The organism is Romboutsia faecis (assembly GCF_014323405.1).
Classification (GTDB): domain Bacteria; phylum Bacillota; class Clostridia; order Peptostreptococcales; family Peptostreptococcaceae; genus Romboutsia_E; species Romboutsia_E faecis.
In genome coordinates, this window is record NZ_JACRWE010000004.1 from 173,015 (window position 1) to 518,056 (window position 345,042).

Genomic DNA, 345,042 nt, shown 5'->3' on the forward strand with positions numbered 1-345,042 from the left:
CTGTGACCACTCCGATAGTATGGGAGCAAGAGATGCAGGATGGATACAAATTTATTCTGAAAATAACCAAGAAGCTTATGATAACTTTATACAAGCTGTAAGAATAGGGGAACATAAAGATGTACAATTACCAGTAATGGTTTGCCAAGATGGATTTATAACAAGCCATGCTGTTGAAAATATAAAATTAATAGAAGATTCTTTAGTAAAAGATTTTGTAGGAGAATACACTCCAGAAAATTACCTACTAAATGCTAAAAGACCAATGTCTACTGGTGCTTATGATGTAACATCTTATTACATGGAGCACAAGAGACAGCAAGCTCAGGCTATGAAAAATGCTAAGAGAGTAGCTTTAGAAGTTGCAAAAGACTTTGAAAAAATATCAGGAAGAAGCTACGGACTATTTGAAGAATACAAATTAGATGATGCAGATTATGCAATAGTTATAATAAACTCTGCAGCAGGAACTGCAAAAGATGCAATAGATAAAATGAGAGCTGAAGGAAAGAAAGTTGGATTGTTAAAAATTAGACTATTTAGACCTTTCCCAGCCGAAGAAATAAGAGAAGCATTAAAAAATGTAAAAGTTTTAGCTGTAATGGATAGATGTGAAGGCTTTAATGCTTATGGGGGACCGCTAGGAGCGGAAGTTAAAGGAGCACTTTACAGTTTAGACAATGGACCTAAAGTTGTAAATTATATTTATGGATTAGGCGGTAGAGATGTTAGGGTTGAGAACGTGGAAGAAGTATTTAACGAACTTGAAAAAATAGATAACAGTGGTGAGCTAGGAGAAGAGTATCGTTATTTATCAGTAAGAGATTAGGGGGGTGTGAAGATGAGTTATAATTTTAAGGATGTAATGAATAAGCCAGAAAGATTAGCTGGTGGGCATAGAATGTGCGCCGGATGTGGAGGAACTATTGCTGTAAGAAACGTACTACGTGGACTAAAAGAAGAAGATCACGCAGTAATAGGAAGTGCAACAGGATGTTTAGAAGTTTCTACTTTTATGTATCCTTATACAGCATGGAAGGACTCTTTTATACACAATGCTTTTGAGAATGCTGCAGCTACAATAAGTGGAGTAGAAGCTGCTTATAAAGCAATGAAGAGAAAAGGCAAGATAGATGATAGTTATAAATTTATAGCATTTGGTGGCGATGGTGGAACTTATGATATAGGATTCCAATCATTATCAGGTGCTATGGAAAGAAACCACGATATGGTATATGTATGCTATGATAATGGTGCTTACATGAACACAGGTATCCAACGCTCATCTGCAACACCGATGTATGCAGATACTACAACAACTCCAGTAGGAAGTGAATCACCTGGAAAACCTCAAAATAGAAAAGATTTAGCAGCTATAATAGCATCACATGATGTTCCATATGTCGCTCAAACAACATTTATAAAGAACTTTAAAGATTTACACACTAAATCTGAAAAAGCTATATATACAGAAGGTGCAGCATTCTTAAATGTAATGGCACCATGTCCAAGAGGATGGAGATATCCAGCAGAAGATATGATGAAAATATGTGAATTAGCAGTAGAAACTTGCTACTGGCCACTATTTGAAGTTATAGATGGAAAATGGATATTAAATTATAGACCAAAGAAAAAACTTCCAATTGAAGAGTTTCTAAAGCCGCAAGGTAGATTTAAGCATTTATTCAAAAAGGGTAATGAGCATTTAATAGAAGAATTCCAAGCTGAAGTAGATAGAAGATGGAATGAACTATTAGCTAGATGTGGAGAAGAAATATAATCTAACCTATTAACAACATTATTATGAATGCTAGGCGAGAATATTTTATCAGAACTAAAAGATTATAATATTGACAATAGTTTCATCAGAATAGAAGTTTAGGTAATACTTTAAGTATTATCTAGACCTATTTTGATGGAGAAATTCAATCAATAATATATAAATATTATAAAAATTAATTAAGGGGAGAAAAAAGTATGAACAAAAATGTTTCCAAAGGAAATCCATTGGCATTATTACCTATTGTTGTATTTTTAGTTTTATTTGTTGGTAGCGGTATTATAACAGGAGATTTTTATCAAATGCCAGTTTTGGTTGCTTTTATGATAGCATCTGGAGTTGCATTATTATTTAACAGAAATGAAAAGTTTGACACTAAAATGGATATATTCTGTAAGAGTGCAGGAGACCCTAATATAGTTCTAATGTTAGTAATATTCTTATTAGCTGGAGCATTCGGTAGTGTTGCAAAGGCTATGGGTGGAGTTGATTCAACTGTTAATTTAAGTTTATCTGTATTACCTCCAAACCTTTTAGTTGCAGGATTATTTGTAATAGGAAGTTTTATATCTATATCAATGGGAACATCAGTAGGAACAATAGCAGCTCTTGCTCCAATAGGACTTGGTATAGCTGAAAAGACTGGAATACCAGTAGCTTTAGTAACAGGAGCTATAGTTGGTGGTGCTATGTTTGGTGATAACTTATCAATGATATCTGATACTACAATAGCAGCATCTAGAACTCAAGGGTGTGATCTAAAAGATAAGTTCAAGGTTAACTTTTTAATAGTTTTACCAGCGGCAATACTTACAGTAATATTACTTGCTGTAATGACTAGTGGATATAAAGGGTCCGCAGGGCAAACGTATTCCTATGAATTTATTAAAGTTGTTCCGTATATAGCGGTCTTAGTAGGAGCTTTATGTGGAGTTAATGTTTTTGTTTTACTTGGAGGAGGAATATTATTTGCTGGAGTTGTAGGAATGACTACAGGTTCTCTTGATTTATCTGGACTAATTCAAGCTGTATCTGGTGGTATGGCAGGTATGCAGGAATTATGTATATTAGTCTTAATAGTTGGTGGAGTTGTTGGCTTAATGAAGCACAATGGAGGAATAGATTTCTTACTTAACTTTATAACTAGTAGAATAAATAGTAAAAAAGGTGCAGAGTTTGGAATAGCTGCATTAGTAAGTGTTGTAGATTTATGTACTGCAAACAATACTATAGCAATAGTAACTGCGGGACCTTTAGCTAAAGATATAGCGGAGCAATACGATATAGATCCAAGAAAAACTGCAAGTATACTTGATATATTCTCAGCTTGTTGGCAAGGAATGATACCTTATGGGGCACAACTTGTTACAGCAGCTGGAATAGTTGGAGTGTCTGCTGTTGAGATAATAAAATACTTGCATTATCCAATGTTAATGTTAGTATGTGGTATTGGTTCAATAATATTTGGAATACCAAGATTAAAAAAGACAAAAGAAAATACAAGTAAAGTATCATAATAAAATCACTAGCTTGGTAGTAATTTACTAAGCTAGTGATTTTTTATTAGCAGACTTGCGTTTGAAGTAATTGTTTATTTTTAACCAGATAAGTTATATCGGATTTTTTAGCAATTTCATTATTGTGAGTTACTAGTATTACAGTTTTATTATGCTCCTTTACTAATTTCTCAAAGATTGATATTATCTCATTTGAAGTATTTTCATCTAAGTTTCCAGTAGCTTCATCAGCTAATATTAAGTTTGATTCAGTAGCCAAGGCTCTTGCAATGGCAACTCTTTGTTGTTGACCACCACTTAACGTTAAAACTTTTTGCTTTCCTTGTTCTTCAGTTAAACCAACTTGTTTAAGTATTTCTATAGCTTTTTCTTTTTTATTAGGGCATTTTGTATCTTTTATTTCCATAGCACAAATAATATTATCTAAGGCACTCATATATGTTAAAAGATTATAACTTTGGAATATTATAGAGATATACTTATTTCTATAGTTAGATAAACCTATACTATTTATATTTCTATTATCAAATAAAATTGATCCAGAATTAGCTTTATCAAGCCCAGCAGCTAATGATAAGAATGTTGTCTTACCAGAACCAGAGGGACCTATTATTGTATAAAATTTACCTTGTTTAAATGTTGCATTGACTTTATCTAAGATAACAGAATTGTTATTGTAAGAATAAGTTATATTTTTAAATTCTAGTATTGTATTCATATAATCCTCCTAACTATGTTTACTTAAGATATTTTTTGGGTTAAGTCTCATTACTGTAACTGCTGGTACGCAAGTTGCTATTAATGAGATAGTAGTTCCTAATACAGCCATTTTAAAGAAATCATTACTTGAAACAGAAACATCAAGCTCATCTATTACATCCACATCAGAATTAGGTTTTGAGAACATTCCTCCGAATCCCTTATTTGAACCTCTATCTCCACCAGGCATTTCTGCAGCGTTTACTTCATTACTATTTTCAGAAGATGAAATTTCAGAAGATAAAAGTTGGTTTGCAACTATATTACTAGTTGAGTTTCCTAATAATGAAGATGCTCCTAAGGATAAAACTAGTATTAATAGGATTTCTACTGCAAATTGAGCAATTATTTTAGGCTTCTTTTCGCCAAGAGAAAGAAGTATACCTATTTCTTGGTTTCTATCTCTAATTGATAACATTATTATTAAAGTTAAAATTAAACCACCAGCTATTGATATAACATATACTGCTATTTTAGAGAATGAGCTTATATTTTCGATAGGACCTAACATTTGCTCATAAGCTGCATCGTTTGCATCCAATGTAAAAGTATCAAAGTCTATAGAAGAGTTTTCTTTGGCATCAGCTATAAATGAATCAACATTAGTTGGGTCATTTAGGTAAAATATAGCACTATCAACAGCATTTTCATAATCAGAACCTTTTATATTAGAAATTGTTTCTAAATTAGTATAGATATTGTTGTATGGGCTAACAGCTGTATTCATCATAGCTTGTTCAGTAAAATCTTCATTAGAAGTATAGATACCAATTATTTTTAAATCATATGTAGTATCTTCATCAGATGTAGAACCTACAGTTATTGTATCTCCTACGCTTAAATCATTCTCAGAAGCTAGAGCTTCTTCTATAATAGCAACATTAGAAGTCGTTTTATCAGTTATAGCTTCACCTTCAACCATAGAAATGTTATTTTTTTTAAAAGATGATGTTTGTTCTAAATTAGAAACACCAGTTAATGTAACATCTCCAATATTACCTATTTTACCGCCTTGCCCAAATTGAGGTACTTTAGAATTAGATTCTTCAGTTGTAGAGTCTTCATTATCAGAACTTCCAACAGCAGTGAAGTTGCTAGCTAATAAGCTTGTACTTGATTGAGCCAAGTATCCTTCTATATATTCTGATTTTAATAATTCATCTATGTATTCAGTTGAAATAGGTGTCATAGTAGGTTTCATTCTTTCAACGCTTGGAGGCTCACCATTTGGAGTACCAGAAGGTGAAGATTCTTTTGATTTAATCATACTTTCTCTCATTTTCTGAGTGTCAACTTTTAATGTTACCTCAGCTCCAAGTTGTTGTCTTGCTAGAACTCCAGCAGCTTTGCTAGCAGTTTGAATTGATATACCAGACAATACTAGTAGACATATTGTGGTTATAACTGTAAATAGTAGTAGTGTTTTTGACAGCCTACTTTTTATGCTTAATATTGCTCTTTTAAAAAAGTTCATAAGTTATTACTCCTTTTCCATGAAATATAAATTACTATCTGTATTTTAATTACAAGACATGAAGTTTGTATGAAATAAAAGAGAACATTTAGTGAAAGAGCTATGAAGTTTATATGAATTAATGGGAACAATGTTAATATGAAAAGATTTATAGTGGTATGGTTAAAGAACTTATGAAACATAGTTATTGGATGTGAATGCTTGTATTAAGAAGTCTATTATGATAGACTAAAAATGAATGAATTTTTTATCAGAAATGATAGGAGGATAACATATGTTAGGCAACGTTTTAATGGGATTACAAGTTGTATTAGGGATTATATTAATACTTGCTATAATGCCTCAAGATAGTAAAAGTGCTGTTCCTACACAATATGGTGGAGAAGGAAGCCAAAGTTATTTCAAGCCAAAAGGTAAGGAAGCTTTCCTTGGTAGAGTTACAAAGATAGCAGCAGTATTATTCTTCTTAAATGCATTAGCATTAGCTGTTATAAATAAATAGTAGTGGGTAAATGGCCATTACCTAATACTATTTATAAATAACATTTTAAAAATTAAATTTAATTTTTAAAAAGGAGTTATTTTATGTGGAGTTAAATACGGGCGAGCGGGTTTATATATAATTTGCCTTCCATGCAGCAAAGTATGCTGCAAATGTCAGTGCAAATTATATATAAATCTTAGGCTCTAGGGTATTCAACAAACCATTTAAAGTAGCTCCTTTTGTATTGTGGGAATAGAAAAGAGATCTAAATTAATGATAGTTGCTTTAGAGCTAGTATCCATAGAAATACTGTTGGGATGCAGAATAAGCAAGTGAAGACTATTGATTGTTCTGCTAAGATGCTGTCTCCATCCATTTGTTTTGACATTTGGAAAGTTGATACTGCTACTGGTGCTGCAAATATTAGTAGTATTGTTAGCAGTTCTATACCTCTGAATCCTAGTTTTATTGAGATTGGAATAAATATAAGAGGTACGAAAATTAGTTTGTTTAATACTATTATTACTGTGTGTTTTAAGTATTCTTTTATGTGACTAAATGAGAATGACCCACCTAGTAGTATTAGTGATAGTGGGGTAGCTATTTTTGCTATGTCACTTATTGATTTTTCTACAAATGTTGGTAGAGTTATGTTAAGGGTTACAAATAAAATTCCTACAGCTGATGCTATGATTAGTGGGTTTGTGATTATTCCCTTTAGGATTTTTTTAAAATTTATTTCCCCATCTCTAAACAATTCTAAAGAAATTACTGATAAAAGATTAAATAACGGAACTATGACAGCAATTAGCAATGCTGTTGTACCAATATTTCCTTCGCCATATATTGAAGTTGCTATAGGCATTCCAAATATAACAAAATTACTTCTAAATATACCTTGAATCATTACTCCTCGTTTTTTATTATCCTTTTCTATTTTAGGAATAAGAAAACATAGAATTATGAATAAGATAACTATTGAACTAACTGAAAAAATAATTAGATTGATATTAAAAGAACTTTTTACATCACTTTGATAAATATTAAAAAATAATAGTATTGGTAAAAAAATTTTGAAACAAACGCTATTCATTACATTTAATGTTTGTTTATCTAAAAGTTTTATATATTTCAAATAATATCCTAAAGACATAATAAGAAATAATGGTGTAACTACGTTAAAAGATAAAATAAAATTCTCCATATTTTAAGCCTCCCAATTTTGATTGTTCATACATTTCAGTTTAGAGAAAAAAACTTTAAAAATCAATATAGGTTGTGGCAAAATATGTAATAAAATAAGAGAGTATAGTCATTAGATTTTATTTTATTTAAAACTGTGCTAGAATAACAGTGGATTCCAAATATTAGAAATAATATGTATATATAATAAAATTAAAAACTTAATATACTAAATACATTAAAATTTGATAATAATAAAAGTATATATACAAATTGGGAAATTACAATTTCCTAAAAATAAAAAAGAAATTTATAGTGAATAATTATAATGTTTTAAAAAATACATCGTATATATTTACTAATAAGAATTTTATAAATTTAATAATATAAAAAGAAATATAGGAGGCAATCATGGTACCAGGACTTAAAGAACGTTTATTAGGATTAATAAATGACCCGTCATACAGCCCTCTGAAAAAAGAGGAACTAGCTGTTATATTTGATATACATCCAGCAGAAATGCCAATGTTTTATAATTTTTTAGATGAGTTAGAAGAAGACGGTTATATAGGTAGAACTAAAAAAGGAAAGATAATGTCATTAAATCAAATGGGATTATTTGTAGGTAAATTCGTATCTCATAGAAAAGGATTTGGATTTGTTGAGTCAGATGAAGAATATACTCAAGATTTATTCATACCAGCTGATAATGTAAATACAGCTATGCATAATGACAGAGTTATAGCAGAAATAGTAACTCCTGCAACTGATGATAAAAGAGCAGAAGGTAAGATAATAAAGGTAGTAAAAAGAGAAGTTACAGAAGTAGTTGGATTATTCCAACCAAGTAAGAACTTTGGATTCGTAGTTCCAGATAATAAAAAGTTCAATCAAGACATATATATACCTAAGAAATTCTTCTCAGGTGCAAAGGAAAATGACAAGGTTGTAGTTGAAATAACAGTATGGCCAGCAGAAGATAGAAAACCAGAAGGTAAAATAATAGAAGTATTAGGACAAAAAGGTGAAAGAGGAGTAGAAATAGATTCTATAGTTAAAGCTCATGGATTACCTGAAGAATTCCCTAAGAAAGTATTAGATGAAGCTGAGTTTGTTGCAGTACCTATTCCTGAAGAAGAAATTCAAAGAAGATTTGATATAAGAGATCTTAAGACTTTCACTATAGATGGAGAAGATGCAAAAGACTTAGATGATGCTGTTTCTATAGAAAAATTACCTAATGGAAACTTCAAGCTAGGAGTTCATATAGCTGACGTTACTCATTATGTAAGAGAAAAAAGTAAATTAGATAAAGAAGCCTTAAAAAGAGCAACTTCTGTTTACTTAGTAGATAAGGTAATACCAATGTTACCTAAGACACTTTCTAATGGAATGTGCTCATTAAATCCATTTGAAGATAAGCTTACGTTATCAATATTTATGGAGATAAATGATAAAGGTGAAGTTGTAAAACATGATATATATGAAAGTGTAATAAATTCAAAAGCTAGAATGACTTATACAGAAGTATCAGATATATTAGAAAAAGATGATCCATTATTAAAGAAAACTTTCTCTCATATGGTAGATGAATTTAAGATGTCAGAAGAACTAGCTAGAATTCTTATGAAGAGAAGAGATAGAAGAGGATCAATAGACTTTGACTTCCCAGAAGCAAAAATAATATTAAATAAAGATGGAGAAGTTGCAGATATAAAGCACTATGAAAGAAGAATATCTAACAGAATAATAGAAGAGTTCATGCTTGTAAGTAATGAAACTATAGCAGAACACTACTTCTGGTTAGGATTACCTTTTGTTTATAGAGTCCATGAAACTCCATCAGCTGAGAAGATGGAACAATTAAGTAAATTCGTAGCTACATTTGGATATACAATAAAAGGTGACTTAGAAGATGTTCATCCAAAGGCTTTACAAGCAATAGTTGAAAATATAAAAGGTAAGAGAGAAGAAGAAGCAATAAGTACAATATTACTTCGTTCATTAAAGCAAGCAAGATACGAACCAACTTGTTTAGGTCACTTTGGTCTTGCAGCTAAGTACTATTGCCACTTTACTTCTCCAATAAGAAGATATCCAGACTTACAAATACACAGAATTATAAAAGAACAATTAAATAATAAGATAAATCAAAAAAGACAAGATCAGTTAAGTAATATAGTAGAATATGCATCTACTCAATCTTCTGAAAGAGAGAGAGCAGCAGAACTTGCTGAAAGAGATGTTCATGATTATTATAAAGCTTGTTATATGGCTGATAAAGTAGGTCAAGAATTTGAAGGGACTATATCAAGTGTAACTAACTTTGGTATGTTCGTTGAGTTAGAGAATACTATAGAAGGTCTTGTAAGACTTGCTAATATGGCTGATGATTATTATATTTATGATGATATGACTTACACTATAATTGGTGAGAGAACTAAGAAGACATTTAGAATAGGTGACCCTGTTAGAATTAGGGTTGATAGAGTAAATGTTGACTTTAGAGAAATAGATTTCGAGTTACTTGAGAAAATAGATGATGAGGAGTAGTCGATAGCTTCGGGGTGGAGTGTTATGGAGTTTTCTACCATGCAAAGCAAAATACGCTTTGCAAACGGGAGGAAAATATCCATAATCACTTACACCCCTTTGATTTAGCCACTTATTTTAAGTAGGAGAAGTAAGATTAAAAGATTTTTAAGTATAATTTTAGTCCTCCGCTTTTGAATATTTTTAGTTTTGGTGGATTGTATGTGTATTTAAATATTGAATTTAGTGTGAATATTAGTATTATAAATGATAGTATGCTTAGTTTTATGGATACTTGGTCTGATAATAGTAGGTTTTGGATTATTTTTAAATCTACTATTACTGATATTATAAATATTGATATGTCTACTGGTAGTATTGCTTTTTTTGTGAAGTGTGTGTATGTATAAAATAATATTGGGATTATTATAAATGGTAGTAATGATGCAATTGCAAGGGCTGGTATTAAATTATTTAGATTATTTGGATATATTAGATATATTACTAATGTTGTTAGTATGACTGGAAATACTGATAGTTTCATGTGTTCCCATACGCTTTCATTTACTGGTGTAAAATAGCCTATAATTTTGTTTTTACCTGATATATCATATGCAAAGTGTAAAAATGAACCAAGTATTATGCTTATTATTATTCCTATGTTTATGTATGTGTTCAATTTGTTCTCACCTCCTTTAAGTATGTATTTTATTACATATAAATATTATTAAAAAAGGGTAATAAATTATAACTTATTTTGATATAATTTATTATTTAAAATTTGAAATCTTTTTTATTATTAGGACGTATATTTATAGTGAGTTATTTTAATAATAAACTTAGAATGTGGTTAGTTATATTGACTATAACCAATAAATATGGTATATTTTTACTTATAATATATAATATATATTATGAAATTTTTTTGTGAAGAAGGTGAACTTGTTGTCAGGTAAAAAAGTATTAGCTACAAATAGAAAAGCAAGACATGAGTACTTTATAGAAGAAACTTATGAATGCGGTATAGAGCTTAAAGGAACAGAAGTAAAGTCAATAAGACAAGGGAAGGTTAACTTAACTGATGGATTTGCATCTGTTGACAATAGTGAAGTATTTATAAAACAAGTTCATATAAGTCCTTACGAGCAAGGAAATAGATTTAATGTTGATCCTCTTAGAGTGAGAAAGTTATTACTTCACAAAAGTGAAATAAGAAAGCTTATAGGGGCAACTACTATAAAAGGTTATTCTTTAATACCACTTAGCATGTATTTAGTTCGTGGTAAAGTTAAGATAGAATTAGCTTTAGCAAAAGGTAAGAAGCTATATGATAAACGTCAAGATTTAGCTAAAAAAGATGCTCAAAGACGTATTGAAAGAGAAATGACTGGTAAATACTAAGTCTATTTTGAAGCAATATCAAAGCATATTGGAAAACTAAGTTAATTAAATTCTTTGTTACCTAAAAATCCATTAACTAACATTGATTTTGAGGTAAAAAAGTATTATATTATAAATATATCAGCAATAACAATTGAATATAGAAATGGTGAAGTTTGCGAATAAAGACAGTCTCTAAGACTTTAAACTACCACGGGGGCGTAAAGGTTTCGACGTGGGTTTGGAACTTGGGGCTGCGTGCCGTGTTACTCTGGGTCACGTAAAAACTGGGGAACTTAAAACAAACGCAAACGATAATTACGCTTTAGCAGCTTAATTGACTGCTCGTCCCGCCTAAGCCCTCCTGCCGGCTAGGCCTGGACGTCATCTATGCAGGGAACTACTTTTGGGATGTCTCGACCAAAAGCGGACTAATTGGGACTGGCTAATCGCATAGCCTGCCGCTGGGCGATGCGTGAGGCGAGATACGAATACAGTTGGCTACGCACGTAGATGCAACGAGGAAAAGACTTGCGGACAGGGGTTCGACTCCCCTCGTCTCCACCATTGAAATCCACGAAAAGTATTATCATATAATTTATGGTAATACTTTTTTATTTTATATAATAATTGTATAACTAATATTTTAAAATGAAATTTATTTTACTTTTATACTATATAACAAAATAAAAATATAGGAATAATATCAAGTTATAAGCAAACTATATTAATGATATATAATATAAAAGGAGATTAATACATAAATATGAGTGAAATAATTAAAGAAAAATTAGAAGGTCGTGTAAGTTACCATGATTCTGTGGAAGAAATGTTAAAGAGGATACAAACAGATGGTCTTTCAAGCGTATTTTCTAGATGGGATCCACAAGAGAAGATAAGATGCAAGTTTTGTCTTGAAGGGTTAAGTTGTCAATTATGTACACATGGACCTTGTAGAATTAATGAAAAAACAGGAGCTGACAAAGGGGTTTGTGGTATCGGACCAGATGCTATGGCTATGAGAAATTTTCTTATGAGAAATATAATGGGAGCTGCTACATATGCACATCATGCCTATGAGGCTTTTAGAACACTAAGAGCTACTGGTGAAGGTAAATCATCATTTAAAATAAAAGATGAAAATAAACTGAAATGGATGTGTGAAAAAGTAGGAATAGATACTAATCAAGATATTAATCAACTTGCTATTCAATTAGCCGATTTACTTGATAAAGATATGAAAGCAGGTCCTGATCAAGAGAGCATAATGACAAAATCTTTTGCTCCTAAAAAAAGAATACCAGTATGGAAAGAACTTCATATTTATCCTTCTGGTGTTGATCATGAAGTTCAAAACTCAATTGCGAGCTGTTTAACAAATGTGGATGGAGATTATGTATCACTTGCTACAAAAGCTCTTAGATTAGGATTATCTACTATATATACAGCTTTAATAGGTCTTGAAATGGTACAAGATATATTATTTGGGACTCCTATGCCTCATGAAGTTAATGTGGATTTAGGTATAATGGACCCAGACTACGTAAATATAGTATTTAATGGGCATCAACCTTGGATAGGAGCTCTTACTATAGAAAAACTTAGAAAAGGTGAATATAAAGATGAAGCTATAGCAGCAGGGGCTAAAGGCATTAGAGTAGTTGGTTCTATTGAAACAGGACAAGAATTATTACAAAGATATGAAGTTGATGATATATTTGTTGGCCTTATGGGTAACTGGTTAGCTATAGAGCCACTTCTTGCTACAGGTACAGTGGATGCAATTGCTATGGAAGAAAACTGTTCACCTCCAGCTATAGATCAATATGCAGAAAAGTATCGAGTAGCTTTAGTTAGCATAAGTACGATAATAGGTGTACCAGGTACAGAGCATAAGATGCCATATTATCCAGAAAAGGCTAATGAAATGTCAGATAATTTAATTAAAATAGCAATAGAGAACTTTAAAAAGAGACATGGAAAAGTCGAACCTATGGTACCTAAATACGTTACAAAAGCTATAGCAGGATTTTCAACAGAAGCTGTTTTAGGTGCTCTAGGAAATACACTTGATCCATTAGTTGATGTAATTTCAGCAGGTAAGATAAAAGGTATTGTTGCACTTGCAAACTGTTCAACACTTAGAAATGGTCCTCAAGACTGGAATACAGTTAATATAACAAAAGAATTAATAAAAAGAGATATATTAGTAGTAGCTGGAGGTTGTGGTAATCATGCTCTTGAGGTAGCAGGACTATGTAACTTAGATGCTATAGAAAAATATGCAGGAGAAGGTTTAAAGGAAGTATGTAATATGCTTAAAATACCTCCTGTACTAAGCTTTGGTACTTGTACTGATACAGGTAGAATATCAATGCTAGTAACTGCCTTAGCAGATCATCTTGATGTTGATATTCCAGATCTTCCTATAGCAGTTACTGCTCCAGAGTGGATGGAACAAAAGGCTACTATAGATGGTGTTTTTGCAGTAGCATACGGAGCATATACACATTTATCTCCTACTCCATTTGTTACTGGAGCTCCTAAATTAGTAAAACTCCTTACAGAAGATGTTGAGGGATTAACAGGTGGTAAGGTAGCTTTAGGAGATGATCCATTTGAAGCTGCAAAAGCTATAGAAGCTCATATAATAAGTAAAAGACAAAAACTTGGACTTAAATAGTTGATTTGATTGTAATGATTTTTCTTCACCATTTAAATCCACGAAAAGATATTGGCTAAATAGTCAATATCTTTTTTATATGATTAGAATGAATAAGTGTAATAAAGTGGAGAATACATTTTATAGATGAACCACAATAAGTGATGATTTTAGAGGGAAGTTGTATACACTAGATTTAAAACGCAACAAAGAATAGAGGCTAGAATGCCATTATCACTAGTACAAACAACTCCAGATTTAAACTATAATACCGAAAATAATACTATGGAATATAATAATTTATACACATATTATGGGTGTAGTAGATTTTAATCGATTATGTATTAGTAAAAGCAGATAGGAGCAAAAATAATTAATAGATAATAATAAACTAAGTGTCTTGAAGTGATGAATAAAATTACGTAAGGCACTTTTTTTATACTAGAATAATACAGAATTTGATTAGATACAATCTATATACATTTGATGATATAATAAAACATAACATTATATTTAAGATATAGGTGATAAAGTGACAAAGATTTTAATTGTGGAAGATGAAATTGCAATTGCTGAATTGCTCCAAATAGGTTTAACAAGAAGAGGTTACGCTTCAGAATATGTTTTGAATGGAAGAGAGGCAGCAGATTTAATTGAAAATATAAATTATGACTTGATTCTATTAGATATTATGCTACCAGAAATCAATGGTTATGAATTGATGGGATATATTGAAACTATAAATATACCAACAATTTTTATTACGGCAAAAGGGGCTTTAAAAGATAAAGTAAAAGGTCTTAGAATAGGAGCGGATGACTATATAGTAAAACCATTTGAACTAGATGAAGTAGAGGCTAGAGTAGAATCAGTGCTAAGAAGGTATGGCAAAGTAAATGGATGTGTAGTATTTAATGATATAGAAATAAATATAAAAACTAGAACGGTTACAAAAATGGGAGAAGAGATAACTCTAACGCCAAAAGAATATGAATTATTATCTACTTTAATTAAAAATAAAAATACATTATTATATAGAGAAGACTTATTTGAAAAAGTATGGGAAAAAGAGTTTACAGGAGATTCTCGTACATTAGATTTACATATACAAAGATTACGAAAAAAGTTAGATGATAAAGACATAATAAAAACAGTTTATGGCGTAGGCTATATTATGAAAGGATAAGTATGAAATTTTCAACAAAATTAATTTTAGGAACTACCATCATAATTTCTATATTATTTTCAATCGGTGGTTCTATTATGATTAGAGAAAATTTTAAAGTTTCTTATGATAACTTAGTAGATCAAAATATTAAACAATATATTTTATATAGATATTCTGTAGAATCTAGTATTAGAAATCATTTAGAAAACAATAATAGATTCACAAAAGATATTATTATTAGGTCGATGGAAAAGTTGGGATCGTATGGAGAGAAATTTACTCATGGTGGAGTAATATGGAATAACGAATTTGCTTATTCTGATATTAATAAGAATTTAATAGATAAAGAAGTAGAGCAATACTATTTGACAGATAATTCTTCATTTCTCATAAAAAAGATTGATAATAAAGTCTATATGTATTTGGGAAGTGATATCCAAGTATCTAATGAAACCATTAAATTATTAAATGTATATGATATTACGTCAATATTTTCAGAAAGAGAGCGTCAAAATGAATATTACATAAAGTGGTTTATAGTGATTATGCTAGTATATATTGTGACAGTAATTATATTTACTAAGATATTAATAGATCCAATAAAAAAGTTAAATGAAACAAGTAAAAGAATCTCAAATGGAAACTATAAAGAGCGTACAAATATAAAAAGTTCTGATGAAATTGGAGAGTTAAGTAAAAGTTTTGACATTATGACAGATGAAATAGAAAATCATATTTTAAGACTTGAAAATGATATAAAAAATAGAGAAGAGTTTATTTCAGATTTTTCACATGAATTAAAAACACCAATGACATCCATTATGGGATACTCTAGATTATTGATGACTGATGATTGTGATAAAGAACTTCAAAAAAAATCAGCTAATTATATTTATTCAGAATGCAAAAGATTGGAACTTTTATCGAGAAAACTTTTAAAACTAATGGAGATAGATGAGATACCAATTGAACTTGTAAGTATACATACAGAGTGGTTAAAAGAGAAAATAAATATAATTATGAAACCTTTAATAGATAACAATAATTTAATTTGGATAAATGAGTGGGAGACATGCTTTATAAAAGGTGATGGGCAGTTATTACTAGATTTATTAAAAAATCTAGTTGAAAATGGAATTAAAGCAAGTGAAAAAAATATATATATTTCAATAAATGGAGTTAAGAAGAATGATAAATACATAATTTCTGTTACAGATCGAGGTTGTGGTATAGAAGATTCACAGATAGAAAAAATAGTAAATCCATTTTATATAATTGACAAGTCAAGATCGAAAAATCAAGGAAATACAGGACTAGGATTATCAATATGTGATAAAATTGCGAAGTTACATAATTCAAACTTAGAAATTAAAAGTGAACTCAAAAAAGGAACTACAATTTCAATAATATTGGAGGTAGAGAATGAGGAATAAATTATATATTTATCTTGGAAGTATTATTTTTATTACTTTGATATTTTCCATTTCACTGCCGTCATTTCTTGCAAAATTTGATGAGTTATATTTATTAGGAACTCATGAATTAAAAAAAATGGATTTAAACTTAGATAGTGAAGCTAAGGATATACCTTTAGTTCAACGAATTTATGATATTTATGATGGAATATATAGTACAGATGAATCAGAAATCGCAAGTGTAGTACAAGTAATAGCAACGTCAGATGAACAGAAAATAATTTTAGAACAACTAAAAGAATTAATGGAAAAGAAAGTATTAGTTAATAATGATGATTATATTACAGATAAAGTTGAATCCGTTTATGTAAAAATGATTTATTCGGCGATAGTTCAAAATTTAAAAGAGTATGTAATTAACTTTAGAGACCAGCAGATAAGTTTATGGTGGGATATTGAAAGTAACAAGATTATATCTATCAAAATTATAGGTAATGGTCAAATTAGAGTGAATGATAATAAAGAAGATATTCTAAGAGGTTACTCATCGTACTTAAATTTAGACTTGCTAGGAGATTGGGTTATAGAGAGTGATGTGATTCAATCTAATAAATCATCTTTAATAATTAAGACTGATATTTTAAATAACAAAATTGAACAATACTTATCTATAATACCTAAATTAGCACAAATACAATAGAAACAATATTGATACAATCCTATGTTATGATTAACTCGGTTAACCTAACATAGGATTTTTTTAATATAGAAAAAGAAAGGATAAGAAAATGAATAAAAGGAAAGTTTTAATTGTATTAGTATTTACAATATTATGTTCTATTAATTTGTGGGGATGTTCTAAGGGACAAAATAATAAATTAGAAAATAAAAGTGAAGCAAAGGATGCAAAAATTAAAAGTTTAAAAATGTTATCAAATGATGCTATGCAAAATGGATGCAGTATTGAAAGTGGATACTACACAATTTCAAGTAGCGAAGATGAAGAAGGAAATACTGTACAGAATTTAATGTATGTTGATTACAAAACAAAAAAACAAATTTATTTATGCGACAAATCAGAATGTAATCATAATACTGATAGGTGTATTTCATATATAGAAACGAAGTACTTTGGTAGACAAAATTCATTAATATGTGATGGGAAGTATTTGTACCTTATAAGTTCAGAATATAATAATGACGGATCAATAAGTACAAGCATATTTTATGGAGAAGAGGGTTTAACACCTATAAGTGAACCTACCTCTGTATATAGAATGAATTTAGATGGATCTAATAGAATTTTATTATCTGAATTTGAATCTGGAGAATTATTAGGAGAAAAAATATTAACAGATGGAGAGTATATATACTGTATTAGTATGAAGAATACACAGGCTAAGATTGATGACAATACAAGTTATACAAAAGGTGATGAATACAAATTAATCAAAATATCAAATGAAAGTGGAGAAAAGCAAGATGTTACAGAGTGGGATAGTAGCTGGAATATACTTGGGTGTTATAAGGATAAGATAATTATAAATAAGCTAGAATTTGATCATGAACTTACAGTAGAAGAAAAAATGGACCAGGCAAAGTATACCCAAGCATGTAAAAATGCTAAAGAGTCTATAGTAAGCTATGATATAAATACTCAGAAATTTGAAAAGTTATTTGAAAATGAAATGAGTGATAGTCATCAATATATAATGCATAAAAAAATGTATTTTATTATAAATATAATGGAAATAAAATTATGTCCTTTGATTTAGATACAAAGCAAAAATCAGACTTCTTAGAAACTAATAATAGCAACATTGAACAAATTTATGATGGATATATGATTACATCTGATTGGAAAGAGAATAACAAAGAATATTATAGAATCAGAATAGAAGATAAAGAGATTTCAAAATTAAGTTTATATAAGGATAATGGAAGATTAGTTAACATTATAGCCGAATCAGAGAATGATTTCTTTGTAGAGAGCAATTGTAAGATTAAAGATGAGTATGTTGAGTGGGCTGGTATAAACCAAACAATTGAAACAGATAGAGAATATGCAATGATTCCAAAAGAAGACTATTTTAATAATAAAAATAACTTTAAAAAAGTAAATATGATTATAGATGAGATATATTAAGGTGGAAATATGTATGTTAGAAATTAAAAATATATACAAAACTTATGGAGAAAAAGTAGCCCTTAACCATATATCAATTGAATTAGAAGATGGTGTATATGGATTACTAGGACCTAATGGAGCTGGTAAATCTACACTAATGAATATTATTACTGATAATTTATCAATGGATGAAGGGGAGATTTTATATAATGGAAACAATGTAGCGAAACTAGGAAAAGAATTTTTAAAAAAGATTGGATTTGCGCCACAACAGCAAGGTTTATATGATGAATTTACAGGTAGACGTTTCTTATCATATATGGGTACATTAAAAGGAATATCTAAAGATAGTCTAAAGTCTGAAATAGAAAGAGTATCAAAAGCAGTAAATTTATTTAATGAATTAGATAAAAAAATGGGAGCTTATTCAGGAGGTATGAAGCAGCGTATTTTAATAGCACAAGCCATTATGGGTTCGCCTAAAATACTTATTATGGATGAGCCAACAGCAGGACTAGACCCAAAAGAAAGAGTAAGAATAAGAGAACTATTAGCTGAAATATCAAGTGATAAAATAATTTTAGTTGCTACTCACGTAGTATCAGATATCCAGTCTATATCTAAAGAAATTATTATGATTAAAAAAGGTAATATCATTGAAAAAGGAACACCTAAAGATTTAATCAAACGTTATGCAGAAAATGGTGATTTAGAAGATGTATATATGAAGATGTTTGATGGAGGTCAATAAAATGAGAAATTTAATAGGTATTTTAGGACATGAATTAATGAAGGTCTGGAATAATAAAAAATTTCTTATTTTTATTACTAGTATATTCGTATTAAATTTAGGAACACTATGGTACTCTACATCTAGCAATGACTATAACCCAGATTTATATTCATATAGAAAATTAGAAAGTAAATTAAAGAATTTTAATGATGATGAAAAAATAGATTACATAGAAAAATATTTAGATAACCTAAATGAAGAAAGTAAATTCTTATATACAGATAACTATATGAAAGAAACATCATTGTTAAAGGAGGTTCTTAATGAAATTAGGACGGTAAAAAAATATAATACGTTTTTAGACAATATACAAGAACAATCTTCAATATTGTCTAATGTTTCAATATTTCAATCAAGTTCAGGGAATGAGTATTCAGATAGAAATATAATCAAAACAGCAAATGATTATAAGCAAATGAATGAAATAATGCCTTCATATGAAAATTCAAAAGGTATTTTATTAGCAACAAATTCTTATATTACAGATATATTCATTATCCTAATACTTTGCATTGTTATATATATACTTGTATTTTATGAAAAGGAAAAGAATTTATTTTCTGTAATTCGTGTAAACATAAACGGTAGATTGTGTACTGGAATTTGTAAACTGTTATCACTTCAAATTTCTTGTATACTTATCACCTCACTGTTTTATGGGTCTAATTTTGTGTATTATTTTTCACAGTTGCCAATACCGGATTTATCCCAATTAATTCAATGTCTTGCTCCATTTTCAACATCAACACTAGAAGTATCAATTGGGATGTATTTAATAATATACATATTAGGCAAAGCAGTTATAGTTTCTATAATAGCAAGTACTTTATTATTAATATCAATATGGTCGAATTATATACTTACACCATATTTAGCTTTAGGCTTTATGTCCGCAGTAAGTTATGGAATGTGGAAATTAATATACCCAACTACTAAATGGGCGTTTTTTAAGTACTTTAACTTAGTAGGATTGTTAGATATGAATAAGGTTTTTGGAGCCTATTTAAATCTAAATATATTTAATGTACCAATAAACTATTCTCGTGTATGGATAGTATTTGTTATAACTTCACTAATTGTGCTAAATATATTAATAGTAATATCATATTTAAAAATGAGAAAGCTATCAGTTAAATCAATTAAATTAAAAGGTAAAGAATTCAATGTTCATACAAGTTTATTTAGATATGAAGCTTATAAAATTTTAATAATGAAAAAAGGGATAGTGATTCTATTATTATTTCTTATAGGAACAGATTATATTTACACAAATCATAGATATTACATATCAAGCGGGGAATTAACTTATAAACAATATATGGATAAGTTAGAAGGACCTCTAACGAAGGATAAAGAAGAGTATTTAAAAAATGAAAAGAAAAAATATGAACAAGCAATAACTATGTGTAACGAGATAGATGAAAAATATAATAACATGGAAATAACCAAGCTGCAAGCTATGAACTTAAAACAAGAATATGAGAGAGTATTAAGTAATTACTCCATATTTGAGACCATTTGGGATAAATATGAGTTTATAAAAGAATATCCAGAAAGTGAATTTATATATGATTCAGGATATAAAATATTATTTCAAGCCAAAGATAACACTGCTAGGATTGTGATGATATTATATTTTGTTGCAATTGTTTTTACACTATCATCAGTGTTACCTATGGAATATAGTAATTCACAGAATAAAATTTTAAAGCCTACATTGTTAGGGATGAAGAAGATTACTTATACAAAAATAGCCATTAGCAGTATATTGGCAATATTATTTATGATAGTAACTGTAGTAGGACGATTTATTCATATATCAAAATTCTATGAAATGAGTAGTTTAGGAGTCAAGGCAATTAGTTTATTTGGGATAGGATTTTGGGGTTCTAAACTTTCGATAGCAACAGTAATGATTATGTTTTTTATAGGATTACTAATTTTTAGTCTTCTGGTTATGGGGATTATACTTTTGATATCAAGTAAAGTTAAGAACAGTGTGTATACTATCGTTATATCCTTTGTATTGATATCTCTATCTTTAATATTATAGTAAAAATAGAATTAAATATACTCATATATATGGGTATAGCATAAGAATTAAATTACTGTATAGATAATACCGTCAAAGTAGGCTGATTCTTTTTTGATATGCCTCGAGGTATGTAGATTTTGATGATATAAAGATTTAATAGTGGATATTATTTCTGTGATTCGTCTCCACCATTGAAATCCACGAAAAGGTATTGATTTTGTAATCAATACCTTTTATTTATTCAAGAGGGAGTATAATTACATTTAAATTTCTGCTTTTAGATTTTTTAAATTATATGTTGATATTATCACTAATTAGTGATAATATAGATTTATGGAAAATATAAAAACATTAATTAACGATAGCAAACTTAATTTATCCACGTTAATAGCTTTTACTAGGGCAGAACATAAAATTCATAGCTTAGAGTATAAAACTATAAAAGAAAGTGGATTAACGATTTCGCAGTTTGGAGTTCTTGAAGTTCTGTACAATAAAGGGGACTTAAGAATAGGCGAAATAATGGAAAAAATATTAACTACATCAGGAAATATAACAGTAGTAGTAAAAAATTTAGAAAAGGATGGATTTATAAGAAAGATTTCAGACCCACTAGATAAAAGATCTACTATAATATCTATAACAGAGAAAGGAATAAAGGTTATAGAAGAAATATTACCAGAGCATATAAAAAATATAAATAATATCTTTAATATATTAACTGATGAAGAAAAAGTAGTATTAAAAGATATATTAAAGAAATTCAAATAAAAATAAAATTTTTTTGATAAAATATCACTAATTAGTGATATATAGATATGAAGTTATAAAAAATATGAATAGATAAGATTAAAAGGAGGTACACCATGAATAAGTTAAGAAGTATAGAGTCAGTATTTAGAGGATCGGAGCCACATTTTGTAGGAGATGGATTTAAAGTTAGTCAGTATTTTCCATCAGGCAAAAACTTATTAGAGCGTTTTTCACCATTTATTTTATTAGATTATAATAAACCACATTATTTTGAGCCTTCGAAGATAAGACGAGGTGTAGGAGCGCATCCACACAGAGGATTTGAAACAGTGACAGTTGCTTATGATGGAAAGGTTGAGCATCATGATAACAATGGAAATCATGGCGTTATAGGATCTGGTGATGTACAGTGGATGACAGCAGGAAGTGGGGTTCTTCATAAAGAATATCATGAAGAAGAATTTTCAAAAAATGGTGGAACGCTTCATATGATACAACTTTGGGTCAATCTACCAAGTAAGTATAAGATGACAAATCCAAAGTATCAAACCATTACTAAAGAAGACATAGCTACTTACCAATTGAATAACAATGGAGGCGAAATAAGAGTTATCGCAGGAGAGGTAAAAGGAGTAAAAGGGCCTGCTGATACTTTTTCTAAAATAAATATATACAATGTAGACATGAAAAACAATGCAAGATTATCACTAAATGAACCAAGTGATTTCAATACAGGAATGTTGATAATTAGCGGAGAGATTAAAATAAATGATGGTTCTGTATATAAAGAAAATGATTTTATATTATTTGATAATGTAGAAGGAGATATTATATTAGAATCAATTAGCGAAAACTCTTTAGCAATTGTTTTAAGTGGAGAGCCATTAAATGAACCAGTTATAGCTCATGGACCATTTGTGATGAATACTGAGCAAGAAATAATCAAAGCTTATGAAGACTATAATTTAGGGAAATTTGGAGCATTTAATTTTTAATACAATATAAAATTATATAACAACTGTTATAGGACTAGCATTAGCTCCATTTTACAATGAAATAACTTGGTGTAATTTCTGTCCAATGGGAATAGATGTACATGAATATAAAGAAAGATGCTTTAACTCATTATGACGGCATACAATGTGGTAGATGTGTAAATAAATATCCTAAAAAATCTATAGGATATACAAAATAAAAAATATACATTTTTAGACATGCTCCCTTTCTAGTAGACAGTAAAAAATAAGTACTGTTGCTATTAAGGGAGCATATTTTATAAAATCTAAATATATACAAAACAAAGTTTTAGTATCAAAATTAAATTTATATCTACTGTTATTAAAGATAATTTGGCAGAATTATGATGATAGCAATTTTAATTTTTTGATATCAATTATTTTGATACTTCCTCTTGAAAGTTCTACTATTTTATCCTTTTCAAACCTCTTAAGAATTCTACTTATAACTTCTCTAGCAGAGCCTAAGTTATTAGCTATAGTATCATGAGTTATATTAATGTTTATAGAATTATATAGATAGTATTGGTCTATTAAAAAACTAGCTACTCTACTATCTAAGCTAAAAAATACAACTTGCTCAAGAACCCACATAATTTCAGACAACTTATCTTGAGTTAAAGTAAGAAAGAAGTTTTGTATGCTAAGGTTGTTACTAGAAATTTCTTTAAAAAATTTACTATCAATTATAATAACAGAAGAATCTTTTTCGGCTTCTAGATTGATGTCATAAGTAAGGTCTTGATATACACAAGAGGATGATAACATACAAATATCACGTTCAAACAATCTAAAAAGTGTAATTTCTTTACCTGAATTTGAAGACATAAAGCTTCTAAGTTGACCATTTAAAACTAATACAATTCCAGTACAGGCTGAATTTTTAGAATGAACTAGTTCACCTGTATTATATTTTTGAACAGAACTTGCTGAAACTAGACCTTTTAACTCACTTTTGGATAGATCATTGAAAAATGGTAGATTATCCTTGAGAAATAATTTTATATCTATATAACTCATGTAATCACATCCTAATTAATTATTTTTTTATTATAGAGCTTGGAAGTAGTAAAGAACCACCCATAAATAAGACTCCAGTTATAAGTAACCCTGTAAATCCTAAATTGAATAATGATGGGAACTCTGGTGATAAATTAAATAGTGTTAATTTACCCATATCTAAACTTGAAATTAAGCCAATTGATTTTAGAGTAGCATATGACATTGAAAATACAAATGCTCCAATGAGTCCACCTAAAATAGTGACAATTGCTTTTTTTATGTTATCTGATGATACTGCACCAACACAAGTACCAGGACAAGTACCAACGCTTCCAAATCCTAGCCCAAATATAATTCCTCCAAGTATAACACCGGTATTCATAGTTTTAATACTTAAATGATCTAAGTTAAATATTCCTATTAAGTTTGCTAAATAGAGAAGTACACTTGAAAAGCCTATAGCAAATAATATAACTTTAGCTAAATGTAAATCTTCTAATCTTAACATAGATAATAATTTTTTAGGGCTTGTAGCCCCAACTTTATATAAAGCATATCCGAAGAATGCTCCGAGCACTATTGCAAGTAATATTTTCATATTATTTTCTCCTAATTTTTTATTAATATTTGAATTTTTTAACTAAAATAGCAGTTGGTATAGCAACTGCAAATACAACACCTGCAAATACATATCCACTAACACTTGATTGCATCATACCACTCATCATATGACCGCTAGTACATCCATCGGCTAATCTAGCTCCATATAATAGTAAAAATCCACCTATAAAACTAGGTAAGTATTTTTGTATAAAACCTTTATTATTATCGATTTTACAAACATCCTCTGAATATAATTCATCTTCTTTTTTATTCCTAGTTGCATGACCTATAAAACTTCCTAATGGTATTGCTAGTACAAATATAAAATCATAATTAATGGGATTTTTTATAGATTTAGCTAATTTACCATCTGATTTATCATAATACGCATTCGTACTTTTATATCCAGTCTCCCTTTCACTATCTTCCTTTATTACGCTTTGGTCCATAGTGCTATGAACTATACCTGATAGAACTGAAAATTGAGTAGATACTCCTATTGGTTTAATTAATAATACTGATATAAAAAATGATAAACCTAATACAATTGCTCCTTTTAACCATTTTTGATTACTCATGATGAACTCCTTAAATATTATTTTATTTTTTCTTTGAGATATAGCTAGATACTCCGCCTTTTAAGTTATAAACATTATTAAATCCATTTCTAGATAATGTTTTTGCAGCAGAATTACTTCTAGCCCCTGATGCACAATAAACAACTATATTAGAATCCTTATATAAATTTAAAGTGTCTAATTTAGATTTTAATTCATGTACAGGTATATTTTTAGATTTTGGAATATGGAAATTACTGTATTCACCTGATGTCCTAACGTCTAATATTAATGTTTTTTTATTATTCTTTAAAAGTGTGTTTAGCTCTACACCATCGATATCTTTATGTTTACTACCTTTGAAAAGTTCTGAAAAAAAGCTCATATTAATTTCTCCTTTTTAGTTATAAGTTTTGGTTGAGGTTGATGTTTCTTATTATAGTAAAAAAAAATAAAAAGTTATGTGATTAAGTTACTGAATGAAGTTGATAATATAGTACGTAAAAATTTAATGGTAATCAAATTCTTTACCAATAAACATAAAAAATATCTGCATTGTATAATAGATTAAACTAATAAACGAAAGGCAGATGAATTCATATGAAATACCAACATACAATTAAAGTTAATAAAGATACTTGCATTGGATGTGGACTTTGTAAAAAGGACTGTCCAGTAAATAATATAGTTATAGAAAATAAAAAATCAGTAATAAAAAAACAAGACTGCTTAATGTGCGGTCACTGTGCAGCAATTTGCCCAGTAAATGCTATTACACTTACAGGATTTGATGAAGCACCAATAGAACTTACAGAAAAACCTAATTTAGATTCAGATACATTATTAATGGCAATTAAATCAAGAAGAACTATACGTAATTTTAAAGAGAAAGAAGTTTCACCAGAAATTGTAAAACAAATTATTGAAGCAGGTAGATATACACCTAGTGCTAAAAATTCACAAGATGTTTCATATATTGTTTTAGATAATAAAAAAAGAGTGTATGAGGAAGCAGCAGTGAAATTTTTTAGAAAAATAAAACCTATTGCAAATATTGCTGTTAAATATTCAAAGGAAGTAATAATTGATGATAACTTCTTTTTCAAGAATGCACCTATTGCAATAATGGTGCTTACAAAAGATAAGATTAGTGGTTCACTTGCAGCATCAAATATGGCTCTTATGGCAGAATCTTATGGTCTAGGAGTTTTATTTAGTGGATATTATACAGATGTAGCAAATAATTCGCCAAATCTACGAAAGCTTTTAAATTTAAAACATGGTGAGAATGTTGTTACAACTTTAGTAATTGGATATCCAAATGTTAAATATAGACGTACTGTACAAAAAGAGACAGCAAATGTTAGATATTTATAAGTGATGGAGGATTTTATGGAAAAAGAATGTCAGGAAAGAATACAAGAAATAACATCTAAATTTAAAGGATGTCGTAAAGCTATTTCTGCTATGGGTGATGAAACTAGACAGTTGATTTTAATTACCCTTTTAGAGAGTGATTTTAATGGCATACGAGTGGGAGAGATTACAGAAAAAACACATCTTTCTCGTCCTGCTGTATCTCATCATCTTAAAATATTAAAAGAAGCAGAAATTGTTAATGTACGTAGAGAGGGAACTAAAAACTATTATTATCTTGATTCAAAAAAATCACAATGGAAATCACTAACAGAACTAATAAACCTTATATTTGTTGGAATACAACATATCGGTGAAAATGATGTAAGAAAAGGTGAGTAAATTAAAGTGATTTAGCAAAAAACCAGTAAATTTAATTTTACTGGTTTTTATAATGGTTTAAATGATAAAAAGATATTATTTTAAATAGTACCTTTCTTTATTTTGAGTATTATTTTTATACTCAATAGCCTTAGTAGGGCAACCGCAAATACATGCCATACAATGAGTACATTTATTTCCCCAAACTGGATTTTGATTTTTTAAATTAATATTATTTAGAGGACATAGCTCTATACATTTTCCACAGCCAATGCATTTATCGGTATAATGAAATCCTTTGGCATGAACAAATATTTTATAAAAAGCTGTATTTGTTATACCACTTTTAATTGTACCACCTAATCCACTAGGGGAAATAGTTTCAAATTCATTTTCAGCATTTATATCAGAAATAATTTTATATATTTGTTTATCTGCTTCTTTAATAATTTGTCTTGAGGTTTCTTTATCTGGTGCAGAAAATAAAGCTATATAATTTTCTGGCATTTTAATTTCTGCCATACCTTTTAGTTGCCACTTCTTATATTTACATAGCTTTTTAATATAATTTATGGCTTTTGCTGTATCTCCTCCACAAGTCATTACAAAGTAAACTTCCTTACTTCCTAAAAATTTTGTGTTTTTAATAAAATCCGTAACAACTATTGGTAATCTCCATGCATAAGTAGGACATACGAATATGAATGGTTTATTTGTTGATATTAATTCATCTGTTTTTTCTTTTTTTATAAGTTGATTTAGTGATATTAGTTCATCATCTAATCCTTGTGCAATTTTACGAGCTACATATCGGCTATTGCCAGTACCGCTAAAATATAAAATCATAATTATTTCTCCCTAACTATTTTTATTTTAAACCTAAATCCTTCTGCTTTAATAAAGTGATTTATGGATATGTTGTATTATAATGAATACAAAATTTACTAATTAAACAAATTATATCACAGTAATATTTTTTATATTTATTGATAAAGAATTTGATTACCATTAAATTTTAAGGGGGAATTGGCATAGATCAATGGAAGATATATTAAACATAATCGTAATTATGTTTGGATGCTGATATGTGTCTTTTTTTATTGTCAAAAATTCAAAATAAAATTTTATGAAAAGAAAGGATGACTTTTTATGCCAACAACAAAATCACAAAAACTATTATTTGCACTTTTAACTGTAATGATTACAGTACCTTTATTTGTATTTTATAACCTTGCAATAGAAATGGGAGGTATGTCTAATCAAATATTCTTAATGTCTCTAAAGATAATACCAATAGAATTTATATTTGCAATTATTCTAGAGATACTAATAGCAGGACCACTTTCAGAAAAAATAGCTTTCAGTATAATAGATCCAAGAGAAGAAAAGCCGTATGTAATTACTACAGTAATGATATGTTCAACAGTGGTTTTAATGTGCCCAATGATGTCATTTATAGTGGCAATATTATTTAATGGAATAACAGTGGAGCTTGTTGATAAGTGGTGAGGTTTATTTTTAGATGTATATTTAGAGATAATCAACTTAATGAAGAAGAATACGAAACAATAAATGTATTATAAATTAATAATAGGAAAAATTTGACATATAGCGTATAATATGATAAAATTTAGGCAAAATTTAATAGGCAAACCTATGGAAACGTAGGGACGCAAAGCTATAGGGACTAAGGTTTTAAAACTATGTCAGCCAGTTGCCAAAGAGTACATTATACTTTTTGTCTAAAGCTTTATAGTTAATATTATTGTATATACTTATATGAAAAATATTAAATTATTAAAGTATATTTTAAGTTGCTCTTTTTGAGCAACTTTTTTTATTACAGTTTAAAATATGCAAAATTAATGTACTTCTGAGGGGAATTAATCAGGAGGGAGAAATGAAAAAGAAAATATCAGCGATAGTGGCTATGTCTATAATAGCTACGAATACTATGCCTGCAATGAATGTGTTTGCAGATGAGGTTGTAAGAAATAAAGCAACAAGCATAGAAAAAGAAGTAAGCAAAAATATGACGGTGGAGACTTTCAAAATAAAGAATTATGAAAACTTCGCTAGATATAATGAAGATTATAGGGTAAATGTAAAATCTATAACTAACAATGGTGGTAAGTATAATCAAAGTATTATCACTAACGCTATAGATGGCAGACTAGAAACTCACTGGGAAACAGGAAGAGAAAATAAAGAAGGCTTTAAAAATGAAGTAGAATTTGAATTTGAAAATGTTGAAAAAATAAACAGATTAGCTTATGCTACTAGACAAGATAGTGCAAGACCTAAAGGTTATCCTAAGGTAGCACAAATACTAGTAGCAGATTCTAATGAGGCAGAATATACGTTAGTAGGTGAAGTTGCAAGCACTAAAGTGACTGGAGATATGGTTGAATTTAAATTCGATACAGTAGAAGCTAAGAAAGTTAAGTTCATATTCTCTGATGCTCATAATGGTTGGGCAAGTGCCTCTGAGTTTTGGTTCTATAAAGAAGATAAAACTTTAGATAAAATGGAAACACTTTTTACAGACGATAACATGAATGAAGTTAACCCTGAGTTTGATAATTTAGAAGCTCTTAAAGCTTTAGAAAAAGAAGCTAAAGATCATCCGTTCTATACAAATTTCAAAGAAGATATAGATAATGCTATAACTATATTAGAAGGTGAAAAATTAGAAAGTACTTTAGCGAAAGTATCTAAATTAACTGCATATGGTACAGAATATCAAGATGCCTACAACGAAAAATTTATGATACCAACAAATAAGATAACAAAAGTAGAAGCTAATGGTGGAATATATCCAGGAACTAAATATGAATATATGTTTGATGGTGACCCTAATACACATTGGGAAACTAGCAAAAGCAACAGTGTAGATTTCACAAATGAAATAACCTTAACTTTAGATGAAGCACAAACTATAGATAGATTAGCTTATAAAGCTAGAAGTTCAAACAATAAAGGATTCCCTACTATGTTTGAAATACATGTTTCAGAAACATCTAAAGGAGAAACATTCCAAACAATAGCAACTGGAGAAGCTGAGGTAACAAGTGATATGGTTGAATTTAAGTTCACTCCTACCAAAGCTAAGAGAGTTAAATTAGTATTTAATGAGTGTAACACTGGCAGAGCTTTTGCTTCAGAAATGAGATTATACAAGCAAGATGAATTAAGTGAAAAATACGCTACATTATTTACAAATGATAAGAAAAATGAAGTAAGTAGTGAGTTTAATTCTATAGATAAATTAGAGAAGTTTTCTAAAGAATTAGAACAACATCCTTTATATAATTTATATAAAGAAGGTATAAATGACGCTAGATTAATACTTGAAAATAAGAAAGCTACATATGTGGATGCAAGAGTATCTAAATTTAAAGCATTTGGTTCACCAGAGTTAGTAGAGTATGATAAAGCTTATAAAATAGATAATAAGCATATAGTAAACATAACTACTAATGGAAGTCACTATTCTAATGAAGTAATAGCAAGAGCAATAGATGGTGACGTTACAACTGCTTGGCATTCAAATAAAACAAACAGCGAAAACCACACTAACGAAGTTATAATGACGTTAGATAAATTAGAAACTATAGATAAGGTAGTATATACTTCGCCTAGAGCCAGAGGGTTCGCAGAAGAATTTGACATATATGTATCAAAAACTCTAGAAGGTGATACTTTCGAAAAGGTTACAAGTGGTAGAGCAAGCAGAACAAATGATTCAGTTTCTATAAAGTTTAATCCAACAGAAGCTAGAAGAGTTAAATTTGTATATACTAAAGCTTATGAAAATTTTGCACTAGCTTATGAGTTTGGTTTATATAAACAAGATTCAACTATAGATAAAATGGATAACTTATTCACTGATGAAAATATGAATACTGTAAGTGAAGAATTTGCTAATATGGAAGCTTTAAATAAATTAGAAGATGAAGTTAAAGAACATCCATTTTATTCTGACTTTAAAGAAGATATAGAAAATGCTAAGGCTTTGGTTGAACAAGGGCAAGTTGAAGCAACTGTAAGTAAAACTAAAAAGTTTAACCATTATAACAACCAAGAATACATGGAGCAATATGCTATAAATAGAGATAATATAAAGAAAATATCTAACAACGCTGGACAATGGTCTACTATGAAAATAGATAATGCAATAGATGGCAAGTTAGATACATATTGGGAGACTAATACATCTAATACAGAAAGTTTCAAAAATGAAGTTACTGTAGAGTTCATAAATCCGGTAACTATAGATAGATTAGCTTATGGAGCTAGAGAATCTGATAGAAAAGGTTTCTTACAAGAATTTGAAATTTATGTGTCTGCTACAACTAAAGGAGATAACTTTAAATTAGTATCTACTGCAAAAGCAGATAAAACTACTGGTTTAGTTGAGGCGAAGTTTCAGCCAACTAAGTTCCAAAGATTAAAAATAAAAGTAACTAAAGGCGATCAAAACTGGGCCACTTTAAATGAGTTAGTATTCTTAAAACAAGACTCTATAGCAAATCAAGTGGAAAGTATGTTTACTAATGATTTAATGAATGAATTAACAGATGATTACAACACAATACAAGAAATAGAAGCTTTAGAGCAAGAAGTTAAGAAACACCCTCTTGAAAGAGAATTAATGGAATATATAGAAAGAGCCAAGTATATAATTAGCAATCCTGAACAAGCGAATAATTATATATACGAATTAGAATCTAGAGGAGACTCTATAAAAGAATCTCAAAAGAGACAAATGTGGAATTTCCAGGATTGGCAACCGACAGGGTTAGCAGTTAAGTCAGGACAACAAATAACTGTTTACGTAGATGCAGAACCAGGAACACCATTACCTCGATTAGTGTACAAGCAAATGGACTCTCAACATAACGGAAACCACAACATAGCTTTAACTAATGGGAAGAACGTAATAACAATACCTGAAACTAATCCTGACCAATTAAGACCTGGAACTTCTCAATCAGGTGTATTATATACAACAAATCCTTATACTCCTGAGGAGCAAATAAGAGAACCTAAGGTAAAAATAGAAGGTGCATTTGAGTATCCATGTTTCGTGTTAGGTGAAGACACAGACGAAGAGATATTTAAAGACTTAGAAGAATATACAGAAAAACTAAAGAAGGATAAGCAACTTCCTGATGTATTTGAGATATTTAGTGAAAAGAACTTAATAAATGTTAGGGCTACTTATGCGCTAGATTGGTACAGTAAGAATGACATAACACCAAGTGAAAATGCAAAGAAAATTGATGCTATTTTAAAAGAATCTATGGATTTCTGGGGATTTGATAACTCTAGTGAAGTAAACTCAGATTATAACTATAGATATGTAACTATGTTAAAATGGTTAGATAATGGTGGATTCATGAATGCTGGAAATGGTATAACAGGTTATAACCAAGCTGAACAAGGTTTAGTATTAAATTACCAAACAGGTTGGGGATTAATGCACGAGCTTGGACATAACATGGATACAAATAGTATGAGTATAGTTGAAGTTACAAACAACATGTTACCGTTACACTTTGAAATGATAGAAGGTAAGGAAAGTAGGTTTATACAACAAAATCAATATCAAAAGAATATATTCCCTAAAGTAACTAAGGAAGATTATTCTCAAAATAAGTGGTATCCTGATAATGATTATAGTAACTTACAACATATAGCACCATTATGGCAATTACAGCTATATGATCAAACATTTTGGCCTAGATTACAACAAGAGTTTAGAGAGAATAAGTTAGGTGGAGGAGATTGGGATAACAAGCATGAAGCATGGGCCATCGCAGCATCTAATGTACTTAAAATGGATTTAACAGAACACTTTGCTAGACATGGATTTAGGGTGGCAGAAGAGACTGAAAAACATATGAAACAATACCCTGAGCCAACTCAAAAGTTATGGTATTTAAATGATAACAAATACTTAAAAGATGGTGAAGCTTTCAATGATAATTTAAACGTAACAGTAACTCCTAAGATAAATAAAGATAATGTAACTTTAACTATGGATATAGATAAAGAAAATGATAACAGTCTTTTAGGATATGAAATATACAGAGATGGAAAATTAATAGGTTTTACAGATAGGGGAACTTACATAGACAAAGAGGTTGATTTAGAAGATAACCATATTTATGAAGTAGTGCCTTTCAGTAACGATTTAAATACTGCTAAGAAGATAAGTGTAAACTCTTGGCAACCTATTATAGAAACTACTGGAGGAGTAACAGTAAAATTAAATGAAGAGTTTAATCCTTTAGATTACGTTAAAGCTACTGATTATGAAGGTAATGTTATAGAAAACATAGAAGTAGAACATAACGTTGATAATACTAAACAAGGTAAATATATGGTAACTTATAAAGTTAAAGACAACAATGATTTATTTGCAGACAAAACTTTAAAAGTTGAAGTAGTAAGTGATTACACATTCTTATCAGACCTTGAGTGGACAGATGCTACTAGTGGATATCAAAATGCTAGACGTAACGAAAGCATAAAAGGTAGACATTTAGGTGAGCCTAAGACATTTAATAAAGGTTTAGCTACACACGCAAATGGAGTTATAACGTATAACTTAGGAGATCACGATTATGATTATCTAGAAATGAGAGTCGGTGTAGACATGAGTATACCTGAACAAAATAATTCAAGTATAGCTTTCAAAGTAACTGGAGATGGTCAAACTTTAGCAACTACATCTGTAATGAAACATGCAGATAATTTAAAATATATTAAAGTTCCTGTAAGAGGTGTAGATGAAATTAAAATAGAAGTTAATAACGGTGGTAACGGAATTACATCTGACCATGGTATAATAGTTGAACCTAAGTTAGCTACTAACAACGGTAAACCAACATTAAAAATAGATAAATCTATATCAGTAAAAGTTGGTGAAGAATTGGAATCAGTAATCGGTAAGGTTGAAGCTTACGACGCAGAAGATGGAGATTTAACTAAAGATATTAATATAAGCGGACAAGATAAAGTTAATACTAACAGAGTTGGAACATATCCAATAACTTATACAGTTACGGATAAGAGTGGAAACACGACTACTGCTACAAGAAATATAAAAGTAGTTAACATGGAAGATTTCACTTACTTAAGTGATTATAACTGGAAGTCTCAATCTAATAACTATACACAAGCTAAAAAGGATGTAGCTATAAATGGTGGAAAGTTAACACTTACAGGTGAAAATAATGAACCTATTAAGTATGAAAAAGGTTTTGGAATGCATTCAACAAGTACAGTTATATATGACTTAACTGATAAAAATGCAGATATATTCAGTACTTATATTGGTGTAGATAGAGCAATGTACAATAGTGTAGGTCAAGTACAGTTTGAAATATATGTTGATGGTGAGTTAGCTTACGATAGTGGAATAATGAGAGCTAAAGATAAGCAAAAATATATAGAAATAAATTTAGCAGATGCTAAAGAATTAAAATTAGTCGTTAAAGATGGTGGTAACGGAAATGGTTCTGATCATGCAACTTTTGGTGATACTAAATTGCACTTTGTAAATGAATCAAGAATAGACAAAACTGAATTAAATAATTTAGTGAATGATGCCAAAAAATTAAATGAAAATGACTATACAGAAGAATCTTTTAATGCAATGCAAATAGTTTTAGCTAAAGCAGAGCAAGTTTTAGAAGATAACAATGCTAGTCAAGATACTATAGATAATGTAACTGTAGAATTACAAGAATCATTTAAATCATTAATGGAAATAAACTTAGATAAAGTTGTAAAAATACCAGACAAGTATTTAGCTAAATCTTTATCTAATGTTTTAGGGAAGTCTGAAGGATTTACTGTTGGTGATATGAGAAGTTTAACTGAATTAAATTTAAGTGGAGTTACTAACTTAGAAGGATTACAATATGCTAAGAATTTAGTAAGTATAGAATCAGAATACAATGAGGTTAATGATCTTAGACCATTAGCTAAGTTAAAGAATTTAGAGAAAGTTAATTTTAAAAATCAATTTGTACAAGTTGGAGAACTAAGTGTAGTTGATGGAACTGTTAAAGTTAACACAGAAGCTTACAACAGAGCAGGAAAGAATGTAGCTACAAAAGTTGTATTAGTAGATAAAGCTGGTAATGTGTTAAATGAAGAAGTTGTGAATGGTAATAAAGAAGTTAGTTTAGATGTTTCTAGTTTAGAAGCAGGAATTTATGGAGTTCATGTCGCGTTTGAAGACGATGAGTTAAGTGGTATATTAATTAACTTAGTTAGAATTAAATAAATTTTTATATAAGGGGGCTGTAAAAATACTGAGCCCCCTCTTTTTTATAGTGAATCTTTTTAGTATAAGAGGTTTTATTGAGTTTTATTTGCATTTTTAGGTAATGTTATTGTAAAGGTTGATCCTTCCCCTAATTCACTTGTAACAGTAATATCTCCGCCATGAAGCTCAATTAATCCTTTTGTAATAGCAAGTCCTAGACCACTGCCTTTTGAAAACTCTCTTTTTGAATTTACAACTTGACTAAAACGATCAAATATACTAGTTATTTTTTCTGGTGGTATTCCACTACCATTATCAATTATTTCTATAGTTAATATATTATGAGAATCAATTATATTAACAAGTATTTGACCGCAAGAATCTGTAAACTTTATAGCATTACCAACAATATTTATAATACACCTTTCAATAGCATCTTGATCAAACTTCATAATGCAATCTTCCGTATTTGTGTCGACAATAAGGTCTATTTCTTTTTCTTCGGCTAAGCTTTTTAATGATAAAGCAGCCTCTTCAATCACATAAATAATATCTTTTTCTTCTATAAGTAGACTATAAATACCTTCATTCATTTTAGTAGAATCGATTAAGTCATTAATAATATTTAGAAGTCTTTTTAGATTATTATCATTTATCTTCATATATCTTGATAGCTCTTTTGAAGAAATATTACCTGATTTATTAAGATTAACTATTAGTTGTTGAGTTGCTCCTATAACATTTAATGGAGTTCTAAGTTCATGTGACATATTGATTAAGTAATTATTTTTACGCTTTTCTAATTCAATATTTTTCTGAAGAAGTTCATTTTTTTCTTCCATTTCTTTTGCTAATTGTTTATTTTTTAGTGTAATAGCATTTTTTAAATGTGCTATTTTTAAAGAAATATATATCAGTATTATAAAAAATAGTGAAAAATATATAAACTTGGAAAATTTACCTCTCCAAAATGGAGGATTTACATAAAAAGAAATACTTTCAATTTCACTTTTATTTCCATTAAAGTTTTTAGCTACAAAATCTATAGTGTATTTTTTATCAGCTAAATTTGAGAGTGTAACTTCATTATTACTCATTAATTTCCATTTATTATTATTTATACGATAATAAAAGTATACGTTTTCCATATTGTTATAAATATTAGTAAATAAATTTATGGTGATAAAATTTTCTTTATAGTTCATGGAAATATTATTTAAGTCATTTACATCTTCTCCATTTACAGAGACTGAATTGAAGTGTATCTTAGGTGAAGATATATTATTCTCTATAAGAACAGGATTTAAAATGTATAGACCATCAATAGATCCAAAAATATATTCTCCGTTTTTAGTTTCAAAAAATGAGTTTGACGAAAACTCTACATTACTTAAATATTTTCTTACATTTATTAATTGATCATTTTTAAACTCTAAGCAGTTTATTCCCAAATTTGTACTTATCCATATTTTATCATTCAGAGGAATAATACTATAGATAGTATTATTAGAAAGTTCATCTTCAATAGAATATGATTTGAACTCTCCAGTTAACCTATTATACTTATTTAGAGCACTCTCAGTACCAAACCATAAATTCCCTCTAGAATCTTCAGCTATTGATAAAATAGTATTATCAGAAATACTATTTTCAAACTCATTATATTTGAAGATATTTAAAGAATTATTCTCAGGATTAAATTGTATCAATCCTTCTTTACTTGCCCCTCCAAGCCAATAAATACCTTGTGAATCTTTAAAAATAGCTCCACCTAGGCTAATAGTTATATTATTTTCAGTAAGCAATTCATTAATACTTTTTATGCTAAAGTCATTCAAATTAATAATATCAAAACCACCTATACTCCCTACCCATAGGTAATCTCCATCCAGGTATAATGTATGACAAAATTTGTTATCCAATAAATTTTGTATTTCTAAAGTTTCTCTATTAATAATATTTAATCCAACTGAGGATGTAGCAAAAATATATTTTTCATTACCTTTTATATCCCAGATAATATCTGAATTTAATTTGTTATCAGTTTTAGTATTTAGTTGTGTAATAGTATTGTTTTTTCTATCCCATATGCTAATTCCACTTTCATAAACTCCAAGCCATAGTCTTTCATCAGAATCTTCATATGTACCAAATACAATATTATTTTTTATATTTTTGTCTTTAATAAAACTATTATAATAACTTATTCCTAAATCATAATCAACTGTACTTATTCCAGAAAATGTCCCTATCCATAAAAGTCCGCTAGAATCTTTCATAATAAAAGAAGTTCTATTATCAATTAATGAGTAATCATCATATAAATTATTTGTAAAATGTTTTTGTGATCCGTTTTTTTCATATACGTATAATCCGTTAGTTGAAGCAACATAAATTCCTGTCTCATCACTATAAATAGATTGAACAGTATAAGAATGATCACTATTATCATTAGTATGTAATTTATACTCCTGATCTATTTCTCCAGTTTTAATATTATATATATACACACCATCAGATATAGTTCCTAAGCATATAGTATCTTCATATAGTGATAAGGTTGTAAAAGTAGTATTTTCTATTAAGGAATTAATAATTTTATTATTAATAATGCTATATTCGCCATTTTCAATATTATATTTAAAAAAATAACTTTGTGATACCATATAAATTTCATTATCACTATAAAATTCTATAGATAATATTTTTGAAGATGAAGGTTTAAAATCTTGTTGAATTAAAGATATAAAATTATTATTAGTATAATCATAGAGATTTAATCCATTTGATGTAGCAATTATAATATTACCTTTATTATTAACTTTGATATCCATAATCTTATTTGATGATAATGAACTATTAGTTACAGTATAGTTAGTTATTTCATCAGTTTTCAAATTAATCTTACTTAAACCATCATGTGTTCCTACCCATAAATTATTATTTAAATCTTCAGTTAAGCATGTAATTTGGTTATCAATAATATTTCGTTTTTTACTAAAACCTTTATTATAAATCTCAAATTCAAATCCGTTATATCTATTTAGTCCATTTTTAGTACCAATCCAAATATAATCTGAACTATCTTGATATATAGAAGTTATTGAAGCTTGTGATAATCCATTTGATGTTGTCAGATTATAAAATATAAGTTCAGATGCATTAGCTAGTGTTGGTATACTGATAGATATTAAAAGTAGTGTTATAAATGTTATTATTTTATATTTATTCATAAATATACAAATACCCCTTTAAATTTTCTAAATCAAATATGATTTTACATTTTTTGTTTTAGCATGTCAATTAATTCCAATTAGTACTAAAATAAGGAGTTTATAATATTTATAAACATGTATAAACTCTTCAAATTAGGATATTTTAATAAAATATTTATAACAAAAATTAAACTACAATTTAGTTTTGTAGAGAAGTGGTTTCAGTATGATAGGAATTCAAGATTAATAAAAAAATCTTATAACAATATACGTAAAAATAGGTCTAGAACTAGACCATAGTGATAAAGGTAAGGTTTATCAAAGTATGAAATACTGGGTAGCTGAATTTATTTGTATTATTATCTTGATTAAGAAAATCACAATGGAAATCACTAGCTGATTTAATAAATCTTATACTTATTGGGATACAACATATTGATGAAAATGATGAAAGAAAAGGTGAGTAAATCCTAAAAAGGTATTATTTTTATACTCAATAGCCTTAGTAGGGCAACCACAAATACAAGCCATACCTTTTAGTTGAAATTCTTTATATTCACATAACTTTTGAATATAGTTTATGGATTTTGCTGTATCTCCTCCACAAGTCATTATAAAGTAAACTTTGTCTTTTTTATAAAATCCATAACCACTATTTTATTAGTAAAGAATTTGATTACCATTAAATCTTAAGAGTTATTGTATGACTAAGATGTAAAAGCATCCATATAGTGTATATACGTTTACAAAATAATTAATTGAATATGATATAATAGCTTTGTATTATACTAAAATGATAATATTAATAAATTTATAAAAAATACTTATCTTGTATAGGGGAGAGTACATGAAGAATCAAATTTTAATTATAGAGGATGATAATGAAATATCTAATATGATTGCAGATTATCTTATTAAAAATGGATATGAAACTCACATAGCTAAAGATGGAATAACAGGCATTAAGTATGTAATAGAAAAGAAGCCTGACTTAATTATATTAGATGTCATGTTACCATATAAAAGTGGTGATGAGGTTTTAAGAGAAGTGAGGGAATTTTCAGATATTCCAATAATAGTAGTGTCGGCAAAAGAAAGTATACAGTTTAAAGTTGATTTATTTAGAATAGGAGTTGATGATTATATAGTCAAACCATTTGATTTATCAGAACTTCTAGCCAGAATCGAAACAAATTTAAGACGTTATTCAAAACTTATAAGCAAGCAAACACTTTATAAACATAAAAATATAACACTAAACTATGACTTAAAAGAAATTTTTGTTGATGATAAGCTTGTAAAGATTACATCTAAGGAGTTTGAAATTTTATATTTATTTATAAAGCATCCAAACAAAGTATTTTCTAAGAAAAATATATACGAAACAGTGTGGAAAGACTCATATGCATATGATGATGACACGATAAATACTCATATAAGTAATATAAGAAGGAAGATTGATAGTGAGCTAATCGAAACTGTTTGGGGAATGGGATATAAGTTAAAGTGATTATTTTAGAACTTCTTTAGAATTTAGTTTAGAAATTCTTATATTTTAAAATATATCATATAAGGCAGAGGAGATGATAAATATGTCAGAGATAATTTGTCAAACAGTACACTTATCAAAAAAATATAAAGATAATATAGTACTTAATAACGTAAATATCAATATCAAAAGAGGTGATATTTATGGCCTTATAGGGGAGAATGGAGCAGGTAAGACTACATTAATAAAAATAATTGCTCAATTAACAAATCAAACAGAAGGAAATGTAAAGCTATTTGGAACAGCTGATAAAAATAAATTATGTAAATTACAAAAAAAAATTGGATATACAATTGAAAATCCAGCACTTTACATGGACATGACAGCAAGACAAAATCTAGAAGTGATACGTATGCAAAAAGGAGTACCAGGGACATACGATATTAATAGGGTATTAAAGTTTGTAAACCTAGATATTAATGATAAAAAGAAGGTAAAAAACTTTTCTCTAGGGATGAAACAAAGATTAGCATTAGCTATGGCATTGTTAGATGAACCAGAATTATTAATTTTAGATGAACCTTTAAATGGACTAGATCCTACAGGGATCTTAGAATTAAGGCAATTGTTGATAAGATTAAACTTAGAAAAAGGTATTACTATAGTTTTATCCAGTCATATCCTTAGTGAACTATATAAGTTATCAACATGTTATGGAATTATGCACAAAGGAAAGTTAATAGAGGAGATATCGTCCAAGGAATTAGATGAAAGATGTAAAAAACATATATATCTAAATGTTTCAGATAGCAAAATTGCATCTACTATTTTAGAGACAAAACTAGGGATAAATGATTTTATTGTTTGTAACAACAATATTATAAAAATATATAGCAACCTTGATAAATGTTCAAAAATTACTTCAACTTTAATATTAAATAAAGTATCAGTAGAAGAGATTAGTATTAAAGGAGATAGCTTAGAGTCATATTTTACAAAAACAATTGGAGGTGTGGCTAATGTATAATATTTTAAAAGCAGAAATGTATAAATTAAAATATAGTAAAGAACTTATGATATGTTTGATAGGACTATTGATATTAGCTATTATAAATACTTACTACGGTTCAGGAGAAGGTGGTGCTAGAGCTGCATTAATACATCCAAGTAGGGAGACATTTGGTATAATAGCGTGTAGTTTGTTTGCAGTTACATATGTAGGAAAAGATTTAGTATCAAAAACTATTAATCACACATTAACATCAGGGCATACGAGAAATAAAGTTTTTTTAAGTAAGTATTTGTGTTATTTGATTGGTTGTGTGATTATTTTACTTGCAAACTATGTATTTACAGGAAGTACGTATGGTTTACTTTACGGATGGGGGCAAGTATTCAATAGTAGTGAGTTATATTTTCTAATTGTATATATGGTAGTTGGTATATTCTTCAATATATGTATTTCTTCAATTTCATTTTTTATTTGTATACTTGTAAAAAATTCAAGTGTATCAATTGCCCTGTGTGGAGGAATTATAGGACTGATATTATCGCTAACTCAGTTACCTTGGGACACTATTACTTATTATGTCGCAAATAAAGACTATTCTTTAGGGATTATTCCACTTATATTTGCAATAAGCTTTGTATTAGGTACGGGTATTTTATATTTAATTTGCAATTATTATTTTAATAAACAAGATATTTAATATGAAAGGATGGATTATGATAACAATTTTATTAATTATAGGATTTACATATATCGTAATCCGTTTAATATCTATAAAAAAACAACTAAGAAAAATTAAGATTCAACTTAATCAGAAGGAACGGATAAATATAGTATTAAATGATAAAGATGTAGAAGAAATAGCTGAATCTATTAATATTATTTTTCAAGAACAAAAACAACTAGAGACAAATATAAAAAACCGAGAAGAAAAGTTAAAACAATCTATTTCAAATATTTCGCATGATTTAAGAACACCACTTACAGCTGTTAGAGGATATATTACACTTCTTGAAAATTGCACTGAAGAAGAAAGAGATCTATATATTGGTATTATTTCTAAAAAATCAGAAGAACTAAATAATTTACTAAATAATTTTTATGAACTTTCTATTGTTGATAATGATAGTTATCAGATAGATATAAGAGCTGTTGATATAACAGAAATAATTATGGAGACTATTATTTCTAATTATGCCTTGATTAAACATAAAGAAATAGAAATTGATAATAGGCTTTCTTCTAAATCGATAGAAGTAAAAGGTGAAGAGGTAGTTTGTTCAAGGATTATTCAAAACTTATTATCTAATGCAATAAAGTACTCAACAGGCTATATATCTATTGAACTTAAAGAACATAATGATCATGTTATTTTTAATATTAGAAATAGTGTTTCTGATTTAACTCAAGGTGAGTTAAAGTATCTATTTGATAGATTTTATACTGTAGATAAATCTAGAAACCGAAGTGGAAGTGGCTTAGGTCTATTTATTGTGAAGGTATTACTTGATAAGATTGATGGAGAAGTTTATGAAGTTAGTTTAAATGATAACGTATTAAGTATAAGTATTTTATTTAGATATTTATCAAAATAATTATAGTGTAAGTAAATAATAAATAATACACAAAAACAAACTATAAAAACATAAAAAATTGTATTCAGATTTAATTTGGATACGATTTTTTATGTTTTTATGTCGTTTACCTATAAAATTATGTTGTTTACGAATAATGTATATTTTTATCGAAAATATACATTATTATTAAAATAAGTGGAATGCAATCAAAAATATTTACAAAAGTAAATATTTTATGAAGGAGAGATAGTAATGATTAAAATAAAAGATAGCGATTTAATTATTATGAAGAGGATATTAGGGGAGTTATATCTGGAAAATGGAAATACTGAAGAAGTAATTTTATTAAGTCAAGCTATTGATAAAATAATACTATCTAAGCAAAAAACAATATTTAATGAAATTGAATCTTGTTAGTATTTATCCAATTGTATAAATCAAGGGTTAATTATAAAGGAGTATATAAATGGATATCGACATAATGATTAAAATTTTAGATAATCAAGAAAATGGTATAATTATACTTAACAAATATAAAAAAGTATTGCATGCAAATAAGGCGGCTAAAGATTTTTTAGGAAACGATTTAAATCAATTATTAGGAGATTATTTAAATTGTGAACGTACTGTTATAGAAAAGGTTAATTGTCAGAATATAACTAGATGCAAAAGCTGTATTATTAATAGGACTATTGATCGTGTGATTAAAACGAAAGATACAGAGGTAATAAATAATGTTGAGGTAAAAAAGAATCAAATTGACATAAATTTATCTATGAAAATATCTTTATGTGAAGAACAGTATATAGTAATTGAGTTGTTTAATTTAAATATAAAAAATCTTCAAATGAACTTTCTATCAAGACTAGCTGATAAGTCAAAGGATATTATGTTTTTTAAAGATGAAAAATTAAGATATTTATACATAAATAAAACATTTGAAGATTTTCTTAATAAAGAAAAAGAATATATAATAGGCAAAAAAGATATTGATTTAGTAAATGAAAACTTACTAGATCCAAATTTATATGAACAATGTTTTATTGGAGATAAGGAAGCTTTAGAAAAAGGATATTATTATGGAATAGAGGTTATGGCAGAAAGAAAGTTTAGAGTATCAAAAGAGAATATTGATGGTGGCATTTTATGCATAGCTAGAGATATTACTGATGAAATAGAGGCTATAAAAAAATCAGAAATAGATAATTTAACTGGTATATATAATAGAAACAAGTTTAAAGATATTATAAATGAAATATACTTAAACAAAGAAAGTGAATATTATATGGCGCTGATAGACTTAGATGATTTGAGAAACTTAAATAATAAATACGGTCATGTTATGGGTGATAAGTATTTAAATATACTAGGGAGGATACTTAAATCTCAAAATAATAGTGTATTCTTTAGAATCGGTGGAGATGAATTTGCAGGTCTTATAAATTATAATCAAGTTTGCCCGGAGGAAGTATTTAAAAAGATATTTAAAGAAATAAATAAGTTAAGTCTAGACCCTAAATTATCTGTAAGTGTAGGTATTAATAAATTTGATATAACAAAAGATTATGAAAAAAATTATGAAATAACAGATAAAGTACTTTATGAAGCTAAAAAAAATGGGAAAAATAAATTTATCATTAGTTATGGTAAATAGATGAAATTTTTAATAAATATTCATATGGAGGAATTCTATCTAAGCTAGAAGAGCTAAGTAATTCTAAAACAGGAGATTATGGTGTATCGATATATTTAGGGTTAGCACTTATATCAGCAATAGATTTATATATAAATCCAAATAAATAGCACATAATTGTAAAATTAAATACATCGAAATAAAGTCTATAAAGTGTAAACAATACTACTTTTATAGACTTTATTTTATTTCTTTGATAATTAAATAAATATTATAATATTATTTAAAATAAAATTAATTTACGTGCTTAAACTGATTAAAAATATAATAAATTTATAGTTATTTGAAAAAAAATGTATAATGATTTATAATAATTTAACTACTAAGATTATTTGAATAAATGTATAAAGAAAAAATTTAATATTAGGAGATATAAATGGTCAATACAAGCAAATCATATAAAATTATATATGTTGTTTTATTTATTTTATTAGGAATTTTTGTTTATCAGTCTTCTTCATTTAAAGAAGATATATATGATTTTAGTGAAACTTATAATTTTTCTAACGCATGGAAAATGTCAATAGAAGGAAGTAATATACAAGAAATTATTAACTTGCCATATTCCACATTTAAAAATAAAAAAGAGAATATTATATCGATAGAGAATACTTTACCTAAAAAAGATATACGTTCTCCACATATAAGAGTTGGATCTTCTCAGCAGTCATTTAAAATATATATAGATGATAAACTTATATACAGTTTTGATTCTATGAGATCTGTAAACCATGGTAAAACTGGAGGAGCTATATGGAAAATAGTTGAGATACCTAAAGATAGTTTAGGTAAAACTATAAGGATTGATTTTAAATCATCATATCTGAGGACCTCAGGTTATTTATCAAAAATTAAACTTGGAACAAAAGATCAATTAGTAGCAGAACTTTTTTCAGAGACTATCGTGGATCAAATAGTATCAATATCACTATTAATATTAGCTATATTTGTAATGTATATAGATATTAAAGTAAAAAGTGGAGGGATAAAGTCTAACCATGTATACCTAATGTTAATAATACTATGTATATCAATTTGGATATCAGCGGAATCACAATTTTATGTATTTATATATAATAATTATATATTAAATTATTATATACAGTTTATAGTATTATTCTCATTTCCAATATTTTTGTATAAATATTTATTGCTGGAGTATGATTTAAAACCTAGGAATTTAATTCTTACATTATACAAATTACATATATATTTAATAACATTATTAATGATAGGCCAGTTACTAGGGGGAATTACATTCTATGAGGGACAATGGTTATTTTTAGTTATATTCTTTACAACATTTCTTATATCTATAATATCTATAGCATACCAATCCAAGTATAATTTAAGGTTAAGAAAGTTATTAGAGATACTGATTATAATTTTTATATGCTTAACACTTGATTATTTTTTTTATAATATAAAAGGAAATCTTGTAAAAGTTAGCTTTATAAATATAGGTACTATAATAATTGAAATATTAATAACTATAGAGATGTATAAAGTATTTTCAAAGCTTAATGAAGAGAAAAATAGAGGTCGTTATTTAGAATGGCAATTAAATTATCAATTGAGACATTATTCTTTTATAGAGGAAAAAAATATGATGTTGAAGAGATATAGACATGATATGACTAATCACTGGATGTTGGTTAATAGACTGATAAAAAGTGATAAATTCGATTTAGCGGAAGAGTATTCTGGTAAGATGGCAGAGAAGCTTATAGGAGAAGAAAATTTAATATTAGATACAGGTAATCCAATACTAGATGCAATACTGACTGAAAAAATACAAAAATCAAAGAGTTTAAATATAGACTTCTTAAATGAAATAATTATTTCAAAGGGCATAAAAATAGACCCTATTGATTGCTGTATAATATTCGTAAATATACTAGATAATGCAATAGAAGCCTGTGCTAAATTAGATAATAAACGATATATTAAAATCAACTTGAGCTCAAAAGAGAATATGCTTATATGTAAAATAAAGAATTCTATAAACCCCAAAAATTTAATAAATAAAGATTATAAAACTACAAAACAAGATAAAGATAAACATGGATTTGGGATAGCAAATGTAAAAAAATCTATAGAAAAATATAATGGATATATAGATATTAATCATAATTTAGATTATTTCGAAATTATGTTTGTTTTATATGATGTATAGATTTAAATCTAATTATTTATATAATCAAATATTAAAGAGGAGACATAATGTTAAAAGTTATTATATGCGATGATAATGAAGTATTTTTAAAATATATTAGCAAAAAAATTCATGAAATAGCAATGAACAATAATTTAAATGTAAATATAAAAACATACTTAAGTGGTAAAAGTATGTTATTTGATTTAGAAGATCATATACATAGTGTTGATATTTTATTTATAGATGTGTTAATGGACGATATGACAGGTATAGATGTATCAAAGAAAATGAGAGAATATGGATCAAATGCTCAAATTATATTTATAACATCTGTTAAATCTCATGTTTTTGAAGCTTTAGATGTTATGCCTCCACATTATTTAATAAAAAGTGAAATTGATGATAGGGTAATAGAAAGTATTTTAATGAAGGCTGTAACTTTATCTAATAAGTATAAAAAAAGTATGTTTTTATATAAAGTAGGTCATAGTAAAAAAACTATAAAGTGTGAAGATATTGTATTTTTTGAAATAAATAATAGAGTAGTTACAATGCATTGTTCAGATAAAACTGAAGAGGTATTTTATTCTACTATGGATAATTTAGAGAATGGTTTAGATAAAAGTGAATTTATTCGTATACATAGGTCATATATAGTTAATATAACAAAAGTAGCATCCATTAATAGTAAGAATGTAATATGTAGAGATGGAACAATTTTACCTGTTGGTAGAAAATATACAGGTAAATTAAAAAATCAGTATTCTAAGTTTATATTAGAAAATATCTAATAAAAATTTATATCTTACATATAGTCAGTGGGGATGGACTATTGACACATTGTGATTAAGAATAACACTTAATCATATATATGATAGATATGAAAAGCTATTATTTAAAGATATAGTTGATGAAAATGAATATGTAGAAGATTTAGATTAAAGTGTTGAGATGCCTATCATGCTAGGTTAGTATGATAGGCATTCTTTTGTCATATAGGTGCCATATAGAAACTATGGTGCCATATTTTTTAGATTGGATAATAAAAAATTATGGCATAATGGCACTAAAATGTAAAATATGGCATCAAAAAAATAGCTAGCGTCATATAGTAGGAATAAGTAATTGCAATGGATACATAGAATTATGGCATTAAAATTATAATACTATAAAAAATAGTAAAATTTAATTATATATAATATATAGCAAAATAGATGTAATGTGTCATAAAGGTCAATTATTAATAACTTTATTAATATAAAATAAAAAGTAATATTTACCATGAATATTGAGACTACTAAATATAAGTAAAAATAAAGAAAAAATTAAGAAATATGTTAAAATAAATACAGAACATGTCAACAAAATGAGGGAGGAACAAAATGAGTGTATCACTAGTACTAGTACCACTAGCTATAGCAATAGGTGGAGCACTATCAGATTTACCAGAGAACGAAATAATAAAATATGAAGATGTAAATAATATTGTACAAAATAATAGATGCTATCAAGTAGAAACACCTATAAAAAGAATGGATTTATTAGTAAGATGTATATCAGAATTAGGATATGATCTACAGAAAATAAATGATAAATATATAATGAAATATACTGATGGTGATATAGAATTTATCAGAAATAGTAATAGTCAAATAGATATATTATTCAGCTCAGGTTATTCGCAAGATCAAGTTCAAAATATATCATCAGATATATACAACCAATATACATCAGTACTTCAAGCTGAGATATATAATACATTAAAACAAAAAGCAGAGGAAAGAGGTTACACACTAGAAAATGAGGTTATTGAAGATGATAACTCTATAGTGCTTAACTTCATAGTATAGGAGGGTCGTATGAGTAAAAATTTAATAGTAAAAATATGTCCAGATGGCAAGATAAAAGCAAAAGTTGAAGGATTTAAAGGAAATGAGTGTTGCCAATATATAAGCATACTTGAAGAATTGCTTGAAGCTGAGACTATTGACTCTGAGTATACAGATGAATTTTATAATAATACTACTATTCATGAAATTGCTGTGCAAGAGGTGAAGAATAATGACTACTAATAATATGAAGGTAAATAAGCTAGCTTTAACTTGGTGGATTTATATTACCCTTATTCCAGGCTATGCTTTTGCAGCTTTTACATATGCAGGATTTTCATCAAAGGATAGAAAGCTTGTATACTGTGCCTTGATGTATTATGCATCAAATGTATTTTCATTCTTGAACCAAAACATAGTGATAATAGCATGGTTGGTAGGAATTATTCATGCATTTTCAATAAAAAATAAGTACATTGCTAGAAGATTAGAGTTAAAATCTAAAAAAATGAATATGTCGAGTAGTTTAGAGACTAATAAGAAAACTAATGAAGATAAGAAAGAAATAGTAAAAATAAAAATAGAAGAAGAATCAAAAGAAGAAACTACAACAAAAATAATGCAACAAGATAATGTAGTTGAAGAAAATAAAATAGTAAAGTTGGACTTAGGTAAAGAAAGCAATGGTTTAGTAGATATAAATTATTGTACGGAAGAGGAATTAGAAAAAATACCATTTATAAATTCAATCGTGGCCAAAAAAGCAATAAAGCAACGTGAAGCGATAGGAAGTTTTAGTTCAGTGGAGGAATTTGGGATAAGTATTGGATTAAAGCCACATATAATAGAAAAAATTCGTCCTTTAGTGGTAGTAAGAGAAATAAGTATGAAAGAAAATAAGACAGAAAAAGGTAGAGTAATAGATTTATAGAAAGGGAAATAATTTATGAATTTTAAAAAAGATTTAGGCAATATGCTTAGAGCTAGATTTCCATATATATATATTTCATCATGGGAAGAAGATAGAGTATTAGATACTATAAGTCTAGTAGCACAAGATGAAAATTTAATAAAAACTAAAAGAAATGTATTATCATGGACACTTACAAATGGAATAATCAAAGATGGAAGCCAGGTATTAAAAGATACTAAAAACCCTATGAAGGCATTAGAATTTATAGAGAAATATGAAGAAGCATCAATATTTGTACTAAAGGATTTTCATGTATTTTTAGGAGATGGTAATAGGCCATGTGATTTAGAAATAGTAAGAAAGCTTAGAGATTTAGTATACTCATTAAAGCAATCAATAAAGCCAAAAAACATTATATTCATATCACCTAGATTAGTTTTACCAAATGATTTACAAAAAGATGTAACAGTAATGGAATTTGAACTTCCAAGTGCAAAAGAACTAGAAAAACTATTAATAGACATGATAGAGGTAAATAAGACAAGCGGAAGATTAACAGTAGACCTTTTACCAGAGGAAAGAGAAATGTTAGCAAGAGCATCTTTGGGACTTACATATCAAGAAGCTGAGAATGCTTTTGCAAGGGCTATGGTTACTAATAGTAGTATAGATAAAAGAGATATTGAATTAGTATTAGAAGAAAAAAGACAGATAATACGAAAATCAGAAATACTAGAGTTTATAAAGCATGATTTAGATATGGATGATGTAGGAGGGTTAGAGAACTTAAAAAGATGGATAATAAAAAGAAATAATTCTTGGATGCAATCTGCATCTACATATTGTTTACCAAATCCTAAAGGAGTACTTATTACAGGGGTACCAGGTTGTGGAAAAAGTTTAATAGCAAAAGCAATAAGTGCTATATGGAAGCTACCATTATTAAGATTAGATATGGGAAAAATCTATAGTGGACTAGTTGGAAGTAGTGAAGAAAATATGCGTAAAGCTATAAAAACAGCTGAAGCAGTATCACCATCTATATTATGGATAGATGAAATAGAAAAGGGATTTGGAGATAATAATAATGGAGATAGCGGTACCTCAACACGTATCCTAGGTACTTTTTTAACATGGATGCAAGAAAAAAACAAACCTGTATTTGTAGTAGCAACTGCAAATAATATACATAAGCTACCATCAGAGTTGCTTAGAAAAGGGCGTTTTGATGAAATATTCTTTGTAGATTTACCTACAAAAAGAGAAAGAATAGAGATATTTAAACTACATCTAAATAAAAGATTAAAAGATGAAAAAGTAAAATCATCAATACATGTAGATGATGAATTATTAAATAACTTAGCTCAGTTAACAGAAGGATTTGTAGGTGCAGAAATAGAGCATATTGTAGTTAGTGGATTATTTGAAGCTTTTTATGAAAGTAGAGGATTAACTTGTGATGATTTAGAAAAAGCAATACATAGTACAGTACCACTATCGGTTACACAAGCAGAACAAATAATAGGCATACGTACTTGGGCATCTACAAGAGCTGTAGCAGCAACACCAAGAAGTGATAGAAAAGAATACAATAATTTCACAGAAGAAAGTTCGGATATAATTGCATCTAGAGGTGGAAGGGCTATTGATTTCTAATGAAAATAAGGATATTTAGATTTTTACAAGAAACATATGCAGAAGGACCGGGAAAACGAGCATGTATATGGGTGCAAGGATGCTTAATGAAATGTAGTGGATGTGCATCTAGTCATTCATGGGATTTAAATGGGGGATATGAAGTAGATGTAGATGAATTGATTAACAAAATACTAAATACAGAAGGATTAGAAGGTGTTACATTTTTAGGTGGAGAGCCATTTTTACAATCAAATGAACTATCATCCATAGCTAAAAAAGTACAAGAATCAGGTCTATCTGTTATTACATTTACAGGATATCGATACGAAGATTTAGTATTAAAAAACAATGAACATATTAATAAACTTTTAAAATATACAGATTTATTAATAGATGGACCCTATAAAAAAGAATTACATGATATAAGTAGACCATGGGTAGGTTCTTCAAATCAAAGGTATATGTATTTGAGTGATAAATACAAACACCTAGAAAATAATCTAGATAAATATAAGAACAGACTTGAAATAAAAATAAAATCTGATGGTCAAATAATTATAAATGGAATGGCTAACTTTGAAGATTTAATAGATATTATTCATAATATGTAAGGAGCTAGTTAATGAGTAGTAATATAGTAAAAAGTGAAAAATGGTACAAACCTTATGATCCTATTATATGGATATTATTAATAGTAGTTTTTGTTTCTATTTCTACATATGAAGCAAATAGTAATGGATATGATGGAAAAGAAATTCTTTTTAACAAGGATATAACAACAATAAAAGAAGCTATTGATGAAACTAATAAAATAATAAAAGAAAAATATGGTGATAAGTATAAACTTTATAGAATATCAGGATATTCTAATAATATATATAGCGGCATAAATATACAACCAAATTTAGATATATCATATTTGAAGGTAAAAGGTTTATCGAAAAGACAAATAGAGTATAACGTAAGTTTAGAAGATAATAGAATACAAAGTACTTATAGTACAATGAATCCTTATCTAGATAAAGAGATTAATTTTAACTATAATCCAGAAAAACTAGATATAGATAATATATTAGATATAGTAGAAAGTAAAGTTAATATGGAAGAAGTCAGAAATGGATATGAGCCATATTTGAATTTTAGTATATATGATAATGAAATGGATATAAATGTTGGGTATTATAAAAGTATGAAGAACTCTGGAGTTGATTATAACTCAAGTGTTGACTATAGGTTAACTGTGGATTTGAAAACACAAAATATAAAATCAGAAATTATGAGTACGAAGTAGTATTTATAAGTATAAATAATATTAGCATAATATCAAAGTACCTCTGTCAATTTTTACGACGGGGGTACTTTACTAGGTATTTTATTTCATAAAAGTTTTAAAATAAATATATATTATAAATTTTAACAATTAATTTTGAAGTAAATGTTAAATATGAAATATTGCATCTTAAATAGATTGATATAAAAATTATTAAAAAATTTTCTAAAAAAAATTTAATATAGACTATATATGTCTTTTTTTGTCGTTATTATATAAAAGTATTAACGATATTTAGGAGGATTTTTTAATGAAAGAAATTTTAATGGGGACAGGCTTACTACTATTAGTATTAGTTTTATTTACTTTATTTAGTTACAAAGCACCACAAGGTAGTAAAGCAATGAGCGGTCTTGCAAATGCTGCCGTTGCAAGTTTTTTGGTTGAAGCCTTAAACTTATCATTCTTTGGAGAAATATTAAACTTAGATTTATTTGCTAGAGTAGGTACGGCAAGCGGTTCTTTAGGTGGAGTAGCTGCAGGAATTTTAGTGCCTATGTCATTGGGCGTTTCACCAGTGTATTCTGTATTAATCGGTTTAACATGTCTAGAATTTAAAATACTTCCAGGATTTATAGCTGGTTATTTAATATCATTTATAGTTAAGTATTTAGAAAAGAAAATACCTGCTGGTTTAGATTTAATAGTTATAATAGTTGTAGCAGCACCATTAGCATATTTAATAGGAGATGTAACAAGTCCAATAGTTAATGGAACATTAGGAACTATAGGTTCAGTTTTAACATCTGCTTCTAGTGCATCACCAATAATCATGGGGATTGTACTAGGTGGATTAATAACAGTTGTAGCTACAGCACCTCTTTCCTCAATGGCTTTAACAGCTATGATAGGATTAAGTGGTGTTCCAATGGCAATAGGTGCTTTATCAGTATTTGGATCTACTTTTATGAACTATGTATTCTTTGTAAAAATGAAGTTTGGTTCAAGAGAAGATAACATAGCGGTTGCAATAGAGCCTTTAACACAAGCAGACATTATATCTGCAAATCCAGTGCCAATATATGTTACTAACTTTATAGGTGGAGCTATGTCTGGAGTTATAGTAGCATTAATGGGATTAGTAAATAATTCACCTGGAACTGCGACTGCTATAGCAGGTCTTGCTGTATCATTTGCGTATAATCCACCAATAAAAGTTATAATAGCTGCTATAGCATGTGCTATAGTATCAGCAATTGCAGGGCTTATAGGATATGCAATGTTTAAAAACTATAAAATAGTTACAGCTGACGAGATTAGAGGAAATAGAAATATAAAAGAAAAAATAGCTTAGTAAACATTTTATATAATAATAACCTATTATCATATGAGAACTATCTAGGTAAAAAATGGTCCTTAAGAACATTAGATAATATGCGATAGTACATAAAAAAAGGTCTTGTAATGATATATATATCATTACAAGACCTCTTATTTATTTTTATAATAAAATATAGCCAACTGAGTCCTATCTCTAAGATCTAACTTCTGTAGAATGTTAGTAATAGAATTTCTAACAGTACCCTCACTTAAAAATAAGTTACTAGAAATCTCCTTATTACTAAGGCCTTCAGCTACAAGAGTAATAATCTCTAACTCTTTTTGCGTAATACCAAAATCAGAAAAGTCTTTCTTATTAGAACTATTGATAAGTAATGGTAGTTTAGAAATTATATCATCACCAAATACATTTTGATCAGTATATACAGCCCTTAAAGAAGGTACTATACATTCAAAATTTTGTTTTATAATATATCCCTTAGTTCCTATTTTTAAGGCTTTTACTATATATTCATTATCAGAAAAAGTAGTCAAAAACAATATTTTCGCATTGGGATCTTTTTTCAAGATAGATTCACCTGAATCTAGTCCTGAGGATACAGATTTTAAAGAAACAAAAATCAATATTGCATTTTTCTTATAGTACAAAAGTAGAGGTAAGTACTTACCCTAATGGAAATATAATCAATACCAATTGCAAGAATTATTTTAATTATCTAGCATACTCAATGTTCGCAATATTAATTCTAGGAGTATCAGCAGTAACGATAACATTTAACAAAAAAGATTTAAAAATGAGAAATTTATCTTCAACATTAACTTTAAGATGTATGAGTTTTCAAATGATATTAGCAAATATAACATTTGCTATAGTTGTATGGCTTGTTATGATATCTGCTAGTTTTATAATGTATAAAAATTATATGTTTAGTGTAAATGGGTTGTTATTTCTTTTAAATTCATTTGTATTTTCAATGGCAGTATTAAGTATAAGTCTATTAATCGGAAATTTAGTTAATAGTAAAAATGCAATGTCGGCGGCTGCAAATGTTGTATCACTTGGGTGTTGTTTTATAAGTGGAGTGTTTGTGCCTCAAGCTTATTTAGGGGATACTGTTATTACTATAGCAAGGTTTAATCCTACGTATTGGTATGTAAAGGCTAATAATGAAATATCAATTCTAGTTAATTATAGTAAAGAGAATCTAACTCCAATAATTATGAGTATATTAATAGTATTTGGATTTACTTTGGCAATATTAGCAGTAACTTTAGTTGTTATGAAGCAGAAAAGGATTAGAAATTATTAAAATAAATTCATAGATATCATTTTATAAAGATAACTCATTTTAACAGAACATAGTATTAGAAGCTATAATAAATATAAAATTAAGTGCCTTAGTGTGATTAATACAATTGCTTAGGGCATTTTTTAGTGTAAGGATAATATAGAATTATATATGTACCTAGTATCAATTAATCTTAAATGATAATATTAAATACATAAGATATTGAGGAGGAATTAGTTTATATGATAAGAGATCTAGAGAACAAAGATATAGATAAGATAATGAATATATGGTTAAAAAGCACTATAAAAGCACATAATTTTATAACTAAAGAGTATTGGGAAAACAGCTATAATGATGTAAGGGATGTATACATACCTATGTCGGAGACTTTTGTATATGAAGATAAGGATGATATAAAAGGTTTTATAAGTATTATAAATAATGAATTTATAGGAGCATTATTTGTGGATATAGATTATCAAGGTAATGGAATTGGGAAATATTTAATAAATTATGCTATAGATGAATATAAAAAGTTAAATTTAGCAGTATATAAAGAAAATAAAAAATCAGTAGAATTTTATATTAATAGAGGGTTTGAAATTATAAAAGAGCAAATAAATGAAGACTCTGGACATAGTGAATATATAATGGAAAAGACTATATAAGAGAACTTTCTTTTACCATGGTAATAATTATAATAGTAATATTGTAAATTTTTTAGCTGAATTTAAGAATATAAATTATGATGAAGTTAAAAGGAATCAGAAAGGTTGGAATACATATGATAAAGACAATTGTAAAGGATATATCATTTTTAAAGCAAAAATCAGAGTTAGCGACAAAAGAAGACGTAGAAGTTATTAATAATTTAATAGATACATTAAAGGAAAATTTAGATTATTGTGTAGGTATGGCAGCTAATATGATAGGAGTAAAAAAACGTATACTTGTATTTGTTGCAGGTAATATGATAGTTCCTATGGTAAATCCAATTATACTAAAAAAAGAGAATCCATATGAGGCAGAAGAAAGTTGTTTATCTTTAATTGGTTTTAGAAAAACAATAAGATATGAAACCATAGAGGTAGAATACTTAGATAAAAATTTTAACAAGCATAAACAAATATTTACAGGATTTACTGCACAGATCATCCAGCATGAAATAGACCATTTTGAAGGAATAATAATATAATAAGAACAACTAAAAAGGAAAAAATGTATTTGAATGGGCTATTAATAATAGCAAGTTAATGAAGAAGATGACGGATATTAATGGAGATAGTATAATTAGAGATAATACTCACTTAGTAATGGATACAATTTATTGGCAAAAGAATTGATTTGTTACTTTGATAGCGCACTATTTATTTGATTAATATATTTAGAAAAAGATGCTAGCTTAATATTAGTTAGCATCTTTTTTAGATTTATGCATATCAGCCCGATACTTAGTAGGTGACATATTAGTAAAACTTTTAAATAACTTTGAAAACCAACTTAAATCATCAATACCAACCAAATGGGAAATTTCTTGTATAGTCATATCAGTATAAGTTAGCATACGGATTGATTCCTCAATTCGCTTTTCTTGGATATATCTTGTTATAGTATTACCCGTTTCCTTTTTAAACTGGCTAGATAAAAATGAAGCATTTTTTTCAATAGCATTTGATATAGTTGATAAAGATAAGCTACTTTGCAAATTAAAGTTAATATATTCTATAGCAGCACGCACTGTATATGAGTATTCCTTTAGGTTATAATTTGAAACTAAGATGCTATACCTTTTTAATACTTTATAAGGCATTTTTATTAATCGAACTCTATTTGATTCAGTTTCTATTTCTAATTGATTTTTTAGAGATAGTTGCCTTACTTGAGCTGGAGATATAGGCTCCTTTAGCAGCTCAGATTCAAACTGTGTATTTAAAATATATAAATTACTTTTTATTTTTTCTATGGATTTATCTTTTAATATGCCAGTTAATTCAAGGTAATCGCTTAATATTTGAGTAGCATCTTTTCCAAATCGGATATATTTAAATATATCATCTAGGCAAGATTTATATTTTTTATGATATTGTATATAAAATTTTGAATCATCATCATAATCATAACTGGTTACTTTAGGTTTATTCTTAGAAAAATCTACATAGTACAAATTTGAAGGATCATAATTCGATATAAATGCTCCTAAAAGTGAATGCAAAGTTAAAATTACTTTTATAGAATCTGCAATAGGAAGCGAATTATAATATACTGAAAAAGTTTTCCTTAATGTTTCAGGTAAATGATTTTTATTTAATAAGTTAACTATGTATTCATCATTAGGTTCAATTTCTAAGAATGGACCAATAACTAATATATCATTTGATATTTCTTTTGGAAAAGAAAATATTATTGTTGTAAATTCCATAGCACTTTGTACTATACATAAAGCTCCTTTCTTCATTTGAGAAAGATCATCTAAATTATAATTATTTTCATAGTTATAATCTGGCCAAATTATTCTCCTAAATTCAATATCAAGATAATTAGTAAAATCAAAAACATCACGTATTTTGGTAGCACTAATATTAAATGAACTATCTAAAACAGAATTAATTAAGTTGTAAATATCATCGTAAGTAAACTTTGTTATAAGCATTTTTCACCGTCCGTATAAAAAATAATTTTTTAACAAGATACACAAAAATTACACAAATATATGTGAAATTTATTATAACATAACTTTAGAATACTAGTATATAATCAATTGGAAATAAGAAATAAGAAAATAATAAATTATTAAAATATGAAATGATAACGTTTTTAGATGGAGTAATAAGGATTTCATATTTAGGGGAGGCAAGAAATGAATTTAAGTGAAGCAAAAAATTTAAATTATGCACAAAAGCAAGAAAAGCCATTTGGAATAAAAGATAAATTAGGATATCTTTTTGGTGATTTTGGTAATGACTTTATGTTTATTTTTGCAAATATGTACTTCATGATATTTTATACAAAAGTATTAGGTGTAAGCGCTGCATTGGTTGGTACATGTTTCTTAGTAGCAAGATGCGTTGATGCTTTTACAGATATAGCTATAGGTCGTGTCATAGATAAAAGTAAATCAACAAAACATGGTAAGTTCCGTTCATGGATAAGAAGAGTAGCTGGTCCGGTTACACTTATGAACTTCTTAATGTATCAACACAGCCTAGCAAACGCTTCCATGATGGTTAAAATTGGAGTGATGTTTGCTACATACATATTATGGGGGTCAATATTCTATACAGCAATAAATATTCCATATGGTTCTATGTCATCTGTTATGACAGGAGATACAAAAGAAAGAGCATCTCTTTCTACATGGAGAACTCTTGGAGCATCATTTGCAGGGATAATAATAGGAGCCTTAACACCTCAGTTAATATATAGTGCAGATGCTGCTGGAAATCAAATAATAGATCCACAAAGATTTACATTAGTAGTAGGTGTATTCTCTATAGCTGCATTTATATGTTATATGTTATGTTTTGCATTAACGACTGAGCGTATTAAGCCAGACGTTAAAGAAAATCAGCAATCTCTTTCTTTAATAGATACATTTAAGTCATTAGCAACAAATAAAGCTATGCTTTCTATGGTAGCAATATCAACAGTATTAATATTTAGTACACTTATGGGACAAACAATAAATACTTATTTATGTATAGATTACTTTAACAATGTAAATGCATTATCTACGATAAGTATGGTATCACTACCAATATATCTATTAGTAGGAACACTAGCCGCTAAATTAGCAGATAAATTTGGTAAAAAAGAAGTGTCTACAATAGGTTTAATGATAGCAGGAGTAATATTCTTAACTGCGTATTTTATGAAGATAAAAAATGCTTATACATTCATAGCTATATATGCTGCAGCAACATTAGGAACATGTATATTTAGTATGCTATCATGGGCATTTATAACAGATATAATAGACTACAATGAATTAAAAACTGGAGAAAGAAATGATGCAACTATATATGGAGTATATTCTTTCACTAGAAAATTAGGACAAGCGGTAGCAGGTGCTGTTACAGGGTATGCACTAACACTAATAGGATACAATTCACTAGCAGCTACTCAAGTTGAAAGTGTAAAGATAGGAATTTATTCATTAAGTACATTATTCCCTGCAGTTTGTTACATACTTGCAGCGTTATTACTTATGTTCACTTATCCTCTAACTAAAAAGGTAGTTCAAGAAAACGTAGCTAAGTTAGCTAAATCACGTGGATAAAAATATTTTAAATAATAGAATAAAAGAAAGTTGAGGTAGAATAAGATGGTAAATTTAAAAGCAAAACCGTACTATTTAGATGAAGAAGGTATATCGTGGGTTGAAGAAACTATAAAATCTATGACATTGGAAGAAAAAATAGGTCAACTTTTTGTAAATATGGGATCTTCAATAGAAGAAGACTATTTAAAAAACGTATTAGAGCAATATAAATTTGGAGCAGTAAGATATAATCCAGGAACTGCAGAACAAGTTTTAAATCAAAATAGAATATTACAAGAAAACTCAAAAATACCTCTATTAATAGCTGCTAATGCTGAAACTGGCGGTAACGGAGCTTTTATGGGTGGTACAGAAATTGGAGCACCTATAAAAATAGGCGCAACAAGAGATGCTAAATATGCTTATGAAATGGGGCGTGTATCTGGTATAGAATGTGCTGCCATAGGCTGTAATTGGACTTTTGCACCTGTTGTAGATATTATGATGAACTGGAGAAATCCTGTTATACAAACTCGTACATTTGGTCAAGATGCTGACTTAGTTTTAGAAATGAGTAAGGCATATATGAAAGGTTTCATGGAAAGTAATGCGATATGTGCTATGAAACACTTCCCAGGTGATGGTGTAGATGAAAGAGATCAACATTTATCAAACAGTAGTAACTCATTATCTTGTGAAGAGTGGGATAATACATTTGGAAAAGTATACAGTGGGATGATAGATGCTGGTATACATTCTATAATGGTAGGGCATATAATGTTACCTTCTTACGAAAGAAAATATAATAAAGACTTAAAGAATGGTGAAATACCGCCAGCTACTTTAAGTAAAGCTGTATTAACAGATTTATTAAAAGGACAACTAGGATTTAATGGATTAGTTATAACTGATGCTTCTCATATGGCTGGGTTAACATCTAGAATGAAAAGAAGTGATATGGTTCCAGCATCAATAGCTGCTGGTTGTGACTTATTCTTGTTCTTCAATGATCCAGATGAAGATTTCAAATATATGATGGATGGATATAAAAATGGAATAATAACAGATGAAAGATTAAATGATGCTATAAGAAGAATACTTGGAACAAAGGCATATTTAGGACTTCATAAAAAAGATAAAAAAGATATAGTTCCTTTTAAAGAAGGTTTAAGTGTTATAGGTAGTGAAGAATTCAAAAACATAGCTAAAGAAATATCTGATGAAAGTATTACATTAGTTAAAAACGTTGATAAATCAATGCTTCCAATTTCAGTTGAAAAAAATAAAAGAATATTACTTATAGAACAAGAAATATCTAACCCAATAATGGCAATGTTTGTAGGGTCTGGAAATAAAAAGACATTTACAGAGTATGTTAAAGAAAAATTAGAAGCTGAAGGATTTGAAGTAACTATATATGAATCACCAATAGATAAAGTTAAAAAGGTTAGTAAAGAAGAAGCTGGAAGAATAATGATGAATGCATATTCAGCTAAATCTCCTATAACTGATTTAACTGATAATTATGATTTAGTAATACAGTTAGCAAGTATAAATAATGCAGGTGGAACTACTCAAAGATTAGAATGGAAAATGAGCAAAGGAACGCCAGATATACCTTGGTATGTATATGAATTACCTACTATATTTGTTTCTTTATGTTCACCATTCCATTTAGCAGATGTACCACAAGTTAAAACCTATATAAACTGCTATGATAAAAATGAGCATACATTAGATGCATTAATAGAAAAATTACTAGGTCGTTCTGAATTTAAAGGAGTAGATCCTGTTGATTCATTCTGTGGATTAGAAGATACACGTTGGTAATATAATAATAAAAACACATTGATAATTTTATCGATGTGTTTTTTTATTATATTATAAATTTTTATGTAGATTATTATAAGGATTTATATAAACATATCGATATATATTGTATATAAGATTTAATAAAAGTAATAAGCAAAGATAAATAATTATTTATACTTACTTATAAATAGGTATTAAGATACAAAATTTTACAATTAGCGACTAATTTATATTTTTTGGGGGTATATATATTAAAATATAATGGGAAATTTTACCTAGGAATATAAATAGAATTTAAATAAATTACAAATTAATAAAGGAGGATTGAGTATATGAAGAAAAAAATATCAAGTGTGTTAGCTGCAAGTTTGATTGTAGGTCAAATGCAGGGGATTACATTTGCAGAAAATGCAACAAATATTAATGATGTTGATATTAATAATGAAAGTATATCACAAGATGTAGATATAATTGATATTGATAAAGATCGAACTGAAGAAATAGAAACATATGTAGATGGAGAATTAAAAGAGGATAACTCTATAGAAGAAGAGACTACAGATAAAGTAAATACTGACAAAGATAATTACAATCCAAAAGGAAAATTAGAATTAGATTTAAATTTCAGTATGCCTATAAAATATACAATAACTGATACTACAAATATATCTGTAACAATAAGACATAACAATGGAAAAACTGAAACTATTAAACTTGGATCTGATCAAAAGAAAAATGCTACAGAATCAGGGATATCATATACTTTAGAAGCACTAAATAGTAAAAGAGAAAATTTAAAACCTGGTGATGATAATTTATCATTCTATCACTTAACATTTGAAGATTTAGAGTTAGGTTCATATTCAATTGAAGTATCTGGAGATGGATATGAAACAGCAGTTATAGAAGATATAGATATAACTAATTATTCTAAGAGAATCTTAATTGGAACAAGTGATAATAAAATAATTTTAGATGATAAAGGAACAGAAGACACATCAGATGATATAAAAGAATATTATCCAGGTGTGTTTTTAGCTGGAAATGTAACTGAAGATAATTTAGTAACATACTCAGATTACGATGAATTAAAAAGTAAAATAAAAGGAATGGCAAATTTAGTAGCTAAAGGAAGCGATAAAAGGTTTGATTTAAATAGAGATGGAAAGATTGACATAACAGATTTAACATACATTCATCAAAATATTGATAAAGAAGTCAAAGATGTTGAGATTTTAGATACAGACCCTATTATAAACCCTGAAAATGTTGAGGTAGAATTATCTGAAACAACAAAGCTAGATGAGGGTACAGATATAAAGGATGTACTAAAGGACAATGGATCTAGTATTACTTTAAAGACTGCATCAGAGGCACCTGTAAGTAAAGAAAATCCTCTATCAATAAAATTAAATTTAAGCGGTACAACTAGACAAGCTAAGACTACAGAACAGATAGTTATAAGTGCTCCAAGTCAAAGTGCTCCAAGTCAAAGTGCTCCAAGTAATGGTAATGTAGTTATTCCAAATGCAGGAGAAAATGGCACTGATTTAGTAGTTGATTTTAATGAGAAAAACTTGAAGCAATCAAATGTAAGAACTACAAACGATGATTCTCAAGACGAAATAGTTATCGACTTAGGTAAGCAGGTTGCAGTAAGTGAGATAACTATAAATGTTACTGGAAGTAGAGGTAATAAGAATTTAGCAGAAATATCTAAGGTTGAGTTCTTGAATAATGTTTACAAAGAGATACCAAAACCTAAAATGAATATACCAGTTATAAATAACTTCACAAGCTCAACGGCCGTTGGAAATGAAGCAATGACATTAGGATGGAATCATGAAACTAATGTAACTGGATATGAACTAAAGGTTCAAGAGCTAGATGAAAAAGGGATTGTTAAATCTACAAAAACATATAAAACAAGTGAAAATACATTAAAAATAGAAGGCGTAAATGGATACTCAACGTATAGAGTTAGTATACAATCACTTTCAGGAGATTGGAAGAGCGGATATAAGGATGAACAAGAAGATTATAATGAAAATACAGTTGGAATTACTAACTTAGAAACTACCTCAAATGATAAAGATGGAATACCTGATAACGTAGATACTAACTATCAGCCACAAGCATGGAACTCTAATACTGGTATATTAGAGAAAAGTGCTAATGGAGAAGGTGGAAATAAGTTTGGATCTGACTCTATAGTAGAACTTCAAGTTATACCAGAAACTGCGCCAGAAGGACCTGAAGGTATAAAGATTGAAGGACAATATAAAGGACTTAACGTTAGCTGGAAGAGCCATAAAAAAGCTAAAGATTACGATTTATACTACAGAAAAGTTGGAACAGGTGCTTGGATAAAGGCAAATGACCCTAATGAGCCTAAGTACGAAGATTCTAACACAGAAAATAATATACCTGATGGTGTTGCAAATTTAAAGCCAGAAGAAAAGCAGGATAAAGATGAATTAATAAGAGCAACAACTTATAATATAACAGGATTAGAAGATCAAGCTACTTATGAAATAAAAATGACTGCTACTAACCATCATGGTACAGGAGGTTTATCTCAAACTTATGTAGGATCTACATCTAAGTTGATTCCACCAGAGGTGCCTAATTATAAGCTTATAAATACTCCTAATGAAAATGGAGAACTTACTAATCATATAGAGAAAGTTGAACTTAAGTCAAATGATTCAATTTACGTTGGAACAGGCGTAGAAATGTTTGATAATGACTATAGTACAGCATTTATTAGAAAAGACTGGTGTGGTGGAGTAAGTTATGACAGAGAAATGCCAAGAGTAACTTTTGATAAAGAATATAAATTTGACACTATAAGATTCGCTGTAAAATTAGAGAATCCAAATATGCATACTTTACCTCATCAAGCTAGATTAGACGTTTACAATGATAAAGGAGAAAGAATAAAAATAGTAAACTCTAAAAATGTGAATCATATAAGATCTGAAAATGGAGTTAGCTATGTACAAGTTAAATTAAGTGAACCAGTTACAGCAAAAACTGTTGCTTTAAAGGCAGATGTATATGGTGGAAAATATGTAAGTATGTCTGAAATGAAATTCTATCATTATGACAGCTTAGAGGAAGAGGTAGATGCGTTATTTAAAGATGACTTAATGTTAGAGCTAAATGAAGATGTAACTCAAGAAAAGATAGATGAGCTTGTAAAAAGAGCTAAAACTATGGATTCAGTAAGTATGGAGTATCACCCGAATCAAACTCAAATATTAGATGATTTACAAAGAGCACAAGACTTATTAGATGATGCTAAATTAAATGATAAGATAATAAATCTTGATTCTGAGATAAGAAATACAAAGAATACAATAGGTCAATCAAATAATTATCAGGCTCTAGGTGTAGCTGTAAAGCCAGGGGATAAAGTTAATATATACATAGGATCTTCAAATAAAAATACTAAGTTTAATCTTAATATAACTCAACACTATGCTGAAAGTGGAACAGCTGTACAAGGGTATAGTCAGCAGTTAAGTGTAGGTAAGAATGAGATAACTATACCAGAATCAGCATTTAAGATGGATTATGAAAAAGGCGGTAACTTATACCTAAGTTTTGCTAGCAATTACAGTGATAATCAAAAAGTACAAGTTCGTGTAAGTGGTGGAACTGAAATACCTCACTTAAATTTAAATAATATTATAGATGATGCATCTAAAGAATCGGAAGCAAAAGATGCTATAAGGACTTATATAAGAGAATTAAAGTCATATGTGAGTACTTTACCAGACAGGTATCCAAAGACTGGAGATAAAGTAAATAATATATATACATATGATCCTGAAACTTCTATATTGAATAGTACAGAAATAGAAGGAGATAGAATAACACTTTCTCTTGCAGCAGATAAAGTACTTAAAGGGATAACAGATGGATTATCTACTGAAGAGGAACAAGTAAATAGAGTATATGATACATTACTTGCTTGGGAGCAATTAATGAAGGTGTCTTATGTACAACAAGGTTTACTTGAATCACCAGTTGACTTTGATGGAGATGGTAAAATAACTAATACTGCTTTAACAGAACTTAATGGAAAGAGTGAGCAACAATTCTTCAATGATAATAGAGCGCCTAGAAACCGTATAAATATCAAATATCAAAGAATGTTTACAGGAGCATTTATGTATGCAGGAAGTCATCATGTTGGTATAGGATATGGTTCAGTAGCAGATATGATGAAAGGAGTACCATTTAAGTTTGATGCTAACGGAAACTTAGTTAACAAAGATGAAGCATCTCTATTTGGATGGGGTATAAACCACGAAATAGGACATGTTCATGATGCAAAAGGCTTAACTTATGTAGAAGTTACAAATAACATATTAGCACTTATAACTCAAACATTTGATGATGAAGATGCATCAAGATTAGAAGGAGCATATGACCAAGTATATGATAAGGTAACATCAGGAAGTGTAGGACTTGCAAGTTCAGGACTTGTTAAGCTTGGTATGTTCTGGCAGTTACACTTAGCTTATGATCAAGATAATACTTATAAGATGTTAGATATAAATACTGATGGTGACTTAACTAATGATACATTCTATGCTAAGTTATACAGAGTTACTAGAGAAAAGGGAATAGCTGAAAATGAAGCGGGTCATGATAACGTAGCTCAAACATTTGTAATGAGATCATCAGATGCAGTGGGTAAAGATTTAAGAGAGTTCTTTGAAAAGTGGGGGATAGTAGCTAGTCCTAAGACAAATGAATACTTAGACAAGCAAAACTATCCAAAAGAAGATAAGGCAATTTACTATTTAAATGATAATGCTAGAAGAAAGAGGCTTGAAGCTACGAATAGTAATAATCTGAGTTCTTTAGTAATGGCAAAGAATACTAAAGTAAATGCTTCATTTGGAACTGATAAAAATGGAAATGAAATAACTGAAAAGACTTATCTAAACCAAAAGGAAGTACCATTAGAATTAAGTGTAAATAAGGATTCTAATAAGATTCTTGGATATGAAATTATAAGAAAAGAATCTACTTCAAGTGGAACTAAGGAAGTTGTATCTGGGTTTGTTGAAAGAAATGCTGATGGTGACGTAACTACTTATACAGATGTTATAGATGCAGTAAATAATAGAACATTCGGATACAAAGTTAGAGCTTATGATTATGATTTAAATGTAACGGAAGTAACAGAAATCGGTACTGTAAAAGTAAGTCATGATGGAAGTATAGCTAAATCTGATTGGAAGTTTGATACTAACACAAGAAGTGTGGAAGATGTTGCTGATGAAAATACAGGACATGGTCAAGTTGAAAATGGATCAATTAATAAGATAAAAGATAATGATAAATCTACTGTATATAATGCATCGAAGACTACTAATAATAGCGGACAAACAATGGGCGGAGATCCATATGTAACAATTGAAATGGATAGAAGTAAGCCTGTAGTTGGACTTAAGTATACTCCAGGAACTACAGCTAAGAAGAAGTTCTCATTAAAGAGTTTATTCAGTAAAAATAAAGAAATTACTTATTCTCCAATAAGTAATTATGAAGTTTATGTAAGTGAGAACGGAAGTACATGGACAAAAGCTCACTCAGGTAAATTTGATACTAATAAAGAAAATACAATTTACTTCAATGAAAATGGAAATAGTGATAATAGTCAATTATGGTCATATGATGCGAAGTACGTTAAGTTAGTAGCTAAAGGTGCCTCAACTATATCTATAGCAGAACTTGATATATTAGGTCCTCAAGGTGACAATATAGAAATAGGAATAGATAACAATGACCAAGTTTATAAAAATGGAGTAGGTAGATTAAAGTCAGATTATAAATATGCTGAAGGTAAAATTATACCAGAAGGTTCTATAATAGTAACTGGAGAGTATAAAGGAGATCCAGCATTTAACATACCTTTAGTATTAAATGAAGAAGATGAAAACTTTGCACGTAACGCTGGGGTACTTTTATTAGCCAACTTACCAGAAAATTCAGAGTTAGGTGAAGTTGCAGAGGGTAACTGGCTATATTGGATAACTCCGGATCAACAAGCTGAAGAGGGTAACGTAGAAGGAAAGCAAATTAAAGGTGAGCTATATAGATATAACAAATTAGATTCAAATAATGCTCCAGTTGGACAAAGATTAGTAAGTGATACTTTCTTAGTAGATTTACCAAATGATTTAAATGATTTACCACAAATAGATTTAAATAATAGTAAATCAAGAGCATTAAAATCTTCTTATGATAAAGTTATAGAAATAAATAATGAAACAATAAAAAAGGCTTCGGAAAATAGATAATAAATAAAAAGGGGCTATCTCTTTTGAGGTAGTCCTTAACAAATAGAAAGGGATGAGCTAATGACAAAATTAAAACCATCAGTAAAAGCTGCAATAGCATCAACATTGGTATTAACATCGACAGCGGCTATTGCTTGCGCAGTTCCTAAACTGACGAATGAAAAAGCTACTAGCGCAGAACATCAATTAAAGTTAGATGTTGAAAGAGTTGATAGTGATACAGTAAAAGTTGCAATAGACAATATACAAGATATACCTAAAGCTATTCAATTTAGTATAAAACTAGATGGAGCAACGTTAAAGGACGGAGAAAATAGTATAAAGGATCTAGTTAAAAAAGAAGTTGAAAAAAGGTTAAAAAATGATGAATATTTAACTACAAGTAATAGTATACTAACAGATTACACTTATAATGAAGTAAAAAATACTATAGATGTTTTGATAACTTCTGAGAATTCATTACCTAAGACTGAAAATAAGTTAGAGGTATTTGAACTAGATATTAAGGGATTATCAGATAGCACTCAATCATATAAAGTAGTTCCAAATAATGAAAAAGAATATAAATATGTAAGTAATACAAATAAAGAATACAATGATTTAGTTGTAACGCATGAAAATAAAGATATAACTATAAATACAGCACCAATAATAACTTCAGAAGAAAGATATATAAATATAGTTGAAGGTGAAAAACTGGAGTTGACACCTAAAATACTAAAAGAAAAAATAGGTTTAGAGATGCAACATGAAGATGGTGTTGAAAATTTAACTCTAGAAGTTAAAAAGGATAATAAAGTAATAACAGAGTTTACTGAAAATACACCAGGTATATATGAATTAGAAATTACAGCAGTTAAGGAGAATACTATAAAGTCAGAACCTTTAAAAATTCAAGTAAATGTAGCTTTAGACAACGTAACTAAGCCTCCAACTATTACTATGAATGAAGAACAGTTAACTGATATTACTATATCTGGAGGAAGTATATTCAAACCACTTGAAGGTGTCAAAGCAGTAGATAAAAAAGGAAGAAATGTTGATGTTGACGTTAAAGTAGACAAGGATCTTGACTTAGACCCAGAACAAAATACTGACTATGTGTTAACATATACGGCTACTGACATTTATGGTAATAAGGCTACAAAGCAAATAACATTAACAGTAGTAGCAAACCAAGCTCCGGTTATATTAGGTGTTAAAGATCATACTATATCTGTTGGAGATAAATTTGATCCAATGAATGGAGTAACTGTAACTGATGAAGATAAGAATATAGAATTAAAGGTTGATAGTAACGTAAATACAAATATTGCTGGAGAATATAAGGTTTCATATAGTGCAACTGATAGCAAAGGAAAGGTTGCTAGAGCACAAAGTAAGGTGACTGTAAATCCAAAATCAGGTATAATAAATAGAATACCAACAATCATAGCAAGTGATAAAACTATAAAAGTAGGAGATAAGTTTAATCCATTAGAAGGTGTAACCGCAAATGATGAAGAAGAAGGAGATTTAACACATCGTATAAAAGTCGTGGCGAATGACGTAGATACATATACGGCAGGAACGTATACAGTTAAGTATCAAGTAGCTGACAGTAAAGGAGCAACAACAACTAAGGAAATAACTGTAACAGTTAAATCTGATATTGTTTTAGCGAAGAATATAGCAATAAATAACAAGAGTGATAATAAGGTTTATATAGGTGGTTCAAAAACTATAACTGCATCTGTTGATGAAAATGCAGATTTAAAGGAGATAGACTGGAAAATAAGTGATTCATCAATAGCTGAGTTAAGAATTGTTAGAAATGAAGCAAGAATAACTGCGAAATCTAAGGGTCAAGTAACTTTAACTGCATTAACTACTGATGGAAGTGATTTATCTGATACAATAACTATTAATGTATCAATCTTTGAAGAAGATAGTGAAGTGCCATCATATGTAAAAGATGTAGTAGATACTGATGTATTAACCCCAGTTTCGGGATTAGGTATTGAGGAGTCTCCGATAGAGTTTGAAGTTAAGGATGTAACTGTAGATAAGTTAGATAAATTCTTAGATAATTTAGAATCATTAGATTATGAACTTATTTCTATTAATCAAGATGATGACTTTACTATTTACAAGATAAAGGTATCAAATAAAGGTAGGATATTTAGATTATTTAAATCTACAGAAGATACCTACATAAGTATAAAGGTAAGTAAATCTTTAGATAATGCTAATGAAATAAATGATAGATTAGAAAAGTTAGCTGATAAAGGAACTGAAAAGCCAGTAAATAGTAAACCAATTATATTTATAGAAGGACTAAATACTAATATAACTGTAGGTGATACATTTAATCCATTAGATGGAGTAACTGCATTTGATGAAGAAGATGGAGACTTAACAGATTCTATAAAGGTATCAGGAAAGGTAGACACAACAAAATCAGGTAAATATACATTAAAGTATACTGTAAAAGATTCTCAAGGTGAGGAAAACTCAATCACAATAGATATAACAGTATCTGAAAAAACAGGAAAACCAGAAGTTATTAAGGGTGAAAAACCAGTAATAAAGGTTACAAGCTCAATAGATACTATAACAGTTGGAGATAAGTTTGATCCATTGTCTGGGATATCAGCATATGATAAAGAAGATGGAGACTTAACAGCATCTATAAAAGTATCAGGAAGTGTAAATACATCAAAAGTTGGAGAGTATAAATTAACTTATACAGTAGAAGATAAAGATGGAAATGTTTCTACTTTTACAAGAATAATATTTGTAAAAGAAAAAGTTATATCTACAAATGAAAGTAATAATCCTAAAACTGGAGATAGTTCTATACTAGGATATGTTAGTATATTTACTATAGCAGCCGGTGGATTATTTATAAAAAGGAAAAACTTAAAATAAGTTGAGAAAGTAAAAATAAAATAGAATTAAATATATATCATAATTTTTTAAAGAGATATTGGATTAAATGCCAATATCTCTTTTATTATTACTTAGAAAATTACTTTTAGTGATATTCTATTGATAATTTTGAAACTGCAGAATCATTTTTATTTCAATGGTCACATTACGATAAGTATGATGGCATATTTTTAGATATAATGATGACTAAAATATCAGGAGTAGAATTATCTAATATAATTAGAGAAAAGAATAAAGACGTTGAAATTGTGTTTGTAACAGTTTTTTTTAATATGCACTACATGGATATAGAGTTGGCGAATTACAATATCTAATAAAGCCTATAAAAATCAGACTTATATTTATGTTTATATAAGTACTAGATAAAATTAGTGATAAGTGTGAAGTATCTACACTAATTATAGATACACCCAAAAAAATTATTAAATTAAAATATAAAGAAATACATTATTGCATAATGTTTTTTACTTATATAGATATTTATACAAGTTCAGGAAAAATAACACTAATAAAAAATAAGTGAAATAGAAGATACACGTTGGTAATAAAATAATAAAGGTATCTATTTGTTAAAGTATGTGTTATAATAAATATTGTAGCGATACAAAATGAATGAAAAGTCTTTATATAGGCTTTGATAGGAGAAGTTATATGAATAACGGAATAGTAAAATGGTTTAACAGTGAAAAAGGTTTTGGATTTATATCAGTAGAAGGTGGAGATGATGTTTTCGCACATTATTCAGCAATACAAACTACTGGATACAAGACATTAGAAGAAGGTCAAAAAGTAAGCTTTAATATAGTTAAAGGTGCTAGAGGTCCTCAAGCAGAAAACATAACTATATTATAATAATATATATTGTTTCGGAAAGATCCTAAAAAGGATCTTTTTTTATATATAAAGCTTTTTGATATAGATATATTTAATATGAAAAATAGTTCAATACTGAAGGATACCTTGCTAATACACAGATTATTCCTAGCATAGTGAGGAGTACAACTTGAGGAATTTAAGTCCATCAATCTTAGTAAATTTCTATTTTTTGAATAATAAAATAAAGATGGGAGATGTGAAGTATGTACAAAATTGGAGAGTTTGTTGTTTATGGTAGTGAAGGTGTATGCGAAGTAGAGAATATAACGCAACTTAATATTTCTGAAATTAATAAAAATAAGACTTACTATATATTAAAGCCAATGCATGAAAATGGAAAGGTGTTTGTACCTATAGATAATAATATCTTTATAAGATCAGTTTTAAAATATGAGGAAATTCAAAAATTAATTGAAGATATTCCGACAATAGAAAAAAATAAATGCGATACAAATAATATAAAAGTATTACAAGACCGCTATAAGAAATTATTAAAAAACTACGAGTGTATAGACTTATTAACTGAACTAGTAAGCCTTAATGAGAAAAAGAATAATTTAATAAAAAATAAAAAAAAGCTTAATCAAGTAGATGAGAAATTCATGAAAATAGCTAAAGGATTGCTAGAAGATGAATTTTCAATTGTTTTAGGAATACCTAAAGAAGATTTAGAGACATATGTTATAGATAAAATAAATAAATAAAAATACTAGAAGTATAATTTTGATAGGAATACATTAATTTAAAGTTTAAGTATTTTAAAGTTTTAAATTTACTTCTAAGAATAAAAAAGCACATTGGTAAAATTATCAATGTGCTTTTTTATCTAAATTAATAAACTTAAAATATTTCTCAAAGCGTTACTAAAGAAAAATAAATATTTTATTATCTTATTGTATGTTTATTTAGATTATTATAAATATTTATATAAAAATATCGATATACATTATATAATATTTAATGAAAATGTATAACTAAAATAAATAGCTATTAATGTTTATAACTTATGAGTAGAAACTTAGACACAAAATATTACAATTTAGGACCATTCTATGTATTTTTCGAATATATATGTTAAAGTTAAAATGTAAATTTATGATTAAAATATAGATAAGAGTTAAATAAATTATAATTAAATTCTATTATATCTATAGACATACAACACTTATTATGCAATACATATAACAATAAGACATAAAATGAGGAAAACTGAAACTATTAAGATTAGATATGATCAAAATAAAATTAATACAGAACCAGAGATATTATATATTATCTAAGATATAGGAGGTAATTATATCAATGAATATAGCAGCATGTGAGGATCAAACTTTACAGCTTGATTTGCTTAATACTCAAATTAAAAACTGGGCTAAAGAAAAAAAAGTTAATATATCGATTGATAATTTTATAAATGCAGAGTCATTCCTATTTCAGTGGTCAGATTATGATCAGTATGACATAATCTTTTTAGATGTAGAGTTGGATAAAATGTCAGGAATTGAATTATCTAATATAATTAGAGAAAGAAATAAAGTTGTTGATATTGTTTTTGTTACAGGATTTTTTAAATATGCGCTACATGGATATAGAGTGGGGGCATTGCAGTATCTAATAAAGCCTATAGATAAATTGGATTTATATTTTTGCTTAGATAAAACTATGGATAGAATAAACAATAAAGATGAATCATCAAAAATTATTATAGAGACACCAAAAAAATTATTAAATTAGATTATAATGAAATACATTATTGTATAATGTTTTCTCCATATATAGATATTCATACAAATTCAGAAAAAATAACATTAAGAAAAAAAATAAGTGAAATAGAAAAAATTTTACCTAGTAAATATTTTGTGAGATGCCATAGGTCTTATATAGTAAATGTAAAGTATGTGAAATCAATACTAAAGAATAGTGTATTATTAGAGAATGGAATTGAAATACCTATAAGTAAAGGTAAGTATGAAGAAATAAATGATAGTTTTATAAATTATATTTGTGAATAAGGTTTAAGTAATATTTATGATAAATTTGTGTTCAGTTGAAAGGATAAATGACTTTATAAGTTCATTTATATTAATCTACATTTTTAATAAACTTATGCCACCTAAAAATGATAAATATAGTAAAGTATGTAGTATAGTTACCATTATATTTTATACTTCAATATCATCAACTAGAATGATAAAAATGATTTATGAGGTAGACGTTAATAAAATACTTATTTTTATTTTAAGTTATAATATTTTAGTATTGATGTACCCTCTTCTATTTAGAAGAGGAAGAACATGTGAGAAGGTTTTTTTTTCGGTATTTTACATTGTTATTATGTCAACAGGATATTTTACAGTCAATACATTATTATCAGCATTATTCAATTTAACATTAGGTGAAATGATGACTTCTGTTGGTTATAAAATATATATAGCTACAATATTAAATAAATTGGTTCAATATTTACTTGTATTAACTTTTTTTAATAATATAGATTTTCTAAGATATATAGAAGATAAAACATTATATGTACGAGTAATTATTTTAATTTGCAATCATATATTATTATTTTTAATAGAGAGATATCTAGTTTTAAATGAAATTAGTATAGGTATGTATACTATAATTATTGTATTTATATTTTGTATTATAGAAATATTCTCAGTATATACTTTAAATATGCTATATAAAGAATCAGAAGCTAAATTTATACTAGAAATGAACTTAAAGCGTAAAATACATGATGAAGAAATTATTGATATGTATAAAGAAATTATAGGTTGGAAACACGATCTTAGAAATCATATAAATATGGTTGTAGGTTTATTAGAAGTAGGAGCGAGTGAAGATGCTATTTCGTATATAAAGGAGATAAATTCTAATATTAATAAGCTAGATGGAAATATATATACAGATAATATAGCTGTAAACTCTATACTGTCAAGTAAGATGAAAATTGTAAAAGAAAAAGGTATAAGAATAAACCTAGATATAGATTTAAGTTCAGAAATAAAAATTTCTAATTTGGATATATGTATTATATTAGGAAACCTATTAGATAATTCAATAGAAGCATGTGATCTTATTGATAAATATAAATATATAGATTTAAAGATGATTTCAGAAAATAATAGATTAATAATTAAGATAAGTAATAGCACCAATGGATATGTAAATGAAGTAAATGGAAGATTTTTAACTACAAAGCATAGTCCTATGAATGGAATTGGATTGACTCAAATAGATAGTGTAATAAAAAAACACAATGGATATATTAATAGGAAACATGAAAATAGTATATTTACTACTTATATAATGATACAATATAAAATTTAAATATAATATAAAGTTCAGTTATAAAATATAAGAAGATACTGTTTAAAGGCGGTATCTTTTTTATATGCAAATAAATCTATTACACTAAGATAAAGGATTTTAAATTAAGAATGCCACAGTTTATGTAATTAGTGATAAATGGATTACAAGAATGATATAATAAAAACAATTATACAATCATTTTATAATATGAATTAAACAAAAGGGAGGAATTCGTATGGGAGATGTAGTGTTTATAATTTATATCAGTATATCATTGATTTTTTTTGTATATAGTATAATATCGTGTAAAAAGAAAAGTATCATCTATACTATACGTAGTGAAAAGATAAATGTTTTAAAAGATGATTATTATAATTTACAATTATTATTTTGTATATTCAATTGTATTTTATTAATATTAGAAAGTGTAATTATTTATAATAAAACGAACACAAGTCTTTTTGTATGTTATTATATTTCTACATTTTGGATAATAAACTATTTATTAAAGTTTATAGCCATTAAAATGAAATACTTAAATACAAGTTATGAATAATATTAATATAATGAGAACGAAGACTATATGATGACCGTAGTAAAGGGCATACTCATAGTTATTGATATGATTTATAAATTTCAGAAACTGAATTTAAATCTGTAAAATATATAAAAGAACATTATTTTGAGTATATAGATTTAAAAACATCTATTTATGTGCTAAGAAAGTTTTAATATAGAGTAGTATAATTATTTATATATTAGAGAAATACTTTATATAAATAAGATAGAAATTAATGAAAGCAGTACTGATTAATCAGCACTGCTTTCAAATTAAAATAATAATAAATTTATAAATTATTAGCACTTGTATTAAAGTATTCTTTTTTATCTAAATAGATTAAAACACCAATAGAAAAAAGTAATACAACAGTAGCCGCAACGCCAGCTTCAGGACCAAAAATACCACCAGAAATCAAGTTATTTCCAGTTAAATTTAAATCTATTAAAGTTGAAACTTGAACATCAATACCGCTAACTTCAAATCCAAATAAGTTACCTTGAGCAAAGTTCCAAGCACTGTGCATACCACAAACGGCCCATAAATCATTAGTTTTTATAACATAAAGTCCATAAAAAAGACCAACTAATATGATGTTTATTATAGCAATAAAACTTACATTAGGATTAGTTAAATGTAACAACCCAAACAAAGTAGATGATATAAATAACCCAATACCAATATTATATCTAGCACCTAGAATATTCATTAACCATCCTCTAGTTACAATTTCTTCAGTACCGCCTTGAATAATCCATCCTATTAAAATTATTAAAACTCCACCTAATGCAGATATGCCGATTGGTTGATTAGGGCTACTTTCAACACTTACAAATCCGAAGATAAATAAAATTAAAACTACCACACACATCATAACTAGACCTATAAAAAAACCAAAACTATACTTCTTACACCAATTAGTTTTACTAAATCCAATAGAAGAAAAATTTCTTTTTTCTATGAATTTTACTCTGATAAATACTAGTAAAGAAATAAAAGCAAAGGATATTAAAGTTATTAGTAAAAATAGTAAATTTACATTGGTTTGAAAAATACTAAAATTACTTAATATTTGATATAAAGGAATTACACCAATAGCACCAATGATTGAACCTCCATTCATAAATATTATTGCAAGTACTATAGCCCAAATAAAATTCGGTAACTTCTTACTTTTCTTTGCTTCGTTTACAAGATTTTCTTTTTCAATAAGCATATAAATTCCCCCATTATTATAAAATATTGACAAGTTAATTGTAGTTACCTTTATGTATAAAATCTAGTTAAATCTAAAGAACTAAAATTAGGTACTAGAAGATTATCTATATAATTAGAGTACTTATTACAATTTAGATAGAAGTAGTTTATAGAAAATTAAAATGGAACTACCGGATATATACCAATATAATTACCATAAATATATAAATATTGAATATATGTACAAAAGAGCTGTAGAGGAGTGTAGATAAATTTATATAAAACAAATTTATCTACACTCCTTATTAAAATAGATTCTATTAACTTTATTTTTAAAAATTTACAAAGCTTTTTTTAAAGCATTGATAATTTTATTTTTAAAATTATTGATATCAACATCTTCAACATCTATAGGAACTTGAATTTTTTCAAATAAATTGAAAATCATATCATCAGTAATATTACAAACTTTTGTGTCTCCAATTATAATGTTTTCATATTGACCATATTGCTGCCTAATATCATACATATCAACAGCATTTATAAAATTATTCAATTCATCAAACTTAAGAACCCATCCAGGTGTTATGTATAGATTCTTATCATCTATAATACTTTTTTTATTTTTACTATCCTTAATTATTAATTCCATGCAATTAGCATCATCAAATGTAATAACATTATCATAATTTTTTAAAAAATCATAGAATTTATAATGGCACTTGTTTCCATATAATAATATGATTTTACTTTCTTTAACTTTATCTAAGTTGGTAACTATTTCAGATTTTAATTTATCTAAGTTTGAGTGTAATCCAAATGGAAGATACTTAACATCTATATCTTCATCAAATATTTTTTCTTCTTTAATCTCTATTAATATTTTATTTAATTCTGGTTCAAATACTCCACATGATAATATGAATATGCTCATATAAACAATCCCCCTTTTTAACAATAAATATAATTGTCTAATTATATTATATATCACTAATAATATAAAAACAGTTATGATTATTGCTTAAAGAAGTATTGTATTAGAGTTAATTTCAAGGGTTAAAATAAATATTAAAGTAGGGATAAGTCGTGAAAATTAAAGAAGTTAGTAAAAAATATGATATAACATCAGATAAATTAAGATATTATGAGTAAATTGGATTAATCCATACAGTAGGAAGATATGTAAAAATAGAGTGCTATGATTTTTATTATTTAAATAATAAAAAGTAAAATATAAAAAAATTTAAAAAAGTATTGCCTTAGACTTAACTCCAAGGTATACACTATCAAATAAGGAAATAAGATTATAACAAAATTAAGTTTAGACACTAAGGAGGAATAAATATGAAATTAGATATTTTAAATAAAATTGATTCACCTAGAGATTTAAAGAAACTTAATAAAAGTGAATTATATGAACTTGCTGGTGAATTAAGAGAAGTAATAATAAATAAAGTTAGTCATACTGGAGGACATTTTGGTCCTAATTTAGGAATGATTGAGGCTACGATAGCTCTACATTATGTATTTAATTCACCAGTAGATAAAATAGTATATGATGTTTCTCACCAGTCATACCCACATAAAATATTAACAGGAAGAAAACATGGATTTATAGATCCAAAACAATATAATAGTATAACAGGATATACTTCACAATTAGAAAGTGAACATGATTTCTTTAGAGTTGGTCATACCTCAACTTCAATAAGTTTAGCCTGTGGTCTAGCGAAAGCAAGAGATATAAAAGGATCTAAGGAAAATATAATAGCTGTAATAGGAGATGGATCACTAAGTGGTGGAGAAGCTTTTGAAGGTCTTAACAATGCTTCAGCATCTGGAAATAATTTTATAGTACTTGTAAATGATAATGAAATGTCTATTGCAGAAAATTATGGTGGATTATATCAAAATCTTGCTAAACTTCGTGAAACTGAAGGGAAATCAGAAGATAACTTCTTTAAATCATTTGGGTTTGAATATCACTATATCAAAGATGGTCATGATTTAGATTCTTTAATAGATGTATTTACAAAAGTTAAGGACACAGATAAGCCGGTAGTTATTCATATGCATACTATAAAGGGTAGAGGATATGAAGATGCTGAGGTTAATAAAGAAGCATTTCATTGGATTATGCCATTTGATTTAGAAACTAAAGAACCTCTATTTAGTTATGAAGGAGAAGATTATACACAAATAACAGATGATTTCTTATGTGAAAAAGCGAGTAAAGATAATAGAATAGTTGGAATAACAGCGGGTACTCCGGTTCCAGTAGGATTTAAAAACTTTAGAAATAAATTTAAAAATCAGTTTATGGATGTGGGTATAGCTGAAGAACATGCAATAGCTTTAGCATCAGGTATAGCATCTCAAGGAGGTAAGCCTGTAGCATCATTCTTTAGTTCATTTATTCAAAGAACATATGATCAATTATCTCAAGATTTAGCAATAAATAATAATTCTGCTTTAATACTTGTTCATGGAAATGGAATAAGTGGAGGGGATATAACTCACCTTGGAATATTTGATATACCTTTAATAGCTAATATTCCTAATATAGTATACCTTGCTCCAACTAATAAAGAAGAATATATTGCAATGATGGATTGGGGATTAGAACAAAATCAACATCCAGTTGTAGTAAGAGTACCAAGTAATGAAGTTACATCAACTGGTGAGAATGTTGAAGCTGACTTCTCAGACTTAAATAAATATAAAAAGGTAAGCAAAGGTAGTGAAGTTGCAATAATAGGACTTGGAGCATTCTTCCAACTTGGAGAAAAAGTACAAGCTAAATTAAAAGAAGAATTAAACATAGATGCGACATTAATAAATCCAATATTTATAACTGGAATAGATGAAGATATGCTAAACGAATTAGTAGGAAATCATAGAATTGTAATAACTTTAGAGGATGGATTACTTGATGGAGGATTTGGTGAAAAAATATCAAGATTCTATAGTGATAAGAACATGATAGTTTTAAACTATGGAGCAACTAAGGAGTTTACAGATAAGATAGATATAAATGAGTTATATAAACGTTATCATTTAAGAGAAGATTTAATAGTTGATGATATAAAAAATATGCTAAAATAGATAATTACTAACATAGATAAGGATATTACAAATAGTATATGACTATAAGTAATATCCTTATCATCTTTAAATAAATAAATTTCCCAAAATATAATTTAAAATAGCTTAATTTGAAATCTAAATGTAAGATTAATAATGAATTTAAAATTAAGCAGATTTTTTATGACTAGTAAGAATAGAATAAAATTTATAAGAGTTCCATTTTTTTATTGTGAATATAGCTAAAGCCGTAACATTTAGTCCACAAAGAACGAATAATAATAAATCAACAGCTTCAAATACAACGTTAGCACCAAAAACTGCTAAAGTCCCTGATATTGTTATTAATGTTAAATAGATAGCTATATTTTTATTTATACTATTATTTTTAAATAATTTATTCATATAATAGTAAGCTCCTAATATTGTTGTTAGAGCAGATAATACTGTAAACATACTTAATACAAATGCACCAAATCCTCCTGTCACATATCTAGCAGTATCAAATAATTGACTTAATCTTTGAACTTCATTACTATTAGCGAAGCTTATAGTATGAGCTTCGTTTAAACCATAAGATGCCATATAAGAAGTAATTATAATAGCTACAAATACTGTTACTAATGTAGGTATTAGTGATATTAAAGCGGCTTCTCTTGGTTTTGTATCCGCTTCTTGGGCAGCCATAGCTAAAGCTCCTAGACCAGTTTCAGCAGCTAATATGATTTTTTGCATTCCTAAAACAAAGCCTAAAATCATACCAGATACTCCATTGACTGGATTTAGCATACCTTCGAATATATTACCAACATAAGTTGGAATGTAATGAGATGTCTTTATAACAAATATTATAAAGAATGTAAAATATGCTAACACAGCAGTTCCAATCATATAAGTCATAGCATTCATAAATACTTCATGTTTTTTAGCTAAAACTAAAGTAGCTATAATACCTATTAAAGGCAGTACTATAAATAGATATCTTTGTATTTGACTAAGTTCAAAACCTAAATTGCTTGAAGTTATTGCAGCTACTGAGTTTATACCACTAAATTGGAATCCACTATACCCAAATGCAGATAAGGCAACAAAGCAAATTGCATATATAAATCCTAATTTAGGTGATATTAATTCTCCTATATATTCTTTAGGTGTTTTATTCATTATTTTTGAATTTAAAGTTTCAGCATATGATACAGGAACCATGACACAAGAACCTATTAAAGCCCATATTGCTATAGACTCTACATTTACTTCTCCAGATGCTGAATACTTAGATAAAGCACCAAGAACACCTATTATAGAACCCATTCCAATCATAGCGCCTAAAGATATTGATGCTGGTCCTACTATATTTTTTATGTCTAGCTTACTTTTTTCAGTAGTTTGATTTTTTATTATGAATAAAGTTCTCATAGATGTAAAAGCCCCTACCAATAAAATAAAAGGTAAAAATACTGGCCATACAAAATCTGAGATTGACGCGACTATATGTTCTAATTGTAGTAAGATTGAATTCATTTTCTTCTCCTGATTATTTGAGTTTAATTTTTATAACATATAGGAATAAGAAAAATATAGACCTTTGGTTATGTGTTAAGTTTTTTTTATTATGGAAATTTTAAAATATAAAATTTTGAAGTGAAATATGTTGATTGTAGGATTACGCTCTAAATTATATTATCAAATAAATATAAAAGTCAATAATTTTTAATAAAAAATTTAATCAAAGAAAAAATAAAAAATTAAGAAATGTGGACTATATATGTCCATATTGTTTATTATTATCTAAAATATAGCTTATAGGAACATGGATGAGAAATATAAAAATTATGAAATATAGTGATTATTTTAAGTAGGATTATTATAAGACTGTAAGTTAAAAAATTTAAAATAATATTATTAAATGAATTAATATATTAAATTAAATGAATTAATATATTAAATATGCAAAAAATAAACTAAATCTAGAAAAAATGAGGTAGAGTTATGAACAATTTTATGGAACAAGCTAAGTCAATAAAAGATGATATTATATCTTATAGAAGACATATTCATAGTAATCCAGAGGTTGGAGCTGAATTACCTAAAACAAAAGCTTATGTAATGGACAAGTTAAGAGAGTTTGGATATGATCCTAAGGAAATATGTGAAAGTGGTATAGTTGCAACAATTGAAGGCAATAAACCAGGAAAAACCTTTTTACTAAGAGCAGATATGGATGCATTACCAATGGCTGAAGCCACTGCATGTGAATTTAAATCAACTAATGGGGCTATGCATTCATGTGGTCATGATATGCATACAGCAATGCTTTTAGGAGCAGCAAAATTATTAAAACAAAACCAAGATCAAATAGAAGGTACTGTTAAGTTAGTATTCCAACCAGATGAAGAAGGATTTACAGGTGCTAAGAAAATGATAAAAGCAGGAGTACTTGAAAATCCAAAAGTTGATGCAGCTATGGCAATGCATGTACACTCTGGAACACCTTCAAATGTAATACTATGTGGACTTGGAACTAGTATAGCAGGATGTAATAGATTTAGAATTGTTGTAAAAGGAGTTAGTTGTCATGGAGCTATGCCTGAACTTGGAGTTGATCCAATAAATATAGCAGCTCATATATATTTATCTTTACAAGAAATAATAAGTAGAGAAATATCAGCTACTCAATCTGCCGTTGTGACAATAGGTAAATTCTCAGGAGGAGATGCACCAAACATAATACCAGGAGAAGTTGTTATGGAAGGTACTATAAGAAGTCTAAACAAAGAAGTAGGAGAATTAATATTCAATAGAATGAATGATATAGTTACATCTACTGCTAAAATGTTTAGAGGAGAAGCTGAGTTAATAGAGTTATCTTCAGTGCCACCATTAACAAATGATAATAATTTAGCTCATGAAGTTACTGATTACATGAAAGATTTAGTAGGAGAACAATCAGTTGTATTATTTGAATCTGGAGGAATGGGTTCAGAAGATTTCGCATCTTATTCATATGAAGTACCAAGTGTATACGTTATGTTAGGAGCAGGAACAAAAGAAGAAAATTCTTTATTTGGGAAACCAATGCATAATGAAATGGTAGTATTTAATGAAGACATATTACCAACGGGGTCAGCTATGCATGCATACAGTGCTATAATGTGGTTAAAAAATAACAAGTAAAACTATAAATTTATTATAGTCAGTATCTTATAAGGATGTATTAATGAGATTATTAGATATTATATTTTATCTATTAAGAAGTAATTCTAAAGTTACAATCAAAGAATTATCTAAGATTTTCAATGTATCAACGAAAACTATACAAAGAGATTTGGATAAATTATCAATATTAGGAATACCTATAATCACATATAGAGGTGTAAATGGAGGTGTAGAGATTGATAAAAATTATGTATTAGCAAAGCACGTACTTAGATATAGTGATTATGAATCTCTCATACTTACATTATATATAGGTGAAAGTATAAGTAAGAATATAAGTAAATCTTTTTTAATTGATAAATTTAAATCTGTAGATAATGAAAGATGTTCCAAAATTTTAAATAATCTTAAAGAACGATTTATAGTAGATTTATATGAAAATAAGTTTGATATAAGAAATGAAATATGCAAAGAGATTGATAAATCTCTAGATAATAAATCCTTTATAGAATTAGAAATAAATGGTGAAAAATTTGAAGTATATCCTATCTCTTATGTTTTAAGAAGTGAAGGATTATGTTTATATTGTCGTAAAGAGGAATATATAATGATTTTAGTTGATAAAATATCTAAAGCAGTTGTTAGTAATAAAAGTTATGATGGAACTATAATCAGTTATGATGAAAACAAAAAGAATATAAAGTTTATTTAATAATATCAGTTATTAAAATCTATAAAAAGCACATTGATTATTTGTTGATGTGCTTTTTATATATATCCAAATAAAGTAGCTTATAATATGAATAAATTTATTTGATTTTTTTATAAAACCTATGGATATAATCATAAATCAATAGATAATAGCAGATATTATAATAAAATAGGGAGAATAGTTACAAAAAAGTGCCTAGTTGAGAGAGAAAATTATCTTTGTTATATTAAATACATAAAATAAATATTAAGAACAGAGGTAAAATTATGAATAATAAATTAACATATAAAATAAGGCACATAATAAACAAAAATGGATATACAGATATCATAATAAAACATAAAACAGACACAAAAGATATCAAAATAATCAATGCAAATGTAAAATTTAGATATGAACCTAAAATAGACAAGGCATATCTAAGCTTTGGAAATTCGGAAAAATATACAGTATGCGAGGTTGAAGATGCAAGTATAAATGAAATCATTATAAACGATGAATCATTATCTATAGAAACTGATGAAAAAATATACCTATGCTATATAAATAAAGAAAAATTATATTATTAATTTTTCATGCCTAAGTTTCCTTATAAAATAGGAGATAGTTATAATTATGGCAAAAATTAATATAAATAATTTAAGTTTTCAATATGATACACACAGTTAAGATATTTTTAAAACTTCTTATGGGAGAATATGAATACAGTGGGAAGATTGTAAGTATAGTAAAGTTTGAATATTTTTAGATAAAGGTTGCAGATAAAACTCAGATAACACTTGAAGTAATATATAAGTCTAACGCACCATATACACTTTGAGAAAAGTATATGGAAGAGTATCTTAACTAACTAGATAAAATGGATTTATAAATAAAGAAGTCCGTAATATAGGACTAGATTCTAAAATTCTTAATAAGAATTTTGAAATATTAAGTAATGAGAAACAACAATATAAGAAATTTTTGTTTTAAAGTGATCTATCTATGGTCACTTTTTTTATAAAATACAAAATATTAATGTAAAACACAGGTTATTACAATATTCGACAAATAAAATGATGTATTATAGTAAAGTATGGAAACATAAGCAAAATGCTTATACCAAAGCTACTTTTAGGCTTTAAATTTGGGGGAGGACTAATATAAAAATGAAAAAAGGAATTATGCTTTCAATAATGATGACATTTATGTTAATGCTAGTAGGATGTATTGATGCAGACATAACGTTAGACTTAGATAAAGATGGAACAGGAAGAATGATAATTGAAATGGTTGCACTAGATGAAATGATGAACAAACTAACTCAGGAAGAAATAGCAGCCTTAGAAAAAGAGTATGAAAAAGTTGAGATAATAGAAGAAGAAGGTAGATACGGATATAAATTAACAACAAAAAAAGAAAATTTATCAGAACTTAATGAAGATGCTACTGATAGCTTAGATAGTAACTTTGATTATGACGAATATGTAAATTTAACTGAAGAAAAAGGGTTATTTACAAATACATATAAAGTGAATTTAAACTTAAAAGAGGCCATGTTAGGTGAATTATCTGTTGAAGAAAAAAGTATGTTAGCACTTATAGGTGGTTCAGCTAATATAGGTATACATATAAAGACTCCTATAGAGCTAGAAGAGAGCAACGCAACAAGTGTAACTGAAGAAAATGACAAGTACGTTTATAATTGGGACTATAATTTATCAAATATGGGTAGTATAAGTGCCACTATGAAAGCTCCAAATATAATAAATATAGGAATAGCAATAGTACTAGTTATAGCAGTTGTTGTAGGTATATTAGCTGTGATAAGAAAGAAGAATAAAAAAGAAAATTTAGATTCAGATATAAATAAAGATGATAATACAGAAGAATAATATTAATATAAAGTAATTATGTAATAAACAAGCAATAAAAACAGCTAGAACTATTGGAATAATCTAAGGTATAGCTGTTTTTTATATACTTTAATTACTAATATATTAATATTTTTATCTATATATCTAAATATTTCTTAGTCTTATTTATAATAATCGATGTAAAGCATGAAAAACACAGAAGAAAATAATCGACATAATTCAGAATATAGCATTTGGATAATCAAGTTAATTATACACTACTAAATTTATCGCGAACAATCTCTAAAAATATATTATCAGCTTTAGATAGAAAAGAATTTTTTAAAGTAGCTATACACATAATCCAACTAGCCTCATACTTTTTATCTAGCATAAAATAAGTAGGTGGAAATTCCTGAGAAGCAAGCTTTGAATATTGTAGGGGAATAAAAGTAATCCCTAATCCTTGAGAAGCAAGACGTTTAGCAGCTTCAAAGTTCTTAACTGTTAATACTATATTAGGATGTATATTAGCCAAACTAAGAATATTATCAGAAATATGTCTAATTCTTTGTTCTTTATTAAGCATTACAAAATCTGAATTTCTGAATAACTCTAGATCAATATATGGATACTCTTGATTTGAAACTTTTTTACCATGTTTAGCTAGAGGATGATCCTTGCTCATAGCTAATAAAAAAGGATCATTTACTAATGACTCATAATCAATAGCAACATTTTTCTTTGATTTAGGTTCATGCATAATAGCAAAATCTATTTCTCCTGAAAGTAATGATTTTTCAAGTTCAGTTGAGTTTTTTTCAATTACATAAATATCAATAAAAGGACAAATCTCTTTAAACTTAGGAATTACTAAAGGTAATACGTATACAGATAAGTGAGTAGTTATTCCAAGATTTATCTTACCTGTTCTCATATCATTAATATCACTAACTTCTAGTTTAAAGTCTTCATACATTTTTAAAACTTGACCTGCCATTTTACAATACTTTTCTCCTGCAAATGTTAGCAATAAACCAGAGCTAGTACGCTTAAATAGTACCGTTCCTAAAGATGATTCTATACGTTGGATAGCCTGGCTTAAAGACGGTTGAGAGATATAAAGTTTCTTAGCAGCTTTAGAAATACTTTTTTCTTCGGCAATTGTCTTTACATATAACAATTCTTTATGTGTCATAACATCTCCTTAAGTTTGGTGAATTTTATAGAAATATGATAGCACACTATATGATATGAGAACAGTATTAAAGGTATAGGTATTTCCTATAGGTGCTATTAGGGATTAAGTATTTGTTTATAATTTAAGGGTATTATAAAATACAATTATAGACAAAGAATTAACAAATGAACTAGTTTACAGAATATGGAGGAGTACAGAATATGGTAAAGACATATGATAGTGTAAAACTATATAACAGTGGTGTATACCTAGTAGATGGAAAAGAAATAGTACCTGATACTGAGACAGAAAAACTTTCTTCTATGGTAGAATTTGCACCAACTAAAGAAGATGCCAAAAAAGGAACAATAGCTTACTCAATATTAGAGGCTCATAATACTTCAGATAATATGGATAAGCTTAAAATAAAATTTGATGCAATGGCATCGCATGATATTACATATGTAGGAATAATACAAACTGCAAAAGCGAGTGGACTGGAAAAGTTTCCGATACCTTATGTATTAACTAACTGCCATAATACTTTATGTGCAGTGGGTGGAACAATAAACGAAGATGACCATATGTTTGGATTATCTGCAGCTAAAAAATATGGCGGAATATATGTGCCACCACATATAGGTGTAATTCATCAATACATGAGAGAAATGATGGCCGGATGTGGAAAAATGATATTAGGTTCAGACAGCCACACTCGTTATGGAGCTCTTGGAACGATGGCAATTGGAGAAGGTGGAGGAGAGTTAGTTAAACAGTTACTATGTGATACTTACGATGTAGATTATCCAGACGTAGTTGGTATTTATTTGATAGGAAAACCTAATCCTGGAGTTGGACCACAAGATATAGCACTTGCTATAATCGGGAAAGTATTTAAATGTGGATACGTTAAGAATAAAGTAATGGAATTTGTAGGACCTGGTGTATCAAATCTTTCAACAGATTATAGAAATGGTATAGATGTAATGACAACTGAAACAACGTGTTTAACATCTATATGGAGAACTGATGAAGATACTAAGTCATACTTAACTGCTCATAGAAGAGAAGATGATTACAAAGAGTTAAATCCTGCAAAAGTAGCATATTATGACGGTATGGTTTATGTAGATTTAAGTGAAGTAAAGCCAATGATAGCTCTACCATTCCATCCAAGTAATGTTTATGAAATAGAAACACTAAATGAAAACTTAGAAGAAATTTTACGCGAAATAGAAGTAGAGGGAGCTAAAATAATAGATAACCCCAATATAGAATTTAAATTAACAGATAAAATTGTTGATGGAAAATTAAAAGTTGAACAAGGTATAATAGCTGGATGTGCTGGAGGTACTTATAGTAGCATAATGGATGCAGCATCTATTATAAAAGGCAAAAGCTGTGGAAATGATGAATTCTCATTATCAGTATATCCATCATCTCAACCAGTAATGATGGAATTAGTTAAAAATGGAGCTATATCTGAATTTATGGCAGCTGGTGCAACTATAAGAACTGCTTTCTGTGGACCGTGTTTTGGTGCAGGTGATACACCAGCAAATGGGGCTTTAAGTATAAGGCATACAACAAGAAACTTCCCAAATAGAGAGGGATCAAAGCCTGGAAATGGACAAATATCTTCAGTTGCACTTATGGATGCTAGAAGTATAGCAGCTACAGCAGCTAATGGAGGATTCATAACACCTGCAACATCACTAGATGTTGAATACAACTGTCCAGAAATAAAATTCGATAGTACTTCATATGACAATAGAGTATATAACGGATATAAAGTATTTAAAGAAAATGAATTAAAATATGGACCAAATATAAAAGATTGGCCTAAAATGAGTGAATTAACAGACAACATATTAATGCAAGTTGCATCACTAATAACAGATGAAGTAACTACAACAGATGAACTAATACCTTCAGGAGAAACTTCTTCTTATCGTTCAAATCCATTAGGTCTTGCAGAGTTTACATTATCAAGAAGAGATCCTGAATATGTATCAAGAGCGAAAGTAGTTAATAAATTAGAAAAAGCTAGGGTTGAAGGTATAGACCCTACAACTATCGATGTTAATTTATTTGAAGTTTTCAATAAAATAAGAACAATAGAAGGCTCTAATGAAGTAAACCCACTTGAAACTGGTTTAGGAAGTGTTGTATATGCAGTAAAACCTGGTGATGGCTCAGCAAGAGAGCAAGCTGCAAGTTGTCAAAGGGTATTAGGGGGTATAGCGAATATCGCTAGAGAATATGCAACTAAGCGTTATCGTTCAAACTTAATGAACTGGGGTATGATACCATTCTTGCTAGATGAAATGCCTGAGTTTGAAGTTGGAGATTATATATATGTTCCAAATATAAAAAATATGCTAGATGGAAATATGGATAAAATACCAGCGTACATAATAGGTAAAGAAGTAAAAGCATTTAATCTACATATAGCAAACATGACTTCAGATGAAAAGTCTATAGTTAAAGCTGGTTGCTTAATAAATCATAATAGAAACAAAAGAAAATAGCCAACAATATGTATACTTAATTTCTAATATATACCCTATGTCATAGTGTATAGGGTATATATTAAAATCTTTCAAATTAAAAAAGAATTTAAGATGAGATTTTAAAAGGCTAATTAAGATTTATACATTTTTATATAATTAATTTTCTAATTAGGAAAACGATATCTTAAAATTAAAAATATTTATAGTAAATATGAAAATACATAGTTTGGGGAGGAAAATATGTTATCAATCATAGGATATGTAATGCTATTGTCAATGATTTACTTATTATTAAAAGGAAAGTCAAGTCCAATTGTATTATTTATAAGTTTACCAATATTAGCAGGACTTTTAGGTGGATTTTCACCTGTAGAAATAGGGGAATTCGCAGCAGCAGGATTAGAAAAAACAACTTCAAATGCAGTTTTATTTATTTTCTCAATAACTTATTTTGGAATAATGAATGATGCAGGAATGTTTGATATATTAATAGATAAATTGGTTAAAAAAGCAGGAAATAGTGTAGTTGCAATTACGGTTGTAACTGCAATAATAGGAATAATAGGTCATTTAGATGGTGCAACTGCTACAACAGTTTTAGTTACTATACCAGCTATGTTACCTTTATATAAGAAGCTTAATATAAGACCTCAAGTATTACTACTAATAGTGGCAGCTGCTATGGGTGTAATGAACTTATTACCTTGGGGAGGTCCGACAGCAAGAACAGCTGTAGTTTTAGGAATTGAAGCCAATGAATTATGGAAAGTATTAATACCAATACAAATCGTAGGAGTATTTACAACTGTAGGACTAGCTGTAATACTTGGTAGCATCGAAAAGAAACGTGGTGCAGGATTTGATTCTAGTAAATTATCTAATGAAAATAATTTAGCAACAGCTGAGTTAGCAGCTACTATGACAGCAGATGAATTAAGTCTTAAAAGACCTAAGCTTTCTTGGTTTAATATCTTATTAACTGGATGTGTAATAGGCGTACTTGTTGCAGATATAATGCCTGCATACATCGTATTTATGGCTGCATTATCTATAGCGATAATAGTTAACTACCCAAATAAAAAAGATCAAGAATCTCGTATAAAAGCTCATGCTCCAGCGGCATTATTAATTTCAGCAACAATGTTAGCATCAGGTGTATTTGTAGGTGTACTTGGAGAAAGTGGAATGTTAGATGCAATGGCTAAAACATTATTAAGCTTAATACCAAGTTTCTTAGCACCATTTATACATTTAATAATGGGAGTAGTTGCTCTTCCAATAGGTATGTTCTTAGGAACTGATGCATATTTCTATGGATTACTGCCATTAGTTATAGAAGTTGCTCAAACATATGGAATAACAGCAATGAATGTTGCTTTAACTATGATACTTGGAAAAAATGTTGCCCTATTAATAAGTCCATTAGTACCAGCTACATTCTTAGCTACAGGGCTTGCTGATGTAGAGTTAAAAGATCATATAAAATTCTGTTTTGGATGGTTATTTGCAATAAGTTTAATAATGTTAGCTTTCGGAATAGTATTTAGAATAGTATCTATATAATAGAGATACTTCAAAAAATATATAACTCAAGAAATTATGGGACTGAAGAAATTCTTCAGTCCTTTTTAATTAAAAAGAAATTATATAATAAGCAAGCTAATTTAGATTGTGCTATAGTTATAAATGATAGGGGGGGAGAAATTTGAAGTTATATAAACCTGGAATGAGAACAATAAAAACAGGAATAGGGGTAATGCTATGTGTTTTGTTGGGATATCTGAATTTTAATTTAGTTGATAAAACATTTTATGCAGCAATAGCTTGTGTTGTATGTATGCAGACTACGGTTAAAGGTTCTTTTACAGTAGGTATAAATAGGCTGAAAGGTACATTTATAGGTGGATTAGTAGGATTCTTGTTTGCCCTTATAGATCCAGGAAATCCAATATTATCTTGTTTAGGTATAATTACAACCATATATATTTGTAATTTAATAAAAATAAATAAATCCATAACAATAGCTTGTGTAGTATATTGTGCAATACATTTAGGCATAGGTACAGCTGATCCTGTTTATTACTCTGTACATAGAATAATAGATACTTCTATAGGGGTTTTAATAGGAATAGGTGTAAATTACCTTATTTATAGACCTGACTACCTAGGTAGAATACACAATGAAATTAAAATAATAGAAAACACATCTATAAAATTATTAAAAAAAGAAATAGAAATGGGTGTAGATATAGATATCTCATCTTTACAAAATGAAATTACAAAACTAGAAGGGTTATACAAAAACTTTTTAGATGAGTTAGAATATAGAAATGATGAAGTTGATGATAAAGAAATAAATAGGATAATAAAGACATGTAAACAAATATATATGCATCTTCAAGTTTTAGGACATATGAAAGATAAGTGTTACTTAAATCAAGAAAATTTTATTAAATCAAAAGACTTATATTATGAGTTAGCTAGTGATGTAGAAGTAAAAGAAGATATAAGCCCAGTGTATAACTATCATATAAGCATGATAATAGAAAAAATTAATGATATTCGTGACATTGATGATAAATTATAGCAATATTTAAATGATAAATAGTTCTATAACTTAATTTAATAAAAAGGTATCTTAAAAATTATTTTAAGATACCTTTTTTATTTGAAAAACTCTATATGGAAAATAGGCAAAAGTTAATCTTATATCAATTGAATATTATTTTAGCACTAGTAATAAATAAAAATAAAATCTGAGATACTAATTAAAGTAATAGAACATATTTCTAATTTATATAGAAAGGATAATGAAATTATATGTCAACTAAGAAGCAGGTTCCACATGATAAAAGTTTGGATAATACTATAGATCTGTTGAAGGAGGGATATCTTTTTATTAGAAATAGAGTTGATAAATATCAGTCTGATATATTTGAGACTCACTTACTTGGCCAAAAAGTAATTTGTATGACTGGAGAAGAGTCTGCCAAAATTTTTTATAATCCAGAATTATTTTATCGAAAGGATGCTACTCCAAAACGAGTACAAAAAACATTATTTGGTGTTGGTGCTATTCAATCAATGGATGGTGAGGCTCATATACATAGGAAGAATTTATTTATGTCATTGATGACTCCATCATATCAAAATCAACTTGCTAAACTTATGATGGATAAATTACTTGATTCTATCAAGGTATGGGAAAATAAAGAACAAATTATTCTTTTTGATGAAGTAAATGAAATCTTATGCAGAGTAGTATGTCAGTGGGCTGGAGTTCCTCTAAAAGAATCTGAAGTAAAAGAGAGAGCCGAAGATTTTAGTTTAATGGTGGATTCTTTCGGAGCAGTGGGGCCTAAACACTGGAAGGGAAGAAGAGCTAGAATTAGAACAGAGGAGTGGATTAAAGGAATTATAGAAGATGTACGATCTGGAAATATTAAGGTTGAAGAAGATTCAGCACTTTATGCTATGACTTTTTATAGAGATATTGATAAAAATCAGTTAGATAGCCATATGGCTGGGATTGAACTTATTAACGTACTACGTCCTGTTGTCGCTATTTCAACATTTATTGTCTTTGAAGCATTAGCACTACATGAGTATCCACAGTCTAAAGATAAGCTCCTATCAGGAGATAAAGATAAGCTAAAAATGTTCGTACAAGAAGTTAGACGCTACTATCCATTTACACCTCTTTTAGGTGCAAGGGTTAAAAAGGATTTTATATGGAATGAATGTGAATTTAAAGAAGGAATGCTTGTACTACTTGATGTTTATGGAATTAACCATGATCCGAGAATATGGAATAATCCAGATAAATTTTGTCCTGAGCGCTTTAGAGAACGTAATGATAATTTATTTGATTTTATACCTCAAGGTGGAAGTAATCCTGCAAAAGGACACAGGTGCCCAGGTGAAGGAATAACTATTGAAATCATGAAAGCTAGCCTAGATTTTCTTGTTAATAAAATTGAGTATGATGTTCCAAATCAGAATTTAAGCTATAGTATGGCAAAAATTCCTACTTTGCCTGAAAGTAAATTTATAATTAGTAATATTAGGCGAAAGAGTTAAAAATAATTAATTATATAATAAAAGTAAGCCCTTATATTTTATAAAGACTTACTTTTTATTATATCTCTAAGGTTTTTACAAGAGGATTATCATTAAATAGTTTTATTAGGTTTGATTTATTATAACCTTTAGGTAGTTTGGCATATATAATTACTTCGAGAAAAAATCCATCAAGATTATTTACTTTCATATTTATAATATCAATTTTATCATTTTTAAGTGTATCTTCAATAGAAGTTACAGAATCAGAGGTATTGCGAATTTTAATACGAAGCTGTTCAGCTATAGGAAGCTTTATCCACCATCTACTTCTATGAAGTAAAAATTGGGCAATAAGTATAATAATACTCGAAACAATACCAAGTAAGTATAATCCACAACCTATTGCAAGGCCAATACCAGATGTAGCCCACATACCCGCAGCTGTAGTAAGGCCACTTATTGATTGATTTCTAACAAATATTAAACCTGCTCCTAAAAAACCAACACCACTAACAACTTGTGCAGCAACACGAGCAGGATCAAGCCCTATACCTGGAGTACCTAAAATATCATAAAAACCATACTTAGAAATAATTATTATAAGTGCTGATGTAAGAGCAACTATAAAATGTGTTCTAATTCCAGCTTCTTTTAATTTATTTTTTCTTTCATATCCAATCATAGCTCCACAAAAACCAGCAACAAGGACTCTAACTATATATTCAAGTTGAGCTAATATATAATCATTCATTTATTTATCCCCCTTTAGTATATTTTATATATTGAATAAGGTTATATTTTTAATTATTGATAGTTTTATCTTTAAATTTTTATACTTATTTAAGAATTATATTATTTTAAGATATTCTCAAGAATATCTACTTAATTTATATAAAATTAATTTTTATAAATTAAGCAGATTATATATATGTATATTAAAATATAAATAAAATATTACTATTTTATTAAAAAAATAATAAAAAATGAAAAAAGTTTTTTAAAAAATAAAATAATGAATATGTTGCAAACACTAGATATATTAATCAAAACAATAATTAAAATATAAAAAAATAGAAAAATAAAACGTTTTCCATTGCAAATTTTGTCGTATAATGGTAATATGTGTATAGTTAATAATATAACAAAACAATAATGAGGAGAATAAGATGAACACATTAGTAAACAAATGGAATAATATAAGTTTAGTAAAAAGAATCATAATCGGTCTTACAGTAGGTATAATTTTAGCATTAACAATTCCTGATGTTGTATCACCAATTGCATTATTAGGATCATTATTCGTAGGAGCATTAAAAGCAGTGGCTCCAATCTTAGTATTCTTCTTAGTTATGTCGGCTATATGTCAGCATAAAGAGGGGCAAAAAACAAACATGAAGTCAATAATCATGTTATATCTTTTAGGTACATTAATAGCAGGTATAGTTGCTGTTGTTGGAAGTTTCCTATTCCCAATTAAATTAACATTAGTTGCAGGAGCAGAAGGTGTAACACCACCAGGTGGAGTTGGAGAGGTTCTGAAAACGTTATTAATGAATGTAGTGGATAATCCAGTAAATGCTCTTTCTAGTGCAAACTACATAGGAATATTAACTTGGGCTTTAATATTAGGTATGGCACTTAAGAATGCTAGCGATACTACAAAGCAAGTTATCGTAAATATTTCAGACGCTGTATCTCAAGTAGTTAGATGGATAATCAACTTAGCTCCATTCGGTATAATGGGATTAGTATTTGATACTATAGCTACAGCAGGTATAGAATCATTATTCAGTTATGGTAAATTAATAGTATTATTAGTTGGATGTATGGCATTCGTTGCTTTAGTAGTGAATCCAATAATAACTTTCATAGCAATACGTAAAAATCCATATCCATTAGTATTTAGATGTTTAAGAGAAAGTGGTCTTACTGCATTCTTCACTCGTAGTTCTGCTGCGAATATACCAGTAAATATGGGATTATGTAAAGATTTAGGATTAAATAAAGATACGTATTCAGTTTCAATACCACTTGGAGCAACAATAAACATGGGTGGAGCAGCTATAACAATATCTGTTTTAGCACTTGCTGCAGCTCATACATTAGGGGTAAAAGTTGATATAGGAACTGCAATAATACTAAGTGTACTTTCAGCTGTTAGTGCATGTGGGGCTTCAGGAGTTGCAGGAGGATCATTATTATTAGTACCACTTGCTTGTAGTTTATTTGGTATACCAAATGACATAGCAATGCAAGTAGTTGGAGTAGGATTTATAGTGGGGGTTATACAAGATTCTTGTGAAACTGCTCTTAACTCATCAACTGACGTTCTTTACACAGCAGTAGCTGAGTTTGGAAAAAGACGTAAAGAAGAAGTTAAAAAAATAGCTAGTTAATTATATAAAAAAGCTGTGATTGCTGAAATCACAGCTTTTTTATTTTACCTAACTTATTACAGATAATAATATTATGTGTAACTATTAACCTAGATAAATCTATTATTCGAAAATAAATTACTAGAAATTAAACTCAACTCAATTGTATTATTATTATGCTATAATTAATTTTACAGTGGCATATGGGGAAAATAGATATAAAAGGGGGGATTGGTATGCCTATAAAAATACCAAAAGAATTACCTGCATTTGATGTACTATCAAGTGAGAATATATTTGTTATGAACACGGAAAGAGCGGATACACAAGACATCAGAGCATTAAAAATAGCAATTTTAAATCTTATGCCTATTAAGATCCAAGCTGAAAATCAACTTTTAAGATATTTATCAAATACACCGCTTCAAGTAGAAATAACATTACTTCAGACAAAAAGCTATATAGGTACTCACACTCCAATAGAGCATTTAGAAAAGTTTTATAGATGTATAGATGACGTTAAAAATCAAAAATTTGATGGCCTAATTATAACAGGTGCACCAGTTGAACATTTAGATTTCGAAGAAGTTGAGTACTGGGAAGAACTAAAAGATATAATGGATTGGACTAAATCTAATGTATTCTCTACAATTCATATTTGTTGGGGGGCACAGGCAGCTCTTTATCACCACTATGATATTGAAAAGTATATCTTAGATAAAAAACTATTTGGAGTATATAAACACTGGAATAACTATGCAAATGATAATTTAACTAGAGGATTAAATGATGAATTTTATGCACCACATTCAAGACATACAGAAATAAAAAGAGAGGATGTAGAAAAAGTAAAGGATTTAGAAATATTATCAGAGTCCAAAGAAGCTGGAGTATTTATTGTAGCAAATAAAAATAGAAGACAGATATTTATTACAGGACACTTAGAGTATGATAGGGATACTTTAAAGGATGAATATTTCAGGGATTTAAATAAAGGGTTAGAAATTGAAATTCCTAAACATTATTTTAATAATGATGATATTAACTCAAATCCGTTAGTAACTTGGAGAGAAAGTGCAAATGTGGTTTTTGGAAATTGGCTGAATTACTGTGTTTATCAAAATACGCCATATAATATTGATGATATAAGTTATTTGGATGATATATCACAATCACAAAAACCAAAAATAAGAATATAGCCAGTACATTATTATGAAAAGATAATAGTATAGAAAGTATATTATTATGATATGTACATATAATATATTTTTTATAAATAAAATAAATAAGCTTCTTGTGTATTAACATAAACTAAAATACAATGTAATTAATAAAAATAAATAAAAGTTTTGAAATCTTATTAAGAGCGGTGGAGGGATAGGCCCTTTGAAGCCCAGCAACCAGTATTCTATACATGGTGCTAAATCCTACTTATGGAATGGCCATAAGAAAGATAAGAGAGTATGCTTTATATAAACTAAGCCCTCTTTTATTAAAGAGGGCTTTATTTATAATATTTAAAGGGGGATGAAAATATGGAAAATACAAAACTAGGTTTTGATACAATACAAGTTCATGGAGGTCAAAGTCCAGATCCAACAACGGGGTCGAGAGCTGTACCAATATATCAAACAACTTCGTATGTATTTGACAGTGTAGAACATGGTGCTAATTTATTTTCATTAAAAGAAGAAGGAAATATTTATACAAGAATAATGAATCCAACTTCAGATGTATTTGAACAAAGAATGGCACTTCTTGAAGGTGGAGTAGGTGCAGTGGCAGTAGCCTCTGGTTCTGCTGCAATAACATATGCTATTCTTAATATTTTACAAACAGGAGATGAAATAGTAGCAGCGAGTACTTTATATGGGGGAACATTTAATTTATTTGCAACGACTCTTCCAAGATTAGGGATTAAAACTACATTTGTAGACTGTGATAATCCAGAGAACTTTAGAAGTGCTATAAATGAAAATACAAAAGCTTTATATATTGAAACTATTGGAAATCCAGTAATAAACATTGCAGATATAGAAGCGATAGCAAATATTGCCCATGAACACAATATCCCATTAATAGTTGATAATACTTTTGGAACTCCATACTTAGTTAGACCATTTGAGTTTGGTGCTGATATAGTTGTACATTCAGCTACAAAATTTATAGGAGGTCATGGTACGTCTATAGGAGGAGTTGTAGTAGACTCAGGCAACTTTGACTGGGAAGGTAGTGGAAAATTTAATGTATTAGTAGAGCTAGATGAAAGTTATCATGGAATGAGATATACAAAGGATGCTGGTAGAGCAGCATATATAACTAAATTAAGAGCACAACTTTTAAGAGATACAGGGGCGTGCATAAGTCCATTTAACTCATTTTTACTACTACAAGGACTTGAAACTTTATCATTAAGAGTTGAAAGACATGTATATAATACTAAAAAAATAACAGAGTACTTAAGTAAACACCCTCAAGTAGCATGGGTAAATTATCCTGGTCTTGAAAATAATAAATATCATGATTTAGCTAAGAAATATTGCCCTAAAGGAGCAGGATCTATATTTACATTTGGAATTAAAGGGGGAGTAGAAGCTGGTAAGATATTTATAGAATCTTTAAAGATTTTCTCACATTTAGCTAATGTAGCTGATGCAAAATCGTTAGTAATACATCCAGCAAGTACAACTCATGCTCAGTTAAATGAAGAAGAACAAAAATTAGCAGGAGTATTACCAGATATGATAAGAGTATCTGTAGGAATAGAAGATGTAGATGATTTAATAGCAGATTTAGAATACGGATTAGAAAAGGCAAATGAAGTTTGTAAAAGCGAGGTATTGGGGTAATAAAAAAGATGATGGAATAAATACTTCCATCATCTTTTTTTATACTAAGTTCCACAGTAAGTTTTATAAGGGCAGCTTGAAGGCTTAGGTAATTCTGAGTATTTCTCTTGATCATCAGAATGATCATAAGGTCTTGAAATAGCATCAAGAAGATTCATCATAGTATTGTAATCACCCTCATTAGCTGCTTTAAGGGCTTCTTCAACTCTATGATTTCTTGGAATTACTGCTGGATTAGAATTTTTCATCAATTGTTCTATAGATTCTTTTGACTGTGATTGTCTACTTAGTCTTTCTTGCCAAACTTTATACCAATTATCAAACTCTGTACTTTTGAACATATCATTATCTAAATTCTTATTAAAAGTTAGCGCAAGGAATGTATTAGTAAAATCTTCATTATACTTTTCCATCATATTAAGCAAATCCTCAATAATAGCTTTATCTTGAGATTCTTTATCAAATATTCCAAGTTTTGATCTCATTATTGCTATCCAATTAGAATAATAAATATCATAAAAATTAGAAATAGCATTTTGACCTATTTTTATAGCTTCATCTCTATTTTCATGTAATAATGGTAATAAAGCTTCAGCGAATCTACATAGATTCCATTCAGCCATAATTGGTTGATTTTTATAAGCATAACGTCCATTAACATCAATAGAACTAAATGCAGTATTAGAATTATAATTATCCATAAAAGCACAAGGTCCATAATCAATAGTCTCGCCGCTAATAGTCATATTGTCAGTATTCATAACACCATGTATAAATCCAACTGATTGCCATTTAGCAACAAGACTAGCATGGGCTTTTATTACTTCATTAAGGAAATTAATATATTTATTCTCATCATCTTTTACATGTGGGTAATGTCTTTTTATGCAATAATCAGCCAATTCTTTAAGTTCATCAAGATTACCATATTGAGATACATATTGGAAAGTTCCGAATCTAACGTGGCTAGATGCAACACGAGTTAATATCGCACCTTGCTCTAAAGTTCTTCTAATTACAGGCTCACCAGTTTTAACAACAGCTAAACTGCGTGTAGTTGGAATACCAAGAGCATACATAGATTCACTTATTATATATTCACGAAGCATAGGGCCAAGAGCAGCTCTTCCATCACCGCCACGAGAATATGGTGTTCTTCCTGAACCTTTAAGTTGAATATCAAATCTTTCACCCAAAGGAGTTATTTGTTCACCTATTAATAATGCTCTACCATCACCTAATATAGTAAAATTACCAAATTGATGACCGGCATAAGCTTGAGCAATAAAAGCACCATCTTCTATAGTTTTATTGCCAGAAAGAATTGATATACCATCATTACTTTTAAGAGCATCAGCATTTAATCCTAGAGACTTTGCTAAAGGATAATTAAGAATAACTAATTGAGGTGATGATACAGGGTTTAAGTCTATCTTTCTAAAAAATAATCTTGGTAAACGACTAAAGCTGTTATCAAAGTTCCATCCAATTTTCATACTTTCTTTTTTATCAGTCATTTTGTCTCCTTATTTATATTTTATAGATTTTACATGAAAATTAATTTATTGCTTATTTATTAAATTATTATACCCTAGGTTATATTTTATTATCATATTTGAATCTAATAACTTGTATAAAAAATTATATTTATGATATATTTATAGGATTATATAATAGATTAAAGTACTTAAATAACGGAGGAATTATGGATTTTGTTGCTATAGATTTTGAAACAGCCAATTCGCATAGAGATTCTGTGTGTGCTCTTGGTATCACAGTAGTTGAAGATAATAAAATAATAGAAAAAAGGTATTGGTTAATAAAACCATATCCATTTAGATTTGACCCTATAAATATTTCTATACATGGAATAAGAGAAGCAGACGTTATAAACGAAAAAGAATTTGATGAAGTGTGGCCAGAAATAAAGCCTTACCTAGAAAACAAATTAGTAATAGCTCATAATGCAGCCTTTGATTTTTCTGTGCTAAGAAAGACTTTAGATTTATACGGTATAGATTACCCAAAGCTTGATTATTGCTGCACATTGGTAGCGTCTAAACTTTTTTATAGATACTTGAATAATTATAAATTAAATACTGTTAATAAGCATTTAGGATATAAGTTTAAGCACCATCATGCAGGTGAAGATGCTACTGCTTGTGCTAATATCTTAATTAATATAGTAGAAGAATTAAAAATAAATAATATAAATGAGATAGCCAATTTAGTTGGGTTTAAACTTGGATATTTAAATAATAGAGAATACTCTCCATGTAGCAAAGTATATTCAGGTGTAGTTTCAAATAGAAATGATACTTATTATGGAGAAGATGAAAGTTCTTTATCCTTATCAACAACAGAATTTTTTAAGGATAAAGTTGTAGTATTTACAGGGCCACTTAACTCTATGAGTAGAATAGAGGCAACTAGATTAATAAACAACTTAGGGGGAATAACTAGAAGTTCTGTAACTAAAAAAACAAATATAGTTATAACAAATACTCCTAATATAGAAAACTTAAGCCCAGAGCAAATGAGTAATAAGTTAAGAACTGCAATGTGTTACAAAGGCAGAGGCCAAGAGATTCTTATAATAAATGAAGAGGATTTAGAGAATATCATATATGGAAATATAGTAATTTAACAATATGATATAATAGTCTAAAAATAACAAATTGTAAAAAAATTATGGAAAATTTCAAAATAATGCTTCTAAATATTGTCAAATTATGTATAATATAATTGTATTAAAAATAAATATGGCAAATCTAGAGAAATCTAGAGACGCAAAGCTAAAGGGGCTAAGGTTAACTATAACTATGCCAGCCAGTTGCCGAAGAACAGTTATTCTTTGTTTTCATAAATTAAATTTAGGATTATAAGCTATGCTTATTTTCTATGAGTTTATTATGATGTTTAATTTAAATGGCAGCTACCCTTTACAGGGTAGTTTTTTATTTTAAACGATACTATTTACAGTAAAGCAAATCTTATACTCTTAGGCTTGGTAGTAAACCCTTAGTTATGCAAGTATAGAAATAATAGGAAATTTATACTTACAAAATTATAAAAAAATGAGGGAGAAAAATAATGAGGAAAAAAATGGCATCTATGCTAGTAGCATCATTGATAGCTACAAATATTTCACCAGCGATAAATGTATTTGCTGATGAAATAATAAAAGAAAAAGTAAAAGCTATAGAAGAAAATGTAGTAAATCAAGCAGAGATTTCATCATTTAATTTAAGCAGTTTTAGCAACTTTGAAGGATATAATTCAATATATAGAGTTGCCAAAGATGAAATAAAATCAATATCTAATAATGGCGGTCAATATTCATCTAGCTATATAGCAAAAGCTATAGATGGAAATTTATCAACACATTGGGAAACTGGAAAACAAAATACTGCATCATTTAAGAATGAAGTAGTAGTAGAATTTAATAAGTTAGAATCTATTGATAGAATTGCGTATGCTACAAGACAAGATGGAGCTAGGGGCAAAGGTTTTCCGAATGAGTTTGAAATTTATGCATCTGAGACAGGAGAAGATGAAGATTTTAAACTTATGACAGTCGGAAGTCACACTGCAACAGGTAATATGCTTGAATTTAAATTTGAAACTATCACGGCAAAGAAAATAAAGTTTGTATTTAAGGAAGCTAATCAAAACTGGGCAAGCGCATCAGAGTTTTGGTTCTATAGAGAAGATAATATAATTGATAAAATGAATAAAATATTTACAAATGAATCTAAAAATGAATTAAGTAGCGACTTTAATTCATTAGAGCAATTAGATAAATTTGAAAGAGAAGCAAGTAACCATCCACTATATAGTGAGATAGAAGAAGATATAAACAATGCTAGAATAATTTTAGAGAATGATCCTATGGAATACACTGAATCAAAAGTATCTAAATTCAAATCATTTAATGATGAGAGATTGCCTAAATATGATGAATTATTCAAAGTATCACTAGATAAAGTAAGTAGTATAACTACTAATGGTGGGCACTATGGATCTAATGTAGTAGCTAGGGCTATGGATGGTGATGTAAATACTAACTGGCATTCAGGAAAAACAAATAGTTCTACTCATACAAATGAAGTAATTATAGCTTTAGATGAATTAACAACAATAGATAGAGTTATGTATACAAGCTTAAATTCTAGAGGATTTGCACAAGAATTTGATATATATGCATCAAAAACATCTAAAGGAGATAATTTTGAGAAAATAACATCTGGAAAATCAAGTATAACAAAAGATACTTTACAGATAAAGTTTAAACCAACAGAGTTAAGAAGAGTCAAGTTTGTATTTAAAAAAGGATATGAAAATTGGGCATTAGCATCAGAATTTGGTTTATATAGGCCAGATGAGTTAAACGAGAAGATAGATAGATTATATATAGATGAAAATCTTAACGAAGTTAATCCAGAGTTTTCCACTTCAAGTGCAATAGAAGCTTTAATTGAAGAAGCGAAAAATCATCCGTTTAAAGATGAGTATATGGAAAAATTAGAAATAGCGAAAGAATTAATAGATTTTGGAAAAGTTCAATTAGGTACATCGAATGTATCTAAGTTTTCACCTTTCTATACAGAATATATAAATCAGTATGATGATACATATAGGGTGAAAAATATTTCAATAAGTAATAATGGAGGACAATATGCTTCTTCTTCAATAAAATATGCAATTGACGAAGATGTAAATACGCATTGGGAAACAGGAAAACCAAATAATAATTCATTTAAAAATGAGGTTATATTGACTTTAGATGAAGCAGAAATAATAAATCGTTTAACATATAAATCTAGAAATGGTGGTAAGGGATTTGCAAAGAACTTTAGTATATATGTATCTCCAGTTATTTCAGGGGATAACTTCCAAAAAATTTCTGAAGGTTCATATACAGTAACTAATGACATGTTAGAAATACAGTTTGATGCGACTAAAGCTAAGAGGGTTAAATTTGTATTTGATAATGCACACAATGATTGGGCATCAATTTCAGATATGAGATTATATAAAGAAGATTCTATATCAGAAAAAATGAAAAGATTATTTACAAGTGGGTTAATGGATACTGTATCTGAAGAATTTAATACTATAGACAAATTAAATGAATTAGCAAATGAAGTTAAAAATCATCCATTAAGCATTATGTATGAAAATGAAATACAAATGGCTAAGGATATTTTAAATAATGATTTAAAAAGTATAAAAACTGTAGTTGCAGAACAACATGGAGATAGAAATGCTCATGCAAACAACAATTTAAAGTTTGGTTTTGGAAATAATAATCAGCCAACGGGAATAGTAGCAAGAGCTGGAGAAGAATTAGTAGTATATGTGGATGCAGATCCTAACCAACCACTTCCTCAATTATTCTTCTCACAACAAGAAGGTAGTTTTGCTAGCTGGGGAAGAACTGTAAGTTTACATCCAGGAAAGAATGTAATAACTGTTCCAGCAATAGGTCAAGGAGGTGGATGGTATAGACACGATGTAACACCTGGAGGGCCAGTTTATATAGTAAATCCATATACAGAAGAGCAACAAGGAAAAGCACCGGTAATAAGATTTGCAAGCGGATGTGAACAGTTTCCATTCTTAGATGAAAATACTAATGATGAAGAGTTAGTAGAGTTTATCAAAGATTATAAGCGCAGAATAGATGAAGACATTAAAGAAAATCCAAATGTATTAGATAGAAAAGTTATAGATACTTTCGAGTTTGCATCTAATCATATAGTATTTACAGGAACTGTAACTGGAGCTTATGATGCATATGTAACAAAAGGAAATAAGCCATCAGATACAATAAAAATGTATAATGATCATATGGACATGCTATTTAAATATCAAGGTATGGACGGAAGAAATGAGAAAAATGATATAAAATATACTAGAGAAAATATAAGATTAGCTCAACCGTTTGGATATATGTATGCAGCAGGTGGACACATAGGGGTTCAAAGAGATGTAATGAGTGTAATGTTAACAAGTGTTGGTGGTTGGGGAGTTGACCACGAAATAGGACATAAAATGGATATAGGTGTAAGAACAATAGGAGAAGTAACAAATAACATGTTACCTCAACAGTCATCTTATTACTATAATAGATTAAATAAAAGAATCCCATTTGAAAGTCATACTTATGTAAATGTAATAGCAACGAATAATAATCAATATTTTGAAGGTGGATACTTTGAAAAGTTAGCAGTTTTCTGGCAATTAGAAATGTTATACCCAGGATACTGGGGGAAACTAAATAGTTTATATAGAGAAAATAATGTTGTTTTAGATTCGGATAATGCTGCTTATGATAAGTTGAATCAATTAGCTAAATATTCAAGTATAGCTTTAGAATTAGATTTAACTGAGCACTTTGAAAGACATGGATTCTTTGTCTCTGACGAAACAAAAGAATTAGTAAGTGAGTATCCAAAACCAGATAAGAAGATTTGGTACTCTAATTATAGCTATATAGAGTATGAAGGTGAAGGATTTAATGAAGATGTTGATTTAGTAGTTAATAAATCTAATCAAGGTGAAAATATTAAATTAACATTTGAAGTAAATGAAGAATCTAAAAATGATGTATTAGGTTATGAAATATTTAAAAATAATGAACTAATTGGATTCACATCAAATGATAGCTTTATTGATAAAAGTTCAACTATAGGTGAAAATATAGAGTATGTAGTTGTACCTTATGATAAAAAGCTAAACGAAGGAAATAAGGTAAGTATAAACTCATTAAAGCCTAGTATAACTATACAACAAGAAGAAATAAGTATAAAACTTGGAGAAGAGTTCGACCTAATGTCTTTAGCAAAAGCATTAAATTACAATGGAGAAGACATAAGCTCTAAGATAAAAATAAATGGAAATGTAAATATAAACGAAAAAGGTAGCTATAAGATAGAATATATAGTAGAGGATAACAATATAACTACTAAGAAATCTATAAATGTAAATGTAGTAAGTGATTATGATTATTTATCAGATAGTCAATGGAAATCTGTTCAGACTCAGTACGGGACTCCAAGAAGAAATACCAATATAAAAGGTAGATTAAATGACGAAATAAAAGTATTTGAAAAGGGATTTGGAATACATGCAAATGGAAAAATAGTATATGATCTATCAGATAAGGATTATGATAATTTTGAAGCCTTATTTGGAGTTGATGGAGGCATTACTGCTCAAGATAAATCTAGTATAACATTTAATGTTATAGGTGATGGTAAAAATTTAGCGACTACACAGGTATTAAAACATGCAGATAATATGATGTATATAAGTGTACCGGTAAAAGGTGTAGATGAATTAGTTATTGAAATAACTGATGGAGGAAATGGAAATACTTCAGATCATGGAGTTATAGCTAATCCAAAGTTAACTACAAATAATGCTAAACCAAATTTAACAGTTTCAGATAAAACTTATAAGGTAGGGGAGTCATTAGACTTTAATGAAGGAGTTAAAGCAACAGATGTAGAAGATGGTGACCTAACTTCTAAAGTAGAAATAATATCAAATAACTTTGAAGAAGGAAAAGTAGGAAGGTTTGAGGTTGTTTATAAGATAATTGATAGTGATGACAACTCTGTTGAAAAGAAAGCCTACATAACAATATATGAAGAATATGAAGTAGAAAAATCTAAATATGGTTCATTTAATAATTTAGATAAATATAATGAAGAATTTAAAATACCTGTAGTTTCAGTAAGTAACAATGCTGGTAACTATGGATCAAGTGTTATAGGAAGAGCTATTGATGGAACACTAAATACACACTGGGAAACAAATAAGCCAAATAGTGAGTCATTTAAAAATGAAGTTATATTTGATTTAGGTGAAATTAAAGAAATAAATAAGATAGCTTATGCATCAAGAAGAGATGCAGGAGGTAAAGGATTTGCAAATAAATTTGAAATATATATTTCAAATGAAGCAGAGGGAGATGACTTTATACTCGCAGGTGTTGGTGAGTATAATGTTAGAACAAATGATGTTGTAGAATTTGAAATAGCTAAAACTAGTGCAAGAAGAGTGAAGTTTAAATTTGTAGAAGCTAACCAAGGATGGGCAAGTTTAAGTGAAGTATCATTCTATAAAGAAGATGCTTTATCAAATAAAATAAAAAATGATTTATTTACGGATAATACTAAGGCTAATGTAACTGAAAAATATGATACTTTAGAAAAAGTAGAAGAATTAAGAAGTGAAGTTAAAAATCATCCTGCATATGATTTATTTGAAGCCGATTTATCAAGAGCTGAAGAATTAATTAAAGCAAAGGTACCAACATTAAGTGTTGAAGATAATATTTATGTGAAATTAAATAGTGAGTATGACTTAATGAGCGGTGTAAGTGCCAATGATCAAGAAGATGGTGATATAACTTCTAATGTTGTAGTTAATAAAGATGGATTTAATATAAATAAAACAGGAGAATATACTGTAACTTATACAGTAAAAGATAGTGATAATAACACTGTTTCTAAAACTAGAACAATTGTTGTTTATAGTAAAGAAGATAATATAAGTGATTTAACTTGGAAGTCAGCAGTGTCAGGATGGAAATCTGTAAACAAAGATTCTGCAGTAAATACAACTAATAAGATAAAACTTAATGTTGATGGAACTGTAAAAGAGTTTGATAAAGGAATAGGAGCTGCGACTAATGCTGAGATAGTTTATAACTTACATGGAGATTATAGCCATTTTATAACTTATGTAGGTACAGATAAAAATTATAATGACAATAGAACAAGTATAATATTTAAAGTATTTGCAGATGGAAAAGAAGTGTATACATCAGATGTTATGAGAAAAGATAGTAAAGCAGAGTTTATAAACTTAGATGTTAAAGGAGTAAAAGAACTTAAATTAGTTGCAAATGATGCAGATGATGGAGGGCTTGGAGACTTTGCTTCTTGGGCAAATCCTAAGCTTTACAAAACAAACTCTAAACCAGAGCTTAAAATAGAAAAAGATATAGCACTTAAAGTAGGGGAATCAATAAATGATTTAATAGGTAAATACTCTGCTACTGATGCGGAAGATGGCGATATAACATCGAATGTTTTAGTAACAGGCCAAGATAAAGTTAACTTTAATAGAGCAGGAAAGTATCAAATAACTTACTCGATAACTGACTCAGATAAAAATAAAGTTGAGAAAGTTAGAAGTATTGCAGTTGTTGATATGGATGACTTTAAGTATCTAAGTGATTATGATTGGAAATCTGCTACTCAAAGTCATGGAAGTACAAAAAAAGATATATCTGCAAGTGGAAATCAATTAAGATTAACTAAAGAAGATGGTAGTATAGCTACTTATGAAAAAGGTATAGGAGCTCATGCAAACTCTACAATAGTTTATGATTTAACTGATAAGGACTATGAGTTCTTTAGTGCATATGTAGGTGTAGATAGAGCTATGTATGGAACTGTAGGAAGTGTTCAATTTGAAGTTTATGTTGATGGAGAAGAGAAATTTGATAGTGGAATTATGAACTCTAGAGATGAACAAAGATATGTTGAAGTAAATATAGACAGTGCAAAAGAGTTAAAATTAGTAGTAAAAGATGGTGGAAATGGAATAGGTTCGGATCATGCTACTTGGGGGAATACAAAATTACATTTTGCAAGAGCCTCTAAGTTAAACTTTGAAGAATTAAATATACTAGTTGGAAAAGCTGAAAAAATAAACAAAGAAGACTATACAAGTAAGTCTATAGAAGTTCTAGAAATTGCTTTGGATAAAGCTAAAGAAATAGTTAACTCTACTGAAGCAACGCAAGAATTAATAGATGAGATTACTAAAGAATTAAATGATGCATTAGATAATATAGTAGCATTAAATGAATATAAAGAATTAGAAAACCTACTAGAAAAAGCTAATGAATTAAAGGTATATATTTATACTAAAGATTCAATAGAAGTATTAGAATCTTCTAAAATTAAAGTTGAAGAAGCTTTGGAGAGCAAATCATTAACTATAGAAGAAATAAAGATCTATATAGAGGAATTTAAACAAGTTTTAAACTCATTAGAGTTAGATACTGATAAAGTATCAATACAAGAAAAGTTAGACGAAGTAAAAGATATAACTAAAGAAGACATTGTGGGTGAAAAGCATGCAGAAATTAGATGGGATAATTTCCAATATGCTAAATCAGATCTAGAAAAAGTATTAATAAATATTGATGCTACAAAAGAAGAAATATCTACTGCAATATTTATGTTAGATTATTATTTAGATGACTTAATTGGAGCTTGGTATAAGTAGACATAATAAAATGTGCCGGTGTATAACACTTGGCACATTTTTTTTTTATCTCGTTGTATATAATAATATAGTGAATAAATATAAATAATAAAATTTAATAAAAAATAAAACTTTTAATACCGTATAGAACGTCTTATATATGAGAGGTGGATAAAGGATGAAATTACTAAGCTTAGTAGAAAGAAAAAAAGAAAAAAAGATAAAACAATATATAGTTGATAATAAAGAAGCGTTGTATAGATTTGCTTATACATATGTTCACAATGAAGATGACGCATTAGATATAGTACATGATGCTATATGCAAATCATTAACTAATATAAACACTCTCAAAGATACAGATAGTATAAAACCTTGGATATATAGAATAGTTGCAAATTGTGCAATTGACAATATAAGAAAAAATAAAAAATATGTAATATCTAGTGATGATTTAGAAGTAGATGATTTAATGGGATACGATAAATATGAAGACATAGATTTGCAAAGAGCATTAGATCAACTACCAGAAAAATATAGAACTATAATTGTACTTAGATATTTTGAAGACATGAAAATAGGAGATATAGCTCAAATATTGGGTGAAAATGAAAATACGATAAAAACCAGATTGTACAATGCATTGGCTAAATTAAAAATAAGCATTTCTGAATAAAGGGAGTGAAAATATTGAATAAAAATGAAAACTTAGATAATTTAAAAGATAATTATAAAAATATAGAAATACCGAGCAGATTGGATAGCGTTGTAAATGATGCTATTAATAGCAATGTAAGAAAAAATAAAAAAAGTACAGCAGCAAAATGGTCTGTAGTTGCAGCTTCTATAGGTATAGTGGTGGGAGCAGTTAATTTAAATCCTACTTTTGCAGATACATTAGAAAGTATACCTGTTTTAGGGAGTATGATAAAGATCATAAACTTTAGAAATTACAGAATAGATGAAAATGGATTTGATATTTCTATAGATGTACCAAAAATAGAAGGTTTAAAGGACAAAAACTTGGAATTTAAATTGAATAAAGAATTTGAAGAAGAAGGCAAAAAACAATATGATGAATATATAAAAGAGATTAACAAATTAAAATCAGAAGGGCTTGAAGGGAAAGAATACGCAAAATCATGGTATGAGGTAATAACAGATACTGATGATATTTTATCAATAGTAGTATATAATTACTCAGCTCAAGCATCATCAAATACAACTAGAAAATTTTATAATATAGATAAGAAGAATCAAACAGTTTTAACATTAGAAGGAATGTTTGAAGGTACAGATTATGTAAATGTTATAAGTAAAAATATAAAAGAACAAATGACGGATAGAATGAAAAAGAATCCAGAAGAGTCATATTGGTTAAACGATGAAATGGTTGATAATAATTTTGAAAAAATAGAAAAAAATCAAGATTTTTATATAAATGATAAAAATCAATTAGTTATATGCTTTGATAAATACGATGTAGCACCAGGATCTGAAGGGTTAGTTGAATTTGCAATACCTCAGAAAATAGTAGAAAATTTAATGAAATAAAACTGCTAAATATAGCGGGGGATTAATGATAATTCATTAAGATCGAAAATGACAAAAATATATATATCAATTAAGAGGAGAGAAAAATGAGTTACAAAAATAGAAAAGTTAATAAGAGTAAAGTTATATTAGTAGCAGTTATAGGTTTAATTATTGTGGGAGTAGCTAATAAAACATGGGCTTATGTAGATGAGCAAAGACATATTAAAGCAGAACAACAAAGAATAGAAGAAGAAAAAAGGAAAGCTGAAGAAGAAAAGAAAAAATACATGGTAGGAGTTAGCCATGAAGGTAAAAAGTATTCATATGATGCAAAACTTGTATATGATAAGCTTAGTAAATATGATTACTCAAATGATGGTAAAAAGATAGTATTTTTAACATTTGATGATGGAACTTCAACAACTGTAACACCACAAATATTAAAAACACTAAAAGATGAGGATGTAAAGGCAACATTTTTCTTAACTGGAGAAAATATAGAAAGAGGCGGAGAAAAAGCTAAAGAACTTATAAAACAAGAGTTTAATGAGGGACACGCTATAGCTAATCATTCATATAGTCATGACTATAAGTTATTGTATCCAAATAGAAATTTAGACTTAGAAGCATTTAAGGCAGATTTTGCAAAAACTGATAAGATTATAAAAGATGTTTTAGGAAAGTACTTTTCAACAAGAGTATTAAGATGTCCAGGTGGTCATATGTCATGGAGAGGTATGGATGAATTAGACACTTATTTAGAAGAAAATAATAAAGTATCAATTGACTGGAATGCATTAAATGCAGATGCTGAAGGTAAGAGAAAGAATGCACAAGAATTAGCTGACTATGCAATAAAAACAGCACAAGGTAAAGAAATGGTAGTTCTTTTAATGCACGACACTTACGGAAAAGAAGAAACTGCAAAAGCTTTACCAACTATAATAAAATACTTTAAAGATAACGGATATGAATTCAAAACTCTTGTATAGAGGATAATAAAATAATATATTATAAAAAAGATAGGTATCAACCTATCTTTTTTTATAATTATAACAATTATGCTTTATTGAAAATAAAGAGAATACCATATACTATTTAAAATATGAAGGTGGTTTATAGGGGGATAAGTATATGATTGATATGACTGAAGGGAATCCAAATAAATTAATATTAAAATTTGCATTTCCAATGATATTAGGCAATATATTTCAACAAGTATATAACTTGGTAGATAGTATAGTAGTTGGGAAGTTTGTAGGAGCAGATGCTCTGGCATCAGTTGGATCATCCTTTTCTATTGTTGTATTTATAACGTCCATAATAATTGGATTGACTATGGGAGTTGGAATTATTTTTGCACAATATTATGGATCAAGAGATATGCAAAACCTTAAGGAAACTATAGTTATTTCATTTATATTTATAGGTGGAGTTACAATATTTATAATGATTGTATCTTTATTAGGTATAGATTTGATACTAGATTTATTTAATATGCCAGATAGGCTTATCAAAGATTCAAAAGGATATTTAATAATTATTATATTAGGATTACTATTCACATTTATTTATAATTTAGCTACTGCTTTGCTAAGGTCAATAGGAGATTCAAAAAGACCTCTATATTTTTTAATAGTAGCATCAATTATAAATATAGTATTAGATATAGTATTTGTCTTGAAATTTAATTGGGGAGTCATAGGTGTGGCAATTGCTACTATAATTGCTCAAGCTATATCAGCAGTTTTAAGTATTATATATGTATATAAAAGTATAAATTTTATAAAAATATCAAAACAAGATATAAGGATAAATAAAGATGTATTTAAAAATGTAGTGAAGTATTCTGTACTAACATCGATTCAACAGTCTATTATGAACTTTGGAATATTAATTGTTCAAGGCTTAGTAAATACATTTGGTACCACTGTAATGGCAGCTTTTGCTGCAGGAGTGAAGGTTGACTCTATTGCATATATGCCAGTACAAGACTTTGGTAATGCATTTTCGACATTTGTAGCTCAAAATAAAGGAGCAGGAAAAATTAATAGAGTAAAAGAAGGAGTTAAAAGTTCAACAAAAATTATAATGATTTTTTGTGTAATTGTATCAACACTAATATTTGTTTTTTCAAAAGATATAATGTATATATTTATAAAAAAGAGTGAGATAGAAGTAATATCTCTAGGAGTTGAATATCTATCAGTAGTATCAATTTTTTATGTTTTAATTGGATTTTTATTTATGTTCTATGGTCTATTTAGAGGTGTAGGTTTAATAAATATATCTATAGTTTTAACCTTAGTATCATTAGGAACTAGGATAGTATTAGCGTATATACTTGCATCAACATGGCTATCTGAAAGTGGAATATGGTGGTCTATTCCAATCGGATGGGCTTTAGCAGATATTTTAGGTATTGTATATTATCGAAAGAAGATAAATTTTTAAAACTCTACGATTAGTTTATTGAATGATTTATCATATTAAGTTAAATTAATATTAAGAGGTGAAGCTAATGGATTGCAAGAAAGTTGGCAAATTAATATATGAATTAAGAAAAGAAAAAAATATGACGCAAAAGCAGGTAGCTGAATTAATGAATATAAGTGATAAAACAATAAGCAAATGGGAGAGAGGATTAGGTTGCCCTGATGTTTCTTTACTATTAGGCTTATCAGATATATTTGGTGTAAGTATTGAAGGAATTTTATCTGGCGAAATAAACTTAAATGAAATATCAGGAGGTAATATGAAAAATATAAAGTTTTATATATGTGACAAGTGTGGAAACTTAATAACTTCAACTTCAGAGGCATCGATATCATGCTGTGGCAAAAAAATGGAAGCAGCAGTAGCAAAAAAAGCAGAAGATGCTCATAGACTTAATGTAGAACCTATAGAAAATGAACTTTTTATAACAACAGAGCATGAAATGAAAAAAGAACACTACATTACTTTTGTAGCTCATGTGAAGGGTGATAGAGTTCAAATTGTAAAGCAATATCCAGAGTGGGATATGCAATTTAGACTTAATCAAGTTGGACGCGGTAAGCTATATTTCTATTGTATAAACCATGGATTATTCTATCAAATTGTATAGTTATTGTTTAAAATATATTCAAATTCATAATAGTATATTGAATTAAGTTAGTAATAATTATAAAAAAGAGCTGTATAAAATAACCTATAGATTATTTTATACAGCTCTTTTTTAATTGTATTCTTAGAGAACAACCTCTTGATCATCTTTTTTATTACTAAAAAAATTTTTAAAATAATTTATATCATCAACTATATACCTATGTTGAACTGAAGCACTATCAAACTTACATATATTAAATGCAAGCTCAATAAAATATCCTAGTCCAAAAGCGCTTATAACTGTACCAATACCTACAGTACCACCTAAGAAATAACCAACTATAAGAGCAGAAACTTCCATAACACCTCTTATAAGAGTAAGTGATTTTCCAGTTTTTCTTTGAATTGCCACCATCATACCATCTCTAGGTCCACTTCCAAACCCTGAACCTAAATAAAGTACGCAACCAATTCCAAGTATAAACATTCCTAATAGCATCATTATAATTCCAGTTATAAAATTATCGGCAATAGGTATTAAATGATTTAGCATTAGTACATCCATAAGTATTCCAACAAGAACCATATTAATTATAGTACCCCAACCTAAATTTTCTTTTAGCAAGATATTTACTACAACTACTATAGTTCCAACTATTATACTTGCATTTCCCATAGTAATGCCTGTGATTTTATATATACCCTCGTGTAAAACATCCCAAGGTGATAGACCTAAATTAGCGTTTATAGTCATTACTATGCCTATTGCACAAAAACAAAAGCCTATTATCATTTTTACAAATTTAAATATTGCTGATTTCAAATTATTCATCTCCCCTAAAAAATCTGTATCATATATAAGGATAACATAGTAAAACATATTCTTTCTACTTATTTCAAAATATTAATAAACCATAATGATAAGTATGATCATATATATATTGTTTAATTTTTGAAAAGATTAAAAAATAAATAATTTTCAGAAAATAAGTTGACATTATATTAAATACTATATATTATATAAATATAGAAAAGACAATAATAAACGCGAAGAAAAGGAAAGTACCTTTGAGAATACTTTTACAGAGAGTTCCTATTTGGTGAGAAGGAGCAAAGGATATTAAAGAGAAAATGGCCTTGGAGTGGTGTACCGAAATCGATAAGATTTAGGCTACAACGGATTCACCCGTTACAGTGATAGAGTATAACCAAAACTTATTTGGCGTACTTGATGAGGTTTGTATTGTGAAATACAAATAAAATAGGATGGTAACACGAAGCTTATGCTCTCGTTCCTAAGAATTATTTCTTAGGTTCGAGAGCTTTTTTAATGTAGAAATTACTAAATTAGGAGGGAAAATATGATAAGTATAAAAGAAGTAAATAAAAATTTTGGGAACACTCGAGTACTAAAAGATATAAGTATAGATATAGATAAAGGAGAAATCTTTGGATTAGTTGGTCATAGTGGTGCAGGTAAATCAACTTTACTAAGATGTATCAATGGACTTGAGAGTTACAATGAGGGAAGCATATTAATTAATGGCAAAGAAGTAAAAAACTTAAATCCAAAAGAGATAAGAGAATTTAGAAAGAACTTAGGAATGATATTTCAACATTTCTCATTATTAGAAAGATTAACTGTTTATGAAAATATAGCATTGCCATTAAAATGTTGGGGATATTCAAAATCAAAAATAGATAAAAAAGTAAATGAATTATTAAACTTAGTTGATTTAGAAGATAAAGCAAAAAATAGACCAAAACAATTAAGTGGAGGTCAAAAGCAAAGGGTAGCAATAGCAAGAGCCCTAACATTAGAACCAGAAATACTACTTTGTGATGAAGCAACTTCAGCACTAGATCCTAAGACAACAAAATCAATACTTGAATTACTTAAAGATATAAATCAAAAGCTTGGTATAACTATAGTTGTTGTTACACATCAAATGGAAGTTGTAAAAGAGATTTGTAGTAAGGTTGCGATATTAAAAGGTGGAGAAGTACAAGAATGTGGAGATACAGAAGAATTATTCTTAAATCATCCGAGAGCTTTAAAAGAGTTACTAGGAGAAGAAGATGTAGTACCAAATAGTGGAGTTAATATAAAATTATATTTCCCGAAAGATTCTTCAAATGAATCTGTAATAACTTCAATGGCTAGAAGTTTAGATATTGATTTTTCAATAGTATGGGGGAAACTTGAGAAATTTAGAGAAGATGTATTAGGATCTCTTGTTATAAATATTGACGAAGATAATAAAGAATTAGTAACAAATTACTTAAATTCAACAGATATAAAATGGGAAGTTTTATAAGAAATATAATAGGAGGAAGAGAAGATGAAAACTAAATTTTTAGAATTTGTAGAAGCTATTTTATTAGAAGCATTGGGGCAAACTTTATATATGACAGTCATAGCAACACTATTAGCAACAATAATTGGATTTATAATTGCAGTTATATTAATAGTAACAGATGAGAAGGGACTTAGACCTAATAAGAAAATAAATGTAGTATTAGGGACTATAATAAATACAGTTCGTAGTTTTCCATTTATCATTCTAATTGTAGCAATAATACCTTTTACTAGGATGATAGTAGGAACATCAATAGGAGTAGATGCAGCACTTGTGCCACTTACTATAGGAGCATCACCATTCATAGCAAGGGTAATAGAAAGTGCATTAAAAGAAGTTGATAAAGGACTTATAGAAGCAGCAAAATCATTTGGAGCATCAGGTTTTCAAATAATATTTAAAGTAATGATAAAGGAAGCATTGCCATCTATAGTATCAGGAATAACCTTATCAACAATATCTATATTAGGATATACAGCAATGGCAGGTTCAGTAGGAGCAGGTGGTCTTGGAGCAGTAGCACTTACTTATGGTCATCAAAGATTTGATACACAAGCAATGATTTACACAGTAGTAACATTAATAATAATAGTTCAAGTAATTCAGTACTTAGGAAATTTAGCTTACAAAAAACTATCATAAATTATAATATTTAAGGGGGAATTTAAAATGAAATTAAAGAAAATAATAGGATTAGCATTAGCAGGAGTTTTATCAATATCAACAGTTGGATGTTCTTCAACTAAAAATAAAGAAGATGATAAAAAAATAGTAGTAGGATGTAATTTAGTACCAGGAGAAGCACTTTTAAATGAAATTAAGCCATTAATTGAAAAAGAAGGATACGAATTAGAAATAAAAGTATTTAATGATTATGTATTACCAAATACAGCTTTAAATGATGGTGAACTTGATGCAAATTTATTCCAACACAAACCTTTCTTAGATAAAACGAACGAAGAAAAAGGATATGATTTAGTTGCAGTAGAAGCGCTTTACGGATGTCCAATAACTTTATACTCTGAAAAAAGAGATTCATTAGAAGCATTACAAGATGGGGATACAATAGCACTAACTAATGACCCAAGTAATGAATCAAGGTCATTAAGATTATTAGAAAAAGCAGGATTAATAAAACTAAAAGAAGGTGAACTAGTAACACCAAAGGATATAACAGAAAATCCTAAAAATCTAAAATTTGTAGAAGCTGAGGCATCATTATTACCTAGTATATTAAAAGATGTTGAAGCAGCATTTATAAATACAAATTATGCTGTAGCAGCAGGACTTAATGCTAATGAAAAAGGTATATTAATAGCACCGCTTGATGATAATTATGCAAATATTATAGCCTCAAGAAGTGGTGATGAGGAAAGTGAAAAGATAAAAGTTCTAAAGAATGCATTAACATCTGATGAAGCTAGAGATTTTATTAATAAGGAATATCAAGGAACTATAGTACCTGTATTTTAGATGTATTTTACAAAAAATTCATATATATGAAATAATATAATATTAATTAATTATAAAAATTAATAAAAAATGCTATCTTAATATTAGGATAGTATTTTTTATTGTTGTTTTTATTTAGAGAGCTATTTTATTAAATCGTGTTGACAATTATAGAAAATGGTTATATACTCATAATTATAACATACCCCTAGGGGGTATGAAAAAGGTTAAATAATCAAAAATACAATACTATAAAGTGTTATATATAAGATTTTAATTATTAAAAATATGGAGGGAGATATGAAATGAGTAATATAACAAAATCAAGTTATAAAGTAACAGGAATGACATGTTCATCATGTGGAAAAGCAGCAGAAAGAGCTGTCAAAAAAATAGATGGAGTATTGAGCCAAAGTGTAAATATGGCTACAGAAAAAATTCAAATAGAATACGATAGTAGCAAAGTTAAGTTTGAAGACTTAGAAGTAGCAGTAAAAAAAGCAGGATATATTCTATTAGAAGATATTAGTTATAGCAAAATAGATTTTAAAATAAGTGGTATGACTTGTGTATCTTGTGCAAAAGCAATAGAAAGGTCAGTTAATAAACTAGATGGAATAGAAAGTGTAAGTGTCAATGTAGCTACAGAAAAAGCAACTATAAGCTATGATTCATCTAAATTAAAATTAACTCAAATAAGAAATACTATTGAAAAAGCAGGATATAAAGTATTAGAAAAGGTCGAAAGTAAAGCAAGCAATATAGATGAAGATAAAGTAAGAAAAGAAAAGGAAATGAAAACATTATTCATAAAGTTTTTAGTGGCAGTAGGATTTTCATTACCATTATTTTATATAGCCATGGGTCCTATGATATCTAAACCATTTGGTCCATGGCCAGTACCAAATATTATAGACCCAATGGCAAATCCACTAAATTATGCATTAATTCAATTAGTATTAGTAATACCAGTAATGATAGCTGGAAATAAATTTTATACAAATGGATTCAAAGCACTTATAAATAAAAGTCCGAATATGGACTCATTAGTAGCAATAGGAACATTAGCTGCATTTTTATATAGTGTATACACAACATTTAAAATGGCTACTACAGATATGGTAGCAGGACATGGTCATCACCAATTATACTATGAAAGCGCGGGAATAATAATAGCACTAATACTACTTGGTAAATATCTAGAATCAAAATCAAAGGGAAAAACAAGTGAAGCTATAAAAAAACTTATGGGACTTCAACCTAAAACAGCGATAGTTATAAAGTATGGAAAAGAAATAGAAATTCCAATAGAAGAAGTAGAAGTTGGAGATATAATAATAGTTAAACCAGGCACTAAGATACCTGTAGATGGTATAGTTATAGAAGGTAATACTTCAGTTGATGAGTCAATGCTTACAGGAGAAAGTATACCTGTAGAAAAGAATGTAGGAGATAAAGTTACAGGGGCAAGTATAAATAAAAATGGTAGTATCAAGTTTAGAGCAGATAAAGTAGGTGCAGATACAGCTTTAGCACAAATTATAAAACTTGTTGAAGATGCGCAAGGTAAAAAAGCCCCGATAGCAAAATTAGCAGATACTGTATCCGGGTATTTTGTACCAGTAGTTATAGTTATATCTTTATTATCAGCACTACTTTGGTTTGTAGTTGGAAGTAAAGATTTAGAATTTGTTCTTACAATATTTATATCAGTACTTGTAATAGCATGCCCGTGTGCATTAGGGCTTGCAACGCCCACAGCAATTATGGTAGGTACAGGTAAAGGTGCAGAAAATGGAATATTAATAAAGGGTGGAGAAGCACTAGAGTTGGCTCACAAAATAGATACTATAATTTTTGATAAAACAGGTACAATAACAGAAGGAAAACCTAAGGTTACAGATATAGTAGTGACTAATAATATAAGTAAAAATTATTTACTAGAGATAGCAGCAAGTGCTGAAAAAGGTTCAGAACATCCACTTGGAGAAGCTATAGTAAGATTTGGTGAATATAAAAAAATCGAATTCAAGAAAGTTGATAAATTTAAAGCCATACCAGGTCATGGTATAGAAGTAACTATAGATAATAAAAATGCGTTACTTGGAAATAAGAAACTTATGGATGATAGAAATATAGGTTTAGGAGACTTAAAAGATAAATCAGATGAATTGGCAATGCAAGGTAAAACACCTATGTATATATCTATAGAAAATGAATTAGCAGGAATAATAGCAGTAGCTGATGTAGTAAAAGGAAGTAGTAAAACAGCTATAGAAAAGCTTCACAATATGGGAATAAAAGTAGCTATGGTAACAGGAGATAATAAAAAGACCGCTGATGCAATAGCAAGAGAAGTTGGAATAGATATAGTTCTTGCAGAAGTTTTACCACAAGATAAATCGAATGAAGTTAAGAAGCTTCAAGAACAAGGTAAATTTGTTGCAATGGTAGGAGATGGAATCAACGATGCTCCAGCATTAGCACAGGCCAATATAGGTATAGCAATAGGAAGCGGAACAGATGTAGCGATGGAATCAGCAAATATAGTCTTAATGAAAAGTGACTTAATGGATGTTCCAACAGCTATAAAGTTAAGTAAAGAAACTATAAAAAACATTAAGCAAAATTTATTCTGGGCATTTGCCTATAATACAATAGGAATTCCAATTGCAGCAGGGGCGTTATATATATTTGGGGGACCATTACTAAACCCAATGTTTGCAGCAGCAGCTATGAGTTTAAGTTCGGTATCAGTAATAAGTAATGCACTTAGATTAAAGAAATTTAAAGCTTATAAATAATATACTTTTAATGTGAAAATACTCATATCTACTGGATATGGGTATTTTTTTAATTTTATAAATTTAAGACTATTTATCATTATTTCGTAGTAGTATAATAGAAAAGTGTTTGTAAAAATATGTAAATTTATAAAAATAAAAGGGGGAAGGGGTATAATGAAGATATATGGTAGAAAAATACTTATGACGACAATTGCTATTTTCTTGTATATTTATGTAGGTTATATATATGCAGAAGATAGTATTAATTTTAAAAATATTAAAATTGATGATGGATTATCTCAATCAACGGTGGAAGCCATATTTCAAGATAGTAAAGGATATATATGGATAGGAACTAATGATGGTTTAAATAGATATAACGGATACGATATAGAAATATATAAATCAGATAAAGATGATGAGCAAAGTATAGCAAGTAATTATATTTTATCAATAAATGAAGATGAAGAAGGAAATATATGGATTGGAACTTATAATGGAATAAGTAAGATAAATTCCAAAGATGATTCAATAGTAAATTATAGATATTCTAAATATAAAGAAAAACAATTTTATAACGTTCACGATATTTTAATTACTGAAAATGGACAGGTTATGATAGCATCTTGCTCAGGTGTATACGTTTATAATAAAGAGAAGGATGAATTTGAAAGAAAATTTGAAGAAAAAAATATGTTAACAAACTTCGATGCTACTGTTATTGAAGAAGACGAAGAAGGGAATATTTGGATAGGAACTTCAAATGGATTAAATAAGATAGATATAAAAACTAATAAAATATATAAATATTACTCTGGAGAAAATTCTATAAGTGGAAATTCTATAGAAGGACTTTTAAATGACTCTGAAGGGAATATGTGGGTATCCACTAAGGAAGATGGACTAAATAAAATAAATATAAAAACTAATGAAATAGTAATTTATAAAGAAAATGAAGATGATGGATACTCTTTGCCATCTAATACGACAAGAGAAATGCTACAAGATAAAAATGGGGTTATATGGATAGGAACTGAACGAGGTCTAAGTAAATATATAAAAGAAGAAGATAAATTTATTACATACACAAATAAGAGTTATGATGAAGATAGTTTATCTAATGATCTTGTATATTCTATGATAGAAGACAGTAATGGGTTTATTTGGGTAGGAACATTTATTGGTGTCAGTGTATTTGATTCAAATAATGAAATTAAAAAATATAAAAATGATCCACTTAATGAAAATTCATTAAGCGATAATGTGATTCATGGAATTTATGAAGATAGTGAAGGATTAATATGGGTTGGTACAAAGGATAAAGGTATTAACATAATAGATAGAAATAATGATAAGTATATGCATTTAACAAAAGGTAGTACGAAATATGATTTAAGTAACAATTTTATAAAATGTGTGATAGGTAAAGATGATACTGTTTGGATAGGAACAAGAAATGGGCTTAATAAAGTTAATAAATCTAATATGCAAATAAAGAAATACACTACTGATGATGGTTTAGCTAATAACAATATAGAAAGTGTGTTTATAGATAGTAGGGATTACTTGTGGATTGGAACAAGAGAGGGTATTAATATTTTAAATACAGAAACTGGACAGATGATAGATATTACTACTGAACTAAAAAAGCATGGAGCACAGGATGTATATATAAAGGAAATTTATGAAGATAAAAATGGGTCATACTGGTTAGGTAGTTTTGTTATAGGTGAATTGATAAATATAGACCCTATAAATAAAACTATAAAGCATTATGAATATTATGATGTTAATAATGAAGATAATATTTCAGATATGTACAGTATACGATGTATAGTAGGTGGTGAAGGTAATGATTTATGGATAGGTACTAACCATGGGCTAATTAAATTTAATATGCATACTAAGAATCATAGAATATACACAGAAAAAGATGGATTATCAAATAATACAATATATGGCATTTTACTTGATGATAAAAATAATCCATGGGCAAGCACAAATGATGGTATCTCAAAGTTAAATATAAAAACAAATACATTTAGAAATTTAAGTAGTATTGATGGATTACAAAGTAATGAGTTTAATTTAGAAGCATATTATAAATGTAAAAGTGGTGAATTTTTATTTGGAGGAGTTGACGGGTTAAATTCTTTTTATCCAGAAAAAATTTCAGAAGCATCATATTCTCCAGTTGTAACCTTTGATAGTTTTGAAATAAATGGAGAGATTTACAAAAACATAGATGGGTTAAGTTTTAGGCATGATGAAAATACAATTAAAGTAAAGTATTTTATACCAGAGTATAAAAGTAATAATATACAGTATGAATATAAATTAGAAGGTTCAAATGATGAATGGATAAGGATAGGAACTAATGAAGTTGTTTTAAATGACTTAAATCCAGGTAAATACACATTTAAGATAAAAGCTAAAAGTCATAATGGAACAGTAGGAGAAGAAAGTACTGTAAGTTTTATAGTAAAAAGTCCGATTTGGTTTACTAAAAGAGCTATACTACTATACATAATAATTATAATAATTTTAGTTTATCTAAATATAACGAAAGTAAAAAGATTGGATACTCTAGTTGAGAAAAGAACATTAGAACTAAGTGAAGAGATGAAAAGAAGTAATATACTTTTTAAGAAAGCAATAGAAAATGAAAGAAACAAAAATAATTATTTTATAAATTTGTCTCATGAACTTAGGACTCCATTAAATGTAATAAATTCAGTAGAGCAGTTAATAACAAATCTTAATAAATCAGAAAATGGGATATCAAAAGAAAAATTAGATTACTACATGGAAGTAAGTAGAAAAAATATATCTAGATTATTGAATTTAATAAATAATATAATTGACACTACGAAAATAGAGAATGGAAAATATAAGATTACAATAGACGAATATGATATTGTTTATATAGTAGAAGAAGCGGCTTTAATTTTGAAACAAAGTGCAGAATCTAAAGGAATAAATCTTATAATAGATACAGATATAGAAGAGAAGATAGTAAGATGTGATAAGCAAGAAATAGAAAGATGCATAATAAATTTAATCAGTAATGCAGTAAAATTTACATCTAAAGGAGGAACAATTGAAGTTTTTATTAAGGATTTAGATGACAAGGTGATTGTAACTGTAGAAGACACTGGGATAGGTATAGAAGATAAGTATTATGAATCAATATTTGATAGATTTAATCAGATTGTTGATGAACATACAGAGGTAAAAGGTGGTAGTGGATTAGGATTAACTATAACAAAGCATATTATTGATCTACATAAGGGAGAGATATATGTAGAGAGTGAAATAGATAAGGGTACTAAATTTACGATTATTTTGCCTGTTTAAATAAATTAGAAAAAATGGTGGAACAATTTTTATTTCACCATTTTTTAGTTTAAATTACTAAGAATAAAGTTCTTACACTAAAGATCTATAATATAAGATTATAAGTATAGATATACATAGATTTATTACTATTAAATTGACTTTTATATTGGAATTATACAATTATAGGTATGTGAATTTAATGAAAGTACTTTCAGAAAAATCTAAAAAAATATACTATAAATAAAGGATTAGGATAAAAAATTGAAAAATATATAAAATTTCTTTCAAAAACTTTCAAAATTGTTGCGAAAATAATATTAGATAGCTACACTTACAGTATAAATATATACAAAAAATTTTAAGAAAGTATGAAAGTGTAACAGCTTGATTGGCTAATGAAAAGGAGAAGGATATTATGGAATATTCTGACAATACTGTTTTAAAAAATCTAAAGTCAAGATATGAGCAATTTACTAATGTAGAAAAAACTATAGCCAATTTTTTTATAAACAATAAAGAAACACAAAAATTATCATCAAAATCAGTAGCAGAAAAATTATTTGTATCTGAGGCTTCTTTATCAAGATTTGCAAAGAAGTGTGGGTATAAAGGTTTTAGAGAATTTATATTTGAATATGAAAAGAACATTAGTAAATATAATAAAGAAGAAATATCAAACTTAGTTATAAATACATATCAAGATTTATTAGATAGTTGTCATAAAATGATAAACCAAGAACAAATGAAAAAAATTGCTCACTTTCTAACAAGATCTAAAAAAGTATGCGTTTTTGGAATGGGTAGCTCTGGAATAGCAGCTGAAGAAGTACATTTAAGATTTATGAGATTGGGATTAAATATAGAAGCTGTATATGATTCACATAGGATAAAAATGTTATCATCTCTTGCAAATCATGAAAGTGTTGTCATTGCAATATCTTTAAGTGGAACTACAAAGGAAATACTTCAGGGCATAAGTATTGCAAAATCAAATGGAGCAAAAGTCATAATGTTGACATCAAATAGATCATTCCATTTATCAAGTTTTTGTGATGAAATAATATTAATACCTACAATTAAGGCATTGGATGCCGGTGATTGTATATCGCCTCAATTTCCTATTCTGGTAATGGTAGATATATTATATACATATTTCATAAATAATGAATGCTATTATCAGACAAAACTAAATACTTTAAATGCTTTATCTAAATTTGATGAAGATAATATAATAATATAATTTGGTTTTACTAGGTATAATATACCTTTATAAAATAAAAGAGAAAGGATGAGGTTATGAAGAACAAGAAATTAATAAGCTTATTTGTTACTTCGTTACTAACACTGAATTTAGTTGGGTGTTCTAGCACAGGTAATGAAGGACAAAGTGAGCAAGGGGGAACTACAAAAGCAGCAGAAAACACTCTTTATACTAATGGAGGACCAGAAGAATTCTTCGAAGCTCCATGGTTGAATCCTGGTACATTCGTGTACAACAAAGTTTTATATGACAGATTAATTTTTGCAGATGAAAATCTAGATCCAATACCTGGAGAAGGTCAATTAGCTAAATCATATGAGATGTCTGAAGATGGATTAAACTTAAAGTTTACATTAAGGGAAAACGTTTTTTGGCATGATGGTGAGCCTATAACACCACAAGATATAAAATGGAGTATAGAATACAGTTTAAAAACAACAGTTATTAATAATGTATTTGCAAATACATTTAAAGCAATAGAAGGTGCAACTGAGTACTTAGATGGTAAAGCAGATGATATTTCAGGTATTACAATTGATGGAAATAATATAGATATAAAGTTTGAAAAATTAGCTCCAGATGCATTGCTTACATTTACACAATTTGCACCATTGCCTGAAAAACACTTAAAGGATGTTGACCCTGTTCAATTCCAACAATCTGAATTCTTTAGAAATCCTATAGGTTCAGGACCATTTAAAGTTGAAGAAGTAAAAATGGGTAACTATACTACATTAGCAGGTTTTGATAAATACTGGGATGGAGCACCAACATATAAGATGCACTTAAATCCAAGTGCTGGAGATAGTGACCCAAATTTAGTTACAAATGCAAAAGGTGGATTACTTGACTATTCATATACAAAGAATATAGCTGATGTTAAGTCTCTTGACGGTGTTGAAGGAATAAATGTTGATAAAGTTGATGTAAGATATACAAGATTATTCTTTGCAAACAAATTCAAGAAAAAAGATGGTTCAGAAGCTCCTTTAGCAGATAAGAAAGTTCGTCAAGCTATAATGTATGCATTAGATATGGATGAAATACTTGATGGTATATTCGATGGTGCTGCAGAAAAGGCTAACAGTTTAACTCCAGATGGTGTTGATAAAGTTGATGGATTAAATAATTATGATTATGATCCAGAAAAAGCTAAAAAGTTATTGGAAGAAGCTAACTGGGATCCAAACACAGAATTAGATGTAGTTTATTATTATGATGATCAACAAACAGTTGATTTAATGTCAATAATTCAAAATTACTTATCTCAAGTTGGAATAAAAATGAAATTTAGACTTGTTGAAGGTGATTTAGCTACATTATTATGGTCTTTACCTGAAGATCCTGTAAATGGACCATCAGCAGTTGACTTTGACTTATGTTATGGAGCAACAGCTGCATTATCAATGCATGAATATTATGATAGATATCAAACTGGTGCAGCATTAAACTCACATACACCAGGAACAGAAGAATTAGATAAATTAATAGAAGCAACAAATAAAACTATAGATGCACAAGAACAAAGAGAAGCATTCTTTAATTTACAAAAATATGAGAATGAAGAGTTATTTGTACTTCCTTTATACTATCAACCAATATATGTGATAACAAGTGATAAGATACAAGGTATGCCTGAAAAATTAGGTAATCCACAATTTAACTATAAGTGGGATATACATAAGTGGACATTAGCTGAGTAATAAATTAAGGGTTGTATAACTAATGTTATACAACCCTTTTATTATAAGTAACTGATGAATATTAAGGGATAGCGAAAAGGTTAGTTGGAGAATTTTATTTAAGGAGGTTAAGGATGTTTAAATATACGTTGAAAAAGATACTTGGAATGATTCCAATGTTATTTATAATTACATTTATTATTTATTTTTTATTAGATTTAACTCCAGGGGATTCAGTATCACATTTAATGGACCCTGAAGCACTAGCAAGACTTTCAACAGAACAATTAAATGCACTTAGAGAAGCATATGGATTAAATGATGGATTTGTAGTTAGATACTTCAAGTGGTTAGGGCAACTACTACAAGGAAACTTTGGATATAGTTCAACTAGTGGTGTACCAGTAATTCAGATTATAAAAGAAACATTACCAGCAACATTAGAATTATCAGGAGCAGCTTTATTAATATCAACTGTTTTAGGTAGTATTCTAGGTGTTATAGGAGCTATCAAACGAGGATCTATAGGAGACAATGTATTAACAGTAGCAGGGATGATAGGGGTATCAATACCACAATTCTTCTTTGGTATGGTAGCTATATTGATATTTGCTTTAAATCTAGGATGGTTACCTGTAGGCGGAAGAACAGCGCCTGGGGTAGTAAATTTCATGGATAGAATAGAATATTTAATTTTACCAGCGTTAGTATTAGGATTATCACTTACTGCAGGGGTTATGAGGTATGCAAGAACAAGTATGCTAAATACAATGAACAAAGAATATATAAAAACAGCAAGAAGTAAAGGAATTCCCGAGTGGAAGGTAAATTTAGTTCATGGATTTAGAGTATCTCTAACACCAGTTATAGTACTTGTTGGATTTAGATTACCAACACTTATAGCAGGTTCAGTTGTTATAGAATCTATCTTCCAATGGCCGGGAGTTGGAAATGTATTTAATACAGCAATAAGATCTGCAAATTACAATCTTGTAATGGTTGTAGCACTTATGTTCGTAGCTATGGTCTTAATAGCAAGTACGTTAGTTGATATACTAACAGCTATTCTAGATCCTAGAGTTAAGCTTGAAGGATAGGGGGAAGCATATGGATTTTTTATCGCCTAAAAAAAGATTATATAAAAAGTTCGATAAAATTAAGGAAAGAGAAGAAAACAAAACATTTAAGGAATCTAAAAATAGATCAATAAAGAAATTATTTTCTAATAAGCTTACAACAGTAGGTCTTGTAATATTTACAGTCATATTACTTGCTTGTATATGTGCACCACTGCTAACTAAATATGATCCATTAGCTGTTGATATGAAAAACATATTAAAACCACCATCAAGTGATCATATATTAGGAACAGACAAAATAGGAAGAGATATATTCTCTAGAATATTATATGGTGGAAGATTATCAATATTAATAGGTTTTGGTAGTGCTTTAGGATGTTCTTTTATAGGAGTTATCTTAGGATGCTATAGTGGGTATAAGGGTGGTATTTTAGATGCAATTTTAGTTAGAATATCTGAAATATTCATGTCATTCCCTCAATTAATATTAGTATTAATGTTAGTTTCAATCATAGGTCAGAGTGCATCAAATATAGTGATTATATTTATAATTTGTGGTTGGGGAAGTGTATTTAGAATGGCAAGATCACAAATTTTATCTATAAGAGAAGAAGAGTACGTACAGTCGCTAAAAGTATTTGGTTTAAATGACTTTATAATTTGTTACAAACATATGCTTCCAAATATAATTGGTCCAATAGCAGTAAATATTACTTTAAGTACGGCAATGTTTATTCTAGAGGAAGCAGCTCTTAGTTTCTTAGGATTAGGTGTTCCTCTTGAAATAGCAACATGGGGTAATATTTTAAATGCTTCACAAGATTTATTTACACTACAAAATAACTGGTGGATGTGGTTACCTGTTGGTATAGTTATTTCACTGTTTGTTATGAGTATTAACTTTGTAGGGGACGGACTAAGAGATTCTACCGATCCTACAAGTGTTGAATAGGGGGACAATATGGATAAAATTATTTCAGTTAAAAATTTAAAGACATATTTTTATGCTAACAATAGATGTAATAAAGCATTAAATGGTGTGTCAATGGATATTAAAAGAGGTAAAACTTTATGTATAGTTGGTGAATCAGGTTGTGGAAAAAGTGTTACAGCTTCATCTATAATGCAGCTTTTACCAAAGTTCTCAAGAATAGAAGAAGGTGAAATTATATATCACGATGAAAATGGACGTGATATTAAAATACATGAACTTGAAAGAAACTCAAAAGAAATGAGACAACTTCGTGGTAAAGACATAGCAATGATATTCCAAGATCCAATGACTGCATTAAATCCAGTTTATACAATAGGTTGGCAGATAGTTGAAATGATTAGAACTCATGAAAAAATTTCTAAAAAAGAAGCTAAAGAAAGAGCTTTAAAATTACTAAAAGATATGGGAATACCTCTTGCTGAAAAAAGGATAGATCAGTATCCACATGAATTCTCAGGTGGTATGAGACAAAGAGCAATGATAGCGATGGCTATGAGTTGTAACCCAAAAGTGCTAATAGCAGACGAACCAACAACTGCTCTAGATGTTACAATACAAGCTCAAATATTTGAATTAATGGATAAATTAAAAAGAGAGTACAATACAGCAATAATGTTAATTACACATGATATGGGAGTTGTATGTGAGTTAGCTGATGATGTTGCAGTTATGTATATGGGTAACATCATTGAAAGTGGTAGTGCAAAAGAAGTGCTAGAAAATCCATCACATCCATATACAAAAGCATTATTAAAATCTATACCAGTTCTAGGAAAAGGTGCAGACCAAGAAATAAATCCTATTCGTGGTGCTACACCGGATCCGTTTGATAGACCAACAGGATGTCAATTTGCACCTAGATGTGATTATTACTGTAAAGAGTGTGATGAACAAATGCCTGAGGAACAATTAATTAATGAAAGTACTCACATGGTACGTTGTATAAAGTATAAGGAGGTGGTTTTAAATGGATAAAGAGGTTTTACTAACATTAAATGGAGTTAAGAACTACTTTCCAGTAAAAGATGGAGCATTGTCGAAAGCAAAAAATTATGTAAAAGCAGTTAATGATGTAAATTTAAAAATATATAAAGGTGAAACTTTAGGTCTAGTTGGTGAGTCAGGTTGTGGAAAAACTACATTAGGGAAGACAATATTACAATTATATAAAGCTACTGATGGAGAAATAATATACAACTTTGAAGATGGAGAAAGAGATCTTACTAAACTAAAAAAAGACGAGATGGATTTAGCTCGTAAGAAGATTCAGATAGTATTCCAAGATCCACATTCTTCTTTAAATCCATCATTTACAATATACCAATCACTTTCAGACCCTCTTAAAAAGTTTGGAGTAAAGTCTAAAGAAGAAAGAAGAAAAATAATTGGTGATTTACTTGAAGCTGTGAACATGAGAAGAGAATATATGGATAGATATCCACATGAGTTTTCAGGCGGTCAGCGTCAAAGAATTGGTATAGCAAGAGCATTATCAATAAATCCAGAGCTAGTAATCTGTGATGAGGCAGTATCAGCTCTTGATGTATCAATACAAGCACAGGTACTAAACTTACTTAAGGATCTTAAGGAAAAACATAATTTAACATATATATTCATAACTCATGATTTAAGTGTAGTTGAATATATAAGTGATAGAATTGCTGTAATGTATCTTGGGAAGATTGTAGAACTTGCAGATGCAAAATCATTATATAAAAACACATTACATCCATATACTAAAGCATTATTATCTGCTATACCAGTTGCAGATATTAATCATAAAAAAGAAAGAATTGTTTTAGAAGGTGATGTACCAAGTCCGATGAATCCTCCTAGTGGATGCTTCTTCCATCCAAGATGTAAGCATTGTATGGATATTTGCAAATCAGAAGCTCCACAAATGAAATCTTATACAGTTGAGGGAAAAGAACACTTTGTTTCTTGTCACTTAGCATCAAAACAAATTGAAGAGGGGGGATTATATGAAGAAGCAGGAACTATTTGATGTGATAAAAGGAAATGTAATAGTTTCATGCCAAGCATTACCAGATGAACCATTATATGTAGAAGAAAAATCTATAATGTATTTAATGGCAAGAGCTGCAAAACAAGCAGGAACTCCTGCTATAAGAACTAATAGTGTAAGAGATGTAGTAGCGATTAAGGAAGAAACAGGTTTACCTATAATTGGATTAATTAAAGCTAATTATGATAATTCAGATGTATATATAACTCCGACAATGAAAGAAGTTGACCAACTTGTTGAAGTTAATACAGATATAATTGCCCTAGATTGTACTTTCTCCAAAAGATTAAATGATACATCTATTAATACATTTATAAGAGAAATAAAAGAAAAGTATCCTGACATAGTATTAATGGCAGATATTTCAACTTATGAAGAAGGAGTTAATGCATATAAGTGTGGAGTAGATCTTGTTGGAACGACTATGAATGGATATACAGAGCAAAGTATTGATGCTAATATTACTAATTTAGAATTGGTTAGTAAACTATCAAAAGAAATTTCTATACCAGTTATTGCTGAAGGAAGAATTCATTATCCAAATCAAGTAAGAGAGATGCTTGATGCAGGTGCTTTTGCAGTTGTCGTAGGTGGTGCAATAACCAGACCTTTAGAGATTGCAAAAAGATTTATAGATGCAGCTAAAGGAGAGTTAAAATAATGAACTATTTATCTATTGATATTGGAGGTACAGCTGTAAAAATTGCACTTGTAAACCAAAGTGGATATGTATTAATTTTAGATAAATACTCAGTAAGTTTTGATAACTACGAAACACCAATACTTGAAACTGTTTTGAAATCAATAGATGTATTTATAGATGAAAATAATATACATGATATTAGTGGAATATGTGTATCAGCTACAGGTCAAATAGATGTTAATAAAGGTGCAGTAATAGGAACAGGCGGAAATATAAAAAATTATGATGGTTCAAAAATAAAAGAAGAATTAGAGAAAAAATATAAATTAAAAACTACAGTTATAAATGATGCTAATGCAGCTGTATTAGGAGAACTATTTTTAGGTAGGGCAAAAGGATACAAAAATATAGTAATGATTACCATTGGCACAGGTGTGGGTGGTGGAATAGTAGTAAATGGAGAAGTTTTAAATGGGCGATTAGGGATAGGTGGCGAGATAGGTCACTTATCAATAAATAATGAAGGTGAGCCATGTTCATGTGGGAATAGAGGTTGTTATGAAAGATATGCATCTATGACAGCATTAATTAAAAGAGTAGAAGAAGAATTATGCATAAAAGGAATAAATGGCAAGGATATATTCGATAGAATACCAACTGATGAAAATATCAGTGATATAGTTGATAGTTGGATAGATGATATAGCAAATGGATTAGTTTCTTTAGTACATATTTTTAATCCAGAGATTATACTAGTAGGTGGAGCTGTTAGTGAACAAAAAGAACTATTCATAGATAAACTAAGAGAAAAAGTTATGAGAAAAGTTATGCCAAACTTTTCTTTGGATTTAAAAGTTGAATCTGCTAAACTTGGTAACGATGCAGGTTTAGTTGGGGCACTATACTATTACTTAAAGGATGGGGAATAAAGATGGATTATACAATAGATAGATTTAAAAATGTTACAGTTGCACTAAATACGCCATTTAAAGAAAATGGAGATGTTGATTTAGATACTACAAGAAAATTAGTAAATTACTTATATAACAAAGGTATAAAGAGTTTATATGTTTGTGGAAGTACAGGGGAAGGTTTTTTACTTGATAACGAAGAAAGAAAAGCAGTTGTAGAAGCTGTTTGTGAAGAAGTAAAAGACAAGATGACAATAATTGTTCATGTAGGGTGTGCTAGTACAAAACATGCATGCGAATTAGCTAGCCATGCAGAAAAGTGTGGAGCACATGCAACATCAGCTGTTCCAAGTGTATATTATAGATTAGGAGAAGAAAGTGTATATACTCACTGGACTGAGATAACAAAGGCAGCCGATTTACCATTCCTTATATATAATATACCACAACTTACTGGATTCAACTTATCAGATAATTTATTAAGAAAAATGTGCGAAAACCCAAAAGTTATAGGAGTTAAATGCTCATCAGATCCAGCTCACGATATAGCAAGATTTAAAGCTATAGGAGGAGAAGATTTTATAGTATTTAATGGTCCAGATGAACAATACTTAGCTGGAAGAATAATGGGTGCAGATGCAGGTATAGGTGGTACATATGCAGGTATGCCAGAATTGTATCTTAAGCTTGAAGAATTAATACAAAGAAATGAATTTGACAAGGCAAAGAAGCTTCAGAACATAATGCTTCAATATGTATATAGAATGTGTAGTTTTGGATCTTTATATGGATGTGTAAAATCATTAATTAAATTAGATGGATTAGATATAGGAGTACCTCGTTTACCATTCTTACCAGTTAAAAGTGAAGATGAAAGACTTATTGAACTTTATAAAGATATACAAAATACAATAATCGAAACTAGAAGTTGGTAGGTGATACCATGAATATATTATGCTTTGGAGATTCAAATACACATGGATATAACCCAAAAGATACAACTAGATTTGAAAAAAATATACGTTGGACAGGAATTTTACAAAATCTTTTAGGAGAAAAAGACTATGTTATAGAAGAAGGCTTAAGTGGAAGAACTACAGTTTTTGAAGATCCTATAAATGAGGGATTATGTGGGCTTAATTATATAGTTCCTTGTTTAATGACCCATGAACCAGTTGATTTACTTATTATAATGCTTGGAACTAATGATACAAAAGAGCGCTTTGGAGCTAATGCAGATGTTATATCATTAGGTCTTACTAGATTAATAAAAAAAGTAAAGAATACTGAAGTTGCATTTAGAAATAATAAGCCTAATATATTAATTGTAGCACCACTTCCAATTAGACCAGAGATTGAAAGTGTTGAATGTGGAGCTACTATGGGTAAAGGGTGCTCAGAAAAATCATATAAACTTATACCACTTTACAAAAAGGTTGCTGAAGAACTAGGATGTCACTTTTTTGATCCATCTCCTTATGCAATTTGTAGTGAATATGATTACATGCACTTATCTGAAGAAGCTCATAAAATTTTAGCATATAAATTATATGAAGTCATAAATAAGATAAGAGAATATTAATAGATACTTTATATAATAGTAATTAAATGCCTCAAGAGGATTTTTAATCCTCTTGGGGCATTTTTATTATATTGAAATAATTAAACAAAATGTAACAAAAAAAGTTTATCATTATGATATACTGAAATATGCGCTAGATAGGGGGGGATTTTATTATGATAAAAATTTCGAAGGATAAAGAATTTAAAGACAAAGAAAAAAGGTTATTTGGATACATAGTAATTATTCTATCATTAATATCAGTAGCATTAGTTAGTAACCGTCTCTTTTTGGGAGATATTAATACACCGCACTTGGAATTTACTCTAGGATTTGTAAGATCGTTTAATTCTATACTTGCGATAATAGCATTTGGGAGTTGTTTAATATCATATTTAGGATAAAAAATGATATTGTATTTATTATTTCGCTAATGTATCTATGTCTTGCTATGGGAATAATTTTAGGTCAAGTTGATTATCTTAGTTTTTACTATGTTGAATTTACTCTTTCAAACTATATTATTGTATCAACATCAATGCTAAGGATTTTTATACTTATAATTGCAATTTCATCAAATAATAAGTTAAGAAATTTACTCACTCATAATAAAATAGCTTCAATATTATTTATAATAGTGTATTCAATACTATTTGGTTTTTTAGAGAATAGATTAAATACTGTTAGTATATACGAAAGTAGTAAATTTTTCATAATGTATAATTTATTTTTAATGGTAGTTTATATTATATGCTCGTTTAAATTAGTATTAAAGGGGATAAAAGAAAAAGAATATTTATTTGTAGTTTTAAGTGCAAGTATATTAATGCTTGCAATAAAAGCAGCTTATGCAATATATGGAGCAAATAGAATATCATTCAATGTTAAATTGACCTCTGTATCTTTAACATATATATTTTCTTTAATAGTCATTGCTGGTGGATTTATTGAATTATATATGTATATACAGAGAACAAAAGTTTTAAATGATAAATTAAGTATTTTTTACAATTTAAGTGATAGAAATATGCATAGCTTTATGTTTATATGTGATGAAAATGAAGATATATTATATGCAAATAAAAAATTAAAAGAAAATTACTGTGGAACAGATAATGTTGATATGCATAAATTAAATTCAATATTAAAAGATAAAATAAATTCATTAGATAATAAAGATGAAATAATTAAATTTGTAAATGAAAATGGAGGATGGAGGGGAATAGTAAAAAATGAAAAATATAATAAAACTATAGACTGCTCTGTTCAATTAATAAATACAGCCGAAGGATATAAAGCTATTGCAGCTACATATATGGATATTTCTGATGAAATAAGTTTAGAACTAGAATTAGAAAAATTTAAAGTTTATGATAAAGAGAAAAATGAATTTATATCTAATATTTCTCATGAATTGAGAACACCTTTAAATATATTTTATTCTACAGTTCAGTTACTGGATAGAATGAGCGAAAATGAGGATTTAGATTTTAAGTTAATGTATGAGAAGTATAAAAAGCCATTACATGTAAATTGTAAAAGAATGTTAAGATTAATAAATAATGTTATGGATATATCTAATATAGATACAGGTATTTTGAAACCTAACTTTGGTAACTATGATATAGTATCTATTTCAGAAGATATAACATTATCGGTTGTAAATTATGCATTATTAAAATCTATAAATATACAATTTGATACTAATGTTGAAGAACATACAATTAAATGTGATCCTACTATGATTGAAAGAGTATTACTTAACTTATTATCAAATGCTATAAAGTTTTCAAAGCAAAATAAGAATATATATGTTGATTTAACAGTTAAAGAAAAGTGGGTTCAAATAGAAGTTAAGGATGAAGGGATAGGAATAAATGATAATGTAAAACACATTATATTTGATAAATTTGTCCAAGTAGATAAATCCTTCACGCGTATGAATGAAGGAAGTGGGATAGGACTAAGTATTGTTAAATCAATGATAGATTTACACAATGGAAATATAACTGTAGATAGTGAAGTTAACGTAGGTAGTATATTTAAGATACAATTGCCTAATGAATGTTTAAACGACTCTTATTATGAAACTTATAATATTAATAACTCAAATATTGAGTTAGAGTTATCTGATATTTATGAAGTAGTAACTTAGATAATTCTATATAAATTATTAAAATGTATGAAACGTACTGATTAAAAATCGGTACGTTTTTTATATTAAGTATAAAATAATATCTAATTATAGTATAATTAATTTAATGTCACGATATGACGAATTTTAATGATAAAAGGTGATATAAAAATGAAAATGTACAAAAATATTATAATGATTATAATAACTTTGATATTTGTAAATAGATTTGTAGATAATGCATATGCTGAGGAGCATATAAACTTTGAAAATATAACAATTGACGATGGATTATCACAATCTACAGTAGAAGCAATGTATCAAGATAGTCGAGGATATATATGGATAGGAACCAATGATGGATTGAATAGATATAATGGGTTTGAAATAAAAGTATATAAAGCCGATAAAGGGATTGAGAATACTATAGCTAGTAACCACATTTTAAGCATAAGTGAGGATAAAAAAAGAAACTTATGGGTTGGAACTGATAATGGTATAAGTAAAATAAACCTAGATAATTACTCTATAGTTAACTATAGCTATTATAATGATGATAAGAGGACTCCTTATTATAATATAAATAGTATTTTAATTACTGAAGATGAAACTATTGTAATGGGCACTAGCAATGGTTTGTATTATTATAATGAAGAAAATGATAGTTTTAAAAGGATACTTGAGAATAAAAATATATTAACAAGTCAAGATATAATAGATATTAAAGAGGATTCAGAGAATAATATATGGATAGCAACTGATACTGGGATAAATAAAGTAGATAAGAAGAATAAAAGAATTTATAAATATGAATCTAATAAAGAGAATTCTTCAAGTGGGTATAAAATTAACTCTCTTATGTGTGATAATGGAGGGAATTTATGGATATCAACATATGAAAATGGAATAAAAAAATTAAATATAAAAACTAATAAAATTATAACATATACATTTGACGAAAATAATAAATTTTCTATACCGTCAAATGGTGTTAGAGATATGATACAGGATAAATATGGAACCATATGGATAGCAACGGAAAAAGGTCTAAGTAAATATATTAAAGATGATAAATTTATTACGTATACTAATAAAAGTTATGATAATAATAGTTTAATTAATGATACTGTATATACTATTATAGAAGATAGTACTGGTTTGATATGGGTTGGAACATATACGGGTATAAGTATATTTGACCCAACAGAGCATATAAAGCAATATAAGAATGACCCTCTTGATAAAAACTCATTAAGCAATAATGTTATTCATGGAATTTATGAGGATGAAGAGGGTTTATTATGGGTAGGAACTAGAGATAAAGGTGTAAATATTATTAATATGAAAGAAAATGAATTTAATTATATTAATGAAGGTAATAGTAATTATGATTTAAGTAGCGATTCTATAAAAGTAATTACAGGAAAAGGAAATAGAGTATGGATAGGAACTAGGAATGGTGTAAATGAAGTAGATAAAGATACTATGATTGTAAAAAAGTATACCATTGAAAATGGATTAGTAAGTAATAATATAAAAAGTTTACTTTTAGATAGTAAGGGTTACTTATGGATAGGAACTCCTGATGGACTTAATATCTTAAATACAAAAACAAATGAAATTATAGATATTACAAATACTCTTAATGAACATGGAATATTAGATACCTATATTGAAGATATTTATGAAGATAGTAGTGGAACGTATTGGATTGGAAATTTTATATTAGGAGGATTAATAAAAATTAATCCAAAGGATGAAAGTATAAAAGTTTATATGACTTTTGATACAAATAATAAAGATAACGAAGACGATATTAATAGTATAAGGTCTATAATAGAAGATGAGACTGGAAATTTATGGATTGGGACGAGTGAAGGCTTAGTTAAATTCAATAAAACTACAGAAAATTTTAAACGATATACTGATAAAGATGGTTTACCTAACAATACTATTTATGGCGTTCTAATTGATAATGACGGAAATCCATGGATGAGTACAAATAATGGAATTTCTAAGTTTGATATTAAGGAAAATAAATTTAGAAACTTAAGCAGTACAGATGGATTACAGAGTAATGAATTCAATGGAAAGGCCTATTATAAAACAAAAGATGGTCAATTTTTATTTGGAGGAGTAAAGGGGTTAAATGCTTTTTATCCAGAAGATGTTCAAGACTCACAATATATCCCAAAAATAACTTTTGATAATTTTGAAGTAGGAGGTAAGAATTACAGCAATATAGACGGTTTAAATTTTAATTATAATGATAATTTATTCAGAATAAAATATTTTATACCAGAATATAAGAAAAATAATAATGTACAGTTTTATTACAAGTTAGAAGGATACATAGAAGATTGGATATTAGTGAATAGTAATGAAGTAATATTTAATAAACTAGATCCAGGAAAGTATACATTCAAGATAAAAGCAAGAAGTCAGAATGGTACTATTGGAAAAGAAAGCAGTATAAGTTTTACAGTAAATCAACCTTTATGGAAAACTAAGGGGGCAATAGTATTATATGTAGGAGTATTCTTAACTGTGATCTATATGCAAATAACTAAGGTAAGAAGATTAGATGCATTGATAAACAAAAGAACTCAAGAATTAAATAAAGAGATGCAAAAAAATAGCGAACTACTGAATAAAGTTATAGAAGCAGAAAGAAGTAAAAATAATTACTTTATAAACCTTTCGCATGAACTAAGAACGCCTTTAAATGTAATTAGTTCAGTAGAACAGTTAATTACAAATCTTAGTAAGTCAGAAAAAGGCATAACTAAAGAAAAATTAGAATACTATATGGACGTAATGAAGAAAAACATTACTAGACTATTAAACTTAATAAATAATATAATAGATACAACTAAGGTTGAAAATGGAAAATATAAAATTACTTTACAAGAACAAGATATTGTTTATATAGTAGAAGAAACTGCACTAGGTCTAAAGGATGCTATAGAATCTTTAGGTATCAATTTTATAATTGATACAGATGTAGAAGAAAAAATAATAAGATGTGATAAATATGAGATTGAAAGGTGTATTGTGAATTTATTAAGTAATGCATCTAAATTTACACCAAAAGATGGAACTATTAAAGTTGATATAAAAGACTTGGGCAAAAGAGTAATGATAAGTATAGAAGATACGGGAATTGGTATAGCTAAAAAATATCATGAAACAATTTTTAATAGATTTAATCAGATACTTGATGAAAATACTGAAGTTAAAGGTGGAAGTGGATTAGGATTAACTATTACTAAGCATATTATAGACTTACACAATGGAGAAATATATGTTGAAAGTGAAAAGGATAAAGGAACGAAATTTATAATTATTTTACCTGAAAAATAAATTAATATATCACATTAAATTTTGAAAAGATATTGACCAAATAGTCAATATCTTTTTATTTTAGAAATCCTAGGATAACTAATTAAGTTATATATTAATATTTAAAGTTAACATTATATATAAATAAATCATAAAATACCTTGTGAAATAAAATTATTATAGCTTAGGGAGGTAGATATGGATAATTCTTCTTGTCACAAATATGATATACAACAAATATTTGGTTTATATAATGCGTCTAAACCAAATGCATATGCACGTATAAAAGGAGGACCATTAGCACCATGTATTGTAGGTGATATATTTTTATACCAGTTAGATGAAGGGGTTTATATTAAAGCTTATATAACTGGTATTCCTAATATAAATAATCAAACTAGTTCCTTTCATGGATTTCATATCCATGAAGTTGGGGATTGTACAGTAGGTAATGCGAATGATCCTTTTACAGCTGCTAAATCACATTATAATCCAACTGGTGCAGAGCATCCTATGCATGCTGGAGACTTACCACCAATTTTATCTGCAAATGGGGTAGGTATACTTTCTTTTTATACTAATAGATTCACTGTTGATCAAGTTATAGGAAAGTCATTTATATTGCATCAAGGTTATGATGATTTTACATCACAACCTGCAGGAAATGCTGGATCTAGATTAGCTTGTGGAGTTATAGTTTATTATTAAAGTTTAATGTAAAAACAAAATATAAAAACTATAAAAGCTCATAGACGATGCAAATTGTCTGTGGGCTTTATTTAATTTTATAATTTAAAACATTATATTCTTTGTACTCAAATAAATATTTATTTTTTGAACATAATAAATTAAAGAGAATATAAGAGTGAATTAGTATGATTATATTGTTTATGGATTAGTGCAAATATAAAAATTAAAATAGAATATTAGAGGTGAAATATGATACATATTGAGAAACTTAAAAAAGTTTATGATAACGGCTATGAAGCTTTAAAAAGCATTGACCTAGAAATAAATGAAGGAGAACTTATTTGTTTATTAGGTCCTAGTGGTTGTGGAAAAACAACAATTCTTAATTTACTAGCAGGCTTATTAGACCCTACTAGTGGTGATATTAGATTTGATAATGAATCGATAATTGGAAAGCATCCAAAAGATAGAAATATTGGTTTAGTATTTCAAAACTATGCACTATATCCACATATGAGTGTTCTAGAGAATGTTATGTTTCCTCTTACTGTTGGAAAAAATAAAAAAACAAAGAGTGAAGCCTTCGAAGCTGCAAAAAAATATATGAAAGTTACAAGTATTGAAGAGTTAGCAGATAAAAAGCCAGGAGAAATGTCAGGGGGTCAGCAACAAAGAGTTGCTATAACAAGGGCATTAGTTCAAAATCCTAAGATATTATTGCTAGATGAGCCATTAAGTAATTTAGATGCAAGACTTAGATTAAAAATAAGAGAAGAAATTAGAAGATTAGTTAAGGAGATTGGTATTACGACCATATTTGTAACTCATGACCAAGAAGAAGCTTTATCTATAAGTGACAGAATAGTCTTGATGAACCAAGGAATTGTGCAACAATTTGATATGCCTCAAAATTTATACTTAGAACCAGCTAATTTATTTGTAGCTAAGTTTATGGGAAATCCAATAATTAATACTTATGAAATGAAAAAAGAAGGAAATGTATTAAAAGGTGATGATTTTTCAATTGATATAAATTTATTAAATAAGAATAGATTTAAAGATGAATTGAATGAAGAAAATTATGTTGTTGGAATTAGGGCAGAGTATTTTGAATTAAGTAAAAATCCTTTATTTAGAGTTAAAATTGAATCTACTGAATTAATAGGAAAAGATTGCATTTTAAACTTTTATGTTAATGGTAAGATTTCAAAATCAGTTACAGATACGCATAATAAGATAACTGAAGGTGAAGGAGTAGGATTTGATATTGATTACAATAGCATTTATATATTTAAAGAGAATGGAGTTAGAGTGTACTAATGAGAAAATTAAAATACAGTGCTGAAAACTCACCACAAGCATGGCTGTTCTTATTACCTGCTTTGATAATAATAGGGATATTTAATGTATTCCCATTATTTAGAACCTTCATTATATCTTTCCAAAAAGGAACTTTAAATAATTTAGTTTACAATGGTACAAGAAATTACCAAATTGTTTTAAATGACCCTAAATTTCATACAGCAATTGGAAATACATCACTTTACGCTTTTATAGTTGTTCCTGTAGGACTTATAATATCTATGTTTATTGCAGTTACAATTTATGAAAAAATAAGATACAAAGATGTTTTTGAAACTATATTCTTCATACCATATTTAACAAGTATAATCGCAGTTGGTATTGTATTTAGATTTTTATTAAATGGGGATTATGGTTTTGTTAATTATCTATTAGGATTAATAAGAATTGGACCAATAAATTTCTTAGATGACCCTAAAATGAGTATGTTTACTCTTATTATATTTGGTATTTGGTCATCACTTGCATTTAATATAATTATATTACTTTCAGGATTAAGAAATGTAGATGATAGTTATTATAAAGTTGCAGATATGTTTGGTGCAACAAAGAAAGAACAATTTTTTAGGATAACATTACCACAAATGATACCAATCATTACATTTTTACTAATGGTAAACTTTATAAATGCATTTAAGGTATATTCACAAGTGTTTGCTATATTTAATGGAAAAGCTGGTATCGCAGATAGTGCTACTACTGCTGTTTTTTATATTTTCAATAAGTTCTATGTTGAAAATCGATATGGTCAAGGTATGGCAGCTGCAGTTATACTATTTATTTTAATTTTAATTTTCACAGTAATTCAAAACTTTGTACTAAAGAGAATATCTAAGTAGGTGAAAACATGAAAAAATTTAATTCAGTTTTATCGTATATATTTATTATTATTATGTCGGTAATTACATTGTTTCCTTTTGTATATATGATTTTATCAAGTTTTATGACTTTTCAAGAGGCAACTAGTTTACCACCAACATTAATACCTAAACATTTTCAATGGGAAAACTTCCGTTTAGCAATGGAGCAAGCTCCATTTGTTAGATATTTTTTCAACACTATTATAGTTGCAGGACTATCAACAATAGGAACTTTAATAACTTCTATTCTTGCGGCATTTGCATTAGTTAAATTAGAGTTTAAATATAAAAATGTCGTTATATTATGTATGGCAGCACTACTTATGGTGCCATATGAAGTTACAGTATTTACAAATTATCAAACTATAGCACAACTTGGACTACTAGACACATACACCGCTTTAATAGTACCATCTCTTGCAAGTGTATTTTATATATTTTATTTAAATGGATATCTTGCAAGTATACCTTTATCTTATTATAAAGCAGCAAAAATTGATGGATGCAGTGATTTAGAATTTATTCGTAGAATATTAATTCCATTAGCAAAACCGTCGTTATTCACTATGGGAATATTAAGTTTTATTAATGGATGGAATTCATTCTTATGGCCAATCCTTGTTACTAATAGCAAAGAAATGAGGTTGTTGAGTAATGGATTAAGCTCATTCGCTACTGAAAGTGGTACAAATGTTCAACTACAGATGGCTGCATCTACAATAGCTATAGTACCAATTTTAATTTTATATTTAATTTTTAGAAAACAAATAATCAGAGGAGTTGTTAAGAGTGGTATTAAAGGATAAAAAAACGAAAATTACATTTCATAATGGAATTTTAACTATAGGAGGAACTATTATAGAAGTTTCCTATGAAGATAGCCATATATTCTTTGACTTTGGAAGTGAATATGACCCAGCATCAGAAGTACAACCTACAGACTTACAAGGTTTATTAGATGAAGGATTAGTTCCATATTTAAACAATATATATGATCCAAGTATACATATAAGAGGATATAAGTCATATGAAGATGATTTTAAATACACTGCGGTATTTTTATCGCATGTTCATTTAGATCACTCTAAGATTGTTAATTATTTGAATCCAAATATACCGATGTATACCTTAGAAGGTACAAAATCGTTGCTTAATACTTTAAATATTAATGACGATTTTCTTTTTCCTTTTCATGAAAAGAAAAACTCAAATACTAGAGATATCGTTGGAGTAAAAGAAAATGAAATTATTGAAGTTGGAAAGATTCAGGTTAAGGTAATTCCGGTTGATCATGATGCATATGGAGCATGTGGATTATTAATTAATACACCAGATTTAGTAATTTCATATACTGGTGATATTAGACTTCATGGTTATAGAAAAGAAGATACATTAAATTTTTGTGAGGAAAGTAAAAATTGTGATGTATTACTAATAGAAGGCGTTAGTGTATCTTTTCAAGATTTTGATGAGGATATCAGTGATAAAGAAATATCTAATGAACAACAGTTAATAGATAAAATTAATGAAATAATTAAAAATAACCCTAATAAGCAAATAACATTTAATTATTATATTTCAAATATAGAAAGAATTTTAAATATAATAAAGACTAATTCAAGAATAGTTGTTTTAGATGCATATTACTCATATGTACTAAAGGAAGCTACTGGATATGAGTCTTATTATTATCAATTAGATGATAAAGAGTACGGATTAAATGAAAAGTACAAAATAGATTTTGAAGAATTACTAAATGATGAAGAGCGCTTTTTCTGGCAATTAGATGTACTTGCTGTTTTACATATGGATAAATTAAAAAAAGGTGGAATTTATATTCATTCTAATGCAACTCCATTAGGTGAATTTGATCCAGCATATAAAACATTCGTAGAATTATTTAATAACCACGATATAGAATTTGTTAGATTATCATGTAGTGGTCATGCTCATCCATATGACTTAATTAAAATAATAAACTTAATTAAACCTAAGCTTTTAGTTCCGATTCATTCTTATCATCCAGAAAGACTTTACAATGAATCAGGAGATGTATTATTACCAGAAAGAGGACAAACAATATAAAAGGAGGCAAAAAAATGAAGTATAAAAAGCTAGTAGCAATAGCTTTATCAGTAGGTCTAATGACTGCTTGTGGTAAAGCTCCTACAACAACTAATGAAGAAATAGTTACTGAAATTAAGGATCCAGTAGAAATAACATTTTGGCATGCAATGAACGGTGAACAAGAAAAAGCCCTACAAAAACTAACTAAAGAGTTTACTGATAAAAATACTAATATAAAAGTAACTTTACAAAATCAATCTAGCTATCCCGATTTACAGCAAAAAATAACTGCTACCCTTGCAAGCCCAAAGGATTTACCAACAATAACTCAGGCATATCCTGACTGGATGTTAAATGCAGTACAAGATAATTTACTTGTTGATTTAGGGGCATATATAAACAATGATAAACTTAAATTTGATAATTATGATGATATCTTATCAAGTTTTAGAGAATCATCAAAAATAGATGGGAAAATATATGGTATACCATTTAATAAATCAACAGAAGTTATTTGGTATAACAAAACATTATTTGATGAATTAAATATAAAACCTCCAACAAGTTACGAAGAATTAACTAAGGTTGCGAAAGAAATAAAAGATAAAAAAGGCATTGTAGGTGCTGGATTTGACTCATTAAATACTTACTATACTACTTTTTTAAAGAAAGAAGGGGTAGTATTTGATTCAAAATTTGATCCAACTAGTGATGCATCAGTTAAAGCTGTAAACTATTATTTAGATGGTATTAAAGAAGGCTATTTTAGAATAGCAGGTACAGACAAATTTTTATCAGGGCCATTTGGTAATGGAACTTTAGCTATGTATATAGGATCTAATGCCGGAGAATCTTTTGTTAAACAAAGTGTTGGTGATAAATTTGAAGTTGGTGTTGCTCCTTATCCATCAAAACCATCTTTACAACAAGGTACTGATGTATATATGTTCTCTAGTGCAACTACAGAACAAAGAACTGCAGCATATGAATATTTAAAATTCATGACTACAACAGAAAATCAGATTACATGGGCTAAAGAAACTGGATACATACCAGTTAGAAAAAGCGCTATTGATTCAGATCAATATAAAAACTCTGGAAGTTTAATAGCCCCAATTTTAGCAGATGCAACTAGTGATTTATATACAAATCCTATTTTAAGTGGTGCAGATAGTGCATTCCGTGAATCAGGAACAGTATTAGAATCAATATTAGCTGCTCCTAATACTGATATAAATAAAAAATTAGAAGAATTTAAAAACTCTTTAAATTCAATTTGGGAATAAGTAATTAGAATATAATAAAATGCAGGGGTTATCTTAATATTGTGTTTTAAGATAGCCCTTTTAATCTTTATTAAAATATTATTTTAAACAATAAAATAAAGTACGTAATGATTAAGTCTTATAGATAAAAGAATTAATTCTAAAAGGAGAAACTTTATGAAACTTGCTATATATCAAACAAGTGATTTACATGGATATGTATATCCAACTAATTATGTAATTGATCAATCACTTGGTATATTAAAAATTGGAAGTTATATATTAAAGGATGAGAAAAACTATGATGCATCTTTAAAGATAGATTGTGGAGACCTAATTCAAGGATCAGCACTTTCACATTATTTATCTAAAAAAGATATAATAGATAATCCAATTATTCAAGGATTAGAATTAATAGGATACAATGTATATGTTCTAGGAAATCATGAATTTAACTATGGATTAGGCTATCTAAATAATTCATATAAACCAGTTTCAAATAAAGTATTAAATGCAAATATTGAAGGACTACCATTTGAGACTAAGCCATATAAAATTTTTGATTTTAATGGATTTAAAATTGCATGTATTGGACTTACGACATCATTTATACCTAACTGGGAACATGAAAGCAATATTTCAAATATAAATTTCTTAGATCCTGTAGAAATGTATAGAAAATACGAGCATGAGTTAAAGAAAAATTCTGATTTTATTATAGTGTGTTATCATGGAGGATTTGAAAAGAGCTTAGATGAAAATATGACTCCTACTGAAAACTTGACTAAAGAAAATCAAGGAAGTGAACTTTTAGAAAACTTTGACTCAATTGATATTATTTTAAGCGGTCATCAACATAGATCTTTGATTGCTAAAATAAAAGGTGTTGTTTGCTCTCAACCTCTTAATAATGGTCAAAACTTTGCTAAAATTATTTTAGATACAGATACGAAAGAGATTAATTATAAACTAGTTGATGTTAGTGTATTAAATGATGAAATTGATGAAAAATTAGAAGAAATATTTAAGGATGTTCAGCTTGAGTTAAAGGATTACTTGGATGAAGAAATAGGCCATTTTGATAAAGATATTATAATTGATGATATTTTTACGGCTAGATTAAAAGGTCATCCATTTATTAATTTCTTACATGAAGTTCAGCTTGATATTTCACATGCTGATTTTTCTGCCTTATCATTATTTGATAGTGCAATTGGATTTAAAAAAAATGTATCAATTAGAGATGTACTAATTAATTATCCATATCCAAATACATTAAAAGTTTTAAAAATTAAAGGTAGTCAGTTAAAAGAAGCTATTGAAAAAAGCGCTACTTATTTTGTTATAGAAGATAGACATATTCAAATAAATAAGGATTTTCTTGTTCCTAAGGTACAGAATTATAATTATGATACATTTGGTGGATTAAAATATGAGATAGATTTATCTAAAGAATTTAACAATCGTGTGATATACATGGAAAAAGATAATCAACAAGTTAAGCTAGATGAATACTATACTATTGTTTTAAATAACTATCGTGCATCTAATACATCTATATATCCATGTTATGAAAATGTTGAAATTATAAAAGAAATTAATATAGATATGAGCGAGATTATAATAGATTATTTTCAAAAACATAATGAAGTCAAAGCAATTGATAAAGTTAATTATGTAATCAAATATTAAAATAAAAGGAGAAAAAATTATAGTTTAATAGTGATTTTTTCTCCTTTTATGCTTCTGTATTTCAAATTATTAATATAAAATATTTGCTAATGTTTTATTAAATTAATGGACTTGATTATGGAATAAAGTTGTTGACTATATAGAAATTAAGATTAATTGTAAAAAAATGTAAAAAATGTTAATATTATAATAAATATAAGGAATTATTGAGTTGGGATTTTTATTGAGGGGGATATTAGCTATATATGAAATCTATATTTAATAAATTTGATAAATATGTATTAGTAATAAGCTATGATGGAAATATAGTTTTTGCAAATGATAAATTATTGACAAGGCTAAAGTATGAAAAGGATGAATTATACAAACTGAATATAGATGATATATTAGTAACAAAAGATAATTTTAAAGCTAATTTATTAGATTTTTCAAAAGATATAAAGATCGATTTAAGTTTATATTCGAAGTATAAAGAAGTAATAAAGGTATATAGCGATATTAGTGTAGATTATTTTGAAAAAAATAAATCTATTTTTATTATATCTAAAGATAGAAAGTATAAATATTATACCATTGAGGATTTAGAAAATTTAATTGATAATTCGGGCAAGATGGCATATATAAAAGATGCAGATTCAAAATATTTATATTTAAATAAAGCATTTGCTGATGCTTCATTTAGAAAACAAGAAGATATGATAGGAACATACATGCAAGACTATATTGAAGAAGATTTAGTCAATCAATTTAAATATGATGATAAATTGGTTATAGAATCAAAACAATATAAATCATTTAATCAAAGTGCAATAATAGATGATGAAGAAGCTTGGTACGAGATTTATAAATCTCCAATATATAATGAAAATGGAGATTTTAAATACATGGTATGCACATTAAGAGACATAACACTAGAAAAAGGAATAAATGAAAAACTTTATAATAATTACAAACAAATAACTAATCTAAAAAATTTAGATATAGGAACTTCTCATATAGATATGTATGAATTATTAAAAAGTATAGGAAATAAAATAATAAATGGAACAAATGCCAGTGGATTTTCGGTACTGTTATATGATGAGAAAAAATGTAGTCTTATACCATACATTAAGTTAAAAGATTCAATTAGGGCTTTTGAAGATATAGATATAATACCGCTAATAAATGATGAAGAATATAACTATATGATAAATGGAGAATATGAGGGATTAAAACCAGTAAATGAATCACAGTTAAGATATGATATAAATGAAAACTACTTACCTCTTATAGAATATATAGGATCATACAAAATTAAGCTCTACGATGAATTTATAGGGATTCTAAATATATCTTATGAGGGTAAGTACACACCAGTTCATAACCAAGATGATTTTATGAAATCTATATGCAATACTATAGCTATGATTATTAAAAATTGTAGGCTTTCAGAAGAAATAAAAATGGAAAATGAAAAAAGAAAACTTACAGAACAAGAATTAGAACTTTATTTAAGTACAGCTGTGGATTTAGTTGCTAGTTTTGATGAAGATGGTTGCTTTATAAGTGTAAATTCAAATTGGACTAAGTTATTAGGGTGGAGTGAAGAAGATTTGCTTAATCATTCGTATACTGAATTTATACATATAGATGATATGGAAAAATATATATCTATTACAGATATGATAGATACTACAAATAAATTAGCGAATAGATACAGATGCAAAGATGGCAAATTTATATGGCTAGATTGGAACTTTAAGTATGATTCAGAAAAGAATATAGTAATAGGAACGGCAAAAGATATTACAGAACAAAAAAACATAGAAGAACAAAAAAGAAAGTTAGAAGAGAAAGTTCATTTAGAAAGTATTAAAAATGAATTCTTTGCAAATATATCTCATGAATTTAAAACACCTATTAACATAATATTAGGTATAACACAGTTAACTAAAAAAAATATAGATAATAATGATTTAAGTATGAAAAATTTGATTAAGTACCTAGACACTATAAAGCAAAATTCATATAGGCTTTTAAGATTAGTAAATAATCTTATAGATATAAGTAGAATAGATATTGGATATTATAATCTAATACCTTCAAATAATAATATAATAAGTGTAATAGAGGATATAACCCTTTCGGTAGTTGATTATGTAGAGGATAAAAATATAAATCTAATATTTGATACAGATATAGAAGAGGTGGTAACCTCTTGTGATCCTGACAAGATAGAAAGGGTTATACTTAACCTTTTATCTAATGCCATTAAGTATACATCAGAGCATGGGACAATTGAAGTTAATATATCCCATGATGTAGAGAATGTGAATGTATCTGTAAAAGATAATGGTGTAGGTATTCCATCAGATAAATTAGATATAATATTTGATAGATTTGGTCAAGCAAATAACCTATTAACTCGAAAGTGTGAGGGAAGTGGTATAGGTTTATCTTTAGTCAAGGCAATAATTGAGATGCATGGTGGAAAAATAAAAGTATATAGCAAACTAGGGAAGGGAACTGAGTTTGTCTTCAATATACCGATTATTAAGTTATTAGATAAAGATAAAGAGTATGTATTTAATTATGATAGTAAGGATTTTCATATAGAAAAATGTCATATAGAGTTTTCAGATATATACAGTTTATAATAACAGTTTATTTAATAAAGAAATAATTATAATTTTATTGTATAAAAAAGAGTGACTTATTCTATAGTCCTATGTAGTAATAGAATAAGTCACTCTTTTGTTTATTATCGAATCACTGTATACGTCATATATGCCAAATAGATAGCAATTAGTATAAAGCCTTGATTTTTTACAAGTGAATAATCTTTTTTCATAAATAAATATAAAAGGATTGTTATAGCAACCATAAATGCTATATCAATAAGAGCTAACATACTTATAGTAATAGGATTGATAAAAACAGCTAAACCTAAAACTAATAATATGTTAAATAAGTTTGAACCAATTACATTTCCTATAGCTATCTCAGTTTCACCTTTTTTTATTGCAACTATAGATGTAACAAATTCAGGTAAAGATGTACCCACAGCAACTATAGTTAAACCAACTAAGTTTGCGCTCATACCAAATGATTTTGCAATAGATGTAGCAGAATTTACGACCATATCTCCACCTATTACTATTCCTGCTATACCTACTATACATATTAATATAGTTTTAGGCATAGAAATTTCTTCTGATATTTCAGTATCTGTTGTTATAGCGACCTCATTACTACAATCATAGTTTTCTGTAACAGAATTCTTAGATCTTTTTACAGTACTTATTAAGAAGTAAACAAACACAAATAATAATATAAGGCCTTCCATTCTATTCATTTTTAAGTCTAGGCCGAATACTAACAACATTGAACTTACTATTATCAAAAATGGAGTCTCTTTCTTTATAGTTTCTTTTTGAACTGGTAATTTAGCAATTACCGCTGAAACCCCAAGAACCATAAGGATATTAAAGAAATTAGACCCTATAACGTTAGCAACACTCATATCATTTTGACCTGCTAATGATGATGTTATACTTACAGCGGCTTCTGGTGCTGATGTACCCATAGCAACTATTGTAAGACCTATAACCATAGCTGGAACATTGAATTTTCTTGCTATTGAAGCAGCACCTTCAACGAATATATCAGCTCCTTTTATTAAGAAAAAGAACCCTATTATTAAGATTAAAAATGACATATAAATTCCTCCATAAAATGTATAAAAATAAAGATCTATAAAAGAATAAGATACCATAATAATTGATTATATACAATTTATTTAACGTATTTTATATTAATATTTGAGAAAATCAATGTAAAAATACTTAAAGTGTAAAATTAGGTTTGACTACTTTTAAATACTATGTATACTATAGATTTATACAAATAAAATTCTTAAGGGGGATAAGAAAATGATTACTATATTAACATTTAATCCATCAATAGATAGGATGTATAGAGTAAATAGTATAGGAATAGGAGAAGTACAAAGAGTTACAAGTACAAAAGCTACTGCAGGGGGAAAAGGTTTAAATGTGACTAAGGTTTGTAAAATCTTGGGTGAAGAACCTTTAGCTATAGGATTTTTAGGTGGATTTAATGGAGAGTATATAAAAAATGAACTTAATAAGTTAGAAATAAAAAATAAATTTACAGCCATAAATCAAGAAACTAGAAATTGCTTGAATATAATCGAAGATAACTTAACTAGTACAGAGTTTTTAGAAAAAGGACCAGTTATAGATGATCAAGATTTAATAAAATTTGAAGCTGATTTAGAAAGTGTATTAGAGGAAACTAAGATATTAGTAGCTTCAGGTAGTTATTGTCAAAATATGCCTATAGATTATTATAAAATAATAGGTAATATATGCAAAAATAATAATATAAAATTTATATTAGATACATCTGGAGAAGCTTTAAAAGTAGCGTTAGAATCTAATCCATATTTAATAAAGCCGAATGCTGATGAAATTAAACAATTATTAAATATAAATATAGAATCAAAGGAAGAAATAATATATGCAGGTCTAAAACTACTTGAAATGGGAGCTCAAAATGTTTGCATATCATTAGGAAAAGATGGAATGATTTATTTAAATAATGATGAAGTATATGAAGTTAAGGTACCAAAAGTTGAAGCAGTTAATACCGTTGGTAGTGGAGACAGTACAATAGCAGGGTTCAGTGTTGGTATCTTGAGAAGTTATGATACTATAAATTTACTTAAATTAGCTAATTCTTGTGGTATTAGTAATGCTATGAACATAGAAACTGGATTTGTAAAATTAGATGAAGTAGAGAAGTACTATGAACAAGTACAGGTTAAGAAATTAGAATGTATTAACAATTAAGTTTATATTGACATATATGGAAAAATATTCTATATTGAAGATGTGGTAGTAACCACTCGGAGGAGACAAAAGCATTATGATAAATAGAAATGATAAAAGACCTATATATTACCAACTTGTTGAAATATTAAGGTCAAAAATTGAAAATGAGATGACTCCTAACGATAAAATGCTATCTGAAAGGGGAATATGTGAACAGTATGGAGTTAGCCGTACAACGGTCAGGCTTGCTATGGCAGAACTAGAGCATATGGGATACATCTACAAAAGGCATGGCAAAGGAACATTTGTTGCAGCTCTAAATAAAAATTCACAAAATTTAATGGATAGTTATAGTTTTACTGATCACATGAAAGAACAAGGTAAAAACCCAAGTACAAAAGTGTTATCTTTTGAAACTTTAGAAAGTACAAATTATTTTGCTGAGAACCTGGGAATATCACCTGGAGAAAAAATGATAAAGATTACACGACTAAGGTTAGCAGATGAATTACCTATGATGTTAGAAAGAACATACCTTCCAATGAAGTCGTTCTCAGGATTAACTGAAGATATGGTAACTAAAAAACCACTATATGAAATATTTAGAGAAAATTATAGTGAGATAATAAAAGTAGCAGATGAAGAATTCTCTGCAGGTTTACTATCAGATAGAGAAGCTCAATTACTAGAGGTTCCTGTAGACTCAGCTTGTTTGAAATTACTTAGAACAACTTATAACAATGATAATAGAGTAATTGAATTTACTTTAAGTGTTGCCAGAAGTGATAAGTTTGTGTATAAAGTAAGGCATCTGAGATAAAAGTTAAATACATCAAAAGTAAGAGTCTTAAGAAGATTCTTTTCTTTTAATAAAACTGGTTATAACCTCATTACCAATTATATTGATAATGATAAATTTAATAGATAAGGGGAGAATAAGATGTTTAATTTTGAAGATAAGAAATTAGAAGGATTAGGGGCAATAATAACTACAAAAGAAATAAAGCAACAACCAAAATTGTGGGCAGAAGCTTATGAAATATACAAAGCTAATAAAACTCAAATAAATGAATTTATAGAAAATATAGGGGAAAAGCATGGTCAGTTTAGAGTTATATTTACAGGTGCTGGTACTTCAGCTTATGTAGGTCAAACAATACTTCCATACATTAAGAAAAAATCAGATATAAGAAAATATATAGTAGAATCAATACCTACAACTGATATTGTTTCTAATCCATATGATTTTTATATGGAAGATGTTCCAACATTACTAGTGTCATTTGCTAGAAGTGGTAACAGTCCAGAAAGCTTAGCTGCTGTAAATTTAGGAAAGCAAATAGTTAAGGATTTTTATAGTTTAGCAATTACTTGTGCTCCAGAAGGGAAGCTTGCTCAAATAACTAAAAACGATGAGCATAATTATTTATTATTAATGCCAAGTAAATCAAATGATCAAGGATTTGCTATGACTGGAAGTTTCTCATGTATGATGTTATCAGCTATGTTAATATTTGATAACTTAGGAGAAGATAAAGAAAAATCATATATAGATGCAATAATAGATATGGGGAATAATGTAATAAGTAGAGAAGATGAAATAAGAAATTTAATAGATAAAGAATTTGATAGAGTTGTTTATTTAGGTTCAGGATGCTTGTGTGGATTAACTCAAGAAGCCCAACTTAAATTACTAGAGCTTACAGCTGGAAAGATAGCTACTGGATACGATTCAACTATGGGATTTAGACATGGGCCAAAATCATTTATAAATGAAAATACTTTAATATTTGTATTTACTTCTAATGATGAATATACAAGAAAATATGATTTAGATGTTTTAGAAGAAATAAATGGTGATAATATTGCTAAATTAACTTGTTCTATATCTGTTAATAAAGATCAAAACTTCTCTGGAGAGAAATTTGACTTTGATGCAAAATACAATGAATTACCAGATTTATATCTTGCATTCCCATATGTATTATTTGCTCAAACAGTTTCGTTATTAACTTCAGTCAAAGTTGGAAATACTCCTGATACTCCATCTCCATCAGGGACTGTTAATAGAGTTGTAAAAGGTGTAATAATACATGAGTATCAAGAGCAAGTAAAAAATATATAATTCATTTCATTAAGAATATAGATTAAATTATATGGGGGGATAAAAGCATGTCATTAGTAACAACAACTGAATTACTTAAAAATGCTCAAGAAGGTAATTATGCAATAGGAGCATTCAATGTAGAAAATATGGAAATGGTTATGGCTGTGATACAAGCTGCTGAGGAACTGAACTCTCCAGTTATATTACAAACAACTCCATCGACTGTTAAATATGCAGGACTTGATTATTATTTAGCAAATGCTAAAGTAGCTGCAGAAAGAGCATCAGTTCCAGTAGCTATGCATCTGGATCATGGTTCAAGTTTTGAACTTGCAATGCAAGCTTTAAGAACAGGATACACATCAATAATGATAGATGGGTCTCATGAAAGTTTTGAGGATAATATAGCATTATCAAAAGCAGTAGTTGATGCTAGTAGACCATCAGGTATTCCAGTAGAAGCTGAACTTGGAAAAGTTGGTGGAAAAGAAGATGACTTAGATGGTGGAGAAGGTAGTGCATATACAGATCCAATTGAAGCGAAGATCTTTGTAGATAGAACTGGAGTTTCTTCATTAGCCATAGCTATAGGGACTGCGCATGGTTTATATAAAGGAGAACCAAAGCTTGATTTAGATCGATTATCAGAAATACGTGAGGTTGTCTCAGTTCCATTAGTGTTACATGGAGGTTCTGGAATACCAGATGAAACTATAATAGAATCAATTAGAAGAGGAATATGCAAAGTTAACTACGCCACTGAGCTTCGTATAGCTTATAGTGAAGGAGTTAAAAAAGTTTTAAATGAAAATCCAGAAACTATAGACCCTAAAAAATACGGAGCAGAAGGATTAAAATGCGTTAAAGAATTTGTAAAACAAAAAATAGAGGTGTGTGGGTCTAACGGAAAAGCATGCTAAAATAATAAAAAAAGCGGTAAACTTTATATGAGTTTACCGTTTTTTTTATTATGATTAAATTGTAATTATTCTATTTTTATATTATTGATTAAGATAGTTTTTTCAAAAAAAGTATGAAAAAGCTAAACTTTTCATAATGATATATTCTATATATAATTTAAAGTGTAAAGGATAGTTATTAAACATCAATGTTAATGGGATACTTTTTTCACAAAATTTATGAAAAATCTCAGCTTTTATATAAATTTCTTTTATAATATAATGGGATTTGTAATAAACAGTATAATTTTGGAAAAAGGGAGGAGCATATATGCGAGAAAGTCTCATTCTTAAAGAGTTAAAAGACAGTGGTGATTATCTAAGTTTAGATTATTTCTCAAAGAAATTTGAAGTATCAACTAGAACAATAAGAAATGATATGAAGATAATCGCAATTGATGAAAAATGTAATGGGTTTAAAATAGAATATAAGAGTAAGCTGGGATATATTTTACAGATAGAAGATGAAATGAGATTTGAACGATATCTTAAAAGCTTATCCCCTGTTCCTTTAGATAGCCCAGAACAGCGATTAAATTCAATAACTGCATTACTTTTATTAAAAGATGATTATACAACTATAGAACAACTCAGCCAAGAGTTTTTAGTTAGCACATCTTTAATTAAAAATGATTTAAAAAGATTAAGTCAAAAACTTAAAGATACAAATTTAGAATTAGAACGTAAAGCACATTATGGGATTAAGATAATAGGACCAATTAAATATAAACAGAAGATTCTATCAGAAATTGCATCAAAAGATAATAGAAAGCTTGAAGAGTTTTATAGTAAATTTATCAGTGATAAGAAAATGGAAAATATAAAGACTACAGAGGAAAATATACTAGTTAAATATAAGCTAGAAGCAAACTTTGTAGAGCTTGAGGAATTAAAACTTCAATTAGTACTTTTATATATTAAAGCTAGTTTGAGGAGAAATAACGAAGAAAAAGAAATTACACAATTAAAGGTATCTTATAATGATATTATAATAGAACATATTATCAGAGAAGTTTTTTCTGAACTTCAATTTTTTATTACAGATGAGGAAAAGGATTACCTTAGTGATTTTATAAAAAGAAAAACTAAAAATAAGGAATCTGAAATAAATAGTGCTCAAAAAGATAAGTTACAAGAACTTATATATAATTTCTTTGAAGAGGTGGATAAAGGATATAACACTTATTTCTTAGAAGATAAAGAATTTTTTAATTTATTATATCTTCATATAGCATCTTTAATAGAACGTGTTAGGAGAGAACAAAATCTAAAAAATCCTTTCTCTCGTCAAATAAGTCATCAATATCCAACTGTATTTAATTTAGCAATTCAATTATCTAAGAGGCTAGAAAAAGAATATGGAATTAAGATTAATCAACATGAAATTGGATTTATAGCTACTCATATTGCAGTGCCTTTTGAAAAAAGACAAGGAGAAAATTTTAAACAAAAATACAAGATAGGAATAGTTTGTTCTTCGGGTGGAGGAAGTGCTTATTTAATTAAATTAAGATTACAAGAAATATTTCCAAATGCTGAGGTACAGAATTTTTCATTATTGGATAAAGATAAAATAGTAAACTTTTCACCAGATTTGATTTTTTCAATTACGGATTTAAGTTTTGAAGTGCATGCTCCTGTAATTTTAATAAAAGAGATACTAGATGATTTAGATTATTTAAAAATAAAGGAAAGTGTAAGATATGTAGATGATTTTGGAAAAGTAACTAATCCTAAACAGTATTTCTTAAGTTTATTTAGCAAGAAACATTTTACTTGTATTACACAAAAATCAGAATATAAAGGCATTCTTGACACGATGGCACAAAAAGTAGTTGAAGATGGGGCCTGTGCACCGAGTTATCCAAAAGATGTTTGGGAGCGAGAGAGTTTTCTAAATACAATATATACAAATGGGGTTACAATTCCACATCCAATTGAAATGACAGGGAATAAAAACTTAATATCAGTAGGTCTTGTACAAACTGATATTGAATACGAAGAACGTAAACCTAAAATTATATTTATGGTTTCTTTAATAAAAGGAAATCTTGAATTACATAAACTAGTTACAAAGCATCTTAGTATTATTATGGAAGATGAAAGTGTTGTTAATAGATTAAGGGAATCACAGTCATATGAAGAATTCATGCATAAGTTAAAAAATAGCCTGGGGGGATAGCAGATGAATTTAGAGTTTCTAAAAAAACTATCAGAAGCAGATGGAATAGCATCTAATGAAGGGGAAGTTAGAAAAGTACTGTTAGATGAGTTAAAATCACACAGCGATAATATAGTTTGTGATGGATTGGGAAGTATTATTTTTTCAAAAGAAATAAATGAGAATGCACCTAAAATTATGATTTGTGCTCATATGGATGAAGTAGGTTTCATAGTAAGAAGCATAAGTAAAGATGGAATGATCCATTTAATGGTAGTTGGTGGAGTTAAACCTTTAGCACAACACTTACAGAAAGTAAGGATAACAACTGAAAGTGGAGTTAAAATACCTGCGATTATAAATGGTACTTATAAAAATGAAGCAACAGAAGATTTATATGCAGATATAGGCGCTTATACAGATGAAGAAGTATATAATTTAGGAATTCAAGTTGGAGATATGGTAACATATGCAACTGAGTTCGAAAAGTTTTCACTTCCTAATAGATTAGTAGGTAAAGCCTTTGATGATCGTCTAGGATGTTTCGTAATGGGAGAAGTACTAAAAAATTTAGATGATAAAAAATTAAATAGTAATATTTACTTCGCAGCTACTAGTAGCGAAGAAGTAGGTATAAGAGGAGCAAAAACAGCAGCGCAATTAATAAACCCAGATGTTGTATTTGTAATAGATGTAGCCTGCCATAGAAATGAGTTTGTACGCGATCATACAAATAAAAAGCAAATTGATAAAGGTGTAATGCTTATGCATTTTGATAGAACATTAGCACCAAATAAAAAAATGATAAATTATGTGAAGGAAACTGCAAGTAATATAAATGTTCCACTTCAACACGATATGTTCAAATCGGGTGGAACTGATGGAGGAGAAGCACACAAGGTAAATGAAGGAAAGCCAACTGTAGTTACTTGTCTTCCAGTTAGATATGGTCATTGTGCTTTTTCAATAGTAAGTCCAATAGATCTTGAATTAATGATTAAGTTATATACAGAATTAATATTAAATTTTGATTCTGAAAAATACAAAGAAATAAAAAAATTTATCTAAGAGGAGAAAAAGACATGGTATCAACAGAATTTGAAGTAATGGAACTTATAACTACTGCTGGAGAAAGTAAAGCTAAAGCTTTTGAAGCATTAAAAATGGTAAAGGATAAGAAGTTTGATGAGGCTAGAGAATTAATAGCGGAAGCTAGAAAAATAGATGTTCAAGCACATAGGATTCAAACTGAACTAATAACTAGAGATATAGATGAAGAGCAAGAAAGTCCTGCCATGGGATTATTAATGGTTCATGCTCAAGATCACTATATGACTTCTCAGTTAGCAAAGGATTTAATAGAGACTTTAATAGAAGTACTTGATGACGCAAAGTAAGTAATTAAAAAAATATAAACTAAAAATAATTTTAGGGGGAATAATTATGAAGATATTATTATGTTGTGCAGGTGGATTTTCTACTAATATGTTAATGCAAAATATGAAGAAGGTAGTTAAAGAAAGTACTAAGTTAAATGAAAATGATTTTAAATTTACAGCTATACCAGCCGACTCATTAGAAAGTGAAATAGATAATTGGGATATAGTTATGATTGGTCCACAAGTTTCTCATAAAACTGATTTTATAGAATCAATATGTAAGCCAAGAAATAAGCCTTTTGTTGTAATAGATAAAGATGTATATGGAAAAATGGATGGGGCAACAGTAATGAAATTAGCTTTAGTAACATATAAAAAGCATGAATTAGCTAATGCAGCAAGATAGTGGGGTTAAAATAATTAATAAATAATAGGGGGATGACAATGTTCGCAAAGTTTGAAGCATTTATGAATCGTGTATTTACACCTATAGCTCACAAAGTGGATAATCAACGTCACTTAAGTGCTATAAAGGCAGGAATGGTAGCAATGACACCATTTACTATACTAGGTAGTTTCTTTGCTATAATTCCAGCACTTCCAAATATGATAGGGGAAAATAACCCAGTAAGTCAATTTATATTAAATAATGCAGAAATACTAGATTTGCCAGTAACTCTTTCTATAGGATTAATCGGACTATATGCTTGTATGTGTATATCTTTTAACTTAGGTAATCATTACAAATTATATATTCCAGGTTGTGTTACTCTTTCTACTTTTGCCTTTTTATTCTTAGTATCATCCTTTACACCGGATGGAACTTTAGAACTTGGAAACTTAGGTGCTAAAGGCTTATTTACAGGTATGCTAACAGCTATAGGAGCAGTAGAACTTTATAATTTATGTAAGAAGAAAAATCTTACGATTAGAATGCCAGAAGGTGTACCAGACTTTGTATCTAAATCATTTGAATTAATACCTACAACTATAATCGTAGGTGGTACATTCATCGTATTACGTTTTGTATCTTTAAATGTATTTGGAGAATTACCTCCACAAATACTTACTAGATTCTTAGAACCATTAGTAGGTAGTATGGATAATCCATGGGCAGTTCTAGCTCTAAACTTCTGTATATGTACGGTATTCTTCTTTGGTATACATTCATCTGTTTTCAGTCCAATAACTCGTCCAATAATGGTTACATTTATAGCAGAAAATATAGCTGCTATGCAAGCTGGTCAGCCAATACCTCACTTCTATACTGCAGGTGCATCAAGTGCATTTTTCGGGTTTACAGGAGCAGGTATAACAATAGGTTGTGTAATAGCGTGTATGTTATCTAAAAACAAGAGTTTTAAAAAAATAGGTCAAGTATCATTATTCCCATCTCTATTTGGAATAAATGAACCAATATTATTTGGTGCTCCAATAATATTAAATCCAATAATGTTTATACCATTTGTATTTGGTGGAGCAATAATAGGTACACTACCAATGTTCTTAATGCATTTTGGATGGTTAGCTAAACCAGTATTTGACCCTCCATATGTAGGTGTGTTCCTTGAAGGATTTTTAACAAATGGTGATTGGCGTTCAATAGTAGCTAATGCAATACAATTAGTATTAACTGTATTATTATACATGCCATTCTTTAAAATAATGGAACGTCAAGCTGAAGCTAAATTAGAAGAAGAAAATAAAACAAGTAAAAATATATTTACAGAGGATGAAGAAGATCTATTAGATGACTTAGGATTAGACTTCTAGGTGATGAATATGAATAGTAGATTAGATAAAATAAGAAAATTAATAGAAGAAAAGAATATAGATGCACTTCTAATAAAAGGTAAAAATAATAAGCGATATATTGGTGCTTTAACAGGTAGTGGAGTATATGTTTTGGTTACAAAAGATAAGGCTTATCAAATTTTAGATGGAAGATACATTGATGAAGCAAATAAAAAAACAACTATATTTGAAAATAAAGTTGTTCCACAAGGATCATATATACTAGCTATAATTGATTTACTTAAAGAATTATCTTTACAAAAGGTTGGAATAGAGAGTCAATTTATGAGTATAAGAGAGTATATTGATTTAAGTGAATGTAGTTTTGATATTACATTAATAACTAATGAGCTAGGTAAAGTAAGATCAGTAAAATCTAAAGAAGAAATCGAAACTATTAGAAAAGCTTGTGAGTTAACAGATGAAATATTCAAAGAAGTTATCTCTGAAATAAAAGAAGGAATGACAGAATTAGAGGTTTCTGCATTACTTCACTACTGGACACTAAAAAAAGGTGCAAGTGGTATGGCTTTTGAACCAATTGTTGCATCTGGTGAAAGGGGCGCCATGCCACATGGTCGCCCTACAACAAAAAAATTAAAAAGAAATGAAGCTATTACAATTGATTTTGGTATTGTGTATGAAGGATATCAATCTGATATGACAAGGACAATATCTATAGGAGAACCACCAAAGTTGATAAAAGAAATATATAAAGCAGTTTTAAAGGCTCAGAATTTGGCAATAGAAGGAATTAGGGAAGGTGTATCTGCTAGAGACGTAGATAAAATTGCTAGAGATAGTATAGCAGAATCAGGTTTTGGGGACTATTTTACTCATGGTTTAGGTCATGGAATGGGACTTGGTGATGGTGAACTGCCTACACTGAATTCCAGAAGTGAAGATATTCTAGAAGAAGGTATGGTAATGTCATGTGAACCAGGAATATATATTCCAGATGTAGGTGGAGTACGAATAGAAGACGATATCGTAATAATAAATGGAAAAGGTGTTTCACTTAATAAGACTTCAAAAGAATGGATTATACTAGGAGAGTAAAAATGAAATATAATTTTGATAAAGTAATAAATCGAAAAGAAAGCCATTGTAGAAAATGGAGCAATAAGGTTTTAAAAGATAAGTTTGATTTAGATGAAACTGCAATTCCAATGGACTTAGCTGACATTGACTTTGAATGCTCACCAGCAATAAAGGATGCAATACTAAAAAGGGCATCAGTAGGGGATTACAGCTATACTTTTGTAGAAGATGAGTTCTATGAAGCTGTAATTAACTGGAATAAAAGAAGATTTAATATTGATATAGATAAAGAATGGATAAAGTTAACTTTTGGTACAGTATCAACTCTACATTATATAGTTCAGGCATATACAAAAGAAGGAGAAGGGGTATTAATAAATACACCAGCTTATGACCCTTTTGCTGAAGCAGTAGAAAATAATAATAGACAATTATATTGTAGCCCATTAAAATTAATGAATAATAGGTATTATCTAGACTTTGACGACATTGAAGCTCAAATGAAAGATAGTAATATTAAAGTATATATATTCTGCAGTCCACAAAATCCTTCGGGGCGTATATGGACAAAGGATGAATTATATAAGTTATCGGAACTATGTTTAAAATATAATGTGTTACTAGTAAGTGATGAAATACATCGAGATGTAGTATTTAAGGGGCATGAGTTTATATCTTTGTGGAATGCACATCCAGATATTCATAGTAATAGTTTGGTATGCGTGTCTCCAAATAAAGGGTTTAACTTAGGAGGGCTTAAAACTTCATATGTTTTAGCTAAAAATAAAAAAGTAAGAGAAACTTTATTAGAACAGTTAAAAAGAAATTCAATAACATCTCCAAATGTATTTGCTATACCAGCAATTACAGCTGCTTACAATGATAGTGAAGAATGGTTGGATGAAATGACTAAGTATGTTGAAGGGAATTTTGAAATTGTGTATGATTTCTTTGAAAGAAATATACCTAATGCAAAAGTAATGAAATCGGATTCCTCTTTCTTAGCATGGATAGATGTAAGAGAATTATTTGAAGATGAAGAAGAAGCGAATGAATTTTTTAAAACTGCAAAGGTAACTATGGTAGTAGGAAGTTATTTTGTCAAAGATGGAGAAGGATTTATTCGCCTTAATATAGGATGTCCTAGAGCTACATTAAATGAAGCTCTTAAAAGAATTAAAGATACATATAAAAAACTTTACCATAATAAATTTAGTGTAAGTATGAATATAAATTAGATAAAAAAGAGTTGTTCAAGTGAGATATTTCATTTGAGTAGCTCTTTTTTTATTGATAAAAATATAATAATCGACAAAATTTTCATAAAAACTAAATATTTTAATAAAAAAGCTAAATATATTTAAAAAAGTTATTGACTAGAAAGAAAAAGATGATATAATGAATTTATAAATCAGATGATAACAATTATCAATATTAAAAATTATATAAATAATATATATTGGAGGACATAAAAGTGAAAAGATTAAAATCATTAATGCTATTAGGTGTAACAATAGCTACACTAGGATTAGTTACTGGTTGTTCGGGAAACAGTAACAATGAAAGTTCAAAGGATGAATCACAAACAAGAATAGTACAATCTGTAAAAGGAGAAGTTGAAATACCGGCAAATCCTAAAAGAATAGTTGATATATCTGGAAGTAGTGAAGAATTAGCTTTATTAGGACATACTCCAGTGGGGACAGCTAATGTAGACTCGTATGAAACAGATAAAGTTCCATCATATGTACAAGATAAATTAGGTGATGCAAAAGTAGTTGGTCACTCAATGATGGATACAATGGATATAGAAGCAATACTTGCTGCAGAGCCAGATTTAATAATAATGGCACCAAGACAAGAAAAGATATATGATCAATTAAAAGAAATAGCTCCAGTTGTTATGTTAGAAGATAGATCAAACGATTGGGAAGCAAAACTTAAAGACGTAGCGGCATTATTCGGGCAAGAAGAAGAAGCTCAAAAGTGGTTAGATAATTACTATGCAAAAGCAGAAGAAATAGGTAAGGAAATAAAAGAAGCTAACGGAGATCAAACTTATTTAACAGTACTAGCATCATCAGGGCAATTTATGGTATTTACTGAAGGTGGTATAGGAACTGTATTAAAAGAAGATATGAAATTACCTCAACCAGCTAATATGCCTGAGCAAGATAGTATAACATTACCAACTGTTACTATGGAAGGTTTAACAGAAATAGATGCAGATCACATAATAGTTATAGCTACAGAATCAGATAAAGCTGATTTAAAAGCAAGTACAGTATGGCCACAAATAAGAGCTGTTAAAGAAGGTAACGTAACAATACTTGATGCAAGTCCATACTTCAGTCAAGCATACAATCCAATAGGAAGAGAATTATTATTACAATCAATCAAAGATGAAGTTGTAAAATAGTAAATATATAGAAGTAGGTGGTGAAAAACTATAAATTTTCATCACCTACTATTTCAGTTTATAGAAAAATTATATTTTAAAAATAATTGTATTGAAGTTTTGTGGGTATATATTAATATAGTACTTCAATTAACTTTGATGTAAGGAGGATGAAGAATGGCTAAACAAAAAAGAAAAACCTTAGCTTATTCATTAATGATAATAGGGATAATATTGCTTATATTTGGTATAGGAATGTCTATATCACTTGGAGCAAAACAAATAGATTTCTCAACGATATTACAAAGTTTATTTACAAATGATAATGATGTAAATATTAAGATAATTAGAGATGTTAGAATACCTAGAGCAGTTGCAGCAGCACTTGTAGGTGGTTTTTTAGCAGTAGCTGGAGCAATAATGCAAGGGATAACAAGAAATCCAATAGCAGAGCCATCTGTAATGGGAATTACTCAAGGTGCTACATTTATGATAGCTGTAGCATTTGTATTACAAAGAATTTACCCAAATTTAGTTATAGGAAGTTTTGGGCTTATGATATTTGCTTTTCTTGGAGCTAGTATAAGTGGACTTTTGGTATATTTTGTAAGTTCTAGGTCGGCTAGAAAGGTTGACCCAGTAAAACTTGCTCTTGCAGGAACAGCATTAGGTACTTTATTAATATCTTTAGCAATGGGAATTTCAATGTACTTTAATTTATCACAACAATTAAGTTTTTGGATTTCAGGGGGATTAGTAAGTGCTAAGTGGCAAGGTGTAAATTTATTATTTATAGTTGGTGGAATTGCATTCATAGGATCTATAATAATGGCACCGAAAATAACGATCCTTAGCTTAGGAGAAGAAGTAGCAATAGGATTAGGCCAAAGAACAAATTTAGTAAGATTTATATGCTTAATGATAGTAATAGCTTTAACTGGAGCATCAGTTTCAGTAGCTGGTAATATAGTATTTGTAGGTCTTATAATTCCACAAATAGCTAAAGCTATAGTAGGATCAGACTATAAATATATAATACCAATCTCAATGATATTAGGTTCAGTGTTATTAGTATACAGTGATATTATGGCTAGAATGATAAATCCGCCATATGAGACTCCAATAGGATCATTAACAGCATTATTAGGAGTACCTATGTTTATATACCTTGTAAGAAAGGATACGAAATAGATTATGAATATGAGTAAAAATAAAAAATTTGCCCTAGTTATAGGGATTTTAATATCATTGATATTTATTACATTTTTAGTTAGCTTGAATTTAGGATCATTATCTATAGAACCAGTGGATGTTATAAAAACATTAATAGGGCAAGGATCTAAAAGTCAAGAAATAGCTATATTTAAGTTAAGATTACCGAGAATAGTAATAGGAATATTAGTAGGAACAGCATTGGCTACAGCAGGTACTATTTTACAAGGAGTCACTAAAAACGACCTAGCTGATTCAGGTATACTAGGTATAAATTCAGGTGCAGCACTATTTGTTGTAGTATATATATATATTATGAATGGGAATGTATATGATGGAATAAGCAATACAACAATATTTACAATGCCGATAGTAGCTTTAACAGGGGCAATATTTGGAGCATTTTTAATTTATATACTTGCATGGAAAAATGGTATAAGTTCATCTAGATTATTATTAATAGGAATAGGTATAAATGTTGCATTTACATCAATACTTACAATTTTCCAACTAAAATTCACAACTCAGGAATTTAATAGAGTAATGGCTTGGACATCTGGAAGTATATGGGGATCAAATTGGAAGTATGTAATGGCAGTATTACCTTTTATAATAATATTTATGGCATTAACAATATACAAATCTAGATATTTAGATGCATTAAATTTAGGTGATGAAGTAGCAACTGGATTAGGGATAGAAGTTGAAAAAGAGAGAAGAAAATTAATAGTATATGCGGTTATTTTAGCGGGTGTTGCTACATCAGTAGCTGGTAGTATAGGATTTTTAGGTTTGGTTGCGCCACATATTGCTCGTAAATTAGTAGGTCCTAAACATAAAAAATTAATTCCAGCAGCGGCTCTTGTTGGAACATTAATATTATTAGTTGCAGATACTATATCTAGGAATTTAATAGCTCCTATGGAGATTCCAGTAGGAATAGTTGTAGCAATAATAGGTGTTCCATACTTTATTTATTTAATGTTAGCAGAATAAGATATTTATTTAGTGATAATTAGGTGGCTTTAAATAGCTAGGAGGAGACAAATATGAATTGTATAAGTACTAAAAATTTAAATATTTCATATGGAAATTTAGATATAGTAAAAGATTTAAATTTAAATATACCAAAAGGAAAAATAACTACGATAATAGGTGCTAATGGTTGTGGAAAATCAACAGTACTAAAAACTATAGCTAGAATCATACAACCTAAAAGTGGTGATATTTATATAAATGATAAAAATATAAAAGAGCAAAGCTCAAAAGATTTAGCTAAAACAATGGCTGTACTTCCTCAAAGCCCTCAAGCGCCAAGTGGACTTACTGTGGAAGAACTAATAGCATATGGAAGATTTCCACACCAAAAAGGATTTGGAAAGTTAAAAAAAGAAGATACAGACATAGTTACATGGGCATTAGAAGTAACTGGGATAAAAGAATTTAGAGATAGACCGATAGAAGCTCTATCAGGGGGACAAAGACAAAGAGCTTGGATAGCTATGGCTTTGGCCCAACAAACAGATATACTTGTACTTGATGAACCAACAACTTATTTAGATTTAGCACATCAACTTGAAGTACTAAATTTATTAGAAGAATTAAATAGAACTCAAGGAACAACTATAGTTATGGTAATACATGAACTTAACAATGCAGCTAGATTTGCAGATCACATGATCGGTGTAAAAAAAGGAAAGATAGTATGTCAAGGTGACGCATATGAAGTAATGACAAAGGAAAATCTTAAAGAATTATTTAATATAGATGCAGAAATTGTACAAGATCCTAGAACTCATAAACCAGTATGCATAACTTATGACATGGTAGGATAGGTAGAATTTATGGATAATCAACGAGCATTAAAAGAAGAAAGAATAGTAAGTTTATTAATTAAATACTCAGTACCAGCTATATTAGCGATGATGGTAACATCTTTATATAATACTGTAGATAGAGCTTTTATAGGATCTATAAAGGATGTAGGAGCACTTGCTATATCAGGTCTTGGAGTAACAATGCCTTTGTTTACAATTTTAGGAGCATTTTGTGTTGCAATAGCAATTGGAGGTAGCACAAATATTTCGATAAAGTTAGGAGAAGGCAATAAAGAAGAAGCTGAAGAAATTTTAGGAAGTACAGTTGCTTTAGAATTAGCGGTATCAATAGCAATATTACTTGTAGGAATTTTCTTTTTAGATGATATACTTTATATATTTGGAGCAAGTAATCATACTATTAAATATGCTAGAGAATATATGAGTGTAATATTTGCAGGTGCGTGGTTTAACTTACCTGGATTTGCTTTAAATAGTGCAATAAGAGCTGAAGGGAATCCTAAGTTAGCTGCAAAGATGATGATAATAAGTTGTATTCTAAATTTAATATTAGATCCTATATTTATATTTGGATTTGGAATGGGAATAAGAGGAGCAGCTGTAGGGACAGTAATCTGTCAATTAGTAGTGTGTCTTTGGTCTACACATTATTTTACATTAGGAAAATCAAATTTAAAATTAAAATTAAAGAATATAAAATTAGATAAAAATTATTTAAAGCTTATAGTAGTAATAGCTTTGACTCCATTTTGTATGGAGCTTGCAGCAGGATCAATACACCTAGTTACAAATAGAGTGCTAAAAATATATGGTGGAGATTTAGCAATAGGTGCTATGACAGCAGTAACATCAATATCTTTAATGTTCTTAATGCCAGTGTTTGGACTAAGTCAAGGAATGCAAACTATAATTGCATATAACCATGGAGCAAAACAGCCAGAACGTACAAAAAGAACATTATTACTAGCTATACTAGCTGCAACAATTATATTAACAATTGGATGCATACTAATTAAGTTATTCCCTAAGGTATTTGTAGGAATATTTACAAAGGACTCTGAACTTATGAACTTAGCTATTAATGGTATAAATATAAACTTAATAACACTTCCGACAATAGGAATTTCAATTTTAGGAGCGGTGTATTTCCAATCAATAGGAAGTGCTAAAAAATCTATGCTTTTAAGTCTATTAAGACAAGTAATAATATTAATACCAGTAATACTTTTAGTACCAAAGTTCTATGGATTAAATGGAGTATGGGCATCTCAACCTATTGCAGATATAGGAGCAATGGTGATAGTAATGATATTTTTAGCAAAAGAGTTTAAGAAAAAGGAAAGTATGGTAGAGAATATATAAATAAAAACACTGTCTATATAGACAGTGTTTTTATTTATATTATTTAATTGATTTTTAGATTTTGTAATGGCTGAAAAATTATATTTATAAGTTAATTATATATAGTATCATTATTGTACATAAGAAGTTATTATTTTCATATGTATATAATCAATAAAATTGTAAAATAATATATGTAGAAGTAAATAGAGCAACGCTTTTTTAGCAGTGTTTCCGACGTTCGAATCTCTGTATGTTATGATCCATTAGCTCAGTCGGTAGAGCACCTGACTTTTAATCAGGGTGTCCCGCGTTCGAGTCGCGGATGGATCACCATTAATCCACATCAAATTTGATGTGGATTTTTTATGTTAAAAAATGTATTATAAAATATATAAAGGGACATATGTCCTTTTGTTATTTTTTAATAATGATAAAATAATAGTAGAACAATAAAATGTTCGTTAGGAGAAATTAAAATATGCAAAATAGCTTATTTTATAATCGCATTATAAATGAAGAGGCCAAAAGGTTTATTGAAAAGATACCAATTGAAATAAAGTCAAAATGCAAAATAAGAGTTGTTGATAAAGGAAAGATAGTAGTATTAAAAGGAAATGACATAGAAAGTATTTATATAAGTTGTCAAGGTAAGATGCAGGTCAGAAATGAGTTTGAAAATGGATTTATTTATAGTTTTGCTAGTATAAACCCTATATCATACATAGGTGTGATGGAGGTCATGGCTAACAAACAAAACTATTCATCTACATTACAAGCTAGTACAGAGTGTATAATACTTGAAATACCAAAGAAAGACTTTATTGAGTGGATTACTAATGACCAAGAATTGACTTTAGAGGTATTGCATTTTGTATCGAAAAGTATGTATGAACAATCTTTAAAAACAGGTGAAGGACTAGCATATCCATCAATATGTATATTAATAACTTATTTGATGAATGTTTTTGAAAATGAAGATAAGGATATTGCTATTTTAGAAAAAACTAGAGAAGAAATTGGGTCAATATTAGGATTTTCAATAAGAACAATTAATAGAAATTTAAAAATACTAAAAGAAGAGAACCTAATTTCAGTAAACCGAAAAAGTATATCAATAACAAGAGAACAGTTTAATAGACTATCTTATAAGCTAGAATCAATTAAATAATATATAAATAAAAATACATAAAATTATGGAGGAAAAATAATGGAACAAGTATTAAATATCATAAAAAATGAAACATTAACTTACAATCAACAAGTATTACAGTTAGCAGGTCAAGCTGAAAGCACTCTAAATGTATTAAATATAGATGAAGAAACTAAAAAACTTCTTGATGCAGAAATAATATGTACTATGTTCGAGGGCAACGCTCCTTATAGACCAAGATATGTTATACCAAATTATGAAGTATTAATGGAAAAAGGGTGTAAGTTCTTAGACTTAGATGTACCAACTGACATATGGGAAGCAACTAATAATTTATTAATATTATATAAGCATGTACCATCTATAACATCATACCCAGTATACTTAGGTAACATAGATACACTTTTAGAACCATTTGTAAAAGATGAGGAAGAAGCGTATAAAGCTATAAAATTATATTTAAAACATATAGATAGATCGCTTACTGATTCATTTGTTCATGCAAATATAGGTCCAGTAGATACAAAAGCAGGTAGATTAATACTTAAAGCTATGAAAGAATTAGAATGTGCTATGCCAAATTTAACAGTTAAATATGATAAAGACATAACTTCTAAGGAATTTATAGAATTATGTGCAAGTACAGCTTTAGTAACTGCTAAACCGAGTTTTGCAAATCATAAAATGGATGTAGAAGATTTTGGAACAGAAAATTATGCACTAGCAAGTTGTTACAATGGATTTATTATAGGTGGGGGTGGATATACCCTAGTAAGACTTGTATTAAGTAGATTAGCCGAGTCATCAGGATCAGTTGAAGATTTCTTAGATAACAAATTACCATTTGCAGCTAAAAAGATGCTTGAATATATAGATGAAAGAATAAAGTTCTTAGTAGAAGAAGCAGCATTTTTCAAATCTAACTTCCTTGTAAAAGAAGGATTTATAAATAGAGATCTTTTCACAGGTATGTTTGGCTTAGTAGGTCTTGCTGAAGCTGTAAATCATTTATTAAATGCTACTGAGCAAAAAGATAGATTTGGTCATTCGAAAGAGGCTAATGATTTAGGTTTAAAAATAATTGAAAAGCTTAATTCTATAGTAAGCTCATATAAATCAATATATGTAAATTGTTTTGGTGGGAATCATGTGCTACATGCTCAAGTTGGTATAGATTCAGATACTGGAATATCTCCAGGATGTAGAATACCTGTTGGTGAAGAACCTAAATTATTTGAGCATATTTTACAGTCTGCACCATATCATAAATACTTCTTCAATGGAATAGGAGATATATTTGTATTTGAAGATACTTATAAAAATAATCCTGAAGCTATAGTAAATGTAATTGATGGAGCATTTAATTCAGGAATAAGATATACATCTGTTTATTCAGATAGCTGTGATGTTGTGCGTGTAACAGGATATCTTGTAAAAAAATCTGAAGTAGCAGAGCTTGAAAGCGGAAAAGCAGTTAAAAATAATGCAACTGTGTTCGGTATGAATGCAAAAAATGGTGCTAAAGCTTTTGATAGAAGGCTTAGAGATTAATTATGGCTTTAGTAAATAAAATAATTCCGTTTTCTTGTATCGATGGTCCTGGAAATAGAACAGCTATATTTTTCCAAGGGTGCAATTTAAAATGTACTTATTGTCATAATCCAGAAACTATCAATAAGTGTATAAACTGTGGCAAGTGTGTTTTAACTTGCCCAGTTAATGCTTTAGAAATGAATGATGGTAAGGTTATATGGGATGAATATAAATGCGTAGAATGTGATAACTGTATTAAAACGTGTAAAAGTTTATCAACTCCAAGAACTAAAGATTATTCAGTAGATAAATTATTTGAAGAAATAAAAAAAGTTAAACCATTCATTCAAGGTATAACTGTAAGTGGAGGTGAGTGTACTCTTAATGCAGATTTTTTAGTGGAGTTATTTACTAAAGTAAAAAAGGAGCTTAATCTTACTTGCTTTGTAGATACAAATGGAACCTTAGATCTTAGCGAAAAAGAAGACTTAGTAAATGTAACAGATAAATTTATGTTAGATATTAAGTGTATGGATGAAGAAGAGAGTGTAAGAATTACTGGATTAAGCAATGATATAGTTTTAAAAAATTTAAAATATCTATTAGATAAAGATAAACTTCATGAAGTAAGAACTGTAATAGCTCCAAATCTAAATAATGAATATACTGTTAAAGAGGTATCTAAGATTATTAATGGCAAATGTAAATATAAGCTTAATGCTTATAGAAAGTACGGTGTAAGACAAGAAGGACTAGAACTACATGGGAAAATAGGTCCAACTGATGAAGAAATGAAGGTTTATCTAGAATATATTCGATAATATATTATAATATTTAATATAGCAAAAAGAGGACTCAAAAAATTTTAGGGGTTCTCTTTTTTTATAAAAAACTATTCACCTTGGTATAATACCAAGGTCTATAATAATATTATGGATAATAATCTAGGAGGATTTTATGTGGATAAAAAAATATATAAAAAATTTAGCATTAATAGTTTTAGGAAGTTGTATATTAGCCTTTGGAAGTTTTAACTTTAACTATCAAAATGGTGTTACTGAAGGCGGGGTATTAGGCTTATTACTTCTTATAAAAAATATATTTGATATATCTCCATCAGTTACAGCATTAATAATAGATTTATCTTTATTTGCTCTTGGAGCTAAATTTTTTGGAAAGCAGTTTTTAGTTCTTTCTATTTTTGCTAGTTTATCTTTTTCAAGCTGGTATAAGATGTGGGAGAGTATTGGATTTATAGTTCCAAATTTAAGTAATAATATGCTTCTTGCAAGTATTCTTGCAGGTATGGGTGTAGGTATTGGTATAGGTATAATAGTTAGGGCTGGAGGAGCAGCTGGAGGAGATGATGTCATAGCTTTAGTAGGAGCAAAGCTTACTTTTTTTAAGGTAAATCATATATATATGATTACAGATTTTATAGTATTAATATTATCTTTATCTTACCTAAGTTTTAAACAAATATTATTTTCATTAATAGCAGTTACAATAAGTGGTAAAATAATAAGCATAATGTATGGCGAAGGTGAAGATAATGATGCTGATAAAAGTCTTCAAGAAGAATTTGCAAGTACAAAAGAAATTTAAGAAATATGAATAAAGAACTCCGAAAAAATGAATCTTATAAATGTAAGATTATAAATAAAAAGTAGGAGGTTATATATGGCAAATAAACCAGTAGACCCAAATGCAAAGGCAGCGCTAAATCAAATGAAGCTAGAAATAGCTAATGAATTAGGAATGGAAAATACTAATTTAAATGGAGCTAATAGTACCTCATATCAAAATGGAGAAATAGGTGGACGTGTTGGTGGTCAAATGAGTAAGAAGTTAGTTGCAATGGGAGAAGAAGCATTACTTAGACAATATAATAGTAAAAAATAATATCAAATAAAGCCATATTGTTAAGTGAAACAATATGGCTTTTAATTTAATTATCAAGATTTATATTAACCTATACCACCGTAAACTGAACCTAATATAATAACTATAACAGTTACTGGAACGAATATAAATCTAGCAAATTGTAAGAACCAATTTCCAAGAGGTCGCTTAGCTCCTTTATTTATCTCAGATAAAACATTTCCTTTAAATAAGAAGAATATTGATATAGCAGAAATAGTAGCTCCAATAGGAGATAGTATTATAGTTATAAAGTCTGTGAAAGAATTAAACTTATCAATACTAGTAGCTAAAGGTAAAGCTAATACAAAACATAAGGTAGAAATAAGTATAGATGCTTTTTTTCTACTAATCTTAGTAACAGATAATAATGCTTCAACAGGACCTTCTAGCATACTAACTGAAGAAGATATTGCTGCGAATATAATACTTAAGAAAAAGAATATGCTAATAATATTTCCATAAGGCATTACTTTAAATATAGAAGGTACAGTTATAAATAAAAGTGAAGGTCCAGCTGATGGGTCAAAACCAAAAGAGAAAACAGCAGGCATTATCATAAATGCAGCAAGTAATGCAGCTATAGTATCGAATATAGCAGTATTGATAGCAGAACTAATTATATCAAACTTATTATTTGTGTAACTTCCGTAAACAACCATACCACAACCCGTAAGAGATACAGTGAAGAATGCTTGCCCTAATGCCATAATCCAAGTTTCTAAACTAAGTAAAGCTTCCCATCTGGGTTTAAGTAAGTATTCAACACCAGCCATAGCTCCAGGTAAAGAAATAGATCTTATAGTAAGGAATATAAATAGTAAAAGTAATAATGGCATTATTATTTTATTTAATTTTTCTATACCCTTAGATACTCCAAAGCAAACTACTAGTAAAGTTATACATACTGATAATAAAAACCAGGGAACAGATGCAGTAGTTCCAGCAAATGAATCAAAGTATGTTGGTATATCTATATTATTTATATCACCAGTTAAACTAAGTGCAAAGTATTTTAAAATCCAACCTATAACTATAGAGTAAAACATGAATATACCAAATAATCCTATTACAGGTATAGCAGAGAATATAGAAGAAAACTTCATATTTCTACTTTCAAATATTTTACTTATACCAACCATAGAACCGGATTTAAAAGTTCTACCAAGTGTAAATTCACCAATAAGTCCAGTTGTTCCAAGTAAGAATACAAATAAGAAGTACGGTATTAAGAATGCAGCACCACCATATGTACCTAATTTATAAGAGAACATCCATATGTTACCTAAGCCTAAGGCAGCTCCAACACATGATACTATAAATCCAAATTTTGAAGAGAAGTTTTCTCTATTGTCTTCGAGAGACATTTTTTTATCAGATATTTTTTCCATTGTAATAATCTCCTCCTAAGATTTTATCTTAAAAATATATTTTAATAAAATAAAAAGGTCACATAGCTTAAACTATATGACCTTTTATACCTAGGATAAAACAAAAGGTCACATAGTTATTATCTATGTGACCACATTTATTGTATAACAACGTTAGCCATCATAGATACAAACTTTTTGAGTTTGTATCTATGATGTAAGACTATATATCATAAATACAAACCTATCTAAAATAGCTAAAGTAATAAAACTTATTAACTTTTAATAAATCTAGGTTTATATTAGTATTCATCATTAAATCTCCTTTTAATTTCTTTTATAAAAGTAAGTATATTCAGATAATTTAGGTTTGTCAATAAAAAGTAATAAAAAACTAAAAATGATTTTATTTTTCTTCATAAGTTCTCCATATTTGTAACATATAATGAAGATAAATAAAGGGAAAGGGTGTGATTTATATGGACAGTGATCCTCTACTGAAAACAAAAGAGAATAAATCTAAACAAATAGAGTTCATATACTTCACAATATTTTTGAATGAATGATATGAACTCTGTATTAAGGAGTAATTATCATGGTAAAAGTAGTAAGTAATTTAATAGAAGAAAGAAGAATATTAGAATTAAGTGAATATTTTCAAAAGCTAAATTCGGTAGATATAGCTAGGGATATGATTTATTTGAGAGATGAAGAAGCAGTACTAGCATTTAGAATATTACCAAAGGATATGGCAGTTGAGGTATTTTCATATCTTGATAAAGAAATGAAACAAAATATAATTCAATTAATTACAGATAATGAGATAAAAGATATAACAGATAAATTATTTTTAGATGATACGGTAGACTTTATAGAAGAGCTGCCATCACATATTGTAAAAAAGGTTCTAAAAAATACTACGAAAGAAAAACGAGAACTTATAAATCAATTTTTGAAATACGATGAAAATTCTGCAGGGTCTATTATGACAATAGAATTTTTAGATTTGAAAGAAAGTATGACAGTTAAAGAAGCTATAAATTATATAAGATATGAATGCTCTAAAAAAGAAGATGTTGATACTTGTTTTATAATTGATAAAAATAGAAAATTAAAGGGAACACTACCTTTAAAGCAATTAATTTTAAAGAATGAAGATGATGTTCTGGAAAATATAATGGATAAAAATATAATTTCAACTAAGACAATAGAAGATAGAGAGATGGTAGCATCTGATTTTAAAAAATATGATATAACATGTATGCCAGTAGTAGATTTTGAAAATCGATTAGTAGGCATAATAACAGTAGATGATATTATAGATATAATTGATCAAGAAAATACAGAAGATATTCAAAGAATGGCAGCTATGCATCCAAATGAAAAGCAATATTTAAAAACTCCAGTAACAGAGCTAGCAAAACATAGAGTTATTTGGCTTTTGGTACTAATGATATCTGCTACTATAACGGGATCTATTATTAAGCAATTTGATGATGTATTGCAATCTGTAGTAATATTAGCTGCATTTATACCTATGCTTATGGACACAGGTGGAAATGCGGGTTCACAATCATCTACACTAATAATAAGAGGATTGGCTTTAGGTGATATAAAAATAAAAGACTATTTAAAAGTTATGTGGAAGGAATTTAGAGTAAGTTTGATAGTAGCAATAATTCTTTCAACTGTAAATTTTTTTAGAATATATTTATTAGAAAAAACGGATTTAATGATTACGCTTACTGTATGCGGAAGTTTATTCTTTACAGTGATTATAGCAAAAGTTGTTGGAAGTTTACTTCCAATAATAGCTAAAAAGTTAAAGTTTGATCCAGCTATAATGGCAAGTCCATTAATAACAACTATAGTGGATGCATTTGCACTAATGATATACTTTAGTTTTGCAAAACTTTTTTTAGGAATATAAAGTAAATATTTAAAAATAAGGGGGTATTATCTTAATTAATTTTAAGATATACCTCTTTATTGTATTTTAAAAGTAATATATAGATTGGTTAATATTGTACGTTATACTATAGGAATAGAGATAAAAACAAATTTGTAGGAGAATGTTAGATGGTAAATATATTAATTGTTGATGACGAGAAAAAAATTTGCGAATTTATTAAAGCTTATTTAGATAAGGAAGGATATAATACTTATGTTGTTTATAATGGAAAGAATGCTATAGAGCAATTTGATAAAGTAAGATATGACATAGTAATTTTAGATAGAATGTTACCAGATATAAGTGGTGAAGAGTTATGTAAGTATATTAGGTCAAAATCAGATATTCCTGTAATTATGCTTACTGCAAAGATAGAAGAGCATGATAGAATAGAAGGATTTAATTTAGGTTGTGATGATTATATATGTAAACCATTTAACGTAAAAGAGTTAGTTCTTAGAGTTAAGGTTATTTTAAAAAGAATTAAAAATATTAGTAATGATTATATAATAAAGTTTGATAATGAAGTAGAAATTAATACATTATCTTATGAGGTTAAAATAAGAGGAGAGCTAGTTTCATTAACTAGTACAGAATATAAAATACTATTAATGATGGCATCTAATCCGAAAAAAGTATATACAAGGGTAGAAATTCTAAATAATTTAGAAGAAGGTTATTATGAAAAGGATGATAGAGTTATTGATAGTCATATAAAAAACTTAAGACAAAAAATAGAAAGAGACCATAAAGATTGTAAGATTATACAAACTGTTTATGGAATAGGATATAAGTTTGGCCTTAAGCAATAAATCAATATCTCTAAGAAATAAAATAACAATATCCTTTGCAATAATAATGACCTTAACTATTTTAATAATTACAGTATTTGTTAGAAAAACTTTTGAAAGCGAGTTTGGCAAATATGTAGATGATAATAACAAAGCAGAAGTAAAGCATTTAGTGACTTTTGACTTGAAGAAAATATATATAGATGATCAGTGGGATATTAACATAATTGAAAAATTATGTGAAGACTCCATTGAAAAAGGAATTGCATTAGAAATATATGATACAAATAGTAATATAATATATGGAGTACTTAAAGATAATAAAAACTTATCAAATGAGATTTTGAATAATATAAGAGAAAATATGCAAAGTATAGAGGAAAATTGGAGTCCTAAACTAAAGGAATATAAAGTTGATATATATGATGAAAATAATAATATAGTTGGCTATGCTAATATACTTTACTATGAATCTATATACTACATGGAGAATGACATTATGTTTTTAAATATAGTAAATACATTTATGCAAATAATAAGTGTTATTTCTATAGGAAGTATAATAATTATATCTATAATAATCTCTAAATCTATATCAAACCCTATAGAAAAAGTATCTATTATGGCAAAAGCCATAGGGGATGGGAAGTATAAAAACAAAGTGGATTATAAAAATAATATAAAAGAAGTTAAAGAGTTAGTAGAATCAATCAATAAATTATCTTGTAAGCTAAGTGAGCAAGAACAATTAAGGAAAAGGATTACGACTGATGTAGCTCATGAACTTAGAACTCCATTAACTAGTATTCAAGGTCATTTAGATGCAATAATAGATGGTATATGGGAAGCAACACCAGAGAGGCTTATAAGTATAAGAGAAGAAGTAACTAGACTTAGTGACTTAGTGGGACATCTTAGATTACTATCAAAATTTGATAGTGAGAAGAATATATTGAATAAAACCAATACTAATTTAAAAGAACTTATACAAAATATTATTTATAACTATGAAAGCAATGCATTAGAAAAGAATATAAAAATTAAATGCAATATAGATGATATATATATAAGATTAGATAAAAATCAGTTCTCTCAAGTTATAATTAATTTATTATCTAATGCTATTAAGTATACTTTTGAAAATGGAAAGATAGATATAAAGGGATACCAAGAAAATAACAATATAATTATATCATTCAAAGATAATGGAATAGGTATTCCTAATGAAGATAGAGAGTTTATATTTGAAAGATTTTATAGAACAGACAAGTCTAGGGATAAAGAAACTGGAGGCATAGGTATAGGACTTACTATATCAAAGAGCATAGTAAATGCTCATAATGGTGAAATATTTGTAAATAGTAAACTTAATGAAGGAACAGAATTTATTATAAAACTACCCAAATTATAAATAGTAAATATAAATCTACAAATAATAATCATAATGATTGTAAGAATAGATAATTATTATTTGTATAAAGGAGAAATTTAGAATGGGTAAATTAGATGGAAAAGTTGCATTGGTAACTTCTGGTACAAGGGGAATTGGGCTTCAATCGGTTAAAACATTAGCCGAAAATGGAGCAATTGTATATATAGGTGCAAGGAGATTAGATGCAGCTAAAGAAATTTGTAATGAGTTAGCAAAATCAAATTATAAAGCTAAGGCAGTATATTTTGATGCAACTAAAGAAGAAACTTATAAAACTATGGTTGAAGAAGTTGTTAATGATGCAGGTAAAATTGATATATTAGTAAATAATTATGGAGGAACAGATGCTAGAAAAGATAGCAACTTAGTGGATGGAGACCAAGAAACTTTTTTTGAAACATTAAATAATAATGTAAAAAGTGTGTATATACCTTGTAAAATAGCAGTACCGTACATGGAAAAGAACGGAGGGGGAAGTATAGTTAATATTTCATCAATAGGATCTATATTACCTGACTTATCAAGAATAGGGTACTGTGTATCAAAAGCTGCGGTAAATTCACTTACTGAAAATATTGCAGTTCAATATGCAAGATCTAATATAAGATGTAATGCAATTTTACCTGGGCTTATAGCTACAGATGCTGCACTGCAAAATATGTCTCAAGAATTTATAGATGTATTTTTAAAACATGTTCCTCTTAAAAGATTTGGACAACCTAAAGATATAGCAGAGGCTGTACTTTTTTTAGCTAGTGATGATTCATCATTTATTACAGGAGAGATTTTATCTGTTGCAGGTGGATATGGAGAGCCATCACCTATGTATGGAGATGATGTTAGTAAATAACAATAAAGTGAGGCATAATATGGAAAAGGTAGTAACGGTATCTTCTAATACTTTAAAGCAATCCATAAAGGTTAAAGATATCTTAACACAAAAATTAAATGAGGCTGGATATTATGTAAGTAATAAAATAGAAAAGAATACAGAGTTGTTAATATCCATAGGTGGGGATGGATCTTTTTTAAAAACTGTTCATAGATTTAACTTTATAGAGGTACCTGTTTTAGCTATAAATACAGGTCATTTAGGTTTCTTGGCAGAATTATCACCTAATCAAATTGATGATTTTATTAAAGCTTATACTAATGATAAATACTTTATTCAGAAGGTAAGACCGCTAGAAGCTACTATATGTACAAAAAATCAGAGTATAGATATAACTGCTATAAATGAAATTGTTATAAAAAATATAAAATCAAGAACGGTTCATTTAGATTTAAAGGTAAATGGCATAAAAATAGAAAGTTTTAGTGGAGATGGAATCCTAATATCTACTCCAATAGGATCTACTGCATATAACTATTCTGCAGGAGGAAGTATTGTTGATCCAGAACTTAATTTACTTCAATTAACACCGATTGCTCCAATGAATACTAATGCATACAGATCATTTACATCAAGCATAATTTTGCCTACAACATCAGTTATAACAATATCTCCAGAGTATGATTTTGAAAATTCAATATTGATAGTAATTGATGGCACCCAATACAAGTTTACTCATATTGATGAGGTAAGAGTCTTTAAATCTGATAAAAAGATACATCTATTAAGGTTAGAGGGGTATGAATTTTGGAATAGAGTTTCAGAAAAATTTTTATAATAAACAAGTATAAAACGGAAAAGCACCTATCAAAGATAGGTGCTTTTATTTGGGCTAGCGTAATACTTATACTAAATATAAGTTCCCACTGATATTTAGTATAATATAAATTAAATTTTATGTAAAGATAAATTTATAGATTAAATATAATAAAATCAAATAGTTAAAGAATTAATAATATTATAATTTATATTTTTTTCATAATAAATTTACATTAAATTCATATACCAGTAGTATTATATAACTAAAGAAAAGGAAGTTAAATAAATTAGCAAATACCCTTATTAACATAGATTTAATAGTAGTTCTCCCTCAAAATTTACTACTATTATAGAATCATAAGTTGTACAGAATATTTATATGTATTTTGTACAACTTTTTTGCTATACTTACTAATATGCATAGAGATTAGAACTTGATATTAAAAAATATGTGACAATATCACAGAACTTGTCTCCTATTTAATATAGAATATAGATATAAATGAATTATAAAAAATCATTGAAAGGGTGTATGAAATGACAAAACCAGCAATATATCATAGTCAAGGTTATACTTGTGCAGAATCATTGATAAAATCTTACAATGAAGAACATAACACAGACATTCCAGTATCAATAGGTAGTGGAATGGGTGTAGGAATGACTGTTGGAAGTTTATGTGGAGCTGTAAATGCAGCTATAGTTATAATAGGATATCTAAAAGGTAGAGATAGCCAGCTAAGTCAAAATGAAGCTAGAAAGTATTCTAAAGAGTTAATGACGAGAGTTAGAACAAAATATAATTCTGAGTTATGTCTAGATTTAAAAAGAAGTAAAGTTGGATGTGATGAGATAATAAATTTCACATATGATGCTTTAAATGAAGTATTAGGAAATTAGGATTAATAAGAAAGTATTTCAATATCGTATTAATATATTGAGGTACTTTTTTTATATACAAATTTAGTAAATTTAATAGTAAGTTGAAGTAAAATCTATAAACATGGCAATAATCATATTATGAAAAAAATAAGAATAATACAATATTTGATAATAGCTTTAATGGTAGTTTTTGTTGGATGTAATAAGTCTAGACATGAGGCTATAAAAGAAATTTTAAATGAAATGACGTTGGAAGAAAAAATAGGGCAAATGTTATTAGTTGGATTTAATGGAATTTCTGTAAATAATGAATTAAGTACACTAATTAAAGATGAAAAGGTAGGAGGTCTAATATTATTTAAGGAGAATATAGAAACATCTTCACAATTAAAATCATTACTAGAAGATATTAGTAAGCTAAATACAAGCATTCCATTGTTTATATCTATTGATGAAGAAGGTGGTAGAGTTAGTAGACTTCCAGACGATATAAATAAATTTCCAAGCGCTTCTGAAGTTGGTTCTAAAGATGATAAAGAATATGCTTATGAGAATGGAAGAAAAATGGGTGAAGTACTAAGTAAATATGGTATTAATATGGACTTTGCACCTGTACTAGATATTTATAGCAATACTAAAAATACAGTGATAGGAAATAGAGCTTTTGGAAATAATGAAGAAATTGTATCAACTATGGGAATAGAAATGATGAAAGGATTACAGGATGAAAATATAATAGCTTGCGTAAAACACTTCCCAGGACATGGAGATACTGAGGTAGATTCACATGTAGGCTTACCTATAGTATATAAAACTTTAGAAGAACTTGAAAAATTTGAATTTATACCTTTTAAAAAGGCAATAGAAAATAATTGTGATGTGGTAATGGTATCACATATTGTTTTAAATGAAATTGATAGCAAAAATCCTTCTTCATTGTCTAAAGCTGTAATAAGCGGTTTGCTTAGAGAAAATTTAGGATTTGACAATGTTGTAATAACTGATGATATGAATATGTCAGCTATAACGAACACTATAAGTGTAGAGAAAGCAAGTATAGAAAGTATAAAAGCGGGAAGTGATATTATTTTAATAGGAGGAGGGCTAGATACAATAACATCCGTTATTAGAGAAATTGAGTTATCTATAAAAAATGGAGATTTAAGTGAAGATAGAATAGATGAAAGTGTTTATAGAATTTTAGAATTAAAGAGTAAATATTTACGATAAAGTAAGTATTTTAAGATTGATTTAAGATAGAAGTGCTACTATATTTTAAAGCTAAGATGTTAAGTAAAAACAACTTTAAACTTATTAGCAAATAAGAAATAATTCATAAGCTTAATATATTAAAATAAGCCAAGTTGATAATTATAGTAGGAGGAATAGACATGAATAAAAGACTTATATCAATCATATCGATATTTTCTTTATGTGTATCAATTACAGGATGCTCAAATAAAAGTAATGATTCATCTAGTAATTCTACAAAGAATTCACAAATAACAACAACTTCACCAAAAAGTGAATCAATAGGAGATATAGATACATATATAAAGCTATCAGATGATAATACAGCAGTAGAAGGTGAAGGAGTAACTATTGAAAATAATATTATTACTATTACAAATGCAGGAACTTATAGTATAAGCGGTAGTTTAAGTAATGGACAAATAATCATTAATACAAATAAAGAAGAAAAGACCTATATTCTTTTAGATGATGCTAATATTACATGCTCTAATAGTGCAGCTATTAATGTTATAAGCTCTAAAAAAACAGTTATTGCTTTAGCAGATGGTACAGAAAATTATATAAAAGATGGTACAGAGTATGTTTTTGAAGATGAAACTACAGACGAACCCAATGCAGCTATATTTAGTAAAGAAGATTTAACTTTTATAGGAACAGGATCTTTAGAGGTAAGTGGAAATTATGATAGAGCTATCGTAAGTAAAGATGATTTAGTAATACAAAATGGAAATATAAATGTTACTTCAGTTGGAGATGCATTAAGAGGTAAGGATTCTGTAGTTGTAACTGGCGGAAATATAACTATAAATGCAGGTGGAGATGGAATTAAATCTAACAATACTGAAGATACATCAAAAGGATATGTATCCATAGAAGGTGGAAAGCTAGATATTACAGCAGGTCAAGATGGAATACAAGGAGAAACTAATACTTTAATTAAGGATGGAGATATAAAAATTTCTTCTGGAGGAGGAAGTGCCAATAGTAGTAGTGATAAGAATAATCAAGAATGGGGTAACTGGGGAGGAAGATCAGATCAGATACCTAAAAGGCCAAACGAGCAAACTACTCCGACAGAAAATACAGATACATCTGAAGAATCTACTAGTGCAAAGGGTATTAAAGCAGGTGTAAACATAACTATAGATGGAGGTACTATGGATATAGATTCATCAGATGACTCAATCCACTCAAATGACAGTTTAGTGATAAATAGCGGTACTATAAATATGTCTTCAGGAGATGATGGAATACATTCAGATTCTACTTTAGAAATTAATGGTGGGAATATAAATGTAACTAAGTCATATGAAGGAATAGAAAGTGAAGTTATAACTATTAATTATGGGAAAATACATGTAGTAGCAAGTGATGATGGCATGAATGCAGCTGGAGGAAATGATGGTTCTTCAACGAATGGTAGACCAGGTCAAAATAATTTTGATTCTGAGGATAATGGAGCAATAAATATTAATGGAGGATATATTGTAGTAGATGCAGATGGAGATGGAATAGATTCAAATGGTAATATAGAAATGAATGATGGAGTTGTTATCGTAAATGGACCAACTAATGGTGGAAATGGAGCATTGGATTATGATGGAAGATTTAATATATCAGGAGGAACTTTAGTAGCATCAGGAAGTTTAGGCATGGTTCAAACCCCTAGTGATTCATCAAGTCAAAACTCTTTAAATATTAGTGTATCGCAGCAAGGTGCTAATTCTATAATACATGTTGAAGATGAAAGTGGAAACGATGTATTAACATTTGCACCATCAAAAAATTATCAATCTATTGTAGTATCTTCTCCAGAAATAAAATCTAACTCGACATATAAAGTTTATGTAGGAGGAAGCTCAACAGGAACTCAAAGTGATGGATTATACTCAGGAGGAACGTATAGCAAGGGAAATGAAGTTGGAAGTTCTACAGTATCAAGTAGTATAACAAGTATTGCTCAAGATGGAGTTTCATCAGGTGAAAGTATGGGAATGCCTGGAGGAGGCAGAGGTGGAAACAAAGGTAATATTCAAAGTGCACCTCAAAGTAATGTACGAAACGAAAATATACAATAAGTAAATTAAACTATAAGATATAAAATTTATGCTCAGTATAATAATATAAATTTACTCACATTAGCAAAATAAACGGTATATGTTGGTAAATTTAAATATTATGCTGAGTATTTTTATTGTTTTATAAAGTATAAAATAAAAAAAGTATTGTATTATAAGTGTATTATAATTATAATACACTTATAAGGTGTACTACTGATATAGTACAGTAATACGGAGGTGAAATAATGAATTTTATACCTAATGACAGAGAACCTGTATATATTCAAATAGTTAGATATATGAAACAACAGGTGGTTAATGGAAGTTTAAGTCCTGGGGATGCAATCCCATCAAGACGAGAAATGGCAGTAAGTATAAAAGTAAATCCAAATACTGTTCAAAAAGCATATAAGGAGATGGAGGATATGGGGATTATAAATACAGCAAGAAATTATCAAAGTACAATAACAACTGATGTAAATATAATAAACGATATAAAACAAAATTTAATCGATGAATCGATGGAGCTATTTATAGAAAGTATGAAAGCTATAAATGTAGATAAAGAAGAAATTATAAAAATTATAAATGATAGATACTAGGGGGACTTTATGATAGAGGTAAAAAATGTTGTAAAGATATATAAAAGAACAAAAGCTCTTGATAATATATCATTTAATATACATGAAGGAAAAATAACATGTATATTAGGAACAAACGGAGTAGGAAAATCCACAATACTAAAGGCTATATCAGGTCTAGTAAAGTTAGATAAGGGAGAAATATTAATAGATGGAGAAGCTATAAGTAACAAAATATATGATAAATTAGCTTTTGTTCCAGATATAGATATACATTTTCCACAGCTAAATATAAAAGAAACATTTGAATTTATGAGCGTATTTTATAAACATTGGAATAATGAAAAAGCTTATGAAATGCTTAAGAACTTTAATATAACGGATGATAAAAAAATATCTAATTTATCAAAAGGAAATAAAGCAAGAATAAAAATAATCTTAGGTTTTGCTCAAGAATCAAAATATATTTTACTAGATGAGCCATTCTCTGGTATTGATATATTTAAAAGAGAAGAAATCATAAAAATGATGGTAAGATATATGACTGATGAACAAAGTATAGTAATTACAACTCATGAAATACCAGAAATAGAAATGATTGTAGATGATGTAATATTTATAAACAATGGAAAATTAGTATGTGAATTTAATGCCGAAGAAGCTAGGGAAAAAGAAGGAATGTCTATTGTAGATAAAATGAGGGAGGTATATAGGGATGAATAAAATATTTACTTTATACGATATAGAGTTTAAGAGAATATATAAATTATATTTCAGTATGCTCTTTGCATTTATTGCTTTTAATGTAGGTGTAGTAGTAGCAGGGTTAATCAATGTAGTGTTTAAAGTATCTGCAAGACTTGAAACTAACAAGAGTATTCAAATTTTACAAAAAGCATCATCAGCTAGAATTATAAGGGAAGATGTGATGGGTGACATATTTACTATTATGTGTATGGCCTTTATAGTTGCAATTGTGATATGTTTACTTTATGCATTTGTAATTTGGTACAGAGATTTTTTAGGAAAAAGCAAAACTGCATATACACTTTTTATGTTACCAAATAATAAATTTGATATGTATATAGCAAAATTAATTACCATTGTATTTCTTATATATGGGGTAATAATTGCACAATTTTTATCTTGGATAATATCTGCATTTATAGTAACTTCATTAACATCAGTAACATTAAGTCAAATTATATATATTTTGCAAGGTAGACTATCGCTTAGTTTACTAGGATTTATGCAATTTGATGGTATTTCATTCATTATGATAAATATAATAGGTACAATAATTTCGGTGATTATTATATTTACAGGAATAATAATTCAAAAGTCATTTAAAAAAATAGGTATATTACTTGGAATAGGATATATAGTTATTTTTTGTATGATTAACTTATATGTGATAGCTTATAAATCATTCAGCGGTCAATTATTAATGTATCAAACTGCATATTACTTAATGACAGCGTTAGTATCAATGGGAATATCATATAAGCTTTTAAATAAAAAGATATATCTTTAGGGGGGGAATATATATGAAATTAAAATCGTCAAGAATGATTCTTGCAGGCTCAATAATAACAATGATAGGTTTAAGCATTTTTATGTGCATGAATGATAAAGAAAAAATTAAAATTGAAGAATTAAAAGGCAGTAAATCTGCATTAGAGAATGTAAATATAATTTTCCAAAATATTCAAAATTCATATAAAACAACAAAAACCACAATAAGTAAAGATGGAATTAATGAGGATAAATTTGCGACAACTACACCAAATAGATTTAGTGATATACAAGATTTAATAACTAATAAGGATATGTTGAATTATTCACAAGGAATGAATGGAACGTATCAGTACGATAATTATGTAGGGATAGTGAGTGTAGGTATAGATTATTCAGAGGAAAATTCTAATGATGAAAAAAAAGAATTAGTAGCAACAGTAATGGAAGAGAATATAGATACTAAAGATATTAAAAATTATACAATAAAACTAGGTACATATTTTAAAAATGATACAGATAATGGTGTATCAACAAATACTGTTCCTATTAAATATAAAGATGATTTATACATAGTAGTTGGAGTAGATATAGAAAACTATGCTAATGTTAATAAATATGAAAATCAAACTGAAGAATCAAGAATATATGTATACAAATTAGATCTAGATAATGAAAGTTCAGAACATATATTAACTAAGACACTTAGCAAAGATGGAGAGTCAAATATTTCATACAATATTTCGTTTGCTAAGGATAATACAGCTTATTTTGTAAATAGATTATATAGTAAAAGTGATAAAAATGAAACTGAAACAACATTTCAATTATTATCATTTGATTTAGAAACAAGAAGGTTTGATACTTTAGAATTAGGAAAAAATACAGATGAAGATGGGCTATGGGAAATACATAAATATTATTTAATAGAGGACAAGGTGTATCTTATATATGACTATGAGGCAGGAGAAAAATTTAATATATATGAAATGGAAATTGACTTAAATACTAATGAAATAGTTAATGAAAAAGTAGCATATACATTAGATTTTGATTATAATAAAAATACTAATGATATGGGATATAGTATAGATCATATTAGATATGTAGATAATAAATTATTTATATCTATTGCAACTCAAAAGTATATAGAATCATCATGGAGCAGTACAGGAGAAATATCAAAATACTTATACGTGATAGATAGAAATAGTAAGAAAACTTTATATGCAGTAAAAGGAAATACTGAAAATAATGAAAATCATGTATATGATGGAAATATAAGTTTAAGTATTGTGAAATAATAGAAAAACTACCTATATAAAATATTATATAGGTAGTTTTATATTATTTATAAATTATAAAAGTAATTATCTCTAAGAGTTTGAGCATTTTTACGATTAACTAAAAACTTTTTTAATTCAGTTAAACATAAAAATAAAATAGCCCTATCTTCAAATTCAATTCTATCAATTGGTAGTGGTTCATTTTTCATATTATTCATAAGCCTATTTAATTCATCTAAAAGGGCATTTACAGTTTCAGCCTCAAAAGCAGTATGACCAATTTTATGTATAAAAGCAGAAATAATATGACCTTGAGGTGGAGTTGAACTTAATTGAGATACATAGTCATATAAGTTTTCTAATATATCTCTTTGACTTTTAATAATTTCCATATGATCTAAGAAAAACTTAGTATCACTTAGTAAATTATTATTCATATTTTCATAAGCTGCAGAAATACTATTACTGATAAGTTTATTTAATGTATATAAATCTTTATTATAATTGCTATCTTTATTAGGATTTACAATTAAATCAGCAATATCTATAAGAACAGAACTTACTTCTTCTTGCATTCTTCTTTGGCCTTCATAAATTTTATTAATATTCGATGGAATGTATAAATTAATTATAACTCCAATTCCAGCACCAATTATAAATAAACCAGATTCATTTAAAATCCAATGGATAGATACTTCACCTTGAAGAAAATAATGTGAAGCAATAACAACACACATAGCAATTACATCTTGTATTTTAAATATAAAACAAAGGCTTATAATTATTAAAATATACAATGCGAATGCATATAAATGATATCCTAAAATATTAAAGCATAAGTATGAAAATATAGTACATAAAACAAATCCATAGATTTTTCCCAGAGTACCTTTAAGAGTCTCTTTTTTTGTATTCTTTACTGTTAGCAATGTAATAACTCCTGCAACAGTAGAGTATTCTAGATTTAACATCCAAGCAATAAAAATAGCTAGGGAACTTCCAAATGACAATTTTATTACCTTAAGTGCATTAGTTTTATTCAATTATAAAACCCCCTATGTATTATTTTACTAAAAAGTATTTTAACATAATTCTTAGAGATTTTAAAAGCTAATAGGAAATTCTACAAAAAATGTTGTATCACTATCAATTGTACTTTTAGCGTATATATTGCCTTTGTGCTGTTCAACTATGGATTTTGCAATAGAAAGACCTAATCCATAACCACCGGTTTCTCTTACCCTAGAGCTATCAACTCTGTAGAATCTTTCAAAGATTTTTTCAATATGTTCTGAAGATATACCATTACCTGTATTTTTTACAGATAACTTAACCGTATTCTTATCCAAGACTAAATTTACATGAATACTACCTTTATTATTAGTATGTTTGATAGCGTTATCCATAATTATACTAAATAATTTTTTTATACTTTCTTTATCTCCAGTGATAAAAATATCATTATCTATTTTAGTATATAATTTTATTCCATTTTCATAAATTATAGCATCGAATTGTAAAATCATACTTTCAATTATTTTACTTATATTAATAGAAGAGAATATAAGTGTATTTTTCTCTGTATCTAACTTTGCTAGAGATAGCATTTCATTAACTAGTTCAGACATTCTATCAGTCTGTAAGTTTATATAATTAATCCATTTACGTTGATTTTTTACAGTATCCTCAGGATTACTAAGTACTAAAGATGTATTAGTTTTTATTATAGTTAATGGAGTTTTTAATTCATGAGACGCATCAGCTATAAATTGCTTTTGCTTTTCAAAAACCTCTTTTATAGGTTTAATACTTTTATTAGTAAGATACATGCTGATAATAAGCAATGCTATTAAACTTATTGACCCAACAGAAATAAATATTTTTAAAAGAGATAGTTTAAAGTTCTCTTGATAAGATATATTTAAAAATACGATTTTTGTAGTTGTATAACTTGTTTTTTTTAAGTATACATATGGTTCTTGGTTAATATTAATTTTAGAGGAATCCTTTTTATTATTTAAAATTTTATTAATTGCATTTTGTAAATCGTTAGTATTAACATTAAGATTGAAAGAAATAAATTTTTTTATTATATTTCCGTTATCATCAACATCGACCATTATATTACTAGTGTTTGGTCTAGGTTTATGACTATCAATCATTAAAGCATTAAGAGAACCGTTAGTTTCCCTATTCATACTTTCATTAGTCATAAAATATAAAGTTCCAAAAATACTTATAAATACAACTGTTAATAAACTCATATTTATTAGTACAAATTTTAGCTTAAGTTTATCAAACATATTTATTCCTCCAACTTATATCCAACTCGTCTTATAGTTGAAATCTTAACAGATGAGTCAATATGAGTTAATTTTTTTCTTAAAAATGAAATATAAACCTCAATGTTATTGTAATCAGCCTCAGAATCAAATCCCCAAAGTTTTGTTATTAAATCATCCTTGCTTACAATGCTTTTTGGTCTTTGCATAAAATAATGAAGTATATCAAATTCTTTTAATGTAAGAGTTATAGAATTATTTTTACACTCCAAATCATAGGTTGATAAATTTAATCGAATATCACCAAAGTCTAAGATATTATCATTAATAATGTCACCTTTTCTTCTTGTTAAAGCCCTTAGCCTAGCAAGTAGTTCTTCAGATGAAAAAGGCTTTGCTAAATAATCATCGGCACCTAAATCTAATCCAGTAACTTTGTCTTCAACACTATCTTTAGCGGTAAGTAAAATAATGGGGGTAGATATTCCCTTCTTTCTTAGAATTTTGAGAACTTGAAGTCCATTTAACTTAGGTAGCATTATATCTAGAATAATTACATCATAAATATCAGTTAAACCATAATTTAAACCATCATCACCATCATAGACGGCATCAACAGAATAATTATTTTTTATAAGAATTTGGCATAAAGCCTCAGATAATTGAATTTCATCTTCAACCAATAATAATTTCATAAAATCACCTCTTTACATAATTTACAATTTGTATAAAATATAGTCCTATTCTACATTAAAATACTAAATCTATATTAAGATTATTTAAAATATATTTTAATATATACTTAGTATGAGAATTATATAAACTAGCAAGGGCTGATATATAAATCAACTAGTAATTGCAGTATTATATACCACATTAAAGCAAATCTATACATCAGCCCAAATTTTCGTTTGAAAATATCAAATCTAATTATAAACTTTTTCTTCGAAACCAGATAGGGTAAGTGTTATATTTAAATTACCATTCCTACACCTTAATTCATCTATAAATTTCTTTTGATCTACGTTGGGTTTCATATGAATAACGTAAGTAAGTTCAAATAAAGCACCAAAGTCTCTAGTTTTAACTTTTTCAATATTCCAAGCGTTAGTATATTCTACTAATATATCTTCAAATATACCTTCAAAATTTAGATCCTCAGGTACAGTAATTTTTAGTTGCATAGTTTTAGTCTTAGGCATAGCAAACTTTGTAGCATCTAATATAAGCATTACAGCACATAAAATAGTAGTGAATATTATTCCATATCCTATGTAGCCCATACCACAAGTAAGTCCGACAGCTAATGTAAAGAATACATAAGAAATATCCTTTGGATCCCCAGGTGCACTTCTAAAGCGAATTATCGAAAATGCTCCAGCTAAGCTAAATGCTCTAGCTACATTATTGCCAACTAAAAGAATTATAATTGAAATTATAACTGGTAGCATTATTAGTGTTATACTAAATCCTGAGCTATATCCAGATTTTTTATTTGTTTTCATATATACAAGACTAATAGCTAGTCCAAGCACAATTGAGGATATTATTACAAGTAGTGCATTAGTGAGAGTAAAAGACTCTCCTGTTGTTGATGCAATTATTGTTTCTAACATACTTTTTCTCCTTTTATATGATTATTTTGTTTATTTAAGCAATAAGACATATATTCATTGCCATATTTTGAAAAATGAGTATTATATATTGAAAGCTCTGAAAGGATTCTTGTAAACCATACAGGAATAGCTCCCAAAATTTTAACTTCCATAAGATATTTATCTTCACCTAAGATATCCTCACCAGAATTACCTAATTCTAAAGATAAATTATTTCTTCTTGAAATAATATTAGAATCGAAAGTTAACCTAAAGTCAGGATCATCCTTGGCAAAGAAAGCGTTTCTAGTATAACCAATATAAACTGTGGGTTTGACAGTATTATTATTTAAGTAATATTCTATTTCATTAAGTATCTGTGTATTTATGTAGTCATTAGAGTAAGGTATCTCACCTAATTCTAAAAACTTATATGCTTCTTCTAATGTAAGTGAAACTCTTCTTTTATTTACGATACCATTTATTTTCTTTTTTAATTCTAAGAAGACTTTATCAGAAGAATTAGTTGGAATTTTATAACTTCTAAGTCTAAGTTTTTCTTTATAAAATGGCTTAGAAATAGAGTGTCTAATTACATCATTATGTTCTGTATCGTAGTAGATATTATAAATATTATAGTTTTTTCCTGACTTACAATATTTATCAGGAGTCATATATTCAAGTAATTTCGGAATTAGCTTATTATATTGTTCTTTGTCTAATATAAACTTTTTTTCATAACGTTTAAAAGATTTAATTGCCATATGTTATCAACCCCTTATTATTAACTATTTTATATTCATATTGTAAAAATTTAACCTTAAATAAATCTTAAGTTAATATGGATTTAACATGAATTAATTTCAATATAAAAATATTAAGAAATTAAATTTTATAAAAGTATAAAATAAAAAATGAGACTTTAATTACATTTAAAGTCTCATTCTTATTTCATAATATTTATTAATTATTGTAAAGTTTAGCCTCTAATTCATTTGATATTGCTAAGTTATAAATATAAGCATTACTTATTTCATTTATAAATTTAACTTCCATTTCTTTTGATAAATTTAAACTGTTTATTTTATTAGCATAATTCATAACATAAGATCTGATATCTTTAATCTTATCGCAAGAATAATAATTTAGACCTTCAGGTTCAACTTTATAATTAACGCTTAATAAAGCAATAAAAGTTCTTCCTCCAAATAAATCAGCTATAAATCTTGTATAAGCATAAGCTATTATTAATTCTGGATTAGTTTTTTCTAAATCGTTAATTTTATCAATGAAAGCAAGCGTAGAAGGAAGTAATTCCATTTTATCTAATTTATCTCCTAATAAGAACTTTAAATCCTTTTGAATTAAATCATAACGATATAATTCAGGCGTAACAAAGTCTTTAATTATCTCATTAGTAGAGTTGTTTTCAATAACATTTTCTATAGACTTATACATAGCAGATAAATTAAATAAATATTCGGCATAACTCTCTCTTGATGCGTTACCATCAACTATTCTTTTTATAAAACCACTGTGCTCAGCTGCACTATGAAGTGTAGCGCTATTTCTTCTTATGTTTGTCATTAAATCCATATATATCACCTCTTATACTAATTATAGAAAATGATAATTATTATCATTTTCTAATATATAGATACCCATGGAAATTTATTTAAAACAAATAAATTGGAAAATATTAAATTACATTTTTCAATTCAGAAAGAGAAGATGTGTTAATCATTTCTTTCATTTTAGCTCTGTCTTTTAAAAAATTATTACTAATCTCATAAGAAATAGAAGGGTCTCCGTAAATCCTCCAATATCTAGTTGCAGATAATTCATTTTTACCATATCCCATAAACCCTAGAACATCTTTAAGAGGATATCCTAAAAATATGCCTATTTCATCTGGGAATTCTTCAGAATGTAATTTATCAACTAACATATTTATATAAGAATCTAAATTATAATCAGATGGATATCCAATAAACTTTAAAAAGTTTACACATTTTTTATTAAAGAAAATATGTGATAAAGATTTTTTATTAATAAATAGAACTCTTATACCACCATCATAAGTATTTATTATTTTATAAGTAATTTTATTGCAATTATTAAAAAAAGATTTTATTTCCATTAACTTATTTGATTTTATATCAGATTTTCCTGAAATATTTAAAATCTCAGCTGGTTTAGAGCCTAATATTACAGGTCCCAATAGTTCTAGAATTTTTTTCATATAAGATGAATTTAATTTATTTTCACAATAACATTTTTCACAGATTGTATTCATTTCAACCTCCTAATTGATAATTATTATCATATAAATATAGTATCAAAAATAATAATCATTATCAATAACAAAAATTGTTATTATTATTTTAGTTTGTCCAAAATAAATAAAATATTTCTAAAGTATATAAAAATTAAACAATATTTATTGGTAATAAAGATATAAAGATATTAAAAGAGATGTTTATAAATATAGTAGATATGTAATGATTAAATATATTTTCAAAGTATAATAATTTTATAAAAAATATAGGCTAAAAAATAAAAAATATTTTAATTTTATAATTAAAAAGAAAGCTTTATTATTACAAAATGTGGCAATAAAGCCCTTTGTTTTTATCATTAAAAATAAAAATAAAAAAAATAAAAATATCTTGCTTACATACTATATATAGTATAGAATAAGTAGGTACTCACTATATATAGTACGAGGTGAAGGGTATATAGTGTTAAAAGTCAATACTTGAAATAATAAAAAATATATATTTTATCCTAGAATTAAGGAATATGAAGAATTACATAATTGATGAAAAGGAGAATGCTATGATTAAAGAGCTAATGATAATTAAAAGAGATGGAAATAGCGTTGAATTTGATAAATTTAAAATAAAAAATGCAATATTAAAAGCGATGAAATATGGCAGTGGAATTTATAATGAAGAAATAGCAAATAAAATATCAACTGATATAGAAACTTATTGTTATGAAAATTCTATATTGCCAACAGTTAATCAAGTCGAAGATATGGTTTATAGAATGCTAATAGATAATAAACAAGAATTAACAGCAAAAGCATACGAAGGGTATAGAGCAGTGCAGTCATTTAAAAGAGAAAATAATACAACTGATAAGAGTATATTAGGATTACTTGATAGAAGTAATGAAGATGTGCTTAATGAAAATTCAAATAAAAATGGTATGCTGGCTTCTACTCAAAGAGACTTAGTAGCTGGAGAGGTATCAAAGGATATTGCAAGAAGAAAGCTAATACCAGCTCATATAGTTCAAGCTCATGATGAAGGTGTACTTCATTTTCATGATATGGATTATACTATACAGCCGATTCATAACTGTATGCTTATAAACTTAGAGGATATGCTTACTAATGGAACGGTCATAAATAATAAGTTAGTTGAATCTCCAAAATCATTCTCAACAGCTTGTACTATAGTAACTCAAATTATAGCTCAGATAGCGAGTGGCCAATATGGTGGAAATTCTATAACTATAAAACATATAGCTCCATTCTTAAGAGTGTCATATGATAAGTATTTTAATAGATATAAAGAAAAGTATTCAGAAGAAATGGCTAAGGAATTAGCAGAAGAAAGGATGTTAGAAGAATTAAAATCAGGGATTCAGACAATTAGATATCAACTATCTACACTACACACTAGTAATGGGCAATCACCTTTCTCAACTATTTATTTAGAAATTGAAGAAGGTAATGAATACGAAAAAGAAATGGCATTAATTTGTGAAGAAATGATTCTTCAGAGATTAGAAGGTATGAAAAATTATAAAGGTAAAGAGATTGGTGAGGAATTCCCTAAATTAGTTTATTTACTTGATGAACATAATTGCTTAGAAGGCGGAAAATATGATTATATCACTAAACTAGCAGCTAAGTGTAATACTAAGAGACTAGTACCAGATTATCAATCTGCCAAAATTATGAGAAAAAATTATGATGGAGAGACATTCCCTCCAATGGGATGTAGATCACATCTAAGCAATTGGAAAGATGAAAATGGAAATTATAAATGGTACGGAAGATTTAATCAAGGTGTTATATCTCTTAACTTAGTGCAAGTAGCACTAACAGCTAATAAAGATATGAATAAATTTTGGAAAGTATTAGATGAAAGATTAGACCTTTGTAAAGAAGCTTTAATGGTTAGGCATAACTTCTTATTAGGAACTACATCAGATATATCTCCAATCCACTGGCAACATGGTGGTATTGCAAGACTTAAAAAAGGAGAAAAGATAGACAAGTTATTAAAAGATGGTTACTCAACACTTTCGTTAGGTTATGTAGGAATATATGAAATGACTCAAGCAATGCTAGGAGTAAGTCATACTACAAAAGAAGGTGAAGAGTTTGCATTAAAGGTTATGCATTACCTGAATGAAACTTGTAGTAGATGGAAAAAGGAAACTGGATTAGGTTTTGGATTATATGGTACTCCAGGAGAAAGTTTAACTTCAAGATTTTGCAGAATAGATAAACAAAAATTTGGAGAAATAAAAAATGTAACAGATAGAATGTATTATACGAATTCATATCATGTTCATGTAACTGAAGAGATAGATGCATTTTCTAAGTTAACATTTGAAAGTCAGTTCCACGATATAAGTTTAGGTGGATGTATAAGTTACGTAGAAGTACCAGACATGAGTAAAAACCTACCTGCTGTAGAGCAGATAATTAATTATATATATCATAACATTCAGTATGCTGAAATAAATACGAAGCCAGATGTATGTTTCAAGTGTGATTATACTGGAGAAATGAAGTTAGACAATGATCTAGAATGGTATTGTCCAAACTGTGGAAATAGAGATAAGGATGAAATGCAAGTTATGAGAAGAACTTGTGGTTATATAGGCTCAAATATGTGGGGCAAAGGACGTACTCAAGAAATAGGAGAAAGAGTACTACATCTATAAGATTTGGAGTGATGAAATTGAGATTTTCTAAAATAAAAGATAATGATATAGCAAATGGGTTAGGAATAACCATGTCTTTTTGGACACAAGGGTGTCCACACCGTTGTAAAGGGTGTTTTAATAAAGAAACATGGGATTACAACGGTGGAAAAGAGTTTACAAAGGATAACCTAGATTATATTCTTACCAATATAAATAAAAATAATATTAAAAGAGATTTATCAATATTAGGTGGAGAACCATTATGTGAACAGAACATTCATGGAGTTATAGAGCTTTGTAAGGAATTTAAAAGACATTATCCAGATAAGACAATATACTTATGGACAGGTTATACTTTAGAGAACTTTAATTATATCCAAAAGAAAATATTAAACTATGTAGATGTTTTAATAGATGGAAAGTTTGAAGAGGAGAATAAAAATTTATCTATTATGTTAAGAGGATCTTCAAACCAAAGAGTTATAGATGTAAAAAAAACATTAAGAGAAGAAAATATAGCATTACATGAAGTATGTTAAGATGTTAAAAACATAATTAAGGAGACATTTATATATGATAATGAACGTGAAAAAAATCAGTGATAGTGCTGTTATACCAATATTTGCACATGCAACAGATAGTGGATTTGATTTATTTACATGCGAGGACTTAGTTGTAGAAGGTCGAAAAAAAGCTATAGCTAAAACGGGATTAATTTTCGAAATACCTTATGGATGGGGAATACAAATCAAAAATAAATCGGGAATAACTATGAAAGGTGTTCCAACTACTTCTGGAGTCAATGCAGATATAACGGTATACGAAGGTACTGTAGATATGGATTATAGAGGTGAAGTAGGTATAATGTTAAAAAATGAAGAAGATCATCAAATAACAATACCTAAGCATACAAAAATAGCTCAAGGAGTATTAAGGAAGGTATATCATTGTACATTCGAAGAAGTAAAGGAAGTCAATGAAACAGTTAGAGGAGAAGGTGGATTTGGTTCTACTGGAAACACATTAAAGTAAATATTTATGACGAAATAAAGTTCTTAGAAATTCTGGGGACTTTATTTTTTATTATATTATAAAATGTACTCTAATTAAGTTAAATATTTTTGAGAAAAGGATTGCTTAAATAAATTTTGTATGTTAGTATACAAGAAGGGAAAGTTACATTAATTTATAATATGGAACTATTAGTTACAATTGAGATGAAAAGTATAAAAATTAGGAGAATATACTTGTTTTATATAAATATATAAATTATATGGATAGGGTGGAGGATATAATATGCAAACTGTTTTTGAACAATATGAAAAATCAAGTGAATTTTTAGTATGTGTAGATTCTGATGGATGTGCGATGGATACTATGGAAATAAAACATAGAAAATGTTTTGCACCAGAAATGATAAAGACATGGAATTTATTTGAAAAGGAAGATTATATATTAAATCTTTGGTATGATTTAAACCTTTACACAAGAACAAGAGGAATAAATAGATTTAAAGGTCTTGCTGAAACTTTCAAGATAATAAGTAAAGAAGGTATAGAAATAAAAGACCTTGATAGTATAATAAATTGGGTTGAAACAACTAATGAATTATCAAATAATTCATTAAGAAGAGAAATAGAAAAAACTGATAGTGAAGGGTTAAAAATGACTTTAGCATGGTCACTAGCAGTAAATGAATCAATAGAGAACTTACCTCAAGATGATGAGCCATTTGAAGGCGTTAAAGTAGGTTTAGAAGGGATATCTAAATTAGCAGATATTTCAGTTGTTTCATCAGCTAATGGAGAAGCATTAGATAGTGAATGGAACAGACATGATTTAGTTAAGTACCTTAAAGCTTTATTAGGACAAGAAGCTGGAACTAAGCAACACTGTATAGCAGAGCTTAAGAAAAAAGGATACGATGCTAATAAGATATTAATGGTTGGTGATGCACCTGGGGATTTACATGCAGCTCAAAATAATGATGTAAACTTCTATCCTATATTAGTTAACAAAGAAGGATTCTCTTGGGAGAGACTATTAAATGAAGCTGTACCTAAATTAATAGAAGGTACTTTTGATGAAAAATATCAAAATCAATTAATAGAAGAATTTAATAGTTCATTAAAATAGCCAATACACACTTTAATCAAATAAATTAACTATAAAAATAAGGCGGGATTTTATATCCGGTCTTATTTTTATTATAAAATATATTTATTAATTGACTACTTATATTAAGAAATATAAACTTAAAAGATAGTGTATAAGAAAATAAGGGTATATAAACCTTATTAAAAATAATCAATTTATATAATATAGTAGGAGGTTTTAAGTGAATAACATAATAAAATCTAATAGAATCAAAGGTATAATTTGTATAATATGTTCAGCATTAGGTTTTGCGCTTATGTCAGCCTTTGTTAAGTTAGCCGGAGATTTACCAAATTTCCAAAAAGTATTTTTTAGAAATTTAGTATCTGCAATTATAGCTTTATACCTAATAATTAAAAATAAAGGAAGCATGACTGGTAAAAAGGAAAATAGAAAGTTATTATTTATGAGATCTTTATTCGGTACATTGGGCGTAATTCTTAATTTTTATGCAATTGATAAGTTGGTATTATCCGATGCAAACATGTTAAATAAAATAAGCCCATTTTTAGTAGTAATATTTAGTGCAATATTTTTAAAAGAAAAAATAAATAAAAATCAAATAGTATCTATAGTTATAGCATTTACAGGTGCATTATTTATTATAAAGCCAACTTTTAGTGTAGAGATAATACCTTATATGGGAGGCTTAATGTCAGCTGTATTTGCAGCATCAGCATATACATGCTTAAGATCAATTGGAAATAAAGAAGAAGCGCATACAATAGTATTTTTCTTTTCAATGTTTTCACTAATAAGTATATTACCGATGTTTATATATGTATATGAACCTATGACATTTAAACAATTGCTTTATATGATATTAGCAGGCGTATTTGCTAGTTTAGGACAATTTGGAGTAACATTAGCATATAGATATGCTCCAGCAAAAGAAATATCTATATTCGATTATAGTAATATAATTTTCTCAGCTATACTAAGTATATTTATATTCAATCAATATCCAGACATATTTAGCATAGTGGGATACATTATAGTATTCACAGCATCTTATTATGTATTTTTATATAATAAAAAGTTAGATAGAATAGAAAATAAAAAAAATGCATCGTCATAATCACTATAATTAAAAAAGGTTTGAATTGATATAATATATGTAATAATATTGTTATAGATAAAATTCAACATAAAATAAAGAATGATAAGGGTGTCAAAATGGAAGATTTAAAAAAAGCAATAAAAGAAATAGCAGAGCAAGAAATTATTAAAGTTGTAATTAGTAACAAAATGAGTAAAGATTTTGAGTACAATAAAATAAATTTTGCATTAAAAGAAAAAGGAAATAAAGAATACTATCAAATTGAAAAGTTTACTGATAAGCAAGTATTCCATGAAAATATAGAAAAAGACCAATTAGAAGATAAGATGTTAGAGTTTATATCTTTTTATAAACAACTTTCTGCTTGGTCAACTACTAATAACTTTGATTTAAAGATATCGAAAAAAGGTAAAGTATTCTTAGGTAAGAAAAAAAGTGATAATTCTAATCTTGTTAATAAAAGTCACAACAAAGAAAAGAATTATATCCTTAAAGAGGGAATGATAATACAGCCTCTTATAGACTTGGGAGTATTTACGAAAGAAGGAAAAGTAATTAAATCAAAATATGATAAATATAAACAAATAAATAGATTTGTAGAAATAATAGATGATGAAATAAAAAAGAATGATCAAAAAGAGTTAACTATTTTAGATTTTGGATGTGGAAAATCTTATTTAACATTTGTATTGTATTATTATTTTGTAGAAATTAAAAAGATTAATGTAAAGATGATAGGCTTAGACCTTAAGAAAGATGTAATTAAAAAATGCAATGAAATAGCTGAAAGATATGGATATGAAAATCTTCATTTTGAACTTGGCGATATAAATGGATTTAAATATAATAATAAAGTGGATATGGTAATTACATTACATGCTTGTGACACAGCTACTGATTATGCCTTATATAATGCTATTAAGTGGAATAGTAAGATGATATTCTCAGTTCCATGTTGTCAGCATGAGTTTAATCATCAAATGAAAACTGATACACTATCTATATTAACTAAGTATGGTATAGTACAAGAAAGAGTAGCAGCCCTTATGACAGATGCAGCTAGAGCTAATTTACTAGAAGCTGTTGGATACAAAACTCAGCTTTTAGAATTTATAGATATATCACATTCGCCTAAAAATATATTAATTAGAGCTTCAAAGGGAAGTGTAAGTAAAGAGAAAAAAGAGAAAGCATTAAAAGAAATAAATAATTTAATGGATCAATTTAACTTTAGTCCAACTTTATACAACTTATTAAAAGATGATAACTTAATTTAAAAATATAAATAAAAACCACTTTAAGTAGATTTTAAAATCTTATTTAAAGTGGTTTTTATTATAAGTTATATTAATTTATATGTTTTTAACGCTATCTTGACTAGATATTTTTTTCTTATTTGCAATTCCTGTAAGCATAAGCGATAAAGCACCATCACCTGTAACATTACAAGCAGTACCAAAACTATCTTGAAGAGCAAATATTGTTAATATAAGTGCTGTTCCAGTCTCATTAAAGGCAAGAACACTAGTTATAAGTCCTAATGAAGCCATGACTGTACCACCAGGAACACCAGGAGCACCTATTGCAAATACTCCAAGTAATATTATGAATAAAATCATAGATGACATACTTGGAAGTTGACCATAAAGTATTTGAGACACAACCATTACAAAGAATACTTCAGTTAGTACTGAACCACAAAGATGTATATTAGAGCAAAGTGGTATAGAGAAATCTAATATATCTTTTCTTAAAACTTTCGATTTTCTAGCACAGCTTAAAGCTACTGGTAATGTAGCAGCTGAAGACATACTTCCTACGGCTGTTAAGTATGCAGGTCCATAGTACTTTATAACTTCTATCGGATTCTTGCCAGATATAGCTCCTCCAATTATGTATAATAGTGAAAGCCATATAAAATGACCGATAAGAACAATAACTATGACTTTTAAGAATACAGGTAAGTGGTTAGTAATAGAACCTTCATATGCTAATGCGGCAAATGTTGTAGCTATAAAGAATGGTAATATAGGTATTATTATTTTATTAACTAAGCTTAAAACAATTCCTTGGAATTGATCTAATAATTTTTCAAATAAATCTGCTTTAGTCCAAGTTACAGCAAGTCCTATTATTATAGATAAAAATAAAGCACTCATAACAGGCATGACTTGTGGGATATCTAATTTAAATATAAGTTCTGGTAATTCACGTAAAGCTTCAGTTGTAGATTCAATTGATAATTTTGGTATTAATATGTACCCAAAAATAGCAGAGAATAAAGCTGCTCCTACAGATGATAGATAAGCAAGACCAACAGCATACCCTAATAGTTTAGAAGCATTATTGTTAAGTTTTGCTATAGATGGTGCTATAAATCCGATGATAATTAATGGAACTGCAAAAAATATGACTTGCCCTAAGATGTATTTTAATGTAACTACGATGTTCATAAATCCTTCAAATGAATAAAATCCAATTAAAAGTCCTAAAGTAACTGCTAGTACTAGCTTAAAAATTAAGCTATCAAATAATTTTTTCATGTTAAAGCTCCCCTTCATTTAAAATAATAAATAAGATATAGCATTGATGTGAAAAATAGAAGTAATACTAGCTACATAAAAAGTTTAACATTTGTTATCTTAATATTCAACAAATGTTATAATAAAAAAATAATATATAAATAAATACTATTTATATATTATTTTATTGAATACTAACAGTTATGGAGGATGTAAATGAAAAGAGAAGATTATATTTCTTGGAATGATTATTTTATGGGAATTGCTATACTTTCTGGAATGAGAAGTAAAGATCCATCAACTCAGGTAGGAGCTTGTGTAGTTGATAAAGATAATAGAATTGTATCAATAGGATACAATGGATTTATTAATGGATGTAGTGACGATGATTTTCCTTGGAGTAGAGAAGGAGAATTTTTAGATACAAAATATCCATATGTAGTTCATGCGGAACAAAATGCTATTCTTAATGCAAGAGGGAAATCACTTGAAGGATGTAGAATATATGTAAATCTTTTTCCATGTCATGAATGTGCTAGAAATATTATACAATCAGGGATAAGAGAAGTTTACTACCTTAGTGATAAATATGCGGAAACAGACTCTATAAAAGCATCAAAATATATGTTTGAAAAATCAGGAGTAAAATTAGTACAGTTATCTCCAGAAGTAGAAAAAATCGAAATAAAATTAAAATAAGACTCTCATATATTGAGAGTTTTTTTGTTAAAATTTACTATGAATAATCAAAATACTTTTAAAAAAATAATAAAAATGGTAAAATTAACAAGAACCGACCAGTCGGTCAGATGAAAGATATTTTGGGGAGGAAAGTAGATGTTTTCAAAATTTAGTGTAAAAAAGCCATTAACCATATTTGTATCTGTAATACTTACTGTAATTTTAGGAATAGTATCATTTACAGGTATGACGACAGATTTATTGCCAAAAATGGATTTACCATATGTAGTGGTAATTACAACATATCCAGGTGCAAGTCCAGAAAAGGTTGAATTAGGAGTTACGAAACCATTAGAAAAGGTACTGGCTACTACAAGTGGAATAGAAAATATAGATAGTGTTTCAAGTGAAAACTCAAGTATGATTATTCTTGAATTCAGTCAAGAGATGAACATGGATAGTGCAATGATAGATTTGAGCGGTAAAATTGATCTTGTAAAATCCCAACTGGATGAAGAGGTTGGATCACCAATGCTTATGAAGCTTAATCCAGATATGATGCCAATAATGGTAGCAAGTGTTGACGTAGATGGATTAGATATAAAAGAAGTATCTAAGTATGTAAAAGATGAAGTTATACCGGAGTTCGAAAGAATAGATGGAGTAGCTTCTGTAGATACAATGGGGATATTAGAAGAAAGCATCGGTATAACATTGGATAATGAAAAAATTGATGCTATCAATAATAAAGTTCTTAAATCAATTGATTCAAAATTAGCAGAAACTAAATCTCAATTAGATAGTGCTAAAGCACAGATAAAAGAAGGTAAAGATGTATTAGCAAAGGAGAGTAAGAGTAAGACAGAGGAGTTAATCAATGGAGGAAATGCTCTTGAAGAAGGTAAGGATCAAATAAAAAATGCTATTAATAATTTACCACAATTACAAAAAGATTTAGAAACTCAAAGAAAAGATTTAGTATTAAAAAAAGATGCTCTTAATTGGGTAATAGAACAACAGGAACAAGCTGGTATACCTGTAACTGAAGAACAACAAGCAGCGTTAAGCCAATTTGAAGAGGGAATAAAGTCTATCGATAAAGGTATAGAAGATATAAAAAGTCAAAAGCCTACTTTAGAAAGTAGTTTAAAAGATATAATAGAGAAGCAAAAACAATTAGAAATGGGTAAAGTTGTACTGAATCAAGAGCTTACTAAAGCCTCTTTGAATCTTTCAAATAGTGAAGCTCAACTAGAAGAGTCTATTAAGAAATTTGAAGAATCTAGAGATGAGGCATATAAAAATGCGAATATAAGCGGTATGCTTACAAAAGATACTATAAGTAAAATTTTAATGGCTCAGAACTTCTCTATGCCAGCTGGATATATTTCGCAAGACGGAAATGAGTACATAGTAAAAATAGGAGATAAAGTAAAGGATATAAAAGAATTAGAAAATCTAGTACTTTTCAACATAGATGTAGCCGGTATAGGTGATATTAAATTAAAAGATGTAGCTAAGGTTGACATGATTGATAATTCGGATGATATGTACGCTAAGATCAATGGAAATGATGGGATAATTCTAACTTTCCAAAAACAAAGTACAGCGTCAACATCTGAAGTTTCAAATAAAATAAATAAGACTATAGAAACTCTTACAGAAGAAAATAAGGAGATGCACATAACAGCTTTACAAGACCAGGGGATATATATTGATTTGGTTGTAAACTCTGTATTAAATAACCTTGTGTTAGGAGGTATATTAGCTGTAATTATATTATTTGTATTCTTAAAAAGTGTAAAACCAACAATAATAATAGCATTTAGTATACCAATAAGTTTATTATTCGCATTAACATTAATGTATTTTAGTGGAATTACATTGAATATGATTTCATTGTCTGGTTTAGCTCTTGGAGTAGGTATGCTAGTTGATAATAGTATAGTTGTTATTGAAAATACAGCTAGATTAAGAAATAAGGGTATGAATGTTGCAACAGCATCAGTAAAAGGTGCTAGTCAAGTTGCAGGAGCTATATTTGCATCTACATTAACTACTGTGTGCGTATTCTTACCGATTGTGTTTACTAAGGGTATAGCAAGACAGCTATTTGAAGATATGGGACTAACAATAGCATACTCTTTATTAGCAAGTTTAATAGTAGCATTAACATTAGTGCCAGCAATGTTCTCAACTATGAATATTGACCCTAAAGAAAAAGAAGATAAACTCTTTGATAAGATTATATATTTATACGAAAAATTACTAAAAAATAGTTTGAAACATAAGTTTATAGTTTTAACTTTAGCAGTAATTTTACTTATATCAAGCACATTATTGGTTATAGCAAAAGGTACTACACTAATGCCTACTAGTGATAGTACCCAGATTTCAGTATCAATGGAAATGCCAAAAGACTCAACACAAGAAGATTCTAGAAATATGAGTGATAAAATAATTGATAAATTAACAACTATTGATGATATAGAAACTGTAGGGGCAATTGAATCTAGTGGTGGAATGATGAGTAGTATGTCAGGTAGTGGTAATATATCATTTTATGTCTTACTAAAGGAAGATAAAAAGTTAACTAGTCAAGAAATTGGAGATTTGATAACAGAAAAAACATCAGATTTAGATTGTAAAATAAGTGTAAATACATCGACAATGGACATGTCAGCCTTAGGAGGATCTGGAGTAGAGATTATTATAAAAGGTAAGGACTTAGATAAATTAAAAGAAATTAGTAATGAGGTTTCAGAGATAGTAAGTAGTGTAGAAGGAACAATAGATGTATCTAATGGATTAGAAGATGCAGACAAAGAAACTCGTATAATTGTTAATAAAAATAGTGCAATGAAGCATGGATTAACAGTAGCTCAAGTTTATCAAGAACTTTCATCAGCATTAAAAGATGAAACTGCGGCAACTACATTAGAGCTTGAAGATAATGATTATCCTGTAGTTTTAATAAATAGTGATGAGGATAAATTAAAAAAATCTAACTTAGAAAACTTTACTATAACAGTAAATAAAGATGGAGAAGAAGAAAAAGTAAAAATAAGTGATATAGCAATAATAAAAGAAGAAGAAAGTTTATCTTCAATAAGCCATAAGAGTCAGAATAGAAGTATTTCTGTAACAGCAGGAATTGATAGTAGACATAATATTGGTCTTGTAAGTAAAGATATTGAAGAAAAGCTAAAAGGTTATGATTTACCTGATGGATATAGTATTGATATGGGAGGCGAGCAAGAATCTATAAATAGTGCCTTTGGTGATTTAATTAAAATGATTACCTTAGCAATTGTATTTATATATTTAATAATGGTTGCTCAATTCCAATCATTATTATCTCCGTTTATAGTGTTGTTTACAATTCCATTAGCATTTACAGGAGGATTCTTGGGGCTGCTTATTACTGGTACTGAGTTAAGTATGATATCCCTTCTTGGATTCTTAATACTTTCTGGTATAGTAGTTAACAATGGTATAGTATTCGTAGATTATGTTAATCAATTAAGATTAGATGGAATGAATAAGAAAGAAGCATTAGTATTAGCGGGTAAAACTAGAATTAGACCGATATTAATGACTGCCCTTACAACAATACTAGGTTTATCGACTATGGCTCTTGGAGTTGGCATGGGAGCAGACTTAATGCAACCTATGGCTATTGTTACAATCGGAGGATTAAGTTATGCTACAATCTTGACACTATTTATAGTTCCTATAATGTATGATATACTACATCGTAGAAAACTAAAGAAGATAGTTATAGAGGAGGATGAGATGTAGTGAAAGGCAATCTGCACTCTGAGAAAGAAATATTAATATTTAATGGTGTTATGAAACTCATGAATGAAGGCGTTAATATACATACTATAAAAGTAGCAGATATTGCTAAATCAGTTGGTATAGGAAAAGGTACTGTGTATGAATATTTTAAGTCTAAAGATGAGTTGTTAGAAAAATCTTTAATTTATTATATGAACTTAAGTATCAACAAAGCTATAGAAAAAATAGATAATGCAAATGGATTTAAAGAAAAAATATATACTATGCTAGAAATAGCTAAATGTAATGTCCAAGATTTTAATTCTGGAAATGGATTTTTATTCTCTAATATGGGGTCGTGTGAATTTGCATATCTAATGAAATCGGAGAATGAAGATTTTAAATATAGAGAAAATATTATAAATGAAAGTATTGAAAATGTAGTATTAGTAGGTATAAAAGAACAAGTTATTAAAGGCCAAAATAATAAAGAATATGAAAATCTGGTGATTAAAAGCGCTATAATAGGGTTTGCAAATGCTCTTTATTGTAGTAAATTTACAACAGAAAATGATATATATGAATTAAAAGAAAAATCATATAAATTAATTATTAAAGGATTAAACTAATTATAAGGGTACTATCTTAAATTATGTCAATAAGTAATTTGAGATAGTACCTTTTATTGATAAGATTAGTATTTGGAAAAATATAGATTAAATTTAAGATTTATATTATTATATATATATAATAGGCTAAGGGGGAAGTAGTCACTGGTATGGAGGATACAGATTTTTATTATAATACTTTAAAAAAAATATTAAATTGCAATTTAGATATGCTAACTGAGGAAGAAATTGTTGAGTTAGCTAAAAAATATGGAGAAATTCAAAATGAGTGTATCTTAAATGATAATTTAGAAGAATATCTAGATTTACTAGTTAAGATTGAGAAAAAAATTATAGATAAAGAACTAGATTTTCTATTAATTAAAGAGCAATATATAATAAATCTAATGGATTTAGCACGTATAAAACGTGACAAAGGTAAAAATGATGAAGCTGCAGAATTATATTGGGAAATCTTAAGTAAGGATAGTAAAGAACACTTAAGTGATAGAAATTATATTATTGCAAACTTGATAGAATTAGGGAAAGATGTAACTTTAGTTTTAGAAGAAATTGAAAAATATAAAAGTGATTTTAGATATAGAGATATATTAGAAGAATACAAAAAGAAGAATTTTAGTAAAGTTAAATTGGAACTTTTAAATATATTTGAAGAAAATATAGAAAAATTAGAAAAAACCCTATAGTGGGTTTTTTTATTTTTATTTAGTTTTATTTGAGCTAAGTCTAATTAATTTATGTAAATTAAAGTTTCTAAATAAAGTAGATATAAGAATGACACCTAGAGCTAAAGCTCCAGCACTCGCTAATGTATTTGTACCAAAGTCAAGGGCTTTTATATAGTCACCTTTTAAAAATTCAAATAAGGTGTTATAAACACCATAACCAGGTACAAGCGGTATTAAGCAACATACACTAAGTATTGTAGCTGGAGTCATATATATTCTTGCGCAAATTTCGCAATAAATACTGAATACTACAGCTGAAATAAATAATGAAGAACTATCTCCTAGGCCATAATTTAAACATACTTTATAAACAAACCATCCTAATGCACCGCCAATTCCAGCAACGTATAAATATTTACCTTTAACATTGAAAAGAATTCCAAAACTAAAAGCAGCAAAAAAGGATGCTATAATTTCAATTAGCATATTACATTCCTCCTAACTTTAGGTATAGATGAAGAACAGATCCAGTTCCAACTGCTGTAGATATACCTATAAATAGTGCTTCTGCAGCTTTAGATAAACCAGCTAATAATTGACCTTCTAGTATATCTCTAATAGAATTAGTAAGAGACAGTCCTGGTACTAAAAGCATTATACTACCAGCAACAACTTTGTTTAAATCAGCAATAATACCTAAGTTTAGAAGCAATATAGAATAGATAGAAATTAATGCTCCACAAATACTATTAATAAAAAATTCATTTAAAGAGGATTTATTTAAAAATAATGATAGCGATTTTGTTAAAATTCCAATAATAAAAGCACCGATAAAATCAATTATTCCACCACCAAATAAAACTGCAAATGTAGATGTTGCGACACCTGAATATAATAGGGTAGTTTTAATAGAATAAGAGTCATCTTTACATAATTTTTCTAATTCTTTTTCACAAAACTCAATACTAGGTCTTTTTTTATAGATTGTTCGAGATAAAGAGTTTATATTGTGGACCTTATTTAAATCTATACTTCTAGAACTAATTCTTTTAACTACTGAATATATTTTACCATCCATTATAATAGATACCATTACTGCAGTAGGGGACGCAAAAACATCAACATCATCAACTGAAAATGATTGACACATTCTAGTTATTGTCTCTTCAACTCTATAAGTTTCTCCACCACTTTGGAGCATAATTTTACCTGCGTTAGAGGAAAAATTGAGAATTCTATTTATATCCATAATTACCACCTTTCTAATAACAATATTGGTATTATAACATGGATAAGAATAGATAATAAACTAGTTTAATAATAAAATTTTTATATAATAGTTTATTATAGATATATTTCTTTAATGTATAATTACTATTATGATACACTATAGTTTGGGCCATATTTTTATTATTAGGATTATTAGGTGAATTAAATGAAATTAAATAAAAATAATTTAAAAAACATATATGATACTATAAGTAGTTTATTCTCGTTAAATTTTATAGTGATTTACAATAATGAAGATGAAATTACTAGATTGAATAATATTGAATTACCAGATTGTATAAAAGAAGATGAAATGAAAATGATAAATACCATATCAGAAAAAATCTCTTTAAGGTGCGAAAATACAGTATGTTACTTTGAAAGTAAAATGAAGTTGAAATACATATCATTTAGTGTATGCTCAGGCGAAGATTATGAGGGGAGCATTATTATAGGACCATATATAAACTCCCCTAACCAATTAGAAGTAGTGGATAGTAGTGGAAGAAACTTAGATAAAGTTATTCCTATAATTAAAATATTACAAGAAAAAGCTATAGAAAATATAGTTACCTCAATGATTAATTATCAAATTGAAAATACAAAGGTAACGATCATACATGAAGATGCAAATATAAGGAACACTAATAAAAATCGATATATAAAAGAATTTGATATGAGCTTAATAAATATAAGAGAAAGATATAAACTAGAAAATCAGTTATTGCACTATGTAAGTATGGGAGATAACGATAAAGCATCTAAAATAGTGGGCAAAGATTTAGTTGTAGATCTTAATCGATTTCCAGATGAGCCTATGAGAAATTTAAAAAATTTTGCTATAACTATGAATACACTTTTGAGAAAGGCTGTACAAGAAAATAATATAGAACCATATGTCTTAGATAGTATATCAGAGTATTTTGCTAAAAGAATAGAAAGATCTAGCAAGATGAGTATTATATATAGCATATTTGAAGAAATGATAAAAGAATACTGTAATTTAGTTAATGAGTACAAAACTAAAGGATATTCGAAATTAGTGTCAAATGCAATTAATTATGTCAAATTAAACTTTAAATATGAAATAAGTCTTTCTAGTATAGCTGATGAATTATTTGTACATCCAACTTATTTAGCTAAAAAGTTCAAAGAGGAGACTGATAAAACTATCTCAGAATATATAAATGAAATTAGAGTAAAAGAAGCTAAGATGATGTTAAAAAGTACAGAGTTTAAAATTGAAGATATTGCATACTACGTAGGATATAATGATAAAAAATATTTTTCGAAGGTATTTAAAAAAATATACAATCAGTCACCAAGCGATTATAGAAAGTATAATTAAATAAAGAAGGTATATAAAAGTTATTTAAAACTTATATATACCTTCTTTATTATATAATATATTAAATTATTTTTTTATTTGGCATAAGTCTTTATCTAGTAAGAAAACAAGTCTTTCATCGAAAGCACCTTCTAACATTTTGTTTAAGTCACGAATAGAAGAATTTTTCATCATACCTAACATTGGACTTTCTATCATTTTACCTAGATATTTAGCTAAAACAGCTTTAGTCTCTTCATTTTCTAATAATTCGCCCATTGTGCAATTAGTAGAGTAAACATCATCAGTTATATTTAATTCAGTTATTTCAACACCATTTAATAAGTTAACTAAACTTTCATCAAACCAGTTAGCTGCTGGACCGCCTGTTTTGTCTGGGCACTCATAAACTGGATTTGGTTCATCAACTTTGTTGAATAAAGCAAAATCAGTAAATTCTTGACCATCTTTAGTTGCTATAACTTTTATATTATTTTGACCATCTACTAATTTAACATTTTCAAATACAAATGTATTTTCACCAGAGATAGTATTTAATTTTTCTCCATTTACAAATAACGTAACTTCATCGCAGTTAGAGTAAACTTTAACATTTATAGTTTCAGTGGCTCTTTCTATAAATCTCTTACTATTTATATGAACAAATGGTACTTTAGACCATGCAGCCTTATAAGCGTAGAATGCATCTTTCTTTATTTTACGGTCAAATGTCATTAGACCTTTGTTATTTCTACCTTTAACTCCACCTTCATCTCTTATAGCAGAACCGAAATCGAAGAAGTTCCATACATATGTTCCCCATACAAATGGTCTTTCATTGAAATATTTTATTAACATTTCATGATATAAAGCATGATATTCTTCTGTATAGTCTTTTACTTTTGGTTCATCAGTGTGGTAAGTCATTATACCTTCGGCACCATATTCAGAAATACCTAAACACTTATCAGGATTTACAGCATGGAATTCATCTAACCAATCTGCGAAATCTTCAGTCTTTCCAGTATACCAACCATAGTATTTATTGTAAGCTACTATATCAGTATAAGTATGGTATTCATCATTATCAGGAACCATCATTACTTGAGCTTGAGTAGTTAAACGAGTTTTATCTTCATTGTGAACTATTTCATTTAAGTCTTGAACTATTTTTCTAACGTATGGTAAATCTCCACCTATTTGTATTTCGTTTTGAACTCCCCACATTACTATAGAAGAGTGGTTGTAGTTTTGACGAATTAATTCTACCATTTGATCTTTAGCATTTTGTCCAGTGAAATCTGTTTCAGATGCTCTAGATATAAATGGAATTTCAGCCCAAATTACCATACCTTCTTTATCGCATAAGTCATAGAAATATTGATCATGTTGATAGTGGGCAAGACGTATAGAGTTAGCGCCAACTTCTTTTATTAACTGCATATCAAGTTCGTGATCTTCTTTACTTAAAGCCCAACCTTTATCTTTCTTATCTTGGTGACGAGATACACCTTGTAATTTTAAATGTTTTCCATTTAAGAAGAAACCTTCTTTTGGATCAAAGTGGAAGTATCTTAAACCAGTTGCTATATTTAATTCATCTAGCATATCATTATGTCTTTCAACTGTTACTTGAACATTGTAAAGGTAAGGATTTTCAACACTGTTCCAAAGTATAGGATTTTCAACTGTTATAGGTAATATTACTTCTGTAGTTCCTTCTACAATAACATCCTTTGCATTGTATATAACAACATTTCCATCAGCATCTAATACAGTTGCGGCAACTCTGATAGCTTCTTTTTCTTCATTTTCATTAGTTATATTAGCTTTTACAGTTATTTTTGCTAACTCATCAGTTACTTCATCTTGAGATATGAATACACCTTGAGAGCCTTTATTCATTAAGTCAAAGTGAACATCTTCAGTAACTATTATATTTACATCTCTATATATTCCACCGTAGAATGTGAAGTCAGCCATTAATGGATAAACATCTTCAACAGCAGTGTTATCAGCCTTAACAGCGATAGTGTTTTCTCCACCAAAGTTAACTAATTCTGTTATATCGTATCTAATTATAGAATATCCACCTCTATGTTCCCCTAAGTGAATACCATTAACATAAACGTTAGATATACTATTAATAGCACCAAATTCTATGTATATTTTTTTACCTTCATAAAGTTTATCTATAGTAAGGTTTTTTCTGTACCAGCAAGCCCCTCTGAAGAATTCATTTCCTGCTGAACCATCTATAGCATTCCAAGTATGAGGAACATTTACAGACTCCCAGTTAGAAGTGTTAAATTCCTTTGCAGAAGCATCAACAACATCTTCTTTAATAAAACTCCAATTATCATTAATATTAAATATTTTTCTCATTTGCTTACTCCCTTCTTGTGATGTATTGATAATATTATAACACTAAAAAAAGCTTTTATAGTGGTCTAAAATAGACAATGGTGAATTATTTTAGTTTATTTGGAATGGCAGAATACTAGGATAAAATAAAAAAAGTCTAAATCAGTAAGATAGATTTAGACTTTTTTATTTTAAGGATAATTTTACTATATATTTATGCTATAAAATTGGAATAATATTGGTTAACTATAGGTTCACAGATATTAAGTATTTTCTTATTCCATCCAAATTGTAAGAAGAAATTTAATTTTAAACTTTCCAAATCAGAAGATGATCCAATAGCAATTAGTGCTTTTGTTACAGTTTTATTTGTATATCCATAACTTTTTAATTCTGTTATAATTTCATCTTCTAAATCGAGTATAGGATCGTTATGTATATTATATAAATCATGTGAAATAGATAATATATCGGAAATAAGTTCTATGTGACATCTATTTTTAGATAAATTTTTTAAAAGGTTTATAGATGACAGATATCCTTTATCTTTACTAACTATGTAATAATTTGAATTTTCATCTTTTGATCCAATTAAATAACCTAAATATCCAATTAATTGAAAATCTAAGCTATTTTTTATTCCTGTAGTGACATTTATTTTTTCTATTTTGGAACTTGTATTTAGAGATTGAATAATAGAATCTTTAAAATTAGTGGAAGATGTTCTTTTTGTTGTAAATAGAATTATCCTATCGCTAGGACTAAGAAGATGTGCTCCATGTAGAGCTCTTATATTTACGTTTTCTGTATCGACTAAAAATATTTTCTTCATTTATGGTTCCCCCTTTAACTTTCTATTACAAATAAAGTGTTACCATAAATTATTTAAATAATACTTTAGTATAGGTTAAAATTTCAAATCCATGGTATATATTGCAAGATTTATACTTATGATTGAGTGAGCATAATTAGGTTTTAAAGTTAACAGTAAATGTTAATAAAGAAGAAATATAGTAAGCATATTTTATTTGTATACGATTCTATAATTAGGCATATCTTCCCCCAAAAATTTCCATCTAATAAAGTCATCAAGAAAAATTGCAGCTAAAGATAAGAAAAACCAAATCGCTGTATAATTCAAACATACTTGACCCAATAAATTGAATGGCATATTAGAATAATCCCATACATTTAAATTAAGCCATAAATTTATTACTATCCCTGAAATAAATTCGATAGATGTAATTCCAATTGATGAAATAAACATTTGAAGTAAAAGAGGTGGATTAGATTTAAATATATTGTTAATTGACCCAATAAAAATAAAGCAAATACCACCTACTACTATCATTGAAAAATGAGAATATCCTCTATATAATATTTCTAAAAAATAATATATGAATCCACCTACCAAAAATAACGCTATATATTTAAATATACTTTTCATATAATACAAGCTATACACCACCTAATTCTATATGTTATAAGACTATTTTTTCAAAATATAGTGTTAAAATACTGTAAAGTAATAAGGTATATTTTGTAAAGATGGAAAACTGATAAAAAAAGTGAAATTGTACTAAATTTGACTTTGAAATGACACAATAATGACACAATTAAAATTGCTAATATAGATATAATTATCTTGGTAAGATAAATATTTATGAATTATAAAAGATAGAGGGGAGTAGGGTATGAAAAATTTAAAACTGGGATTAATTGCGGCTTTTATATTTGTTATTTTAAATCCAATTCAATCAAGTGCAATGCATATAATGGAAGGATTTTTACCTCCTATATGGTCTATAATATGGACTATTTTATTTATACCGTTTTTTTTAGTAGGTTTAAAATCTATAAATAAAATAGTAAAGGAACAGCCAAAGAAAAAATTACTGTTAGCATTATGTGGTGCATTTGTATTTGTATTGTCAGCTTTAAAAATACCATCAGTTACAGGAAGTTGCTCTCATCCGACAGGGGTAGGGTTAGGCGCAATATTATTTGGACCAAGTGTAATGGCCGTATTAGGAGTAATAGTTCTTTTGTTCCAAGCTATACTTTTAGCACATGGTGGATTAACTACTTTAGGTGCAAATGCATTTTCAATGGCAATAGTAGGACCTATAGTATCGTTCTTTACATTTAAACTTTTAAAAAATAAAATAAATAAGAGTTGGGCTGTGTTTATATCAGCAGCTTTAGGAGATTTGCTTACATATACAATAACATCTTTGCAGTTAGCTTTAGCTTTTCCGGATCCAACTGGAGGAATAATGGCATCAGCAACTAAGTTCTTAGGTGTATTTTTCTTTACTCAAATTCCAATAGCAATTGCTGAAGGTATATTAACTACTATACTTTATAACTTGATAGTTCAAAATGAAGGTGAGGAGGTTGCTGAGTATGGATACAAATGTTAAAGATAAAGACGTTAAAAAAGGTAACAAACTTAACTGGATGCTATTACTTTTAGCAATTGTATTAATAATACTACCACTAATATTTAATCCGTCAGCAGAATATGGTGGTGCAGATGGAGAGGCAGAAGAAGCAATAACTGAAATTTCACCTAATTATGAGCCATGGTTTACTAGTTTTTATGAACCACCAAGTGGAGAGATTGAAAGTTTATTATTCTCAACACAAGCAGCGTTAGGAGCTGGAATAATAGGTTATTATTTAGGTAGTAGAAAAAGAAAAAAATAAAAATGATGGGCTGTCTTAAATTTTAAGACCAGCCCTTTTGTTTTGTATTTATTTATAAATGTGTCAATATATGCTAATATAAGATAGGAAAAAACTCTAAGGGGGGAAAAAATTGAAGGATTCACTTTTAGTTTTGATTTGTGATGATCAACAATCTGTTCATGAAACTGTTGGAGAATACTTAAAATTGAATGGAATTAACTATATATCGGCTTATAATGGAATTGAAGCCATAGAAAAATGTCAAGAATATAGTCCAGATTTAATATTATTAGATCTAATGATGCCTAAGATGTTTGGAGAAGAAGTATGTAAAGAGATAAGAAAAAATAGTGATGTACCAATAATTATGTTAAGTGCAAAGGATGATACTATAGATAAGATATTAGGGTTAGAAATAGGTGCTGATGATTATATTACAAAACCTTTCTCACCAAGAGAAGTAGTAACAAGAATAAAGACTGTTTTAAGAAGAGCTACAACAAGTACTGTAAAAGAAGAGTGTGAGGTTAAATTTAGGGATTTAGAGATAAATTTAGATACCCATGAGGTTAAACTTAAAGGAGAACCTATAAAAATAACACCTAAAGAAATGAAGATACTTTATATGCTAGCATCTAGTCCAGGTAGTATATTTAATAGAGAACACATATTATCAGAAGTTTGGGGTTACGATTATTTTGGAGATACAAGGGTTGTAGACACTCAAATAAAAAGACTTAGAAAGAAACTTCAAAGAGATGATTTAAGTTGGGAAATCAGATCAGTTTATGGAGTAGGATATAAGCTTGAGGTGTTATAATGGACATTGGATATTTTAAAAAATTTTCAAATAAAGTTGGCAAGGTAACAACACTAATAGTAATTATGGTGATCTTATTTTGTAGCTTTACAATGAGTCAGTATTTTTTAAAAATAAAACTTGAAGAAACTAAGGTTAATGTAAATACTATAGTTGAAAACTTTGATAAAGATAAAAATAACATAAGCGATATTATAGATAAATATCCAATATATAATTCAATTATACAAGTATGTGATACAAGTGAAGATATTACTATAAGTAAAGAACAATTTACTAAAAAAATAGACTATGGAAATCTTACTATAGAAGACTTGCATAATGCATTAGAACCATATAAGGTATCTGTACTTAATGGAAATTCTATAAGTGGTATTATAAAGCTAAGTGAAGTAAAAGGAGATGTAATGATAATAGGAGAACCTTTAAAAGATGAAAATGAGAAGGTTGTAGGAGCTATTTTTGCATTAAAATTTACTAAAGAGTTTAATACTGTGTTAATAGGATTAAATACTGTATTAAGTATTAGTATGATTTTTATATTAATATCAATAATGACACCTTTTTACTTAATATTAAAGAAAACTTTTGAAAAAATAAGAAATATGACTGAAATGGTAATAGATATGTCTAAAGGAGATTACTCAGTAAGATTTGAAAAAGATGAAAATGAGCAATTAGACAAATTATCACGAGCTCTTAATGAGTTAGCTATTAGATTAGAACAAACTGTAAATCAATCAAAATTATTAGAGCAAACAAGAAGGGACTATGTAGCTAATGTAAGTCATGAATTAAAAACACCAGTAACTTCGATTAGAGCAATGGCAGAAATATTAAAGGATGGAAGTTTGGTAGATAAGGTAGATAAAGATAAGTATTATAGTATGATACTTAGGGAATCTATACGATTAGAATCACTTATAAAAGATATGTTAGAATTATCTAAACTTCAATCAGGAAAAGAATCCTTAGAGAAAACGAAAGTAAGATTAAATGAAACATTATTACAAGTTATTGATGAGTTTAAAATTATGTCTGAGGATTTAGATATAGAGCTTATTATAGATATAGATTTCGATGATTTACCAGAAGTGAACACTAATATTAACCGAATAGCTCAAGTACTAGTTATATTAATTGATAATGCTTTTAAATATACAGCGAATAATGGAAGTGTCACGTTAAAGGTTTTAAAAGAAGAAGATTACATAAAAGTAAGTGTATGTGACACAGGGGTTGGTGTAGAAGAAGAAGATATTCCGTTTATTTTTGATAGATTTTATCAAGCCGATAAATCACATTCATCAGAAGGAACAGGAATTGGACTGTCGATTGCCTGGGAAATAATGAAGAATTTAGGTGAAAATATATACTATGAGTCAAATGATACATATCAATCTATCTTTAACTTTACTATACACTATAACTAAGATGTAAATTTAAAATTGATAATAGAGATATTATGTGCTACCATCAAGGTATATCTGACCTTAAGGGGATTTGCCCAAAAGAGAAGATTTTAAAAAGTTAATCGTACTGAAATACATGAGGGTTGTTCCCGAGTGAGAAGGCGATGGTATAAGACAGAATAATAACATCCTCATGCCTATAATGGCGTGAGGATTTTTTTGAGGGGGATTTAGCAATGGAAACGAGAATTGCATTAATTGGGATAATTATAGAAGATAAAGTGGCAATACCAAAACTTAATGAAACTATACATAAATATGAACAATATATAGTTGGGAGGATGGGTATTCCATATAGAGAAAAGGGAATATCTATTATCAGTATTATAATTGATGCCAGCAATGATGTGATTAACTCATTATCAGGAAAGCTTGGTATGATTAAAGGAATTAATGTAAAAATAAATTATTCAAAGATCAATAAATAAATCCTACTTCATCTTAAGCCATCACTTTTTGTCAACTATGAACATCGTAAACATATCAGATTCAGTTTAATAATCAAATATTTAAGGCTGAAGAAAAATAATATAAAAAGGGGTATGGGGAATGTATGATGTAAAAACAAAAAGTGTATATAATGCAAAATCAAGTATAGCTACAGAATTTATAAATCATGAGGAGATACTAGATACTCTTGAATATGCAAAGCAAAATAAAGATAATAAGGAGTTAATAGAAAATATTTTAAACAAGGCAAATAGATACAAAGGATTAACTCACAGAGAGGCAGCTGTGTTACTTGAATGTGAAGATAAAGATTTAATTCAAAAGATGTTTATGTTGGCAGAGGATATAAAAAAGAAATTCTATGGCAATAGAATTGTAATGTTTGCTCCTCTATATCTTTCAAATTATTGTATAAATGGCTGTGTTTACTGCCCTTATCATTTGAAAAATAAAACTATATCAAGAAAGAAACTTACTCAAGAAGAAATAAAAAAAGAGGTTATGGCTCTTCAAGATTTAGGTCATAAAAGATTAGCATTAGAAGCTGGAGAAGATCCTAAAATGAACCCTATTGAATATATACTAGAATGTATAGATACTATTTATAGTATAAAGCATAAAAATGGAGCAATACGTAGGGTGAATGTAAATATTGCGGCAACAACAGTTGAAAATTATAAAAAGTTAAAAGATGCAGGTATAGGAACATATATATTGTTTCAAGAAACTTATAATAAAGAGTCGTATGAAAGACTTCATCCAACAGGGCCTAAGAGTGATTATGCATACCATACAGAGGCCATGGATAGAGCTATGGAAGGTGGTATAGATGACGTTGGTCTAGGAGTTTTATATGGTTTAAATACCTATAAATATGATTTTGTTGGGATACTTATGCATGCAGAACATTTAGAAGCTAAGTTTGGGGTAGGACCTCATACTATAAGTGTTCCAAGAATACGTCCTGCAGATGATATAAATCCTGATGATTTCCCCGATAGTGTTCCAGATGATGTGTTCCAAAAAATAGTAGCTGTACTTCGTATAGCAGTTCCATATACAGGTATGATAGTTTCAACAAGAGAATCCCAGGCAACTAGGGAAAAAGTACTACATCTAGGTGTATCTCAAATAAGTGGAGCATCATGTACATCTGTTGGAGGTTATGCAGATAGAATTGAGGGAAAAAAGGAAGACATAAATACATCTCAATTTGACATTGATGATGATAGAACGTTAGATGAAGTTGTGGGTTGGCTACTAGAGATGGGATATATTCCAAGTTTTTGTACGGCTTGTTATCGTGAGGGTAGAACTGGTGATAGATTTATGAAGCTTGTTAAATCAGGGCAAATAGCAAACTGTTGTCAACCTAATGCACTGATGACATTAAAAGAGTACTTAGAAGATTATGCAGCAGAAGATACAAAAAATAAAGGCGAACTATTAATAGCTAAAGAAGTTGAGAAAATACCAAATGAGAAGATTAAAAAGATAGTTATAGAACATCTAAATGATTTACAAGAAGGAAAACGAGATTTTAGATTTTAGATAAAAATAAATGCCATAGATAGGTTTATACTAACTATCTATGGCATTTATTTTTTTTATTTTAAGCGTTTTTATAATTATCTCTATAATTATAAGAATTTATAAGGGTATCGAGTTTAAACTTAGGATATATAGGTTTATTATCCCATACTAAAGTCTTTACGTGATAGCTTTTATATTCTTCTGTATCTTTTTTAAAATATTTATAAATTGATAATTTTAGCATATCTTCTTTATTATTAAAGTTCATATATGTTAAATAAGAATCTTTTATATTTGGATTATTTAAAGTTAAATTATAAAATTTACCTTCTACTATTTTTAGTTTTTCTAACAATCCTTTAGTAGCTTCGCTTAATTCATTGTTTATATATTGAAAATCTCTTGAACAATTAGTTAAATCTTCCATAATATTATACTGTATATTTTTTATTTGTCCGTTTAGAACTCTTGATAGAAAAAATAATTCTCCAAGCTCTTTTTCTTTTTCATTTTCTCCACTTAAAAGTAATCTAATTGAAGATAAATCATTACGAGAAAAAATTGTTAGTTGAGTTCCTTGATTAAATACGATTTTTAATGGAAATTTTAATTTTGAAGAGTCTATTTCTTCCTTTAAAACAGAATTTTCAACAATAAAAAATCTGCTATTCTCGAAAATAGCAAAGTTATCACCATAATTGTAATATAAAGTTTTAGTAGGAACTTCATCTCCGAAACTAAAGTTAATTAAATTTTCAGAGCACTTTATTATTTTTCCTTCATTATTTATTGTTGGGTAATAAAAGCATTGAAACACCATCGTTTATCACATCCTATAATTAATATTTTAATAAAATCTCTAACTACAATATAATTATAACTATAAAATTCAAAGTCATGATGTGTATGATTATAAAATTATAAAAAACTTTTTTTATATATAATCGTGCTATTTATATATTAGATATTGGAAATAACTAAATTTATAAAAAGATATATTAATAATTCTATTGACTAATATAAAATAGTTAACTAAAATAATAGTTATCATTATTAACTATTTCCTATGTTAACTAAAATTGGAGGTTAAATTATAAATGGATGTATCAAAAGATAAATCAAAAGAGCTATTAAGTGCTATAACACGAATCAATAAGCTTGCTCATAATGGATTTAGGAAAAAGAATATGCCTAATAGAGAGTTTATGTTTTTAAAAACTATTAAATATCTAAAAAATGGTGAAGGTATAAGTGAGTATTCTTCAAAAGGCGTAAAGGCATCTGATTTAAGTAAGTTTTTATCGATTACAAAGCCAGCTATTTCAAAATTGATAAATACGTTAGAAGAAAAGGGATTTGTTGAGAGAATAACGGATAAATCAGATAGAAGAGTTGTCTACATCAACATAACTAAAAATGGTGAGCAAATTCTAGCTGAAGAAACAAAAATGTTTGAAGAATTTACTCATAGAATTGTAGAAAAAATGGGCGAAGAAGATACTGATGAAATGATACGTTTATTTAAAAAGATGTATGATACTATTGTTGAAATGGAATGTGAATATAAATAATATAAAGGAGTATAAGTGATGAATAAGTTAGTAAAATATTTAAAAAAATCTACCATATCAATTATTTTCATCGTGGCATTATTGATAGGTCAAGCAATTTGTGAACTTGCACTACCTGATTATACATCAAGTATAGTAAATGTTGGTATACAACAAGGTGGGGTAGAAAATGCAGTACCCGAAGTAATAAGAAAGAGCGAACTAGATAAAATTACATTATTTATTAGTTCAGAAAATAAAGATAAAGTACTAGAAAATTATAATTTGTTAAGTAAGAATTCTATTTCATCAGAAGAATTCGATAAATACAAAGAAGAATATCCAGCTTTAGAAAAAGAAGACCTTTATAAATTAAAAACTACTAATAAGGAAACGATAGACGAATTAAGTGGTATATTAGGTAAGCCAATATTAATAGTATCTGGAATTGAAAATGGTGGTACGGAAGTTGAGGCTATTAAAAAACAAATGATGGCAAATCTTCCACCTTCAGCTACACAAAATGGAAATGTTGATATATTTAAATTATTATCATCAATGCCCAAAGAAAATTTAACTGCTATTACAAAAGAAATAGATAAAAACTTTAAAAACTTACCAGAAACTATGGTAGATCAAAGTGCAGTTAATTATGTGAAAGGTGAGTATGAAACAATAGGGATTAATACAGAAAAGATGCAAAATAACTATATCATAATGACTGGTTTAAAAATGTTAGGAATAACACTATTAAGTGTTTTTGCATCAGTTTTAGTAGGACTATTAGGAGCTAAAGTTGCAGCTACCTTAGGTAAAGATTTAAGAAGTTCTGTATTTAAGAAAGTTATGTCATTTTCAAATAAAGAAATAACTGAATTCTCTACAGCATCTTTAATAACTCGTAGTACTAATGATATACAACAAATACAAATGATGATGGTAATGGTTTTAAGAATCGTATTCTACGCACCTATATTAGGTTTAGGTGGTGTACTAAAAGTATTACAGACTAATACATCTATGACTTGGATTATTGGTGTAGGTGTTGCATCTGTTTTAGTATTAGTTATGATAATGTTTATAGTCGTTATGCCTAGATTCAAAATATTACAAAATCTGGTTGATAGACTTAACTTAGTAAGTAGAGAGATTCTTACAGGCCTTCCAGTTATAAGAGCATTTAGTACTGAGAAATATGAAGAACAGAGATTTGAAAAAGCAAATAAAGATTTAACTAAGGTCAATGTTTTTGTTAATAGAGTAATGTCATGTATGATGCCAGCAATGATGTTTGTGATGAATGCTATCACAGTATTAATTGTATGGAATGGAGCGCATAGCATAGATGCGGGTACAATGCAAGTTGGTGATATGATGGCATTTATACAATATACAATGCAAATAGTAATGTCATTCTTAATGATATCAATGGTATCAGTTATGTTACCAAGAGCATTAGTATCTCTTGATCGTATAGATAAAGTTTTAAATACAGATATTTCTATAAAAGATCCAGAAAAGCCAGTTAAGTTTAAAAAAGATAAAAAAGGAGTTATTGAGTTTAAGAATGTTTCATTTAGATATCCAGACGCAGAAGAGGATATATTAACTGATATTTCATTTACAGCCAATGCAGGAGAAACAACAGCATTTATAGGAAGTACTGGTAGTGGAAAGTCAACATTAATTAACTTAATACCTAGATTCTTTGATGTTACTAAAGGTGAGATATTAGTAGATGGCGTAAACATAAAAGATGTTACACAACATGATTTAAGAGAAAAAATAGGATACGTACCTCAAAAAGGTATATTATTCTCAGGAACAATAGATTCAAATTTAAGATATGGTAAAAAAGAAGCTACAGAAGGAGATATAAATAAGGCAGCAAGAATAGCTCAAGCTACAGAATTTATAGAATCTAAGCCAGAAAAATATGAAACTGAAATTTCACAAGGTGGGACTAATGTTTCAGGAGGTCAAAAGCAAAGACTTTCTATTGCTAGAGCTATAGCCAAAGATCCAGAAATTTATATATTTGATGATAGTTTTTCTGCCTTAGATTTTAAGACTGATGCAAAACTACGTAAATCTTTAAAGGAAGAGATATCAGAAAGTACTGTATTGATTGTCGCACAGAGAATAAGCACAATTTTAAATGCAGAGCAAATAATTGTTCTTGATGAAGGTAAAATGGTAGGAAAAGGAACTCATAAAGAGCTTTTAAATAATTGTGAAGTCTACAAGCAAATAGCTTTATCACAACTTTCAAAGGAGGAGCTAGCTAATGAGTAATAATCAAAAACGAAAAAGAATGGGAGGCCCTATGGGGCATGGTCCTATGAATGGTGCAGGAGAAAAAGCTAAAGATTTTAAGGGAACAATGAAAACTTTACTAGGTTATTTAAGTAAATTTAAAATCTCTATAATATTAGTTATAATATTTGCAATTGGAAGTGTATCATTCTCAGTTGTAGGACCTAAAATATTAGGTAAAGCTACAACTAAAATATTTGAAGGTTTAGTTGCTAAAGTTTCGGGAGCAACAGGAGCTGGAATTGATTTTGATGCAATTGGAAAAATATTAATGGCGTTAATTGGATTATATGTATTAAGTGCAATATTCTCATTTATACAAGGATTTGTAATGAGTGGAATATCTCAAAAAATTGCATATAACTTAAGAAATGAATTATCTGAGAAGATAAATAGATTACCAATGAGATACTTTGACTCAAAAACGCATGGTGAAGTTTTATCTAGGATTACTAATGATATAGATACTTTAAGTCAGAGTTTAAATCAAAGTATGACTCAGTTAATAACATCAGTAACTACAATTATAGGTGTACTTGTAATGATGCTGTCTATAAGCTGGCTTATGACAGGAGTAACTTTACTTATACTACCTATATCCATGCTATTAATATCATTAATAGTAAAAAAATCACAAAAATACTTTAAAGCTCAACAAGAATATTTAGGGCATGTAAATGGTCAAGTTGAAGAATTATATGGTGGCCATAATATAGTAAAAGTGTTTAATGGAGAAGAAGAAGCTGTAAATGAATTTGATAAATTAAATAACACTTTATATCAATCAGCATGGAAGTCTCAATTTTTATCTGGTATAATGCAACCTCTTATGATGTTTGTAGGTAACCTAGGCTATGTTGTTGTTGCGATATTAGGTGGATGGCTAGCTATTAGAAAAACGATTGAGGTTGGAGATATACAATCATTTATACAGTATGTAAGAAACTTTACACAACCACTAGCTCAAGTAGCTCAAGTTACTAACTTGCTACAATCTACTGCAGCAGCTGCAGAAAGAGTTTTTGAATTCTTAGATGAAGAAGAAGAAGACCAAATTGCAGAAAATGCTGTTAGTGTAAAAGGTATAGAAGGTAAAATTGACTTTGATCATGTTAAGTTTGGATATAACCCAGATAAAATTATAATCAAAGACTTTACAGCGCATGTAAAACCAGGACAAAAGATTGCTATAGTAGGGCCTACAGGAGCAGGAAAGACAACTATTGTAAAACTTTTAATGAGATTCTATGATGTTAATTCTGGAGCGATACTAATAGACAATCATAATATAAAGGATTTTAATAGAAGTGAATTGAGAGAATTATTTGGTATGGTTCTTCAAGATACGTGGTTATTTAATGGAAGTATTAAAGATAATATTAGATATGGTAGATTAGATGCAAGTGATGAACAAGTTATAGAAGCTGCAAAAGCTGCGCATGTACATCATTTTATAAAAACTTTACCAGATGGATATAATATGGTGTTAAATGAAGAAGCAAGTAACGTGTCACAAGGGCAAAAGCAGTTACTTACAATTGCTCGTGCTATACTTGCAGATCCTAAAATATTGATCTTAGATGAAGCAACTAGCTCAGTAGATACAAGAACAGAAATATTAATTCAAAAAGCTATGGATAACCTTATGGAAAATAGAACTAGCTTTATAATAGCACATAGATTATCTACTATAAAAAATGCTGATCTAATATTAGTAATGAATGAGGGAGATATAATTGAAATTGGTAATCATGAAAAGCTACTAGCTCAAAATGGATTCTATGCAAATCTATACAACTCCCAATTTGAAAAAGATGAGGCTATGTAAATTAATATTGATTAATTAGAGAATATAAATTAAAATAATATAAGCTTTACAATATAAATAAACATAACAACAAAGGCAGATAAAATAATTTTATCTGCCTTTTACTTATAGAAATTAGTTCTAACATAATAACGTATAAACTTGATTTATTTTTTATGTTTAGTATACTAGTTATAGAATTCTAGATAAATATAGTATGATTATATTTAGGGGGTGAGTTACATTGATACTATATGAAAGAAAAGATAAAGAGACAGGAAAAGAGTATGCATATAGAGTTTTAAAAGAAAATATAATGTCTTTAGAGTTAAAGCCGGGTGAGCTATTAAGTGAACTTGAGTTAGCAGAAAAACTGAATTTATCAAGAACTCCAATCAGAGAAGTAATAATGAGATTGAAAAGTGAACATTTAATAGAAGTAAAACCTCAATCTGGGACATATGTATCTCTTATAGATATTGATTTAATAGATGAAGCTTTGTTTATGAGATTTGCGGTAGAAGAGAAAGTACTAAAATTAGCATGTGAAAGCTTCCCGCGTGAAACAATGATAGAGTTAGAAAAAAACGTATTTGCACAAGAAATAATAGCTAATATGGAGGGTGGAGAAACTGAATTTCACAAGTTGGATACTGGTTTCCATGAATTATTATTTTCAGGGGTTAATAAAAAACATATATGGGCTAGTATACTAAATATAAGTACTCATTATAATAGAATGAGATTGTTAACTCAGAAAAAAGATTCTAAAAAATCTGTAGTGGAGCAGCATAGAGAATTTTTAAATGTTATTAATAATAAAGATATAAGTAAGGTAGAAGAATTAATAGATAAACATATGAAGTTTTCAATGAAGAGCTGGGATTATCTAATAAAGCATGATGCAGAAATATCTAAATATTTTAAGTAAAAATTGCATGATACATAAAAATATTATAAAAAGATGTGATTAGTTTATGATCACATCTTTTTTTAGATTATAGTTTATTTATAAATGATGTATACAAGTTTGATAAAAATAAATTTTTTTAATAAAATAATAAGTAAAATATTGAAATAATTTAAAAGTATTGTATAATTGAATTATATTGGTATACAAGAGGTAAAGAGAAAATGGTTTCTTGTGTGGGAAAATAAACTATAATACTAGTTAAAAGATTCATAGAAAATAATTATACATTAGTATAATAGTATAATTTATGATTAAAACTCAATGATAATATATAATCTGAGAATTTCTACATGAAGCGAACTGGTATACAAGATAATTCAGGAGGTTCTATGTTAAGTAAACTAAAAAAAGAAGGAATAGTAGCAGTTATTAGAGCAAAAGGCCATGAGGAAGCATTAGGGTATGTTAATGCATGTTTGAATGGAGGTATTAAAGCCTTAGAGCTAACTTATACAATACCTAATGTAGTAGAGCTTATAAAAGAGGTTAAAAAGAATTATGAAGATGCCTTAGTAGGTATAGGAAGTGTACTTAATGGTAAAATGGCGAAAGACGCTATTGAAGCTGGTGCTGAATATGTAGTTAGTCCAGGATTTTCAGATGAAGTAAGTGATATATGTAAAGAATTAGGAGTTATATATTTACCAGGATGTATGACTGTAACTGAAATAATGTATGCGTTAGAAAAAGGAAATAAAATGGTTAAGTTATTCCCAGGAGATGTATTTGGAGCTAAGTATGTTAAAGCAGTTAAAGCACCAATTCCTCATGTTGAAATAATGCCTACAGGTGGAGTTAGTATAGATAATATAGATGAATGGTTTAAGATGGGGGTTTCTTGTGTAGGGGTAGGAAGTTCTTTATTTAATGCAGGAAGCTTAAAAGACATAGAAAATTTAGCTAAGGAGTTTGTAAATAAAATTGAAAAGATTAGAAGTTAATAATGATGGAAAGGTTTTAGGTTTCGGTGAAGTTATGCTAAGACTTACACCTCCATGTTTTCAAAAAGTAATACAGGCAAATTCTTTTGATGCTACTTATGCTGGTGGAGAAGCAAATGTTATCTGTAGTTTAAGTATGTTTGGACATGATACAAAATTTGTTACAAAGGTACCAGATAATACATTAGGAGAAAAAGTAATCAGAGATTTGAATTCTTTTGGAATTTATACTAAGGAAATTATAAAGGGAGAAGGAAGACTAGGGATTTACTTCTTAGAACAAGGTAATGGACTTAGAAATTCTGATGTTACATATGATAGAAAATATTCAGCTATATCGTTAGCTAAAAGAAATGAATTTAATATAGAAGAAATGCTAAATGATGTAAAGTTAATTCATGTGTCAGGTATAAATCCTGCATTAAGTAAAGAGATAAAAGATTTAACTTTAGAAATTGCAAAGGAAGCTAAGAAAAGAAATATAGTTGTTTCTTATGATTCAAACTTCAGATCTAAGTTATGGAGCTTAGAAGAAGCTAGAGAGTTCATGCTTGAAATACTTCCATTTGTGGATATTGTATTTTTAGGTATATTAGATTTTAAAAATATATTAGAGTATGAAGTGGATGAAGGATTGGAATTTGAAGATTGTTTAACTTTATTATACAAGAAGTTATTTGATAATTATCCTAATTTACAATATGCCTCATGTACAAAAAGAAAAGTTAACACAGTAAATAATAATTCACTACAAGGATTTTTATTCGATGGGGAAAAGTTAAATAAATCAAAATTATATACCTTTGACATATTAGATAGAGTTGGCGGAGGAGATTCTTATACAGCTGGTATATTACACGGGTTGTTAAGAAATTTAAATAGTGAAGATGTAGTAGAGTTTGCAACTTGCGCGAGTGTTTTAAAACATAGTATTCAAGGTGATATAAACTTAGTTTGTTTAGATGATGTTGAGACACTTATGACATCAGGATTACAAAATATAAAAAGGTAAAATTTTTAAGATATAAAGGGAGATAAATTAATATGAGTAATGAAATAAGAAATTTAAGTATGGATTGCTTAACTGAATCTCAAAGAATACATCATGAAAAGGTATTAAACAGTCCGATAAAAATAATGCAGATAGGAGAAGGAAACTTCTTAATGTCATTCTTTGACTGGATGGTAGACCAAGCAATAAAAACAGGTAACTATGATGGATCGATAGCATTAACTTGTCCTTTAAACCATGATGGAAAAATAAATACACTAAAGTCTCAAGATAATTTATATACAGTAATTCAAAGAGGATTTAAAGGCGATACAGAGGTATTTGAACAAGATATAATATCTGTATTTTCAAAAGTATTTAATTATAATTCAGAATGGGATACTTTTATGGAAATAGCAGAACAAGAAAGTTTAGAAGTTGTAATATCAAATACTACTGAAGCTGGACTTGCTTACAAAAAAGTAGAACTTGAAAATGTATGTACAGAAGGTTTATACCCAGGTAAGCTTACTGCATTCTTAATGCATAGATTTGAAGTTTTAGGTAACATTTCTAAAAAACTTCTTATATTCCCTTGTGAACTAGTTGCAGAAAATGGAAGAGTGTTAAAAGAGTTTGTAGCTAAACATTCTGAAGATTTTAGAGCATCAGAAGAGTTTAAGACTTGGGTTGAAGAGAATTGTGTATTCTTAAATAACTTGGTTGATAGAATAGTTCCTGGTTACCCAAGAGAAGATTCACAAGCTTACTTTGAAAGATTAGGATATAAAGATGGTGCAATGTCTATGTGTGAACCATACTTTTTATGGGCTATAGAAGGAAGTGAAGAACTAGATAAGATATTACCGCTAAATGCAACTGGACTTAATGTACAGTGGTTAGAATCTTTACATGATACTCAATTATTAAAAGTTAGAATATTAAATGGATCTCATACATTAATAACACCACAAAGTATACTAAAAGGATTTAATCAAGTTGATGAAGTTGTAGAAAATGAAACAATGAAAGAATATTTAAATGAAACATTAGAAAAAGAAATATTACCTTCATTAAAAAATAGAACAGGAAATAAAGAAGAATTTGCATCTACTGTACTTGGAAGATTTAGAAATCCACATATAAAACATAAATTAGAATCAATATCTATGAATTCAGTGTCTAAGTTCCAAAATAGATTATGGCCGACAGTGAAGTCTTTCATAGAAGATAATAATAAATTGCCTGAAAATATGATGGTAGGTTTAGCAGGACTTTTAAGATTTTATCAAATAGAAAAAACAGAAAATGGATATATAGGTCATGATTTTAATGGAAATGAGTATAAAGTATTCGATACTCCAGAAGTATTAGAATTTATGAGTGAAGCACATTCCAAGTTCAAAGAAAAGAATGAGGAATATGTAAGATATATATTAAGTGAATCAAAACTTTGGGGAGAAGACTTAACTATCTATTTAAACATAGTTGAAGTTGTCTCTGAAAAATTACAAACAATGGAGAAGGAATATGAGCCAGTTCATTAAGATAAATAAAGAAGATGATGTAGTTGTACTATTAGCTGATGGTGTCAAAGGGGACACTATCAGCTTAGATGATAAAAATATAACATTATTACAAGATACTCCAAAAGGTCACAAGGTGGCAGTAAAGGAAATATCTAAGGGAAATGATGTATTAAAGTATGGATATAGCATAGGGAAAGCTAAGGAAAATATAAAAATTGGAGAATGGATACATTCTCATAATATGAGTACTGGATTAGATGGTATATTAGAGTATGAATTCAACAAAAATGATTTAAATCAACCTAAAAGGGATGAAGACATTTTCTTTAAAGGATATGTTCGTGAAAATGGAGATGTTGGAATTAGAAATGAAATATGGGTTATAAATACAGTTGGATGTATAAATAAAACATGCGCTTTATTAGTTAAAGAAGGTAACAATCTTATAAATGATAAAGTTGATGGTGTTCATTACTTTGAGCATCCACATGGATGCTCTCAATTAGGTAGTGATTTAGAGAATACAAGAAAAATACTTTCGGGATTAGTAAATCATCCAAATGCAGCAGGGGTTCTAGTAGTAGGCCTTGGATGTGAAAATAATACTTTAGCAAGTTTTAAAGAAATATTAGAACCTATCAATCATAATAGAATTAAATTCTTAAATATACAAGATGTCGAAGATGAAATAGAAGAAGGAAAAAAGTTAATATCAGAATTAGTAGAATATGCTTCTAAATTCGAAAGAGAAGATGTACATATATCTAAATTAAAGATTGGTCTTAAGTGTGGAGGATCAGATGCATTCTCTGGTATTACAGCAAATCCACTTTTAGGAAGATTATCAGATGAAATAGTTGCTTTAGGTGGAACATCTATACAAACTGAAGTTCCAGAAATGTTTGGGGCTGAGACAATATTATTTGATAGAGCAGTAAACAAGGATGTATTTGATAAAAGCGTTGATTTAATAAATGATTTTAAAAAATACTTTATAAGATATGATCAAGTAATATATGAAAATCCATCTCCAGGAAATAAAAAGGGTGGAATAACAACTCTAGAAGAGAAATCATTAGGGTGTGTTCAAAAAGGTGGAAAAGCTATAGTAACAGATGTACTTGGTTATGGTGAGAGAGCAGTCAAAACAGGGCTTAATCTGCTTTATGGTCCTGGAAATGATCAAGTTGCAGTAACCGTTTTAGCAGCAGCTGGAGCTCATATGGTTTTATTTACAACTGGTAGAGGAACACCTTTTGGAGGTTCAGTTCCAACTTTAAAAATATCTACTAATACAGATTTATATAACAAGAAAAAACATTGGATAGATTTTAATGCTGGAGAGTTAATAGAAACAAAAGATACACAATCTGTAGATGATTCATTCTTTAATCTTATACTTGATACAGCTTCAGGAGATTATATAGCACAAAATGAAAGGAATGGATACAGAGAAATATCAATATTAAAAGATGGTGTAACTTTATAATAAAAGGGGGTATAAAATATGTTAAAAGATCTTACAAGAGTTAAAAAGTTTATGGATGAAGATTTCTTATTACAAAATGAAACAGCTAAATATTTATATCATGAACATGCAAAAAATATGCCTATATTTGACTTCCATTGTCACTTAATACCAAGTGAAATTGCTGAAGATAAAAAGTACAATAACATTACAGAAATATGGTTATACGGAGATCACTATAAGTGGAGAGCAATGAGAAGTTTTGGAATAGATGAGGAGTATATTACTGGAAATAAAAGTGATTTTGAAAAATTTAAAGCTTTTGCAACAGCAATGCCTTATTTAATAGGAAATCCAATATACCACTGGTCTCATTTAGAGTTGAAGACATACTTTGGAGTAGAAGAAACATTAAGTGAAAAGAATGCAGAAGAAATATGGAATAGATGTAATGAAGTTATCCAAAGTGATGATTTTAGCGCTAGAAGTATAATAAAGAAATCAAATGTTAAGTATATAGCAACGACTGATGATCCAGCTGATAACTTAGAACATCATATAAAAATAGCTAAAGATGAAAATTTTGATTGTGAAGTAAGACCTACATTAAGACCTGATAAAGCAGTAAAAATAGGAAATGAAGGATTTGCGGATTATATAAAAGTATTAGGGGCTACTGAAAATAGAACAATAACTGACTATTCAGAGCTTATGAATGTTTTAGAAAGAAGAATTGAATTTTTCGTAGAAAATGGATGTACAATAACTGACCATGCTATGGACAGAGTTTATTTCAGAAATACAAATGAAGAAGAAGTAAATGCTATATTTATAAAAGCTATAAATGGAGAATATTTAACTCAAGAAGAGATAGAAAAGTACTCTACTTTAACAATGGTTAACTTAGGTAGAATATATGCTAAACATAATATGGTTATGCAGTTACATATAGGGGCATTAAGAAATAATAATAGTAGAATGTATAGAAAATTAGGTCCAGATGTTGGATTTGATAGTATAGATGATGGTGAAGTGGCACAGCCTTTATCTAGATTATTAGATACTTTAGATGGTGAAGATAATTTACCTAAAACTATATTATATTGTTTAAATCCAAAGGATAATGAAGTATTAGGAACAATGCTTGGTAACTTCCAAGGTGGAGGTATAGCAGGGAAAATACAATTCGGTTCTGGATGGTGGTTTAATGACCAAAAGGATGGAATGGAAAGACAAATGATGGCATTATCTCAATTAGGATTATTAAGTCAATTTGTTGGTATGCTTACAGATTCTCGTAGTTTCTTATCTTATACAAGACATGAATATTTCAGAAGAATATTATGTAACTATGTTGGTGAATTAGTTGAAAATGGAGAGTACCCAGCTGATATGGATATATTAGGTAAGGTAATAGAAAATATATGTTATAATAATGCATTTAAATATTGTAAAGGAAATTAATAAAGTTCCCCTGGTTTTATTTTATGTAAAATCGGGGGATTAATCAGGATATATAGAAAAATTAGGAAAAAGAATATAAAAAAATTGAAAGTTATAAAAAAATATGTTATATTATTAACATAAAATGGAATTCTAGTATACTAGGATTTAAAAGGGATAGTAAATATATTAAAGAAGGGTGGATATTTAATGAAGATAGGAAAACGTATTGCGACTTTATTATTGGCGGCAACTATTGGATTCAGTGCTATAGGTTGTAGCAAAATCGATGGAGCAGAAAAAAAGGTTAAAGTTATAAGGGTTGCACATGGTCAAAATGAGGAGCATCCTCAACATAAAGCTATGTTAGAATTTGAAAAGTATGTAGAAGAAAAAACAAATGGGGATATAGATGTTCAGATATTTCCGAATGAATTGTTAGGTGCTACAGCACAAGCTGTTGAATTAGCTCAGACAGGGGCGGTAGATTTAGTTATAGGGGGACTTGGAACACTAGAGGCATTTAACAGTAGTTATACTGTACTAAATTTACCTTATATAATGGATAGTACAGAACATTATCACGAAGTAATGAATGATGAAGATATTATGGGAACTGTTTACGAGTCAACAAGACAAAGTGGGTTTGTAGGTTTAACTTGGTTTGATGCTGGGGTAAGAAATATATATACAACTAAAAAGCCTATAATGGAACCTGATGATTTAAAAGGTTTAAAAATAAGAGTTCAAACAAGTCCTACAAATGTAAAAATGCTTCAAGCATTAGGAGCTTCTCCAACTCCAATGTCATTTGGGGAAGTTTATACAGGGTTACAACAAAATGTAATTGATGGAGCTGAAAATAATGAGTTAGCACTAATAAATAACAAGCATGGAGAAGTTGCTAAACATTATTCTTATAACATGCATGCTATGTTACCAGATATATTAATTGCAAGTACTTCTTTATTAGATGACAAGTTAACAGAAGAAGAAGCACAAATTGTAATGGAAGCTGCTGATTATGCAAATAAATTCGAAGTAGAACTTTGGGAAGATGCAGCAGCAGAGGCTAAAGCTAAAGCAGAAGAGATGGGAGTTCAATTCTACTACCCAGATATAAAACCATTCCAAGATAAGATGAAAGACTTACATGCTGAATATACAAAAGATAAAGATATGAAAGCTGTTTATGATAAGATTCGTGCAAAGGGTGATGAAATATTAGCTAGAAATGCTAATACTGATAAAGAATAATAAATATTGTTAAAGTATATTATTAAAGGAGAAAATAAATGGAAGCTATTAGAAAAGGTTTAGATAAAGTATTAGAAGTTGTATGCTGTTTATTATTAGCACTAATGACAATATTTGCAACATGGCAGGTTGCATCTAGATATATATTTAATAAGCCTAGTACTGTAACAGAAGAGCTAGTATTAATATGCTTTGTTTGGATGGGATTATTAGGTGCAGCATATGTATTTGGAAAACAAGAGCATATGCGTATGTCGTTTTTAGTAGATAAGCTTAGCGAAAGAAATCAAACTAAAGTAAAGTTATTCTCAGAATTAGTAGTCATACTATTCGCAGCATTAGTATTAGTATTTGGAGGGTTTAAGATGTCGCAGTTATCAATGGGACAATCATCTTCATCATTACAAATACCTATGGGGTATATTTACCTTGCTTTACCTTTATCAGGAGTTGTAACAATAGTATACAACGTTTTAAATATATCTGATATTGTTAAAGAGTTGGCAAGTAGCAAGGAAACAAAAAATAAAAATACTAAAACGGCGTAATTAAATTAGGGGAGGAAAGCCAATGGAATTAGCATTACAAACAGGATTAACTTTATTAGCGGTATTTCCAGTATTATTGTTAATAGGAATACCGATATCAGTTACAATAGGAATATCTTCAGTTGTATCAATATTATCAGCATTGCCTTGGGAAAATGCTGTTTTTACAGCATCTCAACGTATATTCACAGGAATTAACTCATTTTCATTATTAGCAATACCATTTTTCGTATTAGCAGGTATAATAATGAATAATGGTGGTATAGCAATAAGATTAGTTAATTTTGCAACATTACTATCTGGAAAATTACCAGGATCTCTTGCACATACAAACGTTGTAGGAAATATGTTATTTGGATCTATAAGTGGATCAGGAACTGCAGCTGCTGCGGCTATAGGTGGTACAATGGCACCTCTTCAAGAAGAAGCTGGATATAATACTGATTATAGTGCGGCAGTTAATATAGCATCTGCGCCTACAGGTTTATTAATACCTCCGAGTAACTCATTAATAATATATTCGCTAGTTAGTGGAGGGACATCGGTTGCTGCATTATTTATGGCTGGGTATATCCCAGGTATATTATGGGGATTAGGGGTTATGGTCGTTGCATTCTTTATAGCTAAGAAGCAAGGATATAAAACTAATAATGAAAAAATAACATTTGCACAAGGCTTAAAAGTATTTTTAGATGCATTACCAAGCTTATCGCTAATAGTAATAATAATAGGTGGTATAATAGGGGGAATATTTACAGCTACAGAAGGTGCAGCTATAGCAGTTGTATATTCTTTATTATTAGCAATGTTCTTATATAAGTCTATAAAGATAAAAGATTTACCAAGAATATTATTAGAATCTATAAATATGACAGCTATGATAGTATTCCTGATAGGAGTTTCATCTATAATGTCATGGGTATTAGCATTTACTAATGTTCCTACATATATAACAGAATTAATATTAGGAGTATCTAACAATCCTATTGTAATACTATTAATTATGAATATATTATTATTAATAGTAGGTACTTTTATGGATTTAACTCCAGCTATATTAATATTTACGCCAATATTTTTACCTATAGCTCAAAACTTAGGTATGGATACAATACAATTCGGTATAATGTTAGTATTTAACTTATGTATAGGTACAATAACACCACCAGTTGGAAATACTCTATTTGTTGGATGTAGAGTAGCTAAAACTAAAATCGAAGGGGTAATAAAAAATATATTACCATTCTATGTATCAATATTTGTTGTTTTGATGTTAGTAACATTTGTACCACAAATAAGTCTATTCCTTCCTAAAGTTATGGGAATGATAGAATAGTTTTTTTATTATATTTTATGAGAACGGTGAACTCAAATTAAAGTAGAGTTCACCGTTTCTATATGAAAAGTGTATTTAATCATAATTTAAAGTAAAAATAAAATTTACTAAAATTAAAAGATAATTAAAAATAAAGTGAGGGGAATTATGAAAAATAAAAAATTATTTATTGGGGAATTAGCGCTGCTTATGGGTTTAATTATTAATAGTTTTGCTAATACGCTTATGGTTAAGAGTGGTTTTGGAATATCATCTATATCATCTGTACCATATACGTTGAGCTTGGTATTTGATAAGATTACTTATGGGAGTTGGAATTATATATTTCAATGCGCATTGATATTTATATTAGTCTTAATAACAAAGAAATTTAAAGTTGGCTACATTGTATCATTTTTTCTTGCAATAGTATTTGGCAATATGATAGATTTTTGTAATATATTTATTATGCAAAAGCTACCTAATAATATAATATATAATATAATATATTTCCTTATAAGTTTTTCAATGCTTTCAGTTGGAATGTCATTATTATTAAAATGCAAAACTCCAGTTTTGCCAATAGATACCTTTACAAGAGACTTAACTGAAGAATTCGATATAAATTATAAGAAGGTAAAAACTGTGTTTGATTTATCTTGCTTGGCAACAACGATAATATTTTCAGTAGTTTTTTTAAAAGGATTTGAAGGAATAGGTATTGGAACTGTTATATGTGCATTAATAACTGGAAAGGTTGTTTCTTTTGTGAATTCTTTTGTAGATGAACATTTTTATTTTAAACCGATGCTTAGTAAGAAAAGCAATAAAGAAATTAATGAAGATAATATAGCTGAAGAAATAAATTAGTAAATGAAAAATTAAAGAGTGCGTATATTATAAGTAGCTTTAATGTTATAAAGTTACTTATAATATACGCACTTATTATATATAATAAAGTTATTTGATATATAATTAATATAGAATGAAAATAATAAGGAGAAAATATGAAGCTATTAATAGATGGAGATGGATGTCCTGTAATTGATATTAGCATAAATGTTGCTAGAAAATTCAATAAAGAAGCTATTATTATATGTGATACATCACATGATTTTTCGAAATACAAAGTAGAAAAAATTGTTGTTTCTAAAGGTAATGATTCAGCTGACTTTATTATTGTTAATAAGGTAAATAGAGGAGATATTGTAGTGACACAAGATTATGGATTAGCTGCCATGGTGCTCTCAAAGGGAGGACATGCTATAAATCAAAATGGACTAGTATATAATAATGAAAATATTGATCAATTATTATTCACAAGACATATATCTAAAAAAGTAAGACAAGGTGGAGGCAGAACTAAAGGTCCAAAGAAAAGAACCAAAGATGATAATATTAGGTTTGAAGAATCATTAATTAAATTATTTGAGGAAATAGGATGTTAATTAGAAATTAAGTTATAATATATAGTGAAATCATTGGATTAGAAGGAGAATAGGGGTATGCAGAATAGTTTAAAAGATATTGATAGTATGATATTTGATTTAGATGGTACTCTATGGGATTCGACGAAAGAGATTGCTTCTTCATGGAGTACTATAATAAGTAAATATGACAACGATAAAAAGGAAGTTACCACAGAGGAATTAAAGGGATATATGGGGCTTGAATTAGAAGTGATTGGAGAGAAAATGTTCCCAAATATGGATAAGAAGAAGAGAGATATTCTATTGAGAGAATGTGGTGAATTTGAAAATCAGTATTTAATGGAACATGGAGCAAATTTATATGATAAGCTAGAAGATACATTGAAAGTTCTATCTAAAAAGTATAAGTTATTTATAGTTAGCAATTGCCAAGATGGATATATAGAAACATTTATGAAGTTTTATAATCTTGACAAGTATTTTGTAGATTTTGAATGTCCAGGTAGAACAAATTTATCAAAGGCAGAGAATATAAAAATTGTAATTGAAAGAAATAATTTAAGGCATCCTGTTTATGTAGGAGATACACAAATGGATTGTGATGCAGCTAAAAAAGCTGGAATACCTTTTATATATGCTCGATATGGATTTGGTAATACAGAAGAATATAATCATGTAATTGATAAGTTTGAAGAATTACTAAGTTTATAAATAAAAACTCTGATATAGGTTGAATTATCTATAGCAGAGTTTTTTATTTATCGTATAATGATTTTTGGTTACCATATTTTATTCTTAGTACTTTACACAAGAGTTCAATATTCATATAAATTAAATTATAGTGAAAAAGAAATATAAATATTAAATTTTATGGAAATGATATAAGTATAAGATATAGGAGGATATAATATGGAAGCTTTATTTGAAAATCAAAAACTGAAAGTAACATATTTAGGAACTTGTGATGAGGATATAAAAAATAAAACTCATATATTTACCATTAATATAAAAGAGTTTGATACACCACCGCTAAATGTAGAATACGATGATAATGATAAAGTTATTATAAGAACTTGGATAGAAGAAGAAGAGGATGAAAATGGTCCTAAAAGTCATGTCATATATAAATTGTTTAGTTTAATTGAATTTGAAGTATCAGAAATTATGCAATTTATTATAAGGCATATATAATATAGTATGTAATAATTATAAAAAAGCTAAAGACTTAGTTTATCTATATAAATTAAGGCTTTAGCTTTTTATTATCCATTTTATCCATATTTAAATAAATAAAGAAATATTTTTAAATTATATAGAATATTTTAAAAATATAAAAATTTGTCTATATAAAGGTTAAAAGATAGAAATGTGTTGCACTAATGATATTAATATGATACTCTAAATGAAGAAAGTAAAAAAACATACTATTTGTTAATATAAATAAAACAATTAACAGGAGGAATACTGTGAAAAATATATGTGTCATAGGAAGTCTAAACATGGACTTAGTAGTAAAGGTAGATAACAGACCTAAGGGTGGTCAAACAGTAATAGGCGGAGATTTTAAAGAAGTTCCAGGTGGAAAAGGAGCTAATCAAGCTGTTGCTATGGCAAGACTTGGTGGAAATGTGAATATGATAGGTAAAGTTGGAAAAGACGGATTTGGAGAAACTTTATTAAATGCCTTAAAAGATGACAATGTAAACACTAAATATATAGATAAAGAAGATATAGCAACAGGTGTTGCAATGATAACTGTAGATAAGAATGCGGAGAACTCTATAGTAGTTGCACCTGGAGCAAATTATAAAGTAGATAATGAATATATAGATTCAAATATAGAGGGAATAGAAAATAGTGATATAGTTGTACTTCAACTTGAAACACCATTAGAAACAATAAAATATGCACTAAAAAGATCTAAAGAGCTTGGAAAATATACCATATTAAATCCAGCTCCAGCAGTTAAATTAGAAGATGACATAATTGTAAATGTAGATTTATTGACTCCTAATGAAACTGAATTAGAAATTTTAAGTGGAGTAGAAATAGAAACTGAAGATGATATTCAAAAAGCTGCTCAGGTAATGATAGATAAAGGTGTAAAAGAACTTATAGTAACTTTAGGTTCTAAAGGAAGCCTATATATAAATAAAGAAAAATCTATGTTTAAAAAAGCATACAAGGTTAATGCAGTAGATACAACTGCAGCAGGAGATAGCTATACAGGAGCATTAGCTGTTGCATTTGCTAATAATAAAAATGTAGAAGAAGCTATGGACTTTGCTTCAAAAGTTGGTGCTTTAAGTGTTCAAAAAGAAGGAGCACAAAGTTCATTACCAACATTAAATGATGTAGAAAACTTTAGGGGGTAGGTAGAATGAGAAAAACACAACTTATAAATAGTGAAGTATCATATACAATATCTAAAATGGGACATACAGATAGTTTAACAATAGGAGATTGTGGATTACCTATACCAGATGGTGTAAAAAGAATAGACTTAGCATTAAAATATGGAGTACCTTCTTTTTTAGAGACTTTAGATACAGTTTTAGAAGAATTATGTGTGGAAGAGATAGTTATTGCTGAGGAAATAGTAGAAAAAAATACTAATATATATAATGAAATATTAAAGCGATTTGAAAATATAAAAGTAACAATGATTAGTCATGAAGATTTCAAAAAAATGACTAAGGAAAGTAAGGCAGTAGTAAGAACTGGTGAATGTAGTCCTTACGCAAACATAATATTAAAATCAGGAGTTGTATTTTAAATGAAAAACCCTATTTTACAAATGAAAGACATAGTTAAAGAATTCCCTGGAGTTAAAGCGTTAGATGGGGTAAACTTAGAACTTTACGAAGGTAAAGTAATGGCCCTAATGGGTGAAAATGGAGCAGGTAAATCAACACTTATGAAAATATTAAGTGGTGTATATAAAAAAGATGGTGGACAAATATTCTATAAAGGTGAAGAGACTGATATAAAAGGTCCTAAAGATGCTGGAGAAAAAGGAATAGCAATAATACACCAAGAGCTTAACTTATTACCAGACCTAAGTATAGGTGAAAATATATTTTTAGGTCGTGAGCCAAAGAAAGGATTTACTATTGACTTTAAAAAGCTTTACAGTGATGCAGATGCATTACTTAAAAAGTTAAATGTAGAAACAAGTGCAAGAGAATTAGTAGGAAATTTGAGTATAGCTCAGCAACAAATGGTAGAAATAGCTAAGGCATTATCTTTAGATGCACAAATAATAATAATGGACGAACCAACTGATGCTCTTACAGATAAAGAAACAGAAAGTTTATTTAATGTAATAAATGAGTTGAAAAATGAAGGTAAAGCATTAGTTTATATATCGCATAGACTTAAAGAAATATTTGAAATATGTGACTATATAACAGTTTTAAGAGATGGAAAATTTGTTGGAACTGAAGATTTATGCAATTTAGACGAAGATAAAATGATAGAGATGATGGTAGGTAGAAAGCTTACAGATCAATTCCCAAGATTAGAAACTGAAAAAGGAGATACAGTGCTTAAGGTAGAAAATCTATGTAATGAATATGTAGATAATGTATCTTTCGAGGTTAAGGCTGGGGAAATCTTAGGTATATCAGGTTTAATGGGAGCTGGAAGAACAGAGTTAGCTAAAACTATATACGGACACTTCAAAAAGACAAGTGGAAAAGTATATATAAAAAATAGAGAAATAGATAATAAATCTGCTAAAGATGGTTTAAAGAATAGAATAGCATATGTTTCAGAAGATAGAAAAGGGGATGGATTAATATTAGACTTATCAGTAAGAGAAAATATGGCTATATCTTCTTTAAATAGAATGTCTTCATTCTTCAGAATTGATAAGAAAAAGGAACTTGCTAGAGTTCAAGACTATATAGGTAGAATGAGAATAAAAACTCCAAGTGAAGAACAGTTAATAAGAAATTTAAGTGGTGGTAATCAGCAAAAAATAGCTATAGCTAAAGCTCTTATGACTCACCCTGATGTTCTTATACTTGATGAGCCTACTCGTGGAGTAGACGTTGGAGCCAAAAAAGAAATATATGACCTTATAAACGAATTTAAGAGTCAAGGTAAAGCAGTAATAATGATATCTTCTGAAATGCCGGAAATTTTAGGATTAAGTGATAGAATCTTAGTTTTAAGTCAAGGTAGAATAACAGGAGAATTTGATATAGAATCTGCAACACAAGAAGCAATATTAAAATGCGCGGTTGAAGCTAAGGAGGCATAAAATTGGATATATCATCAAGAGCACAAAGCTCAACATCTAAAAATGTAAATATAAAAGAATTATTAGTTAAATATAAAAGTTTATTAGGATTAGTATTATTAATAGCTGTGGTATCAATACTAAATCCATCGTTCTTAAGTCCTAAGAATATAATGAATATACTTAGACAAACTTCAGTAAATGCAGTAATAGCAGCAGGTATGACTTTTGTTATATTAACTGGAGGGATAGATTTATCAGTAGGTTCGATACTAGGTATAAGTGGTGCAGTATGTGCTAGTCTTTTAGTTTCAGGACAAAATGTAGTAATAGCAGTACTTGCAGCATTAGTAGTAGGAGCAGTAGTTGGATTCTTAAACGGTTTTATAATATCAAAAGGTAAGTTACAACCATTTATAGCAACTCTTGCGACTATGACTGTATTAAAAGGTTTAACATTAGTTTATACAAATGGAAACCCTATAACTTTAGGAAGTAATGAATTAGCAATGTCATTTGGGAAAATAGGTGGAGGAACAATACTTGGAATACCAACACCAGCTATGATAATGATATTAGTATTTATGGTATGTTACTATATACTTCATAATACTAAAATGGGTAGATATACTTATGCATTAGGTTCAAATGAAGAAGCAACTAAGTTATCAGGACTAAATACAGATAAAATAAAAATATGGGTATACACAATAAGCGGAATACTTGCATCAATAGCAGGTATAATAATAACTTCAAGATTATACTCAGCACAACCAACTGCAGGTTCAGGATATGAATTAGATGCTATAGCAGCAGTAGTTCTTGGAGGTACAAGTTTAAATGGTGGTAAAGGTAAGATAACAGGAACGATAATAGGGGCATTAATAATAGGTGTACTAAGTAATGCACTTAACATATTAGATGTATCATCTTACTATCAAACAATGGTAAAAGGTGCAGTTATATTATTAGCAGTACTTTTAGACAGAAAAAGCAACTAAGAAAGGAAATATAAAATGAAAAAATTTCTTTCGATAATATTAATAATAATAATGAGTGCTATGACTTTAGTTGGATGCCAACAAAAAAGTGACAATAGCGTTAAAAAAATAGGATTTGTAGTATCAACGTTAAACAATCCATTTTTCGTTGACTTAAAAAGTGGAATAGAAGAAAGAGCAAAAGAACTAGGATATGAGGTTGTTGTTTTAGATTCTCAAAATGACCCGGCTAAAGAAGTATCTAATATGGAGGACTTAACAGTAAAAGATGTAGATATAGTTCTTTTAAATCCAGTTGATTCAGATTCAGCAGTAGCATCAGTAATGATAGCTAATAATTATGAGTTACCAGTAGTAACTGTAGATAGAGCTGCTAATGGCGGAGAGGTAGTAACACATATTGCATCTGATAATGCAGTTGGTGGATCTATGGCAGCGCAGTATCTAATAGATCAATTAGGTGGAAAAGGGAACATAGTTGAACTTGAAGGAACAGCAGGCTCTTCAGCTGCTAGAGATAGAGGTCAAGGATTTGATGATAAGATAGCAGAAAGTAACATGAATATAATAGCTAAGCAAATCGCTGATTTTGATAGAACACAAGGTCTTACTGTAATGGAAAATATACTTCAATCTAAAAAAGATATAGATGCAGTATTTGCTCAAAATGACGAAATGGCATTGGGAGCTCAAAAAGCACTAGAAGATATGGGAATGAAAGACGTTCTTATAGTTGGATTTGATGCAACCGATGATGCAGTAGAGGCAGTTAAAAATGGAACTATGGCAGCTACAGTAGCACAACAGCCATTATTAATAGGTGAAGCAGCTGTAAATGCAATTGATAAAATATTAAAAGGTGATAAAGTAGATGACTTTATACCAGTAGAATTAAAATTAATAACTAGAAACTAAATTAATAAGAAGCACAGATATGTAACTTGGATAAAAAATTCAATGAACTTATCTGTGCTTTTTTATTTTTATAATTGGATATTTAATTTATTACATAGATTTATAGAATTATTATAAAATTATCAACTTATAAATATTAATATAGGAGAAATAATAAAAGAAATTATTAATTGTGAGGTTGATGCATAGTGTTATATAAAAAAGCATGGTCGATAATAATTATTTTAGTATCTATATCTTTTTCTGGCTGCTCAAAGATAAAGATACAAGAAGATGATTATTTAGATATAGAAAAAGAGCCTATAAAGCAAAGTATAACTTTAAGTTTTGCAGGTGATGTTACAATGGGAAATTACATTGGATCTATAGGAGAAGGAACATTTGATCATGAGTTTGAAAAACAAAGTAATAATTATGGATACTTCTTTGATAATGTTAAAGAGATATTTAAAGACGATGATTTAAGTATAGTTAACTTAGAAGGTACATTAACTGATTCTAATAATGGAAATACAGAGAAGAAGTTTGCATTTAAGGGTCATCCATCATACGTTAATATATTAAAAGAGGGAAGTATCGAGGCAGTAAGTATAGCTAATAACCACTCTCAAGATTATTATGAAAAAGGTTTAAATGACACAAAAGATATATTAGATGATGCTGGGATATTTTATTCTGGTCTAGGAGAAACAAGTTTAATTGATGTAAAAGGAATAAAAATTGGATTTTTAGCTTATAATGGATGGGATTCAAATTATAGCCAATCATATTTAAATGAAATCAAAGAAGATATAAATAACATTAAAGAAAGTGGAGCAAACATGGTAATAACCTACTTTCACTGGGGTACAGAAAATGATTATTATCCTAATGAAGTTCAAAAAAATATAGCTCATTTTGTTTTGGAGAATGGTTCTGATTTAGTTGTAGGTAGCCATCCTCATGTATTGCAAGGTATAGAAAAGTATAGAAATTCAAAAGGGGAAGATAAGTACATAGCTTATAGTTTAAGTAATTTTTGTTTTGGAGGAAATAGAAACCCATTAGATAAAGATAGTATGATATATCAACAAACATACAATTTTGAAGATGGAGAACTAAAAACTATAGATGAACCAAATATTATTCCGTGTTCTATATCATCTACAAAAAAACGAAACAATTACCAGCCAACAGTATTAGAAGGAGAAGAGTATAGTAGAGTGATGGATAAAATAAATAAAATTAGCTATGAATTAAATAAATAGAGCTTTAATTAATATAGAAATAATAAAGTAGATAAAATTTTAATAATTAATTTAGTAAAGTATAGGTTATAATGATATTACAATATACACTAGAGAAAGAGGTAACAACTATGAATTTAAAAATATCAGCAGTGTGCAATAATGAAGAAAGTGCAAAAGCACTTACAGAAGCAGGTAAACAACTAGGATATGAGATAAACTGCGAAGTGCAAGAACAAAATAAAATAAAAAATAAACTATCAAATGAAAACATAAAAAACTCAAATGCAATTTTATTCGTAACAGATAAAAGTGTAGAAGATATAGAGGAAATAGAAAGATTTATAGACTGTGAATATTACGAAGTAGAGCCAAAATTCGTAATAGAAAATCCAATGAATGTTATAAATGAAATAGCTACAGATTTAAACTAATTTTTTATTTATAGTTATTAAAAAAGAATATATTAGATTAATAGAGGTAGATACCAAAATAGGTATTTACCTCTATTTTAATGTATTATTAATTATATTTCTCTTCTAGGAATTTCAAATTTTATAGTTTCTTCTATTTCGTTTAAAGTTTTAATATTTTTAGGATCAATAAACATACAAGTATATCCGCCCTTACCAGCTCTACCAGTTCTACCTATACGATGAACATAATCAGCTGCAGTTTCTGGGATGTCATAGTTATATATATTATCAACCCCACTTATATCAAGTCCTCTAGAAGCAACATCAGTAGCTATTAGATATTGAATATCGGCATTTCTAAAAGATTTCATGATTCTTTCACGCTTTGATTGTTGGATATCACTATGAAGTTTAGCACAGTTATAGCCATTTTTAGCCATAGCTTCTTCAAGAGCATCAACTCTTCTTTTAGTTCTGCAGAAGATTATTGCCATAAATGGATTATCTTCATTTAGAACTTTAAATAAAGCATCTTGTTTCCATCTATCTGTAGTTTCGACAACTTCCTGTTTTATTGAATCAAGAGTAATCTCTGTTTTTTTTATTGAAATTTCCATAGGATCAGTCATATATCTATATGCTAATTTCTTTACCTGAGAACTCATAGTAGCAGAGAAGCATAAAGTTTGACGTTTCTTTGATGTTTTAGATAATATAGCCTCAACTTCATTTTTGAATCCCATAAGTAACATTTGATCAGCCTCATCTAAAACAAAAGTTTTTATTTTACTAAGATCAATAGTTCCTCTATCTAGATGGTCAAGAAGCCTTCCAGGAGTTGCTATGATTAGATGAATATTTTTCTTTAATTTATTAATTTGAGAACCAATGTCCTTACCACCATAAGCTGCAAGCATATTTATATTCTTTGTTTCATTTAACTTTTCAGCTTCTTCTGTAATTTGTATAGCAAGTTCTCTTGTAGGAGATAAAATAAGAACTTGAGTACTATTTATATCTCTTGATATATTCTCAAATATAGGTAGTAAGAAAGCTAATGTTTTTCCTGTACCTGTTTGAGCTTGTGCTATAATGTCTTTACCATTTTTTATTGGTATTATACTCTCTTCTTGGATTGGAGTTGGTGTAGTTATACCATTTTTATTTAATATATTTAAAGTATCTTCTTTAATTCCTAATTCTCTAAAATTCATATTACGACCTCACATGTTGAATTATTTTATATTAACTAATTTATAATATCATATTGGCATAATTAATACTATTTATATTATTACTATTATTATTAATAAAATATCATAATCTAATATAAAAGTTAGGATAGTATTAGTAAACAAATAAAAAATTAATATAAACAGAAACTTAATCCTACTAAACCTTAAAGGTAGCTAATCTAAACTTTAATAGAAATATACCTAGCTATAATCATTGAAATATCTAAGGTTCATAAAAAAATAAAAAATAGATTAGAAAAACGATAAAAAACACTTGAAAAAAATGACAAAATTTTGTATAATTTTAAGTTTGGAAAAGTGGTGTATACAAAGGCTTTTTTATCCTATATAATTATAGTAAATTAAGAAAGAAAGGAAATGGATAAAATGGCCAGGCGGCAAGAAGTAGAAAGAATTCTACGTATAGTAATGGGCTCAGCAATACTTGCATTTGGAGTCTATAACTTTTATTATTTAAACAACATAACAGAAGGTGGAGTGTTAGGACTTTTACTACTGCTAAAGAACTTATACAACATTCAGCCAGAGGTGGCGAATATAATAATAGATTTATCACTTTTATTAATAGGATACAAATACTTTGGTAAAAAATTCTTTATGTATTCTATATTTGCATCACTTAGTTTTTCTGTTTTATATGATATATTTGAAAATATAGGTCCTATACTACCTAGTATAAATAGTATGCTTATATCTACAATACTGGCAGGAATAAGTGTAGGTGTAGGTGTAGGGCTTATAGTTACAACTGGATGTGCAGCTGGTGGAGATGATGCTTTAGCATTAGTGATTTCTAAGACTACATCTTTAAATATTGGTAGAGTATATATGCTAGGTGATTGTGTGATTTTACTATTATCATTATCATATATGTCTATTGATAAGATACTTTACTCACTAGTGGCAGTAGCTATTAGCGGGAATGTAATAGATTATATATATAATCATGTTAAAACAAGTAAATCTAATATAATGATAAAAAGCGAACTTTAGATGAGGTTCGCTTTTTATCATTATTACAGAATGCTACATAAAAATTTGGTAGATACCTAAAATAATGATTAGTACTCCACTAATCAAATCAGAGTATTCCCCCACTAATTTAGATGCATATTTGTTGCCTACATAGAAACCTAACCCAATATTTAGCCATGTTAGTAGAAAAGTAAATAAAGTATTTAATAGAATGCTAATACCTGCAATACTAGCAGCCATTCCCACACTTAAATTATTTAAGGTAAGAGCTATTGATAAAGTTATACATTCTTTAATATCAATATCTCCAGAATTATCTGCGTCCGCTTTTATAGGATTATCCAAAATTTCGCCATAGCTTACCTTTTTATGTCTTAATAAATCTTTAGTAATTGATTTTCTATATTTTTTTAAAAAATCAATTACTATTTTAAGACCTAGGATTATTAGCAAAATTCCACCGATTATAGTTACGATTTTAGGTGAGATGAAGTTAGTAATAATTTTACCTAAATACATAGATAAAAAAGTGCCAAGAGATGTTATTAAACTAATCAACAATGCTCCTATAAAACTTAGTTTTACTTTCTTCAAACCATAAGAGATGCATACCGCAAGAGTATCTAAATTAGCTGAAACAGAAAGTAAAAGTGCTGTCATATAGTTCATAAAATATCCCCCTTATGATTATATAAATAAAGTCTTTATAATCCATAATATATATTTTTCTTAAAAGTGTGATTTTTAAATAAAGTATCTTACAAGATCTATACAATATAAATACTGCAAATAAAATTTTTAGACTTTATTATATGAAAAAATTAAAAAATGTTAAGTACTATAAGATAGTGTTGAAATATAGATTAATTTTACGTTTTTTATATTAGATAATTACAAGGGATTTGATATTAAATAAAGAAATTATTCCTTATATTGATAAATTATTCTGCAAGGAGGTTAAAATATGGGGATATTTAAATTGAAATCTGAAGAGGATTGGAAAATTAATTACATAAAAGAATTTAATGAAATGAGAAATAACTATGAAAAAAAACTGCAAAAAAAACAATTAGAGATAGATAGACTAAAAAGCGAAATTGAGTTATTAAAATCAAATAAAAGTGGATTAAAACCAAAAGAAAAGCAAATAAGAGATCTTGATATAAGTAATATAAAAAAATTAAGAGATGACGGCTTGAGTTATAGGGAGATAGCGAAAAAAACAAATTGGAGTAAGGCAACAATATGTAGAGTACTAAATGGATTTTATGATTAAATAAATAAAGACACCTTAAGATATTTATTTTAAGGTGTCTTTATTTATTTTTCCTTAATTTAGATGCAATTATTAATTGTATAAATACAATAATGAGAATTATTAAAAATAATGTAGAAGGATGTAATATATATGAAATCCCTATGGATATATTATTATAATAGCTAGACATATAAAAATTAAAGAATCCTAAACATAAAATTGATATTATAGTAAAAAAGTATAGTGAAAATTTATAAATAAATTTATTTTTCATAAATTCTCCTTTCATGAATGTAGTACATTAATAAATTAAATACATCTTATGAATTTTCCTCTTTTTATATTTTACAAAATAATAATACTCAGTTATACTGTGAATATGAATAAAAAGCAGGATAAACGTAGGTGATAAAAATTGAAATCTAGAGCAAATTATAAAGAATACATAATAGATGTAATTCTTATTTTATTTGTAGTGCAGTTAGCTAGGATAATTACTAAATATATTTTATTAAAACAACTTAATTTTAATTTACTAAATTTAATAATTACGACAGCTATATCTTTTGCATTATTAAGTATTTTATTGATATTAATATTAAAAAATAATGAAATATTTAATCCAACTAACTTAAAAATTGTGAATATGTTTAATAATAAGAATAAGCAAATTCGTATATTATTGGGTATTATTGTTATATTAACTTTTATGATAACTCAATATTTTGAAGATACATATAATATTTACAACTTTGGAAGGTTAATTTTACTTATAATTATTATACCTATTTTTGAAGAATTATTGTTTAGAGAATACTTATGGAATTATCTAAGTAACCATATAAAAAATGTTATGGTAGTTTTTATATCGATAACAATGCTATATACATTTTATCAGATTGGTTACATAGATATAATTAGCCAATATATAAGTATTACAAATAAGTCAGGATATACGATTGATATAGTTACTTCAAGTATGATAAAAGCTTTTGTATTAGGGAGTATATTAGGTGTTGTAAAAATTAGATTAAAGGATACATATATATGTATGCTATTACATGCACTATTTAGTATATTATTTTATTAACTAAAAAGATTCTGAAAATATAAAAATATTAGATATTTACAAAAATATAATTAGAATTTATAATTAATTATTATAGAGATTAACCTAAATAAGGAGAAAGAAATATTATGTTTATAGATAAAGAAATAAATAAGGATAACATACATGTACATTTAAATCCTCAGGTAACTACACATTATGAAATCGAAGATTTTCGTGATCATAAAAATATAGACTTATATTTACAAGAACTTATATTTGACTTGGTTGAAAGAAGAGATAATGAGAGCATGATAGAAGCTTTAATTGAAGAACTTAATGAAATATAGCATACAAAAAGTTACTAATTATATTATATATAATTGGTAACTTTTTATTTTGTATTAAACTATTTATAGTTAATATGTCTTTTAAAAAATAAATTAATTACAGAGCCTCCAACTAAAGCTGGGAATATTGATGAAGTTAAACATATTTTTAAGTTTATGTAGTTTATATTACCTTTGAAAGTAAATATGTATAATGTTAAGAATAAAATATAGATTAGCAAGTAATTAGATATTTTTAACTTTATTTTCAAAATTAATCCAACCCCTTTATTTAATTTACAATAATTGAATAAAACTACTTAATTTTATTATAAAAATAAAAAGTTAATTTTGCAAATGTTTTCATAAAGAGAATTCTGTATATAGAAGTAAAAAAATATTAATACATATAAATAAGTCGTTAATATTGACATAGGAAAAATAAGAACTATAATTAAATCAATATTAGAGAGTATTTAGAATATATTAATATTATGGAGGGATAGAAATGAATGAGATTAGAAAAATCGTAGAAGGCAAAATTTATAAACTTTATAACTTATTTTTCTGGGGCTTTTATTTTAGCGCTGGATGTTTCTTCTGCAAAAATAAATATAAAAATTTTTCTAATGAGTTCATATATTCTATTTCATCTATGTAATATATCACATTTAAATTAATTTTTAATTAGAATACTAAAAAGAGCTCATTTGAGCTCTTTTTTTATTCAGAATAAAATAAGAAAGGATTGATGTGATGGATTTACTAGAAGATTATAGATCTGAAATTGATAATATAGATAAGGAGATGACATTGCTATTTGAGAGTAGGATGAACTTATCTAAAAAAATATCTGATTACAAGAAGAAAAATAAGATGAAAATATATCAAAGGGATAGGGAAGAGCTAGTTATAGCTAAAAATATATCTTATTTAAAAAATAAAGAATATGAATCATTATTGAGAAGCTACTATATAAACTTAATGAATTTAAGTAGATTAATTCAGAGTAAAGAAATAGATAGTAATTATGATAGTGAAAAAATAATAAAACATAAAAAAGAAAATTTAAAAGTAGGATATCAAGGTGTTATTGGATCTTTTAGTGAAGAGGCAATGCATAAGCATTTTTCTAGTATAAAAAATATTAAAAATTATGAAAGGTTTGAAGATCTGTTTATAGCTTTACAAGATGAAGATATTGATTATGCTATTGTTCCGATAGAGAATTCATCAACTGGTGGAATAAATAGAGTATATGATTTATTGAATATATATGATTTTTATATAGTAGGAGAAGAATGTATAAAGATAAATCAGCATCTAATAGGTGTAAAAGGAGCAACAATAAATGATATACGAGAAGTTTACTCCCATACTCAAGGTTTTGAGCAAAGTAGAGAGAGTCTAAAAAGGTATGAAAATATAAAGTTAATACCTTATTTAAATACAGCTATATCTGCAAAATTAGTTTCAGACTTAAATGATAAAACAAAGGCTGCAATAGCATCAGAAAGAGCAGCTAAAATTTATAACCTAGATATTATAGATAGTAACATAAATGATATCAAGGATAATTATACTAAGTTTGTGATAATAGGTAGGAGTTTTGAAGCGAGAAGTGATTGCGATAAGACGAGTTTAATACTTTCTACAGGTCATAAGTCAGGTGAACTATATAGATTATTAAAGTATTTTGCTGATTATAATATAAATCTAACAAAGATAGAGTCTAGACCAAATAAACATACACCATGGCAATACCTATTTTATATAGATTTTGAGGGAAGTATTGAAGATGAAAAAATAAAAAGAGCTATAGATAATATAGCAAATGAAAGTAAATATTTTAAATTTTTAGGTAGCTATAAAAAATGTAATATCTAAGCAAATATAAAAAGGGAGGAAATATTGTGGTTATTGTTTTGAATACAGGATACACTAAGGATCAAGTAAGCGAATTAGTTAATCATATAGAAAGTAAAGGTGTAAAAACTAGTATAACAGAGGGGAATTCAAAATGTATAGTAGGTGTGGTGGGTGATACTACTATTATAGATGATGATGAAATTTTGTCATTTAGATATGTTGAAAAGGTATTAAAGGTACAAGAACCATTTAAAAAAGCAAATAGATTATTTAAAGCAGAAGATACTGTTATTGATGTATTAGGAAGTAAGATTGGTGGATCTAATTTAGGGATAATAGCAGGTCCATGTTCAGTTGAATCTGAAGAACAAGTAGTTGAGATTGCAAAAAGTGTAAAAGAATCAGGAGCAAATTTTCTAAGAGGTGGGGCTTTTAAACCTAGAACATCACCTTATAGTTTCCAAGGCATGGAAATGGAAGGATTAAATCTATTGAAGTTAGCAAAACAAGAAACTGGTTTACCTATTGTAACTGAGCTTATGTCAACTGATTATATAGATAAATTTGTTGAAGATGTAGATGTGATACAAATTGGGGCAAGAAATATGCAAAACTTTGATCTATTAAAACAAGTGGGAAGAACTAATAAACCAATATTGTTAAAGAGAGGATTATCAGCGACTATAGAAGAATGGTTAATGAGTGCTGAATATATAATGGCAGAAGGTAATGAAAGTGTGATTTTATGCGAAAGGGGAATTAGAACATTTGAAACATATACAAGAAACACATTAGATTTAAGTGCTATACCAATAGTAAAAAGATTATCTCATTTACCTGTGATAGTTGACCCAAGTCATGCTTCAGGAGACTGGAGATTGGTAGAGCCTATGTCCAAGGCAGCAATACTTTCTGGATGTGATGGACTTATTATAGAGGTACACAATAATCCACAAAAAGCATTATGTGATGGTCAGCAATCAATAAAACCAAATAAATTTAAATTTTTAATGGAAAAAATAAGAGTATTGGCAGAAATAGAAGGTAAAGTAATATAAAATAACTATAGTAAGATTAGGTGTGATTGGAGCCTCTTTTTAAATGGCTCTTAAAGAAGCAGAATATGATGAATTATATGGGATAGTTATAGGCTAATAAGGAGTTCAAATGTTAATGATGAGTTATGGTGTGAAATTTTTATTGAGAATATAAAAACTTTATTAATTACAATAGATAATTTTATAATTGAATTATTTCGACAATCATCTAATAGAAGACAAAAATTATAAAGTAAATTTAAAAAGGGAAAACGATAAGCAATATAGAATTAAAATATAAAGTAAAATTTTATGAATATATCAATTAAAGTTTTTGGGGGGATATCATGAGAGAGAAAGTATCTGAAATGCTTGAGAAAGTAAGACCGATTCTTCAAAGGGATGGCGGAGATGTTGAGTTAGTGGATGTAAATCAAGATGGTGTAGTATTAGTAAAATTAAAGGGAGCGTGTCAAGGTTGTCCAGGTGCGACAATGACTATAAAAGCTGTTATTGAAAACTTATTGGTCAAGGAAGTTCCTGGAGTAACTCAAGTAATAGGAATATAATTACTAAAATTATTTAATAAATAATTTTTTTATTATATTATTAAATAAAAAAAATATATATTTAATAGATGATGTTAAAAAGTCATGAGAATTTAAGTGATACTAAGTAGCTTTATTTTCATGACTTTTTATATAGAAATAAAGGCTTGAGGAATTATTAAAACAATGAGTTAGATATAGTGCTATAGAATTAAATTAAAAAATTCAAATGGATATGGGAGGATGTTTATGAATTGGGTAGATTATGCTAATGATATAGACTTATTTGAAGTATTTAATAAAGATGTAAAACCTATGTCAAAGTCAGAAAAATACAGAGCAGTTAGAGTATTAATTGACTATTTTTCTAAGGAAGGGATTTGGAATACTAAAAATTTACCAGATACTTATGATGCACGAAGAAATATGCTTCGTGGAATTCTAAATGCATATCCTCCAAATGAAATCGATCCTGTAAATCTTGAATTACTAGAAAAATTATTAATAACAGAAAGTAAAGAAAAAAATACTATAAATGTATATGATATACCAGAAGTAGAGAAAAATATATCTATATTTAATGGAGATATAACCACTATAAAATCAGATGCAATTGTTAATGCAGCTAATAGCAGATTATTAGGGTGTATGCAACCACATCATATGTGTATAGATAATTCAGTTCACTCTGCAGCAGGACCTAGATTAAGACAAGATTGCAATATTATAATAGAAAAACAAAATCATTTAGAATATACTGGTTGTGCAAAAATAACTAGAGGTTATTGTTTACCATCCAAATATGTTATCCATACAGTAGGTCCAATTGTATCTTCAGTAGGTCCAACTAAGGAACAAGAAAAACAATTATCATCTTGTTATAATTCCTGTCTAAATATAGTAAAGGATATAGATGATATAAAAAGCATAGTTTTCTGTTGTATATCAACAGGTGTATTTGGTTATCCAAAGGAGGAAGCTGCTAAAATAGCAGTTAAAACTGTAAAAAAATGGATGCAGGATAATTCCGAAAAAGAATTAAAGGTAGTTTTTAATGTTTATAAAGATAGTGATGAGGAAATATATAAACAAATTTTATTGAAGTAAGATATAATATAAAAATACAACAAAAGAGTAGCCTAAGTATAGTCTAAACTTAGGATGCTCTTTTTTTATTAAGCAATGTTTTTAATATAATTTTGAATAGTAGAAATTTATACTAAAAATACAAAAATAAAAATGAAAACGGTTGCACTAGAAAAAAGCTTGTGCTACTATTTTATTAAAGATGTGCAATCGATTGCATAAACTTTAATAAAATAGGGGGAATACATATTATGAGATTCAAAAAAGCATTAAGTTTAATGACAGTAACAGCTTTAATTTGTGGAAGTCTTGTTGGTTGTAGTTCAAGCAAAGATTCAAGTGGAGGTAGTGCTTCTGGAGATGTTACGGTTGACATATTCCAATTTAAAGTTGAAACTCAAGAAGCGCTTCAAGCAGCTGCAAAGAAATATGAAGAGAGCCACGGGGGGGTAAAGATAAACATAGAAACTATTGGCGGAGGAAATGACTATGGTGCGGGATTAAGAACTAAATTCCAATCTGGTCAAGAACCAACTATATTCAATGTAGGTGGTCCTCAAGATGTTGAAGACTGGGCTTCTAAATTAGAAGATTTATCTGATCAACCTTGGGTAAATCAAGCATTTGAAGGAACTTTAGGTTCAGTTACAACTGATGAAGGAATATTTGGTATGCCTTTTGCTCAAGAAGGATATGGATTTATATATAATAAGCAAATATTTGAAAAAGCTGGTATAAAACCAGAGGAAATAACTACTTTAGCTAAATTAGAAGAGGCAATTAAAATATTAGATTCTAAAAAGAGTGAATTAGGAATAGAAGCAGTAATGTCATTACCTGCAAAAGAAAAATGGGTAACAGGATTACATTTATTAAATGTTGCATTAGGGAATGAGTTTGCAAGTGGTAAAGAGGCTTATGAAGCTAAAAAATTAGAGTTTAAATATAGTGATCAATTAAAGAAAATACTTGATTTACAAGCAGAGTATTCTTATATGCCAGATGGAACTAAAGCATCTTTAAATAGCGTTGATTATGCTATGCAAACTGAACAAAAATTTGCTACAGGTAAAGTTGCAATGATACAAATGGGTAACTGGACTTATCAAGCTATAAGTGGAGTAAACGAAGAAATAGGTAATAATTTAGGGATATTACCAATGCCTTTAGAAGGGGTTAATGAAGATTCTATACCAGTAGGAATACCAATGTATTGGTCTATAAACAAAGACAAGTCAGATGAAGAAAAGGCAGCAGCTAAAGATTTCTTAAACTGGTTATACACTTCTGATGAAGGAAAAGAGATGGTAATAAATGACTTTAATTTTATTCCTGCATTCAAAGGTTATGAAGATGAAAGTTTGCAACCGAAAGATCCATTATCTGCAGCAGTTTTACAATATTCTAACGATGGAAAAACTATGCCATGGGTGTTCATGGGATACCCAAGTGGATGGGGAGAAAATGTAGTTGGAGCTGATATTCAAAAATATTTAGATGGAAGTATGTCTTGGGAAGAATTAGTAAAACATGCACAAGATACTTGGGAAGATGAGAGAAAGTAATTAATAATTCTAAAAATATAGGAAAGTACGATGTACTTTCCTATATTTTAATAAATGTATGTAATTTTTAAGTTAAATATTTATTATATTCAAATAATTAATGTTTAACTTAGAGATTAATAAAAATAAAAGGGGGATCTAAATTTATGGAAAGTGTGCATAAAGGTCAACAAAAGAGTAAGAACAGAGGAGATGAAAATAAGACAAGAAAAAATAAAAAACTAAAAGATAGTCTTACTTTTTGGGCGTTTGTAGGTCCGAGTCTAGTAGCATTTGTAGTTGTAGTTTTGATACCATTACTATTAGGTATATATTATTCATTCACAGATTGGAATGGTATAGGAAACTCAGCTCAATTTATAGGACTGGAGAATTATATAAAAGTATTTGCTGATGAAGGATTTAAACAATCTTTCGGGTTTACAGTTAAATTTACATTAGCATCGATAGTGGTAATAAACTTTTTAGGATTTACTTTAGCGTTATTAGTTACTAGAGAGTCTAAAATAAGTAACCCACTTAGAACTATATTCTTTATGCCAAACTTAATAGGTGGATTGATATTAGGATTTATATGGCAATTTATATTTGTAAATGTATTTAATGGCTTAGGTCAAGCGTTAAATCAAACCTGGATGATGGGATGGTTATCAAATGAAAAAACAGGTTTTTGGGGATTAGTTATATTAACAGCTTGGCAAATGGCAGGTTATGTAATGGTAATATATGTAGCCGGATTACAAAATGTACCTCCTGAATTAAATGAAGCGGCAAGAATAGATGGGGCAAGTCCTCTTCAAAGAATAAGATTAATAACTTTTCCTATGGTTAGACCTGCATTTACAGTAAGTTTATTCCTAACTCTATCAAATTCATTTAAGTTATTCGATCAAAATCTAGCTCTAACTAACGGTGGACCAGGAAATGCAACTCAAATGTTAGCTTTAAATATATACCAAACAGCATTTTCATATAATAAGATGAGCTTAGCTCAAGCAAAGGCAGTAATATTCTTTGTATTAGTAGCGATAATAGCATTAACACAAGTTTATTTAACTAAGAAAGGTGAGGTGGAAGCATAATGGATAATAAATTAAAAAAATGGAGTTTAAATATATTAGGATTAATATTAGGATTAATATGTTTATCACCTTTTTATATAATAATAGTTAATTCTTTTAAAACAAAGGGCGAGTTATTTGAAAGTACATTAGCTCTTCCAAGTAGCGCAAGTTTTAGTAATTATATAAGAGCTTGGGAGCAATTAGATTTTATAAAAGTTTTGGGGAATTCACTTTTTATAACTGTAATTAGTGTATTGCTTATAATAATTTTCTCTGCTATGGCGGCGTGGATGATTCAAAGAACAAATTCAAAACTGGCAAATGGAATATTGTTTTTATTTATTTCCTCTATGATAGTAACATTTCAATCTATAATGCTACCTTTAATAAGCATAGCAGGAAAATTAAACTTACTTAATGTACCAGGAATAATATTCATGTATATAGGTTTCGGATGTGCATCAGCCATATTCTTATATCATGGATTTATAAAAGGAATACCAAAGGAGCTAGATGAGGCAGCTATAATAGATGGTTGTAGTAAATGGCAAACATTTAGATACATAATATTCCCATTACTTAAGCCTACTACTATAACTGTAGCTATACTTAATACAGTTTGGATTTGGAATGACTTCTTATTACCATCATTAATAATAAATACGCCAGAGACAAGAACAATTCCGCTTGCAATGTATTTCTTCTTTGGTCAATATACAAAGCAATGGGATTTAGCGTTAGCAGGATTAGTACTTACTATAATACCAGTTTTAGTATTCTACTTCTTTGCACAAAAACACATAATAAAAAGTGTTGTATCAGGAAGTATAAAGTAAGTTTAACAATATAAAAGATTTCTATAGGAGTGAAGTATATGAAGGTTACTATAAAAGATGTAGCTAAAGAGGCAGATGTAGCTACATCTACAGTATCTAGGGTGTTATCAAATAATCCTAGAATAAGTGAAACGACAAGAAAAAGAGTTAAAGAAGCAATTGATAAACTCGGTTATGAACCTAATGCAATGGCAAGAAGTTTAGCTAGGCAAAGAACAAAAATATTAGGTATAGTTTTGCCAAATGAGGCTAAAGATTTATTCACAAATCCATTCTTTATTACATCAATGCAAGGAATGAGTCTATACGCTCAGACTAAAGGGTATTATATAACGTATGCATTTAGTGAAGATGATGAAGGTGAGTTAAATCATGTGAAAGAAATTACTAATAATAACTTAATTGATGGAGTTATTCTTATGAGAAGTAGACAAAATGATGAGATTATCAATTACTTGCAAGATAAAAGGTTTCCTTTTGTAGTTATAGGTAGACCCGAGGATACAGAATCTATATTATGGGTAGATAATGATAACGTTAAAGCTATGTATGATTTAGTTAATCTTCTTATAGAAAATGGTCATAAAAAAATAGGATTTGTAGGAGCTATTGAAGAATGGAATATGTCACAAGATAGATTAAAGGGATACAAAGATGCTTTGATAGACTCAAAACTTGATTATCATGATAATTTAATTGTGCAACAAAATGAGTTTAATGCAAAAAATGGTTATGATGCAGCTAAGAAATTATTCAAAGAAGAAGGGTTAACAGCTATAGTAACCACAGATGATCTATTAGCTTTAGGTGTTCAAGAGTATGTTAAAGATAACAATATGAAGGATATAGCATTGATTGGGTTCAATAATTCACAGATTGCTCAGTACCAGAAACCATCTATATCCTCAATTGACATAATGGCAGGAAGACTTGGACACTATGCGGCTAAGTTGTTGATTAGTAAGCTAGAAGGAAAAGGTAGTAAGAGAAAGAATTATATCGTAGATACTAAATTAGTAGAAAGAGATACTTTTATTCAAATAAGATAGTATGATTGTAATCTATTCAATTTAAAAAGGGGAAGGATTTTATTATAGATATGATAGAAGCATTTATATTTGACTTAGATGGTGTTATAACTGATACAGCATATTATCACTATCTCGCATGGAAAAAACTGGGTGAAAAAATAGGCATAGAAATAGATGAAGAATTTAATGAGAGTTTAAAGGGGATAAGTAGAATAGAATCTCTAGAAAGAATGTTGAAGTTTGGTGATAAAGAAAATCAGTTTACACAAGAAGAAAGGATACAATTAGCTACTGAAAAAAATGAACACTATAAAGAATTAATAAAAAGAATAACTCCTAAGGATATATTACCTGGAATAATAGATTTATTAGAAGAAGCAAAGAATAATAAAATTAAAATAGGATTGGCATCAGCAAGTAAAAATGCAATTCCAGTTTTAAATAGTTTGGGAGTTATAGGGTATTTTGATTTTATAGCAGATGCATCAGAATGTAAAAATAGCAAACCAGCTCCAGATATTTTTCTTATGGCAGCAAAAGGTCTTAATGTAAATCCAAAATATTGCATAGGATTTGAAGATGCAAGTGCTGGAGTAGATGCAATTAATTCTGCAAGGATGTATTCTATAGGAATTGGAGATAGAGATACATTATGCAAAGCTAAGTTCGTAGTAAAATCTACAGAAGAACTAGACTTTAATTTAATTATATCTAAATATAATAAATCTGAAAAAGAGTATTCATTATAAATATTTTAATAGTAGGTTAGAATTTTATGGGGGACAATTATGAAACGTATATTTAACAAAATAGATGGATGGAAAATAATACAGGACAAAATTGAATTTGAAGAAAATCGATTAGCTGAATCAATAATGAGTTTAGGAAATGGGTATATGGGAATGAGAGGTAACTATGAAGAAATGTACTCAAAAGATAGTCATAGAGGTTCTTATATAGCAGGTGTATGGTTTCCAGATAAAACTAGAGTTGGTTGGTGGAAGAATGGATATCCTGAATATTTCGGAAAAGTTCCAAATAGCGTAAACTATATAGGAATAAATGTATTAGTCAATGGAAAATACCTTGATTTAGGTAAATGTGAAGTTGAGAATTTTTATAGAGAATTAAATATGGAAAATGGTGTTTTAACTCGTACTTTTATTGCTAATGTGGATGGTTCAAAGATAGAAGTAAAAGTTCAAAGATTTTTAAGTATAAAAAGAAAGGAATTAGCAGTCATAAAGTATGATGTAAAATCATTAAACTTTGATGGTGAAATAACTTTTGTACCTTATTTAGATGCGGATGTTACAAATGAAGACTCAAATTATGATGAAAAATTTTGGATGAATATTAGTTCAGGGTCTAAAGAATATAAGGGAAATGTAATTTCAAGAACTAAGGATAATGTATTTGGAACAGAAGTGTTCACAATATGTGCAAATATGATAAATAAAGTTAGTAAAAAAGCTAAAGTTTCTGAATATATGAACAAAGATTTTTATAGCGAAAATACTATAGTTGTAGATATAAATAAAGATGAGACTGTGTCATTAACAAAATTTATTGCCATAACTTCAACTAGAGATTATATTCAAGACGAACTTTTAAGTACGAGTGAAAATATCTTAAATGAAGAAATAGTAAAAGGATATGAAAACTTACTAAAAGAGCACTCAGAAGAATGGAACAAAAGATGGGAAACTTCAGATGTAAAGATAGACGGTGATATAGCAGCACAACAAGGTATAAGATATAATTTATTCCAATTATTCTCGACTTATTATGGCGATGATTACAGGTTAAATATAGGACCTAAAGGATTTACTGGAGAAAAATATGGTGGAGCAACTTATTGGGATACAGAAGCTTATTGCTTACCATTATACTTGGGTGTAGCAGATAAGCATGTATCAAGAAATTTATTAGAATATAGGTATAATCAATTAGAGGCAGCTAAAGAAAATGCTAAAAAGCTTGGATTAGAAGGGGCTTTATATCCAATGGTAACTTTCAATGGTGAAGAATGCCATAATGAATGGGAAATAACATTTGAAGAAATACATCGTAATGGTAGTATGATATATGCAATCTACAACTACACTAACTATACAGGAGATTACTCTTATATAGAGGAAAAGGGAATAGATGTAATAGTTGAAGTTGCAAGATTTTGGGCTAGTAGAGTACATTATGCAAAGTATCAAGGTCAATATATGATACATGGCGTTACAGGGCCAAATGAATACGATAATAATGTAAATAACAATTGGTACACTAATTATATAGCAAAATGGTGTTTAGAGTATGCAGTTGAAAATATAAATAAATTACAAGAACAGTGCCAAAAAGCGGTAGCTAGAAATAATATAAAAGAAGAAGAACTAAATAAATGGATTACTATAGCTGAGAATATGTATCTTCCATATGATAATGAATTGGATATAATAGTACAGCAGGATAATTTTTTAGATAAAGAACTTATAGAGGTAAAGGACTTACCTAAGGAGAACTTGCCATTAAATCAAAATTGGTCTTGGGATAGAATACTTAGATCTTGTTTTATTAAACAAGCAGACGTACTTCAAGGTATATATTATTTTGGAGATAAATTCTCTATAGAAGAAAAAAGAAGAAACTTTGATTTTTATGAAAAATATACAGTGCATGAATCATCATTATCTTCATGTATATACTCAATAATTGGATCTGAAATTGGAAATTTAGAAAAATCATATGAATTATATTCAAGAACTGCAAGATTAGATCTAGATAACTATAATAATGATACAGAAGATGGTCTTCATATAACATCTATGTCTGGGGCATGGTTAGCCATAGTTCAAGGATTTGCAGGAATGAGAACTTGGAATGAAACCTTATCGTTTAATCCTAAGTTACCACAACAATGGAATTCTTATTCATTTAACATAAATTATAGAGAACATACTTTAAAAGTAATAGTTGAGAAAGAAAATGTATTTATAGAGAATATGAGTAAAGGACAAGTAGAACTATCTGTATATGGAGAAAGTTATAAATTTGAAGATAAGCTAACTATAAAGAGAGAAGAAAATTTAGCTTTAAGTATGTAGAAATTCACTATATGGAGGAAATAAACATAATGAGAAAAGCATGGTGGAAAGAAGCTGTAGCTTATCAGATTTATCCGAGAAGTTTTATGGACTTTAACGGTGATGGAATAGGAGATATTCGAGGTATTATAGAAAAGTTAGATTATTTGGTTTATCTAGGAGTAGACGTAATATGGGTATCTCCATTTTACAAATCACCAAATGATGATAATGGCTATGATATAAGCGATTATAAAGCTATAATGGATGAATTTGGTACTATGGAGGACTTTGATGAACTATTAAAAGAAGCACATAAAAGAAATATAAAATTGATAGCGGACTTAGTAATAAACCATACTAGTGATGAACATCCATGGTTTATTGAATCAAAGTCTTCTATAGATAACGATAAAAGAGATTGGTATATTTGGAGAAAGGGAAAAAATAATAAAGAGCCAAATAACTGGGAAAGTATATTTAAAGGATCTGCTTGGCAATATGAAGCAGAAACTGGCGAATACTATCTACATTTATTCTCAAAAAAGCAACCAGATTTAAATTGGGAAAATAAAGAAGTAAGAGAAGCACTATATGAAATGATAAATTGGTGGTTAGATAAAGGTATTGATGGATTTAGGATAGATGCTATAAGTCATATAAAAAAGGACCAAGGTCTTTTGGATATGCCAAACCCTGATAATTTAGAATATGTACCATCTTTTGATAAACATAGCAATAGACCTGGGATACAAAATTTTCTAAAGGAGTTAAAAATAAATACTTTTGATAAATATGACATAATGACGGTAGGGGAAGCTGCTGGAGTTGATGCTGATGAAGCTAAAGTTTGGGTTGGTGAAGACGATGGAAAGTTTAATATGATATTCCAGTTTGAAAATATGGACTTATGGAATGATAATCCAGGTAAAAATGTAGATTGGGTAGAGTATAAAAGGGTCATAAGTAAATGGCAAAATAAGCTTCATAATAAAGGATGGAATGCTTTATATATAGAAAATCATGATACACCAAGGGCTGTATCTACATTAGGAAATGATAAAGAGTATATATATGAAAGCGCAACCTCCTTAGCACTTATGTACTTTATGATGGAAGGGACACCTTTTATATACCAAGGGCAAGAATTAGGTATGACTAACACTAAATTTAATAATATTGAAGAATATAATGATGTTAGAGCTAAAAGTGTATATGAAGATAAAATAAAAAGTGGAAGAACTATAGAGGAAGCTTTACGTGAATTAAATGCATCTTCTAGAGATAATACAAGAACTCCTATGCAATGGGATTCTTCTAAAAATGGAGGATTTACAGTAGGAAATCCATGGATTAAAGTAAATGAAAATTACGAAGATATTAACGTTGAGAAGCAGTTAAAAGATAGCAATTCAGTATTAAATTTTTATAAAAATATTATTAAAGTAAGAAAAGAAAATGAATGTTTAATTTATGGATTATATAATCTTATTCTAAAAGAAGATAAAAATATATTTGCATATGAAAGAATACTTGATGATAAAAAATTCTTAATAATAACTAATTTGAGCAATTATGATAATACATATTCTTATAATAAGTTAAATTTAAGATTTAGTAATTTAGTAATATCAAATTATGAAGTTAAAGAGCATAAAGATATAAATAGTATGATATTAAAACCATGGGAAGCTAGAATGTATAAAATATAATAACCTCTACTTATAAAATGGACCTATATTAAGTTATGGGTCCATTCTAATATATAAGAATAATGAATATACAATAGACCATGTAATTAATAATAAGAATACTGTTGACTTATTATCATATGTATTAGAAAATGGCAATAAAAAAGCCAAGGATTAATCCTGGCTATAAATAGATACTATTTTCTCTTTCTTAAAATGATATTAACTACAATAAGTGCTAAGATTGCAATAATACCTAAAGCACAAAAGATAATAATGGAATTATCTCCAGTTTTAACATTTTCAACTTTTTCTTCACCATAATTATAAACTGAAATATTTATAGTTTTATGAACCGTTTCTCTTGATTTTCCTGTAACTTCATAAGTAACTTTATATTGACCAGATTGAGTTGCAATATTATTTTTATTTGTAACAACAGTATTATCAGATACAATTATATTTTTAGTAATATCAGAGCCATCAGAATCGATAGCTGTAACATTTTTCATAGGTTCAAATAAGTCACCAACGTATAGGCTTTGATCTTTAGCATTTATTTTAATTTTAGATAATTTTGATATAAAAGTATTCTTATTAATAACATTTTTAATTTTTGTAATAACAGTAATATCATTATCAACTATTGTATTGTTACTGTTATTATCAATGTCTACAATAGTGGTGTTGTTATTATTAGGTTCATCATTATTATCAGGAGTAGCAGGTTCATCAGGTTCATTGTTATTGTCAGGAGGTATTGGCTTATCGGTATCATTAGGTTTTTGAGAGTCTGAATTATTTATTTCTATGCCTAAGTAGTAGGTGAAACTCCACCCTTCAATTTCAAAGAATTTAATTTGATATTCTGAAGATTCCTGAATATTAGTTAATGAAATCTTTGTACCATCTATATTGCCAGATGGATTAATAGATTCAATATTAGCCGTTTCTTTATACATGTTAATTGGTTGAGAAATATCACCTCCTAGAATTAGTGTTATATCAGAGCCTTTATCAGACTTTATTGTTTCTAGAGTGTAAGTTTGATTATAAGCTTGGAAACCGTACTTAGTATCATCAGTACCATAAGTAGTTATTATTTTTTGTGCTATGTTAGCAACTGGTGATAAGTCGATTATATTATTGTTATTTAAAAATAGGCCGTTTAAGTTATCTAAACTAGATAAAGGGGTAACATCTTTGATGTTATTATCAGAAAGATTTAATAAGGATAAGTTTTTAGCTGATTCTAGTCCACTTAGATCAGTAATGCCAAGATTAGAAGCATCTAATTCTTCAAGGCTTAAGATATTAGAGCTATTTATAACCTCAGTTGATCCATCTATACCTAAAGCGTTATTTATGGCGCTTACTAAATTAACATCACGTATTTCTATGGGTGTAGGATTATCTATAGTAGAGTTATCTTCAGTTTGGACACTCTCTACAGAGTTAGAAGGTATATTATCTTCTTCGGAGTAATTATCCTCATCAAGAGTAGTAGATGTGTCATCATGGATTACATCATTAGAATCGGTAGATGTATTAGGGGATTCTATTGTTTGTTCTTGCGAAGGGGGATTTTCAAATAATGCGTATACATTTGCAAGATTATATTGACTAATTATGACTATAGAGAGTATTAGTGTAATTGTAATATTCTTAAAGTCTTGCTTCATATTGACCTACCTCCTTAATTTAATATAAAAATATATACTTTTATTGAATTACATAGTATATAATATGGTTAAAGCATGGTCTATGTTAATGAATATAAATGAAAAGAGGGATGAGATTGAAATTAGTGTGGTTAGTAGTAGCAATTCTGTTTGGAATAGGAGAGTTACTTACAACAAGCTTAACTTTAATTTGGTTTAGTATAGGGGCGTTAGTAGTATTAGTATTGAGTAGTTTTATATCAAGTATAATATTTCAAGTAATTATATTTGCAATAATATCAATATCTCTTTTAGTTATAGTTACGAAAAAAATAGTTAAAAAAGATAAAAATTATAAATATGAAACTAATTTGCAGGGAATTTTATCTAAAAGAGGAGTTGTAAGAGAGGATATACTTCCATACAAAACTGGGATAGTTATTGTAAATGGAGAAGAATGGAGTGCAATAGCAATTGATAATGAAATAATTGAAAAAGGTACTACTGTAGAAGTTATAAGAATAGAAGGCGTAAAACTAGTTGTGAAAAGTACAACTAATTAATAAATTTCAATAAAAATAGGGGGAGAAAGATGTTTAAAGTAATATTAGTAGTAGTATTAGTATTAGTAGTAGTTTTAATAAGTTTAAGTTATGTAAGAGTAATTAAACAATCTAAAGTAGGTATAGTTATGAGACTTGGAAAATTCCTAAAGGTAGCAGATACAGGTGTACATTTCTTAGTACCATTTTTAGATCATATGGCTTATGTAATTGATTTGAGAGAAATTGTTATAGATTTCCCACCACAACCAGTTATAACAAAAGATAACGTAACAATGCAAATAGATACGGTTGTTTATTATCAAATTACAGACCCAGTAAGATATGTGTTTGAAATAGCAAATCCAATAGCTGCAATTGAGAATTTAACAGCTACAACATTAAGGAATATAATAGGTGAATTAGATTTAGATGAAACATTAACATCAAGAGACTTAATTAATACAAAGATGAGATCTATACTTGATGAAGCTACTGATAAGTGGGGGATAAAGGTAAACAGAGTTGAATTAAAAAATATAATGCCTCCAGAAGATATACAAGTAGCTATGGAAAAGCAAATGAGAGCTGAAAGAGAAAGAAGAGAGTCAATATTACAAGCAGAAGGTAATAAGGCGTCATCAATATTACAAGCTGAAGGTGAAAAGCAATCAGCTATATTAAGAGCAGAGGCTAAAAAGGAAGCGATGATTAGGGAAGCAGAGGGTGAAAAAGAATCAGCAATTCTAAGAGCAGAAGGAGAAGCAGAATCTATAAAGAAAATTGCTGTAGCAAGAGCAGAAGGAGAAGCGGAAGTGATTGTTAGAGTTCAAAAAGCAACAGCTCAAGGATTATATGATGTATTTAAAGCCATGAAAGAATCTGACATTGATGATAATATGCTAGCGCTAAAATCGATGGAAGCCTTAGAAAAATTAGCAAAAGGAGATGCTACTAAGATAGTCTTACCTTCAGAAGCAGTTAATCTTTTAGGTACATTTAAAGGGATAAAAGAAGTTTTATCAGATGAGAATAAAAAACAGTAGAATTTGAAATTAAATGAATAAATATAAAGAAAAAAGAAGGAATATGTAAATTCCTTCTTTTTTCTTTATATAAGAAATTAGATAATTTATAAAATAATAACAAGAAATTAAAAAAATTAAGAGGGATTTTTGAATCTTAGGAGAATTAAATCATAATGCAGATGCCCCACTAAATCAAAAAATACTTTATTAAGTATTTAGAGTAGTGCATTTAACTTAAAAATATTAATAGATAAAAAATAAATATGGGATTATAAAAAGATATTCAACACTTACAAAATAATTAGTTTTTGTAAAGAAGAACGTTTAAGAGGGGGAGATTTCTATTAAATATGAATCAATAATAACAGAAGACAATATAAAGAAATTTAAAAGTGGGCAATCAATTAATAGTTACGAATTTATGGGAAGTCATATTGCAAGTCATAAAGGTAAAAAAGGCGTATCCTTTATGGTGTGGGCACCAAATGCAAAGCGCGTATACTTAAGTGGAGAATTTAATAACTGGAGTGTAGACTCTCATCCAATGACTAATTTATACAATAGCGGAGTATGGGGAATATTTATAGAAAATTTATCAGAGGGTGAGAAATATAAATATAATGTAATTGGTTGCGATGGTGTTAGTAGATTAAAATCAGATCCATATGCTACATTTTCAGAGTTAAGACCAAATACAGCATCTGTAGTATACAATTTAGATGGTTATGAGTGGTCAGATAATAAGTGGCAGGAATGTAAATCTAAAAAAATATGTGATAATGAGCCTATGAACATATATGAAGTGAATTTAGGATCATGGAAAAGAAAGTGGGATGGTGATTTCTTTTCATATGAGGAATTATATGAAATGGTATATTATGCCAAAGATATGGGATATACACATATCGAAATAATGCCAGTAACTGAATATCCATTAGATATGTCTTGGGGATATCAAACAGTTGGATATTATAGTCCTACAAGTAGACATGGTAAACCAAATGAATTCAGAAAGTTTGTTGAGAAATGTCATGAAAATAATTTAGGTGTAATTTTAGATTTTGCTTATAGTCATTTTTGTAGAGATGAACATGGATTATATAAATTTGATGGATCTCCTCAATTTGAATATTCAGACCCTACAAAAGCAGATAATCATGGATGGGGAACAGCTCATTTTGATTTAGGAAAACCAGAAGTTAATAGTTTCTTATTATCAAATGTACTTTATTGGTTTAAGGAATTTCATATAGATGGAATAAGAGTGGATGCAGTATCTAGTATGTTGTATCTAGATTATGATGGAGGAGACTGGAAGCCAAATAAGTATGGCGGAAGGGAAAACTTAGAAGCAATTGACTTTTTAAAAAAATTAAATGAAACCGTATATAAATATATAAAAAATCCCATTATAGTAGCTGAAGAATCTACTGCATGGCCTATGGTTACGGGACCTACTTATAAGGGGGCTTTAGGATTTACTTATAAGTGGAATATGGGATGGATGAATGATACATTAAAATACATGGAGATGGATCCGGTATATAGAAAATATCATCATGAATTAATTACATTTTCATTTATGTATGCATTTTCAGAAAATTTTATTCTTCCATTATCTCATGATGAAGTTGTTCATGGTAAGAAGTCTTTACTTGATAAAATGCCAGGAGATACATGGCAAAAATTTGCAAGCCTTAGATTATTATATGCATACTATATGATTCACCCAGGTAAAAAACTTTTATTTATGGGATCTGAGTTTGGTCAGGGTCTTGAGTGGAGGTATGCATATGGTCTTGAGTGGGAGTTATTACAAATCGATCCACATATAAAAATGCAGGACTATGTTAGAGATTTAAATCATATGTATAAAGATGATAAAGCATTATATGAAATGGATAATACTTATGAAGGTTTTGATTTTATAGACCCTCATAATAATGAACAAAGTGTAATAACTATAATGAGAAAAGGTAAAAAGGATAAGGATTTTACTATTGCAGTAATAAACTTTACGCCAGTAGTTCATTATGACTACAAAATAGGGGTACCATGTAGTGGTATTTATGAGGAAGTATTTAACTCAGATGATGAGAAATATTGGGGATCTAATCAAACTATGAATGGATCAGAACTGTTCTCAATGAATGAAAAATGGCATAATAAAGAACATAATATAACAATAAAAGTACCTCCTTTAGGAGTAACATTTATAAAGTTAAAAAGAGAACTTAAAGATAATGAGTAAATCAAAGAGAATAAAAGTATAAAAGTAGTAGCGATAGAAGATCCAAATTTAAATATAGACAAAAAGTAAATCAAAAATTTAATAAGATAATAAAAGTCAAGAATTTTATAATTTAAAACCATAATATAATAAGCATATTAAATAAAATTTTAAAATATATATAAAGTTATCTAGGGGGGAATCAAATTTAATGAATAAAGAAATGATAGCAATGATTTTAGCAGGTGGTCAAGGTTCTAGATTAGGTGTGTTTACAAAGAGTATAGCAAAGCCAGCTGTATCTTTTGGGGGAAAATATAGAATTATAGACTTCGTATTAAGTAACTGTTCAAATTCTGGAATAGATACTGTAGGAGTTTTAACACAATATAGACCATTAATATTAAATTCTCATATAGGAATGGGGAGCCATTGGGATTTAGATAGAATTAATGGTGGAGTTTACGTATTACAACCATATATGGATGAAAAAGAAGGTAATTGGTATAAAGGAACTGCAAATGCAATATATCAAAATATGAATTTTATAGATACATATAACCCAGAATATGTTCTTGTTTTATCAGGAGATCACATATATAAAATGGATTATAGTAAAATGTTAAATTTCCACAAGGAAAAAAAGGCAAAGGCAACTATTGCAGTAATTGAAGTGCCTTGGGATGAAGCATCTAGATTTGGGATAATGAATGCTAAAGAAGATGGTCAAATATATGAATTTGAAGAAAAACCAGAAAATCCTAAAAGTAATTTAGCATCTATGGGAGTTTATATATTTAACTGGAGTACCTTAAGAGATTACTTTATAAAGTCAGAAAATAGTAATAAGTGTTTTGATGATTTTGGAAAGAATATAATACCTATGATGTTGGAAGACCAAGCTGAAATGTATGCATATTCATTTAAAGGATACTGGAGAGACGTTGGAACGATACAAAGCTTATGGGATGCAAATATGGACCTTATAAAATATCCAGATGCAATAGATTTAAATGATTCAAGATGGAGAATATATACTAATACTATGGCTAGTCCGCCTCAATATATAGGAAAGGATGCAGATATAAGTGAAGCATTAATAGCGGATGGATGCTCTATATTAGGAGATGTAGAAAATTCAGTTTTATCTCATGGAGTCTATGTAGATGAAAATAGTACAGTTAAAGATTCTGTAATAATGCCTAATGTAAAAATAGGTAAAAATGTAATAATTGAAAAAGCAATGATTGGAGAAGGTGCAATTATAGAAGATAATGCAATTATAAGAAATAATGAGGATGAAATTAATGTAGTATCGGAATATGAAATTGTAAAACCTCAACAAGTATTACAAGGGGGAAATTAATTATGAGAAATGAATGCATGGGATTAATAAATTTAGATAAAAAAGGGGCTCCAAGTGTTAGTAAGCTTAGCTATGCTAGGCCAATAGCATCTATACCAATAGCAGGTAGATATAGAGTAATAGATTTTACTATTTCTAATATGGTTAACTCAAGAATGACTAATGTAGGGATTTATGCAAAAGAAAAATATAGATCTCTGACAGATCATTTAGGAAGCGGAAAGGATTGGGACTTAAGTAGAAAAACGGGAGGACTTTGCATACTTAGTCCAGAGAATACAAAGTACCATAATCAATATGAAGGTAGAAATGGTGATATTTATACGATATTAGCTAATATAGATTACATAGATAAAAGTGAAGAAGAGTACATCTTAATAGCTCCAAGTTATATGATTTGTAATATAGATTATTTAGAAGCACTAGAATATCATAAAAAATCTAATAATGATATAACTGTAATTTATAAGAATATAGATAACGCAAATAAAGATTTTAAAGGATGCTTAACGTTAAATTTAGATGGAAATGATAGAGTAATAAATATAGGTAGTAACTTAGGTACATTCCCAAGAGCTAACATATTTATGGAAATGTATATAATGAGACGTAAAGATTTTGTATCTTGTATATATGAAATAGTTAACTTAGGTACATATTCTTATTTCCAAGATTTTATAACTCATGAAATTAATAATATTCAAGTAGGAGCATATGAATTTAAAGGTTATCTAAAGTGTATAAATTCAATTCAAAGCTACTATGAAATGAGTAAAGAATTATTAGAACCAGAAGTATCGCAAGAACTTCTTTATTCAAATAAAAGAGTATTAACAAAAGAAAAAAATCAGGCACCAACAATATACAAAGAAAATGCTAATGTAAAGAACTCATTTATAGCAACAGGCTGCGTAATAGATGGAGTAGTAGAAAATAGTATTATATTTAGAAAGGTTCATATAGGAAAAAATACTGTAATAAAAAATTCTGTAGTAATGCAAAACTGTACTATTGAATCTGATGTAGTATTAAGTAATGTTATATTAGATAAAAATATATCAATATCAGAGGGGAAAGAATTAAGAGGAGACGAAAATTACCCTATGGTTATAGAAAAAAATCTAAGTATATAAGGGGGAAATTTAATGAAGGTTTTTTATGTGACATCAGAGTGTTGGCCTTTTGTAAAAACTGGAGGATTAGGCGATGTATCATATGCATTGCCTAAAGCCTTAAAAAAAGAAGGGGTAGATGTAAGGGTAATATTACCTAAATATTCAACTATACCAACATATTTAAAGGATCAATTAAAAGAAGTAGCTGTATTCAATGTTCAAGTGGGTTGGAGAAATCAATATTGTGGCCTTTTAGAAATGGAATTTGAGGGGATTAAATTTTACTTTATAGACAATGAGTATTACTTTAAAAGGGAAGGAGAATATGCTTACCTTTACGGCTATGGAGATGATGCAGAAAGATTTGCATTTTTCAGTGAAGCTGTATTACAAACTATGGAAAAAATAGATTTTTACCCTGATGTAGTTCATATAAACGATTGGCATACAGGTATGATACCTTTAATATTGAAAAATAGATATAAGAATTTAGATAAATATAAAAATATAAAAACTTTATATACAATACATAATTTACAATACCAAGGTGTATTTGGAAAAGAAGTGTTGGGAGACTTATTAAATTTATCTGATGAATATTACAATAATGGAGATGTTGAATACTACGGTGGAGTAAGTTTTATGAAATCAGGTATAGTATTTTCAGATAAGGTAACAACTGTAAGTAAGACTTATGTAGACGAAATACAGACTTCATTCTATGGAGAAAAATTAGATGGATTATTAAGGGCGAATTCATATAAATTAGAAGGAATCCTAAATGGAATTGATTATGACATAAATGACCCATCTACTGATCCAAATATTTTCTTCAAATATGATGCCAATAATTTAGAAAACAAAATTAAGAATAAATTAGAATTACAAAAAATACTAGGATTAGAAGTAAACCCAGATATTCCTATAGTAGGTATAGTATCTAGGCTAGTATCACAAAAAGGATTTGATTTAATATCTTATATTATGCCAGAGTTAATAAGGGAAGATTTACAGTTAGTAATACTAGGTACAGGAGAACAGCAATATCAATCTATGTTCAATTACTATAGTTCTCGTTACTGTAAAAAAGTTTCTGCTAGAATAACTTTTGATAGCGGCTTTGCTCAACAAATATACTCTGGTAGTGATATGTTCCTAATGCCTTCTTTATTTGAACCTTGTGGAATAGGTCAAATGTTAGCTATGAGATATGGAACATTGCCTATAGTAAGGGAAACTGGAGGTCTTAAGGATACTGTAGAACCATATAATCAATACACTGGTGAGGGTAATGGATTTAGTTTTGCAAATTATAATGCTCATGAAATGTTGTATTGCATTCAAAAAGCATTAAAAGTGTATAAGGATAAAGATATGTGGTATAGGCTAGTTGAAAATGCTATGCATACTGATAACAGCTGGAAAAAATCAGCTCAGAAATATATAGAGGCATATCAGGGGATTCTCAATTAAAGGAGAGATTTGATGATCACAATTAGCAAAAGGAAATTCAAACAGTACTTTGAAAGTAAGATGTATAGTTTATATGCACAACCTATAAATGAAGCTAGTAATGAACAGCATTTAAATGTTCTAGCAAGTGTATTAAAAGATCTTATTGCTAAAAAATGGGTGGACACAAAGATTGATACAGAAAAAGAAGTATATTATTTTTCAATAGAATTTTTATTAGGAAGACAATTAAAATCCAACCTGTTGAACCTAGGAGTGGAAAATAGCATTAGAGAAGGATTAAAAGAATTAGGCATAAATCTAGATGATTTAATCCAATCAGAAGTTGATCCAGCTCTAGGAAACGGCGGTCTAGGAAGATTAGCCGCTTGTTTCTTAGACTCTATGGCATCTGTAGGTATGAGTGGGCATGGATATGGAATAAGATACAAATATGGATTATTTAAACAAAAGTTTGTAAATGGTTGCCAGGTTGAAGTTCCTGATAACTGGCTGACTCAAGGAAACTATTTATGGGAAGTAGTTAGACCAAATAAGGCGATTCTAGTAAAGTTTGAAGGGGATGTATATTTAGAAGAGCATGATGGTAATTTGAAAGTTATTCATAAAAATTATATTCCAGTAATGGCTATGCCTTATGATATACCTATAATTGGTTATAGAAATAATAGTGTGAATACACTAAGGTTATGGAAAAGTGAAATACCTAGACGCGATTTTGGCCAAACAACAGCAAATGCAAAAAATTACTCAGGAAGTTACGAAGAAGCTTTAAATTATAAATACTATACAGAAGAGATATCTCAAGTATTATATCCAAATGACTCTAACTATGCAGGAAGACTACTTAGACTAAAACAAGAGTATTTCTTTGTAAGTGCAGGGATACAAGATATTTATAGAAAGTATAAAAAGCATAAGCTTAATATACATGAACTTCATAAAAAGGTTGCTATTCATATAAATGATACCCATCCAGCACTTTGTGTACCAGAACTTATGAGAATATTATTAGACATAGAAGGACTTTCATGGGATGAAGCATGGAATATAACTATAAATACTATATCTTATACAAATCATACTATAATGGCAGAGGCTATGGAAAAATGGCCAGTAGAAATGATGAAAAAATTACTGCCAAGAATTTATATGATAGTAGAGGAAATAAATAAGAGATATTTAAGTTATTTAAATAGTAAGTATTCTGATCAAAATAAAATCCGTAGAATGAGTATTATTAATAATGGAAATATAAATATGGCTAACTTATGTATAGCATCAAGTTATAGCGTTAATGGTGTTGCTAAACTTCATACGACATTATTAGAAAAAGAAGTATTAAAAGATTTTTATGATGATACACCTTATAAGTTTAATAATAAAACCAATGGAATAGCTCATAGAAGATGGCTAATGAGTGCTAACCCAGAACTTAGTGGGTTAATTACAAATTTAATTGGTGAGGAATGGAAGACAGATACTTTTAAATTAAAAGAATTAGAGAATTATAAAAATGATAATCATGTGCTAGATAGGTTAGATGAAATAAAATATAATAATAAGGTTTTGCTATCTAATTATATAATGGATAAATATGATATAGATGTAGATCCAAATTCTATATTTGATGTACAGGTAAAAAGATTACATGCATATAAGCGACAGTTATTAAATTTAATTAATATTATGACGTTATATCATAAAATATTGGATAATCCAGATATGGATATAGAACCTAGAACCTTTATATTTGGAGCTAAAGCAGCTCCTGGATATTATCTAGCCAAATGCATAATAAAGGTAATAAATTCTGTAGCTGATTTAATTAATAATGATCCTAGAGTAAGAGGAAAGTTAAAAGTAGTATTTATAGAAAATTATGGAGTTTCATTGGCAGAATTAATAATTCCAGCTGCAAACGTAAGTGAACAAATTTCAACAACTACAAAGGAAGCATCAGGAACTAGTAATATGAAATTTATGATGAATGGTGCTATAACAATGGCTACGTTAGATGGAGCAAATGTAGAAATTCATGAGTTGATTGGAAAAGAAAATATGTTTTTATTTGGTTTAACAGCAGAAGAAGTATTAAACTACAATAAAAATGGAGGATATTCTTCAATTGACTTATATCATACTGATTTGGGGTTAAAGCAAGTTGTAGATGATTTAATTAATGGATTTATACCTAATTTAGGTAAAGAAGGAAGAGAGGTTTACGACTCTTTAATAACATATAATGATGAGTACTTTGTACTTAGAGATGCAAAGGACTATGAAAGAGCTCAAAGAGAATTAAGTGAGCTTTATAAGAAAAAATATGATTGGAATAGAATGTCTTTAATAAATATAGCAAATTCTGGTGTATTCTCAAGCGATAGAACGATAAAAGAATATGGCAGGGATATTTGGTTTAGAGGGTGTGAGATAAATGAGGAATTTAATAAACTATAATTCTTGGGATGAAAAGTTCAAGGCTCCATTTGGAGCCTTGAATCTTAAGGAAGAAGGAATTATAAATGTAGTTTCAAATAAAAACTATGATGTATACAATATATCAATGGTAATTTTGGGGGAAAATGAAGATTTAAGTACTTTTTTATATGATAAGATAGAACTAAAAGAAATGCAAAATATAGACAATGAGAAAACTTTTCATTGTAAAATAAAGCCTTTTGAAAAAACAGGTTTATACTTTTACTATTTTGAAGTTGATGCTAATATAGATGGAAATGTACAAAAATTGTTTTATGGAAAGAGTAAAGAAGATGGACAAGCTTTTGAATATTCATATGAAGGAGTAAATAAATATCAAATAACAGTATATGATGATGTAAATGTTCCAACTTGGTATAAAGAGGGGATATTATATCACATATTTGTGGATAGATTCAATAATGGTAATAGAAATGATAAACTTAGTAATCCTAAGAAAAATACTTTTATGTATGCAAATTGGGATGATGATCCAATGTACATAAAGGACAAAAATGGAGATATAATTAGATGGGATTTCTATGGAGGAAACCTAAAGGGAATAATAAATAAATTAGGTTATTTAAAGAAATTAGGTGTAAGTATAATATACTTAAGCCCTATATTTGAAGCATCTAGCAACCATAAGTATGATACAGGTGACTATAAGAATATCGATCCTATGTTTGGTGATGAAGAAATATTTGCCGAACTTATAGAAAAAGCTAATGCGAGAGGTATATCTATAATACTAGATGGTGTATTTAATCATACAGGAGCAGATAGCAAATATTTTAATAAATATGGGAATTATGATAGCCTAGGTGCATATCAATCTAAAGATTCTGAATATGCCTCTTGGTACAATTTCAAAGAATTTCCTAATGAATATGAGAGTTGGTGGGGTATAAAAGCGCTACCAAATGTAAATGAACTAGACCCATCTTACATGGATTATATCATGTATGATGAAGATAGTGTAATTAAGAAGTGGACAAGTATGGGTGTAAAAGGATGGAGACTTGATGTAGCAGATGAGCTTCCTACGAAATTTATCAAAGAATTAAGAAAAGAGCTAAAGTCTGTAGATAAAGAGGCTATATTGGCTGGAGAAGTTTGGGAAGATGCGTCTAACAAAATAAGCTACAATAAAAGAAGAAATTATCTTACTGGAGGTCAATTAGACTCAGTACTAGGATATCCTTTTAGAAAAAATATAGTATCATTTTTAAAAGGAGAGTGTACTTCTTTTGAATTAACAAATAGTTATATGGAAGTAAAAGAGAATTATCCGAATGAATCATTTAAAGCTAATTTAAACTTACTTGGAACACATGATGTAAAGAGAATTAAAACTGAATTAGATTGCGATAAAGATATGGTTAAGTTAGCTGTTATCACACAAATGACTTTTGAAGGGATTCCTTATATTTATTATGGTGATGAAGCCGGATTAGAAGGTAATACTGATCCTGACAATAGAAGAACATATCCGTGGAAAAATGAAGATGAGGATATGGTTGAATTTTATAAAAATGCTATAAGTACAAGAAAGAAACACTTAAATTTAACTTATGGTGATACTAAGTTCTTATATACAAATAATAACGATGTGTTTGGTTATATTAGATATGATAAAAATTTAGAAGAAGAAGATTTATTAATATTGATAAATAGATCGGAAAATGAACAAAATATAACTATGGATTTAGACGCAGATACTTTAGAAGAACTACCTATAAAATATATACCGAAAAAGTATGGAGAATTAATAGAAAAGGAAGATGGGTTATTTAATAAGGGGTTATTTAATATCCAAATCAAAGAAAAATCCTTTAGAATATTTACTTTAAAAAATAATATAGAAAAATAATAAAAAAGCCGCTATATAGTGGCTTTTTTATTATTTTTCTATATTATTTAGAATGGAATTTCATCATCATATATTTCTAATGTATTATTTGAGGTAGAAGATTCTTCGAATAATTGAGATGCATCATAATAATTTTTATTATTTGAGTTTTTACTTGTATTATCTAAGAATTTTATTTCGTTAGCTCTAACCTTAGTTATACTTTTATTATCTCCTTCTGGAGTTTGATATTTATCTATTCTTAGGCAACCATCAACAGCAATCAATCTGCCTTTTTGTAAGTATTGTCCGCAAATTTCTGCTTTTTTACCCCAAATTTCAATATTTATGAAATCAGATTCTACTACACCGTTTTTTGTTTTATAATTTCTACTTACTGCTATTCTAAAGTTAGCAACAGGACTATTAGATTCTCCTACATATTTTAGTTCTGGATCATTTACTAATCTTCCGATTAATACAATATTATTCATTTAACCACCTCAATAAATTTAATATTATTTATATTAGAATTTTAGACAAATAAGATTTTTTATATACCAATTATTTACAAAAATAATACGAAGTTTTTTTATTAAAAACTTTTCTTAAGTTCGCATTAAAAAGAAGTGCAAAAAAATATTATACATAATTAAATAAAGTTAAAAAAGAATATAACTTAATAAAATTAAATAAAAACAGCTATAACAAAACTCTAAATTAAATTTTTAATGTAATTCATAAGAATATAGAGTATAATAAATTTGTAAGAAATAAAAATGTTCGAATGAGGGGAAATAAATATGAATAAAAAGATAACATTAACTAGCAAAATATTGATAGGTTTATTATTAGGATTTGTATTTGGATTAATATTAAAACAAGTACCAGAAGGCCTTATAAAAAATACCATATTACTTGATGGGGTTTTAAAGATTATAGGCAATGGATTTACATCAGCTATAAAAATGATGGTAGTACCATTAGTATTTGTATCTTTAGTATGTGGAACATCATCAATGGGAGATGTTAAAAGATTAGGAAGAATTGGTGGAAAAACTATGCTTTTCTATCTAGGTACAACAGCTATTGCAATAATAATATCTTTAGTTCTAGGTAGTGCATTAAAACCAGGTGTTGGATTGGATATGAGTGGTATAGTTTCTGGAGAAGTTGCTATAGGAGAATCTAAATCTCTAGTAGATATTATTTTAAATATAATACCTACAAATCCAATTGCTTCATTAGCAAATGGGGAGATGTTACAAGTTATATTTTTTGCAATGCTTTTAGGAATAGCGATGAGTATAGTAGGTAAGAAAGCGGAACCAGTAAGAGTTATATTTGAAAGCGCAAATGAAATTTGTATGAAGATGGTTAACTTAATAATGTTATTTGCTCCATATGGTGTATTTGCCTTAGTTTGTAATACTTTTGCAACAGTTGGAACAGATGCAATATTTGCGTTAGTAAAATATATATCAATAGTATTATTAGGTTTATTAATACATGTTACTGTAGTTTATGGCGGAATATTTAAGATAATAACTAGACAAAAAATAAAGCCATTTATAAATAAATTTAGTAGAGTAGCGGCAATTACTTTTTCAACAGCTTCAAGTAATGCTTCTGTACCAGCTAGTTTAGAGATAATGGAAGAGTTAGGTGTAAGTAAAAGTGTTAGATCATTTACAATACCAATGGGAGCAACTATTAATATGGATGGAACTGCCATAATGCAAGGTATAGCAGCACTATTTATAGCTCAAATATATCAAGTTGATTTAGGTATGAATGATATGATTACAATAGTTCTTACAGCAACATTGGCTTCTATTGGCACAGCTGGAGTGCCTGGTGTTGGTATGATAATGCTATCTATGGTATTACAATCAGTAGGATTACCATTAGAAGGTATTGGACTTATAATGGGCGTAGAGAGAATTATAGATATGTTTAGAACTACGGTAAATGTGATGGGGGATAATATTTGTACGTTGATTATAGCAAATAGTGAAAAAGAAATAGATTTAGAAGTATATAATAAAGAAGAATCAATAAAAAGCTTAGTATAAGATAATTAAAATTTATTAAAAAATATGGATCGGATAAAATAAATAGGATATCTCATTTGGAGATATCCTATTTATGTTGTAAAATATACAATAAAATATAAACTAAAAAATAGGGAGAAGTCATATGAGTACATATTTTACTATAGGAGAAGTATCAAAGTTATTTAATTTACCAATTAAAACTCTTAGATATTATGATGAAAAAGGAGTGCTAAAGCCTGCATATATAAATCCAAGTACTAATTATAGATATTATTCGAGAGAACAGTTTATAAGTATAGATATAATAAAATATTGTAAGCTAATAGGTATGTCCTTAGAAGAAATAAAAGAGCTTATAAATTCGGATAGCTCAATAGAGATAATGATAAATAATATGAATAAGCAAAGTGAATTATTAAAAAGGAAAATAAAAGAACTAACAGATGTAAAAACATATTTAGATGATATAAAAAATAGTGTTGAAGAAATACTTGAATATGAGATAAATAAAGTAATAATTAGGAGAAATAAAGAAAGAAAAAATATAAGATTTGACTTAGAATATGATAAGGTAGAGGAATTAGAGCTTTACTTAAGAAAAGTAATTTTATATTTAGAGGAGAGATACAATGATGTTTATCCTTTATTAGGAGTTATAGCACCGTATAACAATGTAAAAAATAGGGGAGAAATAAAATATAGCTGCGTATGCGATTTTACAGATAGAGGTATTAAGAATAAAGAAAGTAATAATCTAAATGGAGTAGAAATAATAACTCCAGGAGGTAACTATATAACGATATTCTTTGATGATAATTGGGAAAATATAAATAAATACTATTATAAAATTATGGATTATATTGAAGAAAATAATATTGAAGTAGAAGGCGATTTTAATGAAGTTTGGACAATGCCTAGAGTGGATTCTAATGGAAAAGAAAAAACATTTGGATATATAGAAATACTTATAAAAAATAATGATAAGTAATTGACTCTCCATCAACTAGATACTTTATAATTTAAAATATGAGAATGAGAAAGGAGATTATAAAGTATGGTTAAGAGCTTTTTACAGTATGCTATACCATCAGCACTAGCGATGTGTATAGCATCTTTAAATACAGTTTTAGATGGAGTTTTTTTAGGTAAAGGAGTAGGAGATTTAGCTTTAGCATCAGTTAATATTGTAATGCCGCTTACTATATTATTCTTTGGATTATCAACAATGGTTTCTGTTGGTGGAGGAGCATTAGTTTCAAAAAATTTTGGAGCAAATAATGATGATTATGCTATAAAGATTTTTAGACAGGTAATAAAATTTTTATTATTAGCAAGTTTATGTCTAAGTATAATATGCTCTTTGTTTGCAGAAAAGATAGTAATTCTTATGGGAGCTACAGACTCCTTAATTGATTTATCAGCTGAATATCTAAGATATTATTCTATGTTCTGTATTCCTAACTTATTAGGTCTTTCTTTAGCAAGTTTTTTAAGAAATGACAATAGACCTAATCTTGCAATGATTTCAACAATAATAGGTACTATATGTAATGTTTATTTAAATTATTTATTTATTTTTAAACTAGGTCTAGGAATAAAGAGTGCAGCTATAGCAACAGGTTTAGGGCAAATGGTTACAGTGTTAGTACAGATACCTCACTTTTGGGGTAAAAAAGGCAAATTATCTTTTGGTAAAGCGAAAATAGAAATAGAAATTATAAAGGAAATAATAAAAGTAGGATTCCCATCATTTGTAGCTGAAGTAGCTTTTTCAATAATAATACTAGTTCATAATTTAGTATTAGTAAGAGTTGTTGGAGAGATTGGTGTATCGGTGTATGCAATAATTAATTATATTACAACGAATATATATTTAGTTCTATTAGGTGTAACATTAGGAGCTCAACCACTTATAAGTTATAGTTTTGGAGCAAAGGAAGAAGATAAAATACTTACTTATTATAAATTGGCAAATACTACAAGCCTATGTATAGCTACAGTATACTTCTTAACATGTTTAGTTTTTGGAAGGGAAATAATATCGATATTTACCTCTGATATAACAATAATGAATATGTCATATATAGCATTGAATCTAACAAATTTAGCATATTTTATTATAGGTATAAACTTAACAACAACGATGTATTACCAAGCAATAGAAATACCTAAGTACTCAAACTTAATAGGTGCATTAAGGTCGATTTTGGTTTTACCAATAATATTAATACTTTTAGCAAAGTTATTCAGTATAAATGGTATATGGGTTAGTATGGCAGTATCGGAGCTAATAACAGCGTTAATAGCATATAAATTTATAAATATAAAAAAATATACAAAATCTATATCTTATTATGCATAAAAGATATTCTCATGACTAATAATTTCAATTAAAGCGTATTAAAGTAATAAAAATATAGTATATATCCCAATGGAGTACTTATATTTAATTACTATAATATGCTTTCTTTGCATATAAATTATTATGGACAAAGTTATTTAATATTATTAGGAGGGGGAGTATGTCAAAGAAAAATAATACTAAAGAGATTATGAAGTTTGCAGGTACGTACATATCGGTTTGTATTGGATCTGGATTTGCGACTGGACAGGAGATCATGCAATTTTTTTCAGCTCATGGAATAGGAAAAAGTGTTTTTTCAGTTTTAGTATGCATGATTATACTATCTTATTGTGGAGCTAAACTATTAGAGATAGGTAAGAGTGCTAATTTAAGATCATCTAATGATATTTTCAATTACTTATGGGGAGAATCTATAGGTGGTATATTCAAACTATTTATGCCGGTATTTTTCCTTTGCAGTTTTGTAGTTATGGTATCTGGAGCAGGTGCATCTATTAATCAGTATTATGGATTAAGTAAGGGGATAGGAAGTATAATAATGATTACCTTATCACTTATATCAGTTTTATTAGGAATGAACAAAGTAGTAGATATATTAGGTAATATAGGACCTATTATTATAGCTGTATCTCTGGGTATAGGAATTATCACTATATCAAGAAATTATGACAATCTTTTAAATGCAGAGAATATTATTGCAACTCTCAATGTAACTAAAGCTGTAGATAACTGGCATTTAACAGGCATTATTTATAGTGGCCTCAATGTAATTATTGTTACGACTTTTTTAGTAGGAGTAGGAGAAACATCAAGTAATAAAAAAAATTGTATTTGGGGAGGTATTATAGGTGGTGTAGCATTTATGGCAGCATGTTTAATTCTAAATCTAGGGATATTATCTGATATAGGAAATATTTGTATGAATGAAATACCAACGCTATATATGGCAGATAAAATAGGACCTATAGTAGGAATTTTATTTTCATTTATTTTAATAGCCGGAATTTATACAACATCAGTTCCACTTTTATGGAGCGTATGTAATGGATTTGCTAAAGAAGGCACATGGAAATTTAATTTAATTGCTATTATGTGTTCTATAGTAGCTTTAATTGGGGGTAAAATACCATTTTCAGCATTGGTTAATTTTATATATCCTATATCTGGAGCATTAGGCGTGATAATAATAATTGGTATATTTATAAAAAGTATTAACTTAGGAAAATATTAGAAAAATATATTTATAAGAGTGTACATAAAATTTTGGATAGACAAATTTGGTTAATATGAATTTAGGTACAGTAATAATAGATTACTTATTTGATTTAGAAGATAATTTAGGAAAAGCTTTGATAGTTTAAAAGAAAATTTAAAAATAATGCTAATACCTTATGAATATAGTACATTACCTATATTATTAAAAAATCAGAAAATAACAAAAATTTAGAAAAATTAATGATGTATTTATTATAGAATGATATAATAAATAAAAACTATAAAAACTAGAAGGAGAGTATATATGGGGGAATGTAGTTTTAAATATGGAAATGATAAATTAAATACATTCATTAAGGATGAGCATGTAATTCAAACATTAAAGCCACAGCAAGTAGAAAAGATAAAATATATAGAGGATGAAGTATATAGAGTGCTAGACAATCCAATAGGAACTATGCCACTAAAGGATATTGTTAAACAAGGAGAGAAGGTAGCAATCATAGTAAGTGATATAACTAGAGTTTGGATGAAAAGTAATAAGTTTGTTATTCATATAGTTAATTATCTTTCAGAATTAGGCATAAAAGATGAAGATATATTTGTAGTAATTGCATTAGGTGGACATAGAAAAAGCACAAAAGAAGAAATGATAGCAATAGTAGGAGAAGAAGTAATCAATAGAATTAAAGTATATGACCATGAATGTGAAGATAAAGAAGAATTAGTTTATCTAGGGGAATCAAGTAAAAAAACTCCTATTTATTTAAATAAAAGAGTATATGAAGCTGATAGAGTTATATTAACAGGGGGAGTAGTATTCCATATATTTGCAGGATTTGGCGGTGGAGCTAAATCAATACTACCAGGAGTTGTAGGAATAGAAACAATACAGGCAAATCATAGATTAAGTTTTAATCCAGGAAAATCTAGTGGATTAAATCTAAATGCAGGACCGAATAGAGTAGAAGGAAATCCGTTGAGAGAAGATATGAATGAAGTTTGTAAAATAGTAAATCCAGACTTTCTATTTAATGCAATATTAGATACAGATGGAGATTTTATAAAGTTTGTTGCAGGGCACTATTATGATGCATGGTATGAGGGCTGTATGTTCATAAGAAATCTTTATGGGGTACGAGTGAAAAATCAAGCTGATATAATAGTAGCATCAGCTGGTGGGTATCCAAAAGATATTAATTTATATCAAACTATAAAAACAATGGATAATGCTTTGTATGGGGGAAAAGAAAATAGTGTATTAATTCTTTTAAGTGAGTGTAGAGATGGACTAGGTGCAGATGAATTTGCTGACTGGTTTAAATATAAAACATTAGAGGATATGGAAAAAGCATTAAAAGAGAATTTTACAGTACCTGGATATGCAGCATATAAAACAGCTTATACAGCTAGGTATAGAAAAGTTATACTTCTATCAGATATAGATGACAATATAATAAAAGATTTCAACATGATACCGTGTCATAATTTAGATGATGCTATGAATATGGCATATGAAATTTGTAAAGAAGAAAATCCAAAGGTAATATTAATGCCTTATGGAGGTAATACATTACCGATTTCGATATAAGTAAAAAAGCTATTTTAAAGTAGATATTATTTACCTTAAAATAGCTTTTTTACTTATATCTTATAAATTTAGATAGTTTAGAGAATGTCAACTAATCGAAGTGAATCTTTTATTTTAATTAAAAATAACTATTTTAACTTTGGATTGTTTATAACAAATTTCATTAAGAAAAATACTGGTATGGTAGATACAACTGGTGCTAGCATTGGTGCAAATACTTTACTTATATTTAATACATTAACCATTAGTAAAATAACTCCCATATTTAATACATATTCAAATATATAAACCAAGAATGTAAGTAAAAATTTCTTGAAAGAAAGGTTATTATTTTTAAATGTATATTTTGAATTTAAAAAATATGAAGCTGTTATGCTAATGACACTTACTATTGTATATGCTATTAAATAATTCATTTTTAATCCAAGAAATAATATAAGATAAAATATTTGAGATATCCAGAAATTACTTATACCTATTATATTAAATCTTATATACTCAACAAACTTAGATTTGGTATTTTTTAAGTTAAAAGAAAAATGCTTATTCATTTTCATAATCTCCTTTTAAATTGTAATATAAGTAATTATATAATAATAAAAAAAAGTTGTATATACAGGTTATTATGCCTAAAATTTAAAATCAAATTATAAATATTAGATACATATCTTTGAATATATCTAATATTTATAATTGAAATGTTAGTAATATTGTTTCACTTGATATGATTACCATTATATTTTTAAAATCAGCAAATATAATGGTAAAAATGAATATATATATATGAGACATAGTTAAAAATACATAATTCATATTCTATAATTGATTTAAATTATAACTTACTTAAATGCTAAGGGAACTATGATTTTTGGAGGTTTAGTTATGAAACAACCTAGAAAATATGATTATAGAAGCTATTTGCCAGAGAAGATATATTTTGAATATCTAATGAGAAATGATGAATTAGAAGAAATAAAGTTAACTAAGGAAGAAATGGAAGCTATAAATTTAAAAGATGTAAAGGGATATACTAAAAGAGAATGCTCAAAAAAAATGGGGATATCAAGGAAAAACTTTCAAATTTTAATAGAGGAAGCTCGAAAAAAAATTTCAAGGGCATTAATCGAAGGAAAGTCAATAAAGCTAATTTTAGAAGAAGAAGTTGAGGAAGAAGATTTACATGACGTAAAAGCCTGTAAATTTAGATGTGCCATATGTGGATATATTTACTATGTAAATTATGAATATCAAGACATTGTTTGTCCGAAGTGTAATTCAAGAAAAGTGATGTCAAGTGAAGATGCTGGATTTATCAAAAAATGGTCATATAAGAAGTAGATAATAATTGACTTAGTAATTTTAGTCTGATATTATTACTTTAATGCCACAATCATATAACTTGAATCTTTTATTCAAGATTTTAGGAATAGAGGAGATGACAAGGTGAAAATATTAGACACAGTAATAATAGGAATAGATTTAATGCTATTTATGTATTTTTATAATGTAGCAATAAATACGACTGATATGACAACAAGATTAATATCTTGTGCAGCTATGACTTTTGAAGTTTATTTTATTAGAAAACATATAAAAATAATGAGAAAGATAAATATAGCAAAAGATGAAAATGTAACGAAAGATAAGTAATAGTTAATAATAAAAGTACCTAAATTTAGGTGCTTTTTTAATTCTTTAAAATTTTTATATGTATAGATCTTATATTAAATTAATTATGGTAAATTATAAATTTAAAAAGGAAAATAATAAATATATTATTTTACATAGGAGGAAGATATGAAGAGACAATTTGAAATTAGTTATTCTTTTGGATATGTATATGACAAAAGTAAATTAGTTGCTATGTATCCAGTTGGTACAAATATAATTAATGAAGATGAATATGAAATGGAGGTTGAAGTAGCATTTTTAGAAGATGGTATAGAAGCAGCTTTTGAAGATGAAGATATAAAGATTGCAAATGACACAATGAAGCCATTAGAAATGTTTTTAATGAAACCTAATAAAATTATACCTTTTGTGGAAAACATAAAGGATGCTAATACTAAAGAAGAATTAAGTAAATTAGTAAAAGAATTTGATGAAGAATATGAAATGAAAAATAACTACATAGAAAAAGGTTATAAAATAGTAGATTTTTATGACGTATTTAAAAATGTAGTAGATTTTATTCCGCAAGAGAATTTAGAGAATTTAAATATACTAAAAATAGAATATGATGATTTTAGATTGGATGATTTTCTAAATGACATAAGGAATAATTTAGATGAAGTAATGGATAGTGACTTAATACCTTTAGCAATGGAAAAAAGCAATCATACTCCAAGATTATTTGTAAAATCGAAAAATAATGAAAGTAATAGTTTTTATGTACCATTTGCAGTAAATGGAAGCTCTCAAAATACAAAAATAGTTTGTGCAAATAAAGAGAAGATAGATGATGTAAATATAGATATAGGAGATTTAGAGATATCTATGACGAAGGACGCAGGTTATATTATTGAAAGAACAAATAATATATTGACTTTCAAAATAAGCAATTTTAATAGTCAAACAGAAAATAATAATCAGATAACTCAAATTGTTGACTATGCTGGGAAAATAAAGCCTATGATGATAGAGTTTTTAAATTCATATATTAAAAATATTTAAATAAATTAGTATATTACCATTGATTTTGAAAAATAATAATCTTATCAAATTTATTATTCTAAATTAGCTTAATCAGAAAGGATTTAAATATGATTAGAAAAAGGTTTTTTATATTAATGGTAATTTTAATATGTACAATAGGATTAATATCCTGTAACAGAAATGAAAAAACAGAAATAAACCCTATTGATATGGAGGTTAATATAGGACAATTACCTTATGATGATTTAGAAAAAGAATGGTCAGTTATGAATATGGATAAATATATTTTAAGAACTGCTCAACAAATATGGAGCACTTGGTCCAGTGTGGATAAGATATGGCCAGGTGTAGATTTCTCGAAATATAATGTCTTATATGTTTCCACAGATGGAGAGAATGCTTGGTTAATAAATCCTAAAAATGAAATAACGAAATTTAGTGGAAAAGATTTACCTGATAAATTTAAGGCTACAGGTGAAGAAATGAGTTTTACAAGTTCAGAAGAGACTTTAAATGGAAAACCAACTATAAAGGTAGAGGTAAATCCGAAAATGTTTGAAGAACCGTATAGTGTTAGCGAATTTAAATCATTACCAACTGGTACGAATTTATTTCCTTTTACTGTTCATGAGGAATTTCATCATTATCAAAATACCTGGAAAATTAATGATATAAATCAAGAAGAGTTATTGCAAGAAGGGATTGAAAATTTTGAAGCGAGACAAGAAAGACTTGAAATTTTAAATTGTTTAAATAAAGCTGTATTGGACCCAGATAAAGAAACACAGTACCTAGAAGCTGCAAAATGGTGGTTTAATAAGTATAAAATGGATAATGAAAAAGAATATAATATGATCAAAAGTATAGATATTTTAGAAGGTACAGCTAGATACTTTGATATGGCAGTTAATGTTAGGTCAATAAAAGGAATGGATATTAGCGAAGATGAAGTCTTTAAAGTATATCAAAATATGGTAAGGGAAGACTATACATTTTCATCAGATAGATTTTTCGGATTACCAGATGAAGAGTCCTATGATATTGGTGGTTTATGTGGTATTATTTTAGAAAAACAAAATAATAAAGAATGGAAAAAAGAGTCTGAAAATGGAACACCACCATTAGAAATCCTTTTAAAGAATTATAAACAAACACCTCAAGAGCCCTCACCTGAAGTTAAGAAAATTATAGAGGATATAAAATTAAAAAGAGAGCAATTAAATAACGAAGAAGAATAAGGTATTTAAAATAATAAAAAGAAAAGTTGATTTCAAAATAGAAATCAACTTTTCTTTTTATTATTGAAGTTTATAGTTATTGCTGATTATACATTCCATGGCTAGACATATAATCATAAATTTTTTTGCCATGTTCTTGTTCTTCTGTTTGAATATGGTTTAAAACATTTCTTACATTTTCATCTCTAAATTCAAAGATTGCTGTATTGTATGTAGAAGAGACATATTTTTCAGTTGATAGTAAGTCAGTACAAAGTATTTTATCTTCTTGATTGTAAGATGGCATTTGAGGATTTACATTTATATTGTTTTTTAATGTATTTCCTTGCATTTGAATACTTTGTTGTGGTTGATTATTTTGTTGATTTTGTTTACTTCCAGTGCTAGGAACTGTTCCATTTAGTAATTGGTTAATGCTGTTTAAATGTTGTTGTTCTTGTTGTTCTAATTGGTTAAATAAAGATTTTAAATTAGGATAACTAGCTTTTTCTGCTGCTTGTTTATACTTATTTACACAAAGTTCTTCATGTTCTTTTTCATCTTGTAGTAACATTCTTTCTTTATTATTTAAATTAATCATGAAAAACACCTCCAATCTTATTTTGCATATAATCTTATAAATTATTCCCTAGTGAACATAGATTTTAATTTATTGTAAAAAATAATATAAATAGTTTAAAGATAGTGAATAAGGAGAAATTCGTATGAATAATAATAGTGTAAAAATAATACCCTTAGGGGGACTTGGAGAAATAGGTAAAAATATCACAGCAATAGAATATAAAGATGAAATAATAGTCATAGACTGTGGGGTGTCTTTTCCTGATGAAGAAATGTATGGAGTAGACTTAGTTATACCTGATATAACTTATTTAATTGAAAGAGAAGATAAGGTAAAAGGTTTATTCTTAACTCATGGTCATGAAGATCATATAGGAGCAATACCATATATATTAAAACAATTAAATATGCCTATATATGGAACAAAATTAACTCTGGGATTAGTTGAAAGTAAATTAAAAGAACATAATATTTTAGATTCATCAACATTAAACTCTGTAAATCCAGGGGATATAGTTCAATTAGATAAAATAGGAATAGAGTTTATTAGAGCTACTCATAGTATAGCAGACTCTTGTTCTTTAGCTATATTTACACCAGTAGGAACTATAGTTCATACTGGTGATTTTAAAATAGACTATACGCCGATAGATGGTTTAGTTATGGATTTAAATAGATTTTCAACTTTAGGAGATGAAGGAGTACTTTTACTATTAGCAGATAGTACAAATGTAGAAAGAGAAGGTCATTCCATATCTGAAAAAGTAATAGGAGAAACCTTAAATAGAATTTTCTCAGGAGCAAAAGGAAGGATTATTGTAGCAACTTTCGCTTCTAATATACATAGGATGCAACAAATTGCAAATGCATCGATAAAAGAAAATAGAAAAATTGCTTTTAGTGGGAGAAGTATGGAAAATGTATCTAAAGTTGCTATGGATTTAGGTTATCTTCATATACCTGAAGAGTCAGTTATAGATATAGATGATATTAATAATTATCCAAATGAAAATATAACTATAATAACAACAGGAAGTCAAGGAGAGCCAATGGCAGGTCTATCGAGAATAGCTCATGGTTCTCACAAAAAAATAGAAATATATAAAGATGATTTATTTATTATTTCGGCATCACCAATACCGGGGAATGATAAGATTATTTCAAGGGTAATAAATCAGCTATTTAGAAAAGGTGTAGAAGTGATTTATGAAGATTTAGAAGAGATTCATGTATCAGGACATGCATATAGAGAAGAATTAAAATTAATCCATACATTAGTAAAGCCAAAATATTTTATGCCAGTCCATGGAGAATACAGACATCTAAAGCATCATAGTGACTTAGCTATAAAACTTGGTATGGATCCAGAGAATGTTTTTACATTAGAAACTGGTCAAGTTTTAGAAATATCAGAAGATAAAGCTGTGACAAGTGAAAATGTACATACAGGAGTATTGTATGTAGATGGAATCGGTGTTGGAGATGTAGGAAATATTGTTCTAAGAGATAGAAGATATTTAGCTAATGATGGTATGGTGACAATAGTTCTAGCTATTGATAGAAATACTTATGAGATTGTAGCAGGGCCAGATGTTATAACAAGAGGATTTATATATGCTAGAGAATCAGAAGATTTAATAAAGGATATAAAAGATATTTCTAGAACTGCAGTCGAAAAATATTTAGATGATAAAGTTTTAGAATGGCAAGTATTAAAAAGTAGTGTAAAAAAATCTGTGGAATATCATTTATATAGTAAAACAAAAAGAAGACCTAGTGTGTTTCCTATAATAATGGAAGTATAAAATAAAAAAAGTAATGTCAAAAATCATAGTTGTCTCATAGTATAAGTTAGAAGTTGAATAGAACTTCCAAAATAATGACAAGGGGGCAGTCTGATGCTAGACAGATTTTTTGGAAACGATGAATGTTTTGGAATGGGATGGTGGATTATAGTATTATTCTTCTTATTCTTAGCATTCCAAGATGTATGGGTAGATTTTGATATTTGTGCTTGGATACCATTCTTAATATTATTATTAATAGTTTGTGGTGCAGGCGACTTTTTTGACGGTGGATGTGGCTGCTAACGTAAAGAAGTTTAAGAGTACCGATTAATTTCGGTACTCTTTTCTATTAATATAAACATTGAATATGCGCTTTAGAAATAATATAATTTAATAAGTGTAAGATAAAGTTTATTAGGAGGGGAAAATATGATTTATGGAAATTTAAATAACGATAATGATTTAATGAGGTTCTTACCAGAAGCATTGAAAAGAGGAATTTCATTCCTGAAAGAAATTGATTTATTAAATTGCGAAGCTGGAGAGTATGAAATACAAGGTAGGGATATATATGCAAATATAATTGATACCCAAACTAAACAAAAAGAGTGTATAAGACCGGAAGTACATAGAAAATATATAGATATTCAGTATTTATGTAAAGGGAGTGAGATAATAGGATTTGCAAGAGATTGTAACGAAAATATTGTTTCAGAGGAATTATTAGATAAAGATGTTATATTTTATAATAAAGTAGAGAATGAATCTGAATTATTATTAGCTCCAGGTGACTATGTAATTTTTTTCCCAGAGGATGTTCATAGGCCTGCATACACAAATGGAGAAAATAAAAATATAAGAAAAGTGGTAGTAAAGATAAATGTTGATTTAATCAAATAATATACAAAATAGCTTATATTAAAATATTGCAATTTTATTTAAATTAAGGTTGTTCAATTTGATATAAGCGTTTATTTTATATAATAAAAATATGGAAAAATTATATGAAAAAAAGATAGATAATATTTAGTTAAAACTATCTTGAAAAATTTTGTCTTAAATTGTATAATATAAACTTAAGTTGAAAAGCAAAAAATAAATACAAGCTTTTTAACAAAATACAAATAAAAATATATATAAAAATACGGTTATCAAATAAGAGTAAAAAAATTAAATATTTAGTGAGGTGGCGTTATGAAGATAGGATTCGATCATAAGAAATATCTAGAGGAGCAGTCAAAATACATATTAGAAAGAGTGAATAATTTTGACAAGCTATATTTAGAATTTGGTGGAAAGTTAATAGGTGACTTACACGCAAAGAGAATACTACCAGGATTTGATGAAAATGCTAAAATCAAAGTTTTACAACATATGAAAGATCAATTAGAGGTAGTTATATGTGTATATGCTGGTGATATAGAAAGAAATAAAGTAAGAGGGGATTATGGAATCACTTACGATATGGAAGTTCTAAGATTAATAGATGATTTAAGAGCTTATGATTTAGATGTAAATAGTGTTGTAATAACAAGATTTGAAGGACAACCTGCTACAACAGTATTTATAAACAAATTAGAAAGAATGGGGATAAAGGTATATAAGCATGCTCCTACAAAAGGATATCCAACAGATGTAGATACAATAGTAAGTGATGAAGGATATGGTGCAAATCCTTATATAGAAACGACTAAACCAATAGTTGTTGTAACAGCTCCAGGACCAAATAGTGGTAAGCTAGGAACTTGTTTAAGTCAGTTATACCATGAAAACAAAAGAGGAAATAGTGTTGGGTACTCTAAGTTTGAAACATTCCCAGTTTGGAATTTACCGCTTAAACATCCAGTAAATATAGCATACGAAGCAGCAACAGTTGATTTAAAGGATGTTAATATGATAGATTCATTCCATCTTGAAAAATATGGAGAAACTTCAGTAAACTACAATAGAGACTTAGAATTATTCCCGGTTCTTAAGAAGATAATAGAAAAAATAACTGGAAAAGAGTCTATATTCCAATCTCCAACAGATATGGGTGTTAATAGAGTTGGATTTGGTATAATAGATGATGAGGTAGTAAGGGAAGCTTCTAAGCAAGAAATAATAAGAAGATACTTTAAAACAGCTTGCGAATATAAAAAAGGTCAATTTGATAAGAGTGCTTATGACACAATAAAGTTAATAATGGAACAAGTTGGACTAAAGCCTGAAGATAGAAAAGTTGTTATTCCATCGAGAGATTACAGTGCAAAGTTAAAGGAAAGTGCACATAAGAGTGATACTTGTCCAGTTGTTGCATTAGAATTAGAAGATGGAACAATATTAACAGGTAAGGGATCTAACTTAATGAATGCAAGTGCTGCAGTAATATTAAATGCAATAAAACACTTAGCAAATATATTAGATGATATGCATTTATTATCTCCTGCAATATTAGAGCCAATTGTAAATTTAAAAACAAAGACATTAGCAAGTAGAACTCCAGAGTTAAGCTGTGAAGAAATATTAATGGCATTAAGCGTAAGTGCTGTTACTAATCCAACTGCATATGCTGCTATGGAAAAGCTTCCAATGTTAAAAGGAGCACAAGCTCATTCAACTACTATATTAAGTAAAACTGATGAGCAAACATTTAGAGAGCTTGGAATAGATGTAACTTGTGATCCTGAATATCCATCACAAAATCTATACTATGCAAACTAATATAAAGTAATGAAGACAAATTTAGACCATTCTACATAAGTAGGATGGTCTTTTTAATAAAAATACAAAATACGAATAAAAATATACACAAAAATAAATACATTTACGGTTATCAATAAGGAATAAATACTTAGTTCCTTGGAATAACTATTTTAAAGGTTTTTAAGGAATTTTGCAAGAAAAAAATTAAAAAATATGAAAATATTTTTATTTTGATAAAATAGATATAGTAAGCGGAATTTTTTATTAAGTTAAGTGGGGTGATATTTTGAATGACAATAGAAAAATAATTCATATAGATATGGATGCCTTTTATGCATCTGTTGAGCAAAGAGATAACCCAGCACTAAAAGGAAAGCCTGTTGTAGTTGGAGGAAGTCCGGAGAGTAGAGGAGTTGTAGCTACGTGTTCTTATGAAGCTAGAAAATTTGGAATACATTCAGCTATGCCTTCTAAAATAGCTTATAAAAGATGTCCATATGCAATTTTTGTAAGACCTAGGTTTGATGAATATCAAAGGGTTTCAAGAAAAATTAGAGAAATTTTTTATCGATATACAGATTTAGTAGAACCATTATCATTAGATGAAGCATACTTAGATGTTACTGATAATAAAAAAAATATAGAATACGCAACAACAATAGCTAAAATGATAAAAAATGATATCTTAAGAGAAACAAATCTTACTGCATCTGCTGGTGTATCATATAATAAATTTCTAGCAAAGCTTGCATCTGATTATAATAAACCTAGTGGGTTAACTGTAATAACGCCAAAGGATGCTCAAGAATTTCTGGATAAGCTTCCGATAAATAAATTTTTTGGTGTAGGAAAGGTTACTTCAAGAATTCTTAAAAATTCAGGAATAAACAATGGATATGATTTAAGACAGTTAAGTATACATGAATTAGAACAAATATTTAAAAATAGGGGATATTCATTTTATCAATTGGCAAGGGGCATTGACTTTAGACCAGTGGAACCATATAGAGAAAGGAAGTCAATAGGAGCAGAAACAACCTTAAGTCATAATTTAAATATTGATGATGAGGAAGTCACTGAAATATTAGATGGACTTTGTGAAGAAGTAGCGTATAGAACAAAGTATTCTGAAAAATTAGGGAAAACTATAACATTAAAAATAAAATATGAAGATTTTACACAAATAACTAGAAGCATTAGTGTAGAACATCCTATTTGTACTCAAGGAGATATAAGGATTCATGTATATAACTTACTAAAAAATGTACATTCTGAAAATAGACAAATAAGACTATTAGGAGTTACCCTATCAAACTTAGTAGATAGTAAGGATGAATTTACTAATATAACCATTTTTGAATATATAGATAGCATAAAAAAAATTTAATATTTTATAAAATAATGCCTAATTGTTGATATTTAAAAATTTAATAAATATAATAAAAGTATATATAAGTTTTTAAAATATACTTTTGTTATATTTATTTTTTATTAATAATATAGGTGTATCTTAGGATGCTTAAAAGGGAATATGGTGAAATTCCATAACAGCCCTCCGCTACTGTAAGAATGACGAAGGCTTAAGAGTTTGGAGACTCTAACTCCACTGGTGTATGCTGGGAAGGAAAAGCTTGTAGGATGAGTTCGAAGTCAGGAGACCTGCCTAAATATGCATTAATCTTTCGGTGGGAAAGAATATGTAATATGAGGGTTATTTTTTATATAAATATATTTTACTATTACATATTAAGTATTTCTGTGCATCGATTATATTCAACAACGGGAATAATTTATGTTACCTTTATTTTATTAGTATGGAGGTAATTTTTAGAACCAAGGTCGGAATTGGTTCTTTTTTTATATATAAATTTTAATATTTAAGAAAGTATTCCATTCTATAACATTAAGAGGATAGTATTCATAATTTATTACATACAACTTAGGTATAGAGGAGGAATTACTTATGTGTGGAATTGCAGGATGGTGTAATCTTAATGACAATATAAAAGATTATACAAATACAGTTGAAGATATGATTGAAACCTTGAGATTTAGAGGGCCAAACTCAGAAGGAATAAAAGCATATACGCATGCTATTTTAGGACACAGAAGACTAGCTATAGTAGATCCAACAGGAGGTATTCAACCTATGACTAAAGTAATAGGAGATAGAGAGTATACAATATGCTATAACGGAGAACTTTATAATACTGAAGAGGTAAGAGAAAGTTTAATACAAAAAGGGTATAAATTTAATTCATACTCTGATACAGAGGTTCTTTTGATTGCATATATAGAAGATGGACCGTCCTGTTTAGACTATATAAATGGTATTTATGCTTTTGGAGTATGGGATGACTACAAACAAGAGTTATTTTTAGCAAGAGATCCACTTGGAGTAAAGCCATTATTTTATACATTTAAAAATAGATCTTTAGTTTTTGCATCAGAAGAAAAGGCATTATTAACACATCCATTAGTAGAATCTGTAGTAGATAGACAGGGATTTTTAGAGCTTATATCCCTTGGTCCAGCAAGGAATCTTGGTAGTGGTATTTTTAAAGATATAAAGGAAGTGCCACCTGCTTATAGCCTAACTTTAAATAAAAAAGGCATTACCTTAAATGAATATTGGAAACTTGAGGCGAAAGAGCATGAACATAATATTGAAGAAACTAAAAAATATGTAAGAGATTTATTAATAGAGGCAATAGAAGGACAGCTTGTAAGCGATGTACCAGTGTGTACGTTTTTATCAGGAGGGCTAGATTCAAGCATTATATCAAAGGTAGCATCAGATGCCTTTAAAAGAAATGGAAAAGATACTTTAAATACTTTTTCAATAGACTATACAGACAATGAAAAATACTTTAAGAAGAACTTATTTCAACCAGATTCAGATGCATATTGGGTAAAAGTTATGGCGGAATACTTAGGTAGTAATCACCATAATGTTGTATTGGATAATATAGAACTTGCAAGAGCGTTAAAGTCTGCAACTATAGCTGCGGATTTACCTGGTATGGCAGATATAGATTCATCTTTAGATTTATTTTCTAAAGAGGTTAGTAAACACGCAACAATAGCTTTATCAGGAGAATGTGCAGATGAAGTTTTTGGAGGATATCCATGGTATACTAGAGACTATGATTCTATAGATATATTTCCATGGGCAACAACTATAGTTTATAGAAAAAATATATTAAATGATAGTCTAAAAGATATTCCTATAGAGGAGTATGTAAAACAGGCTTGTAGAGATAGTATAGCGAAGACACCAAAGCTTTATGGTGAATCAAAAGAAGATTCTATAATGAGAGAGCTATCTTATTTGAATTTGAAATGGTTTATGGTTACTTTATTAAATAGAAAAGATAGAATGACTATGTGTAATAGTTTAGAAGGAAGAGTACCGTTTGCAGATAAGAGATTAGTAGAATATGCATTTAATATGCCGAAGAATATAAAATTACTCCATGGAAGAGAAAAAGGATTATTAAGAGAAGCTGCAAAGGGAATTTTACCAGAGTCTATTGTTGAGAGAAAGAAAAGCCCATATCCTAAAACTCATAATCCAATATATACAAAAGAAGTATCAAAAATTTTAGATAATATTTTGAAAGATAGTAAATCGCCTATACATCAGATTATAGATGAAGAATTCGTTAAAAATTTAGTACAAACTGGAGGAGCTGCATTTAATAAACCTTGGTTTGATCAGCTGATGACAGGACCTCAAGTAATAGCATATTTAATTCAAGTAAACACTTGGATGGAACTTTATAATGTAGATCTTCAAATATAAAACAAATCCCATGCAGTATTATTTACCTGCATGGGATTTACTTTATATTACTCCATAAGTATGTTTTCTATGGAACCTTTATCTATTATTTTTATTATGTCTTTAGTATAGTCAATTAGTCCAAGATCTTTCATATTTATAAGTTCTCTAGATAAAGAAGGTCTTGGTATACCTAGAGATTCTGAAAGCTTTTGCTTTGTCATGTTTAGTTTTATAAAATTAGTACCTTGTATGTTAGATTCTTGAATTAAGAAGTTACATATTTTTTGCCTAATTGTACTAAATGATAATCCTGTTATAGATTTATTTAAAGTTATTATTTTGTTAGTTAGATCGTTTAAAAATAGTTTCAAGAAGTCAGGATGATTTGTACAAAAATAGATAAAGTCATCCTTGTCTATGAACATTATTTCACTATTTTTTGAAGCTATTACTGTAGCTGGATATAGAGAAGTATTAGAAAAAGCAATTATTTCACCAAATAAATGTCCAGAGCTAAAGGAAGAAACATGAACTATTTTATTACTAGTCAGTATCCTTTTTATATCAATACCTCCACTTAGCACTAATCCAATTTTATCACAAGGTGAATTTTCAAGAGCTATAATATCATTTTTATCGTATTTATTTATACTATATTTAACATCTTTAAAGAATTCCAAAAGTTCCTTTTTATTTTTATTTCTTAACATTTTATCACCACACATTATGTAAATATTTTGTTTATATAAGCACTATTATATATAATATCCCATAAATTTAGAATTACAAATGTACATTATGAAAAGATAATTTTTTAATAATTATAAAGTAATCTGTTTATGTTGAGGAATAAAATATTTAATGTTACAATGAGTTTACAGGTGTATATACAGTAACAGGGTTAGGGGGATATGAATAATGACAATAAACTTAATAGAGAATATAAAAAGGTTAAAGTATGAAAGGAATGCTATAATACTAGCGCATTATTATCAACTACCAGAAATACAAGAATTAGCTGATTATGTAGGAGACTCATATTATTTAAGTGAAGTAGCGAGAGATTGTAAAGAAAAAGTAATAGTTTTTTGTGGAGTTAAATTTATGGGGGAAAGTGCTAAAATTTTATCTCCAAATAAGAGGGTTTTAATGCCTGTAGTAAATGCGGGCTGTCCTATGGCGGATATGGTGAATGAAGAAGGAATAGTAAAACTAAAAGAAGAGTATCCAAATGCACTAGTTGTTTGTTATATAAATTCAACTGCAGAAGTTAAGTCTCATTGTGATGTTGCAGTAACATCGTCAAGTGCTCTAAATATACTAAAGAATATAGATGAAAATCAAGTATTATTTGTACCTGACAAGAATCTAGGAGGATATATAGAAGAGAAATTACCAGATAAAGAATTTATATTATGGGACGGTTATTGTAAATATCATAATAAAGTCAATGAATCAGAGATACTTGATTTAAAATCAAAATACAAAGATGCAAAGGTATTAGCACATCCAGAATGTAGGCGAGAGGTTAGGAATTTAGCTGATTTTGTAGGTTCAACTTCCGGAATAATTAACTATGCTACAAGCAGTGAAGAAAAGGATTTTATAATTGCAACTGAGGAAGGTATATTATATGAGTTAATAAAGAAAAATCCAAATAAGAATTTTTATATACCAGGAAATAGAATTTGTTGTGAAGATATGAAGAAAACTACTTTAGAAGATGTATATGAAACGCTTTTAAATATGAAAAATGAAATAATTATAGAAGAAGATATAAGACAAAGAGCATTAAATTGTTTATTAAATATGCATAGATACACAGGTGATGAAAATGAAGCTTATATATGATGTATTGATAGTAGGGAGTGGAGTTTCAGGATTATATTGTGCACTAAATTTAAATCCAAGCCTAAATATCTTAGTAATATCAAAGGAAGATATAAGCAACAATAATACATACCTTGCTCAAGGAGGGATATCAACGGCGAAAGGAAAAGAAGATATAAGTGTGTTTATAGAAGATACTTTAAGAGCAGGGCAGTACAAGAACAAATTAGAATCTGTAGAAATTCTTGCAAATGAATCTATTGATAATATAGAATCGATGGTTAATTATGGACTTAATTTAGATAAAATAAACGGGGAAGTTGCATTTACAAAGGAAGGTGCTCATAGTGTAAATAGAATTGTATATAGCAAAGATACTACAGGAAAGGCTGTCTTTGAAACATTAATAGAGGAAGCTAATAAAAGGAAAAATATAACGTTATATGAATATACATGCCTAACAGATATAATCACAACTAATGGTAAGTGTATAGGAGGAATTGTTATAAAGGATCAACAAGAAATCATTATCTGTTCTAAAGTAGTTGTACTAGCAACTGGAGGAATAGGAGGATTATTTAAAAACTCTACGAATCAAAGGCATCTAACGGGGGATGGACTAGCTATAGCTCTTAAACATAATATAAAAGTTAAAGATATAAATTACATACAAATTCATCCTACAGCTTTTTATGAAGAAAATAGTGAGAGTAGAAAGCTATTAATATCAGAATCAGTAAGAGGTGAAGGTGGTAAACTTTTAAATAAGCATGGGGAACGATTTGTAGATGAGCTATTACCTAGAGATATAGTGAGTAAAGCTATTTTCAAACAAATGAAAAAGGATAATAGAGAGTATGTATATTTAGATGTAACTCATTTAGAAGATAAGTATTTAAAAAATAGGTTTTCATTTATATATGAGCAATGTTTAATAAGAGGCACTGACATAACTAAGGATTATATAAAAGTAGCTCCAGCACAACATTATTTTATGGGGGGAATAGAGGTTGACTTAGATTCAAAAACATCCATGGATAATTTATATGCTGTAGGTGAAATAAGCTGTACAGGAGTTCATGGTGCTAATCGATTAGCAAGTAATTCACTACTAGAAGGTTTGGTATTTTCTAAGAGAGCTTCAAATCATATAAATGAGAATATAGACAATATAGATATTAGTCATATAAATTATAATGAGTTTAAAATAGATTTACTTAATTTATCAAATAAAGATATAGTGTTAAATGAAATAAAAAGTATAAGAGGGGATTTAAAAGATGAATTACTTGCTAATTGATAAAATGATAAAAGATGCTCTAAATGAAGATATTTCAAATGAAGACATAACTACAAATTCAATTATAGAAAAAAATTCAAAATCTGAAATAGATTTAATCTGCAAGGAGGATGGTGTATTAGCAGGATTAGATATATTTAAAAGAGTATTTTATATACTTGGAAATGTAGATGTTACCTTATTTAAGTCAGATGGAGATAAGGTTAAGAAAGATGAAAAGATAGCATTATTAAGAGGGAATACTAGAAACTTATTAGCAGGAGAAAGAGTAGCTTTAAATTATTTACAAAGAATGAGTGGGATTGCAACAAAGACTAATAGATTTGTAAAAAAACTTGAAGGAAGTAAAACAAAGTTGTTAGATACAAGAAAGACAATTCCTAATATGAGAAATTTAGAAAAATATGCTGTAAAAGTTGGAGGAGGTTGTAATCATAGGTTTAATCTATCTGATGGCATATTATTAAAGGACAATCATATAGATGCCGCAGGAGGAGTTAAAAAAGCTATTGAGTTGGCTAGAAATAATACTTCATTTGTTAGAAAGATTGAGGTTGAAGTAGAAGATTTAGAAATGGTTAAAGAAGCTGTAAAAGCTAAGGCAGATATAATAATGCTTGATAATATGGATATAGATATGGCAAGAGAAGCTTTGACTATAATAAATAAAAAAGCAACTGTAGAATTTTCTGGAAATGTGAATATAGATAATATTGAAGAAATAGGAAAAATAGGTGTTGATTATATTTCAGTTGGAGAATTAACTCATTCTGTTAAAGCTTTAGATTTAAGTATGAAAAATTTAAGAAATATTTAATTTTAAGGGTTATCTTAGAATAGAAAGTTTTTATATCTATTCAAGATAACCTTTAACTATAGAAAAATATAATAGATAAAAATAAAAAATCATAATTTAATAATATATAAAATTTCAAGAATATATTATATACTAGTATGATAATCAAAAATTATTATAGGGGTGATAAGGATTGAATAAATCAGCTACAGATCTAGAAAATGGAAGTGTAGGTAAATTATTATTTAAACTAGCTACACCAGCTATTATAGCTCAATTAGTTAATATCTTATACAATATTGTTGACAGAATATTTATAGGTAGAATGGAGAATGGCCAAGTCGCAATGGCTGGAATAGGAATAGCATTTCCTATAACTTTGTTAGTAACGGCGTTTAGTGCTCTTATAGGTATGGGCGGGGCACCTCTTGTTGCTATAAAAATGGGAGAAAAGAATAATGATGGAGCAGAAAAAATACTAAGTAATAGTTTTTCTGCTTTGTTAATTATATCTTTAACACTAACAATAGTATTTCAAATAACTAAAGAACCAATACTATGGGCCTTTGGAGCAAGTGATGCAACTATTCAGTATGGTACTGATTATTTAGGGATATATCTTATAGGAACAGTTTTTGTACAAATTGCTATGGGTATGAATCCTTTTATTAATACTCAAGGATTTGCAAAGACAGGTATGCTTACAGTAATGATTGGAGCAGTTATAAATATAATATTAGACCCAATTTTCATATTCAGGTTGGATATGGGAGTTAAAGGAGCTGCTTTAGCCACTATTTTATCTCAAGGAGTATCAGCAATATGGGTATTATGTTTTTTATTCGGGAAAAAAAGTATATTAAAGATTAGGAAAAAGTATATTATTCCAGAATTAAAAACAATTTTACCGGTAATGGCTTTAGGTGTTGCACCTTTTATAATGCAAAGTACAGAAAGTTTGGTTCTTGTATCATTAAATAGTCAATTACAGAAGTTTGGAGGGGATCTAGCTGTTGGAGCTATGACTATAATGAGTAGTATCTCTCAGATAATAATGTTACCAACTATGGGATTAGGTCAAGGTGCTCAACCTATTATGAGTTATAATTTTGGAGCAAAGAAGATAGATAGAGTAAAGAAAACATTTAAATTAACTCTTATAAGTTGTCTTGCATACACATCTTTGATGTATATAATACTTATGTTTATACCAGAATTCGTAGTAGGTATATTTAATAATGATCCAGCATTGATGGAAATAACTACTTGGAGTATAAAGATATACTTTGCAGGAATATTTATGTTAGGCGTACAGACTTCATGCCAACAAACATTTTTAGCGCTAGGTCAAGCTAAAGTTTCATTATTCTTGGCTTTACTTAGAAAGGTAATTTTATTAGTTCCATTAATATTTATATTACCAATTATATTAAAAGATAAATTGTTTGGTGTTTTACTAGCAGGACCTATAGCGGATATAACAGCATGTCTTACAACTTTAATTTGTTTTATAATATTTTATAAGAAAGTCTTATCTTCAATTGATAAAAATAATTTGGATAGTAAGACATTAATTGATGTTAAATAAAAATAAAATAAATAATTATAGAGCATTTTTTGTTGAGGAAATCATATATTTTATATAAATTAATAATTTATATAAAAGGAGATGATTTGATATAAATTATTATGAAGAATTTGAAATAGATAATAGGTTAAAACAAATAGGCATAGAAAGTGATAAATTAGATCTAATATACGAACTTGTAAGTGAAATAATAAGTGCAAAAGATAAAGCTTTAGACATTATAGTAGGCTTATATAGATATAAAGGGATTGAATTTGAAGATGAAGAGAAAATAGAATTATCAAAAGAGTTAACGACTCAAATTAAAGATAAGGTAATTGAATATGTTTATTCAAATGATAATGCTACTTATAGCGAGGCTATGATAGTTATAAACTATTTTTTATTACAACTTTATAGAGGGATAGGGTTAAGCGTAGAAGAAGTTGTATATGATCCTTGTAAAACACAATTTCTTATGGAAAATGAATTATTTGAAAGTGGAGGAGAAATAACTAGCAGAATAGAATTATACAATAGCTTAATAAATCCTATAAAAGAATCAATTAACACTCTTGTAAATTGTATAAAAAGTATTTACAAGGCAAATAACTTGATTTTTAAAGAAGAAGAAGAAAAAATAGTTTCTGAGAGCTTAGTTTATGAATTATCTGATATTTTAATTCATTATATTTACACAGATGATGATGCAACCTATAAATCTTCAATAGATAAAATCAATGAATATATGGTTGAGTTTATAGGAAGATTTATTAAAATTAAAGATGATAATGAACACTTATAATAAAAAGGTGTGTATTTTCATTGATACGCACCTTAAATTATGATTATGTATGAATATGAATATCTCTGAGCTAGATTTGTATAAGAATACAATTTAGTTTAGAGAATTTTTAATGTACAAATTATTATTAAAACATTAAGGGGGAAAATCATATGGTAAAAGATATGACAATCGGTAATCCTACAAAGCTAATTTTATCATTCTCAATGCCATTACTCATAGGTAATGTATTTCAACAATTTTATAACATGGTAGATACTATGATAGTAGGACGATTTATAGGGGTAGAAGCATTAGCAGCATTGGGGGCAACAGGATCATTAAATTTTTTCGTGATAGGATTTATTATAGGTATAACAAGTGGATTTGCTGTACCTATAGCTCAAAGTTTTGGAGCAGGAGAAGAAGAAAAACTTAGACACTATGTAGCTGTTTCATCATACTTATGCACAATCTTTTCTATAGTCATAACTTTAGTTATGATTTTTTCTGTGAAAAGTATTCTAACAATAATGCAGACTCCAAGTGATATATTTGAAAGTGCGTACAGTTATATAAAAGTTATTTGCGGAGGAGTTACAGCAACTATATCTTATAATATGCTTTCGAGTATACTAAGGTCTTTAGGAGATAGTAAGACTCCATTATATTTTTTAATTGTTGGGTCTATATTAAATGTAATTTTAGACATAGTATTGATTGTTAATTTTAAGATGGGTGTAGCAGGAGCTGCTTATGCAACGGTTGTTTCTCAAGCGGTATCAGCAATTTTATGTTTAATCTATATGTCTAAAAAATTTAAGATATTAAAATTTAAGAAAAAAGATTTAGGGTTTGATTTAATGACATCAATGAAACTATTAAAAATAGGAATGCCTATGGCATTACAATTTTCTATAACTGCATCAGGATCTATGATACTTCAAGGTGCAATAAATTCATTTGGTTCAACTGTAGTGGCAGCATACACTGCAGCATCAAAGGTAGAACAAGTTTTAATGCAACCGGCTATAACACTTGGAACAACAATGGCAACATATACAGGACAAAACTTAGGTGCAGAGAAATATGATAGAATAGAAGATGGTATAAAAAGAAGTGTTAGAATATCTATAATATTTAGTATAATAGCAGGCATAATAATAGTAGTATTTGGTACAGATATTGCTAAATTATTCATATCAGTAGAAGCACCGGAAGTTATGAAAGCTGCAAAACAATATTTAAACACAGTAGCGTTATTCTTTATACCTTTAGGGTTATTATTTGTATATAGAAATGTATTGCAAGGGATGGGAGAAGGTATAACTACTATGTATGCAGGTATAAGCGAGTTAGTAGGAAGATTAATTGTAGGTTTCTTTTTATCAAAGTATTTAGGATATACAGCGATTTGTTTAGCAGGGCCAGCAGCTTGGATAGCAGCTGCTGTGTTACTTGTAATTTTTTATTATAAGAAAGCCAAGACTTTCAACTTAAATGAATCTTGTGAAGAGATGTATATAAATTAAGTAAATTATTAAAGTAATATAAAATATATCATAACGATGAAATAAAGGGGCTGAAATATAAACTAATTTAAACTAGTTTATATTTCAGCTTTTATAATAATGGGTATAACTGTAAATATGATAAATCAAAATAAGCAACTTTAAGGAGTAGAAAATGAATTATAATAAAATAGTAAAAGCAAAGTTCATAGAAAGACCAAATAGATTTATAGCATATTGCGAAGTAGATGGAAATATAGAAAAAGTACATGTTAAAAATACAGGAAGATGTAGAGAACTTCTGATACCTGAGTGTACAGTATATTTAGAAGAAAGTGATAATCCAAATAGAAAAACAAAATATTCATTAATTTCAGTTGAAAAGGGAATAAGGTTAATAAATATGGATTCTCAAGTTCCTAATAAAGTAGTTTATGAGGGATTAAAAAATAATAAAATTAAACTTCCAGGAATAAATGAAGAAATAACCTTAATAAAAACAGAAAAAACATATGGAAGCTCTAGATTTGATGTTTACTTAGAGGCAGGAGATAAAAAGGCATTTATAGAAGTAAAGGGAGTTACATTAGAAGAAAATGGTATAGTTAAATTTCCTGATGCTAAGACTGAAAGAGGAGTAAAGCATATAAATGAACTTATTGAAGCTAGAAAAAATGGATATTACTGCTACATATTGTTTTTAATTCAGATGGATAATGTTATTTATTTTACACCAAATAATGAAATGCACAAGGAACTAGGCGATGCATTAATAGAAGCTAAAAAGAATGGCGTTGAAGTTTTAGCTTATGATAGCATAGTTAATGTAGATTCTATTATAATAAATAAAAATATAAAAGTTGTTCTTTAAAATTATGTTGCATCTGAATAATTAATTAGATACTATTTAAGTGTACATATAGTGTAAATTTATTAAATATAAATTTATTTATAAAGAAGGAAGGTTATAAGCCTCCTTCTTATTTTTTATAACTTTTATTCAAAATATTGTAAGAAATATATAAGTATTTAAAAATATTAATGGTATAATATTTATTAAGAGATTATATTTAGAAGATAAAGATACGAAAGGATGCATAACCATGACAAATGAATTATCGATGAAAGACTTATTAGAGCAACAGGAACAAGCTTTTAGCGAAGTAAAAGTAGGAAAAACTATAACTGCTAAAATAATCAAGGTTACACATGATGAAGTTGTATTAGACTTAGAATATGGCTTTGATGGTATAGTACCAGCAGAAGAATTAAATATAGAAGGCAATATGAACATAGAAGAAGTATATAATGTAGAAGACGAAATAACTGCAGTTATACAAAGAGTTAATGAGAAAGATGGAACAATAAGACTATCAAAGTTACAAGCAGATAGAAAAAATGATCTAGCACAAGTAACTAAAGCTCACGAAGAACATAGAATAATAACAGTAAAAGTAGAAAAAGCTATAGAAAGAGGAGTATTTGTAAAATATAGATCAATAGAATTATTTATGCCAATATCTCAAATAGATACTAAGTTTGTAAAAGATACTAAAGAATATGTTGGAGCAAACTTAGAAGTTTATGTAATAGAATTAGATGCTAAAAAGAATAGATTTGTAGTAAGTCATAGAGAAGTACTACAAGAGCGTATTAATAAAGAAAGAGAAGAAAGAAGAGCTAGAATACAAGCGGAAAAGGAAGCTGAAAGAGCAAGAGTTAAGGCTGAAAGAGATGCTGAAAAAGCTAGAATAAAACAAGAAAAAGAAGATTTATTCAACTCTTTAGAAGCTGGTCAAAAAAGACACGGTAAAGTTACGAAAATAATGTCTTATGGTGCATTTGTTGATCTTGGTGGATTAGAGGGATTAGTTCATATAAATAACTTATCTTGGAAGAGAGTAGAGTCTGTTGAAGATATGTTACAAGAAGGGCAAGAAGTAGATGTTTACGTTTTAGATGTAGATGCAGAAACTAGAAGAATAGCATTAGCACTAAAAGACATAAATAATGATCCATGGCAGTTAATATCTGAAGATGTATATGTTGATGATCTAATAACTGGTAAGGTTGTAAGAATAATAGATAGAGGAGCTTTTCTTGAAATAAGAGAAGGTGTAGAAGCATTTTTACCAATATCAGAATTAAGTGAAGATAGAGTTGTTAAGGTAACTAATGTAGTTAATATTGATGATGAAGTTAAGGTAAAGGTTCTTAACTTTAATCCAGAAAACAGAAGAATGTTAGTTTCTAAAAAAGAAGCAGAAAAAGAGCCAGAAGAAGATTATACTGAATATTTAGAAGTTGAAGAATCTTTAGGTACTCTTGGAGATTTATTCAAAGATAAATTCAAAGGATTAGATAAGTAATAAAGTTGGGCTATTTCAAAATATATTTTTAACAGCTGCGTGTAGCTGAAAATATAAATTCACTTTCTTGCAGCTGAAAAAGGTTGTAAAAATTAGTTTATTTAGATTTTCGGCAAATGCTAAGTTAAATAATATTTATTTTGAAGTAGCCAATTTTTATATCAAAATATAAATACAGATAGGAGATTATTATGAAAGCAATACTAGATTTACATACACATACATTAGCTAGTGGACATGCATATAGTACTATAAAAGAGAATATAGAGTTTGCTAAAAAACATGGCATAAAATACTTAGGTGTATCGGATCATGCTTGCACTATGCCTGGAGGACCACATCCATTCTACTTTCAAAATTTAAAAGTTATACCTAAAGAAGTAGATGGTATTAGGGTGCTTAAAGGTATTGAAGGCAATATAATTGACTTTGATGGGAATTTAGATATAAGTGAAGATATATCTAAAGGTATAGATTATATAATAGCTAGTTTACATAATCCTTGTATAGATCCAGGTTCAGAGGAAGAAAATACAAATGCAATTTTAAATGCCATGAATATAGATAAAGTAAAAATAATAGGTCATCCAGATGATAATAGATATACTCTTGATTATGAAAAAATTGTTTTAAAAGCAAAAGAAAAAAATATATTACTAGAAATTAATAATTCTTCATTAAATCCAAACTCATTTAGAGAAGGGGCTGCTGAAAATCTAACTAGAATGCTTAAACTTTGTAAAGAGAATAGAGTTAGAGTAGTAATGGGAACAGATTCTCATATATGTTATGATATAGGTAAATTTGAAAACTGTGAAAAGCTATTAGAGGAAGTTGATTTTCCAATAGAGCTGGTTATAAATTATCATGAAAATGAAATAGTAGATTTTTTTAATATGGATTTTGCGGCAGTTATATCTAAGTAATAAATAATAGGAATAAAAATATAGAAGGGAATGCTCAAAATAGATAATTTATTTTGATACATACTCTTCTATTTTAGATTAAAAACTATATTTTAAATAATCTTTATTTAAGAGTACAAATTTAATAAATAGAAATATTCCAAATGAAAATAAGATAAGCCCGATTAATAAAGCAGACATTGCAATATCTTTTGTCATAAATATAGATGAACTAGATGAAAAGTTCATTTGAGGAAGAATGCTAATTAAATTATTAGTAAAATGAGTTAAAATTGGAATTAGAATGTTTTTATATTTAATGTATAAAATGCAGTTTGCTATAGCAAACATAATAGCACCAATAACAGCAAGCTCTATATGAAGAATGCCAAAGATAAATGAAGAAACAAGCATAGAAATTACTGTACTAAAATATCTAGACATTCTTTTAAAAAATATAGCTCGAAATAAAAGTTCTTCTACTAAAGGAGCGCTAATTGTTACTAATAAAAAATATAAGATAAACTTAGAAAGAGTAGTGACGTTATTGTTGTCGCTATTGAGCATAATGTTTAAATTATCTGGATTAATAAAGTAGAGTATTCCTACTAAAAGGAGAACAGAGCCTAGACTGATAGATAATTGTGTTATAACAACGTTAATTACTTCAGAGAATTTTACTTTACGTAAAAAATCTTTAAATAATTCACTAACTTTATCTTTAGAAGTTCTAAACATAAATAATAAAAACATAAACATGATGATATTGCTGCATAAGGATAAAAAGTTATAATTATCTGAATACGGTAAGTTAAAATCAACTATTATAGAAGGTATTATTATTGAAAATAGAATAAATAGTATGAATGCCTTAAATAGTTTTACTTCTTTAAATCCAAAATAATTATTCATAATACCACCCCTCATACTAAAATATATTTGAGGGGAGAGTTTTAAATGTATTAAATTATAAAATCTAGACTAAAATTTATTTAAACATAAAAAGAAATGAAATATTAATTTAGGGGTGATAAATATGAAGTACAAAGTTGTAAAAAAACAAAATGGTAGTAAAAGATGTATTGTATGTGGAGAAGAGAATGAACTAGGATTAAAAGCATCTTTTTACGAATTAGAAAATAATGAACTAGTAGCTATTTGTAAAACTAAAGACTGGCATCAGAGCTATCCCGGCAGAGTACATGGAGGTATGTCAGCATCATTATTAGATGAAACAATAGGACGAGCTATAAGTATAAATGATCAAACTATATGGGGAGTAACGGTATCCTTAGAATTGAAATATAGAAAACCTGTACCAACGGACTGTGAAATAAAGGTAGTTGGTAGGATAACAAAAGAAAATAGAAGAATGTTTGAAGGAAGTGGAGAAATTATATTACCAAATGGAGAAGTTGCAGTAACAGCAACGGCTAAATATATGAAGCTTCCAGTAGATAAAATAGTTGAAGGTGATTTTATAGAGGAAGAGTGGATTGAGGTAAACGATAAAGAGAAAGTTGATTATATAGAATACTAATAATACTTTACATATGATTTAATAAATGTTATTGAGCATGATAGAAAGAATATGACAAATAACTATAAGATTAAAAGGAATATTAAGTCTTATTATTTATATAATAAAATTCAGTTAGAAAAAATAAATATTATATAATAAATCAACTATAAAATTGACATAATTAGTCTTAAAACATACTATAAATATTAAAATATTAAAACTAAATTAGATTATTATTCTAAAGAAAGGAGGCTTATTATGAGCAAGAGGTTATTTATACCTGGTCCGATTGATGTTAGTCAAGATATACTAGATTGTATGTCTACTCAAGTAATAGGTCATAGAGGAAAAGAAGCGTCTCAATTGCAACAAGACATAAGTGAAAAATTACAAAAGTTATTTTATACAAATAGTACAATACTTTTATCTACATCCTCCGGAACTGGATTAATGGAAGGAGCTATACGATCCTGTACATCAAAAAGAGCAGCTGTGTTTTCTTGTGGTTCATTTGGTAACCGTTGGTATAAAATAGGTATTTCTAATATGATACCAGTGGATTTGTTTGAAGTAGATCTAGGGCGGGCTATAAGTCCTGAAATGGTTGATAAGGTGCTTTCTACCGGAAAATATGATTTAATAACAGTAACTCATAATGAGACTTCTACGGGAATAAGAAATCCAATAGAAGCTATTGGGGAAGTTGTTAAAAAATACAATGATATAATTTACTGTGTAGATGCAGTAAGTTCAGCAGGTGGAATAAAAATAGAGGTTGATAAGCTAGGAATAGATATATGTATAACATCAGTGCAAAAAGCATTAGGCTTACCGCCAGGAATGGCAATCTGCACATTTTCCAATAAAGCAGTTCAACGAGCTAAAAAAGTACCTTATAGAGGGACTTATTTTGATTTATTAGCAATGTATGAATACATTGTAAGCAAAAATTATCAATACCCTTCAACTCCATCCCTTTCACATATGTTCGCTTTAAACTTCCAATTAAACCAAATCTTAAAAGAAGGCCTAGAAAACCGATTTGCTAGACATGAAGATATGGCTAGAATAGTTAGAAATTGGGCTAGAGAACACTTCCAAATTTTTACTGATGAAAATTATTTATCTAATACTCTTACCGTAATAAAGAATACCAAAGGTATAAGTGTATCTAATTTAAATAAAGAATTACAAAAATATGGCTATGAAATAGCAAATGGCTATGGAGGCCTTAAAGAAAAGACTTTTAGAATCTCTCATATGGGTGATTACACAGTAGATGATGTAAAATCTTTATTGAAAAATATCAATGAAATATTAGGATTTAAAACAGATTTAAGTTTATTATAGATAACTAAAGATAATTTTAAATAGATAATGCATACACGGTAAAATAATAAATTGGGAGGTATGAAAATGTATAATATATTGATTACAGATGGTGTGAATAGGGATGCAATAGAAAAACTAAGAAAGTTAAATTTTAATGTTATAGATGAGTATTATGATGGATTAGAGTTAGGAGAAAAACTTAAGTATGTGGATGCTTTGGTAATAAGATCTAAAAATAAAATTACTAAAGAGATAATAGATAAAGCTTGTGAGGGCAATAGATTGAAATTGATAATACGATCAGGTGTAGGTATTGATAATATAGAGGTTGAGTATGCACAGAGTAAGGGAATAAAAGTAATGAATACACCATGTGGAAGTACCGTTTCAGTTGCAGAACTTACTATAGGTCAAATAATTACAATTGCTAGATTTGTAAACCTTTCAAATGTAAGAATGAGAGAAGGTAAATGGGAGAAGAAACAATATATAGGCACTGAAATATTTGGAAAGACTTTAGGAGTAGTAGGTATGGGTAGAATAGGGAAAGAAGTATCTAAAAGGGCAGTGGCAATGGGGATGAATATAATATATTATGATATTTTAGGTAAAATGGATGTCCCTTCTAAGTATATATTTTGTGAATTTGAAGAAGTATTAGCAAATGCTGATTTTTTAACTATTCATATACCTTATGAAAAGGAAAAAGGCTATTTAATAACTGAAAAAGAAATAAATAAAATGAAAGATGGAATATATCTAATAAACCATGCTAGAGGAGGATTAGTTTGTGAGAAGGACTTAATAAAGGCTTTAGATAGTGGGAAAATAAAAGCAGCAGCATTAGATGTATTTGAATCAGAGCCTAATATTAACTTGAATCTAGTAAGTCACCCTAGAGTTTCTCCTACACCACATATAGGTGCTTCAACATTAGAAGCTCAATGTAGAATAAGTTCAGAAATAGTTGATATAATAATTAGTTACTTTAAAGAGGACCAGAATGATAAAGATATAAGAGTAGCGCTATAGTCACTAGTTAGATAAAGGAGGAGAACTATGGCCATAATAAAACCATTTAAGGCGATAAGGCCGACTAATGAAGTTGTAGAAAAACTTGCAGAATTACCATATGATGTTATGGATAGAAACGAAGCTAAATTTATGGCATGTAATAATGAATATTCATTTTTACATATCGATAGAGCAGAAATAGATTTGCCGGATAATATAGATGAACATGATGAAAAAGTATATTTAAAAGCAAAAGAAAATTTAGATAAATTTAGAAAAAATAAGATCTTAATAAAAGAAGAGAATGAATGTATCTATATTTATAGAGAAACAATGAATGAAAGAAGTCAGATTGGAATAGTTGCATGTGTATCTATAGAGGATAGTTTAGATGGAGTAATAAAAAAGCATGAATATACTAAGTCAGATAAAGAATTAGATAGAACAAATCATATAAGGTATTGTAATGCAAATACAGGAACAATACTTGTTACTTATAGAAATAGGGAAGCTATAAATAATATAATAAGTAATTATATAGATATAGAAAAGCCACTTTACGATTTTTATACTAATGATAATATTCATCATACTGTTTGGAGGATTTATCAAGAAGAGGTTATAAATAAAATTGTATCAGAATTTAAAAAAGTACCATACTTATATATAGCAGATGGACATCATAGAGCAGCTGCTGCAGAGAATATAGCTAAAGAGATGAGAAATAAAAATAAATGTTATACAGGTGAAGAAGAGTTTAACTACTATTTAGCAATGATATCTCCAGACAAAGATTTAGAGGTATTAGATTATAATAGAGTAGTAAAAGATTTAAATAATTTAAGTGAGGTTGAATTTATAAGCAAAATAAAAGAAAATTTTAAAGTTATAGAATTGAATGGAGAATTATATAAACCTAATAAAAAGGGAAGATTTGGAATGTACTTAAATTCCAAATGGTATGAACTAAAGGCTAATGAAAATTTATTAACAAATACAGATATAGTAAAGCGTTTAGATGTTAGCATACTTCATGATTATATAATAAAGCCTATTCTTGGAATTGATGATCCTAAAAATGATAAGAGAATAGATTTTGTTGGAGGTATCAGAGGGATTAAAGAGCTAGAAAGAAGAGTAAATGAGGATATGAAAGTTGCATTTTCTATATATCCGACAAGTATAGAAGAATTAATGATGGTAGCTGATGAAAATAAAATAATGCCTGCAAAATCAACTTGGTTTGAACCTAAAGTAAGATGTGGTTTATTTTTACATGAAATATAAAATAGATAGGGTATTTCAAAAATATATTTAATTTTAAAGAATATTTGAAATATCCTTTTTTATTGTAAGAATATTGATCAATTAATAAGTACAATTTACATGATAGATGCGATGTTAGAAATTAGAATTTTTATTTTGAGTTATATTGAAAATTAAGGTGTACGAAGGTGTAATTTGATAGTATACTAATAATTGTTTGATTAGTAAAACTTTTATTAAATATAATATTGTAAGATAGGGGGATAGTATGGAAAATCTTTTATCACAGTTAAGTAATATTACAATTATATTATCTAATATAATTTGGCCATTATTTATACCGTTCTTATTGCTAGTAGGAATTTATATATGTGCTCAGGTGTTATTAAATATAAAATCTTTAACAACTGAAAAATGCAAATTTAATATTTTACACATTATACCTCAAGCATCAGTATCATTAGGTGCTATGATGGGAACCGGAATTATAATTGGATTTCTAGGAGCGCTAAGCACTTTATATATGGGAGGACAAGTATATGTAGAAGGTGTTGCCTTATGGGCATTGTTGGGATCTTTAGTTTTAATACCAATTTCGTATTGTGAAACGTTAATAGCAAAGATTGTTAATATGACTCCTAGAGAATATATAGCAAAGTTTATATCTAAAGATGCATCAAAAATTTATGTAGTATCACTAACCCTTTTGTATGTTTTTGCTATAGGTGGAGTTCAATTTAGTGGAATGGATGCTATAATAATAACTACTTTAGATAAGGTAGCAGGAATACAAATCAATGAACTACAAAGATATTTATTTATAATTATTCCGATTATAGGAATTTTAGCTATTGTTACATTAAGAAATAGGCAAGATGTATTTATAAGGTCTATGATAAGCATGATATTAATTGCTTCTATAACTTATTTTGTATTCTTTGGAATATTTCTAAGTAAAACTTATGATTATCTTCCAATATTTATTAATAAAATGGTTATTGGATTTACAAATCCAGTTAGCATGTTATTTGGAATACCATTAGGCCTTATATTCGGAATGCAAAGAGTTATACAAATTGCAGAACCGGGTCTTGGAACATTAGCGCTTGCTGCTACGAAAACTGATTTAAATCCTAGAGTTTCGGCATTAATATCGGCAGTAATGACTACTTTTCTTGTAGTTGTATCAGTACTAGTAACTTCATACATAGCTTCATATGGATTAAATCAAGATATTATATCTTTTGAAGAAGGTAGTTTACAAAGGTTAGTCTCTTACTTTGAAACTGTAATAAGTGTAACAGGCGGATTTGGTTTAATAGTATTGTTTATATTTATAATTTTATCGGGGATGACTACCTTATTAGGATCTTATTATCTCTTAAGTCAAACAAGTAAAGGTATATTCAAAAATAAAAAGATTACATACCTAGGCCTTTTAATATTTGCAGGGGTTTTAGCTGTATATAAATTTGAAATTTTATTTAACTTATTAAATATATTGTTATTTATTCCTACATCATTAAATATAGGTGCGTTAGCTATGTTTGTTGAATTTGAATGGAGCAAATACAAAATAAAGGAAAATAGAATACAAAAAGTTGCATAAGAAAATCGAGATACATATCTCGATTTTTTTTATAATATATGATAAAACTAAATTAGCAATAAGATATTTTGATATACTTCTATAAATTACCTCTATAAGCATATTATTCTTAGAAATAAATCTTATTTTATGATATAATTATACATTAGAGTTAAAAATAGATTTATAGATGAATTAAAAAAGATAGAATAAATTTTAAGATAGATTAAGCAGGTGATTATATGGAAAATAAATTTTTACCAATATGCAAGCAAGATATAATAGATAGAGGTTGGGACCAACTAGACTTTGTATTAGTTACGGGAGATTCTTATGTTGATCATCATAGTTTTGGTACAGCAATAATATCTAGAGTACTAGAAAATGCAGGATACAAAGTAGGTATAATAGCGCAACCAAATTGGAAATCAACAGATGATTTTATGAAACTAGGAAGACCTAGACTTGGATTCTTAGTTAACTCTGGAAATATGGATTCAATGGTAAATCATTATTCGGTTAGTAAAAAGCAAAGAGATAAAGACCTATATTCTCCAGGTGGGAAAATGGGTTGTAGACCAGATAGAGCTGTAATAGTTTACTGTAATAAAATAAGAGAAGCATATAAAGATGTTCCTGTAATAATAGGTGGTATAGAAGCGAGTTTAAGACGATTTGCACATTATGATTATTGGGCTAATAAAGTAAGAAAATCTATACTTGTTGATAGTGGAGCTGACTTATTAGTTTACGGAATGAGTGAAAAGCAAATTGTTGAAGTTGCTGATGCTCTTAATAATGGTTTTGATCCAAAATATATTAGACATATAAATGGTACATGTTATATGGTTGATAATTTAGATGAAGTATACGAAGACTACGTATTACTTCCATCTTATAAAGAAATCTGTGAAGATAAAAAGAAATATGCACAGTCTTTCAAAATGCAATATGATGAGCAGGACCCATATAGAGGTAAAGTAATAGTTGAGCCATATGGAGATAAATTTTTAGTTCAAAATAAACCTGAAAAACCTTTAAATAGAGAAGAATTGGATGATGTATATGCACTACCTTACCAAAAAACGTATCATCCAATATACAAAGAAATGGGTGGAATACCTGCGATAGAAGAAGTTAAGTTTAGTATAGTGAGTTCAAGAGGATGTTTTGGAAGTTGTTCATTCTGTGCAATAACATTCCATCAAGGTAGAGCGGTACAAAGTAGAAGTCATGAATCTATAGTAGATGAAGCTAAATATATAACTACATTACCAGACTTTAAAGGTTATATACATGATGTTGGTGGACCAACAGCGAACTTTAGACAAGAAGCTTGTAAAAAGCAAATTACAAAAGGTGCTTGTAAGCATAGACAATGCTTGCATCCAGATCCATGTAAGAATTTAAAAGTAGACCATACTGATTTTATAGATTTATTAAGGAAGGTAAGAAGCTTACCTGGAATTAAAAAGGTATTTGTACGTTCTGGAATAAGATATGATTATGTTATGGCTGATCAAGATAATAAGTTCTTAAGGGAATTAATTAAACATCATGTAAGTGGACAATTAAAGGTTGCTCCTGAACATGTTGCATCAGAAGTATTGGAGCATATGCAAAAGCCAGCGGGTAACACTTATGATAGATTTAGACAAAAGTTCTTTGCTATAAATGAACAATTAGGTATGAAACAATATTTAATACCATACTTAATGTCAAGTCATCCAGGCTCTACATTAAATTCAGCTATAGAACTAGCAGAATATTTAAGAGATACAAACTATCAACCAGAGCAGGTGCAGGATTTCTATCCAACACCAGGTACATTATCAACAACAATGTTCTATACAGGACTAGATCCACTTACTATGAAGGAAGTATATGTGCCTAAAACGAAGCAAGAAAAAGCAATGCAAAGAGCACTACTTCAATATAGAGCTCCAAGAAACTATGATTTAGTTCATGCAGCACTTGAGGAAGCTGATAGAGAAGACTTAATTGGATATGGGCCTAAATGTTTAATCAAGCCTAGAGAAGGAAGAGGATACGGATATAGATCTAACTCTAATAATAAAAACACTAAAGGTAATAATAACCAAAGAGGTAACTCATCAAGAAACTCAAAAAATAGTAAAAATGATAAGAATAATAAAAATACAAGAAATAAAAAATCACAAGGTAGTAGAAATAGCAAAAACTCTACTAATAGAAAGAAAAAAAGATAATAATAAAAATACAAGAAGATAATAATAAAGGATATGAGAGTATGTCATATCCTTTATTTAATTATAAAATGATAATTAAAATTTATGAATAATAGAACTAATAAATATCTATAAAAAAGTAAATATGAGATAGAAGAATCAATAGGATATTTATAGAAAAAATCGACCAATATTGACATTTATTTTAATTACATTTATACTAAAATTTGCGTGAATTTTAAATGTTTATAAAATAAAAATTAAAAATAGAGAGGAAAGAGAATATGGGCAAAAAATCTTCAATACAAACTATAGTTGCTATAGGTATAGGAGCTGCAGTTTTCATGATATTAGGAAGGTTTGGTTCAATACCTACAGGTATACCAAATACTAATATAGAAACTTCATATGCGTACTTAGCATTAATGTCAGTTGTATATGGGCCAGTAGCAGGTCTTTTAATAGGACTTATAGGGCACGGATTAAAAGATCTAGTATTCTATGGTATGCCTTGGTTTAGTTGGGTAATAGCATCAGGTATAGTTGGTTTAGTTATAGGTCTTTCATCAAAGAAACTAAATATAGAGGGTGGATTTGGTAAAAAACAAATAATAATATTTAATATAACTCAAATTATAGCAAATGCTATAGCTTGGTTTGTAGTGGCACCGGGATTAGATATAATAATATATGCAGAACCTGCAAATAAAGTATTTATACAAGGTATTGTAGGTGGAGTATCTAATATGATCACTGTAGCAGTACTAGGGACATTAATTTTATCTACTTATTCTAAAGTTAAGATGAAGAGCGGAAGTTTAAGAATAGAAGAGTAAGTTGTAGAAGGAGATAGGAATGAAAAGAAAGATAATAGAGTTTAAGGACTATAGTTTTCAATATAGGGTACAATCAGAGCCTACTCTTAAAAATATAAATTTAACTATATATGAAGGAGAAAAAGTACTTATAGTAGGACCTTCTGGCTCTGGTAAAAGTACTTTAGCTCATTGTCTTAACGGATTAGTTCCATTTTATTACAGTGGAAAGGTATCTGGAGAATTATTTATAGATGGTGAAAATGTAGAAAAGAAAAATATATTCGATCTATCTAAGATAATAGGGACAGTCCTACAAGATCCAGATAGTCAGTTTATAGGTTTAACAGTAGGAGAAGATATAGCATTTAAGCTTGAAAATTACTGTATAGAACAGTCTGAAATGAAATTTATGGTAAAGGAATCTGCAAAGTTAGTAGATATAGATAAAGAGCTGGAAGCATCACCTTACAAGTTATCTGGAGGGCAAAAGCAAAGAGTTACACTTGCAGGAGTAACTGTAGATGATGTTAAAATACTTTTATTTGATGAGCCTTTAGCAAGTTTAGATCCACTTACAGGTAAAAGTGCTATAGAATTAATAGATAATATAAAAGTTAAAAATAATAAAACTATGATAATAGTTGAGCATAGACTAGAGGATGTTTTACACAAAAATATAGATAGAATAATAGTTATGGATGGCGGAGAAATCATTGCAGACACGACACCAAATGAAATACTATCAACTGATATATTAAAAGAAATCGGAGTTCGTGAACCTCTATATATAGCTGCGTTAAAATATGCAAATTGTAAAATAACTCCAGAAATTAATCCTGAGAGTATAGAAAAAATAAATTTAGATAATTGTAAAGATAAGATAAAAGCTTGGTACTCAAATATAGAAGAGTCTAATATAAAGGAAGATAATTCTCCAATACTTGAAGTTGAGGATTTAAGCTTCTCATATAGTGAAGAAAAGAAGATACTTAAAAATGTTTCATTTAAGATAAACAAAGGTGATATGGCTAGTATTGTAGGTAAAAATGGAGCTGGAAAATCTACCATATCAAAATTAATATGTGGTTTTTATAAGCCTACATCAGGTAAGGTATTATTTGATGGAAGAGATATTGCAAATAAAACTATTAAAGAGCGTTCTGAAAAAATAGGATTTGTAATGCAAAATCCAAATCAAATGATATCTAAGTCGATGATATTTGATGAAGTTGCTTTTGGGCTTAGAATAAGAGGTTACTCTGAGGAAGAGGTTAAAGAACGAGTTTATAAGGTCCTTGAGATATGTGGACTGTATAAGTTTAGAAACTGGCCTATATCAGCACTTAGCTTTGGTCAAAAGAAAAGAGTTACAATAGCATCAATACTTGTTTTAAATCCAGAAGTAATAATTCTAGATGAGCCTACTGCGGGGCAAGATTTCAAACATTATTCAGAGATAATGGAGTTTTTAGTAGAGCTAAATAAACAAGGTGTTACAATAATAATGATTACTCATGATATGCATTTAATGTTAGAATACACTAATAAAGTAATCGTATTATCAGAAGGTGAAAAGATAGCAGATGATACCTCTATAAATATACTAACAAATAATAAAGTCATAGAGAAAGCTAATTTGAAGGAGACTTCGTTATATGAATTAGCTCAAAAATGTGAAATAGATGATGAGAAATCTTTCATAAAAAGATTTATAGATTATGATAGGAGGGTGAGATAAATATGAATTCAGAAATGTTATCATATATAAAGAAAGATTCTCCTATACATAAGTTAACAGGAGCCACAAAGCTTATAGTTTTTTTACTATGGGCAGTGGCAGCTATGGTAACTTACGATACTAGGCTTTTAGTAGGTATGCTTATTATAGGACTCTTAGCATTTAAAATTTCTAATATAGAATTTAAAGAAATTTCATTTGTACTTTACTTTATATTAATATTTTTACTTTTAAATGCTGTAATGATATTTGTATTTTCTCCTGAAGAAGGGGTACAAATATATGGTAGTAGAACGGTATTGTTTCATTTAGTTGGGCCGTATACAGTGACAGCAGAGCAATTATTTTATGAACTTAATGTTGTATTAAAATACTTTGCAACAATTCCTATGGCATTACTATTTATATTAACAACTGATCCTAGTGAATTTGCAGCATCTTTAAATAAACTAGGTGTCAGTTATAAGGCAGCATATTCAGTGTCAATTGCATTAAGATATATACCGGATATACAAAGAGACTATAAGGATATAGCATTTGCTCAACAAGCAAGAGGAATTGATTTATCTAATAAAGAGAAACTCTTTAAAAGAATAAAGAATGCAGCATCTATACTTATGCCTCTTATTTTTTCTAGTTTAGAAAGAATTGATAAGATAAGTATAGCGATGGAGCTAAGAGCGTTTGGAAATAGTAATAAGCGTACATGGTATAAAAGAAAAGATTTCACAAAGGATGATTATATTACGATAATATTATTCGTATTAATAGTATTATTATCTATAATATTAGTTAAAGTGAATGGTGGAAGATTCTATAATCCATTTATATAAGTTAAAGAGCTAATCTTGAAATAGTTAATTTATTTTGAGACTAGCTTTTTTTATTGAATTAATAATAATGGGCAGTTTAATAATTAACATTAATTTCATAAAAAATATATTTTTGCAATTTTAGTGAAAAGTTATGAAACAATATAAATTTTTCTAGTAACTAATAGTAGTAAAATTTATTTCTTGTGGAAACCTAAGATAAAAGAAGGAGGTTAATATGAGAAAAGATAAACAAAGTAAAAGAATATTAGATGAAAGTCCTCTATTAACAGATTTAGTTAATCATGGTCAAACTTATACCGAAATAAGAGATATGATAGAAGATGAAAATGAAGAGGTAAGAAAAAAAGTAAATAAAAAAGTTGATATAAAAACACCTTCATATCAAGATATGCATCCATATAATAATAAATTTTAAGATAAAAATAAGCCACTTAATATATAATTTAAGTGGCTTATTTTTATATAACATATAAAAAAGCATGTATTGATAAATTTAATATCAAACATGCTTTTTATTTAATATAACGTGCTTAATTATTAAGCAGCATCATTTAAATCAGAATCATTTTGCTTAGCCATATAGCTGTATATTGGTAAACCTATAATAGTTACGATAACACCACCTATAGACATTAATGTGTTTGTCATTCCAGCAAAGAATAATTGGTTTATTACAACGAATAATCCACCAGATATAGCCACTAATGGTATAAATGGATATAGAGGAACTTTATAAGGTCTATTCATATTTGGATGAGTTTTTCTTAACTTTATAACTCCTGCAAATGTTAATACATAGAATGACCATACAGCAAACATAGATAAGTCACTTAATAAGTTGAACTGTCCAGATAATGCATATAATGCAGATATAACAGCCATTATCATTGTTGCATTAGCAGGAACATCATTTTTATTTAAAGAACCTATAAATTTATATCCTGGTAAAGTTTTTTGTTGAGCTAATGTGTAAAGTATTCTTGGTCCAGTTAATAAGTAACCATTTATACATCCAAATACTGATATTAATATACCTATAGTTATTATTTGTCCACCTATTCTACCAAATAATACTTCTGCAACAGCTGAAGCAGGCGAAGCAAATTGAGCTAATTGATCAGCAGGTAATACAAATAAATAAGCTACGTTTATAACAACGTACACAGCCATAACTAATGATAAACCACCAACTATTGCTTTTGGTAAATCCTTACCTGGATCTTTCATTTCTCCAGCTATAGCACCAACATTAATCCATCCATCATAAGCGAATAATATTGCTATTAATAATTGACCGAAAACACCACCTGGGCTAACACCTTCTCCTACAAGTGGAGTGAATATTGGACTAGATGCGTTACCTTTAATTAATCCAAATCCTATTATTAATACAAGAGGTATTAATTTACATATTGTTGATATTGTTTGAATAATACCACTTGTCTTAGACCCAAATGAGTTTATAAATCCTATAAATAATATTACACCAGCAGTTAAACATATAACCAATGCTTGATTATCAGTTTGTCCAAGTAATATTGCTGATTGTTGACCAAACATAACTGATATTGCAGCTATAGTAGCAGGGAAGAATAAAACACATTGCATCCATCCTGTTAAGAAACCTAATTTTTTCCCATATATTTCTTCAATATAAACCATCATACCACCAGTTTTAGGTATAGCAGCTGAAACTTCAGCAGCTGTTAGACCAGCTGTTATTGTAACTATACCAGCTACTATCCAAGCGATCATACCAAGACCAGGTGCTCCACCTGTTAGTGTAAATACTGCCTGTGGTTTGAAGAACACACCACCACCGATAACCATACCAACAACTGTTGATAAAGCTGCAGCGAATCCAAGATTTTTTTGAAGACTCTTCTTTTCCATGTCATTATTCCTTTCTTTGTTTAAAAAAATATTGTAAGAATTATTACTTGTTTTTTTAACGACAAATACTATTATAATACTTTTTTTTTTAAAAACAATGTTTTCCTTAAATTTTCCTTGCATAATTCGACAAAAAAATTGGTTGTAATTGTAAAAAATATAAAAAATGGATGTTTATGTAAATAAATTACATATATTATATATCTATTAATATATTTTTATCTAAGTAAAAAAATATATAAGTATATTTACCTAGAAAAATATTACATATTTGTTTTTTTATTAAAATCAAATGAAAGAATAATATGATAGACTTCTCCTCACAATAAAATAATAAATATAAATTTTATTGTGAGGAGAAGTGTGATGCTTTATAAAAAATATATGAAGAAGTATTATCTAATCTAAATTCTAGCTTACAGGGGCTATCAGATTAATAGATATAAAAATTAATAGAAGCTGAATGATATAATAAATTAAAAGAAAAAGCTAAAGTGATTACTTAGAGATTATTTTTAGGATCACTTAAAGATTCATTAGTAATAATTTTGCTTATTGCAGCTATAGTACGATTTATATTAGGATTAATTATAGTGTGTTTTGTATTTTGTTGTGTCTATTTTAGTTGAAAATTTAAAATATAAAATTTTATAGCCTAATTAAAAACATAATATTTATAATATAAAGAAAACATATTATAATATAAATAAACAAATTAGGAGATGAATTATGACAAAAATAGTAGATGCGATAGAAATGTGTGAGAATAAAATACATAAATTTAAAGAAGAAACTAAAACCATAGAGGCTAGGATAAATAGAAAGCCAGAGTTTATAATAATAAATGCTTCAGATGATGAAGGTAATGCAAGGTACATAAAAGGGAAGATAACAGAAGGTGAAAAAGCAGGCCTAAATGTTAATGCAATAAAGTTAGAAGCAGACTGTACGAATAATGATGTAGAAGAAATAATAAATAGATGTAACGAAGAAAAAATACCAGTAATTCTACAACTCCCTACATATAAGCATCTAGATACAGAATACCTTATGAAATTAATAGATTATACTGTAGATGCAGATGGCTTTGCTAAGGAATGGATAGGAGAAATTAATTTAGGTAATGATAAGCTATTAGCACCTGCAACTCCTAAAGGCGTAATATCTTTACTTGAGTATAATAATATAGAAATAGAAGGTAAAATAGCACTAGTTATAGGAAAATCTAATCATGTAGGAAAACCATTATGTTCTATGCTGATGAACCGAGGAGCAACCTTAATAAATGCAAATAGTAAAACTAAAAATTTATCTGAGTTAGTTAAGATGGCAGATATAGTGATATCTTGTGTGGGTAGACAAAATCTAGTTGATGCTAAGGATATTAAAGATGGAGCTACTGTAATTGGTGTAGGCTTCACTTATGTTGGAAGAAAACAAATATTAGACTTTGATGTAGATGAAATAGTAAATTTAGGAAAAGCTAGTGTTGTATCAAATAGAATCAATTGCACGGGAAAAGCTACAATTAATTCATTAATAGAAAATGTTATTGAATTATATAAAATGAATTTTGAAATAATGGATTAGATAAAATAAGGGTTGCGCTAAAATTTAGCACAACCCTTATTTTATCTAATCCCAACTACAAAATTAAAAGATATAACTAAAATATTTACAAAACAACGGATACAGTAATTGGTTATATAAAGTGTTTCACTTACATGTAACTCAAGAGAAATACACTTTTATTTTAACTTTAGATATTAAAAAAATAATGAAAATTATTATAAAGTATATTATAAATATTAATATATTAAGGTCAAATCTTAATTATGTGATTAAAATTTTCATTATATTATTTTGTCTAATATTGTATAAATTTGGAAGGGGTATTATAATAAAGTAGTTAATTAAAATGTGTACATAGTAAAGTAGATAGCTAGCATATATATTAGTGAAATGTTTTAAGATGGAGGGTGTGTTAATATAGACGGAATATATAAGTTATTTTTAGAAAATATACCATTTCCAGTATGGATTGAAAGTGTAGATTCAAAAATAATATTTTTAAACAAATCATATGAAAAAAATTTTAATATAAAGTTATCTGATGTTGTGGGTAAAACAAATAAAGAGGTATTTCAAGCAAGTGTATCAGAAGAATATGACAGGCAAATAAAGCAATGTATAAGTGATAGAAAAATACAAAGAAGTGAATCAATGGTAAATGGCAGTTATATGGAATGCCATATGTTTCCCATAATGGGCAAGGAAGGGTACATAAAAGCGATTGCAGGTATATTAGTAGATACAAATGATAGAAAAGAAAGAGAAATAGAGGTTAATAATCAAAAGGATATTTTAAGAACAATTATAGATGCAGTTCCAGAATCTATTTTTTATAAGGATAAAGATAGTAAATTTATAGGTTACAATAAAGCATTTGAGGAGTTTTATAACAAAAGAGGCATAACAGATATAATAGGGAAAACAGATCTAGATATTTATGATGATACTGACGTAGCAAAAGTTTTTATAGAACAAGATTTAGAGGTTATTTATAGCAAAAAGACTAAATACTTTGAATGTACATTAAAAAATGATGCGGGAAAAGAAGTCGTAGAAGAGAACTTAAAGATACCTGTAATTAATAATGATGGAAATGCATGGGGAGTTGTAGGTTTATCAAGAAATATTACAGATAGGAAAAAGATAGAGGATAAATTAAGATTTCTAAGTGAAATAGATATGCTTACAGGTCTTTATAATAGATATAGTTTTGAAGAAAAAATGAAAGAATTGAACAATGAAAAATATCATCCATTAGGAATCATTATGGGAGATGTAAATGGATTAAAATTTATAAATGATACTTTTGGACACTTAGAAGGAGATATTTTACTAAAGGAAATAGCAAAAGTATTGAAGGATTCATGCAGTGAAAAAGGATATGTATTTAGATGGGGTGGGGACGAATTTATGATACTAGTTCCGAAATGTGATGAATCTAACTGTGAAGAAATTATAAAAAAAATAATTAATAATTGTAACAAATCTAATTATGATTATATGCAACTAAGTGTAGCATTAGGAGAAACTGTAAGATATACACCTGATGATGATATTTATGACTACATAAAAAAAGTTGAGAATAAGCTTTACAGACAGAAGTTATTACAAGGTAAAAGTGTAAAGAGCTCTATACTAGAATCATATAGAAGATTATTAAAGGATAAAAATACAGATACAAATAGGCATACAATTAGGGTTGTAAAATATGCAACTGATATTGGTAAAAAAATGAACCTTAAAATTTCAGATTTAGATGAACTTATTTTGTCAGCAGAATTACATGATATAGGTAAAATAGGAATTCCAGAAGAGATACTATTAAAACCTAGTAACTTAACTGATGAAGAATTTGAGATAATGAAGAGTCATGTTGATAAAGGATATAGAATAGTTAATTCATTAGGTGGATTGGGAAGTGTAGCAAAAAATGTTCTTACTCATCATGAAAGATGGGATGGTAGTGGATATCCACTAGGACTAAAACAAGAAGAAATACCTTTACTTTCTAGAATTATAGCCGTAGCAGATTCTTATGATGCTATGGTACATGAAAGAGTATATAAAAAAGCTATGAGAAAAGAAGATGCAATAAAAGAGTTAAGAAGATGTTCTGGTACACAATTTGACCCAGAAATAGTAGATATATTTATAAAAAGTATAGAATAATATAAAAGGTGTTTTAGATTGTATGGTTTAAAACACCTTTTTTGTATCTTATTAAGTCTAAAGAACATATTATATTATATAAAAATGCACAGGAAATGGCAGTTCATGGAGGGGGATTATGAAAAAGAAATATTTAACTATATTTTTAATTTCTGTGACTATGATCATGTATATACTTGAATTTCATCCAAATGTACTTAATTTATTTATTTTATTAAGTACAGTTCCAATATATATAATAAGTAAAAAGTCGCCAAGTGCAGGTCTTTTAATATATATAATAGTATCTTTATCGATTCTATCGGCTGATTTTTACCGTGGCACAGTATTTTTATTTTTTTATGGAGTAATAGGAGTTTTTCTTGGAATGTTTAGTCATTATCTAAATCAGAATATTTTAATAAGTATACTAAATGGAATTATTTTAGCTATTTCAATAAATGGAATGAATATGACATTAAGATTAAATATACAATATAGTAATGAGATCTTATTACAAGGTTTAATACTATTCTTTAGTATAGTATTTAGTTTTGCAACATTGGTAATTTGTAATTATATTTACGATATCTTATACAAAATAGAGAATATATCAAATTAAATATAAGTTAACTTTGAAGCTATAGATATAAGGTCTATAGCTTTTGTTTTATTCAAATTATAGTGTATTTTATGAATATAATGAATAGTATAACATATCGAAAAATGTCAAAAAAAGTTGAAAAGATAATATGATAGAAGTTATAATAGTAAATCATAAATAAAAAAATAGTATAAAGAGGAATGGGTAAATAAAATGACAATATTATTAAACACATTAGGTATAGTAGTTTTACTAGGTGCGTTATACTTATTCTCTGAGAATAAGAAAAATATCAACAAAAAAATGATACTGAAAGCTTTAGTAATACAATTTCTAATAGCATTTATATTAGTAAAATTTCCTTTAGGTCAAATGGTATTAGAGAAAGTATCTGACTTTGTAACAAATATATTAAGTTATGGAAGTGAAGGTCTAGATTTTGTATTTGGATCGTTAGCAGATGGAGGAGCCCCGACTGGAGTTGTTTTTGGAATACAAGTATTAGGTAATATAATATTTATATCAGCATTAGTTGGTGCGTTGTATTATATGGGTGTCATAGGAGCAGTTGTAAAGGTAATTGGTGGTGTTATAGGAAGTATATTAGGTACTTCTAAGGTAGAAAGTTTTGTTGCTGTTGCTAATATGTTTTTAGGACAAACTGAATCACCGATATTAGTAAGTAAATACTTAAAATCTATGACTGAAAGTGAAATAATGTTAGTCTTAATTTCAGGCATGGGGAGTATGTCTGCAAGTGTTCTTATGGGATATGCAGGCATGGGAATACCAATGCAGTATCTATTAATAGGTGGAGCATTGGTACCATTAGGAAGTATAATAGTTTCTAAGCTTATGTTACCAGAAGATATAAATCTAGGTCATAATACAGTTCAAGAGGTAAGTATAGATAATAAAGGAGATAATGAAAATATTTTATCTGCAATATCCCAGGGAGCTACAGATGGTCTTAATATGGTACTAGGTATAGGTGCATCTCTTATAGCCATAATATCTCTAGTAGCATTAGTTAATGGAGCATTAGGTATATTTGGATTATCATTAGAAAAAATATTATCAGTAATATTTGCTCCAATAGGATTTTTAATGGGTATACCACCACATGATGTATCTCTTGCAGGACAATTATTAGGAAGCAAGTTGGTTTTAAATGAATTTGTAGCATTTGGTCAATTAGGAGAAGTTATAAAATCTCTAGACTATAGAACCGGACTTATGTTAGCTATATCTTTAACTGGATTTGCAAACATATCAAGTATAGGTATATGTATATCAGGAATATCTGTATTTTGTCCAGAAAAAAGAAATCAACTATCTCAACTTGCCTTTAGAGGTATGATAGGTGGATTCTTAGTAAGTTTATTAAGTGCACTAGTAGTAGGATTAATAGTAGCATTATAAATTTTAATTTATACAAAAATATAATAGGAATTATTTCAATGATAGTAATCTATAGAATTAAACAATAATTTTAAGGATAGATTATTTAATTGAGATAATTCCTTTTTTGTTTATATTGAATTATTTATAATGAAGGAATATTTCATAAAATAAGAGAATTATAAAATAAAACAGAATAATGTAGAAAATTAAAAGGGGGTAGGAGAATGAAGAAAAGTATAACGTTGTTATTATCAATCATTATAGGAGTAACTACTTTAGTTGGATGTAATCAGACTAAAGAAGAGAGTATAGTTGAAACTAAGGATGTAAAAGTTGTGGCACCAGATGGATTGCCAGCGATATCTTTGTCTAAATTAGCAAAAGAAAATCCACATATTGTGAAAGGATATAAAATAGGTTATTCTGTAGAAGCGACTAGTGATTCACTTTCGACAACAGTAATGAAAGAAGAGCCAGATATAGCTGTTGTTCCATCGAATATGGCTGCAATAGCATATAATAAAACTTCTAATTATCAAATATTAGGGACTGTGGGAATGGGTTCTTTTTATTTAGTATCTACTGAAGATATAAATGATTTCAGTGATTTAGTAGGAAAAGAAGTTGGAAATACAGGTAAGGGCTTAACACCAGATATAACGGTACATACGATTTTAAAAGAAAAAAATATAAATACCGAAGGTATAAACTTTAATTATGTAAATGCAATGAGTGAATTAGTACCATTGATGGCAACGGGTAAATTAAACACTGGATTTGTTGCAGAACCAGCCTTGACAGGTCTGATGATGAAGAATAAAAATATTAAAATAATAAAAGGATTAAATGACGCTTGGAAAGAAGTAAGTGATTCAAAAACAGGATATCCTCAATCAACTTTAATAATAAAATCAGATTTTGCAAAGGAAAATCCAGAGTTTGTAAAAGCTTTTATAGAAGAAATATCAAATAGTATAAAATGGTTAAATGAGAATTCAAAAGATGCAGGTATTTATGCTAAAGAATTTGGTGTAAGTACAGAGCCAACAGTTATAGAAAAATCTATAGAAAGATCAAATTTAAAGTTTGTAAAAATATTAGAAATGCAAAAAGAGTATGAAGATTATTACCAAAAACTATACGATTTTGAGCCGAAAACAGTAGGAGGAAAGTTACCAGATGAAGGTATTTTCTATAAAGGAGAGTAAAAGTCAAAAAAAAGATCAAATTGATATAGTACTTTCGTGTGCTATCCTCTTATTTTTATGGCAAATTATTGCATTGAAAATAGATAATGATATTTATTTACCAACGATAAATCAAGTTCTCTATAGTATGAAAGAAATTGTATTTTCGTCTAGATTTTACTTAGATGTAATTTTCTCAATAAGTCGTTGCTTATTTAGTTTTTTTATTGCAATAATAGCAGCACTTACTTTAGGAATTATTTCTTATGTAAGTAGATTTGTTAGAAATTTCCTTAAGCCTATTACAGTTATAACACAGTCAATACCTACGATGATAGTTATAGTATTATCTTTAATATGGTTTGATAAAAATAATGCCCCTTTTATAGTGGGATTTGCTATGGTATTTCCTATTTTATATGACAGTATATTAGATTCTACTTTAAGCATAGATAAAGAAATATTAGAAATGGCTGATTTATATAAAATAGGTCTAAATAATAAAATCATAAAAGTATATATTCCATCTATTAGATTTAGATTAATATCTATATTAGGTTCTACTTTTTCTTTAGCTTTAAAAGTAGTTATAGCAGGTGAAGTATATGGGCAACCAAAGTATGGAATGGGAACCCAAATACAATTAGAAAAAATGAACTTTAATACTCCTGGGATATTTGCGTGGATAGTTATAGTAGTTATGATTTCATTTTTACTAGAGTATTGCCAAAAGCCGATTCTAAGGAGGGAATTTATATGGAAGAGATAATCTTAAGTATAAAAAATATTAATAAGAAATATAATAGTCGAATTGTATATGAAAACTTTAATATAGATTTTTATCTTAATAAAGTGAATTGCATAGTTGGAAAATCAGGATGCGGAAAAAGTACAATTTTAAATATTATAAGTGGAATAATTCCTAATGATAGTAATGATTTCACTAGTTTAGAAAGTATAGGATTAAGTTATATATTTCAAGAGGATAGGCTTATAGATTGGCTTACAGTAGAGGAAAATATAAAATTAGTAGTAAAGAAACATTACAATAAAGAAAAGATAGAGGAGCTTAGTCAGAAGTACTTAGATTTAGTGGGAATAGAGGAGTACAAAAATAATTACCCTCAAATGCTAAGTGGAGGAGTTAGACAAAGAGTTAATATAGCTAGAGCATTTATATACCCATCTAAAGTAATTATAATGGATGAGCCATTTAAATCTATAGATATAAAGAATAAAATGATAATAATGGATAGTTTAAAAGAAATTTTAAAAAGAGAAAGTAGAACTGTTTTGTTTGTTACTCATGATATGGATGAAGCTATATATTTAGCGGATTATATTTTTGTGTTAGGTAACTCTCCAGTACAAGTAATGCAAATATTTGAGAATAATGAATACTTAACAAAAAAAGAACTTTATGAAGTGATATAAAATATATATGAGATATAGATATAGTATATTAATTATTAATGAATAAGTATATAATATTAAAAAAAGTAAAATAAAACTATATTATAATATTAGGTTTACTAATTTTGCTAACATACTAATAAATCTATTACTTATAAAGTAGTAATAAGTTGAAAGTTATTTATGAACTTAAGAAATTAAAAATTATAACTTGACTAAGACTAAAAAGGAGTATACATATGGTAAAAAAAAGAATTGAACAATTAAGAAAACTTATGGATGAAAAAGGAATTTATGCTTATATAATACCATCTTCAGATTTTCATCAAAGTGAATATGTAGGGGAGTATTTTAAAAGCAGAGAATTTATAACTGGATTTACAGGGTCAGCTGGAACTGCTGTTATAACTAAGGATGATGGTGGTTTGTGGACAGATGGGAGATACTATTTACAAGCTGAGAAGGAACTAGAAAAAAGTGGTATAAAATTGTTTAAATCAGGATTAGAAGGTGTTCCTGAAATAGAGGATTATCTAAAAGAAGTAATGCCAGAAAATTCTAAATTAGGATTTGATGGAAAAGTAATTTCTGTTTATGAAGGGGAGAAATTACAAGAAAAATTAAGGGATAAAAATATAAAGATTACTTATGAAGAAGACTTAATAGATATTATATGGAAGGAAAGAATATCTATGTCAGACTCAGAAGGATTTTTATTAGATGTAAAGTATGTAGGCGAAGATTTTGTAAGTAAATTAAGTAGAGTAAGAGAAGTTATGAAAGAAAAAAAATCAACTATGCATATAATTGCAGCATTAGATGATATAGCATGGTTATTCAATATAAGAGGTAGAGATGTAAAGTATAATCCTGTTATTCTTTCCTATGCAGTGGTTGCTTTAGATGATGTATACTTATTTATTGATGAAAATAAACTAACTGATGAAATGAAAGTAGAGCTAAATAAAGGTAATACAATAATAAAGTCTTATTTTGATATATATGAATTTGTAAAAGAAATAAATATAGATGAAAAAGTATTGTTAGATAAATCTAAGGTGAACTATGCAATTTACAATAATATACCAAGTGAAGTAGAAAAAATAAATGAATCAAATCCAACTATGTTATTTAAAGCAGTTAAGAATGAAGTTGAATTGGATAATATAAGAAAGTGCCATATAAGAGATGGCGTTGCTATGACTAAGTTTATGTATTGGGTAAAAAATAATGTAGGAAAAATTGATATAGATGAAGTAAGTATAGATGATAAATTGTTAGAATTTAGAAGTGAACAAGAAAACTTTATAGAACCAAGCTTTAATACTATTGCAGGTTATAAGGATCATGGAGCTATAATTCACTATAGTGCTACTAAAGAAACTGCATATAAATTAAAGCCAGAAGGGTTATTATTAGTAGATTCTGGAGGACAATACTATGATGGAACTACAGATATTACTAGAATGTATGTCTTAGGAGAAATTCCAGAGATTCAAAAAACTCATTTTACAGCTGTAGCTAGAGGGATGATAAAACTATCTATGGCTAAGTTCATGTATGGGTGTAGGGGATATAATTTAGATATACTTGCTAGAGGTCCACTTTGGGAGATGGGATTAGACTATAGAACTGGAACAGGTCATGGGATAGGATTTGTTTTAAATGTACATGAAGCACCAAATGGATTTAGGTGGAAGATAGTTCCTGAAAGAAATGACAGTTGTATTTTAGAAGCAGGAATGGTAACTACAAATGAACCAGGAATTTATATAGATGGTTCTCACGGTATAAGAATAGAAAATGAACTTATAACAATAAAGGGTGAAGCTACTGAATATGGCCAATTCATGGAATTTGAAGCAGTAACTCTTGCCCCAATAGACTTAGATGGAATTAACCCAGAACTTATGGAAAGAAAAGAAATAGAGTATTTAAATAATTATCATAAGAAAGTCTATGAAGAAATATCTCCATTCTTAAATGAAGATGAAAAAGAGTGGTTAAAAAAGTACACAAGAGCTATATAGCAAAATATAAGGAGGAACTCAAATTATTTTGAGTATCCTCCTTATTATTTTAATATAATAGGTGTAGTATATTTAAAGATTTTAATGGAGAATAATTTGTATATGTTAAAAGCATATATAAATACATAAATTTATAAATTACTATTGAAATTTCTTGGGAAATAATCGGATAATATAGTATATGTATTAGAAAGGGGAAAACTATGTCAAAATCAAAGGTTAAAACTAATGCTATGAGAATACTTGATTCTCATAATATAAATTACAAGATGCACTCTTATGATACAGGTAAAGATCATATAGACGGAGTAGAAGTAGCTAAAAAAATAGGTAGAGATGTAAGTGAGGTTTATAAGACTTTAGTAGCTCAAGGTGCAAGTAAAGAATTTTATGTATATGTAATACCAGTACATGAAAATCTAGATTTAAAGAAAGCAGCTAGGGCTGCTAATGAAAAGAATATTGAAATGATACATGTAAAAGATATTAATAAGATTACAGGATATATAAGAGGTGGTTGCTCTCCAATAGGAATGAAAAAAATATATACAACTTTTGTAAATGAAAGTGCAGAAAATTTAAGTTCTATGATAGTAAGCGCAGGAAAAATAGGATACCAAATAGAAATGTCGCCTCAGGATTTACAAAGTTTAATAAATGCTGAGTTTGCAGATATAATAAAATAGACTGAGTATTTCAACTCAGTCTATTTTCTATCCATTTAGATATTTCATCTATAATTTCATCTTTGACTATTTCATCAAGTAACCTATGGTAAAGGCCGTTCAATATTCTAATTTCTTTATCTCTAGATAGTATATTATCGAATAAAAATTTACTATCATCATGAGATACAGTACTATCAGAAGAACCATGAAGTATAAGACAGGGATATTTAAATTTGTGCAAGTCATCTATAATATTAAGACAACTTTCCCTTAATGATTTATACATACCAAAAGTTACTTTATTTAAAATTAATGGATCATTTTCATAGGAATCTTGCATAACTACATCATGTGTAAGATTGTGAGTATTATTATAAGGTATAAATGTGAAGATATCAGTTGAAATTTTATCTGTTTTTGTAAGTCCTAATGTATCACATACCAAAGGTGCGCATAATATCATGCCCTGGACAGAGTCTTTATATTTACAACCATATTCTAAGAATGTGTGCCCTCCAATATCTTGACCTAAAAGGAAAATAGGAGAATCAAGATTTTCATTTTTTATTAATTCTAATATTGTACCTACATCATTAACTAAATTATTTATATTACTCAAATGACCTCTTTTACCATCAGATAATCCATGACCTCTATGATCATATCTATATACACTGTATCCTAAACTATTTAATTTATTAGTAACATAATCATATCTTTGGCAATGTTCAGCAAGTCCATGTGAAATCAAAATTACTGCTTTTGGGTTATCAACTAAATCTTTTTTATAGTGTAGATTAGTTTCATCAAAAGCTTTAATTGAAAGATTTACTACTCCTAAACTCATAAAAACTCACTCCTCATTATTGCTATTAAAAAAATAGCATTAATTAAAATCTAAATTTTTTACATTTAAATTTAGATTCGATAATTTATGAAAATAACCTTTTAATTTTTATAAATGTATTTAAAAATATTGTTTAAATAATGCTAAATAAACTATATAGATATACTATTTTGTATTTAATTTTATAAGCCTAATAAAAAGTAATATAACTTGTAAATAACTAAAAATACCTTAATAAATTGTATCAATTTATTAAGGTATTTTTAGTTAATGAGTTTACTTTATATAAGTTCCTTTTGAATCTTGAGAAATAAGACCTTTTTTCATAAGAACTCCTAAAGCACGTTTAAAATTCTTTTTACTAGAATTGAATACCGTAGCAATCTCTTCAGGTGTAGATTTATCGTTAAATCTCATAAAACCATCATTGCCTTCTAAGTAGTTTATTATAGAAGTTTCTAAAGTATCTAATTCTTTTTTTCTACTTTGTCTAGGAGAAAGGCCAAGTTTACCGTCTTCGTAAATTTTTATAACATTTAGTGATAATTCTTCTCCTGGTTTTAATTCTGTAAAGTACTCGTTGCGAAGTATAACGCCAGCATATTTATTATCAACAACAACCATAGCAGAGTTATTAGTCTGGAATCCATAAACTATACCAGTGACAGTATCTCCAATATTATATTCATGGTCAGTAGATAAGTACATATCTATATCTGTAGTAGCAGCTATTCTACCACTTTTATCAACATAAATGTAGAATGGATATCTTTCTCCTTTTTCTAAGTCATAAGTTCTAGCTTTGAAAGGAACTAAGATATCTTTAGTAAGACCGATATCAATAAAGCTACCGATTTGGGTATGAGCAACAACTTTTAATCTCGCAATATCTCCAACTTTAGCTTTAGGAGGTATTAAAGTAGCCGCAATTCTATCTTCAGAATCTTTATATATGAAAGCCTCAACTTCATCTCCAACTTCAATTTCATTTTTCCCAAGTAATCTATTATGTAATAAAATATCATCTTTAGTATTATTAGTTTTACCATCTAAGAAAAAACCAAAATTAGCTTTTCTTTTAACTTTTAATTTATTAAAATCACCTATTTTTATCAAATTAAGCATCTCCTTATTGATTTATTATTTACAAATATACATTTTAATATAATATCACATATTAAGCATATTATATTAAATATTTTTTACAAAATACAAATAAATTATTGAAAGAATTAGGAAAACGTACTACAATATTGGTATATACCAATATTAGTATATACCATATTAAATTAAGTGGTGATTAAATGAAATTAGTAGATAAGGATAGTTCGATACCATTGCATATACAATTATCATATATAATAAAAGATATGATAGATAATGAAGAACTAAAAGAAGGGGATTCAATAATTCCTGAAAGAGAACTTTGTAATATACAGAGTGTAAGCAGGATGACTGTGAATAAGGCTATTGTAGGTCTTGTATCAGAAGGTATACTTTATAGAGTTCAAGGTAAAGGAACTTTTGTATCAAAGAAAAAGGAGAAATATCAGTTTTCTAATGTAAAAGGATTTACACAAGTTATGAGAGAAAAGGGTGTAAAAATAAAAACAGATATTTTATCTTTTGAAAAAGAGCTACCAAGTCAATTTGTAAAAGATAAGCTAAATATAAATGATGATACTACTAAAATATATAAGGTAGTTAGACTCAGGTATATTGAAGACGATCCGTTTGGAATTGAAATTGCTTATATTTCAGATAATATGTGTAATAATTTAAAAAAAGAAATGCTTGTAAATAAATCTTTATATGATGTTTTACATAAAGACTATAATTACATAATAAAAAAAGCTAATCAGACGATAGAGCCGATAATTCTTTCCAAAGAAGAATCAGAAATACTTAAGATTGAAGAAAAAAGCTTAGCTTTAAGACTACATAGAAATTCATATGAAGAAAATGGACATCCTATAGAATACACAATATCGATATTTAGAAGCGATAAGTACCAATATGAAATAGCTTTAACTAACTAAAAAATATATTTATTTAAGTTTATGGGGGGTAACATGAGAATATTAGTATGTAAAGATTATGACGAAATGAGTAAAAAAGCAGCACAAGTTATATTAAGTCAGATAACTTTAAAACCAAATTCTGTACTAGGTTTGGCTACAGGAAGTACTCCAATAGGAATGTATAAAAATTTAGTTGAAATGTATGAAAGTGGAGTAGTTGATTTTTCAGATGTAATTACTTTTAACTTAGATGAGTATCATAAGTTGCCGATAACAAGTACTCAGAGTTATCACTATTTTATGCAAGAGAACTTGTTCAACCATATAAATATTAATCCTAAAAACGTACATATACCAAATGGTATGACAGATAATATAGATGAAGAATGTGAAACATATGAAAATGCTATAAAAGATGCAGGTGGAATAGATATACAAGTGTTAGGTATAGGTAGAAATGCGCACATAGGATTCAATGAACCAACGGTTAGTTTTGAAAAAGGAACTCATCTAGTAGACTTGACTCCATCTACTATAGAAGCAAATGCAAGATTCTTTGAATCTATAGAGAATGTACCTAAAAAAGCTATAACGATGGGTACTGGATCTATATTTAAGGCTAGAAAAATAATGATGTTAGCCTATGGTGAAGGTAAGGCAGATGCAGTTTACAATACAGTTCATGGAAAAATAACTCCAGAAATACCAGCATCAATACTTCAATTTCATGGAGATATTGTACTGATTTTAGATAAAGAAGCAGCTAGTAAGTTAGATCCAAGTGATTATAAATTAGTATAATAGAAATTAAATTATAATTAAAATTTAATATAGAAAATAAAAACCTCCTAAATGATTTTAAGAGGTTTTTTATGTTGGAAATTATGAACTAAAAATATTAAAAGATATATGTGTAATATTGATAAGATATAAGGATAGAATATAAGGTATATATTAAAATGTTAGATTCTTAAACTAAAATTGAAAAAATAAAGAAAACTTACTAAGATAAAAAAGTTAGAGATACTAAACTTTATAAATATTAATATAAACATAATATATTAAGTTAATCTATAAAGTCATTTAAAATACTAGGATATACCTAAAAATAAAAATGAAAAAAATAATTAAAAACTATTGAATTTAATTATAAAATTTTATATAATAACTTTTGTTGTTTAGAAATTTTAAACTGAATGTTTAGTAATTATAACGAAGATAAGGAGGTGTAAATATGGATATAGGTGAAAAAATCAAGAGAATGAGAATAGAAAAACAGTTGACCCAAGAAGAATTAGCTAATAGGTGCGAATTATCAAAAGGTTTTATTTCTCAAGTTGAAAATAATTTAACCTCACCGTCCATAGCTACTCTTATAGATATACTAGAAATTTTAGGAACAAACTTAAGAGAGTTTTTTAATGAGATAGATGATGAGAGAATATCATTTACAAAAGATGATATGTTTGAAACTGAAGATGAAGAATTGAAATATAAATTAAAATGGTTAATACCTAATTCACAAAAAAACCAAATGGAACCGATAATAATAACATTATGTCCAGGTGGGCAGTATAAAGAAGAGAAACCTCATGAAGGTGAAGAGTTTGGATACGTTCTTGCTGGTTCTATATACGTGCATATAGGAGATAAAAAAAGTAAGGTTAAAAAGGGAGAGAGTTTTTACTTTAAGCCTAGGGCAAATCATTACATATCTAATGTTGGTAAAAAGGAAGCTAGAGTGGTTTGGGTAAGTACTCCACCATCATTTTAGAAAAGAGGTGCTATATAATTGACAGATAATATAATAAGTTTACAGGGAATATCTAAAACTTATGAAGATAATACAGTTTTAGATGGTTTAAATTTAGATATAAAGAAAAATGAGTTTTTAACATTATTAGGTCCAAGTGGATGTGGTAAAACTACTACATTAAAAATTATAGCTGGATTTGAGTATGCTGATGATGGAAAGGTATTATTTGAGAATAAGGATATGAATAATATTCCTCCATATGAGAGAGCGGTAAATACTGTATTCCAAAAATACGCTTTATTTCCACATATGAATATTTATGAAAATATAGCATTTGGATTAAAAATAAAAAAAATGCCTAAAGATGAAATAGATAAAAAAGTAAAAGAAATGCTTAAATTAGTAGCTCTTGAGGGGTTTGAAAAAAGAAGTGTAGATTCTTTAAGTGGAGGCCAACAACAAAGGATAGCTATAGCGAGAGCTTTGGTAAACGAACCTAAGGTACTCTTACTAGATGAGCCTCTAGGAGCATTAGACTTAAAACTAAGACAAGAAATGCAAACTGAGCTAAAAAAGATACAACAAAAACTTGGGATTACGTTTATATTTGTAACTCATGATCAAGAAGAAGCATTAACTATGTCTGATACAATAGTTGTTATGAATAAAGGTAAGATACAGCAAATGGGTACGCCAGAAGATATATACAATGAACCTGAAAATGCATTTGTTGCTAGATTTATAGGTGAAAGTAATATATTCGATGGAATTATGCATGATGATTATAAAGTTGAATTCTGTGGGAAGAACTTTGATTGTGTAGATAAAGGATTTAATAAAGATGAAAATATAGATGTCGTAATTAGACCTGAAGATATAAAAATGACTGCTGCAAGTGAAGGAATGTTAATAGGAATAGTAACATCTGTTGTATTCAAAGGTGTGCATTATGAAATAGAAGTTGATGAAAATGGTAGAAAATGGATAATTCATAATACTCAAAGTGCCAAGGTAGGAGAAGAACTTGGTATGGATATATATCCAGAAGATATCCATATAATGAAAAAGGTAAGTGAATAATAATGAAAAGAAAATCTAATTCATACTTAGCTTCTCCTTATGTTGTATGGAGTATGATATTTATAGTAATTCCTTTATTTCTAATAGTATTCTTTGGATTTACAAAAGAAGAAAATGGTCAATATATATTTTCATTAGAGAATTTTCAAAGATTAATGGATCCTATATTCTTTAAGGTATTTGCACGTTCTCTATGGTTAGCATTAGTATCAACAATACTATGTATATTAATAGGGTATCCGACAGCATATATAATTTCAAAAGCAAAGGTAAGTAGACAAGGTATATTAATATTACTTTTTATACTTCCGATGTGGATGAATTTTTTACTGAGAACTTATGCTTGGATGGCTATCTTGGGTAAAAATGGATTTATTAACACCATTCTTACTACATTAGGTTTTAATCCTATAAATATTTTATATACAAATACAGCTGTATTATTAGGTATGGTGTATAACTTTTTACCTTTTATGGTACTTCCGATATACACGATACTTTCAAAAATGGATAAAGACTTAATAAATGCAGCAAAAGATTTAGGTGCAAATAGCTACCAAGTTTTTACTAAAGTAATATTACCTTTAAGTATACCTGGTATAGCATCTGGTACAACTATGGTATTTATGCCAGCAGTATCTACTTTTGTAATTTCAAAATTACTAGGTGGAGGAAAAGTAATGTTAGTTGGGAATTTAATTGAACAGCAATTTATGACAGTTGGAGATTGGCATTTTGGTTCTGCCGTATCTATATTTATGATGATATTAATTCTACTGTCTATGGCATTTATGAATAAATTTGGAAATGAATCTGGTAAAGAAGGCGGTGGATTAATATTATAAAGAAACTAACGTCTAATATATATTTAGGATTGGTGTTTATATTTTTATATGCTCCAATACTTGCACTAGCAGTTTTCTCATTTAATGACTCTAAATCAATGGGGAAATGGGAAGGTTTTACTTTAAAGTGGTATGAGAGTTTATTCCAAGATGAGAGAATAATGACTGCTTTATTCTATACAATTGTTATAGCAGTAATAGCTTCATTAGTAGCTACTATAATAGGTACAATTACAGCAATTGGAATACATAATATGAGAAAAGGGAAATTAAAAAGCACATTATTGAGTGTGAACAATCTTCCAATATTAAATCCTGATGTTGTAACTGGGGTATCTTTAATGACATTGTTTGTATTTATTAATATGGAATTTGGATTTAAAACTATTTTACTTTCGCATATAGTATTTAATATTCCATATGTAATACTTTCAGTTTTACCAAAATTAAAGCAATTACCAGCTAATATTGAGGAAGCTGCAATGGATTTAGGTGCAACACCAATGTATGCTTTACAAAAAGTAATAATACCTCAAATAAAGCCAGGAATAATATCAGGTATGTTAATAGCATTTACTATGTCTATAGATGATTTTGTAATAAGTTTCTTTGCAGCAGGAAATGGTGTTAGTAACTTATCTATTGAAATATACTCTATGACTAGAAGAGGAATAAGTCCTGAGATTAATGCATTATCAACAATTATGTTTGTTGTTGTATTAGCTTTGTTAATTTTAGCTAATGTAAATGGAGATAAAAAAACAGTAATAAACAATTAAGATAAATTATTTTGAGGAGGGTGAATATGAAGTCTAAAAAGTTTATATCTTTAGCTACGATATTTACACTAGCCTCTACATTATTAGTTGGATGTGGTACTTCTAAGCCATCTAATGAAGTTCTCAATATATATAATGTGGGTGATTATATAGATGAAAGCTTAATAACTAAGTTTGAAGAGGAAACAGGAATAAAAGTAGTTTATGAAACTTATGATACTAACGAATCTATGTATCAAAAAGTTAAGAGTGGAAGTACGAAATATGATTTGGTATTCCCATCAGATTATATGGTTGAAAAAATGATAAATGAAAATATGCTAGAAGAAATTGATTATAGTAATATACCTAACTATAAATATATAGATGAAGATTTCAGAAATGCGGATTATGATAAAGGCGATAAGCATAGTGTACCTTATTTATGGGGAACTTTTGGAATCGTATATAACAAAAACATTGTAGATGAAGAAGATGTAAAAAGCTGGGATGTACTTTGGAATAAAAAATATGCAGGTGAAATTCAAATGCTTGACTCTGTTAGAGATAGTATGGGTATATCTTTAAAAAGATTAGGATATTCTATGAATTCAACTGATCAAAAAGAAATAGAAGAAGCTAAAGAACAGCTTATGATACAAAAGCCTATAGTTCAATCATATGTTAATGATGATGGAAAAGATAGACTAGTAGCAGGTGAAGCTGCTATGGGAATAGTTTATTCAGGAGATGCAATTACATTAATAGAAAGTAATGATGATTTGGCTTATTCAGTTCCAAAAGAAGGAACAAATAGATGGATAGATGCTATGTGTATACCTAAGACAGCTGAAAATAAAGATTACGCAGAACAGTTTATAAACTTTATGTTAGATCCAAAAAATGCTGCTGTAAATGTTGAATATATTTGGTACTCTACACCTAATACAGGAGCGATAGACATACTAGGAGAAGATTATATAGATGATCCTATTATGAATCCTTCTCAAGAAATAATTGATAAAAGTGAAGTGTTTTCTGACTTAGATGTAAATACATTAAGATTATATGATAATGCATGGATAGAAGTCAAATGTGAATAGATAAAACAAAAGCTATAATCAAAGAGATAAACTCTATGATTATAGCTTTTGTTTTTATAAGAAAAATAGGAATAGCAATAACCAGCTTAAACCACAAAAGCCTCTTCTGCGATTAGAATTACAACTGTTCATATTAGACTTACTAATGATACAATTGTTTGTACTATAATTTATTTTGTTAAATTTATTACTTTGTCTTCTAGGTCTTTTTTTACAACACTTATTGTAACACATAGTGTTTACTGAATAAGGGTTTTGTAAAGTAGAACAGTTATTATTAATATTATTTCTATTTGTAGTATTATAATTATTAGCAGGGCATTTATATCTATTTATAACTTCAGGTTTCTTGCAATAGCAAGGGTAATGATTACATTTAGTACAAAATACAAATTCTTTATAATTATTTTGGGGCATGACGCAAAAGCCTCCCTTTCAAAAATATAGTATTTTAATAAATAATATGATTATAATAGATTTAAAGTTACAAGATATATTATATTTAGTGCTTAGATAACATTGTTCGATTTTTATTTATCGTAAAGTAAAGAAACTTATATATAACTATAGTATTATAAAGCTAGGAGAGAATTATAAGGAGGGGTTATGGGGAAGAAAAAAATTAAACATCTAAAAGGAAGAAAAAATAAAAATAAAAAGATGAAAAGGATATTTTATATATTTTTCGTCTTTTTATTTATATTGGTTTTAATAGCAGGATTAAAATATGTAAAAGAAATGTATATGTCAAAAAATATAGAGGATTCTAAAATAGAATTTTATATGGACATAGCAGATGAAGTAGGTAATGGGAAAATACAACTTAATTGGAAAGAGCTACTTGCTATAGACTTGACTATATACGATGATGATTTAAGTAATGTAAAAAAGAGTGACGCTTTAAGTAGAGCTAAAAAGTTTATAAAATACTCTAAAGATAGATCTGGAAAATGGAATTACACACTAAATAATTTAGACGAAGTTTTAGAAAAACATAATTTTACTGAAAGTCAAAAATCAGAGGTTAAGAACAATTTAAAAAAATTATCATATGTGTTTTTAGGCAATAAAAGATTAAATGAAAAGAGTCCTGAAGTTGTTTTTATAAATAAAATAAAAAGTATAGCTATAAAAAATTATGAAGAATATGGAGTTTTACCATCTATAACTATAGGGCAATGTATCTTGGAGTCTGGATGGGGAAATTCAGAATTAGCTAAAAGTGGAAATAATTTATTTGGAATAAAGGCTGACTCATCTTGGAGTGGTAGAAGTATTAATATGACTACATCTGAGAATTATGATGATACAATTGTAGCTGCTTTTAGGTCATATACTTCTATTGATGAATCAATAGAAGATCATGGGAAATTTTTAAAAGAAAATCCTAGATATGAAAAGAGTGGATTGTTTTCTGCGAAACATTATACTTCTCAAGCTCAAGCACTAGAGGATGCGGGTTATAGTACTAAAGAAGATAAAAATGGGAATAAGATATATGCAGAGATGCTTATCGATCTTATAAGAAAATATAATTTACAGCTTGTAGATTGTGAGTTATATCAAAGTGAGTAAGTTATATATTAATTAGTAACTAAAATTTATAAAAAACAATGATTTGATTAATTATTGTAAAATTTAAGAAAATTTAAAAAATAAGTTGACTTTTGTAATAAAATATCGTAAAATTATTGTAAAGTTAATAGAGAATACTTTTATCAAGAGAGGTGGAGGGACTGGCCCATTGAAACCCAGCAACCAGCATAATTATATGTAAAGGTGCTAAATCCTGCAGTATTTTACTGGAAGATAAACATTATTGGATAAGTAAGCCTGAGTTTATACTCAGGCTTTAATAATTTATTAAAACTGAGTTAGAAGAGGTGATTATATGAAAAATGAAAGAAAAAAGGGTAGTTTATATGCATTGCTGCCATTAGCTGTATTTTTACTATTATTTGTAGGATCAGGAATTATAACAGGTGATTTTTATAAGATGCCAGTACTTGTAGCGTTTATAATATCAACAGCAGTAGCATTATTATCGAATAGAAAAGAAAGTATGAATAAAAAGATGGATGTATTTTGTAAGGGAGCTGGAAATTCAGATATTATATCTATGTGTATAATATTCTTGTTAGCAGGTGCATTTGGTACAGTTACTAAAACTATAGGAGGAGTTGATTCTATAGTAAACTTAAGTTTATCTATATTACCAGCCAATTTAGTAGTAGTTGGACTTTTCCTTATAGGATGCTTTATCTCATTATCAATGGGAACATCAGTTGGGACAATAGCAGCAATAGCGCCTATAGGTATAGGAGTTGCTGAAGCAACTGGAATACCTGTAGCACTAGTATTAGGTGCTGTAGTTGGTGGAGCTATGTTTGGAGATAACTTATCAATGATATCTGATACAACTATAGCTGCGGTTAGAACGCAAGGGTGTGAGTTAAAAGATAAATTTAAAGTTAATTTCTCAATAGTATTACCAGCAGCGATAATAACAGTAATATTAATTGCAGTAAAAACATCAAGCTATAATGTTGAATTAAATGAGGTTTATACTTATGAATTGATTAAGATAGTTCCTTATTTAGTAGTATTAATAGGTGCATTATTAGGAATCAATGTTTTTGTTTTACTTAGTGGAGGAACAATATTTGCTTCATTAGTGGGAATATACACAGGCTCATTTGATTTATTTGGAGCAATAGAGTCTATAAATGTAGGAATGTCAGGAATGTTTGAGTTATCCATGATATCAATAACTATAGGTGGGTTAGTGGAACTTATAAAGCTTAATGGCGGAATTGACTTTATATTATATTTTATAAGCGGCAGAATAAAATCTAAAAAAGGTGCAGAAATTGGCATAGCAGCATTAGCGAGTATAGTAGATTTGTGCACAGCAAACAATACAATAGCTATAGTAATGGCAGGTCCATTGGCTAAAAATATTTCTGATGAATTTAAAATTGATCCAAGAAGATCCGCTAGTATATTAGATATATTTTCAGCTTGTTGGCAAGGAATAATACCTTATGGAGCTCAACTATTAACAGCAGCAGGGTTAGTAGCGATATCTCCAGTTGAGATAATACCTTATTTATATTATCCAGGATTAATGGGTATATTTGGAATACTTGCTATATTGTTTGGCGTACCAAAATTAAAATCTAGTAATACAAGTGAAAATATAGCATAATTATAAATTTAGTTATAGTAATGAGTTTCTTATAAATTTAAGAAACTCATTTTTTATTATTTTATTTTAATTGGAGTACTTAGAGTTTATCTAGAAATAATTATATAAATATAATAATATTTATGAATAAAAAGCTAAAAATGATAGATAATATTAAGGCAATAAAAAAATATATAGAAATACCAATATGAGCAAGATAATAATATCAATCAATAAATATTTAAAATAAAAAATAAAAAAGTTTATAAAAAAGTATTGACGTAAAATTATAAAGATGGTAAAGTATAACTTGTCCAAAAGAAAAGGACAAAACAGTTAAGAACTTTGAAAATTAAACAGTAGGTTAATTTATAAAATTAATTCTTATAAAGAATTATTCGAAACAACCAAACAAAGCCAGATATATAACAGTATCTGAGCCCATCAACTTTTATTTGAGAGTTTGATCCTGGCTCAGGATGAACGCTGGCGGCGTGCCTAACACATGCAAGTCGAGCGATTTACTTCGGTAAAGAGCGGCGGACGGGTGAGTAACGCGTGGGTAACC

At 28.1% G+C, this 345,042-nt stretch carries 287 protein-coding genes, 1 tRNA gene, 1 rRNA gene, 1 other RNA gene, 1 pseudogene, 5 riboswitches and 1 other annotated feature (1 of these 297 running past the window's edge); of the genes and pseudogenes, 245 read left to right on the top strand and 46 right to left on the bottom strand.

Annotated features, from left to right (window positions below):
- From H8923_RS10030 to H8923_RS10040, 3 genes are all read left to right on the top strand, one after another.
- On the top strand, positions 1 to 829 hold the 3' portion of the coding sequence (locus tag H8923_RS10030) for a pyruvate ferredoxin oxidoreductase (protein WP_243139882.1). 398 nt of this gene lie to the left of the window's left edge; 829 of the gene's 1,227 nt are visible here — the last part of the coding sequence; the start codon falls outside the window, past its left edge; the stop codon is at positions 827 to 829.
- Positions 830 to 841: 12 nt separating this feature from the next.
- Positions 842 to 1,780 carry a thiamine pyrophosphate-dependent enzyme gene (locus tag H8923_RS10035; protein ID WP_153924386.1) on the top strand — a complete coding sequence of 313 codons (939 nt, stop codon included), beginning with the start codon at positions 842 to 844 and terminating at the stop codon, positions 1,778 to 1,780.
- Between the two features lie 197 nt (positions 1,781 to 1,977).
- Entirely contained in the window at positions 1,978 to 3,297 is a 1,320-nt protein-coding gene (locus H8923_RS10040) for a Na+/H+ antiporter NhaC family protein (protein WP_153924388.1), read from the top strand.
- A gap of 46 nt (positions 3,298 to 3,343) precedes the next feature.
- Here H8923_RS10040 and H8923_RS10045 read toward each other — a convergent pair whose 3' ends face one another.
- A complete protein-coding gene (locus H8923_RS10045) occupies positions 3,344 to 4,015 on the bottom strand; it encodes an ABC transporter ATP-binding protein (RefSeq protein ID WP_153924391.1) in 672 nt (223 codons plus the stop codon).
- A 9-nt stretch (positions 4,016 to 4,024) separates the two neighbouring features.
- The gene (locus H8923_RS10050) at positions 4,025 to 5,530 is read right to left on the bottom strand and encodes an ABC transporter permease (RefSeq protein WP_153924394.1); all 1,506 of its coding nucleotides are present in this window, start codon (positions 5,528 to 5,530) and stop codon (positions 4,025 to 4,027) included.
- A gap of 274 nt (positions 5,531 to 5,804) precedes the next feature.
- On the opposite strand from H8923_RS10050, the gene secG reads away from it, so the two are divergent.
- Positions 5,805 to 6,032, top strand: a complete 228-nt coding sequence (secG, locus tag H8923_RS10055) for a preprotein translocase subunit SecG (protein WP_243139883.1) — start codon at positions 5,805 to 5,807, stop codon at positions 6,030 to 6,032.
- A 247-nt stretch (positions 6,033 to 6,279) separates the two neighbouring features.
- Here the strand turns inward: secG and H8923_RS10060 are convergent, their stop codons facing one another.
- Entirely contained in the window at positions 6,280 to 7,218 is a 939-nt protein-coding gene (locus H8923_RS10060) for an AEC family transporter (protein ID WP_153924397.1), read from the bottom strand.
- Between the two features lie 389 nt (positions 7,219 to 7,607).
- On the opposite strand from H8923_RS10060, the gene rnr reads away from it, so the two are divergent.
- A complete protein-coding gene (gene rnr / locus H8923_RS10065) occupies positions 7,608 to 9,749 on the top strand; it encodes a ribonuclease R (protein WP_153924400.1) in 2,142 nt (713 codons plus the stop codon).
- Between the two features lie 136 nt (positions 9,750 to 9,885).
- Here rnr and H8923_RS10070 read toward each other — a convergent pair whose 3' ends face one another.
- Positions 9,886 to 10,407 carry a DUF6512 family protein gene (locus H8923_RS10070; protein WP_153924403.1) on the bottom strand — a complete coding sequence of 174 codons (522 nt, stop codon included), beginning with the start codon at positions 10,405 to 10,407 and terminating at the stop codon, positions 9,886 to 9,888.
- 266 nt (positions 10,408 to 10,673) lie between these two features.
- Here H8923_RS10070 and smpB point away from each other — a divergent pair, with 266 nt between their 5' ends.
- The 12 genes from smpB to H8923_RS10130 all read left to right on the top strand — a co-directional run bounded on the left by smpB (position 10,674) and on the right by H8923_RS10130 (position 23,057).
- A complete protein-coding gene (gene smpB, locus H8923_RS10075; RefSeq protein ID WP_153924406.1) occupies positions 10,674 to 11,129 on the top strand; it encodes an SsrA-binding protein SmpB in 456 nt (151 codons plus the stop codon).
- A 194-nt stretch (positions 11,130 to 11,323) separates the two neighbouring features.
- Positions 11,324 to 11,675: a transfer-messenger RNA gene (gene ssrA / locus H8923_RS10080) on the top strand.
- 199 nt (positions 11,676 to 11,874) lie between these two features.
- Positions 11,875 to 13,791: an anaerobic carbon-monoxide dehydrogenase catalytic subunit gene (gene cooS, locus H8923_RS10085; RefSeq protein ID WP_153924409.1), complete on the top strand. Its 1,917-nt coding sequence runs from the start codon at positions 11,875 to 11,877 to the stop codon at positions 13,789 to 13,791.
- Between the two features lie 511 nt (positions 13,792 to 14,302).
- On the top strand, positions 14,303 to 14,956 hold the full coding sequence (locus H8923_RS10090; protein ID WP_187127911.1) for a response regulator transcription factor: 654 nt from the start codon (positions 14,303 to 14,305) through the stop codon (positions 14,954 to 14,956).
- A gap of 77 nt (positions 14,957 to 15,033) precedes the next feature.
- Positions 15,034 to 16,371: a sensor histidine kinase gene (locus H8923_RS10095; protein ID WP_172976682.1), complete on the top strand. Its 1,338-nt coding sequence runs from the start codon at positions 15,034 to 15,036 to the stop codon at positions 16,369 to 16,371.
- A complete protein-coding gene (locus tag H8923_RS10100; RefSeq protein ID WP_153924414.1) occupies positions 16,361 to 17,053 on the top strand; it encodes a hypothetical protein in 693 nt (230 codons plus the stop codon). The genes H8923_RS10095 and H8923_RS10100 overlap by 11 nt, the downstream gene beginning before the upstream one ends.
- A gap of 88 nt (positions 17,054 to 17,141) precedes the next feature.
- Entirely contained in the window at positions 17,142 to 18,128 is a 987-nt protein-coding gene (locus H8923_RS10105) for a hypothetical protein (RefSeq protein ID WP_153924422.1), read from the top strand.
- Complete coding sequence (locus tag H8923_RS10110) at positions 18,113 to 18,499, top strand: hypothetical protein (protein WP_153924425.1); 387 nt, start codon at positions 18,113 to 18,115, stop codon at positions 18,497 to 18,499. Before H8923_RS10105 ends, H8923_RS10110 begins: the two co-directional genes overlap by 16 nt.
- A gap of 13 nt (positions 18,500 to 18,512) precedes the next feature.
- Positions 18,513 to 19,232, top strand: coding sequence for an ABC transporter ATP-binding protein (locus H8923_RS10115; RefSeq protein ID WP_153924428.1), 720 nt, complete (start codon positions 18,513 to 18,515; stop codon positions 19,230 to 19,232).
- A gap of 1 nt (position 19,233) precedes the next feature.
- Positions 19,234 to 21,327, top strand: a complete 2,094-nt coding sequence (locus H8923_RS10120; RefSeq protein ID WP_153924431.1) for a hypothetical protein — start codon at positions 19,234 to 19,236, stop codon at positions 21,325 to 21,327.
- 315 nt (positions 21,328 to 21,642) lie between these two features.
- The gene (locus H8923_RS10125) at positions 21,643 to 22,080 is read left to right on the top strand and encodes a MarR family winged helix-turn-helix transcriptional regulator (RefSeq protein WP_153924435.1); all 438 of its coding nucleotides are present in this window, start codon (positions 21,643 to 21,645) and stop codon (positions 22,078 to 22,080) included.
- 95 nt (positions 22,081 to 22,175) lie between these two features.
- The gene (locus tag H8923_RS10130; protein ID WP_153924437.1) at positions 22,176 to 23,057 is read left to right on the top strand and encodes a pirin family protein; all 882 of its coding nucleotides are present in this window, start codon (positions 22,176 to 22,178) and stop codon (positions 23,055 to 23,057) included.
- Positions 23,058 to 23,420: 363 nt separating this feature from the next.
- Here the strand turns inward: H8923_RS10130 and H8923_RS10135 are convergent, their stop codons facing one another.
- The 4 genes from H8923_RS10135 to H8923_RS10150 are packed head-to-tail and all read right to left on the bottom strand — an operon-like array spanning position 23,421 to position 25,625.
- Positions 23,421 to 24,098 carry a Crp/Fnr family transcriptional regulator gene (locus H8923_RS10135; protein ID WP_153924441.1) on the bottom strand — a complete coding sequence of 226 codons (678 nt, stop codon included), beginning with the start codon at positions 24,096 to 24,098 and terminating at the stop codon, positions 23,421 to 23,423.
- A gap of 19 nt (positions 24,099 to 24,117) precedes the next feature.
- Complete coding sequence (locus H8923_RS10140; protein ID WP_153924444.1) at positions 24,118 to 24,678, bottom strand: DUF6691 family protein; 561 nt, start codon at positions 24,676 to 24,678, stop codon at positions 24,118 to 24,120.
- Between the two features lie 22 nt (positions 24,679 to 24,700).
- The gene (locus H8923_RS10145; protein WP_153924447.1) at positions 24,701 to 25,261 is read right to left on the bottom strand and encodes a YeeE/YedE thiosulfate transporter family protein; all 561 of its coding nucleotides are present in this window, start codon (positions 25,259 to 25,261) and stop codon (positions 24,701 to 24,703) included.
- 22 nt (positions 25,262 to 25,283) lie between these two features.
- The gene (locus H8923_RS10150) at positions 25,284 to 25,625 is read right to left on the bottom strand and encodes a rhodanese-like domain-containing protein (protein ID WP_153924451.1); all 342 of its coding nucleotides are present in this window, start codon (positions 25,623 to 25,625) and stop codon (positions 25,284 to 25,286) included.
- Positions 25,626 to 25,840: 215 nt separating this feature from the next.
- On the opposite strand from H8923_RS10150, the gene H8923_RS10155 reads away from it, so the two are divergent.
- Positions 25,841 to 26,617, top strand: a complete 777-nt coding sequence (locus H8923_RS10155; RefSeq protein WP_153924454.1) for a nitroreductase family protein — start codon at positions 25,841 to 25,843, stop codon at positions 26,615 to 26,617.
- A gap of 15 nt (positions 26,618 to 26,632) precedes the next feature.
- Entirely contained in the window at positions 26,633 to 26,998 is a 366-nt protein-coding gene (locus H8923_RS10160) for an ArsR/SmtB family transcription factor (RefSeq protein ID WP_153924457.1), read from the top strand.
- Between the two features lie 75 nt (positions 26,999 to 27,073).
- On the opposite strand, the gene H8923_RS10165 is transcribed toward H8923_RS10160, so the two are convergent.
- Positions 27,074 to 27,823: an EFR1 family ferrodoxin gene (locus H8923_RS10165; protein ID WP_153924460.1), complete on the bottom strand. Its 750-nt coding sequence runs from the start codon at positions 27,821 to 27,823 to the stop codon at positions 27,074 to 27,076.
- A gap of 303 nt (positions 27,824 to 28,126) precedes the next feature.
- Here H8923_RS10165 and H8923_RS10170 point away from each other — a divergent pair, with 303 nt between their 5' ends.
- Both H8923_RS10170 and H8923_RS10175 read left to right on the top strand, forming a co-directional pair.
- On the top strand, positions 28,127 to 28,486 hold the full coding sequence (locus H8923_RS10170; protein ID WP_243139884.1) for a DUF2798 domain-containing protein: 360 nt from the start codon (positions 28,127 to 28,129) through the stop codon (positions 28,484 to 28,486).
- A gap of 128 nt (positions 28,487 to 28,614) precedes the next feature.
- A riboswitch (cyclic di-GMP riboswitch) is annotated at positions 28,615 to 28,699 on the top strand.
- A 178-nt stretch (positions 28,700 to 28,877) separates the two neighbouring features.
- Positions 28,878 to 35,279 (top strand): NPCBM/NEW2 domain-containing protein, encoded by a 6,402-nt coding sequence (locus tag H8923_RS10175; protein WP_153924465.1) that lies wholly within the window; start codon positions 28,878 to 28,880, stop codon positions 35,277 to 35,279.
- Between the two features lie 74 nt (positions 35,280 to 35,353).
- Here the strand turns inward: H8923_RS10175 and H8923_RS10180 are convergent, their stop codons facing one another.
- The gene (locus H8923_RS10180; protein WP_153924466.1) at positions 35,354 to 38,494 is read right to left on the bottom strand and encodes a sensor histidine kinase; all 3,141 of its coding nucleotides are present in this window, start codon (positions 38,492 to 38,494) and stop codon (positions 35,354 to 35,356) included.
- Between the two features lie 829 nt (positions 38,495 to 39,323).
- Between H8923_RS10180 and H8923_RS10185 the strand changes: the two genes are divergently transcribed.
- From H8923_RS10185 to H8923_RS10255, 15 genes are all read left to right on the top strand, one after another.
- A complete protein-coding gene (locus H8923_RS10185) occupies positions 39,324 to 39,986 on the top strand; it encodes a response regulator transcription factor (RefSeq protein WP_153924469.1) in 663 nt (220 codons plus the stop codon).
- 82 nt (positions 39,987 to 40,068) lie between these two features.
- On the top strand, positions 40,069 to 40,992 hold the full coding sequence (locus tag H8923_RS10190; protein WP_153924472.1) for an ATP-binding cassette domain-containing protein: 924 nt from the start codon (positions 40,069 to 40,071) through the stop codon (positions 40,990 to 40,992).
- A complete protein-coding gene (locus tag H8923_RS10195) occupies positions 40,985 to 41,674 on the top strand; it encodes an ABC transporter permease subunit (RefSeq protein WP_153924475.1) in 690 nt (229 codons plus the stop codon). Before H8923_RS10190 ends, H8923_RS10195 begins: the two co-directional genes overlap by 8 nt.
- A 16-nt stretch (positions 41,675 to 41,690) precedes the next feature.
- A complete protein-coding gene (locus H8923_RS10200) occupies positions 41,691 to 42,569 on the top strand; it encodes a sensor histidine kinase (RefSeq protein WP_172976683.1) in 879 nt (292 codons plus the stop codon).
- 234 nt (positions 42,570 to 42,803) lie between these two features.
- The gene (locus tag H8923_RS10205; protein ID WP_153924481.1) at positions 42,804 to 42,968 is read left to right on the top strand and encodes a hypothetical protein; all 165 of its coding nucleotides are present in this window, start codon (positions 42,804 to 42,806) and stop codon (positions 42,966 to 42,968) included.
- A 49-nt stretch (positions 42,969 to 43,017) separates the two neighbouring features.
- Positions 43,018 to 44,205: a sensor domain-containing diguanylate cyclase gene (locus H8923_RS10210; RefSeq protein WP_153924484.1), complete on the top strand. Its 1,188-nt coding sequence runs from the start codon at positions 43,018 to 43,020 to the stop codon at positions 44,203 to 44,205.
- A gap of 415 nt (positions 44,206 to 44,620) precedes the next feature.
- The gene (locus H8923_RS10215; RefSeq protein ID WP_153924487.1) at positions 44,621 to 46,420 is read left to right on the top strand and encodes a sensor histidine kinase; all 1,800 of its coding nucleotides are present in this window, start codon (positions 44,621 to 44,623) and stop codon (positions 46,418 to 46,420) included.
- Between the two features lie 47 nt (positions 46,421 to 46,467).
- Positions 46,468 to 47,193 carry a LytR/AlgR family response regulator transcription factor gene (locus H8923_RS10220; RefSeq protein WP_153924490.1) on the top strand — a complete coding sequence of 242 codons (726 nt, stop codon included), beginning with the start codon at positions 46,468 to 46,470 and terminating at the stop codon, positions 47,191 to 47,193.
- A gap of 591 nt (positions 47,194 to 47,784) precedes the next feature.
- Positions 47,785 to 48,252, top strand: a complete 468-nt coding sequence (locus H8923_RS10225; protein ID WP_153924493.1) for a hypothetical protein — start codon at positions 47,785 to 47,787, stop codon at positions 48,250 to 48,252.
- Positions 48,253 to 48,261: 9 nt separating this feature from the next.
- Complete coding sequence (locus H8923_RS10230; RefSeq protein WP_153924496.1) at positions 48,262 to 48,474, top strand: DUF2997 domain-containing protein; 213 nt, start codon at positions 48,262 to 48,264, stop codon at positions 48,472 to 48,474.
- Positions 48,464 to 49,162 carry a ComEA family DNA-binding protein gene (locus H8923_RS10235; RefSeq protein WP_153924499.1) on the top strand — a complete coding sequence of 233 codons (699 nt, stop codon included), beginning with the start codon at positions 48,464 to 48,466 and terminating at the stop codon, positions 49,160 to 49,162. Before H8923_RS10230 ends, H8923_RS10235 begins: the two co-directional genes overlap by 11 nt.
- Positions 49,163 to 49,177: 15 nt before the next feature.
- Positions 49,178 to 50,800, top strand: a complete 1,623-nt coding sequence (locus tag H8923_RS10240; protein ID WP_153924502.1) for an AAA family ATPase — start codon at positions 49,178 to 49,180, stop codon at positions 50,798 to 50,800.
- A complete protein-coding gene (locus H8923_RS10245) occupies positions 50,800 to 51,393 on the top strand; it encodes a 4Fe-4S single cluster domain-containing protein (protein ID WP_153924507.1) in 594 nt (197 codons plus the stop codon). The genes H8923_RS10240 and H8923_RS10245 overlap by 1 nt, the downstream gene beginning before the upstream one ends.
- Positions 51,394 to 51,404: 11 nt before the next feature.
- Positions 51,405 to 52,073 (top strand): hypothetical protein, encoded by a 669-nt coding sequence (locus H8923_RS10250; protein WP_153924509.1) that lies wholly within the window; start codon positions 51,405 to 51,407, stop codon positions 52,071 to 52,073.
- 289 nt (positions 52,074 to 52,362) lie between these two features.
- Entirely contained in the window at positions 52,363 to 53,406 is a 1,044-nt protein-coding gene (locus H8923_RS10255) for a PTS sugar transporter subunit IIC (RefSeq protein ID WP_153924512.1), read from the top strand.
- A gap of 137 nt (positions 53,407 to 53,543) precedes the next feature.
- Here the strand turns inward: H8923_RS10255 and H8923_RS17830 are convergent.
- Positions 53,544 to 53,720: pseudogene (locus H8923_RS17830) on the bottom strand (response regulator transcription factor); the annotation flags it as partial.
- Between the two features lie 299 nt (positions 53,721 to 54,019).
- On the opposite strand from H8923_RS17830, the gene H8923_RS10265 reads away from it, so the two are divergent.
- The 3 genes from H8923_RS10265 to H8923_RS10275 all read left to right on the top strand — a co-directional run bounded on the left by H8923_RS10265 (position 54,020) and on the right by H8923_RS10275 (position 55,880).
- Complete coding sequence (locus tag H8923_RS10265) at positions 54,020 to 54,703, top strand: ABC transporter permease (protein ID WP_243139886.1); 684 nt, start codon at positions 54,020 to 54,022, stop codon at positions 54,701 to 54,703.
- A gap of 221 nt (positions 54,704 to 54,924) precedes the next feature.
- Positions 54,925 to 55,353 (top strand): N-acetyltransferase, encoded by a 429-nt coding sequence (locus tag H8923_RS10270; RefSeq protein WP_153924520.1) that lies wholly within the window; start codon positions 54,925 to 54,927, stop codon positions 55,351 to 55,353.
- A 116-nt stretch (positions 55,354 to 55,469) separates the two neighbouring features.
- On the top strand, positions 55,470 to 55,880 hold the full coding sequence (locus tag H8923_RS10275; RefSeq protein ID WP_153924523.1) for a peptide deformylase: 411 nt from the start codon (positions 55,470 to 55,472) through the stop codon (positions 55,878 to 55,880).
- A 213-nt stretch (positions 55,881 to 56,093) separates the two neighbouring features.
- On the opposite strand, the gene H8923_RS10280 is transcribed toward H8923_RS10275, so the two are convergent.
- Complete coding sequence (locus H8923_RS10280) at positions 56,094 to 57,335, bottom strand: helix-turn-helix domain-containing protein (RefSeq protein WP_153924527.1); 1,242 nt, start codon at positions 57,333 to 57,335, stop codon at positions 56,094 to 56,096.
- 207 nt (positions 57,336 to 57,542) lie between these two features.
- On the opposite strand from H8923_RS10280, the gene H8923_RS10285 reads away from it, so the two are divergent.
- From H8923_RS10285 to H8923_RS10330, 10 genes are all read left to right on the top strand, one after another.
- On the top strand, positions 57,543 to 58,961 hold the full coding sequence (locus H8923_RS10285) for an MFS transporter (RefSeq protein WP_153924530.1): 1,419 nt from the start codon (positions 57,543 to 57,545) through the stop codon (positions 58,959 to 58,961).
- Between the two features lie 45 nt (positions 58,962 to 59,006).
- A complete protein-coding gene (locus H8923_RS10290; RefSeq protein WP_153924533.1) occupies positions 59,007 to 60,773 on the top strand; it encodes a glycoside hydrolase family 3 protein in 1,767 nt (588 codons plus the stop codon).
- Between the two features lie 314 nt (positions 60,774 to 61,087).
- Positions 61,088 to 67,078: a M60 family metallopeptidase gene (locus H8923_RS10295; RefSeq protein WP_153924536.1), complete on the top strand. Its 5,991-nt coding sequence runs from the start codon at positions 61,088 to 61,090 to the stop codon at positions 67,076 to 67,078.
- A gap of 60 nt (positions 67,079 to 67,138) precedes the next feature.
- The gene (locus tag H8923_RS10300) at positions 67,139 to 69,988 is read left to right on the top strand and encodes a DUF5011 domain-containing protein (protein ID WP_153924538.1); all 2,850 of its coding nucleotides are present in this window, start codon (positions 67,139 to 67,141) and stop codon (positions 69,986 to 69,988) included.
- Between the two features lie 119 nt (positions 69,989 to 70,107).
- Entirely contained in the window at positions 70,108 to 70,323 is a 216-nt protein-coding gene (locus H8923_RS17835; protein WP_187127923.1) for a response regulator, read from the top strand.
- A 337-nt stretch (positions 70,324 to 70,660) separates the two neighbouring features.
- Positions 70,661 to 70,861: a cold-shock protein gene (locus H8923_RS10310; RefSeq protein WP_147539668.1), complete on the top strand. Its 201-nt coding sequence runs from the start codon at positions 70,661 to 70,663 to the stop codon at positions 70,859 to 70,861.
- A gap of 227 nt (positions 70,862 to 71,088) precedes the next feature.
- A complete protein-coding gene (locus H8923_RS10315) occupies positions 71,089 to 71,589 on the top strand; it encodes a CarD family transcriptional regulator (protein ID WP_153924541.1) in 501 nt (166 codons plus the stop codon).
- 598 nt (positions 71,590 to 72,187) lie between these two features.
- On the top strand, positions 72,188 to 72,619 hold the full coding sequence (locus H8923_RS10320) for a LytR/AlgR family response regulator transcription factor (RefSeq protein ID WP_153924544.1): 432 nt from the start codon (positions 72,188 to 72,190) through the stop codon (positions 72,617 to 72,619).
- 26 nt (positions 72,620 to 72,645) lie between these two features.
- The gene (locus tag H8923_RS17840; RefSeq protein ID WP_153924548.1) at positions 72,646 to 72,897 is read left to right on the top strand and encodes a LytR/AlgR family response regulator transcription factor; all 252 of its coding nucleotides are present in this window, start codon (positions 72,646 to 72,648) and stop codon (positions 72,895 to 72,897) included.
- Between the two features lie 16 nt (positions 72,898 to 72,913).
- Complete coding sequence (locus H8923_RS10330; protein ID WP_153924551.1) at positions 72,914 to 74,221, top strand: sensor histidine kinase; 1,308 nt, start codon at positions 72,914 to 72,916, stop codon at positions 74,219 to 74,221.
- A gap of 830 nt (positions 74,222 to 75,051) precedes the next feature.
- Here H8923_RS10330 and H8923_RS10335 read toward each other — a convergent pair.
- Positions 75,052 to 75,978, bottom strand: a complete 927-nt coding sequence (locus H8923_RS10335) for a CPBP family intramembrane glutamic endopeptidase (protein WP_153924554.1) — start codon at positions 75,976 to 75,978, stop codon at positions 75,052 to 75,054.
- Between the two features lie 321 nt (positions 75,979 to 76,299).
- Entirely contained in the window at positions 76,300 to 76,893 is a 594-nt protein-coding gene (locus tag H8923_RS10340) for a DUF1638 domain-containing protein (protein ID WP_153924557.1), read from the bottom strand.
- A gap of 410 nt (positions 76,894 to 77,303) precedes the next feature.
- On the opposite strand from H8923_RS10340, the gene H8923_RS10345 reads away from it, so the two are divergent.
- On the top strand, positions 77,304 to 79,064 hold the full coding sequence (locus H8923_RS10345) for a 1-deoxy-D-xylulose-5-phosphate synthase (RefSeq protein ID WP_153924559.1): 1,761 nt from the start codon (positions 77,304 to 77,306) through the stop codon (positions 79,062 to 79,064).
- Positions 79,065 to 79,211: 147 nt separating this feature from the next.
- Here H8923_RS10345 and H8923_RS10350 read toward each other — a convergent pair whose 3' ends face one another.
- Positions 79,212 to 80,564 (bottom strand): alanine:cation symporter family protein, encoded by a 1,353-nt coding sequence (locus H8923_RS10350; RefSeq protein WP_153924563.1) that lies wholly within the window; start codon positions 80,562 to 80,564, stop codon positions 79,212 to 79,214.
- Between the two features lie 468 nt (positions 80,565 to 81,032).
- Between H8923_RS10350 and H8923_RS10355 the strand changes: the two genes are divergently transcribed.
- The 4 genes from H8923_RS10355 (at position 81,033) to H8923_RS10370 (ending at position 84,785) form a co-directional block, all read left to right on the top strand.
- Positions 81,033 to 82,217 carry a M20 metallopeptidase family protein gene (locus tag H8923_RS10355; protein WP_153924565.1) on the top strand — a complete coding sequence of 395 codons (1,185 nt, stop codon included), beginning with the start codon at positions 81,033 to 81,035 and terminating at the stop codon, positions 82,215 to 82,217.
- Between the two features lie 43 nt (positions 82,218 to 82,260).
- Entirely contained in the window at positions 82,261 to 82,911 is a 651-nt protein-coding gene (locus H8923_RS10360; RefSeq protein ID WP_153924568.1) for a helix-turn-helix transcriptional regulator, read from the top strand.
- Between the two features lie 266 nt (positions 82,912 to 83,177).
- Positions 83,178 to 83,480 carry a hypothetical protein gene (locus H8923_RS10365; protein ID WP_153924570.1) on the top strand — a complete coding sequence of 101 codons (303 nt, stop codon included), beginning with the start codon at positions 83,178 to 83,180 and terminating at the stop codon, positions 83,478 to 83,480.
- Between the two features lie 579 nt (positions 83,481 to 84,059).
- Positions 84,060 to 84,785 carry an LppM family (lipo)protein gene (locus H8923_RS10370; RefSeq protein WP_153924573.1) on the top strand — a complete coding sequence of 242 codons (726 nt, stop codon included), beginning with the start codon at positions 84,060 to 84,062 and terminating at the stop codon, positions 84,783 to 84,785.
- Between the two features lie 232 nt (positions 84,786 to 85,017).
- On the opposite strand, the gene H8923_RS10375 is transcribed toward H8923_RS10370, so the two are convergent.
- Positions 85,018 to 85,944: a LysR family transcriptional regulator gene (locus tag H8923_RS10375; protein ID WP_153924576.1), complete on the bottom strand. Its 927-nt coding sequence runs from the start codon at positions 85,942 to 85,944 to the stop codon at positions 85,018 to 85,020.
- 203 nt (positions 85,945 to 86,147) lie between these two features.
- Between H8923_RS10375 and H8923_RS10380 the strand changes: the two genes are divergently transcribed.
- The 4 genes from H8923_RS10380 to H8923_RS10395 all read left to right on the top strand — a co-directional run bounded on the left by H8923_RS10380 (position 86,148) and on the right by H8923_RS10395 (position 92,519).
- A complete protein-coding gene (locus tag H8923_RS10380) occupies positions 86,148 to 88,457 on the top strand; it encodes a hydratase (protein WP_153924577.1) in 2,310 nt (769 codons plus the stop codon).
- Between the two features lie 222 nt (positions 88,458 to 88,679).
- Positions 88,680 to 90,002, top strand: coding sequence for a CitMHS family transporter (locus H8923_RS10385; RefSeq protein ID WP_153924581.1), 1,323 nt, complete (start codon positions 88,680 to 88,682; stop codon positions 90,000 to 90,002).
- Between the two features lie 142 nt (positions 90,003 to 90,144).
- A complete protein-coding gene (locus H8923_RS10390) occupies positions 90,145 to 91,026 on the top strand; it encodes an FUSC family protein (RefSeq protein ID WP_153924585.1) in 882 nt (293 codons plus the stop codon).
- Between the two features lie 233 nt (positions 91,027 to 91,259).
- A complete protein-coding gene (locus tag H8923_RS10395) occupies positions 91,260 to 92,519 on the top strand; it encodes a cytochrome P450 (RefSeq protein WP_153924588.1) in 1,260 nt (419 codons plus the stop codon).
- A 58-nt stretch (positions 92,520 to 92,577) separates the two neighbouring features.
- Here H8923_RS10395 and H8923_RS10400 read toward each other — a convergent pair whose 3' ends face one another.
- Complete coding sequence (locus H8923_RS10400; RefSeq protein WP_153924591.1) at positions 92,578 to 93,252, bottom strand: MgtC/SapB family protein; 675 nt, start codon at positions 93,250 to 93,252, stop codon at positions 92,578 to 92,580.
- Positions 93,253 to 93,667: 415 nt separating this feature from the next.
- Here H8923_RS10400 and sstT point away from each other — a divergent pair, with 415 nt between their 5' ends.
- The 3 genes from sstT to H8923_RS10415 all read left to right on the top strand — a co-directional run bounded on the left by sstT (position 93,668) and on the right by H8923_RS10415 (position 97,725).
- The gene (gene sstT / locus H8923_RS10405; RefSeq protein WP_153924594.1) at positions 93,668 to 94,897 is read left to right on the top strand and encodes a serine/threonine transporter SstT; all 1,230 of its coding nucleotides are present in this window, start codon (positions 93,668 to 93,670) and stop codon (positions 94,895 to 94,897) included.
- Positions 94,898 to 95,112: 215 nt separating this feature from the next.
- On the top strand, positions 95,113 to 96,075 hold the full coding sequence (gene metA / locus H8923_RS10410) for a homoserine O-acetyltransferase MetA (RefSeq protein WP_153924597.1): 963 nt from the start codon (positions 95,113 to 95,115) through the stop codon (positions 96,073 to 96,075).
- A gap of 155 nt (positions 96,076 to 96,230) precedes the next feature.
- Positions 96,231 to 96,336, top strand: a riboswitch (SAM riboswitch).
- A gap of 75 nt (positions 96,337 to 96,411) precedes the next feature.
- Positions 96,412 to 97,725 carry an O-acetylhomoserine aminocarboxypropyltransferase/cysteine synthase family protein gene (locus tag H8923_RS10415; protein WP_153924600.1) on the top strand — a complete coding sequence of 438 codons (1,314 nt, stop codon included), beginning with the start codon at positions 96,412 to 96,414 and terminating at the stop codon, positions 97,723 to 97,725.
- Between the two features lie 44 nt (positions 97,726 to 97,769).
- Here H8923_RS10415 and H8923_RS10420 read toward each other — a convergent pair whose 3' ends face one another.
- The gene (locus H8923_RS10420; RefSeq protein WP_153924604.1) at positions 97,770 to 99,242 is read right to left on the bottom strand and encodes a protein adenylyltransferase SelO; all 1,473 of its coding nucleotides are present in this window, start codon (positions 99,240 to 99,242) and stop codon (positions 97,770 to 97,772) included.
- 188 nt (positions 99,243 to 99,430) lie between these two features.
- Here H8923_RS10420 and H8923_RS10425 point away from each other — a divergent pair, with 188 nt between their 5' ends.
- The 7 genes from H8923_RS10425 (at position 99,431) to H8923_RS10455 (ending at position 112,660) form a co-directional block, all read left to right on the top strand.
- Complete coding sequence (locus H8923_RS10425) at positions 99,431 to 100,372, top strand: exonuclease domain-containing protein (protein WP_153924607.1); 942 nt, start codon at positions 99,431 to 99,433, stop codon at positions 100,370 to 100,372.
- Positions 100,373 to 100,479: 107 nt separating this feature from the next.
- A riboswitch (cyclic di-GMP riboswitch) is annotated at positions 100,480 to 100,566 on the top strand.
- 252 nt (positions 100,567 to 100,818) lie between these two features.
- Complete coding sequence (locus tag H8923_RS10430) at positions 100,819 to 108,039, top strand: NPCBM/NEW2 domain-containing protein (RefSeq protein WP_153924610.1); 7,221 nt, start codon at positions 100,819 to 100,821, stop codon at positions 108,037 to 108,039.
- Between the two features lie 157 nt (positions 108,040 to 108,196).
- Positions 108,197 to 108,694, top strand: a complete 498-nt coding sequence (locus tag H8923_RS10435; protein ID WP_153924613.1) for an RNA polymerase sigma factor — start codon at positions 108,197 to 108,199, stop codon at positions 108,692 to 108,694.
- 5 nt (positions 108,695 to 108,699) lie between these two features.
- Complete coding sequence (locus H8923_RS10440; protein WP_317982867.1) at positions 108,700 to 109,572, top strand: anti-sigma-V factor rsiV; 873 nt, start codon at positions 108,700 to 108,702, stop codon at positions 109,570 to 109,572.
- A gap of 86 nt (positions 109,573 to 109,658) precedes the next feature.
- Complete coding sequence (locus H8923_RS10445) at positions 109,659 to 110,546, top strand: polysaccharide deacetylase family protein (RefSeq protein ID WP_153924616.1); 888 nt, start codon at positions 109,659 to 109,661, stop codon at positions 110,544 to 110,546.
- A 142-nt stretch (positions 110,547 to 110,688) separates the two neighbouring features.
- Positions 110,689 to 112,008 (top strand): MATE family efflux transporter, encoded by a 1,320-nt coding sequence (locus tag H8923_RS10450; RefSeq protein ID WP_153924618.1) that lies wholly within the window; start codon positions 110,689 to 110,691, stop codon positions 112,006 to 112,008.
- A 67-nt stretch (positions 112,009 to 112,075) separates the two neighbouring features.
- The gene (locus H8923_RS10455; RefSeq protein ID WP_153924620.1) at positions 112,076 to 112,660 is read left to right on the top strand and encodes a helix-turn-helix domain-containing protein; all 585 of its coding nucleotides are present in this window, start codon (positions 112,076 to 112,078) and stop codon (positions 112,658 to 112,660) included.
- 123 nt (positions 112,661 to 112,783) lie between these two features.
- Here the strand turns inward: H8923_RS10455 and H8923_RS10460 are convergent, their stop codons facing one another.
- The gene (locus H8923_RS10460) at positions 112,784 to 113,473 is read right to left on the bottom strand and encodes a YczE/YyaS/YitT family protein (RefSeq protein ID WP_153924623.1); all 690 of its coding nucleotides are present in this window, start codon (positions 113,471 to 113,473) and stop codon (positions 112,784 to 112,786) included.
- A gap of 209 nt (positions 113,474 to 113,682) precedes the next feature.
- Positions 113,683 to 113,941, top strand: a binding site (T-box leader).
- A 61-nt stretch (positions 113,942 to 114,002) separates the two neighbouring features.
- Here H8923_RS10460 and H8923_RS10465 point away from each other — a divergent pair.
- The 26 genes from H8923_RS10465 (at position 114,003) to H8923_RS10590 (ending at position 148,786) form a co-directional block, all read left to right on the top strand.
- On the top strand, positions 114,003 to 114,959 hold the full coding sequence (locus H8923_RS10465) for a methionine ABC transporter ATP-binding protein (protein ID WP_153924626.1): 957 nt from the start codon (positions 114,003 to 114,005) through the stop codon (positions 114,957 to 114,959).
- Positions 114,960 to 114,983: 24 nt separating this feature from the next.
- Positions 114,984 to 115,643 (top strand): methionine ABC transporter permease, encoded by a 660-nt coding sequence (locus tag H8923_RS10470; RefSeq protein ID WP_153924629.1) that lies wholly within the window; start codon positions 114,984 to 114,986, stop codon positions 115,641 to 115,643.
- Between the two features lie 27 nt (positions 115,644 to 115,670).
- Positions 115,671 to 116,474, top strand: coding sequence for a MetQ/NlpA family ABC transporter substrate-binding protein (locus H8923_RS10475; RefSeq protein ID WP_153924631.1), 804 nt, complete (start codon positions 115,671 to 115,673; stop codon positions 116,472 to 116,474).
- Positions 116,475 to 116,758: 284 nt separating this feature from the next.
- A complete protein-coding gene (locus H8923_RS10480) occupies positions 116,759 to 119,257 on the top strand; it encodes a heavy metal translocating P-type ATPase (RefSeq protein ID WP_153924633.1) in 2,499 nt (832 codons plus the stop codon).
- A gap of 156 nt (positions 119,258 to 119,413) precedes the next feature.
- Positions 119,414 to 122,596, top strand: coding sequence for a ligand-binding sensor domain-containing protein (locus tag H8923_RS10485; protein WP_153924635.1), 3,183 nt, complete (start codon positions 119,414 to 119,416; stop codon positions 122,594 to 122,596).
- 397 nt (positions 122,597 to 122,993) lie between these two features.
- Entirely contained in the window at positions 122,994 to 123,818 is an 825-nt protein-coding gene (locus H8923_RS10490) for a MurR/RpiR family transcriptional regulator (protein ID WP_153924637.1), read from the top strand.
- Between the two features lie 56 nt (positions 123,819 to 123,874).
- Positions 123,875 to 125,542: an ABC transporter substrate-binding protein gene (locus H8923_RS10495; RefSeq protein WP_153924639.1), complete on the top strand. Its 1,668-nt coding sequence runs from the start codon at positions 123,875 to 123,877 to the stop codon at positions 125,540 to 125,542.
- A gap of 113 nt (positions 125,543 to 125,655) precedes the next feature.
- Positions 125,656 to 126,618 (top strand): ABC transporter permease, encoded by a 963-nt coding sequence (locus tag H8923_RS10500; protein WP_153924644.1) that lies wholly within the window; start codon positions 125,656 to 125,658, stop codon positions 126,616 to 126,618.
- A gap of 10 nt (positions 126,619 to 126,628) precedes the next feature.
- Positions 126,629 to 127,552, top strand: coding sequence for an ABC transporter permease (locus tag H8923_RS10505; protein WP_153924647.1), 924 nt, complete (start codon positions 126,629 to 126,631; stop codon positions 127,550 to 127,552).
- A gap of 9 nt (positions 127,553 to 127,561) precedes the next feature.
- Positions 127,562 to 128,569 carry an ABC transporter ATP-binding protein gene (locus H8923_RS10510; RefSeq protein ID WP_147541325.1) on the top strand — a complete coding sequence of 336 codons (1,008 nt, stop codon included), beginning with the start codon at positions 127,562 to 127,564 and terminating at the stop codon, positions 128,567 to 128,569.
- A complete protein-coding gene (locus H8923_RS10515) occupies positions 128,562 to 129,599 on the top strand; it encodes an ABC transporter ATP-binding protein (protein ID WP_153924650.1) in 1,038 nt (345 codons plus the stop codon). Before H8923_RS10510 ends, H8923_RS10515 begins: the two co-directional genes overlap by 8 nt.
- Entirely contained in the window at positions 129,577 to 130,281 is a 705-nt protein-coding gene (locus tag H8923_RS10520; RefSeq protein WP_153924653.1) for an N-acetylmannosamine-6-phosphate 2-epimerase, read from the top strand. The genes H8923_RS10515 and H8923_RS10520 overlap by 23 nt, the downstream gene beginning before the upstream one ends.
- The gene (locus H8923_RS10525) at positions 130,281 to 131,192 is read left to right on the top strand and encodes an ROK family protein (RefSeq protein WP_153924656.1); all 912 of its coding nucleotides are present in this window, start codon (positions 130,281 to 130,283) and stop codon (positions 131,190 to 131,192) included. The genes H8923_RS10520 and H8923_RS10525 overlap by 1 nt, the downstream gene beginning before the upstream one ends.
- A 2-nt stretch (positions 131,193 to 131,194) precedes the next feature.
- Positions 131,195 to 132,109 carry a dihydrodipicolinate synthase family protein gene (locus tag H8923_RS10530; protein ID WP_147541321.1) on the top strand — a complete coding sequence of 305 codons (915 nt, stop codon included), beginning with the start codon at positions 131,195 to 131,197 and terminating at the stop codon, positions 132,107 to 132,109.
- A gap of 8 nt (positions 132,110 to 132,117) precedes the next feature.
- Complete coding sequence (locus H8923_RS10535) at positions 132,118 to 132,756, top strand: SGNH/GDSL hydrolase family protein (RefSeq protein WP_147541320.1); 639 nt, start codon at positions 132,118 to 132,120, stop codon at positions 132,754 to 132,756.
- Between the two features lie 155 nt (positions 132,757 to 132,911).
- Positions 132,912 to 133,139: a hypothetical protein gene (locus H8923_RS10540; RefSeq protein ID WP_153924658.1), complete on the top strand. Its 228-nt coding sequence runs from the start codon at positions 132,912 to 132,914 to the stop codon at positions 133,137 to 133,139.
- Complete coding sequence (locus tag H8923_RS10545; protein ID WP_153924660.1) at positions 133,115 to 134,890, top strand: sensor histidine kinase; 1,776 nt, start codon at positions 133,115 to 133,117, stop codon at positions 134,888 to 134,890. The genes H8923_RS10540 and H8923_RS10545 overlap by 25 nt, the downstream gene beginning before the upstream one ends.
- Before the next feature lie 150 nt (positions 134,891 to 135,040).
- Positions 135,041 to 138,232 carry a ligand-binding sensor domain-containing protein gene (locus H8923_RS10550; RefSeq protein WP_243139888.1) on the top strand — a complete coding sequence of 1,064 codons (3,192 nt, stop codon included), beginning with the start codon at positions 135,041 to 135,043 and terminating at the stop codon, positions 138,230 to 138,232.
- 177 nt (positions 138,233 to 138,409) lie between these two features.
- A complete protein-coding gene (locus H8923_RS10555; RefSeq protein WP_147541318.1) occupies positions 138,410 to 138,919 on the top strand; it encodes a superoxide dismutase family protein in 510 nt (169 codons plus the stop codon).
- 231 nt (positions 138,920 to 139,150) lie between these two features.
- On the top strand, positions 139,151 to 140,221 hold the full coding sequence (locus H8923_RS10560; RefSeq protein ID WP_153924663.1) for an ABC transporter ATP-binding protein: 1,071 nt from the start codon (positions 139,151 to 139,153) through the stop codon (positions 140,219 to 140,221).
- Positions 140,221 to 141,102, top strand: coding sequence for a carbohydrate ABC transporter permease (locus H8923_RS10565; protein WP_147541316.1), 882 nt, complete (start codon positions 140,221 to 140,223; stop codon positions 141,100 to 141,102). The genes H8923_RS10560 and H8923_RS10565 overlap by 1 nt, the downstream gene beginning before the upstream one ends.
- A gap of 8 nt (positions 141,103 to 141,110) precedes the next feature.
- Complete coding sequence (locus H8923_RS10570) at positions 141,111 to 141,929, top strand: carbohydrate ABC transporter permease (protein ID WP_153924665.1); 819 nt, start codon at positions 141,111 to 141,113, stop codon at positions 141,927 to 141,929.
- Positions 141,913 to 143,208: an MBL fold metallo-hydrolase gene (locus H8923_RS10575; protein ID WP_187127912.1), complete on the top strand. Its 1,296-nt coding sequence runs from the start codon at positions 141,913 to 141,915 to the stop codon at positions 143,206 to 143,208. The genes H8923_RS10570 and H8923_RS10575 overlap by 17 nt, the downstream gene beginning before the upstream one ends.
- 14 nt (positions 143,209 to 143,222) lie before the next feature.
- Positions 143,223 to 144,476, top strand: coding sequence for an ABC transporter substrate-binding protein (locus H8923_RS10580; RefSeq protein ID WP_153924668.1), 1,254 nt, complete (start codon positions 143,223 to 143,225; stop codon positions 144,474 to 144,476).
- 156 nt (positions 144,477 to 144,632) lie between these two features.
- Positions 144,633 to 146,147 carry a bifunctional metallophosphatase/5'-nucleotidase gene (locus tag H8923_RS10585; RefSeq protein ID WP_153924670.1) on the top strand — a complete coding sequence of 505 codons (1,515 nt, stop codon included), beginning with the start codon at positions 144,633 to 144,635 and terminating at the stop codon, positions 146,145 to 146,147.
- Between the two features lie 245 nt (positions 146,148 to 146,392).
- Positions 146,393 to 148,786 carry a PAS domain S-box protein gene (locus H8923_RS10590; protein ID WP_153924673.1) on the top strand — a complete coding sequence of 798 codons (2,394 nt, stop codon included), beginning with the start codon at positions 146,393 to 146,395 and terminating at the stop codon, positions 148,784 to 148,786.
- 104 nt (positions 148,787 to 148,890) lie between these two features.
- Here H8923_RS10590 and H8923_RS10595 read toward each other — a convergent pair whose 3' ends face one another.
- A complete protein-coding gene (locus H8923_RS10595) occupies positions 148,891 to 149,847 on the bottom strand; it encodes a calcium/sodium antiporter (RefSeq protein WP_153924676.1) in 957 nt (318 codons plus the stop codon).
- A gap of 214 nt (positions 149,848 to 150,061) precedes the next feature.
- Between H8923_RS10595 and pfkB the strand changes: the two genes are divergently transcribed.
- From pfkB to H8923_RS10705, 22 genes are all read left to right on the top strand, one after another.
- On the top strand, positions 150,062 to 151,003 hold the full coding sequence (pfkB, locus tag H8923_RS10600) for a 1-phosphofructokinase (protein WP_153924679.1): 942 nt from the start codon (positions 150,062 to 150,064) through the stop codon (positions 151,001 to 151,003).
- A 76-nt stretch (positions 151,004 to 151,079) separates the two neighbouring features.
- Positions 151,080 to 151,805 carry a GntR family transcriptional regulator gene (locus H8923_RS10605; protein ID WP_153924682.1) on the top strand — a complete coding sequence of 242 codons (726 nt, stop codon included), beginning with the start codon at positions 151,080 to 151,082 and terminating at the stop codon, positions 151,803 to 151,805.
- 120 nt (positions 151,806 to 151,925) lie between these two features.
- Complete coding sequence (agaS, locus tag H8923_RS10610; RefSeq protein WP_147541307.1) at positions 151,926 to 153,110, top strand: SIS domain-containing protein; 1,185 nt, start codon at positions 151,926 to 151,928, stop codon at positions 153,108 to 153,110.
- 47 nt (positions 153,111 to 153,157) lie between these two features.
- Positions 153,158 to 154,012, top strand: coding sequence for a tagatose-bisphosphate aldolase subunit GatY (gene gatY / locus H8923_RS10615; RefSeq protein WP_147541306.1), 855 nt, complete (start codon positions 153,158 to 153,160; stop codon positions 154,010 to 154,012).
- Between the two features lie 310 nt (positions 154,013 to 154,322).
- Positions 154,323 to 156,233, top strand: coding sequence for a BglG family transcription antiterminator (locus H8923_RS10620; RefSeq protein WP_153924685.1), 1,911 nt, complete (start codon positions 154,323 to 154,325; stop codon positions 156,231 to 156,233).
- Between the two features lie 3 nt (positions 156,234 to 156,236).
- The gene (ypdE, locus tag H8923_RS10625; protein ID WP_153924687.1) at positions 156,237 to 157,280 is read left to right on the top strand and encodes an aminopeptidase; all 1,044 of its coding nucleotides are present in this window, start codon (positions 156,237 to 156,239) and stop codon (positions 157,278 to 157,280) included.
- 14 nt (positions 157,281 to 157,294) lie between these two features.
- A complete protein-coding gene (locus H8923_RS10630) occupies positions 157,295 to 157,609 on the top strand; it encodes a PTS lactose/cellobiose transporter subunit IIA (RefSeq protein WP_153924690.1) in 315 nt (104 codons plus the stop codon).
- Between the two features lie 46 nt (positions 157,610 to 157,655).
- Positions 157,656 to 157,997, top strand: coding sequence for a PTS sugar transporter subunit IIB (locus H8923_RS10635; RefSeq protein WP_153924695.1), 342 nt, complete (start codon positions 157,656 to 157,658; stop codon positions 157,995 to 157,997).
- Positions 157,998 to 158,035: 38 nt separating this feature from the next.
- Positions 158,036 to 159,364, top strand: coding sequence for a PTS sugar transporter subunit IIC (locus H8923_RS10640; protein WP_153924698.1), 1,329 nt, complete (start codon positions 158,036 to 158,038; stop codon positions 159,362 to 159,364).
- 9 nt (positions 159,365 to 159,373) lie between these two features.
- Entirely contained in the window at positions 159,374 to 160,444 is a 1,071-nt protein-coding gene (locus H8923_RS10645) for an aminopeptidase P family protein (protein ID WP_153924701.1), read from the top strand.
- A gap of 2 nt (positions 160,445 to 160,446) precedes the next feature.
- Positions 160,447 to 161,664, top strand: a complete 1,218-nt coding sequence (locus H8923_RS10650) for a MalY/PatB family protein (protein ID WP_153924703.1) — start codon at positions 160,447 to 160,449, stop codon at positions 161,662 to 161,664.
- A gap of 236 nt (positions 161,665 to 161,900) precedes the next feature.
- Positions 161,901 to 162,845: an iron-hydroxamate ABC transporter substrate-binding protein gene (locus tag H8923_RS10655; protein ID WP_187127913.1), complete on the top strand. Its 945-nt coding sequence runs from the start codon at positions 161,901 to 161,903 to the stop codon at positions 162,843 to 162,845.
- 156 nt (positions 162,846 to 163,001) lie between these two features.
- Positions 163,002 to 164,015, top strand: coding sequence for a FecCD family ABC transporter permease (locus tag H8923_RS10660; RefSeq protein WP_153924705.1), 1,014 nt, complete (start codon positions 163,002 to 163,004; stop codon positions 164,013 to 164,015).
- Between the two features lie 3 nt (positions 164,016 to 164,018).
- Positions 164,019 to 165,032, top strand: a complete 1,014-nt coding sequence (locus tag H8923_RS10665) for a FecCD family ABC transporter permease (protein ID WP_153924707.1) — start codon at positions 164,019 to 164,021, stop codon at positions 165,030 to 165,032.
- Between the two features lie 53 nt (positions 165,033 to 165,085).
- Positions 165,086 to 165,871, top strand: a complete 786-nt coding sequence (locus tag H8923_RS10670) for an ABC transporter ATP-binding protein (protein WP_153924711.1) — start codon at positions 165,086 to 165,088, stop codon at positions 165,869 to 165,871.
- Between the two features lie 9 nt (positions 165,872 to 165,880).
- Positions 165,881 to 167,236 carry an MATE family efflux transporter gene (locus H8923_RS10675; protein WP_153924714.1) on the top strand — a complete coding sequence of 452 codons (1,356 nt, stop codon included), beginning with the start codon at positions 165,881 to 165,883 and terminating at the stop codon, positions 167,234 to 167,236.
- A gap of 239 nt (positions 167,237 to 167,475) precedes the next feature.
- Positions 167,476 to 167,551, top strand: a tRNA-Lys gene (locus tag H8923_RS10680).
- A gap of 145 nt (positions 167,552 to 167,696) precedes the next feature.
- Entirely contained in the window at positions 167,697 to 168,386 is a 690-nt protein-coding gene (locus tag H8923_RS10685; RefSeq protein WP_153924717.1) for a Crp/Fnr family transcriptional regulator, read from the top strand.
- A gap of 39 nt (positions 168,387 to 168,425) precedes the next feature.
- On the top strand, positions 168,426 to 169,919 hold the full coding sequence (locus tag H8923_RS10690) for a YjjI family glycine radical enzyme (RefSeq protein WP_153924720.1): 1,494 nt from the start codon (positions 168,426 to 168,428) through the stop codon (positions 169,917 to 169,919).
- Positions 169,920 to 169,921: 2 nt separating this feature from the next.
- Positions 169,922 to 170,722 (top strand): YjjW family glycine radical enzyme activase, encoded by an 801-nt coding sequence (locus tag H8923_RS10695; protein WP_153924723.1) that lies wholly within the window; start codon positions 169,922 to 169,924, stop codon positions 170,720 to 170,722.
- Between the two features lie 136 nt (positions 170,723 to 170,858).
- Positions 170,859 to 171,506 (top strand): YitT family protein, encoded by a 648-nt coding sequence (locus tag H8923_RS10700; RefSeq protein WP_153924726.1) that lies wholly within the window; start codon positions 170,859 to 170,861, stop codon positions 171,504 to 171,506.
- 75 nt (positions 171,507 to 171,581) lie between these two features.
- Positions 171,582 to 171,803, top strand: a complete 222-nt coding sequence (locus H8923_RS10705) for an alpha/beta-type small acid-soluble spore protein (protein WP_153924729.1) — start codon at positions 171,582 to 171,584, stop codon at positions 171,801 to 171,803.
- Positions 171,804 to 171,868: 65 nt separating this feature from the next.
- On the opposite strand, the gene H8923_RS10710 is transcribed toward H8923_RS10705, so the two are convergent.
- A complete protein-coding gene (locus H8923_RS10710; RefSeq protein WP_243139889.1) occupies positions 171,869 to 173,212 on the bottom strand; it encodes a sodium-dependent transporter in 1,344 nt (447 codons plus the stop codon).
- Between the two features lie 574 nt (positions 173,213 to 173,786).
- Here H8923_RS10710 and mgtE point away from each other — a divergent pair.
- The 12 genes from mgtE (at position 173,787) to H8923_RS10770 (ending at position 186,612) form a co-directional block, all read left to right on the top strand.
- A complete protein-coding gene (mgtE, locus tag H8923_RS10715) occupies positions 173,787 to 175,121 on the top strand; it encodes a magnesium transporter (protein ID WP_153924732.1) in 1,335 nt (444 codons plus the stop codon).
- 149 nt (positions 175,122 to 175,270) lie between these two features.
- Positions 175,271 to 175,954: a response regulator transcription factor gene (locus H8923_RS10720; RefSeq protein ID WP_153924735.1), complete on the top strand. Its 684-nt coding sequence runs from the start codon at positions 175,271 to 175,273 to the stop codon at positions 175,952 to 175,954.
- Complete coding sequence (locus H8923_RS10725; RefSeq protein ID WP_243139890.1) at positions 175,938 to 177,344, top strand: sensor histidine kinase; 1,407 nt, start codon at positions 175,938 to 175,940, stop codon at positions 177,342 to 177,344. Before H8923_RS10720 ends, H8923_RS10725 begins: the two co-directional genes overlap by 17 nt.
- An 82-nt stretch (positions 177,345 to 177,426) precedes the next feature.
- Entirely contained in the window at positions 177,427 to 178,215 is a 789-nt protein-coding gene (gene hdhA, locus H8923_RS10730; RefSeq protein WP_153924738.1) for a 7alpha-hydroxysteroid dehydrogenase, read from the top strand.
- A 19-nt stretch (positions 178,216 to 178,234) separates the two neighbouring features.
- Complete coding sequence (locus tag H8923_RS10735; RefSeq protein WP_153924741.1) at positions 178,235 to 179,035, top strand: NAD(+)/NADH kinase; 801 nt, start codon at positions 178,235 to 178,237, stop codon at positions 179,033 to 179,035.
- 518 nt (positions 179,036 to 179,553) lie between these two features.
- Positions 179,554 to 179,916, top strand: coding sequence for a C-GCAxxG-C-C family (seleno)protein (locus H8923_RS10740; RefSeq protein WP_153924744.1), 363 nt, complete (start codon positions 179,554 to 179,556; stop codon positions 179,914 to 179,916).
- Between the two features lie 120 nt (positions 179,917 to 180,036).
- Positions 180,037 to 181,128 (top strand): beta-N-acetylhexosaminidase, encoded by a 1,092-nt coding sequence (nagZ, locus tag H8923_RS10745; RefSeq protein WP_153924748.1) that lies wholly within the window; start codon positions 180,037 to 180,039, stop codon positions 181,126 to 181,128.
- 161 nt (positions 181,129 to 181,289) lie between these two features.
- Complete coding sequence (locus tag H8923_RS10750) at positions 181,290 to 183,230, top strand: carbohydrate-binding domain-containing protein (protein ID WP_153924751.1); 1,941 nt, start codon at positions 181,290 to 181,292, stop codon at positions 183,228 to 183,230.
- Between the two features lie 227 nt (positions 183,231 to 183,457).
- On the top strand, positions 183,458 to 183,814 hold the full coding sequence (locus H8923_RS10755; protein ID WP_153924754.1) for a GntR family transcriptional regulator: 357 nt from the start codon (positions 183,458 to 183,460) through the stop codon (positions 183,812 to 183,814).
- Positions 183,815 to 183,823: 9 nt separating this feature from the next.
- On the top strand, positions 183,824 to 184,516 hold the full coding sequence (locus H8923_RS10760) for an ABC transporter ATP-binding protein (protein WP_153924756.1): 693 nt from the start codon (positions 183,824 to 183,826) through the stop codon (positions 184,514 to 184,516).
- On the top strand, positions 184,509 to 185,327 hold the full coding sequence (locus H8923_RS10765; protein ID WP_153924759.1) for a hypothetical protein: 819 nt from the start codon (positions 184,509 to 184,511) through the stop codon (positions 185,325 to 185,327). Before H8923_RS10760 ends, H8923_RS10765 begins: the two co-directional genes overlap by 8 nt.
- A gap of 13 nt (positions 185,328 to 185,340) precedes the next feature.
- A complete protein-coding gene (locus tag H8923_RS10770; RefSeq protein ID WP_153924762.1) occupies positions 185,341 to 186,612 on the top strand; it encodes a hypothetical protein in 1,272 nt (423 codons plus the stop codon).
- 47 nt (positions 186,613 to 186,659) lie between these two features.
- On the opposite strand, the gene H8923_RS10775 is transcribed toward H8923_RS10770, so the two are convergent.
- The 7 genes from H8923_RS10775 to H8923_RS10805 all read right to left on the bottom strand — a co-directional run bounded on the left by H8923_RS10775 (position 186,660) and on the right by H8923_RS10805 (position 192,767).
- On the bottom strand, positions 186,660 to 187,637 hold the full coding sequence (locus H8923_RS10775; RefSeq protein ID WP_153924765.1) for an aromatic acid exporter family protein: 978 nt from the start codon (positions 187,635 to 187,637) through the stop codon (positions 186,660 to 186,662).
- A 60-nt stretch (positions 187,638 to 187,697) separates the two neighbouring features.
- Complete coding sequence (locus tag H8923_RS10780) at positions 187,698 to 188,897, bottom strand: sensor histidine kinase (protein WP_153924767.1); 1,200 nt, start codon at positions 188,895 to 188,897, stop codon at positions 187,698 to 187,700.
- Positions 188,898 to 188,899: 2 nt separating this feature from the next.
- A complete protein-coding gene (locus H8923_RS10785; RefSeq protein WP_153924770.1) occupies positions 188,900 to 189,571 on the bottom strand; it encodes a response regulator transcription factor in 672 nt (223 codons plus the stop codon).
- Positions 189,572 to 189,802: 231 nt separating this feature from the next.
- A complete protein-coding gene (locus H8923_RS10790; RefSeq protein WP_153924773.1) occupies positions 189,803 to 190,492 on the bottom strand; it encodes a DUF4956 domain-containing protein in 690 nt (229 codons plus the stop codon).
- A complete protein-coding gene (locus tag H8923_RS10795; protein WP_153924776.1) occupies positions 190,486 to 191,235 on the bottom strand; it encodes a polyphosphate polymerase domain-containing protein in 750 nt (249 codons plus the stop codon). The genes H8923_RS10790 and H8923_RS10795 overlap by 7 nt, the downstream gene beginning before the upstream one ends.
- A 199-nt stretch (positions 191,236 to 191,434) precedes the next feature.
- Positions 191,435 to 192,067, bottom strand: a complete 633-nt coding sequence (locus H8923_RS10800) for a biliverdin-producing heme oxygenase (RefSeq protein ID WP_153924779.1) — start codon at positions 192,065 to 192,067, stop codon at positions 191,435 to 191,437.
- Positions 192,068 to 192,170: 103 nt separating this feature from the next.
- Positions 192,171 to 192,767 carry a DUF3793 family protein gene (locus tag H8923_RS10805; protein ID WP_153924782.1) on the bottom strand — a complete coding sequence of 199 codons (597 nt, stop codon included), beginning with the start codon at positions 192,765 to 192,767 and terminating at the stop codon, positions 192,171 to 192,173.
- Between the two features lie 542 nt (positions 192,768 to 193,309).
- On the opposite strand from H8923_RS10805, the gene nrdD reads away from it, so the two are divergent.
- The 6 genes from nrdD to H8923_RS10835 all read left to right on the top strand — a co-directional run bounded on the left by nrdD (position 193,310) and on the right by H8923_RS10835 (position 199,915).
- Positions 193,310 to 195,439: an anaerobic ribonucleoside-triphosphate reductase gene (nrdD, locus tag H8923_RS10810; RefSeq protein ID WP_153924786.1), complete on the top strand. Its 2,130-nt coding sequence runs from the start codon at positions 193,310 to 193,312 to the stop codon at positions 195,437 to 195,439.
- A 17-nt stretch (positions 195,440 to 195,456) separates the two neighbouring features.
- The gene (gene nrdG / locus H8923_RS10815) at positions 195,457 to 195,960 is read left to right on the top strand and encodes an anaerobic ribonucleoside-triphosphate reductase activating protein (RefSeq protein ID WP_153924789.1); all 504 of its coding nucleotides are present in this window, start codon (positions 195,457 to 195,459) and stop codon (positions 195,958 to 195,960) included.
- Positions 195,961 to 195,994: 34 nt separating this feature from the next.
- Complete coding sequence (dut, locus tag H8923_RS10820) at positions 195,995 to 196,453, top strand: dUTP diphosphatase (protein ID WP_153924794.1); 459 nt, start codon at positions 195,995 to 195,997, stop codon at positions 196,451 to 196,453.
- Positions 196,454 to 196,717: 264 nt separating this feature from the next.
- Positions 196,718 to 197,557 carry an HAD family hydrolase gene (locus tag H8923_RS10825; protein ID WP_153924797.1) on the top strand — a complete coding sequence of 280 codons (840 nt, stop codon included), beginning with the start codon at positions 196,718 to 196,720 and terminating at the stop codon, positions 197,555 to 197,557.
- Between the two features lie 202 nt (positions 197,558 to 197,759).
- On the top strand, positions 197,760 to 198,656 hold the full coding sequence (locus H8923_RS10830) for a DMT family transporter (RefSeq protein ID WP_187127914.1): 897 nt from the start codon (positions 197,760 to 197,762) through the stop codon (positions 198,654 to 198,656).
- A 98-nt stretch (positions 198,657 to 198,754) separates the two neighbouring features.
- Positions 198,755 to 199,915, top strand: coding sequence for a class I SAM-dependent methyltransferase (locus tag H8923_RS10835; RefSeq protein WP_153924800.1), 1,161 nt, complete (start codon positions 198,755 to 198,757; stop codon positions 199,913 to 199,915).
- A gap of 75 nt (positions 199,916 to 199,990) precedes the next feature.
- Here the strand turns inward: H8923_RS10835 and H8923_RS10840 are convergent, their stop codons facing one another.
- On the bottom strand, positions 199,991 to 201,181 hold the full coding sequence (locus tag H8923_RS10840) for a dicarboxylate/amino acid:cation symporter (RefSeq protein WP_153924802.1): 1,191 nt from the start codon (positions 201,179 to 201,181) through the stop codon (positions 199,991 to 199,993).
- 195 nt (positions 201,182 to 201,376) lie between these two features.
- Here H8923_RS10840 and H8923_RS10845 point away from each other — a divergent pair, with 195 nt between their 5' ends.
- From H8923_RS10845 to H8923_RS10860, 4 genes are all read left to right on the top strand, one after another.
- The gene (locus H8923_RS10845) at positions 201,377 to 201,859 is read left to right on the top strand and encodes a deoxycytidylate deaminase (protein ID WP_153924805.1); all 483 of its coding nucleotides are present in this window, start codon (positions 201,377 to 201,379) and stop codon (positions 201,857 to 201,859) included.
- A 138-nt stretch (positions 201,860 to 201,997) separates the two neighbouring features.
- Positions 201,998 to 205,642, top strand: coding sequence for an efflux RND transporter permease subunit (locus H8923_RS10850; RefSeq protein ID WP_153924808.1), 3,645 nt, complete (start codon positions 201,998 to 202,000; stop codon positions 205,640 to 205,642).
- The gene (locus tag H8923_RS10855) at positions 205,642 to 206,250 is read left to right on the top strand and encodes a TetR/AcrR family transcriptional regulator (RefSeq protein WP_317982868.1); all 609 of its coding nucleotides are present in this window, start codon (positions 205,642 to 205,644) and stop codon (positions 206,248 to 206,250) included. The genes H8923_RS10850 and H8923_RS10855 overlap by 1 nt, the downstream gene beginning before the upstream one ends.
- Positions 206,251 to 206,399: 149 nt before the next feature.
- Positions 206,400 to 206,936: a hypothetical protein gene (locus tag H8923_RS10860; protein WP_153924811.1), complete on the top strand. Its 537-nt coding sequence runs from the start codon at positions 206,400 to 206,402 to the stop codon at positions 206,934 to 206,936.
- A 15-nt stretch (positions 206,937 to 206,951) separates the two neighbouring features.
- Here the strand turns inward: H8923_RS10860 and H8923_RS10865 are convergent, their stop codons facing one another.
- Positions 206,952 to 207,404 (bottom strand): threonine/serine exporter family protein, encoded by a 453-nt coding sequence (locus tag H8923_RS10865; protein ID WP_153924814.1) that lies wholly within the window; start codon positions 207,402 to 207,404, stop codon positions 206,952 to 206,954.
- A 1-nt stretch (position 207,405) separates the two neighbouring features.
- Positions 207,406 to 208,167: a threonine/serine exporter family protein gene (locus H8923_RS10870; RefSeq protein ID WP_153924817.1), complete on the bottom strand. Its 762-nt coding sequence runs from the start codon at positions 208,165 to 208,167 to the stop codon at positions 207,406 to 207,408.
- A 186-nt stretch (positions 208,168 to 208,353) separates the two neighbouring features.
- Between H8923_RS10870 and H8923_RS10875 the strand changes: the two genes are divergently transcribed.
- On the top strand, positions 208,354 to 209,535 hold the full coding sequence (locus tag H8923_RS10875; RefSeq protein ID WP_153924820.1) for a helix-turn-helix domain-containing protein: 1,182 nt from the start codon (positions 208,354 to 208,356) through the stop codon (positions 209,533 to 209,535).
- Between the two features lie 66 nt (positions 209,536 to 209,601).
- Here H8923_RS10875 and H8923_RS10880 read toward each other — a convergent pair whose 3' ends face one another.
- The 3 genes from H8923_RS10880 to H8923_RS10890 form a co-directional block, all read right to left on the bottom strand.
- A complete protein-coding gene (locus H8923_RS10880) occupies positions 209,602 to 211,899 on the bottom strand; it encodes a glycoside hydrolase family 2 protein (protein ID WP_153924823.1) in 2,298 nt (765 codons plus the stop codon).
- Positions 211,900 to 212,092: 193 nt separating this feature from the next.
- Positions 212,093 to 212,710, bottom strand: a complete 618-nt coding sequence (locus tag H8923_RS10885; protein WP_153924827.1) for a PIN domain-containing protein — start codon at positions 212,708 to 212,710, stop codon at positions 212,093 to 212,095.
- Between the two features lie 192 nt (positions 212,711 to 212,902).
- Positions 212,903 to 213,325 carry a putative ABC transporter permease gene (locus tag H8923_RS10890; RefSeq protein ID WP_153925187.1) on the bottom strand — a complete coding sequence of 141 codons (423 nt, stop codon included), beginning with the start codon at positions 213,323 to 213,325 and terminating at the stop codon, positions 212,903 to 212,905.
- A 247-nt stretch (positions 213,326 to 213,572) separates the two neighbouring features.
- Between H8923_RS10890 and H8923_RS10895 the strand changes: the two genes are divergently transcribed.
- From H8923_RS10895 to hydG, 6 genes are all read left to right on the top strand, one after another.
- Entirely contained in the window at positions 213,573 to 214,301 is a 729-nt protein-coding gene (locus H8923_RS10895) for an energy-coupling factor ABC transporter permease (protein WP_153924830.1), read from the top strand.
- Positions 214,285 to 214,587, top strand: coding sequence for an energy-coupling factor ABC transporter substrate-binding protein (locus H8923_RS10900; RefSeq protein WP_153924833.1), 303 nt, complete (start codon positions 214,285 to 214,287; stop codon positions 214,585 to 214,587). The genes H8923_RS10895 and H8923_RS10900 overlap by 17 nt, the downstream gene beginning before the upstream one ends.
- A gap of 112 nt (positions 214,588 to 214,699) precedes the next feature.
- Entirely contained in the window at positions 214,700 to 215,389 is a 690-nt protein-coding gene (locus H8923_RS10905; RefSeq protein WP_243139891.1) for a response regulator transcription factor, read from the top strand.
- Positions 215,389 to 216,822 (top strand): sensor histidine kinase, encoded by a 1,434-nt coding sequence (locus tag H8923_RS10910; RefSeq protein ID WP_153924835.1) that lies wholly within the window; start codon positions 215,389 to 215,391, stop codon positions 216,820 to 216,822. The genes H8923_RS10905 and H8923_RS10910 overlap by 1 nt, the downstream gene beginning before the upstream one ends.
- Before the next feature lie 215 nt (positions 216,823 to 217,037).
- Complete coding sequence (locus tag H8923_RS10915) at positions 217,038 to 217,289, top strand: TM1266 family iron-only hydrogenase system putative regulator (protein WP_153924839.1); 252 nt, start codon at positions 217,038 to 217,040, stop codon at positions 217,287 to 217,289.
- A gap of 121 nt (positions 217,290 to 217,410) precedes the next feature.
- Entirely contained in the window at positions 217,411 to 218,862 is a 1,452-nt protein-coding gene (hydG, locus tag H8923_RS10920) for a [FeFe] hydrogenase H-cluster radical SAM maturase HydG (RefSeq protein ID WP_153924842.1), read from the top strand.
- Positions 218,863 to 218,923: 61 nt separating this feature from the next.
- Here the strand turns inward: hydG and H8923_RS10925 are convergent, their stop codons facing one another.
- On the bottom strand, positions 218,924 to 219,664 hold the full coding sequence (locus H8923_RS10925; protein ID WP_153924845.1) for a hypothetical protein: 741 nt from the start codon (positions 219,662 to 219,664) through the stop codon (positions 218,924 to 218,926).
- 277 nt (positions 219,665 to 219,941) lie between these two features.
- On the opposite strand from H8923_RS10925, the gene H8923_RS10930 reads away from it, so the two are divergent.
- From H8923_RS10930 to H8923_RS11040, 23 genes are all read left to right on the top strand, one after another.
- A complete protein-coding gene (locus H8923_RS10930; RefSeq protein WP_153924848.1) occupies positions 219,942 to 220,415 on the top strand; it encodes a MarR family winged helix-turn-helix transcriptional regulator in 474 nt (157 codons plus the stop codon).
- Between the two features lie 18 nt (positions 220,416 to 220,433).
- Positions 220,434 to 222,689, top strand: a complete 2,256-nt coding sequence (locus H8923_RS10935) for an ABC transporter ATP-binding protein (protein WP_153924851.1) — start codon at positions 220,434 to 220,436, stop codon at positions 222,687 to 222,689.
- Entirely contained in the window at positions 222,682 to 224,538 is a 1,857-nt protein-coding gene (locus tag H8923_RS10940) for an ABC transporter ATP-binding protein (RefSeq protein ID WP_153924854.1), read from the top strand. Before H8923_RS10935 ends, H8923_RS10940 begins: the two co-directional genes overlap by 8 nt.
- A 223-nt stretch (positions 224,539 to 224,761) precedes the next feature.
- The gene (locus H8923_RS10945) at positions 224,762 to 225,448 is read left to right on the top strand and encodes a GntR family transcriptional regulator (protein ID WP_153924857.1); all 687 of its coding nucleotides are present in this window, start codon (positions 224,762 to 224,764) and stop codon (positions 225,446 to 225,448) included.
- Positions 225,449 to 225,819: 371 nt separating this feature from the next.
- Positions 225,820 to 226,431 (top strand): bifunctional 4-hydroxy-2-oxoglutarate aldolase/2-dehydro-3-deoxy-phosphogluconate aldolase, encoded by a 612-nt coding sequence (locus H8923_RS10950; protein WP_153924860.1) that lies wholly within the window; start codon positions 225,820 to 225,822, stop codon positions 226,429 to 226,431.
- Complete coding sequence (locus H8923_RS10955) at positions 226,412 to 227,443, top strand: sugar kinase (RefSeq protein ID WP_153924863.1); 1,032 nt, start codon at positions 226,412 to 226,414, stop codon at positions 227,441 to 227,443. The genes H8923_RS10950 and H8923_RS10955 overlap by 20 nt, the downstream gene beginning before the upstream one ends.
- Before the next feature lie 32 nt (positions 227,444 to 227,475).
- A complete protein-coding gene (locus H8923_RS10960) occupies positions 227,476 to 228,969 on the top strand; it encodes a tagaturonate reductase (RefSeq protein ID WP_153924866.1) in 1,494 nt (497 codons plus the stop codon).
- On the top strand, positions 228,953 to 230,440 hold the full coding sequence (locus H8923_RS10965) for a UxaA family hydrolase (protein ID WP_153924870.1): 1,488 nt from the start codon (positions 228,953 to 228,955) through the stop codon (positions 230,438 to 230,440). The genes H8923_RS10960 and H8923_RS10965 overlap by 17 nt, the downstream gene beginning before the upstream one ends.
- Before the next feature lie 18 nt (positions 230,441 to 230,458).
- Positions 230,459 to 231,883 carry a glucuronate isomerase gene (gene uxaC, locus H8923_RS10970; RefSeq protein ID WP_153924873.1) on the top strand — a complete coding sequence of 475 codons (1,425 nt, stop codon included), beginning with the start codon at positions 230,459 to 230,461 and terminating at the stop codon, positions 231,881 to 231,883.
- A 189-nt stretch (positions 231,884 to 232,072) separates the two neighbouring features.
- Positions 232,073 to 233,119 carry a TRAP transporter substrate-binding protein gene (locus H8923_RS10975; RefSeq protein ID WP_153924876.1) on the top strand — a complete coding sequence of 349 codons (1,047 nt, stop codon included), beginning with the start codon at positions 232,073 to 232,075 and terminating at the stop codon, positions 233,117 to 233,119.
- A gap of 38 nt (positions 233,120 to 233,157) precedes the next feature.
- On the top strand, positions 233,158 to 233,667 hold the full coding sequence (locus tag H8923_RS10980; protein ID WP_153924880.1) for a TRAP transporter small permease: 510 nt from the start codon (positions 233,158 to 233,160) through the stop codon (positions 233,665 to 233,667).
- 22 nt (positions 233,668 to 233,689) lie between these two features.
- Positions 233,690 to 235,003 carry a TRAP transporter large permease gene (locus tag H8923_RS10985; protein ID WP_153924888.1) on the top strand — a complete coding sequence of 438 codons (1,314 nt, stop codon included), beginning with the start codon at positions 233,690 to 233,692 and terminating at the stop codon, positions 235,001 to 235,003.
- A gap of 147 nt (positions 235,004 to 235,150) precedes the next feature.
- The gene (locus H8923_RS10990; RefSeq protein ID WP_153924891.1) at positions 235,151 to 235,852 is read left to right on the top strand and encodes a DUF6198 family protein; all 702 of its coding nucleotides are present in this window, start codon (positions 235,151 to 235,153) and stop codon (positions 235,850 to 235,852) included.
- A gap of 137 nt (positions 235,853 to 235,989) precedes the next feature.
- Complete coding sequence (locus H8923_RS10995; protein WP_153924894.1) at positions 235,990 to 236,430, top strand: YaiI/YqxD family protein; 441 nt, start codon at positions 235,990 to 235,992, stop codon at positions 236,428 to 236,430.
- Between the two features lie 57 nt (positions 236,431 to 236,487).
- The gene (locus tag H8923_RS11000) at positions 236,488 to 237,123 is read left to right on the top strand and encodes an HAD family hydrolase (RefSeq protein WP_153924897.1); all 636 of its coding nucleotides are present in this window, start codon (positions 236,488 to 236,490) and stop codon (positions 237,121 to 237,123) included.
- Positions 237,124 to 237,321: 198 nt separating this feature from the next.
- A complete protein-coding gene (locus H8923_RS11005) occupies positions 237,322 to 237,603 on the top strand; it encodes a hypothetical protein (RefSeq protein ID WP_153924900.1) in 282 nt (93 codons plus the stop codon).
- A 275-nt stretch (positions 237,604 to 237,878) separates the two neighbouring features.
- Positions 237,879 to 238,787 carry a ribokinase gene (gene rbsK / locus H8923_RS11010; protein ID WP_187127915.1) on the top strand — a complete coding sequence of 303 codons (909 nt, stop codon included), beginning with the start codon at positions 237,879 to 237,881 and terminating at the stop codon, positions 238,785 to 238,787.
- Between the two features lie 5 nt (positions 238,788 to 238,792).
- Positions 238,793 to 239,188 (top strand): D-ribose pyranase, encoded by a 396-nt coding sequence (rbsD, locus tag H8923_RS11015; RefSeq protein ID WP_153924903.1) that lies wholly within the window; start codon positions 238,793 to 238,795, stop codon positions 239,186 to 239,188.
- On the top strand, positions 239,189 to 240,679 hold the full coding sequence (gene rbsA / locus H8923_RS11020) for a ribose ABC transporter ATP-binding protein RbsA (protein ID WP_153924905.1): 1,491 nt from the start codon (positions 239,189 to 239,191) through the stop codon (positions 240,677 to 240,679). It begins immediately after the preceding gene.
- Positions 240,680 to 240,681: 2 nt separating this feature from the next.
- On the top strand, positions 240,682 to 241,659 hold the full coding sequence (gene rbsC / locus H8923_RS11025; RefSeq protein WP_153924908.1) for a ribose ABC transporter permease: 978 nt from the start codon (positions 240,682 to 240,684) through the stop codon (positions 241,657 to 241,659).
- A 15-nt stretch (positions 241,660 to 241,674) separates the two neighbouring features.
- Complete coding sequence (gene rbsB, locus H8923_RS11030) at positions 241,675 to 242,574, top strand: ribose ABC transporter substrate-binding protein RbsB (protein ID WP_153924911.1); 900 nt, start codon at positions 241,675 to 241,677, stop codon at positions 242,572 to 242,574.
- Positions 242,575 to 242,762: 188 nt separating this feature from the next.
- Entirely contained in the window at positions 242,763 to 243,821 is a 1,059-nt protein-coding gene (locus H8923_RS11035; protein ID WP_153924914.1) for a CapA family protein, read from the top strand.
- A gap of 110 nt (positions 243,822 to 243,931) precedes the next feature.
- Positions 243,932 to 244,234, top strand: coding sequence for a PTS sugar transporter subunit IIBC (locus H8923_RS11040; RefSeq protein ID WP_153924917.1), 303 nt, complete (start codon positions 243,932 to 243,934; stop codon positions 244,232 to 244,234).
- Positions 244,235 to 244,326: 92 nt separating this feature from the next.
- On the opposite strand, the gene H8923_RS11045 is transcribed toward H8923_RS11040, so the two are convergent.
- Positions 244,327 to 245,430, bottom strand: coding sequence for a DEAD/DEAH box helicase (locus tag H8923_RS11045; RefSeq protein ID WP_153924920.1), 1,104 nt, complete (start codon positions 245,428 to 245,430; stop codon positions 244,327 to 244,329).
- A gap of 408 nt (positions 245,431 to 245,838) precedes the next feature.
- On the opposite strand from H8923_RS11045, the gene H8923_RS11050 reads away from it, so the two are divergent.
- A complete protein-coding gene (locus tag H8923_RS11050) occupies positions 245,839 to 246,465 on the top strand; it encodes a YitT family protein (protein ID WP_153924923.1) in 627 nt (208 codons plus the stop codon).
- A gap of 33 nt (positions 246,466 to 246,498) precedes the next feature.
- On the opposite strand, the gene ytaF is transcribed toward H8923_RS11050, so the two are convergent.
- Positions 246,499 to 247,116 carry a sporulation membrane protein YtaF gene (ytaF, locus tag H8923_RS11055; protein ID WP_153924926.1) on the bottom strand — a complete coding sequence of 206 codons (618 nt, stop codon included), beginning with the start codon at positions 247,114 to 247,116 and terminating at the stop codon, positions 246,499 to 246,501.
- Between the two features lie 295 nt (positions 247,117 to 247,411).
- Between ytaF and H8923_RS11060 the strand changes: the two genes are divergently transcribed.
- The 15 genes from H8923_RS11060 to H8923_RS11130 all read left to right on the top strand — a co-directional run bounded on the left by H8923_RS11060 (position 247,412) and on the right by H8923_RS11130 (position 262,907).
- Complete coding sequence (locus H8923_RS11060) at positions 247,412 to 247,723, top strand: helix-turn-helix domain-containing protein (RefSeq protein WP_153924929.1); 312 nt, start codon at positions 247,412 to 247,414, stop codon at positions 247,721 to 247,723.
- A 397-nt stretch (positions 247,724 to 248,120) separates the two neighbouring features.
- Positions 248,121 to 248,795, top strand: coding sequence for a CPBP family glutamic-type intramembrane protease (locus tag H8923_RS11065; protein ID WP_153924932.1), 675 nt, complete (start codon positions 248,121 to 248,123; stop codon positions 248,793 to 248,795).
- 107 nt (positions 248,796 to 248,902) lie between these two features.
- The gene (locus tag H8923_RS11070) at positions 248,903 to 249,103 is read left to right on the top strand and encodes a hypothetical protein (protein WP_153924935.1); all 201 of its coding nucleotides are present in this window, start codon (positions 248,903 to 248,905) and stop codon (positions 249,101 to 249,103) included.
- Positions 249,104 to 249,590: 487 nt separating this feature from the next.
- Complete coding sequence (locus tag H8923_RS11075) at positions 249,591 to 249,743, top strand: hypothetical protein (RefSeq protein WP_187127916.1); 153 nt, start codon at positions 249,591 to 249,593, stop codon at positions 249,741 to 249,743.
- Between the two features lie 95 nt (positions 249,744 to 249,838).
- A complete protein-coding gene (gene pheA, locus H8923_RS11080; protein WP_153924938.1) occupies positions 249,839 to 250,969 on the top strand; it encodes a prephenate dehydratase in 1,131 nt (376 codons plus the stop codon).
- A gap of 26 nt (positions 250,970 to 250,995) precedes the next feature.
- Positions 250,996 to 252,009 (top strand): 3-deoxy-7-phosphoheptulonate synthase, encoded by a 1,014-nt coding sequence (gene aroF, locus H8923_RS11085; RefSeq protein WP_187127917.1) that lies wholly within the window; start codon positions 250,996 to 250,998, stop codon positions 252,007 to 252,009.
- Between the two features lie 326 nt (positions 252,010 to 252,335).
- On the top strand, positions 252,336 to 252,557 hold the full coding sequence (locus H8923_RS11090; protein WP_153924941.1) for a NifU family protein: 222 nt from the start codon (positions 252,336 to 252,338) through the stop codon (positions 252,555 to 252,557).
- A 228-nt stretch (positions 252,558 to 252,785) separates the two neighbouring features.
- On the top strand, positions 252,786 to 253,643 hold the full coding sequence (locus H8923_RS11095; RefSeq protein WP_153924945.1) for a protein-ADP-ribose hydrolase: 858 nt from the start codon (positions 252,786 to 252,788) through the stop codon (positions 253,641 to 253,643).
- A 230-nt stretch (positions 253,644 to 253,873) separates the two neighbouring features.
- On the top strand, positions 253,874 to 255,187 hold the full coding sequence (locus tag H8923_RS11100; RefSeq protein ID WP_153924949.1) for an ABC transporter substrate-binding protein: 1,314 nt from the start codon (positions 253,874 to 253,876) through the stop codon (positions 255,185 to 255,187).
- Positions 255,188 to 255,333: 146 nt separating this feature from the next.
- Positions 255,334 to 256,269, top strand: a complete 936-nt coding sequence (locus H8923_RS11105) for a carbohydrate ABC transporter permease (RefSeq protein WP_153924951.1) — start codon at positions 255,334 to 255,336, stop codon at positions 256,267 to 256,269.
- Entirely contained in the window at positions 256,269 to 257,087 is an 819-nt protein-coding gene (locus H8923_RS11110; RefSeq protein ID WP_153924956.1) for a carbohydrate ABC transporter permease, read from the top strand. The genes H8923_RS11105 and H8923_RS11110 overlap by 1 nt, the downstream gene beginning before the upstream one ends.
- A gap of 38 nt (positions 257,088 to 257,125) precedes the next feature.
- The gene (locus H8923_RS11115) at positions 257,126 to 258,136 is read left to right on the top strand and encodes a LacI family DNA-binding transcriptional regulator (RefSeq protein ID WP_153924959.1); all 1,011 of its coding nucleotides are present in this window, start codon (positions 257,126 to 257,128) and stop codon (positions 258,134 to 258,136) included.
- A gap of 50 nt (positions 258,137 to 258,186) precedes the next feature.
- Entirely contained in the window at positions 258,187 to 258,867 is a 681-nt protein-coding gene (pgmB, locus tag H8923_RS11120) for a beta-phosphoglucomutase (protein WP_153924962.1), read from the top strand.
- A 39-nt stretch (positions 258,868 to 258,906) separates the two neighbouring features.
- Positions 258,907 to 261,216, top strand: coding sequence for a glycoside hydrolase family 65 protein (locus H8923_RS11125; RefSeq protein WP_153924965.1), 2,310 nt, complete (start codon positions 258,907 to 258,909; stop codon positions 261,214 to 261,216).
- A 29-nt stretch (positions 261,217 to 261,245) separates the two neighbouring features.
- Positions 261,246 to 262,907, top strand: a complete 1,662-nt coding sequence (locus tag H8923_RS11130) for an alpha-glucosidase (protein ID WP_153925200.1) — start codon at positions 261,246 to 261,248, stop codon at positions 262,905 to 262,907.
- 176 nt (positions 262,908 to 263,083) lie between these two features.
- On the opposite strand, the gene H8923_RS11135 is transcribed toward H8923_RS11130, so the two are convergent.
- Positions 263,084 to 264,568: a hypothetical protein gene (locus H8923_RS11135; protein WP_153924968.1), complete on the bottom strand. Its 1,485-nt coding sequence runs from the start codon at positions 264,566 to 264,568 to the stop codon at positions 263,084 to 263,086.
- 125 nt (positions 264,569 to 264,693) lie between these two features.
- On the opposite strand from H8923_RS11135, the gene H8923_RS11140 reads away from it, so the two are divergent.
- From H8923_RS11140 to H8923_RS11175, 8 genes are all read left to right on the top strand, one after another.
- Positions 264,694 to 265,110 carry an NfeD family protein gene (locus tag H8923_RS11140; protein WP_317982873.1) on the top strand — a complete coding sequence of 139 codons (417 nt, stop codon included), beginning with the start codon at positions 264,694 to 264,696 and terminating at the stop codon, positions 265,108 to 265,110.
- 29 nt (positions 265,111 to 265,139) lie between these two features.
- Positions 265,140 to 266,135 carry an SPFH domain-containing protein gene (locus H8923_RS11145; protein WP_153924974.1) on the top strand — a complete coding sequence of 332 codons (996 nt, stop codon included), beginning with the start codon at positions 265,140 to 265,142 and terminating at the stop codon, positions 266,133 to 266,135.
- A gap of 343 nt (positions 266,136 to 266,478) precedes the next feature.
- Complete coding sequence (gene glgB, locus H8923_RS11150; protein ID WP_187127926.1) at positions 266,479 to 268,368, top strand: 1,4-alpha-glucan branching protein GlgB; 1,890 nt, start codon at positions 266,479 to 266,481, stop codon at positions 268,366 to 268,368.
- A 190-nt stretch (positions 268,369 to 268,558) separates the two neighbouring features.
- The gene (locus tag H8923_RS11155) at positions 268,559 to 269,713 is read left to right on the top strand and encodes a glucose-1-phosphate adenylyltransferase (RefSeq protein ID WP_153924977.1); all 1,155 of its coding nucleotides are present in this window, start codon (positions 268,559 to 268,561) and stop codon (positions 269,711 to 269,713) included.
- 2 nt (positions 269,714 to 269,715) lie between these two features.
- Positions 269,716 to 270,846 (top strand): glucose-1-phosphate adenylyltransferase subunit GlgD, encoded by a 1,131-nt coding sequence (glgD, locus tag H8923_RS11160; protein WP_153924981.1) that lies wholly within the window; start codon positions 269,716 to 269,718, stop codon positions 270,844 to 270,846.
- Between the two features lie 12 nt (positions 270,847 to 270,858).
- Entirely contained in the window at positions 270,859 to 272,301 is a 1,443-nt protein-coding gene (gene glgA, locus H8923_RS11165; RefSeq protein WP_153924984.1) for a glycogen synthase GlgA, read from the top strand.
- Between the two features lie 12 nt (positions 272,302 to 272,313).
- Entirely contained in the window at positions 272,314 to 274,761 is a 2,448-nt protein-coding gene (locus H8923_RS11170) for a glycogen/starch/alpha-glucan phosphorylase (protein ID WP_153924987.1), read from the top strand.
- A complete protein-coding gene (locus H8923_RS11175) occupies positions 274,739 to 276,655 on the top strand; it encodes a glycoside hydrolase family 13 protein (RefSeq protein WP_153924990.1) in 1,917 nt (638 codons plus the stop codon). Before H8923_RS11170 ends, H8923_RS11175 begins: the two co-directional genes overlap by 23 nt.
- Positions 276,656 to 276,702: 47 nt before the next feature.
- Here H8923_RS11175 and H8923_RS11180 read toward each other — a convergent pair whose 3' ends face one another.
- Positions 276,703 to 277,128, bottom strand: a complete 426-nt coding sequence (locus tag H8923_RS11180; protein WP_153924993.1) for a single-stranded DNA-binding protein — start codon at positions 277,126 to 277,128, stop codon at positions 276,703 to 276,705.
- 309 nt (positions 277,129 to 277,437) lie between these two features.
- On the opposite strand from H8923_RS11180, the gene H8923_RS11185 reads away from it, so the two are divergent.
- The 5 genes from H8923_RS11185 to larAH10 all read left to right on the top strand — a co-directional run bounded on the left by H8923_RS11185 (position 277,438) and on the right by larAH10 (position 283,862).
- Positions 277,438 to 278,709, top strand: coding sequence for a dicarboxylate/amino acid:cation symporter (locus tag H8923_RS11185; RefSeq protein WP_153924996.1), 1,272 nt, complete (start codon positions 277,438 to 277,440; stop codon positions 278,707 to 278,709).
- A gap of 124 nt (positions 278,710 to 278,833) precedes the next feature.
- Positions 278,834 to 279,679 carry a MerR family transcriptional regulator gene (locus H8923_RS11190; protein WP_153924999.1) on the top strand — a complete coding sequence of 282 codons (846 nt, stop codon included), beginning with the start codon at positions 278,834 to 278,836 and terminating at the stop codon, positions 279,677 to 279,679.
- Between the two features lie 66 nt (positions 279,680 to 279,745).
- Entirely contained in the window at positions 279,746 to 281,053 is a 1,308-nt protein-coding gene (locus H8923_RS11195) for an MATE family efflux transporter (RefSeq protein WP_153925003.1), read from the top strand.
- Positions 281,054 to 281,213: 160 nt separating this feature from the next.
- Positions 281,214 to 282,287 carry a YkvI family membrane protein gene (locus H8923_RS11200; protein ID WP_153925007.1) on the top strand — a complete coding sequence of 358 codons (1,074 nt, stop codon included), beginning with the start codon at positions 281,214 to 281,216 and terminating at the stop codon, positions 282,285 to 282,287.
- A 288-nt stretch (positions 282,288 to 282,575) separates the two neighbouring features.
- Positions 282,576 to 283,862: an NPN-dependent 2-hydroxyacid racemase, LarAH10 family gene (larAH10, locus tag H8923_RS11205; RefSeq protein WP_153925010.1), complete on the top strand. Its 1,287-nt coding sequence runs from the start codon at positions 282,576 to 282,578 to the stop codon at positions 283,860 to 283,862.
- A 128-nt stretch (positions 283,863 to 283,990) separates the two neighbouring features.
- Here the strand turns inward: larAH10 and H8923_RS11210 are convergent, their stop codons facing one another.
- Positions 283,991 to 284,413 (bottom strand): GtrA family protein, encoded by a 423-nt coding sequence (locus tag H8923_RS11210; protein ID WP_172976685.1) that lies wholly within the window; start codon positions 284,411 to 284,413, stop codon positions 283,991 to 283,993.
- Positions 284,414 to 284,744: 331 nt separating this feature from the next.
- On the opposite strand from H8923_RS11210, the gene H8923_RS11215 reads away from it, so the two are divergent.
- The 4 genes from H8923_RS11215 (at position 284,745) to H8923_RS11230 (ending at position 287,755) form a co-directional block, all read left to right on the top strand.
- A complete protein-coding gene (locus tag H8923_RS11215; protein WP_153925016.1) occupies positions 284,745 to 285,200 on the top strand; it encodes a DUF134 domain-containing protein in 456 nt (151 codons plus the stop codon).
- Between the two features lie 105 nt (positions 285,201 to 285,305).
- Entirely contained in the window at positions 285,306 to 285,512 is a 207-nt protein-coding gene (locus H8923_RS11220; RefSeq protein WP_153925019.1) for a hypothetical protein, read from the top strand.
- A 147-nt stretch (positions 285,513 to 285,659) separates the two neighbouring features.
- The gene (locus H8923_RS11225) at positions 285,660 to 286,535 is read left to right on the top strand and encodes a hypothetical protein (protein WP_153925022.1); all 876 of its coding nucleotides are present in this window, start codon (positions 285,660 to 285,662) and stop codon (positions 286,533 to 286,535) included.
- An 89-nt stretch (positions 286,536 to 286,624) separates the two neighbouring features.
- Entirely contained in the window at positions 286,625 to 287,755 is a 1,131-nt protein-coding gene (locus H8923_RS11230; protein WP_153925025.1) for a hypothetical protein, read from the top strand.
- Positions 287,756 to 287,831: 76 nt separating this feature from the next.
- Here the strand turns inward: H8923_RS11230 and H8923_RS11235 are convergent, their stop codons facing one another.
- Positions 287,832 to 288,335 (bottom strand): spore coat protein, encoded by a 504-nt coding sequence (locus H8923_RS11235; RefSeq protein WP_153925203.1) that lies wholly within the window; start codon positions 288,333 to 288,335, stop codon positions 287,832 to 287,834.
- Positions 288,336 to 288,459: 124 nt separating this feature from the next.
- Here H8923_RS11235 and H8923_RS11240 point away from each other — a divergent pair, with 124 nt between their 5' ends.
- The 6 genes from H8923_RS11240 (at position 288,460) to asnB (ending at position 296,593) form a co-directional block, all read left to right on the top strand.
- A complete protein-coding gene (locus H8923_RS11240; RefSeq protein WP_153925028.1) occupies positions 288,460 to 290,121 on the top strand; it encodes a ribonuclease J in 1,662 nt (553 codons plus the stop codon).
- A 93-nt stretch (positions 290,122 to 290,214) separates the two neighbouring features.
- Positions 290,215 to 290,406: a hypothetical protein gene (locus tag H8923_RS11245; protein WP_153925031.1), complete on the top strand. Its 192-nt coding sequence runs from the start codon at positions 290,215 to 290,217 to the stop codon at positions 290,404 to 290,406.
- A gap of 126 nt (positions 290,407 to 290,532) precedes the next feature.
- Positions 290,533 to 291,003, top strand: a complete 471-nt coding sequence (locus tag H8923_RS11250) for a YhcH/YjgK/YiaL family protein (RefSeq protein WP_153925034.1) — start codon at positions 290,533 to 290,535, stop codon at positions 291,001 to 291,003.
- Between the two features lie 294 nt (positions 291,004 to 291,297).
- On the top strand, positions 291,298 to 292,806 hold the full coding sequence (locus H8923_RS11255; RefSeq protein ID WP_153925037.1) for a DUF1846 domain-containing protein: 1,509 nt from the start codon (positions 291,298 to 291,300) through the stop codon (positions 292,804 to 292,806).
- Between the two features lie 268 nt (positions 292,807 to 293,074).
- On the top strand, positions 293,075 to 294,175 hold the full coding sequence (gene dinB / locus H8923_RS11260) for a DNA polymerase IV (RefSeq protein ID WP_153925040.1): 1,101 nt from the start codon (positions 293,075 to 293,077) through the stop codon (positions 294,173 to 294,175).
- Between the two features lie 97 nt (positions 294,176 to 294,272).
- Positions 294,273 to 294,469, top strand: a riboswitch (cobalamin riboswitch).
- A 282-nt stretch (positions 294,470 to 294,751) separates the two neighbouring features.
- Complete coding sequence (asnB, locus tag H8923_RS11265; RefSeq protein ID WP_153925044.1) at positions 294,752 to 296,593, top strand: asparagine synthase (glutamine-hydrolyzing); 1,842 nt, start codon at positions 294,752 to 294,754, stop codon at positions 296,591 to 296,593.
- Between the two features lie 47 nt (positions 296,594 to 296,640).
- Here the strand turns inward: asnB and H8923_RS11270 are convergent, their stop codons facing one another.
- Entirely contained in the window at positions 296,641 to 297,285 is a 645-nt protein-coding gene (locus H8923_RS11270) for a Crp/Fnr family transcriptional regulator (protein ID WP_153925047.1), read from the bottom strand.
- Positions 297,286 to 297,493: 208 nt separating this feature from the next.
- Here H8923_RS11270 and nadA point away from each other — a divergent pair, with 208 nt between their 5' ends.
- From nadA to H8923_RS11315, 9 genes are all read left to right on the top strand, one after another.
- Positions 297,494 to 298,426 (top strand): quinolinate synthase NadA, encoded by a 933-nt coding sequence (gene nadA, locus H8923_RS11275; protein WP_153925050.1) that lies wholly within the window; start codon positions 297,494 to 297,496, stop codon positions 298,424 to 298,426.
- Positions 298,410 to 299,705, top strand: a complete 1,296-nt coding sequence (locus tag H8923_RS11280) for an L-aspartate oxidase (RefSeq protein WP_153925054.1) — start codon at positions 298,410 to 298,412, stop codon at positions 299,703 to 299,705. The genes nadA and H8923_RS11280 overlap by 17 nt, the downstream gene beginning before the upstream one ends.
- Positions 299,686 to 300,522: a carboxylating nicotinate-nucleotide diphosphorylase gene (gene nadC / locus H8923_RS11285; RefSeq protein ID WP_172976686.1), complete on the top strand. Its 837-nt coding sequence runs from the start codon at positions 299,686 to 299,688 to the stop codon at positions 300,520 to 300,522. The genes H8923_RS11280 and nadC overlap by 20 nt, the downstream gene beginning before the upstream one ends.
- Positions 300,523 to 300,694: 172 nt before the next feature.
- The gene (locus tag H8923_RS11290; RefSeq protein WP_153925057.1) at positions 300,695 to 302,089 is read left to right on the top strand and encodes an MATE family efflux transporter; all 1,395 of its coding nucleotides are present in this window, start codon (positions 300,695 to 300,697) and stop codon (positions 302,087 to 302,089) included.
- A gap of 361 nt (positions 302,090 to 302,450) precedes the next feature.
- A complete protein-coding gene (locus H8923_RS11295) occupies positions 302,451 to 302,873 on the top strand; it encodes a hypothetical protein (protein WP_187127918.1) in 423 nt (140 codons plus the stop codon).
- 152 nt (positions 302,874 to 303,025) lie between these two features.
- On the top strand, positions 303,026 to 304,384 hold the full coding sequence (locus tag H8923_RS11300) for an MATE family efflux transporter (RefSeq protein WP_153925062.1): 1,359 nt from the start codon (positions 303,026 to 303,028) through the stop codon (positions 304,382 to 304,384).
- 154 nt (positions 304,385 to 304,538) lie between these two features.
- On the top strand, positions 304,539 to 305,234 hold the full coding sequence (gene sfsA / locus H8923_RS11305) for a DNA/RNA nuclease SfsA (protein ID WP_153925065.1): 696 nt from the start codon (positions 304,539 to 304,541) through the stop codon (positions 305,232 to 305,234).
- A 232-nt stretch (positions 305,235 to 305,466) separates the two neighbouring features.
- Complete coding sequence (locus H8923_RS11310; protein WP_153925068.1) at positions 305,467 to 306,732, top strand: 30S ribosomal protein S1; 1,266 nt, start codon at positions 305,467 to 305,469, stop codon at positions 306,730 to 306,732.
- Between the two features lie 188 nt (positions 306,733 to 306,920).
- Positions 306,921 to 307,658, top strand: coding sequence for a phosphatase (locus H8923_RS11315; RefSeq protein ID WP_334298848.1), 738 nt, complete (start codon positions 306,921 to 306,923; stop codon positions 307,656 to 307,658).
- Positions 307,659 to 307,736: 78 nt separating this feature from the next.
- Here the strand turns inward: H8923_RS11315 and H8923_RS11320 are convergent, their stop codons facing one another.
- Positions 307,737 to 308,549, bottom strand: coding sequence for a CPBP family intramembrane glutamic endopeptidase (locus H8923_RS11320; protein WP_172976687.1), 813 nt, complete (start codon positions 308,547 to 308,549; stop codon positions 307,737 to 307,739).
- Positions 308,550 to 308,673: 124 nt separating this feature from the next.
- Here H8923_RS11320 and H8923_RS11325 point away from each other — a divergent pair, with 124 nt between their 5' ends.
- From H8923_RS11325 to H8923_RS11370, 10 genes are all read left to right on the top strand, one after another.
- On the top strand, positions 308,674 to 309,177 hold the full coding sequence (locus H8923_RS11325) for a PaaI family thioesterase (protein ID WP_153925076.1): 504 nt from the start codon (positions 308,674 to 308,676) through the stop codon (positions 309,175 to 309,177).
- 240 nt (positions 309,178 to 309,417) lie between these two features.
- Entirely contained in the window at positions 309,418 to 310,509 is a 1,092-nt protein-coding gene (locus tag H8923_RS11330; RefSeq protein WP_153925079.1) for a pyridoxal-phosphate-dependent aminotransferase family protein, read from the top strand.
- A gap of 66 nt (positions 310,510 to 310,575) precedes the next feature.
- Positions 310,576 to 311,523, top strand: a complete 948-nt coding sequence (locus H8923_RS11335; RefSeq protein WP_153925082.1) for a D-2-hydroxyacid dehydrogenase — start codon at positions 310,576 to 310,578, stop codon at positions 311,521 to 311,523.
- 27 nt (positions 311,524 to 311,550) lie between these two features.
- Complete coding sequence (locus H8923_RS11340) at positions 311,551 to 312,792, top strand: DUF1015 domain-containing protein (protein WP_153925084.1); 1,242 nt, start codon at positions 311,551 to 311,553, stop codon at positions 312,790 to 312,792.
- Between the two features lie 247 nt (positions 312,793 to 313,039).
- A complete protein-coding gene (locus tag H8923_RS11345) occupies positions 313,040 to 314,380 on the top strand; it encodes a hypothetical protein (protein WP_153925087.1) in 1,341 nt (446 codons plus the stop codon).
- A gap of 221 nt (positions 314,381 to 314,601) precedes the next feature.
- Positions 314,602 to 316,587 carry a YgiQ family radical SAM protein gene (locus H8923_RS11350; protein ID WP_153925090.1) on the top strand — a complete coding sequence of 662 codons (1,986 nt, stop codon included), beginning with the start codon at positions 314,602 to 314,604 and terminating at the stop codon, positions 316,585 to 316,587.
- A gap of 263 nt (positions 316,588 to 316,850) precedes the next feature.
- Positions 316,851 to 317,402, top strand: a complete 552-nt coding sequence (locus H8923_RS11355) for an ECF-type riboflavin transporter substrate-binding protein (RefSeq protein ID WP_147541705.1) — start codon at positions 316,851 to 316,853, stop codon at positions 317,400 to 317,402.
- Between the two features lie 19 nt (positions 317,403 to 317,421).
- Positions 317,422 to 319,122 carry an ABC transporter ATP-binding protein gene (locus H8923_RS11360; protein ID WP_153925093.1) on the top strand — a complete coding sequence of 567 codons (1,701 nt, stop codon included), beginning with the start codon at positions 317,422 to 317,424 and terminating at the stop codon, positions 319,120 to 319,122.
- 2 nt (positions 319,123 to 319,124) lie between these two features.
- Positions 319,125 to 319,955 carry an energy-coupling factor transporter transmembrane component T family protein gene (locus H8923_RS11365; protein ID WP_153925096.1) on the top strand — a complete coding sequence of 277 codons (831 nt, stop codon included), beginning with the start codon at positions 319,125 to 319,127 and terminating at the stop codon, positions 319,953 to 319,955.
- Between the two features lie 217 nt (positions 319,956 to 320,172).
- Entirely contained in the window at positions 320,173 to 320,373 is a 201-nt protein-coding gene (locus H8923_RS11370; protein WP_153925099.1) for a hypothetical protein, read from the top strand.
- 122 nt (positions 320,374 to 320,495) lie between these two features.
- On the opposite strand, the gene H8923_RS11375 is transcribed toward H8923_RS11370, so the two are convergent.
- The gene (locus H8923_RS11375) at positions 320,496 to 321,851 is read right to left on the bottom strand and encodes an APC family permease (RefSeq protein ID WP_153925102.1); all 1,356 of its coding nucleotides are present in this window, start codon (positions 321,849 to 321,851) and stop codon (positions 320,496 to 320,498) included.
- Between the two features lie 729 nt (positions 321,852 to 322,580).
- Between H8923_RS11375 and H8923_RS11380 the strand changes: the two genes are divergently transcribed.
- The 9 genes from H8923_RS11380 to ybaK all read left to right on the top strand — a co-directional run bounded on the left by H8923_RS11380 (position 322,581) and on the right by ybaK (position 332,895).
- Positions 322,581 to 323,441 carry a bifunctional 5,10-methylenetetrahydrofolate dehydrogenase/5,10-methenyltetrahydrofolate cyclohydrolase gene (locus H8923_RS11380; RefSeq protein WP_153925105.1) on the top strand — a complete coding sequence of 287 codons (861 nt, stop codon included), beginning with the start codon at positions 322,581 to 322,583 and terminating at the stop codon, positions 323,439 to 323,441.
- A 408-nt stretch (positions 323,442 to 323,849) separates the two neighbouring features.
- Positions 323,850 to 325,592 (top strand): sensor domain-containing diguanylate cyclase/phosphohydrolase, encoded by a 1,743-nt coding sequence (locus H8923_RS17515; protein ID WP_317982875.1) that lies wholly within the window; start codon positions 323,850 to 323,852, stop codon positions 325,590 to 325,592.
- A 118-nt stretch (positions 325,593 to 325,710) separates the two neighbouring features.
- Positions 325,711 to 326,193, top strand: a complete 483-nt coding sequence (locus H8923_RS11390) for a hypothetical protein (RefSeq protein WP_153925108.1) — start codon at positions 325,711 to 325,713, stop codon at positions 326,191 to 326,193.
- Positions 326,194 to 326,388: 195 nt separating this feature from the next.
- Positions 326,389 to 327,597: a NupC/NupG family nucleoside CNT transporter gene (locus H8923_RS11395; protein ID WP_153925111.1), complete on the top strand. Its 1,209-nt coding sequence runs from the start codon at positions 326,389 to 326,391 to the stop codon at positions 327,595 to 327,597.
- Between the two features lie 206 nt (positions 327,598 to 327,803).
- On the top strand, positions 327,804 to 328,787 hold the full coding sequence (locus tag H8923_RS11400) for an ABC transporter substrate-binding protein (RefSeq protein WP_153925114.1): 984 nt from the start codon (positions 327,804 to 327,806) through the stop codon (positions 328,785 to 328,787).
- Positions 328,759 to 329,535 carry an ABC transporter permease gene (locus H8923_RS11405; RefSeq protein ID WP_153925117.1) on the top strand — a complete coding sequence of 259 codons (777 nt, stop codon included), beginning with the start codon at positions 328,759 to 328,761 and terminating at the stop codon, positions 329,533 to 329,535. Before H8923_RS11400 ends, H8923_RS11405 begins: the two co-directional genes overlap by 29 nt.
- Positions 329,523 to 330,200, top strand: a complete 678-nt coding sequence (locus H8923_RS11410; RefSeq protein ID WP_153925120.1) for an ABC transporter ATP-binding protein — start codon at positions 329,523 to 329,525, stop codon at positions 330,198 to 330,200. The genes H8923_RS11405 and H8923_RS11410 overlap by 13 nt, the downstream gene beginning before the upstream one ends.
- Before the next feature lie 218 nt (positions 330,201 to 330,418).
- Positions 330,419 to 332,209: an aminopeptidase P family protein gene (locus H8923_RS11415; RefSeq protein WP_153925123.1), complete on the top strand. Its 1,791-nt coding sequence runs from the start codon at positions 330,419 to 330,421 to the stop codon at positions 332,207 to 332,209.
- 203 nt (positions 332,210 to 332,412) lie between these two features.
- Positions 332,413 to 332,895: a Cys-tRNA(Pro) deacylase gene (gene ybaK / locus H8923_RS11420; RefSeq protein WP_153925126.1), complete on the top strand. Its 483-nt coding sequence runs from the start codon at positions 332,413 to 332,415 to the stop codon at positions 332,893 to 332,895.
- 10 nt (positions 332,896 to 332,905) lie between these two features.
- Here the strand turns inward: ybaK and H8923_RS11425 are convergent, their stop codons facing one another.
- Positions 332,906 to 333,724, bottom strand: coding sequence for an alpha/beta hydrolase (locus tag H8923_RS11425; protein ID WP_153925129.1), 819 nt, complete (start codon positions 333,722 to 333,724; stop codon positions 332,906 to 332,908).
- Positions 333,725 to 334,000: 276 nt separating this feature from the next.
- Positions 334,001 to 334,840 (bottom strand): CvfB family protein, encoded by an 840-nt coding sequence (locus tag H8923_RS11430; protein WP_153925132.1) that lies wholly within the window; start codon positions 334,838 to 334,840, stop codon positions 334,001 to 334,003.
- Between the two features lie 188 nt (positions 334,841 to 335,028).
- On the opposite strand from H8923_RS11430, the gene H8923_RS17640 reads away from it, so the two are divergent.
- The 10 genes from H8923_RS17640 to H8923_RS11480 form a co-directional block, all read left to right on the top strand.
- Positions 335,029 to 335,763 carry a GntR family transcriptional regulator gene (locus H8923_RS17640; RefSeq protein WP_153925135.1) on the top strand — a complete coding sequence of 245 codons (735 nt, stop codon included), beginning with the start codon at positions 335,029 to 335,031 and terminating at the stop codon, positions 335,761 to 335,763.
- A 33-nt stretch (positions 335,764 to 335,796) separates the two neighbouring features.
- Positions 335,797 to 336,546 (top strand): glucosamine-6-phosphate deaminase, encoded by a 750-nt coding sequence (nagB, locus tag H8923_RS11440; protein WP_153925138.1) that lies wholly within the window; start codon positions 335,797 to 335,799, stop codon positions 336,544 to 336,546.
- A gap of 433 nt (positions 336,547 to 336,979) precedes the next feature.
- Entirely contained in the window at positions 336,980 to 337,519 is a 540-nt protein-coding gene (locus H8923_RS11445; RefSeq protein ID WP_153925142.1) for a helix-turn-helix domain-containing protein, read from the top strand.
- An 18-nt stretch (positions 337,520 to 337,537) separates the two neighbouring features.
- Complete coding sequence (gene potA / locus H8923_RS11450; protein ID WP_153925145.1) at positions 337,538 to 338,581, top strand: spermidine/putrescine ABC transporter ATP-binding protein; 1,044 nt, start codon at positions 337,538 to 337,540, stop codon at positions 338,579 to 338,581.
- Between the two features lie 2 nt (positions 338,582 to 338,583).
- Positions 338,584 to 339,426: an ABC transporter permease gene (locus H8923_RS11455; RefSeq protein WP_153925148.1), complete on the top strand. Its 843-nt coding sequence runs from the start codon at positions 338,584 to 338,586 to the stop codon at positions 339,424 to 339,426.
- A 98-nt stretch (positions 339,427 to 339,524) separates the two neighbouring features.
- Positions 339,525 to 340,205, top strand: a complete 681-nt coding sequence (locus tag H8923_RS11460; RefSeq protein ID WP_153925150.1) for an ABC transporter permease — start codon at positions 339,525 to 339,527, stop codon at positions 340,203 to 340,205.
- A 26-nt stretch (positions 340,206 to 340,231) separates the two neighbouring features.
- A complete protein-coding gene (locus H8923_RS11465) occupies positions 340,232 to 341,287 on the top strand; it encodes an ABC transporter substrate-binding protein (protein ID WP_153925153.1) in 1,056 nt (351 codons plus the stop codon).
- Between the two features lie 606 nt (positions 341,288 to 341,893).
- Positions 341,894 to 342,862: a glycoside hydrolase family 73 protein gene (locus H8923_RS11470; protein ID WP_153925156.1), complete on the top strand. Its 969-nt coding sequence runs from the start codon at positions 341,894 to 341,896 to the stop codon at positions 342,860 to 342,862.
- 137 nt (positions 342,863 to 342,999) lie between these two features.
- A riboswitch (SAM riboswitch) is annotated at positions 343,000 to 343,103 on the top strand.
- A 75-nt stretch (positions 343,104 to 343,178) separates the two neighbouring features.
- Positions 343,179 to 344,495: a Na+/H+ antiporter NhaC family protein gene (locus H8923_RS11475; protein ID WP_153925159.1), complete on the top strand. Its 1,317-nt coding sequence runs from the start codon at positions 343,179 to 343,181 to the stop codon at positions 344,493 to 344,495.
- Between the two features lie 430 nt (positions 344,496 to 344,925).
- A 16S ribosomal RNA gene (locus H8923_RS11480) occupies positions 344,926 to 345,042 on the top strand; the annotation flags it as partial.

Coding starts and splice junctions, on each gene's coding strand:
- H8923_RS10035 (WP_153924386.1), top strand. CDS start 842: ATGAGTTATAATTTTAAGGATGTAATGAATAAGCCAGAAAGATTAGCT.
- H8923_RS10040 (WP_153924388.1), top strand. CDS start 1,978: ATGAACAAAAATGTTTCCAAAGGAAATCCATTGGCATTATTACCTATT.
- H8923_RS10045 (WP_153924391.1), bottom strand. CDS start 4,015: ATGAATACAATACTAGAATTTAAAAATATAACTTATTCTTACAATAAC.
- H8923_RS10050 (WP_153924394.1), bottom strand. CDS start 5,530: ATGAACTTTTTTAAAAGAGCAATATTAAGCATAAAAAGTAGGCTGTCA.
- secG (WP_243139883.1), top strand. CDS start 5,805: ATGTTAGGCAACGTTTTAATGGGATTACAAGTTGTATTAGGGATTATA.
- H8923_RS10060 (WP_153924397.1), bottom strand. CDS start 7,218: ATGGAGAATTTTATTTTATCTTTTAACGTAGTTACACCATTATTTCTT.
- rnr (WP_153924400.1), top strand. CDS start 7,608: ATGGTACCAGGACTTAAAGAACGTTTATTAGGATTAATAAATGACCCG.
- cooS (WP_153924409.1), top strand. CDS start 11,875: ATGAGTGAAATAATTAAAGAAAAATTAGAAGGTCGTGTAAGTTACCAT.
- H8923_RS10095 (WP_172976682.1), top strand. CDS start 15,034: ATGATTAGAGAAAATTTTAAAGTTTCTTATGATAACTTAGTAGATCAA.
- H8923_RS10100 (WP_153924414.1), top strand. CDS start 16,361: ATGAGGAATAAATTATATATTTATCTTGGAAGTATTATTTTTATTACT.
- H8923_RS10105 (WP_153924422.1), top strand. CDS start 17,142: ATGAATAAAAGGAAAGTTTTAATTGTATTAGTATTTACAATATTATGT.
- H8923_RS10110 (WP_153924425.1), top strand. CDS start 18,113: ATGTCCTTTGATTTAGATACAAAGCAAAAATCAGACTTCTTAGAAACT.
- H8923_RS10115 (WP_153924428.1), top strand. CDS start 18,513: ATGTTAGAAATTAAAAATATATACAAAACTTATGGAGAAAAAGTAGCC.
- H8923_RS10120 (WP_153924431.1), top strand. CDS start 19,234: ATGAGAAATTTAATAGGTATTTTAGGACATGAATTAATGAAGGTCTGG.
- H8923_RS10125 (WP_153924435.1), top strand. CDS start 21,643: ATGGAAAATATAAAAACATTAATTAACGATAGCAAACTTAATTTATCC.
- H8923_RS10130 (WP_153924437.1), top strand. CDS start 22,176: ATGAATAAGTTAAGAAGTATAGAGTCAGTATTTAGAGGATCGGAGCCA.
- H8923_RS10135 (WP_153924441.1), bottom strand. CDS start 24,098: ATGAGTTATATAGATATAAAATTATTTCTCAAGGATAATCTACCATTT.
- H8923_RS10140 (WP_153924444.1), bottom strand. CDS start 24,678: ATGAAAATATTACTTGCAATAGTGCTCGGAGCATTCTTCGGATATGCT.
- H8923_RS10145 (WP_153924447.1), bottom strand. CDS start 25,261: ATGAGTAATCAAAAATGGTTAAAAGGAGCAATTGTATTAGGTTTATCA.
- H8923_RS10150 (WP_153924451.1), bottom strand. CDS start 25,625: ATGAGCTTTTTTTCAGAACTTTTCAAAGGTAGTAAACATAAAGATATC.
- H8923_RS10155 (WP_153924454.1), top strand. CDS start 25,841: ATGAAATACCAACATACAATTAAAGTTAATAAAGATACTTGCATTGGA.
- H8923_RS10160 (WP_153924457.1), top strand. CDS start 26,633: ATGGAAAAAGAATGTCAGGAAAGAATACAAGAAATAACATCTAAATTT.
- H8923_RS10165 (WP_153924460.1), bottom strand. CDS start 27,823: ATGATTTTATATTTTAGCGGTACTGGCAATAGCCGATATGTAGCTCGT.
- H8923_RS10170 (WP_243139884.1), top strand. CDS start 28,127: ATGCCAACAACAAAATCACAAAAACTATTATTTGCACTTTTAACTGTA.
- H8923_RS10175 (WP_153924465.1), top strand. CDS start 28,878: ATGAAAAAGAAAATATCAGCGATAGTGGCTATGTCTATAATAGCTACG.
- H8923_RS10180 (WP_153924466.1), bottom strand. CDS start 38,494: ATGAATAAATATAAAATAATAACATTTATAACACTACTTTTAATATCT.
- H8923_RS10185 (WP_153924469.1), top strand. CDS start 39,324: ATGAAGAATCAAATTTTAATTATAGAGGATGATAATGAAATATCTAAT.
- H8923_RS10190 (WP_153924472.1), top strand. CDS start 40,069: ATGTCAGAGATAATTTGTCAAACAGTACACTTATCAAAAAAATATAAA.
- H8923_RS10195 (WP_153924475.1), top strand. CDS start 40,985: ATGTATAATATTTTAAAAGCAGAAATGTATAAATTAAAATATAGTAAA.
- H8923_RS10200 (WP_172976683.1), top strand. CDS start 41,691: ATGATAACAATTTTATTAATTATAGGATTTACATATATCGTAATCCGT.
- H8923_RS10205 (WP_153924481.1), top strand. CDS start 42,804: ATGATTAAAATAAAAGATAGCGATTTAATTATTATGAAGAGGATATTA.
- H8923_RS10210 (WP_153924484.1), top strand. CDS start 43,018: ATGGATATCGACATAATGATTAAAATTTTAGATAATCAAGAAAATGGT.
- H8923_RS10215 (WP_153924487.1), top strand. CDS start 44,621: ATGGTCAATACAAGCAAATCATATAAAATTATATATGTTGTTTTATTT.
- H8923_RS10220 (WP_153924490.1), top strand. CDS start 46,468: ATGTTAAAAGTTATTATATGCGATGATAATGAAGTATTTTTAAAATAT.
- H8923_RS10225 (WP_153924493.1), top strand. CDS start 47,785: ATGAGTGTATCACTAGTACTAGTACCACTAGCTATAGCAATAGGTGGA.
- H8923_RS10230 (WP_153924496.1), top strand. CDS start 48,262: ATGAGTAAAAATTTAATAGTAAAAATATGTCCAGATGGCAAGATAAAA.
- H8923_RS10235 (WP_153924499.1), top strand. CDS start 48,464: ATGACTACTAATAATATGAAGGTAAATAAGCTAGCTTTAACTTGGTGG.
- H8923_RS10240 (WP_153924502.1), top strand. CDS start 49,178: ATGAATTTTAAAAAAGATTTAGGCAATATGCTTAGAGCTAGATTTCCA.
- H8923_RS10245 (WP_153924507.1), top strand. CDS start 50,800: ATGAAAATAAGGATATTTAGATTTTTACAAGAAACATATGCAGAAGGA.
- H8923_RS10250 (WP_153924509.1), top strand. CDS start 51,405: ATGAGTAGTAATATAGTAAAAAGTGAAAAATGGTACAAACCTTATGAT.
- H8923_RS10255 (WP_153924512.1), top strand. CDS start 52,363: ATGAAAGAAATTTTAATGGGGACAGGCTTACTACTATTAGTATTAGTT.
- H8923_RS10270 (WP_153924520.1), top strand. CDS start 54,925: ATGATAAGAGATCTAGAGAACAAAGATATAGATAAGATAATGAATATA.
- H8923_RS10275 (WP_153924523.1), top strand. CDS start 55,470: ATGATAAAGACAATTGTAAAGGATATATCATTTTTAAAGCAAAAATCA.
- H8923_RS10280 (WP_153924527.1), bottom strand. CDS start 57,335: ATGCTTATAACAAAGTTTACTTACGATGATATTTACAACTTAATTAAT.
- H8923_RS10285 (WP_153924530.1), top strand. CDS start 57,543: ATGAATTTAAGTGAAGCAAAAAATTTAAATTATGCACAAAAGCAAGAA.
- H8923_RS10290 (WP_153924533.1), top strand. CDS start 59,007: ATGGTAAATTTAAAAGCAAAACCGTACTATTTAGATGAAGAAGGTATA.
- H8923_RS10295 (WP_153924536.1), top strand. CDS start 61,088: ATGAAGAAAAAAATATCAAGTGTGTTAGCTGCAAGTTTGATTGTAGGT.
- H8923_RS10300 (WP_153924538.1), top strand. CDS start 67,139: ATGACAAAATTAAAACCATCAGTAAAAGCTGCAATAGCATCAACATTG.
- H8923_RS10310 (WP_147539668.1), top strand. CDS start 70,661: ATGAATAACGGAATAGTAAAATGGTTTAACAGTGAAAAAGGTTTTGGA.
- H8923_RS10315 (WP_153924541.1), top strand. CDS start 71,089: ATGTACAAAATTGGAGAGTTTGTTGTTTATGGTAGTGAAGGTGTATGC.
- H8923_RS10320 (WP_153924544.1), top strand. CDS start 72,188: ATGAATATAGCAGCATGTGAGGATCAAACTTTACAGCTTGATTTGCTT.
- H8923_RS17840 (WP_153924548.1), top strand. CDS start 72,646: ATGTTTTCTCCATATATAGATATTCATACAAATTCAGAAAAAATAACA.
- H8923_RS10330 (WP_153924551.1), top strand. CDS start 72,914: ATGATAAATTTGTGTTCAGTTGAAAGGATAAATGACTTTATAAGTTCA.
- H8923_RS10335 (WP_153924554.1), bottom strand. CDS start 75,978: ATGCTTATTGAAAAAGAAAATCTTGTAAACGAAGCAAAGAAAAGTAAG.
- H8923_RS10340 (WP_153924557.1), bottom strand. CDS start 76,893: ATGAGCATATTCATATTATCATGTGGAGTATTTGAACCAGAATTAAAT.
- H8923_RS10345 (WP_153924559.1), top strand. CDS start 77,304: ATGAAATTAGATATTTTAAATAAAATTGATTCACCTAGAGATTTAAAG.
- H8923_RS10350 (WP_153924563.1), bottom strand. CDS start 80,564: ATGAATTCAATCTTACTACAATTAGAACATATAGTCGCGTCAATCTCA.
- H8923_RS10355 (WP_153924565.1), top strand. CDS start 81,033: ATGAACAATTTTATGGAACAAGCTAAGTCAATAAAAGATGATATTATA.
- H8923_RS10360 (WP_153924568.1), top strand. CDS start 82,261: ATGAGATTATTAGATATTATATTTTATCTATTAAGAAGTAATTCTAAA.
- H8923_RS10365 (WP_153924570.1), top strand. CDS start 83,178: ATGAATAATAAATTAACATATAAAATAAGGCACATAATAAACAAAAAT.
- H8923_RS10370 (WP_153924573.1), top strand. CDS start 84,060: ATGAAAAAAGGAATTATGCTTTCAATAATGATGACATTTATGTTAATG.
- H8923_RS10375 (WP_153924576.1), bottom strand. CDS start 85,944: ATGACACATAAAGAATTGTTATATGTAAAGACAATTGCCGAAGAAAAA.
- H8923_RS10380 (WP_153924577.1), top strand. CDS start 86,148: ATGGTAAAGACATATGATAGTGTAAAACTATATAACAGTGGTGTATAC.
- H8923_RS10385 (WP_153924581.1), top strand. CDS start 88,680: ATGTTATCAATCATAGGATATGTAATGCTATTGTCAATGATTTACTTA.
- H8923_RS10395 (WP_153924588.1), top strand. CDS start 91,260: ATGTCAACTAAGAAGCAGGTTCCACATGATAAAAGTTTGGATAATACT.
- H8923_RS10400 (WP_153924591.1), bottom strand. CDS start 93,252: ATGAATGATTATATATTAGCTCAACTTGAATATATAGTTAGAGTCCTT.
- sstT (WP_153924594.1), top strand. CDS start 93,668: ATGAACACATTAGTAAACAAATGGAATAATATAAGTTTAGTAAAAAGA.
- metA (WP_153924597.1), top strand. CDS start 95,113: ATGCCTATAAAAATACCAAAAGAATTACCTGCATTTGATGTACTATCA.
- H8923_RS10415 (WP_153924600.1), top strand. CDS start 96,412: ATGGAAAATACAAAACTAGGTTTTGATACAATACAAGTTCATGGAGGT.
- H8923_RS10420 (WP_153924604.1), bottom strand. CDS start 99,242: ATGACTGATAAAAAAGAAAGTATGAAAATTGGATGGAACTTTGATAAC.
- H8923_RS10425 (WP_153924607.1), top strand. CDS start 99,431: ATGGATTTTGTTGCTATAGATTTTGAAACAGCCAATTCGCATAGAGAT.
- H8923_RS10430 (WP_153924610.1), top strand. CDS start 100,819: ATGAGGAAAAAAATGGCATCTATGCTAGTAGCATCATTGATAGCTACA.
- H8923_RS10435 (WP_153924613.1), top strand. CDS start 108,197: ATGAAATTACTAAGCTTAGTAGAAAGAAAAAAAGAAAAAAAGATAAAA.
- H8923_RS10445 (WP_153924616.1), top strand. CDS start 109,659: ATGAGTTACAAAAATAGAAAAGTTAATAAGAGTAAAGTTATATTAGTA.
- H8923_RS10450 (WP_153924618.1), top strand. CDS start 110,689: ATGATTGATATGACTGAAGGGAATCCAAATAAATTAATATTAAAATTT.
- H8923_RS10455 (WP_153924620.1), top strand. CDS start 112,076: ATGGATTGCAAGAAAGTTGGCAAATTAATATATGAATTAAGAAAAGAA.
- H8923_RS10460 (WP_153924623.1), bottom strand. CDS start 113,473: ATGAATAATTTGAAATCAGCAATATTTAAATTTGTAAAAATGATAATA.
- H8923_RS10465 (WP_153924626.1), top strand. CDS start 114,003: ATGATAAGTATAAAAGAAGTAAATAAAAATTTTGGGAACACTCGAGTA.
- H8923_RS10470 (WP_153924629.1), top strand. CDS start 114,984: ATGAAAACTAAATTTTTAGAATTTGTAGAAGCTATTTTATTAGAAGCA.
- H8923_RS10475 (WP_153924631.1), top strand. CDS start 115,671: ATGAAATTAAAGAAAATAATAGGATTAGCATTAGCAGGAGTTTTATCA.
- H8923_RS10480 (WP_153924633.1), top strand. CDS start 116,759: ATGAGTAATATAACAAAATCAAGTTATAAAGTAACAGGAATGACATGT.
- H8923_RS10485 (WP_153924635.1), top strand. CDS start 119,414: ATGAAGATATATGGTAGAAAAATACTTATGACGACAATTGCTATTTTC.
- H8923_RS10490 (WP_153924637.1), top strand. CDS start 122,994: ATGGAATATTCTGACAATACTGTTTTAAAAAATCTAAAGTCAAGATAT.
- H8923_RS10495 (WP_153924639.1), top strand. CDS start 123,875: ATGAAGAACAAGAAATTAATAAGCTTATTTGTTACTTCGTTACTAACA.
- H8923_RS10500 (WP_153924644.1), top strand. CDS start 125,656: ATGTTTAAATATACGTTGAAAAAGATACTTGGAATGATTCCAATGTTA.
- H8923_RS10505 (WP_153924647.1), top strand. CDS start 126,629: ATGGATTTTTTATCGCCTAAAAAAAGATTATATAAAAAGTTCGATAAA.
- H8923_RS10510 (WP_147541325.1), top strand. CDS start 127,562: ATGGATAAAATTATTTCAGTTAAAAATTTAAAGACATATTTTTATGCT.
- H8923_RS10515 (WP_153924650.1), top strand. CDS start 128,562: ATGGATAAAGAGGTTTTACTAACATTAAATGGAGTTAAGAACTACTTT.
- H8923_RS10520 (WP_153924653.1), top strand. CDS start 129,577: ATGAAGAAGCAGGAACTATTTGATGTGATAAAAGGAAATGTAATAGTT.
- H8923_RS10525 (WP_153924656.1), top strand. CDS start 130,281: ATGAACTATTTATCTATTGATATTGGAGGTACAGCTGTAAAAATTGCA.
- H8923_RS10530 (WP_147541321.1), top strand. CDS start 131,195: ATGGATTATACAATAGATAGATTTAAAAATGTTACAGTTGCACTAAAT.
- H8923_RS10535 (WP_147541320.1), top strand. CDS start 132,118: ATGAATATATTATGCTTTGGAGATTCAAATACACATGGATATAACCCA.
- H8923_RS10540 (WP_153924658.1), top strand. CDS start 132,912: ATGATAAAAATTTCGAAGGATAAAGAATTTAAAGACAAAGAAAAAAGG.
- H8923_RS10550 (WP_243139888.1), top strand. CDS start 135,041: ATGAAAATGTACAAAAATATTATAATGATTATAATAACTTTGATATTT.
- H8923_RS10555 (WP_147541318.1), top strand. CDS start 138,410: ATGGATAATTCTTCTTGTCACAAATATGATATACAACAAATATTTGGT.
- H8923_RS10560 (WP_153924663.1), top strand. CDS start 139,151: ATGATACATATTGAGAAACTTAAAAAAGTTTATGATAACGGCTATGAA.
- H8923_RS10565 (WP_147541316.1), top strand. CDS start 140,221: ATGAGAAAATTAAAATACAGTGCTGAAAACTCACCACAAGCATGGCTG.
- H8923_RS10570 (WP_153924665.1), top strand. CDS start 141,111: ATGAAAAAATTTAATTCAGTTTTATCGTATATATTTATTATTATTATG.
- H8923_RS10580 (WP_153924668.1), top strand. CDS start 143,223: ATGAAGTATAAAAAGCTAGTAGCAATAGCTTTATCAGTAGGTCTAATG.
- H8923_RS10585 (WP_153924670.1), top strand. CDS start 144,633: ATGAAACTTGCTATATATCAAACAAGTGATTTACATGGATATGTATAT.
- H8923_RS10590 (WP_153924673.1), top strand. CDS start 146,393: ATGAAATCTATATTTAATAAATTTGATAAATATGTATTAGTAATAAGC.
- H8923_RS10595 (WP_153924676.1), bottom strand. CDS start 149,847: ATGTCATTTTTAATCTTAATAATAGGGTTCTTTTTCTTAATAAAAGGA.
- pfkB (WP_153924679.1), top strand. CDS start 150,062: ATGATTACTATATTAACATTTAATCCATCAATAGATAGGATGTATAGA.
- H8923_RS10605 (WP_153924682.1), top strand. CDS start 151,080: ATGATAAATAGAAATGATAAAAGACCTATATATTACCAACTTGTTGAA.
- agaS (WP_147541307.1), top strand. CDS start 151,926: ATGTTTAATTTTGAAGATAAGAAATTAGAAGGATTAGGGGCAATAATA.
- gatY (WP_147541306.1), top strand. CDS start 153,158: ATGTCATTAGTAACAACAACTGAATTACTTAAAAATGCTCAAGAAGGT.
- H8923_RS10620 (WP_153924685.1), top strand. CDS start 154,323: ATGCGAGAAAGTCTCATTCTTAAAGAGTTAAAAGACAGTGGTGATTAT.
- ypdE (WP_153924687.1), top strand. CDS start 156,237: ATGAATTTAGAGTTTCTAAAAAAACTATCAGAAGCAGATGGAATAGCA.
- H8923_RS10630 (WP_153924690.1), top strand. CDS start 157,295: ATGGTATCAACAGAATTTGAAGTAATGGAACTTATAACTACTGCTGGA.
- H8923_RS10635 (WP_153924695.1), top strand. CDS start 157,656: ATGAAGATATTATTATGTTGTGCAGGTGGATTTTCTACTAATATGTTA.
- H8923_RS10640 (WP_153924698.1), top strand. CDS start 158,036: ATGTTCGCAAAGTTTGAAGCATTTATGAATCGTGTATTTACACCTATA.
- H8923_RS10645 (WP_153924701.1), top strand. CDS start 159,374: ATGAATAGTAGATTAGATAAAATAAGAAAATTAATAGAAGAAAAGAAT.
- H8923_RS10650 (WP_153924703.1), top strand. CDS start 160,447: ATGAAATATAATTTTGATAAAGTAATAAATCGAAAAGAAAGCCATTGT.
- H8923_RS10660 (WP_153924705.1), top strand. CDS start 163,002: ATGGCTAAACAAAAAAGAAAAACCTTAGCTTATTCATTAATGATAATA.
- H8923_RS10665 (WP_153924707.1), top strand. CDS start 164,019: ATGAATATGAGTAAAAATAAAAAATTTGCCCTAGTTATAGGGATTTTA.
- H8923_RS10670 (WP_153924711.1), top strand. CDS start 165,086: ATGAATTGTATAAGTACTAAAAATTTAAATATTTCATATGGAAATTTA.
- H8923_RS10675 (WP_153924714.1), top strand. CDS start 165,881: ATGGATAATCAACGAGCATTAAAAGAAGAAAGAATAGTAAGTTTATTA.
- H8923_RS10685 (WP_153924717.1), top strand. CDS start 167,697: ATGCAAAATAGCTTATTTTATAATCGCATTATAAATGAAGAGGCCAAA.
- H8923_RS10690 (WP_153924720.1), top strand. CDS start 168,426: ATGGAACAAGTATTAAATATCATAAAAAATGAAACATTAACTTACAAT.
- H8923_RS10695 (WP_153924723.1), top strand. CDS start 169,922: ATGGCTTTAGTAAATAAAATAATTCCGTTTTCTTGTATCGATGGTCCT.
- H8923_RS10700 (WP_153924726.1), top strand. CDS start 170,859: ATGTGGATAAAAAAATATATAAAAAATTTAGCATTAATAGTTTTAGGA.
- H8923_RS10705 (WP_153924729.1), top strand. CDS start 171,582: ATGGCAAATAAACCAGTAGACCCAAATGCAAAGGCAGCGCTAAATCAA.
- H8923_RS10710 (WP_243139889.1), bottom strand. CDS start 173,212: ATGGAAAAAATATCTGATAAAAAAATGTCTCTCGAAGACAATAGAGAA.
- mgtE (WP_153924732.1), top strand. CDS start 173,787: ATGGTAAAAGTAGTAAGTAATTTAATAGAAGAAAGAAGAATATTAGAA.
- H8923_RS10720 (WP_153924735.1), top strand. CDS start 175,271: ATGGTAAATATATTAATTGTTGATGACGAGAAAAAAATTTGCGAATTT.
- hdhA (WP_153924738.1), top strand. CDS start 177,427: ATGGGTAAATTAGATGGAAAAGTTGCATTGGTAACTTCTGGTACAAGG.
- H8923_RS10735 (WP_153924741.1), top strand. CDS start 178,235: ATGGAAAAGGTAGTAACGGTATCTTCTAATACTTTAAAGCAATCCATA.
- H8923_RS10740 (WP_153924744.1), top strand. CDS start 179,554: ATGACAAAACCAGCAATATATCATAGTCAAGGTTATACTTGTGCAGAA.
- nagZ (WP_153924748.1), top strand. CDS start 180,037: ATGAAAAAAATAAGAATAATACAATATTTGATAATAGCTTTAATGGTA.
- H8923_RS10750 (WP_153924751.1), top strand. CDS start 181,290: ATGAATAAAAGACTTATATCAATCATATCGATATTTTCTTTATGTGTA.
- H8923_RS10755 (WP_153924754.1), top strand. CDS start 183,458: ATGAATTTTATACCTAATGACAGAGAACCTGTATATATTCAAATAGTT.
- H8923_RS10760 (WP_153924756.1), top strand. CDS start 183,824: ATGATAGAGGTAAAAAATGTTGTAAAGATATATAAAAGAACAAAAGCT.
- H8923_RS10765 (WP_153924759.1), top strand. CDS start 184,509: ATGAATAAAATATTTACTTTATACGATATAGAGTTTAAGAGAATATAT.
- H8923_RS10770 (WP_153924762.1), top strand. CDS start 185,341: ATGAAATTAAAATCGTCAAGAATGATTCTTGCAGGCTCAATAATAACA.
- H8923_RS10780 (WP_153924767.1), bottom strand. CDS start 188,897: ATGTTTGATAAACTTAAGCTAAAATTTGTACTAATAAATATGAGTTTA.
- H8923_RS10785 (WP_153924770.1), bottom strand. CDS start 189,571: ATGAAATTATTATTGGTTGAAGATGAAATTCAATTATCTGAGGCTTTA.
- H8923_RS10790 (WP_153924773.1), bottom strand. CDS start 190,492: ATGTTAGAAACAATAATTGCATCAACAACAGGAGAGTCTTTTACTCTC.
- H8923_RS10795 (WP_153924776.1), bottom strand. CDS start 191,235: ATGGCAATTAAATCTTTTAAACGTTATGAAAAAAAGTTTATATTAGAC.
- H8923_RS10800 (WP_153924779.1), bottom strand. CDS start 192,067: ATGGATTTAATGACAAACATAAGAAGAAATAGCGCTACACTTCATAGT.
- H8923_RS10805 (WP_153924782.1), bottom strand. CDS start 192,767: ATGAATACAATCTGTGAAAAATGTTATTGTGAAAATAAATTAAATTCA.
- nrdD (WP_153924786.1), top strand. CDS start 193,310: ATGATTAAAGAGCTAATGATAATTAAAAGAGATGGAAATAGCGTTGAA.
- dut (WP_153924794.1), top strand. CDS start 195,995: ATGATAATGAACGTGAAAAAAATCAGTGATAGTGCTGTTATACCAATA.
- H8923_RS10825 (WP_153924797.1), top strand. CDS start 196,718: ATGCAAACTGTTTTTGAACAATATGAAAAATCAAGTGAATTTTTAGTA.
- H8923_RS10835 (WP_153924800.1), top strand. CDS start 198,755: ATGGAAGATTTAAAAAAAGCAATAAAAGAAATAGCAGAGCAAGAAATT.
- H8923_RS10840 (WP_153924802.1), bottom strand. CDS start 201,181: ATGAAAAAATTATTTGATAGCTTAATTTTTAAGCTAGTACTAGCAGTT.
- H8923_RS10845 (WP_153924805.1), top strand. CDS start 201,377: ATGAAAAGAGAAGATTATATTTCTTGGAATGATTATTTTATGGGAATT.
- H8923_RS10850 (WP_153924808.1), top strand. CDS start 201,998: ATGTTTTCAAAATTTAGTGTAAAAAAGCCATTAACCATATTTGTATCT.
- H8923_RS10860 (WP_153924811.1), top strand. CDS start 206,400: ATGGAGGATACAGATTTTTATTATAATACTTTAAAAAAAATATTAAAT.
- H8923_RS10865 (WP_153924814.1), bottom strand. CDS start 207,404: ATGCTAATTGAAATTATAGCATCCTTTTTTGCTGCTTTTAGTTTTGGA.
- H8923_RS10870 (WP_153924817.1), bottom strand. CDS start 208,167: ATGGATATAAATAGAATTCTCAATTTTTCCTCTAACGCAGGTAAAATT.
- H8923_RS10875 (WP_153924820.1), top strand. CDS start 208,354: ATGAAATTAAATAAAAATAATTTAAAAAACATATATGATACTATAAGT.
- H8923_RS10880 (WP_153924823.1), bottom strand. CDS start 211,899: ATGAGAAAAATATTTAATATTAATGATAATTGGAGTTTTATTAAAGAA.
- H8923_RS10885 (WP_153924827.1), bottom strand. CDS start 212,710: ATGAAGAAAATATTTTTAGTCGATACAGAAAACGTAAATATAAGAGCT.
- H8923_RS10890 (WP_153925187.1), bottom strand. CDS start 213,325: ATGAAAAGTATATTTAAATATATAGCGTTATTTTTGGTAGGTGGATTC.
- H8923_RS10895 (WP_153924830.1), top strand. CDS start 213,573: ATGAAAAATTTAAAACTGGGATTAATTGCGGCTTTTATATTTGTTATT.
- H8923_RS10900 (WP_153924833.1), top strand. CDS start 214,285: ATGGATACAAATGTTAAAGATAAAGACGTTAAAAAAGGTAACAAACTT.
- H8923_RS10910 (WP_153924835.1), top strand. CDS start 215,389: ATGGACATTGGATATTTTAAAAAATTTTCAAATAAAGTTGGCAAGGTA.
- H8923_RS10915 (WP_153924839.1), top strand. CDS start 217,038: ATGGAAACGAGAATTGCATTAATTGGGATAATTATAGAAGATAAAGTG.
- hydG (WP_153924842.1), top strand. CDS start 217,411: ATGTATGATGTAAAAACAAAAAGTGTATATAATGCAAAATCAAGTATA.
- H8923_RS10925 (WP_153924845.1), bottom strand. CDS start 219,664: ATGGTGTTTCAATGCTTTTATTACCCAACAATAAATAATGAAGGAAAA.
- H8923_RS10930 (WP_153924848.1), top strand. CDS start 219,942: ATGGATGTATCAAAAGATAAATCAAAAGAGCTATTAAGTGCTATAACA.
- H8923_RS10935 (WP_153924851.1), top strand. CDS start 220,434: ATGAATAAGTTAGTAAAATATTTAAAAAAATCTACCATATCAATTATT.
- H8923_RS10940 (WP_153924854.1), top strand. CDS start 222,682: ATGAGTAATAATCAAAAACGAAAAAGAATGGGAGGCCCTATGGGGCAT.
- H8923_RS10950 (WP_153924860.1), top strand. CDS start 225,820: ATGTTAAGTAAACTAAAAAAAGAAGGAATAGTAGCAGTTATTAGAGCA.
- H8923_RS10960 (WP_153924866.1), top strand. CDS start 227,476: ATGAGTAATGAAATAAGAAATTTAAGTATGGATTGCTTAACTGAATCT.
- H8923_RS10965 (WP_153924870.1), top strand. CDS start 228,953: ATGAGCCAGTTCATTAAGATAAATAAAGAAGATGATGTAGTTGTACTA.
- uxaC (WP_153924873.1), top strand. CDS start 230,459: ATGTTAAAAGATCTTACAAGAGTTAAAAAGTTTATGGATGAAGATTTC.
- H8923_RS10975 (WP_153924876.1), top strand. CDS start 232,073: ATGAAGATAGGAAAACGTATTGCGACTTTATTATTGGCGGCAACTATT.
- H8923_RS10980 (WP_153924880.1), top strand. CDS start 233,158: ATGGAAGCTATTAGAAAAGGTTTAGATAAAGTATTAGAAGTTGTATGC.
- H8923_RS10985 (WP_153924888.1), top strand. CDS start 233,690: ATGGAATTAGCATTACAAACAGGATTAACTTTATTAGCGGTATTTCCA.
- H8923_RS10990 (WP_153924891.1), top strand. CDS start 235,151: ATGAAAAATAAAAAATTATTTATTGGGGAATTAGCGCTGCTTATGGGT.
- H8923_RS10995 (WP_153924894.1), top strand. CDS start 235,990: ATGAAGCTATTAATAGATGGAGATGGATGTCCTGTAATTGATATTAGC.
- H8923_RS11000 (WP_153924897.1), top strand. CDS start 236,488: ATGCAGAATAGTTTAAAAGATATTGATAGTATGATATTTGATTTAGAT.
- H8923_RS11005 (WP_153924900.1), top strand. CDS start 237,322: ATGGAAGCTTTATTTGAAAATCAAAAACTGAAAGTAACATATTTAGGA.
- rbsD (WP_153924903.1), top strand. CDS start 238,793: ATGAGAAAAACACAACTTATAAATAGTGAAGTATCATATACAATATCT.
- rbsA (WP_153924905.1), top strand. CDS start 239,189: ATGAAAAACCCTATTTTACAAATGAAAGACATAGTTAAAGAATTCCCT.
- rbsB (WP_153924911.1), top strand. CDS start 241,675: ATGAAAAAATTTCTTTCGATAATATTAATAATAATAATGAGTGCTATG.
- H8923_RS11040 (WP_153924917.1), top strand. CDS start 243,932: ATGAATTTAAAAATATCAGCAGTGTGCAATAATGAAGAAAGTGCAAAA.
- H8923_RS11045 (WP_153924920.1), bottom strand. CDS start 245,430: ATGAATTTTAGAGAATTAGGAATTAAAGAAGATACTTTAAATATATTA.
- H8923_RS11050 (WP_153924923.1), top strand. CDS start 245,839: ATGGCCAGGCGGCAAGAAGTAGAAAGAATTCTACGTATAGTAATGGGC.
- ytaF (WP_153924926.1), bottom strand. CDS start 247,116: ATGAACTATATGACAGCACTTTTACTTTCTGTTTCAGCTAATTTAGAT.
- H8923_RS11060 (WP_153924929.1), top strand. CDS start 247,412: ATGGGGATATTTAAATTGAAATCTGAAGAGGATTGGAAAATTAATTAC.
- H8923_RS11070 (WP_153924935.1), top strand. CDS start 248,903: ATGTTTATAGATAAAGAAATAAATAAGGATAACATACATGTACATTTA.
- H8923_RS11075 (WP_187127916.1), top strand. CDS start 249,591: ATGAATGAGATTAGAAAAATCGTAGAAGGCAAAATTTATAAACTTTAT.
- pheA (WP_153924938.1), top strand. CDS start 249,839: ATGGATTTACTAGAAGATTATAGATCTGAAATTGATAATATAGATAAG.
- H8923_RS11090 (WP_153924941.1), top strand. CDS start 252,336: ATGAGAGAGAAAGTATCTGAAATGCTTGAGAAAGTAAGACCGATTCTT.
- H8923_RS11095 (WP_153924945.1), top strand. CDS start 252,786: ATGAATTGGGTAGATTATGCTAATGATATAGACTTATTTGAAGTATTT.
- H8923_RS11100 (WP_153924949.1), top strand. CDS start 253,874: ATGAGATTCAAAAAAGCATTAAGTTTAATGACAGTAACAGCTTTAATT.
- H8923_RS11105 (WP_153924951.1), top strand. CDS start 255,334: ATGGAAAGTGTGCATAAAGGTCAACAAAAGAGTAAGAACAGAGGAGAT.
- H8923_RS11110 (WP_153924956.1), top strand. CDS start 256,269: ATGGATAATAAATTAAAAAAATGGAGTTTAAATATATTAGGATTAATA.
- H8923_RS11115 (WP_153924959.1), top strand. CDS start 257,126: ATGAAGGTTACTATAAAAGATGTAGCTAAAGAGGCAGATGTAGCTACA.
- pgmB (WP_153924962.1), top strand. CDS start 258,187: ATGATAGAAGCATTTATATTTGACTTAGATGGTGTTATAACTGATACA.
- H8923_RS11125 (WP_153924965.1), top strand. CDS start 258,907: ATGAAACGTATATTTAACAAAATAGATGGATGGAAAATAATACAGGAC.
- H8923_RS11130 (WP_153925200.1), top strand. CDS start 261,246: ATGAGAAAAGCATGGTGGAAAGAAGCTGTAGCTTATCAGATTTATCCG.
- H8923_RS11135 (WP_153924968.1), bottom strand. CDS start 264,568: ATGAAGCAAGACTTTAAGAATATTACAATTACACTAATACTCTCTATA.
- H8923_RS11145 (WP_153924974.1), top strand. CDS start 265,140: ATGTTTAAAGTAATATTAGTAGTAGTATTAGTATTAGTAGTAGTTTTA.
- H8923_RS11155 (WP_153924977.1), top strand. CDS start 268,559: ATGAATAAAGAAATGATAGCAATGATTTTAGCAGGTGGTCAAGGTTCT.
- glgD (WP_153924981.1), top strand. CDS start 269,716: ATGAGAAATGAATGCATGGGATTAATAAATTTAGATAAAAAAGGGGCT.
- glgA (WP_153924984.1), top strand. CDS start 270,859: ATGAAGGTTTTTTATGTGACATCAGAGTGTTGGCCTTTTGTAAAAACT.
- H8923_RS11170 (WP_153924987.1), top strand. CDS start 272,314: ATGATCACAATTAGCAAAAGGAAATTCAAACAGTACTTTGAAAGTAAG.
- H8923_RS11175 (WP_153924990.1), top strand. CDS start 274,739: ATGAGGAATTTAATAAACTATAATTCTTGGGATGAAAAGTTCAAGGCT.
- H8923_RS11180 (WP_153924993.1), bottom strand. CDS start 277,128: ATGAATAATATTGTATTAATCGGAAGATTAGTAAATGATCCAGAACTA.
- H8923_RS11185 (WP_153924996.1), top strand. CDS start 277,438: ATGAATAAAAAGATAACATTAACTAGCAAAATATTGATAGGTTTATTA.
- H8923_RS11190 (WP_153924999.1), top strand. CDS start 278,834: ATGAGTACATATTTTACTATAGGAGAAGTATCAAAGTTATTTAATTTA.
- H8923_RS11195 (WP_153925003.1), top strand. CDS start 279,746: ATGGTTAAGAGCTTTTTACAGTATGCTATACCATCAGCACTAGCGATG.
- H8923_RS11200 (WP_153925007.1), top strand. CDS start 281,214: ATGTCAAAGAAAAATAATACTAAAGAGATTATGAAGTTTGCAGGTACG.
- larAH10 (WP_153925010.1), top strand. CDS start 282,576: ATGGGGGAATGTAGTTTTAAATATGGAAATGATAAATTAAATACATTC.
- H8923_RS11210 (WP_172976685.1), bottom strand. CDS start 284,413: ATGAATAAGCATTTTTCTTTTAACTTAAAAAATACCAAATCTAAGTTT.
- H8923_RS11215 (WP_153925016.1), top strand. CDS start 284,745: ATGAAACAACCTAGAAAATATGATTATAGAAGCTATTTGCCAGAGAAG.
- H8923_RS11225 (WP_153925022.1), top strand. CDS start 285,660: ATGAAGAGACAATTTGAAATTAGTTATTCTTTTGGATATGTATATGAC.
- H8923_RS11230 (WP_153925025.1), top strand. CDS start 286,625: ATGATTAGAAAAAGGTTTTTTATATTAATGGTAATTTTAATATGTACA.
- H8923_RS11235 (WP_153925203.1), bottom strand. CDS start 288,335: ATGATTAATTTAAATAATAAAGAAAGAATGTTACTACAAGATGAAAAA.
- H8923_RS11240 (WP_153925028.1), top strand. CDS start 288,460: ATGAATAATAATAGTGTAAAAATAATACCCTTAGGGGGACTTGGAGAA.
- H8923_RS11245 (WP_153925031.1), top strand. CDS start 290,215: ATGCTAGACAGATTTTTTGGAAACGATGAATGTTTTGGAATGGGATGG.
- H8923_RS11250 (WP_153925034.1), top strand. CDS start 290,533: ATGATTTATGGAAATTTAAATAACGATAATGATTTAATGAGGTTCTTA.
- H8923_RS11255 (WP_153925037.1), top strand. CDS start 291,298: ATGAAGATAGGATTCGATCATAAGAAATATCTAGAGGAGCAGTCAAAA.
- asnB (WP_153925044.1), top strand. CDS start 294,752: ATGTGTGGAATTGCAGGATGGTGTAATCTTAATGACAATATAAAAGAT.
- H8923_RS11270 (WP_153925047.1), bottom strand. CDS start 297,285: ATGTTAAGAAATAAAAATAAAAAGGAACTTTTGGAATTCTTTAAAGAT.
- nadA (WP_153925050.1), top strand. CDS start 297,494: ATGACAATAAACTTAATAGAGAATATAAAAAGGTTAAAGTATGAAAGG.
- H8923_RS11280 (WP_153925054.1), top strand. CDS start 298,410: ATGAAGCTTATATATGATGTATTGATAGTAGGGAGTGGAGTTTCAGGA.
- nadC (WP_172976686.1), top strand. CDS start 299,686: ATGAATTACTTGCTAATTGATAAAATGATAAAAGATGCTCTAAATGAA.
- H8923_RS11295 (WP_187127918.1), top strand. CDS start 302,451: ATGATAGTTATAAACTATTTTTTATTACAACTTTATAGAGGGATAGGG.
- H8923_RS11300 (WP_153925062.1), top strand. CDS start 303,026: ATGGTAAAAGATATGACAATCGGTAATCCTACAAAGCTAATTTTATCA.
- sfsA (WP_153925065.1), top strand. CDS start 304,539: ATGAATTATAATAAAATAGTAAAAGCAAAGTTCATAGAAAGACCAAAT.
- H8923_RS11310 (WP_153925068.1), top strand. CDS start 305,467: ATGACAAATGAATTATCGATGAAAGACTTATTAGAGCAACAGGAACAA.
- H8923_RS11320 (WP_172976687.1), bottom strand. CDS start 308,549: ATGAATAATTATTTTGGATTTAAAGAAGTAAAACTATTTAAGGCATTC.
- H8923_RS11325 (WP_153925076.1), top strand. CDS start 308,674: ATGAAGTACAAAGTTGTAAAAAAACAAAATGGTAGTAAAAGATGTATT.
- H8923_RS11330 (WP_153925079.1), top strand. CDS start 309,418: ATGAGCAAGAGGTTATTTATACCTGGTCCGATTGATGTTAGTCAAGAT.
- H8923_RS11335 (WP_153925082.1), top strand. CDS start 310,576: ATGTATAATATATTGATTACAGATGGTGTGAATAGGGATGCAATAGAA.
- H8923_RS11340 (WP_153925084.1), top strand. CDS start 311,551: ATGGCCATAATAAAACCATTTAAGGCGATAAGGCCGACTAATGAAGTT.
- H8923_RS11345 (WP_153925087.1), top strand. CDS start 313,040: ATGGAAAATCTTTTATCACAGTTAAGTAATATTACAATTATATTATCT.
- H8923_RS11350 (WP_153925090.1), top strand. CDS start 314,602: ATGGAAAATAAATTTTTACCAATATGCAAGCAAGATATAATAGATAGA.
- H8923_RS11355 (WP_147541705.1), top strand. CDS start 316,851: ATGGGCAAAAAATCTTCAATACAAACTATAGTTGCTATAGGTATAGGA.
- H8923_RS11360 (WP_153925093.1), top strand. CDS start 317,422: ATGAAAAGAAAGATAATAGAGTTTAAGGACTATAGTTTTCAATATAGG.
- H8923_RS11365 (WP_153925096.1), top strand. CDS start 319,125: ATGAATTCAGAAATGTTATCATATATAAAGAAAGATTCTCCTATACAT.
- H8923_RS11370 (WP_153925099.1), top strand. CDS start 320,173: ATGAGAAAAGATAAACAAAGTAAAAGAATATTAGATGAAAGTCCTCTA.
- H8923_RS11375 (WP_153925102.1), bottom strand. CDS start 321,851: ATGGAAAAGAAGAGTCTTCAAAAAAATCTTGGATTCGCTGCAGCTTTA.
- H8923_RS11380 (WP_153925105.1), top strand. CDS start 322,581: ATGACAAAAATAGTAGATGCGATAGAAATGTGTGAGAATAAAATACAT.
- H8923_RS11390 (WP_153925108.1), top strand. CDS start 325,711: ATGAAAAAGAAATATTTAACTATATTTTTAATTTCTGTGACTATGATC.
- H8923_RS11395 (WP_153925111.1), top strand. CDS start 326,389: ATGACAATATTATTAAACACATTAGGTATAGTAGTTTTACTAGGTGCG.
- H8923_RS11400 (WP_153925114.1), top strand. CDS start 327,804: ATGAAGAAAAGTATAACGTTGTTATTATCAATCATTATAGGAGTAACT.
- H8923_RS11405 (WP_153925117.1), top strand. CDS start 328,759: ATGAAGGTATTTTCTATAAAGGAGAGTAAAAGTCAAAAAAAAGATCAA.
- H8923_RS11410 (WP_153925120.1), top strand. CDS start 329,523: ATGGAAGAGATAATCTTAAGTATAAAAAATATTAATAAGAAATATAAT.
- H8923_RS11415 (WP_153925123.1), top strand. CDS start 330,419: ATGGTAAAAAAAAGAATTGAACAATTAAGAAAACTTATGGATGAAAAA.
- ybaK (WP_153925126.1), top strand. CDS start 332,413: ATGTCAAAATCAAAGGTTAAAACTAATGCTATGAGAATACTTGATTCT.
- H8923_RS11425 (WP_153925129.1), bottom strand. CDS start 333,724: ATGAGTTTAGGAGTAGTAAATCTTTCAATTAAAGCTTTTGATGAAACT.
- H8923_RS17640 (WP_153925135.1), top strand. CDS start 335,029: ATGAAATTAGTAGATAAGGATAGTTCGATACCATTGCATATACAATTA.
- nagB (WP_153925138.1), top strand. CDS start 335,797: ATGAGAATATTAGTATGTAAAGATTATGACGAAATGAGTAAAAAAGCA.
- H8923_RS11445 (WP_153925142.1), top strand. CDS start 336,980: ATGGATATAGGTGAAAAAATCAAGAGAATGAGAATAGAAAAACAGTTG.
- H8923_RS11455 (WP_153925148.1), top strand. CDS start 338,584: ATGAAAAGAAAATCTAATTCATACTTAGCTTCTCCTTATGTTGTATGG.
- H8923_RS11460 (WP_153925150.1), top strand. CDS start 339,525: ATGGGGAAATGGGAAGGTTTTACTTTAAAGTGGTATGAGAGTTTATTC.
- H8923_RS11465 (WP_153925153.1), top strand. CDS start 340,232: ATGAAGTCTAAAAAGTTTATATCTTTAGCTACGATATTTACACTAGCC.
- H8923_RS11470 (WP_153925156.1), top strand. CDS start 341,894: ATGGGGAAGAAAAAAATTAAACATCTAAAAGGAAGAAAAAATAAAAAT.
- H8923_RS11475 (WP_153925159.1), top strand. CDS start 343,179: ATGAAAAATGAAAGAAAAAAGGGTAGTTTATATGCATTGCTGCCATTA.